Here is a 451,892-nt window from a genome sequence, read left to right on the forward strand (position 1 = left end):
GATCCCGAGAACATCGCCACCCCTTCCCTGGCGGGCCTCCACGCCGCTTCGAGTTCCGTGGAGTGCCGAATGCAGAAGTCCGGTGACATCGTGCTGCGTCCTCACCAGGAGGAGGCGGTGGAGGCCATTGTCCGGGGGCTGGATATCCCGCCGGGAAAGCGGATTCCGGAGGCGGGGCTGAGGGCTACAGTCGTTTCCGCGTGTGGAACCGGGAAGACCTTTATCGCCGCGGCGGCGGCGCTGCGGCTGGCGCGGCACGGGCGGGTCCTAGTGCTCCTGCCGACGCTCGATCTGCTGACGCAGACGGTGCGGGAGTGGCGGCTCGCCGGGCACACCGGGCCGGCGGTCGCGGTGTGCTCGCTGGAGGACGATCCGCAGCTGTGGCAGCTCGACGTCCGGACGACGACGTCGGCGCCCCAGCTCGGGCTGTGGCACGGGCGCGGCCCCGTCACGGTGTACGCCACGTACGCGTCGCTGCCGGTCATCGCCGAGGCGCATGAGGGCGCGTACGGGCTGCCGATGGACGTCTTCGACCTGGTGATTGTCGACGAGGCGCACCGTACGTCGGGGTCGGCGGGGAAGGCGTGGGCGGACGTCCACCGCCAGGAGGTGATCCCCGCGATGCGTCGGCTCTACATGACCGCGACACCCCGGATCTGGATGGAGCGGGCGCCGGGTTCCCGGGCGCAGGAGCGGGAGCAGGAGGAGGCGCGCCGGCGGGCTGCGGAGGAGGAGCGGCGGGCGCGTGAGGAGGCCGAGGCGGAGGGGCGGGTGTGGGTGGCGCGGCCGCGGTGGGACCGGCTGCCGAAGGATCTCGCGTGCTCGATGGACGATCCGGCGGTGTTCGGGCCTGTTGTTTATGAACTCTCGCTTGCTTCGGCTATTTCCCGGGGGCTTTTGGCGAAGTATCAGATTGTGGTGGCGGAACTCACCGACCCTGTCGTTACTCCGCAGCGGCTGAATAGCGAAGAGCGGTACGAGGAGCAGCTGCGGGGGCAGCGGCTCGCGGCGACGCAGACCGCACTGCTGGAGACGATGGCCGAGCACGGGCTGCAGACCACCATCACGTTCCACCACCGAACCATGGAGGCGGAGGCCTTCGCCGTAGGACTGGAGCGGGTCGCCGCGCGGCTGCACGCCGTCGACCCCGGGCGGCACCCGGAGCGGGTGTGGGCCGGGTGGCTGTGCGGGGAACACGAGGGCTCCCACCGGCAGTCCGTGCTCGCGGACTTCGGGCGCAGGGCCGGGCGCGCCGTGCTCTCGAATTGCCGGGTCCTGGGCGAGGGTGTTGATATTCGGGCGACGGACAGCGTGGCTCTGATCGATCCGAAGGGGTCGGCCGTCGATATCGTCCAGGCGATCGGGCGGGCATTGCGGCAGAAGCCCGGTGAGGGGAAGATGGCCACCCTGATCGTTCCCGTGTTTCTGCGGGAAGGTGAAAAGCCTGAGGACATGCTTTCGTCGAATTCCTATAGGCCTTTGGTGCGGGTTTTGGCGGGATTGCGGGCGCATGATGAAAAAGCTGTGGAAATGCTTGCTATTCCTCAGGCGAATCAGAAAAGGGTCGTGGACCCGTCCCGGCCGGTCGGGCAGGAGCCGGAAGAGGGTGAGGAGGAGTCGCGGCTGCTGCTGAAGTTCGCGACGCCGCGGGACCCGGCGCTGATCGCGAAGTGGATCAGCTACCAGGTGATCAACACCGAGCGGCAGGACTGGCGTCGGGGCGCCGAGGCCGCCTACCGGTACCGGCAGCGCGAAGGGGACCTGGACGTCCCGTACGAGCACGTGGAGGAGGCGGGGGCGTTCCCGCTCGGCAGGTGGCTGTCGGACCAGCGGCGGGCGTACCGGGCCGGGACCATGACCGGGGAGCGGGCGGCCGAGCTGGAGGGGCTGGGGGTCGTGTGGGACACCGCCGACGCCGGCTTCGAGGCCAACCTCGGTGCGGCGCGGGCCTACTACGACCTTCACGGGAGCCTCGCCGCACCACGCGGCGCAGCGATCATGGACGTCGCGATCGGTCAGTGGTTGACGAACGTGCGTCGGCCCGGCGGGCTCGGGAAGGACCCGGTTCGCGCGGAGCGGCGGGCGGCGGCGTTGGCTGCGGTCGATCCGGACTGGAACCCGGCCGTGCTGGGGTGGACGGTGGACTGGCAGCGGCACTACGCCTACCTGACGCAGCTCCTCGCCGAAGGCGCCCGCCTGACCGCGGTCGTGCCCGGGGTGACCCGGCACGGGGACGACGTCGGACGCTGGCTCGCCACGCAGCGCAGGAACTGGGGGCGGCTCAACACCGAGCAGCAGCGCCGGCTCGCCGCGCTCGGCGTGAAGAAGGCCTCACGGGCTCGCAAGACGACGGTGAAGACGGCTGCGGCGTCCGGGCCGCGGGCGGGCGGAGACGCCTTCCAGAAGGGCCTGCAGGCCCTCGCGCAGTACGTGGCGCGGGAGGGCGGGATGCCGGGACGCGGCGCCGTCGAGGAGCTCGCGGACGGTCCTCACCGTGTGGGCATCTGGATCGGGAACCAGAAGGCCCGCCGTGACCGACTCAACCCGGCGCAACTCGCAGCGCTCGCCGAACTCGGCGTCGACTGGGCGCGGTAGGCACCGTCGGGGGAGGAGTTCCTCGCACTGGCCCCCAGCAGACCAGTGCGAGGAGCTGAGGTCTATCGCCGGAAGCCTCGCCGGGGGTCCCGGATGCCGCGGTTGTCGAACGGGTCGAACCAGGCAGCCTCTCGAAGGTCGCCCACACCCAGGAACTGGTTCGCGGGGTGGTCGGGGTCCTCGATGCCGGTGAACTTGGAGTGGAAGAGCATCAGGACATCGTGGTCCTGGAACATCAGGTCGGAGCAGCTGTCCCAGCCGTAGTCGTCCTCGTGTTCCGGGAGAGCGTTGTGGTCGTCCTCTGCAGGGCGGTCTTCGAGGTAGGTCGGGGCGTCTTCGATGGCCAGGTGCAGTGCCATCTCCTCCGCCGTGCAGTTGGGGTTGGGCCAGTTCCCCCTGGCAAGGTCGGCGGCCAGGTCGTCGAAAGCACGCGCCATGCGACGACGCCAGCGGTGGTCGGCTGTCCATGTGAGCGGGGGCATGCGGTCGAAGACCCCCCAGGTGGAGGAGTCAGCGTCTGCAAGGAACTGGTCCCCCAGATGCTGCGCGTCGTCGTAGGCCTGGTCTGCAAGGACGACCAGTGCGGTGTGGAGCAGGTCGGCGGTACGGGGCGTGAGCTGCCATACGCAGTCCTCGCAGTCCTCGTCTTCGCCCTTGCACGGGCAGTGCCGAGTGGGGAAGAGCGCTGCGAAGTTGGGTGTCTCGTCTTCGGCTGCGGAGCGTGTCCGCCTGCTTCGCAGGCGCCAGCCGTGAGTGAATCGGGTGACGATCGGTGCCGCGCTCCAGTCAGCCAGCTCGTCCCCGTCTTCGACGCTCAGGAGCTCCGCGGAGCTCTGTTCTTCCAGGGTCTGGGTTCCGGCGACATCCGGATCCTCGGTGAGGGTCATCACCGCCCCGATCAGGTCGCGTGGATCGTCGTCGCCGCGTTCGGAGGCCGGCAGCGGCTCCCAGCCACGGTCGATAGCAGCCCGTAGGAGAGCGTTCTCGTCGGTGACGTGGAACTCGTACAGGTGCGCGATCCGCACGACCTTTCCCGGCAGGTCTTTCAGCCGCGGGTGCCCCACCGGGCCGGACGGTACGTCGGAGACTGTTTCATCTTCGGACGGATCCGGGTTGGGTACCACGAACAGGGTGCCGGGTTGTGCCTGCCAGGTGCCGGACGCGGCGTGGACGACGGCCTGGCGCAGCGAGCCGGCCGGGGCGTCCGGCATCTCGGCCGTGAGGGCCTTCAGTTCGTCGTCGACGGCAGTGGCATCCCGCCGGGCCAGGACTCGGCGCAGAATGCCCACCGCTTCGAAGGCCTGGTCTGGGTCCTTGCAGGTCAGAACGGCGGTCAGGGAACTGGGGCCGTTGTCGTGAGCCAGCAGGGCCATCACCCGGCTCTTGCTGGACGTGTGCTCACACAGGAAATCGATCGCCCGGGCCACGGGCAGCGATGAAGACATCGCGGGACTCCAAAGGAAGAGAGCGCGCGCCGGACGAAGCAGCACGCGCACGCGGCAGGAAGCCCGCTGGTGGACACGGTACGAGCGCGTCCCCGGACGGTGAAAGAAGACTCGAGGAGCCAGCTGGTGCCCCCGCTACGAACGAAGACCCGGACCCGGCTGCCCCGACCCTACCCACACCCAACCGCGCTCACCCCACGAATCCACAGAAACCTCGCCGGGCGGTACCGAAGACCGGGGGCGTTCCACGAATCAGTAGATCCCGATCGCGTCGACGATGATGGCTGGGCCGGCGATGTGGGCGTGAACGTCCTCGGCGGGGAGGTCCAGATTGAAGTGACTGACCAGTTCTCGCACCTGGTCGTCCACCTGGGTCATCAGGAAGCGCCGCATCATGTGTTCCCAGTCGTGGAGAAGCCACTGCTCAGCGCTGAGGTACCCATCGCTGCCGCCTGGGATCAGCCTGCTGATGCTGCCCAGGACGCGCAGTTCGCCCTCGATACGGTTCGCTGACGCCTCGCCCAGGAAATGATCCGGTGGCACGTTGATGTAGACCTTCTGCGGCAGGTTCGATCCGGTGAGCTCCAGCAGGATGGGGATGGGGAGGAGCTCGTTTCGGAGGTACACCTGCTGGAACTGCTCGGCGAGCGGCAGATTGTTGACATCGAGATCGCGGAGACTGTCCAGGTCTACCGCGACGTTGTCCATGAGCCGTCGAAGGATGTAGAACATCTTCCCGGCCAGACTGGCTGCAGTGATCCGCGTTGTGCCCTCGATCTGCACCAGGTCGTCCCTGCAGAGGGGTGTCTCGCTGTCCGGGTCGACCTTGACTGCTCCGGCCTCGTTGATCAGCGCGTCGATGACCTTGCTGAAGGTGGCCTTCTGCTTCGGGGCGAGCGTGTAAGTGGACTGGAACTCGACGTCGGTTCCCTTGGACCCTTCCAGCGCGAACCCGCCCATGCCGGCCTTGCCGCCACCAGTCCGCTTCTGAACGGTCTTCTCAGTGATCTCCGCTTGTCGAGGGACGTCGATGTCGTAGTACTCCGCCTGAGACAGGAGAGTTTCGGTGTCGAGGTAGATCGGTGACCGCAGCGCCATGCCCAGGAGTGTCTCAGCGACCTCTGACATTCCAGTTCGCCAAGGTGGGCGGGGACCGCGGCGGCGGACGGGGCCAGCACGCCTGGGGTCGCAGGGTGCGGGTAGTAGACCCTGACCAGGCCGCCGGACCGAGTCGGGGAGACTCGCGGTCTGGAAGGCCGGCGACGCAGAGGACGATCCGCCCGACGCGGTCGTGTTCCCGGGAAGAATTCAGACCGGCCCGTCCCCCTCGTCCCGCACGGCGGGAAAACCTCGACGAGACAGCGACCATGTGTCGAAAGTGCCAGAGGTGTGCCGCACACCAGACACCACACAGCAGAGACCCCCACCACCACCGCGCGGCCTGCCACCGCCCACACCCCCTCCCCCAGCGCGGCCGGCCGTGTCGGCTTCCCGCTCCGGTAGTGCAGCGCCGGGCGTCTACCGGCCGTGCCCTGCTGTCTTGCCCGGGGCGGGCTGCCTTCGGTGGGCGGAACCGCAGCCGGGGCCGATGCGCCGGCACCGCGGGGAGGAGGAGCGAGAGCGGTCAGCAGCCGGGGAGACCGGGGCCGGGAGGCGGCCGGTGTGCCGGGTAGGGTGGCCAGGGAAGTGAGGGTCGCGTCCACGAGGCGGCCGACCAGGGCGGTGCCCCCTGGCCTGCTGCCAAGTCCTGTCGGTGCGCAGCCGTCCCGCGCGGATCCTTGATCGGTTGGGCGTCCGTTGCGAAAGTGCCCGCCCGGGCTGCGGACACGAGACCGTGGTGGAGTGAACCATCACCCCGGTCTTGTGCGGACCGCTCCCCTGCAGGGAGAAACGACCTCGTCGCTGATCTGCCGCATCGCAAGCCGCTACGGGCTGGAGGCGAAGGCATTGCGGTCCGGCTGGCACTGGCGCAACCACCAGCCCAAGCACGCGGGCGGGGCCTTTCGGGCCGATGCCGAGGTGGTGCTGAACTCAGCCGGGCGGCAACTCCTGGCAGGCCTGTGCGGCGTCGAGGAGGAGGTACTGGCGCGGGCGTTGCCGTCGTGGGCACAGGAGGACGCCAAGCTATCGGCCGAGGCGACCGGAGTGCCGATGGCGGCGTGGCGGATCGCCGGCACAGTCGCCGGGCCGGTGGCCTTCGGCTGCCGACTGTGCGCCGCCGGGCGTGCGGGGACGGCCGTGCGCGTCGTGCGGTACGTCCCGCGGTGGGATCGGGTGTGTGTACGGCACGGACGGTGGCTCTTCGATGCGGACGCCGACCAGCCTCTTGAGTACCTGGACGTACGGCAGCTGCCGGAAGTGGCTGCGGCGCAGCGGCGGTGGGCCGGGGTGGCGCGGCGGGCGGTGCGGGGCGGGGTCGGGCCGGAGAGGGTGTTCGCGCTGGCGTATGCGGTGGTGGGTCGTTGGTGGGAGCAGGCGTATGCCTGGGAGCGGGAGACGATCTGGCCGCGGCGGCTGCATCAGGTCGCTGGTGGTGACGCCGGAGGTGATCTGGAATGGTGGCGGATCGTGGGGCGGGATCCGGTCGTCTTCCCTGAGGTGGTGGTGGTTGCCGAGGCGTTGTTGAGTCCGGGTATGGCTGAGCTGGTGTGGGTGGACAGTGGTGCGGGGCGGCCGCGGGTGCTGCCAGCCGACGGGATGTTCTGTCGTCGGCTCGGGGAGCGGGTCGGGCGCGTGTGGCTGGGGCCGTTGGCGGCGACGGATCATGGAGGTCCGCTGATCTCCTGGATGGGCAGCGTCATCCGCCGGCGCCGCACCGCAGCCGGCGGGCCGACCGGGTACGCGGACGATCCGTGGTGGGTGCGCCAGGAACATCAGCCGGCGACCATGGCCGGACAGTTGCGGGTGCTCGGCAAGGAGAAACGGGCGCCGGGCTCGGGGACGATGTGGCGGACGGTCGTGCCGCCCGAGGAGCGGGCGCGGATCGGCAGTCTCATCGACGGTGCCGAGGAGCAGCTCGCCCAGCTGCGCGGCGTGCAGAGCGGGCCGACTGCCGAGGTCGCGGAGCAGCTGCTGCGCGGTCTCGGTCATAGTGCCGGTCTGATCGAGGCGGCCTGGAAGCGGAGCGCGGTGGCGGCGGTGAACGGCGGGGTGCCGCTGGAGGAGGTGGCACGGTGGGTGAACATGCCTGTCGAGGAGCTCAGGAGCATGCTGACGGCGGGCAGGCAGGAAGACGGCAGTTGAGGACGAAGCACGACGGCTTTGTCGGCTGTTAGCTGATACTGCACTCGTTTGTGGAAGGAATCCTGAAAACAGCGGCGTCTGTCGGCGGGTACGGCTTGGCTGACGCGGGTGATCAGCACAGGTGGGGCACGGCCCGGGGACCGGGCAGGGCGAGCGGTCGTGGACAGTGGGAGCGGGTTCGAGGCGGTGTTCCTCGACCCGGTGGGGCAGTCGGTGCAGCAGCGGTGGGCGGATGCAGCCATGACGGTGGCGTTCGAGGAGTTGCCGCCGGTGTCGGCGTTCCCGGTGGTGCCGGGGCGGCGTTGGGGGCCGGGACTGTGGTGGTCGGCGACCACCGGACGGCACGTGGCCGCGGGGTCGAACGCAATGCGCACCCAACTGATGGCCCTGGACCGCGACCCACGCGTGACCGGGCTCGCCGGGCGGCCGGTACGGCTGCTGTGGCGCGACGAACGGGGACGGGTGCGTTCCTGGGTGCCGCAGCTGTTCGCCCGCTACCGCGACGGCACGGGCCTGCTGGCCGACTGCCCCAGCCACCCCGACGCCGGTGGCGAACGTGCCCTGGGCGCCGCGCACGCGGTGGCCAGGGCGTGCGGGGACATCGGCTGGGCCTACCGGCGCCTTTCACCGCTCGACGATGTGCCGGCCTCCAATCTGAAGTGGCTGGCCGGCTATCGCCATCCCCGCAACGCCGGCCGCCCGGGCCTGACGCCCGCGGCTGTGGAAGCGTTCGCGCGACCGCGGCCGCTGATCGAGGGAGCCGAAGCTGTCGGTGACCCGATCGAGGTCCTTCCCGTCGTCTTCCACGCCCTGTGGCACGGGCAGCTCACGACGGACCTGGAGGCGCCGCTGCACGAGTGCGTCCCCGTCGGCCCCAGGGACTGGAACGGTCTGGGCCGGACGGGAGGTGCCGGGTGAGCGCGCGGCGCACTGCCCGGCCGGCCGTGGCGGTCGGGGCGCATGTCCGTTTCCGCGGTGTGAAGTGGCAGGTGGTCGCTCTGTCCGGACAGATGGTTCACCTCGTCGGCCCGGACGGCGGCGGTGAGGCGGTGCTTGCCGGGTACCTGTTCGCCGATCCCGGCTTCAGTGTCATCGGGGCGGAGGTGCCGCAGGCGGCCCCGCAGTGGGGGCTGTTCGAGACCGCGCCCGCCGCGGCGCGGGAGAAGGCCCTGGCCTGGCAGCGGCATGTCCGGGAAGTCGAGTGCGGCCTTGCCGACGGGCCCGGCAGCGGTGGAGTGGTGCGGGAGCAGTACGACCCCGCACGACACACGCTGGCCGAACGGGAGCAGGCCAAGGCCGAGGAACTGACCGCCCTCGGTTTCGGGCGGGTGTCACGTACCACGGTGCAGCGCATGCGCCTGGCCTACCGCAAGCAGGGACTGTGGGGGTTGCTCGACCACCGCACCACCCGCGCCTCCAGCTCTACCGGGCGCTCCGACGAACGGGTCGTCGCAGCCGTGCGTGAGGCGCTGCGCCGCCGGCGCGGGCGTTCCAGGGGCACCATCAACGGCCTGTTCCCGCTGATCCACCAGATCCTTCAGGACCGGCACGGCCCCGGTGCGGTGCCCGTGCCGTCCCAGGCCACGCTGTACCGGCTCGTCACCTCCCTCGCCCGCCCCGGTGAACTGCCCAGTGGCCCGGTGCGGCAGGTGCCCGCGAGCGTCGAGGGGCGGGCCTTCACCCCCGCCACCGCGCTGCGGCCCGGCGAGCAGGTCCAGATCGACACCACCCGCCTGGATGTCCTGGCCCTCTTCGACGACGGGCGCCTCGCCCGCCCCGAGCTCACCATCGCCGTCGACGTCGCCACCCGCGCCATCCTCGCCGCCGTGCTGTGCCCCAGCGCGACCAAGTCCGTGGACGCGGCCCTGCTGCTGGCGGAGATGGCCGTCCCGCACCCGGCCAGACCGACCTGGCCGGACATCCTGCGCATGGACCACGCCCGCGCGCTCCCCTACCAGCAGCTGGCCACGCTGGATGAGCGCCTGGCCGGCGCGGCGGCCCGGCCGGTCGTCCTGCCGGAGACGATCGTCGTCGACCGGGGCAAGGTCTTCGTCTCCGCCGCGTTCACCGCCGCCTGCGAGACCCTCGGCATCAGCGTCCAGCCCGCCCCGCCCCGCGCCCCCACCGCGAAGGGCATCGTCGAGCGCACCTTCGGCTCTATCAACGCCCTGTTCTGCCAGCACCTGCCCGGCTACACCGGATCCGACGTCACCCGCCGTGGCCCCGAGGCCGAGAAAGACGCCTGCTTCAGCGTCGCCCAGCTGCAGGACCTGCTTGATGAGTGGCTGGTGCACTACCACCACCGGCCCCATGAAGGGCTGCGCCACCCGATGATGCCCAGGAAGGCGCTCACCCCGAATGAGATGTGGGGCGCGCTCGTCGCCGTCGCCGGATACGTGCCCGTCCCGTTGACCGGGCGCGACTACCTCGAACTGCTGCCCGTGCGCTGGCAGGCCATCACCCCCGCCGGCATCACCATCCGCCACCGCACCTACGACGCAGATCTCCTCGCCCCGCACCGCGGCCAGGCCTCCCCCGTCGCCGGCCGCGGCGGGAAATGGGAGATCCACTACAACCCCCACGACGTCCGCCAGATCTGGATCCGGCTCCCCGACGGCGAACTCACCGAGATTCCGTGGATCCACCGCGACCACGTCCACCGGCCGTTCGACGAACACACCTGGCAGCACATCCGCACCCAGGCCACTGACTGCAACCACGGTGACGCCGAGCAGCACGAAGCCCGCCTCGCCGACGCCCTCGACCAGCTCATGCGCCGCGTCCACAGCGGCCACGCCACCAAGACCGAACAAACCCTCCTGGCCCGCACCGCTCACGTCCCACTCCCCACAGCCCGCAATGGGGCCCACGGCACCGAAGCACCCGCCGACAGCCCGGAACAGCGGGACGACGACACCATCGACGACCTCGACGACCTCGACGGCCTCGACGACCTGCCCGACGACGTCAGCCCCGCCCCGGCCACCGGACTCGGGCTCTACAACGCGCACGAGGAAGCCGACAAGTGGTGAACACCCCCCACCCCACGACGCCGAACCTGAGCCGCACACCAGTCGGCACCAGCGGCAGTGGTGCGGCCGAGCCATCCTGGCCGCTGACCACCTGGCAAGGCTGGCAGCGCTTCGCCACCACCGACCCCGTCGCACCGCCCCAGCCCGGCGATCCGCCCCGCAGTACAGAGGAACGCCTCGCCTACCACTCCAGCTTCGTCACCATCCGCACCCCCGCCATCCACACCCTGACCACCCAGGTCCGCACCCTGATGATCCTCGGCCGCCACCAGCAGAACACCGCACGGCCCTCACTGATCGTCACCGGACCCGCCGCAGCCGGGAAAACCACCGCCCTCCTCAACGTCGGCCGCACCTGCCACCTCGCCCACACCCGCAAAAACCCCGCACCACCCGGATCAGCCCACACCGCGGTACCCGTCGCGTATGTCCTGGTCCCGCCCGGCGCGACCGCGAAAACCCTCGTCACCGAGTTCGCCCGCTACCTCGGCATCCCCGTCACCGCGCGTATGACCCAGACCCAGATCACCGATGCCGTCTGCCACACCTACACCCAAGCCGGCGTCCAGCTGGTGATGATCGACGAGATCCACCGCCTCAACCCCCGCACCACCACCGGCGCCCAAACCGCCGACCTGCTCAAAGACCTCAGCGAACGCCTCCCCGCGACGTTCGTCTACGCCGGCATCAACGTCACCGACACACCCCTCTTCAGCGGGACACGGGGCGCTCAACTCGCCGGACGCGCCACCCTCGTCGACTGCGGCCCCCTCCCCGCCCGCCACGGCACCCGCCAACCCTTCCGCGACGCCATCACCGACATCGAAAACAACCTCGACCTCCAGCAGCACAAAGCCGGCACCCTCCCGGCCCACGCCCCCTACCTCCACCAGCGCACCGCCGGCCGCATCGGATCCCTCACCCGACTCATCCGCCAAGCCGCCATCACCGCCATCTGCGACGGCACCGAACGCATCACCAAAACCGCCCTCGACGCGGTACGACTCGACCACCTCGCCGAAACCCACCACCGCCCCCACCGACGCCGATAAACCCCACCTACCAAACAGACAGGCAGAACAGCCCTGACCAGCACAAACACCAACCGGGCCTTTACACGCCAGAACTACTTACAACGAACCCTGCCGCCCTCAACACGAAACACATAACCCCAGCTCACACACCCCAGCCACCCCGCCGAACCGCCAAATCCACCTCTCAACGAACCCACAACACCCCAGGCCACCAACGACCCGACACACCAACAAACCCCCCACCGAGCGTTACTCCTCGCGCTAGCGCTACCGGAGCATGGCCGGCCAGTCCGCCCCGGCATCAGCCTCAGGCCGTCGTCACACCGCGACCACACCCTCCCTCCGGCAACCGAAACCCAAGGCGCAGACCAGGCTCGGCTACCAGGGCCGCAGCGGCAACCCCGCCGCGCGCCTCGGCTCTAGAAAGTCCGTGCGGAAGATCTCCAGGGAGGCCCTGAGCAGCGGAATACCCACCTCCGCGCCAAGGTGCACCAGCGTGGCCGTCTCCTCGTCCATCCGGAACTCCAACAAGAGGGCGCCACGCCCGGCAGCAGTCATCTCCACCACTTCCAGAGCGTCGAAGTCGTCGCTCCCGAGCACTGTGAGGGCAACGTACTCCCGGCCCTTCACGGAGAAGAACCTCATGTTCGTCCCCTCCCGTGACCGAACTCCCGCGCCCCTGGCAGGCGCGGCCGGTGGGCCGGGACCGAGGCCTCGGCCGGGGCCGGCTGACCGGGGACCGCAGCGGCGGGCGTGATGGAGCAGGGACGAGCCATGGCCCGGAAGACCCACAGCCGGAACGCGTGCGCGGCGCGGGCGGCGCTCACAGCAGCGTTGCCAGCAAGTGGAGGGGCCCGTAGAGCACGGAGCAGGGTGCGCATGAGGAGGAGCCCTCCGAGCATCTGCAGCCAGAGTCCCGCGCCCGCTGCTGCTGCGTTGCCTGGCGGCCGGCCTCGTGCTGCGGGAGGTGCAGGACGCCCGAGCGCCACGCACCTGCCAGCACCACGGTCCCGGCCAGCAGGGTCAGGGCCGTGCCCACGACCTCGTACCCGGACCACTGCGCCCACCAGCCGGCCGTGGCCAGCACGAGACCCGCCAGCGCGCTGCCACCGGCCCGGCGCTGCCTGCCCGTCATCACCATCACCGCCTACGCCCCGCGCCCCTGACGGGTGCGGCCTGCTGCCGGTGGGTGGGGACCGCGGCCTCCGCCGGGGCCGGCCGGCCGGGGGCCGCGGCGGCAGTGGGGGTGGTGGTGGAGCGGGAGCGGGCGGCGGCCGCGGACACCCGGGGCCGGGAGGGGGCCGGTGCGCCGGGCGGGGTGGTCAGGGAGGTGAGGGTGGCGTCGACGAGGCGGCCGACCAGGGCGCTGCCGGTGGCTTCCTGCCAGGAGGTGGCGGTGGTGAGGCGGTTCAGGTGCTGGGCGACGGTGTCGGTGCCGTGATGTTCGCCGAGCTGCTGCATGCGGGGTCTCGGTGTCGCGGCGGTGCTCGTACTCCTGGCAGCGGGCCGGCGGATGCGGCCGGAAAACCCCGCCCAGGTTCGGAGGATTCTTGTCGTATCGCGGGCGAGTCGCATACGTTGACCTGCATGTATAGGGGGATGGAGCTAGCGGGCCGCTACCGGCTCGAGAGCCGGTTGGGGCACGGCGGCATGGGCGAGGTATGGGCGGCGTCCGATCTGAGGCTGCGCCGTACCGTCGCGGTCAAGACGGTACTCATCTCCCATCTGCGTGACGAACGGCTCGCTGCCCAGGTCCTGGCCCGTTTCCGCCGTGAGGGCGAAGCAGCCGCCCGGCTGAACCACCGCAACATCGCCGTCGTCCACGACCTGGGCGAGCACCGGGAGACGAGCGCCGACGGGCAGGTGGAAGTCTCTCCGTTCCTCGTCATGGAGTTCCTGGAAGGTCGTGATCTCGCGACGGTCCTGCGCGAGGACCACCCCGGCGGGCTCCCGCTGGAGCAGGTGGTGGAGTACGGCGCCCAGGTGTGCGACGGGCTGGCCGCCGCCCACACGCAAAACATCGTCCACCGCGACATCAAGCCGGCCAACCTCATGCTGCTCGACGACGGCACCGTAAAGATCTGCGACTTCGGGATCGCCCAGGTCCAGGACGGCACGATCGGCCTGACCATGACCGGAGCGCTGCTCGGCAGCCCTCACTACATGGCTCCCGAGCAGCTCAGAGGCCAGACACCGACGCACTCGGCCGACCTGTATGCCCTGGGTGCCAGCCTCTACGAGCTCCTCACCGGGCGCCCCCTGTTCACCGCGGACTCCGCGTACGCCATCATCGCCATGCATCTGTCCACCACTCCCGAACCGCCCAGCACCCGCCAGCCCGCAATCCCGCCCGACATCGACAACCTCATCACCTCCCTTATTGCCAAAGACCCCGCCGGCCGTCCCCCCACCGCCAAAGACGTCGCCGCACGCCTGCGCACCGCCCACCTCGCACCCGGGCCCACCCCCGTGCCGGCAGCGGAGGCGTCGGAAACCGACGAGCAGCTCCTCCAACGGGACGCCGAAGCCGGAGACTCCGACGCCATGTACAGCCTCGCGTGGCTGCTGCAAGAGGCTGACCGCATCGACGAGGCAGAAACCTGGTACCGGAAGGCCGCCGACGCCGGACAGATCGACGCCATGAACAACCTCGGCGTGCTGCTGGAGAACACCGGCCGCACCAACGAAGCAGAAACCTGGTACCGAAAAGCCGCCGACGCCGGACAGATCGACGCCAGGAACAACCTCGGCGTGCTGCTGGAGAACACCGGCCGCACCGACGAGGCGGAAACCTGGTACCGGAAAGCCGCCGACGCCGGAAACACCGACGCCATGAACAACCTCGGACTGCTGCTGGAGAACACCGGCCGCACCGACGAGGCAGAAACCTGGTACCGGAAAGCCGCCGACACCGGAGACACCGACGCCATGTACAGCCTCGGAGTGGTGCTGGCCGGCACCGGCCGCACCGACGAGGCAGAAACCTGGTACCGGAAAGCCGCCGACACCGGGCACACCGACGCCATGACCAACCTCGGAGTGGTGCTGGCCTACTCCGGCCGCACCGACGAGGCGGAAACCTGGTACCGGAAGGCCGCCGACGCCGGACAGATGAACGCTACGGCCAACCTCGGAGTGGTGCTGGCCGGCACCGGCCGCACCAACGAGGCAGAAACCTGGTACCGCAAAGCCACCGACGCCGGAAACACCGACGCCATGCACGGCCTCGGAGTGCTGCTGGCCAACACCGGCCGCACCGACGAAGCAGAAACCTGGTACCGGAAAGCCATCGACGCCGGAAACACCGACGCCATGAACGACCTCGGAGCGCTGCTGCATAACACTGGCCGCGAGACCGAGGCGCAACCCTGGTTCCAGCGCGCCGCCGAAGCCGGACACACCAACGCTATGAACAATCTCGCACTGCTGCTGCATAACACTGGCCGCGAGACCGAGGCGGAACCCTGGTACCGGCGCGCCGTCGACGCCGGAAACACCAACGCAATGAACAACCTCGCACTCCTGCTGGAGAACACTGGCCGCGAGACCGAGGCGGAACCCTGGTACCAGCGCGCCGTCGACGCCGGAAACACCAACGCAATGAACAACCTCGGCATGGTGCTGGAGGACGCCGGCCGCACCAACGAGGCAGAAACCTGGTACCGAAAAGCCACCGACGCCGGGAACACCGGCGCCATGACCAACCTCGGACTGCTGCTGGAGAACACCGGCCGCACCAACGAGGCAGAAACCTGGTACCGAAAAGCCACCGACGCCGGACAGATCAAGGCCATGAACAACCTCGGGGTGCTGCTGCAGACCACTGGCCGCGAGACCGAGGCGGAACCCTGGTACCAGCGCGCCGCCGACGCCGGAAACACCGAAGCCATGAACAACCTCGGAGTGGTGCTGCAGGGCACCGGGCGCACGGCCGAAGCAGAAACCTGGTACCGGCGCGCCGCCGAAGCCGGAAACGCCCCTGCCATGAACAACCTCGCACGGCTGCTGCAGAACACAGGGCGGGCGGCCGAGGCAGAAACCTGGTACCAACGCGCCGCCGGCAACCCTGACGGTGAAATCCGGGCCTGACCGGCCCCCGGCGCATCCGAGGCTGCGCCGGGACCACCCTCAGCCGACGAGCCCCTACGCGCTTGTCACGCTTGCCACGCTTCCTCGCCCGAGCTGTGCGCAGCGCAGGCCGCCGCCCGCGTGCCAGTCCAGCACTGGGGGGCGCCTCGCCGCCGTGTTCGTCGCACCACAGGACTGGGTCCAGGCCGCCGCAGTCGTGGCGGGTGCACACGCAGTCCTCGCCGGTCCTGGTCTGCGGGACGCCGTGGCGACCACACCACCGTTACCGGTGTGCGCGGTGGTGCCGCGCAGGCGGGCCGGCCATTCCAGCGTGATTCGCAGGCCCCCAGATCCGGACCAAAGCCGGTCGGTCACCCGGACGTCCCCGAGCACCGCGAGGGGACCCGCGCCCGGTGCGGTGAGCCGTGTCAGGGTGGCCCCGACCGGGCCCGCCGCGAGGGCGGCCAGCGCGTCGGCGTCCGCGTCGTCGGCGACCCAGCCCGACAGCCGGTCGGTGCCCTCGATGTCGTCGGCGAGGCCCAGCCACGGGGCATCCAGCCGGAACCTGCCTGTAGCGCCCCTCTCGCCGCGCACCAGCAGCGACGCCTGCCCCGCACCGGCGGGAAGGGTGATCTTGTCGTGGGCGAGCAGCCAGTTGACGACGTCGGCCCGGTCGAACTCCGGATGCAAGTCCGTCCCGGCGGCCTGGGCGGGGCAGCAGGTGGACGGCCGGGAGCCATGCTCTAGACGAGTAAGTCCGAAGTCTTCGGGCGCATGAAGCGAGGGTCTCGTTGATCCGTTTGTGACGACAGATCTCGAAACCCTCGCGACTGCACTGTACGTGAGGATTGATGACTCTCTGGCAGGAACGCGGCGATGGGGCCGTCCGCCGAGGCTGACGGATGCCGAGCTGTTGACGCTCGCGGTCATGCAGGCCGTCCTCGGCTTCGCCTCCGAGACCCGCTGGCTTCGGTTCGCCCGCCGCCACCTGAGCGCCGACTTTCCCCTACCTGCCCGAGCAGTCCGGCTACAACAAGCGCCTGCGGGCCGCCAACACGCTGATCAGCCGGTTCATCCGCACTCTGGCCCGCGACACCGACCTGTGGCACGACGACGTATGGATCGTGGACTCCACCCCCGTGGAGTGCGCCCGCTCACGGCCGACGGTCAAACGCTCGCAACTGGCGGGCTGGGCCGGTTACGGCTACTGCGCCTCGCACTCACGGTTCTTCTGGGGCTTGCGTCTGCACCTGCTCTGCACACCCGGCGGCCTGCCCATTGCCTGGGCGCTGGCCAACCCGACAACGGACGAGCGTGAAGTCCTCGCCGGCATGCTCACCCAGGACATCGACCTGCTGGCCACCCACCCCGGGCAGACCATCGTCGGCGACAAGGGCTACGTCTCCAAGCACCTGGACGCCTTCATGGCCGACCACGGCCTGACCCTGCTGCGGCCCAGCTACCGCAACCGCAAGCCACGGCCGGGCGAGCACCTGCTCAAACCGATCCGGCAGCTCATCGAGTCGGTGAACGACACCCTCAAAGGCCAACTCGACCTCGAACGTCACGGAGCCAGAACCCCATCTGGGGTCCTGGCCCGCGTCGGACAACGCATCCTGGCCCTGACCGCAGCCATCTGGCACAACCGGGCCAACGGAACATCCATCACCCGATCACTCGTCGCCTACGACCACTGACCAACACTTCGGACTTACTCGTCTAGTTCGACGACGAAAACGCCGACCACCACGACGGCACCAACAGCCGCGTCCACACCTGAGCCCATCCCGTCTGCGCCCGCAGCGCGGCCCCGGTTTACCTCGTCCACGGCCGGACAGACGCCCACCAGGGAGCCGTACAGCACCCGCCGCGGCTCCCGGAACAAGGGCCCGGCCACCCACCTCTTCCCGGCAACAGCACCGGCGGGGCCCCGCCCCACGGAATCCCACAGCACACGCCCGCTCCAGCCGCCTGAGCGGCCGACGGCGGCGCCAGCCGGCGCAGCTATCGCGGGCCAGGGACCGGCAGCGTGTTCCGGGCGTTGTACTGCTCGACCCACTCGACAACGTCGCGGCAGCCGTCCGGCGGGAAGGCGACATCGGGCACGAGCCGGAGCGCCTCGGGGATGTCCGCGCCCGGATGCGTCTCGCGGACGTGATCTCGGGCGCGGGCCAGCGCCTCGTCCAGCCGTCCGCTGTCCAGGACCAGCTCACCGAACGCGCCGCACAGGGCGCACCGGACGTACGTCGCCTCGACCGCGGTCCGCATCCCGAACGGCAACCGCTCCACCATCTCCATGCCCTGCCCAACGCCGCCGGGTCACGCCGGACACCAGCAACACGGGCGGCAGTAGGGGTGGGGGCGGCCCGGGGGTACTGCTGCCCCCAGAGCGCTCTGGGCCCCGGGCTCACCCGAGCACGCCATATCGGCACGGGCTACCCGGACCCTAGCTTGATCGGCAGCGTTCATGCGGGGTTGCCAATCCTGTCCGGTCGCCTGGCGCGAGGACGGCATGGAGGGCTTGCGGTCAGCGGGTCCGGCGAACGCCCCGACCATCACCGACGAACAGTTCGCCGTGCTCGAGGAGGAACTCGGCAAGGGCCCGTCGGCGCACGGCACAGCTATGAAGACGAACGCTGGACCCTGCCTCGGGTCCAGACGTTGATCTGCCGGCATCTTAACGACAAGCCCTTCGCGCCGTACACGACGAGCCTGGCCCACTCGCACTCGGGCTGCCGGAGCTGGTGCGGCTGTGCCTCGTGGCGCCGTGGTGGCGAGACGCTCCCGGGCGGACGGCCGAAGAACTTCTAGCGGTCGCCGACGAGTACCGGGAGGTCACGACGAAGTCGGCCCAGGTCACGAGGCTGCCCCCGGACCCTGCTCGATGCGGTCCAGCAGGGGCTCCGCCCACTTCGGGAGGGCGGACGCCGCCGGGCGGGGCGGGCGGGGGTCGGAGGTGATGCCGAGGCCTCCCGCCGGGTCGCCGTACACGAACCGCTGGGACCACCCCAGCCAGGAGCGGACAAACAGGTTCGCGCTCCACGCCAGGGCCAGCGCGCCGCGCAGCCCGGGGACCTCGTACCAGTAGCTGGTGAGCACCACGGCGCGGGAGACCGCCTTGTCCGGGTCCCCCGGCCGGGAATCGGCGGTGAGCCCGGCGGCCAGCACCGATGCCGCGAACCGATTGTCGGCGAGCAGCCCGCCGCTGTCGCAGACGACCGCGTCCAGCAGGTCCGCCGGGAGGCCGGCGGCGGCATGCTCCAGCCTCGCCAGCAGCGCGGGCAGGCCCGGCTCGCCGACCGCCTCCGGGTCGGGAACCACCCTCAGGTCGGCCGGCAGCCGCTCGTCCCCCGTGCGGGCGGCCAGCAGGTGCACGTACGCCAGCGCGCGCAGGGTCTGCCAGCGGCAGAGCGTGTCGAGCAGCTCGGTCCGGGAGTTGCGGAAGGCGAGCCGCACCGGCCAGTCGGCCGCCCGGACGTCGTTGCCGAGCGCCCGCAGCTCCGCCGGCAGCGGGGCCGGGAAGACCCGGCTCTGGCCGGGGTCGTAGGACGGCTCGGCGTGGTAGCCCGGCCAGCCGGGTGCAGGATCGCGGGGGATACCGCTGCGGCTACTCATTCACTTCGTCCCCCTTCGGGGTCCGCCACTTCGCGGTGTCCTTGCCGTCCCGCGGAGTGATGTAGTTGGAGAGGTCCTCCGGCTCGATGTGGTACGCGTGGATCATATGGTCCTGGCGGATGATGGCCACCGGCCTGGACGGGTCCAGGGTCTTGTCGATGATGATCCGCGCCCCCGTGTCGCTGTCGACGTAGTTGGCCGGCGATTGCAGATGGCCCCGCAGGTACTTCTCCAGTTTCACCTCGTCTTTCCCGATGCCCTGCAGGTAGTGGTTGTCCTTGCCGCTCTCCGCCTCGTTGAGCTGGTGGTCGACGCCCTGCGCCGCCCGGGTGCTGTCCGAGTACGGGGCCAGCCCGAAGGGGTCGCACCACCCGTGGGGGTTGGCGACGTACGCCACCGGGTTGGGGGCCGCCGCCAGGCCCAGCGGGTCCGGGCTCAGGTAGCGGGCGGTCTCGGGGTCGTACGTGCGGAAGTAGTTGTGGTGCAGGCCTGATTCGGCGTCAAAGTACTGGCCGGGGAAGCGCAGCGGCGTGTAGGCCGTGGCGTCCCGGTTCCAGGCCGTGGATCCCCACAGTGTGGAGCGGCTGCGCCAGGCCAGTCCGCCGCGCTCGTCGACGAGTTCGGCGGGTGCGCCCACCAGGTCGGTGACGATGGCGTAGAACCGCTCGTCCACCACCTCCTGGCTGGCGCCCAGGATCCGCTCCGTCTGCGCGAGCGGCTGCAGGCCGCGGTGGTCCCAGGTCACGGCGATCCCGCCGGCCTCCTGCGCCGCGGCGGCGGTCCGCTGCTCGCACAGCACGGTGCCGTCCCAGGTGAAGACCGTGCGCTCGGCCACCTCCAGGCCGTCGGGCGTCATCCGTTCCTTCGCCGTCCGCCGTCCCAGCGGGTCGTACGTGTACCGCCAGCGCGTCCCGTCCGGGGTGGTGACGGCCGTAATTCGGTCCTCGGCGTCCCACTCGTAGCGCCAGGTGTCGGGCTTGCGCGAGAGCCGGGCCTTCTGGCGGAGCACGACCCGGCCGAGGACGTCGTACTCGTGGCGGACCCGGCCCGCGCCGATCAGCCGGGTGCCCTCGTAGGTGCGCGGTCCGGTGGCTTCCCCGCCTCCGGGATGGGCGCCGGGCCAGTACGCGGAGGTCTGGTTGCCCACGTCGTCGTAGGCGTAGCGCTCGGTCCAGTTACCGGCGTGCACCGCCGTCACCCGGCCGCGCGGGTCGAGGTCGAAGCTGCGCGGGCCGGCCAACAGATCGTCGACGCCGGTCAGGACCCCGTCGGACCGGTAGGTGTAGCCGCGGCGCTGCACCACCCCCTGTCCTGCGCCCGTGAGCCGCTGCTCCACCAGCCGGCCGGTCTCGTCCCACGCCTGGTCGAGGGCGACGGCGTCGCCGTAGGTACGGCTGAGCTCCTGGCCCGCCGCGTCGTGCGTGAAGCCGATCCGGCGGCCGGACGTGGTCAGGGCGTCGTAGCGGCCTGCGGCGTCGTACGCCCAGGCGGCGACGGCGCCCGTGGGGGTGGTTCGGCCGGTGCGGCGCCCCATGGCGTCGTAGGTGTAGGTGAGGGTGCGGCCGTCGACCGTCTCCTGGAGGATGCGGCCCGCCCGGTCCCGCAGCCGGGTCAGCACGCTGTCCCCGCACACCGCGACGGCGAGCCGGTCGAAGACGTCGTACTCGTACGTCGTCACCGTGCCGCCCGCGTCCTTGCGGACGGTGCGCCCCAAGGCGTCGCGCTCGTACGTGATCCGCTGCCCGAGGGCGTCGGTGCGGGTGACGAGCCGGCCCGCCGGGTCGTAGGCGTAGTCGAGCACACGGCCGTCGAAGTCGGTCTCCCGGATGAGCCGGCCCGCCGGGTCGTAGGTGTACTCCCAGGTCATGCCCTGCGGGTTGCGGACCCCGGTCAGCCGCAGCTCGGCGTCGTATGTGTATGCGTGGCGCGTGCCGTCCGCGTCGGTCCGGGCGGCGAGCAGGTCGAAGTGGGTGTACTCGAAGTGCACCCCGCCGCCGTCGGGGCCGTCCGTACGGGTCAGGCAGTTCCCCTCGCCGTCATACGTCCACGAGCGGCGCCGGCCGTCCGGGTCCGTCCGGTGCAGCGGCTTGCCCTCCACCGTCCATTCCATGCGGGTGACCGCTCCCAGGGGGTCGGTGACCGCCGTGACCCGCCCGAAGGCGTCCCGCTCGTACGTGGTGGTGGCGCCGAGCCGGTCGGTGACGGCGAGCGGCAGCCCGGCCCGGTCGGTGCGGATCCGCGTGACCGCCCCGCGGGGGTCGGTGACGGTGGTGAGGTGGCCGCTCTCGTCGTAGCCGAAGTGGGTGACCGTCCCGTCGGGGCGGCTGACCGCGGTGCGGTTTCCGCGCTCGTCGTAGGTCTGGTGGACGACCGATCCGTCCACGGCGACGACCTTGACCGGCCGGCCGAGGTCGTTGTACTCGGCGCGGGCCTCCCTGCCGTCGGGCCGGACGTAGGAGACCATGCGGCCCGTGTCGTCGAAGGTGCTGCGGGTGGTGTGGCCGAGCGGATCGGTGAGCGCGGTCCGCCGGCCGCCGCTGTCGTACTGGTACCGGGTGACCGCGCCGAGCGGGTCGGTCTCGGCCACCACCCGGTACCGGTCGTCGATCAGGTACTGGCGGGTATGACCTGCGGCGGTGGTCACACGCGTCACCCGGTGGCGGGTCTGCGGGTCCACGTCGTCGTAGCGGAAGGTGAGGGCGATGTGGCCCGCCTCGCCGGCCTCGGCGACACACCGGTCGAGGTCGTCGTAGGCGTACTCATAGCGGCGCTCGTTCGTATCCGTCCAGGAGGTGATGCGGGCGCGGTCGTCGTAGGCGAACCGCAGAGGCAGACCGGAGGAGTTGGTGACCTCGGTCAGGTTCCCGTCGGTGTAGCCGTACGCGAGGACGCGGCCGCCGCCGGACAGGTGCAGGGCCGTAATCCGGCCGCCTTCGGTCTCGAAGTGCAGCCGGTAGCCGCCCGAGTGGGTGAGCCCCAGCGGCGTGCCGTGCTCGTCGTACTCGAAGACGACGTGGTTGCCGTTCGGATCCTCGAACTGGGCGATCGGCGCGATGCCGTTCTCGGCGCCGTCGGCCGGCGGGACGAAGCGGCGGACGGCACCCGTCAGCGGGTCCGTCAGCGTCCAGTCGCCGTCAGGGGTGCGTGCCAGCGGGTGGCGCGGGGCCGAGGCCGACACCGGCAGTACGGGCACACCGGGCGCGGGATGCGGATAGCCGACGAGGAGGCCGTCCTCGGAGACCAGGACGACGCCCTTGGCGTCGATCTCCAAGTGCTGGTCGATCGTGGAGGACCAGGTGGGGCCGAACCAGCGGCCCGCCCGGTAGCCGGACTCCGCACGGCGCGTGAACGCGAACGGGAACGTGCCGGGCAGGACCACGTCCGTCTGCGGGAGGTACATCCGGCCGGTGGCGAGGTCGACGGGGTCGGTGCCCTCACTGGCCTTGTCCGGGTCGGGCCGCTCGCCGTGGTGCGGTCCTTTCCCGTCCGTCTCCTTGCGGCCCGGGCCGTCCGTCTCCTTGCCGCCCGGGCCGTCCAGGTCGTCCAGGTGCTTCGCGGCCGTGCCGGCCTTCTTCCCGGCGCCGAGGCCCTTGGTGCCGGCGAGTTCCGGGAGGAATTTGCCGACGCCTTCGGTGGGGTCCTTCATGAAGTCGTCGAGCATCTGCTTGCCCGTGCCTATGGGGTCGTTGACCGCCACGAGCAGGCCGGCGACCGTCGAGTTGAGGTTGGTCCGGTACTCGGCGGGGTGGGTGAGGTTGTACGGGTCGAACGGGGTGACTGCCCGGACGAAGTTGGCGAGGCCCGCCGTTCCCTTGAGGACGCCCCCGGCCAGGTGGGTTTCCGCGATCTCCAGGTAGTCCATGCCGTCTTTGAGCTGTTCGGCGTACGAGGGCTTGGGCGGGGCGGCGTCGCGGGCCGCGCGGACCGCCGTACGGGCCGTCTCCGCGACCTCGTTGCGCTGGGTGCGCGCGGTCTGGAGCTTGTCGTCGGCCGCCTTGAACAGCGGATCGGCGGGGTCGGTGAAGTCGTCGGCCGGCCGCGGCGGCAGCGTGTCCTTCTCGGCCTTCACCGCCGCCTTGTAGTCGATGATCGACTTGTTGTAGGCGGTGCGCGCGTCCTGAGAGACCTTCTTGGCCCTGTTGTACTCCTCCAGGGCCTCCTTGGCCTGGCCCTGTGCCCACTCCACGGTGTCCGCGAACCGGTTGATCGCGTCGGCGGCCTTGCCGAAGGCCTCGGCCGCCTTGAACCAGCGCGGCGGCTCCTTGGCTATCGCGTCCCGGAACGCGTTCGCCGACGCGCCCTTCAGGCCGTCGCCTTCCAGGGCCTTCAGGCCGTTGCCAACGAGTGTGAACGAGAGCTCGAAGTCACTGAGGTGCGAGACCTGCGCGCGGATCTTCGACACGCTGCCGTAGACCAGCTTGTTCGGGTCCTCGGTCTGTCCGAGCTCCAGCTCGGAGACGTCCGAGCCGAGCTGGTTGGCGGCCGATCGGCTCTTGTCACGGACCCAGTCGCCCGCCTCGTCCAGGCCCACCTTCTCTGCCGCGCCGGCGACCTTGTCACCGCCCCACTCGACCGCGTCGCCGAGGTCCTCGGCCCGGTCCTCGACCCAGTCTTCCGCCGAGTCCGGTACGAAGTCCCTCCAGCCCATCAGTTACCGCCCCCGCCGGCCTGGTCCAGCAGATCCTTCAGCGATCCGATCTTCCCGCTGGAAGTCAGCTTGTCGCCCGTGTCCGACCAGGTCTGCTTGATGTCCGCGTCGCTCTTCTCGAAGGACTCATCGCTGTAGTCCGGCTTGTAGACATCCGCACGCCAGATGTCGTCCCAGCTCTTCTGCTCGATCTCGTCCTCACTCGCATGCGGATTGCCGTACGCGGCATTGGCGACCACCTTGAACGCCCCCTGCATGTAGTGCTCTTCCTCCCACACCGTGCCCGCCGCGATCCCCAGGTTCCCGGCCAGAGCGCTCGCGTTCTGCACCAGACTGCGCACGCCCCACTCCCAGCGCTCACAGAAGTCCTCGAAGTCGGTGGCCAGACCCGCGTGTCCGGCCTCCATCCCCGTCATCGACAGATCACTGAAACCGGCGCCCATCGAGGCGCCGGCCGCATCCCCGGACTCGCGCAGCTCGGCGACGGCCCTGCGCAGACCGTCCTGGATGTTCTTGACCGCAGCCGGCGAAACCTCAAGGTCCGCATCGCCGGCCATCAGACGGCTTCCGCACGGTCGGGCCCTGCATCCACGGCATACGCGTCCGGAACGATGCCCACGACCGGCGGGAACAGCATCGAACCGTCTTCATCAGCGACATCGACGGCCACACCGGTCGGACCCTCGACCGTAGGGATCACCGCGTCGACGAGACGGGCCCCCAGGATCGAGAGGTACTCCCACTCACGCGCACCAGCATCAGCACCGCGCGCCACCGCGAAACGGGCCAGAGCCTCCTCGTCCGTGAACGCGTAAATCCAGCGCACACCGCCCTGCCACCCCGACATCAGCCCGCCGCCATCACCCTCCGACAGCGGCACCAGCAGTGCGGCGCGGCGAAATTCCCCCAGCAAGCGGCCCGAATGCCCCGATACGCTGCGCACGGCGGATATCTCCTCGGCCAGTCCCATGAAGTGCCCCCGTTCTCCGAGGGCGCCCGACTCGACAGCCCCCAGTTCGCACACGCTACCCAATCGGTCAGCCCCCACCGAGCATCGGCCCCTCCTCTGTCCGATCGTCCGTTCGACGCCGGGGGAAGTATCACGAAAGCGGCTCTGGCTCACTTCCGGTGGTAACGGGGCGTGGTGATCGTTACTAGCGGCGATTAACGCAGGCCAAGTGGAAGGTCGATGCCTTGGCTCTGTGCCCGCCGAAGACACGGACAGGGGTCTGACACGGACAGGGGTCTGACACGGGCGCCTGCTCGGCTCAACAGGCCTTCTTGCCATGCCTTTCCGTCACCACCGGAAGTGAGACAGAGCCACGAAAGCGGTGTTCACCACTCGGTTGGCGTAGAGGTTTCTCGTTGGTCTGGTTGGCTCACACTCGTTCGGCGGAGAGGCGGCCGTCGAAGGCGATGTCGAACGCGTTCATCGCCTCTTTCCAGCGGCTGGTCCACCGCTTGCGGCTCTTCCCGGTGGGGTCGAGGGCGAGGGTGGTGAGGTAGAGCTGCTTGAGGGCGGCGGTCTCGTTCGGGAAGTGCCCGCAGGCGTTGACCGAGCGCCGGTAGCGCGCGTTGACCCGCCCGCGCGTTTCGCGCGGACCGCTGGGCGGCGAAGAAGGCCGCCGCGCAGGCAGCGCTCGCCGTCGCCGCGTGGGACTACCCGCTGCTGGATGAGCACGACTTCCTCAAGACAGTCCACGGACTGGTCCACACGGCCGTGGCGGCCGGCGGGAAGCGCCTCAGCGTCCACCTCGCCGACCAGGACGACAAGATTCTCGTCATGGCTCTCAACCACCAGACCCGTGAGCAGGACGCGGCGGGAGCCGTGCCGGCGGGGGTGGCGGTGCTGCGCACCGTGGACGCGTGCGGCGCCCATACCGACCACGACGGCCACGCCTGGTGGGCGCTCCTCGACGCCCGACCCGCTCCGAAGAAGCGCCTGGCATAGCCAGGGAAGCTGAGTTCACCCTCGGCCGTGAATGCGGTCGTTGGGCCGGGGCCGGGTGGATGCTGTCGACCGGGGCGGTGACCAGCTATGTGTGACAGCGGCCGGGTTCCTGCCCGCGGTCGACAGCGCCACGGGGGCCGGGAGCGGCCCGTCCGAGAGCAACTCCCCGCAGCACCATTGCACCCTTTTCCCGAGGCAGGCCCGGTGTTGACGTGCGGACATGGGTGTGAGCCGCACCCGGACAGGTGCTCATGGTCCGGGTGCGGTTCTACCGGGGCGGGCCTGGTGGCGGGTGTCAGAAGGAGACGTCGAAGTAGTCGATGTCGGTGAACTCGACTCGGAGTTCGTCTGCTCGGGTGCCGCCGTCCTTGAAGTAGATCTCCTGCAAGCCCTCGGCGACGATCCCGCGCAGATCACGGTCGTCGGCGCCTCGGGCGCGGGCGTCGAACAGGCGCTGGGCGTAGGCGGGCGGGAGGTGGACGGTGAGGCGGCGTACGCGGCCGTCGTCGGTGGTGCCGACGGGGGCGGTGTAGCCGAAGCGGGCGCGGGTCTCGACGGTGATGCCGGTGCTGGTGGCGGCTTCCTTGCGGCGGCGGCCGCGTACGACGGGCTGCCAGCGGGCGCGTACGGCCGCCTCGATGCGGGTGGCGACAGGCTGGGGCGGGGTCTTGCGGTCGCCCTTGCGGTAGCGCTCGACGGACCGCTGGCTGACGCCGAGTTCGGCTGCGACCGCGCGGGTGGTCTTAAGCTGCTTGAGCAGGAAGTTGATCTGGCCCTTCAGGGTCTTGGGTGGGTCCTTGGTGAAAGCCTCCTGGTCGGCGCGGAGGATGGCGTCCTCGATCTCTCCCACAGCGGTTCAGCGCTCCTGACAGGTGTCCGAGTCGTACACGGTGAGCGGTCTGTCAGCCGTGGCCTCCGGTCGCGGAGGCCACGGCTCGATGCTATTCGCCGTCGTCGAGGACAGCGTCGCCGCCCTTGATGTGGCGGGCGGGGTTCAGACCCTTCTCCATCAGGTCCACCGCCCACGCCAACTGCTGCACGCCCTCCAGCTTGGCGAGGCCGGGGGTGGGGCCGAGGCGGAAGCCGCCCATCAGCGGCTTGCCCGACGCCGCGTACGGCAGGAAGTCCAGCGGCGAGGCGCCCGGGGACGGGTAGACGACGCAGTCGGAGAGCACGGCGAGGGGGTACAGGCCGGTCAGCTTCACCATGTTGGCGAGCTTGCGGTGCATGTTGACCCGCGCCTTCGAGATCACGGCCGCGCGGATGTCGGGGCGCCAGGTCGGGCGCTGCATGGCGGGCCAGGGGTCGCCGTCGCGGTAGGTGCGGCCCTGGGGCCGTTCGCGGAGCTTGCCGATACCGCCCTTGACCGTCGCCTTGATCGCCGCGAGGACGGCGGCCATCGCGGGGTCGGCCTGCTTGTGGTGCTCCATCGCCGCCAGGAACTCGGCCTCGGTGAGGTCCGGTGACGCCGAGGTCGGCCAGGGTGTCGACGTACGCGGTCTTGAGCCGGTCGTGCCACGGGTCGAGGTAGGCGCCGGTCTCCCGGCGCAGGTAGGCCTCGATCGGGTGGACCTCGTGCCCGAGTTCCTCGGCGTAGGCCAGGGTGTGGGTCTGGTACCAGGCCGGGCCCGTCGGCCGGGTGCCGTCCGGGGTGAACGGCGACGGCAGACGCGGATCGAGATCGATGTGGGAGAGGTCGGCCAGTCAGGAGCCGGGGATCTTCTTGTTGAACACCGGCCGGTGGAAGTGGTCCGGCGCCGACAGGCCCACCGTCAGTCGCGCCGCGGCCGCGAGGAACGCCGTGTTCAGGTCCAGGCCCACCGCGTACGGCAGCAGGCACTCCTCGTCCGAGAGGAGGCCGGGGTCGCGGACCCACTGGTACGCCTCCTCGTTCAGGAAGCCGCCCGTCCAGCCGGAGTTCACCACGACGGGGTGTTCGGCGATCGCCTCCGGCGGCGCCGGGTCCATCGGCTCCGATCCGAGGCTGCCCGGGTTGTGGCCCGACACCCAGGTGCCGTTCTCCTGCACGGCCCGGGTGGGCGGGCGCAGCGCGGTCATCAGCTCCAGCCCGGACACGGCGGTGGAGCCGCGGGGGGTGATGACCCGCTGCGCGTACGCGCCGAGGACGCGGGCAATGTCAGCCGGAGCCATGTCGGCGACACCCGGCCAGGAGCGGGTGTCGAGGGCATCCCAGGACAGGACCGCGAGCTGCACGCACTGCCGCGCGCTCCCCTGGGCCTTGCGGTAGATCCGCGGCCACGGGCCGAAACCGCGCTGCGTGAGCTGCCACTTCGCCCTGGCGATCTGCTTCACCACCGGGTGGTCCTCCGCCAAGCGCAGCGAGCGCCGCTCCTCCCGCCCCTCCAGCCGCTCGGGAAGGCCTAGCTTCACGGCAGCGGAGGCGGTGAGCACGATCAGGGGGTCGGAGTCCTTGCCGCTGCGGTTCAGCCGCGCGGCGCCCAGACCGGACTCCTTCAGCGTCCACTCCACCAGCTCGACCACCGTGGTGGCCGGGCAGTCCACCACGATGCCGTTCACGGCGTACGCGTTGCCGTCGCCGTCGAGGACGGCGAGCGGACCGTGGGCAAAGCGGGGATCGGCCGGGTTGGTGGCGGGCTTGGCAGCCTCCTTCGCGGCCGGGCGCCGTGACGAAGCCGCCGGACGGATCGGGACCTCGGCAACGGCCGGGCTGACGGGCTCCGCTGACGGAGCGGCCGGAGCGGGCGTGCCGGAGAGCGCGGCGGGCACGGGCGTGTTCGGGCGGGTGGGCTGCTGGGCGGCCCAGCCATCCAGCAGCCGCTGATACGCCTGACGGCGCGGCGGGCGCGGCTCGGAACGGCCCGCTTCCCAGTTCTTCACCGACTGTGTCGTGGTCTGCAGGACCTGGGCGAGACGCGCCTGGGTGACACCGGCCGCCTCGCGCAGCCGGGCCCGCTCGGCCGGCTGCGGCATCTCGGGCTCACCGGTCAGCAGGGCATCCACGGCCGCGAACAGCTCATCCTCGGTTGGCATAGGCCAACCCTAGCGTGTCTTAACCTCAGATTCCGGCACTTCTTAACCTTGGATTTAACCTCGCGGGACTTCGGGACGCGAGAGCGGGTGCGGTGATGCGTGTCAGCCAGGCTGTCGTGTGCCACCGATCCTTGACCGATTGCCACTGAAGTTGGACCACTGCACCGTTCGTGCCATCGAACCTTGACCGCCCAGGTCCGAGCCTCACGAGGCGGTGTCAGTCCCCTGTTGGATGATCCGGCCATGCTGATAGCGACCAACGAACTCGGCCACGTGGTGAAGCGCGCCACCAAGCCCGCCATCGGAGCGATGCTGGCCAACCTGCGGCGGGGCAACGCCCACCTGATCGTGGAGCGGGTGGACGAGGAACTGCCCGGCAGCTGGTACATCCAGGTCCTGCTGCGTGAGAACAACGCCTACCAGCTCGAATACCGGGACGGCGGGGCCGAGCAGCACTTCCAGACCATGACCGTTTCCCAGGAGAAGGTCCTCGTGGCAGTGTTCGGCTGTGCAGCCGCGAAGCCGAACTGGCAGGACGGCTTCATGTGGAACAACATCGGCGAGCAGTTCAGCTCCAGCCCCCGGGCGGCACCCGAGCCTGCTGACGGTGCGAAGCAGTCGGCGGCCCCGGGAACAGTCTGACCAGGGCGGTCAAGGTTCGATGATCGCGCCGTCGCGGACAGACTGCGGCCACGTCCCACGCGGCAGTATCACCGTCCAGGCGACGGTGTCCGGGCAATGGGTCGGTCGGCCTGACCCAGTTGCGGGCGGGCGACGACCGCGTGTCGGGCACCGTGCTGCCCCGTGACTCCTCACCGACCGCGTACGCGTCCGGCACCGGGGCGTCGTCCTGGATCTGGATGGCGGCAGCGAACCGTGGCGGGCAGCCGTCCCTTCGTGAGGGATGGCGAGTCGTCGGACACCGCTCATCGCCGGACATCACATGGGTGGCTGTCTTCGACAGCTGGCGGCGCGTGGGCCACCACCGGGTGGCGGCGGCCCACGCCGACATGCATTCTGTCCGCGCTCCCGGCCGGAAGCGTGGGTGGCTCTCCTGGCCGCCTGGGAACGTCGTGCAGCCGCGAGGGGCCGGGTCAGCTGATGGACTTGATGGCGCCCCAGCCGCCGCTGCCGACCTGGATGCTCGGGCCGTCGACCGGGCCGTGGATGGAGGTGTCGCCCTTGTAGAACTTCAGGGTGCCGTCGGCGGCGGTGGCCCACATGTCGGCGATGCCGTCTCGATTGGCGTCGGCGGCGCCGGCGATCAGCGGCCGGAAAGCGTTGGTGTACCCGCGGCCGTACTCCGTGCGGTCGCTGAATGTCTTTCCGTCGGGCTGGCCGAGGTAGTGGTAGAGGATGCCGTCCCGGGTGTCGCGGGCGAGCAGGTCGACGCGGCCGTCGTGGTCGGCGTCACCAGGGGCGGTGAGGTCCATGACGTCCCACCCGGACGTGCCGATGATGACGGGGGCGGCGACGGACGGCGCGGGCCCCGCAGCACCTGCGTAGAGGTACAGCTTGTTGGAGTGCTGAACGAGGAGGTCGGGGTGGCCGTCCTTCGTGACATCGCCGGCGCCGACGACCTGGGCGGTGGTGGGAAGCCCGCTACCGATCTTGATATGCGCGCCGAGCGTACCGTCGCCCCGGTTGGGGTAGACCCGCAGTTCCCCGCCGACGCGGGCGACGATGTCCTCCTTGGCGTCGCCGGTCCAGTCGCCACGGTGCGTCACGGAAGATCCCGACCAGCCGCCGGTGCCAATAATGCTGTGCGCACCGAGGGCGCCGGTACCCGTGCCGGGGTAGAGGCGCAGCTTGCCGGTGTCGTCGATCGCGACGAGGTCGGGCTTCTTGTCGCCGGTCATGTCGCCGGGAGCGGCGGGCGTCACGCTCTGGCCGAGCTGGATTCGCGGAGTGGTGGCGCCTTCGTAGGCGATGGCCTTGCCGTCGTTCTTGAGGATCGTTTCGAGTTGGTCGATGCTCTTCGCGGGGTAGGTCTGCTTCAGCACTGCGAGGGCCCCGGCGACGTGGGGGGCGGCCATGGAGGTGCCGTTTCTCGAACCGTAGCCGCCGCCGGGAAGCGAGGAGATGATGCTCGTGCCGGGGGCGAGGAGGTCCAGCAGCGGTCCGCGGTTGGAGAAAGCGGAGAGTTGATCGTCGTCGGTGGTCGAGCCGACCGTGATCGCGGAGGGAACGCAGCCGGGAGCGTTGACGGCAGCGGTGTGACCGCTGTTGCCGGCGGCCACGACCGTGGCAACGCCAGCGGCACGCAGGGTGTCCACGACGACCGTACGCAAGTCCTGGCCGCAGGGGGTTGTGTAGTGCCCGCCGCCCAGGCTCAGGTTGGCCGCGACGACGTTGGTCCCTGCCTTCTTCAGCGCGAGGACCTTCTCCAGACCTTTGATCTGGGAGCTGGTGTAGCTGAGCACGCAGGGGCTCATCCCCGCTCCGCAGAAGTCGTCGGAGTCGAACTTGGAGAACACCTGGACGGCGATGATGTCCGCACCGGGCGCGACACCGTGCCGCGGTGCCCCGCCAATGCCGGCTCCGTTGCCGGCGGCGATCCCGGCGACGTGGGTTCCGTGAGAGCAGTCGATGCCCGTGGTGACGCACGGGCCGCTGTCGGCGTCGGCGCTGCCGGCGCCGTCCTGCTGGTCGGAACCGTTGGGGCACAGACTCGAGACGCCCGACTCCGCGTCATTGACGGAGAAGCACGCTTCGGTCCTCACGCGGCCCGAGAGGAACGGGTGGTTGACGGCCACGCCGGTGTCGAGGATCGCGACGGCGGTGCCGGCGCCAGTCTTGCCTGCGGCGACGGCCTGGTCGGCGCCGATCTTGAGGGTGGATTCGTTCAGTGTGGGCGGGACCGGGACGTCCTCGGTGACGCTGATGACGCCCGGCCTGGTGTTCAGCTCCTGGAGGCCCGCCCTGTCCACGCGGAGGGTGACCATCGGCAGGGTGTCGTACGAGACGAGGGTCTCGCCCGCACCGGCAGCGGAAGCCAGGTCGGCCCGCTGGCCGGTGACGACGTTGACCCGGACGGTCCCGCCGTCCTGGGTGTCGTCGAACAGCGGAGGGTCGACCGGTCCGCCGCCCTCGGCGGAGGCGGTGGCGGTTCCGGACAGGGGGTTGATGCCCACCGGTATCGCGGTGATCACCATGGCCGCTGCTGCGGCGGCGACCAATCCGCCCATGCGAATTTTCACTTGCTGCTCCATGAACATAGGGCGGGTGCGAGCTCGCACCAGGAAGGAAGAATGTGGCCGGCGGCATCGGGTCATGGCCGCCGAGGGTGGCTCCGCAGCTGCCGCGGGAGTGAGCGGCGCGGCTGCACGGACCGATCCGAAGCGCCGAGGGACCTCGTCGTCATCACGGCTGTGCCAGTTCAGTCGGCCGTCGTTTGCAAGGGAAATGCCGCGGCGGCCGGGGCGCGTCCTGACTCGTCTCGTGGGACCCGACTCGGATCGCAGCGATGCCGAGGTGGCGAAGCGAGGCAGCCGAGATGGTGCACGGGCTGGTCGGAGGGGTGGGGCCGGGGCGGAGAGGTTCCGCCCCGGCCCCGTCATGCCCGGCCGCACCCGGTCCGGCTGATGTATGGCACGTTGTGGGAAAGAGTCGGCGCCCTTACGTGGCGTCAGCGCCGTTCTTCGGGTTGCCGCCCCACCTCTGGTTGCTCACGGCCTTGTAGTAGGCATACGCCCAGTTGTTGCAGCCCGGCCGCCTCAGGATGAAGTACGCCTTGCAGCTGTAGGTCTTCATCGTGGTGTGGAAAGCGTTCTCGACGTTCGACTTCTTGCTCCGGTCGAGGTAGTACGAGTAGCCCTTGTACGTGTTGCCGATGAGCCCGTAGCCGTAGTCGTGCATGTCGCACGCGGTGCGGAAGTTGAAGCCGCCCGGCCTGCTGACGTTGGGGCCGGGGGTGCTGCAACCGTCGTAGTTGATGCCCACGACCCGGTGGTTGGTCGGCGTGGTTTTGAACGTCGGCTTGTGCCAGCCGTAGTGCGCAGCCCACGCTGCACAGTTCCTCTTGAGGTACCACAGCCAGTCCGTCGCGGCTGAGCAGTGGCGCGGGTAGGCCTGCGGGTCGGTGATCTCTCCGTTGATGAAGTCCGTCGGCAGCGGGCCGGCGGCGGGGTCGGTGATCCCACCCGCTCCTTCGAGCGGTGCGTCCGCAGCCGGTCGCGCGGGACCGACGGGCTCGACGTTCGGCGAGGCCGAGCCGGCCGGGAACGTCAGCTCCCAGTTGCCGTTGGCCGGCGAAGCCACGGCGGAGACCCGCCCGGTGGTGTCATAGGAATACGAGGAAGCCGCGTCGATTCCCTCGGCCGGGTTGGCCACCGAACGGAGTCGACCGGTGGCGTCGTAGGAGTACCGAGCGAGGGTCTGCACCGTGGCGCCGTCGGTGAGGGTGATCTCCCTGGCTCGGCCCGTGAACTCCCCGGGGGTCGTGCCGGTGGCCGTGGTGGCGGTCGAGTACTTGACCGTCAGGAGCCGGGAGGTGGTTTCCCCGATCTCGGCGTCCTTGACGGTGGCGACCCGACCCGCGGTGTCGTACGTGACCGTGGACAGGGCGCTGTTGGCGGCAGTACCAACCCCGGTGACGCGCCAGCTGTTGGCTCCAGTCCCCACCTGCTTCCAGGTGTAGGTCGGTGCCAGCTGAGCGAAATTGCTGGGCGCGGTCGCATCGGCGTCAGCGGACAGGTCCTCGTCCGGTAGCGAGGTGGCCGCGTTGGCGCTCTCGACGGCGGTGGACACCATCGTGCCCGTCGCCTCGTTGAACCGGGTGGTCTCGGTGAGGGTGTCCCCCTCGGGGGTCGCGTACTTCCTGACGCCGCCCCCATCCGGGAAGTCGAGGCTGCTCTTCAGAGCGTAGGTGGCCGCGGCGTTCATGGTGAGGTCGGTGACGACGGCCGTATTGCCGCTCTGCTCCAGCTTGCGGTTGAGCTGGCCACCCACGAACTCAGCTTCCCAGCCCGGGCCGAAGATCCCCATGTCCGCACGGGCCACCGGTGCGGACTCTGGCCTGGACACGCCGTCCGGCTGAACGGTGACGGTGTGACTGCGGCTCATCAGGCCCACTGCCACATCGGTTTCGTAGATCTCGAACGACTTGTCCGCCGTCGAGTACACACCGGGACCGACCTGCTGGACTTGGCCGTCGGCCAGCGGTGGATCGACGACTGCGGACCCCGCCGCGGGTGATGCTGCCGCAGGTGTCGCCCCGGCCATCTGCTGCGGGAGCAGCAGAGACAAAGACACCATGGCAAACACTGGAAGCGCACTTCTTCTGCGCACGAGTCCCCCCTCGTGAGAAAAGTGTGAATGATCCGAACGGATCGGTGCGGACAGAACTGCGAATGGACTGTCCATCTAACGGGCCGGCCGACGGCCCGAATTGCCCCTCCTGCGGAGGGGACGCCTGGAATCTATCCGCGGGCAGCAGCGGGAGGTAGCGCCGTCGTGCACAGCGTGGGGCGGCCTGAGGTTTCACACGGCACAGTGATCGTCTCGGTGCATCGCCGCGTCTTGCCGGGCCTGGCTGTCGGCCGGGGGGTGCAGGCACCGCACCTATCGCTGTCTTCCCGCCTGGGAAGAAGGCGTTCCGCTATGCACGAGATCTTTCCTGATCAGCAGCTCCGCCGAGGCGGGCTGGTGGTTTGCCTGACCACCCGCCGCCGCCATGCGCGGCCGCGCCCCGGCCCCAGGTCAAGTCCCGACGAGGGGCCGCTGCACGTGCAGGTGGTCAGGATGCGCACCCGCCCTGGTGAGACCCGTGGGGGAACGGATGGATTCCCAGGGGCGGTGTGCGTCCCACCCTCACAACGACTGCGCATCTCGCCGGTTGCGCCGATTCGGACCGAGGCGAAACTCGTGTTTCTCTTCCCCGAAGGAGTGACTGCGCAGGGGTTGGAAAGGGATCGCGGCCAGCTTGCGACGCAGGCGGGGTATGCGGGGATCCATCGTGCTCTTCTCTCGTCCCTGTCACCCTACGGGACCACGAAACCCGCGCCGGCCAGCGCCTCCTCATCCCCCATGACCGCGGCGACCTTGACCTCGCCCGTGACGTAGCCGGACTGGTCGACACGGACAACCGCCTCTTTCGCCTTCGACCGGCCAAGGAGAGCAGCCGGATCCCAGCCAGCAACAGCGGCCATGGCGACGACGGCGGCCGAGACGGCCACCACACGAACACGACGAATAGGCACGCCCCCCACCTTGGCAGCCGCCACCCGAAGGGCCGCTCAACGCCGCCCGGCCCGGCACAGAGGTTGACAACCACGGGGGGTGTGCCGCGCGAACGGGCCGGCCACCTTGAGAAGTGCACGACGAGCGGCTAGGGGGTGTCCGGCGGATCATAAGGCCGTAGGGTCTGACCGTGATTAACCTCCATGTCCGAGGCGAGAGCGGCACGATCGAGGCCCGCGCGAAGCACGGTGTGCTCTGGGGTCCTGAGCTGGCTGGTCTTGATCAGGCCGTGTTCCCGATGCTGGGACACCTGCTGCCGTATGGGGACACCGTTTTCAACCACCGGCAGGTGTCGACCCTGTTGGAGGAGGTACCGCGGCTGCCTGCAGGCGTGCTGACTGATGAGTTCGCGCGCGAGCTGATCGAGCTGGGTCAGGTGGTTCTCGCCGGACAGGGCCTGTACCTGTGGTTCCTCGGGGACTGAGGCTGCAGGCCGGCTCAGCCTCGGAGCCATAACCGGACAGCCGCGGTGGTGACGGTGCTGTGGAAGACGTAGGCCCTCTTGTCATAGCGGGTGGCGACAGCCCGGGAGTTCTTGAGCCGGTTGATCGTCCGCTCGACTTCGTTGCGGCGCTTGTAGATCTCGCTGTCGAAGCCGGTGGGCCGGCCGCCCTCACTGCCGCGGCGTTTGCGGTTGACGGTGGCTGATGATGCGGTTGGCCGCGGACTTCGAGACGCCGAACAGTGGTGCGAGCGCCGTAACGTCAAGTTGGTGCGCCAGTACGCCGTGGCTAACAGCACCCGGTCCTCCGGCGGCATGCCCCACGGCCGGCCTGCGGACCGCGTCAGCTCCTTCACGCCGCAGCTGTGTCACCAACGTGCTGAAACAGCGAGGGCTCAGCCCGGTGAACGGGGCTATCCAGGACGGCTCCGACGCCGTGATCACACCAGACACCGCAGGGTCTTTTCACGGGCCGCGGTGCCGGTCAGCGGGCAGTCAGGAAGGACGTCGCTGCGGTTCCACAGCCCTGAGCAGGCACTCGCGGTCATCCGCGCTGATCAGTCCGTCCGGAAGGGTTCCGTCCTCCAGCAACGCGCGCAGGGCGGACGCGTGTGCGGCGAAGGCGGCCCTGCACCACTCGCGTTCCGGGTGATCGGAGTCCTTGCCGAACAGCAGCACCTGGCGTTCATCGTCGGCGTCGACGGACGAAGACAGTTCCGCGGCGACGACCAGGAAGTCGACCAATCCGGACCGCACCGCGATGTCAGGGACGGCTGCCAGGCGGATCAGGAAGGGCAGGACGGCCGGCATCACGGCGCTCACGTGGAAAACACTGTTCATCAGGACGTTCTCCAGCACGGTCAGAGCCGCAGGGCCGGCCACCTCATCCAAGAGACCGCGGAGCAGGACCGGGACCCCGGCAGGGCACCCGGGAATCTGCGACCAGTCGACGTCGGCGCAGCCCAGCAGCGCGGGGTGGTCGCATGCAGCTTGCTCCATCAGCGGATATTCGCGGAGGAACCGAGCAACGGCAGCCTCTCTGACCGCCGCGTCCATCTCACACATCTCTCTGCCCCTGCTCCCACGCCCCGCCCCGAACGACGTCCGCAGGACGGAACTCTTCCCGGGGCGGGCGTCGAACGCAAGCGTCAGGTCAGTAGCCGCCACCTCCCGCTCTGGGGTAGCGGCGCTCCAGCCCGGCACTGGATTCCGGGACAGCCCTTAGTCGAGCGACGTGTCCTGAGCTTGCCGTTTAACCTGTGGTCCGTGGGGCTTGCTCTCTGGCAGGGATGAAGATCGCTACGTAGTTACGTCGCTTGTGAACCAGGACGTCGTCGGGGAGCACTCGCAGGGCGTCGTGCGGGGCGACCTGTCAGGTGTCGCGGTCCCCACCCTGGTCGGGATCGGCACACTCGAAGTCGCCGACTTCCAGGACATCGGCCGCCGCTACGCCTCCGAGATCCCCGGCGCCGTCATGATCGAGTTCCCACCGCCGCCCGCCTCATCGCGATGGACGCGTAGAGGTACAGCTTGTTGGAGTGCTGGACGAGGAGGTCGGGGTGGCCGTCCTTCGTGACATCGCCGGCGCCGACGACCCGGTAGACCCGCAGTTCCCCGCCGACGCGGGGGACAATGTCCTTCTTAGCGTCGCCGGTCCGGTCGCTGCGGTGCGCCACGGAAGATACCGACCGGCCGCCGTTGCCCATGCTGTGCGTACCGAGGGCGCCGGTACCCGTGGCGTGTAGAGGCGCAGCTTGCCGGTGGCGTCGATCGCGACGAGGTCGTGATTCTAGTCGCCGGTCATGTCGCCCGGAGCGGCGGGCGTCACGCTCTGGCCGAGCTGGATCCACGGAGCGGTGGCACCTTCGTAGGCGATGACCTTGCCGCCCTGGCCGTTCCCCCTATGTGCGGTGGCAGGAGACCGGCGGGCGCGTAGCGCGCGGCGTTGCTGCTCCTCGCGGGCAATCTCCCGGGCGAGGATGTCGCGGTCGATGTACGGGTCTACGGCGGCGAGGACCAGGCGCTGGAGTTCGTCCGGCTCCAGCGCCTCCACCTCCCACTGGACCGGCCGCTCGATGTCGAAGCCGTAGCGGCGGGCGAAGGTCGGCCACCTCGGGGCGATGTCGGTACGATCCGTGGATGTCTTCGGAAGATCTTGGGGCCGTGTGGGTCCTTCAGGGGTTCAGTAAGGTCGACGATTTCCTGCGCACCGAGTTTCCCATCGGCCGCGAACAGATCATGCAACTCCGTGAGGTGATCACTCCCGACGCGGACGACCCTTGGATGTTCGATGGGTACGACGTGCCCATCGAGCTGTGGCCGGCCGTGGACGCGATCCTGCAGTGTGGGCCACCCGATCCCGGGCTCGACTACCAGACAGGGTGCTACGCGGCAGACTAGGCCCGCCGGCCGACGCCGTCCTGGCGGCAACGTCGGTGCACGTTGCCCGTCACCGGCGCCGCTCTCAGCCCTGAGCAACGCTGTGTTTCTAGCTCGTGTCCTATGCGGTGAGGCGGAGGAATTGCTTGTAGCAGCAGATGGCTGCGGCGAGGCCGAGAAAGGCGAGGTAGTTGCGGGGGTGGCGTTCGTAGCGGTGGTTGAGTCTGCGGTAGCCGGTGAGCCAGACATGGCCCGCTCGATCACCCTCCGGCGGCGGCCGAGTCGTTCTGATGACTCGATGCCCTTGCGGGCGATGCGGACGCCGATGCATTTCCAGCCGCTGTGAGGACTCGACCCCTTTGCGGGCATCGACCGGGGAGACGACTATTTAGTGCACTGGGGCCTGACCCACTTCCTCCTCGACGGCCACCACAAACTGGAAGCCGCGGCAACCGCCGGCCGGCCGGTGCGGCTCCTCTCGCTGCTGACCGTGGGCGAGAGTCTGGCCGGAGCCGAAGACACCGCCCGGCTGCCTGCCTTGCGCGCGCAACCCCGCTCGGCCCGAGCGACCAAATAGGAGGCCCGAAGCTCCTGCCTGTGCCAAGCCGGGACCCTCCCCTCCCACGCTCGCGCAGACGGCACGATCGACTCGAGATCGGCCGGTAGACGCCGTTGCGCGGCTCCGGCCAGCTACAACGCTCAGTGGTCAACTACAGCTGGCCAATATGAGTGTTCCAGAGGGCCCCTGCCGCCCTCGGGACACCCGTGACCTGCACGTACGGATGGTCGGAAAACTGCCCCGAAGCGTGTACCCCCAAGGTCCTCACGCCGAGGCGCCTCCGAGCCGCGTCTAGGCTCCCGCGCATGGACATGGGCGAGCGGTGGGCGGAATACGACGGGCTGCGGGGACGGGTCCCCTCGTGGCATCCGGTCGGGGTGGTGGTCCGGGCCGATGGGCCGGTCGTACGCCGGCACTACGGGACGCACGGCACGGTCGAGCACGCCCCCCTCAAGCCCGGGACTGACATCGCCGGGCTGGTGCGCCACCAGCAGGAAGGTTTCGCAGAGCGTGGCGAGCCCGTGGAGTGGAAGGTGTACGGGCACGATGCGCCGGACCTGAGCCGAGCGCTGACCGCGGCTGGGTTCACCCCGGGCTGGGAGCGTTCCGTGCTGATTGCCGAGGAGCTGCCGGGCGAGCCCGATGTCTTGGTGGAGCCCCGGAACGACATCCGCAGCCTGTACGCGGTACGGGAGCAAGCCGAACGCGCCTGGGGGATCGCCGTCGGTTCCCCCGGCCCGCACGCGGTGCCCTACGCGGAGATGATCGCCGACGGCGCCTCGGAGGACGGCGACGTCTACATCGACGTCCTGTTGCAGCACCGCGAGGTCACCGCCGTGGGCTGGGTCTACGCCGACCTGACCCGTCCCTTCAAAGTCGTCGGTGGGCTGAGCAGCGACGACGCAGAATTCGTCCAAGGCTGCACCGCCCACTGGCGCACGCAGAGCTCGCGTCCCCTCCTCGCCGAGGCCGGAGGCCTCCTGCGCGAGCGGCTTCTGAAGGCCGGCTTCATGGAGGCGGCCACCGTCCGCTCCTACCACTGGCGCCCGACCGGCACCCCCGAGATCACCCGACCCGCGCAGTTCCTCGACTGGCTCCACGACGACGGTCCACTGAGGGACCGCTTCCAAACTGAATTCGACTTCAAGCCGAGCACCACGTCCCTGCCCGCGATCAGCGCTCCCGTTCCCTCCGCCGTCTGGCATCTGCACGCCCACCACCGGCCCGTCCCTGACCTCCCCGAACAGATCGACGCGATCGTCCAGCGCGGACTACTCACAGCCACCAAGCCCGGCGAGTTCGTCTACTGGCTCGACTGGCAGCACGACGGCTATCGCTACGACCCCCGCCGCACCGACCTCCCCGGACGGCCGCCCCGACCCGGCAAAGGCACCTACCCCAATGGCGACTACTACCTCCACCTCACCGACGACCTCCGCCTGGGCACCTTCGGCCACCCCTGGGAACAGACACTGACCGTCTGGGGGCCCCCGCTGCTCGCCGCCGTCGAGGCAGAACTGACCGAGCTGCTCGGAGAGCCGGTCAGACGCCGCGGCTGACGGGTGGCCGGGTCCCCGTCCTCGTCTTCAGGTCGGGACCCGAACGCCACACAGGTCGGCGCGGTTCCGCAGCCCGCCGAGCCGCACAACGGGCGTGAAAGCTGAGTGGTGTAGTTGGCGGGAGGGGCCAACTAAGGCCGGCAGTCACAGGTGCGTCGTGACGGAGCACTGCACCTGTCCGATGAACACTGGACTTGTCGGGCTGTGATTCCTGGGCTGTGGCGCACAGCACTCCCGACCTGCTCACGTTTGCGCTGTGCGCCCGCGCGTGGCGTTGATCAACACGCAGCCTCTGCGCGGCTGGAGCGCGAGCATCGGCCCGAGACGGTCGATCTTTTTTCGCTGGACGCCGGGTGATCACTGCGGCATGCTGCGGGACATGATCTACGGAATCGAGTCGCGCCCCGTCCGGTGAGCGCCCGCGAAGAGCGCCCGGCGCTCCGCTCCCAGACGACCTCCCTCCACGACTACGCCCTGTTCCGCCGCGGCATCGAGCCGGACGGACGGGCTCCCGCCTACGGCTACCCGGTGCCCGGTGACCGGCTGCGCTCCGCGCTGCGCTTCAGGGAAGCCACCCGGCTCCTGGCCCAGTTGCTCGGTCCCGCTGTGGACGACCCCGATCCGGTCGGGGCAGCGGCAACGCTGGACCGGCGGTTGCCCCAGCTGGGTGTGCGCCCGGACCTCGTGCACCATCCCCTCGCGCGGCTGCCCCTGACGAACGAGTCCGCAGCCCTCGCACTGGGCCGTCAGCTGGTCCGTACGGCATCCGATCCGACGGCGCTGGGGGCGGGAATCCACCTGGTCGGCCGCCTCGGCGGGTCGGAGGACGTGCCCCAGCTCACGACACTGGCCCTGCTGCAGGGCTTCCTCCGGCCCGTCGTCACGGCCCTCTCGGCACTACGGTGCGACACCGAGGTGCTGATCCGGCTCATGGACCTGCTGGATCCGCAGGATCACGGCGTGGTGATCGACGCGCTCGCCTCACGTGAGGACCCGGCAGCCCGTCGGTGGCTGCTGAACCTGCCCGTGGGGCCCGGCACGACCAGCTCCCGGGCCCACCACATCGCCCTCGCGGTCCGCCTCGCCGACCTGCTGCAGGACGAGTCCGTCGATGCGTCCGTCCTGGCGCAGGGCGGCCGGCTGCTGACCCGGATGGCGCTGGCGACCGGCTCCCCCGCCGAGGTCCTCGGCTACGGGCCGGCCATCGCCGTTTACGAGGCGCTGGTGCGACGGGCCGACCGGCTCCCGCCCACCCTCGACCACCACGCGATCCTGCTCTCGCTCGCCCTGGACCTGTCCAGCGGTGCGTCCGTACTCCTGGACTGGCCTCCGGGGCTGCGAGAGGAACTGCTGGAGCGGCTGGAGCGCCTGCTGGGCACCCCGGCCTGGGCGGCGGTGCCGGACGGCGGCCATCGACACCGCGACCGGTACCGGGCCGACTGGATCCGGCGCATGCGACGGGAGCCCCTCGACCGCACCACGCCGAACGGCCTGCGGATCCACGTGGTCGAACACGATCCGGAGATCGGTGGCCACGTGGAGGCCCGGATCCTGCTGGACGGCCGCCCGCTGGTGCCCCGTCTGTTCCCCGCGGGCCACAGCCCGTCGCCGGAGCACGTCCTCGGCCAGGACCTGCTGCGGGCGACGCCCGAGGAACGCACCGTCACGCTGTCGACGGCGGAGTGCGATGAAGGGTGCTGCGGAACGCTGTCCGTAACCGTGCGGCGGGACGGGGCCCACGTCGTGTGGCACGGGCCCCGTCAGAACGGCATCGGACCACAGCTGCCCGAGCACCGGTTCGACGCCGCGGCCTACCACGCCGAGGTCGACCGTGCCCGGGCGGACGACACCTGGTGCCGGCCCGCGCGCAGCACCGCCCGCCTCATCCAGGCCGGGCTCGGGGAGCGGCCCGGCCTGCTGGCCCGCTGGGGCATCCTGCAGAGTTGGTGCCGCCCGGCCGGCCCGTACGAGGACACCGTCGAAGTGGACTTCTGGTACGGGCCCGGCGCCGGCCGCGACCCGGTCGGCGACGAAGCCGGCCAGTGGGTCCGCCTCACCTGGCGCCTGCCCGACGACGGGCGCCGGCCGGGCGTGCGGGCCGCTGCCGCGCTTGAACGCATCGCCGCCACCGACCCGAAGACGTACTCCCGGGTCACCGGCGGGAATGCGGAGTAGCCCGAGCCGTCGAATACGCCACCAGGCCGACGGGTGAGGGGGCCGGGCCGGCTGCGGCCCGGGCTCCCCGGGGCGTGTCCGGGCACCCGCTGCGGATGCGGGCCGTGCGGGGTCTCGCGGCTGGGACCCGAGCACGGCGGCGCGCCGGCTCCCCGCCCACTCCGGAAAGAAGGGGTTCCGTCTTCCGTGCGGTCGACGGCATGATCGGGCCTCGTCGGCGGCCGCGAGGCAGGCCGGGGAGCGGCGCCGGCCCGTTCCTGACCCCGCCTGCCCCGGTTCCCACGGGCCCGCAGGACCACGGCGGGCCCGTGGGAACCCCATCCGGGCACCAGCCGTGGCAGGATGGCCTTATGTTGATCCGAAAGGGCGATGCCGCGTAGGCGTCCCAAGGCCGTCCGTGCAGAGCGGTTTCGGCCACGATGGCAGTACCCGGTCCTGCAAGTCCGCGGTGTCAGTGCGCGGACTCGTGCAGCGATCCGCCGGGTCGAAGACCAAGATATGTGGCCCAACGCGGTCGCGGATGCGCTCTCACGCTTCGAGTGGGCCTTCAAGCAACCTGGCCGCTACCTGAACGCCTCCGAGGCATGCTCGCCTGGGATAGAGGTGGAAGACGCCCGTGACGATCTGGAGCGGGCGATGCTGCACCTTCCTCCCGGAGCCCAACGGGACTTGGGTCGACTGATCACGCGCATCGATGAGGAATTCGAGCGCCGCACCTTGCCGGAGCCCAACTACACCGAGTGGGCAATGCACGGCTGGTGGTGGACCAGGATGCGTGAACGCTGACAGACCCGGCCTCGCGCTCCTTCCATCGCATTCGAACACCCCCGTTACCCTCCGGAGGCCGAGCCGGGCTGATCCCAGTCTGCCCACGGCGCCCGCGACGTGCCGCTCACAGTGCTGGCCACCGCGCTGGGTACGAGCGAGGCCGCGGCCCGCACCTACCTCAACGACTACCTCCACCCCTGACCGCAGGCGCCACAGACAAAGGGGCCGCCCCCCTCGTCGGCGGTGGCGGCCCCGTCAAACCGTCCGCGTTGGCGCTACGGGGCGGGGGTGAACTCCACGTCCGTGCCGCTACAGCCGGCAGCGATGTCCAGCAGCCGCTCCCGCTCCGCCTCGTCGGCCGCGAGACCCCAGCGGAGCTTGGTCGCGGTCCATTCGGCGCCGTACCGGCACAGCGCGTCCGGCGCCGGCGGGAGCCACTGCGCCGGGTCCTGGTCGGCCTTGCTCCGGTTCGAGCGGGCCGTCACCGCCACCAGCGAGGCCAGCTGACCTTGATCGTTCGCGTATGCCTCCCGCCGCGCCGCCGTCCACGCCGCCGCCCCAGAGTCCCAGGCCTCGACGAGCGGCACCATGTGGTCGATGTCCAGCGCACCGGCCGGCGTGACCTCCCGCTCGTCGTAGTACAACCACCACACCCCGCCGGTCAGGGTGCAGCCCGGCCCGATCTCCGGATACACGACCGCCTCGGCCAGCAGTACCTCGGCGCGGGTGTTGCAGCCGTCGGCCGGGACGTCGCCGGCGTTCCAGTGCCGGAGTCGGCCGAGGCCCGGTCCTTCCTAAACGGGCATGACCCCGAGGTGGCCAGCCAGCGGAGGTCGTCTCACTCTGGCGCCGGGGCGGGGTCGCGCCGCCGAAGGTCTTGCACCGCCAAGGCCACGCCTCGGCCATCGGCAAGCATCGCCCAGAGCCCCATCGGGACAACAAGCCACCGCCAGTCACTGTGAAAGTGCGTGATCACGGCGACTACGAATACCAGCTGGGCCGCACCGAGCAGGAGGTTGCCCAGCAGGCGCAGCATCGGGTGCGGTCTCCTGCGGAACACCTCTTCGAACCAGGTCTTCTCCACGTTCCCACCCCTCATTCAGACCGGGGCCCCCGGACGTCGACGGGGGAACTGTAGCGGCGTACTCGAACAGGCACTGAGCTTGCGATTTAACCTTCGGAGTCTGGCGGGGAAGGTTCGGTTCCGGCGGGGAGGGTGACCTGAGCGGTCCATGACCAGGGCTCCCGAGGGGGATCCCAGCTCACCTCGACGTCGGTGTCGTGGAAGTCTCGCGCGAGTTCCGTCACCATCCGGGCCGCCGCGGCTCGCGCGTCTTGTGGATCGGTGTTGATTGGCACGTCCAGACGCCCGCAGAGCATGCCGCCTTCCATGGTGAGGACGCTGTGGCGCCAGCCCTCTGGCGTCGCCAACAGCACGATCCCCTTCGGGATGCCCCAGTCGGGCCGCTTCTTCTTCTCCTTCTTCCGTCTCACCATGCGGCTATCCAACATCGTCGGTGTCGTGGCGATGAGGCTGGGGTGGCAGCTCAGCTTGCCGGTTGCCCAGTTCTTCGGGGTTTGGTGCCGACCTTGTGGTGGGCCGGTCGGGTGTAGGACTCGCCGGTGGCGAGGACGCGTCCGACGTCGTAGCGGGTGGCGGGCCGCTTGTTCTTCGAGCCGGGCGGGCGGCCGGGGCGGGGTCGGCTGGGTTTCGGTGCACGGGCTGGCGTGCCGGTCTGCGCGTGCAGGTTCCTGAACCCGCGGCGTACTCGGGCGGGGGTGAGTCTGTACGGTTCCGCTGGTCGCTCCCACGGCCGGGGAGGTCGCGCGCGAGCGGGCGGGCAAGACGAAGTTGGGCGTGTGCCGCGAGGACGATCCAGGTCCAGCGGTCGGCCGCGGCGGAGTCCCGGAGCTTGGGACGGGTCCAGCCGAGCGTCTGCTTGAGCAGGCGGAACGTGTGCTCCACGTCGAACCTTCGCAGGAACGCCCGCCAGCACCGATCCACGTCCTCGGGGCCCGCACCGGTGCCCGACCACCAGAGCCAGGCGGGCTTGTTCACCCCGCCGCTTGGCAGCTTCGCGACCGTCAACCGAATCCCGGTGCCCTCGGTGATCGGCAAGGGGCCCTCATGGTCAATTTCGGCCAGCTGCGCGCCGGGCGCGGGGTACTGCGTGATGGGGCGTGGTCGGGCTGCGCGCTCATCGGCGGGTGCTCACCGAGCGGCAGGGGGGAACGACTCCCGCAGTGGCTCGAAGCCGGTCCGCCGGGACGTTCTTCCCAGTCCCCCCACACTCTCGCGGCCGGCATCGACCGAGACCGCGACGCCGTCATCGCCGGCCTGACCCTGCCCTGGAGCTCCGGCGTTGTCGAAGGGCACGTCAACAGGATCAAGATGCTCAAGCGCCAGATGTTCGGACGCGCCGGCTTCACACTGCTCCGCAAGCGGGTCCTCCTCGCCCCGTGACCGACGTCAGTGGCTCCTGGAACCATGCCTTCGTCCGAGACAGCCGTATCAGGAGCCATGCATGGGAACGTGGGGAACCGGCCCGTTCGACAGCGACCTCGCCGCAGACTTCGTCGATCAACTTGAGGGGCTCGCCCACCAGCAGGTCATCGCCCTGCTGGAGAGGGCATTCCAGCGAGTCACCGACTCAGAGGAACGCGTCGACGGCGGAGACGGGGCCGAAGCCGTCGCCGCCGGCGCCCTCGTCGCCAGCACCCTCCCAGACAGCCCCATCGTGATCGACCCCGATGACGGCCCCAGGGAACCGCTGCCCAAACTGCCAGCCTCCCTTCGCGCGTCGGCGAAACTGGCACTGGACCGGGTTCTCCAGGACGGATCAGAACTGACAACCGGCTGGGTGGACAGCGCTGACGCCAACCAGTGGCGCCAGGAAGTGCGACAGATCCTCCAAGCACTCGAAACACCCACTGATCACTAATCGCGACCGCTTCACGAAAGTCGTGCCAGAACCCGTCAACCGACAGCGTTGTTCGTGGGTTCCGGCGGCGGTCAGTGATCACCGGCACTCTGGATGTTCACGGCACATAACGGCAGCACCTTGGTCGTCCCGCCCGTCGACCGGCTTCGGAGACCCGTCGTGATCGTTCGGCGGAAAAGGAGCCGTGCTGTCTGCGACAGAGGTGACACCATGCGGTGTCATGGCAGATGACAGCACCAGTACGTTTCAGGCGGGCCAGACGGGCCTCATCGTCCGGATCCCGGAGGCGGAGCCGTCCGTCCGCGGGTGGCGTGAACAGCTCGACCCCTCAGCCCAGGCCGGGGTTCCAGCCCACGTCACCGTGCTCTTCCCGTTCCTCGATGAGAGCCGAATAGATGCGCTCGTCTACTCCGCTCTCGCGGACGTGCTGGCCAGCCACCCGGCCTTTGATCTGCGGTTCGAGAGGTGTGGGCGTCTCCCGGAAGTGCTGTATCTCGTCCCCGAGCCTGATACGCAGTTGCGGCAGCTCACGGAGGCGATCGCTGATCGTTGGCCTGAGGCTCCGCCGTATGGCGGCCGGTTTGCCGAGATCGTGCCGCACCTGACCATCGCTCAAGGTCAGGAAGACGCCGTTCTGGAGGAGATCGAGGCCGACCTCGCCGACAAGCTCCCGTTCACGTCTCATGTCGCGTCGGTTGAACTGATGGTGCACGACGGTGTGAAATGGCAGGAACGGGCGTCGTTCGCACTCGGAGAATGAAGCAGGTCGTGGCGACGCGTGCCGTGCTGACCGTGAGCCGGTCGAGGACGGCGTCCACCCGCTCGGTCCGGACCAGGGTGCGCCGAGCGACCTCCCCGTCCTGCCTCTCCTCGATGGTGAGTGACCCGATGCGGCGCAGGAAGAGCAGCACCGGCGGGTCGGCGGACAGCGCGGTCAACTGCTCGGCCGCCTCGGCCCGGGCCTCCTCGCTCTTGAGCGGCAGGCGCAGCACGGTCACGTATCCGTCGGCCGCGAAGCCGTTCACGGCGTCGGGGACGCCGTCGAGGGGGACAGGCAGACAGAGGTGGAAGACGTCGGCGGCCACCTCCGCTGCGAGGGTCACGTCGCCGCCCAGGAGATCCTTGAGCGAGGTCTCGTCGGCGAAGGTGAAGCGATAGCCGTCGAAGACCCGGCTTCCCGCCCCGGCGACCGAGTAGACCTGGGGTGCTCCGGTCAGCTGGAGAACGCTCTTGAAGCCGATCCCCTTGTTGCCGATGCCTTCCTCCGGTCGCTTGTCCGACTGTGCGATGTAGGTCATCGCGTCGAAGTTGCTGCCGCTGACGGGCCGTCCGGTGTTCGCCACGTACACCGCACCGTGCGGGCCCTCGTCGTGGTCGAGCCTGATCAGGACCCTGCCGCCGGGGTCATCGGCGTCATGCGCGTCGTGGGCGTTCTGAAGGAGCTCCACCAAGGCGCGATGCTCGTAGTCTCGGACGGCTTGTTCGATGAGGTTCTTGAGGCTCCGGAACAGGTTCCAGCGGTCCTTGGACTCCTGATACGAAGCAATGCGGTCGAGCGTCTTCGCACGCATTTCGGCACTGCGGTCCGGCAAGGGTGTGTCCCCCTTCAGACGCATTCGAGCGCACTGAACAGTACGGCGGTAGCGACGGCGGGGGCCACATGATGCCGGGTGTGAAGCCAGGGCGGCGCCTGCAAGATGTCCTCGGTGCGGGCTGCAGCGCGCCCCGCGGGAAGCGTCTGGTCACTGCTTGATCGTCGACACGGCTGGCTCCACACCAAGCACGGCCGACGTTGACGGCCCCCGCGCGGTGGGATCAGCCCCGCGCGATGAACCGGGCTAGGTCCGTGTCACTCCCCCGCGGCAACTCCTTCACCGCCGCCCCGGGCAGCCCCGCGACGATGGTGCGCAGCCGCGCTTCGAGCTCCGGGAGCGCCGCCCAGGCCCCTTCGGGGGCCGTGACGGTTGCGAGCAGCAGGTCTCCCTCGTAGAAGTAGGCGTCCAGCAGCGGTTCCTCGGCCAGCAGGCGCACCGCGAGGGGAAGGACGAACGGGAGCGCCACCTGCTGCGCGAGGAGGGTGCGCAGGTCGGCGGGTCGCAGTTCGCCGAGCGGGACCCGGCGCAGACCGTGCACCGTGCGGACCAGCCGTGTCGCGTTGGCGGGCACGGCCTCCCAGCGCGGCGGGTCGAGGTCGTCGAGCGTACGGTCGAGGTGCAACAGAGGGTCCATGGGTGCCATTCTCGGCCCGGTTTAAGTGGAGGTGACGTGCGGCGTCCGCCCGAACACCGGCCCCCCGTGGAGTTCGGGCATGGCCCTGCGACATGATGATCATGTCAGCGCACTGCGAGCGGTCGCAGACTCCGGCGGCGCGAGCCGGTCGGCGTTCGTTCGACCGCGCGGCCGTCGCCGAGCGTCGATACGGAGGGTCGTCATGTCTTGTCGCGATCGCGCGCGCGGGGCTTCTCGGGGCCTGGCAAGCTGGTCGGATGGCCAAAGTCTGCTGGAGCGCGGAGCGTTCCACGAACGTCGAGTACGCCTCGTTTCGTGTGGGTGCGTTCTCGCTGCTGGACGACACCGTGATGGAGCAGCTTCCCCCGGCTGCCGGGGGTTTGGCGGTCGGCGAGTACGCGGTCGGGATCGGCAGCTTGGTGCACACGCACTTCGATGTGGATGTCCTGGTGGAGGTCTGGGACGAGGCGCCGCCCGTCTTGGCCGGGCAGGAGCCGCTGGGTGAGGCGTCGATCGCGGTGCGCAGCGGTATCTTCGCCGTGTACGACTTCTGGGGTGCGCCGCGGGGCGAGCCGATCCCTCTCGGCGGGCCGGCCCGGTACGCGCTGCGGGTGTACCGGTTCCCGATGAAACGGCCGGGAGCCGTGGGCGGGGCGGAGGGGCTGGAGACGTACGCGGTTCATGTGTGGCAGGCCGCTGGCGAGGCCGGGGGCCCGCCTGTGCTGCTGGAGTAGAGGTCGGTCGCTTTCGCTTCGCGGCCTGGACCCGCTCGTCGCGGTGGAAGTCCTTGTGGAGGGCCGGACTGCGAGGTTGTGGTTCTTGGCGATGTAGCGGACGGAGTAGTTGCCGTCACCGGCGCCGCCGCCCTCGCAGGCTGTCAGCGGAATCTGGGCGCTCGCAGCGGTACCAGGCGCGGAGGCTCGCCTTGACGGATTCCGCCTACGGTGGCCTCAGCGCCCTCTTGGATGGAGCCGCGAAGGAGGTCATTCTATGGATTCTGTGGAAGGCTGGGAGCGTACGTTGTGGCAGCGTTGATGTGCTCGGCAGCTTCGAAGGAGCGAGCTGCCGGTAGTTGTCGGCAAGGTTGAGTTGGGTAGAAGCCGACGATGTGGAGACTGGCGCGTGCGCCTGGACGCGCTTCCTCCGGGGCCGCGCCCTGCGACCAGACGTACGGCCCATGGCAGCGTTGGATGGTCGCCCGGTAGATCAAACCTTTCGTTTTGCTTGGGGGTGTGAGACCGCCGATCCGTCTCCCGGACCTGATCACGCTCCAAGGGACGTGGCAGCAGGCCTACGCCGAACTCGCTCAGGGCCCCGCTGGCCGGTACGGCCGCGCTGTGGCAGCGGCTGATCACTCGGCCTCCGTCCAGGCCGAGGTGTCCGTGTCAGCAGAGCGGGCTACTTCGTCACGCCGGACTGAGGCGGCGGAATTTGTGGGAGGCGAGGGGGAACGATGAGGAGAGGATGTTGGACTTCAACTCTCCGGTGAGTGCGGACGCAAGGAATTGCGTGCACGACACGGAGTAGTGTTCCCAACGGGGGCCCCTCGCCTCGTTCACCATGACAGTCCATTCGTTCGGCTCAACGCCCGGAAGAACGAGCCAGTAGAGGCATTCTCCGTTGTCTGTGGTCGCCCATGGGACAACTACGGATCCTTCGGTCTCCAGTTCTGCCGGCCTCTTTTCGAACGTCCAGAGATCTTGCAGGTCTCGGAACTGGTACTCGGCCCACTTGAGGAGGTCGTAGTGCCTGTTGGGGCAGCCGGGCTCCAGGATATAGAGGTAGTCGTCCCAGTTGCTTCCTCCGTAGACGCTGATGAGCTCCTTGTAGTCGTTGGGGAGCTCTACCGCGAGGGTGCGTTCGACTTCGCTCCACGCCTTGTCGCGGGGCTGGCTCGGCGCAGGGGCGATTTCGAGCAGACGTGCGAGGGCGTTGCTCACGGGGAGGTCCTGTTCCTAAGGGTTGGCAAGTCCGGACGGACGGGATGGCAGTGGCCGGAAGGTGTTTTCTGGGGGCAGCCGAGCCTGGTCCTCCGCTATACGGTGCGCCGTTGCATGGGCCGCCTGGGTGGGCACGGCTCGCGTGCACCTTCGAAGAGGCCGGCCCACCAGGCGGCCAGTCCGGATAGGGGGGCCTATCGTTGGGCGTGACATGGTTACTCGTCAAGAACAGGCGAGGCGAGACCAGCAGCCAGCTCGCCCGGCTCTTTGTGCACCACGCGCCCGACCGCCCGAAGAGGGCCCCCTCCGGCTGGGCGGCCGGAGGGGCCCTTCGAGGTGCAGGCTACTGGCGCCAGCGGTTCTGACCGGGGCCCTTGCAGGTGTACGTCTTCCCGTTCGCCGTACCGACCGCTCCGCCCGGCGAGCAGAACGCCCCCGGATGCACGGTCTTCGCACCGCCGCCTGTCGACCCGCTTGAGCTCGACGAATCGTCATGTCCCGTTGAGGTCCCGGGGCGCTCGTAGTCGGGATCGTTCGCCGGGATCTGGTACGTGGTGCCCTTCGTGGCCGGACAGCTCTTCACCAGGGACGCCTCGCTCCACCTGCCCAGATCTAGACGGACCGTGGTGGTCGAGGTGACCTTGCCGTCCTTGCCCGGGTCCTGGAAGCAGACGTGCCACTCCTCACCGTCCTTCGCGGCCTGCTCCGCAGTGGGCGTGTCCGTGTCGAGGTAGACGTCCTCCAGCGACACCCGCTCCAGCGGCACGCCCGCCGCCTTGAGATCCGCCATCGCCTTGTTGTAGGTGGCGCCCACCACGTTAGGCATCACCGGCCACGGCAGCGCACCGCCGTCCTCCTTCGGACACGGCTCGCCCTCCTTGACCACGGAGAAGTCCACGCCCTTCTTCCCGCCGGCCAGGTCGGAGACCTTCTGGAAGCACACTGTCCAGTTCCCAGCGAGGACGACCCCGCGGGCCTCGCTGGAGGCGTCACGGTTGCCGACCGTGTATCCGGCAGCCTCGGCGCCCTTGCGTGCCTCGGTCAGCGCCTTGCCCGTGTAGTCCGACAGCTGCGGCACAGCCGCCGGGGCGGGCGTCTCCGATGCCTTCGACGTGGCAGCCGTCGTCGGCGTCGCTGCGGCCTTCGCGTCGTCCTTCTTCTTCACCGGGTGCGCGATGCCGGCCACGATCAGGCAGAGCATCAGGGTGCCGACCGTTGCGGCGATCCGCTGCCACACCTGCCACGGATGCCTCAACCCGCCCGTGCTGATCCAGATCATGGCGATGGACGCGAACATGAGGAGTATGCCGAGCCCCTGGGCGATCGCCATGATGACGGCGGCCGCGCCGATGAATCCGAGACGGACTCCCGAAGTCTGCCACCAGGGGCGTATCGGGGCCGGTGGAGGGGTGTACGGGTAGGGCGGCTGGCCATAGGCCACTGCAGACTCCTCGGTAACAGAAAGCGTCAATGTGACTGACGGATCGTAGCGATGAGGACCAACGGCGTCCGCCGCGCCCGGCATGCGGGCCATCCGCCCACGGGACGCAGGCCAGAACATCATTTGCCAGCGAGGCCGGGCGAGCGAGTAGCGCCGTGGTTCACCGCCGCCGCTCCTGGCCGCTGCGGCGCAAGCGCTCCGTCCACCGCACGCGGCGAGTGGACGGCTGGGTTTACCCGCCCCTGCCCCGCTGGTGGCTCGCGGGTCCTCAGCCGCCGCGCTGCCGACGGCTGCACGACGGTGGCCGTCACCATGAGCAGGGGACGTTAAGGGCAGTCCTCGCCGAACTTGACCACGCCGACTGAGACCTTTTCAGTGATGGGGACGGCCTTGTTCTTCGGGTCTTGGTCGCAAATCTTCCAGTTGGTCAGGAGCAGTACCGTACGTCCCTGGCCGCTGACATCGTGGAACGAAGTGGCCTTGTAGCCGTCGGCGAACCCTGCTGTTTTGAGGGCTTCTACGAGCAGGTCACCGGACTTGCCTGTCATGTCAGGGACTTGCGCCGTCTGCGGTGCTGCTTCCTGCATCGGCTCGGGAGCCTTGGCCACCACGGGCGGGGGCGCGGTGACCGTGACGGTCGCGGTGACCGTGACGGTGACGGTCGGGGCGGGTTTGGCCTCGGCGGGCTTGGCGTCGGAAGGTGAGACCGCGGCGGCGAACATCGTGGCTATCAGGAAGAGGGCGATCATGCCCCCGCACCCGAGGACGGTCTTCTGCTTGGCGTTGAGCTGGCTGTCGGGCTTGCCAGGGCCGTTCGCCAGCTGCGGGGTGAACGGCTGGCCGGCCTCCGACGCTGCGGAAGCGGGCACATCATCGGGCCGCTGAGGGTGGCCGGGGGCAGGTGTGGGCGCAGTCATGGATTGCTCCTGTGGCAAGTGAGAGGGAAGCCCCAACTTGGTGCGGTGAAGTGGGGTTCTCACACTGCCGGGAGCTGGCGGCGCTCAACATACACGTTGAATACCGAACAACACCAGATCACGCAGCCACCGCAGCGGCACGTCTAAGAGGGCGGTTCGTGAGGTCTTGAGTGGCTTTGTCGTCGCCTGATGGTATGGGTGCAGGGCGGAATCCGCCGGTCCGCAGCCGGGGGCCTGCTGGTGTGATGATGTGAGTGAACGCAAGCCGTACCCGAGCGACTTATCGGACGAGCAGTGGGCGTTGATCGAGCCGGTGATCACCGCGTGGAAGGACCGGCATCGCTCTGTCAGCGGTCACCAGGGTGCCTACGCGATGCGGGAGATCGTCAACGCGATCCTCTACCAGGGCCGGACCGGCTGCCAGTGGGCCTACCTCCCGCACGACGTGCCGCCGAAGAGCGCGACGTACTACTACTTCGCCGCCTGGCGGGACGACGGCACCGACCAGGTCATCCACGAGCTCCTGCGCTGCCAGGTCCGTGAACGAGCTCGCCGATTAGAGGATCCGATTCTGGTGGTGCTGGACACCCAGAGTGTCCACGCGGCCGCTGGGGTCCCTGCGGCCACGACCGGCCGGGACCCGGCGAAGAGGGTGCCGGGCCGCAAGCGGGGACTGGCCGTGGACGTGCTGGGCCTGGTCATCGCCGTCATCGTCCTGGCCGCGAACACCCACGACAACGCAGCCGGCATCGCCCTGCTGGACCAGGTCGCCGAGCACACCGGCGGCACTGTCCGCAGAGCCCTGGTCGACCAGGGCTTCAAGACGGCCGTGGTCGCTCACGGCACCGCGCTCGGCATCGACGTGGAGATCGTCGAACGCAACCCGCAGGAGAGGGGGTTCGTCCCGCAGCCGAAGCGGCGGAGGGTCGAGCAGACCTACGGAATCCTGATACTGCACCGGCGCCTGGTCCGCGACTACGAGCACCGCCCTGCCTCCTCGGCATCCCGCGTCTACTGGGCGATGACCCAGGTCATGGCCCGACGGCTCACCAACGCGAACACCCCCAGCTGGCGTGATCCCGCAGGCGGTGGCAGCGTGAACATCGAGCCCCTCCTCGACGCGCTCGTCGTCCAAGAGGACGCCGCCCGGGCCCTGGCCGACGGCCTCCGCACCCAGATCGAAGAGCTGCACGGCCGACTGCGGGAAGCCGAGATCCACCTCGAACACCTGTCGATTACCCGGAAGACCGTCACGGCCCTCGCCGACCGGCTCCCGGCCGCCCCGCCGGACCTGCCCGAGCACCCGGACTACCCCCGCATCCTCGCTGCCTTCAACGAGGCCACCAGCCCGCTCCGGGCCCGCGATGTCTGCGAAGCCCTCGACCACGAACTGCTGCAAAAGAACATCGAGGGCACCCGCGCCAAGCTGAAACGCCTGGTCAAGCTCGACATCCTTGCCGAGGTCGACACCGGCAGCTTCACCAGGAAGCAGCAGGCTGCCGGGCACCACGACCAGCAGCTGTGACCCCGACCGATCGGCCACCCCGGATCGGCGCCCCTCTTGCTACCAGATCCACATCCCGCCGAGGACAGAAGCCCGACCGCTCTCGTCGACGTCGACCATGTGGGCGGCCTCGGGACCGCCGCTTGAATCGGAGTCCAGCGGGATGACGAAGCGGTGCTCTCCGAAGTCCAGGGCGAGAATCCGGTCCGGATCCAGTTCATAGCCGTCGACGGTCTCGCCGATGTAGCAGCGCATGAGCTCCAACGACCCTGGTGCGGGAAAGCTCCACTCGCGGCCCCCGTACACCCCCGAGGGGTCGCTCAAGGCCCGCAGAATCGGTCCATCGAAGTGCAGCTCGACGTAGTCGCGCACGAAAGACACGTCGCTGACCTCCAAGCCCATCAGCAGCTGGAGCGGGTCGTCCGAGTCGTTCGCATGAGTCACAAGCCCATGCTGCCAGAGGCCTCCGCCCGCCCTATCACGCGTCCGCCCACTGGCCGGCTCGGAACCGGAACGACCAACTACAGGTCGACATCACAGCAGCCCCCTCCCAGCCTCACCCGGCAATGGACATCAGCTCACGAACCGCCCTCTAAGAACTCCTAACGGAATGACCTCATAGCGCCTGTTGGTGAGCACGGTTGGTACTGTCCGACCGTGACTTTGACTGACCTGCGGGATGGCTTTCGCGATGATGACCAGCGGCAGTGCGTCCAAGCAGTCGTTCACAGTCGACTCGCGGATGACCGGGAGCCGCAGGAGTGTCGCTACTTGATGCGCTTCTGGTGGCAGCTGAGCATGCCGTACCAGGAAGTTTCGCTTGAGGAGCTGCGCCTGAACGTCGGCAGGCAGAAGCTGGACGCCCTCATGGAGCTGATCAGCGCCATCCGGTCCTCCCACGACGAGATCGATGCGTGGCTTGCTGATGCGGAGAAGACGTTTCCGGTGATTCAGGACCGCGGCTTCAGCTCAGACCGCAGCGACTGAGGCACGAGCTTCGTCAGGCGCCGCCAGCAGATGATGCAGCAGGCGAGCTTGAAAAAGGCTTCATGGATGTCATCGCGGATCTCCCACCGGATTGCAGGCGGCGGAACCAGTGCAGATGGGCGAATGCGCGCTCCACGACCCAGCGGCGGGTGCCGAGCCCGGAACCGTGCTCGGTCCCGCGGCGGGCGATCACCGGTTTCACCCCAAGCTCCCACACGAGACGGCGGTACTTGTCGTGGTCGTACCCGCGGTCACCGAGCCCGACGTCCGGGCGACGCCGGGGCCGGCCGCGTTTGCCCCGCACCGACGGAACGGCTTCGAGTAGCGGAACGAGCTGGGTCACGTCATTGCGGTTGCCCCCAGTCAAGGTGACAGCGAGCGGGATGCCGGTGGCATCGGTGATCAAGTGGTGCTTGCTGCCCGTTCTACCCCGGTCGACAGGGCTTCGTCCGGTCTTGGAGCCCCTTTGTCGGCGTACAGGTGGACGTGCGCCACCTCGTACGAGGGAAGGTGCTCCGTTTTCGGGGCGGTGACGGGGTGCTGGCGTGAGGCTGTTGTCGTCCGTTCGGGACGGCAAGGAGGCGTCTGGCAGTGGTCTTGGACCCACATCGCTGGCTGGAGTTGAGGCGGTTCCGCCCGCTGTATGCGTCTGGTGCGATGAGCCTGCGGGAGATCGCGAAGGAGACCGGGCTGAACCGGCGGACGGTCAGCAAGTATCTGAAGAATCCGGCGTCGGCGGGGCTGCCCAGGCGGGAGTCCGATGGCCGTCAGCCGCGGCGGGTCGTGGACGAGATCGCGCCTCTCATCGACGCGATGCTCAGGTCCGAGGTGCTCCTGAAGGGGTCGGTGATCCACGAGCGCCTGGTCGCGGATTACGGGGTCGCGATCAACTACCAGCGGGTGAAGATCTATCTGCAGGAGGCCCGGCCGCGGATCGCGGAGGAGTTGGGTATCAGCCCGGGCGAGCTGGCGGGTCTGCACCGGCGTTTCGAGGTGGTTCCCGGTGCTCAGGCCCAGGTCGACTGGGGTGATGAGGGCAGGGTCCTCGCTCATGTCGGGATCCCGAAGGTCTACTCGTTCCATATGACGCTGTCGTACTCGCGTGATCCTTTCTGCTGCTTCACCACCAGCCAGGATCTCGCGACGTTCTTCGACTGCCACCGCCAGGCCTTCGCGCACTTCGCGGGGGTGCCGATGAGCATCGTCTACGACCGCACGAAGACGGTCGTGCGCCGGCACGTCGCCCCGGGTGAGGCCGTTCCGCTGCATCCGGAGGCGGTCGCGTTCGCCGGCCACTACGACTACGACATCGACGTGCTGGCGGCCTACCGGCCGCAGGGCAAGGGCAGGGTCGAGCGCCAGGTGAACATCGTCCGCGATCATGTCCTGGCGGGCCGGGCCTTCTCCTCGCTCGAGGAGATGAACGCCGCCTTCGCGGCTTGGGTGCCGTTGCGGCGGGCGAAGGTCCATTCCACCCACGGCGAGGTCATCGGCCATCGGGCCGCTCGCGATCACACAGCCCTGCGGCCACTGCCGGGAACTCCGTATGTGGTTGCCCAGCGGCATCTGCGGCACGTCGGCAAGGACTGTCTGGTTGCTTTCGATGCGAACCTCTACTCGGTGCCCGCCCGCAAGGTCCGCCCTCGCCAGCTGGTCGAGGTCCGGGCGACGAAATCGCAGGTCAGTCTGCATTCCACCGTCCCCGATGCTGGCGGGCTGACGCTGCTGGCCGTTCATGCGCGGGCAGTCGGCCGCGGAGCCCACGTCGTCGACGAGACGCACTGGGACGGTCTGCCCACCGGCGCCGGCCGCCGTGTCACCACTGGCGACGCTCTGCCTTCTCCCCGCCGCGGCCGGCCGACAGGTTCGCAGACCGGACCGCTGCAGGCTCTTCTCAGCAGGTCTGCCGCCGCTCACGTCGAGGTCGGCCGCCGCCCGCTGTCGGTCTATGACGAGCTGACCGGCACCCGGCCTTTCAATCCGCCCGCCCCGACCAAGGACGCCCGTTGAGCGAGCTGACCAGCACCCGCATCCGCACCACCGCCACCCGCCTCGGGCTGCCGCACCTGGCCGAAGCCCTGAGCCATTACATCCAGCGGGCCGACGAGGCGAAGATGGGCTACCTCGACCTGCTTGACCTGGTCCTCTCCGAGGAACTTGCGGTCCGTGACGACCGCCGCTTCCGCAACGGCCTGCGGCTGTCGAAGCTCCCGCACCACAAGACCATCGAGGACTACGACTTCTCGTTCCAGCCCGAACTCGACCCGCGCAAGGTCAAGGACCTGGCCACCTTGTCCTTCGTTGAGGACAAGGCCAACGTCGCCCTGCTCGGGCCACCCGGTGTCGGCAAGACCCACATCGCCGTCGCACTCGCGGTCGCGGCATGCCGAGCGGGCTACTCGATCTACTTCACCAGCCTCGACGACATGGTCCGCCACCTCAAGGCCGCCGAGGACCAGGGCCGGCTGATGAGCAAGCTCACCAGCTACCTCCGCCCCGCGGTCCTCGTGGTCGACGAAGTCGGCTACCAGCCACTCGAGCGAACCGAGGCCAACCTGGTCTTCCAGGTCATCTCCAAGCGCTACGAGAAGGGCTCGATCATCCTCACCTCGAACAAGACCTTCGGCGAATGGGGCCAGGTCTTCGGCGACGAAGTCCTCGCCACTGCAATCCTCGACCGGCTCCTGCACCACTGCGAGGTCGTCTCCATCAACGGCAACAGCTACCGCCTCAAGAACCGGCTGGCCGCCATCGAACGAGACCGCAACGACGCAGCCTGAAGGCAGCCTCCCTATCGGCCGGACACCTCGAGGGCCGGTCCGCCTTGCTCTTCCTCAGCCCTCTTCAAAGCTCTGATTTCACGGCGGCGCCAACGTGTGACAGCCGCAACGGCGACCGCCCCACCCAGCAGGGTGACCAGAGGAATGCCCCAAACCGCGGCCATGAACAGGTTTCCGAGTGATTCCATGACGCCCCCTTTCGACGGGACCTTACTCGCTCCCTGAAGCGGCTTCGGCGGCAAGGATTGGTGCACAGATCTCCGTACTGGGTTGAGCACTCTCACGAGTACGCCGACAGTCGCGTCGCCGGCGGTGAGGGCGGTCAGTTCGGCGGGGTCGGTGGTCAGCGGGATGTCGGTGCCGACCGGTTCGTGGTCGAGGGCCTGGCGGGCCGAGCACACCGCCACAGTGGTGCCCTTGCGGCCGGCCAGACGCCAGGAACGGATCGTCTGCGACAGCAGGTCCACTGTCGGCAGCAGCACCAGCACACGGCCACGGGGGGGCAATACGGGCGGTGGTACGGGCGGCAATGAGGGTCTTGCCGGTGCCGCAGGCCGCGATCACGCTCGCGCGGGCGTAATCGCGGAACGTGGCGGTCGCGGCGGCGACGGCTTCCTTCTGGTGGGGCCGCAGCTCGATATCGGAAGCCATGAAGGTGTGCTGCTCCGTGGAGTTCGGCTGGACGGGGGCGGACAAGGCGCCCCGCCCTGTCAGGGTGCAGGTTATTCGGCTGCTTCGGTCAGGTGGGCGAGGGTGGATCCAGCGGGGCTTTTACGGACGTGCAGGCGGTGAGTGATGCGGCGGCGCAGTTCGGGGACGTGGCTGATGACGCCGACGGTGCGGTCGTGGGCACGCAGGGAGTCCAGGACATCGAGGACCTTGTGGAGGGTGTCTTCGTCGAGAGTGCCGAAGCCTTCATCGATGAAGAGAGTGTCCAGGGGGTTGCCGCCGGCTTCGTGGGTGACGACGTCGGCCAGGCCAAGGGCGAGGGACAGGGAGGCGAAGAAGGATTCGCCGCCGGAGAGTGTGTCGGTCTTGCGGGGACGGCCGGTCCAGGAGTCGGTGATCTCCAGTCCGAGGCCGGAGCGGGCGCCGCGGGCGGCTTGGTGATCGGAGTGGGAGAGGTTGTAGCGGCCTTCGGACATGATGTGCAGGCGGGTGTTGGCGGCGGTGACGACTTCTTCGAGGCGGGCTGCCAGGACGTAGGCCTCCAGCTGCATGCGCACCCGGGCGCTGGGTGAGTTGCCGGTGACGAGTTCGGCCAGGTGGCGGGCGGTGAGGTGCGCCTGCTCGAGCGGTTGCAGGCGCTGGATGGCGGTGCCGAGGTTGGCGGCAAGGGCGGTGAGGGCCTGGCTGCGGGTGTGGGCGGCACTGGCGGCGGCGGCGGCCTCGGCGTGCTGGTCATCCGCGGTGGCCCTTGCAGCCGTGGCGGCGTCGAGGTTGGCGGAAGGCTGTGCGGCGGCCTGCTGCAGTGCCGGGTTGTCCAGGACTGCGGTGTGCGCGGCACATGCCTCGCGCCACTGAGTGATCTCTTCTTCTATGGCGCGCAGGTCTTCGTCGTTGAGCAGGGCCTGCTGGGCGAGTGCCAGGGTGTCGAAGCCCTGGTCCTTGGCGGCGAGGGTGGCCTGGTCGGTGCGGTGCGCGAGGGTCTGGACGGCGGCGGCGAGGCTGCGGGAGGCCTCGGCGGTCTCTTTGAGGCGGTGGGCGGTGCGGGTGAGGTCGTCGGCGTGGGCGGCGACAGTGGGATAGGTGCCGCGGGCCGCGGTGAGCTTGGCCGTCAGCTCGGTGAGCTGCTGGGTGAGGGTGTCGTAGTGGGCGTTGCGGGCGGACAGGCCGGCCGTGGCGGTGCTGTGTTGCTGGGTCTGGGCCGTGTGCTCGCCGTCGAGTGCGAGGAGTTCTTCTTGGACGGTGCCCTGGTCTGCAGCGCGGTCCAGGACGTCGGTCAACTCCGTGGTGAGCGTGGTGTGCTGGGTCTGGAGGTCGGTCAGGGGGGTGTCGCCGGCTTCACCGGCGGCGGTGGCCGCCTGTTCGCGGAGCCCGTGCAGCACGGCCGCGGCGGCTTTCTGGGTGGTCTTGGCCTGCTCGTGGAGGGCTTCCGCGTCCTGCTCGTCCTGGCGTGTGGGCTGCCCGTCCTGGGCAGCGGCGGGCGCCGGGTGGGTACAGGATCCGCAGACCGGGCAGGGCGTGCCGTCGGTGAGGGTGGCGGCAAGTTCGGCGGCCATGCCTTCGGTGCGCCGGCGGCGGATGGTCAGGTAGTCCTGGCCGGTCTGGCCGGTGACCGCTTCTGCATCGGCCAGCTGCTGTTCGGCCTTGGTGACCTTGGCGAGATGCGTGTCGCGGCGCCTGGCTGCTTCGAGGCGGGTTTTGAGGCCGTCCAGGGCGGTCTGGTGGCGGCGGCTTTCTTCTTCGGCCTGGCGGGCGGCTTCTCGCCGGGCTTCGAGGGCGCCGCGCCGGGCGGGCTCGGCTTCGAGCCAGTCCTGGGCTGTGCGTTGCTGGGTGGCGAAGTCCTGCCGTTCGGCGTCGGTGCGCTCCAGCTCGGTGGTCAGCCGGCGGACGGTGTCTTCTTCGGGGATGAGGGTGGTCAGGATGGCAGCTTCGGCGCGAAGACGATGCTCGGCGGTTTCCAGCCGGCTGGCGTCAAGGTCCTTGTGTTCGGGCAACAGGCGCTCGCGGGCGCTGCGTTCAACGCTCTGGGCACGGGTGTGGTCGTGTGCGGCGGTGTCCGCGGCGTGCAGCAGTGGTGCTGCCTGTTGGGCGCGGCGGGCTTGGTCGCGGCGCTGGATGAGTGTGTCCTGGTGCGGTGTCTGTTCCTGGAGCAGGTCGAGTTGCTGCCGTGCGCTGGTGTAGGTGGTTTGCTGCTGGTGGAGTTCGCGGGCCGCGGCTTCGAAGGTCTGCTGTCTGGCCAGGTTCTCCTTGGCCGTTGTGGCTGCTTGGAGTGTCCTGGCGTGGTCGGTGTGGCTGACGCGGAGGAGATCCTGGGCCCAGGCGCGGGCGGGCTCGGTGAGCGTGTTCGGGTCGTCGGGGGTGGGCGCCGTGTACTCGGTTTCCAGGTCGGGTCCGGCTGCCTGGTGGATACGTTCGGCTAGGCGCAGCACGTCGGCGCGGGTGGCGTCGCGGTTCTTCTCGGTGGTGCGGCTGTGGTCGTTCAGCCAGCGCTCGATGAAGGAGAAGCGACCGGTGCGGAAGAGTTTGCCGAGGAGTTCTCGTCGGCCGTGGGCGTCTGCGTGGAGGAACTTGGTGAATTCGTTCTGCGGCAGCAGGACGACCTGGCAGAACTGCTCCCGGCTCATGCCCAGCAGGTCAGTGACCTCGACGGCTGCTTCTTGGTGGGACTTACTGGAAGGTTCCCAGCGGCCCTGCCCGTCGGCGTCGACGGCCCATTCACTGAGCCGGGTTTCTGCTTTCTGGGAGGTCTCGCCTTCACCGGATCGCTTGGGGCGCATCTGGGCGGGGATCCGGTCGATGCGCAGGCGGCGCCCTGCAAGAGTGACTTCGAGGGTGACTTCGGTCAGGAGGCCAGCGGGAGCGTGGTGGCTGCGCAGCAGCAGGTCGCGGTCGCCCGGTGGTTTGCCGTAGAGAGCGAAACAGATGGCCGCGAAGATGGTGCTCTTGCCCGCTCCGGTGTCGCCGTGCAGGAGGAACAGGCCGTCGGCGGATAGTGCGTCGAAGTCGATGGTGTGGGTGCTGGCGAAGGGTCCGAATGCCTGCAGGCGCAGGGTGTGCAAGCGCATGTCAGACGGATTCCTTCTGCTGCTCGTTCAGGCGGGAGGCTTCGACCGCCTGCTGTAGCAGAGCGTGTTCGTCCGGTGTGGGGTCGGTTCCGCGCATGCTGCTGATGAAATCGCTGGCGATGTCGAGGTCGCCGCGGCCCCGGATGCGCTGACTGTAAGTGGGGGTGTTCGTGGCCTGGGAGGGTATAAAGGCGGGCTTGTGCCTGAGGCTGGCGGTGTGGGGGAAGCGGCGGCGCAGGCGGGCCATGGCCTCGAAGGGCAGGGCCGTGTCGGTGAGGGTGACCTCGAGCCAGGCATCCTTCAGCGGCTCGTGGTCGGGATTGGTCAGGAGGTCTTCCATGAAGCCGGACACACGTTCCAGGCGGAGAGGCACAGGGCAGGGCTGGCGGGTGAGGGCGGGAACGGCATTGGGGGTGAGGTCGACAAGGGTGATCGACTTGGTGTGGCGGGCTTCGGAGAAGGAGTAGGCCAGCGGGGAGCCGCTGTAGTGGATGCGGTCGGTGACACGCTGGGGGCCGTGGAGGTGGCCCAGGGCCACGTAGTCGATCCCGTCGAAGACGTCGGAGCCTACGTGTGCGACACCGCCCACGGCGATTTCGCGTTCGCTGGTGGACTCTTGGCTCTCATCGCGTTCCTCGGGCTGTCCGGTGCCGGAGGTGACGAAGGCGTGCGCAAGGACCACTGACCGGGTACCGGCCGGCTGGTGGTTGGTGAGGTCGGCGTGGATGCGGTCCAGGGCTGCGGTCAGTACTGCGCGGTGGGAGACGGCTTCGGCTTCCAGGCGGTCGCGGACCATCGACGGCTCGAGGTAGGGGATGCCGTACATGGCGACGGGGCCGTCGGCGTCGTCGAAGAGGACCGGGATGTCGCAGGTGTCCGGGTCAGTCCTCAAGTGGATCCCGGCACGGGCGAGGAGCCCGGATCCGACGCCGAGGCGGTGCGCGGAGTCATGGTTTCCGCTGATCATGATGATCGGCACGCCGAGGTCGGCGAGCTGGTGCAGAGCGCGGTTGAACAGGCGCACGGCGTCCAGGCTGGGGATGGCCCGGTCGTAGATGTCTCCTGCGACAAGGATCGCGTCGACATCCTCGGTTCGGGCAGTGTCGACCAGGTGGTCGAGGAAGGCACGCTGGGCGGGGATCAGGTCTTCTGTGTGGAACCGGCGGCCCAGGTGCCAGTCGGATGTGTGGAGAAACCTCATGCGCTTACACCTCGGCTTTGTCGCTCAGCGTGATTGTCAGTGCTCGCAGGGAAGATGGAGAGCGTGGGAAGGAGGAGAGATGCCCTCTCCAAGGTCTGCTCGTGCTGCCTGCGTTCCCTCGCCGGGGGGGTGCAGGTGGTGTGGGATCGATGCTCGGATCCATGCTCGCCAATGGGTGGAATCGGTTGGCTGGCATGTGTGGCAGACGCCGACGGACGAGCAGCGCAAAGAGCGTATGCGGGCGCGTCGTGCACGGCGGTCGGCGCCGGATCAGTGAGCGAGTTCTTGCAGGTGGGTGAAGATGTCCCGTAGCTGCCGGGGCACGTCCTGGGCCGTGGTGAGGGTGCTGGCCAGCCCGTAGACCATGGCGGGTTTGCCGTTGGGGCTGTTGTTTCCGGCTTGGTTTTGGATCATGTCGAGGATACGGGCGCTGAATTTCTTGCCGTCGCGGTGAGCCGTGAAGTCGTGGGCTTGCCAGGTCTGCGGGGCCGGGCGAGGCCAGTGGGTGTTGGCGGCAGTGGCCCACTGCTCGTCGCTGAAGAGTTCTTCCAGCTCGTTGTAGCCGTCGGCTTCTCCGACGTAGGAGACGTGCTTTTCGAGGTCGAGACCGGCGCGCCGGAGGCGTTCGTCTTTGAAGAGTTTGTTGGTGCGGCTGTCTGCGTCCACCATCAGCATCACTGTGCGTTGATGTTTGACGAGGTAGCGGGCCAGGTGCAGGGCTCCCTCGTTGTTCTCGCAACCCCACAGGGCGATACCTGCTGCCTGGAGGGACATGTTCTGGGCCAGGCGGAATAGCAGCGGCAGGCTCTTTTGTTCTGTGTCGCCCTCGACGGCCAGGAAGCAGCGCTCGTGGAGCAGGACGGAGTTGCGCAGACCCAGCGATGCCGCGATCTGGCCCAGGTGGAAATCAATCCCGTCGTGCTGATCGTCATCGAGCCGTTCGACGACGGTGCGCCCGCCAGGTCCAAGGCTCAGGTGGACGACATCGGCGATGTCGACGCCGTCGATGAGGTTCATCGAGTGGGTGGCGACCATGACGCTGACGTGGGGCAGGGCGCACTGCTTGCGGATGATGTCCATGACCGTGCGCTGGTGGCGGTAGTCAAGGTGGGTGTCGGGCTCGTCGTAGACCACGATGGTCTGCGTAGGTTGGGTGTTTCCCTGTTCTGCCGAGGCGGCCAGTTCGGCGTTCTCCAGGAGGTTGCTGGTCCACTCCCATACCGCCAGGGCGATACGGCGTGTGCTGCCCTGCCCGGCGCGCGTCAGGTCGACAGGTTCGCCGTCCGCTCTTGAGACGTGCAGCGGGGCGCCCTGGAAGCCTCCCTTGAAGGAGACCAGGGGTTTCACGTTTACGCTGACGTATTCGGCGCAGTGCTGGCGGATGTGGAGGCACAGGGAGTCGGCTTCCTTCTCCAGCCGCTGGGTGATCTCTCCCTCGATCTCCCGGACGCGGCCCTGAAGAGTCTCGTCCTCCAGGTGCGTCTTGTAGCTGCTACTCAAAGCGGTGCGCACGGCGTCGTCGGGGCTCTCGTCCTTCCCACCGAACGACAAAAGCTGCGGGAGTCGTTCCTCGAGTGTCTTGGGGAGCGGTTGCCACCCTTCGTCCTGGGGCAGCGTCCTGGCGTGTGCCCTCAGCTCTGCCAGCAGATCCTCCTTGAGGTTTCCTGCCGGGGACAGCCCGTATTCGGCAACAAGCGCCGTCAGCGCCGGTTTGAGCAGTCGGCCCAGGTCACGCAACTGCGGGTCGGCGGGCTGGCTGCCGAAATACTCCAGGCAGGTCGCCTCCCCCAGCAGCGAGCGCCGACGGATACGCACACATTCGCCAAGCCCGCTGTGGGCCTGTTCCTCGGCGTCCAGCCGGAACTGGCCCTCCACCCAGGTTTCGGCGCACCGCCGCCCCTTGGAGCCCTCCTCGTCCTGCACATAGGTGCGGTCTTCGTCGGTCAGGCGGTGGGTGCCGAGGAGAAAAGCCAGCGCGGTCAGCACCGCGCTCTTGCCGCCGTCGTTGCGGCCGGCCAGGACGGTGGGCCCGCTGACCGGGATGTCCGTCACCTGGGCTAGGGAGCGGAAACCGCGCGCGGAGTAGCTGTCGAGATACACGGGAGGAGCTGCTCCGTATCTCCCCGTCCAGAGCGGACAGAGGCGTGGCGTGCGGCAAGCGCGGATGCTGATGAGGCACCTGTGCCACTGGCACAGGCCGTCATATTAAATGGCGTTGAACAACTATGGTGTCTTTTGCGTCAGTTGAACCAGCGAGTAGGGTCGAGCCCCCCGCCGTGGGTACGCTCACACCTCTTGCTCAGGCAAGGCATAGGCGGACCGCTTCTTCGCATGCCTGATCGATTTTGGGCAGGGGGTGAATTGGCTCGGATTCGACTATGGGGTCCGACTGATTGGAGGTTCCAGCCCGGGCACTAAGAGGTCATCGCGGCGAAGGCCGAGCACCGGCTGCCCCGGCCCACGATGAGGAGGCGGCGACGGCCCCGGTCGTGGACCTGATGGCCGCGCTGGAGAAGTCCGTCGCCCACGCCCGCGAGCTGCGCGGCGAGACCGACGACAAGGCCGGGGCTGAGGCGACCGTGCACGAGATGCCGGCGCCGAAGAAGAAGGCCGCGAAGAAGGCACCGGCCAAGAAGACCACCACGAAGAGTGTTCACCTCGGCCGCGGTGAAGTCACGGCCGACCAGGTCCGGCGCTTTCGTCGCGGCCGGGTCCGCGACGGTGGTCCGGTGCCGACGACGCAGACGGACCCCCTCGATCCCGATGGTCCGCATGATCCTCGCGACCCGCTTGTGGTTGATCCGTTCGCCCTCGTCGCGGAGCTCGGCCGTGATCCTGGGGGCGCCGTAGGTGCCGTCGGATTCCTCGTGGACCTTGCGTATCCGGGCCGCGAGCCCGGCCTCGGCGGCCTGCCGGGCCGTCCGCGCGGCCGCGGTGCGGCGCCAGTAGTAGAAGCTCGAGCGGGCGATCCTGAGGAGGTCGCAGAGCCGCTTCACACCGAACCGGCGCTGGTGATCGTCAACGAACTGGCAGCGGTTCACCAGCGCGTCTCCCCTGCGAAATACCGGGCCGCCTTGCGGAGGATGTCGCGTTCCTCCTCCAGCTCACGAATCCTCTTCCGGGCGGCAGCCAACTCCGCCTGGACGGCGTCACCACCGGACTGCGCAGCGGCCGGGGGCGTAGAGTGGGCACCGGAACGGCGCCCGTCAGCGGCCCGGATCCAATTCCGCAGCGTCTCGGTGTTCACCCCGAGGTCAGCGGCGACGGACTTGATCGTCGCTCCCGGCCGCGACTGGTACAACGCGACCGCGTCCGCCTTGAACTCGGCGGGATAGTGCTTCATCCCCACAGGGACTCCGTTCTCCTGGACCATCAAGATCCAAGTCTCTCCGGTGTCCAAAATCCGGGTCAGGGCCCAAGGCCGGGTATTTAGCGCTTTCGCTGGTCACGCAAGGGGAGTTGGGGTCCATGCTGTGGCGGCGTAGAGGCCGGGGCCGAGTTTGTGGATGAGGCCGGTCTCGGCCCATCTGGAGAGCTGTCGATACATGGTCTCCACCCGGGAGAACTGCGCGCGTGCGGGCGACGCTCGACTGGATCGAGACTGCCGTGGACACAGGGAAGGTCGACGTCGACGGCGAACTGGCCCGTCTGCTGCAGGGCGAGTAGTGGGATGCCGCGCGCGTCACAGCGCCGGTCCCCCGCGGCCCAGCGGCACGCCGACACCCTCCGGTTCGTGCTCTTCGAGGCGCGGCCTGCCGGTCTGGCCTTCAAGCAGTTGGTCAGGTCCAGCGAACTCTCACCCCATCAAGCTCGTGCGGGCCTGGCCTGCCTGCGCGACACCATCGCCGAACGGGAATGGCCGCCCCTGATCTGGACGAAGGCGGCGGCTACAAGTTCTGCTCCGACCCCAGCGAGCTCCAGGCCTATGAGGTCGCGGTCATCCGCGAGAGGCTCACCGAGATCCGCCGGTTCATCACCGGCGTCGTCGCCCGCACACAGTCCTGCAGCCCAAGGGCCGGTGGATCCGGCACCTGAACACCCAGCTGAACTCCGTCGAGTCCACCCTCGATGTGATCGCCGACTACATCGACGCATGATCCTGGTGAGGGCCGGCCGCGAAGCGGCCGGCCCTCACCCTCGTTGGAGGGAGGGGACGTTGGCCCGGCATCGCTGCTACCCCTCGGACACCTATGACGACGAGTGGGCATTGATCGAACCGCTCCTACCGACCCCGGCCTGCGAGACCCCTCGTGGCGGGCGGCCGGAGAAGCACCCGCGGCGCGAGATCGTGGACGCAATTCGGTACGTCGTCGACACCGGCTGCAAGTGGCGGGCCCTGCCCAAGGACTATCCGCCCTGGCGAACCTGCTACAACGCCATGGCCCGCTGGGCCGCCGCCGGGGTGATCGGGCAGATCCGCGATCAGCTCCGCAAACGCGTCCGCCGGGACATGGGACGCTCCCCTGGAGCGGTCGCCACCATCATCGATTCCCAGTCCGTCAAGGCCGCCGAGACCGTCGGCAAGGACTCACGCGGCTACGACGCAGCGAAGAAGATCAACGGCAGGAAGCGGCACCTTGTGGTGGATACCAAGGGCCTGCCGCTGTTCGTCATGGTCACCCCGGCCGACATGACCGACCGCGACGCGGCCAAGGAAGTCCTGTTCAGGCTGAGGCTCATGCACCCCGAGATCACGATCGTCTGGGCCGATTCCGCCTACGCCGGACAGCTCGTCGACTGGGCGAAGAAGTACCTGAACCTGACGTTGAAGACCGTCAGCCGGCCGAAGAACGCGGTCGGGTTCGTCGTCCTGCCCCGCCGCTGGGTGGTCGAGAGGTCGATCGCCTGGGTCATGCACGCCCGCAGACACGCCCGCGACTATGAACGCCTCATTTAACACTCAGAATCGCTGATCACCTGGGCCGCGATCACCCTCATGACCAGGCGAATCACCCGCCGGCAGTCCCGCCGGGCCAGCCGGCCGCCCTCCCGCGAACACACACGCGACTGACCGCGGTCACACCCGCGACCGCCAACTCCACTCCAGCACTTCTGCCATGCCCGGATCGGGAGCCAGGTGCCGAGTACTTGGTACTCAGAACCCGTCGCCCCATCCGAAGGTGACGTTGTACGCACGCTGGAGTGCGTGCCGGCCATGGTCACCGTCGACGTAGGCCCACGCAAGGGCTGCGGCGAACCAGAGCACAAAGACGCCGCTGACGATGCCCAGAGCGATCAGCTCGCCGTACCAGCTGAGGAGGACCAGGGCGACGGTCACGATGACCGCGCCGAGGTGGGCTCCTCGCGAGTCGAGCGACGCAGCCTTGCGCGCCTCTCTGCGTTCGGCCCGTTCGGCGGTGAAGCGTTCCTCTCGGACAGACTGCGGTTCGTTCTCGTCGAAGTTCATCTCATTCCCCTGGCCCTGACGCTACATGGACCCGGACCACGTCGGCAGTGGAGTCCAGCGTGGGATAGATCCGACACTTCAGGGCCGCCCTGGGCGTGACGGCTACCGGCCCGGCGCTTGAGACGGGCCGGGTTTCCTAGCTCGGTGCGACCTGCGCTTCCGCACCTACGCGTCGAGTTCCGGCAGGCGCTCACCAGGGGTGGCTGGGCGGCCTTCGGACAGCCAGAACATGTAGTCGCGAAGATACTCCCCAAGGCCGTGGTCCAGGTGGGCGAGGTACGCCCGTGCCCCCGCGGCGGCGTCCCGGAACTGCTCGCGCTCGGAGGTCGCCCACTCGCCCCACCCCACCCTTACGGCCCATTCCCGCGCTCTGCGGCGCTCACTCCACCAGTCCTGGACCAGCTCTGGGGTCCAGTGACGGTCGCCGTCCCCTCCGTACGCCCCGAAGGGGTCGCACTCCCCGGCGCAGGTCAACTCGTGGACGCCGGCGACCTCGACCGGCTGACGGTAGACGAACTCGGTGCAGTACTCGTCCTCGTATGCGACATGCTCCGGCGCGCACTGCCTGCCGGTGAAGCAGTTGTCGGTGCCGGCCGTGTAGAAGGGACCCGGGACGTTCCGCCAGTCCCTGTTTTCCCAGCCATCGGGCGCGGGCCCGGACCAGTCGTGCCGCACAAGGCCGTCCTGCCACAGCGGATGGGGCGTGCCCACCAGGACGCGGGCAGACGGTATCGGATCCCAATAGGTCATGATCCGCAGGATGCCAGATCGCCCGTACGCAACGGCCTCTAGTAGTGCTTTGTTAGCCGGTCTTGTCACGTCGGGTGTCTGGTAGTTCGCTGGTTGTATGAGGGCTGGGGAGCTTGGCGCGGTTCGGGTCGGGTTGGAGGAGTTCGCTTCCGAGGTGTTCGCGCCGTTGGTGCGGCGGGACTGGCTGGAGAAGGGCCAGCTGTATTTGCGCGGTCTGTTGCTGGATGGCCGGCGCAAGTCGATGCAGCCGATGGCCGAGCGTCTTGGGGTGGATCATCAGCGGTTGCAGCAGTTCATGACGTCCTCGACCTGGCCGGTCGAGGACGTGCGGGCCGGGCTGGCGTGGCGGGCCGTGCGGGTGGTGCGTCCGCAGGTGTGGGTGGTGGACGACACCGGTTTCCCCAAGGACGGCAAGGCCTCGCCTGGGGTGGCCCGGCAGTACTCGGGCACGCTGGGCAAGGTCGGCAACTGCCAGATCGGCGTCAGCGTCCACGCCGCCTCGGACACGGCTTCGTGCCCGCTGTCCTGGCGGCTGTTCCTGCCCGCCTCCTGGGACGGGCCGCAGGCCGCCGATCGCCGGGCGGCCTGCCGGATCCCCGCCAGCGAACATCACCGCCCGAAGTGGCAGCTCGCGCTGGAGATGCTCGATGAGCTGTCCGGTATCGGCCTGCGGCCTGCCGCACTGGTCGCGGATGCCGGTTACGGCGCGAACGCCGACTTCCGCCACGGCCTGGAAGACCGCGGGCTGGCCTACGTCCTGCAGGTCGAAGGCGAGATGACCGCTCACACAGAAGACGCCGAGCCGCATCAGCCCGCTTAGAAGCCATCTCATTTGGGCTTCGTGGGTAGGCTGTCGGTCATGGTGGGGATCGTTGAGCGTCTGGTGCCGGACGAGTTGTGGGTGCTGTTCCAGCGGGTGGTGCCGGAGGCGCCGTCGCGGCCCCAAGGTGGTGGACGGCGTCGGCACGGCGACCGTGAGGTACTGGCCGCGATCGTGTTCGTCGCGACGTCGGGTTGTACCTGGCAGCAGCTGCCCACGGCATCGTTCGGCCCCTCGGGGGCGACAGCCCACCGACGCTTCTCCGAATGGAGCAAGGCCCGCGTGTGGGCCAAGCTCCACCGCCTGGTCCTCGACGAACTCGGTTCCCGCGGCGAGCTCGACTGGTCCCGCTGCGCGATCGACTCGGTGAACATGAGGGCCCTGAAAAGGGGGATCTGACAGGTCCGAATCCTGTCGATCGGGGCAAGTACGGCTCGAAGATCCACTTGATCACCGAGCGGACCGGTCTGCCCCTGTCCGTCGGAATCTCGGGCGCGAACCTGCACGACAGCCAGGCCCTCGAGCCCCTCGTCCGCGGCATACCGCCCATCCGCTCACGACGCGGACGCCGACGACGAAGCCCGGCAAGCTTCACGCGGACAAGGGCTACGACTACGCCCACCTGCGCCGATGGTTACGCGGGCGCGGCATCACGCACCGCATCGCCCGCAGAGGCATCGAGTCCTCACAACGACTCGGCCGCCACCGATGGGTCGTCGAAAGGACCATGTCCTGGCTCGCCGGCTGCCGACGCCTCCACCGTCGCTACGAACGCAAGGCCGAACACTTCCTCGCCTTCACCAGCCTCGCCTGCACCCTCATCTGCTACCGCCGACTGGCCAAATGAGATGACGTCTTACTCAGGCCTGGGGCCCCGTCCCAAACCCCGGTATCGCACCCGGCCGGTCTCCTTACGCGACCACGTGCTGGCCGCCGGACGTCACCGGGGCCGGCCCGTGACCTGGCGCAAGGGTTCCGGGGCCGCGATGAGCTCGCACTTCGTCCGCCTGCGGATCCGCCTCGCGGGCCGCCGGCCCAAACCCGCCGCCAACGGCACGATCCCGCTGGTCTGGCTGGTCGCGCAGTGGCCCGAGAGCGAGGCCGAGCCGGTGAAGTACTGGATCTCGAACCTGCCCGCGAACATTCCCGCCAAGGACCTCGTCCGGCTCGCGAAAGCCCGCTGGCGGATCGAGCACGACTACCGCGAGCTGAAGACCGCTCTGGGGCTGGACCATTTCGAGGGCCGCTCGTTCACCGGCCGGCACCGGCACGTCACCCTCGTCACCGCCGCCCACCTGTTCCTGACCGAACAGCGGAGGAACCCAAAAGTCCCTGCCAGGGCCTGACCCTCTACCCAGGCCCTGGACCTCCTCCAACACCTCATCGCCACCTGGACCGGCACCTGCCCCACCTGCCAGCAAACCGTGCCATGGCAGCCCTACGACACCACCTAACAAAGCACTACTAGGAGCTGTCCGGCCGATCATGTGACTGTCACCTGGTCGGATCGTTCTCCCGTGCATGGGGCGGGGTGAACGCGGTGATCTGTCGGACGCGGAGTGGGAACGGCTGCGGCCGTTCCTGCCCGTGAGCAACGGTCGGTGCGGGCGGTGGCGTGATCACCGGCAAGTGATCGACGGGATCCTGCACCGGGTGCGGACCGGGGTGCACTGGCGCGATCTGCCGGAGCGGTTCGGGCCGTGGAAAACGGTCTACGAGCGCCACCGGCTCTGGTCGGCCGACGGCACCTGGGAACGTCTTCTGCAGCAGCTCCAGGCCGCGGCCGATGCGGTGGGCGAGATCGACTGGGACATCTCGGTGGACTCCACCATCGTGCGCGCGCACCAGCACGCGGCCGGCGCCCGCACCGACCCCCCGCCGGCCCTCGCCGACTCAAAGGGGGACGAGACGGGGGAACACCAGGACGAAACTCCGTGGCAGAGCCTCGTCGACCGGCTGGCGGAGGTGGTGCGGGAGGCGAGGGCCTGGGGCGTTCGCGCGGCGGCTTCACAAGCAAGATCCACCTGAGCGCGGACGGTCGCTGCCGCCCGCTGTCCCTGATCGTCACACCGGGGCAGCGGGCCGACTGTACCCAGTTCGCGCCAGTGCTGGAGAAGATCCGGGTCCCCCGGCCCGAGGCGGGCCGACCCCGCAAGAAGCCGGACAGCGCGCAAGGGATCACGAGGCGGACGGCCACCGAAATTCGACGAGGAACGGTACAAGAAGCGCAACACCGTCGAACGGGCCGTGAAGGGGCTCAAGAACTTCCGTGCGGTCGCTACGCGGTATGACCAGCGAGGCTACGTGTTCCTCGGCACTGTCTCAGCTGCCGCTGTCATCGTGTGGCTCCGCTCATGACCGGCCACTCGTGTTCAAGCCGAGTGCGGAAGCCCGGCCGACCGCGGCAAACAGGATGAGTGGCAGCTCCTTGTCGGCCTGGCCGAGCGCCAGCGCAAGCCAACGACCGTTGTCGGGGAGCGGCCACACCTGCATGCTCACGGCCTGTTGGCTGAGGTAGTCGAGCGGCTCGGGCACCGGCTCTCCCTCGTAGCTGGCGCTGAGATACGGTCCGAGGTCCGCGACGAACGCACTGCCCCACCGATCCGTCAGGCGTGCCGCCAGGTCGTCGAGGCGGGCCTGCAGTTCAGCTTCTGCCTCAACCCAGGCCCGCCCGTCGTCGTCATCCCAGAAATCCCGACTGACCTGCAGTTCGCGCACGTGATGCTCAGGTCCACCGCCCCCGGAGGCGTCGACATAGGTCACCTCCGGGAACGGCTGCACGGCCAGCGAGTCAATCGTCGAGAGGTACTCCTCGGTGGTCATGGGCGCAGGCTATGGGACCGCGCAGACAACCTCCCCCGACTGCACACACCAATGATCGGCCGGACAGCTCCTAGTCGAACACCGACCCGCTCACTCGATGGTCCTCCACCACCCAGCCGCGTACGAGAAACTGGCCCACCAGCCCGGGCTCATCGCCTTCCAGCTCCACAAGCCGCCAGGCGGCCCCTGATCTCCGCCCTGACCAGTCATGATTGCCTGCATCGGAGTGCCGCCCATGCAAAACCGCCCGACCCTCGTCGTAGTCAGCGGCCCTCCCGCCACAGGGAAGACCACGCTCGCCCGCGCCCTCGCCCAGCAGCTCGGCTGCCCGGCGATCATCCGCGACGAGATCAAACAGGGCATGGTCATGAGCACCCCAAATCACCAGCCCGCCGGCGACGACCCCCTCAACATCCCCACCCTGGACGTCTTCTTCAAGGCCATCACCGTCCTCCTTCAGGCCGGGGTCACCCTCGTCGCGGAGGCGGCCTTCCAGGACCGGCTCTGGCGACCAGGCCTGGAGCCCCTCCTGGACCTCGCCGACCTGCGCATCATCCGATGCGTCACGCCCACCTCTACCATCACCGAACGCATCACCGAGCGCGCCCGCACCGACAGCCACCGGGCGGCCCACGGCGATCAGGCCCTGCTCGCCGACATGGAAGCCGGCGTCTACGACCCCGAGCAGTTCAAAGCCATCAGCCTCGACGTCCCCACCTTGGTCGTGGACACATCGGACGGCTACATGCCCGAAACCGCCGAGATCCAGGCATTCCTGCGAACACCACCACCGTCACCCAACCCTCGGCGATAGACCCTCGGCAGGACGAGTCCGTACGGGCTACGCCGACGGCCCCGATGCACCTGAAGCTGGAAATCCGTGCGACCCATGTGCCTGACCTCTCCTCGATCGTCGACCGCACACAGGGCTTGGGTATGTTCCCGCGCCGCGCCGCGACGAGTTGGGAAATCAGGGCGACCAGGTCCCGGCTGCGGGAAGCACGGTGGGAAGTCCCCAGGGAGCCCCAACAGTGCGGGCACTACCGATGGCGCTGTCCGGGTTCGCGTCCCGTGCGGTAAGCGGCCAGGGCGTGACCGCGTGGTCAGCCGACTTCAGGTGCCGCGCCAGGCGGAGCAGGCTCCTCCGTGGTGACACACCGGATGTGGCCCACCCACGAATCCGGCGTCAGGGAGGACCATTCGACGTCGATCTCAACGCCGTGGAGTATGCGGGTGTGGTCCGCAAGTTGCGTGAAGATCGCCGTCTGTACGTCCTCAAGGGCCGCGCTGGCGGGCATCGGGACCTTGCCACATCCGCCACCCGCGTTATCAGCGATGAACGTGTAGGGCCACACATCGTGCCCAGTCAGCAGGATGATCTCCCTCGGTATGCCGAAGGAAGGTCGCTTCGTCTTCGTCTTGGGTCGTCTCGCCACGGTGCCATCCAACCTGACGGACCGAGGGGTCAAGCACCCGGCATACACACCCCTTCCAATAGCTGAGGACCGTCCCACTGACACAACCCTGCGCGTCACTGACATCCACTCTGCGCACGACAGCACCGTCGTCGGGGGCGGGCCGCCTGTGGTGGGATGGCCCGATGATCGCCACAGTGCTCTGGGAGCGCGAACTGCACCAGCGGGGCGGCGCTTCCGTTTTCGTCGTGGGGCCGGACTGTGTCGTCCTGCACGAGCGGCACACCCGGCTGGTCTGCCTGGAGCGCGCCGACGGCGCGGTGCGCTGGGACGTCCCGCTCGGTACCTGGCCGCGCGGGATCGTCCTAGCGGGGGACTGCGTGTTGGTGTTGCCACAAGCACCGAACCTGCTGTCCTGCATCGATCTGCGGACGGGTGCGTCGCTGTGGAGTGCCCCGACGCCGAGGTGGACTGGGAATCTCGCGGTCCACTCGGACACCGTGGTGATAGGCGGTTGGCGCGGCTACACCCCGATGAGTGGCCTGGACCTCGCCGACGGAAGCGTCCGGTGGACGACATCGTCGCCGGTGACGTCCGTACGGACCCTCGCGTGGGCTGGCGGGGTGCTGACCGGCAGCGGGTATGAGGCGGTTCTCCTCGATCCGGCCGACGGGAGCGACCTGGCGCGGTGGCGGTTGCCGGACCCGCTCGCGGGACCCGACGCGAAGGCGTTCGTCCCGCTGGATACGGAGCGGGTGGTGGCGGTCTGCGAGGCCTCGTCACTGCTGACCTTCGGGATCGGTGCGGACGAGCCCGCCCGGCTCGGATCCTATGATCCGTTCGGGGCGGTCGGGTACGTCCACGGGTCGGTCTGGATGCTGCGGTCAGGCAGGGGGTTCCTCGCGGTGGATCCCGCCGACGGGACGTCGCGGTGGTCGGTCGAGGCGGATCGGCGGGTGGTGGTCGACCCGCTGCCGTACGCCGACGGCCTCCTGGTGGGGGACGCCAACGGCGGCATGCGGCAGTTGGGGCCCGACGGCAAGACCGTGGAGGGGTGTTCCCTGCCGGGTCGGCGCCTGGACGCGCTGGCCGCCGCCGGCGACGGCGGCCTGTTCTTCGCGGCGAAGGGCACCTTCGGCTCCTTCACCCTCGCTCCAAAAGCCGGGCGGCCGACCACACCCGCAGCACTGTCCGAGACGCCAGGGCCCAACGTCGCTGACATCGCACGTGTCGCTGAACACTGACACTCTCGTGTCGTCCCACACCGCAACCCCCGCACCCGCCCCGGGGCGGCCACCCCGCAACACCGGCAACCCCACACCAACACCGACAACCACACACCACAACCCCAGGCACGCCCCCGACCCCGGGCACGGCCCCGACCCGACACCACCCACACCACCCCCAACCCCGGCCACCACCCCACACCCCCCAACCACCCCCCACACCCGGCCACAAAGAAGCGACGACCACCCCGGTCTGAAGCTCCGCCACCGACGCGTTTCAACCGCGGCCTGACGACCACCCAGGGCGCCCTTCACGACCGCGGCGCGGTGTTGCGGGAGAGCGTGAGAGGGCGGCTGCCCTCTCGCCCCAGAGCCGCAGCCTCCGGTGGCGCTGCCAGCAACAACTCCACCCGCGAGCGCAGAGAGGCGACTCAGGGCCTGAAAACGAATTGCCGCTCCTCATGTCTTGGTTCTCGCTACCGTGGCGTGATGACGATGCCCTCTTCAACGGGCCTCCTGAGGCTCGCCTTCGACGGCTTCCATCAAGCCCGAGCCCGGCTGGGCGAGTGCCTGTCCGCCCATGGCGCCAGCACGGACGCGGTCGCGATCCCCGCCGCTGAGACCATCTACTGGGCGTGCGTTCTCGATGAGCAGCTCACCTCCGACGGCGGCTACAGGACCGTCCGCAGGAGGGCGATAGGGGACGCGATGCGCGGGGCCCGGTGGGTACGCAACCGCGCGACCCACGCGCTGGCCCTCACGGTCGAGCAGACCGGCGGCCTCAGCCTCCCGCTTCAGGTGTCAATCACCATCGAACCGGTAGTCGGGCGCTGGCTTCGAGCCGACCGGCTGCCTCCCGAGCCTCCGAAATATGTCGACGCCGCCGGCCGGACGGCCTACGACAAGACCTTCGCCGACCGGCCCGCGAGCGACCCCGTCGAAGACATCGCGCAGTGGTTCGCGAACGAGCACGGCCGACCCGGCTCACGCCTGCGCGCGATGTAGCAGCGGGCCTTGCCCAACCGCTTCCGTTGGGCCCCCTGCCCGCGCGATGTCTCCCCCGTTTCCGTTGGCCGGAGTCCGGCAATCAAGGCCGGAGGTCCAAGGCAGCCGCATAGGATCCGGTGCGCGGGACGATGTCCTGGAATACGCCATGCCGCTGCTCCCGCATGCGGAGCCTGTGGCAGCGTCGCCAGCAGCAGGCGCAGCGCCTCGCCGATCGGGCACGTCCACCACGTCGCCAAACCGTAGGTCAAGAATGAACCACGCTCGTTCAGTGGGCAGATCCGGTGCCGGCCAGACCGCCTGAGTCACAAGGTGACGGGTACGGGAAGGCCGAGGGCGACGGCCGCCCGGCGGCACCCGGCGCGGACTGCGGTCAGTTCGGCGCGGACGTCCGCCCCCGCCCGCTCGCCGGCAGCCGATGCCCTGGCGGCGGACGTGTGCAGCTCCGCCCGTGCGGTCGCGCCGTCGCGGGGAAGGCCGGTGAGCTCGGCGGCGTTGGCCACTGCGCCGACCAGCCGCGCCACCTCGGCCGGACCGCACACGGACCGGGGTACATGGACACCGAGCAGGCGGGGTGCCCACCCTGCGAGGGAACCCCGGATCTGCTCGCACAGCCCGTCGATGTCCGTGTGCGGGCCGTCGGGCGCGATACCCGCGCTCATCTCCTCATGGTCCCCGCCGCCACCGACAACGCCCCTGGAGGCGCCGCTCACGGTCGTGCCGCAGCGCCGACGCGCTCACTGCGCCTCCTGCCAGCACAGCGCGGCCAGCGAGAACTTGACCAGGCTCCGTGCGTGACGAAGGGTTGGACCCGGTCGGCCCCGAGGGGGTCTCGCCCCCACCACCACCGCCGTCTCGAGGGAAGAGTCCTTCCATGCCTGCGCACAGCAAGTCCGTGTTCGTCCGCCCTGACCCACGCCGCCTCCTGGTGCTTGCTGCCCCCGCAGTTCTCGTGGCGCTCAACCAAGGTCTCACCAGCAACGGCCAGGTGCTGCCGAGGCCGGTCTACCTTGCCCTCGGGGCCGCGTTCGCTGTCTGCGCCTTCGCCCTGCGCTGGCTCCTCGCCGTCTCAATAGCGGACGGATACATCGCCGTGTCCCGGGGCCTCACGCCACACCGGCTAGCGCTGGCCGACCTCGACAGCGTCGAGGTGGAGGAGGCGGGGCGCCTCGGGTATGTGATCCGCTGCCGTCAGGCCGGCGAACCGGAGCTCAAGGTTCCGCTGACGATGATGCGGCAGAGTGACCAACGGCTGGTGATCGAGGCCGTCCACGCCGCGGTCCGGCCGGGTGTTCTACGGGGCGGCGCTGCCCTGCGGGCCTTCACCACGACGCCTTAAAGGGCGTTTAGTCCCGCCTTGACCGTTTGGGATGTCGTCAGTCGAGGGAGCCGTGATGCCGTGAGTCAAGCTGCGTCAGTGGGACTGGCTGCGCTTGTACAGGGCGGTGCTCGCTCGGAATCGGAGGCGGCTGCACCGGTCCTTCTCATCGGGTGACGCGTCTTCTGGACAACAGCAGTGGCGTGCGAGCCACCCGAGGTCCTCTGCTGCGAGCCAGAGTGCTATGCGGCCTTGCGCGGCTTCTTCCTGCGGATTCGTGGGGATGGCATCGGTCATGTGCGCGACCCTATAAGAGCCCGGAACCCGGCCCCACAAGGCCAGGCGGGGCTCGGGACCGTGCAGGCGGCGTCGTCCGTCGGATGCGGGCCACCACCTTGCGCCAGACGGCTGCGAGCGGTGGGCTCGAAACCCGCTACGCCGGTGCTGGCGGGCAGGGAAGGCATCGACACTGCCGCGCCCGAGGAGCGTGCGCACCAGGGCTAACGGGTCCGACCGCCTCGAGCAGGGCATCAAGACGCTCTGGCGCGGGAAGAGCCTGCGGGTCCTCTCGGCTGTCGGACGGACCTGGGGCAGGAGGGTGTCGAGTCGGGAGAGCGCCTCACGCAAGCCGTCGACCGTGTGGCGGGCGTCCTGCCACCTGCCCTCCTGCAGCGCGGCCGCGAGGGCGCCCACTTCGCACAGAGCCCCACCCGCCGCGGCGGCCAGCTGCCACTCCGGCCCCGTCGCGGTCGTCATGGCGGTCGCACGGCTGTCCATCACAAGACTCCCCTCCCGTCGACGTGTTCAACGAACCGCCGCCGAAAGGGCCCTGTCCAGTTCCGTACACGCCTGCGGGACGGGCGGGACAGTCACGGAGAGTCTTGCGGGCAGGCGTCGATGCGCGGTGCCGCCGAGGCCGGGCGTGGCTGGTGTCGTACGGAGCGGGCAGAGGCCACGGGCGGGGCTGGCGTGGATGCTGCCGACCGGGCGGTACCGGCGACGTGTGACGGCAGCCGGGCCTGCCCGCGGTCGACAGCGCCACGGGGGCCGGGAGCAGTCCGTCCGAAGGGGCGGCTCCACAGCAGTCGCCATTGCACCCCGTATCCGTGTGCGGCCGGGTGTTGCCACGCTGGGGCGAGGGGTGAGCGCCACCCGGACAGAGTGCTCTCCCCCGGCCGGCCGGGGCGATGGCCCCGCCGATGGCCGAGGTCCCCGTACCCGTCTGCGGAGCGTCGCCGGTCGGCCGCCCTCGTGCACGGACGCGACGGGCGCCGGCCCGGTCAGCCTGCGGGGGCGTCGATGTCCTCACACGCGCTGGAGGCGGCCGTCTCGGGCGGAGTGGCGATCGCCTCCTGCCAGTGCTCCCGCTCCCCCACAAGGCCCCGCTCGGCCGGCTCGGCGTACCAGGCCCACGCCTCGGTGCCCGCGGCGCCCGTGGTCGATCCGGACTGGACCGCGATCACGTATCGGCGGCCGGGCTCCAGGACCGCGTAGCGGTCCGGATCCTCCGTCGCGTACCGGCCCGGGCTGCCGCCGTTCTTCACCCCTTGCGTGACCTCAAGGACGTCGCCGAACTCTCCCTTGAAGGCTTCCAGGGTCTTCACCCGGGTCGTCAGGTAGGCGCTGCCGCCGTCCTCCCGGTAGCGGGTGTTCTCGACCGCCTCCACGACGGCCACCGCCCGGGACCGTGCGGCGACGACGTCGTCCCGGCCGAGGTCGGGTCCGCACACCGCATGCGTGGTCCCGGTCTCCGGGGCGGTGGTGAACCAGGCCGCGCCCGCTGCGGCGACAGCCGCGACGAGGCAGCCGCCGACCCACATCTTCACGCCCATGATCATCCCCACAGCTTCTTGACGTTGGCCTTGTCGACGTCGGTGGGGGCGTCGGGATACTGGGCGACATCCGGCCACATCACCGACGAAACGGCATTCTTGCCGCTGCCCGACTTGTGACACAGACCGAGCGCGTGCCCGAGCTCGTGCGCCGCCACCATCCGGCGGGTCGCCGGGGGGGGCGTAGGTGTCCATGCGCGCCCTGTTGAAGCGGATCAGGTCCGTCGCCGCCGGCCCGGAACGGCGCGACCACACCCCCGCCGCAGAGCTGCGCGGGTCGGAGAAGTCCTCGTAGTTCAGGTCGTTGACGGTCGTCGCCGAATCCGGCGCGATCCTGATTTTCGCGCCCGGGTAGGACCAGGCCCGGTTGGCATGGGCGTACTCGGCCTTGTACTTGCTGCTCGCCGTCCACCGGATCTCACCGTCATCGACCGAGCTGTCCGCGCGTGTCTCGCTCGCGTCACTCCCCCGACTTCGCGATGCACGGCGCCGCCACCGCAGCATGCGCCGGCACCGGACTGAGGAGCTGCACCGCGGCGAAAACCGCCGGACCGGCCAAGAAGTTGCGCATCCCTTCAACGGTAGGACAGCCCCCGCCGAGGACGATCGTTTCAGCACCGCCACCAGCCACCCGAACATGCCTGCGAGGGAGCCCGCGTGGGTACCGGCGCCGCCAGAGCGCAGGTGGTGCGGCCGCCCGGTGCAACGCGGCGCGGTGCGACGGGGCGCGGCGTGCGGTCAGTCGAAGATGCCGGTGACCACCAGGGCGCCGGGGACGACGGTGAGAGACGGGCGGACCTCGGGCACCAGCGGGAGCCAGGCCGTACGCACGGGCTTCTCGTTGATCAGGACGGCATCGCTGCCGATCTGGATGCCCAGACCCGCGGCGGGCGCGCCGACGTGCCAGCCCCAGTGCCGGTAGAGGGAGACGAGGTCGTCGCGGGCGGGCGCGATGTTGGCCAGCGCTGCCCGGTGGCCCTCTGCCCGGTACCGGTCGAGGAAGGCCTCGGCGAGCCGGCGCCCCAAACCTTCCCCGCGGCGGTCCGCGCGTACCGCCAGGAAGTCCAGGAGGACCATGCGGCGCATGATGGTCTGCACGGGCACGCTCAGGCCTTCGAGGTTCAGGCTCAGGCCAGTGCCGACGGCCACGCCGATGACCTCGCCGTCGGATTCCGCGACCAGGCCCCGCGCGAAGCGGGTCTCGGGGGTAGGGCTCTGGAGATGGTCGGCCCACTTCTCCGGGGAGAACGGCTCCAGCGTGCCCTCGGACAGCTCCGTCGCGGCTGCGAGATCACCGTCGGCCATGGGACGCACCGTGACGGCAGGCGGAGGTAGGCGGCGTTCGGCCTTGCGGCGCGAGGCCGGGCCCATCACGCCCCCGCAGGGGAGCGGAAACCGGTGCCGGGCATGTCGGTGGCGGCCGTCGGGAGAGGTGTCAGCGGGAGCATGCCTGCACCGTACGCGAGGCGCTCCGCACCGCACGGCCCGATTCCGTGAACAGAACCGGCATCGACGTCACACAGCCGAACCCATGCCATGCGCGCCGAGGGCTCCACCACCGGCGCCCGCGGGCCCAGCAGGCGTGCATCAGGATCTGGAGGACCCCGTCGTGTCAGGTGGGGCTATGAGCGCGAGCAGCGCCCGGATCTCGCCGACCCGGGGGTGGCTCGGGTGGAGGCGCCCGCGATCCATCCTGGCCATGGCCCGACTCGGACGTTGCCGTCTTGCGCCTGTCGGTAGGTGGACGTTGCGGCCAGCCGCCGGCTCGTCACAGCGACCTGGCCTTGGCGCAGATGTCGCTCGACCGCAGGCACCGTACCGCCGCTCGACATACAGGGGTTCAGGGGGCGGCCCAGGGGCGCATCCGGGCGGAGGGTTCTGCGCGCGGCGGGACATCTTGGGCGGTCGCGTGATGGATGACACAAACGTCTGCGGACCGGTGAGCCAAAGGGACCCTTACGCGGTCGCGCCGCCGCAAAACTCCCTCGGTGCTGGGTGGAGCGGCTCTGTAGGGTGAACGCTTCTTCGAGATCAACTCGACCATTCGACAACACCAGGGGGGCCGGTGCGCAGTCGCCGACTCGTTTTCTCCGCTGCCGTGATCGCGGCAGGCATCGGGGTCATGCCGGGGGGCATGGCCCAGGCCGCAGGACCGTCCGCCGACGGGGCCCACGGCATCACCTCGTCCAAGGAGCTGCTCAAGAGCGCCGCGAACGCGTTCACCTTCAGCAGCCCCGCCGACCGGTCGGTGCTGAAGACCCCGCCGGCCGCGGGAAGCAAGGCTGCGTCCCCTGCGCAGGGGGCTGGTGCCGCTGTGGACGGTGACATCAAGATCGGTCTCAGTGGCACGGCCGGCAGCGCGCGGACGATCGACCTGAAGTCCGAGATCACCAGCAGCCTGGGCACGCCGCTCAACGTCGTGATCGACTGGGGCGACGGCACGTCCGGCGGCGACGTCGTCGGCAGCGGCGCCAGCACGACCATCACCTCCCACCACACGTACGCCGAGGTCGGCAGCTACACCGTCAAGGTCACCGTCTACGGCCCCGACGGCGCCGCGGGCGTCTCGGCGACGAACGAGATGCCGTTCATCACCCCGGGCTCGGAGTTCACCCCGCACAGCCCCACCCGTCTCCTCGACAGCCGGAACGGCACGGGCGCCGCGCAGGCCGGCAAGGTGCCGGCGTGGGGCGAGGCCCGCGTGAAGGTCGCCGGGAACCACGGCATCCCGGCCGACGTCGCCGCCGTGGTCCTCAACGTCACGGTCACCAACACCAGGGCCGCCGGTCACGTCCGCGCCTATGCCGACGGCACCGAGCGCCCGACCACGTCGAACGTGAACTACGCGGCCGGTGACTCGGTACCGAACCTGGTCATCGTGCCGGTCGGCAAGAACGGCTACGTGAACCTGTACAACAGCGGCGAGCAGGGCGTCGACCTGATCGCGGATGTGACCGGCTACTTCACCCGGACCTCCGCCAACGGCTACACCCCGACGGACCCCACCCGTTTCGTCGACACCCGCGAGGGCCTCGGCACCTCCCGGGGCCCGGTCCCCGGGCAGAGCCAGTTCGGTGTCCAGATCACCGGCACCCGTGGCATTCCAGCCGGCGCGAAGGCCGTGGCGCTCAACGTGACCGTCACCAACCCGCGGGCCACCGGTCACCTGACCGTCTTCCCCAGCGGCCAGGCCGCACCGAACACCTCCAACCTGAACTTCACCGGCGGCCAGACCATCGCCAACGCGGTCATCGTCCCCGTCGGCGCGGACGGGAAGATCAACGTACGCAACGGCGGCTGGGACCCGGCCGACGTCATCGTCGATGTCGTCGGCTACTACAGCCCCGACAGCGTGAGCGCCTACATTCCCATCCGCCCCAAGAGGGACCTCGACACCCGCGACCCCGCGCAGTGGCCCTCCGGGCCCCTGAAGCCCTACCGCTACGTCTTCTCGACCTACGGCGAGGAGAACCCGACGGCCACCGCCATGGTGCTGAACACCACGGTCACCAACACCGGCGGCGCTGGCCACCTCACGGTCGCTCCCGACCCCAACGCCCTGTGGCAGTACGAGAACAAGACACACACCCCGCCGGTCGCACCGAACTCCTCCACCCTGAACTGGACGGCCGGCAAGACCGTGCCCAACTTGGTCCAGGCGAGCACCGGCGCCCACGGCATCGTCGACTTCTTCAACCGCAGCGGCAACAACACCGACCTCATCATCGACATCTTCGGCGTCTACGACCGGCACTGAGCAGTTGCGGCACCGCATGCCACAACGCTGCGCAGCCCCGGCGGCCGCGCCGTCGGATTTCCCGAAGGCCCGCCCGGACAAGGTTGGTTGGCCTAGCCTGGGCGTGACGCGTGGGCCCTCAACTTACGTGTCACAGGCGCCGCCAGAGGCTTCACCCCTCTGGCGGCGCGCGCCCGTCGGAGCGGTACCGCGCCCGGCCGGGCCGGGGTGGAGGAGCCGGGGCTAGCCGCGCTCCTCACCCCCGGGTGCGCCCCGGCGACACCTCCCCCAAGCGACAGCACCAGCCCCCGGCCTGATCGCGGAGCCGGGCGGCGGGATACCGGTACGAGGGTCATCCGAGCCAGACGATCTCCAGGACAGACATGCGCCGGGTGAGGCGGTTGACCGTGTAGACGACGGACAGCTGCCCCACCGACGCAGCGCGGACGTCCTCACCCTCCGGGTCGCCGGTATTCCACTGAGGCCAGCCCCACGGGGAACGGACCGCGATGTCCAGGACGTCGCGGACCATCTCCCGGGCAGGCGCGGGAAGCCCGGCGAGAGTCTTTGCGGTGTGCGGGGACAGGCGCACCGCCCACGGCTGTTCATCCGTCACGGGCGGCCGCCGAGGACGTCGTCGAGGTCGATGAAGCCGGAGTCGTCCTGGCCGGAGTCCATGAACGCATCCACGGCCGGGGCCGCGGCGACCCGGAGCTGCCAGGTGCGTACGACGTCGTGCAGGGGGGTGAGGCTGAAGGTGTGGCGGGCGTCGTCCAGGGCCTTGGCCCAGTCCCGTTCGAACGCCGGCACCCACATCTCCGCGCGACGGTCCGCGCGCAACTGCGAACGGAGTTCGGCCGCAGCCCCGGGGGCGGGCGCATACGGGGTGACAGGGGTGTGGTCGGGCTGGGCGCTCATCGAGGGTTCCTCCCGGCGGCGGGTCGTACCGCAACGGTACGCGCGCCGGGACAGTGCGGAAGCCTGCATGGTCCGATCCCTCCCCGCCGGGCGAGGGTGCGCGCGGGGGACCGGACGTGCCGGCGCAGTGGCTCGTCCTGCGTGTTCCTGGTGGCCGCCGCGTGGTGGAAGTCGGTTTGTCGCGCGGTCGGTGTCGCTCGGGACGCCGGTCAGGAGCCGGTCACGGCCGTACACGGGGCTGCTCCTGGACATCGGGGGTGGTTGGGGGCTGCACGACGATGTGGCCGAGCTGGGAGTGCGGGCGGCGGATGGTGTAGCGGAAGCCGGTCAGGATGGCGGCGAGGGCGGTGTCCATGGCGTTGCGGACCGCGTAATAGCGGACGGCGTCCTCGTCGTCCGTGCCGTCGTTGTCCGCTGTAGCGAGTGCGGCGCGGTCAAGGCGGGCGTGGGGCAGCCAGTCGACCACAACCTGTCCGTCTTCGATGTAGACCGCGACGCCGCCCTGTTCCTCGTCCGTCAGCGGCTGGGGCGGCGCCACATGGAAACCAACCGTGGCAAGGTCAAGGCGCACCTGCTCGAGGAGCAGCTCGGGGGCGACAGGAGGGAGCCCCTCGGCCCAGTCGCGGAAGGCAGCCACTTCCTCCTCCTGGCGCTGGTGGTCGTCGGCGGCCCGGCTGTTCGCCTCACGCTCGGCGTCGGTCTTCGGGTCCGGGTACGGGTTGAGCCGAAGCACGATAGCTGTCACCGTCGGCCTCCACTGGCCTGCGGCATCCAGCGAGCAAAGCACCGTGGTTGTCACCGGGTCGGCACGCTACTTGTCCCCAGCAGCGCGCGAAGCAGGTTGGGTGTCACCGGCGCGCCGGGACAGTTCATTGGATCAAGTCGGTGTGCGGATGCTCGGGGGTGGTCGGGCAGACGTAGATCTGCATGTTGTCCGTGCTGCCTACTTCTACCCCCGTCGGCTGGGCGGGGTCCTGGCCCGCGTAGTGAGAGCCAGCGGCGTTGGCCTGGTCTTCCTGTGGCACCCAGCCTTCGTCGCCGTCCCACTCACAGGAAGCGATTGTCAGCAGCGGGACCATCTGTGCCTCGCACACGACGCAGTACCGGGGGATTGGGTCGGTACGGCCCCACGGGGGCCAGCCGCCGACCTTCCAGCCGGGTGCGTTGCTCAGATGAATGGAGTAGAAGTCGCGCGGATACGCCGCGTAGGAGCCGGCCATGTCGGCGCCGCCTGCCTGCCACTTGTTCGAGTCCTCCAGCATCTCCTGCAGTTCTGGGCTCAGGTCCAGGCTGTTGGGGTACTCGGTGATCGCTTCTGGGGCCAGCAGGCACGGTTCCGGCACGTAACCCGCATAGTCCGCTTCGTACGGTTCCGGTGGTGTGCCGAGGACGTCGCCGACCTCGGCCGCCGACCGCCAGAACAGTGCGGTCGCCGGCTTGTAATCCGGAGCGTGCTCATACGGGCACCAGAGAACCTGAAGGAGATCGGCCTGCCCGGGCGGCCGCAACAGGGGTACGTCGCGCACGAACAGCTGAGCCACGGGCAGCATCGGGACCGGACATTCCGCCGGGCCAGGAGGGCCGGCTTCGAGCCGTTCGGCGAGCCACGCGGCATTGCGCTCCTTGAGCGCCTCCTCTGCAGGCGTGAGCGCGGGAACCGAGCCGTCAGGGCTCCACCGGGAAGACAAGATCCGGCGGAGCCGCACTTCGGTCGGCGAACGGCGGGATCCTGTGTCCACATGCAGGTGAACGTCTTCGCAGTGCGGCCACGGCTCGCCTGCCGGCCACAGCAACGGCCCGCCGACCGAACTTTCCCTGACCGACGGCGACCCCGGACGCGGATGCAACCGTATCGCTGGGCGCGCCAGCGGCGCGAGTTCAGGAAAGACCACTGCCACCTTGACAGGCCGCGGCGGAGTAGTTCGTACGAAACTCATGCCGGTGATCTTGTCACCAGCTACCGACAGCAGGGGCCAGCCCACCCGGCACCCCCGGGCGGCCCAACCATACGAAGGCCAACCACAACGCCCAAAGCCCGATCGCGCAGCGGGCCCCGTCCGGCGTTGCCGGTGACAACACACTGCCTTGGTGACAACCATCGTGCTTCGGCTCACGGGTAATTGATGCTCGCCATCCAAGGGCTCCTAATTCAGAAGCTGATATCCAGGTAGTCGATGTCGCTGATTTCTACCTTCGACAGTCCCATAGCGCGGGCCCCGTCGTCCTGGAAATAGATTTCCCTGAACCCGTCGGCGACGATCTGGCGCATCTGCTGATCGCTCATGCCTGCCTCGCGGGCGTCGAAGAGGCGCTGCGCGTAGTACGGGGGGAGGTGGACGGTCAGGCGGCGGAACCGGCCGTCGTCGGTCGAGCCGACCGGGGCGGTGTAGCCGAACCGGGCGCGGGTCTCCACGGTGATGCCGGCGGTGGTGGCGGCCTGCTTGCGGCGGCGCCCGCGGACCACGGGCTGCCAGCGGGCGCGGACGGCGTCGTCGATGCGGTCGGCGATCTCCTTCGGCGGGGTCTTCCGGTCGCCCTTGCGGTAGCGCTCCACCGAGCGCTGGCTGATCCCCAGCTCGGCGGCGACCGCGCTGGTGGACTTGAGCTTCTTGACCAGGAAGTTGATGCGGCCCTTGAGGGTCTTGGGGGGATCCTGGGTGAACCCTTCCCGGTCGGCTCGCTCGATCGCGTCCTCGATCTCTCCCACGGTGGAACTCCTCTCTCAGCAGGGTGTGCTCTGCCCCGCTGCGGCAGGGCGGGGGTGGGCTGGGCGTTGGGGGTCCGCGCGTCTCGCGCGGGACCGATCCGCCACGAGCGGCTGTGGCGGGGTAGGGAGCATGCGCAGAGCGGCCGCTGGCGGCACAACCACGCTCGTTCGCAGGGGGACGGGATGGTGATGCCTCCGCAGCCGCTGGCAGAGCTGCGGAGGGCGCTGTCGTCGGTGTGGGGTTACTTGCCGTCGTCGAGGACGGCGTCGCCGCCCTTGATGTGGCGGGCGGGGTTGAGGCCCTGCTCCATCAGGTCCACCGCCCAGGACATCTCCCGTACGCCTTCGAGTTTGGCCAGGCCGGGGGTGGGGCCGAGGCGGAAGCCGCCCATCAGCGGCTTGCCGGACTCCGCGTAGGGCAGGAAGTCCAGCGGGGAGGCGCCGGGGCTGGGGTAGACGACGCAGTCGGAGAGCACGGCGAGGGGGTACAGGCCGGTCAGCTTCACCATGTTGTTCAGCTTGCGGTGCATGTTGACGCGGGCCTTGGAGATGACGGCGGCGCGGATGTCGGGGCGCCAGGTCGGGCGCTGCATGGCGGGCCACGGATCCCCGGCCTGGTAGTTGCGGCCCTGGGGGTTCTCGAAGAGCTTCCCGATGCCTCCCTTGACCGTAGCCTTGATCGCGGCGAGGACGGCGGCCATGGCGGGGTCCGTCTGCTGGTGGTGCTCCATCGCGGCCAGGTAGTCGGCGTCGGTCAGGTCCTTGGTGACACCGAGGTCGGCGAGGGTGTCCAGGTAGGCGGTCTTCAATCGGTCGTGCCAGGGGTCGAGGTAGGCGCCGGTCTCGCGGCGCAGGTAGGCCTCGACGGGGTGGACGTCGTGGCCGAGTTCCTGGGCGTAGGCGAGGGTGTGGGTCTGGTACCAGGCAGGTCCAGTCGGCCGGGTCCCGTCGGGGGTGAACGGCGACGGCAGGCGGGGGTCGAGTTCGATGTGGGAGAGGTCGGCGAGCCAGGAGCCGGGGATCTTCTTGTTGAACACCGGGGCGTGGAAGTGGTCGGGGGCGGACAGGCCCACCATCAGGCGCGCGGCCGCGGCGAGGAAGGCGGTGTTCAGGTCGAGGCCGACCGCGTAGGGCAGCAGACACTCGGTGTCGGAGAGGAGGGCGGGGTCGCGGACCCACTGGTAGGCCTCCTCATTCAGGAAGCCGCCCTTCCAGCCGGAGCGGAAGACTGCGGGGTGTTCGGGCTGGCCCTCCGGCGGCGCCGGGTCCATCGGCTCCGTCCCCAGCGAGCCGGGGTTGTGGCCGGAGACCCAGTTCCCGCTCTCCTGGTCCTGGACGGCCTTGGTCGGCGGCCGCAGTGCGGTCATCAGCTCCAGCCCGGTCACCGCCGTCGACCCGCGCGGAGTCATGACCCGCTGGGCGTACACACCCAGCACGCGGGCGATGTCGGCCGGAGCCATCGAGGCGACCCCGGGCCAGGACCGGGCATCAAGGGCGTCCCAGGACAGGACCGCGAGTTGCACGCACTGCCGCGCGCCGCCCTCGGCCTTGCGGTAGACGCGCGGCCACGGGCCGAAGCCGCGTTTGGTGAGCTTCCACTTCGCGCGGGCGATCTGCTTCACGACCGTATGGTCGTCGGCAAGGCGCAGTGCCCGGCGTTCCTGAGTGCCCTCCAGGCGCTTCGGCAGTCCCAGCTTCACGGCCGCCGCCGCGGTGAGCACGATGAGGGGGTCGGAGTCCTTACCGTTGCGGTTCAAGCGCGGGGCGCCCAGACCGGACTCCTGCAGCGTCCACTCCACCAGCTCCACCACGGTGGTGGCCGGGCAGTCCAGCACGATCCCGTCGACGCCGTACGCGCTGCCGTCACCGTCCAGGACGGCGAGCGGGCCGTGTTGGAACGGCGCGACAGCAATGTTCGGCACTACGCGCTTGCGGGCCGGAGGGCGCGACGAGGCCCGCGCCGGCGAAGACGGCGGTGCGGCCACCGGGGCGGGCGGGGCAGCGAGGGCGGGCGGGGCGCTCTGATCCGGCGCTGCGGCAGCCGGGCCGGTGAATGCCCGTGGGACGGGGGTGGTCTTCGGCGCGTGTGCTGCCGCCGGAGCGGAGGTGACCGGGGCCGGGGTGGGGGTGGGGTACTTCGCGGCCCAGCCGTCCAGCAGCCGCAGGTAGGCCTGCAGCCGCGGCGGCCGCGGCTGCGAGCGGCCGTTCTCCCAGTTCTTCACCGTCTGCGTCGTCGACTTCAGCGCCTGCGCCAGCCTCGCCTGCGACACCCCGGCCGCCTCCCGAAGCCGGGCCCGCTCCGCTGGCGGCGGCAGCTCGGGCTCACCCTCAAGCAGGGCGTCGACCAGCTCGAAGAGCTCTTCCTGACTCGCCATAACATCCACCTCCTATCGCCCACACTAGCATTTCTTTAACCTCAGAATTATCCTGGAATTTAATCCGTGTGAACGGTTTAGGGAAGCTGGGTGTTGACCACAGAAGGACCGTCCTGACACTGGCCCGCGATTGTTCAACTTGGCCCGGCTGAGCGTCACGAGCCGCCCTCCTGCAAGGCCGAATCGACACACCGACACACTCGCCTCATGGGTGCGCGGCATTCGTATGCTCCGGGCATGAAACTCTTTCGGTGGCGCAGCCGAGACGAAGCCGGTCGCACCCCTTTGACCCAGGCCACGGCCCTGTACCAGGCGGGGCGTTATGCGGAGGCTGAGGCCGAGGCACGCTCCGTGGCGGCCCGGTCCCGGTCGCGCAGCGACACGTACGCGCCGCTGGCCCTGGCTATTGCCGCGCTCGCTGCGGGCGCTCGGGGCCGCCATGCCGATGCCGTCTCCACATACGACGCGCTGCTGCCGGTCGCCGGCAGGATCTTCGGCGCCGAACACCCGCAGACCCTCAAACTGCGCTCGGACCGCGCGCAGGCGCTGACCTCACTTGCCCGGTACGCCGAATGCGAGGCAGAGTGCGCGGCCGTCGCCCGGATCGCAGCCCGCGGCGCGGGGCCGGACATGCCCCTCATAGCAACGGCCGCCCGCAACGGGCAGATCTACGCCCTCACCGCGCTGGGACGCCACCCGGAGGCGGAGGCGCTCGGGCTGGTATGACCGACCTCCGGGTGTACGCCCCGAGGGCGGTCCAGCCCTTCCTTCGTATCAGGGGCGGAATGCGTCAGCGTGTGCGGCGGCCCATTGCGCGAAGGTCCGCGGTGGACGGCCGACCACGTCCTCGACCACCGACGTCACCTCGGCCACCGTCTCGGGCACGGTGGCCCACATGTGCAGCATGAACTCGATGCCCTCCTCGGGCCAGCCCTCGGCCCGCCATTGCCGGCGTGCCTGGTCGTCGGTCAGCTCGGTGAAACGGATCTCACGGCCCGTCGCCGCCGCGATGGCGGACACCTTGTCACTCGGCGTCAGCGCTTCGGGCCCCGACACCAGGAGGCTCCTGCCTGCGTGACCGCCCCCGGTGAGCACCGTAGCGACGACGTCGGCGACATCCGTCTCGTCGGCCGAGGCGGTCCTGCGATGCGCGTACGGCTCGCGGACCTCCGCCGCGGTGCGGATGGCCTCGGACCAGCCCAGCGCGTTGGACATGAAGTCGATCGGCCAGATGAACGTCCATTCCAGGCCGCTGTCCCGCACAGCCTGTCCCAGTTCTCCTTCCTCGTCAGCCGACAGGACCGTCAGCCGGCGTACGCCCGCCTCGGCGGCCATCGCCATGATCTGCGGCCCTGTGCGCAGCGGGGTGTGGTCGTGTCCGGTGGCTCCGAGCAGGTGCACGGCCGAGACCCCGTCGAGAGCCGCTGCCAGTGTCTGCGGCTTCGTGAGGTCGCCGCCCACCACTTCGATGCCGTCGGGCAGGCCGGTCGCCTCGGCCGGGGCGCGTGTGAGCGCGCGAACCGTCTGTCCGGCGCGGCGCAGTCGCTCGACCAGGTGGCGCCCCAGGGTGCCCGTCGCACCGGTGACCAGAATCGTCACATCACTCCTTTCGTAGGGCCGTTGGGTGGCGGGCGCCGCCGCTCGGGGCGGCAGGCAAACCTTCCGGTGCCCGGCCGTGGACGACAGTAGGTGGCATCTAGGTCAGATGGTGTCCGCGATCGCCGCCTGTGGTCGGCGGTGTAGGTCTTGGATGCGCCGGCGGCGGACCATTCCGGGGGGAGACGAGGTACGCACCGGGCGGGGCACGTCGTGAGGCGGTCCGACCGCAATACCGCCCACGCCAGAGCACAAGTGAATGGCTGGTCGCGCCCGCGACCATCCATTCACCCTGCCCATCACTGCAGTGGGCCCGCGATTGCCGTAGGGGCGGCGAGGTGCGCAGGTAGGCCGCCGCTCCGTCCTCGGTCAGCCGCAGCCAGGTCCGCGGCCGGCGTATCAGAATTCGTGAACTCACGGGCCTTGGGGAGGCCTGCGGGGCCTGGTGCAGATGGGCCGCGGGCATTCAGGGTGTCAGATGTCTGGGGGCAGCCGAGCCTGGTCCTCCGCTATACGGTGCGCCATTGCATGGGCCGCCTGGGTGGGCACGGCTCGCGTACGCCTTCGAAGAAGCCGGCCCAGTAAGCGGCCAGTCCGGATAGTGGGGGCCGTTGCGCGATCGTGTACGCGGCCCAGGTTGCGAGGTAGACCAGGACGAGGGCGGCGGGCAGGTGGCGCTTGGCCCGCCAGACGCGGTTTCGTCCGGTGTTGCGGTAGCACCAGCAGGGGAACATCTCGCTGGTAGCTGACATGATCGCAACTGGACGCTCTATTCCCGGCGTGCACCCGGACGATGTGGCCGAATACAGCGAAGACGTCATGGGGGCGACTCCTGGAACAAAGATGCGCGACACACCTTCGGGCACGCCCCGCTGGACGTGGGGGTCGTGGGACGACCAGACCCAAGCCATGATCATTCGCGAAGGAGGCACAGGAACTTCCTTCCGGCCGGGGTGAGTTTACGACCACTTCCTGGAGCAAATCAATGGCGAGTAAGGCAACCATGGAATCAGAGAACTACTGGGACCACCTGTCCCAAGAGGCCCTTACGGAAGTTTCGCGATTTGATCAAGCGCAGCTCGAAAGCGAATGGATGCACCTGGGGGCAGAAGTCCGAAACCTTATCATCACCCCGGCAAACTCTCTAAAGAATCAATTCCAAGCCTGGGAACGTCTCATCGGGTTCCTAGAGGGACTGCGCCTCCCGGACGACCAGTACCTCTTCAGCGAATATGAGAACGATCTCGACCACCGCGATGTCCTGCAACTCGCGCTCGCCGACATGCCCGAGGGGCCACGGCAGGAACTGTCGTTCCTGCTCAATTCACTGGACGCTCGTTTCCAGGCGTATACCACCCAGGACGTCACCGGGGAACTGGACGCCTGGCTGCGGCGCAGGCGCAGAGATGCAGATCCCGCACACTGGTGGTGGCACCGCAGACCGAAGATCGCTCCGTGGTAACAGGCAACGCCGCCGTCGCGGCCGATTCCCGGTACGGGTCAGCGATGACCCAAGCCTGCAGTCAGGTTCAGGGCGTGTTCTGGTTCTTGAGTGGTTTGTCTCTCTGTTAAATGTTCATGCCGCCCAGTTGTGTTTCGGGGGGACGGAAACGGTCATGTGTGTTCCGCCCGCGCACGCAGCTCCGCCAGGCTTACGGGCCCCTCGGTGTCGCTCAGTGATCGTCCCGTAAGCTCCGTCAGGGCTTGGCAGGGCGACAGCTCCCGATCGGATGCGGAGCGAAGGCGATTCAGCCACATGAGCGCGGTCCTGTACCTCTCGTCATCGTCGAGGTCAAGGGACTCGAAGCTCGCCGCGGGCTCGGACTCGGAGGCCCAGAGGTAGCCGAGCACACCGCGGTCGTCGGTCACCGGCACGTACCGGACCGCGCCCGACACCGAGCGTCGGTATCCGATGTGCCCGAAACCGGGGGTGTGGGTGAATTCCTCGTATCGCCGGGCGACTTCGTACCGAGACCAGGAATCGGACGGAGTTCCGTCCTGGTCGACATGGGCAACGACGCCCGTCGCCGTCGGCGTGCCGAAGTAGGTGGGGTCCTCGGGGTCCACCTCTGAGCCCAACACATGGGTGAGTTCCGCGAGCACGGACTCCAGACGAGGCGCGTTCGCCTCGTAGACGGCGGACTGCGCCCGTCCTCGGAGGTCGTACCGCATCCAGGCATCTGAGTACGTGATCAAATCCACTGTGGCGAAGCCGGGGTCCACGAAGGCGGTCAGGTCGAACACGTCTTCCGTGCGGACCTCCTCCAGACCGGTAGACAGAGAGCTGGCCACGGTGCACCGGGCATCCACCGATCCGATGCGGCCGGGGCGCATGGCAGCCCTGATCGCGCCGGCCATCTCCTCAACGGATCCGGCAGCGGAAAGTTCGCTTTGGAACAGCATGCCGGCCTGTGTGCCGGCCTCGGAGATGGCGAGACGGGAAGTCGATTCGCCGAGCGCGAGCCGATGCGAGGCCAGCACTGACCGAGCCGCCATCAGGTCTCCGAGGCACCGAACCAGCGGGTCCACGTCCTCGATGAAGTCGCCCCACGTCCATCGGGCGACTGGCGTACTGGCGATCACGGTGCCACCTCCGGCATGAACCTACCGTCCCGAGGCCACTCTCTGCGGCATCCTCGACTGCCCCCCGACCCCGCAGGTCGGGCAGAATTTCGCGCCGCTCTGGCCCCAGGCCGCAAACGACGACCTCAACGCAATGCCCCTCGAAGAACTCACGGTCATGTGACTCGACGGCCGGCAGCGCTGTCAGTGCGCCGTGACCGAATACGCGGCGAGCGCGCGGTTGCCGCGCGGCTCGGCGATGGCCCGGAGGATGTCGGCCTGGCTCAGGACGAGCTGTCGCACCGGCTCGGGCAGCGCGGCCAGGCGCTCGCCGCTTCCCACCAGGTCGAGGCAGGCTGCGATTTCCCAGTCGCCGTCCTGTAGCTCACGGGTATCGACCGGCTCGCTGCCGTCGGCGGTCCAGCCGGCCTCAGGCAGGAGCCGCAGCAGGCTCTCGCGGGAGAAGGGGGTGCGGACGTTGCCCTGGCCCTGCGATCCCGCGGCTTCGGCCTGTCCCTGGATCAGCACGGCGAGGAGGTGCGCCACCTGGTCGTCGGAGGCAGGCGTCAGGTCCCACTCGGTGAACCACAGCCGCCGTGCCCACGGCCGTACGCGGGCCAGCGTGTCGCGCAGTTGTCCGAGCGAGGTGAAGTACCAGGCGCAATGCGCGAGCACCACATGGTCGAAGGCGCTGTCGGGGAAGTCGACTGCCGGGTCGAGGACGTCGGTGCCGAAGCGGAAGTCGATGCGTGGCCCCAGTGGGCCCGCCGCGAGCCGGGCAGCTGACTCTCCGAGCGTGACCGGCTCCCCATAGGAGGGGGCGGCCACGTCAACGGCCACCACGCGCCCTTCGGGCCCCACCGCCTCGGCGAGGACGGCGGTCATGTCCCCTTGGCCGCAGCCCAGTTCGAGGACGGTTGAGCCGGGTGCGATGTGCCAGCCCGCCACGAGCGCGGCGCGGTGGCGAGTCTGGGACAGCTGGGCGTCCGGGCTGTGATCGGCGGCGGCCATGCCGGCCGCGAGCGAAGGGGCCTTGGCGAGGAGATCGGAGTGCTTCACAGAGTCCTTGATGACATTCGACGGGTCGGTGCGGGCCGAGGGTATGAGACGCGCGGGTAGTGGCGCCTCCGATTTCCCGGGCATCACCGGCATGACGGCGGCCTACGCGGCAGTACGTGTACGACTTGATTGGTGCGGCCAAGAAGCCGTCGGCGGCTGGTCTGGTGCTTCAGACCGCCGAGGACAGCGGCAGAGTGTCGGCCGGCTCCCTGACCGAGGCGGCGCGTGACCTCGGGTTGCCGCCCTTATCGCGCCCTTCTTCCGTCGACAACGTCAGACGGCCGGGCACTTCTCATGCCACCTTGATGACAACCTTCCCCGAGGTGTGACCGTTCTCGACGGTGGCGAGGGCGGTCGGGGCGTCGGAGAGCGGATGGACCGCGGTAATGACGGGTGCGAGGAGTCCGCCGAGGGCCAGCCGGGCCGACCGCTCCAGGCTCTCGCGGTCGACGCGGCGCTCGACGAAACGCCCACCGAGCTCGGAGACAGACACATCACCCACGGCGATGACGTTGCGGGGCTCCTGGGCCAGCGGAGCGACCGTCCGCAGCGAGGAGCCTCCGGCCAGGTCGACGATCCCGTCGAAGCCGTCCGGAACCAGCTCGCGTGCCGCGGCGGCGACATCCTCGGCGGATCACTGTGCTGCCAGGCCCCGCCGGGCGTCGGCTGGGCGTCCAGGACGACGTACTCGATGCCCAGGCGGCGCAGGTGGTAGCCGGCGGCGAGCCCGGCCTGCCGCCGCCGATCACCACCACGTCCGTGCGCGGCGTCATCGGGGCGAGGGCTCCCCGGCGATCTGGTCCTGCTGGGTGTTGGTGAAGATCAGGGCGACCAGACCCAGGCCGGCGACGGCGCCGAGCAGCTGCATGGCGATGAACCCCGCGACCGAGGACGGGGCGATTCCGGCGAAGGTGTCGGTGAACGCGCGGCCGATGGTGACGGCGGGGTTGGCGAAGGAGGTGGAGGAGGTGAACCAGTACGCGGCGCCGATGTAGGAGGCGACCGCGGCGGGGGCGAACCGCAGCCGGTCGGTGTGGGCGAGGCCGAAGATCAGCAGGACCAGGCCGGCGGTGGCCACTACTTCGCCCAGCAGGAGGTTGCCCGCCGACCTCTCGTGCGTGGACCACTTCACCAGCGGCTGCCCGAACATCGCGTCTGCCGCGATGGCGCCCGTGATCGCGCCGGTGATCTGGGCGGGGATGTAGGCGGCGAGGTCGCGGCCGGTGACGCCCGGACCGCCGCGGCGGGCGGTCCACCACTCGGCGAGGCTGACCGCGGGGTTGAAGTGGGCGCCGGAGACCGGGCCGAGGAGAACGATCAGGACGCCGAGGCCGAAGACGGTGGCGGTGGAGTTGGCCAGCAGCTGCAGCGCGACGTCGTCGGTCAGCTCGGTGGCCTGGATGCCGGAGCCGACCACGATCGCGACCAGAGCGGCGGTCCCGACCAGCTCGGCGGCCGCGCGGGCGCGGAGCGGCTTGTGCGGCGGGGTCGCGCCCGGTGCGGGCTGCGGCGCCGGAGCGGCGGCCATGGCGCCGCTCGTGGCGGGTTCGGTGGCGGTCACGGCGGAGTTCTCCTCGGGCAGGGCCGGCAGGACGCGGGAGGTCAGGGGCAGGACCGCTTGAGGTTCGCCTCGGCGGTGGCGCGTGCGGTCCGGGCGAGGCCGGCGAACTGGCCGGCGAGTGCCTCCAGTACGTCCGGGCGCAGGCGGTAGTAGACGAGCCTCCCGCACGGCTCCGTGTCCACGACCCCGGCCTCGCGCAGCACCTTCATGTGGTTGGACAGGTTCGTCTGCTTCGCGCCCGTTTCCTCCACGAGGTGGGTGGTGCACAGCGTCTCCTGCGCGAGGAGAGTCACGATCTTGAGCCGGAGCGGGTCGGCCAGCACCCGGATCAGTTCGGTGTCGACTGACGTCAGCATGCGCTGATACTGTCATATCAGCCCAGGCTGATATCAGCCTGGGCTGAACTGTCTGGCCGATGCGCGGCTTTCGTCCCTCCCGGCGTGCCGACGGTCGCCCGCTCCCGAAGGAAGAGCCGATGTCCGCCACCCCGCTCGCGTCCGTGCTGTTCGTCTGCATCCACAACGCCGGCCGCTCCCAGATGGCGGCCGGGTTCCTGCGCCACCTCGCCGGCGACCGCGTCGAGGTCCGCTCTGCCGGATCGATGCCCGGCGACCGGATCAACCCCTCCGCGGTCGCCGCGATGGCCGAGCTGGGCATCGACATCTCCGGCCAGACCCCCAAGGTCCTCACCCCTGAGGCCGCCCAGGCCTCCGACTACATCATCACCATGGGCTGCGGCGACGCCTGCCCGTACTTCCCCGGCAAGACCTACCTCGACTGGCAGCTCGAAGACCCCGCCGGCCAGGGTGTCGAAGCCGTCCGCCCCATCCGCGACGAGATCAGGACCCTCGTCGAGGGCCTGATCTCCGAGATCGACACCAGCCGGCAGGCATAGCCCACGCCCGCGCGGGCGTGACCGTCGACCGCCTGCCCCACCGGAGACTCCGGCGGGGCAGGCGCGCATGCCGCATCGCGGTACCCCTCTGGCAGACCGCCGCTGGGGGCGGCGTCCAGCCGGCCGAGTACAGCGCATGGGTCGCCTCCGCCCGCGCTCCGGGGACGGGCCATCACACCGTTTCAGCCACCGGACGAACCGCGTCCGCCGTCCAGGTCGAGGGTGGCGACCGCGCCCCCCTCCGGAGCGTTCGCGAAGGACAGCCTGGCGCCGAGGACCTTCGCCTGCCCGAGGGCGATGGTCAGGCCGAGTCCGTGTCCGCGCCCCCGTTCGGGGCTTCCGGTACGGAAGCGCTGTGGGCCTTGGGTGAGCAGCGCGGTGGGGTAGCCGGGGCCCTGGTCCCGTACGAGGATGCGCGCGCCGGTGTCGGTGGCCTCCACGGTGACGTGGACGGGGTCGGCTCCGTGCCGGTGTGCGTTGGTGACGAGGTTGACCACGATGCGTTCCACCCGGCGCGGGTCGGTCTCCAGGATCGGGGTGGCACGGATCGCCACGGCGGTCGGTGTGCCCGTGCGGCGGACGATGTCGGTGACCAGTTCATCCAGCGGCACCGCGTCGGTCCGGGCCTGTTCGGCTCCGGCGTCGAGCCGGGAGATTTCCAGGAGGTCCTCGACCAGCCCGTTCAGGGCCCGGGCCCGGTCCCGGACGAGTTCGGCCGCCTCGTCGCCGTCGGGGAGGAGACCGGCTGCGGTGGACAGCCCCATCAGCGGGGTGCGCAGTTCGTGCGCGACGTCGGCGGTGAAGCGGCGCTCGCCCTCCAGCTTGTGCTGCAGGGCCGCAGCCATCTCGTCCACGGCCGCCGACATCTCGGTGATCTCGTCTCGGGCCCGGCCGCCCGGTCCGATCCGGGCGTCGAGGTCGCCGTCGGCGATGGCCCGGGCCGTGCGGGATCCCCGGCGCAGCCTGCGGTTCATCGGTTCGGTGGCGAGGGCGGCGAGCGGTACGACGACCAGGAGGGCGGCGAGCACGGCTTTGACGATGCTGCGGTCCAGGAGCTGGAGGCCGCGTACCTCGGAGCTCATGTCGGTCCGGGCGACGAGTACCCGGCCGTCGTCGACGGGCATGGCCGCCCACATCCAGTACCAGTTGGGGGGTTTGCGGTCGTTCCAGGTCGCGTACAGAGCGGCCGGGTCCTTGGCGGCCAGCGCCCGGGCGAGCGGTGCGTCGAGCCGCTCCGGGGTGAGGACTTCGACTTCGAGCGGCGCGCTGCCCGTGCGGGTGTACTCGCGCTCCGCGGCCGCCAGGCGCGCGGAGAGGCGTTCGTTCCCGGTGTGTTCACCTCGGTCGGCCATCGCCTGGTGGACGAGGACGCCGATCACGGCGGCCACGGCGCAGCAGGCGGCCGCGGTCAGGGCGGCTATCTTCCAGCGCAGGGCGCGCGGGTTGAGGAGTGTCATGGGTGGGGACGGCCCCTCAGTCGCGGACGAGTTTGTAGCCGAAGCCGCGGACGGTCTCGATCCGCTCGGCTCCGATCTTCTTGCGCAGCCGCAGCACGCACAGGTCCACGACGCGGGTGTCGCCCTCCCAGCCGTAGTCCCACACGTCCCGCAGGAGGCGGCGGCGGTCGAGTACGGTGCCGGGGGCTGCCGCGAACTCCAGCAGCAGCCGCAGCTCGGTTGGGGTCAGCGGTACGGGCTGTCCGCCCCGGTGTACCTCCAGGCCGAGGGTGTTCACGGACAGGTCCCCGAAGACCAGCTCGGCACGGGTCGTCCCGGTGTGCGCGGAGGCGGGGGCGGGGTTCGTCGGTCCGGTCCCGCGCGCCGGAGTCGTCTGCGGTTGGGCGGGGCGGAAGGTGGCGCGGCGCAGCAGCGTCCGGATGCGGGCGACGAGGACGGGGGTGTCGACGGGTTTGACGACGTAGTCGTCGGCGCCCGCCTCCAGTCCGGAGACCACGTCGAGGGCGTCTCCGCGCGCGGACATCATCAGGACCGGGACCAGGCTCTGCTCGCGGATGCGGCGGCACAGGCCGATGCCGTCGAGTTCGGGCAGCATCACGTCCAGGATCAGCAGGTCGTGGCTGCCGGCCCGGAACGCCTCCAGGCCGTCGAGTCCGTTCGCGGCCACCGCGACCTGATAGCCGTACCTTTCCAGGGACAGCTGCACGGCGCGGCGGATGGTGGCGTCGTCCTCGACGACGAGGACGCTGACGGGGTCTGGGACCCGGGGTGCCGGCACGCCACCTACCTGCTCAGAAACGGACATTTGTGTGGTCCATCCTAGTCAGTGGGGTCTGTGGTGCGGTCACAGCCGGAGGGAGGCCGCGACGGGGAGGTGGTCGCTGCCGGTAGCGGGGAGGGTCCACGAGGAGGTCGTGCTCATCCCCTTCACCAGGATCTGGTCGATGCGGACCAGGGGGAACGGAGCGGGCCAGGTGAAGCCGAAGCCGGCGCCCGCCTCGCGCTGTGCGGAGGTCAGCTGGGAGGTCACCGGTCGCAAAGCCGTGTCGTCCGCCGTCCCGTTGAAGTCACCCATCACGACGACCCGGGCCAGCGGCTCCGCCCGTACGGCCGCGGCCAGCTTCCGGGCGGCATCGTTGCGGCGGTCGGTGGTGAATCCGGCGTCGGGGGTCAGGCGTACCGAAGCGAGGTGGGCGGCGAAGACCGCGACGGGGCCGTGGGGGGTCTCGACGGTGGCTCGTACGGCTCGCGTCCACGGCATGATCGGCACCGCTTCCACGCCGTTCAGCGGGTGCTTGCTCCACAGTCTGACGCCGAGGGTGTCGGAGCTGTACGGATAGCCGGCGGCGAGCTCGCGCTCGTAGGCGGGCGTGGCTTTCGAGGACATCTCCTGCAGGGCCAGCACGTCCGCGCCCGATGCGGCGAGGGCTCGCGCGGTCCGCGCCGGATCGGGGTTGTCCTCGTCCACGTTGTGGCTTACCACGGTGAAGTGGCCGCCGCCGGACCGCTCCGACCGCTCGGTTCGCTCGGTTCGCTCGGTTCGCTCGGTTCGCTTGTCGGCGAGGGTCCCGCCGAAAAGGCAGGCCCAGACGGTCGCGGGGGCCAGGACGGCGACGGCGGCGAGCCGGGAGCGGCGTACCGCCGCCGCCACGAGGAGGACGGGGACGCTCAGGCCGGCCCAGGGCAGGAAGGTCTGGACCAGGCTGCCGAGGTTGACGGCCGCGTTCGGGATCCAGGTGTGCAGGGCCATGGTCAGGGCCGCGCACACCGCGCCGGCGGCGATCAGCAGGCCGCGGCCGGTGGGCACGCGTACGCGGCAGCGGATGGCGGACGGAGGCGGAGGCGGGGCAGGCGGCTCCGCTTTCCTGGAGGCCTTGGAACGGTACGGAGTGCTCAGCACGGCATCTGCCTTCCGGTGTCTCGTAAGCCGGTGATCCGGTACCGGCACAGCGTCGGCGAGGCGGGCTTCCAGGGCGTCAGGAGGCCCCTTCGCGGGGCCCGCAGTTGCGTTTCAGCTGGGTATCGGTCATGCGGAGTGCTCCGGTTCAAGCGGCCATCCCCTGCGGCCAAGGAAGCTGCCTGGCCTTAGTCGTTCGCGAACGCCTCCGCCACGGCTTCCAGGTGAGCGGTACTGCAGATGCCTCGGCGGCAACAGCTGCGGCGGGCGAGATCGGGGGGCCAGCGATTGCTTCGAGGTGTCAGTGCTGCCCGGCATAGTGCCGGGCATGATCAACGACTTGGGAAGCATCGACTGGGCGTCCCTCGGCCACGCCTACGGGCCGGCCGGTGATGTTCCGCAATGGCTGCGCGGCATGGCTTCGCCCGATGAAGAGGTCCGGGAGAAGGCGTTCGGCAGCTTCTACGGCGCGGCCCATCATCAGGGGGACGTGTATCCGTGCACGGTGGCCAGTCTGCCGTTTCTGTTCGACATGGCCGACAGCCCTTCCACACCTGATCGGGCGTCGGTGGTCGCGCTGATCGTGAGCATCGGCCGGGAAGCCGTCGATCGGGACGAGGTGGGCGGTGTATGGATCGGCATCGACGGTGAGGAGACCACTGCCTACCAGGACGCCGCGGCGCTGGTGCGCGGGCGTGGCGAGGTGTTCGTCGGCTACGCCTGTGATGCGGACGCGCGAGTGCGTTCGGCCGCGATCGCGGGACTGGGGTTGTTCCTGGACGACGCCGAGCGGGCGGTAGGGGTCCTTCGGGACCGGCTCGACGCCGGGGGCGGTGTCATGGAGCGGCTGCTGGTGATCAGGACGATGGGCGATCTGGCGCTGCGGCTCCCGGCGGCTCGGGAACCAGCGCGGGCATGGTTCGATCTCCTCGCCGACGGCTTGGCGGTGGATGCCGATGTCCGTCTTGCGGCGCTCGTGCAGCGGGCACGCTGCGTCCCCGAGTCCATCGACGCCACCACGGTGCCCACCGCGATCGGGCTCCTCCGACGGATCACGCCGAGGTCCCTGCCCGAGGAGAGCGGGGAAGCAGACGTGAGCCCGGGGTCGACGACGGGGCCGTGCACGTGTGCTCCCGAGGCCGGGCCGGGCCCTGGTGTTCCCGGGCACGTTGCGGCAGCCTTCGCCGACCTCGAACGCCGCGGCCGGGTCCACGCGTCGACCACGTCCCTGCTGGTGACCTTCCACGAGGTCCTCGACGCGCGTGTCGAGGACCGGGCCGCTCTGCTCTGCGAGCAGCTGCGCAGCCCGGATGCGGCCACCCGGTACGACGCGATCGACATGGCACGCAAGCTGATCACCTCCTGGCGGGGAGACCACACTCCTCTGGTGCGGCTCCTCGCCGAGTGCCTGCTGCCGCGCGACTCCTACACGTCGGCGGCTGCGGCCGAGGCGCTCGGGGCCTTGGGCCGGCTTGCCGAACCGGCCCGGGAAGCCCTCGCCGACTACGTCACCACCCACCGCATCACACAACGACCGGATGCCTGGGCCAGCCCCCACGCCGAACTGCGCCGCGCCCACCAGCAGGCGGTCCTGGCACTCGCCGAACTCGGCGACGAGCGAGCCCTGCCCGGGCTGCTGACCGCACTGGACACCGGCATCGACGCCTGGCGCGCCGTGAACGCGGCCCGCCTGATGCCCCAGGCCGCCGCGGAACTCACGCCCCGGCTCATCCGCCTCCTCGCCGGAATCGACCCCTCCCGCGAATGGCCCGACGTCAGTCCCACCTCTCTCGCTTCTGCGCTCGCCGCACTCGGCGACCCGGCCGCCGTGCCCGCGCTCATCGGCGCCGTCAATGCCGCCGTCCAGCGGGGGCAGTGGCACACGGCCGCACCCGTCGTGAAGGCGCTCGCATCGTTCGGCCCCCGCGCCGTCACCGCCCTGGAGACCGTCCGCCCCCTCGCCGAGGTGGAGGATCAGGGAACTCGTACGGCCGCGACCAGTGCCGTCTGGGAACTTGAGCGCCGTCCCGAGCAGGTCGTTCCGCTGCTGCAACGCCTCCTCGACGACAAGCGGAACTCCGACGCGGTCAACCTTGCCGGCCGGATCGGGCCTCCCGCCGCGGCCGTGCTGCCGCGCCTGCGCCAGATGCTGAACGACCAACTCGAACAGAACGCGCGAAACGAGCAGGACGGTTCCGCCGTGCTGAACGACTCCTGGACCCTGGTCCATGTGGCGTCAGCGCTCTGGGACATCGGCGGGGAGGACGAAGCCCCCGCCGTCGTCCCGGCGCTGCTGGCCGCCTGGAAGGACAACGACTCCACCGCACGCCATGCCGTCGCCTGCCTCAACCGCATGGGCCGGGCAGCGCACCCCGCCCTCCCCCAGGTCCGCTCCGCGCTCGTACAGCCCCGCCGTGGGGGAAGCCCCTGGGGATGGAGCATCGCCGTCGACCTGGAGATCCAGCGCACCTGCCGTTCCATCCTGACGCGTGCGCAAGCCCCCGGGCCGTCTCCTGACCGGAATGAGGCCGCCCCGTGAGGTCTGGCCTGACGCGGTCGGCCCCGGGGGCCACCGGCCGGGTACTCGACGGGCCGGCTGGTCCTCGGGAACTTGAGTACACGTACTCATGCGGTCGGGGGCCGCTTGCCGCAGGCTGTGATCATGAACCAGCGCCAGTGGAAACCTGCCGGCCACCGTCGCGGTGTGGAGCGTGTGGCCATGGCTGTCTTGGCGGTGGCTGCCGTGTTGCTCGCTGCGGGTGCGATCACCTTCACCTTCATGATCGTGGTCTACGCCCTCGCCTGAGGCGGTACGGGCAAATCCTCGCCGTTTCGTCGGCGGTTCGGCGTGCAACGGGATGCGCCACCGCATGGCGTACCAGCACCTTGCGGCAAGTACGTCGACGCGGGTCGTGGCGTACGGCGGGGCCATGGTCGTCGCGGCCGGGGTCTGGGCGGGCATGGCAGTGCCGGCGGCCGCCGCCGACAGCGACCTGCCGGAGTAGTCGCGAAGACACGAGCCTGGGAGATGTGGAAGGTGGCGGACGGCGCCGGCATCACGGGGGCCGCCATCGACAGCGGCGTCAAAGATCTTCCGGAGCTGGAGGGAAGGGTCCCTCCGGGCGTCTCGGTCATGGAGCCGCCGCCGGTCAGCCGCCCGGATGAGAAGTGTCCGCCGCACGTTTTCCATGGGCACGGGACCACCATGACCGCAGCGATCGTCGGTGACGGCTGCGGGGCCCGCAGGGCCTGGCTCATCCCGAACGCCAGGGTCATGCCCGTCCGTCCCAGCATCGGCACGCCCATGGCGTTCGGTGCGATCGGTGAAGCCGCCGGCACTCGGGTGCCGCTGTGGCCGTGCCGGCCGGCGGTACGCGCTGCTCGATGAGCAAAAACTGCGGGTGCTGCCGCCGGTAGGGTGGCGGCAATGCGAATGAAGATCATCACGGCGCTCGGTGCCGTGTGCCTGCTGGCCACCGGATGCGGCGGCGGTACCGGCACCGGCGCGAAGCAGGAACCGATAGGTCCGCTGCTGCCGCAGAAGCTGACGAAGCCGGAGATGGGAAGCCTCGAACCGACGGCCTCGCCGGCCGCCGACGCCGCCTTCGCCGAGAACGTGATCTACGAATTGCAGCGCAAGACCCTCACGATGGCCAACGCCACCGGTGCGCTCACCGGCGAGTGCCCGAAGGACATGGAGTCCAAGCCGGGTACGACGGTCACGTGCACCGTCACCTATGAAGGCGTGCAAGTCGCCTGGAACGTGACCATCGGCGAGAAGGGCTGGTCCCAGAACGTCGTGGAGTACACGGCCTTCCCCGCCCAGGGCCTGGTGACCCGCGACGGCGTCGCACGCCTCATGTTCGGCAACGACTCCACCCTCGACTACGCCTTGTGCAACGACATCCCCAAGGCCGTACTCGTTCCCTTCGGCAAGACCGAGTACAAGTGCGAGAAGGTCTCGCAGGGCAAGGAACCGGTCGGCTACAACCAGACCGTTCACATCACCACCACCGGTCTCATGGTCCACTGACCACACGGCGTCGCCCGATTGCTCAGTAGCCCGCTCAGCAGAGCTGACCCACTCCCCCATGTCATCGGCCTCCTCCGCGCCGACAGCCGACAGCCGACAGTCATCGCCTGCTCAGCTGTCCGGCTCGGTGGCTGAACGGTCAGCGCCCCGTGTGCGCAGCCATGTGGGCCGTCGCGGGGTGAGGCGCCGGCCCGTACGGTTCCGTCACGCGGTTATGGGTCGCTTCACGCACTCCGGCGCACCACCGCACGCATTTCTTCGCTGGCTCACCCGGGCGGGGTGGACGGGGGTGGTGTCAACGTCGCGACTCCCCCGCGTCGCCGAGAACTTCGCCCCCGTCCACGGGTCCGGGCGGGGCTGCGGTGAGATGCCCGGCGACCTGCCGTGCCGTGGCTGTGTCCGGGCGCAGTGGAGCCGTCCGACCGGCGGCGCGAGCGCCCCAACTGCCCCCGTGCTGCGCACGGTCGGCGGTGGTCTCGTCGACCGGTCGGTGAACACGAGGCGGAAGTAGATCGGCGCGACGAGGGTCTCACACCGCCTGACCCTGAACCCTGGCCGTCGAGGCGCAGTTCGGCGCGGCGCCGGGCGCGAGCACCCGCAAGGACCTGCCGCCCTGTCACCCGGCTTTTCGTACGGGGCCGGCGGAGGACCTGCGGCGGCCATACGGCCGGTGATCGCGCGAGTTCTGAGACACCCTTCTCTTCACACATCTCTGCATCAAGCCAGCCTTAAGGGATCGTTAAGCCGAAGGCCGCAAGGAGAAAACCGCAGTTCAGGGGCGTGCGAGGGGTGGCGTCTGACGTTGCCATGACGGTTACCCCTCCGTAATACTCGCTGTCTCGGGTGACATTGCGTCACGCTTGAGAGCGCTCTCGAACCCACCCGTCGTTCTTCACGGCTCGCCCGGCCTGGTCCCGGTCCCCCCTCCTCCGTCCAGACAAGGAAGCATGCCCATGGCTGCTGCTCATCGCGCACGTCGCCGCTCTCTCGGCGGAGTGGTGCTCCTCGTGACCGCCGCCCTGGTCGCGGCGGTGCTCATGTCCTTCACGCGTTCGGTCGCCCCGCCCGCCGGTGCCGCGACCGCCGGCGCCTCGGTTGTCGCGCAGACCTGGTCCGACGAGTTCGACGGCCCGGCCGGCCGCGCTCCTGACGCCGCCAAGTGGACGCTTGAGACCGGCGGTTCGGGCTTCGGCAACCACGAGCTGCAGTACTACACCAACAGCACCTCGAACGCCGCGCTGGACGGCCAGGGCAACCTCGTCATCACCGCGCGGAAGAACACCGACGCCGGCCTCGGCTGCTGGTACGGGCAGTGCCAGTACACCTCGGCCCGGCTGAACACCGCCAAGACCTTCACCCAGGCGTACGGGCGCTTCGAGGCCCGCATCAAGATCCCGCGCGGTCAGGGCATCTGGCCCGCCTTCTGGATGCTCGGCAACGACCTCGGCAGCGTGGGCTGGCCGGGCAGCGGCGAGATCGACATCATGGAGAACATCGGCCGCGAACCCAACACCGTGCACGGCACGGTGCACGGCCCCGGCTACTCCGGAGCGGGCGGCATCGGCGCCGCGTACAACCTGCCCGGTGGCCGTGCCTTCGCCGACGACTTCCACGTGTTCGCCGTCGACTGGAGCCCCAACTCCCTCGTCTGGTCGGTGGACGGCACCACGTACAAGACGCTCACGCCGGCCGGCATCGGCGGCAACAAGTGGGTCTTCGACCACCCGTTCTTCGTCATCCTCAACCTGGCGGTCGGTGGGGACTGGCCCGGCAGCCCGGACGCCTCCACGTCCTTTCCGCAGACGATGACCGTCGACTACGTCCGTGCCTCCTCCGCCGACGCCCCCGCCGCACGCCCGATCCGTGGCATCGGCGGCATGTGCGTCGACGTCGCCGGCGGCTCCGACGCCGACCGCACCCCCATCCAGCTGCACGACTGCACCGGCAGTCCGGCCCAGCAGTGGACCATCGGGGGTGACGGCACCGTCCGCGCCCTCGGCAAGTGCCTGGACGTCGCGGGCGGCTCCACCGCCGACGGGGCCGTCGTCCAGCTCTACACCTGCAACGGCACCAACGCCCAGAAGTGGACGTACACCGCCGCCCGTGACCTCACCAACACCGGTGCGGGCAAGTGCCTGGACGCCAAGGGCAACTCCTCCGCCGACGGAACCCGGTTGCAGACCTGGACCTGCACCGGCGGCGCCAACCAGAAGTGGACGGTCGGCTGACCCACCGGCCCCGCCCCGCTCCCTTCTCCCACCTTCTCCCCCCTTCTCCCCCGCCCCTGCGTCCGGCCGCTCCCCCGCCCGACCTCACGAAGAACGGACCCCCACCGTGACGGCTCGCCACCAACGCACCATGTCCCGCAGAAAGCTCCTCGCCGTGACGGGGGGCCTGGCCCTGGCCGTACCCGCCGCGGCAGCCTGGCTGGAGATGGGCGCCAACGCGACCACCGCCGCCACGCTCCCCCTGGACCTGGTGAACACCACCGGCAGCAACACGGTGTACGCCTATGTGCTCGGCCGGGACCCCGCGGCCGGCGGCGCCTGGGCCTTCATCCAGGCCAACGGCTCCAGCCTGTACCACCCGCCGGCTCCGGCCAACGACCAGACCCCGCTCGGGGTCGACTGTGCCATCGAGCTGAACGCGTCCGGCGCCGGAGCGCGGAGGGTGACGCTGCCGCGCCTGGACAGCGGCCGTATCTACTTCTCCGTCGGCGCGAAGCTGACCTTCCTGGTGAACCGCGGCGGCGGTCTGGCCCTGCCGTCGGTGAGCAACCCCACCGACCCCAACGCGAACGTCGCTCACGACTTCTGCGAATTCACCTTCAACAGCGACCAGTTGTACGCCAACATCACGTTCGTCGACATGGTCTCGCTGCCGATCGCCTTCCAACTGGAGACCGGCCAGGGCACCCAGACGGTGCGCGGGCTGCCCGCCGACGGACTGTCCCGGGTCGCCGCCGCGCTGCGGGCCCAGTCCGCCGCCGACGGCAGCGACTGGAGCCGGCTGATCGTGACCGCGGGCGGCCGCGACGTGCGCGTACTCAGCCCCAATCTGGCGATCCGCGGCAACAACGCCTTGTTCCGCGGTTACTTCGACAGCTACGTGGACGAGGTGTGGAACAAGTACCGCTCCACCGACCTGCGTGTCGACACCCAGTTCACCTGGGGGACCGTCACCGGCCGGGTGAACGGCGATGTCCTCGCCTTCCCCGGAGTCGGCGGCTTCGCCAAGCCGTCCACCCTTTCGATCTTCTCCTGCAGCGACGCGCCCTTCACCACGGGCAACGACCTGATGGGCAATCTCAGCGCACGGCTCGCCGCCGCCTTCAACCGCACCACCCTGCTGGACAACCCCCACCAGCCGACCGGCGAGAATCCCGCCGCCTTCTACACCCGGCCGCGCACCAACCACTACTCCCGCATCCTGCACGACACCACCCCCGACCATCTCGGGTACGCCTTCCCGTACGACGACGTGCACCCCGCCGGAGTCGACTTCGAGGGCAAGGTGCAGTCCGGCTCCCCCGGCCGCTGGACCATCACGGTCGGCGGTGTGGCCGGCGGCGGCACACCGGCCCCGACGCCGACCGCCACCGGTCCGGGCGGCGGGGTCGGCGCCTTCACCACCATCCAGGCCGAAGCGTTCAGTGCCCAGTCCGGAGCACAGGTCGAGTCCTGCTCCGACAGCGGCGGCGGGTCCGCCGTCGGCCATCTGTCCAACGGCGACTGGCTCAAGTTCTCGGCCGTCGCCTTCGGCTCCACCGGCGCCACCCGCTTCGACGCCCGCGTCGCCTCGGGGGCCGCCGGCGGAGTCAGCGGCCTGGTCCAGGTCCGCCTCGGCAGCCCCACGGCCACCCCGGTCGGCAGCTTCGCCGTCGCCAACACCGGCGGCTGGCAGGCCTGGCGCACCGTCCCGGCCGACATCCGCCGCACCACCGGAACCCACGACGTCTATCTGACCTTCGACAGCGGCCAGTCCTCCGACTTCGTCAACGTCAACTGGTTCTCCTTCGCCTAGCCGGGGTGCTCATGTGCGGGTGCCGGTCGGCCCGGGCTTGCCGGCGGGGGGCAGAAGGAGACGTCGGAGTAGTCGATGTCGGTGAACTCGACCCGGAGTTGGTCGGCTCCGGCGCGCCGCCGCCGACTGGCCCGTCGGCGCGGAGCACGCCCCGGCGGTCGGCAGGCTGCGGAGACTGCACAGGCTGCACAGATCGAACAGCCCGGCGTCCGCCGGCTCAGCCCCGGGCTGATGTCCGGGGTGCCGCCCTCGCTGGTGCACCAGGGGGCGGGCGCCCATGTCGTCGCCTGTCCGGCCCGTGCGGTGTTCGAGGCCGTCCTGCCGGCGGCCTCGACGTCCTTGGGCGTCTACCCCCGTCAGCCGGTGGCCGTTGTCGAGGACGCGTGGGTCGTCCGCTGGTCGTTCACTCCACGAGTGTGCTGCGGCGTTCCAGCAGGATCACGTCCCGCCACGTGCCGTGGTGGCGGCCGATGCGTTCGCGGGTGCCGATGACGCGGAAGCCGGCGCGCTGGTGGAGGGCGAGGCTGGCGGTGTTCTCGGGGAAGATTCCGGACTGGATGGTCCAGATCCCGGCGGCTTCGGTGGAGGCGATCAGGGCGTCCAGCAAGGCGCGGGCGACGCCGCGGCCGCGGGCGTCGGGGTGGACGTACACGGAGTGCTCGACCACGCCCGCGTACGCGCAGCGGTCCGAGACCGCGCTCGCCGCCACCCACCCCAGCACCCGCCCGTCGCCATCGAGGGCGGCGAAGCGGTGCTGGGACAGCCTGCCCTTGTCGAACGCCGTCCACTCAGGCGCCCGCGTCTCGAAGGTGGCGTTGCCCTCGTCGATCCCGGCCTGGTAGATCGCCAGGACCTGATCGGCGTGCTCAGGCAGCAGCGCCTCGATCCGCACCTGGCTCACACCGCCGCCTTCGCGGCGCCGGCCAGGAGCGCGCCCATGGCGGAGAGGACGGCAGGCTCGACGCGGTAGTACACCCACGTTCCGCGGCGCTCGGAGGACAGCAGGCCGGCTTCCTTGAGCTTCTTGAGGTGGTGGGAGACGGTCGGCTGGGAGACGCCGACGTCGGAGATGTCGCACACGCATGCCTCTCCGCCCTCGTGGGAGGCGACGGCGGAGAACAGGCGCAGGCGGACCGGGTCGCCGAGGGCCTTGAACATCTTCGCGGCGGCCTCGGCCTCGTCCGCGGACATGGGGCGCTCGGTCAGCGGAGGGCAGCACGCGACGGCGTCGGGATCCAGCAGCGGCAGGACCTTCACGTTCGACATGTGTCTATGTTGACACATGTCGAACCAGTCGTACTGGTGGTGGCGGAAAGCCATCAGCGGTGCCCGTTCACCCGTCGGCCAATGCGGTGGCCTACCGGGCCGACGGCTGAGCGGTTCCGGCTGTACCCGCCGCGCGGCCTGCTGGGGCAACAGAACGACGTGCGCGGCTTCTACACCGCCTTCCCCAGGACGGCCGGCCGCTCGTGATCGTGGCACGCGCAACCCAGGTGACTGTTGCCGGTGGGCGGGTACGCGGCCGTGGCCGGGGGCCGCGGACACGGGGCCGGCGGTCGAGCGGGGCCGGGCCTGCACTCGGGAACCGGGCGAGCAGGCCGGAGCCGTCAACGCCCTGCAGGCCTTTTCGCGAGGGGTGAGACTGGATGGTGGCTCTCGCACTTCACGGGAGGATCGATGACCGCGACATTCTTGTACGATGCGAATCTGAGGCTGGAGGTCGATTCCCCGGAATGGTCCGTTTTCCTTGAGGATCACAGCATTCGCGCCTGCGGATATCACGGCGACATGGCTCCGCTGACCAAGCAGCTCGAAGAGCATATGGCGACGTTCTCGTATCTTCCCGTACTCAACTATTTCCACCTGCGCGCCGACCCCGTGTACGAGCCGATCGCCAGCGCCGTCTACGCGGCGGACGGCACCACCGGCATCCCGAGCGTGCTCATCGTCCCGGCGGGTAGCGGGGTTACCGATGCCCGAGATCTTCGCGGCAAGCGGCTGGCCATAGCGCACCGCTTCTGCACGACGAGCTTTCTTGCGCCCATGCTGCTGGTCCATGACCTGGGAGGCCGTATCGATGAGTTCTTCGGTGAACTCGTCATCACGCCGCCTTACGAGGGGCAGGTGGAGGCGGTCGTGGCAGGTTCGGCGGACGCGACGTTCATTCAGGAAGACGTGTGGCTGAAAGAACCGGCCTACGCTGAAACGACTCGTACGATCGCCCGGAGAGACCACCTGCCGACACCTCTGTTCATCGCCGGCAAAGAGGCCTCACTTCAGTTGCGCACGACCGTCCGAGATTTCTTGCTGAACTACAGATCGGCAAAGAACGAGTCTGTCCTCTTCTCCGGGTTCGCTCCCTACGACGCCGCGGCGGTCGAGGAGACTCTCCGGATCACCGAGGAGGCAATCGCTTGAATCCCGGACGGCAGCGGCGCTGACTGCGCCCCCTCCGGGGGAGGTGCGGCCCTGCGCGGGCCTCGCCGACGCCGGATCCCGCGGGCCTCCCCCGCTGTGCGCCCAGATCCCGGCCGGCCGGGCGTCGCTGCAGTCCAGCGGGGCGCCCGTCGACGCGCTCGCCCCGCTCGCGCCTACACCGAGGCGGCCCGCACGTGGTTGCACGCCGAGGCCGAGGTCGTCGACACCACGCACCTCACACCCGCCGAGGCCGCCCGTCAGATCGCAGCAGTCGTCGAGGGCGACGACACCGAACCGCCCGAACCGATGGCCCTACGGGCCGAGTCGGACAGCGGGCCGCCACCTTCTCCCAATAATTAGATGAACGTCTATGTTGACGTCTGTCGATGCAGGCGTCATGCTGATCACGTAAGACATAGACGGACATCGAAACACCAGGAGTCGTCATGGACGAGCAGGGCACCCCCACCACCCCCGACGGCGCCGGGACCGCGGCTTCCTGCTGCGGCCCGGTCCCCGTCCGGCCCGTCGCCGAGGCGGATCCCGCCGTGTCCTCCCCGTGCTGCGGCACCAGCGAGGACGCGGACGCGGCCGGCGCCTGCTGCGGCCCGCAGGCCAGGCGGGAGGCCGGCGCCGACGGCGCCGGCTGCTGCTGACCCACCCCGCCCCTCCCCTGCCTGCCTGCCCGCCTGCCTGCCTGCCTGCCGCTGAACATCGGAGACACTTCATGAGCGAGACCACCACCGGGCTGCCCGTCGTCGTGATCGGGGCCGGCCCCGCCGGCCTGGCCGCCGCCGCCCACCTCGACGAGCGCGGCCTGGACTTCCTCGTCCTCGAAGCCGGCCCCCACGCCGGGACCGCGACCCGCGAGTGGTCGCACGTGCGCCTGTTCTCCACCTGGGGCGAAGTCGTCGACCCGGCCGCCGAGAAGCTCCTCGCGCAGGCCGGCTGGGTGAAGCCCGACCCGGCCGCCTACCCCACCGGCGGCGACTGGGCCGTCCGCTACCTCCAGCCCCTCGCCGACACCCTCGGCGACCGGGTCCGCTACGGCGCCCGCGTCACCGGCGTCTCCCGGGCGGGCCGGGACCGCATCGTCGACGCCGGCCGCGACACCCAGCCGTTCGTGGTCCACACCGAAACCGGCGACGGCCGTGAGGAGCGGCTCTTCGCCCGCGCCGTCATCGACGCCTCCGGCACCTGGTCCACCCCCGGCCCCGCCGGCGCCGACGGCCTCGCCGCCCTCGGCGAGAAGGCGGCCGCCGACCGGATCACCTACCGCGTCCCCGACCTGAAGGACCCCGCCGTGCGGGCCCGCTACGCGGGCAGGCGCACCGCCGTCATCGGCTCCGGCGCCTCCGCCTTCACCGCGCTGGCCTACCTCGCCGACCTCGCCCAGTCCGGCGACGGGGCCGGCACGCACGCGACGTGGATCCTGCGCCGCGGGATCTCCGGTTCCACCTTCGGCGGCGGCGAGGCCGACCAGCTGCCCGCCCGCGGCGCCCTCGGCCTGGCCGCGAAGGCCGCGGTGGACGGCGGCTACGCCGACGCGGTCACCGGATTCCGTACCGACGCCTTCGAGCGGGACGCCGGCGGCCGCCTGGTCCTGGTCGGCGAGGACGGACGCCGCCTGGACGCCGTGGACGAGGTCATCGTGCTGACCGGCTTCCGCCCCGACCTGGCCTTCCTCGACGAGCTGCGCCTCGGACTCGACGAACGCCTCCAGGCGCCGGTCGCCCTCGCGCCGCTGATCGACCCCAACCAGCACTCCTGCGGCACCGTCTACCCCCACGGCCGGGCCGAGCTCTCCCACCCGGAGAAGGACCTCTACCTCGTCGGCATGAAGTCCTACGGCCGCGCCCCGACCTTCCTGGCCATGACCGGCTACGAGCAGGTCCGCTCCGTCGCCGCACACCTCGCCGGCGACCACGAAGCCGCCGAACGCGTCGAACTCGCCCTCCCGGAGACCGGCGTGTGCGGCGGCGCGGGCCTCTTCGACGAGCCCGCCGCGGCGGAGACCGGCGGCGGGTGCTGCGCGGCCCCGGCCGCCCTCACCATCGGCGCCGCTCCCGCCTGCGCCGACGGCCGCTGAAGCGAGCGGTCTTCACAGCGGCGTGGCCGCGGCCGGGACGGGGGTCCGGTCGCGGCGACGCTGACGTGGTGATCGGGAGCAGCCGGGTGCTTCGCCTGTGCTATCGGGTGCGGGGGGTCACCAGGCCGGATTCGTAGGCGAGGACCACGAGTTGGGCGCGGTCGCGGGCGTGGACCTTGGTCATGGCGCGGTTGACGTGGGTTTTGGCGGTGGCGGGGCTGATGAGGAGCCGGTCGGCGATCTCGTCGTTGGACAGGCCCTGCGCGGCCAGGGCGACGGCCTCGCGTTCGCGGTCCGTCAGCTCCTTCAGCCCGCTGCCGCCGCCGGTGCGGGCGGGCGGTGGCTGGGTGACGTAGCGGTCGATGAGTCTGCGGGTGATGGTGGGCGCGAGCAGGGCGTCACCGCGGGCGGCGACGCGTACGGCGTGCAGGAAGTCCTCCGGCAGGATGTCCTTGACCAGGAAGCCGGCGGCGCCGGCGCGCAGTGCTTCCAGGACGTACTCGTCCATGCCGTAGTTGGTGAGCATGACGACGTGCACGTCGGCGAGGGCCGGGTCGGCTGCGATGCGCCGGGTCGCTTCGATGCCGTCCATGAGGGGCATCTGGACGTCCATGAGCGCGACGTCGGGCAGCCGCTCCTTGACGAGTGCCAGGGCCTCCCGGCCGTCGGCGGCTTCGGCCACCACCTCGATGTCGTCCTCCAGGTCGAGCAGTGCGCGGAAGCCGCTGCGGATGAGCGGCTGGTCGTCGACGAGCAGGACGCGGATCACGAGGCTCCGTTCGTGGGGAGTGCGGCCTGGACGGTGAAGCCGCCCTCGCGGCGCGGTTCGGTGTGCAGGCGGCCGCCCAGGGCCGTGACGCGTTCGCGCATGCCGAGCAGGCCGAGGCCGGGCGTCGGTGCGGGCTGCGCGGCGGCCTTTCCGTTGTCGTCGACGCGGATGGTGAGAGCGCCGGGCCGGTAGTCGATGAGCACCGAGGCTGTGGTGGCCGCGGCGTGCCGGGCGACGTTGGTGAGCGACTCCTGGACGATCCGGTAGGCGGTGCGGCTCACCGCGGCCGGCACGGTGTGCGGGTGTCCTTCTATCGTCAGTGTCGTCTCCAGGCCGGTGGTCCGGAACCGTTTCACCAGGTGGGGGATGTGGTCGAGTCCGTGCGGCGGGGTGGTGTCGTCGTCGCGCAGCGCCTGGAGGGTCGCGCGCAGCTCCCGGCTCGCCTCCCGGCCGGCTTCCTGGATGGCGAGCAGGGCCTGTGGCACCTGCTCGCCGCGGCGCCGGGCCACGTGGACGGCGACCTCGGACTGCACCTTGATCACCGAGATCTGGTGGGTGAGCGAGTCGTGCAGTTCCCGGGCGATGCGCAGCCGCTCCTCGTCGGCCCGGCGGCGGGCGGTCTCCTCCCGGGTGCGTTCGGCTTCGTCCGCGCGCCGTTCGGCCTGCCGCACCGCCTCTCCGGCGGCGAACGCGGCGATCAGCCAGGCGAGTTCAAGGGTGCTCCGGGCCTGTGCCAGGGCCTCGCGGGCGGGCCCGTCGTGGAGGACGAGGGCGGTGAGGTGGAGTACGGCCACCAGGCCCGCGGAGGCGGCCAGTGTGATGCGGCGGTGCCCGGCGCGTACCGAGCCGTAGACGGCGACCAGGTAGGGGACGGCGAGCACGTCGAAGCCGGATGCCAGGGATCCCGCCGCGCACAGCCCGGTGGCGGCCAGTACCGCGAGCGGCGTGCGGCGGCGTGCGGCCAGGGCCAGCCCGCCGAGCGCCAGCAGCGCGGAGCCGAGCAGCTCGCGGCTCCCGGCCGGGTGGGGCCCGGAGAGCCCCGTGCCCAGCAGCAGTGCCGCCACGCCCGCGGCGATCGCCCAGTCGGTGGCGCCGGCCGGGACGGTGAACCGCCCTTTGTCCATGGGGGCACCGTAGCCGGGTGTGGTCGTGGGCGGATCCGGCCTGTGGACGAGGTGGCGGCTACCGCGGGTGCGGTACGCGCGTGCCGTCTGCCGCGTTCGCGGTATGCGGGTGCGGCGCGGGTGGCAGCGGGAAGTGACCGCGTCCGGTGGACGACCGGCGGGAGGGCCGGGGCGCATGCTCTCAGGGCACGTCGGTCGGACGTGGCGACGGAGAAGGAGGAGAGCGGCATGGGCGTTTCAGCCGTACTGGTGGCGGCCGCCGAGGGCGGGATCGTCGGGGACGGGCGTACCGGGGCGAACCTGGCCCTCGGAGCGGGGGCGCTCGGGGTGGCCATCGGCTGGTCGGTCCTGGCGCGTGCCGGCCGCCGGGTCGGGGCCGGCGGGGCGCGCACCGGCGCGATGGCGGCCGTCGCGGTGGGGGTGGTCGGCATGGTGCTGGCGGTGTTGCATCTGGCCACCGCCCGCGGCGGGCCCGGCACCGGCAACGGGCTGGTCGGCGCCGTCGTGGCCGTCCCGCTGGGGCTGGGCGCCGTACTCCTCGGCCGTCGGGCTCTGGGGCGCGGCCGCGGCGCCGGCCGGTCCGCCGATCGGATGGGCGCTTGACGCGGCCCGGACGGGCGGGCCGGGGCCCCCGGGTCGGGACGGGCGGGCCGGCCCTGGTCGGGGCGGGCGGGCGGGTACGGGCGCCGGGTCCGGGACCGCGGGTCCGGGCGGGCGGGTACGGGCGGGCGGGTACGGGCGCCGGGTCCGGGCGCCGGGTCCGGGCGGACGGGGTCCGCCTGCGGGCGGGCGGTTCATGCGGGCGTGTGTCGGCGGGGGTGTTCAGTTGCCGAGGAGTACGGCCAGCAGCCGCTGCGTGGTCGCCTCGGTTTCGGCGGCCGGTCCGGGGCTGCGGGTCATCAGCAGGTGGTGGGTGGTGCCGACGAGCGCGAGGGCGATGGTGGCGGTGTCGCTGCCTGCGGGGATCCGGCCGGCGTGCTGTTCCGCCTGGAGGTAGGCGGTGACGGCGTGCTGGATCGCGTCGAACGCGGGCGCGCCGGACCGGAAGCCCTCGCGGGTGTGGGAGGCGGCCGCGGGGCGGGTCATCGCCAGGCCGACGACCGCGGGGGGCAGGGAGTCCAACAGTGCCCCGACGACCTTCTGGAGGTTCTCCGCGACCGTGGCCTGTCCCACGTGGGCCCGCAGGGCCTCGGCCTGGCGGGCGCTGCGGGCGAAGCGGTCGAGGACCAGTTCGGCGACGAACTCGTCCAGGCCGGCGAAGTGGGTGTGCAGGACGCCCTTGGCGCAGTCGGCCTCCGCGGTGACCGCGCGGCTGGTCAGGGCGGCGGCGCCGTCTCGGGCCACGACCCGTTCGGCGGCCGCGAACAGCCGCTCGCGCAGGTCCGGGATCGCCACTCCACGAGGTGACACAACAGCCCCTTCCACTCGGCCCGTTGCAAGTATGGGCGCTCGCCCATACTGTTTGGGCACTTGCCCATACTAGGGGTCGGGGCGTCTTTCCGCGCCCCGGCGGGAGGGAGTTCACCCATGGGGCACTTCGCCAACACCGCGCAGGCCGAGGCCTGGAACGGATACGAGGGCGCGCAGTGGGCCCGCAGCCAGGAGCGCTGGGACGCCGTCAACGACGGCTTCAACCAGCCCCTCCTGGACGCCGCGGCCATCCGCGGGACCGACACCGTCCTGGACGTCGGCTGCGGAGCCGGCCGCACCACCCGCCTCGCCGCCCGGCGCGCCGTACGCGGCCGGGCGCTCGGCCTGGACCTGTCGGATCCGATGCTCGCCAGGGCCCGCGAGAGCGCCGAGCGCGAAGGGGTCGCGAACGCCGCCTTCGTCCAGGGCGACGCCCAGGTCCACCCGCTGGAAGCCGAGGGGTTCGATGCGGTCATCAGCCGGTACGGCATGACCTTCTTCACCGATCCGGTCGCCGCGTTCGCCAACCTCCACCGGGCGCTGCGCCCCGGCGGCCGGCTGGCCTTCGTCTGCGCGGCCGAGGCCGAGGCCAACGAGTGGCTCGCCGCACTGGCCTCCCTCGGCGACGTCCTGCCGCTCGGCGGCTTCGGAAAGGCCGGCGCCCCCGGCATGTTCTCCCTCACCGATCCCGGCCGCATCCGCGGCCTGCTCACCGCGGGCGGGTTCGACGGGGTCGGGGTGCGGCGCGTCGAGGCGGCGGGGAAGTGGGGCGCGGACGCGGCGGACGCCGCGGCGTTCCTGCTGGACTCCGGTCCCGGACGGCATGTGCTCGACCAGGTGAGCGAGGCCCGGCAGGACGCGGCGCGCCGGGGGCTGACGGCCGCTCTGGAGCGTCATGAAGCGGACGGCGGGGTGTGGCTGCGGAGCAGTTCCTGGCTGGTCACCGCCGTGCGCGGCGAGGCGGCGGCACGGAGCTGAGCTGACCGCAGCCGCGGCAGGGCAGGGGCCCCGGCCCGTACGCAGGCCCGCGGCCCGTACGCACGCCCACTCCGCGCCCGTACGCGGGGCCCCCGGCCGTACGCAGGCCCGGGCCCCGCCCGCCTTGAAGACGGGCGGGCGGGCGGACAGGTGGTTCATCGGGGCCGGCTGTCCCAGAACGAGCACTGGTGTGCGGAGTACGCGTCGACGGGATGGATTCCGCCCGGTCCCGGAGCCAGCGACTGCACCGTCGGGGTGTGGGGTGAGGAGGCGCGCAGGGCGGGCCAGCGCGGGGCGCCGGGGGTGTTGGGGTTGCCGGTGCGGGCGAAGTTCGCCCAGTAGCCGATCATCCGGTCCGACAGGGCGCGCCGGCTGTCGTCGAGCGGTCGTTCGGTGGGGAAGGAGGTGAACAGGTAGGGCATCTCGAAGCCGTGCGCCGCGCCGTAGGGGAAGTCCGGGTTCGCCGGCAGGCCGGCGAGGGCGGGAGCGTCCCGGTCGTTGAACTGGTAGCCGTAGACGGGGAGTCGGGGGGCGTGCGCCGTGATGGCCCGGCCGGCGGCCAGTGTGGTGCAGGTGAAGGACCGGTCGGTCAGTGCCGCCGCCCAGGCCAGGGCGGGAGAGGGGTGGCGTGCTGCCGGGTAGCGCGCCTCGACGGCCGGGGCCGCGGCGCCGAAGGCCTCCGCCAGGCGGGCCCGGTAGTCGTCCTCGGTGCGGATGGGGAACGCGGCGAGCGACAGGCCGGTGAACATCCGCATCTCGTCGCGGTTGGTGCCCAGGATGACCGGCAGGCGGTGGAAGCGGCCCGACGTCAGCGCCTGGGCGGGTGCCGCGGGCAGCAGGCCGTTGCCGTAGGCGGGCCGGTTGAAGGACTGCATCAGCTGCGCGGTGGCGAGGCGGTCGGTGCCCTGGGCGCGCAGGCATGCCAGGACCTCGTCCCTGCCGCCGTCGGTGCAGCCCAGTTGCCGGGCGGCTTCCGCGCCGGCCTTCTGGACGTCGGCCTGGGGGGCGAACGGCTCGTACGCCGGTGTTCCGGGGGCGAGCGCGCCGGCCGGGAAGGAGGTGAGGCAGGAACCGCTCTGGAGGACGGCCCGCTGGAAGAGTCCGGCGGCCGTCGGGGAGGTGAGGTGTGCGCAGATGCCGAGGGCGCCCGCGGACTCGCCGAAGAGCGTGACGCTGCCCGGATCGCCGCCGAAGCGCGCGGCGTTCGCCCGCACCCAGCGCAGGGCGGCCTGCTGGTCCGCCAGGCCGAACGGCGGGGCGGCGCCCAGCCCGGGGTGGCCGAAGTAGCCGAAGATCCCCAGCCGGTAGTTGACCGTCACGACGACGGCGTCGCCCTGGGCCGCCAGTCGCTCGGCGGTGTAGTCACTGCCGGAGCCGCCCAGGAACGCGCCGCCGTGCATCCACACCAGCACCGGGCGCTTCTTCGCGGCCGGCTTCGCCGCCGGCACCGTGACGTTGAGGTAGAGGCAGTCCTCCGAGCCGGCGACCTTGCCCGCGCCGTCCGCCCCGGGGACCGGCATCTGCACACAGCGCTGAGCCGGCTTCGTGGCGTCCCGGACGCCCTGCCAGGCGGCGGCGGGCACGGGGGCGCGCCAGCGCAGCGGTCCGGTGGGCGGCGCGGCGTAGGGGATGCCGTCGAAGGTGGTGTACGCGTCGTGGGACACGCCGCGTACCAGGCCCTGCTCCGTCCGTACGACCGTACGGTCCTGCCGGCCGGCGTCGGGAGACGCGGGGCCGGCGCCGGCGGCGGGTACGGCGGTGGCCGGCACCAGTGCGGCCGCGCACAGCAGGGGCAGGAGGGCCGCGCGGAGTCCGGCTCTCGCGTACGGGCGGCGCGGTGCCGTCGGGGGCAGGGGCAGGGGCATGGGTACCGCCGTTCTGGGGTCGGGGAGGGGTGGGGACGGCACAGGGACGCGGTGGCACGCGGCAGCGCGAGGCGGTGCGCGGTGGCACGCGGGGGTACGCGGCCACGACGCGCCACACCGGTCCGGGCGGGCCGGAAGCAGATCTGAGCTGGGAGAACGGTGCGGACCGGCCCGTCAGCGCTCCCTACGCTAGAACCTCCCGCGCACTGGAGGTTCAAGGGACTGTGACGCACGACACGTGGAGCATCGGTGAGCTCGCGGCCCGGACGGGCCTTGCCGTCAAAACGCTCCGCTACTACTCCGACAGCGGTCTGCTGCCCGTTGCCTCCCGTAGCTCCGGCGGCCACCGGCGCTACGGTCCCGAGGCGTTCGAGCGGATCGCGCTCATCAGGCGCCTGCGGGCGCTGGACACCCCGATCGCGACGATCACGCGGGTCGTCACGGGAGAGCGCTCGCTCGGCGAACTGGTGGCGGGCGAGCTGGCAGCGGTGCAGGAACGGCTGGTGGAACTGCGGTGGCGGGAGGCCACGTTGAAGTCGCTGGACGACTGCCCGGGTGAGGAGAGGCTGCGGCGCCTGGAGATACTCTCCCGCGTGCAGCGGCTCCCGGAGGCGCACCGCACGCTCACCGACCACTGGTATCGCGAGCTGTCCGCGGCCCTGCCCAGGCCCCGGCTCGACATGATGGTCGCCATGCTGGCCCCCGCCCCGCCGCAGGACCCCGTGCCCGCCACGGCCCTGGCCTACGCCGAGCTGCACCTGCTCATCTCCACGCCCGGCTTCACCCGTTGGACCCAGGACCACGACGAGGAGATGCGCGACGGGCCGGCCTTCTACGCGGAGGTCGACGAAGCCGCCGCGCTGACGGCCGCCGCTCTGGCCCGGGGCCTGCCGCCGGGCGCCGGCGACGCGGTGGACGCGTTCGTGTCCGCCCACGCGCGAGCCCGGCGCGAGTCGGACACCCCCGCCTTCCGCGCGCACCTGCACGGGCTGGTGTCGCGGTCGTCCGGCTTCGACCCCCGCCTGGAGCGGTACTGGGCCCTGGTCGGCACCGTCACGGCCGGCCGCGTCCTGAACATGACCGTGGCGCACCGGTGGCTCACCGACGGACTGTCGATGTCGATCGCCGCGACCGACGGCTGAGGGACCGTCTGACAGGATGCGGACCCATGAGCTACTGGGATCCGCTGCCGTCCGTCCGCGCGGCGGAGAGCGGGCCGCTGCCCGCGCCGGACGGCGGAACGTGGCGGCCCGCCCCGGAACACCGCGGCGGCTGGTGGAACCCCCGCCCCGAGCGCTGGGCGGAACGCGACTGGCGCAACGTGCCGGGGCCGTTCTACGGGGCCGGGACCGACAACTGCTGGACGGGCCGGCTGATCGCCCCCGCGCACGTGCTCTACGACGACGAGTGGGGCGCCGAGTTCGTCTACCGCCAGCCCCGGGACCCGGCGCAGGCGCTGGCCCTGCTGGGCGCCGCCGCGCAGGACCCGATGGGCGGATACGCCTGCGACGGTGACGACCACTGGACTGCGGAGCTCGTTGGCGACTGGTGGCGGGAGCGGGGACGGGTGCGGGAGTGGGCCGCCGCCCTTCACCGGAGGTGGTCGGTCTCGGACGGGGCGGGCGAGCGCGAGGCGGCCGGCGGGGCACGGGAGTACGTCGCGTACATCGACGAAGGCCTCGCGCAGGACCTCCGCCACTACCTCTTCTGGCTGTCCGAAGGCCGCCCGGCCGGTCCCGGCGAACCCCTCCCGGCCCTCTCCCCGCGCGAGGCCCGGCGCAGGGGGTAGGCGGCCCGCGCCCGGCGTGCGGGGCGTGTGGGGCCGGGCCTTAGGGTTTTGCCCATGAGTCTGGCAGCGGGTCACGAGGAAGGGGTCCTGCCCGGTCCGGCGGCGTCGGCGCCGGGATGGCAGGCACCGAGCGCGGTCGAGCGGGGGCTGTACGAGGCGAAGGCGCGCGGCGACTGGCCCGCGTACTACGACCTCGTCGCCCGCGCGGACCTGTACATGATGCAGTCGCGGGCGTACACCGACGCGAGCGCGGGCAGCACCCGCTTCCACCCGTACTGGAACCCGCAGACGCAGAGCATGTGCCTGGCCGTCTACACCGGCGGGATGCTGCCGCCGCCGGTCGCCGACCCGGTCTACAACTGCTACGACCTGGGCTGGTTCGCGCAAGTGTGGAACCAGGACGACCCGCCCTACCTCGTCGTCAACCCCGGCAGCCCCTGCGAGGGCGTCCTGCCGGCCGGGCCGCAGGGGCGCGCCCTGTGGCAGCGTCACTCCGCCCCGGTCGAACGGCCGGGGCTGGCCCGGGACGTCGTCCACACCCTGGAGGTGGGCGGCCCCCGCACCGGCCCCGTCGCCTTCGGTCTCGCGGTCGGCGCGCACATCAACGTGCGCAACGGGCGCTACTGGAATTCGATGGCCTACCACGGCTGCGGCTACCGCGCCGAGAAGCACACGCTGGAACACTGGTGGGGCGTCACCACCCGTACGGAGTGGCAGGAGACCCAGGAACAGCTGCTGCGCGCCGGAATGGTCAGCGGACCGTGGGAGTTCGTCCTGCAGCTTCGCCGCTCCATGGCGCTGGACTTCGCGGGGCCCGTCGACATCGACCACTGGCGCCGGGCCGCGGCGACCGTGGTGCGCCGGCGGGCCGAGGCCTCCGCCGAGCCCCGCCTGGGTGCGGACGGCGTCACCCCGGACAGCGCCGTCAGCGCGGAGGAGCTGGAGGGGCAGGTGACCGGTCTCAAGCGGCTGATCGGCCGTATCGCCCGCTACGAGGCGCGGTTCCGTGCCGACGGCCTGCTGCCCGAGGGGGGTTTTGTGCGGAGCGTCGAGGCCTGGGACTACGGCCGGGCCTCGGGCATGGCCCGCTGGGGGCTCGCCGCCCGGCTGTGCTCGCTGCAGGAGGCGGAGGCGGCCGTGGTCCGGGCCGGGCGCCTCGTGCAGGTCAACTACCGCTCGTGGGAGGACTTCTCCGCCGCCTACGTCCTGGGCCGCTGCCTCCACTTCGACGAGGAGGAGTTCGGCGAGTGGTACGAGACGGTCCTGGCCACCCACCGTGTCCTGACCTCGGACCCGGCCAGCCCGTGGCGCACGCTCGCCTGGAAGTGAGGAGCTGCCCGGGCGCCTCCTAGGGTCTGTATCGAGTTGCCCCGCGGCGTCGCGGGGCAACTCGATACAGACCCTAGCGCGGCGGTTCGGCGCCGGCAGGGGCCTCGTGGGCGACGGCCTCGATCAGGGAGTACGGGGCGGCGCCGGCGAGAGGGGTGACCGACGTGACGCGCAGGGCCGCCCGGCGGCACACCTCCTCGAAGTCCGCGCGGGTGCGTTCCCTGCCGCCGACGTTCACCATCATGTTGAGGTCGCTCAGGTAGGTGCCCTCGTCCTGCGCGCCGACGGCCTCGGGCAGTACGGGCTCCACGATCAAAACGGTGCCTGCGGGCGGCAGTGCCTGCCGGCAGTGGCGCAGGATCGTGACCGCCTGGGCGTCCGTCCAGTCGTGCAGGATGCTTTTGACGAGGTAGACGTCCGAGCCGTGCGGGACCGACTGGAAGAAGTCCCCGGCGGTGAGGGAGCAGCGGTCGCGCAGCCCGTGCCGGGCCAGTGTCCCCGCCGCGTCCGCGAGGCCGTCGGCGGTGTCGAAGACCACGCCGGTCAGGTGCGGGTGGGCGTCGAGGACGGCGGCCAGGAGGGTGCCGTTGCCTCCGCCGACGTCCGTGACGGAGGTGGACCGGCTGAAGTCGAAGGCTCTCGGCAGGACGGCGGCGGTCTCGGAGGTGGCCTGGCTCATGGCCGTGTTGAAGTCCGCGGACAGCTCCGGGTGGCGGGCGAGATGGCTGAAGAAGTCGGTGCCGAAGACGGAGTCGAACGTGGTGTCTCCCGTACGGACGCTGTGGTCCAGGTGCTCCCAGGCGCGCACGATCGCCGGATCGGTGAAGGTGCGGACGAACGACGTGAGGGAGTCGGGGTGGGCGGGGTCGAGGAGCGCGCCCGCCGGGGTCAGCGAGAACGTGTCGGGGGTGTGCTGGGTGAGGAGGCCGAGGGCGGTCAGGGCGCGCAGCAGGCGGGTCATGGGCTGGTGCGCGGTTCCGGCCGCGGCGGCCACCTGGGCGGCTGTGCCGGGCCGGTCGCCGATGAGTCGGGCGACCTCCAGGCGGGCTGCCGCGCGCAGGGTGTGCGCGGCCATGCTCCCGAACGTGAGGCGGGCGATGAGCTCCCGTCCTGCCGCTGTCTGTGCTGCCCGGTCCTTGGTGTTCGTCACTGGTGTGGGTCTCCTTCGTTCGGATCGGCCGGTCGCCGGCAGGGCCGGTCAGGGCTGGGTGGACGCGGTCAGGCCGGCCAGGGCACGGGGTGTGCAGCCGGCGAGGGCCTGGATGTCGCGGTGGAGATGGGGCTGGTCGGCGTATCCGCATGCCATGGCGACGTCGTCGGCGCGTTCGCCGGCGAGGAGCGCCCGGGCGGCGTGGTCGAAGCGGACCAGCATGGCGGCGCGCTTGGGGGTCAGGCCGACCTGGGCGCTGAACCTGGCCCGGAGCCGCTTGCGGCTCCATCCGCAGGACACGGCGAGGTCGCCGACGCGTACGCGGCCGCGGCCGGCGACGATGGCGTGCCAGGCGGCGGTGACCTCGGCTGCCATGGGCGGGGCCTGTGCGGCCCGCCGTCTGAGGAATCGGTCGGTGAGCGCGAGGCGTTCCTGCCAGGAGGGTGTGTCGGCCAACTGCTCGCGCAGCCGCCGGGCGGGGTGCCCCCACAGGTCGTCGAGTCCGGTGATGGAGCCGTCCAGTTCGCGTGGGGGTACGCCCAGCAGGGCGTAGGCGGCCGGGGGTGGCAACGCCACCTCGACGCATTCGACGCCGTCGCCGCTGATGCGGGCCGGACGGGGTGAGAGGGAGGCGACGAGGCCCGGCAGCGGCCGCCGGTGTCCGCAGGCGCTCTCCACCGTGATCGGGCCGGTGCCGAGCCCGATGACGACGACCACGACGGGCTGGGGCAGTACCCGCATGTCCAGCCTGCCGCCGGTGCGGTCCCGGTAGCCGGCCATCCGTACGCCGTCGAGGGAGGTTCCGTGCGGGAGGCGGGCGACCTCCCAGCGGGGGTGGGCGGTGCGGCGCTGCTGGGGTGTGTCCCCGGTGTCGTCTCTGGGCATGGGTCCAGGTTCGCCCGGATCGCGGGCGCTTGTCTTGGACGAAAGTTCCGCGGCGGTTCCGCGGCCCGGCCCGGGTCCTGGCGCGGGCCGCCGGCCGTGCGGTCCCAGGGCGCTGCCTCTGGGCCGCACGGCCGGCGGGTGGTGGTGCACGGGCCGGGGGTTTCCTACGGCCAGCCCTGCTTCACCTTGGCCGGTGCGGTGTTCCAGCTCTTGGGTATGAAGGTGATGACGTAGGTTCCGCGGTCGAAGTCGGTGTATCCGGCGGACCAGCTGCGGAACTTGCTCTCGTAGACCTGCATGGGCCCCATGCCGCCTTCCGGCGAGTGGTAGTGGTTGGCGTGGGTCCATATGGTGTGGTCAGGGTTTGCTTCCTTCTGGTCCCCGAACCAGCCGTAGTCGAAGTTGACGTAGCCTTCGCCGGGCTTGGCGGGGCTGCGTGAGGTGTTCCTGTCCTTCGACATGTCGACGAGGCCGGTGGCCCGGTCGGGGCGGAAGGCGTCGGGGTCGCCGTACTTCCTCTTGTCGGCGGGGCTCCAGGGGTCCTGTCCGCTCCAGAAGTGCTTCGAGTAGATGACGGCCTTCATCTTGGACGGGTCGCGGTCGCCCCCGCTGCTGTCCCAGAAGGAGGGGGTGTTCCGCAGAGCCGCGTAGAAGTTGGAGCGGCTGTCCTCGCCGGCGAGAGCGTCGTTCTTCTTCGTGAGCTCCGCCTTGAGGTTGTTCAGGTAGGCGTTCTCGTCGTGGGAGTTTTCCAGTGCCTTGTTCATGACGGCTGCCACGTCACGGGCGCGGTTGAATCCCTTTGCCTCGTCGAAGCTCTGCTTGGCGATGCGCCCCTCGAACTCGGCCCGCGTCTCGCCCGGCCGGGGGCTGGTGTTCTCCAGAGCGTTCTTGTGCTTGTCCTCGTCGAAGGACGCGAAGGCCAGTCTGTTCGTCGGATAGGGGCCTGAATTGACCCAGGTGACGCCGACGCACCCGTAGGAGAGCTGTTCTCGCTGCTGCCCGGTCATCTGCCGTGCCTGGCCGTCGCGGTGGCTGTAGGCCTGCTGCCACTTGCGTATGTAGTTGCTGATGCCGGTGGTGGCCCTGTCTCCGTGGGCGCGGTACGGGTCGGGCATGCGGTCCAGGGGCTCGGCGGGCGGCGTCACCCGGCCGCCGGCCGCGGCGGAGGGCCGCAGGGACGCGGTGGCGTTCGGCAGGCCCTCCCCCGCGGTCTTGTCCGGCCGGCCCAGGTCCAGGGCCTTCTCGTTCAGTGTGTTGATGAGCCTGATGTCTTCCGCCGTCAGGCCGTTCGTCTCGGCGTAGGAGCCCTTCCCGTCGCCGCGGACGGGGGCGGCGCCGGCTGCCTGGCTGACGGAGGGGGCGAGACCGGCGGTGCACAGCACCATGCCCGCGGTGGCGAGGGCGAGAAATCCAGAGCGTTTGTACATGGAAGTCCGAGGTTCCTTTGCGGTGAAAACTCGTATGACGGAGCGTGAATTTCCTGCGCGGCGGCAGAAAAGGAGGCGCCCGAGCCGACGGTGCGTCAGGCGGCGCGAGAAGTGATCATGTCCTGGCGCCGATTGCCCGACAACACGGCGGCTACAGAACCGGCCAGCCGTCCGATGGGGTGGTATTCGGTCATGCGCGGCCATGCGCGTGGCTGCCCGCCGCCGGCAGGTGCGGTCGCGGGGTTCTTGCGGGTTCTTCCGCCTCCTGCCGCAGCGTCTCGCGGCGTCACCGGTGCCGGCCGCCCCGATAGGCCCCGTGAAATGGTGCGGGGGGCGGCGCTCGGCCGGGCCGGGGAATTGCCGTGCGCCGGCGGGGAAACGGATGCGGGAACTCCGGCCGGGGCGTGCGGGGTTCCTGTCGGGGCGTCCGCCGGCCGCTGTGGCGGACCGCGCAGTCTTCGCCACTCCCCTCTTCGGGCCCTGGTCGGTTCACCGCCCGTTCCGGCTCCGTCACGGGCCGTCGCCGTGTGGAGAACGGCCGGTAACGCCCGCTCGGGGCGGTGGCCTCGGCGACGGCGGCGATTCAACCCGGCGCGGGGTGGGGGGGCCGTGGGCGCGGCGGCGGGGTTGGGCGGGAGGCCAGGGGGGAAGCCTCCGTGCCGCGGGCCGTCGGCCGGCCGTCGTCCGAGCAGCGCAGAGCCCAGGGACGGAGTGGATGCACGGTGGAGCGACGCTTGTCGGTGGCGACGCACTGGGGCAGTTACATCGCGGTGGTCGAATCCGGCCGGTTGGTGCGCATCGAGCCCAGGGGTGACGACCCCGCGCCGTCCCCCATCGGCCCGGGCATGGTGGCGGCCGCCGACGACAGCGCTCGCGTGCTGCGGCCGGCGGTCCGCAAGGGCTGGCTGGACGGTCTGCCGCGCGTCCGGGACACGGCCCGGGGCGCGGACGCGTTCGTCGAGGTGAGCTGGGACGACGCGATCACCCTGGTGAGCGATGAGCTGCGCCGGGTGCGGGCGCGGCACGGGGACGGCGCGGTGTTCGGCGGGTCCTACGGCTGGGCGAGTGCGGGCGCCTTCCACGGCGCGCAGGCCCAGCTCCACCGGTTCCTGGCGCTGGGCGGGGGATACACCGACTCCCGCAACACGTACAGCACCGCGGCGTTGGAGGTCATCCTCCCGCATGTGATCGGCGGGCACCCGTGGAGCTACCAGTCCCGGATGCCGATGTGGGACGAGATCGCCGAGAACTGTGAGCTGGTGGTGGCCTTCGGGGGGCTGGCCCTGAAGAACAGCCAGGTCAACCCGGGCGGGCTGGCGCGGCACCGGACGCGGGACCTGCAGCGGCGGTGCCGTGAGGCGGGGGTGCGGTTCGTGAACGTCAGCCCCGTCCGCAGCGACGCAGCCGGCTTCCTCGACGCCGAATGGCTGCCGGTCGTCCCCAACACCGACACCGCCGCGATGCTGGGCATCGCGCACACGATGCTGGTCAACGGGTGGCACGACGAGGACTTCCTTCGCCGGTGCTGCGTCGGCTTCGACCGCTTCGCCTCCTACGTGCTCGGCGAGATCGACGGCGTCGTCAAGGACGCCGCGTGGGCGGCGGGGATCACGGGCATCGGCCGCGACACGATCACCGGCCTCGCCCGCCGCCTCACCGAGCAGCGTTCCCTCATCATGGTCAACTACGCGGTGCAGCGGGCGGACCACGGTGAGCAGCCGATCTGGATGTCCGTCGTGCTGGCCGCGATGGCGGGCTCGATGGGCCGGTCGGGGTGCGGCTGGGGCGCGGGGTACGCGACGATGGACGCGACCGGCGTCGCGCGGGGCCGGCCCGTCGTGGCGGCGTTCCCCGGGGTTCCCAACCCCGTCGCGGATTTCATCCCCGTCGCGAGGATCGCCGACACCCTGCTGCACCCGGGCAGGACCATCGACTACGACGGCCGGCGCCTCACGCTGCCCGAACTGCGCCTGGTCTACTGGTGCGGGGGGAATCCGTTCCACCACCACCAGGACCTGCACCGGCTGGCGCGGGCCTGGCAGACCCCTGACACGGTGGTGGTGCACGAGGCGTGGTGGAACACCACGGCCAAGTTCGCGGACATCGTCCTGCCCGTCGCCACGAGCCTGGAGCGCGACGACTTCGCCGCCGGATTCTGCGACCCCCACCTCGTCGCGATGCCGAAAGTCCGCGAGCCGGCGGGCGAGTCGCGCACCGACCACCGTATCTTCACCGACCTGGCCTCCCGGCTCGGGTACGGGAAGGAGTTCACGCAGTCGCGCTCCGAGATCGAATGGGTCCGGCACCTCTACGAGCAGACGCGGGCCGGACTCGGCGACGGTGGCGTGCTGCCGGGCTTCGACGAGTTCTGGCGAAGCTCCGCCGGCGTCGAACTGCCGCCGCTGGAGGGGCCGTTCCCCGGCAGCTTCGAGGCGCTCCGCTCGGATCCGCAGCGGTTCCCCCTGCCGACGCCGTCGGGCCGGATCGAGATCTTCTCCGAGGAGATCGACTCGTTCGGCTACGACGACTGCGCCGGGCATCCGATGTGGTTCGAACCGGCCGAGTGGCTCCGCGGCGGTCTGTCGGAGCGGTTCCCGCTGCATCTGATCTCGAACCAGCCCGCTGCACGCCTGCACAGCCAGTACGACAACGGCGGCCACAGCCTCGGCACGAAGATCCGCGGCCGTGAGCCGGTGACGCTCAACCCGTCGGACGCCGCCGTCCGCGGCATCGAGAGCGGCATGGTCGTACGCGTCCACAACGACCGGGGCAGCTGCCTTGCGGGCGCGGTCCTGTCGGACGACGTCATGCCGGGGGTCGTGCAACTGCCCACCGGAGCGTGGTGGGATCCGGTCCGGCCGGGGCTGAGCGGAACACTGGACCGCCACGGCAATCCGAACGTCCTGACGGCGGACCGGCCGTGCTCGCGCCTGTCCCAGGGGCCGAGCGCCCTCAGTGCGCTGGTCGACGTCGAGCCCTACACCGGCCCCCTTCCCGATGTGCGCGCCTTCACCCCGCCCGAAGTCGAACACTGACGCCGAACACCGGGCATCCCTCCACCCGCCCGTTTGCGTGTTGCGTGACGGCGTGAATACTGTGCGCGATCGTGACTGCACTTCAGAATCTCAAGTACGGCCAGTGGTTCAGGGGCGCCGACGTCGACGGCGACGGGTTCATCACCCGGCGGGACGTCCGGATGATGAGCGAGCGCTACATCGCCGCCCGCGGTACCGCACCGGACTCCGCGGCGGCCCGCCTGCTCACCGAGGGGATGGACGGGTTCTGGGCGAACGTGATCGCCCCGATGGACCAGGACGGTGACGGGAAGGTGGACCTGCGGGAGATGACCGAGGGGTTCAGGCGGGTCCTGACCGACCCCGCCCTGTACCCGCAGCAGGTCCAGCCGGTGACCGACTGCTTCTTCGACCTCGTCGACCTCAACGGGGACGGCAGGATCGACCAGGCGGAGTTCCGGCAGATGTTCGACGCGGTGGCCGGCGTTCCCGGCGAGGACTGCGCCGCGGTCTTCGCCGCCCTCGACCTCGACGGCTCCGGCACGCTGGACCGCGCCGAATTCCACCAGGCGGTCACGGAGTTCTTCTACGGCGACGACCCCGACGCCCCTGCCAACCACCTGTTCGGCAGGCTCGCCGGCTGACGGCCCCCGGCGCGGCGCGGCCCGCGGGTTACCGGTTGACCCAGAGCTGGCCGGCCTCTCCGGTGCAGGGAAGCTGCCGGACCTCCCGGCGGCTGCCGTTGGGCATGGCGGCGTCGGCGAGGCAGAGTCCGGTGGCCTTGTTCTTGATCAGGGCGCCTCCGTTCTGCCAGGTGAACTCCCACTTCTGGCCGTCGCTGTAGTTGCAGGCCCTCTGGACGATCGTGGCCCCGGCGCCCGCGCTGGTCGGCTGCAGACACATGACGGTCGCGTGCCCCGGGGTGAGGAAGGTGTACGGCTCGCCGATGAGCGGGTCCGTCCAGAACTCCTGGTGCAGCTCCTGCTTGCAGCTGAACTGCTGGATGACCGCCGCGTCCGAGATCGACCCGCCCCGGACGTCGAGGCACTTGCCGGTGCCCAGGTTCATCCAGTGGCTGCGCGTCGCCACGGCCGCGGCGGCCGGCGACTTCCCGGAATCCGCCTGTGCGGGTGCGACCACCAGGGTCGCCGTCGCGGCCACCGTGCCGACTGCCACAGCGGTACCAAGGACCAACGAGCGCACGGACGGCATGGACATCTCTCCTCGCGTGGGCGGGCGCACCGCCGGGTACGGCACGCGGCCACAGGCTATGGCGGTGCGGCCACCGGCCGGACAGGCACCGGCCAGGCACCGGCCAGCGCGGGAGCGGGCGCCCGCCGGCCCGGGCGCCTGCGCCGGCCGGTCAACCGGAAGAAGCACCGCGGGCGCGCCGATCACCCCACGGGTGCCGCGTGTGGTGAACCGGAGCACCTGCCGCGCCCGGCCCGACTCTCTCTCCCTCCCTGGAGCGCCAGTTCGGAGAATGACCTGAACCGTCCGATGTGCAGCAGTGGCCGGCGGGGCCTCCGGCCGCCTCCGGGCTCGGATGGCGGCCGGGGCGCCCCGTGGCCCGGACGGCTGCGGCTCCGGGCGCCGGCCGGTGGGGGCCGGCGCCCGGGGTCGGGTGGTGCCCGGGGTCAGGCCGACGGGGCGGGGAAGCGGGTCCAGGCACGGTGGGCGGCCATCTCTTCGGTGAGCCGGCGCAGGGCGGCGGGGCCGTTGTCGGCGAGGACGACGCCTGCGTCTCCGTTGTGGATGCCGGCCGCTTCGAAGAGGCGGTCCGCGCCGTTCCAGCCTCCGACGGCCTTGCCGTGCCGGTACGCCTCGGCGAGCAGGGCCAGGACGCGGGGGTCGGCGGTGGCGGGCCGGGGGTCGCCCGCCTTCGCGTCGCGGGCGCCGTAGGCGTCCGCTCCGGCCGCGGGGACGCCGGCGAACAGCAGTGCGTCGAACTCGACCGATCGCGCGGCCGCGTAGGTGCGCTGCACGGTCACCGGGTCTGCGGCGCCGGCCAGGCGTCCGCCGGTGGGGGCGACCACCAGCGGCACCATGCCGGCGTCGAGGACGGCCTGGCGGACCTCGGCCACGCCGGCCAGGTCGCCGGCGGGGTCGGTGACGATGCCGACGGTCCGCCCGTCCAGTGGCCAGGTCTGGCCGATCTGGGACAGGCGCGGGCTGGGGCGGGGGTCCGCGAGGGGTTCGGTGGCGGCCGGTGCGGGCAGTCCCAGTCCGGCGGCGACCTCGGCGCACAGCCGGCTGTCGATGTTGGCGAGTGTCTGCAGGACCCGTTCCCTGACGGCCTGCTCGTAGCACCTGGACAGTTCGAAGGTGTAGGCGGCGATGATGTGTTCGCGTTCCACGGCGCTCATGCTCAGCCAGAACAGCCGTGGTTGGGAGAAGTGGTCGTCGAAGGAGGCGGGTGCCTCGCGGACCTTGCGTGCGGCCGGGAGTTCGACGGGGACCTCGATGAAGGCGCCGGTGTCGGCGCCGGCGAAGAAGGGGCAGCCGCCGTCGAGGCTGTTGGGGTGGTAGGGGGCCGTGCCGCGGTGGACGGCGCTCTGGTGCATGCCGTCGCGGAGCATGTCGTTGACGGGCGCGTGGGTGCGGTTGATGGGCAGTTGGGGGAAGTTGGGGCCGCCGAGCCGGGTGATCTGGGTGTCGAGGTAGGAGAACATGCGTCCGGCCAGCAGCGGGTCGTCGGTCGGGTCGATGCCGGGGACGAGGTGGCCGGTGTGGAAGGCGACCTGTTCGGTCTCGGCGAAGAAGTTGGACGGGTTGGCGTTCAGGGTCATCAGGCCGAGCGGCTTCACCGGTGCCAGCTCTTCGGGAACGATCTTCGTGGGGTCGAGGAGGTCGATGCCTTCGAAGGTCTGCTCGGGGGTGTCGGGGAAGGTCTGGATGCCCAGTTCCCACTGGGGGTACGCGCCCGACTCGATGGCGTCGGCCAGGTCGCGCCGGTGGAAGTCGGGATCGACGCCTCCGAGGATCTGGGCCTCCTCCCACACCAGGGAGTGCACGCCCAGTTTGGGCTTCCAGTGGAACTTCACCAGTGTGGTGGTGCCCTGGGCGTTGACCAGGCGGAAGGTGTGGACGCCGAAGCCCTCCATCATGCGGTAGGAGCGCGGGATGCCCCGGTCGGACATGTTCCACAGGGTGTGGTGGGTGGCTTCGGTGTGCAGGGAGACGAAGTCCCAGAAGGTGTCGTGGGCGCTCTGCGCCTGCGGGATCTCCCGGTCGGGGTGCGGTTTGCCGGCGTGGATGATGTCGGGGAACTTGATCGCGTCCTGGATGAAGAAGACCGGGATGTTGTTGCCGACCAGGTCGAAGACGCCTTCCTCGGTGTAGAACTTCGTGGCGAAGCCGCGGGTGTCGCGCACCGTGTCGGCGGAGCCGCGGGAGCCGAGGACGGTGGAGAACCGTACGAAGACGGGGGTCTCGGCGTCGGCGGCGAGGAACGCGGCCTTGGAGACGGCCGCGCCGGTGCCGTAGGACTGGAAGACGCCGTGCGCGGCCGCGCCGCGGGCGTGGACCACGCGCTCGGGGATGCGCTCGTGGTCGAAGTGCATGAGTTTTTCGCGCAGGTGGTGGTCCTGCAGCAGTACCGGTCCGCGCGGGCCGGCCTTGAGCGAGTGGTCGGTGTCGTAAAGGCGGGTGCCCTGGGCGGTGGTGAGGTAGGCGCCGCTCTGGGCCGTGCGGGCCTGCTCGTCGCCGGTGGGCTGCCCGGTCGGGCTGACGGTCTCCGGGCCCCTCTGGTCCTTCTTCGGCGGCAGCGGCTCGACGGGCTGGACCGGTTCGGTCAGCTGCGGGGAGACGGAGGCCGGCTTGCCCGGGATCCCCTCTTCGGGACCGTGTCCGGTTCCTCCCCCCTGCACGGCGTCGGCGATCTTGTCGGTGACGGCTTTCAACGGGTTCTTCTCGGGCATCGCGTCTCCAGGGCGTAGGGGTCGGGCGATACACGTGTGACCCCGTCCCATACCTCTCAAACAGCGCTTTGTCGACAAAGCGGATGGGTGTGCGGCCCCCGGCGCCGGGCCGCTCCGCGGGAGCAGGGCAATCTGCAAATTGCAGAATTCTGCAATTTCATAGATGCTGTGTTGGCTGTGTTCGCAGGTAGCCGCGGGCACGGCGCCAGGCGTGCGCCCCGCTCGGGGTGGTGAGAAGGGTGCGAGACCGTGCCGGTTCCGCTGTACCAGGCCAAGGCCGAGTTCTTCAGGATGCTCGGGCACCCGGTGCGGATAAGGGTTCTGGAGCTGCTGCAGGACGGTCCGATGCCGGTGCGGAGCCTGCTGGCGGCGATCGAGATCGAGCCGTCCGCGCTGTCGCAGCAGCTCGCGGTCCTGCGCCGTTCGGGGATCGTCACCTCCACCCGCAACGGCGCGACGGTCGTCTACGAGCTGGCGGGCGGGGACGTCGCGCAGTTGATGGCGGCGGCGCGGCGGATCCTGACCGAGGTCCTGACCGGGCAGAGCGAGCTGCTGGAGGAGCTGCGCGAGTCCGGGGCCGGGGCCGCGCTCTCGTGAGCGTGCACGCCTTCTGGGCTTCCGCGCTCGGGCGGGTCCGCTCGCTGCTGCCGGACCGGGCCGACTTCGCGGCGATGGGCCGCAGCCCCCGCCGGGACCTCCTGGCCGGGCTGACCGTGGCGATCGTCGCGCTCCCCCTCGCGCTCGGCTTCGGTGTCTCCTCCGGGCTCGGCGCCGAGGCGGGGCTCGCCACCGCGGTGGTCGCCGGCGCGCTCGCCGCGCTGCTGGGCGGGTCGAACCTCCAGGTGTCCGGTCCGACCGGTGCGATGACCGTGGTCCTGGTGCCGATCGTCGCCCGGTACGGGCCCGGCGGTGTCCTGACCGTCGGCCTGATGGCCGGCGTGCTCCTGATCGGCCTGGCGCTGCTGCGGGCCGGGCGGTACATGCGCTACGTGCCGGCGCCGGTGGTGGAGGGGTTCACCCTCGGGATCGCCTGCGTCATCGGCCTGCAGCAGATACCCGCCGCGCTCGGGGTCGACAGGCCCGAGGGCGAGAACGTGGTGGCGGTGGCGTGGCGGGCGCTCGCGGAGGGCGCGGCGTCCCCCAACCTGACCGCGGTCGGCCTCTCGGCCGGGGTCGCGGCGGTGATGCTGGCGGGCGCCCGGTGGAAGCCGGCGGTCCCGTTCTCCATCGTCGCGGTGGTCGCGGCCACCGTGGTCGCACAGGTCTTCCGCCTGGAGGCGGCGGCCCCGATCGGGGACCTGCCCTCCGGGCTGCCCGCCCCCTCCCTGGCCTTCCTCGACGCCTCCGCCCTCGGCTCGCTGCTCGCCCCGGCGGTCGCGGTCGCGGCACTCGCCGCGCTGGAGTCGCTGCTGTCGGCGACGGTCGCGGACGGGATGACGGTGGGACAGCGGCACGACCCGGACAGGGAGCTGTTCGGGCAGGGCGTCGCCAACCTGGCCGCTCCCCTGTTCGGCGGCGTTCCCGCCACCGCCGCCATCGCGCGCACGGCCGTCAACGTCCGCACCGGCGCCTCCTCCCGCCTGGCCGCGCTCACCCATGCCGCCGTCCTCGCGGTGATCGTGTTCGCCGCGGCGCCGCTGGTCTCGAAGATCCCCCTCGCCGCGCTGGCCGGCGTACTGCTGGCGACCGCGGTGCGCATGGTGGAGGTCGCCTCCCTGCGCGCGATGGCGAAGGCGACCCGCTCCGACGCCGCCGTGCTCGCCCTCACCGCCGCCGCCACCCTGGCCCTCGACCTCGTGTACGCGGTGATCATCGGGCTGGTCGTCGCAGGCGCCCTCGCCCTGAAGGCGGTGGCGGGCCAGGCCCGGATGGAGCAGGTCGACCTCCGCCCGGACCTGCCCGGCGAGCACAGCGACGAGGAACACGCCCTGCTGGCCGAGCACATCGTCGCCTACCGCATCGACGGTCCCCTCTTCTTCGCCGGCGCGCACCGCTTCCTCCTCGAACTCTCCGAGGTCTGCGACGTCAGGGTGGTCATCCTGCGCATGTCGCGGGTGACCACCCTGGACGCCACCGGCGCCCTCGTCCTCAAGGACGCGGTGGAGAAGCTGAACCGGCGCGGCATCACCGTCCTGGCCTCCGGCATCCGGCCCGGCCAGCGCCAGGCCCTCGACGCCGTCGGCGCCCTGGAGCTGCTGCGCCCGCAGGGCCGCGAGTACGCCACCACCCCCGAGGCGATCGCCGGCGCCCGCGAACACCTGGAGCGGGCGGGCCTGCTCCCCCTGCTCCCGCCCGATCACCGACCGCACCGCTTCCGGAAGGCCGCACGATGACCGTCCCCGCCGACCGCCGCATCATGTTCGAGGTGTCCGGCACCGAGGCCCTGTGGCTCCTCGAAGGCTCCGCCCAGGGCCGGCTCGTCTACGTGCAGCGGGACCTGGCCGTCGTCCGGCCCGCCGCCCACGTGATGGAGTACGGGCGCCTGGTCGTCCGCGCCCCCGTGCAGGCCGCGGCCGTCCCCGGCCGGGCGATGCTGACCTACCAGGTGGACGAGATCCGCGGCCCGGCCGGGACCGGCTGGACGGTCAGCGCCCACGGCCCGGCGGACGTCATCTGCGACCCGGACGAGGCCGCCCACTACCGGCGCACCCTGCCCGGCTGGGCCCACGGCCCGCACGACACCCTGCTGCGCCTGCACCCCCAGCAGGTGTCCGGATTCCGCCTGGCCCGCACCGTGGCCGAGGCGGGCCGGTGAACGCGCCGGCCGGGACGGCGTACCGCCCAGGAGACCGACGGCGTACCGCCCACGAGACCACCGACAAGCCGAGGACACGACGATGACGATCGAATGGCGCTACACCACCGGACCACGGCTGGGCGTACTGTCCCTGGCCGGGTATCTCGGCGCGGACGCCACCGACCGGTTCAGCGGCGCGATCGGCTGGGCGCTGGCCCGGGGCACCGGCCCGGTCATCCTCGACCTGACGGGGCTGCTGGGCTGGTCCGCCGGCGGGCAGATCGCCGTCGCCCAGGCCGCCCGGCGCCTCGCCGACAACGGGCGCCGCCTCGAACTCGCGGCGATCCCCGCGGACGGCTCCCTCGTCCCGGACGCCGCCTGTCCGCCCGTACCGGTCCACTGCGACCTCGGCGCGGCCCTGGCCGCCCACGGGGCGCAGGGCGCGGGCGGGGACGGGGACGGGGCGGGCAGGCACTGGAGCACCGACGACTGGCCCGTCCGGCAGGGCCCCGCGGGGCCCGCCCTCGTCTGAGGCCCGGCCGGCGGGCGGGCCCGCGCGGGCGGCCGGGGCGGCGCGGCGGGTGCCGGCCAGGGTGCCCGCGAGTTGCAGGGATCTGCAATTGTGGAGGTCACAGAGGTCGCAGGTGTGAGGAAGGGGCGGACGGACGCCCCCGCGAAGGAGCGGTTCCGGGTGGATGAGATGGGCAGTCAGGGCAGGGCCACGCAGGCGAGCACGCCGCTGTACCAGCTGAAGTCGGAGTTCTTCAAAACGCTGGGGCACCCGGTCCGCATCCGCGTCCTGGAACTGCTGTCGGTACGCGAGCACGCGGTCGCCGAGATGCTGCCGGAGGTCGGGGTGGAGGCGGCCAGCCTCTCCCAGCAGCTGGCCGTGCTGCGCAAGGCCAACCTGGTGGTCACCCGCCGGGAGGGCTCGAACGTGTACTACTCGCTGACCGATTCGCAGGTCGCCGAGCTCCTGCGGGTCGCCCGCAGCATCCTCTCCGGTGTCCTGGAGGGCCAGGCCGAGCTCCTGGCCGACCTCCGGGCCGGCCGCACCTGAGGGGGGCGTCCGGCGGGGGCCTGGTCCGCGGCTCCGGTCCCGCCCTCGGGTGCCCCGGGGTGGCGGCCGCGGCCTGAAGATGGGTGCCGGCCCCGATGCGGCGGGCCGGGGCGGCAGGCGATGGTGGGTGTACTGGAGCACCCTCCGGTCGGGGGCGGCCCCTGAGGGGTGCGGGTGCTCACGGCAGCACCTGTGAACGGAGCCGCGCCGATGACGACCCCGCCGCCTGCCCCCGCGTCTCCTCGGCACCGGCTGGGCGGGGCCGCCGTGAGTGTCACCGCGTGGCCGGCGGCGGCGGTGTTCGCGGCCGTCTCCGTACTGATCGCCACGGAGAAGGTCCACCGGGTCGCCGCGGCCCTGGGCGGTGCGGTCGTCATGCTGCCCATCGGGGCGACCGGTCCCGAGCACGCCTTCTTCTCCGAGGTCGCGGGGATCGACTGGAACGTCGTCTTCCTGCTCCTGGGCATGATGCTGGCCGTCGCCGTCCTCAGACGCACCGGGCTGTTCGAGTTCGTGGCGTTCTGGGGCCGCCAAACGGTCGCGCGGCCGCCCGTACCGGCTGATGGTGCTGCTGATCCTCGTCACCGCGTTCCTCTCGGCGTGGCTGGACAACGTCACCACCGTCCTGCTGATCGCCGAGGTGATGGCCTGCCCCTGGTCGGCGACGGTCCTGGCCGTCGCCGCCGTGGCCACCGGGGCGCTGGTGCCGCACGGGCTCCTGCTCGCGGCCGGCCTGGTCCTGGCCGCCCTTGCGGTGGACCTCCTCGACGCCGGCCGCCGGCGGCCCCTGTGCCGGCGCGGGCCCTGAGGCCGTGGACGGCGGGCGGAGGAGGGGGGTGTGCGGGGCGCCGGCGGCCGTAGGCGGCGCGGCGGGGCGCGGTGCCGGGCGCCGCGGGCCCGGCATGATCCGCACGAGGCGGCCGGAGGCCGGCTCGGGCGCCCGGAAGAGGGGAGCGCGCTGTGACGCTGCAGCAGCTGTACCTGGTGCTGCTGGTGGGCGGCGTCGTCCTCATGGCCAGCATCGCGGCCGCCCGGGCGGCGCACCGGCTCGGCCTGCCGAGCCTGCTGCTCTTCCTCGCCGTCGGTGTGATCGCGGGCGAGGACGTGATCGGTATCGAGTTCGACGACGCGCAGCTCGCCCAGTCCCTGGGCAGCGCGGGCCTCGCGGTCATCCTCGTCGAGGGCGGTCTGAGCACCCGCTGGCCCGACGTCAGGCGTCGGCTCGCGCCTGCCGGCGTACTGGCCACGGCGGGTGTCGCGGTGTCGGTGGCGGTCACGGGTGCGGGGGCCCACTTCCTGCTCGGCATGGACTGGCATCTGGCCCTGCTGCTGGGTGCGATCGTCTCCTCCACCGACGCCGCCGCGGTCTTCGCCGTTCTGCGCTCCCTGCCGCTTCCGCGCAGGACCACCGGTCTGCTGGAGGCGGAGTCGGGGTTCAACGACGCTCCGACGATCATCCTGGTCCTGGTCTTCTCCACCGCCGCCGCCGAGCTGCCCGGCCCTGTGGCGATCCTCGGCAGCGTCGTCTACCAGCTGGTCGCCGGCGGGCTGCTGGGCCTGGCCGTGGGCCGGGCCGGGGTGGCCGCGCTGCGGCACATCGCGCTGCCGGCCACCGGGCTGTATCCGCTGGCCACCGTCGGGTTCGGGATCATCGCCTTCGCCGCCGGCGGTCTCGTCAACGCCAGCGGGATCATCGCCGCCTATCTGGCCGGGCTGGTCCTGGGCAACTCGCGCCTGCCGCACCGGGCGGCGACCCGCTCCTTCGCCGAGGGCACCGGATGGCTCGCCCAGATCGGCCTGTTCGTCATGCTCGGGCTGCTCGTCGACCCCGGCGAGCTGCCCTCGGCGATCCTGCCCGCCCTCGCGGTCGGCCTGGTCCTGCTGCTGGTCGCCCGGCCGGTCTCGGTCGCCGCCTGCCTGCTGCCCTTCCGCACCCCGTGGCGGGAGCAGGTCTTCATCTCCTGGGCGGGGCTGCGCGGGGCGGTGCCGATCGTGCTGGCCACGTTCCCGATCGTCGCGGCGGTCGAGGGCGCCCGCCACCTGCTCAACATCGTCTTCGTCCTCGTGGTGGTCTTCACCCTCGTCCAGGGCCCCACCCTGCCCGCCGTCGCCCGCCTTCTGCGCATCACCCGGCCCGGGGCCGTGCGGGAGGTCCAGGTGGAGAGCGCGCCCCTGGACGTCCTCGACGCCGACCTGCTGACCGTCTCCGTTCCGCCCGGCTCGCGCCTGCACGGCGTCGCCGTCTTCGAGCTGCGGCTGCCTCCTCCGGCGGTGGTCACCCTCCTGGTCCGTGACGGCGTCACCCAGGTCCCCGGGCCCGACACGGTCCTCGCGGCCGGCGACGAACTGCTCCTGGTCACCACCGCGGCCACCCGGCAGGCCACCGAGCGGCGGCTGCGCGCGGTCGGCCGCCGGGGCAAGCTCGCCCGCTGGCTCGGCGAACACGGCAGGTCCGAACCCGCCGCGGGCGGGCCGGAGTGAGGTACAGGCGGCCGACGCCGGGGGCGGCGGCCGGGCGACGGCCGGCCGGCGGGCGGGGCGGCGGGCGGCGGGCGGCGGGCACGGTTCTCCGGCCGGCCGCCGCCCCGGGCGTCGTGGCTCGGGCGCGGCCGGCCGGGCCCTGCGCCTGCGTCGGGAGGTCCTCGCGGCTTCCCGGCCGGGCCGGTACGGCGGCCAGGGCGGCCGGCTCCGGCGGGGTGCGGCGCCTGCCGATCCAGGTGGCCAGGGGTTCGGTGCCGACACGGATGGACAACTGCCGCCCCCCGGCGTGAGGATGGGGCGCGGGACCGGTTCGCCGCAGGTCACCGCCTTGGCTGACAGGGTGTCACCGGCGCCGCTCCGGGGGCGGGACCGCTGCCCCGCGCCGGCGGGCCGGGCCGTGGTCACTTCTGGGCGTGCCGGCCCAGGTAGAACAGCAGCCAGATGAACCCGGCGAACACGTGGGTGCCGAAGATGTAGAAGAAGGCGCGCAGTGCGACGCCCTTCTCCTTCCACTTCTCGTGAGCCGACTCTTCGGCGCGGGTGTCATCCGTCATGATGTTCTTCCGTCTCGGGTCGATGAGTGGGGGCGCAGGGGCGGACGCGCACCTGTATGCCGTGCCCGCCGGCGTAGGCGACGGCGGGCGACCTGCCCGGCCTCGGTGCCGCCGGCTTCACCGGCTGTCCCCGCCGGCGGCCACGCCGTGGTCGCGGGCCACCCGCAGGGCGTCCTCCAGCTCCTCCGCGGCCTGCGCCTCCTCGAAGGCGTCGCGGGCCTCCCGCGCGGCCTGGAGACGGTCCTGTGCCCTGCGGACACGTTCCAGTGCCGCTTCCTCGAACCCGGACACGTCCCGACCCCCCGTCCACTGGATACAGAACTGGCAAATTGCATAACTCTGCAAGTCTAGCGGATGCCTCCATGAAGCACTTGGTGCTACTTTCATTGGCATCATGCTGCTGAGACTGGACACCACGGACAGCCGGCCCCTCCACGAGCAGGTGGCGGGAGCCGTCCGGCGCGCCGTCGCCGAAGGGGAGTGCGCGCCGGGAGACCGGCTGCCGTCGGCCCGGGAGCTGTCCCTGGCGCTGGGGGTGAACGCCAACACCGTGCTGCGCGGGCTGCGGGCCCTGCGGGACGAGGGGGTGCTGGAGTTCCGCCGGGGCCGGGGGGTCACCGTGGCCCAGGGCGCGGGACAGCGCTCCGAGCTGCTGGAGCGGGCCTCCGCGCTGGTGGCCGAGGCGGCACGGCTGGGCTATGGCAGGAACGATCTCATCGAGATGATCAGGGGGCTCGCGTGACCGGCTGTGGGAAGCGACCGGACGGCGCCGGGTGGGGGGCGGCCGTGTGGATCGCCGGCGTCTTCGCGCTGCTGGCCGCGCTGCCCCTGGCCGTGAGCGGGCGGCTGCCGGAGCGGGTGGCCACGCACTGGGGCGGCGAGGCGCCCGACGGGTCGATGCCGCTGTGGGCGGCTTCCGTGTTCCCAGCCCTCGTATGGGCGGGGTCGGCGTGCGCCACCGTCCTCACGACGCGGCGCGCGGCCGCGCCGGCCCCGTCGTGGGCCGGTGCGGCGCTGGCGTTCACGGGCGTCTTCATGGCGGGCCTCCAGGCCTCGGCAGTCCGCGCGAACCTGGACCGCGCCGACTGGCGGGAGGCGGGTTCCGTGGGTGCGGGGGTGGTCCTGACGTCCGTGGTCGCGCTGGCCGCCGGCGTACTGGGCCGGCTCGCCGGGCGGCGCGGCGAACGGCCCTCCCCGGCCGCCGGAACCGGCGTGGGCGCGGGCGCGGCCATGGTGATCCCGGCCGGGGAGCGCTTCGTCTGGCTCTCCCGCGCCGCCAACCCCTGGCTGCACCTGGTCGCGGCCGTCACCGGCGTCGCGGCGCTGGCGGCCGTCCTCGCCGCGGCCTGCGGCCTGCTCACCGGCATGCAGGGGGCGGTCGTCGCCCCCTTCGCGCTCGCCTCGGTCGTGACCTGGGCCTTCGGCTCCGTGCAGGCCCGCGTGTCGGAGAAGGGCCTGGAGGTGGCCTTCGGGCCGCTCGGGTGGCCGGTGCGGCGCTGGACGCCGCAGGACATCGAGTCCGCCCGCGCCGAGTCGCGCACTCCCGCCCAGGTCGGCGGCTGGGGGTACCGGCTCAGTGGCGCGGGCGCCACCGTGATGCTCCGGGCCGGCGAGTGCCTGGTCGTCCGCCCCCGCACGGGAGCCGAGTTCGCCGTGAGCGTCGACGACGCCGAGCGGGGGGCGGCGCTCCTCAACGCCCTCCGTGCCGGGCGGCCCGGATGACGGGCTCCTTTCCGGGCGTCGACCGGCGCCCGCCCCGCCGATAGGCTGACGCGTGGTCCGGCCCTGTCGTACGGGCCGGCCGGAAGGCCGATCCTGCCTCCCGGGTCGAAGGAGGTGTCCATGCGGTTGGCCCGCCTCCTGCTGGGCGCCGTGCTGGCCCTCGCGGCGCCGCTCGCGGGGTGCACCGGCGCCGACGAGCCGACCCGCCTGTCCGGGGTGGTCACGGTGGCCACCGGCAACCAGGGCGGTGTCTACGCGGAGTACGGTGCCGGGTACGCGGGCCTCGTCGAGCGCCTGCCGGACGTGTCCGGCCGGGCTCTGCACACCGGTGGCAGCGTGGAGAACCTGGACTTGGTGGACCAGGGCAAGGCGCAGGTGGCGTTCGCCCTGGCGGATTCGGCCGCGGACGCGGTCGCCGGGCGCCCGCCCTTCTCCGGGCGGTCGCCCGTGGTGGCCCTCGCGGCGCTCTACGACAACTACGTGCAGCTCGTGGTCCGCGCGGACAGCCCGGTGCACAGCGTGAAGGAGCTGCGCGGGGCGCGGGTCTCGGTGGGCTCCGAGGGCTCGGGGACCACCCTGACCGCCGAGCGCATCCTGGAGGTCGCCGGGCTCTCGGGGGACGAGGACGTCACCACCCAGCGGCTCGACGTCCGCGAGTCGACGCGTGCCCTCGCCGAGGGGCGCATCGACGCGTTCTTCTGGAGCGGGGGCCTGCCCACCGCGGCGATCACCGAGCTGCGCCGGTCGACCCCGGTCCGTCTGGTGGACCTCGCCGAGGTGGTCCCGCCGCTGACCCGGGCCTACGGCGAGCTGTACACCCAGACCACGGTGCCTGCGGTCGTCTACGGCGCGCAGAGCGCGGTGACCACGGTGAGCGTGCCGAACTTCCTGGTGGTGCGGCGGGACATGCCGGACGCGCAGGCGTACTGGCTGACCCGGCTGCTGTTCGAGGGGCAGCCGCAGCTGATACGGGCCCATCCGGAGGCCCGCCGTCTGGACCGCCGCACCGCGATCGCCAGCCATCCGCTGGACCTGCACCCGGGTGCCGCCCGCTGGTACCGCCAGTCGCATCCGTGATGCCTCAGGGCCGGGACGCTTCCGGGCCGTGACGCTTGCGGGCCGTGACGCTTCAGGGCCGGAGTGCGGCGGCCGGCGGGAGGGGGGCGGCCGGGAGCCGGACCGTCGCGGCCAGGCCCTGCGGTTCGGCTGCCGCCAGGTGCAGTTCGCCGCCGCCCGCCTCCACCAGCATCCGGGTGAGGGCGAGGCCCAGTCCGGTGCCCCGGACGTTCTGGTGCCGGGTGCTGCGCCAGAACCGGCCGCCCGCGAGGGCGAGTTCCTCGTCGGTCAGTCCGCGGCCGCCGTCGCGTACCGTCACCTCCACCGCGCTGTCCGGCCCGTCGGCGCCGCCCCCGTGCGGGGGCCGGGTGACGGTCACGGTCACGGGTGTGCCGTCGCCGAACTTGAGGGCGTTGTCGAGCAGGGTGTCCAGTGCGTGGTCGAGGCAGTCGGGCAGGGACAGGGCGCCCACCCCGTCGGGGATCCGGGTCGTGAGCGGTACGTTCCCGGCGTCGTAGGCCGCCTGCCAGGCATCGACCCGGTGCGCGACGACCGCCGAGACGTCGACGGGGGTGCGTTCGGCCTCGGACGCCTCGGCTCTGGCCATCTGCAGGAGGCCGTCGAGGATCTCGCCGAACCGGCCGGTCTCCTCCACGGCGAGGTTCAACTCGCGCAGGCCGCGGGCGTCGGTGACGAACTCTTCGAGGTTCTCCACCCGCAGCCGCAGCGCGGTCAGCGGGTTGCGGAGCTGGTGGGAGGCCTGGGCCACGAAGGCCCGCTGCTGCTCCCGGGAGGCGTGCATGCTGTCCGCCATCACGTTGAAGCTGTAGGCGAGGCGGCGCAGTTCGGGTGCTCCGGCCCGCTCGGAGACCCGTGTCTTCAGCTGTCCCGAGGCGACCTCGTGGGTGGCCCGGTCCAGGTCGTGTACCGGGTGCAGGACCCAGCGGACCACCGGAGCGGCGATCGCGACGAGCATGGCGGCGAGGGCGGCGAGGCTGGCGATCACCAGGAGGGTCAGGTGGTCGGCGATCTCGGATCGTACGCGGTCGGTGGGCGAGACGATCAGTACGGCGCCGAGGATCCGGCCGTCGCGTTTGACGGGCTCGGCCAGGACGAAGGGGCGGTCGTCCCACGGCCACACCACGCCGGGGCGCTGTGCGGGCCGGTCGGCGAGGGCGTGGAGCAGTGCTGAGCGTATGCCGGGTCGGGTGAGGTCGACGGGGGCGGATGCCAGGACGGTCTCGCTGTCCGCGTCGACCACCGCGATCTGTGCGTCGTAGAGCTCGCCGTAGCGTTCGGCGGCGGCTTTCAGCCGGCCGGTGCGTCCTGTCTCCAGGGCGGTGGCGGCCAGGTCGGCGAACCAGGCTCCGTCCTCGGCGCGTCCGATGAAGGAGGTCTGGACGGTGCGCTCGGCGGTGGCCCGGACCAGGGGCAGGCTGAGTGCGGTGATCAGGCCCGCCACCAGGGCGAAGACGATGACGAGGAGCCGGCGGCGCATCCGGTGTCTCGTATCCTCAGCCGCCGGCCGGCGTGGCCGGGCCGGGACCGGCGCCGGCGGTGGTGATGGTGGTGGTGGCAGCGGTGTCGGTGGTGGTGGCGAGCCGGTAGCCGAAGCCGCGTACGGTGCGTACCAGGGCTCCCGCCGGGCCGAGTTTGCCGCGCAGGGTGGCCACATGGACGTCGAGGGTGCGCGACATGCCGTCGTAGGTGGACTGCCACACCTCCACGAGGATGCGCTCGCGGGGTACGGCGGCGCCGTCGGCGCGGACCAGGACGGCGAGGATGTCGAATTCCTTGCGGGTCAGGGCGATGGGGCGGCCGTCCAGGGTGACGGTGCGCTGTCCGAGGCAGACGGTGAGGGCGCCCAGGTTCAGTGTCCGGTGGTCGTGGGCGCGCCGGCTCACGCTGCGGCGCAGGACCGCCTCGATCCGGGCGAGCAGTTCGGCGGTCCCGAAGGGTTTCACCACGTAGTCGTCGGCGCCGCTGCGCAGGCCCCGTACGCGGTCGGGTTCGGCTCCCCGGGCGGTCACCGCGATCACGGGGACGGCGTCGCGGGCGCGTAGTTCCCGGCAGACCTCGATGCCGTCCCGGTCGGGCAGGCCGAGGTCGAGGAGGACCAGGTCGACGGCGGGTGCGGCCAGCGCGTCGGCGGCGCTGGCCGCGCGCCGTACCTCGTAGCCGTTGCGGCGCAGGGCGCCCGCCAGGGCGTCCGCCACGCGGTCGTCGTCCTCCACCAGCAGTATGCGCAAGGCCGTCTCCCGGATCCTCATACGCCGGGCCCGCGCCCTGGAGGGCACGCGTGCCGGGGCCGCAGGAACGGATACGAGCTTAAGGAGCGCCCGCCGCGGGCGAACCCTAAACCCAGGTTAAGACCGCGGGCATTTCCTGTTTCCGGCTCGTCACGGCTGCCACCGTCGGGGGCAGAGGCAGGCACCGACCCCGGGATGGCAGGGATGAGCATGGCTGAGTCGCCTTCCGAGCCGCGGCAGCGTACGGCCGAGGAGCTGGTGGCCGAGTTCGAGCAGGAGCGGCCGGCGCGCAGGCTTTCCCCGCGGGTGGCGGGGCCGGTGTCCGCGGTGTGTGCCGCGATGTCGGTGTTCGCGTTCTGGGTGGTCTTCTTCCCGGTGGCCAAGGGCGGGCAGTACTACCTGACGGTGTTCCTCGCCGCGACGCTTCCGCTGGTGTTCCTGACCCATCGCGGGACCGTGCGGGTGCCGGCGGTGCTGCTGCCGTGGCGCCGTGGCCGCGGGCCCGGCGAGGGGGCCGCCCGCGGGGACGACCCGGGGTGGGCGGACTGGCTGCTCGCGGCGGCGGCGCTCGCGGTGTGCGTGTATCCGCTGCTGGGGTTCGACGCGTTCATCGAGCGGCGGCAGCTGCCCACCTCCCTGGACGTGGTGGCCGGGATCGTGCTCATCGTGCTCGTCCTGGAGGCGTGCCGGCGCACCACCGGCTGGGTCCTGCCGGCGTTCTGTGCGGCGTTCCTCCTCTACGCGTACTACGGCGGGCTGCTGCCCTACGACTGGTCGCTGGCGCACGGCGGCTTCGACGTCGACGCGATCGCGGCCCACTTCTTCATGGGCACCGACGGTGTGTACGGGGTGCCGCTGAACGTGGCCGCCACCTACATCGTGCTGTTCACCATCTTCGGGGCGGTGCTGGAGGCTTCCGGTGCGGGGAGGTTCTTCATCGACCTGTCCTTCGCGGCGTTCCGCGGGTCGCGCAGCGCGCCCGGCCGCACCGTGACGGCGGCCGGCTTCCTCCTCGGCACGGTCTCCGGTTCGGGTACGGCCACCGCCGTCAGCCTGGGGTCGGTGGCCTGGCCGGTCCTGCGGCGGGCCGGCTACACCAGGGAGCAGGGCGGCGGGGTGCTGGCGGCGGCGGGGATCGGCGCGATCCTCTCCCCGCCCACCCTGGGCGCCGCGGCGTTCATCATCGCCGACTACCTGCGGCAGAGCTATCTCACCGTGCTGCTGTACGCGATGGTGCCGACGCTCCTGTACTACCTGGGCATCCTGCTGGCGGTGGAGATCGACTCCCGCAGGCACCGGACGCGGCCGGTGGCCGGGGAGGAGGGGGGCGTCTCGGCGCTGCGGCTGCTGGGCCGGTTCGGCTACCACTTCCTGTCGCTCTTCATGATCGTCGGTTTCATGGCGATGGGGCTGCCCCCGTTCAAGGCGGTGGCCTACGCGACGGTCCTGCAGTTCCTGCTGTCCTTCCTCGACGCCCGGCACCGGATGACGCCGCGCCGGCTGTACGCGGCGCTCGTCGAGGGCATCAGGTCGGTGCTGCCGGTGGTCGCCACCTGTGCCGCCGCGGGCATCATCGTCGCGGTGGTGACCCAGACCGGGCTCGGGCTGAACCTGGCGTCGGTCATCGTCGACGCGGCCGCGGTGTTCGGCGACAACGCCACGGTGCAGCTGGTGGTGACGGTCCTCTTCGCGGCGCTGTCGGTGTCCCTGCTGGGCCTGGCGGTTCCCGTCACCGCCTCCTTCATCATCGCCGCAGTGATCATCGCGCCGGCGCTGCTGTCGCTGGGGGTGGCCACCCATGAGGCGTACATGTTCATCTTCTACTACGCGGTGCTGTCGGAGGTGAGCCCGCCGACGGCGCTGGCGGCGGCGGCCGCCGCCGCCGTCACCGGCGGCCATCCGATGCGGACCATGGTGGCGACCTGGAAGTACTCCCTTCCGGCGTTCCTGGTGCCGTTCGCGTTCGTGCTGACCGACAACGGCGGCCGGCTCCTGGGCACGGGGAGCCTGTGGGGCATCGTGTGGACCACTGCCGTGTCCGCCCTGGCGGTCGCGGCGCTGGCCGCGGCCACCGGCGGCCGGATCGCCGGCCCGGCGGGGCCCGTGGAGCGGGTGCTGTGCGCCGTCGCCGCGCTCTGCCTGCTCTATCTCGAACCTGTCGCGATCACCGCCGGTCTCGTGGCACTCGCCTGCGCGGTCGGGGTGCATCTCGTGCTGCGCCGGCATCCCAGCCGTGCGCCTGCTCCCGCCGACGAGATCTGCACGGCGCCCACCCTCACGGAAGGACGACTGTCATGAAGTACCGGATCCGGGCCCCGCGCCTGGCCGTCGCCGCCCTCGTGGCCGCTCTGGCCGTCACCGCCTGCGGTGGCGGGAAGCAGACCCAGGGCGCGGGCGCCGGCAGCGGCAAGGGAGGGCGTCTGACGATCGCGACCGGCCCCACCACGGGCGTCTACTACCAGATCGGCGGCGGCCTGGCGAAGCTGATCTCCGACGACCTCGACGGCTACCGGGCCACCGCCACCACCACGGGTGCGTCCGTGCAGAACATCCAGGGGCTGGGGGCCGGCACCTACGACATCGCCTTCTCCCTGGCGGACACCGCCGGCGACGCCGTCAACGGCAGGGAGTCGTTCTCCTCGCCGCAGCAGATCGAGGCCCTGACCCGGCTCTACCCCAACTACACCCAGGTCCTGGTCCGGGCGGACTCCGGTATCAAGTCCCTCCAGGACATGAAGGGCAAGCGCGTCTCCACCGGGGCGCCCGGCTCCGGCACCGAGGTCATCGCCCACCGGCTGCTGAAGGCCGCCGGCCTGGCCCCCACGGACGTCACGGCCGAGCGCCTGGGACTCGCGGAGTCCGTGGACGCCATGAAGGACGGCACCGTGCAGGCGCTGTTCTGGTCGGGGGGCCTGCCCACCGGCGGCATCACCGACCTCACCACCAGCCTCAAGGACGAGGTCCGCTTCCTGGACGTCACCGCCCAACTGCCGTCGCTGAACCAGCAGTACGGCGACGTCTACCAGAAGGCCGCCATCCCCGCGGCCGCCTACCACCAGCCGCAGGACGTCCCCACGATCGCGGTGCCGAACGTCCTGCTCGTCAAGAAGGGCTTCGACCCCGAACTCGCCGAGAAGATCGTCCACCTGCTGTACGAGAAGAAGGGCGATCTGGAGAAGGTGAACGCGGCCGCGAAGGAGATCGAGCCCTCCCGGGCCGATGCCGTCGCGCCCGTCCCCCTGAACGCCGGTGCCCGCACCGCGCTGAAGGCCCTCGCCCAGAAGCCCTGACGCGGCCTGTCCGGTCACACGCACCACAGGTCGGGGGGCCATCCAGGGCGGGGGCGGGCGGCACGGTCGTGCCGCCCGCCCCCGCCCTGGCCGCGCATCGGCCGGCCCCCGGCGCGGCGCGCGTCACCCCGGTGAAGCATCTCTCCCCCGGGAGGCATGCCAGTCGCAGCCGGCTCCCCTGCGCAGCCAGTTGACCCTCGTCGAACGCCCCACAGCGTGAGCTGGGCGCGCCGGCACGTCGTGGAGGTCCTACGGCGGTGGGCCGTACCCGCCTGCACCACGCCGGGCGGTCCGGGCGGTCCTGCGGCTGGCGGGATCCTCCCGGGGGGGGGCGGGTCTGCCCGCAGGCCGGCGGGGTCGGGCACTTGAGCGGATTCCGGTTCGGGCGTACCGTCCCGCCCCACCCGGAATCCGTCTTCCGGGACGTCAGCACGTCACACAGGAGCATGGGTTGAGCGATCCGGGCACTGCCCGCCGGCAGCATCTGCGAAGCCTCAGCGACGGGGAGCTCTGCGCCCTGCTGCGTGAGTACACCTCGGAACCCGACACGGGGGTCAGCGACGTGATGGGGGAGATCTTCGCCCGCCACCATCCCCCGGTGCTCGCCTACGCCCGTACCTGCTGCCGGGACCTGGCCACCGCGCAGGACCTGGCCGCCGAGGCCTTCGCGCAGACCTACCGGGCCGTGGCCCGGGGGGCCGGACCCGAGCACGCCTGGCGGCCGTACCTGCTGGCCTGTGTGCGCCGGCTGGCGGCCGCCTGGGCGCGGGAGGGGGCCCGTACGCGGCTCTCCGACGACTTCGGGGAATGGGCCGCGGGCCTGTCCGACGGCCCGGACGCCGAGGAGGCCGTCTTCCGCGCGGAGGAGGCGTCGCTGGTCCTGCGGGCCTACCGGTCGCTGCCGGAGCGGTGGCAGGCCGTGCTGTGGCACCGCGTGGTCGAGCAGGAGGCGGTGGAGGAGACCGCCGCCCGCCTGGGGATCTCGGCCAGTGGCGTCGGCTCGCTGCTGGCGCGGGCCCGGGAGGGGCTGCGGGAGGCGTACGTGCGTGCCCATCTGGAGCGGGCCGCGAGCGAGGAGTGCCGCCACTACGGGGGGCAGCTCGCCGCCGTGCTGTGCCGGCCGGGCCGGCGCCGCCCCCGGGACCTGGGCCGCCATCTCCAGCGGTGCGAGGGCTGCGCCCGCGCCGAGCGGGAGCTGCGGGCCGTCGACGGCCGTCTGGGCGTGCTGCTGCTGGGCGGGATCCTGCTGTGGAGCCCGGCCTCGTTCCTGTCGGCCGGGGGCGGGGACGGCATGCAGCCGGCTGCCGCGGCCACGCCGGACGGGACGTTCGCACCACGCCCCGGGGCCGGCGGCGTCAGGTGGTCGGCCGCGGCGGCGGCCGTCGCGGGGGCGGCGGCCGTCGTGGTCGCCCTGCTGCCGGCCCACCCCGGCGACGGCTCTGCCCCCTCCCCCGCCCCGGCCCCGGCCCCGGCCGTGACGGCGCAGGACGCCCTCCCGCAGGCCGCTCCGGTCGTGGCCATCGGGTCGGCGGTGTCCGCGACCGCCGCACCGCCCGCCACCCCCACCCCCTCCCCCACCCGCTCCGCTTCCGCCTCGCCGGGGGCGGTGGCGTCGCCGGCGCCGGGCGGCGGCACCGCCCTGGTCAACGTGGGCTCCAGGCTGTGCGTCGGTCTCGGCGCCGGCCCGAACGGCCCGGTGCAGTTGGAGAAGTGCACCGGGAAGCCGGCCCAGACCTGGCAGCGGCTCCCGGCCCGGCAGAACACCTTCCAGCTCCGCAACGCCGAGACCGGCACCTGTCTGGAAGGGTCCGCCGGCGGGGGCGGCGCCGGGGTCGCCCTGGGCGCCTGCCGCAGCGGCGCGCAGGGCGCCGCGCAACTGTGGCGGTTCGAACCGGACGCACGGCCGGGCGCCTACCGCGTCCGGTTCGCGGCGACGGCGGGGCACGGCGGCTCCGCCGGCCATCTGCTGGGCCCGCGGAACCGGACGAGGGCCGACCCGCCGCGGCCGGGCTCGCAGTTGGTCCACCTGCCTGACGACTGCCCCTCCGCCAGTCTGCTCTTCGCCCTGAAGTGAGGGACGCGGCGGGGGTGTCACAGGGGCGTGGCAGGATCGGGTCGTGACTACTCCCCCGCATCGATGCGGGGGCTTCTCGTCAAGCTTGTTTCTTGGCGACGGGCCAGCCCGGCCCGTAGGACGTTGAGTGCCCCGACGTGGTCGGCGTGGGCCTGGTGGCCGCATCCGGCGCAGTGGAACTTCTCCTGTGTGGGCCGGTTCTCCGCCGCGACGTGTCCGCAATCGGGGCACGTCCGGGAAGTGTTGCGGGGGTCCACGGCGATCACTTCCCGTCCGGCGCTTTCAGCCTTGGCGTGCAGGATCGTCAGGCCGGAGATGCCGTTCCTGCGCCTGCGGGGGCCGGTCCCGGCGCACGAGTTGTTCGCCGAGGCCTGGCGCGCGGCCCGTTGGGGGGTGTCGTCAAAGTGGCGTCGGCCGCCCGGTGAGGGCGGGGGTGGCGGGGTCCGGGGGTATGGGGGCGGCGGATGCGGGCAGGTGCCTGCGGTGACGTCGAAACCCCGGCCCGTCAGCACAGCCGACGGGCATCACGTCGTCATCGGCGGCCGCCGCTGGCGTGCCACCGATCCGCTCCTGCCCGAAGCGGTCGGTGCCCGTCTGCGGGTCCACCTCATGGCGGCCCGGCGGGCGGTGGCCGCCGCCCGGCGCGCGCAGGACCGGCGGGCCGAGCGCGCCGCCCGCGCCCGGGTCCAGACGGCCAAGGTGGCGCTGGGTGAGCGCGGCACGCCGTGGTGGGAGCAGACCGCCGAGGAGCGGCGGGTGCGGTGGAGCGAGGGCCTGGCCGCGCTCGACGCGCGCCCTACGCCTCCTCCACCAGCAGGCGGGCGTTGATGGTGGGGTTGCCGGCTCGTGCGAGGGGGAAGGCCGTGCCGATCTCGTCGGCGTGCCCGGGCACATCGATACGGACCGACAGCGTCCGGTCGAGCAGCCGCTGTGGTGTCATCCTGAAGTCGATGTTGACGATGCCGTGCTCGACGCAGTTCGCGCAGCCCGGCGGGTTGACCGGTTGGAAGAAGAAGCGCTTGGCGACCGGCTCCCCGTCGGCGAGCAGGGTGACGACGAACGACCCGGGGATGTCGAGCCGGTGGATCCCCTTCACCCGCACCGAGACCGGGCTGGCGCTGCGGAACGTGAAGGGGTGGATGGCGTCGATGCTTCCGGTGAGGTTCTCCAGCGGGCCCTCCACGGGGCTGAGGAGTTCCAGCCGGTCGTAGGAGGCCTCGGTTTCGACGGTCTGGTCCGCGGTCGTGCCAAACGGAGGCAGTGCGTTGAACGGCGCCGTCAGCCAGTCGGTGTTCTCCCCCAGTGTGGAGCGGAAGCCGGTCAGCGTGGTCGCGGAGACCCGGGTCTGCCAGCTCAGCCAGAGGCGGTCGAGGTTGCAGTGGAAGAACCAGAACACCGGGTCGTAGGAGGCGACTTCCTGGGTGCCCATCGTCGGTCCGATCGATCCGTGGCCGCTGTCGTGGGCCTGGATCGAGAAGTCCTGGTATCCGTTGACGTTGTACGCGCCCCACAGGGACTGGGTCAACGACGTGGCGATGTCTTCCAGGACCTCGAAGTCCGCGACGTTCTGCGCGATCTGGGCGGCGGGATAGCGCTGGGTGGTGTACGGGAAGAACCCGGTCACCGGCGGTGTCACGGTGGCGCCGGGGTCGGCCGGGAGGACGTAGGCGTCGAAGGGTGGCTGTTGCAGCCGCTGCGGCAGCTCCGTGGAGATGTCCCAGTAGGGAAGGGTGACCTCCTCGCAGCCCGGGACGGAGCGCAGGGCGTCTTCGAAGACGCGCAGGTACTCCCGGTGCCAGGGGTTGTAGCGGTCCTGGTGGTGCAGGCACCAGCTGTCCGGCAGGCCGTGCTGCCCGGCCAGGGCGAAGTAGCTGTTGGGGTCTTCCGGGGCCCGGTCCATGAGGCCCCTGAACGCCGTGGCCAGCAGGTCGAATTCGCCGTCGTCGAGCTTCGTCACTTCCTTGCGCAGCCGGGTTCCGGGGGCCTGCCCGTCCGTGGGCGGCTCGGCGGGTGCGGCTGTGCCGAGGGGGCATCCGTTGACGATCCAGTTCTTGAACGTCTGCGAGCGGGCGGTGCTCCATTTGCCGGCCGCGTCCGGGGGCATCAGCGAGTTGGGCGGCGCGGTCTGCGCGTGTACCGAGAGGGCGTTGCTCTTCAGTCCGTCGTAGGTGCCCAGTTCGATTCCCTTGGCTGCCATGTGCGCCACGTCTTCGGGCCGGAAGAAGAATCGGATATCTGCCAGATAAGTCGGCGCCGCAACGGCCTGTTCGGCGAGCGGGCTGTTCTCGGGCGGGGTCATGATTTCCTCCGTCGGGCTCCGGACGGGCATCAGGGACGACTCGGTAGCGCAGTCGCCGAGAAGTATGCGACGAATCCGGGCGTATATGGACGATCGACACAGGAGGCTGGAGACGGGTGCGCCGACCGGCAGAACAGGCCGCACGGGTAAATTGTTGAATGTGCGATCTGTGCAGTCGATTTACGGCCGGGGGGACTCCTCTGGGAACTCAGGCGGAAAATCGTTTCCCTTTCCCTTTTCTCCGCGGTGGAAAAGGGCGGCCGGAACGGCTCTTTCGAAGTCGGGGTCCGCCTGGGTGGATCCGGCTCCTGCGGCACTCACGCGGCGGGCAAGGGGCGGCGGCCGGGCACCGGTTGGGAACGCCCGGCGGAACGGGGCGCCGCCGGGGGCGGGTTGCGCGGCCGGGCACGCCCGGCGCAGCCGGCGGCGGGGACGGGGCCGTCGCGGCGGGCGGCCCGCGACCGGGGGCGGCCCCGGTGACGGGCGGCGGGGGCTGGGCACCGCTCCCCCGGGACCCCGGGGCCGGCGGTTCATCACCGCGTGAAGCCGGTGGTGGAGGCCGATCGGCAGACCCTCTTCGTCCTCACCCGCTTCAGGCGCCAATCCGACCAGGAGGTGTTCGGCTTCTTCGGTGGGGGCGGCGGCCGGACAACGTGCTGCTGTGGGCGCGCATCCGGACAGCCGGCTGCCCGAGCGGCACCAGCACCGCCGGCGGGCGCCCGGGCAGGGGGCGGGGCCGGGGGCTCGCCGGCCGGTCAGGGGCAGGTGCGTACGCCGTCCAGCCAGGCCGCGCCCTTGATGTAGATGTTGGTGATCCAGGCCCCGTACTCGGGCAGGTAGGACCAGGCGTCGTTGGTGTAGCCCTCGGCGGTCACCGGTTCGGCGTGCTTCTGGCACTCGATGCGCACCGTGGTCGGGCCGGGGAACCGGTGTACCCGCGGGCTGGTGGTGGACGGTTCCTGGTGGGTCCACACGTCCGTGCCCCAGGTGCTGAACGTGCCGGGTGCGGCCGCCGGCGGGGCGATGCGGACCGCTCCGGCGTAGTCGCCGCCCAGGCGTACGTCGCTGACGGTGATCCGGGTGCCCGATTCGCGGGCCTCGACCATCTTTCCCGCGCCCAGGTAGATCGCGATGTGGTGGACGGCGCCCCCGGAGCCCCAGGCCAGGAGGTCGCCCGGGAGCAGCGGGCCGGTCGCCTGGGCGGCGGTGAAGCGCTGCCGCACCTGCGGCGAGTGGAACTGGTGGTAGGCGTTGCCGGTCAGCGGGTCGCCGCCGGCCGCGCGGGCGTAGGCGTAGCGGACCAGTCCCGAGCAGTCGAAGCCGAGCCGTTCGGGGTCGTGGGCGCTGTCGGGGTCGCTGGGGTCGACCTGTCCGTAGGTCGGTCCGGGCTGTGGTCCGTGGCCGCCGCCCCAGGTGTACCAGACGCCGATCTGTTCGCACGCGGCCGCCACGGCCTTCTCGGCCACCGCGGAGGCTCCGGGGGCGAGGACGGCGCAGGTGCCGGCCGCCTTCGCCGCCTTCGCCGCCTTCGCCGTCGTCGGGGCCGCCGGGGCGGTCGGGGCCGCGGTGGCGCTGTGGGCGCCCGCCCACGCGGTCAGGAGGGTGAGCGCGGCCATCGCCGCCGGTGCCGCTGTACGCATCGTCATCGCCTGGTCCCCCGTTTCCGCCGCGCGGTGTCGCGCGGGTCGTCGTACCCGTCGTGCCCGTCGTGCTGGTCGCGGTGTCCGTGTCGCAGGGGCACGGACCGGTCGGCCGCCGGGCGGTTCGAGACTGTCCCCCGGCGCCCTCGCGTGTCGAGGAGGCGCGGGTCGCCCACTGCGACGGGCAACGGGGAAACGCCTGGGAAACCCCTGCTCCGCCGCGGGCTTTGAGGCCCCGTCAACAGGCTGCGGGTGCGGGGCCGCCGGAACCCGGGCGCGGCGAACCGCATCACCTCCAAGGGGGCGGAGGAGAGACGTCGGCGTCGTCCGCCCGGCCCCCCGCTGTCGACCCGACCTGGAGAGTGCCCGACATGAACCTGCCGTCGCCGCCGGGTCCCCCTGGGCGGGTGTTCCGCGCCCTGTGGGGGTACCCGCGCCGTGCGCCCCTGACCTTCGGCTACGTCTGTCTGCTGCTGGCCACCCATGTCTGGGTCGGCCGCGGGCTGTCCGCGGACCGGGCGGCCGGGGTGCTGGGCTACGTCAGCACCAGTCCGGACAACCTGCGTGATCATCCGCTGGCCGCGCTGGCGGGCAGTGCGCTGTTCTTCGACGGCACGCTCACGGACGTCGCCTCGACCGGGTTCGTGGGCACGTTGATCACGTTGGGGCTGGGGGTGTGCTGCTTCCTGGCCTGGGCGGAGTACCGGTGGGGAGCGCCGCGGGCGATGGCGGTGTTCCTCGGGGGGCATGTCGCGGCCACCCTGCTCACCGCGGTCGTCATCGCCGTCGCGCTGCGGCAGGGCTGGTATCCGCCGGCCGTGCGGCAGGGCCTGGACTTCGGTGTCAGCTACGGGGCGCAGGCGGTGCTGGCGGTCGGCACGCTCGCCCTGCCGCGGTGGGGGCGGCCGCCGTGGGCGGTCTTCGTTCTCGGATGGCCGCTGGGGGGTGCCGAGTGGGTGGCCGGGCCGTTGCCGGACTTCACCACGGTCGGTCATCTCCTGGCGGCGGGCCTGGGCTTCGGGCTGGCGGCCGTCCCGGCTTTCAGGCGCCGGCGGGTCCGCGCCGGGGGCGGTGGGGGCGGTGGGGGCGGTGGGTGTCCTGCTGCGCGCGGCGCCGGGCCGCGGGCGGGCCGTGCCCCGCGGCCGGCGTCGCAGGCGGCGGCTGGGGCGGAGGGGCCCCCGCCGGGTGGGTGAACCGCCGGTGTGTGTACCGCCGTACGAGGCTCCGCGCGGGCTGCGCGCGGTGGTCGGGCCGGGGCGGGGGCGAGGGGGCGTGCCGAGGGGCCGCCGTCCTGGGACGGCGGCCCCGTTCAGCCGGCGGCCGGCGCCTGTCGGCGGGTCCGGCGCGTACTGTGCGCCGGTCCCGCCGGGGCCGGTCCCGCCGTGGCCGGCCGGGAGCGGCGGGCCGTGCGGCGCGGTGGGGTCAGGCGACGGGGGTGTCGGACAGGGGGGTGAAGCCCACGCCGCATGCGGCCGGAAGGTTGGCCGGGGTGAAGGGGGTTCCGGAGGTGGTGGCGCAGACGGCCTGGCGGATCACTCCGTTGCTGGCCAGGAGGGTGATGTAGAGGTGTCCGGGGTCTTCCTCGGTGACCGACACGGCGGTGCCCGACACGCACCGGGGCGCCCCGGCCAGGAGGCCGAGGTTGATCCACACGCCGGGGTTGCGGCTGTCGTTGAGGAAGGCGTGGCCCTTGCGGTCGGTCGCGGCGCGGAAGACGGTCTCGAACAGGCCGCCGGCTCCGGAGTAGTCGACGACGGTGGAGCTCACGTCCCGTGCCACCGAGCACTCCCTCGACGTGTCGCTCTGGGCCTGGGTGTCCTGGGCGGAGGGGTCGTCGTTCGCGAGTGCGGACGGGGCCGCGAGCGCCCCGGCGAGCAGGGCGGCCGCGACCGCGGCGGTACCCCGGGCAGCCCAAGCAAGCTTCCTCATGTGTTTCCTTCCGTGGGTGCGGGCCGGCCGCGTCGACGGGGCGGCGCCCTGGTCGACCGCTCGCACCGCGGGTCGCGTGGGTCTCCCGCCTGTGCCCGGCCGGCTCGCCGAGTGGTGAGGCCGTCGCGCGTCCGCGGCGGCCTCCTTTTCGGGATCGAACATTCCGCGCCCGACCCGCGGACACACGCACAGCCACCATCCGTCACTCTAAGGAATGGGCTTGGGGGTGGGTCCGCCGGGGGCGCCCCCGCCGTGCGCCTTGACGGCGGGGCTGCCCGTGGGGGCGCGCCGCGGGGGTGGGGCCGCTCGTGCGGCGCGCGGCATACGGCCGCCTCCCGGGCGCTGCCGTACCCCCCGGATCCCGGGGGGGGGCGGGGCGGGCCGTGCCCTCGCCGGCCCGCCGGCCGGTGTCAGATGTCGCCGGTCCACACCTCGGGGCCGCCGCCCTCCCAGCGGATCGGGCCGTCCTCGGACAGGTCCACGTCCTCCAGGCCGGCCCGGCGCAGGAGCTCCGACACGTCCCCGGGGGTGTACGCCCGGCCGAGGTCGGCGTCGACGCCGAGCGCGTGCACGGTGACCTTGCGCCCGCCCTGCGGGGACACGGGGTGGATCACGATCTCCGTCTGGTCCGCCATACCTCCACGGTGCGGGCACCCGGCGCATCCGGCATCCGGTGCCCCGCCTGCGTACCGCTCGGCGGGCAAGGGGCCGCGCCGGCCGCGTCCGTACCGTGCGGGTGGACGCGGCCCGGGTGACGGGGGCTCAGGACGGCGGAAGGACGGGGGGTTTGGGGGCGGACGCTGCGGACAGACGCGTGGAGACCGGAAGCGGACCCCCTGCGGTGGTGGGGTCGCTTTCGGAAAGGCGGTCCCGCCGCATGGCGCCCTCCCTCCCCGTCATGCGGCAGGCCCGCCCGCACGACGGGCTGCCGCCCGGGTCCGCCCGGCACCCGGACACCCCGCTGCCCGGCCTCCTCCCCGGCCGGGACCGGGGACGTCCGGTAAACCCCCGGCGCCGGCGCTCAGACCGCCGCCCCCGGGCAGCGGACCCGACGGCAGAGCCGGTCCTCGGGCCGCGCCGCGGCCGCACGGGCGGCACGGGCGGGGGCGGGCGGATCGTCATCTAAGATTCAGGCTGGCCGCGGGGCCGCGGCTCGCCGCCGGCGTGGCGGCCGCGGAGGGGCCGGGCCGGCCGGTCGACGAGAGCGGCCCGCGTCAGGGGGCTTTTCGTTCCGTCGGGGCGGGGATTCGTCTGACGCTGATCATGAACTCCCAGAGGAATCGCGTGCCGTCGGCGCGGGTCTGAGCGGTGTGAGATGCCCAGCCCGCACGCCCACGCACATAGGACCGCCAGGGAGAAGTGAGGGATGGCAGTGATCTGCGTCGGAGGCATGATCGGCATCGGGAAGACGAGCGTGGCCGAGCTGCTCGCCAAGGAGCTGGGCAGCGAGGTCTTCTACGAGAGCGTGGACGACAATCCGATCCTTCCGCTCTTCTACACGGCGAGCCCCGAGGAGATCCAGGCCAGGCGCTACCCCTTCCTGCTCCAGCTCTACTTCCTGCAGACGCGGTTCGCCGCGATCAAGGAGGCCTACAAGCAGGGCGACAACGTCCTGGACCGCTCCATCTACGAGGACTGGTACTTCGCCAAGGTCAACCACGGCCTGGGCCGGATCAGCTCCCTGGAGATGCAGGTCTACGAGGGGCTGCTCGGGGAGATGATGCGCGAGATCGACGGCCTGCCGTACCGCAAGGCGCCCGACCTGATGGTCTACCTCAAGGCGGACTTCGAGACGGTGCTGCACCGGATCGGCCTGCGGGGCCGTGATTTCGAGCAGGACGAGAGCCTCGTGGAGTACTACCGGACGCTGTGGTCCGGCTACGACGACTGGGTGCACAGGCACTACTCGGCCAGCGAGGTCCTCGTCGTCGACATGAACCGCACCGATGTGGTGCACAACCCCGACGACGCGGCCCGCGTGGCGCAGGACGTCAAGAACGCCCTGGCCGCGGTCCGGCGGGGGGCGGCGGCCGGGGTCTGAGACGGCGGGCGGCCCCGGGGCGGCGGCGTGCTTTCTGTTACGGGGCCATGACACCCCAACACTTTTGAACATGCTCAACCATCGCTAGATTCTTGAACATGATCAAAACTGGGTACGGGGCATGGGTGCGCGAGTTCGAGGCCGAGCGGGAGCGGCGGGCCGCGCTGGGCGATCCCGAGTGGGGCCAGGGCGCGCGCCTGTCCCCCGAGATCGTGCGCAGCATCCAGAAGTTTCAGGTCGGGGAGGACGGTGACGGCTCCGCGCTGTGCGGCAAGGCCGATCGCGCGGGGGATCCGCTCTACGGTGAGGCGGTGCGGCTCTTCGTCGCCGAGGAGCAGAACCACGCGCGGATGCTGAAGCTGCTGCTGGCGGCGGCCGGGGCCGCGACCCTGGAGGGGCACTGGAGCGACGCGGCCTTCGTCCGGGTGCGGCGGCTGCTCGGGCTGCGGGTGGAGCTGCTGGTGCTGATGGTCGCCGAGGCGGTGGCGCTGGGGTACTACCGGGCCCTGCGCGACGGGACCGCCGACGCTCTGGTCCGCGAGGTCGCGGGGCGGATCCTGGCGGACGAGGAGCGGCACGTCCCGTTCCACTGCATGCGGCTGCGGGAGGGCCTGGCCGCGCTGCCGCGGCCCGCCCGGCAGGCCGTGACGGCCGGGTGGTGCGGGCTGCTGGCGGGCGCCGCCGCCCTGGTCGCGGTGGACCACGGCCCGGCCCTGCGGGAGCTGGGGGTGGGCCGCGGCGCGTTCGTCGCGCAGACCCTGCGCCGCTCGGGCCGGATGGCCCGTGCGATGGCGGGCGGCCCGGTTCCGGCGCCGGCCGGCGCGGGCGCGCAGGTCTGACCCGGGCCCGGCCGGCGGGGGGCGGGCGGCGGCCCGTGCGGCGGGGGCGGCCGGGGGCGGGGACTTTTCCCCCGTGACGCCGCCCGGCGTGCGGCGGCCGCGCCGTACGGGGCGCCTCGTTCCGTATGGCTGCCCGCGCCGGAATGATGACGTGCCGTCACCCCCCTTTGTGGAAAGGACGTGCGCATGGCCAGGTTGGGCACGGGGCAAGGAGTGCTGCGCCGCAAACCGATCGAGCACATCGAGGAACCGGAAGGGGCCCTCAGCGAGCAGCTCACGCGCACTCTGGGCCTGTGGCAGCTCACCGCGATCGGGGTCGGCGGCATCATCGGCGCCGGGATCTTCACCCTGGCGGGGACGGTCGCCAACGGTGTCGCGGGCCCGGCCGTGCTGGTCTCCTTCCTGATCGCCGGTGTGGCCAGCGCCGCGGCGGCGTTCTCCTACGCGGAGTTCGCCGGGCTGATCCCGAAGGCCGGTTCCGCCTACACCTACGGGTACGCCGTCCTGGGCGAGCTGGTGGGCTGGTTCATCGGGTGGGACCTGCTGCTGGAGTACACCGCCATCGTGGCGGTCGTCGCCATCGGGATCTCGGGCTACTTCAACTTCCTGCTGGTGGAGACGGGCGCGGCGCTGCCGACCTGGATGCTGGGGGCGCCGGGGACCGGTGAGGGCCACCGCTTCGACCTGATCGCCGCCGTCCTGTGCCTGTTCACCGCGTACCTGCTGAATCTGGGGATCAAGAGCGCCGCGCGGTTCGAGACGGTGGTGGTCGTCTTGAAGGTGCTGGTGGTCCTCCTGGTCATCGTCGTGGGCTTCTTCCACATCGACACCTCCAACTACACGCCCTTCTTCCCCTACGGGGTGGGGGGTGCGTTCACCGGTGCGGCGACGGTCTTCTTCGCGGTCTTCGGCTACGACGCGATGAGCACGGCGGCGGAGGAGTCCAAGGACGCCCAGCGCCACATGCCGCGGGCGATCCTGTACTCCCTGGCGATCGCCATGGCCCTGTACGTGCTCGCCTGCCTGGTCCTGACGGGTATGCAGAACTACACGGAGATCGACCCGGAGAGCGGTTTCTCCACCGCGTTCAAGGCGGTCGGGCTGGACGCGCTCGCGAACGTCATCGCGGTCGGGGCGATCATCGGCATCCTCACGGTGATGTTCACGTTCATGCTGGGTGTGACGCGGGTGTGGTTCTCCATGAGCCGCGACGGGCTGCTGCCGCGCTGGTTCGCCAAGACGCATCCGACCCGGCACGTGCCGACCCGGGTGACGTGGATCGTCGGTGTGGCGTCCGCGGCCATCGCCGGCCTCGTCCCGATCGGGGAGGCGGCGGAGCTGACGAACATCGGCATCCTGCTCGCCTTCGCCGTCGTGTGTACGGCGGTCATCGTGCTGCGCTACCGGCGCCCCGACCTGCCGCGTACCTTCCGCACCCCGCTCATGCCGTTCACCCCGGCCATCGGTGTGGTCGCCTCCGTCTGGCTCATCACCTACCTGCGGGTGGAGACGTGGATCCGCTTCGCGCTGTGGTTCCTGCTCGGGCTGGTCATCTACTTCGGCTACTCCTACCGCCACTCCAAGCTGGCCGGCGCCGCCCCGGAGGAGCCGGCGGGCCGGGCGGGGACGGGGAGCTGACGGCGTGGCCCCGCCCGCCGCGGCCGGCGCCGCCGCCCCGGGAGCGGGCGGGGCGCCGGGGGGCGGGCGGGGCGCCAGGGGCGGGGTCAGGCGGCGGCGGGCTCGGGCCGGCGCAGCTGTGCCTGCCCGAAGAGGAGGGCGTAGCCGTCGGGGAGCCGGTTCAGGATCCGGGCGAGGAGGTCGGGTCCGGCGAGGCGGGCGACGACGGCGAGGACGGCTCCGGTGTCCCAGCGGGCGATGGCGGGGGTGGTGCCGGTGCGGGCGGCCAGGTCCTTGACGAAGCCCCAGCCGGTGAGCTGTTCGACGCCGGGGATCTGGGCGGTCAGGGCGAGGGCGGCCTCGACGGGCAGGGCCTGGGCGAGGTCGACGCGTTCGTCTCCGGTGACCTGCCGGCCGAGGGCGGCCAGGACGGCGCGGACGGCTTCCTCGGCGCGTTCGGCGGTGGGGTAGGCGCCTTCGTAGCGCACGCGCTCCAGCATCCGGTCGAACGTCATGGCGGGCGGCGCCTGGTTCGGGCGAGGCTGGTCGTACATGGTGCTGCGGTTGCCTTTCTCTTCGAAGGTCCGGCGTCGGGACGGCGGGAACGGGGCGGGGCGGGCGGTCAGGTGGGCCGGGGGTGGCCGAAGAGGACGTCGTAGCCGACCGGGAGCTGGAGCAGGATCTCGCGGGTGAGGGTGTCGCCGGCCGCGTCGGCGACGGTGGACAGGACCGCGCCGATGTCCCACAGGGCGGTCTTCTCGGTGGCGCCTTCGATCCAGGCCGCGGTCGCGCGGACGAAGCGCTCCGGGGAGAGGGGTTCGGCGGCCTGCAGCGGGTTCAGCAGGATCAGGGCGTAGGTCTCGGGGAGCCTGGCGGCCAGCTCGGCTCGTACGGTGCCCACCAGGTGGGCGCCGAGCAGGGCCAGGACGACGCGGGCCGCGCGTTCGGCTTCGGCCCGGGTGGGGTACTCGCCGCTTTCGCGGACGTGGTCCAAGAACGCGTCCGGACGCATCGGCATCCACATCACCTCCGGGGCAGGGGCAGGGGTGAGGTGCGAGAAGAAGCAGGAGAAGGAGGAGGCGGCGGGGCACGGAGGGCGGAGGGGCGGGGTGCCGGAGGGGGGTCGGTCTCCCCGCCCTCCGCCGCTGCCAGAGGGTGCTCAGCCGGAGATCTGCTTGCGGCCGGACTCGCCGCCGATGGCGATCTTCCGGGGCTTGGCACGCTCGGCGATCGGGATCCGCAGGGTCAGGACACCCGCGTCGTAGTCGGCTTCGATGCGCTCGGTGTCGAGGGTGTCGGCCAGCATCAGCTGGCGGGAGAAGACGCCCAGGGGCCGCTCGGAGAGCTCCATCTGCACGGTGTCGCCCTTGGCTACGGGACGGCGCTCCGCCTTGACGGTCAGCATGTTCCGCTCGACGTCGATGTCGATCGCCTCGGTGCTCACTCCGGGCAGGTCGAAGGCGATCACGTACACGTCGTCCTCGCGGTAGGCGTCCATCGGCATGACGGACGGCTTCGACCAGGTCCCGGACGCTCCCGAGAGCTGCTGGACGATGCGGTCCATCTCGCGGAACGGGTCGGTGCGCATCAACATCGCGAAACACCTCCAGTCGGTTCAGGCAGGAACTGCCAATGCGCTTCAACGTGCTTCCGTTGTAACATGTCATCGAAGCGATGACAAGTAGAATGTCACCTGATGGATGACGCGCCGGTGGTGCGTGTCGGGTCGGGTGACGAGCCTTCGGAGGGCACCGTGAACGAGACTTCTCCCCCCGTCCCACCGGTCCGCGCCCCGGACGCCGCCGCGGCGCTGCAGGCCATCCACCGGGCCGTCGAGGACGCGCACCGCGCCTCCGGCGGCGCGGAGGCGGACACGGCGGACACGGCGGGCGCGGCGGCGGGCGCGGCGGCGGGGGGCGGCGGTCCGGAGCAGGCCCTGGAGGCCCTGCGCAGGCTCCGCGAGGTCCGTGAGCGGATCACCGGCTGGGAGAGCGTCCTGATCGAAACGGCCCGCGGCCAGGGCGTCAGCTGGGCGGAGCTCGCCGGGCCCCTGGGGGTCGCGAGCCGCCAGGCGGCCGAGCGCCGCTACCTGCGGCTGCGTCCCGGCGCCGCCGGGAGCACCGGCGAACAGCGGGTGCAGGCCACCCGTGACGCGCGGGCCGCCGACCGCAGCGTCACCGCCTGGGCCCGCGACAACGCGGCCGACCTGCGCCGCCTGGCGGGCCAGGTCACCTCGCTCACCGGCCTCCCGCCGGGCGCCGAGGGGGCCGTCGGCGAACTCAACCTGGCCCTGGGCGGCGACGACGCCGCCCGCCTGGTGGGCCCGCTGGCCGGCACCCGGCCCCATCTGGGGCCCGGCGACGCCGAACTGGCCGACCGTATCGACGCCATGACCCGCCACGCCGACCGGCTCCGCCGCGACAGCAACGACCAGCGCAACTCCTGAAGCCCGTGTGCGAACGACCCTCGCCCACCGGCCGCGATCCGAGGAGGGATCCCATGGCCGAACACCCCGACCGGGAGACCGGCGCGAAGACCGGTGCAGAGCCCGTCGTCGAGATCGTCGGCCGCGTGGTCGCGGTCCGGCCCGCAGGCGAGATCGACATCGTCACCGCCCCGTTCCTGACCCGCGCCCTGACCCGGGCCCTCGCCCACGTCGACGCCGCGCAGGCCGACCGCATCGTCACCGACTGCAGCCGGGTCACCTTCTGCGACTCCTCCGGACTCAACGCGCTGCTCGCCGCACGGCTGCGGGCGGTCGAGGCCGGCACCGCGATCCACCTGGCGGATCCGGCACCCCAGCTCCAGCGCCTGCTGCAGATGACCGGCGCGGCACCCCTGTTCCCCCGGGAGGACGGACCGCCCGCCCGGCCCGCTTGAGACCCGGCCGGGCGGCTTGGGATCCGGGCGGGCGGCTTGGGATCCGGGCGGGTGGGGGGCCGCACGCATGCGAAAGCGCCCCGGCCGGGGGATCCCGGCCGGGGCGCTTTCGCATGCGTGCGGCGACTACCCTGTGGCGGCTCAGTACCAGTGGTGGGTCTGCCAGAAGTTCCAGGCGCCGACGGGGCTGCCGTAGCGCTCGTTCATGTAGTCCAGGCCCCACTTGATCTGGGTGGCCGGGTTGGTCTTCCAGTCGGCGCCCGCGGAGGCCATCTTCGAGGCCGGCAGGGCCTGGACCAGGCCGTACGCGCCGGAGGAGGCGTTCGTGGCGGTGTGGTTCCAGCCGCTCTCGCGGGAAACGATGTTGTTGAAGGCCGCGAACTGCGCCGGGTCCTTGATCATCTGCTGGGCGATCGCCTTGGCGCTCGTCGGGGCCGCCTGGGCGGGAACCGCGGCGAGCATGGAACCGGCGACACCGAGGGCGACGACGGTGCCCGCGAGGGCCTTCTTGGAGGCGGCGATGCGGCGGATGACGGTGTTGGACACGGAGATACCTTCCACAGGGGACAAGGGCGGTCGCGGCATGCCCGGGGCATGCGTGAGCCACTCACGCGGTGGAGAGGGGTTCGTCAGCGGCGGGTGGGAACCCGTGCCGCCCGGCGACTCATCCAGTTCTACCGACGCCCCGCAGCCCTGGCAACGACCGCCATTACTAGGGGCCTTCGCAGTCAGGCACCCCGGGCCAGGGGGCGGGCGGCAGGGGATCCACGCAGGTGGGAGCCGCACAGAAGGGGCCGATACGAGGCTTTGGCGGTCTACTATCCACCTTCGTGTGTGACGTGGGTCCTATGGGGCGGCTCACCTCCGGGACCCCCGGATCTCACCGAGCGTGACCACTCGTACCCTTCGACAGGCCGGACTCCATGTCCGAATTACACCGGAATGCAAGGAGATAAGCGGTTCGGGGTTCGGGTTCTCCGGCCGCTGCCCTGCGGAGCCGGGGGCCGGGTCAGGGGGTGCGGCGGATACGGATCGGGCCGCGGGCCTTCGCCGGATCGACTCGGCGGCCGCCCTGGGTGATCTCGACCTTCCCTGCGGCGACCAGCCGCCGGGCCGCGCGGCGGGCCGGCTCCATGAGCGCGCGCCAGCCGTCGCCGTCCCCCTCGTACACGGCCCGCGCGGCGTCGGAGGGGCAGATCGTCGCGGTCGGGGCCCTGCGCCGGAGGAGTTCGAGGATGGCCCGCTCCAGCTGCCGGTCCGTCTGCCGGTCCGTCTGCCGGTTGCCGCCCGTCACGGCGCCAGTCTCGCACCGCCCGCCCCCTGCCGCCCCGGCGGACCGCTGCGCAGCGAGTCCAGGCGCAGCCGGCCCTGGGGACGCGGGCGCGGGAGGCGCGGTGGGCGCGGTGGGCGGCGGTAGGGTGCGGCCGTGTCCGAGCTGCAGCGTGACCTGGTGGGGTACGGGGCCGAGCCGCCGCACGCCGCGTGGCCGGGGGGTGCCCGTGTCGCGGTGAGTCTGGTGCTGAACTACGAGGAGGGCGGGGAGCAGAACGTCCTGGAGGGGGATGCGGCGTCGGAGGGGTACCTCCATGAGATCGTCGGTGCGCCGCCCGTGAGGGGCGGGCGGGACCTGAACGCGGAGTCGATGTTCGCCTACGGTGCGCGTGCCGGTTTCTGGCGGATCCACCGCACGCTGGCGGCGTACGGCGCGCCGCTGACCGTCTTCGCCGTGGGGCAGGCGTTGGAGCGCAACCCGCAGGCGGCGCGTGCGATGGGCGCGGCGGGCTGGGAGGTGGCGGGCCACGGCCGGCGGTGGATCGACTACCGGCAGGTGCCCGAGGAGGTGGAGCGGGCCGACATCGCGGAGACGGCGGCGGTGATCGGGCGGCTGGTGGGGCGCCGGCCGGTGGGCTGGTACACCGGGCGGACCAGTGCGAACACGCGGCGCCTGGTGGCCGGGGGCGGTTTCCTCTATGACAGCGACGACTACTCCGACGATCTGCCGTTCTATGCCGAGACGGGTGGGCGCCCGCACCTGGTGGTGCCGTACAGCCTGGACGCGAACGATTTCAAGTTCCTGATCGTCCACGGCTTCACGACCGCCGACGACATGCTCGCCTATCTCGTCGACACCTTCGAGACGCTGTGGGCCGAGGGCGGGGAGCGGCCGCGGATGATGAGTGTGGGCATGCACTGCCGGATCATCGGGCGGCCGGGGCGCATCCGTGCGCTGGACGGCTTCCTGAGACACCTTGAACAGCGGGGCGGGGCGTGGCTGGCGACGCGGGAGGAGATCGCCCGGCACTGGCTGTCGGCGCACCCGCCGGTGCGGTGAGGGGGGTGCGGTGAGGGGTGCGGCGCCGCGCGCCCGCCGGGGATTGCGGGACGGCCCTTAGGATGCCGGGCGGGGCGGGGTCGTAGCGCAGAGGTCGTCGCGCGCGGTCTCCAAAACCGTGAGGACGCCGGTTCGAATCCGGCCGGCTCCGTCCCGCGGACGTGCGGCGGCCCCCGGCCGCACCCCGGGGGCGGGGGTGCGGGCGGGGGCCGGGCCGGTTCACGGGGCGCGGGTGGTTCAGCTTGCGGCCTTGGGGGCGGACGGAGGGGCCGGGTTCGGCTTGGCGGGGACCTTGTCGGGGTTCTCCTTGTCCGCCGGGTTGGTGTTCGGGGCCGGCGCGGGGGCGGGGGCGGGCTTGTCGGGCTTGTGCTCGCAGTAGACCTTGCCCTGGTAGAACTTGCAGCCCGGCATGTTCTCCACGTCGCGGACCTTGTTCTTCTTGCCCTTGCCGTGCTTCTTGCCCTTGTCGTGCTTCTGGTGCTTCTTGCCCTTGTCGTGCTTCTTGTCCTTCTTCTCCCACTTCTCCTTCTTGTGGTCGCTCTCGTGGCCGCTCTTCGCCTGGGCAGCGACCGAGGTCGTACCGGCGGCTGCGGGGGCGGCGAAAGCGCTGGTGGGCACCAGCACGCCTCCTCCGACGATCGCGGCCGAGACGGCGTACATCGCGAAACGCTGCTTCCGGGAGGTGGAACGGAACATGAGGATGACTCCAGGTGAGAGGGGGGAGGGGGAGGATCGGGTCCAGAGAACTTGGGGCGAAATGTCCGTTTCGTTCTCTGGTTAAAAGACTGGCTCCGGGACTTCACGAACCTGTCCGCCGACTGTCACAGGCGCGTGACAGGCCGCGCGCCTCCCCTCCGTCCGGGCCCGCCTCCCCCATCCGGGCCCCCTTCCCGAACCCGTCCGGGCCCCGTCCGCCCGCCCCCGGCATGGCGGGCGGGGCCGCGCCGGGGGGCGCGGCGGATGCTGGGGGGCCGACTCCGAGACCTGTCGAGACCCCGCAGGAGGGGCCCGTGAGCGACCCCCGCCCCCGCGAAGAGCGCAGGCCCGCGGCCCCGGGCGCGGGCGCGGGCGACGACACCCCCGGCCAGGCCGGGGTCATCGGCATCGGGCTCGCCGCGGTCCTGACGTTCGCGCTCGCGCAGGGCTCCTGGCAGTGGTTCGCCACCTACATCGGGGTGACGCTCTTCGCGGTGGTCTTCGCCTTCCAGGTCCGGCCGGCGTGGAGGCCCGGCGTCCGGACGGCGTACATGCGCGCGCTGGTCGCGTACGCGCTGGTCGTCGGCCTGTGCGTGGCGATCGCTGTGGCCCCCGTACTTCAGCGCGGGGACTGGCTGTTCCCCATGCCGGGCACCCGCAGCCGCTGCGGGGAGATCGGCCGGTACGAGGTGCTGCGCACCAGGGCCGCGGTGGCTGGCCTGCCCGGCGGCGGCGCCGTGCCGGCGTCGGTACGGGAGAGCCGGCGGGAGGAGGCCGTCGCCGACTGCCTGGCCTCGACGACGACCCTGTGGCTGCCGCTGTACGGGGCCGGGGCGGCCGTGCTGGTAGGGGCGGGCGCCTGGTACCGCGACCGGAACCGGGCCGGGCGGCGCCCCCGGGCCGGCTCCGGCCCGCGGCAGCCGGCGGACGCGGCAGCCGGACCGGGGCCGGGGCCGGCGTAGCCGTGCCGGCCGGGGGCGGGCCGGGCCGGGCGGGCCGGGTCGGGCGGCCAGTCGGCCAGGGACCGCGAAGTCGCAGGTCCCGCGGGGTGCCCCGGCGCCCGTGCGGGACGCGTGCTCTGCCCAGGTGTGGACCAGCGGGTGGCGTTGCGTGGGGGCCGGTTCAGTGCGGCAGGTCGCCGGGAGCCGGCCGGCGCGGACTAGGTGTTCTGTCCCGGGAGGTTGTGGACGGGTGGTGCAGGTCTCGGCTGAGGCCTCTTGAACGGGTGAGGGCCTTCCGGGTTCGGTGTGGATTGCGACATCTCCACCGAACGATCAGAAGGCCCTCATGCCCCACCGTATGCACCCTTGACCGAGACCGGACGCCTGCGCCTGGCACGGCACCTCGCCGCGTTGTCGGGATCGCCCCCGTACGACCGGTACGCGGGCGACCCTCCGCCTTGCGAGGCACCGCGGGCGGACGACGCCACTTTCGCAACACGCCCCAGGTCCCCCCGGACGCAGGGCTCCACGGGGCCGTCGCCGGCAGGTGGATACGCAGGGTGCGCTGCCGGCTCGCGGCGGGCCGCGTGACGGCGCTCGACGCCGTCACGGTACGCGGCCCACAGCCGGGCCGCCTCCGGCGCGGCCGCACGAGGAGCCCGGCGGCGGCGAGGGTGGAAGTGGTCGGGCGGCAGCAGGCCGTGGCGGTCGTACAGCCGTAGGGGCTTGTGCGCGGGCCGTGCCCGGCGGGCGAACGCGCCGATGCCGAGCAGTGCTTCCCCCCCCCAGGGGCAAGGCCAACCGGGCTACGGCCCCCCGCCGGGCGGGGCGTGGGGGAAGTCGCGGGCGAGGGTACGGACTTGGCCGCCCCGGTCGGGGTCGGCGGCCGGGACGGCGGGGCGTCGAGGCCGGTGGCGCGGCGGGCGGTGGCCGCGAGGGTGCGCAGGCGTCCGGGTGTGAAGTCCCCGCGTACGGGGGGCGCTTGGGCGGTGCGCCGGGGTGGACCCGGCCTCTCCAGGGGCGGTTCACCGGCTACCACGCGAGCTTGCGCGCAGGAGGTCGCCGCGTCCCGCCCCGCCCGGAGTGGTGTGAGACCCGGCCGGAAGCGGGCCCGGGGGTGCGGTGCCTTCTGTCCGGGGGCGTCTGCGCGGTGAGCCTGCGCGGAAGGGGTCCGGCGGCGTGCTTGTCCGGCCGCAGCCGGGCGGCCGTCTGCGCGGCGGCGTCCGGGCGGTGCGCGGGGCGGCGGGTCCGGCCGCGTCGGGGTCTGGGGGTGTCGTCGAAGTGGCGTCGGCCGCCCGTGAGGGCGGGGGTGGCGGGGTCCCGTACGTGCGCTCGCAAGGCGCAGGAGGGAGCCGACGCGGGCGTCGGCGACCGACGACAACGCGGCGAGCGTGCGTGCCGGACCCCCGCCACCCAGACGGGACTTCGACGCCACCCACTGGCGGGCGGTGGCCGGGGCCAGGGCCGGGCCAGGCCCTCGGGCAGCGGGCCGGTGGCCGCGCGGTGCTCCACGTGGTCGGCGGCCGCGGCTAGGGCCTGTATCGAGTTGCCCCGTGGAGCAAGGAGCGGCGTTCGGTGCGTGCCCTCGGCGTGCGGGACGAATGTCCTCGTAGCGGAGCTACCAGGGCATTCGGCTCGTGCGCCGAGGGTGCGTGCCGGGCGTCGCGACGCCGCGGGGCAACTCGATACAGACCCTAGGCGGCGGGTGGCGCTGCCGCCGCGCGCGGTCAGGGTCGGTGGGGTTGCCTTCGGGGGGGCAGGACCGGCGCCGTTGCCCACACCCGGTTCAGGGTCGGCGGGGGTCGCCCCTACCGGGTCAGGGTCGGTGGGGTTGCCTTCGGGGGGTCAGGAGGCGCGGCGGGGGCGGGCGGTGCGGCGCTGCGGGCGGCGGCGGGCGGCCGGGGCCTCCGGGGCGGCCTGCGGTGAGGAGAACCCGCCCGCGACGGGCAGTGGGGCGGCTGTCGGCGCGGTGGCCGGCGCGGGGACCGCGGGCGGGCCCTGGCGGCCCTGGGACTGGGGCTGGGGCTGGGAGCGGCCGAGGATGGCGGTGTGCGGGATGAGCGGGGCGCAGGACTGGCAGATCTCGGCGAGCGTCCAGACCTGTCCCACGGCCGGGTTGTGGACCAGGACCAGGAGGGTGGAGCCGGTGCAGTGGGTGCGGGTCTCGTGGAGCGCGCACTGTGCGGCCCGGCAGGCGCACGAGGTGTCGGGGCGGACGGTGGCCAGCCGTGCGTGGGCCCGGACGTGCTCGGCGGCGAACCGCTTCAGGGCCGCGGTGTCCTTCGAACGGGGCGGCATGCGGCAGGCTTCGGTGCTGCAGGAGACGGAGGCGCTGTGATCGGCGTGGCCGGTGAGCCGGACCGTCCAGGTCCGGCCGGGCACGCGTGATCCGGGCATGAGGGTCAAGTCGGGTCCGATCGTCGTGTTTCAGGTGGGTCGGTCGCGGTCGGTCGCGGTCGTCGCACCGGCGCGACGCGAGGCTGATCGCGTCGGGGTGGACCCGCGGGCTGTCGTCTTCGGGACGGCGTCTCGCGGTTGCGGCGGCGCCGGACCGCGGAGAAACGGACATCGCGCGGCCTCGGACGTGGGGACTTTGTCGCACGCTCCCGCAGGCCGTGTCAATGCCCCGCGCCTGGTCAAACGGGCGGACGGCCGGGTCGGGTCAGCCTGTGGGGCGGGTGAACCGTACCGGGACGCCCGGGGAGTACAGCACGCTGGCCGGGGGGCCGGCGGGGGCGGGCAGGCCGGCCGCAACCGTCAGGTCCTCGTCGCAGCGCAGGAGTTCGGCGTGGTGCAGCGGCCAGCGGGGGTGGCTGTTGGGCAGGTACAGCAGTCGGCCGCGGAAGTCGCTGTGCAGGGCCCAGCGGGCGGTCAGGAAATGTTCCAGGGCGGTCGGCTGTGTGAGGGGTGGCCCGGTCCGTACGGTGAGGGTGCTGTGCGCGCCGCGCGGTCCGGGCCAGTGCCGTCGGCTGGTGTAGGTGAGGGTGGGGCCGTCGCGGCGGACGGACATCCGCGACCACTGGTACGGGAGGCGGAAGACGGTCCGGGCGGCGAGGACGGGGATCAGGCGGGAGGCGTCGAGGGAGCGGAAGACCACGCCGCGGCGGCCGTGGCCGTCGATGGAGTAGAGGCGGACGTTGGTCTCGGGGAAGGAGCCCAGGTAGGGGATGCCGGGGAGGCGGAGCCATCCGACGCGGTGCATGCGGAACGCCACGAGGCCGACGTAGGTGACGCCGTCCAGGGTGTCGGGGGCGGTGCCGGCCGGCAGCAGCGGGGCGACGTCGGCGGGGTCGGCGGGCCAGTGCACGAAGGTCAGGTCGAGCCAGGACTGCGTGAGCAGGGGCCGGTCCACCCCGGGGTGGCGTGGTGCATCGGGCGTTATCGGTTCGGCGGGCGCAGCGGGCCCGGGAGCTGCGGGGCCCAGGCCGGCGGGAGCGGCCGGACTGGGAGCGGCCGGGCCGGGAGCGGCCGGGCCGGGGCCGGGGGGCGGCGGGTGCTGCATCGCGTCAGTATCCCGCAGGCCCCCGCGCCGGGTTGTACGGGCCTGGGCCGGGGTGGTGGGGGTGGCTTGGGCGGGATGCGGTCCCCGTCGCAGCCATGAGGGCCAGGACCGCACCCCGCACCGGGCGCCTACCCGGCGTCGTCCGGCCGACACCGCCGGCGGCGGCGGACATGCGGCAGCACCTCGCGGAGGCTGTCTCCGCGAGGTGCTGCACTCGACCGTGGGTCACCCGGTCACCGGTCATGTGGTGGCCGGTCAGCCCTGGGTTCCACCCTGGGTGCTGCCGGTGCCGCCACCCTGGGTACCGCCCTGGGTGCTGCCGGTGCCACCGCCCTGGGTACCGCCCTGGGTGTTGCCGGAGCCGCCACCCTGGGTACCGCCCTGGGTGTTCCCGGAGCCGCCACCCTGGGTACCGCCCTGGGTGTTCCCGGAGCCGCCACCCTGCGTACCACCCTGGGTGTTCCCGGAGCCGCCACCCTGCGTACCACCCTGGGTGTTCCCGGAGCCGCCACCCTGCGTACCACCCTGGGTGTTCCCGGAGCCGCCACCCTGCGTACCGCCCTGGGTGTTCCCGGTGCCGCCACCCTGCGTACCGCCCTGGGTGTTCCCGTTGCCGCCACCCTGCGTACCGCCCTGGGTGTTGCCGGTGCCGCCACCCTGCGTTCCACCCTGGGTGTTCCCGTTGCCGCCACCCTGCGTTCCACCCTGGGTGTTGCCGTTACCGGCGCCCTGCGTTCCACCCTGGGTGTTGCCGTTACCGGCGCCCTGCGTTCCACCCTGGGTGTTGCCGTTGCCGATCTGGGTGCCGCCGATGGTGTTGTTCGAGCCGCCGATGATCGTGTTGTTGACGATGTTCGTCACGTTGTTGGTCACCTGGTTCACCACGGCGGGGGCCAGTCCGAGCCGCTTGGCTTCCGATGCGGCCGCCTTCCGGCCGATGGCGGCTGCCTGCGTCTTGGACGCTCCGCCGCGCGCTGCCTGCTGGGCCGCGGCCGCGCCACGTGCCGTTGCCGCTGCCATGTCGGTCTTGGTGGAGGCCGCGGTGGATCCTGTGGAGGCGCACTTGACGGTGCCTACGGAGAACGGGCCGGCGCCGGTGATTCCGACGCGGATGTCGCCCTTGGGCCCGGCGGCGACGCGGGCGATGGTCTTCCCGCTGCGCTTGACGTCGTAGGTCTGCTTGAGGGCGAAGCCGTTGCCGTGGATCTCTCCGCCCTTCAGGCTGCACACCGCCGCAGGGGCTGCGGTCGGAAGTGCGGAAGGCTGGGCGACTGCCACCCCCGCCGTGCCGGCGAGGATCGCGGTGACGCAGGAAAGACCGGCAATGTTGGCGACGTGCTTCTTCCTCGACATTTAAAATCTCCCTTGAATAGTCGACCTGGGATTTCCGAGATCTGTGCGAGCCGGGGATTCGACTTGCCTGGTGTCTCAGTTCCTTTTGGATGGCCGAGCGGTTTATCTGTCTCCAGATTGCCGTTTCCGGGCGCGGGCAGAAAGCGACGGAGATTCGGGGCTTGACAGATTCACGTTGGGATGGGCGGGGGTGTCGTGCCTGGTGGGGGCGGGTGGCTCGCCGGGCATGGGCTTGCGTCTACGGCCGCCATGGCCGCCTGGTCGCCGCCGCGGCGCGGAATGGAGCCGTTGCGCCCGGCGGGGGTGGGTCGGGGCGGCAGCGGCAGCGGCAGCGGCAGAGGCAGAGGGGGCATGCGGCAGCACCTCGCAGAGAGGACTCTGCGAGGTGCTGCGCTTTTCGGTTGGCCTGGTCAGCCCTGGGTTCCACCCTGGGTGTTGCCGGAGCCGCCACCCTGGGTACCGCCCTGGGTGTTGCCGGAGCCGCCACCCTGCGTACCGCCCTGGGTGTTCCCAGAGCCGCCACCCTGCGTACCGCCCTGGGTGTTCCCAGAGCCGCCACCCTGCGTACCACCCTGGGTGTTCCCAGAGCCGCCACCCTGCGTACCACCCTGGGTGTTCCCAGAGCCGCCACCCTGCGTACCACCCTGGGTGTTCCCAGAGCCGCCACCCTGCGTACCACCCTGGGTGTTCCCAGAGCCGCCACCCTGCGTACCACCCTGGGTGTTACCCGAGCCGCCACCCTGCGTACCACCCTGGGTGTTACCCGAGCCGCCACCCTGCGTACCACCCTGGGTGTTACCCGAGCCGCCACCCTGCGTACCACCCTGGGTGTTACCCGAGCCGCCACCCTGCGTACCACCCTGGGTGTTACCCGAGCCGCCACCCTGCGTACCACCCTGGGTGTTACCCGAGCCGCCACCCTGCGTACCACCCTGGGTGTTACCCGAGCCGCCACCCTGCGTACCACCCTGGGTGTTACCCGAGCCGCCACCCTGCGTACCACCCTGGGTGTTCCCGGACCCGCCACCCTGCGTACCGCCCTGGGTGTTGCCGCCGTGCTTGTTGCGCTTCTTCTTCTTGTGGTTGTCTTCGTGCTTCTTGTGGTCGTGCTTCTTCTTGTGGTCGTGCTGGTTGTGGCTGACGACGCTCTCTACCGACGTGGTGGGGGCCGCCATGGCGGAAGACGTGGGGATGAGGACCCCGCCGGCGATCGCGGCGGCCGCGACGGCGGTGGCGAGGCGGAAGCCCCGGCGCTTGGGGCGGGGGGTCTCGGACGTCTCGAACTTTCGGTTCATGGTTTTCTCCTGATCGAATGGGACCCTGAACGGGTTCGGTGAATTCGGGGCCTTTGTGATGTGGGGATTGTTTCCACCGCGTCTGCGGCCTCGTTTCCTTGCCGGTGAGGCGCATAACCAGTAAGCCTGTCCGCGGCGGTGGCGGTCACGTTCCGCGAATTCGGGGCTTGACGTTTTCGCGGCTGCGGGTTAGCCGGAAATCCGGGGGTCGGGGCCGCCGGTCGGTGGTGGCGCGAAAACGATCGTGGGGGCCGGTGCGGGCAGGGGTGATCCTTATGCTGACGGCATGCTCGACATACCTCTTTCAGCGTTGGAAGTCGCGATGGTGCAGACGGGTACCCGCGCCGTGGACACCCTGCGGGACACCGCCGCCTTCGCACAGGGAATGGAACGGCTGGGCTACCGCCGCCTGTGGTACGCGGAGCACCACCACTCCCCCGCGATCGGTGCGTTCCCGCCGGTCGTGCTGACGGCGCATGCCGCCGCCTCGACCTCGGTGATCCGCCTGGGGTCGGGTGGGGTGCTGGCTCCCAACCACGCGCCCCTGACGGTGGCGGAGCAGTTCGGGACGCTGGCCGCGCTGCACGAGGACCGTATCGATCTGGGTATCGGCCGCGGTCCGGGGACGTTCGACGAGGCCATCGCGCGGGCGCTGCGGCGCGGGGCCGGGCCGGCGACGGATGCGGAGTACCGCCGGGACGTGGCCGCTGTCCTGTCGTTCTTGGTGGAGGAGGTCGCGCTCGGTCCGCTGCCGGAGCCGTGGCTGCTGGTCTCCAGTGCCGCGGGGGCCGCTCTGGCCGCGGCGCTGGGCCTGCCGGTCGCGGTCGCGCACCACATCCGGCCGGACAACACCCTTGCCGTGGTGGAGGGTTACCGGGCGGCGTTCACCGCGTCCCGCTGGTGCGAGCGGCCCCGGGTGATGCTGTGCGTGGAGACGGTGTGCGCGCCGACGCGGGAGGAGGCCGTGTGGCGGGCGGGTCCGATGAACGTGGTCAAGGCCGGTCTGCTGAAGGGGCTGAGCCAGGTGCCGTTCCCCACGCCCGCGCAGGCGGCCGCCCATCCCTTCACCGGGCAGGAGCGGCAGGCGCTGGACGGTTTCCGTGCGCAGCAGGCGGTCGGGGCGCCGGAGGCGGTGGTGGAGCGGCTGGCGCGGCTGGCCGGGGAGACCGGGGCGCAGGAGCTGATGCTGGCCACGCCCGTCTACGACCTGGGTGCGCGTATCGCTTCCTATGAGCTGGTGAGGAAGTACTGGGGGGCGGCGGGGTCGTCGTAGGTGCCGGTTTTCTCGCATTTTCTCGCACGCGGGAATCGTGTGCGCAGGGGTGTGCGAAGGGGTGGCGGGGGCGGCTGTTACAGGGCGTTGAACCCGTTCGGCGCAGGGGCGGGGGTGGTGGGTCGGGTGCGGGGTGCGGGGGTGGGGAGGGCTGCCGTGCAGGCCTCCCGCCGGGTGGGGGCGGACCGCTGTGTGCGGGGTGTCAATCGGGGTTTGACGGTTGCCCGCTACAAGGGAGGGTTACGGACATATCCGGATTGGGAAACAGGGGGTGGGCGGTCGGTGCCGGGGCGTGGCGCAGGGCCAGAGTGTGGCTCCTCGGCCAGACGCCGGGAACCGTTTCGGGCCTGGCCGGCGCGCACGTTGTGGTGTGGGCGCCGGTGTGGGCCGTCCGTTGAAGTCCGTTGAAGTCGAAGGGGTTTTCTTCTCCATGTCTGCTTCTCGCGCCACCCGCCGCACCCTCGCCGCTCTCCTGGCCGCCGGGACCCTGCTCGGGGCCGCCGCCCTGCCCGCCGCGGCCGACGACCACCGCCGCGGCGGCCACCGCGGACCCCACTCCTCCCTCTCCATCGGCGACGTCCGGTACGAAAGCGGCCCCCGCCACGACCGCTCCAACCGCGCCCTGAACCGCGAATGGGTCGAGATCAGGAACACCGGCCGCCACAGCGTCAACCTCCGCGGCTTCACCCTCACCGACCAGCAGGGCAACCGCTACCGCTTCCCCGACTTCCGCCTCGACGGCCGCTCCGCCGTCAAGGTCCACACCGGCCAGGGCCGCGACACCCGCCACGACCTCTACCAGGACCGCAACCGCCAGATCTGGAACGACCGCGACACCGCCACCCTCCGCGACCAGCGCGGCAACGTCATCGACACCGAGTCCTGGGGCCGCCGCGGACACCACCGCGGCTGACCCCGCTCCGGCGGTCGCCCGGACGGGTGGGTGAGCGCCGGATGAGGAAGGGTGCGGCGTGTCATGGCGGGGGCCGTGGCGCGCCGCACCCGTGCGTGCGGGCGCACCCGTGCGGGCGGCGGGGGTGGGGTGGGCGTCGAGGGGTGTGGTGGGCGCGTGCATTCGGGTGGCGGGGGGCCGTGTCGGGGTGGGGGTGTGGGGTCCGGTTGGCGATGCTGGGCCGGGCGCGGCATCGGGCGGCGTCCTGCCCCATCCCCCGGTGAGAAGGAGTACGGCATGGCGACGGACGCGGTCGGGCGTTTCCTGGCGGCGCTGGAGCCGCATCGGCGGGATGCCGTGGCGGCCAGGCCGCGTCAGGAGCAGGAGCGGCTGGCGGCCGCGTGGGAGGAGGAGCTGGGCTCCGACGACGAGCTCGACACCCTCGATGAGCTCTCTCCGCCCGCGGCGGAGGCCGAGGCGGCCCGCCGGGTGATGGATCGCGAGTCCTGAAGGCCGGGCCGCCGGCAGCGGGTTAGGCGGTGTCCGGTGGATCAGGGGCGGTCAGCCCGCGTCGTCTGGTGCCGTGGATGGCAAGGCGGAGGAGGAAGTCGAGGCGGAGCGTCGGCGACCGTCGACAACGCGGCAAGGCGCGGTGCCAGACGACGCGGGCCCGGCCCTGATCCGCCGGACACCCCATAAAGGGTGGCCGGTGGCTGGGGGACCGGGGAAGAATGCGTGGGGTGCGTGATCGTCTGGAAGTGTCCCCGGGTCTGCGGCTGCGGCGTTGGTCGCCGGCTGATGCGGGGGCGGTGCTGGCGGCGTTCGCCGAGCCGGTGATGGCACGGCAGGCCGCTGAGCCGGGTGTGACGCCGGCGGCGGCGCGGCGCTGGCTGGAGGCCCGGGCGGAGCAGTGGGACGCGGGGTCGGGGTACGCGTTCGCGGTCGTCGACGCTGCGGACGTGGTGCTGGGGCATGTGGCGGTCGGCTCCGTCGAGCGGCGTCACGGCACCGGCTGGGTCTCGTACTGGACGACCGCGGCGGCCCGCGGGCGGGGTGTCGCCTCGGGTGGCTGCCGTGCGGTGGCGGCCTGGGCGTTCGAGGACGCCGGGCTGTTCCGGCTGGAGCTGGGCCACCGGGTCGACAACCCGGCTTCGTGCCGGGTGGCCCGCGCGGCGGGGTTCGCGGTCGAGGGGCTCCAGCGGCGCAGGCTCCGCTATGACGGTGTCCGCTACGACGTCGAGTTGCACGCCCGGCTGGCGACCGACCCCGCACCGGCCACCCGGCCGGGCGGTTGAAGGGCCGGAAGGGTGAAGGGCCGGGGGTGTGTGCCGGCTGTTCGGCATGCGTTCGGCATGCGGCGGCCGGTGTGGAGGGGCCCGGCCGGCCCTGCGCCGGACAGCCGTGGCGGGCGCCGACGGCCTCTGCCGGCGGCTGCGCGGCGGCCGGACGCGGGCGGGCGGGCGCGTGGGCGTCGTCTGCCGGGCGGTGAACGCCCGTGTCCACCGACACCGACACCGACAAGAGCACCGCCCCGGCTTGGCCGCGCCCCGTGTCGCGGGCTGTCGACTGCCCTGCCCCCTGCCTGTTCCGGGGGTTCGTGCCGCGTGCTTGATGCGCTGTTCTGCCCGTGGTTTTCGTGCCCGCCGGCTGCCCGCGCCCGGCGGGCGGGCCGGCCGGCTCGGTGTGGCCGTCCGGGTGGGTGGACTGCGGTCGCGCCGTGGCACCGCTTGGCGGGACGGCCGGCAGGGCGACGCCGGGCCGGCCGCGGTGCGAGGGGGACGGCCCGGCCGGTCGGCGGTGGCCGGGCCGGTCGGCGGTGGCCGGGCCGGTCGGCGGTGGCCGGGCCCGCCGGCGGTGGCCGGGCCCGCCGGCCTGTCTGGCCGTCAGGCGGTCGGTGGGTCCCGGGGTGGCCGTCAGGCGGTCGGGCGCAACCGGTCCAGCTCGCTGCCGATCGCTTCTCGCAGCGGGTCGTGCTGCGGGCCGAGCCTGGACTGCTCGTCACTCCACCGGTCACGCGGATAGAGCCACACCGGAGCGCGCACCGCGTCGGCCGGCTCCCATGCGAACCGCGGCCACACGTGGGCGTGCAGGAACGGGTCCTTGTTCCCCAGGATCTCCAGGTTGACCCGCCGGAAGGCGGGGTCCAGCCGCCTGCAGGCCCGCTCGACCGCCTCGCCGAGCTGATCCATGTCGGACAGGAACGACAGGCGTTTGGCCTTCGGCAGGTCCGACAGCCGCTGTACCTGCGGGTCGTCGACGAGGAGTACCGAGTATCCCGGCAGGAACTGGACATCCCCGATCACGGCGAATCCCGAGGTCAGCCGCCGCAGCACGGTCGGGTTCTCCCCTCTGAGGGCGGTACCGATCCGATCCGTCCGCCAGTCTCCGGTCATGGCCGGAACCTACCAGCAGGTGATCAGGGACCGGGTGTGCCTGCGCCTCCCCGCCCCGTCAGGCGGTGGATGCGGTCGACGCCGTACCAGCGGGAGACGCAGGCGGCGACCCAGTCGCGGTCGTAGTCGGCGGTGAAGAAGGGCTCGGCGAGGTGGCCGATGGGCAGGGGGCGGTAGCCGACGTCGGTGGCGCCGTGCGCCGCCTCGGTGCGGATGCGGGTGTTCTGGGCGTCCCAGGCGATGGAGCGGGCCACCGTGGTGGTGGTGAGCTGCTGCAGGTGCGGGACGAGGGAGGCCGTCGCGGCCAGGGTCAGGCAGAGGGCCGCCGTGGTGGCGGTGGCCGCGGCGGCGGGGCGGCGGGCGGCCAGGCGGGGGCCGGCCCAGGCTCCCAGGAGGGCTCCGTAGCCGCACAGGGCCAGTTCCATGGGCAACAGGAAACTCGTCCAGGTCCGGGCGTAGGTCCAGCCGGTGGGGCCGTATCCGCTGCGCAGGCCGGCCGCCACCGCGAAGGAGCCCAAGATCACCACGGGCAGCGGCAGGAGCAGCAGGGCGGTCCGCGTGGCCCGCCCGGCGCCGGGCCGCGCACCGGAGGCGGGGACGCGGCGGGGGGCGGGGCGGGGGGTGCGGAGGGTGGCGGCCAGGCCCAGCAGGAGGCCGGCGGCCGCGGCGGCGAGGTAGGCCCACTGGCCGGTGACGGTGTCCCAGATGCGCAGCCAGTCCTCGAAGGTGGCGCGTAGTTCGCCGGTGGAGAGGATGGGGGGTTTCTCGGGCTGCTGGGCGCGGCGCCAGCGGGCGCCCGGGGAGGTGTGGAGGACGGTGAGGCCGCAGGCGAGGCCGGCGCACCACAGCAGGCACCAGGTGAAGGGGCGCCAGGTCGTGGTGAGGTGCAGGCGGGGCAGGCACAGCAGGGCGGTCAGGGCGGCGAGGAGTGCGCTGACGAGGGCGAAGGGTTCGCTCAGGGTGCCGAGGGCGAAGCCGGTGAGGAGGGCGCCGGCGAGGCCGGCGGTGCGGACGGCGGGGCGGGGGTGGGCGGCGGTGGCCAGGGCGAGCAGCAGGGCCCACAGGCCGATGACGCTCGGCACGGTGTGGGAGATCGTGGCGGGGGCCCACAGCAGGACCTGGTAGCTGCGGGTGCCCGCGAAGTACAGGAGTGCCTGCAGGGCCAGGGCGCAGGCGGTCAGGGCGAGCAGGGGCGGTGTGTGGCCGAGGGCGTGGAGGAGGCGGCGGCCGAGGAGGACGAGGGCGGCGGTGAGGGCGAGGGTGATGAGGGTGGGGAGGATTTTGGTGCCGGCCGGTCCGCCGCCGTAGAGGAGGCCGCTGAGGAAGGCGTTGGCGATCCGGCCGTTCTGGGTGGTGTAGAAGTCGGCGGTGATGCCGAGGACTCCCAGGTCGCGGGTTTTCCAGGCGGCGCACCAGTCGTCGGAGGTGGGGCGGATGTAGAGGCCGAGGAAGCATCCGACGGCGACGAGGGCTCCGGCGGCGGTGGCGAGGGTCGCCGCGGCGGCTGTGGGCAGGGTGCGCAGGAGGGGGCGGGGTCCGGTGTGGGGGCCGGTTGGTGGGGAGGGGGTCACGAGGTCCTCGTCCTCGGCCGCCGTGGTGCTCATGGGCCACCTCTTCGCAGCGTTCGCGGTGTTCGCAGCGGGGGTCCGTCGGGCGGGGGCGGCCGGTTGCGCCCCGCCGGCTGTGGTGATCGCACGGCCCGCGAACACCCATGATGTGCACGGTTCGTGGCGGGCGGCATCCCGGGCGGGGCCGGTCGCCACGGGCCGCTTCGGCGGGCGGGCTTCGGCGGGCGGGCTTCGGCGGGCGGGGAGGGTGGGGGTGGGGGTGGGGGGTCACCCGGGCGGCGGGGTGTGCGTGGCGGGGCGGGCGGGGGTCTTCGAGGATGGGCCGGGGGCGGTGTCCGCGCGTACGCGGTGCGGCGGAGGGAGTGGCGGTGCCCGTTGTCCTTGGATGCTGGGCGGTGGCCGCGGCGGTGCTGGCCGGGGCCTCGGTTCCGGTGTGCGGTGCGGGCGGTCATGCGCCGCTGTCGGGGTTCACCGCCCCCACGGTCGGGGTGCTGTCCAATGTGACGGCCGCCGAGGGGGTTTCGGCTTCGCGTGCCGCCGGCGCCCGGTATGTGGAGGGCAGCAACGTGCTGCGGCTGGCGTCGGGGCGGTGGCTGTACCTGCCCGCGGGGCGGACGGTGTCGGTGGTGGTCGGGGCCGGTGACGCGGGGGCGTTGCGGCAGATCGGGCAGAGCCGGGCGTGGCTGGCGTCGGGCCGGATCCCGGGCAGGTCCGCGGCGGAGCGGGCGGCGGCCGCGCGGGCGCTGCTGGCGATGCGGGCGCTGCTGCGGCCCAACGGGGCGATGGCGGCGGGGTGGAGTCCGGGCTGGATGTACTCCTGGCCGCGGGATGCGAGCTTCGCGTGCGCGGCGTTCGCGCACACCGGGCATGACGCGGAGGCGTTCGGGATCCTGCGGCACAGTGCCGCGACGCAGCGCGGGGACGGCAGCTGGGAGGCGCGTACGAAGCTGGACGGTTCCGGGCCGCCGGACGGCAGGCGGTGGCAGCTCGATGCCAACGGCTGGGTTCCGTGGTCGGTGTGGCAGTGGTACCGGGCGGCGCCGGCGGAGGGCCGGCGGGCCCGGCTGGCGACGCTCTACCCGATGGTGGCCAGGGCGGCCGACCGTGCGGCGCGGTCGCTGGGGGCGGACGGGCTGCCTCCGGCGTCTCCCGACTACTGGGAGCTGATGACGTCGAGTACGAACATCGGGACGGCCGCGCCGCTGCTGGCCGGGCTGAACGCCTCCGCGGACCTGGCGCGGGAGGCGGGCCGGCCCGGGGACGCGGCGCGGTGGGCGCGGGCGGCGCGGCGGCTGTCGGCGGGGATCTCCAAGCGGTTCCTGCCGCTGGGCTACCAGCGCACCGTCGACGGCCGGCACGGGCGTGACAGTGCGGTGGCGTTCATGACGCCGCCTTTCAACGCGGCTCCGGCGGGGCTGGAGGCGGTACTGGAGTCCACGTGGCGGGCGCTGCGCCTGCCCAACGGGGGGCTGACGCCGGGTGATGACCCGGGGGCGCCGTGGGGTGCGACGGCGTGGACGCCCAGTACGGCGTTCTTCGCGCTGGCGTGGGCGGCCGGGGGGCGGCCGGCGAAGGCGGGGCCGGTGCTGGAGTGGGTGCTCTCCAAACGCAACGCGCTCGGTGAGCTGCCGGAGAAGGTGGACAGCGCCGGCCGGGCCGCTTCGGTGGCGCCGCTGGCGTGGACGGGGTCGATCGTGCTGCTGTCGCTGGTGGCGCTTGAGAGTGGCGGTCTGCCGGCCCCGCCCCCGGGGCGGTAGGAGGGGCGGGACTTCGGGCGCGGCGCGGTCCTGTCTGACGCGGATCCCGGACGCTCCCCCGGGCTGCTCTCCACTCCCCTCCTCGCCCCCTCCCCGCTCCCCTCTCCCCGCGCCCTTCTCCGCTCCCCCTCCTCGGTCCCCGGTCGGTTGCTGACGGCAAGACACCTCGACCCGCTCCCGGGCCGCCTCTTTCGGTTCACCTCGCTGACGGCCATGCCCGCGCCGCTGCCGCAGCTCCCGCCACTCTGGCCCTCAGGCGCTCTGGCCCTCTGGCGCTCAGGCGTCAGCCGGTGGGTTCGGCCACTCGGGCGAGCAGGGCGGAGTTCGCCGGTCATCCGGGGAAGAAGCGGCCGGCGGGCCCCGGCGCATGTGTGCGCCGCCGTCGGCGGCGGGTGGTACGGGCGGCGGTCACAAGGGGCCCTGTCACCGGTGGTCAGGGCGTGGGGAGTTGAGCAGTGCGGCCGGACGGCCGGGCCGGGCGGCAGCCGGGTGGTGGGGCGCTGTGCCGGTGGCTGCGGTAGGGCCGGTGGCCCGGGTGGGGCGGGCGGTGGGGCCGGGGCGGGCCGGCGGGTGGTGGCCGCAGGGTGGGTGCCGTGGCGGGGGGGGGGGGGGGGGGGTTGGGGCGGTGGTGGTCAGTGGTGCCAGGTGGAGGGGTGGCGGGCGGCCTGGGCGAGGGCGGTGGGCGGGACGGCCCGGTGCCAGGGGGTGGGGGCGGGTCCGGCGGGGCCGGGGGTGGGTGTGGGGGTGGTGGTGTGGAGGTCGGCGTCCAGGCCGAGGGTGGCGGCCAGGTTGGTGCCGTCGGGGGTGGTCACGGCGGCCGGGGCGCCGGTGTAGAGCATCTGGGACTCGTGCCAGACAGGGCCGGTGCCGGTGCCGGTGCCGGTGTTGGTGCCGGTGTTGGTGTTGGTGTTGGTGTTGGTGTTGGTGTGGGTGTCGGGGGTGGGGAGGGTGATGGCGGCGGTGCCGGTGGCGGCGCGGCCGGCGAGGAGGTGGCCGGTGGTGGCGACGGCGCCGTAGCCGCCTTCGCCGCCGGTGGTGGCGGGTGGGGAGAGGAGGGGGGCGGCCGTGGTGGCGGTGGCCCGGGTGGTGGTGACGGTGCCGGTGCCGGGGGTGCGGAAGGAGAGGCGGACGCCGTCGCCTTCGGGGGTGGCGGACAGGACGCCGGTGGTGGCGGGCAGGCCGGTGGGGAAGGGGCCGGCGAGGGGGGCGCCGGGGGCGGGCTGGGTCCAGGCCAGGACGGTGCGGTCGGTGGCGGCGTAGAGGTGTCGGCGGCCGGCGCTGTCGGTGGCGGTGGCGGGGTCGCCCTGCAGGGCGGTGCCGCCCAGGCTCTGCCAGGGGCCGAAGCCGGCGCCGGGGGCGGTCTGGGTGGCGGCGGCCAGGGTGCGGCGGGAGTCGCGGAGGTAGACGGTGATGCGGCCGGCGGGGTCGGTGGTGGCGGTGGGGGTGCCGATCGCGGAGGTGGCGGAGAGGTCGCCGGTGTCGGGGGTGCCGAGGGTGTGCCAGGGGCCGAAGCCGGCGCCGGGGGCGTTCTGGAGGGCGTAGACGGTCTCGCGCCGGTAGTCGTGGGGGGTGGTGGTGGCCAGGGTGGTGCGGGTGGCGAGGACGGCGATGCGGCCGTCGGGCAGGCGGGCGGTGGACGCGCCGGCGTCGATGGTGGTGCCGGGGGCGGTGGGGGGCAGGAAGCGGGGTCCCTGCCAGGGGGTGTCGGGGCGGGGGCGTGTCCAGTAGGCCATCTGGCCGTCGAGGGCGGCGAAGGCGTAGAGGTGGCCGGGCGGGCCCTGGGTCAGCCAGGTGGTGCTCTCGCCGCGGCTGTAGCGGATGGTCTGGTTCCAGCCGGCGCCGGTGGGGCGGGTGGCGGTCTTGCGGTCGCCGCAGCCGGCGGGGCTGCCGCACCAGTCCTGGTGGTCGCTCCAGGCGTAGGTCTTGAGGTAGCCGAGTTTCTCCTCGGCGGCTTTCGCGTCGAGGGTGGGGGGCAGGGAGCTGTTGGGGTAGCTGACGTAGTTCTGGACCGAGAAGTGGGGGCGGGGGCCGGCGGCGGTGGTGGCGGCGTAGCGTTCGGTGGCGGCCTGTACGAAGCGGGCCCCGTAGATGTGGTCCTGGTGGTCGGCGGGGGCGCCGGCGGGCCGGGTGCGGCCGGGGGTGGGGTCCTGGGTGCGGATGGTGGTGGGCCGGTAGAGCGCCAGTACGTTGGCGATGGCCTGGACGGCCTGGTCGCGGGTGTAGGTGAAGGGGGTGGTGACGGGGGTGCCGGAGGCGAGTTGGGAGCCGAGGGCGGGGACCTTGCCGTCCCACAGGCCGCGCAGGCTGTCGGGGTTGTCGCCGGAGATGCTGCGGGCTTCGCGCATCTGCATCCACACCAGGTTGACCTCGGGGCGGGCGAGGAGGACGTCGACTTCGGCGCTGCCGCCGCCGGTGGTGGGCACGGAGGTGCGCTGCCAGGCGCTGGTGCGCCGGCCGGTGGCCATCTCGGCGTAGGCGGCGCGTATGCCGTTCTGGCGGGCTTCGGCGTAGGCGGCGTGGTCGGCGGGGCGGGCGGGGTCTTGCAGGTGGGGGCTGTGGGCTTCGTTGCGGCCGTCGGACTCGCCTGCGGTCAGGTAGACGGTGGTGACCTTGACGCCGGTGGATATGGAGCGGCTGAGGTCGGGGTTCATGAAGAACAGGTCGTCGTCGGGGTGCGCGACGAACTGCACGACCGTGCCCTGGGTGACGCTGGGGCGCTGGGGGGCCTGGGCGGCGGCGGGCGCGGGGGCGGCGGCGTGTCCGTGGGCCCAGGTCGTGACGCCGGCGACGCCGGCGGCGGCGGTGAGGGCGGCGAGCAGGGCCGCGAGGCGGGTGCGGCTGGCCAGGGACATCGCGGGCGCCTTGGGGGTCGGTCCGGTGCGGGGTGCTCCGAAGAGTGGGGGGTGTCGGTGCCCCGATGGCTGGAGCACTTCCGGAGACGACCGGGGCCGATTATGCCTCGCGTGTTTTCTGCTGACACACCCTCAAACACCATATGAAACCAAACCAGTTGAATGCACGATATGGGCGTCTTGTCCCTATTTGGGGATGGTTGGGTGGGGTGGGGTGGGAGGGGGCCGCGTGGTGTGTGTCACGTGCGGGGGCGGGGTGGGGCGGTGTGGGGGCGGCGGATTTTCGTGGACTTCTGGGGACTTCTGTCGACTTCCAGGGGTTTCGGCGGCGGTGTGGGCTGGGGTTTCGCGGTGTCCGGCGGGCGGCGGGCCGGCGCGGGTCGCGGGGCGGTCGGGAGACGGCGCGGGCGGCCGCGCCCGGGGGGCGGTGAGGTCTCTCACACCGGCGGGGGGTGGGGGGTGGTAGGCCGGTCCGTCGGGGGCGGCCGTCGGACGGCGGCGGGCCGGCGGGGGCCGACCGGGGGAGCCGGCGGGCCGGGCGCACCGGCGGCGGCGGTGGGGCGGTGGGCCGGGCGCGGCCCGGTGGCGGCCGTGCCTCTCCCGGGGTCTGGGCCCTTGGCGGGGTCTGGGCCCGGTGGCGGCGGTGCCTCTCCCGGGGTCTGGGCCCCTGCCTCGGTCTGGGCCCGGCGGGCGGCTCGGGCGGGGCCGGCGGGCGTTGCGGCGAGGGCCCGGAAGCCGGTGGAAGCGTGGGTTGAGCGCACCGGCAGCGGCGGCGGTGGGGCGGTGGGCCGGGCGCGACCTGGTGGCGGCGGTGCCTCTCCCGGGATCTGGGCCCGGTGGGCGGCTGGGCCCGGCCGATGGGCGTCGCGGCGAGGGCCCGGAAGCCGGTGGAGCCGTGGGTTGGGCGCACCGGCGGTGGTGGGCGGGTGGGCCGGGCGCGGCCCGGTGGCGGCGGTGCCCCCTGCCGGGGTCTGGGCCCGGTGGGCGGCTCGGGCGGGGCCGGCGGTCGTCGCGGCGAGGGCCCGGAAGCCGGTGGAGCCTTGGGTTGGGCGCACCGGCGGCGGGGAAGTCGGTGGGCGGGTGGGCCGGGCGCGGCCTGGTGGCGGCGGTGGCCCCTGCCGGGGCCTGGGCCCGGTGGGCGGCCGGCCCGGCCGATGGGCGTCGCGGCGAGGGCCCGGAAGCCGGTGGAGCCGTGGGTTGGGCGCACCGGCGGTGGTGGGCGTGGGCGGTGGGCTGCACGCGGCCTGGTGGCGGCGGTGCCCCCTGCCGGGGTCTGGGCCCGTGGCGGGTTGAGGCGCCTGTGGGTGCAGGTTCGCCGTGGATCGAGAGGGTTCCGACTGCTTCGTGGCCGGGGCGGGGCCTGCGTAGAGGCGAGGCGGCCGGTGGTGGGGAAGCCGGTGCCGTCGCCGACGGTGACCAGCAGGACGGCGGCGGTCCTGACGCCGACGCCGGGCAGCGACGTCAGGACCTGGGAAAGAGGGGGCCACCAGCAGCTGGCTGGTCTGGGGCTCCAGGGCCCCGCGTTTTTCGCGGACGGCCGCGAGGGAGCGGGCCAGGTATGGGATGACCGCGTGGAGGGTGCCGGTGCCTGGGACGACGACGGTCCGTTCGTCGAGCGCGTCGAAGACGTCGTCGATACGCCGGGTGGCTATGCGCAGGGCCTTGGGGCGGACCAGTTCGACGAGTCTGCGGCGGCCGGCTTTCCCGTTCCGACGCGGCCGAGCCAGGTGGGCGCGGCAGTCGGGCCGGCGTGTCGACGTGCGGCGCAGGCGGTGGGTGCCGGCCGGGTCGGGTGTGGTGCTGGTGGCGGCCCGCCATGGGGCGCGGCAGGCGGGCTCCGCCGGCCGCGGCGGTTGCTCTCGGGTGAGGTGACGCACCAGCGGGGGTGGGGAAGGCGGTGCGCGGACGGGCCGGCTTCGCCGGGAGTCCTGCCCGGGCGGGCCTGGGCGAGGTCGGCGGGTCCCGATCCCGGGCCCGGTGCGCAGGCCGTCCGTCTCCGAGGCGCCCGCGCTCCGTGAAGCGGGGCGGTTGCGGTGCCCGGCCGCGTCGGCGGGATCGGGGCAGAGGCGGGGGCTCCACGGTTCATGGCCGTGCGGAGGAAAGCGCGACGCCGCGGGGTGGGCCCTGGTGGTGGAGGGGGTGTGCGTTCGTCTCGGGGAGGGGCGGCGGCGTGCAGGCGTGCCCAGGGCGGCGGCGTGGGCGGCGGTCGGGGCGGCGGTCGGGGACGGTGTTCGCAGTGCTCCGTCAGCCAGGTCTGCTCCCCGTGCCGCCGGTACGGCGCTACGGGGGCGGGTTCGGGCGCTACGGCCGCCGGTACGGGCGCCACTGGCGGGTCGGGGCGCCTGGGGTGGAGCGCCGCCGCCTCCGGGCGCAGGCTGGGGCCGGTGCGGGCCGGGCTGGTCTGTTGGACTGCCGCAGTGGTCTGTGCCGCTGGGCGTTGTGCCCGGGCGAGTGGGGCTGGTGTCCGGCTGTGTGCGAGTGCGCCGGTGCTTTGGCGCGGGACGCAGAGCGTTCCTGGGGCTCCGGCGGCGCTCTGCGCGCGTTCCTCCGGGCTGCCGCGCGCGGGGAGGTGCCGGCCCGCGCGGGTGCGTACGGGCGCACGGTAGGCGGGTGTCGCGGGGCGGTGAGCCCCCGCCCGGGGCGGGGCGGGGCGGGCGGGGGGGCGGTGTGGTGCGTGGCGCGTCCTGTGCCCGCTGCCCCGCCCGCCGCCGTACGCCGCCGTACGCCGCCGTGCGCCCGCGGGCCCGCGGGCAGCGGCGGGCGGCGTACGGCGGCGAGTGGTGTGCGGGGGGTGTGGTCTTGCCGCGGTGGTGTTACTTCAGGCCGATCTCGTCGCAGGCGGCTTTGAGGGAGTCGGTGCAGATCTCCTCGACGGTGTAGACGCCGTCGAGGACCACGGTGGTGCGGATGTCCTCGCGGGTCACTGGCACGCCGGGGATGAGGACGGCGGGGATGCGCTTGCTGGTCGGGCTGCTGACCACCTGGTTGATGATTCCGTCGATCTTCTCGCCCTGGGCGAGGAGGACGGCGAGTTCGGCGGCGGCTTCGGCCTCGCGGGCGTAGGGCTTGTAGACGGTCATGAACTGCTCGCCCGCCACGATGCGCCGCACGCCGGCGAGTTCGGCGTCCTGGCCGGTGACCGGGGGCAGGGGGGAGACGCCGGCGGCCTTGAGGGCGGTGATGATGCCGCCGGCCATGCCGTCGTTGGCGGAGTAGACGCCGACGATCTTGTCCTTGCCGAGCGCGGAGAGCGCGGACGCCATGTTGGTGTTGGCGTTCTCCGGCTTCCACTCGACGGTGTCGTACTCCTTGCCGACGTTCACCTTGCCGTCCAGGACGGAACGGGCACCGGCCTTGAAGCTGGCGGCGTTGGGGTCGGTGACCGCGCCGTTCATCATGACGATCTTCCCGGTCCTGGCCTTGTCGCCCAGGGCGTCCAGCAGGGCCTTGCCCTGGACGCGGCCGACGTCCTCGTTGTCGAAGGAGGTGTAGGCGTCGATGGGGCCCTCGGCCAGGCGGTCGTAGGCGACCACCGCGATACCGGCCGCCTTGGCCTTCGTCACCGCTGCGGCGATGGCCTTGGAGTCCACCGCGTCGATGACCAGGACGTCCACCTTGTCCTTGATCATCGCATCGGCCTGGGCGCTCTGCCGGACCGCGTCGCCCGCGGCGTTGGCGTAGAGGACCTTGCCCTTGCCCAGGGTCAGCAGGGCGACCTTCTTCTCCATCAGCGGCTTGTCGAACTTCTCGTAACGCGCGGTCTCGTTCTCGGGGAGCAGCAGGCCGATCCTGACCTCGCCGCTGCTGTCACCGGAGCCGCCGGAGCCGTCGGAGCCGCCGCAGGCGGTGAGCGTGACGGCGAGCGCCGTGACGGCCAGAGCAACGGGGGCACGCCCCAGATACGCGTTCACGAGGTGAGCCTCCCTGGTGGGGCCGTGTCGGTACGGCCGAGGGAGGCAGTCAACGTGCCCGTATCCGCTGCCGTCAAGAAGTGAATCCCTAACGAGATGGCAACGCTGTCACCGCACGGTCACCGCACTCCCGCACCGGGTCCGTGCAGGGCTTTCCCCGGCCGGCGGCGGCCCGCTTGCCGGTCTGGCGTCAACTCCTGAAGGGTAGGAGGCGGTTTGGTCTTCACCACGTGAGCAGCCCCGCGCCGGGACGGGGGTGCGGGGGCGGGTCGCGTGGGGTGGGCCGGGCAGGACGCGGCGGGGCGGGCCGGGCGCGGCGGGGCGGGCCGGGCGGGGCGGGCCGGACGGGGCGGATGGCAACGGGCGGCGGGCCGGGCCGGACGCGGGAGGTCGGACGGGGCGGGGCGGGCGCAGCGGGTGGCGGCGGGCCGGGCGCGACAGGCCGGACGGGGCGGATGGCAACGGGCGGCGGGCCGAGCCGGGCGCGGGAGGTCGGACGGGGCGGGGCGGACGGGGCGGGCCGGACGGGGCGGGCCGGGCGCGGGAGGTCGGACGGGGCGGGGGCGCACCGGGTGGCGGGCCGGGCACGGGGTGGTGGGTGGCCGGGGTGGAGCGGGCCGGGAAAAGAGGGGCGGGCTGGCCGGCCGGGATCGACCAGGCGGCCGGGCGGGCGGAGCGGGCCGGGGGAATGGGGCCGTACTGCCCACGTTGCGACAAGCCCGGCGCCATCCTCGCCCCGCCATCCTCGCCCCGCCGGCCGCTCCCCCGAGGCCGCCCGCCCCGCGATGCCGGTCCGCAGACCGGGCATCATCCCGCTGCGAAGGACCCCCTGGGCCCTTGGGCCTGCGCTGAAGCCCCAAAGGCAAGACCACCTGAACCCCGCAAGGTTCCGACTCGACGAGCCACCGTCCTCATGGGCGGTGGTCCGTTGATTTGGGGAGTCGAGACAGACCTCGCTCCGCTTCGTCCACGAACTGCTCGTGCACTGTGAGTTCACGGCCTCTGCCCGGACTCGTCAGAACGATGGTCTTCGCCTCACCGAGAGCCTCAGGCCCCGCCCCGAGGAGCTCGCGTGTGATCATCACCGCATCGAGCACCTCGACCCGGTGCTCGCTCAGCAGCCGCTGCACCGCAGCCATCCCGTCATCCATGCCCAGCAGCGGTCGGCACTCATCCACGAGCGCCTCAAGCCGGGCGGACCTCTCCGGATGCAGCCCTCTGATCACCATCACACCGCCCCCCCTCGCTCAGTCCCCGGGCCCCAATCGTGGCTCATGTTTGCCTCTGAACCTCGCGGCTAAGCCGATCACTCATCGAGAAGTCCGAAGTCCCCGGGAAAGGCGCTAAGGAATTCTCGCCTCACGGCGTCCCCCTCCGCCTCAGCCATGGCTCCGAGCACGCCAAGCAGTTCGCTTCGCTGGTCATGCGACAAGCGACCCAACGTGGCCCCAATGCCTTCCAGGGCCTTCACGGCGTCGTCCGGATCCATCTGCTCGTCGTCCGCGCCGTCAATGAACCAAGCAACGTCCACCAGCGCGTCAGCCAATGCACGCGTCAGCGACGAGTACGCGGGTGTCACGGGTCCTCCAACAGATCAGCAGGCACGGGTGGCATGCCATCCCACCACATGCCGATCCGGCCCCACCACGCCGATACCACCGGCCCCTCAGAGGTTCCCAGGGGCTGCCGACCTGACGGTCGACAACCCCTCAAACACGCTCACGCTCCCTACCATCCTCGGACGGTCCAAACCCGGACACCTGAGGAACCGAAGCAGCTGTGGCCGTTTTCAAGGAATCTCATCAACACCCACCCACCACAGCCGGCCACGCGGCCTCAACCACCTCAGCGACACCCCGGGCCGCAGACGCCGGAAGAGCAGAACAAGCCGACAGGCCGACAGGACGGCAGGGCGACAGGGCGGGCAGCGCGGCAGGAGGCACTGCGGTACCGGGCCCCACACCGCGCCGCCGACCACCAGACCAGAGCGAGGCAGGCGGGGCTGCGGGGAGGCCCGCGCACTGGGTCCGCGGACCGGGCTTGCCAGGAGGCTCGCGGACCGGGGCTGCGGGGAGGCCTGCCGATTGGGCTTGCGGGCAGGGGCCCGGTGCTGGGGTTGAGGGGCCTGCGGGCGTGGGGTGGGGGTCAGGTGATGCCGATGGTGTAGGTGGCGCGGTAGCCGTTGTGGTGGGGGGTGAGGGGGAGGGTCATGGTGTGTGCCGCGGCGCGGTAGCGGCTGTCGCGGGTGTTGGGGTGTGGGGGTGCGGTGCGGCGGGTGTAGGGCGGGCGGCTGTAGATCTGGGTCAGGAGGTTTTCGGGGAAGAAGAACTGCGAGGTGGTCTCGGTGTGGGGGTCGGGGCGGACTTTGAAGTGGATGTGGGGGGCGAGGCCTGCGTACCAGCCGGGCACGATGGTGTGGAACACGCATCGTCCGGTGTGGTCGGTGGTCTGGGTGCCGCGCAGGAAGGTGGTCTGGGCGGTGGAGTAGTTGCCGTCGGCGTCGGCGTGCCAGACCTCGACGGCAGCGGCCGGCAGCGGCCGGCAGTGGTCGGGGACGCGGACGACGGTCAGGTCCAGGCGTAGCGGTACGCCGTCGCGGCCCTGGGTGATGTCGGAGCGGATCAGGGCGGCGTCGAGGTAGTAGGGTCCCGCGCCGGCCTGGACGGCGAGGACGCAGGCCGGGGCGGTGGCGGTGGCGGCTGTTGTCGGGGCGGGTGAGGGGGGAGGGGTCGGGGAGGCGGACGGCTGTGCCGGCGCTCCGCGTGGTGTGGAGGGGGCGGCACATCCGGCGGCGAGTACGGCGGCGGCCCCGGCCGACCCGGCGGCCAGGAGGAGGGCCCGGCGGCTGGTCGCCTGCGAGGAGACCGCGCCCGTACCGGCACCGGCACCATCACCGGCGCCGGCTCCCGCTCCGCCGCCGGAAGCGGTGCCGGCGCCGGTATCGGTGCCTCTGCCGGAACCGGTGGCGCGGCTGGTGGTGTCGTCTGCCATACGGGCCCCTTCCCACGTGCCCCGGGTTCCGTCCGCAGGTGGGGCGGGAGGGCGGTACACACGCGCCCACCGTGCCGGACGCGGCCTGTCCGGGCCGGTACCGACACACCCCCGCCCGCCCGGCGAGCCTCGCTCCGCCGGCCCTGCCGGCCTGCCGGCCTGCCGCGCTCTGGTCTGGTGGTCGGCCGCCGGTGTGGGGCCCGGTACCGCAATGCCTTCCGCCGCGCCACCGCCCCGCTGGCCTGGCCTCCTCACAAGCCCGGTCCGCAGGCCCAATCCGCAGGGCCTCCCCGCAGCCACAGTCCGCAAGCCCGGCCGACAGCCTTTCCCTGCAGCCCCGCCGCAGGCCCAGCCCCGCCGCGGCCCAGCCCCGCAAGCCCAGTCCGCGGGCCCAGTCCGCGCGTCTCCCCGCAGGCCGGTCGGCAGCTTTTCCTCGCAGGCCCACCCCTCAGCCCGCTCCCCCTCCCCGCTCCGCAAGCCGACCCGCCAGCTCTCCCCGCAAGCCGGTCCGCGAGCCCACCCCGCAGGCCGGACCACAAACCGACCCGCAGGCACACACCGCAGCCCACGGGCCAGACCCCGCAAGCCCGGTCCGCGGACTCTCCCGCAAGCCGGTCCGCAGTCACACCCGGCTGGTGCGGACATCGAGCCGCGCGGAGTCGCTCCGCGGCATGAGGAAAACCGCACGTGCGCCCGGCCGCTCCCGCAGCCCCCGGGCCGTAAGCCCATCCCGCAGGCCCGGTCCGCAAGCCCACCCTGAGGCTGATACCGCAAGCCCCGCTCCACGGGCCGGGCCCGCAAACCCCGAACCGCAAGCCCCCTCAGGCCGGACCGCAGCCCCTTTCCCGGCAGGCCCGGCCCCATGGGCCACCCTCCCCCGAACCCGGGCGGGCCGGGACCCACCCGCGCAGACGCCCCCCGGCGGGCCGCCCCCACGGCATGCGCCCACCGGGTGCGGGGCATGCCCGGATCGGAGAAGCTGGGCATGCCCCGCAGCGCCACCAGGCGCGCACAGGGACGGGCGAGGAGGCCACGTGGACGCAACAACAAACGGCCGCACCCCCCGCAGGCAGCGGACCCGCACACCAATACACACCCGCACCGCGATCCTGCTCAGCACAGCAGCAACCCTCGCGGCAACCACCGCACCAACCCACGCCGCACCACCCCCAGCCGCACCCACCCCCGCCCCCGACCCGGTCGTCCTCGACTGCTCCTCCAAACCCCAGATACGCCCCGAGGAATACCTCCTCGCCTGCGGCGACGGCAACAACCGACTCGTCGACCTCCGCTGGAACACCTGGGGAAACACCGCCACCGCCACCGGAACCGACATGGTCAACGACTGCCGCCCCTACTGCGCAGCCGGCCGCTTCCGCCCCTACCCCGTGACCGTCACCCTCAGCCACCCCCAACCCTGGCCCGACCACCCCGACACCCACCGCTACACCACCATCCGACTCCTCTACACCGACACCGCCCCCACCCCCGTCCCCAAAGACGTCACCTACAAACTCGTCTACGACAGCCCCGACACCCCCTAACCCCACCCCCACCCCCACCCCCGCACCCGCACCGCGGCTTGCGTACACACCCGCCCGACACATGCCCTACAACGCCGACCCGCGCACGTGGCATGCCGGGCCGACCCGCGCATCGCGCCTGCCCGATCCGGACAGGCACGCAGCGCACCCTGCCACCCGCATGCCGCGCCCCGTACCGCGCCGCCCGCGTGTCGCGCCCCCGTACCGCGCCCTCCATGCAACGTGCGGGGGCCAGGCCACGTCGCGTGCGGGGGCCAGGCCATGTGGCGGGCGGGGACCGGGCCATGTGGGGCCGGGCCGTGCAGGTGACACGCCGAGCGATGCCGGGTATGCACCCTGCCGTGCGGGGGCGGTCGGACGTGTGGAGTGCGGGGCTGGCCGGTCCCCGCCGTGCACGGGGCGGTCGGACGTGTGGAGTGCAGGGCGGCCGGTCCCTGCCGTGCGATGCCGGGTATGCACCCTGCCGCACGGGGGGCGGGTGTGCACCCTGCCGTACGAGGGCGGTCGGACATGTAGCGAGGGGCGGGGCCGGTCCCCGCCGTGCACGAGGCGGCCGGACGTGTGGAGTGCAGGGCGGCCGGTCCCTGCCGTGCGATGCCGGGTATCACCCTGCCCGTACGGGGGCGGGGTGTGCACCCTGCCGCACGGGGGAGGGTGTGCACCCTGCCGTACGAGGGCGGTCGGACATGTAGCGAGGGGCGGGGCCGGTCCCCGCCGTGCACGAGGCGGTCGGACGTGTATGGAGTGCAGGGCGGCAGGTCCCGCCATGCGATGCCGGGTATGCACCCAGCCCGTACGAGGGCGGTCGGACGTGTGGAGTGCGGGGCTGGCCGGTCCCTGCCGTGCGTGCGGCGTGCCGCGGCGGGCGCAGCCCCGTCCGAGCATGTCCCGCCCGCGCAAGGCTGCGCGGGCGAGCCCGACCTGACCGCCGGACCGGATGACCGCCGGACCGGATGACCGCCCATGGAATGATCACCCCGGGCCGCCCGTAGCACAGCGGCGCACGTGCAAGGCCGAACCGGGAGGCCGAAAAAAGCTCCCGGGAAGAACAGCGCGGCTGGTGGCCGGCAACGACGGCAAGGAACCGCTGGAGCTGACGGTGGAACCCTGGGCGGACATCCACCACATCCCGCCGAAAGAGACCTGCACCGTCACCACCCACCGGCCGGCCGGAAACGACACCCGGAGCTCAACCCCACACGGCGACGAACCGTTCCAGGTCCAACACCGGCCCCACGCAGTCACCGTCTGGGCCCACGGCCACTGCCCCCACCCCACCGACCGCAACAGCAACCCCACCCACGCCAACACATACAGGCGGCGGATGCCCCACCCCCAACCCGGCCACCTCAACAACCAACCAACCCCCACACACGAGCAACCCAGAACACCCCCCCCAAGGCCCACACCCCGCCCGCACCCCGGCCAGGCACCGCCAACACCTAACCCCCGACACAACTCCCCCCGCACGCGACCCCACACCCGGAAACGAGAACCACCCACAGCCACCCCGAAACAAACCCACCCCCACCCACCCCACCCCACGAAAAGAACCCGAACAACCCGGGCCACACACCAGCCCCACCCCACCGGCCGACCAACGAACCACACCCAAACCAAAGCCGCACCCCTACACCGGGCGAACGGAACACCACACCCAACAACCGACAACCCCCACCAACCCCACAAAGACCCCCTCAACCCCAAAAAGGGAACACCAGTTCGATGCGTCGGCCCCACCTCCGAACCAAGCCCCGCCCCCACGGGACCGAAAACACCTGTCACACACCCGTGACACACCCCCGACAACCCCGTGAAACACCCCCACCACCATCAAAACAACAACCCAAAACAGGACAAACAACCAAACAACCACCACTCCCAAAGACGCGAGAACCCCATGACCCACCCCACCCCCCAAAGGACCCCCATGACCACCACACCCACCACCACCCACACCACCCCCACCCTCGCCCCCCGCGAACAAGAAACACTCCGCCACATCGCCGCCGGCCACACCTACCACCAAACCGCACGCCACATGGGACTCTCCACCCACACCGTCGACGCCTACCTCCGCCGCATCCGCACCAAACTCAACATCAACACCACCGCCGAACTCACCCGCACCGCCATCACACTCGGCCTATAAACACCTGACCCTGACCCACAAAAAGACCGTCCAGACCAGGCGAAACACAACCTCAACCCGACCTGCAGCCCCCTCGACACACATCGACCCGGCACCCGACCGGTGAAGGGTGGGCTACCTCGCCACCATGATCAACATCGCAGCCCACCAGTTCGGCGACTCAACCACCACCAACCAACCGGGCATCACACCAGCCGCAGTGCGCACGAGGCGCCGCCGATGAAAACCACTCGCCGCTCTGCCCCGCAACCTCCCCCAAGGCGCGGCCCAGAGCCGGCGCCCGGGCAACCAGCAGTCCGATCAGCACATCGCGCCAGTAGCAGAGCGCGGGCTCGGACACCCAGTCCCGCCAGCCATGCCGGCCAGACGCCGGTCACGGCGCAGCACAGCCAGGACGATCACCGCGATTCCCCCAGCGGCATGACCCGCCACCCAGACCGGACCGCCTTCCAGATACCCCCTGAACAGATCGGCGAGGTGGCTGACGGTGCGCGCGGAAAGCCGCAGACGGCACTGGTGGACATGCGGGCAGGTGAGTTCAGCGAACTCTTCGGTCTTACGTCACCCAGTTCCACCGGAACTGGATGCGCTCGCGCCCCAGGGCTGGGAGAGGTACCAAGTGGCTCGTCTCAATGTGCCCAGGGCAGGCGAACCGCCTCGATTTCGGAGTCGTTCAGCAAGGCGTTGATGAGGGCTGGGAAACCGACGGCCTTGGTGGTCCACAGGTCGCAGTCGGTGCACAGGACCCAGGAGCGGTCATCGGCCCAGAGCTTCGGACTGGCCGTACAGGAATTCGACGTCGCCGAGCCGACCCGCACGCACGTGGAAGGTGTCGCAGTCAGTGGCTCCGAGCGTCATCGGGTGGCAGTACGCAAGGCGCGGGGCGGAGCAACCAGCCGGTTCCTACGACACTCCGGTCGGCCCCTGCTCGTGCTCGTACATGGAGTTGAGAACCCACACCGCGTCAGGTATCGGCGGAGGCATGAACCCGGTCAGACCGTCGCCACACAGCGCAGCCGGTCGGCGACCGCAGATGAGGCTTCGAGTTCGGTTGCTCCGGCATCCGCTCATGGTCCCCGGTGCCGAGCTCCTGTGACGTGGCGCCAGGGGCTGCTGTGGCTGTTGCCCCGGACCGGGCCGTGCCGCGGCTACCTCGGTGCCTCCGCGGCGCTGGTTGGGGCGTCTTCATGCAGGTGGTCAGGGAGGCCGAAGACGGGAAACAGGCGATTGGTGTCGCGGAAGGCCGTGATGCCGGTGATGCGGTCGCCGGAGAATTCGAGGACCTGCAAGGCCCACGGCTCGTAGCCTGCGCCGTCCGGACCCCGACGGGGGCGGTACTGGCCGAAAGCCGGCGAGCCGTTCGCCGCGGTCGGGATGAGACGGGAGCCGCGGCAGCCGATGGCCGGGCCGGTCAGCCACGCCCGGATCTCGGGGACGCCACGCATCCACTTCGCGTACGGGGGCAGGCACAACGTGGCATCGACGTGGAGGAGCATGCTCAACTCCTCCATGTCGTAGCGGGAGAAGGCGGCGGCGTAGCGCGCGGCGAGCACCCGGCGGACGTTGTCCGGCGGCTGAACGGCCGGCTCCTCCTCCCGTCGGCGGTCGGCCAGCGTGGCTCGGGCCCGCTGCAGGGCGCTGTTGGCCGAGGCGACGGTGGAACCGTGCAGGTCGGCGACATCGCGTGCGGAGAAGCCCAGGACGTCGCGCAGGAGCAGCGTCGCCCGCTGCCTGGGCGGCAGATGCTGCAGCGCGGCGACGAACGCCAGCCTTACCGACTCGCCCGTCGCCGCCGCGGCCTCGGGTTCACCGCCCGGGCACGGCTCCACCCACAGAGCGGCGTTCTGCGGGGGCCCCGGCGGCGTGCCGCCGTCCGCCGGTCCGGTCAAGTCCATCGGCAGCGCCCGCCGCCTGCCCGAGGCCAGCGCGTCCATGCAGACATTGGTGGCGATCCGGTACAGCCAGGACCGCAGCGCCGACCGGCCCTCGAAGCGGCCGATGCCCCGCCACGCCCGGACCAGCGTCTCCTGTACGGCGTCCTCCGCCTCGGCGTACGACCCCAGCATCCGGTAGCAGTACCGCGTCAGCTCCCCCCGGTACCCCTCCATGCCGTCCACCGCCGCGCCGACCGCCACCCCGGTATCCCCCATGCCGCATCCCTTCCCCCACACGCGGTCCCCGTCCGTTTACGGGCCTCACTGTAGGACCGGTCACGAGGTGCGGCGCCAGCGTGCCTGTTCGCGCATCCTGCGGCTGATCACCTTGAGGTCCACCAGGGCCACGAGGGAGAGGAGGAAGCAGCAGACGGCGAGAGTCGTGTAGATGCCCTGCGGCGGGCCCGCCGCGGTCGTCGCCTCGGACCCGAGGAACAGCATGAGGACGCCGATCAGCGCGAAGACGGGCGCGAAGATCAGGGACAGCAGGCGGCGGAGCCTGAGATCGCTGCGAGCCCATCGGGGTTCGCTGCCGTCGTGCCGCCATCGAGCGGCTGCCGCGCGCGTCTGCCGGTCGGCAGAGCGCCCGCTGCGGTAGTGCGGGTGTCGGTGGTCGGATGCCATGGCGATCGCCCTCCCGCTGTCGAAGGGTCCCCAGACAGGGTCGCCTGCCCCGGAAGGGAGGGCTCACACACTGCCCCCGGCGGGGACGGCTCCGCATCGCTGTCTACGCGGGGCCGTCCCCACCTGCTCCCTCAGGTGGTGGGGAGGAGGTCGGCGACGAGGTCGGCGAATTCCTCGGGGGCGAGGATGCGGATGCCCAGCTCCTCGGCCTTGGTGCGCTTGGAGCCGGCCTTCTCGCCCGCCACCAGGAGGGTGGTCCGCTTGGACACGGACGACGATGCCTTTCCGCCGGCCCGCTCGATCAGCTCGTTCATCTCGTTCCGGGACAGCACCGCCAGGGGGCCGGTCATGGAGCCGGTGACCACGACGGCCTGTCCGGCCAGCGGGCCGCCCGCCGAGTCCCCGCCGTCGGCGACTGCCTCGGCGGCGGGCTTCTGCGGCTCGGTGACCTGGATGCCGACCTGCTGGGCCGCAAGCTTGTCGAGGAGCGGGGCCAGCTCGACGAGTTCGGCTGCGATGACGCGGGCCTTCTCGGTTCCGATGCCGTCGACCCGGGCCAGCGTGTCCGCGTCGGCGGCCCGGATCGCGGCCATCGAGCCGAAGTACGCGGCGATCCGGCGGGACATCGTACGCCCGGTGCCGCGGACGCCGAGGGCGCAGAACACGCGGTTCAGCGCCGCCCCGCGGGCGGTCTCGATCGCGGCCAGGAGGTTGGCGGCGCTGGTCTCACCCATCCGCTCCAGGGCGAGAAGCTGCTCGCGGGTCAGCGTGAACAGGTCGGCGATGTCCTTGACCAGACCGGCCTCCACCAGCTGGATGGCGCGCGTGCCGCCGAGGCCTTCGATGTCGAGCTGGTCCCGGCCTGCCGCGTAGATCACCGAGGCCACGGCCTGGCAGGTCCGGCCGCGCACGCACCGCCACCGCTGCTCGGAGGCGTCGATGGCGTCGCCGCAGCGGGGGCACGCCTCGGGGAAGACGATCGGGGTCTCGGCTCCGGTGCGCTGGTCGATCAGCGGTGCCTCGATCCGGGGGATGACGTCGCCGGCCCGGTAGACGAACACCTGGTCGCCGAGCATGAGCCCGCGGCGGGTGATGTCGGACGGATTGTGCAGTGTGGCGTAGGTGACGGTGACCCCGTCGATGACGACGGGTTCCAGGACGGCGCGCGGGGCGATGATCCCGGTACGGCCGACGTTCCACTCGACCGCCAGCAGGCGGGTCACCTTGTGTTCGGCGGCCAGTTTCCGGGCCACCGCCCATCTCGGGGCGCGCGAGCCGTTGCCGGCCTGCCGCTGGTCGGCGGCCGTGTCGGCCTTGACGACGACGCCGTCGATCCCGAACGGCAGGTCTGCGCGCAGGGCGGCGATCGCGTCGATGCGTTCCTGCACCTGCTCCACGGTCTCGCAGCGCGTCGGGGCGGCGGCCGTGCTGGCGGCCGTGTTCGCGCCGAGAGCGGCCAGCGTTTCCAGGAGGGCGACGTGGCCGAGGTCGTCCAGGCCGATCGCGCTGTAGGCGAAGAAGGTCAACTCGATGCGGTAGGGGCGGTCCTTGGCCCGCAGGGTGCCGGCCGCTCCGCTGCGCGGGTGCGCGAACGGGGTGGCGTCGTGGGCGAGCCGGATCCGGTTGGCCTCCTCGAACTGCGCGGTCGTCAGCAGCACTTCGCCGCGCAGTTCGACGTCGATCGGCTCGGTGAGTACCGGCGGCAGTCCGAGCACGGCGTCGGCGGCGTGGGTGATGTCCTCGCCGGCCAGGCCGTCCCCGCGGGTGAGGACCTGAACGAGCCGGCCCTCCCGGTAACGGGCGGCCACCGCGAGGCCGTCGAGCTTCGGCTCCACGCACCACCCGGCCACCGGGTGCCCCAGGCGCCGTTCCAGTCCTGCGGCCCACTCGGCGAGCTCGTCGGCGTCGAAGACGTTGTCGAGGGAGAGCATCGGCACCGAATGCGGCACGTCTCCCTGAACAGCGCCGCCCGCCACCTTGCCGGTCGGAGACTCGGCCAGCGCGTCGTCCGGGTGGGCCTCCTCGTAGGCCGCGATGGCGCGCAGCAGCCCGTCGTATTCGTCGTCGCCGAGCGGGGTGGTCCCGTCGCCGTAGTACGCGGCCGACGCCGCCACAGCGGTGGCAACGGCGTTCGCATAGTCGGCAGGAGAGAGCAGGGCACTGTTTTCGGTCATGAAGGTCATCATCGTGCCCGGCACTGACAACGCCACCGGCAACGCCCCTGGCAGCGCCTCGATGCGGACCGGCACCGGCGCCCGGCGAGCGCTCCGGGGCCGCGCCCCCACGCCTCGCGCTCGCCGGCACGCCTCTGTATGCGACCGGCTTGACCTGCGCCGATGCCGCTCGTCCCGGCATGTGGCGCGATTCCTGCCGGCTGGGCCGAGAGGGGTACCGTCGTCCGGTCACGGACGGCGACCGGATCGTCCGGTCAACCCTGAGGAATCGACATGAGTGATCTGAACTCGCTGCGCGCGAGCCTGGCGTCGGGTGGGCACGACTTCGCCGGCACCCTGGCCTTCGTCGCCGCGCACTACGAGTACCGGCCGCAGGCGTTCCGCAACGGAGGCCTGGAGAACGCCGCGGGCGAGAACGAGGGCTCGTGCAAGACGTTGGGACTCGCCCTGCTGGAGGGGCTGAGCGACCAGGAGGCGCTGCTGGCCTTCGGCGAGCACTACCGCAGCGTGTTGGCGACGCCGGACGGCACCGATCACAGCAACATCCGCAACCTCATGGCCCACGGCCTGGCTGGGGTGGAGTTCGCCGGGCAGCCGCTGACCCGCAGGGACTGAGCGGCGAAGGGGGGGGTGGCGCGACGCGTCCACGGCCACGGCGCGGGCGGCGGACTGACCCGGCACGTCCCCGGGTCAGGGCCTTCGCGGCGGCGTTGCGCCCGCCCGCCGCGCGGGCCGACGGGGTAGGGCCGATGCTGGACGCATGGACAGCATCCACCGCCCGAGAACGGCCCCCGCGGGCAGGCGTGCGGCCGCGTGCTCCGGTATCGCGAGCATGCTCACGCTCACGCTCACGTTCGGGTTCGGGTTCGGGTTCGCGGCTCACGCCGCGGCCGTTCAGCCCGTTGCCGAGCCGTCGACCCTCACATGGGGGGAGACGAAAACCTAGGGCGACGGCCTGGCGGTCACGGTCGCCCGGCCCACCACCTTCACCCCCAGCGCCACCTCCGCAGGCCACCGGGCGGGCAACCAGGCGGTGGCCTGGAAGGTCACCCTGAAGAACGCGACCGGCGAGGCCTTCGAGACGGTGTTGGTCGCCGTGTACGCGAAGTACGGGAAGGCGGGCGAACAGGCCGAGCGGGTCTTCGACGCCGCGAAGGGCATCGAGGGCGGCTTCGAGGGCAGCGTCAGCCCTGGGCGCTCCGCGACCGTGACCTACATGTTCGACATCCCCAGGGCCGGCACCGAGATGCTCGACCTGGAGGTCGTGCCCCAGGTCATCACCCACGACGGAACCCACTGGGTGGGGTCCCTGCATCCCCGGGCCGGACGCGTCTGACGCCCGTACGGGCGGTAGCCGCCTGCGGCCGCCGGAGTCGCAGCCGAGGTGGGTGCGTCTGTCCATCCGCGTTTCCCGACCGGACCGGCCACGCCGGCGGTGCGGTGGCGTGGCCGGTGCGGGCGGTCAGGGCAGGATCTCTACGTAGCCGTCGGTGCCGTGGACGCGGATTCGCTGGCCGTCCCGGATCAGCCGGGTGGCTCCCTCCACGCCGACGACGGCCGGCAGGCCGTATTCCCGGGCGATGACCGCGCCATGGGTCATCAGGCCCCCCACCTCGGTCACCAGGCCCGCGATTCCGACGAACAGCGGCGACCAGCTGGGGTCGGTGAAGGCCGTGACCAGGATGTCGCCCGCTTCAAGATCGGCCTGTGCCATGTCGAGGACGACCCGCGCCCGGCCCTCCACCGTGCCGGACGAGACCGGTACGCCGAGCAGTGCTCCGGCGGGGGCGTCGTCCCGGCGGTAGGCCCCGGTGAGGGCCTCGCCGTCCGAGGTGAGCACCCGGGGCGGGGTGAGTGCCTGGTGCGCCCGGAAGGCCTCCTTGCGCTGCCCGACGAGCTGCCGGACCGATTGCCGGAGGGTCTGCGTGTCGGGCTGTGCGCCGCCCTGCCGGTTGGAGCGCACGAGGTCGTGGAGTTCCTGGAAGGTGAGGTGGAAGGCGTCCTCGCGCTCGGCGAGCACCCCTGCCCGCACGAGGCGTTCGGCCTCCGCCGTCAGGGCCTGCTTGTAGAGGAAGTAGCGGCAGACGATGTCGTACTTCGGGTACTCCCGGTATCCGATGAAGGTGCGGACGCGGTCGATCATCCGCTTGGCCTCGTCGGCCTTCCGCGCCCCGTCCGGCAGCGCGTGCAGGCGCGACAGCACGTCCTGTTCCTTCTGCCGGGCCTTCTGCCGCCCCAGCTCGAAGCGCCGTTCGGCGGCGCCCGGTTCGGAGTTGCGGACGTGGTCGAGGATCACGGGCACCAGTGCCAGGGGGTGTTCGCGCCAGCGGGGCCTGGTGATGTCGATCTCGCCGACGCAGCGCATCCCGTACCGGTCGAGGTAGGACTCGATGGCGTCACGCGCCTCGGGTCCGCCGTCGACCTTCGCCAGCCCGTCCAGGAAGCCGTCGTCCTGCACGCCCCCCAGGTACGCCACCACCTCGGGCAGCGGGCGGATGACGTCCGCGACGTCGAGCAGGGCCAGTCCCATCTCCGAGGTGACGTTGCCGGGAGCGGACAGCGTCAGCGCGTCGGCGGCGTTCTTCTCCCCCAGCCACTCCCCCAGCTTGTCGTTGAGCCACCACGTGGCCTCCATGCCCGCCATGATCACCTGCATGCTCAGCGGATCGGCGAGGTGGCGCTTGTGCTCCTCGAAGGCCTCCAGCAGGAAGTCGAACAGCTCGGGCCCGCTCTTCGCCCGGATGCCGCGTTCCAGGGCGGCGAGGGAGGTCCGGCTGCGCTCGATCAGGTCGGTGACGACGGCCGGGTCGGTCTCGATCGGGTCGGGCACGCCGCCGGGCGGCGGACCGGCGGGGCCCGGGCCCGGTTCGGGGAGCGCCGCAACGACGTCACCGCGGTCGAGGACGGTCTCAAGGGCGTCCCGGACCAGCGGGTCCCCCTTCCCGAGGGCGTCCAGGAGGGCGGCGCGGGTCGCGGGCGAGGCCAGGCGATCGGTGACGTCCACGAACAGCCGGCCGCCGGCCTCGTGCATCGCCACCATGGCCGTCAGCTGCCACATCGAGTACCCCAGCGGCTTCATGGGGTCGGTCATCATCTGGGCGTGGCCGACGGAGACGTAGACGCGCTTGCCTCGGTCCCCGCGTTCCGGCACGGGGAACAGCGTCGTGATCGGCCGGCTCTGCACGATCCGGAAGTCGTCGTCCACCAGGCACCATTCGATGTCCTGGGGGCGGCCGAAGTGCGCTTCGATGCGCCGGCCGAGCTCGACCAGCCGTACGGCCTGCGCATCGGTCAGCGCCGGCTGGTCCTGCTGCCGTGCGTCGATCGCCACCTCGTGCGTGCCGCCGGCCGGCGAAGCCGTCAGGGCGCGCTGCTTGAGGGAGATCTTCCGGGCGACGACCTCGCCGTCGCGCACGGTGAAGACGTCCGGGTTGACCAGGCCGGAGACCAGCGCCTCGCCGAGGCCGAGTCCGGCGTCCACGGTGGCGACCTCACGGTTGCCGGTGAGGGGGTCGGCGGTGAACAGGACGCCGGAGGCGTGCGGGAAGGCCATCCGCTGCACGACCACGGCCATGTGGACCGTGCGGTGGTCGATGCCGCTGCGGTGGCGGTAGGCCACGGCGCGCTCGGTGAACAGCGAGGCCCAGCACCGGCTGATGTGCCGGAGTACCGCGGCCTGGCCCGCGATGTTGAGATACGTGTCCTGCTGGCCGGCGAAGGAGGCCGTCGGCAGGTCCTCCGCCGTCGCGCTGGAGCGCACGGCGTAGGCGGCACGTTCGCCGGACCGGGCCAGTGCCCGGGTGATCGCCGCCGCGAGATCGTCGGGGATGGCGGTCCCTTCGATGGCGCTGCGGATCTGCGCGCTGAGCGTGCGGATCGCCTCGCGGTCGTCCGCCGGTACGCGCGACAGCCGATCGAGCAGACCGTCGACCGCGGGCGCCTGCTCGGTGACCCGCCGGAAGGCCGCCGTCGTCACGCAGAAGCCCCCGGGCACGCGGACCCCTTCGATGCGCGACAGCGCGCCCAGGTGTGCGGCCTTGCCGCCGACGAGCGCGACCTGCGTCTCGTCCACCTCGTCGAGGTCCCGTACGTACTGCTCGTTCACTGCGATGCCTCCAGGGCGGTCGTGGACTCAGGTCGATGATTCTGCGTCAGGACCGGGCCCTTGCGGCAAGCCCCCGGTAGCGCTATAACTTGAGAGCGGCAAGGAGAGTGCTCTCCTTGCCTTTTCTCGTTTCCGAGGGCGCCCGTGCAAGTGCGACCACCTCGGGCTCTGTCAGCCCCGGCCGATGAAGGCGAGGCCGGCCGCGCCCGGGCGGCGGTCCGGGGGGAGGGCGAGGTGGGCCTGGCGCAGCGCCTGGGGCAGGGGCACACCTCGGCGCAGGTGCCGGTCGTAGGTGTCGGCCAGGAGGTTTCCGGCAAGTTCGTCGTCGATGGCCCAGAGGCCGCCGACGACCTGTGAGGCGCCGGCCACCAGGCAGGACAGTGCGGCGGCCGTGGTGTCGGCGCGTTCGGTGGACTTGGCCGACCAGCAGCAGCCGAGGACGACCACCGGGGGCAGCCCGAGCCGCAGCAGGGCGGCCGGCGAGGAGGGGCCGTCGGGCAGCAGCATGCGGTACTCGAAGCCGTCGCTCTCCGTGCCGTGGACGCTGATGGTGAGGATGTCGTACGGGGCCGCCTCCAGCGCCTGGCGCAGTTCGGCCAGCGTGTGCACCCGGGTGAAGCGGATGTGCCCCTGGGTGTGGAGCCGTTGCAGGGCGTCGGCCTCAAGGCGGGATCCTTCGAGCTCGACCTCGTCGAAGATCCCGATCACGCGCGGCACGGCGGCGGCGGGGGCCGGCCGGGAACGCAGGGCCGCGCCCGCCGACATGCTGATCGCCAGCTCCGTGGTGCCGTGGGGGGCGAGTTCGTTCCAGGGCATCGCCCAGGTGCCCGAGTCGGGGACCACGAGGATGCGGGCGCCCGCGGTGTCGGGGCCGATGTCGGCGAAGAAGAGGTCGCGGACGCGTCGGACGGCCTCCTCGGGTGCGTCCTCGGAGTCCTCGTCCATGCACAGGGCCAGCGCTTTGCCGTCGGCCGCCGAGACGTGGGTGCGCCGTACGAGGGGAACGGGGTGCGAGGGGCGGAGGGTGACGACGGTGAGGTAGTGCTCGCCGACCCCTGCTCCGGTGAAGTGCACCCAGACGACGTGGTGGGCCGGGAGTTCCCGGGTGATCTCGGCCGGCGTCACCGGGGCGGTGGTGCGTGCCAGGAAGTCCACGAGCGTCATGTCGGCGCGGGCGTCGGTGTCGTAGGCGTCGCTGTCCTGGGGGCGGCCGACGGCGGTTCCGCCGCGGAACTCGCCCAACAGGTCGGCGACTTCGGCGACTATCTGCGGCTCGTGGCCCGCCTCGTGGAGGTCGACGGCCGTCATGAGCAGTCCTGTGAGGAGCAGTTCGACGTCGGTGACGGTGCGGGCGGCGAAGACGTCGTCGGCGCAGAGCCGGGCCAGGCTCTGGCGCAGGGCGGCAGGTGAGGGCAGCAGGCCGCCCTGTACCCGTGCCGCTTCGGCGAACAGGCGCATCGACGCCCTCGCGGGACCGGGCGGCAGTTCCCCGGCGCTCTGGCCGTACCATCCGGACGCCCCCACGTGGTCGCCGCGGAGGGCGGCCTCGGAGGCATGGGCCATGGGGCTGTCGTGCGGTGCGACGCTCGCGAGGGCCGGGGCCACCATGTCGTGGGCCCGGTCGTTCCGGCCGATGCCGGCCGCCAGCCGCGAGAACTCCCGCTCCGCGGCCAGCCCCTCGTCGATGCGGCCGTCGGCGATCAGCACGCGCGAGCGGTAGTAGACGGCGAGGGCCCGGTAGCCGGGTGTGTCGGCGGCCGCCTCCAGCGGCCCCACCGTGGTCCGGAGGCGTTCGGCGTTGGCCGTGGAGTGCGCGGCGTGGGCGACGGCGCCCAGGATGCCCGCGCGGCGGATCCGCGGGCCGCTGCGGCCCACTTCGTGGAGCAGCGCGCGCAGGACTGCGTCGACCGTGAGGGATCCGAGTGCGTACAGCCGCTGCTCGCTGGAGATCGCCGACAGCAGGTACAGGATCGTCCGGTCCGGGCCGTCCGGCGCCAGCTCGGCGGCGATCCGGCGGCACTGGGCGGCCTCGTGCGTACGGCCCAGTTCCTCGAAGTGCCCGCCGGTCTCGTCCAGCAGCGATGCCAGGAGGCGGCGGGTCAGCGGCTTGGGCGAGGCGCGGGAGTAGTGCTCGTCGACGGTCTGGACGATGTGGTCGAGTCCGGTCGAGTACACCGGCCGCCGGTCGAGCACCTGGTAAAGACGGGTGACGGCGCGGACGTCGGTCGCGTCGACGCCCTGGAGGTCGCTCACCAGGTCGACTTCCAGGTTGCGGCGGACCGCGGTGACGACCATCGACTTCAGACGGCTCCGCAGGCTGCCCATCGCGGGGGCCGTCAGACGGTGTCGGTGTCGAGGGCGGCGGCCGGGGCGGGCCCTCCGGTCGGGGCCGCACCGGCGCCGGGGCCGGTGCCCTGGGCGGGGAGGATCGTCCGCCGCAGCAGGCGCTCGATCTCCTCCACGGTCGCCTCGCCGTCGAAGCGGATCTGGCCGTGCGGGCCGATGGCTTCGACGTACATGCGGCTGCGGTCGTCGGAGCGGTCGGCGCGGCGCCGCGAGGCCAGCGAGCGGATGGCTCCGGCGAGGTAGGCGATGGTCTGCGGGGCCTGCAGCAGGGCGATGACCGTCGCGGTCCCACCGATGAAGTCGCCGTCGAGCCCCCACTGTGAGCTGCGCCGGCCGCGGGTGGACGTGGCGTGCCCCTCGGCGACCAGGAGTTCCGCGAGCTCGCCCGGAACGCTCATCTTGATGGTGTCGCTCATGTACGCCCTCTCACCGAGCGGGCCGCCCGTACTGCCCCCCGGGTCCGGGCGGATCCCCCAACTTGCCTGTTCCGTTTGCAGTATGGCGCGGCGGGCAGCTCGGCATCCGGTGTTCCCGCAATCCCGTTCCGCTTCCCGTGGGCGGCGCTCGCCCGGCACCGGGCGCCGGGGCGGGGCGCTGCGGTCAGGAGTTGGGCAGGCGGCGGAAGCGGCCGTCGGCCTCGTACCCGACCGCGGGGATGCCCAGCAGGTCGTCCACCCCGGGGAAGCCCTCGCCCGTCTGGAACTGCGCCCCGTGCACGGAGGTGTCGCGCGGCGGGCCCTCGTACATGCCGGTGTGGGCGCTGCCCAGCTCCATGAGGTAGCCGCCCGCCGCCGAGGGGCGGCGCCGGTCGTTGGCGACGGCCTGGGTGGCGTAGGTGTTCATGGCCGCGACGCGCTGGTAGAGGTCGGCGGCCGGCATCGCGGAGCGGCGTGCCGGGCGGCCGTCGACCCCCTTGACGCGGATGCCGTGGGTCCGGGCGGCCTCCAGTACGGCTCGCAGTCCGGTCGCGCCCAGGTTCATGTTGCTGTCGTAGCGGGTGGCGAACGCGCGCAGTTCGTCGCTCATCGTCCCGGATTCGAGGTACGCGTCGACGTGTGCCTGGTAGCTGTCGTCGCGGATGCTCTCCAGGTAGAGGGTGCTCACACCGGCGGCCCGGATCTCCTCCATGTGCGTGCACAGGAACTGCCAGACCGGTGCGCCGGAGTGGCTGCCGCCGATGGCCACTCCGTCGTACCGTGCCAGCAGTGCGCGCAGGTCGCCCATCGCGTCCTGGGCGCCGGAACCGGCCAGGGTGTCCTCCACCTCCGCGTGGCGCTGCTGCCGGTCCTGGGCGGTCTCCGCGTATGCGTCTCGGGCCGCTCGGGCGTCGCGGCCGAGCTGTGCGTCGCGTGCGTCCTGGCCCCTCCAGTAGCCGCTGGTGCCGGGGTCGGCGCGGCCGATGCCTTCCAGTACGTCGTTGCGCCCCGCTGTCACGGGGGTGCCCGGCGCCAGCCTGCGGAGGTTGCCGAGGTTGTAGTGGAGCAGTTGGTCGGTTTCCTGGAGCATCTGCGGGTCCGCGTCGACGGCCACGCGCTGCTTGCGGGCGTTCTGGGCGGGCTGCGGCAGGCTCTGCCATTCGCCCGGCGTGAGCACGTTCGGTGTGCGGTCGCCGGCGCGGGAGGTGCGGGGGCCGCGTACCCGCAGCGCGGGGCCCGGGGGATGCCGGTGCAGTTCGTCCTGCTCCATGCGCTGGATGGCGGGAGCGGGAGCGGGGGCCGGAGCTGCCGCGGCGCCCTGGGCGCGGGACGTGTGGCCGCGGTCCGCGGTGTGGGCGTGCCGCTGCGCCTCGATGATGCGGGACACGACCGTGTTGCCGGCGAGACGCTGGAGGTGCAGCACCGACTCCGCCGGGGTCGGGCCCCCGCCGGACCGGGTCTGGCGCGCGGCCTGTGCGGCTCCCGAGCGCTGCGGCCCTTTCCGCTGCTCGTCACCGGTGTGCTGCGCCCGCATGCGGCGTCCCCTCGTACGACTCGTGACTCTTGCGGCTCTTGCGGCTCTTGCGGCTCTTGCGACTGCGACGTGGACTGGGAGAGCCGAGTGTCGCCGGACCGAGGTGTCCGGCGGTAGGTCCGCAGGGGCAGGTACGGGTGCAGCGGCGTTGCCCCGGCCTCCGGCCGAGCCGTGGGTCCGCGCCGGTGGGGGCCGACGCTACCCGGGTGCCACGTCCTCGCCGGCGCCGGCCGCGGCGCGGCGCCTGACCTGGTCCTCCTGGGCGAGGCGGCGCAGCAGCTCGAACACCGGGGCGCAGACCGCGAGGACGACGACCGCCCGCTCCACCAGCGAGACCGGGTCGTCGATGCCGACGGCGCGCTCCAGGTCCAGGCGGGCCACCGACTCCGCCAGGCGGGCGTAGGCGGCGAGCTCCCCGGGGGCGTACTGCGCGTCGAGCCTCCGCAGTTCCTTCAGGGCTGCCGTCAGGGCCTCCACGTGCGGTGACGTATCCGGCACCTGCCATTCCAGGGCCGCGAGCAGTTCCGCCACCTCGGCTCCGGCGGTCGCGTCGCCGCCGTCGGCCGCCTCTCCCGCGCCCGTCTGGCCCTCGCCCGCCTCACCGGGGACTGCCACGGGCCGGGCCGGGCCCGGTACCGGCAGGGCGTAGCTGACCGCCCCGAGGGCGCCCTCGACGCCGTGGGCCTGGTCGACGGCTCCGAGCACCTCGCGGGTGGCGGCGATCGACAGGCCGCCGAGCTTGGTCAGGGCCTTGATCAGGCGCAGCCGCTGCGCGTGCTCGTCCCCGTACTCGGCCGAGGTCGCGGCCGTCGCCCGCCCCGCGGGCAGCAGGCCCTGCCGCAGGAAGTACTTGATGCTGGCGACCGGCACGCCGGTCCGCCGGCTGAGCTCCGAGATCTTCATTGAGGCTTCCCTGCTGCTCGTGCGGTCCGCCGTCCGGCGGCCGGCACGGCGCTTCGGCGATTGGACACCACAACAAGATACTGCCACTATCCAATGACTGGATACTCGAAGTATCCAGTGCAGGAACGCAGCCGCACCGGAGAATCGATGCCCCAGTCCACGCCCTCCCCGTCCGTGCTCCGCCGACCCCGGCTGTGGATCGGGACGGGGCTGATCGCCGCAGTGCTCTCGATGGTCTTCGCCCTGCTCTACGTCGGCGGCAACGTCGACCCCCGGGGCAGTCTGCGCGAGCTGCCCGTGGCCGTGGTGAACTCCGACCGCGGCGCCGACACGGGCGGCCGCCATGTCAACCTGGGCGAGCAGGTGGTCGCCGGGATCCAGAAGTCGGCCAAGGGCGACCGGAGCATCGACTGGCAGGTCGTGAACCGCGCGGAGGCCGACAAGCGGCTCGGCAAGGGGAAGCTCTTCGGCGCCCTCGTCATCCCCGAGGACTTCTCGGCCACGGTGACGGGGCTGACCGCCCCGCCGTCGGCGTCTCAGGGCAAGGCCGCCGCGCCCACCCTGACCGTGCTGACCAACCAGGCCGCCGGCAGCATCGGTTCCTCCATGGCCTCGCAGGCCGCGCAGAAGGCGGCCCACGCCGCCTCCGCCCAGTTGGGCCAGGAGCTCCTGAAGCAGGCCGGATCCCAGAAGACCCCGCTCCCCACGGCAGCCCAGCTCATGCTGGCCGACCCGGTCACCGTGGCCGTCGCCGACGGACACCCCGTAGGGCCGCGCAGCGCCATGGGCCTGAGCGCCTTCTACTACGCGCTGGTCCTGGTCGTCTGCGGGATGCTCGGCGCCAACGTGGTCAACTCGCAGGTCGACACCGCGCTCGGCTACCTGCACACCGACTTCGGCCCCTTCCGCAAGCGCGAACCCGTCCGGCACACCAGCCGCGTCCGCACCCTGGCCATCAGCACGGCCCTCATGCTGGGCCTGTCCGTGGTCATGGGCAGCCTGGTGGAGGTCGCCACGGTCGTAATCCTCGACATGGACGCCTCGCACCTGGGCCTGCTCTGGCTCTACTCGGTCGCCACCATCGCGGTCGTCGGCATCGGCAGCCTGGCCCTGTTCGCCGCCTTCGGCACCCCGGGCATGCTGCTGGCCACCATCGTCTTCGTCGCGATGGCCGTCCCGTCCTCCGGCGCGACCGTGCCCGTCCAGGCGCTGCCCGACTTCTTCCGCGCCCTCGCCGAGTTCGAGCCGCTGCGCCAGATCACCGAGGGGCTGCGCTCCCTGCTCTACTACGGCGCCCAGGCCGACGCGGGGCTTGCCCGGGCATGGGCCTCGATGGGTGCCGCCCTCGTCGCGGCACTGCTCTTCGGCTTCGCCGTCACCCGCCTCTACGACCGCCGGGGACTGCACCGCATCCCCCGGGCCGAGGACGACTCCGCGACCGGATCCGCCACCGGCACCGCGGTACCCGGCGGGGCCGCGGACTCCTCCGAGGCGGCAGCCCCGGCCACGGCCTGACGGGGCCCCACCGGCCCCGCCCCGGTGCCGCCCCGGGCACTGCCGGGCACCTCCCCGCGCCGGACCGGCTTGACTGGTGGACAGCACGCCAGGTAGGGAGAGGCTGTTCATTGCGCAAGGTGTGAAACGGGGGACATATGAAGCCGCTCGAAGCGGGCGATCCGACCTCGCTCGGCGGGGGCCGCTACCGGCTCGTCGGGCGGCTCGGCCAGGGCGGCATGGGCGTGGTCTACCTGGGCCGCTCCCAGTCCGGCCGTGCGGTCGCCGTCAAGGTCGTACGCCCCGAGCTGAGCACCGAGCCCGGCTTCAGGCGCAGGTTCGCCGACGAGGTCGCGGCGGCCCGGCGGGTCGGCGGCTTCCACACCGCGCCGGTGGTCGACGCCGACCCGGACGGGGACCCGGCGTGGCTGGTGACGGCCTTCGTGCCCGGACCCACCCTGCAGGCGGTACTCGCGCGCGTCGGTTCGCTGCCCGCGGACACCCTCACCGTCCTGGCGGCCGGCCTGGCCGAGGCGCTTGAGGCCATCCACCGGGCGGGGGTCATCCACCGCGATCTGAAGCCCGCGAACATCATCGTCGCCGAGGACGGGCCGCGCGTCATCGACTTCGGCATCGCCCGCGCCCTGGACGGCACCGCCCTGACCCAGACCGGCCTGCAGGTCGGCACCCCTGGGTTCCTCGCACCCGAGCAGCTCACCGGCGGCGGGGCGCTCACCCCCGCGGTCGACATGTTCGCTCTGGGGGTGGTGCTCACCCAGGCGGCGGGCGGCACCCCCTTCGGCGACGGCCCGTCCGCGGCCAGGCACTACAAGGTGGTGTACGAGGAGCCGGACCTGAGCGCGGTGCCCGGTGAACTCCGCGACGCCATCGGTGCCTGCCTGTCCAAGGACCCGGCCGCAAGGCCCACCCCGGCCGCCTTCCTCGCCACTCTCACCGTCCGCCACCCCGACGGGGGGTCCTGGCTGCCGGAGGCGGCGACGCAGCTGCTCCCGCCCGCGGAGCCGGCGGCCCGGCCCACCGCGCGGGACACCGCGCCCCAGACCACGCGGGACACCACGCCCGAGACCGCTCAGGTCACGCCGCCGGACAGCCCGCCGGCCGCCGCGGCGGAGATCCCGCAGGCCGGCCCGCAGGACGCTCCGGCGGCCGGCACCGCCCGGCCCGCCGTCGCGGAGCCCCTTACGGAACAGGCGCGTACCGTGACGGGGGCCGCGGCTGGTCCCTCCCCCGCGCCCTTGCCCGTACCCGTACCTGTGCACGAGGGGCAGGCGGGCGCGGCGGGGCCGCGGCGCCGCCGCGCCATGGCGGCTGCGGTGCTCGTGGCGTCTCTCGCGGCCGTCGGCCTGTTCATGTGGCAGCCCTGGAAGGACTCCGCCAAGGACGACGCCAAGCGCGAAACCGCCACGCCCACGGAATCCGCCCCCACCCCCGCCGCGTTCCCCACCGAACCCCTGCTGGTCCGGCAGGACACCGCCCCTGGCTGGCCGGCGACCTGCCACGGCGTCATCGCCCGGCGGGACGCCGCGGCGGAGAAGCCCGTCCAGCTCATCGCGGCAGGCGCGGGCACGTGTGACACCCTGCCGCAGTGGTCCCCGGACCGGAAGTCGTTCGCGTTCACCCGCACCACAGCCGAGGGCACGGCGGTCTGGACCGCCAACGCCGACGGTTCGAACGCGCGCCGGATCGCCGCCATCGCCGGCGGCCGGGTGTCATGGTCACCGGACGGCAGCCGGCTCGCCGTGCTCCGGACGAAGGACGGTGTGCAGCAGCTGTTCGCGGTGACCGTCGCCGACGGCTCCTCGCGCCAGCTCACCTCGGGCAAGGGCCCGGTCGAGGATCCCGCGTGGTCACCAGACGGCAAGAGCATCGCGGTGTGCCTGCAGACGGAGCCGGAGAACTGGCAGATCCACCTCGTGGACCCCGCCGCCCCGAACGGCGCCCCCCGGCAGGTGACCCGGCTGCCCCACCCCGCGCTCGACCCGGTGTGGTCACCCGACGGCGCCACCTTCGCCTACACGGCGGGCGCCTACGGCACGGCCACCCACGGGGACATCCGCCTCGTGGACGCCGACGGCAGTGACGACCGCGAACTGGTCTCGACGAGCGCCCACGAGATGGATCCCGCCTGGTCCGTCGACGGCGCGTGGGTGGCGTTCGTCCGCGGTCCCTACGAGAAGCCCGCGGTGTGGGCCGTGCGTCCGGACGGGACCGGCGAGCGCGCCCTCACCACCGACGACTCCACCGAGGGGCATCCCGCCTGGCGTTGACCCCGGCGCCGAGGTGACTGACGGGCCGGACGGGTGTCAGGGCCTGTATCGAGTTGCCCCGTGGAGCAAGGAGCGGCGTTCGGTGCGTGCCCTCGGCGTGCGGGACGAATGTCCTCGTAGCGGAGCTACCAGGGTATTCGGCTCGTGCGCCGAGGGTGCGTGCCGGGCGTCGCGACGCCGCGGGGCAACTCGATACAGGCCCTAGGACCAGGGGGTGTCGTCGAAGTAGCGTCGGCCGCCCGTGGGGGCGGGGGTGGCGGGGTCCGGTGCGTGCGCTCGCAAGGCGAAGGAGGGAGTCGGCGCGGGCGTCGGCGACCGACGACAACGCGGCAAGGCGCGGTGCCGGACCGCCCGGACCCGGCCCTGATCCGCCGGACACCCCCTAGCCTTCGATGCCCGTGACCGCGGGCGGCCCCAGAGGAGCGTCCTTCTCCGGGAAGCCCAGTTCCGCGAGGGTCTCGGTCAGCAGGCGGACCGCGTCGTCCTCGGCCGTCGCCCGGTCGGCGGCCTCGACTTCGAGCCGGACGGAGAAGGTGCCGCCCTCGTGGACCGTGAGCAGTTCCACGTCTTCCGTCTCGCTCAGGTCGGTGTGGTGGGAGGCCAGCCTCCTGCCCAGCTCGGAGCGCGTCTCGTCGTCGATGTCGCGCAGGAATGTGCCGGGCACGGTGATGACGTACGTGGTCACTGCTGCCTCCAGTCGGTCTTCCGGGGTCGAACTGTGTGGATGCCCCGGTACCGGATTTCGAATCGCCGCGGCGCGCCTGACCAGCCTGCCGGACGTACGCGGCGCCGGACGGCCCGTCGGCCTCCTGCTCCGGGGCCGGGTCATCGCAGTCCGCTGTAGGCGGCCATGATGATCTCCATGCCGCGGTGGTCCTCCTGCCGGTCGCGATCGAGCATCTGGTTCATGACGTAGGCCACCGTCATGCGCGCCCCGGGGTCGCTCGCCACCAGCGAACCGCCCCATCCGCCCCACCCGAAGGTGTTGCCGAACCTGCCGAATCCCATGGTCCAGGACATCGGCGTCCGCAGGACGCGGTCGTCACCGCCGAACACCTCCTGCCACGCGGGCTCACAACCCCCGGCGGACAGCAGCCGCACCCCGCGGGCCGAGCCGTGGTTCGACAGGACCGACTGGACGAGGGCGACGGACCGGGCGTTGCCGAAGCCGTTGACCGCCGGGATCTGAGCACGGCGCCAGGCCACGGAGTTGACGTCCCTGACCCGGACCGCGGCGCCGGTGTGCTCCCGGCGGGTGCCGTCCGGCCCGGCCGGCGCTGCGGAGGCGTAGTCGTCGGTCAGCGACGGCGGCGGGAGGAGGGGTGTGACGCGGCGGTCGTGCTCGGCGGCCAGTCCGATGTGGAAGTCCGCGCCCAGCGGCTCGGCCACCTCCTCGGCGAAGAACTCGGCGAGGCCGCGGCCGGTGATGCGGCGGACGATCTCGCCGATCAGGAACCCGAAGGTGAGCGCGTGATAGCCGGCGGCCGCCCCGGGCTGCCATTCGGGGGTCTGTGCGGCCAGCGCCGCGGTCACGCTCTCCCAGTCGTAGAGATCCTCGACCGCCGGCGGCGCGGTCAGGTCCGGCAGGCCGGCGGTGTGCGACAGCACATGGCGTACCAGCACGTCCTCCTTCCCCGCCGCGGCGAACTCGGGCCAGTAGGCGGCCACCGGCGCGGCGGGGTCGAGCTCGCCCCGGTCGGCCAGGATCAGCGCGCACAGGGCGGTCATGTTCTTGCTCGTCGAATTCACGCAGGCGAGCGTGTCGCGCTCCCATCTCACGGAGCGGTCCGCGTCGGCGTATCCGCCCCAGATGTCCACCACCGGCTCGCCGTCGACGTAGACGGCCGCCGAGGCGCCCACGTCGTCCCTGCCGAGTACATCTGCCAGCGCCTCGCGCACCGCGGCGAACCGCGGCTCACACAGTCCCTCGATGTCGGTCATGGCTGTGAGCCTCGTGCGTCGAGGAGGCTCCCTGCCCGACAATTCCCGCACCGGCTTTGTCGGGCAGGCGCGGTCCGCTTTCCCCTACGGTCCTTGCGACGGAGACACGAGAAGGGGTGCACAGGCGTGCTGGAGCGGCTGAATCGGGCGCTGGACCACTTGGAGGCCTGCCTCGACGGGGACATCGACATGGCCGAGGTGGCCCGGATCGCGGCCGTGTCGGAGTACCACTTCCGCCGGCTGTTCTCCGCGCTGGCGGGGATGCCGCTGCCGGTCTACGTACGGCGTCGGCGGATGACGCTCGCCGGGGCCGAGGTGCTGGCCGGGGAGCTGACGCTGCTCGATGTGGCGGTGCGGTACGGCTACGGCTCGGGTGAGGCGTTCGCCCGGGCGTTCCGCTCGGTCCACGGCATCGGGCCGGGTGAGGCGCGGCGGACGGGTGCGGTGCTCACGGCGCAGCCGCGCATGTCGTTCCGGGTGGTTGTCGAGGGGAGTACGAGCATGCGCTATCGGATCGTGGAGAAGGCGTCCTTCCGGGTCGTCGGCAGGAAGGCCACGGTCCCGCTGGTGCACGAGGGGGTCAACGCGGCGGCCGCGGCACATGTGGCGAGCCTGGACGAGCGGGCGATCGTACGGATGAAGGCGCTGGCCGGCGGGGAGCCGGCGGGGATCCTGTCCGCGGTGGTGCACCTGAGCGGCAGCCGGGAGGAGGGTGCCGAGGTGGACTACTGGGTCGGCGTGGCCGCCCACCCCGCGGCGGAAGCCGAGGGGCTGGACACCCTGGACGTGCCGGCCGGGAGCTGGGCCGTCTTCGACAACCGCGGGCCGTATCCGAGCGGTCTGCAGGAACTGTGGCGGGACGTGTTCACGCAGTGGTTCCCCTCGAACCCGTACGCGAGCCGGCCGGGTCCCGAACTCCTGCTGACGCAGCCGGTGGAGGTCGGCGCGGAGACCGCCTCCCAGTTGTGGATCCCGGTCGAGCGGACCGGCGGGAGTGCCGCGGCCTGAGGCTTCCGGACCGTCGGGGCCGCGCTCCGGCGACGCTGACTGCCGCTGCCGCTGCCGCGGTACACGTGCCTCAGGGGGTGGTGGCGGTGGCGAGCGCGGCCCGGTAGCGGGAGGGGGCGGGCAGGTCGGTGAGCTGGTAGCCGGGGACGGCGGCGGGGCGGGTGAGGACGCCGACGTAGGGCTCGGCGAGGCCGTTGGCGAGACCCGTTCCGGCGGCTTTGAGGCAGGCTTCCTTGCGGGCCCAGCAGCGCGCGAGTGCGGTGACCCGTTCCGAGGCGGGGAGCGCGGTCAACTCCTGCGTCTCGGCGGGATGCAGGAGGTGCATGACGTCGGTGAGTGTCTGCGGGGTCGGGTGCTCTTCGATGTCGACGCCGACGGGGGTGGTGGCGAGTGCGATGTACGCATGGTCGCCGCTGTGGGAGAGGGAGAAGTGGACCGGGTTTCCGGGGATGTTGGGGCGGCCGTGCGGGGCGCCGCAACAGGGGCAGTCCTCCCGGGTGAGCCGGACGGTGTGGGGCGGCCGGTCGAGGTGCAGGCCGAGGAGGATGCGCAGGGCGATGTGGGAGGCGGCGTAGCGGTGGGCCAGGTCCGGGGTGTGGAAGCGGGCGGCGCGGTCGCGCTCCTCCGCGTCGAGGACGGAGTCCGCGTCGGCGACACGGTGCCCGCCGACCGTGTCGACGGTGGTGTTGAGGGCCCACACCACCGGGGCGGCGGGGGTGGGCGCGGGACCCGACACGGGCGCGGTCGGTCCGAGTTGGTTCACGTGCTCGATCACGTGTTTGAGGGTAGTCGAGGCGAGCCGGGGTGTCGGCCGCGGCCGCCCGGTGTGGCGGGACGCGGTCCGGGCGCCGGGCGGTGCCGCTTGTGCGGTTCCGTCCTCCCGGCGGCCGTGTCGACCGGTGCCGCGGGGTATCCTCGCGCGGCCGCTCACGAAAATTTCACAACCGGGCCCTGAGCGCTTCGGCGGGCGGGCTCCGGCCCGTGGGCGGCGCTCCCCCGGCGTCCGGGCCGGGCGCCGGCGCCGCCCGCAGGGCCGCTGGACGAGCGCTTCGCGGCCCCCTGATCCGGGCGGTCGGGGCGCTGGCGAGACGCGCGGTGTGGCGTGAACCCGTTGCCGTCCCGGGAGTCGGCGGGGTACGCCGCCGTGCCGGGCGCGGGGGGAACTGCCCAGGCAGCGGCGGCGACGGACCGGACCGCCGCGGCGTGGAGGGCTGCGCGGCCCGTTCCGGAGCGGCACCCGTCTCCGGCGTGAATTCGAGCCCCTCCGGCCGGCGCGGTCCGGGCGGTACGGGAGGGCCTGTGGTTCGCCGCCGCGCCCGGGATCGGCCTCGCGGGCCGTGCCCCCGTCATGTGCGGTCCGTCTTTGCCCAATCATGGCCGGAGCATGGCAAGGATGTCACGCGTTCACCGTCCCCTTGTGGGCGGGCCGGGGGTGGGTCAACCTTTCGAAGGCGGAGGCGAGTTGACGGGTTGTCATGGACATGTGGCGCCAGTACGGCCGCGTGCCAGCCGCCCATCGCCCCCGCCCCATCCCCGCAGTGCACCACCTACGAGGAGGACCCCCCACATGTCCGTGATGCGTCACACCCGCCGGAGGCTCGCCGGCATCAGCGCGACCGCGGTCGCGGCCCTCGCGCTCGGCGCGGCCGCCGCACTGCCCGCCTCGGCGGCCGACAGCGGCGCGCAGGGCGTCATCGAGAACGCCGGCGCCGCCGGAGCCGTCCCCGGCAGCTACATCGTGACCCTGAAGGACTCCGCGGCCCGTTCCACCGCCGACAGCGGCAAGGCCGTGGCGAAGCGGTACGGCGCCCGGATCGACCGGACCTACACCGCGGCCCTCAACGGCTACTCCGTCAAGGTCTCCGAGGCGCAGGCCAGGAAGCTCGCCGCCGACCCGGCCGTCCAGTCGGTCGTGCAGGACCGGGTCTTCACCGTGGACGCGACCCAGCCGAACCCGCCGTCGTGGGGCCTCGACCGGATCGACCAGCGGGCGCTTCCGCTGAACCAGAGCTACACCTACCCGGACAAGGCCGGCGAGGGCGTCACCGCGTACGTCATCGACACCGGTGTCCGCATCACGCACCAGGACTTCGGCGGCCGCGCCTCCTACGGCTACGACGCCATCGACAACGACAACACCGCGCAGGACGGGCACGGCCACGGCACGCACGTCGCCGGCACCGTCGCGGGCGGCGCGTACGGCGTGGCCAAGAAGGCCAAGATCGTCGGCGTCCGCGTCCTCGACAACAACGGCTCCGGCACCACCGCCCAGGTCGTGGCCGGCATCGACTGGGTGACCCGCAACGCCGTCAAGCCGGCCGTCGCCAACATGTCGCTCGGCGGCGGCGCCGACTCCGCGCTGGACACGGCCGTCCGCAACTCCATAGCCTCCGGCATCACCTACGGTGTCGCGGCGGGCAACGAGTCGACGAACGCCTCCACCAAGTCCCCGGCGCGCGTCGCCGAGGCCATCACCGTCGGCGCCACCACCAGCAGCGACGCCAAGGCGAGCTACTCCAACTACGGCTCCGTGCTGGACATCTTCGCCCCCGGCTCCTCCATCACCTCCGCGTGGGGCACGGGCGACACCTCCACCAACACCATCTCCGGCACCTCGATGGCCACTCCGCACGTGGTCGGCGCGGCGGCGCTGTACCTGGCGCAGAACCCCTCCAGCACCCCGGCGCAGGTCCGCGACGGCCTGGTGGCCGCCGCGACCCCGAACGTGGTCACCAGTCCCGGTACGGGCTCCCCGAACCTCCTGCTCAACGTCGGTGAGGGCGGCACCGTCCCGCCCGGCGACCGCTTCGAGAACACCGCGGACTTCGCGATCCGTGACAACGCGACCGTCGATTCGCCCGTGACCGTCAGCGGGGTCGCCGGCAACGCCCCGGCGGCGCTGACCGTCGCGGTCGACATCAAGCACACCTACATCGGCGACCTCAGGGTTGACCTGGTGGCGCCCGACGGCACCCTGTACAACCTCCACAACCGCTCGGGCGGCAGCGCGGACAACATCATCAGGACCTTCACGGTGAACGCCTCCTCCGAGGTCGCCAACGGTGTGTGGAAGCTGCGGGTGAGGGACAACGCGAGCCTCGACACCGGGAAGATCGACTCCTGGGCGCTGCAGTTCTGAGCAAGCCGGGAGCGCGCGTGACTTCTGAGCCGCGATGAACAGGCGGGGGCGACCGGGGGCGGTCGCCCCCGCCGCACGTCCCCGCCGCACGTCCCCGCCGCACGTCCCCGCCCGTGTGACCTCAGGCGCGCGGCTCCGGGCCGGCGGAAGGGGCGGCGGTCAGGCGGGCGGCTCCCGACCGCAGGGTGGCGGTCGCGCGGGGGAAGTCGTGCAGCTCCCGCTGCAGCAGCTCCAAGGCGGGCAGCATCGAGGCGGCCGGAACGCCGCGGGCCTCCAGCACTGCGGCGGTCCACAGCAGGAAGTCCCGGAAGAGGTCCTCATCGCCCGTGTAGAGGGCGGCCCCGAGGAAGTCGACGATGTGGGCGAGGTCTTCGGCGGTGCGCTCGCGCTGCACTTCGGTGTAGTCGCGCATCGCCGGGTACGCGTCCTCCAGTCCCGCGAAGACGGCGCGGACGAGCCGCGGGCGGCTGCGGGCGACCAGCGTGTACTCCTGGTCTCTCAGGTGGGGCAGGTCGTCCACGGCCTGGTGGCCGGGCCGGGGCCGCGGGAGCGGTCCGCGGGCCAGTTCGTCGGCGGCGGCCCGCGCGTCGGGTGCCCAGGAGTCCGCGCCGAGCAGGCGGGCGTATCGGCCCCCGGGCCCGAAGGCGGCCCCGCCCACGATCACCGGGATCCCAGCGGCCTGGCATGCGGTGACGGTCGCGTGGGCGGCGGGCAGCCGGGTCGCGAGGGAACCGGAGAGCGCCACGGCGTCCGGGCCGGTGCGGTGCAGGTGCGCGACCAGGTGTGCGGCGCTCACCTGCGCCCCGAGGTAGTCCACGCGCCACCCCCTGATGCGCAGCACCTCGGCCAGGAGCCGGGCGGGCAGGGCGTGCCATTCGCCGTCCACGCAGGCCACCGTGACCCGGCCGCGCGTAGCCGCCTTGCGCACCGAGGGGTGCAGGGCCAGGGCGGCCACGGCCCGTTCGTTGATGGCGGTCGCGGCGTGCTCCTGGGCGACGGTGATGCGGTTCGCCGCCCACTCCCGGCCGACCCGGCCCTGTACGGAGGCGATGACGTCGAGCAGCAGGTCCTCCGCGTCCGTGCCGGCGTCCAGTGCGCGCAGCACCGTACCGACCGCGGCCGCCTCGTCGAACGCCATCACCGACTCCCACACGTGGGCGCGTAGCTCCTCCGGCGCAGGTGCCGCTGCGGGTGCCGCTGCCGGTCCGGGTGACGGGGTGTCGTACGGGCTCACGCGGTGAACCGCCCGCGGGTGCGGCCGTCCCCCGCGCCGAGGTGGTTGGTGCGCGGGGCCGCGATCACGACGACGGCCATGTCGTCGTGGCGGCCCGCCCCCACCCACTGCGAGGTGAGCATCTGCACGTGCTCGACGACCGCCTCGGCGGGCATCGCCGCGCACTGGGACAGGGCGCGGCGCAGTCGCTCCTCCCCGAACATCGCGCCGCCCATGGGTCCTCCCCGTGCCTCGCTGATCCCGTCGGTGTACAGCACGCAGGTGTCGCCGGGGGCCAGTGTCACGCGGGCCGTCTCCGTGGTCATCTCGGGCAGGGCCCCCACCAGCGTTCCCTTCGTACGGGCCTCCTCCACCCGGCCGTCGGAGCGCAGGATCAGCGGGGCGGGGTGTCCTGCGCTCGTCAGGCGCAGCCGCACGGCGTTGCCGTCCCGGGCGGCGGAGGCCAGCACCATGGTGGCGAAGCGGGCGTTCTCGGAGTTCAGCAGTGAGGCGTTGAGGAGGCTGAGCATCCGGTGGTGGTCGTCGGCCATCGGCAGGAGGGCGTGCAGCGTGTTGCGGATCTTGCCGGTCATAACCGCCGCCTGCAGCCCCTTGCCGCACACGTCGCCGAGGACGACGAGGGACGCCTCGCCCTCGCCGGCGGCGGGGTGCACGTCGTAGAAGTCACCGCCGACCCGCTCGTGGTCCTTCGACGGCCGGTAGCCGCCGGCGTACTCCACCCCTGCAACCTGGTGCAGCAGGGGAGGGAGGAGTTCACGCATCAGGGTGTCGGTGATCGACGCCTGCTCCGCGTAGAGGCGGGCTGCCGACATGGCGGCGCCCGCGCGGGCGGCGAACAGCCGCGCGAACACCTCCTCGCCCTCGGTGAACGCGTTCGCGCCGTCGGCGCGCAGCAGTACCAGGGCGCCCGCGGGCACGCCCTGCCCGGGCAGGGGGGTGATGACGATGGACCCCAGGGCGTCGAAGCCGTCCGGCACCAGCCAGGCCGGTGCGGCGGACGGATCGAGCCACCGGGAGGGGACGGGCGGGAAGCCCTGGAGCGCCTCGGCCAGCCCGGGCACGTCCTCGGGGTCGACGAGGGCGCGTGAGACGGAGGGGCTGCCGCCGCGGACGCAGGTCACGACCGGCAGCTCGGGGCCGTGCGCGGGGGCGATCACCAGGGCCGCGTCGGCGAGGTGGTCGGCCGCCATTTGGGCGGTGACGTCCATGCACCGGTCGAGGTTCAGGGAGGACAGCAGGAGGTTGGAGGAGCGGACCAGGAACTCGGTGCGGTCCCGTTCCTTCCGCAGCGCCTCCCGGGCCAGCCGGTGGTCGGTGTCGTCGACGAGCCACCACGCGACGGTGCCGTCTTCGAGGGGGGTCGGGTGCGCCTCGTACGAGCGGTCGCCGACGGGCCCCTCGACGGCGGCGGTCCCGGCGGGCGGGAGCCGGTCGGACGCGGGCGCGGTGCAGCGTGCGTGCGCCGCCACCAGCCACCCGGGAACAGCGTCCGCCATCGCCGAGCCGGGGCGGGCGTCCGGGAACACCAGCCCGGCCGCCGCGTTGGCGTGGACCACGACCGCACGGGCGTCGGCCACCAGCACCGGATAGGGGGCCTGACTCCACGGGGGGCCCGTGGCGGGCGATCTCGGTGTTTCGGTGGAAGGAAGCAAACGTCGAAGGCCCGCTGCGCGGGCCCCTCACCTCATCGCGTTCATCACGTACGTCGGAAAAACCTCGGACCAGACAGTTGTCCTCCGGCAACCATCCTCCATGGGCCGTACACCTCGCAACCGCGCCACAGGGGGCGCGGTGCCGCAGGCCCGTACCCGTAGGGCGGCCCGGGAGGGACCTCTGCCCTGCCAGGGAGGGAACGCTGCCTTTGCGGGTACCCGGTCACCGTGCCCGTACGCGATGTAGGAGGATGTCCCGGTGATGGGAGAGGAAGCGGTCGTCACCACGACCACAACACGCGACGCGACGGTCATCCGCCTGCGCGGCGAGGTCGACGAGGACAGCGCACCGTCCCTGGTCGGCGCCCTCGCGCGGGCCGCGGCGTGCGGCCTGCCCCGCACGGTGGTGGACCTCTCCGGCACGCCCTTCGTCGACTCCTCCGTGCTGCACGCGCTGCTCGACGCGCAGCGGGCCCACGCCGACGCCGGGTCGGTGCTCGTCCTCGCCGGCCCGCTGCACACCGCCGTCCGGCGGCTGTTCGAGGTCACCGGGACCGCGGCGGCGTTCCGTACGGCGGACAGCCTGGCGACCGCGATGACATGCTGACCCCCCACCCCCCGTCCCCGAACGGGTCGTCACGGCACGGACCGGGCGGCCATGGGCAGGCGATGAGTATGAACCCACCCCCGCCGTCCGAGGCGCCTCCGGGCCCGCAGCGGCACCGCGCGGACGCCGTCGGCGGACGCCGGCACGACGCGCCGCCCGGGTCGGCGGCCGAGGCCCGTGAGCGTGTCCGCGAACTGCTGCTCCTGGCGGGTGTCAGCCTCGACAGCGTCATCGCCGCGGACGCCCTGCTCGTCACCTCGGAGCTGGTCACCAACGCGATCCGGCACGGGTACGGTGTGAGCGCCTTCCAGGCCGACATCGCGGGAGACGTCCTGCGGCTGACCATCGCCGACGCCAACCCCCGCCTGCCCGCGGCCCGTACGGGCACGGTCGAGCACCCCGGCGGTTACGGCTGGCCGCTCATCCAGCGCCTGGCGGAGCACGTCGACTGCCGCACCCGCCCCGACGGGAAGACCATCACGACGGCGCTCCGCCTGAGCTGAGCGCCGTAGCCGGCACGGCGGGCCGGGGGCTACGGGCTTGCGGGCTTGCGGGCTTGCGGGCTTGCGGGCTTGCGGGCTTGCGGGCTTGCGGGGCGCATCATCGGGCGGGGCCGGGCAACAAGGGCCTCCATGACGACGGAGAAGGGCGGGGCCGCCCGGCACTTCCGGCTGGTGTGGCTCCTGGCGGCGCAGACCGCCCTGATGGTGCTTCTGGGCTTCTGGGTGACCCGTGTGGCGGTCGGCCATTGGCCGTTCACCCTGGAGGACCGCCTGGCGCAGGACCTGGCCGCGCATCGCAGCCCGGTCTGGAACGGCGCCACCGCGGTGCTGTCGCTGCTGGCCGGCACGGAGGGCATCGTCACAGTGACGTTGCTCTGCGTCGTCGGTCTGCTGGCGCTGCCGCCCGCCCCGCGCTGGGGGGAGGCCCTGTTCCTGGGGGCGTCGGTCGCCGTCCAGTCGGCGGTCTTCCTGGTCGTCACCTTCTTCGTGGAGCGGCCGCGGCCCGACGTTCCCCAGTTGGACGGGGCGCCGCCCACGTCGGGCTTCCCCTCAGGGCACGTCGGCGCGTCCGTCGCCCTGTACGGAGGGCTGGCGGCCATCGTGCTGAGCCGTGTGCGCGGACCGTGGCGGTACCCGGCGGCCGGGGTGCTGCTGCTCGTGCCGCCCGCGGTCGCGCTGTCCCGCGTGTACCGGGGCATGCACCATCCGTCCGACGTGCTGGGCGGTCTGCTCAACGGCGCCGCGGTGCTGCTCGTCCTGTGGTCCGCCGTGTCCGCCGGGGCCCAGCGCACCGCCGGTACCCGCAGCCTCGGTACGGTCGGTGCCGTCGGGGCGCTGCTCGCCCGGCATTCGGGGCCGGACGCGGCGTTCGGCCGCAGGCTGGTCCTGGCGTCCACGGCCACGGCCGCGGTGTCGGTGCCGTTCGCCCTGGCCCTCGTACTCGTCGAGTCCCGCTGGCCACCGCTGTACCGGCTCGACCGGGGCACCGCGGAGCGGCTGCACCGCACCGCGCTCGAACACCCCGCCTGGGTACGCGTCCTGGACTTCTTCACCGGCGTGGTGTGGGACCCGGTGACCATGCGGCTGCTGGTGGCGGGCCTGGTGGTGTGGCTTCTGACGCGGCGGGCGTGGCGGTTGGCGGCATGGGCCGGTGTCACGGCGGCGTCCGGGGCGGTGATCGGGTTCCTGGTCAAGAACGTGGTGGAGCGGGCCCGCCCGCACCTTCCGGAACCCGTCGCCCATGCGCCCGGCTTCTCCTTCCCCTCCGGGCATGCCATGACGGCTGTGACCTCGTGCGCCGTCCTGCTGCTGGTCCTGCTGCCCCTGGTGCCCCGCGCCTGGCGGCCGTTGCCCTGGGCGCTGGCGGCGGTGGCGGTGGTGGGGGTGGGCTACACCCGGGTCGCGCTGGGGGTGCACTGGGTGAGTGACGTCGTCGGGGGCTGGCTCCTCGGCCTCGCCGTGGTCACGGCGACCACCCTGGCCTTCGAGGCCTGGCGCGCCGACACCGGACGTCCGAGGACGGCGGTGAGCGAGGGCCTGGAGCCGGAGATCTCCGGCGCCGACGACCCCGAAGCCCTCCCCTCCGGCACGGCGCCGGAGTAGTACGGCGCGGGGCGGTCTGCCGCGTCAGGCCGTCCTGGAGGTAACGGAGTCCGGGGAGGGCAGCCGCAGCGGCTTCGCGACCGCGGCGCAGAAGTCGGCGAGCCCCGTGGCCAGGGCGGCCCGGGAGGCTTCCGGCATCGCGGCCATCGCCTCGGCCAGCGCGGCCTCCCTGCGGGCGCGCAGGCGTTGGAGGTACGTCCGGCCCGCGGGTGTCAGCCCCAGCAGGACCTCACGGCGGTCCTCGGCCCCGGGGTGGCGTTCGAGGAAGCCCACGGCCTGCAGGCGGTCGCACAGCCGGGTGACCGACGGCGGTGCCGCGTCCAGCAGTCTGCCGAGGTCGCGCAGGTTCAGCCGGTCGTTCGCCTCGACGAGGAACAGCACCCGCGCCTGCGCGGAGGAGACGGGCGCGGAGCCGGCCGTGTCCCGGCCCCGCTCCCAGACCACTTCCAGCAGCTCGATCAGTTCGCTCATCTCCGCGACCGCCGACACGGTCGGCCGCGCGGAGCCGATCGACCGCTGACTCATGTGACACTCCCTACCGGACGTACGCGCAGCCGTTCCCGGCGGGACCGGCGGCTTCGTCGTCCACCATTTTGGCAGTTGCGAGAGAACAGGGTCGGGGCCGGTGACGACGGACGTACGCGGCGAAGGTACCGGGGGCGGCGGGAGCATCGAGCGGGCGCTGCGCGGGGCAGCCCCGCACGCGCTGTTCGAGGAGGTACGGGCCGTCCTGTGCCGCGACCACGGGGCGGCGGGGGCCGAACTGCTGATGGCGGACTACGCCTCGGCGCGGCTCCAGCCGGTCACGGCGCAGCCGTTCACCGCCGACTCGGTCTCGGCGTACAACAGCGCCGCGGGCCGGGCCTTCGGTGCGCAGGAGGCGCACGTGGTCCCCGTGGAGGGTGGTGTGACCGTGCACCTGCCGGTGACCGTGCGCGGGGACCGGCTCGGGGTCCTGAGTGTCCGTTACCCGTCCGGGGCGCCGGTCGGTGTGCACATCGGCCCGCTGCAGGACGTGGCCGACGCGCTGGCCCACGAGATCCTGGTCGCCGACCGCGACACCGACTTCTTCCTGCAGGCGCGCCGGGCCCAGAGGCTCACCCTGGCGGCGGAGATGCAGTGGCAGCTGCTGCCGGGGCGCTCGTGCTCCCGTCCCGAGTACGACCTCGGGGCCCAGCTGGAGCCCGCGTACGCCGTCTTCGGCGACAGCTTCGACTGGTCGGCCTCCGCCGACCATCTGACGCTGACCGTCAACAACGGCATGGGCGAGGGCATCGACGCGGCGCTGCTGTCCAGCCTCGCCGTCAGTGCGCTGCGCAACGCGCGGCGGGCGGGCCTCGGCCTCGCGGACCAGGCGGCACTGGCGGACCAGGCGCTGTACGGCCAGCACCAGGGGCGGCTGCACCTGCCGATGCTGCTGCTCCGCTTCGACCTCGACACCGGCGAGGCCGAGGTCGTCGACGCCGGGTCGCCCCGGGTGTGGCGGCTGCGCGGGGGCACCCTGGAGCCGTTCGAGCTGGAGGCGCAGCTGCCGCTCGGCATGTTCGAGGACACCGTCTACACCTCCCAGCGCTTCCGGGTGCTGCCCGGGGACCGGCTGTTCTTCCTCAGTGACGGCGTCTACGGCGCCCTCTCCCCCGCCGGCGAGCCGTACGGCCTGCACGCCCTGACCCGGGCGGTCATGAACACGCGGCTGCTGCCGCCCTCGCAGGTGCCGCGGGCGCTGCTGGAGGACCTGCCGGGGCACCGGGGCGGCGTGGACGCCGCCGACGACGCGCTGGTGGTCTGCCTCGACTGGCACGGCCGGCCCGGTACCGGGGCCGGCGCGGGCACACCGTAGCGGTCGGTGCCGGGCCCCGCGGCGCGGGACGGTGGCACAGTGGTGGCATGCCCCGTCCCGGCCGCCCCGGCGCCCACGAGGACCCGGCCGCGGCACTCGCCGCCGCGGCGGATGTCCTCGCTGTGCTGCATGCCAGAGGCCAGGACGGTGTGTCACCGGCGGTGTCACCGTCGCAGCTGCGGGCGCTGCTCGCCGTGGAGGGTGCAGAGGGAGCCAATCTGCGGACCCTGGGCGATGTGCTCGGATCCCGTCCGCCTTCGGTCACCCGCCTCTGCGACCGGCTGGAGGCCATGGGGCTGCTGACTCGTTCGCCCCATCCGTCCCGGCGGCGCGAGGTGGAGGTGCGGCTCACGCCGCGGGGGCGCGCGGTGCTGGACGAGCGGCGGGCCCTGCGGATGCGGGAGTTGTCGGCGGTGCTCGGGCGGATGGCACCCGAGGCGGTGGAGTCACTGGTGGCGGGCCTGGCGGCGTTCCGCGAGGCAGCGGCTGCCGCCCGTCCGGCCGGGCCGCCGTACACGGACGCCGGCCCCTCCTCCGCGGTGCAGCGCCCGGGCACCGTGCCAGGCGGGGCCTGACAGGCGGGGCGCGACGGCCGCTCCCGATTCCGGGGATGGTCGCCGGTGGGTCGGCAAAGATGGCACACTCATTGAGTGTGTGAAATATTGCCTGACGGCAATGATCATTCCTGCTGGTCCGACGCAACCCGGCGTCCGTGGGGCGTCCGCCGCCCGAGATCCGAAGGGACAGACGCGACGCCATGGCGAGCATTCCCGGCCTGGGGGCCCAGCGCCCGGCCGCCCGGCCACCGCAGCATCCGGTCGTCCGGCCCCGGCAGGCGTCCTCCGCCACGCCGGACGACTCGCTGGCCCTGTGGAACGGCGTACCACCGTACGTCCTGCTCATCGAGGACGACGAGGGCGACGCCCTGCTCGTCGAGGAACTCGTGGAGGACAGCGGGATCGAGGTCCGCCTCGGCCGGGCCCGCTCCCTCGACGACGCCCTGCACCTGCTGCGGGCCGAGGCCCCCGAGTGCGTCCTGCTGGACCTGCACCTGCCCGACGCCCAGGGCCTGGAGGGGCTGAGGAGGGTCCTGGACGTGTCCGCCGAGGCCGCGGTCGTCGTCCTGACGGGCCTGTCGGAGGAGCGGGCGGGACTGACCGCCGTCACGGCCGGCGCCCAGGACTACCTGGTCAAGGGGCGTGTGGAGCCCGACGTCTTCATGCGGGCGATCCGCTACGCGATCCAGCGCAAGCGCACCGAGCTGGCGGCCGTCGCCCTCCAGGCGGGCAAGCTGCGCGCCGAGGAGAACGCGCGCCTCGAACGCGGCCTGCTCCCGACGCCGCTGCTCCTCGACGACGCACCCGACGCCGTCTCCGTCTGCGCCCGCTACCACCCCGGACGTGCCCAGACGCTGCTCGGCGGGGACTTCTACGACGTCGTCCAGACCCCCGACGGAGCCACGCACGCGGTCGTCGGCGACGTGTCGGGTCACGGCCCCAGCGAGGCGGCCCTGGGTGTGTGCCTCCGCGTGGCCTGGCGGTCCTTCGTCATGGCGGGCGCCCGCGGCGCCGAACTCCTCGGCCTTCTGGAGCGGATCCTGCTGGCGGAGCGCTCCGGCCCGGAGATCTTCGCCACCCTCGTCTCCCTCACCCGTCCCGCCGGCACCCGTACGGTCTCCGTGCAGCGCGCCGGCCACCCCGGTTTCCTGGTCCGCTCCGCGGCCGGGGTGGAGCTGCGCACCGTACCGGGCGGGCCCGCGCTGGGCATCCTGCCCGGCTGGGGCGCCGGATGGCCCGTGAAGGAGGTGGCGGTGGAGGCGGGGGGCGCCGTGATGCTCTTCACGGACGGCCTGATCGAGGGGCGCACCGGCCCCGGCTCCGACCGCCTCGACGAGACGGGCCTCCTGGAGATCGCCCGCAAGCACGCCGACCTGCCCGCGGAACCGTTCGTCGACACGCTGATCCAGACGGCGCAGGGCCTCGCCGCGGACTGGGGCGGCCTGGCCGACGACGTCGCCGTCCTCCACCTGGAATGGAACTCCCCCACGTGACCTCCCCCATACCGTCTCCCGAGACGGCTCCCCAGCAGGCCCCGGTCCGCCATGGAGTGAGCCTGCGGGTCTGGCTGACCGCCGTGCTGGCGGCGCTCGCCCTCATGGTCGTCGGCACGGGCGCGCTCGGCGCGGCCCTGCTGTCCCACACCACGACGGCCGGCAACCGGCTCGTCGACGGCATCCTGCCCGCCCAGCGGGACGCCCTGCGGCTGGAGACGGCCCTGCTGGACCAGGAGACCGGGGTCCGCGGCTATCTGCTGGCCGACGAGCCGGCCCTGCTGGAACCGTACGAACGCGGGCTGGCCGACGAGGCCGCGGCCGCCCAGCGCCTGGCGGCGGTCCTCTCCGCCGACATCGGCGACGACGGCGTACGTGAGGACCTGGCGGCCGTGCGGGAGGCGGCCCGGGCCTGGCGCGAGCAGTTCGCGGCTCCCGCCGTCGCCTCCGTGCAGAACGGCACGCCCCCGCCGTCGCTGCAGGCCGGCAAGGACCGCTTCGACGAGGTCCGTCGGCGGATCGCCGCCCAGCAGGCACGTCTGGACCGCATCCAGGCCGACGCCCGCGCCACCTTCGGCGACGCGCGCTCAGAGCGCGACCACATCCTGCTGGCGGTCGGCGTGGCCTTCCTACTGGCCGGCGCGGCGCTCGCCGTGCTGCTCCACGTGGGCGTGCTCCGGCCGCTGGCCGTGGTGCGCACCGCCTCCCGGCGTGTCGCGGACGGGGCCTTCGAGGAGGAGATACCCCTGCGCGGCCCCTCCGACCTGCGCGCCCTGGCGGAGGCCGTGGAGGCCATGCGGCACCGGACCGTGGCCGAGCTGAAGGCATCGCGGCGCAATGCCGAGCGGCTCGACCGCACGGCCGCCGAACTGGATGCGCAGGCGGTGGAGCTGCGCCGCTCCAACGCGGAGCTGGAGCAGTTCGCGTACGTGGCCTCGCACGACCTCCAGGAGCCGCTGCGCAAGGTGGCGTCCTTCTGCCAGCTGCTGGAGAAGCGGTACGGGGACCAGCTCGACGAGCGCGGCGCCCAGTACATCGGCTTCGCCGTCGACGGCGCCAAGAGGATGCAGGTGCTCATCAACGACCTGTTGACCTTCTCCCGGGTGGGCCGGGTCCAGGACGCGCGCGAGAGGGTCGGGCTGGACGGCACGCTGGACCGGGCACTGCGGAACCTGGCCGCCGCCGTGGAGGAGAGCGGCGCGGAGATCACCCGGCCCGAGCGGCTGCCGGAGGTGGTGGGCGACCCGACGCTCCTGACGATGCTGTGGCAGAACCTGGTGGGCAACGCGGTCAAGTTCCGTTCGCCGGAGCGTGCTCCGCGCGTCGAGGTGGCCGTGGCCGACGGCCCCGAGGCGGAGGCGGGCTTCCACACCTTCACCGTGACCGACAACGGCATCGGCGTACCGGCCGAGTTCGCCGAGAAGGTGTTCGTCATCTTCCAGCGGCTGCACGGCCGGGAGGTCTACGGCGGCACCGGGATCGGCCTCTCGCTCTGCAAGAAGATCGTCGAGCACGCCGGCGGACGCATCCGGATCGACACCGGGCACCGGGACGGCACCCGGATCGTCTTCACCCTGCCCGTCGCCAGTGCCGCCACCGCCGACACCGGCGCGGTCACCGCCTCCGCCCCCGCCACAGCCACCGCCGAGACCGGCGCCGATGCCGGGCCGCACGCTCCCGTACCCACCGAAGGAAGCCCACGATGAGCACTGCCGCAGACCGGCCCCAGGCCACCCCCGCCGAAGTCCTGCTGGTCGAGGACGACGCGGGCGACGAGCTGATGACCCGCGAGGCCTTCGAGGACAACAAGATCGGGAACGTGCTGCACGTGGTGCGGGACGGCCTGGAGGCCCTGGACTTCCTGTACCGCCGCGGCGAGCACGCCCACGCCCCGCGCCCCGATCTGATCCTGCTCGACCTGAACCTGCCCAAGTACGACGGACGGCAGGTCCTCGAACAGATCAAGACCGACCCGGAGCTGAGCCACATCCCCGTGGTCGTGCTCACCACCTCGGCGGCCGAGGAGGACATCCTGCGCAGCTACAAGCTGCACGCCAACGCCTACGTGACGAAGCCGGTCGACCTCGACCAGTTCATCAGGGCGATCCAGCAGATCGACGACTTCTTCGTCACCGTGGTCAAGCTCCCCCGGGCCCGATGAGGCCGACGGCCGGCCGGGGAGGGGACGCAGTGGTTCGGGAATGTGAACGGGAAATGTGGGGAAGACGGACGTGAGCAGCATGGACAGGCACGACGCCGGGGCACGCAGCCGCGTGGAGACCCGCTCCCACGGGGACGTCCGCGTCGTCGTGATGGCGGGTGAGTTCGACATGGACAACGTGGCCGACCTGCGGACCGCGATGGATCCCGCGGCACCCGGCGTGGCCCGGTTCGTCCTGGACGTCGCCGGGGTGACCTTCGCGGACTCGACGGCGCTCAGCGTCCTGCTGCAGCCCGCGCTGGACCGGCCGGTGGTCCTGGCGGGTACCGTCCCGGGCCGGCTGGCCCGGCTGCTGGAGCTGACCGGTGCCGAGCTGGCCTTCGCCACCGCGCCCAGCGTGGCCGAGGGCATGACCATGGCCGTCCCGCCGCGGAAGGTCTGAAGGCGTTCCCCGAGGAGGTGGACGGTGCTGTACCACGCCGAGACGAGCGGCATCGACGTCGGGACGGGCCCGTGCGGACCGCGGACCGCCATGCAGGCACGTGACCGCGTACGGGCCCTCCTGGAGTCCTCCGGGGTCGTGCGGGCGGGGGGCAGCGCCGGCGGGGAGGCGGTGCTCACCGACGCGCTGCTGGTGACCTCGGAGCTGGTCACGAACGCCATCCGGCACGGCGGCGGGCTGCTCGGCTTCGACGCCTCCCTGTGCGCGGGCGGGGCGAGCCTGCGGATCGCCGTCAGCGACGCCACCCGTATCGCTCCCCCGAACCCGCCCGCCCGTACCGCGGGGGCGGCGTCGGGCCAGGGCGGCTTCGGATGGCCGCTGGTCCACAGCCTCACGCGGAGCGTGACGATCACCCCGGACGCGCGCGGCGGCAAACGCATCGAGGTCGTCGTCCCCCTCGAACGCGCGGCGGATCCCCGACGGTTTTGAGCCCCCCACCGGTTTGAGCCCTGGGTTTTCGGCCATACGGGCGTCGAACAGGCTTCGGCGTCCGCGGGGTGCCGGGGCGGGAGGGGGAACCGGCATGACGACTTCGGACGAGGGCGCGCCCGCGTCGGTACGCGGCAGCGGGGCGGCGGGCCGTCCAGGGCTGAGGCGTTCGGGGAGTGGCGGCCTGGGTCGCGACGCGGGGCTCGCGCTCGGGCTGGTAGGGGCAGCCGTCGCGGGGGTGGCGGCATTCGTGAAGGCCGTCCCCGCGGACGGAAGCGGCCTCCCGGTGGTCCCGATCGCCGTCCTGGCCGTACTACTGCTGGGCGCGTTCGTGGCGAAGCGGGGTTTCGCGCCGGTCCGGCGCCGGGCCGGCGCCGGACCGCAGCCCGTGGGTCACGCGCAGGCGCCGCTGGAACTCCCCGACATCGGTGGTGACGCCCTGGACCATGCCGCGGTCGACGCCGACGGCTTCGAGCACGCGGTGGCCGCCCTGTGCGCACGGGACGGCTGCACCTCGGTGGAGGTGGTCGGCGGCGCGGGCGACCTGGGAGCCGACGTCCTCGCGACGACGGCGGACGGGCGGCGCGTCGTGCTCCAGTGCAAGCACTACGCCGAGGACAACCGGGTCGGCTCGCAGGACCTCCAGCGCTTCGGGGGCACCTGCTACGCGGTCCACGAGGCCGACGTCGCCGTCCTCGTGACGACCAGCTCCTTCACCGCGCCCGCCGCCGAGTACGCCGACACCTGCGGGATCGTCCGCGTCGACGGCGAGGCCCTGGCCGCCTGGACCGAGCAGCAGGCGCCTCCCCCGTGGGAGTCCCCCGCCGGCGCGCCCGCATCCGGTCCGCCCGCCCCGGCCGCCCCGCCCGCCCCGACCCGAGGAGCCGCGCCATGACGACCTCCGACACCACCACCCCGGCCGACGCCACCACCCCGGCCGACGCCACCACCTCGGCCGACGCCGGCGGACCGGCCGCCGAGCGCATACAGCGCATCCGCCGCCGTCTCGAACGCCTCATCGGCATCGCGGCGACCGAGGGGAACTCCGTACGCCCGCTGCGCAACGGCGACGAGATCTTCGCCGCGATGCTCGAAGCCATCGCCTCCGCACGGCACACCGTGGACATGATGACCTTCGTCTACTGGAAGGGCGACATCGCCCGCCGGTTCGCCGAGGCCCTCGCCGACCGCGCGCGCCACGGTGTGCGCGTGCGGCTGCTGCTGGACGGCTTCGGCAGCCGCCTGATCGAACAGGACCTGCTGGACCGGATGAGCGCGGCGGGGGTGGACGTCGCGTGGTTCCGCAGGCCCTTCCTGCTCTCGCCGCTCAAGCAGAACCACCGCTGCCACCGCAAGGTCCTCGTCGTCGACGAGCGGACCGCGTTCACCGGTGGCGTCGGGATAGCCGAGGAGTGGTGCGGTGACGCCCGCAATCCGCACGAGTGGCGCGACACGCACGCCGAGGTGCGCGGGCCGGCCGTCGACGGGATCGCCGCGGCGTTCGCGCAGAACTGGGCGGAGTGCCATCCCGAGCTCTTCGACGACCGTGACCGCTTCGTCGCCCACGAGCCGGCCGGCTCCGCCGTCGTCCAGGTGGTGCGCGGCTCGGCCGCCTTCGGGTGGCAGGACATGCAGACCCTGATGCGGGTGGTCCTGGAGTCGGCACAGGAGCGTGTGCGCCTGGCGACGGCGTACTTCGCGCCCGACGACTACTTCGTCGAGCTGCTGTCCGCGACCGCCCTCCGGGGCGTGACCGTGGAGATCCTGCTGCCCGGCCCGCACACCGACAAGCGGGTGTGCCAGCTGGCAGGGCAGCACCACTACGAGGCGCTCACCGCGGCGGGGGTGCGCATCCACCAGTACCAGCCGACGATGATGCACGCCAAGATCATGACGATGGACGGGGTGGTCTCCCTCGTCGGCTCGTCGAACTTCAACCGCCGCTCCCTCGACCACGACGAGGAGGTCATGCTGGCCGTCATGGATCCGGCCGTCACCCGTACGCTGGACGAGCACTACGACGAGGACCTGCGGGCCAGCACGCTCATCGCACCGGGCCGCTGGCGCGGCCGCTCCGCACTCCAGCGCGCCCGGGAACACGCGGTCCAGCCGCTGCGCCGCTTCCTGTGAGACGGCGCGGCGGCGGCCGGCGGAACCGCCGTGGGCCGTGGCGCACGACCCACGGCCGTGACCGGGAGACCCGACCGGTCCCCCGGTAGGGCCGACCGGCCCAAGCGGGACGGGGACGGGCGGGCACATCCTGGCTGTGGGCCTTCCTCCACACGCCCGCGTGAAGCACAGAGAGGCGGCAGCCATGAAGGCACTCGTCTTCCACGCCCCCGGCCGGGTCGCCTGGCAGGACGTCCCGGACCCCTCGGTCAAGGACGCCGCCGACGCGGTCGTCAAGGTCGACGCCGTCACCATCTGCGGCACCGACCTGCACATCGTCAAGGGGGACGTCCCCGAAGTGACCCCGGGACGGATCCTGGGCCACGAGGCCGTCGGCACGGTGGTCGAGACCGGCGGCGAGGTCCGCGGCGTCCGCCCCGGGGACCGGGTCCTGGTCTCCTGCATCTCCTCCTGCGGCCGCTGCCGCTTCTGCCGTGAGGGCCGTTACGGCCAGTGCCGCGGGGGCGGCGGCTGGGTCCTGGGCCACACCCTCGACGGCACCCAGGCGGAGTACGTACGCGTTCCCTTCGCGGACCTCTCCGTCCACCCGCTGCCCGCCGCCGTGGACGGCCTCGAAGCGGTCCTGCTGGCGGACATCTTCCCGACGTCCTACGAGGTGGGTGTGCTCAACGGGAAAGTGGGCCCGGGCGACACCGTGGTGGTGGTCGGCGCCGGGCCCATCGGCCTGGCCGCCATCGCCACCGCGCGGCTCTACAGCCCCGGTCGGACCATCGCCGTCGACCGCGCGCCCTCCCGCCTCACGGCGGCACGCGATTTCGGCGCCGACGCCACGGTCGATGTACGGGAGGAGCCCGAGCGGCTGGTAGAGGACCTGACCGACGGACTCGGCGCCGACGTGGCCATCGAGGCCGTCGGCGTGCCCGAGGCGTTCGAGATGTGCACCCGTATGGTCCGCCCCGGCGGCCGGGTCGCCAACATCGGCGTCCACGGCAGGCCCGCCACCCTGCACCTGGAAGACCTGTGGATCAAGGACGTCACGATCACCACCGGTCTCGTCGACACCCACTCCACCCCCATGCTCCTGCGCATGATGGCCGCGGGCCGCCTCCCCGGGGCCGCGATGATCACCCACCGCTTCGAGCTGGACCAGATGGAGGAGGCGTACGAAGTCTTCGCCCAGGCCGGCCGGACCGGCGCCCTCAAGGTCGTGCTCGGCGGACCCCGGCACGACGCCGTCGCCGTACCGCGACAGGAGCAGTGAGAGCCGTGAAGAGCACACCGGGCACCCGCCACCAGCCGTCCGGCGGCAGCGCCGGGCGGACCGACATCGGCCGCCGCATGGCGGCCCGCCGGACCGCCCTCGGCCTCAGCCGCGAGGAGCTGGGCCGCAGGTGTGGTGCCGACGCCAACTACATCGCCTACCTGGAGGACCGTGCGGCCTCTCCGGCCGTCGGGACCCTCGTGCGCATCGCCGACGTACTCGGCGTCACCGTCGACGACCTGACCGGCGCGAGCGCCGACCGGGTCCGCGGCCGCTCCGGCGCCCGCCGCGACACCGCGCTCATGCCACTCGGCGAGGACGAGTGCCGGTCGCTGCTGGGCACGCACGGGGTGGGACGCATCGCCGTCTTCACCGCCGAGGGCCCGGCCGTCCTCCCGGTCAACTACCTGGTCGCGGGCCCCGACATCGCCTTCCGGACCGCCGCGGAGGCCGTGGCGGCCAGGGCGGCGGGCACGGAGGCCGCCTTCGAGATCGACAACATCGACGACGTCACCGCGGGCGGCTGGAGCGTGCTGGCGGTGGGTGGACTGGCAGCCGTCACCGACCCCGAGGAGATCCGCCGCCTCACCGCCGCGGCCCGCTCCCAGCCGTGGGCCGGAGGGCCGCGCACCCACTGGATGAAGATCACCCCGGCCCGGCTCACAGGCCGCCGTGTCACCCACGAGTGGTGACCGGGCGTGACGAGGGGCGGCCGCTTCGCGTGGCGGGTCGACCGTGCCTCGCACAAGGTGGAGGTACAGCCTTCGGAAGGATGAGACGGGATGGACAGTCAGGGTGTGGCCCCGCGGATCGTGGTGGGTGTCGACGGATCGCCTTCGTCCCAGGCCGCGCTTCGCTGGGCGGTCAGGTACGCGGGTCTGGTGGGCGGCAGGGTGGAGGCGGTCACCGCCTGGGACCTGCCCGGCGCCGGAACGTGGTCGGCGCCGGCGGTCGACGCCGACTTCGACGAGGAGGAGGCCGAGCGGCGCCTGGTCGAGGAGGTCCGCACGGTCCTCGGCGAAGGTGCCTCCCAGGTCCACCAGCGCCTGGTACGGGGCAATCCCGCCGAGGTCCTGGTCGAGCAGGGACAGGGCGCCGACCTGATCGTCGTGGGCAGCCGCGGCCACGGCGGCTTCCGCCGGGCCCTGCTCGGTTCGGTGAGCCAGCAGGTGGCGCAGCACGCTGCCTGCCCGGTCACCATCGTCCGGCCGGACGCCGCCCCCGAGTAGCCCCCTGAGGGCTGTCCCGTCATCCCCCGGGCGCGCGGTGCCGGGTGCTGCGTGACGGCCCTCAGTCCCGGATCTCCAGGACGTCGGCGACCGGACGGCGCGGCGTCTCGGGTCCGAGGGGCCCGTATCCCACGCGCAGGACCATCTGTACGTGGCCCATGGCCTCCAGCGGGTCGCGGGCTGCCCAGCGCAGTTCCGACCATTCGAGGGGCTGGGAGGTCATCGAGGTGGCCAGGCCGTCGGTGGTGGCCTGGAGGAGGACGCGTTCCAGTGCCTGGCCGGCCCGCAGCCAGTCCGCCCGGGTGTCGTTCGACGTGCCGAGCAGGGCGAGCTGGGGCCGCTTCTCGAACGCGGCCCAGCCGCGATCCGCCACCCTGTGGTCCCGGTCGAAGTCCCGGACGGGGGCAGTTCCCGCGGAGCTGCGCGGGCCGAACGCGGCGGCGGGAACGCCGTCGCCGCGGGTGTCGGCCGGGTCCGGTGCGGAGGAGGTCCAGGCGGAGGTCTCCGCCCGGGCCAGAGGGTCGGCGTCCTCGCGGTGTTCCGCGTCGCGGACCAGCCCGAGCACGGTCTCCAGGTGCCAGTCGCCCGGCAGGGTCAGGCGGCAGCCCTCGCGGCGTGCGGCGCTCCGCAGGCCGTCCCAGAGGGCGTCCGGCACCGGCTCGTCGCTGAAGGGGAAGCGGCAGGTGTGCCGCCGCCGCAGGGCCGCGTACAGGACGGCCAGATCGCGGTCCCCGTCGCGGTCCGCGTCGTAGTCCGCGTCATGGTCCGCGTCATGGCCGTCAGGCGGCCTTTCGAGGGCTGCCGAGGCCAGCAGCCAGGGTTGCGACGCGTCGGGCAGCAGCCGTACGTCTGCTTGCAGGCCGTACTGTGCGGCGGACACGCGGAGGTTGAACAGGGCCGCGGCGCAACCGAGGTGGAGGGCCCGGTGGTCCGGATCCGTCCGTGTCATGGCCCGCTCCGGATCCCCGTACAGCTCGATGACGCCGCCGGCCGGTCGGAAGACGAACTTCCAGGGCTGGGCGTTGTGCATGGACGGGGCGGTGACGGCGTCGCCGACGAGCCGGGCGGCGGTGTCTGGGTCGAGATGTGCTGGGGCCATGGGACTCGTCCTGTCTGTGCGGGGCCTCACCTGTGCGCCGTGCGGCGACCGGCGGGACGGCGTCGTGCTCGCGGGAGGCCGGCCGACTGCCCGGCTACCACGGAATCGCACGGCGGCCGGGGTGGGTGGCGGTGTCGTCGGTCCGGGCGGTGACGTGGGACACCACGGCGACGACTCCGTCGAGCTGTTCGACCAGGCTGACGAGGGAACGGAGCTGGCTTCGCAGCTCCATGTGCCCGTCCAGGGTGACGATGCCGTCCACCACATGGACCTCGACGTGGCCCCGGGGTACCCCGAGCACCTCGTCGAGGACCTCGTCGTCCACCCGCCGGCGTATTTCGGAGTCGGGGCGGACGAACAGGCGCAGCAGGTCCCTGCGGGTGACGATGCCGACGAGCCGGTTCTCCTCGTCCACGACGGGCAGCCGCTCGATGCCCCGGCGTGTCAGGAGCCGTGCCGCGTCGGCGGCGGTCTCCTCGGCACGGATGGTGACGGCGGGTGCGGACATGACGTCGCGTGCGGTGAGCGGTTCCGTGCTGGTGCTGTCCGCCCTGGCGGGGCGGGTGGCCTGCAAGGTCCGGGCCAGGAGGTCGGTCTGCGAGACGATGCCCAGCACGCGGTCCTCGTCGTCCAGGACGGGAAGTCCGGAGATGTCGTACTGGGCGAGGAGCTTGGCGGCATCCTTGAAGGCGGTGCCGGGCGCCACCGAGACGACCTCGTCGGTCATCAGGTCCGCGACGCTGATGTGCTTCATGCCGTCCTCCCGGTCCGCCGTTCGGTGAAAGTCCCGGTCTGTCGCAGGGCGTGCCCCCACCATCCGTCCGGTGCTGCCCGCCGGGCGAGGGCCGAACGGTCCCGAACGTGGCCCGGGCGGCCCTCTCCCCGACGCGCCGCGGGTGCCGGCGTGAGCGGTGTCCCTCATCGGATTCTCGGTTGGGCGGAACCGTGGACAGCACCTTCCCCACTCCGGACACGAGTCCGGTGGCCGTGGGCGTGGACGGCTCGGACGCGGCCCGGGAGGCCGCCCTGTGGGCGGGCGCGGAGGCCGTGCGCCGCGAGCGTCCGCTGCGCGTCGTCCACGCGGCGGACACCGAGGGCAGGGCCCTCTACCTGCCGGCGCTGACCGTCGAGCAGGTCTGCGCCGCCGGCCGGAGACTGCTGGACGAGACGGCGAAGGACCTGGCGGACGAGTACCCCGGCCTGCGCGTGACCACGGAGCTGAGCCGGGCGGAACGCCGTCACCGCCCTGCGCGGGGCCGGGGCCCCGCACGGCACGATCGTGGTGTGGGATGGCTCGTCGTGTGCTGCTTCCGGCACCTGCATTGTCTCAGCAGGCGGTGGGCGGCACCCCCCGGGCCGGGCCGCACGGTGGTGCGGCCCGGCCCCGGCGTGCGGTTCAGGTGAGCCGGAGCAGCGGGGTCGCGCTGCCGAGGAGCTTCCTGAGGGCCGGGATGTCGGTCCATGCCAGGCCGAGGGAGCGGGCGGCGTACCGGAGGGTTACGTGGTCCGCGCCGGGGGCCGCCTCGCGCAGCGCCTTCATGGCGACGTCGCGGTCGGGGAAGGCGGCCGTGCCGGGCGGCGGGTCCTGCCGGGGTGTGCGGGCGTGCTCGGGCGCCAGGCCGTGTATGCCGGTGAGCCGGTGGGAGAGGTCTGCGGCGTCCTCCAGGGTCTCGGGACGCTCGTCGAGCAGGACGCGCGCGACCGGGTTGTGGCCTACGGCTTCGTGCAGGGGCAGGTGGAACAGCTTCGGTGAGACCGCGGTGAGTTCGGCGGTGTGGTTGACCGCGCGTACGCTGCCGCGGGCGCCGTGGACGGCGGCGGCCCACAGGGCCGAGGCCTCCGAGGGGTGCCAGGCCAGGGCTCGGGCGGCCGCCGATGCAGCGGCCGTTCCGGGGGTGAGGGGGTGGTACCCGGGGAGCCGTGCGAGCAGGGTCGGTTCGTCGATCTCCCCGTCGAGGCCCGGCCCGGCGACGTGGACGGTGGTGGGGATGCCGGTGAGGTGGCAGGCGGCGAGGGTGAGGGCGTCCCCGAAGGGGCTGCACAGGCCCGGTTCATCGCCGTGGGTCAGGATGTCGCCGCCGATGTCGACGACGTGGATCCAGCCGCCCGCGGACCGGGCCATGGCGCTGATCTGCGCGGCCAGCGCGGTGAGTCCCTGGGACGGGTCGAGCAGCAGCAGCAGACGGGCCGGCAGGTCGGCGGCGAGGCCGGGCAGGGTGGATCCGGCGGGCGGCCGGGCTCTGGTGTCGGGGGTGAAGGCCGGGGCGCCGCCGGCGCCGCGGGCGAGGCGGGTGAAGTGGTGTTCCCCGAGGGGGCCGGGGGGATCGCTGATCTCGGGACGCTCCCACGCGTAGGTGGCGATCAGTGGCGGGTCCGGGGCCTCGCTGACGGTGCGTGCGGCGATCAGGGTGCCGATGGGATCCCCGCCCCCGCCGGCCGCGACGTACAGGTCGCTCACGCCGCTCCCTCGCGCAGGTCGACGCCGGTGATGCGCACGGGGGTGGCCCCCATGTTCCTGCGGGCGCGCGCGTTGGCCGCGTGCAGGTTCTCGTAGTACTCGCGGTCCAGGGCCTTGACGGTGTCGGAGTAGAACATCCAGGACAGGACGTCGCGGTACTTGAATCCCTTGGGCGTGAGCTGGACGCGCCGGCCGAGCCGGTGGAGGAGGCCGTTGGCCTCGGCGGCGTCCAGGACGGGTTCGAAGTCGGCGGCGTGCTTCCGGTAGCCGAAGCGGTCCAGTTCGCCGAGGTCGAGGTCGAAGCAGTCGAGGACGAGGCGCTTGCGGACGATCTCCTCGGCGGTCAGCTCGATACCGGTGACCGGGACGATCTCGTGACGGCCGGCCTTCCTGATGTAGTCGGCCACCTCGGCCGTCGAGGGCTTCACGCTGCCGGTCATGTAGTCGAGGACGCTGGTGTAGGAGCGTGCGCCGACGCCGAGGCCCAGCAGCGGCACGCCGTGGAAGGTGAGCACCTTCTGTACGTAGCCGCCGCGGCCCGGGGTCTTGTAGCGGACGGAGCCCTCCTGGACGTAGCCGTGGTCGAGGAAGACCTGGCGGGCGTAGTCGTAGCGGTCGTAGAGCTCGGGCTGCCACATGTACTGGTAGGCGCCGGTCTTGGAGAACCACGCGTCCGGCCGCACCGTGAGGAAGTAGGTGCTGATGGTGGTGGGCTTCAGCGCGGCCAGCTCGTCGACGCTGTGGCGCCAGGTCTCGGGGGTCTGGCCGGCGAAGCCCATGATCAGGTCCGTGGACAGGTCGGGGAGGCCGAGTTCGTGTGCGGTCCGGATGGCGCGGCGGATGACGTTCTCGTCCTCGCCGCCGCGGCCGGCCTCGCGGATCTCGCGCGGGACGAGGGACTGGATGCCGACGTTGGCGCGGGTGAGGCCCATGTCGATGAGGGCCTTGAACTCGTGGGGCGCGTCGGCGATGGAGGACGGTGTGGCCTCCACGGCGACCTCCTCCACGGTCGAGCGCCAGTTGGGGTAGACGCGGGCCAGGGTGGTGAAGATCTGCTCGAAGTGGCGGGGTTTGAGGAGGGCAGGGGTCCCGCCTCCGATGTAGACGGTACGCAGCCGGCGGGCCTGGATGATCTCGGCGTGGTCCTCGATCTGCGTGCACAGGGCGTCGGTGTAGGCGTCGAAGACGTCCTCGTCGGTGCTGATGATCGTGTAGAGGTTGCAGAAGCCGCACTTGCGGTCGCAGAAGGGGACGTGGAGGTAGAGGTTGAGTTCGGGGACCTGGTGGTGGGCGAGGTCCGCGGCCCAGATCTCGGGGATGCTCCACCGGCCCTCCGGGAGGGGGCGGTAGGTGGAGCGGGGCGGGTAGGAGTACTGGTAGGGCGGTATGACGCCCTGGGCGATCTGGTCGGCGATCTGGTCGGTGAGCCGGTCGGTGAGCTGCTGGCGCGGGCTGGTCACTGTGCTCGTTCCCCGTTCGGGTCGCGGATGCGGTTTGCGTGGTGCCGTTGGTGTTGTGCGGTGTGTTGTACGGTTCGCGGTTCGCGTGGCGATCGGACCACGGGACGCTTGTGCGATTCCATGGGCGATGCGCACCAAATGCCGCTCTGCTACTGGCGAGTTGCTTGGCTCTTGCTCCAAGTCGGCCTGCTCGGCAGGGAGTTATTTTCGTCTGTCAGGCCGATAGCCGCTGCCCTCCACCTGCGGCTTTGCTGGTCGAATGACTATCGGGGCGGGCCTGCGCGGCCCGGGAGTGCTGGTGATCGAGCCGATGGGAAACGCGGGGCGTTTCCTGGTGGAAGCCGCCGACCGGCTGGGACTGCGGCTGTACGCCGCGACCCACAAGGAGGTCCACGACGCCTATCCGGACCGGCTGCGCTCCGCCCTCGCGGGGGTGTGCGCGACGGACCTGACGGACACCCCTCGGGCACTGGCGGACATGGAGGCGTTCTGCCGGCGGCACGCCGTGGCGGGTGTCGCGGCCTGCTTCGAGCTCTTCACCCCGCTCGCCGCACTGCTGGCCGAACGGGTCGGCCTGCCCGGCAACGACCCGCGGCTCGCCCGGGCGGCCAGGAACAAGATCCTGATGGGTGAGGCCTTCGCGGCGACCGGTATCCCCGCGCCCCGCTGGGCTGTGGCCCGTGACGCCGCCGAGGCGCGGCGGGTCGCGGAGACGGGCGGGCTGGGGTGGCCCCTGGTGGTCAAGCCGGCCGAGCAGGGCGGTTCGTGGGGCGTGTCCGTCGTGGAAGGCCCCGGCGACGCACTGGCCCACGCCGTCGCCGCCGCACAGCGCTTCACGCACGCCCGGCCGCACGGGCTGGAGCTGGACACCACCGCCCTGCTGCAGGAGTACGTGCGCGGGGCGGAGTACTCCTGCGACACGGTGGTCGCGGACGGGGTCGCCCATCCGCTGCCGGTCGTACGCAAGGACACCACCCGGGGCCGGTACCGCATCGAGACCGGGCACACCTGCCCGGCCGGTCTGGACGACGAGCTGGCCGGGATCGTGCAGCGCACGGCGGCGCGCGCCGCGCTGGCCGTCGGTGTCCGCAACGGCATCGCGCACACGGAGCTGAAGATCCCCCCGGGGACGCGCACGCCGTTCGTGATCGAGACCGGGGCCCGGCTGCCCGGGGACAACCTGTGCGAGGTGGTCGAGGCCGCCACGGGCGTCAGCGAGGCCGGAGCCCATCTCCAGGCCGTGCTGGGGCGGGTGCCCGACACCGCCCCCGCCTTCGCGGGCGCCGCCTCGATCCGCTTCCTGCTCCCGGAGCGCGGCGGGGTGCTGCGCCGGGCGTCCATCCCCGAAGCCCCCTGCACGCACGGCGAGTTGCACCTGTGGCCCGGCGACGCGGTGCCGGAGCCGGCCGACTCGGCCTGCCGGATCGGCCACGTCGTCGCCCGCGCGGCGACCGCCGACCGGGCGCGCGAGCTGGCGGCCGGGGTCGTCGCCCGTTCCCTCGTGGAAGTGGGGTGACACCGGTGCGGAAGATCGCGTTCCTGCGGTCGGTGGGCATCCGGCGCGCCGATCCCCTCATCCAGCAGGCCGTACGCTCCCTCGCCGCCGAGGGAATCGAGGCGGGCCTGTTCCACACGAGCGGCAGCCCCGGTGACGAGGACTTCCCCGGACACCGGCAGCGGCTCGACCCGGACATCACGCCCCGGCGGCTCGCCGGCGTGGTCGCCGCCTGGGGAGCGGACGCGGCGGTGTCGATCTCGCTGCCCTGCGAGAACGCGCTGCGCGACGCCGCCGCCGCGGCGCACCTGGAGGCCTGCGGCATCCCGACGGTCGTCACCCCGCTCGCGTCGACGATGCTGCTGGTGGACAAGTGGGAGACCAAGCAGCTCTGCCGGCGCGCCGGCCTGGACGTCCCGGACGGCGTACGCGCCGACTGCGGACTGCTGGCGGGCCGCGGCCTGCCGGTGCCCGGGTACCGGGACGCGCTGCGGGCGGAGGCCGCGCGGATCGGCTACCCGCTGATGGCGAAGCCGGTCTGGGACTCCACGAGCGTGGGCATCCGGACGCTGCGCACCCCGGCGGAACTGGACGCCTGGCTCGCCGGCCCGCCGGAGGCGTCGGCGGTCGTGGAGGAGGTCGTCGAGGGCGACCTGTGCAGCGTCGACATCGTGGGACGGCCCGGCGCCTACCGGGTCCTCCCCCTGTGCTGGACCGGGCGGGCCGGCGCGGAGCCGGTGTTCACCTTCGCCGACCTGCGGTGGTGCGGGCCGCGGCCCGAGGCGGACGCCGCGTTCGCGGACGTGGCCCGCACGCTGGCCGCACTGTGCGGGGAACTCGGCGTGCACGGGTCCGTCAACGTCGACATGGTCCACACGGGCGGCCGATTCGTGGTCCTGGAGGTCAACCCGCGCGTCGGCGGAGCCACCACCCTGTCGTGCGCCGCGTCGGACACGAACACCTATGCCACGCTCGCCCGTATGGCGCGCGGCCTCCCGCCGGCGGCCGGTCCGGTACAACGCACCGGCTGGGCCCTTGAGTTCCTCGTCGAGGAGGGTGTCGGCCCGGCGGCGACGCACGGGCTTCGGAAGATCGCCACGGTGGTCACCGCGCACGAGCTGGTCATCGACGGGGTCTCCCGCGGCGACATCGTCGTCCTCACCCTCCGCGAGGGCGAGGAGGCCGCCGTGGTGAAGGGCCTGGCGGACCTGCACGCGACGACCGGCTTCCCCGCGGCCGCCCTCCTGGGCAAGATCACTTCGTTGTTGGGCCGATGAGCGCGCTCCCCGAAACCGGCCGGCGTACCGGGGTCGCGGCGCGCCTGGGCGTGCCCGCGCTGCGGGGCCGCGGCCGGTTCATCACCGGCAACCTGGTCGACTCCGTCGGCAACGGCATGCTCCTGCCGCTGGGGCTGCTGTACTTCACCGACGTGCGGGGCCTGCCGGTCGCGCAGGTCGGCATGGCGATGACGGCGGGCCAGGCCGCCGCCCTGCCCGTCACCTTCCTCGCGGGCCGCCTGATGGACCGTGTCGGCCCGCGGGCGGTGGTCGTCGCGGCGAACGTCGTCGCCGCCGTCGGGTTCACGCTGTTCCTGTTCGCGGACCGGCCGTGGCATGTCGCCGCCGTCCACCTCGTGGTGCAGGCCGGCATCAACATGTACTTCACCGCCCAGCGCACGCTGATCACCCACGTCACCGAACCCGGGGAGCGGCGCGCGTGGTTCGCCTTCACCGGCTCGCTGCGCAACGTCGGCCTGGCTGCCGGCGCGGCCACCGCGGCCGGTTCCCTGGCGGTCTTCGGGAAGGGCGCGCTGTCGTGGCTGATCGCGGTCGACGCCGCGACCTACCTGCTGGCCGCCCTCTGTTTCGCGACGCTGAGGACCACCCCGCCCGGGCCCGGGCAGATGCCGCCGGGCGGCCCGGTCGGGCGGACCGATCACACGCGCCGCTACCTGCTGCTCATCGCCGTGAACCTGCCCTACGTCCTCGCCCAGGCCGCCCTGTCCGTGCTCGTCGCCCTCTACGCCACCCGCGCCCTGGGACTTCCGGCCTCGGCGGCGAGCGTGATCTTCGTCGTCAACACCGTGATCGTGTCGGGGTGCTCGACGGTGGTCACCGCCCATCTCGCGCCGAAGGCACCGGCTCGTGCCGTGGCGGCCGGGTACCTCGTGATGGCCGTCGGCATGGCGGCGTTCATGCTGCCCGCGCTGCCGTCCCTCGCCTTCACCGCGTGGGTGGCCCTCCTCACAGCGATCACCCTGTTCAGCGTGGCCGAGATCCTTCTCGGCCCGGCGTTGAGCGAGCTTTCGGTGAGCCTCACCCCCGGAGCGGCCGGGGGCTTCACCCAGGGTCTGTACCAGTTCTCGTGGGCCATCGGCATGGTCGCCGCCCCCGCCCTGTTCACCCGGCTGCTGGAGGCCGGGCCGCTGCTGCCGTGGGGCGCCGAGGCCGTGGCCTGCCTGCTCGCCATGGCAGCCGCTCCCGCCCTGACGGCATCCGACCGCCACCGCCCCCGCCACCGCCGGAGGAAGCCCCGTTGATCACTACGCTTGTCGAGTCCGTCCACGCCGTCCCGGCCGCCGAGTGGGAGCGGCTCGCCGCCCCGGCCGGCCTGTACCTGTCGCACCGGTGGCTCGCCGGGGAGGAGGGGGACCCGACCGCCGACGCCTCGTACGCCCTCGTCCGCGACGACGACGGCACGCTGCTCGCCGCGACACCGCTCTACCTGGTGCACGACGAGCCGAACGACGCCTACCGGCCAGCCGGCCTGCTGCCCGCGGGGCTGCGGCCGCGTGTGATCGCGGGGGCTCGGCGCGGCTACCACAGCAGTCCGCTGACCGCCCCCGCCCTGGACCGCGTACGGCGCGACGCCTGCCTCGCCCTGCTGCGGGACGCGGCCCGCGCGCTGGCCGACCGCAACGGCACCACGCACTGGTGGCCGTACCTCACCGCCGAGGCCGCCGCCCGGCTCGCCCCCCTCTATCCCGGGGACCCGGTCCGCCTGGAGGACGACGCCGTCATCCCGCTGCCGGGCATCGACTTCGGGGCGTACGTCGCCTCCCTGCCGTCACGGCGCCGCGTCGGCGTGCGCCGCGAGCGGCGGGAGTTCGCCGCCGCCGGACTCGACGTACGGCACCTGGCGCTCGCGGACTGCGCCGAGGAGGCCGGGGTCCTGCTCTCCGGGCACCAACGGGATCACGGCCACGACCGCGACGGCGTCGACGCGATGACCGGCCTGCTCCGGCGCCAGGCGGCGTCGATGGGCGGCGCGGCCCGGGTGGTGGCGGCGTACGAGGGGCGGCGGATGGCGGGCTTCTGCCTGTACTACCACTACGCGGCCACGACGTGGATCCGCGCGGTCGCTGTCGACCGCACCCACCCGGCGCCCCACCTGTACTTCAACCTCATGTACTACCTGCCCGTCCAGGACGCCTACGCCCACGGCACGAGGGCTCTGCACGCGGGCATGACGACGATCGAGGCGAAACGCCGCCGCGGGGCGGAGGTGTCGGGCCTGTACGCCCTGGCCGACCGCCTCCCCGGTCCTGGGTCGGGGCTCTAGGGCGTCGGACACTCCCCAAGGGCCTGTGGACAGGCCCGGGGCCTGGGCTACCGGTCGCTGTCCGTGAGGATCGAGGGGGACGGCCCGCGCTGGTGGGGGACGGCGGCGGGTGGAGGTGGTGCCGGGGCGTCGCCCTGGCGGAGGGCGATGGTGTGGGTCGGCGCCGGGATCGAGATGCCCTCCGCCCGGAAGCGCCGGTGCAGGCGCTTGATGAACTCGTGCTTGATCCGGTACTGGTCGCTGAACTCCCCGACGCCCAGGATCACGGTGAAGTTGATGCGGGAGTCCGCGAACGTGTGGAAGCGGACGGCGCCTTCGTGGTCGGGGACCGCGCCGTTGATGTCGGCCATCACGCCGTCGACGACCTCCAGGGTCACCCGCTCGACGTGCTCCAGGTCGCTCTCGTAGCCCACGCCCACCTGGACCAGGATCGAGAACTGCTGTTCCGGCTGGGTGTAGTTGGTCATGTTGGTGCGCGCGAGGCGGGCGTTCGGGATGATGACGAGGTTGTTGGACAGGTTGCGCACCACGGTGTTGCGCCAGTTGATGTCGACGACGTAGCCCTCCTCGCCGCTCGTGAGCCGGATGTAGTCCCCGGGCTGCACGGTCTTCGAGGCGAGGATGTGCACTCCGGCGAAGAGGTTGGCGAGGGTGTCCTGGAGTGCGAGCGCGACCGCCAGACCGCCCACGCCGAGGGCGGTGACCAGCGGTGCGATGGACACTCCGAGGGTCTCCAGGGCGACGAGTACGCCCATCACGAGGACCACGATCCGCGTGATGTTGACGAAGATGGACGCCGACGCCGCCACCCCGGTCCGCGTGCCCGCCACGGACTGGACGAGGCCCGCGACGACGCGCGCCGTGCTGAGCGTGGCGATGAGGATGAGCAGCGCGGTCAGGGACTGGTTCACGAAGCCCGAGACGCGCGCGGTGAGCGGCAGGGTCGTCGCAGCCACCGCGGCGCCCGCGATCAGCGCGGCGCCGGGGGCGATGGTGCGCAGTGCGTCGACGATGATGTCGTCGCCGCGCCAGCGGGTCCGTGCGGCGTGCCGCCCCAGCCACCGCAGCAGGGCGCGCAGCAGCAGTCCGGCTGCTGCGCCCGCCGCCAGGGCGATACCCGCGGCGAGCCAGTCGTGCAGGACGAGGTCCCGGTTCAACGGCCCCCCTCGGCTGCGCGGCGTCGGCCCGTGGGCGCGGATGAGGCGGCGGGCGTCGCCGTCCGCCGTATGTGGTGTGTCGTCACCTTTTTACCTGTCAGTTCGTGTTGCTGGAGGCCGCGTTCGGGCGTGTGTACGCAACCGGGGCGGGCTGCCATCCTGCCGCACAGCGCGGGGACGCATCGCAGCCGGGCACCCCCTGGTGCCGGACGGCGGCGTGTTCGACGACCGCGCGGACCTGCGCGGTGATCGCGCTCTCGTTGTGTTCGAACTCGGGCCCGGTCAGCTGCTGCGGGTCGGCCGGCAGGCCGGTGAGCACCGGTGTGTGGAGGTGGCCGCCGGGCAGGTGCGGGGCGAGTTCGGCGCGCAGCCGGTTGGAGCGGTAGGCGACCTCGTTGGACAGGTAGCCGCCCCCGCCTCCCGCCACGGCGCGCGAGCCCGGCGTCGGGCCGTCGGTCCGGTCGACGGGAGCCGTGCCGCCGGCCGGGATCTCGGTGACGTCGCTGTTGAGGAGGACCGGGTACGGGCTTTGCACGGCGGCGGTCACCGCGTCGGCGGGCAGCGTGGTGCGGATGAACTCCGGTCCCGGGCCGAGGCCGGGGGCCGTCACCGGGTGCTCGCGGGTGCCGCCGGAGAGTGCGCGCGCGTTGTCGGGGTAGGGGTCGGCGGACCGCGCCCGGCCGGCCCAGTCCTCCAGGGTGAAGATGCCGGGGTAGCCCTGGCTGACGGTGGTGATGACGTCGGCCGCGGCGGGTCCTGCGGCGAGGTGCGGGGCGAACGCCCGCTCGACCATGCCCGCGTCGAAGTCGGCGTACCGGACGGGGAGGACGACGGCGCGGATCTCGGCGGGGCTGCCGTCGGCGAGGGTCACGCGGCGGCCGTTGAGCTGGAGGGCGGCCGATCCGGACGGGTTGGCGCGGCGTATCTCGGCATCCAGCCCGAAGGGGTCGAACCCGCTGATGAAGATCCTCCGTACGCCCGGTGCCGTCCGGAAGGCGTTGCCGGTGAGTCCGCGGGAGGCGTCCTCGAAACGGGCGCGGAGCGCCGCCCGGTCGACGGTGAACCGCGGCTGCCAGCGCGCGAGGTCGGCGGTCATGGCGAGCCGCGCCCAGTACAGCGGCCGGTCGTCGCCGGGGGCGAGGTCTCCGCCGGGGCGTTGCCCCTGGGCACGCCGTACGGAGGCCTGCCAGAGGCCCTCGCCCCAGGCGTCGAGGAGCCGTCCGGCCTCGGCGGGCCCGCGTGTGGTGCACAGGGCGGCGGGGAGCCGGCGTACGAAGTCCCCGAGTCCGCCCCGCTCGACGAGGGCGGTGGTACGGGCGTCCGCGAGCCGGGACTGTTCGGGGTCGAGCGGCGCCGGCGCCGGGGGGCGGCAGCCGGAGGCGCCGTCGGCGGAGTGGGCCGGGGCGGAGTGGGCCGGGGCGGCGACCGCCACGGGGAGGACGGTGGCGAGGAGGGCGGCGGCTGATGCCGCACGGCGTAAGACCATCATGCGAGGCGTCATGCGATGTGACATTACAAAGGGCCCGCTGCCCCCACCAGGCACACGGGCCGCGGCCGCCATGTCTGGCTCAACTCATATACGCGCGCGTCCGGTTCGGCTCTCCCGGCACCGCCGGCCTGGTCGGCCGCCCCCAGCCCAAACTGGTGATCGATTTTCGGCCATGGTGTGGGTATGATCGCCGACAGCAAGGCCGTAGCGCAGAGGTCGTCGCGCCCACGCATCGAGCTGGAGGACGTCGGTTCGAATCCGACCGGTCTTGCGTATCCTTCCGCAGTTCTGCAGTACTCGTCTTCTTCAAGTCGTGATGGACGCCGGGCACCGGCGAAGAAACCGGTGGAGTGGTGATGACACAGCCGACACCCGTACGGTGCCCCGCGATCGAGCACCCCGACCTGCCGCCGGCCGACCCGGCCGGCCTCGACCCGCTGCTCGCCCGGCTCGCCGCGGACCGCCCCGTCGAGGTTGACGAGACCTTCCCGCTCGGCACCCTGCGCACCGACGGCCGCGTCGACCTCTGCAAGCAGGGCCTCGGCCCGGTCGGGGCCGCCCGGCTGCTCCCGGCCGCGGCCGCGTCCCCGCACGCCACCCACCTGCTGCTCGGCACGAACGCCATCGGCGACACGGGCGCCGCCACCCTGGCCGACGCCCTGACCGCCGACGGCCACGGCCTCCACACCCTCTACCTCGGCTGCAACCGGATCGGACCGGCCGGGGTGGGCTCCCTGACCGGTGTCCTCGCCGAGGACACCACCGTCCGGGCCCTCTGGCTCAAGCGCAACCCCCTCCACGCGGACGGCGCCCGCACGCTCGCCGCGCTGCTGCGCCGCAACACCGGCCTGCGCACCCTCGACCTCGTCAACACGGGGATCGGCGCCGAGGGCGTACGCCTCCTGCTCGACGCCCTCGTGGAGCGCGAGCAGCCCCTGGAACGGCTCTTCCTCGGCGGCAACGGCCTCGGCCCCGACGCCGCGCCGCTGCTCTGCGACCTGATCCGGCTGGCCGGGGTGCGCGAGCTGTACGTACCGGCCAACCACCTCGGCGACGAAGGCGCCGCGGCCCTCGCCACCGCCGCGGCCGACTCCCCGCACCCGGTCCGCCTCGGGCTCGGCGGCAACGGCATCGGCGCCGCCGGGGCCCGTGCCCTGGCCGCCTCCCTCGGCGGCATCGAAGCGCTCGACCTCGGCCGGACCCTGTCCGAGCGCAGCCTCGGCGCCCCCGGCAACCACCCCGGCGACGAAGGGGCCTACGCCCTGGCCGCCGCCCTTCCCGGCAGCCCCCTGCGCCGGCTGGAGTTGCGCCACACCGGCCTGACCGGTCGCGGCGCCAAGAACCTGCTCGCCGCGGTGCCCGACGACACGCCCCTGGAGTACGTCGGCCTGGGCCCCGGCCTCCCCCGCCGCGTGAAGCGCTCCTTCACCGAACGGCTCCGCCCCGCCCGGGCCGCCCACCCGGACGTACGCGCCATCGGCAGCGTGTACCGGTGAGGCGATCGAACGCCGAACCGCCTGGCGGTTTCCGGCAGGAGGACGGCCCCGCGTGGCAGCGGATCCGCCGCTACGCGGTGCCCGGCTGGATGATCGAGCAGGCCACCGCGCACCGGCTGGCCGGCGACTGGCGGGCGGCCTGCGCGGCCGCAGCCGTGGACGTCGCCTTCGAGCTGCCCGAGCTGGAGGCCCGCTACGGCGCCGGCGTGGCCGGGGCCGTGGCGGAGGACCTGCGGCACCTGGCCCCCGACCTGCTGCGCTGGCACCTGCCCCGGCTCCTGGGCGGCCGCACCACCATCGCCCCCGACCTGCGGATCGTGCTCGCCACCTACGACGGGCCCGGAGGGCCGGCCCTGTCGGTCACCACGCCCGTCATGACCGAGGCCTCGCAGCGGCTGCGCCTGCACTGCGCACCCGTCGTCATCGAGCGGAACAAGTACACGGGGCGCGGCTTCGTCCCGGAGATCTGGACGGCGATCCGACCGTTCTGGGACGCCCGCCACGCCGAGGAGCTCGGCACACGCTTCGCCCACCCGCAGGACCTGGCCGCCCGGACAGCCGGGCTGCGGGAGGCCGGGGACACGGTCGGCGCGTACGGGGCCGCGGGCATCACGTGCGACCTGACCGTTCCTCCCGCCCGGGAGTACCAGCGCCCGGCGGACCCGGAGACCCTCCTCGCGCGGCTGCCCGTCGACCTCACGCGGATCGCGCCGGAGGTGACCCGGCTCGTGGCGGCCGGAGCCGGCGACCGCTACCGGCTCCGGGCCGGCTGGCCCTACTCGGCCGTACTGGAGCACACCGGCCCGGACGGGCTCCTGGTCCGCGTCGTCCCGCAGGCCCAGGCGGCCTCCGTCCCGGCCCTGCCCCGGTACGCCTGGCAGCGCCTCCCCGACCTCGAACTGGTGCGGACCGGCCGGATATCCCCGCGCGAGCTGCACCCGCTGGTGGCCGCCGCCCTGTTCCCCGACGCCGGACCCGTGGAGGGGCCGCCCGGCCCCGACACCGCCTGCCGACCGGTACGAGTGCGCTGCCGCGGCGGATGGCACGAGGTGCGCTCGCGGGGCGGCGTACTCGACGTTCCGCACTCCGCGGAGGAACAGCAACGGGAGCGCGCCATGCGGGCGTTCGGCGGCGCCGTCTCGGGGTGCTTCGCCGTGCAGCAGATCTGGACCACGGGCGAAGGACGGCTGCCGCGCGGCCTGCGGGCCCAGCGGCACGAGCTCTTCCTGCGCGCCCAGCACGGCGACACCCCCGGCGTCATGGCACTGCTGGACGCGGGCGTGGACCCGCGGATCCGGGACGGCCGCCACCGCGGGCTGCTGCACACGCTCCACCTCCTCGACCACGAGGAGCTCCTGCCGCGGCTGCTGGCGGCGGGGCTCGACCTGGAGGCGCGGGACAAGGCGTACCGCACCCCCCTGCTGTCCGCGGTGCACTGGGGCGGTTCGGCCGACCTGGTCAGGGCCCTGCTCGCGGCCGGCGCCCGGATCGACGTCCTGGACGAGATGGACCTGTCGGTGTCCCAGGAGATCCGCCGCTACAAGCGCACCGACCTCGGCTTCCTGCGGGACCGCGTGGAGGAGGAGTTCCCCGGGATCGGCGCCGACTGGTTCGACGAGCACATGGAGTACTGGGAGAACGAGAACGAGGACGAGGAAGAGAGCGAGGACGCATGAGTGCCACCCGGCTGCCGCAGCCCGCCCGGGCCCTGGCCGCCGCCGACGCCCTCGGCGCCCGGCTGGCCGCCACCCGTACCGAAGCCGCCGCCAACCCGCAACTGGAGGCGCTGGCACTGGCGGTGACGGCCAATCAGCCCGTGCTGCTGTGGGGTGAACCGGGCATCGGCAAGTCCGCCGGCATGGAACAGCTCGCGACCGCGCTCGGCGTACCGCTGGAGACCGTCATCGCCAGCGTCCACGAGCCCTCCGACTTCGCCGGGCTGCCCATCGTCGGTGACGACCCCGCCACCACCGGTGTCCCCATGGCCCCGCCGGACTGGGCGGTACGCCTGGCCCGCACCGGTCACGGCCTGCTCTTCTTCGACGAGCTGTCCTCCGCCCCGCCCGCCGTCCAGGCGGCCCTGCTGCGCGTGGTCCTGGAGCGCCGGGTCGGCAGCCTCGAACTCCCGGCGGCGGTGAGGATCGTGGCCGCCGCCAATCCGCCCGCCAGCGCCGCCGACGGCTGGCACCTCAGCCCGCCGCTCGCCAACCGCTTCGTCCACCTGGACTGGACGCACAACCCTCGCACCGTGGCCCGCGGCATGGCGGGCACCTGGCCCGAGGTCGCGATCCCCACCGTGGATCCCGCCAAGGCGTCCGGGGCGGTCGCCCGCGCCCGCGGCGCCGTCTCCGGCTTCCTGACCGCCCGGCCGGGCCTGGTCCACCACATGCCGGCCGAGGCCGCCGGACGCGGGCGCGGCTGGCCTTCCCCCCGGACGTGGGAGATGGCCCTGCGGCTGCTGGCCACCGGGTACGCGGCCTCGACGGGCCGGGAGGCCCTGGCCGCCGCGCTCACCGGCGCCGTCGGGGAGGCCGCCGGGATCGAGCTGCTCTCGTACCTCGAACACCTCGACCTGCCCGACCCGGACCGGGTGCTGGCCGATCCGGACGCCTTCGCGCTGCCCGAGCGCGGCGACCGGCAGCTGGCCTTCCTGATCGCCGTGGTCGCGGCCGTGCAGAGCGAGCTGACCCGTCCCCGGTGGGAGGCGGGCTGGGCGGTCCTCGCCAAGGCCGTGGACGCGGGGGTGCCCGACGTCGCGGCCCGCGCCGCCGCCGACCTCGCCGCGATGCGCGACCTCGACTGGCCGGTGCCCGCGGGCATCGACGCCTTCGTGGAACTGCTCCAGCTGTCCGGCTCGCTACCGGGCAGCCGCTGAGGGCCGGGTGCCGGACATGGACCGGGGCCTCGACCGCGCGAAGCTGCTGGCGGCCCGCTACAAGGCGGCCGAGGCCCGTCCGTACCTCGCCTCCGCGCTGTACGCCCTGACCGTGGTCCCCTCGGACGGGGTGCGCACCATGGGCGTCGACCGGCACTGGCGCTGCTACGTCTCCCCCGCCTTCGTCCGGGCGACCCCGGTCGTGGAGCTGGCCGGGGTGTGGATCCACGAAGTGGCCCACCTGCTGCGCGACCACCACGGCCGGGCCGAGCGGCTGCCGGCCGCCGACCAGCGCGACCACGTGCGGGTCAACATCGCCCAGGACTGCGAGATCAACGACGACCTGCTCGCCGACGGGCTGGTGCTGCCAGAGGGCCGGATGGAGCCGAGGCTCTACGGTCTGCCCACGGGCGGGCTGTTCGAGGCCTACCTGCCGGCGATTCCCCCGACGCCGCACGGGCCCGACTGCGGTTCCGGCGCGCACGGCAGCCCCGAGCCCTGGGAGCTGGGCGAGGACGGCGGCCCCGCCCGGGTCGGCCCGGTGGAGGCCGAGGCGCTGCGCCGGCAGACCGCCCAGGCCGTACGCGCCCACCAGCGCACCCGCGGCCGGGTCCCCGAGGGCTGGGCCCGGTGGGCCGAGGAGCTTCTGGAGCCTCGCGTCGACTGGCGCCAGGCCCTGGCGGGAGCGGTCCGCGAGGCCGCCGCGTGGGCGGCCGGCGCGGTGGACTACACCTACCGGCGTCCCTCGCGCCGTACCCCGGCCCTCGGCGGCCGGGTGGTGCTGCCCAGCCTGCGCAGGCCGCTGCCGCGGGTGGCCGTCGTCGTCGACACCTCGGGTTCGATGGGTCCGGACGACCTGGCGGCCGCGCTCGCGGAGGTCACCGGCGTCCTGCGGGAGGTGGGGATCGGCGGCAACCGGGTGCCCGTCCTCGCGTGTGACGCGGACGTGCACGCCGTGACCCGGGTGCGCAGCGCGGGCGAGGTGGCCCTGGCCGGCGGCGGAGGCACGGACATGCGGGTCGGCGTCAGCGCGGCGCTGGCCCTGCCCGACCGGCCGAACATCGTGGTCGTGCTGACCGACGGGTACACGCCGTGGCCGGACGAGACGCCGTCCTGCCGCCTGATCGCCGCCCTGGTCGGGCAGACCCCGCCCGCTCCCCCGTCCTGGGTGGAGACCGTACGGGTCACGGACCTCGGCACCCCGTCATAGGCTGCCCGGGGTCCGCCGGACTGCCCCAGGGCGTGTTGCGAAAGTCCCGTCTGGCTCGCGGCGCCTGGCACGGCACCTCGCCGCGTTGTCGGGATGGCCCGCGTACGACCGGTACGCGGACGCCCCTCCGCCTGGCGAGGCACCGCACCAGACACCGCGAGCACCGCCCTGCGGGCGGACGACGCCACTTTCGCAACCCGCCCTAGCTGTGGGGTGGCAGGTGCAGGGCGAAGCGGCGGACGGCGTCGGTGAACGCGCCGGGATCGTCGAAGTTCGCGAGATGGCGGGCCCGTGGGATCAGTTCGATGCGGGCGTCCGGGTGGGCGCGGGCGAACTCCCGTTCGCCGGAGCGGAAGACGGTGTCCTTCTCGCCGTTCAGGATCAGCACCGGCGCCTTCACATGGGCCATCGCACCCGCGTCGAAGCGGCCCAGTACCTCGCCCCATGCCGCGGGCAGCGTGTGGAAGGCGTAGCCGGCCCCGAGGGTCGCCTCCACCACCTCGGGTGGGTAGAGCCGGCGCAGCTGCCGGTCGTTCCAGCGGGTCAGCCGGTCCGCGGGTATCCGCGTGACGAGCCCGGCGACGCACCGGTACGGGGTCGCCCACGCGCCACGCGCCGAGGCGCTGGCCCCCGCCAGGACCAGCCCGCGCAGCAGCTCCGGCCGGTGCCGCGCGAACTCCAGCGCCGCGTAACCGCCGAGCGAGTGCCCGACGACGAGAGCCGGCCCGCGGTCGAGGGAGTCCACGGCGGAGGCGATGACCTCCGTCGCCGCCTTCAGACTCCATGGCTGGGCGGCGCGGGCGCCGTGGCCCGGCAGGTCGACGGCGGTCACCGGGAAGTCAGGTTCGAGCGCCGCGAGTTGCGGGCTCCACTGGCCCGCGCTGAACCTCGTACCGTGCACCAGGACGATGGGTGGTGCGTCCAGAGCCGTCATGGGTCCCCCGATCCACATCCGCGCTTTCTGTGAACCCACCCTAACCACGAGGCCGTTCGGGGCTCTGCGCCGGGTCGGGTACCGCGGCCCGCGGGTCAGCGGGTCAGCCGGGGCAGGTCCGCCCGGTCCAGCAGGGCGTGCAGTCGTGCGGCCGGCAGGCTGGGGTTGGCCGCGGCGCCCTCGGCCGTGACCGGGTCGTGGAGCAGCGCCTCAAGCGTCTCCCCGGCGAAGAGCGGGTTTGCCGCGGCGGCACGCCGGACGCGGTCGTCGGGGTCGGCCAGCAGTTCCGCGGGAGCCTGCCGGAGCGTCGGATCGGCGGCGGCCAGCATCCGTACCTCCGGGTCCTCGTGGTCGAGCAGGTGGGACAGCCCTGTCCGGGGAAGCCTGGACTGCATGAGCAGGTGGGCGCGTTGCCGGGGGCGGGCGACGAAGGCGGCCAGAACGGTCGCGGCCGGCGCCAGCGGGTGCCGTACGGCCAGCCGGTGGCGTACCTCCTCGTGCGGGTCCTGCGCGAGCCGTGCCACCAGGTCGGCGGGCAGCGCCGGGAACGTCGCGGCCACGAGGCGCAGCACGACCTCCCCGGACTCGGCGCAGGCCCGGTACCAGTCCAGGTCGGGCTCGGTGCAGGACTCCAGGAACGTGCAGGTGCAGTCGTGGTCGCCCTCGTCCATCTCGTGGTCGACGGCCCGGCACTGCTCCGGGGTACGGGGCAGCGGCTGTACTCGGGCGCGGGTACGCACCTGCTCATGGGGGTCCCGGGCGAGCTCGGCCCACACGGCCTGGTCCAGGCCGGCCCGGGCGGCGACGCGCAGGCGCACGCCGGGGTCGGCGTCGCGGGCGAGCCGGGCGACGGCGTCGGCGGGCGTGTGCCGGTTGCCGGCGATGCACCAACGGGAGTCCGGATCGGCCATCGCCGCCGCGACGGCGGCGTCCGACAGCGGGTCGTTGTGGAGGATCTGCCACCGCACCCGGCCGTGCTCCGGGAGGTCCTCCGTCCCCGCTGCCAGGTTTCCCGCACGGCGGCGTGCGGCGGCGCTCCGCACGTCCGGGTCGGGGTCGCCCAGCAGGGCTTCCTGTTCCTCGGGGGTCAGCAGGCCCCACACGTCCATGGCGAGGTACCGCACGGCGGGGTGCTCGTGCCCGCGCATCCGGTACCGGAAGGACGCGGTGACCTGCCAGGAGGACAGGAGCTCGCTCACGATCTCGCCGGCCGTGAGCAGCCCCGGCTCGGCCGGCTCCCGCGCGGTCAGCAGGGTGACGACGACGTCGTCGGGCAGCGGTTGTGGTGGGCGCGTGCGCGGGCGCGGCCCCGCGGCGACCGTCGCGCGCACCAGGTCGTGGGGGTCCTCGACCAGTCGGCCGCGCTGTGCCGGCCGGATGTGGGGGTTGCCTGCCAGGGACCGGCGCACCCGCCACTCCAGGTGTACGACGATCGCGTCCATGACCTCGTCGGGAGGGCGGCGCTCCTCGCACAGGATGCGACGCGCCTCCCCGGCGGCGGGATCGAGCAGTCGCAGCAGCACGTCGGCAGGGGCTGCGGTGTTGGCCGCGACGCCGCGCGGCCACAGGTCGGTCAGGGAGGGGGACGAGGTGGGCATCCGATCATCATGTCAGCTGCCCGCACGGGCCTGTTGGGCGGCGGCGGAAGGGTCGCTCCTCCGCCGGGCCCGGCCGGCCGGCCCCATATCGCGGGTGTATCGGAAAGCGCATACGCCGCGGCAACCGCCGTGTGTGTCGAATGGGGGCATGAAACATGACGTACCCCTGTCCGCGCCGCCCCGCCGCAAGGGCGGGTTCGTGCTCCTGGGCCTGGCGGTCCTCGGTCTGGCGGGCGCCCTGTTCGTCCTGCGCCGGCCGCTCATGATGTCCGCACCGAGGTGTGCGGCCGGGCGGTGGCACGGCTGCCTCGACACGTTCAACGGGGTCGTGCTGATGACGCTGGTCACGCTGCCGTTGGCGGTCGGGGCGGCGTGGCTCCTGGCGCGCCGCCGGCGCGGCGCCGGGGTCTCGTCGGCGTGGCCGCTGTCGCTGGCCGAGGTGGGCATGGTGCACGGGACGGTGCCGTTCGTATGGATGATCCTGATGCCGGGCGCGGGGGCCGGTACCGTTCCCGGGCGGGTGAGCCTGGTGCCGCTACGGGACCTGGTCACGATGGGGCCGCTCGGGATCGGCGGCAACCTGCTGGTCTTCGCGGCACTGGGGTTCTTCGCCGCCATGCGGTTCGCGGCGCTGGCGTCCGTGCCGCGGGTCCTGGCGCTCGGGGTGCTCTGCTCGGTGCTGGTGGAGACCGCGCAGTACGTGCTGCGGCTGGACCGGGTCTCGTCCGTGGACGACGTCCTGGTCAACGCCGCCGGTGCCGCGCTGGCCTCGCTGGCGTCGCGCCGCTGGTGGCGCACGGCCGCGGGCACGCCGTCGGACCGGCCCGGTCCCGCCCTGGCACCGGCTGCCTGAGGGAACGGGGGCGGAGTGGTGCTGCGGGGCGGTGGTGCTGCGGGGCGGCGGGGTGGCCTGTCGGCCTGTCCGTGGTCTGCGGGTCTGCGCATACATCGGCGATACGGTCCGCCGCTTAGGCTTCCGGCATGCGCGTACTGATCGTGGAGGACGAGCCCTATCTGGCCGAGGCCGTCCGGGACGGTCTGAGGCTGGAGGCGATCGCCGCCGACATCGCCGGTGACGGCGACTCCGCCCTGGAACTGCTCAGCGTCAACTCCTACGACCTCGCGGTCCTCGACCGCGACATCCCGGGCCCGTCCGGCGACGAGGTCGCCCGCCGTATCGTCGCCTCCGGCAGCGGTATCCCGATCCTGATGCTGACCGCCGCCGACCGGATCGACGACAAGGCGTCCGGCTTCGGCCTCGGCGCCGACGACTACCTCACGAAACCGTTCGAGCTGCGCGAGCTGGTCCTGCGGCTGAGGGCGCTCGACCGGCGCCGCGCCCACTCCCGGCCCCCGGTCCGCGAACTCGCGGGCCTGCGGGTCGATCCCTTCCGCCGGGAGGTCTTCCGTGACGGACGCTACGTCGCGCTGACCCGCAAGCAGTTCGCCGTCCTGGAGGTCCTCGTCGCCGCCGAGGGCGGGGTCGTCAGCGCCGAGGAGCTGCTGGAACGGGCCTGGGACGAGAACGTCGACCCCCTCACCAACGCCGTACGCATCACCGTGTCCGCGCTGCGCAAGCGGCTCGGCGCCCCCTGGCTCATCGCCACGGTGCCGGGAGTCGGCTACCGGATCGACACCCCTGCGGACACGGCTTGCAAGGGCGCGGGCGGCACCGGCGCGGGCGGCGGTACGGATGCGTAGACGCCCGGGGCTCAGCGCCCGTGTGAAACTCGCCCTCAGCTATGCCGGATTCCTCTTCGTCGCCGGCGCCCTGCTGCTGGCGGTGGTGTGGGCGTTCCTGCTGCGGTACGTGCCCGACAACTCCCAGGGGCTGCTCGGGATCTCCCCCAACCGCTACCTCCTCGTACACACCTTCGCGCCCGCCGCGGCCGTGGCGATGGCCTTCCTGCTCGTGTTCGGCCTGGTCGGGGGATGGCTGCTGGCCGGCCGCATGCTGGCGCCGCTCACACGGATCACGGAGGCGGCGCGGACGGCCGGCAAGGGGGCGCTGTCCCACCGGATCCGCATGGAGGGCCGCCAGGACGAGTTCCGCGAGCTGTCGGACGCCTTCGACTCGATGCTCGAACAGCTGGAGTCCCACGTCGCCGAGCAGCAGCGATTCGCGGCGAACGCCTCCCACGAACTGCGCACCCCGCTGTCGATCTCACGGGCGCTCCTCGACGTCGCCCGCAAGGACCCCACGCGGGACCGTGGCGAGATCATCGAGCGCCTGCACACCGTGAACAAGCGGGCGATCGACCTCACCGAGGCCCTCCTCCTGCTCAGCCGCGGCGACCGGGGCGCCTTCCGCCGCGAGCGCGTCGACCTCTCCCTCCTCGCGGAGGAAGCCGCCGAGACACTGCTCCCCCTCGCCGAGCAGCGCCGGATCACCCTCGGCGTCACCGGCGGAGCGGCCGTGACCCGCGGCTCGGCGGAGCTCCTGCTGCACATGGTGACGAACCTCGTCCAGAACGCCGTCGTCCACAACCTCCCCGCCGACGGCGCCGTGACGGTCCACACCGAGTCGTACGGAGACCTGAGCGTGCTGCGCGTCGAGAACACGGGCCGCCCACTCCCCCCGGAGCTGCTGCCGACGCTGACCGAGCCCTTCCAGCGCGGAACGGAGCGCGTACGCACCGACGAGCACGCCGGCGCGGGCCTCGGTCTGGCCATCGTGCACAGTGTCGTCCGCTCCCACGGCGGAACCCTCGACCTGACCCCCGGCCCCTCCGGCGGCCTCGTCGTCACGGTCCGCCTGCCGGCCGCGACGTAGCCGCCGGACGCGGTGGGGGCCGGCGGACTGCCCTGCGGGGGCACCTCGGTTGCACGGCGGGATGTGCGTCCGGGCAGAGTGCGCTCTCCGGGCGCCGATCGCCGGTTCGGAGCCGGCCGGTCAGCCGATAATGCTTCAGACCCCCTGGTCACGACAGGTGTGACCGCTCACGGGGATGTGGCCGGCAGCCGCCTGGTGCGGCTTCCCCGACGTACCGAGAAGGCGATCGCGTGAGTCCCAGGCAGCCCCGCTCGACGCGGACGACCGACGACCGGTCACCGCAGTCCTCACGCCGGCCCGCCGCCCCGCAGCAGGCGCAAGCGCCGCCCGTCGGACTGATGGCTCTGCAGGCCGGCGCGGGCAACGCCGCGGTCGTGCAGATGCTCCGCCGGGCCGGCCGGCTCCCGGAGCAGGAGGAGCACCGGCACACGGACGGCTGCGGTCACCCGCCGGCCGGGCAGCAGCACGCGGTGCAGCGGTCCGCCGTGCACGACGTCCTGCGCGCCCCCGGACGCCCCCTGGACGACGCCACCCGCACCGACATGGAGGCGCGGCTCGGAGCGGACTTCTCCGACGTCCGCATCCATGACGACAGCACCGCCAGGGCCTCCGCCGCGGAAGTCGGGGCCCGTGCGTACACCTCCGGCAGCCATGTGGTCATCGGCGCCGGCGGCAGCGACAAGCACACCCTCGCCCATGAACTCACCCACGTCATCCAGCAGCGCCAGGGGCCGGTCGCGGGTACCGACAACGGCGCGGGACTCAGGGTCTCCGACCCGTCGGACCGGTTCGAGCGGGAGGCGGAGGCCAATGCCGGCCGGGTCATGGCACCCGGGCACCAGGCCGCCGCGGACGTGCAGCGGCACACGGCAGCGCCCTCGGCGTCCGGCTCCCGGCCGTCGGTGCAGCGCGTCGAGAACCCTCAGGAGCGGTTGACGGTCGAGTACTGGGAGGACAAGGCAGGAGTGGGCGGATCCACCTCCGCGGCCGCCAAGGCCAGGTCCACGCAGATCGCCGATTCCAAGAAGGCGGCGAAGAAGTTCAAGGCCAGCAAGCCCGCGCGCACGATCGACGAGATCGTCAGGACCATCGGCCCCCGGCTCCTCGCCGACCTTGCGAGCATGCCGCCCGACGCCGGCCGGCTGGAGCTGTACCGGTCCATGAGCTTCGAAGAGGCTTACAGCGCCCTCACCTACTGGGGCGACGAGGCCTCACGGAACGAGATGACGGCGTACGTCGCCGAGGGCCAGGGCACGGGGAAGGGATTCCGGGACAACGGGTACACCGGCATGACGATCGGCGCCCACCTCGGCGACCAGGGGCAGGCCGACAACTACTACGAGAGCCAGGGCGAGCCCTACGCCGTCCAGCTGAGGTTCACGTTGAAGCCGGGCGCCCACGAACTCCTCTTCAACCAGGACCACATGGCGCTCGGGCCGGGTTACAAGAACGACCTGATCCGCAGGGCGAACGGCGGAGGCTACAAGAACGCCAACGCGAACGAGGGCACGCTGGGCGGGTACATCGGCGTCAAGGCCGAGGACAAGGAGCCCTACAGCCTCGGCATCGCGCAGGGCAACAACGGCAGGAACGGCAGGGAACTGGGGGCGAGCCAGCTGCTCTTCCAGTTGTTCGTCGAGAAGGTCGAACTCGTGAAGAACAGGTCCGGGAAGGACCTGCCCGCTGCCGCGGCCCCTCAGGAACTGGCCGCCTGAGGGGTCTGTCCGCGGTCGCCGGGGCTCCCCTGGACGCCCCGGACGGCCCCGGGGCGGGGCGGGCCGGAGGCCATCCACGGCGATCCTGCGACTACCAGTCGGAGGGCCACGGCTCGTACTGGACTAGATCGAGCCGACGACCTTGCGGGGAACGACCCGGACTACGACGCGCGGGGCGTCGTCGACGGAGGCGGGGTTGAAGTCCCGGTAGTCCTTGCCCGTGTACTTGCGCGAGAGCTCGTTGATCAGCTCCTGCCCGCCCTCGGTGGTCAGCTCGGCGGTGCCGCGCACCTCGGCGTAGGTGTACGGCGCGTCGGGCGGGTTGATCATCACGGTGACACGGGGGTCACGGCGCAGGTTCCGCTCCTTCCTGCGCCCCTCGGTGGTGGAGATGAGCAGGTCGTCGCCGTCGCGGGTGAGCCAGGTCACGGACAGTTGCGGGCTGCCGTCGGGCTGGATGGTCGCCACCGTCGCGAACATGGGGGATTCGTCGATGATGCGCTTCAGATCGTCGGAGAGTGCAGCAGACACGGGCGGAAGCCTTTCCGGGAGGGCGTCCCGCACCCACGGGGGCACGGAACCCACGACTACAACTGACCCTGTGTCACCATAGCCCGGGCGCAACCACCCGACGTGACAACGCGGCTGCCGGTGTCCGATCGCACTGCCTGCTGGGACCGGCCGGGCCCTGGGGCGTGTTGCGAAAGTCCCGTCTGGCTCGCGGCGCCTGGCACGGCACCTCGCCGCGTTGTCGGGCTCGCCCCCGTACGGCCGGTACGCGGACGACCCTCCGCCTTGCGAGGCACCGCACCAGGCACCGCGAGCACCGCCCTGCGGGCGGACGACGCCACTTTCGCAACCCGCCCTGGGGCGTGTCCGCCCCTGATCCGCCGGCCACCCCTGGCCGGCTCAGGGGCGGCCCGTCAGAGCCGTGCCGCAGCCGGTGCAGTAGCGGGCGTCCGCCTCGATCGCGTGGCGGTGGCAGCGGGGGCAGACGGCGTGGAGTGCGCACGGTTCGGGGGCGGCGGCAGGGGCGCTGCGCCCGATACTCATGCCGCGGCGCCTGCGGTGCGTGGTCAGGACGAGCAGGCCCTCGGGGCCGGCCCGCAGCGCCCGGCTGGTGCCGCGCGGCAGCAGCCCGATGAAGCCGGGCACCAGCTGGGTCATGGCACCGTCCAGGGTGAGGGTCCCGGCGCCTTCGACGACGACCAGCATCACGTCGACCTCGTCCTCGGTGTACGCCGCCCCGCCGGTCCCGGGCAGGTGGCGCACCAGGTTCGCGTCCAGCTGCCGGTCCGCGCCCACCAGCCGCCACAGGGCGCCGGTCCGCCCCTGTGCAACCGCCGCGGCCAGCCCCGCGACCGTTACGAACTCCGCCTCCCGCACTGCCTGCCTGTCCTTCGCACCCGAGCCGAACCTCACCACGCCACACCATCATGATCTCCCGCTCGTGGCGAACGGGCAGACCGACAACATTTACGGGCCGTGGCTGTCGGTCCCAGTGTGCATGTGAGCGCGTGGTCCGCCGTCAGCCGAGCGCCCCGCTCGCGTCTCCCGGCGGGTCGGGCAGCCAGTCGCGCGCCGGGGCGTATTCCAGCCAGCGCCGTTGCCGCGCCTGTTCCGCGCAGGCCGAGGTGAGGCTCTTCAGGCCCGGGTGTCCGTTTCCGGTGCGCCACAGCAATGACCAGGCGTACAGCGGCGTGGGGTTGACGAGGGGGACGGAGCGCAGCCCGGGGACCGGCGGCAGGGGCACGTCGGCGGGAAGCAGCGAGAAGCGGTTCGGGTCCTGTGCCACTTCGGTGAGGAAGTGGGCAAGGCCCAGGTTGACGCTCGTGGCCCTGTCCGGGATGTCGAACCGCTCGGCGAACCGGTGGAGGAAGTCGAGCCGGTCCAGGGTGCCCGGTGCCCACATCACGCTGCCGCGCAACTGGTCGGGGCGGAGCTCCGCCTCGGCCGCGAGCGGATGTGCGGCGCTCAGTACGGCGTCCACCGGTTCGAGGCGGACGAGCCGGTGCACCAGTCCGGGGTGCAGAGGCGGGTGGATCCGGCCGAAGGCCGCGTCGATGTCGCCGCGCAGCAGGGCGTCCGTGACCGACGGCAGATCCCGCCCGTGCCCCGGCACCAGCTCCCCGGCCTGCCCCGCGATCTGGGCCAGGGTCCGCATCGGCGCGTAGAGGTGCCCCCAGACGTCCACGTGCAGCGGGCGGTCCGGGCCTGTGGCCGCTGCGACCGCCGCGTCGGCGGCGGTCAGGGTCTGGCGGGCGGGCGGCAGGAAACGCCGCCCGGCTTCCGTGAGGCGCACGCCGTTGCCGTCACGGCGGAACAGCTGCGTTCCGAGGAGGGTTTCGAGTCGCGAGATGCGTTTGGACAGGCCCTGTTGGGTGATGCCGAGCCTTCCCGCCGCCCGGCCGAAGTGCAGTTCCTCGGCGGCGCGCACGAAGGCGCGCACCTGCGCCGTGTCGAGATCCACGCCCCCACCCTAGGGCCTGTATCGAGTTGCCCCGTGGAGCAAGGAGCGGCGTTCGGTGCGTGCCCTCGGCGTGCGGGACGAATGTCCTCGTAGCGGAGCTACCAGGACATTCGGCTCGTGCGCCAAGGGTGCGTGCCGGGCGTCGCGACGCCGCGGGGCAACTCGATACAGGCCCTAAGGGCCTGTCCGCGTGCGACAACCGGTGGTTGTCGGCCGGGTGCGTCCGTTGTTGGACCGGGGGACGGTCCCGGGCGTTGGATTCTCGGTATGCGAAGACTGATTCCCATGGCCGTCCTGCCGGCAGGGGGCGCCCGATGAGCGTCGCCGAGTTCGCCGCCGCCCAGTACACGCGGGCGGTCGGCGCGGGCCTGGACCCGCACGAGTACCGGCGCGTCACCGACGGCCTCACCTCCCTCTCCGGCTGGGGGCCGGCTTTCACCGAGACCGGGCACGCCTACCTGCGGCGTGCGCGGAAGGCGGCGACGTCGGTCTCGGCGGGCGGGTACCTCCTGACGGCGGCCCGCTGGTTCCACGTGGCCACGCTCGCGCCGTACGCGGAGGCCCACCGCGCCGCGGCCGAGGCGGACCACGCCCTGGGCCGGGCACTCGCCGCGCTGGAACCCGGCGCCCGGCGGGTGAGCGGCGAGGGATTCACCGGCTGGCTGCGCGGCCCCGCCGACGCCCTCGGCACGGTGGTCGTCGTCCCCGGTCTGGACTCGGCCAAGGAGGAGTTCCTGGACCTTTCGTCCGCGCTGCTGGCCCGGGGGCTCGCGGTGTTCGCGATGGACGGGCCCGGGCAGGGCGTCCTCGCCTCCTCGACCGCTTTCAGGCCGGACTACGAGCGGATCGTGGGCCGGGTCGTCGACGAGCTCGGTGTCGCACGTGTCGGCCTCGTCGGCCTCAGCCTGGGCGGCTTCTTCGCGGCCCGGACCGCGGCGCTGGAGGCCAGGGTCGCGGCGGTCGCCACGGTCAGCGGCCCCTTCCGCCTCGACTGGGGGCAACTTCCCCCGCCGGTGCGGGAGATCATGGCGCAGCGTGCCGGTGGCGAGCGCGCCGCCCGCGATTTCGCCCGGGAGGTGGATCTCGGCTCCCTGGCATCGCGTATCGCCGCCCCGCTGCTGGTCGTGGACGGGGGCCGGGACGTCATCCCGGGCGTCGCGAACACCGAGCCGCTGGCCCGCCTGGCGCCGTACGGCACCTACCTGTCCGTGCCACACGGCGATCACCTCCTGGGCAACGCGCGGTCCGACTGGCTGGCCCCCCTGGCCGACCACTTCGTACACGCCCTGGGCGGCGGGGAGGCGTCACGCTGACAGGGCGCCGCCCGGCGGCCTGGGCCGCCGGGCGCGAACCGGGGTGGAGCGGGCGGCCTTCCGCTCCGCCCCAGCCGGTTCCCGCGGCCGCCGGCCTGGCGGTTCACTGGCTGCCGAGTGTCATCCACCGCTCGGGCGCCTCCAGCGGGGCGAAGCCGATCTTGGCGTAGACCTCGTGCGCGTCGGCGGTGGCCAGCAGGACACGCCGCAGTTCGTACGGGGCGAGGTGGTCGCGCACCGCGGTGACGAGCGCGGTGCCGATCCCCTTGCCGCGCACGTCCGGGGAGATGTAGACGTCGCAGAGCCAGGCGAAGTCGGCGTGGTCGGTCACCACGCGCGCATAGCCGACCTGCGTGCCGGAAGCACGTTCGTAGACGCCGAAGTTGAGGGAGCCCGCGATGGCCCGGTCCTGCTTCTCCCGGGACCGGTCGCGAGCCCAGTAGGCGTCCTGCGACAGCCATCGGTGGACCAGTGCGTTGTCGATCCGTGCGGAGTCGGCGGATATCTCGTATGCGGCGGGAAGGAGTGTGTGAGTGGTCATGGCTGCATCCAAGCAGTTCCGGACACTCCCCCACCGCCGGATTTCGCTCCCGCGCGGTCCGGCGCCGTGCAGGCGGGGCGGGCGGCCCGTGGTCAGGGCTGTGCGGGGGCTTCCCAGGCGAACCCGTCGGGGTCGGTGAAGGCGTCGGCGGCGCCGCCGAGGACGATGCGGTGGGATCCGGTGCCGTCGGCGGGGACGCCGAGGTCCTTGGCCAGGGCGCGGCGCTTGTACAGCGCCAGCTTGACGGGTGCGTCCTCACCGGCGGTGAACTCGGCGTACTTGCCGCCGAAGCTCTTGCCGACGGTCAGGCCGCGGGCGACGTAGAACTGCCGGGTGGCCTTGACGTCCTCGACGCCGATGAGCAGGACGACCTCGTCGACGACGCGGGTGGCGGGGCCGGTGTCCTTCCGTGCCGAGGTCGCGATCTTCCAGATCGTGCCGTCGGGGGCCTGGACGACGCCGCCGTAGCCCCACAGTGACTTCGCGGCGGGCTTCAGGACCGTGGCGCCGGCGTCCACCGCGGCTGCGACGAAGGCGTCGACGGTGGCGGGGCCGGATACGGTGAGCGCCAGGGTGAAGCCGCGGAATCCGGTGGAGGGCGCCTCGGACGCCCGCAGCCGGACGTACCGGTCCACGCCGAAGGCGCTGTGGAAGCGGCGGGCGGATTCCAGGTCGGTCACCTCGACGGTGACGGATGCGAGGGACAGGGCGGCCGGGGTGTGCGCGGTGGTTGCCATGTCCTTCACGCTACGGGCCGGTGGGCCTTGGGGGCTTCTCCATTCCTGACCGGTCCGCGGTACCGGTGTCGTTCGGAGCTACCGCTTGAGGTAGGCCAGGACCGCCAGCACGCGGCGGTTGTCGTCCGGGGACGGTTCGATCCGCAGCTTGGTGAAGATGGCCGCGGTGTGCTTGGCGACCGCGCTCTCGCTGATGAACAGGGCCTGCGCCACCGCCGCGTTGGAGCGGCCCTCCGCCATGAGGCCCAGGACGTCCAGCTCGCGCGGGGTCAGCCCCGCCGTGGTGCCGCGGGCGTCGCCACGGGCCAGCAGCCGTGCGATGACCTGCGGGTCCATGACCGTACCGCCCGTGGCCACGGTGCGTACCGCGTCGACGAACTGGGTGGTGTCGGTGACCCGGTCCTTGAGGAGGTAGCCGATGGCGCCCTGGCCCCCGGCGAGCAGTTCGTGGGCGTAGAGCTGGTCGACGTACTGGGAGAGGACGAGGACCGGCAGCGCGGGCCGTATCCGCCGTGCGGCGAGGGCCGCCTGGAGGCCTTCGTCGGTGAAGGTGGGCGGCAGCCGGATGTCGACGACGGCGACGTCGGGGGCGTCTTCGAGGAGGCTCTTGAGGAGGGCGGGGCCGTTGTCGACGGCGGCGACGACCTCGAAGCCGTGGTCCTGGAGGGTGCGGGTCAGCCCGTCCCGGAGGAGGAAGAGGTCTTCGGCGAGGACGACGCGCACGGTATCTCCAAGGTCGCGGTGGTCGGGCCGCCCGGCGGGCTGTGCAGGACGAGGGTTCCGTCGAAGGGTTCCAGACGGCGCCGCAGCCCCCGCAGTCCGCTCCCGTCCGGGTCCGCGCCGCCGCGGCCCTCGTCGGCGACCGTGACGCGCAGCAGGCCGTCGGCGTGGCTCAGGCGGACGCGGACCTCGGGGGCTCCGGAGTGCTTGGCGGCGTTGGCGAGCAGCTCCGCGACGGCGAAGTAGCCGGCGGACTCGACCGGGGCGGGGAGCCGGCCCGGCAGGGCCGCCTCCACGTGCACGTCCAGATGGCTGTCGAGGGCCAGCGAGCGCACCGCGTCACCCAGGCCGCGGTCGGCGAGTACGGGCGGCAGTACTCCGTGGACCAGCTCGCGCAGGTCCTGGAGGGCCCGTCGGGAGGTGTCCCGTACCTCGTGCAGCAGAACCCGGGCGGCCGGCGGGTCGTGGTCGAGGAGGCGGGTGGCCTCGTCCAGGGTCATGCCCAGGGAGACCAGCCGGGCCTGCGCACCGTCGTGCAGGTCGCGTTCGATCCGTCGCAGTTCGGCGGCCTGCACGTCGAGGACGTCGGCCCGGGAACCGGTCAGGTGCTCGATGCGGCGGGTCAGTTCGGTGGTGTACGGGGCGGCCAGCAGCCGCCCGCTCCAGCGGGCGTGCAGCCGCAGGACCGGCGGGGCCAGCCACAGCCCCGCGGCCGTGAGGCCGAGGCCGAGCACGAGCGCGGCGAGCATCGCGGGCGTGGAGTCGACCAGGACGAAGCCGTACCAGTTGCCGTCGCCCAGAAGCCGCCAGACGAAGGGCTGGACGGCCGCGCCGAAGAGGCCGTACACGACAAGGGCCTGCGGTGCGGCGGCGAGCAGCGCGCCCGTCCAGGGCTCCGCCCAGGCCCAGCGCAGGTCGTGCCAGAAGCCGGCGTCGCCGAGGAGCGCGAGGGCTTGTCGGCGGCGGCCCGCCGGACCGCCCTCGGGCGCGGTGGGGCGGGGCGGCAGCGGTCGCGGCGGGCTGATGGCCGTTCCCGTCCACTGGGCCGCCCAGCGGCGGTAGCGGTCGGACAGGCGGCGCAGGGCCGACGCGGCGGGCGGGAGCACGAGGAGGCCGAACGCCGACGGGCAGCAGCAGCAGGGCCCCGATCACCAGGCCGCCGGCCCCGCTCACGGCGAAGGCGGCCAGGGACAGCAGCTGGCAGCGGCCGAGATCGGCCAGCGCCGGCCCGATGCCGGGCCGCCTGCCCCCGAACTCCGCCATGCCCACCTGTCGTCCTGTCATGTCAGCGCGCTCCGGGCGCCGTCGCGACCGTGATGCTATCCGGCGTGACCTCGTGCGCCGCGCGGCGGGCGGTGGCGATCCACGGGAGGGCGGCGGCCAGGGCGGCGGCTCCGAGGAACAGCATGGGCGCCGTCCTCGCCGCCGACTCGTCCGTCACGTACAGCATGCCGAGGTTGATCAGGGTGTGGAAGCCGCCGGCGAGCAGCAGCCGGTTGCTGCGTACGCCTTCCAGGGCCAGGCCGAGGATCACGGACATCGCGGTGGTGGCCAGCAGGAAGCCGGCGGCGAAGGCCGGTTCCTGTGTGAGGACCGGTACGTGCCAGAGGCCCCAGAGCAGTCCGACCGCCGCGGAGGCGGTGATCGGGCCGAAACGGGTGCGCAGCAGCGGCTGGAGGTAGCAGCGCCATCCGATCTCCTCGGCGCACGCCCCGATGAACTGGGCGGCCACCAGCAGGGCGAGGGGGTGTGCCAGGGCCCGGGGGCTGGTGACGGGCAGCGAGCCGGAGGTCAGCAGGCCGCCGCACGCGCACAGCGCGATGAGCAGGACCGGTGTCAGCAGGAGTGCCGCTGCCCGGCGGGGGCCTGCTCCGCTACGGGTACCGGTACCGGTACCGGTACGGCCGGGCAGGATGCCCGCAAGCCGGTCCCTGGTCCGGTACGGCCACAGGAGCGCCACGGCGGCCACCGCGACGGCGGGCCCCAGCTGGGTCAGTTGCACCACCTCGGGCGGGATGCCGGTCGCCGGCTGGAGGGCTCCCGCCATCCCGGCGGCCACGAACGCGACCGCGAGGAACACCCCCGCCTGCGCCGCCCATCCCGTCGGCGGCGTCCGCCGCTGCCCCTGCTCGTGTTCCGGCATGCTGCCCGGCCTCCCCGTAGCGCGATCGGGCGTGCCTGTCACGCCCCGCCTTCGACTCTGCCGGTACGGGGTCGGGCCGGTCCCTGCACGTGGATACCGAGGGGGGTGTACCCAGGTACACCCCGGCGGGGCGGCGGGCCCGGTGGGCCTGGCCGCGTGGACTGCCGGCCGGGCAGATGCGATTCTTCAGCCATGACGACAAGACAGCGGAGCCAGGCCGAACGGGACGCGGTCCCGGTGGAGATCGGCTATGCGGTGCTGAGCGCGTGCTTCCTCGGCGCCCTCGTGTTCGCGACGATCGCCGGGCCGACCGCCGTCTGGGACCTTCCCGCCGCAGTGGAGGACTTCCTGCGTGTGGCCGGGCTTTGGGTCGCCGGCCTGCTGGCCGTGGCCCGTGTGGTCCATGTCCTCTGGCGATTCGGACAGCCCCGCTAGGGGTGCCGTCGAGGGACCCCGCCACCCGGACGGGACTTCGACGGCACCCCTTGGAGTCCGGCCCGCCGGCCGGTGAGGGCGGAACTCAGGCGGCGGGCTCCGGATATGACGGTGGATGAGCCGCGGCGGGCCGCGGCCGCCGCCACCGCGTCGGGGACCGGGCCCGTGGCTGCGCAGTGCTCGGCGCAGGAGGCGGCCACGGCCAGGACCTCGCCCGCGCCCCGTACCGAGGGCAGCAGGGCCGGCAGCACCTCGGCGAGCACGGTCCACAGGGTGGCGTGCGCACCGGCCGCCGCGGCGGAACGTGCGGCGTCCGCGAGCCGGTTGGGCTTCACCGTGCCCAGGGCCGTCATGGCGGCGAGTTCGCGGCCCAGCAGCGGGGCGTCGAGATCGCCGCGCGCCGCCAGGACGAGCAGCGCCTCCACCGCCGGGCTGCGGCTCTCCACGGACCGCCCGCCCAGTCCCGCGGCCACGGCGGCGTGCAGGGCGGGGCCCGCGGGGCCGCCCAGGCGGGCGAGGTGCGGCAGCATCCAGGAGCTGCCGTGGTCGCCCGCCGTCGCCGCGAGCGTCACCTGCGGCAGGAGCCACGCCGCCTGGGTCTCGCGGTCCTCGGGCAGCACGGACGCGCGTACCGGGTGCCCTCCGTGCCAGTGATAGCACTGGGTGAATCCCTCGTGCGGCCTGCCCAGCCAGTGGAACGGCTCGGGGAACTCCCGCTGGAGGGCAGCGCGTTCCCCGCTGGGGCAGGTGATCTGCGCGGTGGCCGCGCCGGTCCGCTGCCAGGCCGTGTGGGCCGAGGGGTCCGGTTCGACGACCCGGCGCAGCACCGGGGCCGGTTCGCCGTCCGGGCCAAGCCAGGCGGCGAGCCGGGCGCCTTCCGCGGTACCGAGGCGGGCCGCGGCCGTGGCGGCCGCCGCGCCGCCCGCCCCCGCGGCGTTGTCGCGCCGTACGCGCAGCAGTGCCTGCCCGAAGTCGGCCGGACCGGGCCGCACGCCCAGCCGGCGGTACTCGGTGAGGCGTTCCACCAGTTCGGCGGCCTCCAGCGTGCCCGTGTCCCAGGTGGGCGTGGACAGCAGGAACGGCAGGGGCTCCTTGGACCTGAGCCGGTACGCGATCTCGCGCAGCCGCGCGGTGAGCACCAGCTCAAGCCCGCCCTGCGCGCAGTCCTCGTGCCCCCGGCCGCGGCGTACGTGCTCGGGTTTGAGGCTGTACCCCGGCACCTGCCACAGCAGCGTGGCCGCCACGACGTCCACCCCGCCGAGGCGTTGCGCCTCGATCTCCTCGGTGTAGCGGTGCCCCAGTGTGTCGGAGAGCGCCCGGGTGAGCGGGTGGCGGTCGTGGTGGGCGTGCCGTACCAGCCCGTCGAGCGAGCGCTCGAAGTCCGCCACGGTGTGCGCGCGGGCGCCGAGATGGGCCGCCGTCAGCTCGACGGTCTCGGCGAGCGCCTCGGGCGCCGGGTCGAGCCGCCGTACGGGAGGCACGGGCGGGAGGGTGTCCTGAGTGGCGGTCCAGATCATGGCCGCAACGGTAGAGGAGCGCACTGACACGCCCCCGTGGGCCCTGGCAGGCCTCCTCGCGACGACGGAAGGGGTGGCGGGAGGGGTGGCGGGAGGGGCGGCCGAGGGGGTGGCGCGGTGGCGCTCCGGGCGCGCCGCGCCACCCCCGCGGGTCACTTCGTCTGGTAGACGCCGAAGACGTCGAGCACCACGTCGGCGTCCTCGTGGCCCTGGTTCCAGAAGGTGATGACGCCGTGCTCGCCGTCGCTCGCCTGGACCATGTTGGGGACGGTCTCGCCGGCCGTCCAGTTGAGGGTGGAGGAGCCGGGGCGCGGTCCCGCCGGTGCGGCGGACTCGCCGTACTCCGGCAGCGGGTGGGGGCTCGGGGCGACCGAGAGGAATCCGGTGCCGCCGGTCTCGGTGACGGTGGCGTTCAGCACGTAGGCCTCGACGCCCTCCGCCGGCTCGGGGGTGAAGCCCTGCGTGATGAACTCCCGGGCCTTGAACCTGCCGCCCGGCCATCCGTACGCCTGCTCGCGGGTGTCGAGCGTACGGAAGGGGGTGAAGGGCAGGAAGGCGGCCTTGCTGTCGGGGCTGTAGTAGCCGACGACGTCGACCACCACGTGGGTCGGGGACCAGGCCCCGTTGAAGACCTTGATCGTGCCGTCCGCGGCCACCGGTACGATCACCGCGTTGGCCACGGTCTGGCCGGGGACGAAGTTCAGGTTCGAGGCCGTCGGGACCGGTCCGGCGCCGGAGAAGGCGGTCAGGTGGCCAGGGCCCTCCGGTTCGGTCACCGTGACGTTCAACGCCACGGCGGTGACGTTCTGCGGTACGCCTTGCAGGCCGCCGATTCGGGTGGTGAAGGCGCTGCGGGAGGCGAGCTTGCCGGTGGCGGTGCCGAGGCCTTCACGGGTGTCGACGAACCGGGCGGGCGTCATCGAGGTGTATCCGTTCGCCGAGGCCCGGGTGAAGTATCCGGTGACGTCGGCGATCAGGTCGACCGGCTGCCAGCCGCCGTTGAAGAGCTCCACGTACCCGTCTTCGCCGACGGGCACGATCACCATGTTCGGGACGGACCGGCCGGCTGTGTAGTTCAGGTTCGACGTGTTCGGGCGGTCGTAGCCGACTCCGGGCCACACGGTCACGTGGCCGCTGTCGACGGTCTCGGTGACGGTGATGTTCAGGGCCACGGCGGTGGCGCCCGCGGGGACGGACGCGTTCCCGGCCACCTTGACGCGGGTGGACCCCTGCCCGGCGACCTTGCCGGCCGCGGCTCCGGTGCCGTTGCGGGTGTCGAGGAGCCGGGTCGGGGTGTGCGGGGTGAAGTCGGCGCCGGGGGTCAGGAACGCACCGCCGTTGGTGGCCTGGACGCCGTTGGCGGCGTCGGTCACCTTGACCTGCACCTGGTACTCGCCGGACTTGTCGTACGTGTGCGAGCGGCGCAGCTCGAAACTGCCCTGGGCGGTGAGCGTGTCGCTCTTCCCGTCGCCCCAGTCGACGACGATGTCGAGCGCGAAGTCGGCGCTGGTGATCAGGGCGGTGAGCTGGATCCCGTGAGCGGTGTAGCTGGTGCCGCTGACGTCGACGGCCAGGTCCGGGTTGGCTGCCGCGTCGAGGGCTGCCTGCTCGGCCGGTGCGGCCTCCGCGTTCGCCGCGGCCGGTGCGGCCTCCCCGGCCGGTGCGGTCTGATCTGCCGCCGCGGTCCTGGCGGTCCGCGGTGCGGCGGTCTTGGTGCTCCCCTCTGCCTTCCCCTCGGTGGCGGTGGGCAGGGTGGTGCGGATCGTGCGATCCGCGGGGCTGTGGAAGCCCTCGGACGTGGACGCCTCGGCGACCGCCTCGGCCACACCGGCCGCGACAGGTACGGGATCCGCCGCCTGCGCGATGCCCGGGATGATGCCGAGACCGGCCGCCACGAAGGCAGCGGTCATTACGAGTCGGTGGTTGCGCACCGGCCCCCCAGTTGTGGTGATGAGCGAAGAGGGGCCACCGTATGGAAGGTTCCGGCCAAGGGTCACAGGGTTCCGGCCCCGTTCACTCCATAGGGGTCAACACCCCACTCGTGTGCGGTTTGTGATCGACCGGAGAGTGTCCGCGCCGCGGCCAGGTGCCGAGGGCGGGCGCATCGGAATGCGGAGGCCGTGGCCTGCGGGAAGACACGAAGCCGCCACCCGCGGGGTGACGGCTTCGTGGTCCGATCCGGGCTCGGCGTCAGGCCTTCGCACCCGCACGGCGCATACGGGCCGCGAGCAGCAGGCCGGCGCCGGCGACGAGCGCGGTGCCCGCTCCCCCGGCGACCAGGGTGGTGCCGTCGCCGGCGCCCGTGGCGGCGAGGGGAGCGCCGTTTCCGCCCTGGGCGGTGACGGCGGTGTTGCCCGAGGCGGACCCGGAGCCGCTGCCGCTGCCGGCCGACGGTGTACCGGAGCCGGAGCCCTTGCCCTGGTCGTCCTTGCCCGGGGCGGGCTTCTGCTTGTCCTTGGCCGCCTCGTCCTTGGCGCGGGCCTCGTGCTGGCCCGTCTTGAGGAACTCGGCCCGTTCGGCGGCGGTGCCCGCCAGTGCGGCGCGGCCCGCCTTGACGAGTTCCGGACCGCCACCGTCGATGATCCTGGCGATCGCGACCCGGTTGTCCTGGTCGCGGAGCTCGTGCTGGGTCACCTCCAGGAAGTGGCGCAGCTCGGCCGGCGTCGGCGACCCGTTCAGGAGCTTGCTGATGGCATCGCTCAGGATCCGGCCGTCCCAGCCCTCGTCGATGCGGGCCAGCTCGACACGGTCGTCCGAGGCCTGCGCGAGGAACCGGCCCGTCTTGAGGAAGGCGACACGGTCGGCGGGGCTGCCGTTGAGGGCCTTCTGGCAGGCCTCCTTCACCGACGGGCCGCCGGTGCTCAGGAGCTTGAGGATCTCGACGCGGTTGTCCACGTCGCGCAGCTCGTGCTGGGTCACCTCGTAGAAGTGACGCAGCTGCTCGACGGTCGTGCCCTTGTCGAGAATGTCGTTGATGCCCTCCGTGAGGCTGCGACCAGCCCCGTGGGTGAGGCGGAGGATCGCCACGCGGTAGTCGTCGAGGCGGATCCTGTGCTGGTCCACCTCGATGAACGTGCGCATGGCCTGCGGGCCGTCGGCGATGGCCTTCTGGCCGGCTTTCTTCATGTACTCGCTGGCCATCGGGTGGGCGATGATCGCGAGGATGGTCTTGCGGTCCTCTTCGGCCTGGTCGGGCGCGGGCTGGTCCGGCGTGGTCGGTGCCGGCTGGTTGCCGGCCGCCGGGGCGTCGGAACCGGCGGCGAAGGCCGGTGACGCGATGAGGACTGCCGGAGCAAGGGCAGCGGTGGTGACCGCTGCGGCGATCCGGGACAACTTCACAGACAAAACCCCCTGGAAACGTTTCTTCGCCCCAGAAGACATATGGCCTGGGCAGATGGTTGCGTCAGGACACCGCTTTTCGATCACTCGTTTCGGACCGCCGTCCGCGGTCTTCGGGGCGTTCGGTCGCGGTGCCGACGGGATTTGAACCCGCGAGACAGCTGGGGGCAGGTCCGCCCCTTCCCCGTCAGTCGCCGTGGGAGGAACCTCGCCCACGGCGATCGCATTGGACCGCTCTGCCACGGCACCGCAACCTGACGGGAGCGCGCGCGCTCCCGCTCCGGCCAAGAGTAGAGAAAGTGATCACCGAGGACGAATCGTTTTCCCGGCCACCGGCCACCGGCTGCCGGACCGGCGGGGCGGTCGGGCCGGTCAGCGCCTCGCCCACGCGGCCGCCTTCCGCAGTACGGCGCCTCGGCCCCGGTCCGGTACGGTCCACAGCGCTTGGCCCCGGACGCCCCAGCGCTTCAGGAGGGCGTTCGCGGCCAGGAAGCCGGTCGTGGCCGCCCGTTCCATCAGGGCCACGGGCAGGTCGGTGCGGACGCAGTCGCCGGCCACCATCAGGCCGGGATCCGGCGTGTGGACGGTCGGGCGGTCGGCGTAGCCGCCCACCGGGAACAGCGGGCAGTCCTCCCGCCATTCGTGCCGGGCGTCGACGACGGCGGCTGCACGGGTCTCCGGGTACACGCGGTGCAGCTGCTCGACGAGGTGCCGCTGCTCGGCGGGGCGCGCGGCGTGCGGGTCCACCGCGTAGGCGTGCAGTTCCACGACGGACCCCCCGGTCCGTGCCGCCCAGCGGGCCGCCTCGTCCTCCCAGCGGTCCAGCACGCTGATGTTGTCGAGCCCGCCGAATCCGCTGGTGCCCAGGAACCCGGGGCGGTCGGGGGCGACGGGCCGGTCCAGCCACAGCCGGGTGACCAGGAAGGGCGGGGCGGTGCGCAGGCCGGTCAGGCGCTGCCGCCAGGCCGCGTCGCCCAGCCGTGGGGAGCGGGCGGCCAGGGACCGCAGGCCGGTGGAGTCCAGGGCGAGGACCACGGCGTCGTACCGGTGCTCCTCGCGGCCCCCCGCGACGACGAACCCGCCGCCGGCCGGGGTGACGTGCTCGACGGGACTGCTCGTCCGTACCTCGGTGCCGTGTCGCTCCAGGTACCCGGCCAGGGGGCGCCACAGCGCCTGGGGGTAGGCCGAGCGCGGTACGTCGAAGAGCAGGCCCTCGGCGGAGCCGAGGAAGTAGATGTGGAACATCAGGGCCATCTCGGCCGCCGACAGCCGGCGCGGGTCGGCGAAGAAGCTCCGGGAGAACACCTCGAAGGCCAGGTGGCGGGCCTGCGCCGGGAAGCGGACGGCCTCCAGGAAGTCGTAGGCGCTGACGCCGTCGAGGCGGTGGTACACGTCGGGGACCCGGACGTCGAGCAGCGGCAGAGCGCGTACCGGGTCCATGGCGGGCAGGTCCCGCATCCGGAAGGAGGGGCTCAGTGCCGCGAAGCCGAGCGCGCTCCACGGCGGGGTGCGCGGTACGCGCCGGAAGCTGTCGCGCAGCCCGTCGGCGTGCAGCAGGGGGTAGTCGGGGAGTGGGGCGAGGCGGGCCAGGGCGGGGTCGGTTCGCCGCAGCAGGCCGCGCAGGTTGTAGTACTGCCGGAAGAACGCGTGGAAGCCGCGGCTCATCGTCACGGCGGTGCCGTCGCGCAGCCGGGTCGGCCACCCGCCCGCGCGTCCTCCGAGATAGGGCTCGCGTTCGTACAGGGTCACCGCCACTCCCCGTTCGGCGAGCGCGGTCGCGGCGGCGAGGCCGGCGATCCCGCCGCCGACCACGGCGACCGTGTGCCGGGCGGTGGCGCGAGGGGTTCCGTGGTGCGCGGGCAGGACGCGGGCCCGCCGGTCCCGGCCGCGGCGGGCGGCGGATCCGGGGCTTGCGGGACGTACGGGGCGGATCACCGGGGGTCCTGCGTGCGTTCGGCCACGAAGGTGTGGGTGATGCCGGTCTGCCAGCCCGGCAGGGGCAGCGCGCGGACCCGGTCGAAGCCCGCCTCACGGATGCGGGCGGCGAACCGGTCGGCGTGGTCGAAGCGGACGACGCTGTGCCACAGGTGGCGGTACAGCGGCCCGTCGCCCAGCAGGGTCGCGGCGGGCCGGACGACGCCCCGGCACACCAGCGTCCACACCGCCCGGTCGGCGCGGCGGCCGCTGAGGCTGTACTCGTGGACCGCGAGCCGTCCGTGCGGCCGCAGCAGGGCGCGGACGGTGCGCAGGACGGCGTCCGGATCGGAGACGTTGCGGAAGAGGTAGGCGGCGAACACCGCGTCGTACGGGCCGTGCACGCCGGCCCGCGCCAGGTGTTCGGCCGGCGCGTGGACGAAGCGGACGCCGTCCGCCCAGGGTTTGGCGGCGGCCCGGGCCAGCATGCCGGCCGAGGCGTCCACGGCCGTGATGCCGGCGTCCGGCAGGACGGTGCGGATCGCGGCCGTCGAGGCGCCGGTGCCGCAGCCGAGGTCCAGGACCCGCAGCCCCTGCCCGCGGCCGGGCAGGCCGAGGCGGCGCACCGAGCGCCGCAGGTGCGCGTGGTAGCCGGGGTTGGCTGCCACCAGGGCGTCGTAACTGCGGGAGGCGTGGTCGAACGCGGCGGCCAGTTCCTCGTCGCGCAGCAGGGTCATACGGTCTCCAGGCGGTCGGGGCGGGAAGGGGGAGGGGCGTCCGGCGGGTCAGGTGGAGGCGCGGCGGGGCAGGCCGGGCAGTTCCAGGGCGGTGCGCAGCATGGGCCCGACGGGGGCGTGCCGGCCGACGGCGAGGTCCTCCCACAGGTTCGTGCGCCCGTCGAGGAAGCGCAGCAGCCGCACCGCCGGTACCCGGGTGAACAATCGGCAGAACAGTTCGGGTCCGTCGACGCGGCCGGTGTCCAGGGCGCGCAGGAGTACGGCGTCCATGGCGCGGGCCCGCGCGGAGTGCGCGGCCGGTGGTACGGGGCTGCGGCCCTGGCGCAGCGCGGCGGCGACGGACCGCGTCTGGCGCTGGAGTCCGGCGAAGGTGTAGCCGGTGGAGGGTCGGGTCGCGCCGCCGGCGGCGCCGATCCGGAACACCGACGTCCCGACCCGTCGCGGCAGGGGGGCGTCCGTCATGGGGATGACGCCGGTCTCGGCGGCGACGATCTCCATGTCGCCGAGGGGGATGGCCAGGACGTCCGCGGTGTAGTGCCGCAGGGCCGCCTCGTAGCCGCTCGCCGTCAGGGCGCGCGGGGAGAACTCCGTGTACTCCACGAGGGCTTCGTGGGGGCTGGTGGGCAGGACGTAGCCGAAGGAGAGCCCGGAGGCGGGCTGCGGTGTGCGGAAGTCCATCAGTTCGGCGCTCCCGGGGGCGAACGCGGGGTGGGCCGTGCGGACGAACCAGCCGTGGAAGTGCTGCAGCAGGGTGGTGCGGGCGGCCGGGAGACTGCCCGGGGGCCGCGAGTCGAACACCCAGCGCGCCTCCAGTTCGGCGGCCCCGCCTCCGGGCGGGGTCATCAGCACGCGGGCCCCGGTCCCGGCGGGGATCTCCTCGACGGTGTCCACGGTCGCTTCCAGGCGCCGGACGTTGGGGCTGCGGGCGAGGTCCCGTGACACCAGGGCCTCGAAGTCGTCGGAGCGGATCATCTTGTACCGCAGCGGCGCGATGTCCGCCTCGACGGCGGGGCCGACGGGCGGCCGTACGCGCAGGTGGCGCCATCGCGAGCGCACGGCGGCGTCGAAGCGGCCGGCGCCGGCCTCCCAGAAGCACCAGGTGCGCGGGCCGGGGCGCAGCGGGCCGGGCGGCGCGTCGATGAGGACCACGGACGGCACGGGGCCCCCGCGCGCACCGCGCGCCCCGGGCACCCCGTGCTCCCCGTGCACCCCCGGCCGGCTTCCCGGGTGTCCGCTCAGCCGGTGGGCCAGCGACAGCCCGGCGGCTCCCGCCCCGATCACCGCCACGTCCGCCTTCAGCACGGCTGCTCCCTCCGTCCGGTTCCGCGGGCACGTTCCACGCGGGGATTCCCCGCCGGGCGCCGGATCGGATGCGGTCCGTGCCCGCGGGTCACCTGGTCAGCCGCGTCCGCACGATGGCATTCGTGAGCAAATCGGGCATCTGCGCCGTCCCGCATCCGTATCACGGGAAGGGACCGAAGACCCGTGAGAACGACGGCAGCCACGACGAAAGGACCCGGGATGCGCCCGATTCAGGCGAAGGACCCCTCCGCGGCCGCGCCGCCGCCCGTCCCCCGCCTGACGGCCCACTCGGACGCCGCCCACTCGGACTCCGCACCGCGGCCGAACCCGCCGGACGAGCCGGCCCGTGCGGACGCGGCGGACGCGTCGCACCCGGCGCGCATCCGTACGGCGTACGGCAGGCAGGGCCCGACCGGCGCCGGCACACCGAGCGGCGACCTGGTCGAGGCGGTCGAGACGGTCGAGACGGTCGAGACGGTCGAGAGGGTCGACGCGGACGTACCCGGCTCGGTCGGACGCGCACTGGAACAGATCCTCACCGACCGGCTCGCGCGCGCCGGGGCGCTGGACCCACTCTTCGCGGAGGAGCTGGCCGGACGCGTCGCACGCTTCACCCGGGAGGGCGGCAAGCGCACCCGCTCGCAGCTGCTGTGGTGGTCGGTGCGCGCCTGCGGCGGAGACGACGAGCCGGCCGTCGCCGCGGCCCTCCGCATCGGGGCGGCGCTCGAACTGCTCCAGACCTGCGCCCTGGTCCACGACGACCTGATGGACGGATCGGCTCTGCGCCGCGGCCGGCCGACCCTGCACACGGATCTGCGGAACCGCTACGCCGGTGGCGCCCCGGCGGACCGCGCCGCCCGCTTCGGGGAGGCAGCCGCGGTACTGGCCGGGGACCTCGCCCTCGCGTGGGCGGACGACGCCCTGGCGGAGACGGCACTCGACCCGGCTGTGGCGGCTTTGGTGCGCGGGGTGTGGGGCGACATGCGCACCGAGATGGTGGCGGGCCAGTTCCTCGACCTCCAGGGCCAGCTGACGGGCTCGCGCTCCCGGTCGCAGGCGCTGCGCGCCGCGCACCTCAAGAGCGCCCTGTACTCCGTCCAGCGGCCCCTGGCGCTGGGTGCGGCCCTGGCGGGTGCGGACGGCCGCACCACGCGGGCGCTGTGCTCCGCCGGGCGCTGCGTCGGAATGGCCTTCCAGTTGCGTGACGATCTCGACGACGTCTTCGGCGATCCCCGCCGGACCGGCAAGAGCCGCGGGGACGACATCCGCAACGGAAAGCCGACCTATCTGGCCGCGCTGGCGCTGGCGCGCGCCGAGGCCACCGGTGACCGGCCGGCGCTGACCGTACTCGAACGGGCGCTGGGCGACGAGGACCTGAAGCCGGCAGACCTCGACGAGGTACGGGACGTCCTGGTCCGCACCGGCGCCCGGCAGGCGGTCGAGGCGAAGATCGACCGACTGTCGGCCAGGGGACTGCGCCACTTCGACGGCGCCCTCCCCGACACAGCCGCCAAGGCCCGCCTACGAAAGCTCCTGACCTCTCAGGCGGCCTCGCGGGCCGAGGACGGCGGCCCGCCCGAACGGGTGTCTCCCCCACCTGCCGGACCGTCAGCGGGCACCACGGCGCCGGGGACCCGGCGGTGACGCGGACCGTGCCCGGCCGCACCGACCACGTCGTGGTCGTCGGGGCCGGCCTCGCGGGTCTCTCGGCTGCCCTCCACCTGCTGGGCGCCGGTCGCCGGGTGACCGTCGTGGAACGCGGCGACCTGCCCGGCGGGCGGGCTGGACGCCTCGATCTGAACGGCTACCGGATCGACACCGGACCCACCGTGCTGACCATGCCCGACCTCGCCGACGAGGCCTTCGCGGCGGTGGGCGACAGCCTGTACCGGCGGGTGGACCTGGTCGCGCTGCATCCGGCGTACCGGGCGTCGTTCGCGGACGGCAGCACGCTGGACGTGCACACCGGCGGCGAGGCGATGGCGGCGGAGGTCGAGAGGTTCGCCGGTGCGGGTGAGGCGGCGGGGTACCTGCGGCTGCGGGCCTGGCTGGAGCGGATCCACCGGGCCCAGATGCGCCGCTTCATCGACGCGAACTTCGACTCCCCCCTCGACCTGCTCACCGGGGACCTCGCCCGGCTGGCCGCGCTCGGCGGCTTCGGCCGGCTGGACCGGCGCATCGGCGGCTTCCTGAACGACGAGCGGCTGCGGCGGGTGTTCACCTTCCAGGCCCTCTACGCCGGCGTGCCACCGGCCCGGGCCCTGGCCGCGTACGCCGTCATCGCGTACATGGACACGGTCGCCGGGGTGTACTTCCCGCGCGGCGGCATGCACGCCCTGCCGCAGGCCATGGCCGACGCCGCCGCGGACGCGGGCGCCGAGCTGCGGTTCGGCGAGCCGGTGACGCGGCTGGAGCGCTCCGGCGAACGGATCACGGCCGTGGTCACGGAGAAGGACCGCGTCCCCTGCGACGCCGTCGTCCTCACCCCCGACCTGCCGGTCGCCTACCGGCTCCTCGGCCGCCGTCCCGCCAGGCCCGTGCGGCTGCGGCACTCCCCTTCCGCCGTCGTACTCCACGCGGGCACGCACCGCACCTGGCCCCAACTGGCGCACCACACGATCTCGTTCGGCGACGCCTGGCGCACCACCTTCGACGAACTCACCCGGCACGGACGGCTGATGAGCGACCCGTCGCTGCTCATCACCCGGCCCACGGCGACCGACCCCGGACTCGCCCCACCGGGTCGCCATCTGCACTACGTCCTCGCGCCCTGCCCCAACGCCCGGATCGGACCCGACGGCGCCGCCTGGGGCGAACTCGGCCCGCGCTACCGGGCCGACCTGCTGCGCGAGTTGGAGCGGCGCGGCCTCGACGGCATCGAAGCGGCCATCGACGAGGAGTGCCTCGTCACCCCCGCGCAGTGGCTGGACCAGGGCCATGCCGCCGGAACCCCCTTCTCGGTGGCCCACACCTTCCTGCAGACGGGGCCGTTCCGGCCCCGCAACCTCGTCCGGGGCACGCGCAACGCCGTCCTCGCCGGCTGCGGGACCACCCCCGGCGTCGGCGTGCCCACCGTCCTGGTGTCGGGGAAGCTGGCGGCCGCCCGGATCACCGGCACGGCCCGGCGCCCCTCCACCCGCACCAAGGAGGCGACGCGTTGACCGCACGCGAACTCGACGCCGCGGGCATCACCGACCCGGTGCTCCGCGCCGCCTACCGCCGGTGCCGCGAACTCAACGCGGCGCACGGCAAGACCTACTTCCTGGCCACCCGCCTGCTCCCCGCCGAACACCGGCCGGCCGTGCACGCCCTGTACGGCTTCGCCCGCTGGGCCGACGACATCGTCGACTCGACCGACGCCGGCACCGGCACCGGCACCGGCACCGGCGACAGCCTGCGCGGGGCGCGCCTGGCAGCGCTCCAGCAGCGCCTGCGCAGCGGACTTCGCCGACCCGGCGGCGACGACCCCGTGGTGACGGCCCTCGCCGACACCGCCCGCCGGTACGCCATCGACCACCGCCACTTCCACGACTTCATGGCGGCGATGCGCTCCGACCTGACCGTGACGGACTACCCGACCTACGCCGACCTGCGCGCCTACATGCACGGCTCGGCCGCGGTGATCGGCCTGCAGATGCTGCCGGTGCTGGGCACGGTGGTACCGCCCGGGGAGGCCGAGCCGTACGCCGCGGCCCTCGGCGTGGCCTTCCAGCTCACCAACTTCCTCCGCGACGTCGGCGAGGACCTCGACCGCGGGCGCGTCTACCTGCCGGCCGACCTCCTCGCCGCGCACGGCGCCGACCGGGAGCTGCTGCGCCGCTGCCGGGACACCGGTCGTCAGGACCGGCGAGTACTGGCCGCACTGCGGGAGTTCGAGGCACTCACCCGCCGTGTCTACGAGGAGGCACGGCCCGGCGTCACCATGCTCGACCCCGTCTCCCGGCCCTGCATCCGCACCGCCTTCGTCCTGTACGGGGGCATCCTCGACGCCGTCGCCCGGGACGGCTACGCCGTGCTGCACCGCCGCGCCGTCGTACCCCGCCGCAAGCGTGCCGCGGTCGCGGCCGAGGGGCTGGTGCGGCTGGCCGCGGCCCGGCTGCGCCACCGCGTGCGGCCAGCCGAGGTGCGCGTGCCCGTGACTCCGGATCCCCCGGTCCCGCCCGCTCCGCCGGCCGAACCGGCTCCGCCCGCCGACCCGAACCGACCGGTCTCCGAGGAGGTCGCGTGAATCCGCAACCGTCCGCACGCAGGTCCCGGCTGCCCCTCTCACTGCGCCGCGACCCCGTCGCGTGGGACCGGCAGCGGCCGACCTGGCGCGACGCGAGGCCGGGCCTCATCGCCGGGGCGCTGAAGCGGGCGCAGGCCCGGCCCTCGGGCAACTGGTACGTGGTCGGGGCGACGGCCGGCCTGGGACCGGACCGGCCCCTGGCCCGCACGGTGGCCGGCCGCGAGGTGGTCGTCTGGCGCGGCGCCGACGGGCGGCTCCACGCGGGGCCCGGCATCTGCCCGCACCTGGGAGCGCCCCTCGCGGACAGCCCCGTCCGGTGCGGGACGCTGGTGTGCCACTGGCACGGACTCTCGCTCGACGGGTCCGCGTTCGCGGGCTGGGAGCCGCTGCCCGCCTTCGACGACGGCGTCCTGCTGTGGGTGCGCATCGACGAGACCGGTGGGGAGACGCCGTCGGACGCGCCCGTCGTACCGGACCGGCCGGCCCCCGCCCACGGGCTGACGGCCGTGTACGAGGCCATCGGGGTCTGCGAACCCGAGGACGTCGTCGCCAACCGGCTGGACCCCTGGCACGGGTCCTGGCTCCACCCCTACTCGTTCGTGGACCTGGCCGTGGTCGGATCACCCGAAGCCGGCGACGGTCCGGACCGGTTGGAGGTGGAGGTCTCCTTCAAGGTGGCCGGCCGGCTCGTGGTGCCGGTGCGGGCGGTGTTCACCGCGCCCGGGCCGCGGACCGTCGTCATGCGGATCACCGAGGGCGAAGGCTCCGGATCGACGGTGGAGACCCACGCCACCCCCCTCGCACCGGATGACCGGGGCCGTCCGCGCACCGCGGTGATCGAGGCCGTCGTGGCCGCCTCCGACCGTCCGGGTTTCGCGTTCGTACGGCGGGCCGCCCCCCTGCTGCGCCCGGTGATGCGCGCGGCGGCGGCCCGGCTGTGGCGCGACGACCTCGCCTACGCCGAACGCCGCTGGCACCTGCGCGCCACGGCCCGCTTCCCGGGCTGACCACCACAGGACTGCTCCGCCTCAGGTCGGGTGGAGGGTCTGCTCGGTCCAGATGGTCTTGCCGTCGTCGCTGTAGCGCACGCCCCAGTCGTCGGCGAGCTCGCCGACGATGAAGAGGCCTCGACCGCCCTCGTCGCCGGGACCGGCGTGGCGCAGGTGCGGGGCGGCGACGCCGGCGTCGCGGAGTTCGCAGGTGAGGGTGCGGTCGCGGACGAGGCGCAGCTCAAGGGGTGGTTTTCCGTAGCGGACCGCGTTGGTCACCAGTTCGCTGGCGATGAGTTCGGTGTGGAAGGCCGTCTCGTCGTCCACGCTCCAGGCGGTGAGCTGCCGGCGCACGTGCCTGCGCGCGGCCGCGGCGGCCGTGGGCGTGGACTGGAGCTGCCAGGTGGCGACGCTTTCGGCGGGGAAGGCGCGCGTACGGGCGAACAGGACAGCGGCGGGAGCAGCCCGGCTCTCGGCGGGCAGGGCGTAGAGGACGGCGTCGCGCAGGTCCGCGAGCGAGTGGTCTGCATGTGCCCTGAGCAGGTCGGTGCCCGGGGAGCGGCCGACCGCTTCCAGGGCCGGGAGGGGATGGGTGGAGAGGACCACGAGGCTGTCGTCGGGGACCTCGAAACGGGAGGCGGCGAAAGGCGTCCGGTCAAGCGTGCCCAGCGGCGATCCCGAGGAGAGTTCCAGTGCCAGTGCCCAGGCGGTGCCGTCCGGCCGGACGAGGGTGAGGGCCGGGGATCCGGCGCCCGCGACGGTGAGGGTCCTGTTCAGCGGATCGTGGACGGCGTAGGCGCAGTCGGCCGCGAGCACCTGGTGGTGCAGCGGGTCGGTGGGCGGCAGTCCGGCGCGCTCGGCTGCCAGGGTGGCGACGGTGCCCTGCAGCCGGGCCAGGAGTTCGTCGGGCTGGAGTTCGAAGGCGGACAGGGAGCGGATGACGGTACGCAGCTGTCCCATGAGGGTGGCGGTGTGGATGCCGCTGCCGGCGACGGTACCCACGACCAGGGCGGTTCGGGCCCCGGACAGTGCGATGGTGTCGTACCAGTGGCCGACGCCTTCGGCGGGTACCAGAAGGTGTTCCGTCTCCAGCGCGGTGCGTGAGGGGGAGTGGCGGGGCAGCAGGTTGCGTTGGACCGTCGCGGCGATGGTGTGTTCTCGGGTGTAGCGGCGGGCGTTGTCGAGGCACAGGGCGGTGTGGTCGGCCAGCTGGACCACGAGGTCGGCATCGGCCTCGTCGAAGGGAACCGGGTACCGCGTGCGGTACAGGCTGACCAACCCGAGCACGGTGCCCCTGACGGTCAGCGGGGCGGTGAGGAGCGTGTGCGCCCCCGACGCGCGGATGGCCTCCCGACGGTCCGGGTCGGCGGCCGACCACGGCAGGTCGTCGTCGAGCGCGACCACCCGGGGCCGCAGATCCGACAGGGCCTGTGTGTAGGGGGTGGGGAACGGGAGGCTGCGTACGTCTCCCAGCGCGTGGGCCTGCGGCGTCTCGGCTCCCGTGTCCCCGGTGCTGCGGAACGCGGCGCGGCGCAGGGGCACGTCCAGGGCCAGGGGTGACGGGCGCGGCTCCTCTCCCCGCACCACGGCGTCCACCACTTCGACGACCGCGACATCGGCGAATGACGGCACCAGTGTGTCCACGAGTTCCTGACAGGTCACCACGACGTCGAGGGACCGGCCCACCTGCTCGCGTACGGCGTTCAGGACCGCCGCGCGGGCCCGCCCCCCTTCCCGCTCGCTGACGTCCACCACGGTCAGTGCGACGCCGAGGGTCTCTCCGGACGGTGCCTGGAGGCGGAAGGCGGACATCTCGTAGAACCGGCCCAGCGAGGCGGCGGCCGAGCCGTTCGCCTCTACGACGTGCCCCACCACGGAGCGGCCGCTCTCCAGTACCCCGCGGACGAGCGACGCGACGGCCGGCCCGTCCACGAGAAGCGGGAGACAGACCTCCTCGAAGGGGCGCCCGAGGACGTCCTCCATCCGTGCGCCCCGCATGGCGGGCGTGGCGGCGTTGACCCGTGCGATCCGCAGCTCGGCGTCCAGGAGGTGCAGACCCACGGGCGACTGGCCGAAGAGGGCGTCCAGCAACGCGGCCTCCGGATCGCCCAGGGACCTGGTCGAGTCGCCCCGGCCCATCGCCACCGCCTTCCGTCGTCCCGGATCCGCCGCCGGCACCGACCCGGGCACGCGACCGTTCCTGCTCTCCCCCGCATGTAGACCACCACATGTAGACCACCCCGTCGGAGCGGCCCGCGCGCCACGCCGAAGGGAGGTATGGAGCGGGCCCCGGGTGAGAGCAGGGGGCAGGCGGTGCCTGAACGGCACCGCCTGCCCGGCCGCGGTCCGGCTCAGTCGCGGTCGTGGTGGTGGTGGGCCGGACGGATCTTCACGGTGGTGGTGGTCTTGACCGACTTCTTGACGACCTTGCCGTGACGGTCCTTGGTGATCCTGGTGATCGTCTTGACCGTGACCACCTTGACCCGCCCGTCGCTCAGGGTGCGCTTCTTGACCGTGATCTTGGTCGTCACCACTGTTCTGGAACGGGCCTCGTGCGCCGGGTGCTCGTGGGCCGTCTGTGAGGCCGTGGCCTGCGTCGCCGCAGGGGAGGCGAGGGCAGTGGAGGGAAGCAGGGCTCCCCCGGCGGCGAGGGCTCCGCAGGCGCCGAGGAGGGCGAGGCGCTGGGTGAGGTTCGTACGGGTCATGACAGGTCTCCTTGCTACGGGAACGGCAGGGGCCGTGGATCCGGACTGTCCGGGGGTCCTTGCCGGAACGTGTCTCCATTGGGCCGGGCGGACGGGGGCGGGGTCATGCCCCTGGAGTTCGGGGCTTGACGTACCCCGGGACGCCGTACACGGCCGACCGGTCCTGCCCGCACGGGGGCTGTCCGGCGGCGTCCGGGGCTCTCCCGAGGGTTCGTCCGGCTTCTTCCTGTGCATGGAACGGCCTGCCGGGGAAGGTGCGCCGGGGACCTGTACCCCCGAGAAGGGACGGACACCATGGCTCGACCGAGGATCGTGGTCGTCGGCGCGGGCTTCGCCGGCGTCGCCTGCGTACGCCGCCTGGAGCGGACACTGTCACCCGGGGAGGCGGAGATCCTGCTGGTCACCCCGTTCTCCTACCAGCTCTACCTGCCCCTGCTGCCGCAGGTGGCCTCCGGGGTGCTCACCCCGCAGTCCGTCGCAGTGTCCCTGCGCCGCAGCCGCCGCCACCGGACCCGGATCGTGCCGGGCGGAGCCGTGGGCGTCGACACCCGGGCGAAGGTCTGCGTCGTCCGGAAGATCACGGGCGAACTGGTGGACCTGCCTTACGACTACGTGGTGCTCGCGCCGGGAAGCGTGACCCGCACCTTCGACATCCCGGGCCTCGCGGAGCACGGCCGCGGCATGAAGACGCTCGCCGAGGCGGCCCACCTGCGCGACCACGTGATCGCGCAGCTCGACCTGGCCGACGCCGCCGCACCGGGCTCGCCGGAGCGGGCCTCGCGTCTCGGTTTCGTCGTCGTGGGCGGCGGCTACGCCGGCACCGAGACGGCCGCCTCCCTGGAGCGGCTCGCCACGCACGCCGCCGGCCGCTATCCCCGGCTGGACCGGCGGGAGATCACCTGGCACCTCGTGGACGTGGCACCCAAGCTGATGCCCGAACTCGGCGACCGGCTGGGGCTGGCCGCGCTCGACGTGCTGCGCCGCCGCGGCATCCAGGTCTCGCTCGGTGCCTCCGTGGCCAAGGCCGGGCCGGAGGACCTCACCCTCACCGACGGCCGTGTGCTGCCCTGCCGCACCCTCATCTGGACCGCCGGCGTCGCCGCGAGCCCCCTCGTCGCGACGCTGGGCGCCGAGACGGCCAAGAGCGGCCGGCTCGTCGTCGCCCCGGACCTGCGGGTGCCGGGCGCGGAAGGCGCGTTCGCCCTCGGTGACGCGGCCGCCGTGCCCGACCTCGCCGGCGGTGGGGACGGCGCCGTGTGCCCGCCCACCGCGCAGCACGCCGAGCGCCAGGGCAGGGTCGCCGCCGACAACGTCGCCGCCGCCCTGCGCGGCACTCCGCTGCGCCCGTACGCCCACAAGGACCTCGGACTGGTCGTGGACCTCGGCGGCCGGGACGGCGTCTCCCGCCCGCTCGGCATCGGCCTGCGCGGGATGCCCGCCCAGGCCGTGGCGCGCGGCTACCACTGGGCCGCCCTGCGCACCGGGGCCGCGAAGACCCGGGTGATGACGAACTGGCTGCTGAACGCCGTGGCCGGCGACGACTTCGTCCGGACCGGTTTCCAGACCTACAAGCCGGGGACGCTGCGCGACTTCGAGTACACGGACCACTACCTCACCCCGGAGGAGGTACGGGCCCGCACCGCGGCGGGCGGGGGCTGACCTCCCGCCTGCCGCGTGCCGGCCGCTTCGGCCGCTCAGTCGGCGCGGCCGAGTGCGGCCAGTACGCGGTCCGGTGTCAGGGGGAGTTCACGCAGCCGGCGGCCTGTGGCGTGGCAGAACGCGTTCCCGATGGCGGCCGCCGTGCCGACGATGCCGAGCTCCCCGATCCCCTTGCTGCCCATGGGGTTGAGGTGCTTGTCGTGTTCGTCGATCCAGTGGACCTCGATGGCGGGTACGTCGGCGTGCGCCGGAACGTGGTAGGCGGCCAGGTCGCGCTCGGCGAAGTCTCCGAACTCCGCGTCCACCGTGCTGTGTTCGGTGAGCGCCATGCCGAGTCCCATCACCATGGCGCCCTTGAACTGCGATCGCGCGGTGAGCGGGTTGAGGATGCGGCCGGCGGCGAAGACGCCCAGCATGCGCCGTACGCGGACCTCCCCGGTGGTCGCGTCGACCCGTACCTCGGCGAAGTGCGCGCCGAAGGCGTGCCGCGAGTAGGGAGACTTCTGCTTGGCGGACTGCGTGGTGTCGGCCGACGCGGACAGTCCCCCGGTCGGCAGCGGTCCGTGGTGGCGCTCCAGGCGTGCGGCGAGGGCGGTGCAGGCGTCGTGGACGGCCCACCCCCAGGAGGCGGTGCCGCAGGAGCCTCCGGCGAGCGAGGCCGGGGGCAGGCCGGTGTGTCCGATGGCGACGGCGACCGAGTCGAGCGGGACCCGCAGGGCATCGGCCGCGACCTGGGCCAGGACGGTACGGGCGCCGGTGCCGATGTCGGTGGCGTTGATCTCGACGAGGTGGCGGCCGTCGGGGCGGGCGTGCGCGCGGGCCGTGGAGGGTGCGATGAGGACGGGGTAGGTGGCCGCGGCCACGCCGCACCCGGTGAGGAACGGGCCGTGGCGGCGCGGCTCGCGGCGGCCGGCCCAGCCGAACCGTTCGGCGCCCTCGCGCAGGCAGTCGACGAGGTGGCGGCTGCTGAAGGGGAGGCCGCTGTCGGGCTCGGTGCGGGGCTCGTTGCGTACGCGCAGCTCGATCGGGTCGATGCCGAGGGTGTCGGCGAGTTCGTCCATCGCCGATTCCAGCGCGTACATGCCCGGTGCCTCGCCGGGGGCGCGCATCCAGGACGGGGTGGGTACGTCGAGGGCGACGACCCGGTGCGTCGTACGCATGTCGGGCACGGCGTATATGACGCGGGCCGGGACCGCCGCCTGTTCGACGAACTCGCGGACCCGGGAGGTGTGGGTGGTGACCTCGTGGGTCAGGGCCGTCAGGGTGCCGTCGGTCCGGGCGCCGAGCCGGATGCGGTGCAGCGTCGGCGCGCGGTGGCCGACGGTGGCGGGCAGGTGTGCGCGCGGGAGGGCGAGTTTGACGGGCCTGCCGTAGTGGCGTGAGGCCATCGCCGCCAGGACGACGTGCGGGCGGGGGGTGCCCTTGGAGCCGAATCCGCCGCCGACGTGCTCGGAGACGACGGTGACCTCGGCCTCGGTCAGCTTGAGGAGTGCGGCCAGAGCGGTGCGGACGGGGCCGGCGCCCTGGCTGGAGTCGTGCACGGTGAGGTGGTGCCGTTCCTCGTCCCAGTCGGCGAGGGCGGCGTGCGGCTCCATGGGGTGGTTGTGCAGGGGCGGCACCGCGTAGGCGCAGTCGATCCGTACGGGGGCGGCGGCGAGGGCCGCGTCCGGGTCTCCGTGCTCGCGGTGTGCGGGGTGGCCCCCGTTGGCCTCCTCGGGGGTGTAGGCGCGCTGGTGGTCCGCCCTGAGGGTGACGTCGTGGGGCTCGGTCTCGTAGGTGACGTGTACCGCTGCGGCCGCGGCCCGCGCGCCCTCCGGGGTGTCGGCGACGGCCAGGGCCACGTACCAGCCGCGGTGGGGCACGGCCAGGTCCTGCAGGACGCGCAGGGTGGGGTCGTCGGCCGCGCCGAGGCGGGGTGCGTCGTAGGGGGTCAGTACGCCGATCACGCCGGGCACGGCGGTGGCGGCCGCGGTGTCGACGGCGGTGACGCGACCGCGGGCGACCGTGGCGGGCACGGGCCAGGCGTAGGCGCACCGGGCGGGTGTGTGCTCGACGGCGTAGCGGGCGGCTCCGGTGACCTTCTCGCGTCCTTCGCTGCGCCGGGCGGGGCTGCCGAGGGCGGAGGGACTGTCGGCGGAGAGGCGGTCGGCGGAGGGGTTCTCGGGCAGGGCGGGCATCCGGGTCCCCATTCTGTTCGGGGCGGTCACGGCTGTTCGGTGGCGGGAGGGGCGCCGGGGGCGCAGCGGACGAGTGTCGCGAGGGCGTCGCGGGCGAGGTTGCGGGCGAGGCCGACCTTGTAGGCGTTGCCGGGCAGCGGCCGGGCCGCGGCCAGCTCGGCGTCGACGGCTTCCCGTAGGGCCTCGTCGGTGGGCGCGGCGCCGGTGAGCCGTTCCTCGGCGGCGGTGGCGCGCCAGGGACGGTGGGCGAGGCCGCCGAAGGCGAGCGCGACGCGGCGTACGCGGCCGTCGTCGAGTTCGAGCACGGCGGCGACCGAGGCGAGGGCGAAGGCGTACGAGGCGCGGTCGCGGGCCTTGCGGTAGAGGGAGACGGCTCCGGGCGCCGGCGGGGGCAGGAGCACGGCGGTGACGATCTCGCCCGGGCGTAGGACGGTGTCCCGTTCGGGGTGCTCACCGGGAAGCCGGTGGAAGTCGGCGGCGGCGACCTGGCGGGTGCCGTGCTCGCCGTCGTAGAGCTCGACCCCGGCGTCCAGGGCGGTGAGGGCCACCGCCATGTCCGAGGGGTGGGTGGCGATGCAGTGCGTGGAGTGGCCGAGGACCGCGTGGTCGCGGTGGACTCCGTCGCGGGCCGCGCAGCCGGTGCCGGGCTCCCGTTTGTTGCAGGGCTTGGAGACGTCCTGGAAGTACGGGCAGCGGGTGCGCTGGAGCAGGTTCCCGCCGGTGGTGGCGACGTTGCGCAGTTGTCCGGACGCGCCGGCGAGGAGGGCCTGCGACAGGGCGGGGTAGCGGGTGCGCACCAGGGGGTGCACGGCGAGATCGGTGTTGGACACACCGGCTCCGACCCGGAGTGCTCCCGTGGGCAGCTCCTCGATGTCATGGAGGGGCAGCCGGGTGAGGTCGACGAGGGTGTCGGGGGTCTCGACGCCGTGCTTCATGAGGTCGACGAGGTTGGTGCCGCCGCCGAGGTAGCGGGCGCCGGGGTGGGCGGCGTGGGCGGCAGCCGCTTCCTGCAGGGTGGTGGCCCGTACGTAGGCGAAGGGTTTCACGCGGTCACGTCCGGGGTGTGGGACGGCGAGACGGGCGCGGGCGGCGGCGTCCGGTCCGGGGCTTCGGCGGCGGCGCAGGCCGCCACGGCGTCGGCGATCCCGTTGTAGGCGCCGCAGCGGCACAGGTTGCCGCTGAGCCGTTCCCTGATCTCTTCGGCGCTCAGCTCGACCGGGTGTGCGCTGTCGGCGGCGGTTGCGGGGTCGGTCGCGTGGGAGGGGTGTCCGGCGGCGGCTTCCCGCAGCACACCGGCGGCGGAGCAGAGCTGGCCGGGGGTGCAGTAGCCGCACTGGAAGGCGTCGTGGTCGAGGAAGGCCTGCTGGAGGGCGGACAGCGTGCCGTCGGGGGCGGCGAGCCCCTCGACGGTGGTGATCTCGGACTCGTCCAGGGTCACGGCGAGCAGGAGGCAGCTGTTGGCCCGCCGGCCGTCGACGAGGACGGTGCAGGCACCGCACTGGCCGTGGTCGCAGCCCTTCTTGGACCCGGTCAGGTCAAGCAGCTCGCGCAGGGCGTCGAGGAGGGTGACGCGGTGGTCCAGGTCGAGGTCGTGGGTCCGGCCGTTGACGCGGAGCGCGACGCGCGAGTGGACGGGGCCGGCGGCGGCCGGCGGGTCGGCCTGCCGCTGTTCCAGGGGATTGCGTGCACGGGCAGCCACAACGGCCCTCCATGTCCGTTTACGGAAGGTATGCCCTGGCATCTTCCCCGGCACGGCTGTGCCATACGTCGTCGACGCGGCCGCCTCGGGCGGCCCGTGGGTCCGCGCGGGGGCGCGGGTCAGCCGGTCGGCCCAGTGGGCCTCGCGCTGCCGGATCCCGGTTCGGATGATCCGGCAGCGGAACGGGGCACCACCCCCGGCGCCCCGGTACGGCCCGGTCCTCCGAGCCCGCGCGACGACCGCCCGGCGCCGCTCCTCAGCCGGCCTCGGGGCCGACATCGCCGCCGGGGCGCCGGCCTGGGACGGTGCAGCGGAACATGTGGAGGGTCCAGGACGGCTCGGCGGTCGGCTTCGTCGCGTACTCCACGGCCCCCATGGCCGCGTAGAACGGAGCGGCGTTCGGGTCGGAGGCGATGGTGAACTCCGAGCGCCCGAGCCCGCGGGCGGTCCGGAGCGCGTGCTCCCAGAGCAGCCTGCCGTAGCCCTGGCCGATCCGGTCGGCGTCGACGAAGAGCTTGTCCAGGAGCAGGCCGCCCTCCGACTCGGTGAAACCGTAGAAGCCGAGGCTCCGGCCGCCCTCCTCCAGGACGAAGACCGGGTTGTCCCGGACGTAGGCTTCCGCAATCACCCGGGCGGCGTCTCCCGCCCAGTCGAAGTAGCCCGGCGGGTACCCCCAGTGGGCCGACGAGCGCTCCTGGAGCCCTTCCAGCTCGGCGGCCAGCGAACGCGGCCCGGCCGGCCTCGGTCAGCATGCTCACCCCGGCCTCGACCTCGTACTCGGAGTCCAGGTCCGAGGGGTGCGCCCCGGCCGGGCAGGCGCAGGAGGACGGGTCCAACTGCGTACGGACGCTATCCAGGGCCCGTATGTACGACGCGAACACGGACTTGTTGAAGACGCGCGCGGAGACGTACCAGCAGGTGGAGTGGAGCAGGATCGTGTACCCGGACCGCTCCCGGCGGTCCTGCGGGCCGGTGTCGCGGGCGAGAGCCCGCGCAGCGTCGTCGGCGAGGGCGGCGAGGGTCGGTTCGGGGTCCACGTAGGGGTGGTCGCTGACGATCCCCGACAGGTCGGAGATCAGTTCGCGGTGGTCGTCGGGCATGGTGGGCGTCGCTTCGGTCACATCCGTAACCGACGACCCTCCCGGTAGACCGGTTCCCGCAGGCCGCGGCGACCGCGACTCACTTGAACACGTTCAACCCATCTGGCATGGTGATCACCGACGGCCGGCGAGAGCGACAGGGCGGGCGCATCCGCCTTCCCGTGCGGCCGGCTTCAGCGAAAACAGGAGAAGGGCCGCGTGCCGTGATCATCGCTTTCTTCGTGTTCCTGGTTGTCGGTGTGATCGTGGCCGCTGCCCCGGGAGTGCTCGTCGGGTACGCGTTCGTCGCCGTGAGCGGCGGACTGTCACGCGGCGTCAGGCTCACGCTGCTGCTGCTCCTGGCAGCGGCTTCGGCGGCGATGTGGTGGGTCGTCCTGATGGGAGAAGGCGAGGTGCTGGGGCCCGCCGCAGCGACGGTGTCGTGCGTCGCGACCGTCTCCTCGGGCGCGACGTTCCTCGGCCGCGAGGCCAACCGGCTGCGCGGCCCTGCCCGGCTGCACACCCAGCCGTGGCCCGACTGGAATCCACCGGTCGACCCCCACGGCGGCCGGTGAACGCGCCACCGCCCCTCGCACCGCGAGAGTTGAGGGGCCGGGACGCCCCCGCGTGCGGGCGCCCGGCCCGGCGGATCGCCTCGGCCGGGCAGCCGTACGGGGCGTCAGCGGTTCACCGCCGCCGGCGCAGGCGGTCCAGCAGGCGGCCCGCTCGCGCCCGGTTGCGGGGATCTCCGGCGGCTCGACGGGCCGCGGCAACGGTCCGCTGCCCCTGCGGACTGCGCGCGAACTGCCGGATACGGGTCAACAGCGCTGACATGACTCCTCCTTGAGGTCTCGTGTCATGGCTCGTGCCCCGCTCCGCGGCAGTCATGCGGGAACGCGGCCCGCACGCTCGGGTCAGAGCCGTCGCGAGGCCCGTTGGGGGAGCGCAACCGCCCTGGGGCACCGGCGGAGCCGCGTGGACGGGACCGCCCGGGTGCGGGTGGTGCTGCTGAGGGAAGTGGGACCGGACCGCGGGCAGGGCTGCGGAGGTGGCGGGCCGGGCGGGTCCGCCGGGGCGCGGTGTCCGGTGTGGTGCGTCGCGAGGCGGAGGGCCCGCCGCTCGTACCGGACGTACGGCCGTGGTCCGGCGACGCGCGAGGGCGCCGCACGGACACCCCGCCCAGGTGGGCCTTCCCGTCACAGCACCAGGGGCTCGGAGGCGCCGTGCGGGGAGGCGGGCGGTTGCAGCCAGCCTCGGATCGCGGCTTGGACGCCGGCCTGGAAGCGGGTGTCGGCGTCGAGTTCCTCCAGCATGCGGGTGATCCTGCGGCGGGCCGTGTGTACGTGTACGCCGAGCCGGCGGGCGATGGTCTCGTCCTTCAGGCCGGAGGCGAGCAGCCCGAGGAGTTCACGCTGGCCCGCGGTGAGGGGGCTTGCGGGGCTGCCGACCGGGGTTGCGCGCGCCCACAGGGATTCGAACAGCGGTAGTGCGGCCCGGTGCAGCAGGGAGGCGCCGAGGACCAGGGCCGTCCCGCCGGCTCCCCCGTCGTCGGAGGGTTGCGGGGGCAGCAGGCAGGTGCGCCGGTCCACCAGGACCAGGCCGGTGGGCAGGCGCTGTCCGATCCGGGCCTGGAGGCCGAGTCGGGTGAGGGCGATCAGCTCCCTGGCCCGTTCGGGGAAGTCGCTGCCGCGCCGGTCGGTGACGGTCCGTACGCTCACACCGCGGTCCAGCAGACGCCGGATGCGGCCGGCGCCCGCTTCCGCCGCCTCCCGCGTGTCCCCCGGCTCCCCCGCCACCCCGGCGTCCCCGACCCCACCGGTGTCCCCGCTTCGGGGTGTCGTCAGCGCGCCGAGGTCGAGTACGAGCACCTCCGTCTCGGCGGAGTCGAGCATGCTGTCGAGCCGGGCTCCGACGGCTTCGGCGCCGGTGACGACCTCGATGCCGGGCGGGGGCCCGATGGGTAAGGCGGGCGGCGGCGGCAGTTCGTGGGCGAGTCTGTCGGCGTAGCTGCGCAGGGACCTCAACTCCGCCGATTCCCGCTGCAGCAGGGCCTGTCGGCGCTGGATGAGTACGCGCAGTACGGCGGCCGGATCGGAAACGGAGGCGGAGGCGGAGGCGGGGCCGGAGGCGGTGCCCGAGGCCGCGGCCGGGGCGGCGCCCGGGTGGACCGGTGCCCGGCTGTCGTCCTGTGTGCGGGCCGGAGTCCGGTCGTGCGAGTCGGTTTCGATCATGCGGGGGATTTTGACCGCCTTCACAGGGCCCCCACAACTGTGCATGGCCACTTCTGAGGGGGTCCGGCCTCTGGTCGCGGGCCGCCGACGGCGCTTGCATGGCGGCGACTCACAGCAACGCATCAGGCACTCATGGTTGAGGAGACCCCTTGCCCAAGTTCAGCGCAGGTTCGTCGGCTCCGACCCCGACCGCCCGACGGATATGGCGGAAAGAGCTCCGATCCGCCGGAGGAATCGCGGTTCTGCTGGCCGTCGCAATGACCTTGCAGACATCGCCGGCGTGGGCCGCGGAACCCGGCCCCTCGAACGTCATACCCGGCCAGGACACCGCGACCCCGGTACTCGTCGAGGGCATACGGGAGTCCGTCGACGCCAAGGCCGCCCCGGCCGACGCGGCCCGCGGGCACCTCGCGGCGAACAAGAGCCGCTACAAGATCCCGCGGGCGGGCAGCGACCTCGTCCCCCTGTCGGCGACGGCCACCGGGTCCAGGGACGAGACGGTCCGGCTGCAGCAGAAGCACCGCGGAGTCGACGTCCTGGGCGGCCAGTACGTCGTGCGCATGCAGAAGCAGGACGGCAAGCGCGTGGTCACCGGCACCTCGGGGCACTACTTCACGGCGCTCAGCACCGACGTCACCCCGCAGGTGGCCGAGGACGTCGCGGTCCGCCGCGCGGTGGCCGCCACGGCCCGCCGGCTGGGAACCACCCTCGACAAGAGCCGGGCGCCGCGGTCGGAGGCGGGCGATCCTGCGGCCACCGGCATGACGGGCGAGGCCAAGGGGCTCGTCGTGCTGCCCAAGGGGGGCGGCGTGCTCGCCTACCGCGTCACCGTACGCGGCACCGCGCCCGGCACCGGAGCGCCGGTCGTGGACGAGGTGTACGTGGACGCCCGGTCGGGCTACCCGGCACTCCAGTACAGCGCGCTGAAGACCCTGACGGCCCCGGCCGCCGCACGCACGGCCGGAGGGACGGCGGCCGAGGGCGCGACGGCGGACGGACCGCCGGCCGCCCCCGCGAACCTGGTCCCGGAGACCGGGTCCGGCACCCGGCTGGGCGGCGCGTCGGCCTCACTGGACATCGCCTACGACCCGGCGGCCGGCAACTACCTCCTGGCGGACGCGGGCCGGATGCGCGCCACGTCGAAGAACCTGCTGTCCACATGGGACGCCCGGGGCAAGTCGGTGTCGGAGACCTCGGGCCGCTGGCCCTCCGGCATCAAGATCTTCTCCTCTCCGAACACCACCTTCGGCGGGGCGGCGACGGATTCGGGAGCCGTGGACGCCCACTGGAACGCGGGCCAGGTCTACGACTTCTACAAGAAGAACTTCGGGCGCGACAGCCTCGACGGGGCCGGCGGTCCCGTCAACTCGCTGGTCGGCGTGACCTATTACGGCCTTCCCTACGCCAACGCGTTCTGGGACGGCACCAAGATGGTCTACGGCAGCGGCGACGACGAGTTCAAGCCGCTGTCGGCCGACACGGACGTGGTCGGCCACGAGATGACGCACGGGGTCATCGAGCACACGGCGAACCTGGTCTACGCGGGCCAGTCAGGCGCCCTCAACGAGGCCCTGGCCGACTACTTCGGCAACGCGATCGACGTCACCGCGAGCGGCACGCCGATGAACGATCCGGCCGCCGGCCTGATCGGCGAGGACCTGTGCCGTACGAAGGCCGCCGCCGACTGCGCGCTGCGCGACCTCAACGACGGGGCCACCACCTCGAAGAGCTTCCTGGGAGTGTCGTTCGCCACCGACAACGGCGGCGTGCACCTGAACTCCACGATCTTCTCCGGCGCGCTGTGGGACATGCGCGAGGACCTGGGCGGTGAACTCGCCGACCGGATCGTGTACAAGGCCGTCACCGAGTACATGACGCCGATCGACGGGTTCACCGAGGCCCGCGGGGCGGTGCTCGCCGCGGCCAAGGCGCTGGGCGCGACCTCCGCCCAGCAGAACACCGTCAAGCGCTCGTTCAACGCGCACGGCATCGTCCCGGGCTGGGAGCAGGCCCTCGGTGTCGACAGCGACACCCTCTTCGGGACGCTGAACACCACCGACTCCGGGGTGGGCGCGGGCGGCGGCTGGTGGACGGCCTCGAAGTCCAACGACGACGGCTCCGAGCCCTACTCGGTCTACGCCGGCCGGCTGGACGGCAAGGGCGCGCCGAAGGTGATCAGCCCCAACGACGGCCGCTACCACACCGCGCCGGCCACGGACGGCAAGACCGTGGTGTGGACGGCGTACGGTCCGACCTCGGTCGACGTGCTCTCCCGCCCCGTGGCGGGCGGCCCGGTCAAGACGCTCTACACCTCGACGACCGGCGTCGCCGGCCTGCGGGTGGAGAAGGGCACGGTCGTGTTCGAGGAGTACGACATCCTCGGCGGCCGGCACGTCGGCTACATGCGGCCCGCCGACAAGGCTCCCGTCTTCACCGACGGCAAGAAGTGGACCACGCTGACCGCTCTGCCGTCCATCAGCGACAACAGGATCGCCTACGCGAAGCTGTACCCGCAGGACGGTACGTACCGGCTGGGCGTCGAGGTCGTCGACCTGGCCACCGGCAAGGCGGTCATGACCGAGCAGCTGGACGAGCCGGTGAGCATGGGGCAGACCGGTATCAACGGCAAGAACGTGTTCTGGCTGGCGGACAGCGACGAGAGCGACGGCGGCCTGATGTCGGTCGTCAGCGCCGGCCTGGACGGCCGCGGTGCCTTCCTCGTCAGCAGCGAGCACAAGCCCGGCGCCTTCATCGCCTCCGACCTGACGGTCTCGCAGGACGCGCTGACCCTGGTCGCCCGGACGCCCGACACGCGCTACCGCAACGAGTCCCTGCCGAAGCTGTGGCAGCTGGCCACCGACGGTTCGCGCCGCGACCGGGTCTCCTGCAACCGCGGTGAGCAGAACCACCCGGCGGCCGGTGTGGGCCGCCAGGTCGCCTGGCTGGACGCGACGACCGGCTCCACCGACCTGGTGGTCCGTGAGCGCCCCGCCGGCACCTGCTGATCCCCACCTCTGAATGACGGGGCCGACGGCGACAGCCGCCGGCCCCGTCCGCGTGCCGGGCGTCGGCGTCGGCTACCGGAGGTGCGTCGTCGCGAGGTGGATTCTGAAGCCGCAGGGGACGCGGCCGTCGGGCGTCGTCAGGTCCGCGGCCTCGGCGAGGAACGCCTCGCGCAGCCGCTCCACGGTCGGGGGGTCGAGCGGGCCGAGATCGTAGAGGCCGGACACGGCGGCCCACACCTGTTCCACGGGGCCGCTCAGATCGATGGGCACGGTCTCCCAGTCGACCGCCGCGAAGCCTGCGGGTCCGAGGACCGCGTCGAGCCCGTCGCGGTCGCGTGTCCTCCTGTCCCCCATCGCCGGAATCCGCTGTGAGGCCGGCGCCTGTTCGACCGTGCGCCGCAGCAGTGTCAGGAACCGTTCGTAGGCCTCACCGCCCACGGCCCCGCCTCCCACCGCGCAGGCCAGCACCCCGCCGGGAGACAGCACTCGGGCGACTTCGGCCGCGACCTGCTCGATCTCGCTCATCAGCATCAGCGCCAGGTGGGAGACGCAGGCGTCGAAGCTGTCGTCGGCGAAGGGGAGCTCCTGGGCCCGCCCCGCTGCCAACGTGGCCCGGGAGAGCGCCGGTCGGCGTCGTGCCCGTGCCAGGGAGTGCGGGGACAGGTCCACTCCCGCCGGCCGTCCGCCGGGCCTCTTCGCCAGCAGTTCGAGCAGAACGCCGTCTCCGCAGCCGAGGTCGAGTACGCGCGTGCTGCCTGCCACCCGGTCGCACAGGATCTCGTAGCTGGAGCGGCCGTCCGGAGCCCGGCCTCGGCCGAACGCCTCCGAGGTCACTGCCGGGTACTCGGCGTGGAACGCCTGCAGGAACGCCTCTTGCGGTGAGGTGGTCGTCATGAGTCCAACCTACGCCGCCGGCCCGCCCGCGCCCGGAGTGCGTGACGGTGCTCCGGGCGCGGGCGGGTGGGTCGTGCGGCGGTCAGGCGGTCGCCGGCGTCGCGGCGGTGATCATCTCCGCCAGGACGGTACGGCGGTCCTCCCCCGGCCGGGCGTGCAGGGGGCGGGCCAGGCGTGCGCTGTCGTAGTGCCAGCGGTGGTCGAGGTCCTGCGCGACCGCGTCGGTTTCGCGGAGGTCCGCCCCGGTGCCGAGCAGGCCGGTGAGGTCGCGGGCGAGGTCGTGCCAGGAGACGTGGCCGCTGCACGCGTTGGCGACTCCGTGCACGGGCCGGTCCAGGCAGTGGGCCACCGCACGGGCCAGGGCGGCCGCGTGCACCCAGGCGGCTCCGTACCAGTCGTGTCCGCCGGCGCCCGGGCGGGGCAGTTCGATCGTCCGGCCCTGCTCGGCGGCCTGGTAGAGGCTGCCGAGTGCGCCCCAGCGCAGTTGTTCGCGCAGCCGGTCGTGGGCGCCCCAGACGATCGGCGACCGTACGGCGCTGGCGCCGCCGCGCCCCTGCGTTCCGGCCGCGCGCAGCAGCATGGCCTCGCAGTCGAGCTTGGCCCGGCCGTACGGGCTGACGGGGTCGTGGGGTGCCGACTCCTCGGTGACGCGGGCCGCCGCGGGATGCCCGTAGGCGTCGACGCTGCTGACGAAGACGAACGGTCCGCGCCGCCATGCGTCGGCCATCGTCTCCATCGCGGCCAGGTCCACGTCGTGCCGGGTGAAGGTGCAGGCGGCGTGGACGACGGCGTCCGCCTGCGCGACGGCGTCCCGCAGCCCGGCCAGGTCGGTGAGGTCGCCCTCGATCACGTCGACGCCGTCGCCGGTGATCAGGTGGGCGGACTCGGGACGGGCCAGGGCCAGCACGGGGCGGCCCTGGGCGGCGAGTTCGCGCACCACGAACGCGCCGACGCCGCCGGTCGCGCCGGTGACCAGCACCGTGCCCGGGCGGATCCCCCGGGAGCGGGGGGCCGGCCGGCTCGCGGCCTTCGCGGCGCGCTGCCGTGCCGCCCGTTCGTCGAGGAGCGCCGTCAGTGTCCGGGGGGTGCGGGCCTGGAGTACGTCGAGGCCCGTGAGCGGCAGCCCGAGGTCCGTGCGCAGCCGTTCGGCGAGCTGGACGGCCTTCAGGGAGTGGCCGCCGAGCTCGAAGAAGTCATCCTCCGGCGAGGGGCGGCGGCCGAGTACGGCGGTGAAGGCCTCGGTGACCGTTTGCGCGCGAGCGCCGGACGGCGCGGCCGGCCGCCCGGGCAGCCGGGCGTGGTCCACCGCCCCGGCGGGTGTGCGCGGCAGCGCGTCGAGCAGGGTGACCGCGGCGGGCAGGGCCTCGGGGGCGAGCGTGCGCCGTAGGAGGCCGAGGAGTTCCCGGCCGGACGGGCCGACGCTGTCGCCGAGGACGGCGTAGGCCACGGCCGGCCCCTGGTCGGATTCGGCCACCGTGGCGTCGGCGACCATCGGGTGGGCGCACAGGGCCTGCGCCGCCGGGTGGCGGTCACGGTCCGGGGAGCCGTGCGCCGTGGAGGCGTGGTCCTGGGAGCTGCCGCCGGGGACGGGCAGTGAGTCCAGGGCGGGTTCCGGGTCGGCCGCCACGGCGGTGAGCAGGGCCGCGTAGTCCCGTACGGCCGCCTCCGCCACGGCGTCGTCCACGGCGTGGGCGTCGTACTGCACCAGGGCCCGGGGCTGTGCGGGATCGCCCAGGTCCAAGGCGTAGGAGAGGTGGAACTTGGCACCGTCGGAAGGGAGGTCGACGTACTCGGCCGAGGCGCCAGGCAGCCGCAGCACCGTCGGCTCGCCGAGGACGTCGGAGGTGACGCGGACCAGCGCGGTGCCGTCGGTGCCGCGGGCCCCGGCGCCGAGGCGTTCGAGGACGAGGTCGAAGGGGATGTGCCGGTGCTGCTGGGCCTTGAGGAGCGCGTCGCTCACGCGGCGCAGCAGCTCGCCGAAGGAGGGCGCGCCGGAGAGGTCCACCCGGACGGGCAGGGTGTTGACGCAGAGGCCGACCAGGCCGCGCATGGCGGTTCCGCTGCGGTGGGTGCCCGCCACGCCGATGACGAGGTCGTCGTCGCCGGTGAGGCGGTGCAGCGCGGCGAAGGCCGCGGTCAGCGACACCGCGAAGAGCGTGGCCCGCCGCTGTGCGCCCAGCGCCCGCAGGGCGTCGGGCACGGCCGGGGTGAGGGGCACGGTGCGTACGGCCGCGGTGCCCGCGGCGGTGCGCGGTGCCGGCGCCGCCGGCCGGGGCAGCCGCGGTGGGGCGGCGTCGGCCAGCAGCTCGCTCCAGCGTTCCACTTCGTCCTCGAAGCCGGGCAGGCTGTCGTGCTCGCGGCGCGCGTGGTCGGCGTACTGCGGCGCTGCGGCGAGGGTGTGCCGGGGCGTGCCGCCGGCGGCCGCCGTGTAGAGGTCGGCCAGTTCCGCGGCGACGGTCTCCAACGAGGCTCCGTCCACCGCTATGTGGTGGAACGTCAACAGCAGGGTGTGGTCCTGCGGGCCGTGGCGCAGGACGAGCGCCCGTACGGCGTCACCGGCCGCGAGGTCGAACGGCCGGGCCGTCTCGCGCCGCAGCAGCTCCGGGGCCTGCGTCTCGTCGGCGTCGACGACGTGTACGGGGACCGTCCGAGGGGTCGGGAGGACTTCCTGGCAGGGCTCGCCGTCGTGCTCGCTGTAGCGGGTGCGCAGGATGGTGTGGCGGGCCACCAGGGAGGTGAGGGCGGTGGCGAACGCGGCCACTTCGAACGGGCCGCGGACCCGGGTGGCGAACGGTACGTGGTACGAGTCGCCCGTGCCGCCGAGCCGTTCCATCAGCCACATGCGGTGCTGCGCGCGGGAGAGGGGGGCGCGGTCGGACCGCGGTGCGCCGCCCTCCTGGCCGGAGCCGGCGCGGGTGGCGGCGGGGTCGGCCGTGGTCGTGCCCTGCGCGGTACCGGCGCGGGCCCGGCGCAGCAGTTCCCGCTGGAGTCGCTGTCGGTCGCGGGTCGCGGAGTCGGCGTCAGTGGACATCGCTGTGCTCCGGGGTGTCGGGGTGGAGGTCCGCGTGGGCGGCCAGGAGGGCGGTTTCGACCAGTGCGGCCTGTGCGGCGACGGTCGGCGCGGCGAAGAAGTCGGCGAGGGACATCTCCACGCCGAGTTCCTCGCGCAGGTCCTCGGTGACGGCGAGGGCGAGCAGGGAGTGGCCGCCGATGAGCAGGAACTCCGTGTCGGGGCGGGTGACTTCGGTGCCGAGGGCTCGGCTCCACACCTCGGCGACGGCCTGCTCCAGCGGGGTCATCGGGGGCGCCGGCTCGTCGGCGTGACCGCTTCCGGCGGCTTGTGCGTGTGCGGCGAGCGCGCGCCGGTCGACCTTGCCGGCCGGGGTGAGGGGAAGCCGTTCCAGCACGTCGACCGCGTCGGGTACGAGGTGGGCGGGCAGGACCGCGGTGAGCCGTTCGCGCAGCGCGGCGCCGTGCGGTACGGGGCCGGGCGCGGCGACGACGAACGCGACGAGGCGCGCTTCGGGGGTGCCGGCGCCGTCGACGGTGACGGCGGCGTCGTCCACGTCCGCCTGCTCGCGCAGGGCGTGCTCGACCTCGGCCGGTTCGATGCGGAAGCCGCGGACCTTCACCTGGTCGTCGTTGCGGCCGTGGAACTGCAGGACGCCGTCGGGGCGGAGGGAGACGACGTCGCCGGTGCGGTAGAGCCGGCGGCCGGCAGCGGCGGGATGTTCGACGAACCGCTCGGCGGTCAGTGCGGGCAGGCCCGTGTATCCGTGGGCGAGCCTGCTGCCGCCGATCCACAGCTCGCCGCGGTCTCCGTCGGCGACGGGGTGGCCGTCGGCGTCCAGGACGTGGGCCGTGGCTCCGCGGATGGGCCTGCCGATCGGTATCGGACCCGCGCAGTCCCGCTCGGTGACCCGGTGGGCGGTGGCGAAGGTGGTCGTCTCGGTCGGCCCGTAGCCGTTGACGAGTTCCAGCCAGGGAAAGGCGGTGAGTACCTCGCGGGCCGGTGCGGCGGCCATCGCCTCGCCGCCCACGACGACCGAGCGGAGCTGGCTGAAGACGCGGGAGCGGCGCGCGGCGAGCTGGTGGAAGAGGGCCGTGGTGAAGAACGCGACCGTCACGCCGTGCCGTTCGACGTGCCGGGCGAGGTCTTCCAGGGTGGGCCGCTGTTCGGTGCAGACGACGACGGCGGCGCCGTTGGCGAGGGCCCCCCAGACTTCGAAGGTCGAGGCGTCGAAGGTCATGGGCGAGTGGAACAGGACGCGGTCGCGGCCGGTGAGGGTGACGTAGTCGGGGGCGGTGACCAGTTCGGCGACGGCCCGGTGCGGCACGAGGACGCCCTTGGGCCGGCCTGTGGAGCCGGAGGTGAACATGATGAACGCGGGGCTGTCGGGGTCGGATTCGTCGGCCGGCCGGCCGCTGGTGAGCGGTTCCTCGGGCAGCGCGAGGACGGGGCCGCGGAGCGCGGCCGCTTCCAGGAGTTTCGCGTCGCCGACGGTGAGCGTCACGTCCGCGTCGGCGATCATCGCTTCGGTGCGCGGCCGGGGCTGGGCGGGGTCGAGCGGTACGCACACGGCTCCGGCCAGCCACAGGCCGAGCTGGGCCACGACCGTACGGGACGACCGTGCCGTCAGCAGCGCCACCCGGTCGCCGCGGGTCACGTCGTGCTCGCGCAGGCGTGCGGCGAGGGCGTGGCCGGCCTGGAGGAGGCGGCCGTAGGTGAGGGTGGTGTCGCCGTCCACGACGGCGAGGGCGTCCGGGGTGAGTGCGGCGTGCCGTGCGACGAGTGCGGGCAGGGCCGTGGCCTCCCCCGCGTCAACGCACATCGGGCCGGCGGGCTTCGGGTCGGCGGGCATGGCGATGGTGGTGGTCATGTCAGGCTCCTGCCGTCTGCGGGGTACGGCGCTGGTCGAGGAGGGCGGCGAAGGCGCGCAGGTCGGTGCTGCGCAGCAGTTCGGGGGCGCGCAGGCGCACTCCGGTTTCGCGTTCGACGGTTTCCAGCAGCCGTGCGGCGATGATGGAGGTGCCGCCGGCGTCGGTGAAGTTGTCGCCGAGGCCGGTGCCGGGGCGGCCCAGGAGGTCCCGTACGGTCGCCAGCACGAGCCGCTCGGTGTCGGTGGCGGCGTCCGTGCCGGCGTCGGCGTGCTCGTCCGCGGTGGCGGTGCCGGCCGGCGCGGGGGCCGGGGCCTGGGCAGCCAGGGCGGGCCGGTCCACCTTGCCGTTGGCGTCGAGCGGGAAGCCGTCGACGATCCGTACGCTGCCGGGGACGGCCTGCTCGGGCAGCCAGGCGCGGACGGCGTCGAGGAGGTCCCCGGTGGCCGGTACGGCGCCGTCGGCGGGCCGCAGGTGTGCGACGAGGCGGCTGTGGCCGGAGCTGTCGCGCTGCACGGTGACGACGGCGGTGCGCACCCGCGGGTCCTGCTCGAAGGCGGCTTCCACCTCGGCGGGTTCGATCCGGACGCCGCTGATCTTCACCTGGTCGTCGAGGCGGCCGAGGAAGTCCAGGCTGCCGTCGGCGTTCATGCGTACCCGGTCCCCGGTCCGGTAGAGGCGGTCGACCGACGGCAGCTCCGGGTCCTGAGCGGGTGCGGTGAACCGTCGTGCCGTGAGTTCGGGGTCGAGGTAGCCAAGTGCCAGGCAGTGGCCGCCGACGCGGAGTTCGCCGTCCTGGCCTCGGGGGACGGGGCGGCCGTCCTCGTCGGTGACGACGAGGGTGACGCCCGGCAGCGCGGTGCCGATGGGCGGCGCGGCCTGCTCGCCGGCGTCCGGGTCGGTGTTGCGCATGGTGTGGGTGGTGGTGACGACGGTGGCTTCCGCCGGTCCGTAGGCGTTGTGCACGGTGGCGGTGACGTCGGTGCCCGGGCGGCGGCGCATGCGGTCGCCGCCGACGACGAGGTGGCGCAGCTCAAGGCCCTGCGGCCAGGGCCGGTCGAGGAGCGGTTCGACGGTCGGGGTGGCCGCGACGGCGTGGGTGAGGGCGCGCTCCCGCCACCAGTCGGTGAGGACGCGGGAGTCCCAGCGGGTGTCGTCCGGCGCCGGGACGAGGGCGGCTCCCGAGGTCAGGCCGGCCCACAGTTCCAGCAGGTGCGGGTCGAACGCGACACCGATGAGCAGGGACTGGCGGTCGCCCGGTGCGAGACCGGTCTCGGCCCGGTACCAGTCGAGGGCGACGGAGAGGGAGGCCTCGCCGACGGCGACCGCCTTGGGGCGGCCGGTGGAACCGGAGGTGAGGACGGCGTACAGGGCGCCCTCCGGCGCACGGCGGGTGCCGCGTACCGCGTCGGTGAAGGCCGCCACGACGGCGGCGGGGGCGTTGACCCCGTCGGTGGGCAGCGGCAGCGGGAGGTGCTGCCCGCCGCGGTGTGCCTCGGGCAGGAGCGCGGGGTCGCCGATGAGGCAGGCGACGTCGAGGTCCTCGGTGACGGCCTGGGTGCGGCGTTCGCCGGGGCGGGGGCCGAGCGGCAGGTAGACGGCGCCGATCCGGGCGAGGGCCACGGCGGTCGCCACCAAGGCGGTGGAACGGTCGAGGCAGACGCCGACCAGGTCGCCCGGGCGGACGCGGCCGGCCAGGGCCGCGGCGACCTGTTCGGCCGCCGTGTCGAGGTCCTGGTACGTCCAGGTGCGGGCGCTGTCGATGACGGCCGGGGCCTGCGGGGCGAGCCGGGTCCAGTCCTCGAAGCGGGCGAGCACCGCGGTCGGTTCGGCGTGGGGCCCGTGGGCGACGCTCGGCGGGGCGTCGGGGAGCGTGGCGGGGGCGGTCGGGGCGGTCGGGGACTGGGTCATCACGACTCCGTGGAGAGGGTGGTGGCGGCGAGGGCTTCGGCCTGGTCGGCGAGGACGGGGTTGCGGAAGAGCACCCGCAGTGGCGGGCGCGTGCCCAGCCGGGGCTCCAGCCAGGCGGCCAGCTCGGCGGCCAGCAGGGAGTGGCCGCCGCTGTGGAAGAAGTGGGAGCGGGCGTCGATCCGGTCGTGGCCGAGCACCTTGCGCCAGCCTTCCGTGAGCAGCGCCGTCATGGGGTCTTCGGAGGCCGCGCCGGACGCGGCCGGGGACGAGGGCTGCGAGCCGGCTCCTGCGCCGGCCTCGGCGTTCTCACCCGCGGGGGCGGTGTCACCCGCGTCGAGCCGCGCCGCCCGGCGGGAGAGGGCCGTACGGTCGGGCTTGCCGCCGGCGAGGGTCGGCATGGTGTCCAGCGATGCCCATCGGGCGGGCACGAGGGGGCCGGGCAGGCGGCGGCCCAGCTCGGTGTGGAGCGCCTTCTCGTCGAAGTCCGCGCCGTCGGGCCCCTCTTCGAGGAAGCCGACGAGCCTCGGCCCGCCGGGGCCCTCCCGGTCCAGTACGACGGCGCAGGACCGGCCGCCCAGCACCGCGGACGCCGCGGCCTCGATCTCCTCCAGTTCGATGCGGTGGCCGCGCAGCTTGATCTGGTTGTCGCGCCGTCCGAGGAAGTAGAGCAGGCCGTCCCGACCGCGGTAACCGAGGTCGCCGGTGAGGTAGACGCGCTCCCCGCCGAGCGCGTCTACGGTGACGAATCGGGCGGCGGTCACCTCCTCGTGGCCCGCGTAGCCCTCGGCGAGCCCGGGTCCTGCGACGGCGAGTTCGCCGACCGCGCCGGTCGGCAGCGGCCGGTGGTGGGCGTCGAGTACGTGGATCCGCTCGCCCGGGAGTTCGGTGCCCAGCGGGATCTCGGCGCCTTCGGCGAGGGCGTCGCGGGAGATCTCGTGGACGGTCGAGGTGATGGCCGCCTCGGTGACGCCGTACGCGTTGAGGACGGTGGCGTCGGTGTCGGCGAGGACGCCGCGCAGTGCCTCGGCGGGAAGGCGTTCGCCGCCGAGGGCCAGGAGGCGGGGCGTCCAGCTGCCGTCGCGCAGTGCGGGGCGCAGGTCCTCGCGGGTGGCGAGGAAGTAGCTGGTGGGCAGGTTGGCGACGGTGACCCGGGCGGCGGCCAGCAGTTCGGTGAGTTCGGTGCCCGTGGGCACCTCGTGCTCGGGCAGGACCAGGCAGGCGCCGGCGTGGAGGGTGGGCAGGACTTCTTCCAGGGCCACGTCGAAGGAGGGCTGGGCGAACATCAGGACCCGGTCGGAGGCGATGAGGCCGAACCGGTCGGCGGCCGCCGTCATGTGGTGCACGAGGGCGGCGGGCCCGACGGCGACCGGCTTGGGGGTGCCGGTGGAGCCGGAGGTGTGGATGACGTACGCGGTGCCGGTCAGCACGGCGCCGTCGCGCGCCGGGGGCAGTACCGGGGCGTCGATCCGGGCGGTCGGCAGTGCGTCGGGCAGGGCCGGGGTGCCGTCGCCGGTGAGGACGAGCGCCGGCGCGAGCCGCTCCAGCAGCAGGCCGAGGCGGGCCGGCGGGTCGGACGGGGACAGCGGGCAGTAGACGGCGCCGGTGCGCAGGCAGGCGAGCAGGGCGACGACGGAGTCGGTCCCGCGGGGCAGGACCGCGGCCACCGGCCGGCCGGGGGTGACTCCGGCGGCCTTGAGCCGCTCGGCGAGCGAGCCGACGCGGGCGTCGAGTTCGCCGTAGGTCAGGCGGCGGGCGCCGCACAGCAGGGCCGGCTGCGCGGGGTGGTGCGCGGCCACGGGGTCGAGTGGATCGCGGTCCGCCGGGACGGGTACGGGTTCGGCGGCCGGCTCCACGGCGGCCGGGGCGAGGTCGGCCAGCGGGGTCTCGGGGCTGTCGAGGTAGGCGCGCAGCAGGTCCAGGAAGCGGCCGCAGAGCAGGCGGGCGACGTCCTCGCCGAGGAGGTCCGCGTCGTAGTCCCAGACGAGGGTCATGCCGGGTGCGCCGTGGCGCGGGGTGACGCCGCGCCGGTCGTCGGGGAGCAGGACCACGTCGAGGTCGAAGCGGGTGGTGCCGGTGTTGAATCCCTCGAAGAGGGTGATGTCGAGGCCGGGTACGTCGATCTCGGGCAGGGGCGCGTCGTGGGCGCTGAACATGACGGAGAAGAGCGGGTTGTCGGCGCCGGAGGTGTGCATGCCCAGGGCCCGGGTCAGTTCCTGCACGGGTACGTCCTGGTGCGGCAGGGCCCGGATGAGGGTGTCGGTGACCTCGTCCATGGTGTCCTGCGCGGGGGCGGCGGCGTCCAGGGCGAGCGGCAGCGGGATGGTGTTGACGAACATGCCCACGGCGTCCTCGTAGCCGAGGGGGCGGTTACCGACGGCGGTGCCGATGACCGTGCGGGAGCAGCCGCTGTGGCGGCGCAGGAGTTCCGCGAACAGTCCGAGGAGGGTGGAGAAGGGGGTGAGGCCGCGGGTACGGGCGTGTCCGCGCAGGCGTTCGGCGAGGTCGGCGCCGATGTTCTGGCGCAGCTGTCCGCCGCGGTGCCGGCGGCGGGCGCCGGGGCGCGTCAGGCCGGGCAGCGGCAGGTCGTGCTGCCGGCCGCGCAGTTCGGTCCGCCAGAAGTCGAGCGATTCGGGGGCGTAGGCGGCCCCGGCGCGTTCCCTGACGTGGTCCGCGTAGGAGGAGGCGGCCGGGAGTTCCAGGGTCTCGCCGAGGACGTGGGCGCGGTAGACGCGGAAGACGTCGTCGAGCAGGATCGCGAAGGAGTGGCCGTCGTGGATCAGGTGGTGCTCGACGTGGATGAGCCGGTGGTGGCGCTCGGCGAGGCGTACGAGGGTCCAGCGGATCAGCGGTGCCTGGAAGGTGTCGAGCGGTGTCTCGGCCTCGGTGCGCAGCAGGCGGGCGAACTCCGCCTCGGGGTCCTCGGCGCTGCTGACGTCGACGGTGTGCAGCCGCGGCGTGCAGTGCTCCGCGACCCGCTGCTCCGGAACGGAGCCGGTGGAGGCGACGAGTTCGAGGCGCAGGCCGGCGTGGCGCGCGAGGGTGGCGGCGAGACCGCGGCGCAGGGCCTCGGCGTCGAGCGTGCCCCACAGATCCAGCGAAGCGGTGAAGTTGTAGGCGCGACTGCCGGGCTGCATCTGCTCGTGCAGCCAGACGATCTCCTGCGAGGAGGAGAGGGGAAGCATGGGCGATCCCTGAGGTTGTCGGGTCGGTTTCGGTACCGGTCACGGTCGTGTCCGGTGGTCGTACGGGCGGCGTGGCGGGTCGCGCGGTGCCGTTCGGACGTACGGGGATGCTGTGGGGGGAGCCCGAAGGCCCCGGGGGTCGGCCTGGCGCGGCGGGGGCGCGCCGGGAGGCCGGGTGCGCGGCGTGGGGGCGCGCGGCGTGGGGGCGCGGCGTGGGGCCGGGTGCGCGGCGTGGGGGGCCGCGGTGTGGGGCGTGGGGAGGTGTGCGGCGGCTGCGGGCCGTGGTGCGTCCGGCGGGGCGCGTGTGGTGGCAGGCGGGTGCGGGGGCGGGAGGGGTGTGCGCGGGCCGTCCGGGCGGCGGGGGGCCGGGCGGCCGCGAGGTCAGCGCACGGGGTGCTCCGAGGGGCGCAGGGCGCGGGTGAGCGCGGCGAACGCCCGCTCCGCGCTCTCGTCGTCGAGCAGGGCACGGTCCCACACCATCCGCAGGTGGATCTCCGCTCCCTGGGTGACGGACACGGCGAAGGGGCCGCGGACGGGCCTGCCGTCGATGTGGACTTCTCGTCCCTCGGTACCGGCCAGGGTGAGGGGCGGGCGACGGCTGTCGTCGTCCACGGTGAGCAGTCCGTCGAGGCCGCCCGTCCAGCCCGAGCCGGTGGCCCGTGCGGCGGCCACAACCGCGTCGAACGGTACGTCGGCCCGGTCGAGGTCGTCCCACCACGCGTCGGCGGTGGCCTCCGCGCCGGGTCCGTGGCCGGTGTCGGCGGGGAAGACGAGGGTGTTGAGGAAGCAGCCGACGACCGGATCCGCTCCGGCGGGACGGCCGCCCCACGGGTAGCCGAGCGGGACCGTGCGGTCCGGGCCGTACAGTTCGCGGGCCGCGGCACGGCAGGCGTCGAGCAGTCCGGGGAAGGACACCCTGTCCTCGTGTGCGGGCAGCAGGGCCTGCGCGGCGCCGCTGGGCGGGGCGTCCTCGGGTGCGCGTGCGGGGCGGGGCGCGGGGGCGTGGGTGTGCACCATCCGCAGCCGTTCCGCCCAGTAGGCGGCCGCCGCCGGCGTCTCCGCCCGTTCCTCGGCGGCGAGTTGGCGCAGCACGGCGTCCTCGTAGGCGGCGAGTTCGGCTGCCGTCTCCCCTGCCGCAGCGCCCGGTTCGGCGGCCTCCTCGCCGTAGGCGGCGCCGAGTTCGTCGACGACCCGCGCCAGCGAACGGCCGTCGCAGACGGCGTGGTCCAGGGCGATGGCGAGGAGGTCCTCCCCGCGCTGCTCGTCGCGTACGAGGAAGAGCCGCAAGGGGGGACCCTGCGGATCCCAGGACGAGAGGGCGCGTCGGAGCGCGTCGGCCGCTGACTCGCCGGGTGCGACGGCCGGCCGGGTCACGGTGATGTCCGCTTCCTCGGGGGCGGCGACGCGTAGTACGGGGGTGCCCCGGACGACGGCGGGCCGTGAGCGCAGGGCGGTGTGCCGTGCGGCGAGGGTGCGGGCCGCGGCCCGCAGGCGTTCGGGGTCGACGGTTGCGCTGGGGAACGCGAAGAACATGGGCACCACGTCGGGGCGGCCCGTGGGGTCCAGCGAGCGCACCAGCATGAAGCGGCGCTGGGCTCCGGTGACGGGCAGGAGGGCGTCGGGCCGGTCGGTGGTGAGACGCCGGTAGCGGGCGAGGTACTGACTCGTGATGCTGAGCACGGGGTCCTCTTCGTCGTGACGGGGGGCGTTGGTCAGCCGGTGGGTGCGGGGGCGGGCCGTTCGTCCCCGCCGGCCCGCGTGCCGGCGTCGGGACCGGCGTCCGGGGCGGTGTCGTCGTCGGGGTCGGGGTCGGCGGCCTCCTGCGGGCCGGGCAGGTCGCGCATCCGGCGCAGCGGGGAGAAGAGCAGCGGCAGGGGTACGGCGAGGATCCCGACGGCGCACCAGACGAGGGCCGTACGCGTCCCGTAGGTCTGGGCGAGGGCCCCGCCGATGAGCGCCCCGAGCGGCAGGGTGCCCCACATAAGGAAGCGGAGGGTGGCGTTCATCCGGCCCAGCAGGCGGGGCGGGCACATCCCCTGGCGGAAGCTGACCTGGGCGACGTTGTAGACGACGGCGCCGAAGGAGACGACCGCGGATCCGGTGGCGAAGAGCGCCGCACCGGCGGGGCCGTGTCCGGACAGGGGCCACAGCAGGGCGAACGGGCCGGTCACGAGGAGGGACAGGAGGATGACCCGGGCCTGTCCGAGCCGCGCGGCCAGGCGCCCGGCGCACAGCGCGCCGAGGAGCCCGCCGACGGCCGACGCGGACAGCACCAGCCCGAGCCCGCCGGCCCGCAGTCCGACGGTGCGGACGAGATGCACGGTCTGCGTGGCCATGAGGACGGCCGTGCAGAGGTTGGCGAGGCCGGTGGTGAGGGCGATGACACGGAGCAGCCGGTGGCCGAAGACGAAGCGGACGCCCTCGCTGATCTCCTTGCGCAACGAGGCTCCGGGCGCGGCCGGTTCGGGGGCTTCCTCGGCCCGTCCGATGCGGTGGAGGAACAGCGCGGAGAGCAGGTAGCCGAGGGCGTCGACGATGACGGCGAACTGCGCTCCGACGAGCTGGACGAGTCCGCCGCCGATGCCGGGGCCGGTGACGTGGGCGGTGGAACGGACCGTCTCCAGCGCGCCGTTGCCCGCGACGAGCTGGTCGCGGGGCAGGATCTGCGGCAGGTAGCTCTGGTGGGCGACGTCGAAGAACACGGTCGCCACGCCCGTCACGAGCGCGACGGCGTAGAGCTGGGCCATGGTCAGGAGGTCGGCGAGGGCGGCGGCGGGGATGCTCGCCATGGCCGCGGCGCGCACCAGGTCCGCCCGGATCATCAGGGGCCGTTTGCGCATACGGTCGGTGAGTGCCCCGGCGGGCAGGCCGACGAGCAGGAAGGCTGCGGTCTCCGCCGCGGTCAGCAGGCCCACCTGGAAGGCGGGGGCGTCGAGTACGAGAACGGCTACGAGGGGCAGCGCCACCAGCGTCACCTGGGCACCGAACTGTCCGGTGGCGGCTCCCGCGAGCAGCAGTCGGAAGTCACGCAAGCGCATCGGGCCACCGGTGCCCCCGGTGGCGGCGCGGTTTGTGTCGGACATGTGAACGACATTCACCGATTAATCGCGCGACAGTCAAAGCAAACCTGTCAGTTTCGGACTTGTTTGGCGACTGTCCGGACATGAGTCGGAGAATCTTTCGTGCTACCCGGGGTACCGCCACGTAAATTCCGGCGGGCCGTGCGGGAGGCGCGAAGCGGGTGGGGCAAGGGGGGCCCGGGGGGCACGAGGGGGCCGAGCGGCGACCCTTACCCTGAGTAACCGATTCCATCCTGGCCGAAAAGGCTCATCCGCGATCATGTCACTGCGGAACCTGGCATTCCGTCAGCTATGAACGCCGCGCGGGGCCGGTGCAGCGCTGCTGCGGCCCCGCTGAGGCCCTGCTGCGGGCCCTGCTGCGGGCCCGCAGCGGGCCCGGCGCCGCGCGCGTTCCGCCGGCCGGCAGGCCGCACCGCTCAGAAGGTCCACCGGGTGTGGCTGTACACGCCGTCGTCTCGCCCGAAGCCGTAAGCCGTGGTCGGGGCCAGCGCGAACACCACCGCTGTGCCCTGCCGGAACGCGTCGCCGATGCCGTGGAAGGTGCCCTCGGGCGAGGTGATGTGGGGCCCGTACTTCGTTTCGTACGCCGCGATCACCTCCTCCACGACGGCCGGATCGGACACCTGCTCCGCCCGGCCCTCCACCACGAGGTCGAGCCCCTCGGTGAGCGAGTTCCCACCGGTGGTCAGCGCGCAGTGGCCGTCGTGGGCCAGGTTCTTCGCTTTCTGCTCCTCCGGCCCTGTGGAGAAGTACATGGCCCCGTCGTGCCAGGCCGCGATCACGGGGGTGACGTGCAGGCGCCCGTCGGGCCGGACCGTGGACAGCCAGAAGATCTCGGCGGTGCCCAGCTCCCGCTCCGCCTCGGCCCAGTCGGTGGCGGTGGCTTCGGCGGCACCCGGCCGGGGGTTGAGTGCGGAACTGTAGCGGGCGTCGAGTTCGGTGGCGGGGTGCTTCGCGGATCCGTGGGGCGGCATCGTGGATCTTCTTCCTCTCCCCCGTTCGCTGTCGGCACGCCGCCGAGGGGGAACGAGCCCGTGCATCCTCCCGCGCGGGCATGCCCGCCACCGCCCTACGCGGCCGTCGTGCCGTCCGGGGTCACCCGGCCGGTCCCGTACCGCGGCAGGCGGCAGACGGCAGACGGCAGGCGCAGGGCAGCGAAGGCCCTCAGCCGTCCAGGAGGAGGCGCTTCTGCGGTTTGCCCATGGCGTTGCGCGGGATCGCCTCGACGAAGCGGACCTCGCGGGGGCGCTTGTGGACCGACAGGTGGGCGGCGACGAAGTCGGTCAGCTCCGCTCCCGTGACTCCCTCGGCGACGACGAACGCGACGATCCGCTGGCCGAGATCAGCGTCGGGGACGCCGACCACCGCGGCCTCGCGCACCCGGGCGTGGTCCAGCAGCGCGTTCTCGACCTCACCCGCCCCGATCCGGTACCCGCCCGACTTGATCATGTCGGTGGACGCGCGGCCCACGATCCGGTGCACGCCCTCCTTCGCGTCGACGGCCGCGATGTCACCGGTACGGAACCAGCCGTCCTCGGTGTACGCGGCGGCCGTCGCCTCCGGCCGGCCGAGGTAGCCGGAGAACAGGGTGGGGCCGGTGAGCTGGAGTTCGCCGATCTCCGCTCCTTCCTCGGCCGCGATACGGGTGGCGACGCCCGGCAGGGGGGTGCCGACCGTGCCCGGGTGGGGGTCGCCGCCCGCCCGGCCGCTGACGGTGATCAGCGTCTCCGTCATCCCGTACCGCTCCACGATGCGGTGTCCGCTCGCCCGCTCGATGTCCCGGAAGACCGGCGCGGGCAGCGCCGCACTGCCCGACACCAGGAGCCGGGCCCCGGACAGGCCGGCCGCGGCACGGGGCTCGCGGGCGATGCGCGACCACACGGTCGGCACACCGAAGTACAGGCTTCCGCCCGCGGCCGCGTACGCCTCGGGTGTGGGCCGCCCGGTGTGCACGAGCCGGCTGCCCGTACGCAGGGCTCCGAGGACGCCGAGGACCAGTCCGTGTACGTGGAACAGCGGCAGGCCGTGGACCAGGGTGTCCTCGGCGGTCCACTGCCAGGCTTCGGCGAGCGCGTCCAGGTCCGCGGTGATCGCGGCGCTGCTGAGGACCACGCCCTTGGGGGCGCCCGTGGTGCCGGAGGTGTAGAGGATCAGGGCGGGGTCCTCCGGGCTGCGTACGCCCGCCGGGGCGGGGCCCCTGTCCGACCGGCGGGCGAAATCGACGTCGAGGGTGCGGGCGCCGGAGTCGCGCAGGATGTGCCCGCGCTCGGCCGGGCCCGCGTCCGGCGGCAGCGGAACGCACGGTACGCCGGCGAGCAGCGCGCCGACCACGGCGGCGACGGTCTCCAGCGAGGCCGTCGCGCTGACCGCGAACGCCGGGATGCCCGATTCGGTGAGATCGGCGGCCACCTGGCGGGCAGCGCCCAGGAGTTCCTCGTAGGAGGCGGTGCGGCCGGCGACGGTGACGGCGTCCGCGCGGTCCCCGTGGACACCGGTGAGGGCGGTCAGCATGGCGGGCGGCTCCGTTCGGCGGTGGTGTGGGATGCGGTCGGGCGCTCTGCGCGTTCGGCCAGCCTACGCGGCGCGGACGGGGGCCGTACCCTGTGACCGGCGCGGGGCGACCGTTCGCAGTCCGCGTTCTCGGCCTGATTGTCGATCCGGGGGGAAGCACGTGGAAACGGCACGGTTGGCGACGGTGGTCGCCGCGACGGTCACCGTGGGCTGGATGAGCGGCCTCTTCTACGGATTCGCCGTGTCGGTGATGCCGGGGCTCCGGCTCGCAGCCGACCGCACCGCCATCGAGACGATGCAGCGGATCAACACGGCGATCCTCAACGGCTGGTTCCTGCTGGGCTACGTCGGCGCGCTCGTCTTCAGCGCGGCGGCGGTGGCGCTCCACGCCGTCGGCGGTGGCGGTAGGGACGCGCTGGGGCCGCTGATCGGTGCGCTCGCCGCCTACCTCGCGGCGATGGGGGTGACGGCCCGGATCAACATCCCGCTGAACAACGCCCTGGAACAGGCCGGCCCCGTCGAGCGCATCGCCGACCCGGCGGCGGTCCGCCGGGCCTTCGAGGCGCGGTGGACACGTGCCAACACAGGGCGGGCCGTGCTGTGCACGATCTCGCTCGGCTTCCTCGCCTGGGCGCTCGTCCTGCACTGACGGGACGGGGGCGGGCCGGGATTCGGGCCCCGGGCGCGTTGTCGGGCCCAGCGCGGGCAGGTGCGGTAAATGGAGACAACAGAGAAGCGGCGGACACACTTACGACGGCGGCTCGGCACCACCCTCGGGGAACGGGGGGCACCGCGATGACGGTTGCGAGTGGCGCGACGGCCGGTGCGAACGTCGTGGACGCCCCCGTCTGGGTTCACCTGGCGGTGATGGCGGCAGCGGTCCTGATCCTCGTCTACCACCTGGCCAGGGACGGCCGTTGACGATCCACCCGTCCCCTGTGCCCCGTCCCGGTCCCGCGCCCCGGTCCGGCTCCGTGGGCCGGACGCGCCGGGGCCTGTCCGGTCGTGATCGACCGGACAGGCCCGATTCGGCCACGTCCGCGGTTACCAGTAGTGGCGTCGTCCGCCGACGGCGTGGCCGACCGATCCCATCAGCCACAGCGCCGCGCCCACCACGAGCAGGATGACCCCGAGGGTCCACAGGATGGAGACCCCGGTCAGAAGTCCGATCAGCAGGAGGATCAACCCGACGGCAATCATGAGTACCTCGTTCTCGCGTTGGAGTGTCGGCGGAAACGGTGGGATCCGCCGTGGCGCTTCAGTCGCCGTCTGCCCCCGAACGCCGTCCTTATCTGTGCCTCACCCCGATCCGACGCGATGGGTTGCGACCCGTACGGCCGGGCAGAAGCAGTGGCGCCCCGCGCGGCCCGGGGCACGGGCGGCCCGGGGCACGGGCGGCCCGGGGCGCAACCCGGACGGCCGCGCGCCGGACGGTCCCCTGTGCGTTGCGGGTCCCTCCCGGCCGACGCATGGTGGGCAGAGCGTTCCCCCCAACCGAGTCACTCAAGGAGTACCGCGTCATGAGCAAGGCGAAGGCTAAGGCCAAGCAGGTCAAGGGCAAGCTCAAGGAGACCGCCGGCGACGCCGTGGACGACAAGCGGATGCAGGCGGAGGGCGGCGCCGACCAGATGGCCGGCAAGGCCGAGGAGATGGCTTCGGACGCTGCGAAGAGGACCAAGAAGGGCATGCACAGGTCCTGACCGGCGCCTCCCGCACCGCTGCGAGGAGGGGCCGGGCCCGTCACACCGACGGGTCCGGCCCCTCCTCGCGCGCGTCACCGTGACGGTCCGCCCGACGCCGGAACCGCCCGCGGCAACATGGCCGGTACGCGTCTGGCATGCCGCCGGAACGGAAAATGTTTTCCGCTGGCGTCTATCGATGAGCCGTGCGCTGGGAATGCTGGGTGTGATCCCGCCCCTGCCCGACGCCCCGTCACGGCGTCACCCGGGCGGGCCTTCCGTTCTGCGCCCTCGGGAGGCAACACGCCATGCAGTCCACCCCCACTCCGCTCGCGGCCCCCGGCCGACGCGACCTCCTCACCGGCCTCGGCCTGGCCGCCGCCGCACCGCTCCTGCTCGGCGTCACCCCACGCCCCACGTCGCCGGCCCGCCCGGCCGGTCGGCCCGCCCCGGCCGGCGGGACGGTCCTGCTGCGCGGAGCGTCCCTCGTACTCACCATGGACCCGGGCCTCGGCAGCGGCGGCCCCCTCGGGGCCGTCGAGAACGCCGACGTCCTGATGCGCGGCGGTGCCATCGCCGCCGTCGGCCCGTCCCTCCAACGGCCGCCCGGCGCCTGGGTGGTGGAGGCCTCGGGCAAGCTGGTCATGCCTGGGTTCGTGGACACCCACACCCACCTGTGGCAGGCGGTGATCCGTGGCGGCTGCACCGACCGCGACCTGTTCGGCTGGTTCGCGGGGTGTACCGGCCCGCAGCGCGCACGGCTGACCCCCGCGGCCGTCCACAGCTTCGTACGGCTCGCCGCGCTCGACGCCGTCCAGTCGGGCGTCACCACGCTGGTGGACTGGGTGGACATCTTCGCGTTCGACCTGATCGAGAGCTATGTACGGGCGCTGGCCGAGACGGGGGTGCGGTTCACCTACGCGATGTTCCCGCCGAAGCCGGACGCGGTGCTCGTCACGAAGGTGAAGAGGGAGCTCGTCGATCCGGCGCCGCTGGGTTCCTTCCAGGTGGCCACCCATGCGGCGCGAGCCGTCCAGGATCACAATCGCGCGCACTGGGAGGCCGCCCGGGAGCTGGACGTCATGCTCAACTCCCATGTACTGGAGCGCCCCGAGCAGCGCGCGGACGACCCGATCGGGGTCCTCGCCGACATCGGCGCGCTGGGACCGCGGCTCATGATCAACCATGCTGTCCACCTGACCGACACGGAGATCGCCACGATCGCCGAACACGACGTACGGGCGGCCCACTGCCCGCTGAGCAACATGCGGCTGGCGTCCGGCATCATGCGGCTGTCCGAGTTCGGACGGCGGGGCGTCAAGGTCGGGCTCGGCCTGGACGGCGGCACCAACGACAGCTCGGACTTCCACGCGCTGATGAAGACGGCCGTCGGCCTGCAACGCGCTCGCGCGACGGACGCCGGGGTTTTCCCCCAGGTGCAGGACGTCTTACGGATGGCCACGCTCGGCGGCGCCGAAGTGCTCGGCATCGCCGACCGGGTGGGCTCCCTCACCCCGGGCAAGCGAGCCGACGTGGTGGTCGTCGACCCGGCCGCCCTGAACTTCGCCCCGCGCTTCGACTGGGTCGGCCAGGTCGTCTTCAACGGGCGCCCCGAGAACATCGACGCGGTGTTCGTGGACGGACGCCCGCTGAAACTCGACGGCCGGCTGGTCGACGTCGACACCGACCGCGTCGTCCGCGAGGCGGAGGCATCCGCCACCCGCCTCCGCACGCCCGGCTAGGGGGGGCCGGTGGGAGTACGCCCCCCGCCTTGGGCCTGCCCGGCTCGCCGTCTCCGGAACGAAGGCCCTGCGCGCCTTGGTTCCACGGACCGGCCCCCCGCGACGGGGCTGATGGGCGGCAGGGGTGGACCTCGTCGAGGGGGATGCACTTCGGTGCGCGCCTTAGGGTCTGTATCGAGTTGCCCCGCGGCGTCGCGACGCCCGGCACGCACCCTCGGCGCTCCTTGCTCCACGGGGCAACTCGATACAGACCGGTGGTTCTTGCGGGCCGTGAGCTGGCCCTGCACGTAGGCGTCGGTCTGCGGGGTGTAGGGGCCGCCGCGGTCGAAGAGCAGGTCGGTGATGCGGCTCCATTCCGCCACCTCGGCGCGGGTGCCCGCGGCGGCCGTGTCGAGGTCGCCGGCGGCTTCCTCGGCCGCCTCCAGGGCTTCCGCGGCCTGGTGGTGCGTCATGCCCGTGGCCTGACGGCGTACCCTGTCGCGGGCTGCGCGTTCCTCGGGGGTCGGTTCGTGCGGTTCGTTCGCCGCGGTGTCCTCGGTCACGGGTGCGCCTTTCGTCGGTGGCCTGTCCGGCCCCCTCGTCTCGTCCATCCTCCGATACCCGCGGCAGGTCCTTCCATCTCCGGCGATCGGCGCGGTCGGCCGCGGGCCGCCCTCCTCAGGAGCCCCCATGGCACGCTCGCTCGACGGTCTCGACTTCGTCCCGGTGGCCGACCAGGCACCCGGCCAGGTCGGCCGGCAGACCCGGTTCCGGTATCACGAGCGCGACGGCCTCGTCTGGGCCGACTACCAGGGCGGGGACGTGGTCAAGGGGCATCTGATCGGCACCCGGAAGGGCGACACCGTCGACTTCCGCTACGTCCAGCTCCGCCTCGACGGCACCACCGCCTCCGGGTGGTGCACGTCGCTCGTCACCGTCCTGGACGACGGCCGGCTGCGCCTTGAGGAGTCCTGGACGTGGGAATCCCAGGAGGGCAGCGGCACCAGCGCGGTCGAGCAGCCGCCGAACTGACACGGCGACAGGGCTGGCGTTACCAGATGCGCCGTCATACGTGAGGCGACCACGGCGGACAGCCTCCTCGGCAACGTGCGTCACGCTGAGGCCCCGCAACTCGGGCTACGTGCTGGACGGCAGCCGGGCCGTCGAGACCGCGGCGGCGGTCGCCGACCAGATCGTGGTGGACACCGATCGCAGGGACGGTCCGGGCCGGTTGTCGGAGAATTTCCCGGTGACTCTCGTATCCGGAGCCGGTGACGGCTCCCGCCCCCGCCACCCTGCCGCCGTACGGATCCGTCTGGTGGCGGCCGGAGCGGCCCTGCTGACGGTCGGCGCGGGGCTCGGGCTGCGGGCCGTGTCGGCCGGCAGCCCCGCCGGGTACGGCGGGGACGCGCTGTACACCGTCCTGCTGCTGACCCTGGTGGTGCTGGTCGCGCCTCGGTGGACACCGCTGCGCGCCGCCGGGACGGCGCTGGCGGTGAGCTGGGCCGTCGAGCTGTTCCAGCTGAGCTCCGTACCGGCGGACCTGTCCCGGCACAGCGTGGCCGCCCGCCTGGTGCTCGGTTCCACCTTCAACGCTCCGGATCTCTTCTGGTACGCGGTCGGGGCGGCGGGCGGCGGACTGCTGTACGCGGCATCGCTTCGGCACCGCCGGACCCCGCCGGGCCCGCCGGCCGGTGACACTCCTCACACGTGACGGGCGCGGTGGCCCCGCAGGGCCCCGAATCGGCGGGGTTCGGGCCGCTGGACCGGCCGTTCGACCGAGGGGACATCCCGGGCATATGGCCTAGCCTGGACCGGCAACGCGAGACCGGGGGGCCGAGCGCAAAGGAAGAGCGCCTGCATGGGCATCACCAGCATCTCCGTCCGCCGCGGGCGGCGTGCGGGATCCGCCGCCACGGCGGCCGTCCTCGGCATACTGGCCGTATCCGTCACCCCTGCCCTCGCCGCCACGGACGGCTCCGCGGACAAGCCCGCGGGCGAGAAGCCCTCCGATTCCGCCGCACCGGCCGGCAGCCCCGCGGCCGCCCGGAGCGCCTCGGGAATCCCGCTGGGGATCTCCCGCCTGGCGCAGGGCACCGGGCGGGACGTCGCGATCACCATCGACGACGGCCCGGACCCCCGCTGGACGCCCCAGGTCCTCCAGGTGCTGCGGAAGAACCACGTCAAGGCCACCTTCTGCATGATCGGGACCAAGGCGCAGAAGTATCCGGAGCTCGTGCGCGAGGTCGCCGCCGACGGTCACCGCCTGTGCAACCACTCCGTGGACCACGACGTGACCATGGACCACAAGCCCGTCGCCTTCCAGAAGCAGCAGATCCTCCAGGGCAAGGCCATGATCGAGAAGGCCGCGCCCGGAGTGCCGGTCGGCTACTACCGCGCACCGGGCGGTGCCTTCACCCCCGACAGCCGGGCGATAGCCGCGGGGAGCGGGATGCGGCCGCTGGGCTGGAGCGTGGACCCCAAGGACTGGAGCCGTCCGGGGCTGCCGGCGATCATCTCCGCCGTCGAGGAGAAGCTTCCGCAGCGGCCGACCGTTCTCTTCCACGACGGGGGCGGCGACCGCAGCGAGACCGTCGCGGCCCTGAAGGAGTACCTGCCCTGGCTGACCTCGCAGGGCTACCGCTTCACCTTCCCCGCGCGCACGACCCCGTAGCCCCGGCCGCGGTCGGCGGCGGTCAGGCGGGCGGGCCGGGGGCACGGCCCGGGGCCGGGGCGGGTGTGGCCCGGGCGATCAGGAGGGCTACGTCGTCGTGGACTCCCGGGTGGCGCATGGTGTCCAGCAGCAGGTCGCAGGTCTCGTCCAAGGGCCGGCCCGGGTCGTCGAGGGCGTCGAGGAGGACCTCCAGGCGCTCGTCGATCGGATCGTCGCGGGTCTCGACCAGGCCGTCGGTGTAGAGGACGAGCTGGTCTCCCGCCTCGACGGGGATGCTGATGGTGTGGAACGCGACGCCGACGCCGCCGAGGGGGGCACCGGTGGGCAGGTCGAGGAGTTCGCGGGTGCCGTCACGGCGTAGGAGGACGGGCGGGAGGTGGCCGGCGAGGGAGATGTGCCACCGCGCGGCGCGCGGGTCGTAGACGGCGTAGACGCAGGTCGCGATGGTGTCGAGGCCTTCGGTGACGTGGTCGAGGTGGTGCAGGACCTGTGCGGGGTCGAGGTCGAGGTCGGCCAGGGTCCGGGTGGCGGTGCGCAGTTGGCCCATGCTGGCGGCGGCGGCGACTCCGCTGCCCATGACGTCGCCGACGACGAGGGCGGTCTTGTCGCCGCTCAGGGGGATCACGTCGAACCAGTCGCCGCCGATCTCCATGGTGGCCTGGGCGGGCCGGTAGCGGGTGGCGACCTCAAGGCCCGGCCGGCGCGGCGGCGTGTGCGGAAGCAGGCTGCGCTGGAGGGTGAGGGCGGTGTGGCGTTGCTCTTCGACCGCCCGGTGCCGCTCGGTGACGTCGACGCTGGCGGTGGCCACACCCAGCACGGTCCCGTTGGGGGCTTCGAGCCGGTAGAACGAGATCGACCAGGCGTGGTCGTGGTCCGGGTCGGCCGGGGTACGGCCGACGGTGTACTGGTCCACGATGGGCACTCCGGTCGCGAGCACCTCACGCATCGCGGCCTCGAAGGACGGGTCCACCGCGGGCAGCACCTCGTGGACGTGCCGGCCGATGTGGTCGGCGGCGGGTACGCCGTTGAGGCGTTCCTCCGCCGGGTTGACCGAGACGTAGCGCAGGTCGGTGTCGAGCACGCCGATGCCGACCGGTGACTGGGCCACGAGCCGGGCGGACAGGGCCAGGTCCCGTTCCACCTGCCGTACCGTCGCCTGGTCCGCGGCGAGGCCCAGGGCGTAGTACTCCTGTTGGGAGTCCAGCAGCCGCATGTTGCGGAACTCGACCATGCGGGTGCTGCCGTCCTTGTGCCGGACGGGGAAGACGCCGACCCAGCTGACGCCCGCTTCCATGACCTCGGCGAACATCTCCAGTACGACCGGCAGGTGCTCCTCGTGCAGCAGCAGGCGGCCCGCGTACTCCCCCAGGGCCTCCTCGGCGGTGTAACCGAACAGTTCCTCTGCCTGCGGGCTCCACAGGTCGATCCGGCCGTCGGCGTCGAGGAGGATGGCGGCCACGCGCAGCACGTCGAGCAGGCCGCCCGGGCCGGACGCGGCGGGCTGCGGCACTTCCCGATCGCCGTGCGAGGGCTCGATCGCTCCCATCTCCGGGCTCTCCTTCCGGCCGCCGCAGGCTGCGGCCCAACCTCCCAGCCATCTCATCGTCCCCCTCCGGGGGACGCGCGTGCACGCCACGCGCCGGGGGGCCGCGCTCACCACTACGGCGCACTCGATTCGCACGCACGAGCGAACATGCGGCGTTCCGGCTGTGCCCTTACGGCTGGGGGTGTCGTCAAAGTCCCGTCTGGGCGGCGGGGCCCGCCCCCCCGCCCTCACGGGCGGCCGACGCCACTTTGACGACGCCTCCTGGGGTCTGTATCGAGTTGCCCCGTGGAGCAAGGAGCGGCGTTCGGTGTGTGCCCTCGGCGTGCGGGACGAATGTCCTCGTAGCGGAGCTACCAGGACATTCGGCTCGTGCGCCGAGGGTGCGTGCCGGGCGTCGCGACGCCGCGGGGCAACTCGACACAGACCTAGGGCAGGCGGAAGCCGTCGAAGAGGTCGTCCATGCCGCGCAGGGCCAGACGCGTCGGGGTGGCGCGCACCGCGAGGTCGCGGGCAGCCACCGCGAAGGGGTTGCGGAGGGCTCCCAGGCGGCCCACGCGGCGGGCACGCCGGCGGACGGTGTCGGTGCGGTCGCGGCGGGCCGCGGTGTACGCGGCGAGTGCGGCGGTGACGGCTGCGCCGCCGTCGGCGGTGTCTCCGGCGGGGAGGAGGTGTGCCAGGACCACCGCGTCCTCGATGGCCTGGCAGCCGCCCTGGCCGAGGTTGGGAGCCATGGCGTGGGCGGCGTCGCCGATCCAGGCGATCCGGCCGTGGTGGAGACGGGGAAGCGGGGCGGCCAGGTCGTAGAGGTCGTTCTGGAAGACGTCCGCGGGGTCGAAGCGCTCGACGCGGTCCAGCAGGGCCGGAATCGGATCGTGCCACGAGCCGAAGCGGTGGCGCAGTTCTGCGCGGGGGTCGGCGGAGCGGGTGCCGGCCGGGGCGAGTGCGGTGGCGTAGAGGTAGAACCGGCCGTCGGCGAGCGGTGTCACGCCGAAGCGTTCGCCTCGCCCCCATGTTTCGCTCATCGACGGTATTCGCAGGTCCGGGGCGTCGACGAGGGTTCGCCAGGCCGTTTCGCCGATGTAGTGCAGGCCGGGGTGTGCGGGGAAGTGGGCTCGGCGCAGGGGGCTGTGGATCCCGTCGGCGGCGACGACCAGGTCGGCGGGCAGGTCCGGTCCTTCGGCGGTACGGACGGTGGGACGGCCCGCGGCGTCGTCCACGCCGGTGACGGTGGCGCCGTAGCGGAGGGCTTCCGGCGGCAGGGCGGCCGCCAGGGCCGCGGTGAAGGCCGGGCGCGGCACGGCGATCGGGGGCATGCCGTAGCGGGCCGCCATGTACGAGGTCTCGGCGCGGGTCAGCCAGCGGCCGTCGGAGCGGCGTACGCCCATGGTGTGCGGCACGGCGCTGCCGGCGGCCCGGGCCGCGTCGGCGCCGATGGCGTCGAGCGCGCGCAGGGCGTTGGGGGCGAGGCCGATCCCGGCGCCGGTGGTGGGCGGTTCGGGGGCGCGCTCGCAGACGGTGACGCGCCAGCCGCGGCGGTGCAGTGCGAGGGCGGCGGTGAGGCCGCCGATTCCGGCTCCGGCCACCACCGCGTGCAGGCTCCGCGTGTTCTGCATGGGCCCCTTCTCCGTCGCGCCCGTCCGGTGGTGCACCGGCGTTCCCGCGCGTCATCGAGCGGGCACCGCCAACTTACCCGGAGCCGCCGACACTTCGCGGACGGCTGTGGGCACACGGCGCTGCACGGGCGCGGCCGTCTCCTGTCGGTGCCGGCTGCCATGCTCCCCCTCATGACGGATGAGAGCGTGCTCCGAGTCGCCCAGATCACCGATGTCCAGGAGGTCGATCCGGCACTGCGGCAACGGCTGATCGACTGCTGGATCGAGGTCACCAACTCGGGTGGCGCCGCGGGGTTTCCGTTCCCGCCGGTCGGCCGAGGCCAGGTGGCACCCGTCGCGGACGAAGTCCTGCGCCGTCTGCACCCGCGGCGGAGCCGGCTCGTCACCGCCGGGTTCCACGGCGAGCTCGCCGGCTGGGTCCTCCTCCGGCGGGATCCCGATCGGCTCGTCGGGCACTGGGGCAGCGTCCACCACCTCCAGACCCGGCCCGGGTTCCGTCGCCGCGGAGTCGCGTCCGCCCTGATGCGGGAGTTGCCGAGGATCGCCCGCGACGAACTGGGGCTCGAACAGCTCCACCTCGCGGCACGGGGAGGAGAGGGCCTGGAGGACTTCTACTCCGGACTCGGCTGGCGTGAGGTCGGCCGCTGGCCCGGATCGCTGCGCCTCGCCGCCGACGACACCCGGGACGAGGTCCTGATGCTCCTCGACGCCCTCTGACCCGGCCCGGCCGCCTCCCGGTGCGGAACCGGGAGGCAGCCGGGTGCGGGCCGGCGTACAGCGAAACGCCGTGGATCAGCGGAACAGCATGGACGCGTCCCCGGCCGGGGTGGTCACGGAGCCCGGGCACAGGAAGCTGCCCGATGCCTTGGTGGCGGTGAAGGCCCGGTTGACGTACTTGCGGCTCGTACCGTCGCGGTCCCACACGATGTTCGCGGCCTTGTAGCGGCAGGAGATGAAGCTCTGCCGGCCGGTGATGTCGATCAGATCGGTCCGGGCCGTGCCGGCCGCGTCGTCGAACGTGAAGGCGGGGTTGTTGTTGAGGGTGGCGGCGATGCCCCCGCCGCAGGCGAGATTGCCTCCGGGCGTGTTGATCGTCGTGCGGTCGACGGTGAGGGCGTTCGGGGCGGCGGCGCTGGTGCTCCCGTTCGTCCAGCTGCAGCTGTTGCCGGCGACCGCCATCACGCCGTCGACCTTCTGGTCGTCAGCCGAGGACGCGGGGCCCTGCGCGAGGGCCGTGCCGGTGCCGGCCATGCCCGCGGCGACGACGAGTGTCGCGATGGCGGCGGCGCGTGCGAGTCGTGTGGTGCGGGAGATGGGCGTGGTGTGCCTCATGGGTCGCTCCTCCATGCCACGTGCTGGTGGGGGTGGGCGAGGCGCTGGGCCTCTCAGGGGGTGCGGAGTGCGTGCCGGGAGCGTCCCACAGCCACCCTGAAGTGTCAGGAGCCTGTCAGGTGCATGGCAATAATTGGCTGGAATTACCGGTCGGTACGCCATGCGCCCCCGGGGTCCGCCACCGGCCGGGCACGGGATCGCCGTGAGGTCCGCCTCACGGATGCCGGGCACAATGAGGAAAGACCTCGACGAAGGGGGACCTCTGATGCCATCGGACCGGCCCGGGGGTGCGGACGCCGACGCCCCCGGTCCCATCCGGTCCGAGCCGGGCTCCCTGCTGGAACACGTCTCCGTGGCCGTGTTCGGCCTGGACGGCGGGGGACGGGTCCGCTACTGGGGCCCGGGCGCACGCCATCTGTTCGGCCACGCGCCCGAGGAGATCCTGTCCCGGCCGGCTTCGGCCCTCTTCCCCGAACCCGCCCCGGGAGCCCCCGGCGGGGCCTCCCAGCTGGTGGAACGCGCTCTGAGCCTGGGCTACTGGCGGGTGAGGATGCCCGCCCGGCACCGCACAGCCGGGGTCTTCGACTGCGGGTTCCGGGTGTTCCCCGTGACCGGGACGACAGGCGACTCCGTCATCATGGGGCTGGCCAGCCGGGGCGACGAGCTCGACCGGGTCAAGACGAACCTCGTCTTCCTCGACGCGCTCTTCGAGACCTGTCCGATCGGCCTCGTCATGCTCGACGAGGACCTGCGCTACGTCCACCTCAACCAGGTGCTGGCCGACATGGACGGACTCCCCGTGCGGGAGCACCTGGGGCGGCGCATGACCGACATCATGATCACGTCGGACGGGGGCGAGTACGAGCGCATGCTCCGGGCCGTGGCCGAGAAGGGACGCCCCCTCGTCGGCGCGCTCGTGGGACTGCGCACCCCGGGCCGCCCCGACAGCCACCAGGTCCGCTCCGTGAGCTTCTTCCCGCTGAGCGGCGCCGGGGACACCCGGCCCGGGGTCGGCGGCCTGCTCGTCGACGTGACCGACCGCGAGCAGGCCCTCCTCGAAGCGACGGCCGCCAGGCAGCGGCTGGACCTCCTGGACCGTGCGTCGGCCCAGGTCGGCACGACCCTGGAGCTGGAGGTCACCGCCCGCGAGCTGGTCGACGCCGTCATGCCCGACTTCTGCGAAGGCGCCGTCGTCGAGATGATCGAGTGGATGTACGAGGATTCGCGGTACGACCCCGCGCTGCCGCTGACCACCCGGCGGATCGCCACCGGCACCGTCCTGCCGCCGCCCGCGCCCGAGCTGGTCGGCGGCCTGGAGCGGGTCACGTACCCGCCCGGCTCCGGCATCCACCAGATGCTGGGCACCGGCCGCCCGCTCCACGTCGTCGTCGACGAGGAGTTCGCCGCACGCACCGCCGCCCATCACGACCGTGCCCGGCTGCTGCTCGACAGCGGTCTGTCCACCATCGTCATCGCCCCCCTCATCGCGCGGGGCACGGTGCTGGGCATCGCGATGTTCGGCCGGTCCGCCGCCCGTACGCCCTTCACCGACCAGGACGTCACCCTCGCCGGCGAGCTGGCCTCCCGCGCCGCGCTGTGTCTGGACAACGCGCGCCTGTACGGGCGGGTCCAGGACATCGCCCTCACCCTCCAGCGCGCCCTCCTGCCCAGCGCCGTGGCGTCGGGCGCCCATGTGGGCGTCGCCCACCGCTACCTCCCGGGCAGCCGGATCACCGAGGTCGGAGGGGACTGGTACGACGTGATCAACCTGCCCGGCGACCGGGTCGCCCTGGTCGTCGGCGACGTGATGGGGCACGGCGTACCGGCCGCCGCGTCGATGGGCCGCCTGCGCATCACGGCCAAGGCCCTGGCCGCCCACACCCGCACCCCCGAAGCGCTGCTCACGGAACTCGACGCCTGCGCCCAGGAGGCCGGCATCCAGCTCGCCACCTGCCTCTACCTCGTCTACGACCCGCACACCGGCCGCGCCCGCATCGCCAACGCCGGCCACCCGCCGCCCCTGGTGCGCCTGCCGGACGGCACGGTCGAGACCGTCGGCGAGGGACTGGGCGTCCCGCTCGGGGTGGGCGGAGTCCCCTTCCGGTCGTCCGAGGTCGGCCTGCCCGAGGGCGCGGTGCTCGCGCTCTACACCGACGGCCTCATCGAGGCGCGCGGCCAGGACATCGGAGCCGGCCTGGACGCGCTGCGGGACCAGCTCCGTACGGTGACGGGTCCGCTGGAGGAGGCCGCGGACCGGATCATCTCCGAGCTGCTGCCCGACGAGGCCACCGACGACACGGTCCTCGTCCTGGCCCGCATCCGCCGCGCCGCCGCGGCCCCGACCGAGGAGCACGACGCGTAAGGCCGTCCGCGGGTGGGATCCGCACCCCGCGGGGCGTCGCCGGATGCGCCGCCCGTGGCCGGACGAGGCCCCCGGTCAGAGAGTCCTGGTGTCGCGAAGGACGCCGATCTTGTCGATGCGGTGCTCGGGATTGCCCTGGGCATCGCTCCAGAAGTTGCCCTCGGCGTGATCCTCCGGGGTGGCGCAGGTCGAGATCGTGATCATCGCTCGGGTGGGGGTCTCGCCGGGCGAGCCGGGGACGGCCGCGCGCTGTTCCTCCAGTGAGCGCGCCGAGCGGAAGGAGGTCTTGCGGGTCGCGACGATCTCGTAGGTGTACTCCACCCCGCCCGCAACCACCCGGACCGTGTCGCCCGTCTCGACGGCGGGCAGGTTCCGCAGCGGCCCGCCGGCCGACAGGCGGTGTGCGGTGACCAGGAAGTTCCCCACCTGGCCGGGGCCGACGCCGCCCCGCTGCCCGTAGGGGCTGGCCGCGAGCCCGCGGTCCTGGATGCGGGTGCCGGGCACGTCGTCGGTGGTTCCCTCGTAGGGGATCACGCGCAGCCCGGATATGCCCGCCGAGGGTATGGACAGCGTCGACTCCTGGGTGCGGACGTCGACGGCGACGGACGCGGGGGTCGTGGCGGGTACGGCGGTGGCGGCAGGCGCGGCGCTGGTGGCGGACACGGTGGCGGGCGCGGTCGCCGGGGCTGCCGCCGTCGGCTGCCGCGGCGGGGCCGAGGGGCCGGCGGCGGCCGAGGGGCCGCAGGCCGCCAGCAGGGCGGTCACGGCGCCGGCCAGCACGACGGGGACGGCTCGGGAGGGGAACGGCAGGGACATGGGCGCATCCGTGGGGGTCGGTCGCCCGGGTCGAGCGGCAGGTGGGTGACCCGGTTGACGGCCAGGGTGACATACGGAGCAAGAAGTCCATAAGGTTCCGGGCCTGTGAGCTCCCTCCCCCGGCCCGGAGCGGGAAAGGTCAGGACCGGCGCCCGGCACGCAGTTCCAGGCGCTCCCCCGGGAACCGGTGGCGGAAGCCTCGGTCGTGCGAGACCGCGACCACGGCCCCCGGGTACGCGGCGAGAGCCGCCTCCAGGTCTTCGACCAGGTCGAGGGCGATGTGGTTGGTCGGCTCGTCCAGGACGAGGAGGTCCGCCGGCCGGGTCGCCAGGCGCGCGATCTGCAACCTCCGCTGCTGCCCCGCGGACAGCGCCGCGACCGGGACCTCCAGGTCCTCCTCGCGGAACAGGCCCAGCGCCAGCAGCCGGTCCGCGTACTCCTCCGGAGGGCCGGGCCGACCCGCCGCGAAGGCGTCCAGCAGCGGGAGCCGGGTCGAGCGGGCGGGCAGCTCCTGGGCGAGGTATCCGATCCGGGCAGGCCGGCGCACAGACCCCGCGTCGGGCTCCAGGTCCCCCGCCAGCACACGCAGCAAGGTGCTCTTGCCGGCCCCGTTCTCGCCGGTGACCAGCAGCCTGTCCCCCGGCCCGAGGGTGAGCAGGCCGTCCAGGCGCAGCCTCCGCCCGACCACCACACCGTCGAGCTCGGCGAGCGGACCGCCTGCCTGCGGACCGCCTGCCTGCGGACCGCCGGCGGGCTGCCCACCGTCCGCCGCCGTCGGCAATGCCGCCGCGAAGCTCAGGGGTTCCGGCGGCGCCGCCACCGGGTTGCGCCGCAGGTCGGCCAGCCGCTCCCGGACGGCTCGCACCCGGCCGCCGAGCTTGGCCTCGTGCGACCGGCGGTGTTTGCCGAAGCCCTGCCGCGGGTCCTTGCCGGTGGCGGCGAGGCGCTTCGCGGCGGCCGCGAGCAGTTCCTCGGTGCCGGCGACCTCGGCCAGCCAGTCGGCGTACTCCTGCCGAGCGCGACGCCGGGCGGCCTCCTTCGCGGCGCGGTAGCCGGCCCAGCCGTCGCCGTACCGGTGCACGGTGCGCGCGCCGCGGTCGACTTCGAGGATGGTGGTGGCGATCCGCTCCAGGAAGCCGCGGTCGTGCGTGACGGCGACGACGGTGCCGCGGTGCGTGCGCAGCTGCTCTTCGAGCCAGTGCACGGCCGACGCGTCGAGGTGGTTGGTCGGCTCGTCGAGGAGCAGCAGCTCAGGGGCTGCGGCCAGCACGCAGGCGAGCGCGAGCCGCGACTGCTCACCGCCGGAGAGCGAGCCGAGCGGCCGGTCCCGGTCGATTCCGGCGAGGCCGAGGCCGTACAGGGCGGCGTCGACGCGGGCGTTCGCCTCGTAGCCGCCGCGTTCCTCGTACGCGGTCAGCAGCTCGCCGTAGGCGTCGAGTTCGGCGCGGGACGCGCAGGCCAGGCCCTGCTCGGCGGTGCGCAGCCGGCGCTCCATGTCCCGCAGGTCCGCGAGGGCCAGGTCGACGGCGTCCTGCACGGTGTCGTCCGGGTCGAGATCGAGGGTCTGGGCGAGATGGCCGGTGCCGCCGGGGAAGCTGACGGTGATCTCCCCGCTGTCGGGCGGCTCGACCGAGGCGAGGAGGCGCAGCAGGGTGGACTTGCCGGAGCCGTTCTCCCCGATGACGGCGGCCTTCTCGCCGGGGCGGACGGTGAAGGAGGTCTGGTCGAGGAGGGTGCGGGTGCCGTAGGACTTGGTGACGTCCCTGACCGACAGCTGCGCCACGGCAGCGGGCAGGGTGGTGTGGGCGCGTTCGCGCATGGGGCTTCCCCTGATGACGAGAAGGGTCTACGGGTGGCGGAGGGCGGCGGTGGCCGCCGTGCCGGGATCAGGGGAAGCGGTGGAAGTCCATGCACCGACCATAGCAAGACGATGCGTCTCGTCTCGATGTGTTTACTGCGCCGCTCCGGCACGCCGGCGCCGCACCCCGGGAAGCGAGCGGGGGCGCGGCGCGGGACGACGGAGTCAGGAAACGGGGACGGGGGTGGGCACGAGGGGGCGGGCTATTCGACCTTGGCCCAGTCGAGCGTGCGCTGCACCGCCCGCTTCCAGCCCTCGTACCCTTCGGCGCGCCGCTCCTCGGACCACTGGGGGTCCCAGCGCTTGGACTCCTGCCAGTGCGTGCGCAGTTCGTCCGTGTCCCGCCAGAAGCCGGTGGCGAGGCCGGCCGCGTAGGCGGCGCCGAGCGCAGTGGTCTCGGCGACGACCGGACGGCTGACCGGTACGCCCAGGATGTCGGACTGGGTCTGCATGCACAGGTCGTTGGCGGTGACGCCGCCGTCGACCTTGAGCACGTCGAGGTGTACGCCGGAGTCCTGCTCCATGGCTTCGACGACGTCGCGGCTCTGGTAGCAGATGGCCTCCAGTGTGGCCCGCGCCAGGTGGCCGTTGTCGTGGTAGCGGGCGAGGCCCACGATCGCGCCGCGGGCGTCGGAGCGCCAGTAGGGGGCGAACAGGCCGGAGAAGGCGGGCACGAAGTAGATGCCTCCGCTGTCCTCGACCGTCCGGGCCAGGCGTTCGCTCTCGCCGGCGTCGCTGATGATCTTCAGCTGGTCGCGCAGCCACTGCACGGCGGAGCCGGTGACCGCGATGGACCCTTCGAGGGCGTAGATCGCGGGGCTGTCGCCGAACTGGTACGCCACGGTGGTCAGCAGGCCGTGCTGCGAGCGGACCAGCTCCGTCCCGGTGTTGAGGACCAGGAAGTTGCCCGTGCCGTAGGTGTTCTTCGCCTCGCCGGGCGCGAAGCAGACCTGGCCGACGGTGGCCGCCTGCTGGTCGCCGAGGACGCCGGTGATGGGAATGGCCTCCCGCAACGGCCGGGAGGTGCGCGTGCGTCCGTACGCCTCCGGGTGGGAGGACGGGTTGATGGTCGGCAGCATGGACCGGGGGATGTTGAAGAATCCGAGGAGTTCGTCGTCCCAGTCGAGGGTTTCCAGGTCCATGAGCATGGTGCGGCTGGCGTTGGTCACGTCGGTGGCGTGGACGCCTCCGTCGGGGCCTCCGGTGAGGTTCCACAGTACCCAGCAGTCGGTGTTGCCGAAGAGGGCGTGCCCCTGCTCGGCCGCCTCCCGCACCCCGTCGACGTTCTCCAGGATCCACTGGATCTTGCCGCCGGAGAAGTAGGTGGCCGGGGGCAGGCCCGCCTTGCGGCGGATGACGTCACCCTGGCCGCCGCGCTCCAGGGCCGCGGCGATGGAGTCGGTACGGGTGTCCTGCCAGACGATCGCGTTGTAGTACGGGCGCCCGGTGCGGGGGTCCCAGACGACGGTCGTCTCGCGCTGGTTGGTGATGCCGACGGCCGCCAGGTCGGAGGCGTCGAGGTTGCCGTGCCGGAGGGCGTTCTGGATCACCGAGTTGGTGCGTTCCCAAATCTCCACCGGGTCGTGTTCGACCCATCCCGAGCGCGGGAGGATCTGGGAGTGCTCCAGCTGGTGCCTGGCCACCTCGTTGCCGGCATGGTCGAAGATCATGAAACGGGTGCTCGTGGTCCCCTGGTCCACTGCGCCGACGAAGTCAGGCATGGGTGCCGCCTTCTCTTGAGGATGCGGTGTGTGCGGGCCGAGGCCCCGGCAGGGCCGCGGAGCCGATACGGAGCCCCGGTCCCGGGACCGGGCCCGATCCCGGGACGGCGGCCGGGACGGACGGCCGGCTTCGGCGCGTCCGTCCCGGATGCGGTCAGCCCTCTTCGGGTGCGGGTACCCGTCCGGGGGGCTCCGGTTCGGCGGTCGGCAGGAACCGGCCGACGAGGAACTTGTAGGCGGCGCCTCCGAGGACGCCACCGATCAGGGGGCCGACGATCGGGACCCAGAAGTAGAGGTTCCCGTACTGATCTCGCCATGCCCCTCCGTATCCGGTGAGGAAGCTGGCCAGGCGGGGGCCGAGGTCACGGGCCGGGTTGATCGCGTAACCGGCGTTGGTTCCCCATGCCATGCCGATCGCGACGACGATCAGGCCGACGATGAACGGGGCGAGGTTGGCGCCGGGGGGCGTGCTCAGCAGGTCCGTGACGGCGAAGATCAGGAACAGCAGGAGGGCGGTGCCGATGATCTGGTCGCGCAGTGCGCCCCACTCGGTCACCGGCAGGTTCGTGTTCCCGTTGGCGGGGAGGGTGGAGAAGACGCCCTGGGTCTTGATGGTGTGACCGGGGTCGGCCTTGGCCAACGCCTCGGTGTAGTTCCAACGGACAAGCAGGGCGGCCACGAAGGCCCCGGCCAGCTGGGCGATGGCGTAGGGGATCACGTTCTTCCAGGGAAAGCCCTTGAAGGCGGCCAGTGCGACGGTCACCGCGGGATTGAGGTGAGCACCGCTCAGCCTCGCCGCGACGTACACGCCCAGGGTCACGCCGAGACCCCAGGCCCAGGCGATGCTGTCGTGGTTGCCGAGTCCGCCCGCGGGGTCCGTGAGGGCTCCGCCGGCGACCACCTGGGCCACCACACCACAACCGAAGAGGATAAGGATCATGGTGCCGGCGAATTCGGCGAAGAGTTCGCCGACCAGACCCGATCTATGGAGGCGCTCCGTCATGGGTGCCCTTTTCCGCCGGGCCGATGGCCGGCTTCGACTGCCCCGAGTCCTCTGTGTCCGACCGCGATGCGGACCGACCGCCGCGTGCGTGAGGCCGAGCCGGCCTTACGCGGCGCCCATGCCCGTGCGCGGGTACACCTATGTTGCTCTCGCCTCCGCTTCCGCGCTCCTCGACGGGAGCCGAACGGGGCATGACAGGGCCCGGCCGGGGTGACTACAGGCGCCGGCCGGGCCCTGCGTGCGCGGGATCCGAGGATTCCGGTTCCACGGTCGCACAAGCGGCTACTTTCCGCATCATTTCGATCACCGAGGGCGACGTCCCGGTCGGCCGACCAACCCCCTAAGGGCTGTCCTCCGGCGTCTGCCAGGAGTCCTCGCGGCCGCGTGCCACGGGGTTCTGGTCGGCCGGTCCGGCCGGGGCCCGGCGACGTGCGGCGCGTCTGCTGCCGTACCAGAAGGCGGCGATCAGGAGGACGGCCACCGCCACCCCGGCGAGAATGAGGAACAGGGCTCCTTGGCCCTCGGCCGCAAGCGTCTCGGTAGCAATCATGGCCCGCGCCTACCCGGTATCGCCGGGATTACGAGTTCGCGGGGGTCTTTCACCGGCATGCGCGGCTGCGCCAGACGAGCAGCACGACCAGCAGGGCCGCGCCGGCCATCAGCAGCGGCTTGGGGTTGGCGCGTGCCGTCGACGCGACGCGGCCCGCCGCGTCCAGGACCGGGTCGGGCGTCGCGTCGTGCACCCGCTGGGCCGTGTGCGCGGCCTTGTCGTGGATCCGGTCGGCGACCTGCGCGGTCTTCTCCTTGGCCTGCGCCTTGACGTCGGCCTTGCCCGCCAGCGCCTCGATGGTCTGCCCGAGTTCGTCACGCGTGCGTTCCACCTGTTCGCGCAGCTCGTCGGGGGTGGGCGTGCCGCTGTCGGTGCCCGCGTCGTCGGGTGTGCGGGGTGCGTCGGGGGTGCCCGGGGTGCCGGGTGCGTCGGTCATCGGTGCGCCTTCTCCCTCATCTCGGCCAGGTCGGCCTTCACGTTGTCGATCGTCTGCGCGGGCATCGGAGAGCCGGCCTCGTCCACCTGCTTCTTCCCCGCCATGGCCATCACCGCGGCGACGAGCGCCAGCACCGCCGTGATGATCAGGGCCGACGCCCACAGGGGCAGTACCAGTGCCAGAGCCGCGATACAGGTCGCCGTCAGCGCCTGAGCCGCCAGGAACCCCAGCACGCCCGCCGCGCCGAAGAGGCCGCCGCCCTTGCCGAAGCGTTTCCCCTTCTGCGTCATCTCGGCCCGCGCCAGCCGCATCTCCTCGCGGACCAGCTCCGAGATCTGCCGGGAAGCCCGCGAAACGAGGACACTCACGGATTCGTCGGCGATGCGGGTCTGCCGTTCTATCGTGCTCATACGAAGACCTCCCCTTCGCATTGCATGCGTCGCTGTCTCTGCGCGCCTACCCGCTATGCGGGCGGGCACCCGTTTCCCCGATCGGATCCGCCGTTCATGCGACGCCGGTCCTCGGCATTCCACGCACGGGTGTCGCGGGGCCGGACGTAGGGCTCCTCACCGTGGGGCAGCCCTCCTGCGGTGGCCCGCTGGCGGGCCAGTTCCGCGTCGAATTCCAGTCCGAGGAGGATGGCGAGGTTGGTGATCCACAGCCAGATCAGGAAGACGACGACACCCGCGACCGTTCCGTACGTCTTGTTGTAGGAGCCGAAGTTCGCGACGTAGAACGCGAAGCCGGCCGAGGCCGCCATCCAGATCAGCAGGGCCAGGAAGCTGCCCGGCGTCACCCATTTGAACCCGCGGCCCTTCGCGTTCGGCGCCGCCCAGTACAGCAGCGCGATCATGATCGTGACGAGAAGCACCAAGGCCGGCCATTTCGCGATCGACCACACGGTGAGGCCGATGTCGCCGACCCCGAGGGCGTCGCCCGCCTGCCGGGCGATGCGACCGGTGAAGACGACGATCAGCGCGCCGGCGCAGGCGAGGACCATCAACGTGACGGTGAGCGCCATGCGCAGCGGCAGCACCTTCCACACGGGGCGTCCCTCGGGCACGTCGTAGACGGCGTTCGCGGACCGGATGAACGCGGCCACGTAGCCGGAGGCGGACCACAGCGCCACGACGAGGCCGACGACGGCCATCAGCGAGCCGATGCCGCTGTGCCCCTGCAACTGCTCGACCGCGTTCGTGATCACCTCCCGGGCCGAACCGGGGGCCAGCTGCTGCAGGTTGTCCATCACCCGGTCGGCCGTCGACTCGCCGGCCACGCCGAGCAGCGAGACGAGGACCAGGAGGGCGGGGAAGATCGCCAGCACTCCGTAGTAGGTGAGTGCGGCGGCCCGGTCGGCCAGCTCGTCGTTGCCGAATTCCCTGGCCGTGCCGCGGAACACCGCTTTCCAGGAGCGTGCGGGCAGGTCGGTGGGTTGGTCGGGGGCGCGTTCCTCGACCAGTGTGCCCGGGCCGGGCTCCCGCTCGGTGTCCGCGCTTTCACGGTCCTGCAGGTGCTCAGGGCGTTCGGGTTCGCGTTCGCGCTCAGGCCGGTGTTCGGGCTCGCGGTCGCTGTTGTGGTCCTGCTTCGGTGGAGTTCTCATACCGTGCGGCTGTCCAGCGCCGCGCCGGTCATGTCGGTCCGGCCCGGGCGAATACCGGGTCGGCTCCGAGGGCCGGGCAGTCCGGCGAACGCCCGGGCCCGGTCACCGTCCGCGCGTCTGCTTCTCGGCCGCTGCCGCGATGGAGGCGAGCGGCGAGCCCGGGTCCCGTTCGACCTCCAGGTCGCCCAGGGTGACGATGCCGACGAGCTCGCCGCTCCCGTTCCGTACCGGAAGGCGCCGCAGCGCGTGTCGGCGCATGAGGTCCACGGCCTCGTCGACGTGGTCGTCCGGCCCGATCGTGAGCGGTTCGGTGCTGCACACCGCATCCACGGTCGTCTCGGCCGGGTCGCGGTCCTCCGCGAGGGCACGGACGACGAGGTCCCGGTCGGTGAGGATGCCGCACAGCCGGCCCTCCTCGACGACCAGTACGTCTCCGATGCCGGCGTCCCGCATCACCCGCGCCGCTTCCGCCAGTGAGGTCGTGCGCTCCACGGTCACCGGATTGCGCGTCATCACCTCGTGCACTCGTCGGGTCATCGGTCCTCCCGATGGTCGAAGCGGCCATGCCGCACGGCGCGTGCCGCGCTGCTTCCACCCCTCCTACGGCGAGGTAGGCCCCACGGGGTTCCATCCAGTATCCGGGTGAAAGGGACCGGGCGCCTTGTGTGCGGCCAGCAGCGCCGGGTAGCCGAGTGCCATGCCGACACTCAAAAATCCTCCGTCCGTATGGACCGACGGCACTCTGTCGCTGCTGACACAGGGCTACGCCTGGCTTCCCGACCGCATGCGCGCTTCCGCGGACGGCACGGTCCGCACCCGTCTCTTCGGCCGCCGGACGGTTGCACTGCGCGGCCCGGAGGCCGTCGTCTTCTTCTACGACGAGCAGCACGTGCGGCGGCGTGCCGCGCTCCCGGATCCGGTGCTCGACACCCTGTTCGGGCAGGGCGCCGTCCACACCCTCGACGGGGCGGCCCACCGCGCCCGCAAGTCGATGTTCATGTCGCTGCTGACGGACGGGAAGGGCGTCCAGGCGTTGCGGGAACACCTACTCCTGCGCTGGCGGGAGGCCGTCGGCCGGTGGCGTGGCGTGCCGCCGGAAGAGCCGGTGGTCCTCTTCGACGAGACGGCCAGGGTCCTCGCCCTCGCGGTCTGCGACTGGACCGGCGTACCCGTCACCGGGGAGGGCGGCGCGCGACTGGCACGGGACTGCGTGGCGATGGTCGACGGGTTCGCGACCGCCGGGCCGCGGCACCTGCGCGCCCGCCATGCCCGCAAACGGCAGGAGGAGGAGCTGGGAGAGCTGATCGTGCGGGTGCGGGAGCAGCGGGAGACAGCTCCCGACGGCAGCGCACTCGACGTGGTCGCGCGGCACCGCGATGCCGACGGCGCCGTACTGGATGCGCACACGGCGGCCGTGGAGCTGCTGAACATCATCCGGCCGACGGTCGCGATCGCGTGGTTCGCCACCTTCGCCGCACACGCCCTGCACCGGTGGCCCGAGCACCGCGGCCCGCTCCGCGGCGACGTGTCAGGGCGCCTCGCCGCCGACTTCGCCCACGAGGTCCGCCGCTTCTACCCGTTCGCGCCGTTCGTCGGCGGACTGGCCGCCCGTGATCTGCAGTGGCGGGGGGAGACCGTTCCGGCGGGCACGATGCTCCTGTTGGACCTGTACGGGCAGAACCACGACCCGCAGCTGTGGGCCCACCCGTACCGGTTCGATCCGCACCGGTACGGAAGCGGGGAGAGCCTGCGCCATCTGGTCCCCCAGGGCGGGGGTGAAGCGGCGGAGGGCCATCGGTGTCCGGGCGAGGACATCACCGTCACGCTGCTGGCGGCACTCGTCACGGAGCTGGCCGGGCTCGACGTGAACGTTCCCGATCAGGACCTGGCCATTCCGCTGTCCCGGATGCCCACGCTCCCCCGCAGCGGCTTCCGCTTCCGCCTCGCGTAGTCGCACCGGGGCTCGGAGGCGTGGCGGTGCCGCGGTGGGACGTAAGGGCCCCGACCGGCCGGGGGGGAGGGCCGATCGGGGCGGCCCCAGCCGGCCAGGGGGGGAGAGGCGGGCCGGGGCGTCGGTGGGCGGGGGCGGGAAGGGCGGCCGCCTCGCGGCGGAGGGCCCAGTACCGGATCGGGCCGGGGACATCAGCCCTCCCGCACCCCACACGATGATGAACGCTCAACGATCTGGTGTTGTTCCCGAAGGTCCTGAAGATCCTGAACCTCCCGAAGCTGTCGAAGATCCCGAAGATCCCGAAGGTCCCGGTGGCGTCGGCAGGTGCCGTTCTGGTGGGCGCCGCGACCGGCAGCCGCTCCCCTCCGGGCCCCGAGTCGGGCCCGCCTACATGGGATCCATCGTGGCGCTTTCCGGCCCGCCCAGCTCCTGGCACCTCGCCCGCAGCCGCACGGCCTTCTCCATCAGCTGCTCCCGCTCCGCGCGGTCGTCGGCCCGCTGGGCTTTCAGCTCCAGCTCCTCGGCCTGCTGACGCAGCTTCCCCACCTCACGCGCCTGTTCGTCCGAGTCCGTCCTGTCACCGCTCACGTTCAGTCCTCCTCCGGCCCGCGTGGTGAGTTCCGTCAGCTCTTCGGGTCCACCCCGGTGTAGGCGGAGGCGTCCTTGCCCCCGCTGGGGCGCTTCGAGCGTCCGCGGGTTCCCATGTCGTGGTGGCCTTCCTGGCCCTTCTTCGCGATGTCCTCACCGCGGCGTGAGTCCGACTCGACCGTCGTCCCCTCGTCCTCTTTCGCCGCCTTTTGCCCGCCGCCGTGCCTGCCACCCGTGGCGGACGCGTCGGACTTCCTCGGCTTGTCGAACGAGCGCCGGGCGCTGGGGTTGTCCTGCGTGTGCGTGGAGTCGACGTCCGGGGACCAGCCGTGCTGCTCGGTTCCCTCGTGCCGGCCCGGTCCCTCTCCGTGGGGGGCGTGCGACTTCGGGCTGCTGGACATGGCGCTTCCTCCTGCCTTGCGATCTGCCGTGCTCCCCCTGAGATGCCTCTGCCCCGCGTTGGCCGGGTCAACCGCCGACGCCGGACACGCGGGCCGCGATACGTGGGTGTAATCCGGGTAGACACGTGGCGTGAGTGATCAGAACCCCCACCCGCAGGCGTCCGACGACCTGCTCTCCGGCCTGAGCGTGGACGACCGCCGGCCTGAACAGCCCGTCCTTCTGGACGCCTCCGGGGAGCCCATCCGTACGTGGCAGGAAAACTATCCGTACGACCGCAAGGTCAGACGCCAGGAGTACGAGCGCGCGAAACGGATCCTGCAGATCGAACTCCTGAAGCTCCAGCGCTGGGTCCGCGAGACCGGCGCCCGGCTGGTGGTGATCTGCGAGGGCAGGGACGCGGCCGGCAAGGGCGGGACGATCCAGCGGTTCACCGAGCGGTTGAACCCCCGCGGGGCACGCATCGTCGCGCTCGGTAAGCCGACCGAGCGGGAGGCGGGGCAGTGGTACTTCCAGCGGTACGTCGACCACCTCCCGGCCGCCGGCGAGATCGTCTTCTTCGACCGCTCCTGGTACAACCGCGCCGGCGTCGAGAAGGTCATGGGCTTCTGTACGGAGGACCAGTACGAGTTGTTCCTGCGGCAGTGCCCGGCCTTCGAGGCCATGCTCGTCGAGGACGGGGTACTGCTGGTCAAGTTCTGGTTCTCGGTCTCCCGCGCCGAGCAGCGCACCCGCTTCGCGATCCGGCAGGTCGATCCCGTGCGGCAGTGGAAGCTGTCGCCCACGGACCTGGCCTCCCTGGATCTGTGGGACGCCTACACCACGGCCAAGGTCGCGATGTTCCGCGCCACCGACACCCCGCACGCGCCCTGGACGGTCGTCAAGAGCAACGACAAGCGGCGCGGCCGGCTGGAGGCCATGCGCAGCCTGCTGTGGCGCATCGACTACGACCGCAAGGACGAGAAGGCGGTGGGCCGCCCCGACAGCCTCATCGTCGGCGCGGCCGACACGCTCCTGGAGTCCGGTGAGGAACCCACCGACCTCTCCCCCACCCCTCTGGCCGGTCCGCCTCTCGGCCCGGGCCTGCACCCCAACCCGTGAATCCCGAGGCTGAGCGGAAGGCCGGGCACGCCGGTGGCTCCGGCGTGCCCTAGGGGGGTGTCAGACCTGACCGCGCCAGGCGCCGGAGGCGGAGCCGCGGTCCTCGATGAAGTGCTTGAAGCGCTTCAGGTCGCCCTTGACCTGCCGGTCGACGAAGCCGAGCTTGTCCCCGATGTTCTCCGCCATGCCCTCCGGGTCGAAGTCCATCATCAGCGTGACCTGCGTATGGGACGGGTCGATGGGCTCGAAGGTCACAAGGCCCGACTGCTCGGTGTCACCGCCGACGGTGACCCACGCGACCTTGGTGTCGGGGATCTGCTCGGTGATCTCCGCGTCGAACTCCCGCTCCACGCCCGCGACCTTCGTCACCCAGTGCGTGAGGGTGTCGGTGCGCTGCTCGATGTGCTGGACGCCGTCCATGAACTGCGGGAAGGACTCGAACTGCGTCCACTGGTCGTATGCGGTGCGGATCGGGACGTTGACCTCGATGGATTCCTTGACCTGCGACATTCTCGACCTCCTGATGGTGTTTCACGGCAGGGAACTCCTTCCATCGGTGCCCTGCCAGGCCGCGCCTGCCCCATCCGGCGAACGGCACACACCGAACGAGCTGTCCTACTGGGCCACACGGCCCGAGGCCAGTCGGTCGCCGGCCACGCCGGGGCGCCGTGTGACATGTCTGCGCCCCTCCCGGACTGCGCACCGGGCGGGTGCGATTGCGCGCGGCTCACGACGGGGACTTCCCGGACCGGGGGCCCGGCGTCGGCGTTCACCACCGGCCGGGGTAGCTTGAACATGTTCAGGGAGTCGGATCCTGGGAGAGACGCCATGGGGGCCACCGCGCGCGAACGTGTCCACCCGTGGCAGTTCGGTCTGGCCACGTGCGCCGCGGTCCTGCCGCTGCCGCCGGTCGTCGCCTCCGGCGGAAGCCCCTTCGCGGTCCCCCTCGTGGTCGCGACCACCGCGGTTCTCGCCGTACCCCTGGCCCTCCACGCCCGGCCGGCCGCCTTCGAGCGGGCCGCCGGGACCCTCGCGGCGGCGTTGGTGCCGTGGTCGCTGATCGGGTCCTGGGTGGGCATGTTCGTCTTCTTCCCGTCCGCCCCTCTTCTTCTCCTCGCGGCCTTCGCCGACCCGCGGCGGCGCCCGAGGACCGCCAGGTGCCTGGCAGCGGCGGGCCTCCTGCTGACAGCGGCGATATCGCTGTCCTGGTGGAACCGCAAGTACTGAACACGCCATCCGGTTCGGCGCCCATGGCCCTTGCCTCCCACCGGACAGGGCCGCCAGAATCAACACACTTGTTGATCTTGCCACGGGGGGCGTGAACGACTTGATGGTCTTCTATGCATGTCTGGGACTGCCCGTCGCCGCGCTGGTCGCGTTCCTGCTCTGGAGCGACAGGGCGACGCGAACGAAGAACCTGGACGGTCTGCAGGTCGAGGAGCGGGCCCGCCAGGAGGCCCGCTTCGACAAGCTGTCCCCCGGACGCCGGTTCTACGGAAGCCAGAGCAAGTCCCGCCGCTGAGGGGCTACTTCACGGGAGGGCGAAATGCCCGTAGTAAGGGTTCCGGGACCAGGCTGATTTCTTAGCATCAGAGGTCAACAATTCTCCCGGCCGCCACTCGGGCGACTACAAAGGACCCATCGAACCGGACCCGGCACCGGCGGGGTGATGAACCCGCAGGCAGTCGGAATGATGGCGAAGGTGGTGGTATGCATGCGCGAGCGCAGCACGATCGAAGCGATTGCGGTCAGATTACTCACTGATAGCCCGAGTCCGGGACCTCTCCCCTGAGGGGCCGGCCATGCTGATGCCGATTCTGTTCTCCCCGGCACAAGCCTCGGCCGACGAGTACCGGTCCCTGACTTCGACCATTCGGGCGAAGGCGCAAGATGCGCAGGGATTCTTCGGAGGAGAGGGGCGCAGGGAGGGCGAGATGCCCCATCTTCCCCTCCACCTTCAACTGCGCGGGCTGGTCATAGAGCTCTTCATCGAACTCCGCCCGCGCAATACGAGCCTCCGCATCTCGGGATTCCGGAAACTCTTCGAGAACGGCCAGGCGCCGCCTGAGGCGTCCGTCCATCACGTACGGGACTCCACCGCGCCACAGGAACTGCCCCGGACGGAAACCCTGCCGTTCGGCGGGAGCCGTGCAGACCTGGAGACGGCCGCCGCCGTCCGGCGGGCCGGAATCCTGATCGGGCGCCGGCCCCTGAGCCTCGCGGTGATCCGGCTGCACCAGAACTGCGATCCGCGGAGCACCGCCTACGGGATGCTCGTGCTCTCGGAAATGCTCTGCGAGGCCGCTCGATACCCCGCCTTGGCCGATGCGATGTCACGCCTCTGGGTCACCGGAGGACGACTGTAGTCCGCAAGCCGGCCTTGTTCCCCCACACACCCACCGACCGGAGGCGTTGGGGCGCCGACGGAGAAAGGATGCCGCTGCTCGGCAGGCCGGGGCGAAGACCACCGCCCCGGCTCTGTCCGCCCCGGCTTTCGCCGATCCGAACCGGAGTACCGGCCGGTCTTCCCTGAAACCCGTCACGGAGCCCTTTCCATCCTCACGCTGAGGCGTGGTCAAGGGAGAGGACAGCCTGGACGATCGCGGTGAGGCGGTTGGTGACAGCGTGCTGAAGCCCCTGGTAGATGGGTTTCGACCAAGAGAACCGTCTCCACCAGAGGCTTCGCATGCTTGTCTGCCCGTCGGGTGTCGACAGCTCGCAGCCGGATTCGGCATCGGAACCACGACCGCCGACCGGTACGTCACCGAAGCCGTCGACCTCTTGGCCGGCCGTGCTCCCACCCTGGCCGATGCCGTGCGGACGGCGTCGTCGAAAGCGTTCGTGATCCTGGACGGCGCGCTCCTGCCGACCGACCGCATCCCAGCGGACCGGCCCTTCTACTCCGGGAAACACAAGACGCACGGGCCCTTTCCACCGGTCAGAAGGCCGTCCGCACTCGTCCCGGCTGTCCTCGCCCTGCGTCTGACCAGCTCAGAGCGATGATGGAAAAGGCTCAGGGCGACGGCACGGTGTGGTCCGCTGCATGCTGGTCGCCGTGGCCCGAGGGGGAGGGTTCGGGCACCACTACGACCTCCGCGGCATCCACGTCCACGACCAGGTTCGCCGGCTTTGTCAGGTCGAGACCGGACAGGTGCTTCTTCAGCCTTCTGGCCATGGGGAGGTAGGTCGCGAGAGTGAGCCCTCCGGAAACGACAGCCCCGACGACCGGGATGGCCTTCGAGACGGTCTTCGCGAAAGTCTGCTTCGTCATCTGCACACCGAGGTAGCCCGCGACCTTCTTGACCACGGGGTAGATGACGCCCTGAGTGAGTGCCTTCTGTGGCAGCTTCTTCGCGACCTGCTTCGACATCATCCCGGCGACCTTGCCCACGGCGGCGTTCGCCGATTGCGTACCGAACATCACGCCGATGAAGAGAGTGAGCACTCCCTTGGTCGCGTCGTCCAGGTCGTCGTTGTCGTCGGACAACAGGTCCGGCCAGCTGTAGAGGTAGGCGAGCTTCTGCGAGATGCGCAGCATGTGGCCGAAGTACTGGACCACGTCGGCGGGCACGGTGGCGGGAAGGAGCAGCAAGCCGGGTATTCCGGCAGCCGCGGAGAGTGCACTGGCCTTGGCCGCTTCGTAGTTGATGGAGTCGTTGGCTGCCTTGTCCAGTACATCGGCAGGGATGCCCGCCTCCGCGGGGGTGCCTTCGACTGCTCGACGGATGTCTTCTTCGGAGCAGTGACGGCCCAGTGCCTGCCGGAGATATGCCTCCCTGTCGATACGCACGCCCGGAAGGTTCGCTGCGCGCACCAGCGCTGCGGAGAAACGCAGTTCCGGATTCTCGATCCCTTTGCTTGTGCCCATGGCAGGAACCTACAGCAGCCGGTGAAGGCGCCGAGGCCTTTCCAAACACCTTGTCGTGTGCGGCGGTTGTGTCCCGCTCGCGGGTGCTCTGCGCGTGCGCTCAGGGCGGGGTGATGCGGGCGAGCAGCGTGCGGAGCTCGGCGGCGCGCGGGTGCGTCGGGTGGAGATACCGCTCGCAGGCGGCCAGTGCCCGGCCGGCTTCCGCCCGGGCCTCGTCGCCACGTCCGAGGGCGTGCAGGGCGGTGGCTCTGCGGAGCTCCAGGTGCCCGGCCGCGTACGGGGGCGGCTCGGGGAGGGCCTGTGTCTCCCGCGACTCCGCCAGCGCCTCCTCGTGGCGTCCGAGCCCTGACAGGCTGCGGACCAGCAGGGCTCGGAGTGAGAGGGCGAACCCCTGCCCCTCGGCGCGTGGCAGGCCGGCGCGGGCGATCGTCTCCGCCTCCTCGTAACGGTCCTGATCGCACAGGGCGTGCCCGAGGCAGATCAGCGCGGAGAGTTCGAGCGGCTGGTCCTCGGCGGGGTGCGCCCGCCGTGCAATCGCTCGTAGGACGTCCCGGGCCTCCGCCTCCGCTTCGGCGGGCCGCTCGTCGTCGATCAGCACCCACGCGCGGCTCACACGGGCCGGCAGCAGCAGGACGTGGTGGAAGTCGTACGTCCGCTCGGCCTCGGCGATGACCGCCTCGAACTCCGCTTGCGCGGAGGGCATGTGCCGCCCATGGGCACGCGCCGCGACGGCGGCTGCATAGGCGGCGTACCAGACGGTGCCGGGCCGGCGGTCCCGGCCCCTGCGGCTCCGCCGGGCCGTGACGAGGGCACGTGCCCGTGTCTCGGCGTCCTCGAAGCGGCCCTCGTCCATCAGCGCGTAGGTCTTGAGCAGAGCGGCGCGGTGCCAGGGGGCGGGAGCCCCGCCCGCCCATGCCAGCAAGGAGGCGGCGCTGCCCTTAAGGCTGAGGTGCTTCATGGCAGTTGAGGGTACGTGGCCGCCGATCAAGCCCGATGCGCGGGCCGACGTACGCTATCGCTTCGCCCGGTCCACGATCTGCTGTCGTGTCGCGCGGTCACCGACGATGATCCGCAGGGTCGCCGGAGCGGTCCGGGTGACGGTGATATGGCCTCGGATGTGTTCGGGGGCTCCCGTTTCATCGGCGACGTACTCGACCACCATGGCGCCCTTGCTGCACGACACAGAGGCCCACGTCTTCGGAGCGCCGCCGCCCGAGGCACTGTTGTAGGGGCCTACGGGGTACATGTCGCCGCCCTCGCCCTCGGCAGGCCAGGACGACACCAGATGGAGCCGGCCGCCCCCCGGAGGGGCCGCCGGATCGTCCTTCGGAGCGGTCGGAGCGGCGATGAATCCGCAGGAGCCGGCCGTCACGTAGGCGGTGAGGCGGCTTCGTCCGTACTGCAGCTCGGACAGCACCTTGACGGGGCCCGCCGCCTCCGCCGTCGGATCCCCGGCCGCGGGCAATCCTTCCAGTTCCGTCAACGGGGTGCCGTGGTTGCCCTGCCCGGACGCCTCACCGTCCGACGGACCGGAACCATCACACCCCGCGACCAACAGGGCCAGGGCGACCCCCATGGCCGGCGCCCGCCTCATTCGAGCCATGCGGCTTCACCCGTCCTCTCCATGCAGCGCGAGACCGGCCGGGGCGCCACGATGGCCCGCGTGGACGAGCGTACCCGCGCCCTCTCCGGCCGCCCTCGAACTGCGTGCCGTCGCACCGGGCATGCCCACCGGGACGTGCGGGCGCGGGGGTCGTGTCGCCGGCGTTCCGTTGCACCGCGGGGGCTGGGGTACGTGGGCCGGGGCCGGGGCTCGGGGTGTGACGGCGCCTACCGGGGTAGACGCCCGGCATGAAACAGACCGAGCAGTGGAAACCAGGGGAAATCGTTCCACAGAGCGGCATCTACGCCTGCGACTGCGGCAAGGAGCACGTCTGGAGCAAGAGCACCGACGTCCGCGGGCACCGGTTCCCGCCGCTGCCCTACGACTGTTCCGGCCAGGCGTGGACCCTGCGTACGCAGGCCCACCCCGACGAGGAGTAGGTCGTGCCGTGGCCGTACGGCTGCGAACCAGCGACCCGCACGGGCCGGGATGGCGCCGGGTACGCCACGGCCGCGGCTTCCGGTACCTCGACGCGGACGGCCGGGCCCTGCCGGCGGCGGACCGGGAGCGGGTGCGCGCACTGGTGATCCCCCCGGCCTGGCGGGACGTCTGGGTCTGCCCGTGGCCGAACGGCCACATCCAGGCGGTGGGGACCGACGCGGCCGGGCGCCGCCAGTACCTCTACCATCCGCGCTTCCGCGAACAGCAGGACGCCGCCAAGCACGAGCACGTCCAGCGCGTGGCCCGCTCGCTGCCCCGCCTGCGCGAAGGGGTGGCGCGGGACCTCGCCGGACGCGGCCTCACCCGCGTCCGCGTCCTCGCCTGCCTGACCCGCCTCCTCGACCTGGGCTTTCTGCGCATCGGCGGTGAGGGCTACGCGCGCGACAACGGGAGCTTCGGGCTTACCACGCTGCTGCGCGAGCACGCCGCGTGCCGCGGCGGCGAGATCCGTCTGCACTTCCCCGCCAAGTCCGGCAAGGAGGTCAGGCGCACCCTCGTCGACGAGCAGGCGCACGCGGTGATCCGGGCGCTGCTGCGGCGCAGCGGCGACGGTAAGAGGCTGTTCGTGTACTGGGAGCACGCGGCGTGGCACGAGGTACGCGCCGAGGACCTCAACGCCTACCTGCGCGACCGGTCGGGGCAGGACGTGACGGCGAAGGACTTCAGGACGTGGTACGCGACCGTACTGGCCGCGGTCGCCCTGGCCGTGTCGCAGAGCACCGCCGACGCGTCGCGCGCCCGCCGCGGCCGGGTCGTGGCACGCGCCGTACGCGAGGTCAGCGAGTACCTGGGCAACACGCCGAGCGTGTGCCGGGCGTCCTACATCCACCCACGCGTCATCGAACTCTACGAGGACGGCGAGACCATCGCCGCCGCCCTCGGCGAGCTGGGCGAGGAGGGCGTCTTCGGCCGGCCGGCCACCCAGGGCCGGGTGGAACGCGCCGTCCTGCGGCTGCTGCGCTCCGACACGGCGTGAAACGGCGGGCGGGGCGCTCAGCGCCCGGCGGCGCTCATACGTTCAGCATGATCGCGTAGGCCAGGAAGAAGAGGGCGCAGGCGAGGGCCACCAGGCAGATCAGCACGAGGGGGCCCTTGCCCCAGCCGCGGGTCAGGGGACGGTACGGCCCCGCACCGGAGCCGGTGCTCGACTCGCCTGCCGGTGTCTCGCCGGGCGCAGCGCCGCCGTACGGCCGGGCGGTGTCGCGGGGGTCCGGATCCGGAACGCGTGCGGACATGTCTGCCTCCCTCACCTCGGGGGCCGTGCCCGCCCTGCCGGCGGGGCGGCCGGGGTAACCGGCGCCTACCCACGGCCTGCGGGGTGAACCCGTCAGCCGGGGGCGAGCACGGAGTCGTCGAGGGTTCCCGTGCCGGGCAGGTGGTGGCGGGCCGCGATCAGGGCGGCGTGGACGTCCGCGGTGCCGGTGGCCACGCACAGGGCCCGCTCGACCGCCTCGATCTCCTTGCGTACGGGCGAGTCGCCCTCGGCGGCGTCGAGTACGGCCAGCGCCCAGTAGCGGTCGACGAGGCCGGGCAGCACGGCCGGGTGAGCCATCAGCATGGTTGTTCGCCTTTCGCCGGGGGATCTCTCAGCTGGCCGTCGCCTACCCTGCCGGGCTCCGTCGAATCCTGCCGGTCGATGTCGACCCCGCCGGTCCGCGTCGAACCCGCCGGTCGACGTGGATCCCGCCGGGTCGGACGCCCCTCACCGCGGTCCGGCGGCGCCGTCGGCGTCCGGGAGGAGGGTGAACACCTGGTCGAGGCCTACGACGCGCATGATGCGCAGCGTGTTGGGGGGAACGGCGGCCAGGACGATGTCCGCTCGGGCGGCCTGGGCGTGGTTGCGTGCCACGAGCAGGGAGGTCAGGCCGCTGGAATCGCAGAAGTCCAGCCCGGCAAGGTCCACGACGAGGCACTGGCCCTGCTGGAGGACGACAGCGGTGACGCGGTCACGCAGTCGGCCCGCGGTGGCGTGGTCGAGGTCCCCGGCGACCGTCAGGACCGGGCCGGCCGGCGCCTCTCGAAGGGTGATGGTCAGGTGGCTCATCCGGTCTTCCCGGCCTGGGAGGCGGCAGCGGGTACACCGAGGGCGAGGAGTGCGGCGTCGTCGTCGAGACCGTCGCCGAAATCGTCCAGCAGGCCGGTCAGGGCCTCGATGACGGCGTGCGGCGGTTTGCCGGCGTGCCCGGCGGTGAAGTCGCGCAGCGCCTCGTCCCCGTACAGGTCGGTGCGGTCCTGGCCGGTACGGGCCTCGGTGAGGCCGTCGGTGTAGAGCAGGAGGGTGTCGCCGGGGGCGAGGAGGGTCTCGGCGGCGGTGAACCGCGCGGCGGGCAGGACGCCGACGAGGAGGCCGCCGGGGGTGGGCAGGAAGTCGGCGGTGCCGTCGGCCCGCAGGACCAGGGCCGGAGGGTGTCCGCCGGCCGCGAGGCGGACGGCGACCCGGCCGGTGCCCGGATCGGGTTCGAGCAGGCCGAAGACGGCGGTGCAGTAGCGGGGGTCGCCGCCGGTGTACTGCTGGTGGAGCACCTGGTTGAGGGTGGTGAGGGCGGAAACGGGATCGGGGTCGTGCAGTGCGGCGGCGCGCAGGGTGTAGCGGGTCAGCGAGGTGACGGCGGCCGCCTGGGGTCCCTTGCCGCAGACGTCCCCGAGGAAGAAGCCGAAGCGCCGGGCGTCGATGGGGAAGAGGTCGTAGAAGTCGCCGCCGAGGCGGTCGGGTGACGCGGTGCGGTAGTGGGCGGCCGCCTCCATTCCGGGGACGGGCGGGAGGGTGCCGGGCAGCAGTGACGCCTGGAGCGCGGCGAGGGCGTCCTGCAGCCGGGCACGGTCGGCTTCGGCCTGGCGGCGGGCCTCTTCGGCCGCCTTCCGGGCCCGCAGGAGTTCCTCCTCGTAGGCGCGGCGGTCGCGGGCGTCGAAGACGGTGGTGCGGATCAGCAGCGGGTCGCCGGATTCGCCGTACTTGACGGAGGAGGAGACCAGTACGGGCAGGCGGGCGCCGTCGGCCTGTCGGAGCTCCAGGGCGATGCCGCCGATCTCCCCCCGCATCCGCAGCAGCGGCGCGAAGTGCGTCTCGTGGTACAGCTTTCCGCCTACGGTGAGCAGGTCGGGGAACCGCATCCGGCTCACCACGGCTTCGCGTTCCAGGCCGAGCCAGCCCAGGAGGGTGCCGTTGATCTTCGCGATGGTGCCGTCCATCAGAGTGGAGAGGTATCCGCACGGAGCGCTCTCGTACAGTTCTTCGGCGCTGTCCTCCAGCAGGGCGGCGAACGCCGCGTACGGGCCCTTCTCGCCGTCGGCGCCGTGCGGCTCGGGCAGTTCGGGCAGTTCGGACAACTGCCCGGTGGCGCACATCACCGCAGGCCGGCCAGGAAGCCGGTGATCGCCTTGTTGGTGGCCTCGGGTGCGGACAGGTGGGGGCAGTGCCCGGTGGCGTCGAGGGTGACCAGCGTCGAACCGGGAACGGTGTCGTGGACGAAGGCGCCCACTTCACGGGGGGCGATGACGTCCTGGACGCATTCCAGGACGAGGGTCGGCACGCGCACGCTCTTCAGGTCGTTCCTGGAATCGGACAGGAAGGTGGTGCGGGCGAAGACGCGCGCCACGTCCGGGTCGGTCGCGCAGAAGCTGTTCTTCAGCTCCTCCCCCAGCTCGGGCCGGTCCTCGTTGCCCATGATCAGGGGGGCCATCGCCGCCGACCAGCCCAGGTAGTTGGACTCCAGGGATGCCAGCAGTTCGTCGATGTCCTGCACGCTGAACCCGCCGCGGTAGCCCTCGTCGTCGATGTAGCGGGGAGAAGGCGCGACCATCACCAGCGCGCCGATCCGCTCCGGTGCCGCGGCCGCGGCCAGTACCCCGATCATCGCACTGACCGAGTGCCCCACGAACACCGCCTCGCGCAGGTCCAGCGCCTCGCACACCTCCACGACGTCCGCGGCGTAGCCGTCCAGGGAGGCGTACCGGTCCTCGGAGAAGGCGGACAGGTCGGAGCGGCCGCAGCCGACGTAGTCGAAGAGCACCACCCGGTAGTCCGCGGCCAGGGCGGGCACGGTGAGCCGCCACATGTTCTGATCACAGCCGAACCCGTGGGCCAGCACCACCGTCGGCCCCTGCGGGTTTCCGGTGACGGTGACGTTGTTCCTGCGATCGATGTCCATACCCGGCAGTCTCGCAGCCCGCGCGGGCGGACTCTGCCACGGCTTCGGGGCAGTGCCTGCATCTGGCGGGTTTCGCGTGGAATGCCGCGATTTCTGGGTACGCGCAGCATGACCGTGTCATCTCACGTCGAGGAAGGGTTTCCGTCATGCCCCGAGGATCCAGCCCCAAGCGCGAGCGCCAGTACGAGCACATCAAGGAGTCCGGGGAGAAGCGCGGCATGTCCGAGGACCGGGCGAAGGAAATGGCCTCCCGGACGGTGAACAAGGAGCGCGCGCGGTCGGGAGAGAGCAAGACCGCGAGCCGCAGCTCGACCCAGGGCAAGTCCGCCTCCCAGCGCGGCGGCGAGAAGTCCGGCGGCGGGGGCGGCGGCAGCTCCTCCGAACGCACCAAGGACGACCTGTACCAGGAAGCGAAGAAGCGCGGCATCGAGGGCCGCTCGACGATGACCAAGCAGCAGCTCAAGAACGCCCTCGGCCACTGACCGCGGGCGGGCCGCGAGCCTGGGCCGGGCCGCGAGCGCGGGTCGGGCCGGCGTCCCCGGTGCGCGCTGCGCGGGTTGTTCGCCATTGGCTCGTCCGGACCGCACCGCCGGCCCGGTGGATCGCCCACCGGCGAACGGCGGTGCCGGACGCGGAGGTGCTCCATGCCTGACGCTGTGGTGATCGGCGCCGGCCCCAACGGGCTGGTGGCCGCGAACGTGCTGGTCGACGCCGGGTGGAGCGTGGAGGTGCTGGAGGCCCAGGAGGAGCCGGGCGGCGCCGTGCGCAGCGACCGGGGGGTGCATCCCAACTACGTGTCCGACCTCTTCAGCGCCTTCTACCCGCTCGCGGCGGCCTCCCCGGTCCTCGCGCGGCTCGATCTCGGCGCCGAGGGCCTGCGCTGGAGCCACGCTCCGTCCGTACTGGCCCACCCCCTGCCGGACGGCCGGTGCGCGGTGCTGGAGCGCCGGGTCGAGGACACCTGTGCCGGCCTGGCCGGATTCGCCGCCGGCGACGCCGACGCGTGGATGGGCCTGTACCGGACGTGGAGCCGGCTCGGGCCGGACCTCGTCCAGGCCCTGTTCACGCCCTTCCCGCCGGTCCGGTCCGGTCTGCGGCTGGCCGGCGGGCTCCGCGCCTGCGGGGGGCTGCGGCTGGCCCGGCAGCTGGCCCTGCCGGTACGCCGCCTGGGCGAGGAGGAGTTCGCCGGTGAGGGCGGTCGGCTCCTGCTGGCCGGCAACGCCCTGCACGCCGATCTGGCCCCCGAGGCGGCGGGCAGCGGCGGATTCGGCTGGCTGATGTCGATGCTCGGGCAGAGCCACGGCTTCCCGGTCCCCGCAGGAGGGGCCGGCGCCCTCACGGCGGCGCTGGTGAGCCGGCTGCGGAGCCGCGGCGGCGTACTGCGCTGCGGGGAGCGGGTCACCGGTGTCCTCGTGCGCGGGGGTACCGCCGTCGGGGTCAGGACCGCGGGCGGTGAGACGGTGGGCGCGGGCCGGGCGGTGCTGGCCGACACCTCGGCGCCGGCCCTGTACCGGGACCTGGTCGGCGAGGAGCACCTGCCGTCCCGCCTGGTACGGGACCTGGGGCGGTTCCACTGGGACTTCGCGACCTTCAAGGTCGACTGGGCGCTGACCGGCCCGGTGCCGTGGACGGCGCCGGGAGCGGTCGGCGCGGGAACCGTCCACCTCGCCCGGGGTGTCGACGGCCTGACCCGCTTCGCCGCCCAGATCGCCGCGGGGCAGGTCCCCGACGAGCCGTTCACGCTCTTCGGCCAGATGACCACCGCGGATCCCGGCCGGTCGCCGGCCGGTACCGAGTCGGCGTGGGCGTACACCCACCTTCCGCAGGACGTCGCCGGCGATGCCGGACCCGACGGCATCACCGGCCGCTGGGACGCCCGCGAGGAGCAGGCCATGGCGGACCGCGTCGAAGCCCAGGTGGAACGCTTCGCACCCGGTTTCCGTGACCGGATCGGCGCGCGCCGCATCCTGGCCCCCGCCACCCTGCAGGCCATGGACGAGAACCTGCGCAACGGCGCCGTCAACAACGGCACCACCGCGCTGCACCAGCAGGCGGTCTTCCGGCCCACGCCCGGGACCGGCCGGCCCGAGACTCCCGTGAAGCGGCTCTACCTGGCCTCCGCGGCGGCGCACCCCGGCGGCGGGGTCCACGGCGCGCCGGGCGCGAACGCCGCCCGAGCCGCCCTGCGCCGTCACGGGCTTCCGGCCGTACTCCGCCGGCCCCGGGGCGCCTGACGGCCGGGTACGGCCAGCCCCGGCGACCGGCGTGAGCGCTGAGCGCTATTCGGGCATCCCGGCGTCGCCGGTCTTCTCGGCGGCCCGGCGCTGCGCGCCGCTGTTCGGGGTCAGCGCGTCACCGGCCTCGCCCTCGTTCGTCTCGGCGAGGGCGGCTTCGTCCGCCTCCCTGCGGGCCTCCGCGTCGCCGCTTTCGCCGGGCGCCTGTGAGGGAGGGGTGGTCCGGCCCGGCTGCTGCGTCTGCTTGCTCATCGCGCTCCGATCCTGTGCGTCGTCGTCATACTGGCTCGCGTCTGCCCGGTCCGGGCCACCGCACGCTCACGCCTTGAGCGTGAGCTCCGCGCAGCGGGTGGCGACGGACCCGAGGCTGTGCCCGTCGGCGTGGAGGCGCCGCTGGATGCGGGCGCCGTTCCCCCTCTCGTGCAGGTGCGCCAGGGCCTCGCGGACGCGTTCGTCGTCACCGTGGTCCTTCAGCGCCTCGCGCACATGCCGGTACAGGGCTTCGACGGCGTCTTCGGCGCTCGTCTCGCGCATGGTGCCGGGGTGCAGCAGCGGCCCGTCCAGGCCCGAGCGGGCGGCCCGCCACGAGGCGAGGCGCAGCAGGCTCGTGGCGACCCGGGCCGGAGGCCGCCCGTCCTGCCAGGCGCGTGACTCCGTCTCGACGAGGCCGCGGATGAGGGCGGCGAGCAGGACCGGTGTGGCGGCGTCCAGGCAGACGTCGGCGACGCGGACCTCCACGGTGGGGTAGGAGGCCGACAGCCTGGCGTCGAAGTAGATCATGCCCTCGTCGCGCAGCACTCCGGTGCCGGTCATCTCGCGGACCTGCTCGTGGTAGCGGTCGGCGGAGCCGAAGATCCCGACGGGGCCGGCGGAGGGCCACCGGTTCCACACCCGGCTGCGGTAGCCGGCGTAGCCGCTGTCCTCGCCCTGCCAGAAGGGGGAGTTCGCGCTCATCGCCGCCAGTACGGCCAGCCAGGGCCTGATGCGGTCCAGGACGGCGACGCCCTCCTCGTCCGATGCGACGGACACGTGGACGTGGCAGCCGCAGGTGAGCTGTTCCTGCGCCGTGAGGCCGAACTGCTCGGCCACCCAGCGGTAGCGCCGGCCGGCGCTGAACGACGGCTGTACGGGGAGCGGCGAGGTGGCGACCGCCGCGACCACGGCGCCGGCACTCGCGGCATGGCGGGCCGCCTCGCCCCGGATCCGGATGATCTCCTCGTGGAGTTCACCCATCTCGGTGATCGGTTTGGTGGCGAACTCCAGCTGCTCCTTGTGCAGTTCCTTCTCGAACTCGTGCTCCGCCCCGCCGTCGGCGCCGGAGCGCTGCCAGCTCTGGCGCTCCGCGGCCGCCAGGACCGTCCCCGACACGGCGAGTGGAGCCCCGCTGTCGGCGTCCACCAGCAGCAGTTCTTCTTCCACGCCTACGCTTCGCATGTCGCCGCCTGTGCATCGATCTGTCAGATGCCCCGCACCTGCCCCGGCTGTTCCCGGCCATGCGGACGCCGCGGCCGTGCCCGCGCCGGACGGGCCCGGGCCGGGTGAACCAGGGCCGCGGGGGACGGTCTTGCCCTGCGCGGGCCGCTAGGCTTCCCGCACTGCCGGTTCACGGTCGCGCACAGGGAGTGAGATCTTGCAGCTCGGGGGGCGAGGGGTCTGGCAGACGCGCGCGGGCGCGATCCAGCCGCCGTATGCCGGCGACCATCTGTGCCGGCTGCTCCATCTCGCGGCCGGGGCGCTGCCGCTGCTCCTGTGGTGGCACGATCAGCCCGCGTCGGCGGCCATGGGCCTGGTGCTGGCCCTCCTGGTCTTCGGGCGGATCCTGCTCCTCGATCTGCGGTTACGGGTGTTCGTCCGACTGCTGCGCGGACGTGAGCGCCTGAAGCGGGTGCTGGTCCTCCTGTCGGCGGGCGGGGCGCTGGCCCTGTGGCCTGAGTCCTGGCTCGGCGCTCTGGGATCGCAAGGGGCCGTCGTGTCCCGGCCGTCCGCGGGCTGGGCGCTGACCCTGCTCCTGGTGACGGCTCTCGGCTGTCTGCAGGAATGGCGCACGTGGCCGGACGTCAGAGGCGTCCCGTCCCCCAGGCTGGAGCCCTTCCGGATGCTGCGCGGGCTGCTGGGGCGCGGCTGGGGGCCGGCGCTCCTGGCGGTCACCCATCCCGGCGCGCCCGGCCTGCTGGTGCCGGCGGTCGCGGTCATGGCGGCCGAGCTGGCCTTCTCCGCCTACGCGGCCCGTACCGGGGACTGGCGGCTGCGGGTGCTCCACGCGGTGCGCCTCCCGCTCCTGCCCGCTTTCCGCGTCCCTTGGATCCAGGGCTCCGTCGTCGGATCGTGGGCCTACGACGCGGTGATCCGTCGCCCCCGGCGGCCGGATCTGGCGCCGTGGGAGTTGATGCTGCGTCATGACGAGGTGCTGGCGGGCTCCGCCGGCCACGACCTCGTGGTCAGGACCTGGCGGGCGAACGCCGCCGCGCCCACTCCGGACGCGGAGCCCTGGGTGAGCACGGCCGAGGCGTACGCGGACTCCCTGAAGGCCCTCTTCCAGTACCAGGCGGGCACGGAGATCCCCGCGGCCGAGCGCCGCGGGCTGTTCACGACGTGGCAGACCGTGGCCGCGATGACGGCCATGGCACGGGCCGAGGTCAGTCTGGCGGCGGGCCTGCTGGACAACGCCGTCCGCAACCGGCGCTACGCGGCCCGGCTCTTCGCCGCCGCCGGCCTCCCGTTGAACGCGGCCGCCGCCCGGTGCCTCACCGCCGACGTCCTCGCGTTCGAACTGGCCCGCACGGACGAAGCCCTGGCCGAAGTGGACGAGGTGGGCGACCGCTCCACCCTGCCGGCGGCCCTGCGACGCCTCGCCGAGCTCGTGGAGACCACCGCCGGCCGGACCCGCGGCGACGGCGGCGGGTCCGGCCGCCGCCTCCCGTCGGCCCTGCCGCTGCGGGCGGCACACGGCCTGTTCGAGGAGCTTCCGACCTGGATTCCCTTCCTGTCCGTCCACCACCGGGAGATCGCCTTCGTGCGACACGTGGATCGGCGCGCCGCCGAAACGGCGCACCGGCTCGGCCGGCAGCCCGGGGTGACGCTCCCCAGCCCCTACCGGGGCTTCGCCGACATGTACCCGCTCCCGGTCGGCCACGGCCTGCGCGAGGTCCTGGCCGACGCGCAGCGGTCCCTCGCCCACGGTTCCGTCGAGACGGCCAGGCTCGCGGCCCTGGACGTACTCCAGGTCGCCCGCTCGGCGGAGGACCTGGCCCAGCAGACCGCCGCCCACCGGCTGCTGGCCCGGACCGCGGCCCGTCTGGGCGACTGGCCCGAGCAGTACTCCCATCTGATCTCCGTCGTCGCCTCGGTCGAGACGGCACGCGACCGTGTCGCCGACGCCGACCTGCGGATCGATCTCGACCTCGCCCGTCCGTGCGCCGAGCTCGTCGCCCTCGTCGTGGACCGCCGGGTCCCGGGCGTGCCGCTGACGACGGCGGTGGACCTGGCGGAGCGGGGCCGGTCCCGACTCATGCTGCAGACGATCGGCGGCACCCACGACAGCGAACTCCCCTCCGCTTTGAGGGAGTTGCAGCAGCAGGAGCGGAATCTGCTGCGGAGCGTGCGCAGCGACGACCGGATCGGCACCCGCGGCCCGTACGGCTTCGCGGTGCTCAACCCCTACTGGGGGCAGGTGGAACGCGCGAAGCTGGAGCGGATCTGGCGGGCCATGGAGGCCACCGGAGCGGCCGGAGCGGCGTACGTGAGCGGCCGGCGGGGTGCACCGGCGCAGTACGCGGAGTTACGGGACATGCTCCGGCCCGGCGAGGTCCTGTGCGAGTTCGTCAGCGTGGGCGACCGCACCGTCGTCCTGCTGGTGCGGGCGGAGCGGGCCGAGCCGGTGGTGGTCGACCTGCGGCTGGACGCGCGGGCGCTCACGCCCGAAAGGCCGGATCCGGGCCGCCCCGCACCGCCGTGGACCGCCGGCCTGGCGCCACTGGCCCGGGCCCTCGCCGAGCACACACGGCCCGGCGAGGTCATGTGGCTGGTGCCGGACGGCCCGCTGCACGATCTTCCGCTGCATGCCGTGCCCGTGGAGGGCGCCCCCTGGGGTGAACGCAACCCGATGAGCTGCACTCCGAGTGCGTCGCTCATGCGGTACAGGCTCGGGCCCGCCGTACGGAGTGAGACACGGACGGCACTGGTCCTGGCCGACTCGCGGGGCGACCTGCCGCACGCCCGGGCCGAGGCGCGGGCCATCCGTGCGGTCCTGCCCGCCGCGGAGGTCCACACGGGGGCGGCGGCCGGCCTGGACACCCTGCGGGAACGGCTCTCACAGGCCCGGTACGACGTACTGCACCTGGCCTGCCACTGCCGCCTGGACCGGGAACGGCCGTCCCGGTCGGGCCTCCTGCTGGCCGGCGGGGAACTGACCGCCGAGGATCTGCCCACCGTACGGCTCGACGTCCGCCTGGTCGTGCTCAGCGGCTGCGACACGGGCGCCCAGGAGCAGCGCGCCGGCAACGAACTGATGGGGCTGACAAGGGAGTTCCTGCACGCGGGTGCACGCTCCGTCCTGGTGACCCGGTGGCAGGTGGACGACATCTCCAGCGCGCTGTTGATGGCCGACTTCTACCGGCGGATGAAGGACGGCAGCCCGCTCGCGGCTGCGCTGTCCGCCGCCAGGCGCCGACTGCGGACCATGAGCCTCGATGACGCCCTGGAGCACTGCGAGCGGGAGCGGCGGGGCGAACGGCTGCGCGCGGCGGACCCGGAGTCCGTACGGTCCCTGAGCCGGGACGTCGCCCGCCTGCGCCTGCGGGCGGGCGACGTCGGCGGCGCCCTCGCGGAGATCGACGCCCTGCTCGCCGAGACACCCCACGGCTCCCCGCACCGGCGCCCGCTGCTCGTGCTGCGCAACCGGGCCCGCTACGCGCCCGCCCGGCGCGAGCAGCACCTCCCCGCCTTCGACCACCCGTACTACTGGGCTCCGTTCACCTTGGCAGGAGATTGGCGATGACCCTCGACGAGCTGCCCCTCGCCCCCGTCAGCACCCGTCCCGACGCGGCGACGGACGGGTACGTCGTGACCCTGGACGCGGCGGGCGTGCCCACCGGTCTGGGGGTCGCCGCGCCCCCGGGCACCCCGCCCGCGGGCACCGCGGCCCCGGCATCCGCCGCCGGCGGGAGCCTGCCGCCCGCCGTGCTCCTGCCCGCACACCTCACCCTGGACGAACTCCTCACCGGCGAGGCCGTCACCCTGCTCCCGCTGAACCCCTTCGGCGCCGTCGTGATCGGCCCCCGCGGCGTCCTGGGCGTCCTGGAACACCCGACGATCGCACGCCACGCCGCCGGGGTGCACGTACCGCCGGGCCGTACCAGGTCCGACCTCGCCCACCCCGAGGACGGGGTCCTGCCGGGCGCGGTCGGGGTGCCCGTCGCCCGGGTCCTGTGCCGGTGCGGCCGGTTGAACCAGGTCACCTTGTACGACCCCGACTACCCTCCGGCGTGTACCGGCGACGAGTCGGCCCATCCGCTCGAACCGCGGGAGCGGTGAGCGGTGTTCAGCACCACCCTCGGCGAACTGGCGGTGGTGGCCGGCCGGCGCTCCTTCCGCGGCGTGTTCTTGCCGAGCCTCGTCTTCTGCTGCCTGGCGGCGGTGGTCCTCGCGGCCGGCCGGGGCTCCGCGCACGGGGCGCTGCACGCATGGCGCCACGGCTCGTGGGAGTCCAAGGTGCTCGTGGCCGCGGGCTTCGCCCTGGCCCTGGTCTGCCTGACGGCGGCGCTCGGCAGCGCCCAGACCTCGCTGCTCCGGCTGGCGGCGGGCCACTGGGGCCCGCTGGGGCGCCGGACGCTGGGCCGGATCGGCCGGGGCCACCACCGGCGCGTCATGGGGCGGGCGGACGAAGCCTCCGCCCACGACCGCTACCCTCCGCGCACCCGGACGGGCGACGTCATGCCCACCCGGCTCGGCAACGCGCTCAAGGCCGCCGAGCTCTACCCCCGCCTGCGGTACGGCATCGACTCGGCCCTGGTGTGGCCACGGCTGCACCCGCTGCTCCCGGAGCCGTTCCTGCTCGTGCTCGGCTCGGCCCGGACCGGCCTGACGGCCCTGCTCTGCTCCGCCTTCCTGTCCGCGGTCCTGGCGGTCGGCGGCGCCGGCTACCTGTGGGCCGTCCACGCTCCGACGCCGCTGTTCCTGCTGTGCCTGTGGGGCGGCTGGCTCGCCGCGTGGGTCTGCTACCGCGGCGCCCTGCTGAGGGCCGCGACCTACGGGCAGCACCTGCGGGTGGCGTTCGACCTGTACCGGGGCCACCTGCTGGAGGCCCTGGGGTGCCCCGCCGGTGACGGCGAGGACGAACGCGCGCACTGGCAACGCCTGTGCCTCTTCTGGCACCGCGGTGTCCTGCCCCACCACGCCGCCACCCCCGACCACCCCGCGCCGGCCCCGCCTGCGGAACCCTCCCCGGACGCGGGCGGCTTCGCGCCGTCCCTGTCCCACCTGGCGGCGGCGGTGCTCACGGCCGCGGGGATCGCCGGTGCGCTCACCGGCGGCGTGTGAGGCGGCGTAGCGGCTCACCCTCCGCTCCCCGCCGCTGCCCGCGCGCGCCGGGCGCGGCCACTCGGGTGACCTGGGCGCGGCCTGCGGCCCCGTACCCCCGCGGAAGGGGTCTGCGCCGGGAGGATGACCGCGCCGACGCCGCTCGGTTCAGGTCCGCACATCCGCCGCAGACCCGGAGGACAGACATGGACGCGATCGTGCTCCTGCGCGACGACCACAAGACGGTCGAGAAGCTGTTCAAGCAGTTCGAGAAGACCGACGACGAGGACACGGGCGAACGCCGCCGGATCGCCGACGAAGTGATCGAGGAGCTCACCGTCCACGCGTGGATCGAGGAGCAGATCTTCTACCCCGCCGCCCGTGAGGCCGCACCGGACACCACGGACCACATCCTGGAGAGCATCGAAGAGCACCACGCCGTCGTGTGGATGCTGTCCGAGATCAAGAACATGGACCCGTCCGACGAGCGCTTCAAGGCGAAGATGAGCGTTCTGATGGAGAACGTCCGCCACCACGTGGAGGAAGAGGAGAAGGACTGGTTCCCCGAGGTCCGCAAGGCCATGGGCCGCAACCGGCTCACCGAGCTCGGTCAGCAGCTCGAAGCGGAGAAGCCGAAGGCCCCGCGGGACCCCCTGGCCGTGCCCAGCGCCGCAAGCCGGTGACAGCCGCCGGTCCGGGGCTCCGACCCAGCCCTCGCCGGGGCGCTCGCGGGCCGCTCGGCGCCGGGGTACTGGCCGCGGCGGCGCTGTCGCTCCTCACGGGCTGCGGAGCCTCGGCAGTGCGGGTGGACGGCGCACGCGACGCGGCCCGCGCCTTCGAACAGGCACTGTCCTTGCGTGACTACACCGGGGCGTGCCGGCTGCTGGCCCCCGCGACCCGCGCCCAGCTGGAGCAGGACGGGAAGCAGGCGTGCGCGCGGGCGCTGGGGAGCGAGGAGCTGCCGGTGTCGGCTGCGCTGGGGGCGACGGAGGTCTACGGGCGGATGGCCCTGGTCCGCGCCGAAGGGGACACGCTGTTCCTGTCCCTGTTCACCGGCGGCTGGCGGGTGGTGGCGGCCGGCTGCACCCCTCGGGGCGACGCGCCGTACCAGTGCCTGGTGAAGGGCGGCTGACATGCGCGGACTGTTCGCCGCCTGCCTGCTCGTGATCGTGGGCGGGCTCGGCTACTTCATCGCGATCGGGGCGATGCACCGGTGAACCGGCAGAAGCGGGGCCGGGAGCGGCGCGCGAGCTTCTGGCGGGACAACAGCCTCACCCTGGCCTTCGGAACGGCGTTCTTCGTCGTCCTGCTCGGTCAGGCACTGGCCGGGCACGCCGAGTTCAACGAGCAGTTGGCCGTCGACGGCCTCCAGCGGATCAGCCTGGGCCAGTACGTGACCTCGTCGGACTTCGCCGTCGACGTCACCGAGAACTGGCAGTCGGAGTTCCTGCAGTTCTTCCTCTACGTCTTCGGGACCGTCTGGCTCGTCCAGCGCGGGTCGCCGGAGTCCAAGGAGATCCACAAGATCGGTACGGAGTCGGACCGCGAGCAGCGCGTGGGCGATCACGCCACGGAGCAGTCGCCCCGCTGGGCCGGTGCGAAGGACTGGCGCCAGGGCGTGTACGCCCGCTCGCTGGGCCTGGTCATGGGCACGCTGTTCCTCCTGTCCTGGGCCGCCCAGTCGATCACGGGCATGGCCGCCTACGACGAGCAGCAGCTCCGGCAGCTCCAGGACCCGGTCGGATGGGGCGGCTACCTGGCCTCGGCGGACTTCTGGAACAGGAGCCTGCAGAACTGGCAGTCGGAGCTCCTGGCCGTGGCGGCCATGGTCATCCTCTCCGTGTACCTGCGCCAGCGCGGCTCCCCCGAATCCAAACCGGTCGGTGCCGCCCACACCTCCACAGGCGTCGAGGGCTGACGACGGGCGACCTGACGACCTGACGACCTGGCGCATCGGCCGGCGTCAGAGGGCGGGGCCGCCTCCGAGGTACCGCTCCAGCCAGTCCGCGGCGGCCCGCCGGTAGAGCCTCCTGTTGTCCGCCCGCAGGAACTCGTGGCCTTCGTCCCGCAGCGTCAGCTGCCGTGCCGGCACCCCGCGGCCGCGCGCGGCGCGGATGAACTGCTCCGACTCCGTCGGCGGCACGTTGGTGTCGTGCTCGCCGTGAACGGCCAGCACGGGGGCGCGCAGCTGGTCGATGCGGCTCATGGGGGACAGGGCGTGCAGCAGGTCCCGGTCGTGTTCGGGGTGCCCGTACTTGGCGGTGGCGGACTGGGCGATCCACGGTTCCGTGCCGGCGAAGAACGTGGCGAAGTCCGACATCCCGCAGACCGCGACGCCGGCGCGGAAGAGGTCGGGATGCCACACCAGGGAGGCCATGGTGAGGTAGCCGCCGTACGAGCGGCCCATCACTCCCAGCCGTACGGGGTCGGCGTAGCCGAGCGCGACCACGTGGGCGGCGCAGTCGGCGACGTCTTCTATCGCCGCGAACCGTCCGGCGCCGAGGTCGGCGTCCACGAAGGACCGTCCCCAGCCGGAGGAGCCGCGGACGTCGGGGGCGAACACGTCCAGGCCCCTGCCGAGGAGTTCGTGGTAGAGCGGGTTGAACACCGGCCGCTCCTGCTCCTCGGGGCCGCCGTGGAGGTGGATGACGCACGGGGCGGGCCGGCCCGGATCCCGGCCGGGCGCCCGGTAGTACCAGCCGCCGAGCGTCAGCCCGTCCCTCGCCGGGCAGCGCAGGGGTACGGGGCGTACGGGGGGCCGGCCGGGCGGCACCGCGTCCTCGTCCCGGGCCGACCAGCCGGCGCGGGCGGGCACGAGCCCCCGGTCCAGTTCCCAGATGCCGGGCCTGCGCCGGGACCCGGCCAGCGCGGCGAACAGGCCGCCGCGCTCCAGCGGCGCGATTCGGGTCACCACCTCGTGCGGCAGCACGGGCCGGTGCCGGGGTCCGGCGCGGCCGTCCGAGTCCGCGAGGGGCAGAGCCGTGCTCTCCAGCTCGGTCGCGCCCTGCACGTTCCAGGCGAGGAGCGCCCACCGGCCGTGGTCGGGCACGCTGAGCAGGTCGAGGCCGGTCCCCTCGCGTTCGACCGCGACGGACACGGCCCCGCCCGCGCCCTGCCCGTCCAGCCGGACCCGTAGGAGGGCGGCGAACTCGCGGTCCGTGTCGCTGCGCAGCCACACGGTCCGCGCGTCGGGGGAGAACCGCCCGATCCAGGGGTCCCCGTCGGCGACGTGCAGGCTGAAGGTGGTGTGCCCGGAGGCGGTGTCGAGCACGAGCGCCTCGCGCCGGCCGCGCGGACCGCGGCGGACGAGTGCGAAACGGCCGTCCGCACTGGTGTCGCACACGCGAAGCGATGCCGCGCCCTCCTCGCCGTACAGCAGGACGGGGGCGTGCGCGCCGTCGGGGTCGACCAGGTAGGCGGCCAGCCCGCCGCCGCGGACCTGGCCGGGGGCCGGGCCGGGGGCCGGGCCGGCGCCCTGGTTCGGAAAGGCCCGGTGCGCCGCCGCGCCGCCGAGGAGGGTCGCGGGGCCTCCGCGTTCGGACCAGGCCGCGACGGGGCCCCGCGCGCCGTCCGCCGGCGCCCCGTCGGCGTCCGACGGGAGGTGTCCGGCGCCCGTGTGCTCGGCGCCGGACACGGAGGGCTGGGCCACCGTGACGGCCAGGGCGGTGCCGTCCCGGGTCCAGCACCCGAGGTGTGCGGAGCTTCCCGGCTCGGCTCCGGCGAGCACCTGCCGTCCGGTTCCGTCCGGGCGCACCACCAGGACGCGGGTGTGTTCGCCGCCGCCGGGCGCCGACGTGTAGGCGATCCAGCGGCCGTCGGGCGACCAGGAGACCTCGGTCACCGGGTCGGGGTCGCCGTCCAGGACGTGGGCCTCGCTCCCCCTCGCGGGGCCGCTCCACAGCTGGGGCACGCCGGCCCGGTCGCAGATGAAGGCGACGTGCTCCCCGGTGGGGTCGGCGGAGGGGTACCAGCATCCGTGGGCGGGCAGCAGGGTGGGCGGGTCGGCGCTGAGATGGTCGGGCAGCCGTAGCGGTACAGGCGCCGGCGTGGGGGACGCGGTGTCGGCGGGTAGCACGTCGGGCCCCCGTGCGCCGGGGGGCGCCGGGGTTCCGCCCGCCGTACCGAGTGCGTGATCCACGAGGTTCGTCCGCTCCAGGGGCATGGCCACCTCTCCCAGGCTTCCGCTTCCTGAGTGTTCCCACCACTCGGTCCGGTCACTTCACCGCGTCGCGTCACCGGATGCCGTGCGCCTGGAGCCAGATCTCCAGCGTCGCCACCTGCCACAGGGTGTTGGCCCCGCGCCTGGCGCGGTGGCGGTTGGGCGCCGCGAGCAGCTCTTCGACGACCCTCTCGTCGAAGATCCCGCGCCGGCGCGCCTCGGGGGCCGTCAGGGCGTCCCGTACCCGGGCCAGTACGGGCCGGGCCATGTGGCGTACCGCCGGGACGGGGAAGTAGCCCTTGGGGCGGTCGACGACCTCGCGGGGCAGTACGGAGCGTCCGACGTCCTTGAGGACGGCCTTGCCGCCCTGTGCGAGCTTCAGCGCCGGGGGGCAGGCCGCCGCCAGCTCCACCAGGTCCTGGTCCAGGAACGGCACCCTGGCCTCCAGTCCCCAGGCCATCGTCATGTTGTCGACGCGCTTGACCGGGTCGTCCGGCATGAGGGCGTGGACGTCCATGCGCAGGGCGGCGTCGAGGGCGGTGTCGGCTCCGGGGGCGGCCATGTGGCGTCGGACGAAGTCGGTGGAGGCGTCGTGGTCCACGGCGAGGTCCGGACGGATCATGGCGGTCAGGTCGGCGTGCGTCCGGTCGAAGTACGCGCGGGCGTAGGCGTCGTCCGCTCCGGCCCGGCCGGCGGAGGCGATCCGCGGGTACCAGTGGTAGCCGGCGAACACCTCGTCGGCGCCCTGGCCGCACAGGACGACCTTGACCTCTTTGGACACCTGCTCGGACAGCATGTGGAAGGCCACGGCGTCGTGGCTGACCATGGGCTCGCTCATGGATCCGATCGCGGCCTCCAGGGCGGCGGGAAGCCGGTCGGAGGGGATCAGGAACTGGTGGTGGTCGGTGGAGAACCGGCGGGCGACGAGGTCCGAGTAAAGGAACTCGTCGCCGTCCTCGCCGTTCTCCTCCTCGAAGCCCATGGCGAAGGTCGGGACGTCGTCGTGGCCCTCCTCGGCGAGCATGGCCACCATCAGGCTGGAGTCGAGACCGCCTGACAGGAGCACCCCGACGGGCACGTCGGCGACCGTACGCCGGCGTACGGCCGTACGCAGCGCCTCGTGCACGGCCTCGCGCCAGAGGACGGGATCGTCCCCGAGATCGGAACGCCGGGTGTAGGAGGGCTGCCAGTAGCAGTGGTCGTGGGTGGTGCCGTCGGGCTCGACGACCCGGACGGTGGCCGGCGGGACCTTCCGTACGCCGGCCAGCACCGTGCGGGGTGCGGGCACGGTGCCGTGCCAGCTCAGGTACTGGTGGAGGGCCACCGGGTCGATGGAGGTGTCCACTCCCCCGCCGGCCAGCAGGGCCGGCAGCGAGGACGCGAAGCGGAGGCGGTCGCAGTCCTCGGTGACGTAGAGGGGCTTGATGCCGAGCCGGTCACGGCCCAGGACGACCCGGCCCGTGTGGTGCTCGGCGACGGCGAAGGCGAACATGCCGACGAAGAACTCGACGCAGTCCCGGCCCCACTCGGCGTACGCCTTGACCACGACCTCGGTGTCGGAGTCGGAGAAGAAGCGGTATCCGTGCCTCTCCAGGCGGGCGCGCAGTTCCCGGTGGTTGTAGATGCAGCCGTTGAAGACCGCGGTGAGGCCCAGCTGGGCGTCGACCATGGGCTGGGCGCCGCGCTCCGACAGGTCGATGATCTGCAGCCGGCGGTGTCCCAGGGCGACTGCCGCCTGGGACCAGATCCCTCTGCCGTCGGGTCCCCGCGCCTCCATCGCGTCGGTCATGCGTTCGACGGCGGCGAGGTCGGGACGCCCGCCGCCGAACCGCACCTCTCCACTCAGACCGCACATGAGGCACCTCCGGGTGCCTCGGCGCCTCGGGACGCCCGGGATACCCCGCTCTTGTCGGCGGACCAGGTCGCATACACCATGCTTCTGCACTCCTGTGCCGGCTCGGCCGGCACGTGCGAGCCGGTCCGAACGGGCAATCGACATATCCCGCGCCTGCCCGCACCTGGGCTTTTCACTCCCCGCGGCCGCCGCACGGCGTCAGCGCTTGCCGCGGCCCGCACCCCCGGGGCGGCGGGGTGCCCTCGTCGGCGCGGGGGCGCCGTCGTCCTGGCGGGCGCCTTCAAGGAGGTCGAACATCTGGTCCAGGACCCTCTGGAAATCGCTCCAGGGGGTCTCCCGGCCCTGGCCGTCGGCGAAGGTGTCCGCGGGGCCTGCGCCCGCTCGGTTCGAGGTCATGTTCCACCTCTCGGGATCAGCGGCCGGCTCGGTACCGGTTCGTCTCACGCGCGTCCGCGCGCGCTCGGGGCACCTGCCCCGATGACGTCGGTTCACACGCGCCCGGCGGGCACACCGCGCCGGGTGTCCGACGGGCATCGTCGGCGACGGCTCAGCCGTCGAACTCGACGTCCTTCACCGTGCAGACGTCGGCGGACATGTTGCGGCTCATCATCCGCAGGGCCGCCGCGGCCAGATCGGCGTCGATGTGGGCCACCGCGTCGTCCGGCACGACGACGTCGAAGTGCCGGATGTGCGCGTCCAGTGCCGAGTACAGCACGCACTGCTCGGTCACCTGGCCGCACAGGACCAGCCGCTTTGCCTTCAGCTGGCCGAGCAGGTAGGCCAGCGGGGTCTCGAAGAAGATCGAATGCCGTGCCTTGACCACGAACAGCGAGTTCTCGTCGGGTGCGACCGGCTCCACCAGGCTCCGGTGACGGCCCGCGAGGGCCGCGTCGAGGATTTCGCCGTGGTGGGAACGCCACTCGCCGAAGTTGTCGTTCACGTAGACGACGGGCGAGTCGCTGGCGCGGGCCTGCTCCAGCAGTGCCGTGATGCCGGGCAGCGCCTCGCGGACGGACGGAACCAGGGCCTCGGCGTCCTCGTGCTCGTAGGTGTTGAGCATGTCGATCACGATGAGCGCCGTGGAGGGCATGGGGCGCCGCCGCCTCTCGTCTCGTTCCGCCCGGTCTTCTTCCAGTCTGTGCCATCCCGGACCCGGCGCTTCCCCACCGCGCGGGCGGGCGAACCGAGCCCGCAACCGACGGCCCGCACCAGGTGTGGGAGGTCCCGCTCCGGGCAGACGCGTCTCGCAGCCCCGCTCCTGAGCGGGGCTGACCAGCTTCCCAGGGCGACACCGGCCGGCGGGGCGACGGCCGCGGACGCACCGTACGAGGAGGAGATCATGTTTCCCGCCGAGCACGACCGGGTCGCCTACCGCGACGGCCGCGAGGACCTGCACCGGGGCCGGATCGAGGAAGTACGCGATCCGGGGCCGCACGCGGTCTACCGGATCCGCAACGAGCGCACCAACGAGCTCCAGGTCATCACGCAGGAGCAGATCGAGGGGGAGCCCGAGCCGCCCGGGTCCTGAGCACGGGACCGGGCGACCCGCGAACGGCGGTGCGTACGGCCGGCCCAGGTGTGGGCGGCGCCCGGACGGGCAGGGGCGAGCCATGGGGATCCGCAGCCGGCGGTGCGACAGGTGCCCGGGCCCTCTGGAGGGCCGGGTGGCCGTGGTCACCGGCGCCGCGAGGGGACTGGGTGAAGGGCTCGCCCGCGCCCTGTCCGAGCGCGGTGCCCGCGTCGCGCTGATCGGCCTGGAAGAGGACAGACTCGGCCGCCTGGCAGCCGGACTGCCCGGTCCCGCGGCCTGCTGGCCGGTGGACGTCACCGACAGTGCCGCGCTGACCGAGGCCGCCCGCGCGGTACGGGCGTCGCTGGGCGCGCCGTCGGTGGTGGTCGCCAACGCCGGGATAGCGATGGGCGGAACGCTCCTGGACTGCGACCCGGCCGCCTGGCGGCGGGTCGTCGACGTCAACCTCGTGGGCAGTGCGCTGACGGCGCGCTGCTTCCTCCCCGACCTGCTGCGCACGCACGGCTACTACCTCCAGGTCGCCTCCTTGGCCGCCCTCGCGCCCGCACCGCTGCTCAGCGCGTACTGCGCCTCCAAGAGCGGCGTGGAGGCGTTCGCCCACGCGCTGCGCGCGGAGGTCGCACACCACGGTGTCGGCGTGGGTGTCGCCTATCTGAGCTGGGTCGACACGAGCCTGATCCGAGCAGCCGACGAGACCGAGGCCTTTCGGACGCTGCGCGCCCACCTGCCCTGGCCCGCCTCGGCCGTCCACGCCCCGGACCCCTGCGTACGCGCCATGGTCAACGGCATAGAGCGCCGGTCGGCCCACGTCTACGCCCCGCCCTGGGTGCGCGGCGTACAGGGGGTGCGCGCCCTCCTGCCCACGGTCGTCGCGCACCGGTCCCGCCGGGTTCTCGCGACCGGCGGGGATCCGGCGCCCACGGGACTGCTCGGGCCGGGCGGCGCCGCGGCCGCGCGCCCGTCCGCGAGCCGGTCGCGGCGGGCCTGACGGCCGGCGAATGCCCGGGCGCGGTCGCCCTCGGCCCCTTCAGGCCTTCACGCGGTCGCCGGTCGCGGCCTGCTCCTCCACCACCTGTGCGAGCGTCGCGAGCATCTGCCGGTGGCGGAGCTGGAGCAGCGCGTCGAGCGCGGCGTTGTGCAGCGCGCCCCCGAGCCCTCGCAGGGGATGCTCGTCGATGATGACCAGGGCCTCCTCGCCCCACGAGCGGATCTCGATCGCGACCCTGGCCGTGCCGAGCGGGCCACTGTGCACTTCCAGCTCCAGCGCCTCCGGGGCTCTCACCCTCCGTACGACGGTGGTACCGGAGGCCGTCCACGGTCCGAGCCGGACGGTGTACTCCAGGGCGGATCCGAGCGCGGGCCACAGCCCGTCGGCGGGGCGTGAGTCACTGGTGCCGACGACCCAGTCGGCGTAGCGCGAGGCGTCGGCGAGCACGGACCACACCTGCTCGGGCGCGGCGTGGACCAGTCGGTGTCGAACGGCCATCTTTCCCTCCCGGAACGGCGGAACGGCGGTCCCCGGCGGCGGCTCGGGCCGCCGCTCGGTGACACGGCCTCGTGACACGGCGTCTGCCCGGCCGGTGTACCTCTACACGGGCGGCGCCCCGCTCGCCCGTGTATGTCCGGCCGGGAGCCGGGTAGGCGCCACTGGACCACCGCTGCACTGCCCGACCCGGCGAGGGAACGCGAGAGAACGGTTCCCCGACCGGGCGGAGCGAGGCGGTGTGCCACCTCGGGGACAGTTGCAGGAAGTGACCCCCATGCCCGTCTCGTATCGGAACGACGCCCCGGCTCCGGGCCGTTCCCCGGCCCCGGGCGGCCCCGGATGATCGCCCGTGCCGCGAATGTGGGGCAGCGGCTGGAGACGTGCGACGAACGGGCCGACCGCCTCTGGCTGGAGCTCATGCACGAGGTACGCGTGGTCCTCACCGCCGTGCAGCTGCTCTTCGCCTTCCTGCTGGCGGTGGCCTTCACCCCCGCCTACGGCAGGCTGGGCGACACCGACCGCCTCCTCTACCTCCTGTGCCTGCTCTGCGGGGCCGCCGCGACGGCGGCGCTGACGGGCCCGGTCGCCCTCCACCGGCTGGTCACCGGGCTGCGGCTGAAGTCCGAGACGGTGGCCTGGGCGTCCCGGCTGGTCGCGGCCGGCCTGGTCCTGCTCCTGGCGATGACGTCGCTGGGGCTGCTGGTGGTGCTGCGCCAGGTCACCGGCCCGGTCACGGCGCTCCTGCTCGGCGCCTCCCTGTCGGTGTGGTGCGCGCTCTGCTGGGGCGTTCCCGCCTTCCTGCTACGCCGCCGCAGTCGCTCGCGCCGCATGTCGTGGGCCGCACCCGAGGTGTCGGAGGCCGGTGGCGCCCGCGTCCCGGAACGCGGCACGGCGACCTCACGTGCGTCCCTTCCCGCCGAAGCCCGGGAGAGGCAGGCAGGGCGCGGTTGAGCGAGGGCGGGGCATCGGTGTGTGTTTCCTGGGCAGGCGCCGGACATGAATCCACTTGCTGCCACCGGAGAGTCCTACTGGATGCGGACGGCGCCCCTGCCGTCCTTCCCCGCGCTGTCGGGGGCCGCCGAAGCGGACGTGGCGGTCATCGGCAGCGGCATCGTCGGCCTGAGCACGGCCTGGGAGCTCGCCCGCGCGGGCCTGGAGGTCGTGGTGCTGGAAGCGTCCCGGCTGGCGGGCGGAGTCACGGGCCACACGACCGGGAAGCTCACCGCTCTGCACACCGCCGTGTACGACACGCTGCGGAGCAAGCACGGAGAGGAAGCCGCGCGGCGGTACGCCGCGTCCCAGAGCGCGGCCCTGCGGCGTGTCGTCGAGGTCTCCGGCGAACTCGGGATCGACTGCGAGCTGGAGAGGCGTCCCGCCTACACCTACTGCGAGGAGGCCGAGGGCGTCAACGCCCTGCGCGCGGAGGCGGACGCCGCGCGTGCGGCCGGCCTGGACGCGTCGTTCGTCACGGCGACCGGTATGCCCTTCCCGGTGGCCGGCGCCGTCAGGGTCGAGGACCAGGCCCAGTTCCACCCGCTCGCCTACCTGGCCGGGCTCGTCGAGGACATCGTCGCGCTCGGCGGCCGGCTCCACGAGGGCACCCGCGTCACGCGGCTCGACGACGGCGATCCCTGCCGGCTCACCACCGACTCCGGCGCCACCGTGGCCGCGCGGCACGTGGTCGTCGCCACCCACCACCCCGTGTTCGACGACGCTCTGCTCTCCACCAGGCTCACGCAGCACCGGGACCTCGTGATCGCGGGCGCGGTGCCGGCCGGCCAGGACCCCGCCGGCATGTACATCTCGGAGGAACACGGCAAGCGGTCCGTCCGCACATCGCCCCTCGCCGACGGCGGACGGCTCCTCGTCGTCACCGGGGAAGCCTTCACGCCGGGCACGGGCGAGGACACCGAAGCCGGCTACGCCCGCCTCCGGGCATGGGCCGAGCGGCACTTCCCCGGGTTCTCCGCCGAGTACCGCTGGGCCGCCCAGGACAACAGCTCGACGGACACGCTGCCCCTGGTCGGCCGGATGCCCACGAAGGGCGACAACGTCTACGTGGCCACCGGGTTCGCCGGGTGGGGCATGACGGGCGGGGTACTGGCCGGGACGGTCATCGCCTCCCTCGTCCGCGGCGGCGAGGACCCGTGGGACGGGCTCTACGACCCCGGCCGCGTCGGCTCGCCCGTGCGATCGGCCCCGGCGTACCTGAAGGCCCAGTGGGACGTCGGCAAGCACTTCGTCAAGGACCGCCTGGACACCCTCGGCGACGGGACCAACGGCCCCGCCGGGAGCCTGCCGCCCGGTGAGGGCACGGTGGTCCGCGCCGGCGGCGAACCCTGCGCCGTGCACCGCGACGACCAGGGCGAACTGCACGCCGTGTCCGCCGTCTGCACGCATCTGGGGTGTCTGGTGGCGTTCAACAACGCCGAACGGACCTGGGAATGCCCCTGTCACGGTTCCCGCTTCGGCGTCGACGGCGAGGTCCTGCAGGGCCCGGCGCTGAAACCGCTGGAGCGCCGGGACCCGACCGAACTCTGACCCGCCGGCGGCTCCCGGACCCGGGGAGGCGGCTGATGACGTACGGCATCGTGTGGGAGCAGACCGCCGTGTACGCGGCGGCCCGACACCTCGCGGACGATCCGGCCGGGCTGCGGCAGCTGCTGTCCGCCGTGGACCTGCTGTCCGGCGAGCCCTGCCCGAAGGGCGCCGCCGTCTTCGGCTCGGGCCTGTGCCGGATCCACGTGGGCCGCTACCGCGTCCTGTACACCCTCGCCCGCGATCCGGGGGCCGTGGTCATCCTGCATGTCGGCCGTCTCGGATGAGCGGCTCGCCCGGCCGCCCGCCTGCCTGTCGTCCGGCAGGGGGCTCCTTTACCGTCGAAGTGGGCGGTGCGCGGTCGGCATGCCCCCGAGAATCGGTCGGACAGTCACCTGTGAGCCCAGGGAGATGCGCGATGAAGATGCTGATCAACAGTCCCGAGACCGTCGTCGCCGACGCCCTGCGCGGGCTGGCCGCCGCCCACCCGGAGCTGGAGGTCGACCCGGAGGCCCGGATCATCGTACGGAAGGGTGCGAACGAAGGCGGGCGGGTCGGGCTGGTGTCCGGGGGCGGTTCCGGGCACGAGCCGCTGCACGGCGGCTTCGTCGGGCCCGGAATGCTGTCGGCCGCCTGTCCGGGCGAGGTGTTCACCTCCCCCGTGCCCGACCAGGTGCTGCGGGCCGCCAAGGCGGTGGACTCCGGCCAGGGCGTGCTGTTCATCGTCAAGAACTACACCGGGGACGTGCTGAACTTCGACATGGCCGCCGAACTCGCCGAGGAGGACGGAATCCGCGTCCAGCGGGTACTGGTGGACGACGACGTGGCCGTGACCGACAGCCTCTACACGGCGGGCCGGCGCGGCACCGGCGCCACCCTCTTCGTCGAGAAGATCGCCGGTGCCGCGGCCGAGGAGGGTGCTCCGCTGGAGCAGGTCGCCGCGGTGGCCGAGCGGGTCAACAAGGCCTCCCGCAGTTTCGGCGTGGCGCTGAGCGCGTGCACCACGCCCGCGAAGGGCAGCCCCACCTTCGACCTGCCGGACGGCGAACTCGAACTGGGCATCGGGATCCACGGCGAGCCCGGCCGGGAGCGGCGCCCGATGATGTCGGCCCGGGAGATCGCGGAGTTCGCCGTGGGCGCCGTGCTGGACGACCTGGCGGACGCGGCCCCGGCCGACGGGCCGGTCCTGGCCCTGGTCAACGGCATGGGCGCGACACCTCTGCTGGAGCTGTACGGATTCCACTCGGAGGTGTCGCGGGTGCTCGCGGACCGCGGTGTGACGGTGGCGCGCACCCTGGTGGGGAACTACGTCACGTCCCTGGACATGGCGGGGTGCTCGGTCACGCTGTGCCGGGCCGACGACGAACTCCTGCGGCTGTGGGACGCGCCGGTGCAGACCCCGGCACTGCGCTGGGGCCGCTGACCACGGGGGCGACGACACGGCCTCACGGCTCACGGCCTTCACGGCCTTCACGGCTTCTACGGCCGCAGGGCCTCACGTGGCGGGGTGGGCTCCGACGGCCTGCCGGTAGGCGATGTGGCCGCCCAGGGCGCCGGTGACGCTGACGGCCGCCAGTCCGGCCCATGACCAGAGCCTGCCCTTCGCGGGGCGGCCGCGCAGGCGGGCCGCCAGGGAGACCGCGTAGCAGCCGACGGCCGCGGCATTGGAGACGGCGTGGGCGAGGCCGACCCGGGCCTGTTCGGGCGGCATGTCGGCCCAGTCCGCCCACCCGGCGATGGCGGCGGGGGCCACACCGGCGAGGCCGACGGCCGTCAGGGTCGTCGCCGCCCGCCGTTCCCCTGGTACGGCGTCGAGCACCGCGGCGGAGAGCCAGCAGCCGATGGGCACCTGGACGAGGACGGGGTGGAGGGGGTGGCCCAGGGGTCTTCCCCTGAGCACGTCCCTGGCGGCGCCCAGCGGGAGCGAGCGGACCCCCCTCTGGAGTGCGCGGATCGCGGGATCGGCCAGGGTGGTCCGCTCCAGGCGGTCCAGGGTCGTCAGCCACCACCCGGAAGCGGCGTTCAGGGCGGGGACGGCCTTCGCGGGGTCGAGGGTTCTGGTGTCCATGGAGGGCGCCTACCCGGCATCGGGTCCCCGCCCCACGTTGGTGTCGCCCGAATGGGGTGCCGCCGGACCTCCCCGTCGGGGCTCCCCCTCAGAGGGTCTCGCTGAGCGAGTCCGCCAGCCGCCGTCGTGCCGTCCGGGTCGCCGGCAGCGCCGCCGCCGCCACCGCGCCCAGGACCGCGCCCACGATCACCGTGCACAGCACCGGCAGCGGCGGCGCTTGGGCTATCCCCGCGCCGATGCCGCTCGACGCGCCCTGCGTGTCCACCAGCCAGCTGCCGGTCAGGAGTCCCAGCCCGGTCCCCACCAGGGCGGACACGAGCGCGGTCAGGCCGGCGGCCGTCACGATCATCGCGCCGATCTGCCGCGGCGTCAGACCTATGGCCTTCAGTGCGAGCAGGTCCCGGCCCCGGTCGCGTACGCCCGTGCCGATGAGCGTGAGCAGTTCGATGAGCCCGATCAGCGCCAGTACGGCGATCAGGGCGCCGATCACCCCGCGCGCCGGTTCCAGCCGGTCGGCCGGGTTCGGCGTCTCCCGGATCTCCAGTGCCGTGCCGGCCGCCGTCGCGAGAGCACCGCTCACGGTTCGGGGGTCGGCACCCTCGCGCAGTTCCAGGGCGTGGAAGGCGGGCCGCAGGCCGGGGTCCCGCTCACGCAGTGCGTCGAGGGTCGTGGTGATCACCCGGCCGCCGGCTTCGGGCTCGATGGTGCGGCCGACGAGGTGCAGGATCTGCGGCCGCCCGCCCACGGTCATCCGTACCCAGTCCCCGACCCGTACGCCGAGGAGGTCCAGCAGCCCCTGGCCGGCGACGGCCTCGTCGGGGCCGGCCACCGCGCGCCCCTCCACCACGGCGGAGGGGTACGGCCGGCCGGCCGTGCCGAGGCCGCGCAGGGTGATGGTGCCGGTCTGTCCGGGGACGAGCGCGGCCATCTCGGCGCCCGGATGCACGGCGGCTATGCCCGGGACCGCCGCGAGGGTCTGCTCCAGCTCCGCGTCGGACGGTCCGGCGGACCGCTCCGACCGTACGGTCAGTGCCGCGGCCAGCCCGACCTGCGCGGGGCGGCTGCGGAACTGGTCCAGCGTCGACCAGGCCACCAGGGCGACCGTGATGAGCACCAGCGGCAGCGCGAGCCGGGCCACCGGCAGGAGCGTCCGCCCGCGCCGGGGGAACGCGGCACGCCAGCCGAGGACGAGGGCGGGCGGCACCCGTACGCCCAGTGCCCGCTTGCCGAGGGCGGTCATCGGTGCGGCGGACGGCAGCGCCGCCCGTGCCACCGGCACCGGCGGCACCCGTCCGGCGCGCCAGGCCGACAGCCCGGTGGAGGCGGCGATCAGCAGCACCGCGCCGCCGGGGATGCCGATCATCAGGGCGGTGTGCCCGGGCAGGTCCTGCCAGACGGCGGCGGCCTCCCCGATCCGCCCGGGCAGCCGGGCGCCGAGGAGGGCGATCGCAGTGGTGCCGAGGGCCACGCCCAGCAGCGCGAAGGCCAGGTGCTGTACGAGGAAGCCGCGGGTGACCTGGCCGGGGGTGAAGCCGATCGCCTTGAGGACGGCGATGTCCCGCAGCTGGCCCCGGACGCGGGCGCCGACCGCCCCGGACGCGGCCAGGGCCGCGGCGAGCAGCGCGCCGAGGCCGAAGACGGCGAAGACCGTGCCCAGGAGCCGGTCGTCGCCGCCCGCCTCGGCGCGGGCCTGCTGCCATTTGGTGACCTCGGCGACCCGGTCGGCGCCGAGGACGGTGACGGCGCGCTGGACGATGAAGTCGGTGTCGTCGGGGTCTGCCAGACGCAGCCCGACGCTCTGCCCGGTGTCCGCCCGGGCGATCTCGCCGAGTGTCGCGGGGAGCACCCAGCCGATGCCGGCCAAGCCTCCGGGCTGGTAGCGGGGCTCGGCCGCGTCGGCCGTGCCGCTCACCAGCAGCAGGTGCGGGGCGCCGTCGGGTCCGGTGACGCGTACGGTGTCGCCGGGTTCCGCCCACAGGGCCCGTGCGACGGAGGTCTCCAGTACGACGGAGCCGGCCGCCGAGCCGGTGCCGCCGGTGTCCGGAGGGTCGAGCCAGCGGCCCTCGGCCACGAGCGGCCGTCCAATCTGCGGGGGCTCCGCGCCCGCGGCGCGGAGCGTGACCGCGGCCCGGGCACCGCGGGACTCGATCGTGGTCGCGGCCGTCCGGTAGGGCCCGGACAGCGCCGCGACGCCGTCCACCGCGGCCAGGGCGTCCACTTCGGTGTCCGCCCCGGCGCGGGTGTGCAGCCAGATGTGTGCGCCCTGGGACTGGTTGAAGACCCGCTGCCAGGGGTTCGCGGCGTAGCCGAACAGCGCGCCGGCCAGCAGGAGGGAGGCGATCACGCCGGCGCTGGCGAGGACGACGAAGAGGGCTTCGCCGCGGTGTGCGCGGAAGTCTGCCTGCGCCCAGCGCAGAGTGGCCCGCACGGTCATTCCTTCAGTTCGAGTACGCCGGAGACGCCGCCGGTCGCGCCCGGGCGGCTGCCTGCGCCGAGCTGTGCGTCGTCGGCTATCCGGCCGTCGAAGAAGCTGATGACGCGGTCGGCGGCGCTGGCCATCCGGGCGTCGTGGGTGACCATGATGATCGTCTGGCCGCGCTGGTGGAACCGCGTGAGCAGCCGCAGCACCTCACGGGTGCCCTTGCTGTCGAGGCTGCCGGCCGGTTCGTCTGCGAGGAGCAGGGCGGGGTGGTTGACCAGGGCGCGGGCGAGGGCGACCCGCTGCTGTTCGCCGCCGGAGAGCTCTCCCGGCATGGAGCGTTCGCGTCCTTCGAGGCCGAGTTCGGCGAGCAGTTCGGCGCGGGAGTTGCGGGCGGCTTTCGGGGAGGCGCCGGCGAGCAGGGCGGGCAGTTCGACGTTGTCGGCGACGGTGAGGTTGGAGACGAGGTTGAAGAACTGGAAGACGACGCCGATGCTGCGGCGCCGCAGGACGGCCCAGCGTGCTTCGCGGTACGCGTCGACGCGCTCGCCGTCGAGCCACAGCCTGCCGCCGTCGGGCCGCTGGAGGCCGCCGATGAGGTGGAGCAGGGTGGACTTGCCGGCGCCGGAGGGGCCGGTGATCGCGACGAACTCGCCGGGCTGGACGCAGAGGTCCACGCCGCGGACGGCGGGCACCGGGGTTCCCTCGCCGTGGTGGGTCTTGGTCAGGCCCTCGGCGCGGACGATGGGCACGACGGGAGCGGCGGTGGCGTCGTCGCTCATTCCAGCTCCTCCTGACAGCGTTCCAGCCAGTCGAGGTCGGCCTGCAGGTGCAGCATGGCGCCCTCGATCAGCAGTTGGGAGATCTTGTTGTCGCGGTCCTCGGCCGCTGCCAGCTTCGACAGGTCCCGCATGGTGTTGAGGTACTGGCGCCGCTGCTTGTTGATCAGGGCGATCGGATCGGCCAGACCCGACTGCGGTGCGAGCGCCAGTTTCATGAAGAACTCGTCCCGTACCCGGGGTTCCTCGGCGGTGTCCTCGAACCAGGCCAGTACGGCCTCGCGCCCGGCGTCCGTCAGCTTGTAGGTGCGCTTGTTGGGCCGGCCCGCCTGTTCGACGTCCTCGCCCTGGATCAGGCCGCTCTTCTCCAGCCGGCCGAGGGTGACGTAGATCTGGCCGACGTTCGGCTGAGGGTACGCGGCGCCCAGGAGCTTCTCAAGGTCCTGCTTGAGCTCGTAACCGTGCGCAGGGCTACGGGTGAGGAGCGCAAGGAGCGCCAGCCGCACTCGCCCCCCTCCTTCCCGCTGCGTAGTCAACTGTTCACTGGTGCCGGGTCGGAGCTTTTCTGTGTCCGAGCCGTCTGCCTGGACGTCTAGTATCCCCCATGCCTAACGGGTATATATAGGCCACGATGGGTCGGCGGCGCAGCCGGATCGTGCACTGGGAGGAATCTATGCGGTGGATGCGTGCCGCGGGTAGAGCTCTCCTGGTGGTGGCGGTGGTCCTGGCGGGGTACGCCGGTCTCGGCGTCCGCCCGGACGCGGGCACGGCCTCGGCCGCCCGCGGCCCCCTGACGCTGGTGACGGCGGGCGACCTGACCGACTACCTCGGCCCCCTCCTCGACGACTGGAACGAGAGCCGTCCCGACGAGCGGGTCACGCTCGTCGAGCTGCCCGACTCGGCCGACGAGACCCGGGCCCAGATGATCAGCGAGCTGCGGTCGGGCCGCGACCGGTTCGACGTGCTGAACATCGACGTCGCCTGGACGTCGGAGTTCGCGGCCGCAGGATGGATCGCCCCGCTCGAACGTGACCGGTTCCCCCTGGACGCCTTCCTGCGGCCGGTCGTGGACACGGCGACCTTCGACGGGCGGCTGTACGCGGTCCCGTACGTCACGAACGCCGGCCTGCTCTACTACCGCAAGGACCTCCTGGACCTGGCCGGCGAGCAGCCGCCGCGGACCTGGTCCGAACTGGCCCGCCAGGCACGCACGATCGCCCCGCGGCACGGGCTGGACGGTTACGCGGGGCAGTTCCTCCCGTACGAGGGGCTCACGGTCAACGTCACCGAGGCGGTGCACTCCGCGGGCGGTTCGATCCTGCGCGACGACGGCGCCCGCGTCACCGTGGACTCCGACGGGGCGCGCGCCGGGCTGCGGTTCCTCGCGGACGGGGTGCGGGAGGGCTGGATCTCCCGTGAGGCGCTCGGCTACAAGGAGGAGGAGTCCCGCCGGGCGTTCCAGGACGGCAGGCTCCTCTTCCTGCGGAACTGGCCGTATGTGTACGCGGACGCGGGCGCGCCGGGGTCGGCGGTCGCGGGCCGGTTCGGGGCGGTGCCGCTGCCCGGCGCCGACGGGCCCGGCACCAGCGTGCTGGGCGGCTCGAACCTCGCCGTCAGCAGTCGTTCGCGGCATCCGGCGTCGGCGGCCGATCTGATCGCCTACCTCACCAGTGAGCGGGTGCAGAGGCGCGTCCTCACCGAGGGCTCGCTGCCCCCGGTGCGCGCCGCGCTGTACGAGGATGCCGAGCTGGTCCGCGCCTACCCGTACCTGCCGACCCTGCGCGAGAGCGTGCTGTCGGCGGTGCCGCGGCCCAAGAGTCCGCGCTATGACCAGGTGAGCCTAGCCGTGCAGGCCGTGGGGCAGGACGTGATGGCGCTGCGGCAGACGCCGGAGGAGGCGGTGGCGCGGCTGGCGCGCGAGCTCGGGGCCATCGCCGGCACGGGCTGACCGCACGCGTCCCACGCACGGCACACGTGGCACGCATCGCCGCACGCATCGCACACTCACACACCTCCCCAGAGGGCTCCTACTTACATGTTAAGTAGGAGCCCTTATTCGTGCACGCGGGCATTCACGGACAAACCACCCCAGCTTTCGCCTGTTTCTGGACACATCGTTGACACCTTCCAGTCGCTGCTACTTAACATGCATGCATAACAGCGCACCTGATCCAGGGCGCTCTCGCATTCAGCAGACAGGTCGACGCGAGATGCTCAGCACCCTTCCGACCGGTACCGGTCACCCCTCCCGCAGCGCCGCCCCCTCCGCCCCCTGGTGGCGCGACGCGGTGATCTACCAGGTCTACGTCCGCAGCTTCCTCGACAGCACCGGGGACGGCGTCGGCGACCTCGCCGGCGTCCGCGCAGGGCTCCCCTACCTGCGCAAGCTCGGCGTCGACGGCATCTGGCTCAGCCCCTTCTACCCCTCGCCCCAGCACGACCACGGCTACGACGTCGCCGACTACTGCGGCGTCGACCCGGTCTACGGAGACCTCGCCGAGTTCGACCGTCTGGTGTCCGACGCCCACCGGCTCGGGCTCAAGCTGCTCCTCGACATCGTCCCCAACCACTGCTCCAGCGAGCACCCGTGGTTCCGCGAGGCGCTCGCCGCGGCGCCGGGCAGCGCACCGCGCTCCCGCTTCCACTTCGCACCGGGCCGCGGCCCGGACGGTACGCAGCCGCCCAACAACTGGCACGCCATGTTCGGCGGCCCGGCCTGGAGCCGGACCACCGGCCCCGACGGCACCCCGGGCGAGTGGTACCTGCACCTCTTCACCCCGGAGCAGCCGGACCTGAACTGGCGCAACCCGGTCGTGGGCGACGACTTCGAGCGGGTGCTGCGCTTCTGGCTGGACCGGGGCGTCGACGGCTTCCGCATCGACGTGGCCGCCGGGCTGTTCAAGCACCCCGAGATGCCCGACTCCGACGATCCGGGAGCGGACGAGCGGGCCCGCGACGCCGTCAACCAGCTGGCCTGGAACCAGCCCGAGGTGCACGGCGTGTGGCGCCGCTGGCGCGCGGTGTGCGAGGAGTACACCGCCCGGGACGGTCAGGAGCGGCTGCTCGTCGGCGAGGTGTCCGTGCCCACCGCACGCGAGCACGCCGAGTACGTCCGCCCCGACGAACTGCACCAGGCGTTCTTCTTCGACCTGCTCAGCGCCCCCTGGGACGCCGACGCCTTCCGGGCGACGATCACCGACGCGATACGCGACATCGCCGGCACCGGCTCCACCGTCACCTGGGTCCTCAACAACCACGACCAGGTCCGCACGGTCACCCGCTACGCCGGTGAACCGGGTGTCGAGGGCAGCGGACTGGGTGCGGCCCGCGCCCGCGCCGCGGCGCTCCTGATGCTCGCCCTGCCCGGCGCCGCCTACGTGTACCAGGGTGAGGAACTCGGTCTCCCGGAAGTCCTCGACCTGCCCGACGAGGTCCTCACCGACCCGATCTTCCGCCGTACGGGCAGCCGCAAGCACGTGCGGGACGGCTGCCGTGTGCCGCTGCCCTGGTCCGGACACGCCTCCCCGTTCGGCTTCAGCCAGGCGGCGGCCGGCGTCAAGCCATGGCTGCCGCAGCCCGAGTGGTTCGCCGAGCACGCCACCGACCGCGCCCTGGCCGACACCCGCTCCTTCTGGCACCTCTACCGCGACGGCCTCCAGCTGCGGCGCACCCTGCCGCAGCTCGGCGACGGCACCCTGCGCTGGCTGGACGCTCCCGCGCAGGTCCTGGCGATCTCCCGCGGCGACGGCCTGGTCTGCGCGGTGAACTTCGGCACGGAGCCGGTTCCCGCTCCGGTCGCCGGCCTTCCCCTGCTCGCCAGCGGGCCCTGCCCCGACGGGGTGTTGCCCGCGGCGACCGCGGCCTGGTGGGCGGGCGAGTACCCGGCGCCCGGCCCGGCAGCGCCCGTCGCGTGACCCCGCAGCACGTCACTCCCCAGCACGTCACTCCGTAGCAGCCCCTCCCCCCGACCCGGACTTCCCCGAGAGGACTCCTCATGCGACGACCGAGCAAGACGACCCGCCGAAGCGCCGCCACCGCGGCGGCCGCCCTCACCCTCGCCCTCGGCGCCACCGCCTGCGGCGGCGCCACCGGACCCGCGAGCAGCGGCGAACTCGGCGGCCAGACCGTCACCGTGGCCGGCGTCTGGACCGGCGCGGAACAGCAGAGCTTCAAGAAGGTCCTCGACGCCTTCACCGAGAAGACCGGCGCCAAGACGGTCTTCGTCCCCTCCGGCGACAACGTCTCCACCTTCGTCGGCAGCAAGATCGAAGGCGGAAACGCCCCCGACGTGGTGATGGTGCCGCAGGTGGGCGTGCTCCAGCAGTTCGCGAAGAAGGGCTGGCTCCAGCCCCTGTCCGACCAGATCGGCCGGACGGCCGGGTCCACCCTCGCCCCGGTGTGGAAGAACTACGGCACCGTCGACGGCCAGTACTACGGCCTCTACTTCAAGGCCGCCCACAAGTCGACCGTCTGGTACGCCCCCGAGGCCTTCACCCAGGCCGGTGTCACCGAGCCCAAGAGCTACAGCGACATGCTGGGGGCCGGCCGCACCCTCGCGGACTCCGGCCGCCCGGCCTTCGCCATAGCCGGCGAGGACGGCTGGACCCTCACCGACTGGTTCGAGAACATCTACCTCTCCCAGGCCGGACCGGAGAAGTACGACCAGCTCGCCCAGCACCAGCTGAAGTGGACCGACGAGAGCGTGGTGCGGGCCCTGACCACCCTCGGGGAGCTGTTCAAGGACAAGCAGCTCGTCGCCGGCGGCGCCCAGGCCGCGCTGGGGACCGACTTCCCCTCCTCGGTCGCGCAGGTCTTCGGCCCGGAGCCCAAGGCGGGCATGGTCTACGAGGGCGACTTCGTCGGCGGCGTCGCCAAGGGCCAGTTCGGCAAGAAGCTCGGCCAGGACGCGAAGTTCTTCCCCTTCCCCTCGGTCGACGGCGGCAGGCCCCCGGTGGTCAGCGGCGGTGACGCGGCGGTCGTCCTGAAGGACGGCAAGAACGGCAAGGCCGGCATGAAGCTGGTCGAGTTCCTGGCGAGCGCCGAGGCGGCCGAGATCTGGGCCGGCGATGGCGGCTTCCTGTCCCCGAACAACGAGGTCGACCTGGCCAAGTACGGCGACGACACCGCCCGCAGCACTGCCAACTCCCTGATCGGCGCCGGCAATTCGATCCGCTTCGACATGTCGGACCAGGCCCCGGCCGCCTTCGGCGGCACCAAGGGGGCGGGCGAGTGGAAGCTCCTCCAGGACTTCCTGCGCGACCCCTCGGACCCGCGGGGCACCGCCGCGAAGCTTGAAACCGAAGCCGCCAAGGCCTACGGGAACTGAGGCACCCGACATGGCTGACACCGTGACCGTCCGCCCCGCGGCCGACGGGCGGCGGCAGGCCCAGCGCAGGAAGCGCCGCCTCGCGGTCGTCTTCGTCCTGCCGGCCCTGCTGCTGCTCGGCGCGCTGGTCGTCTACCCCGTCCTCTTCTCCTTCGGCCGCAGCCTCTTCGACGCGGACGGCGACCGCTTCGTCGGAGCCGCGAACTACGCGGCGATCGTGCAGGACCCGGCCACCCTCAAGGCGATCCGCAACAGCGCCATCTGGGTCGTCGTCGCCCCCACCCTGCTCACCGGCCTCGGGCTGCTCCTCGCCGTGCTCACCGAGAAGGTGCGCTGGGCCACCGCGTTCAAGCTGGTTCTCTTCCTGCCCATGGCCGTGTCCTTCCTGGCCGCGGGCATCATCTTCCGCCTCGCCTACGAACAGGACCCGGACCGGGGCGTACTCAACGCCGCCGTCACCGGGATCCACGACGGCTTCCACGACACCGCCGCCTATCCGACGGCCCGCGCCCGGGAGGGCCACGGCCTGACGGGCGGGGCCGGCGGCCCGTACGACACCACGGCGGCCGTGCGCCCCGGGGGCTCCCTCAGCCTCGGGTTCATCGGGGTCGCACCCGACGCCATGCCGGCCGGCGCGAAGGCCGCCGCCGCGGACGCGGCCGCCGACGCGCCCGGCACGGACGCGATCGGGGGCGTCGTCTACCTCGACTTCGCCCCGGGCGGCGCGGGCACGCCGGGCCGGATCGACCCCGGCGAGAAGGGGCTGCCCGGCATGACCGTCGAGGCCGTACGGGACGGCCGGGTCGCCGCGACCGCCACCACGGCCGACGACGGCACCTTCCGCTTCACCGGCCTCGCCGACGGCGACTACACCGTCCGGCTGCCCGCGGCCAACTTCGCAACCCCCTACCAGGGGTTGAACTGGCTCGGTCCGGCCCTGGTGACGCCGGCGATCATCGGCGCCTACCTGTGGGTCTGGACCGGCTTCTCGATGGTCCTGATCGGCGCCGGCCTCGCGGCCATCCCGCGCGACGCGCTGGAGGCGGCGCGCATGGACGGCGCCACCGAGGGCCAGATCTTCCGCAAGATCACCGTGCCGCTGCTGGCACCGGTGCTCACCGTCGTCTTCGTGACCCTGGTGATCAACGTGATGAAGGTCTTCGACCTCGTCTGGATCATCGCACCCGGACCGGTCCAGGAGGAGGCGAACGTACTGGCCACCCGCATGTGGCTGGTGTCCTTCGGCGGCGGCGACGACCAGGGGCTCGGCAGCGCGCTCAGCATGGTGCTCCTGCTGCTCGTCGTCCCGGCGATGATCTTCAACGTGCGGCGTTTCCGAAGGAGTGGAGCATGAGCGGCCACAGCACCGTCGAGCGGCGCGGCCCGTCGCCGTCCCCGGCGTCCCCGCCGGCGCAGCCCGCGCCGTCCTCCCCGGCACCCTCCGCCCCGGCGCCCTCCTCCTCGCCCGGGCGGCGCCCCGGACGCAGGCTGTCGCGCTTCCTGGGCAGCTCCGTCGTCCAGGGCGTCCTGGCCCTGGTCGCCCTCGTGTGGATCACACCGCTGGCGGGCCTGCTGCTGTCCTCGCTGCGCTCGGAGCAGGACAACGCCACCACCGGCTGGTGGACCGCGCTGACCGACCCGTCGCAGCTGTCCCTGGACAACTACGGCTCCCTGCTGCGGGATTCGGGCATCGGCGAGGCCTTCTGGAACACCGTCCTGATCTCCGTGCCGACCACCGTCCTGGTGGTGGTCATCGCGGCGCTCGCCGGATACGCCTTCGCGTGGCTTGAGTTCCCCGGCCGGGACGGCGTGTTCCTGGTGGTCGTCGGGCTGCTCGTGGTGCCCGTACAGATCGGGCTGCTCCCCGTGGCCAAACTGTTCGGCGCGGTGGGCCTGTTCGGGACGGTCGCGGGCGTCGTCCTCTTCCACGTCGCCTACGGGCTCCCGTTCGCGATCTTCCTGTTGCGCAACTACTTCGCCGAGATCCCGCGCGAGATGCTGGAGGCCGCCCGGATGGACGGCGGCAGCGAGTGGCGGATCTTCTCCCGGCTCGTACTGCCGCTCGGCCGCCCGGCCATCGCGAGCCTGGCCATCTTCCAGTTCCTCTGGGTCTGGAACGACATGCTCGTGGCGCTGCTCTTCGCGGACAACGGCTCGCAGCCGCTCACGGTCGCCCTGCAGTCCCAGATGCGGCAGTTCGGCAGCAACATCGGCGTGCTTGCGCCCGGGGCGTTCTTGTCGCTGGTGGTACCGCTGGTGGTCTTCTTCGCCTTCCAACGGCACTTCGTCCAGGGCGTGATGGCCGGCTCGGTGAAGTAGCCGCCGGGCCGGGCTCCGGCAGCCGCCTCCGCATGGGTGCACACCGCTCATGCGGAGGCGTCCGCGCGTCCCGGCCTCCGCACGTGCCCTCGCCGCCGGTCCTCAGGTGACGGGCAGCCGTGGGCGGGTCTCCGCCCACGGCCGGGCCTCCTCCAGCTGCGCCGCCACCCGCAGCACCGACACCTCGTCGTCGCGGCGGCCCACCAGCTGTACGGCGAGAGGCAGCCCGTCCGAGCCGAAGCCTGCGGGCACGGACGCCGCCGGGTGTCCGGTGACGTTCCACAGCGCGGTGTAGGCCACCATCGGGCGCGACCGCGCCAGCGCCGTGAGCAGGCCCGCGCCGTCCAGCGAGCCCACCGGGCGCGGGCGGGCCGCGATGACCGGGGTCAGCAGCAGGTCCATGGAGGTGAACATCCGGTCGGCGCGGTCCGCGAGCCGCTCCCCCGCCCGGATTCCGCGCTCCACGGCGGATTCGGGGACCAGGCGGGCGAGCGCGAGGGTGCTGCGGGTGCGCGGCTCCAGCAAGTCGGGCCGTTCGACGGTGGCGGCCTCCGCGCGCACCCCGCCGCAGAACTGCGCCGCGAACGGGGCCGTGGCGTCCGGGTAGCGGGGATTGACCTCGCGTACGTCGTGGCCCAGTGCGCGCAGCGCCCGTACGGTCTCCAGCAGGGCTCCGACGTGCTCGGGGTGCGGGCGGATCCCGGGCACGGCGGGCTTGGCGGAGTACCCGACGCGCATGCGGCCGGGCGGGGTCTCCAGGGCCCGCAGCCAGCCTGTGGTGGCGGGCCGGGCGCTCCAGCGGTCGGCGGGGGTGGTGCCGGCGAGGACGTCGTAGAGCAGGGCGGCATCGCGGACGGTGCGGGTCAGCGGTCCCACGGTGCCGAGCGCGTACCAGAGGTGGGGGTTCGGGGCGGTGGAGACACGGCCGCGCTGGGGCTTGAGGCCGAACAGCCCGCAGCAGGCGGCCGGGATGCGGATGGACCCGCCGCCGTCGCCGCCGAGCGCCGCTCCGACCAGTCCGGCCGCGACGGCCGCGGCGCTGCCGCCGCTGGAGCCGCCCGGGGTGCGGGTGGTGTCCCAGGGGTTGTGGGCGGTGCCGTGGGCGGCTGACTCGGTGAAGGGCCACTGGCCGAACTCGGGCATCGTCGTCTTGCCGATGACGACGGCGCCGGCGGCGCGCAGACGGCGTACGGCCTCGGAGTCGGCGGCTGCGGGGGTCCGGTTGGCGGCGCCCCCGAAGGTGGTGACCTGCCCGGCGACGTCGAACTCGTCCTTCACGGCGACGGGTACGCCGTGGAGCGGGCCGCGGTCCTGCTCCGCTTCCGCGTCCCGGGCGTCCGCCTCGGCGAGCGCCTGCTCGGCGAGGACGGTCCGGAAGGCCCCGAGCGCGGGATCGAACCGGTTGATGCGGCGCAGCGCCGCCTCGACGAGGGCGCGGGAGGTGGTCTTGCCGGTGCGCACCAACTCGGCCTGCCGCTCGACTCCCTGGAACATCAGCTCGGCGTCGTCCCTGTCCATGCCCACCCCTTCACCCCTACCTCGCGGTAACCCGGGGCAAGGCTCGCGCCCCGCCGCCCCGGCGTCAAGCACACGCCTGCCCTTTCGGCCTCGCCCTCGGGGAACCGGCGCGCGCGGGTGGGCGTCTCTCCGGGGGTCCACAAGATCGACTTCGCCGGAGGACAACCCGTGACCCGTACGGCCGCCCGCTACCTCTACCTGACCCGGCACGGCGAGGCGTCGCCGGACGAGAGCGAACTGACGGATGCGGGCCGCCGCCAGGCCGCCCTGCTCGGGCAGCGGCTCCGGGGCGTTCCGCTGACGGCGATCCACCACGGGCCGCTCGCCCGGGCCGAGCAGACGGCCCGGCTGGTCGAGGACCAGCTGGACGGCGTCCCCCGGCACCGCACCGAGGCCGCCGGGGACTACGTCCCCTACCTTCCGGCGCGCGAGGAACTGCCGCCGGAGGCCGCCGACGCCTGGGCCGGGTTCCTCGGCGGGTTCACGGCGGAGGAACGGGAGCAGGGGCCCGGCCTCGCGGCAGCGGCGCTCGCGGAGTTCACCGGCCCGGTCGCCGGCGACGCGCCGCGCCACGAACTCGTCGTCACCCACAACTTCCTCGCGGGGTGGCTGCTGCGGGACGCGCTCGCCTCGCCGCGGTGGCGGTGGCTGGGCGTGAACCACGCCAACGCGGCCCTGACCGTGATCCGCTACGCGCCGGACCGCCCGCCGGCGGTCCTCCTCTTCAACGACACCGGGCACCTCCCGGCCGAGCTGCGGTGGACCGGTTTCCCGCGGGAGCTCCATGTCTGAGACCGGGCGACCGCCTGCATCCCGTCACCCTGCGCGGCAATCCGGCGAACCGCGCACCGCCGTCACCTGGGAGGGAGGGATCGCGGCGAGCGGGGGGACCCTGCCGGCGTGAGCGCGCCCGGCTGCGGAACGTGCGGCGCCAACTGCGTGAACGCCGGCCGGGCATCCGCTATCCGTATGGTCTGTCCGTAAATCGACCGCCCATTGGCGGCCGCCCTGGGGGCATGCCAGGCTCGTCTTCAGTTGAGCGTCAGATCACAGGCATCTAACCGCAATCAACCTTGAATCGAAGGCGAAACCTGTCATGCGTCACCACATCATCGCCGTATCCGCCCTGAGCCTGCTCTGTCTCGCAGGCAGTACCGGTCTCGCGGAGGCTCAACCCGCCGGTGCGCACGGTCCGTCCGCGATGGTCTTCACCATCGCCCAGGGGTCCGGGGAGCCCGCGGACACCGTGCTTCGTGCGTCCACCCTCAGCTGCGCCTACACGGCCGAGGGCACCCACCCCGACCCGAGGGCCGCGTGCGACGCCCTCAACGCCACCGACGGCGAGCTCGACCGCCTGCTGGCGACGCCGAGCCCGTCGCGGTACTGCCCGATGTACTTCGACCCCGTCACGGTCACGGCGGACGGCGTACTGCAGGGCAGGCGCGTGGCCTGGAAGCACACCTTCTCCAACGCGTGCGTGATGTCCGCGACGCTGAACGACAGCCCGGTGTACGCGTTCTGACACCACGCGCCCGGTCCGCCGAGGCGGGGGCGGGGTATGGGCGGCCCCGAAGCCGGCAGGCTCCGGGGCCGCCGAGGGCGTGTTGCGAAAGTGGCGAGCCAGACGAGATTTTCACAACAGGCCCTAGAACGGCTCTGCGGCCCGCAGGAGGGACGTGGGGAGGTAGGGGGAGTCGACGCGGACGGCCCAGCCGCGACGTCGGGCGTGGCAGGCCAGGGCGAGGATGTCGAGGTTGAGGGCGGCATCCGGGTCGTCGGCGCGGTCGGCGACCGCGTAGTGGGCGCGGTGGGCTTCGAGGGCGTCGGCCAGGGCGAGGTTGAAGCTCTCCTCGTCACCTTCCACCAGCTGCGACAGCAGTACCGCCGGCGGCATGGCGAAGCCCCAGTCCACGGCCCTTTCGGCCTGCTGGAGCGCCCGCTGTGCGGCCTGCTCGGGCTCGACGCCCGTCAGGTAGGCGTGCAGCGCTTCGCGGTACGCGCTGAAGGCGGATCCGTCCGGCCCGGCGAAGGCGGGGCCCGTGAGGACGAGGGGGGCAAGGTCCTCGGGCGCCCCGGTGATCAGGGCGAAGCAGACGGCCCTGTGCCAGTTGTGCGCTCCGGCCTCCTTGGCCCGCTCGGCCCGGTAGCGCAGGCCGCGGCCGTCGATGGTGACCTCGGCCTCGGTCCCCGGCTCGGCCAGGGCGATACGGAACAGGGCCGCTCCCACCTGGGAGGCCAGCCGCGGGGGCGCCGGCCGGGCGTCGTCCCCGAGGTCGCCGGACTCCCCCGCACTGCACTTGAACAGGCGCTCCTGATCGCGCATGACGCTGCCGAGCCTCCAGACGGCGAGCGGCTTTCCGTCGAAGGCCGTGAACGCCTCCTCGACCCTCCTGTCGTAGCGGGCCTCGGTGTCGGGGTGCACGGTCCACTCACCGGCCGGACGCTCCACCACCAGCGCGCCCGCGGCGAGCGCGCCGACGGCGTCCGGCCGCCGGTCCCGGCCGAAGCCCGCGACCCGAGGCCCCGCGGTCTCGAAGCCGGTGACCAGCGCGTGCGGGAGGTAGTCGGTTCGGACGGCGGGCGACCAGCCGAGGGTCCGGTACGCGAGCGCGGCGAGGGCTATGGGGACGAGCGGGAGGAGGTTGCGCGTGGAGGCCGAGGAGCTGTGCAGGTCCCGGTGCCTGACCAGCAGGGCGGACAGCGCGGTGTCGAAGGCCTGGCGGTCCTCGGCGGCCAGGGCGCGCAGCGTGCGCAGCGCGGCACTCTCCGGCCGGTCCAGCAGCGGTTCGCCGCTTTCCTCGGCGCGGCCGCGCACGCGGTCGAGGGCCGCGTCGACGGCGGCCAGCCTGGCCCGGGTACTCGGCGGGTACTCCTCGTCGTCGCCGGTGTCGCCCAGGACCACGGCCATCAGCCCGGTGGCGAGCTCGCCGGCAGGTGTTTCTCGCAGCCGCGCGGCGAACTTCTCCCGGGCGAAGTGGAAGGCCTCACCGTGCCATGCGGCCTTGTCCCTGAGGACGGCCAGGCAGAGCGCATCGGTCCACTCCTGCGGCGTGACGCTCTCCTCGGGGTGGTCCTCCCCCGGGTCGTAGCTCATGCCGAAGTTCACGTACTCAAGGAAGACGTGGAAGCTGCAGTGCGGGTGGTAGGCCGCGTAGGCGACGGCGCCGGCCGCGGCCTCCGAGGCGTCCTTGAGGGCGGCCTGGGCCTCCGGGGTGCCGAGGTCGGGGGTCGCCACGGAGAGGGCGCCGAGGTATTCGAGGAACTCGTCCGCGATGGACTGCCACTCGTAGGTGGCCATCCGGCCGCCCCTCGACATCGAGCGCACCTGGCCCCCGATGCGGTTCGTGAAGTCCTCGCGTGCGGCCGACACGGCCGCCTCGCCCACCTGGTGACGCTCTATCCGCACTGCCCTGCTCCTTGATCAGAATCCGTGAGGACAGCGTAGGCGTGGGATCTGACACCCTGAGTCCTGCCGGACCCCGTTGAGGTCACTGCGACTTGCGGTACTCGTCGAGCTTCTCCGCGAAAGCCTTCGTCTCGGCGACCAGCCTGTCCTGGGCGTCCGCACGGGCCTCGTCGCCCTCGGCCCTGAACGCCTCGGTGAAGTGCGGCTGGAGCTGGGTCCACCAGCCGTGGTCGAGCATCGCCCATGACTGCGGGCACAGCGGAGCGCGTGACTTCGGCAGGTAGCCGGCGCCGACCAGTGGGCCGTCGAACCGCGCGGGGTCACTCCCGTCCAGGTAGCACAGGAAGTTGAAGACCCGCTGCTGGGTGGCGGGGTGGTCGCTGGCGAAGCCCTCCAGGGTCAGCTGTCCCTGCCTGCGGGCGATCTCGTCGAAGAGGATCGCGGCGGCCATCGACGGGTCCGGGCCGACCTCGTTGACGGTGTGGAAGGACGCGAACCCGTCGGCCGCGTCCTCTTCGAGTCCGAGGTTCGCGAGCATGAACTGGCGCTGGAGGGCGTGGCCCATCTCGTGGCCGAAGACGAACTGGGTTGCCAGGGCGGTCAGGTCCCGCGGGTTGTACTTGTCCTCGGGGAACAGGGCGGGTCGCTTGACGGTCTTGACCACGTCGTCGAAGGACTGCTCGATCTCCGTCAGGAACGACGGCGGGATGAAGATCGTCCGTCCGTCGGGCTGTGTGACGGCGTCCGTCACTCCCGGCGGAACCCTGTCGGTGACCTTGACGACCATGTCGTGCGGGAGGGCGATCGACCTGTTGACCCAGTCGGCGGTCTGCTCCAGTACCCGGGACTTCCGGATGGCCTCGACGGCCCGCCGGACCTCGGGCTTGGTCGAACGGTCGTCGTAGACGATCGTGACCTTGCCCTGGGGGCCGGGCGTACCGTCGTCGGCGGCCGCGCCCCCGGCACCCGCCGCGCCCGCGGTACCCGCGGCGGCCCCGGTGCCCGCGAGACTCGCGGCGAGCAGCGCGCCCGCGAGGACGGCCCTCGCGGTGCTCCTACGCCCGCCTCCACTGCTGAGCATGCCGATCGGCTCCCTCCCGGAGCGGAGCGGCACGCGGATCTCTCCACGCACCCTCCCTCCACGATGACCCATCGGCACCCGTTCGGCGAGATCAGGACGCGGGGGTGGTGCCCGGCGCCGGGCTCTCGGCGGACCAGAAGTCGGAGCGGACGTTGGGGGCGGGGATGGCGGTCTCGCCTTCGTAGGTGGCGCCGGTCGCCACCTTGGTGGGCGCCGCGACCTTCGAGTTCTTCACGCAGGGGCTGGTGACCTCGAAGAAGGCCTGCCCCTGGTGGCCGAAGAGGAGCATGATGCCGAAGCCGTCCGGGGACGTGGCGATGATCTCGGGCGTGTCCTTGTCCGGATTCACCGTCTTGATCCGGTAGCCGCTCGCCTTCCAGAAGTTCTCGACCACACCGAGGAAGTTGCCGCGGCGCTGCTCGGAGACGACCGTCATCACGGTCCAGTAGCGGGTCACGTCGCAGCTGCCGGTCGTCGTGGTGTCGTGGACCCATTCGACGTCCGGCTTGATCGCCCCGACCGTCGCGTAGAACATCGCGTCGGCGCGCTCCGCCGCTCCCTGCATGTCCATGCCTGCCACTGCCCCTCGTCCGTCCTTGGTGCCGTCCGTCGGTCCGCACCCGGCGAGCCCGGCGAGCAGCGCGCCGGCCACGGCCAGTGCGCAGGTCAGGCGAATCGTCCGTGCGCTGCGCTTCATCGGTGCTCTTCCCTCACGATCTTCTCAGGCTGCCCGGCGACGATCCTGGCGATGTTGTTCGCCGACGTCTGGTCCTTCTCCGGAGTGAAGTACTGGGAGTGGGCGTCGAACCCCCCTCCGTCGACGACCATCCTGGGGCCGTCGTCGACCAGGAAGCGCTGCGCCCCGAACGCCTTGCTCGCCGGGTCCTTGCCGAAGTACACGTCGTCGTTGTCGTCGTCGAAGAGGTCCCGTCCGACCCCGACGCCGATGGGGCCCGCCAGCAGCCAGCCGAGCGCCGCCTCGTCCTTCGAGGGCAGGTGGGTGACGGGGTCGTTGTCGGCGGCGCCGACGAACACATGGTCCTTGCCCACGCCCAGCTCCGTCGCCTTCTGCGCGTCCACGCCGGGGCTGCCGAGCAGGATCACGTCGTCGACGCCGGGGATCCCGCCGGACTGCTTGGCGGCCGTGCCCACGGTGAGCGAGCCGTAGGAATGCCCGATCGCCGTCATGTGCGGGTCCGCGTTCTGGTTGGTCACGGAGAGGCCCTCCATGAACCGGTTGTACGCCGGGGCACCCCGTTGCGCGTCGCCCTTCGACATCACGTCCACGTTCTGCGGGGCGTCGTAGCCCAGCCAGACGATCGAGGCACTGGAGGGGTCCAGGCGCTGGGCGCCCTTGGCCGTGTCCTGGGCGCGCTTCATCGTGTCGGAGACGAACTCGTCGTTGAGCCGGGTGCCGAGGCCGGGGACGTACGCCGACACGTTCCTGGCGGTGTCGGGGTTGCCGTAGGAGACGATCGCGCGTCCGTTGCCCTCGTCGCCGATGCCCAGCAGGAACATGGGAGGGCGGCTGGGCTCGCCCAGCTTGTCCTGGATGCCGCGCAGGGCGCTGAGCTTGGTGTCCGCGTCGTCGCCGCCGTTTCGCGCCAGGTCGTCGATGAGGACGGGCAGGTAGTTGCGGTTGGCCTCGTCGCGGGCGACCGCCGGGATCCCGTCGAGGCCGCCGACCAGGTCCGGGGCGATCTCCAGGTACTCCTGGCGCTGCTCCTCGGTCAGCCCGTCCCACCACTTCTTGCGCTCCGCGGGGCTCTTGTCCTCGGGGACGTTCTCGCCGAGATACGTGCCGGCGGTGCTGCGGACGTCGGAGGTGTCCCGGAAGACGTCCTTCAGCGTGGCCTGGGTGACGTCGAGGCCCTTCTCGGCCTTCAGGCCGTTCAGGGTCTTGGCGTACCGGGCGTCTATCTCCCGTGCCGACCGTACGGCCCTGGCGATACGGTCGGCCACGTCCTGCGCCTTCGCCGCGTTCGGGTTCAGCGGCTTGAGGCCGGAGTAGCCGGGGTACAGCGGCGACTGGCCCGGCTGGCCGAAGCCGGGCGGTTCCAGCGGGAGTCGGGAGCTGCCCTGGACCTTGCTGCCGGGGGCCTCCTTCTTCGCCCCGGTCATGTCCTCGACCTCGGCGGCCGGGTAGCTGACGGAACCGTCGTCGTGGACGGTGAAGTTCAGGGCCGCGGCGTCCGCGAGGGCCTGCTTCAACTGTGTCTGGGGCTCGGTGAGATCACTGGCGAGCCCGTTGAGCGCCGTACGGACGAGGCCGCACTCGGAGTGCAGGTACTGGAAGTTGCGGCTGAGCCGTTGGAGTCTGCCGAGGGCGGCCTGCGCCGAATCGCTCTTCTGGGTTTCGCGGAGCTTCGCGGACATGGCGCGATCGACGCGTGCGCGGTCGGAGTCCGAGCGGTCCGAGACCTCGTGCCACTTGTCGCCCGCCTCCGTGAACTCGGAGGTCTTGAGGTCGCGCAGCTGCTTCCAGGTGAGGGTTGCGGTCATCGCTTCTCGTCCGCCTTGGAGCCGCCGTCGACGCCCTTGAAGGAGGTCTTGATCGCGGTCTCCGTCTCGCCCATCTCCTTGGCGACCTTCAGCAGGGTGCCCTTGAGCTGCTCGCACTCGTCCCGCACCGACTGCAGGCGTTCCTCCCAGGACGTCAGTACGCTCTTGAGCGCGGCGGCGGAGCTGAGGCCGGCGGCTCCCGAGGCGAGGCCCTCGTGGCCGGGTCCGAGCGCCGAGCGGCTCGTCTCCGTGTTGGTGCGCAGGTCGCCGGCGGTGTTGGAGGCGCTGGTCCAGGGGCCTTTGCTGTGCTTGAGGTCGACGTTCCCGCCGCCTCCGCCTCCGCCGTTCCCGGGTTCGGGGGCCGTCGAGGCGAGGTTCATGGCGGGACCGCCGTCGATCGGCCCGAACAGCTCCTGCCAGCGCTCCGAATAGGACACGGCTCCCCCGTCTTCGTGTGCGTTCCGCTCCTGCGCCCCGAGAGACTAACGCAGGCCACGCACGGGTGTGCGATCGGGAACGGGCAATGCCGGAAGGGTCCTTTCCGTCGCCCCTGTACCACCCGGTACACCCCGTTCCGTCCCGGGGGCGGCCACGGTCGGCCGCCCCCGGGTCGGCACCGGGCGGCTTGCGGGCCGGGCCCGTCAGCCCTGGGGGCCGGCCGGCTGGGCGTCCTTGGACAGCGGCACCTCTCCTGTGTTGTCGACGTGGCGGGCGGCGACCCACACGGCCTGGTCGCGCAGCAGGTACCAGATGCTGTTGCCGTCGATGGTCTGCGCGTGCACCTTGCTGTGCAGGCCGACTTGGGCTCCGTGGCTCAGGTTGCCCACGAGGGACGAGTCGGTACTGGGGTACCTCCGCAGGTTGACGCCGGTGCTGCTGACGACCGTGCCGAACGGCTGAGCTGGACTGGGCATCATGACCTCCACGGGAACGGGAACGCCGGTGCGGCGGGACGTGGTCCGGTATGCGGACGGGCTGTCTGCACGGTAGAGCCCGCGCCCGCCCGGGGGCCGGAGGCGTGCGGGGCGTCGGGAGGACCGGCGGCCGGGTGTCATCCCGTTGGGCCGAAGTCGCCCCCGCTTCAACGATCCAGCGGGACAATGATGACAGTTCAATCACTCGGCGTGATCGGCTTCGTCGGTCGCCGCCACTCCCAGATGATCTCCGCACGCCCCGAGCGCGGCCTGGGGAGGGGCCTGATGCCGGGCAGTCGGACCGCCGGCCCCGATCGCACGCCCGCCTTCCGCTTGCCACGACCATCACGGTGCGTGACGATCGAAGGAGGGGTGAGGCGTCGGGGTCATCGAGAGGGGTTGCGGCGATGTCAGACCTGGAACGGTACCGCTATCACGTTGCCGACGACCCGGAGGTGCGCGGCACGCACCCCGGCCGAGAGACGGTGCGCGGCATCTCCGCACCCGAGGGAGAAGAGGCCCGGCCGGAGTTCAACTCGGCTGAGTCCGCCGCGCGGTTCTACCTGGCGGAGAAGCTCGCCCGGGAGGACTCGCCGGGGCTGCGCCACGCGGTCCGCGAGGACCGGCCCCAGCGGGTGCCCGACCTGGCCCTGCTGGAGGCGCCGCGCCGGCAGGCCGGCATGGGGACCACGCTGGTGCGCTTCGAGCAGCGGCAGCAGGAGATCCCCGTCTTCGGCACAGAGGCCCTGGTCGAGCTGGACGAGGACCAGCGACTGGTGTCGATGGACTGCCGTCTCGGCGAGGTCAGCGGCGTCGGCTCCGTGCCGGAGCTGTCGGGCACCGACGCGCTGGAACGCGTACGACAGGCGACGGGGAGCACGGTGGCCGCCGAGGACCTGCCGCCCGCGACGCTGGCCTACGTCGAACAGGACGACGGCTGGCACCTGGCCTGGCACCTGCGCGAAGTGCCGGCGCAGCTCCCGGCCATGCGCCGCGAGCCGGGCGACCGGGGCCACGGTCTCGGCCGGTCCCCCCGGGAGGACTTCCCGCTCACCGCCTACCTCGTCGACGCGCTCTCCGGCGAGATCCTGCGGTCCTACGGGATGACGCCCACGGTGATGGTGCCCACCCGGCTGGAGGGCGAGGACGAGGCCAGCGTCCACCACAGGTTCCACGGCAGCCGGCAGAACGGCTCGTTCCTCCTGGACGACCGGTGGCGGCAGATCGCCACCTACGACCTGGCCTTCGCCGACCTCGCGCTGGCCGACGCGCTTCCGGCCTCGGCGATCGGATCCTCGCAGGCGGACTTCGGCACCGACCACCGGGCCGGGGTCTCGGCCCACGTCAACGCCGAGCGGGTGGCGAGGTTCTACCGCGACCAGCTGTACCGCAACGGCATCGACGACGCCGAGATGGACCTGACCTCGGCGGTCAACTGCATCTACAGCGAGGACGGGCCGGGGCCCGAGTGGGTCAACGCCGTCTGGTGGAAGGGGCGGATGTGGTATGGCCAGGTCTCCGTGGACGCCCGCCTGGTCAGCCTGGCCGGGCATCTGGACATCATCGCGCACGAGCTGACCCACGGAGTCATCGAGACCTCCAGCAACCTCGTCTACCAGGACCAGTCGGGCGCCCTCAACGAGTCGCTGGCCGACACGATGGGCATCATCATCGCCAACTGGTACCAGGCTCCCGACCGTGCCGACGTGCGCACCTGGACCTGGGAACTGGGCGTCGGCCTGGGCGGCGGCGGGCTGCCGCTGCGCGACATGGGCGACCCGGCCCGCACCGGCGACCCCGGGCACATGAGCCAGTACCTGCACACCTCCCGCGACAACGGCGGTGTCCACACCAACAGCAACATCCACAACAAGGCCATGCACCACCTCCTCACCTCCGTGGACGCGGCGGGCGCGCCGGTCCTCACGGTCGAGGAGTGGGCGCTGCTGGTCTATCTCGCCTTCGTACGCCTGTTGAGGCTGTCGGGGTTCGCGGACATGCGCCAGGCCCTGCGCGACGTCACCAAGACGTACCTCGCCGGCAACACCTCCGCACGGGCGGGCGCGCTGGCGGCGATCGACGGCGCCTACCAGAGCGTCGGCATCGCATAGAGCCGGGTGAGTCCCCATGGCCACGCTCTTCTTCGACATCGGGGGGACCCTGGCGGACGGAAGCCTCGAAGCGGACGGATCGTGGCTGTTGCGGCCCCGCCCCCGCGTCACGCAGGTCCTGGACGCCTTCGCGGGCGTGCCCATGGGCGTCATCTCCGACCCGGGCACCGAGCCGGGCGCGGCCGCGCGGGTCCGGGAAGCCCTCCATCAGGCGTTCCCCGGCCGGTTCCCGGACGACCGCCTCGTCCACTTCGGCCCCAAGACCGGCCGCGCGATCTTCGACGACGCGGTCCGGAGCTCGGGCGGCGCCGCCGACGACTGTGTCTTCGTGGGTGAGGACCACGACGAGCGCGCCTTCGCCCGCACCGCGGGCCTGCGCGTCGCACCCCACCCGGTGTTCACCCGGGCCGCCGTGGAGAACCGGCCCGTCTTCTGGACGAGGATCGACGTACCACAGGGTCAGGTCCTGGGGGTGCTGGAGTCGGTGGTGAACGGCACGGAGGCCGTACCGGTGCATGTCGCCTCCCCTCGTCTGGTACTGGCGATGGCGACGGCGGTCGGCGTCGACGCGCTCCACCGGGCCGGGTTCACGGCCGATGTCCGGGGCCAGGTGGAGGACACGGCGGCGTTCCTGGTCAGGGACGACCGCCCGGTCCCCGTGCCTGAGGTGTTCGCGGCGGCCGGGGACGGGGCTCGGGCCCCCGCGGCCGCCGAGGGGGCGATGCGCGCGGCGGCCGCGTTCTGCTTCGCCTCCGGCGAACTGACCGGGTACCCGGGGCGGCTCTCGTCGCTCGGGCCGGCGCCCGGCGGGGTGTACGTCGCCGCATCCGCCGGTGTCCCGGTCGAGGAGGTCCACGCGCCGGGGGCCAGGCCCGGACACACCGAGCGCCTCCTGCCGGATCCGGCGCTGCTGTCACGCCCCGGTGAGACGCGGGCCGCGCACCTGACCGCGGCCCCTCCCGCCGGGTTCGACGAGACGGGCGACGGCCTTCCCTCCCCCGAAACGCTGGCGGCCGTACGCGCGACCGTGACGCCCGAGGCGTTGCGCGCCCACGTGGCGCGCATCTCCGGCGTCGAACCGCTGGTGCCCGGCGAGCCCCTGAAGGTCCGCAGCCGTGACGCGGCGCACGCCGACAACGCACGTGTCGTGGACGCGCTGGTCCGGCACTTCGAGGACCTGGGGCTGGTGGTGCGACGGCACTCGTTCATGTGGCGTGGACACCGGCTGTTCAACGTCGAAGCCGAACACCGCGTCGAGGGGGCCGACTCCGCCGTCCTCATCACGGGACATCTGGATTCGACGGCGGAAAGCGGCGACTTCACGGGCGCGGACGGCCTTCCCCGCCCCTACGACCCGGCGGTGGACCCTGCACCGGGCGCGGACGACGACGGGAGCGGCACCGCCGCGGTCATGGCGGCGGCGGAATGCCTGCACGCGCTCGTCGAGGAGGGCAGGTCGCCGACGCGTCACGTCCGCTTCGTCCTCTTCAACGCCGAGGAGCAGGCGCTCGTCGGCAGCAAGCGCTACGCGCGGGCCGCCGCGGCCGCGGACGACCGCATCGCGGGCGTCTTCCAGCTGGACATGATCGCCGGCTTGCAGGACGGCAGCCCGCCCACGGTGGAGATCCATGCGGGATCCTCGGTGCCCGGCCCGGTCGTGGCCGCCTCCGACGCGCTCGGCGACCTGGTCGCGCGCACCGTCCCCGCCGTCGCCTCCGGCCTGGCGGTCCAGCGGCTCACCGGGCCGACGGACCCCGCCCTCGGACGGAGCGACCACGCGAGTTTCCACGAGCGGGGATGGGCGGCCATCGCCGTTTCCGAGAACCTGTTCGGTGTCGGCGACGGCCCGGGAACCGGCACCCGGCAGTACCACACGCCCGGTGACACCCTCCTCGACGTGGACCACGACCCGCGGTACGCGGCCACGATCGCCGGCTCCGTCACCGCGACCGCCCTGACCTTCGCCGGACTGTAAGGGTGTGCGTCCGGGGCGGCACGGTCCGCGCACGGTTTCACGCGCGTGGGGTCGCGCCGCCGGCGCCGGTCAGGCCCGGGCGCGCCGACGGGGCCGCGCTGTCGGGCCTGCCGTCAGCGGCGGCCCAGGATCTCGGCGATCCTGGCGAACCCGTCTGCGCCGTGCCCGCTCGCGATGGCCCGGCCCGCCCAGCCTTCGGCCGCGCGCATGACGGCGGCGTCGATGCCGTGGGCCTCGGAGGCGTGCACGATGTGGGCCATCGACGAGGCGGCCGAGGTGAGCGGGTTGCCCTCGCCCGAGTACGTGCCGTCGTCCACGTCTCCCGCCGTCTCCTCGAAGATCGGCGGGAGGATGGCGGCGATGCCCTGGGCGTACGGGGCCAGCTCGCGCGCGGTGATCCCCTCCGCGCGCGCCACCGCCAGCGCGTGCGCGTAGCCGGCCATGGCCGTCCAGAAGACGTCCAGCAGCGCCACGTCGTAGGCGGCGGCCCGGCCGATGTCCTCGCCGAGGTGGGTGTGGGCGCCGCCCAGTGCCTCCAGTACGGCCCGGTGCTCGTCGAAGAGCTCGCGCGGGCCGCTGTGGATGAACACCGCGGCCGGGGTGCCGATGGTCGTGGTCGGCGTCATGATGGCGCCGTCCAGGTAGCGGACCCCGTGCTCGGCGGCCCAGGCCGCGGTGTCCCGGGCCCGGTCCGGGGTGTCGGCCGTCAGGTTGACGACCGTACGTCCCTTGAGCGCCTCGGTGACGGCGTCACGCCTGAGGACGGCGTCGGCGGCGTCGTAGTTCACCACGCAGACGACGGTCAGCCCGCTCGCGGCGACGGCCTCCTCGGCCGTCGCCGCGCTGACGGCGCCCTGCGCGACGAGGTCCCGGTCCCGGCCGGGCGTACGGTTCCAGACCGTGGTCCGCAGGCCTGCGGCCAGGAACGCGGCCGCGAGCGAGCGGCCCATCGGTCCCAGCCCGAGTACGGTGACGGCAGATGCTCCGGTGAATGAGGACATGGCTGACTCCCATGGAAGAAAAGCGAACTGAAACAGAGATGAAGAGGCTGAAATGACGCGCGGACGTGCCCAGGACCCGGATGTCTGCGGCGTGACCGCCGCGGTCGCCGTCATCGACGGCAAGTGGAAGACCGGTCTGCTCTGGCTGCTGGAATCGGGCCCTCGCCGCCCCGGCGAACTGCGCAGGCAGCTGCCGGGCCTCAGCGAGAAGGTGCTGACCCAGGCGCTCCGCGAGATGGAGACGGACGGACTCGTGCACCGTCAGGTGTTCGACACGCTGCCCCTGAAGACGGAGTACTCGCTCACGGCCTTCGGCCGGGAGCTCTCGCAGGTGCTGGCGCCTCTGTCCGACTGGGGCCACCGCCGCCTGGAGAGGCTCGCGGCCGACCGGTCAGCCGCCGCGTCCTGACACATCACATCACCCCCGCTCCCCCTGGTGCCGGGCGTCCTTCGACCGCCCCTCACCAGGGTCCCCCGGGGGCCGCGCCCCGCCAAGTACCCACAAAAAGGTGGGTACTGGAGGGGGGCGGGAGGGGCCTCAGCCCAGGCGGGAGCGGATCCGGTAGCGCATGTCGCCTGCTGCCCGGCGGATCTCCTCGGGCTGCGCGTCGTCCTCCAGCACCCCCAGGAGCACCATCAGAGCCCGCGCCTCGTCGGCGCTGACCAGCTTCAGGCGCGGCTCCGTGACCCCGTCGAGCAGTACGTCCAGCAGGTCCAGTACGTCGTCCATGCCCACCCCAACGCCCGACGCCGCACCCACGTCACCCTGGCATCCGCATCGGACAGGCCCGGGTCGGCCGGGCGCCGCCGCTAGGGGAGTTGCATGCTTTGCGCCCCGATACGGATCGCGTGGAACCCCGCCATGGCACGCAGGGTCTCCTCGATGGCGCACATTGCCCCTGCTCAGAGGTCGCTCGTGGCTTAGCCTGGAGATCGTTCTCGCCCAAGGGGCGACGTGAACGCACCGGAGGCGTTCATGTAAGCGAAGACATCGCATGTGGGGGAAGACCTTGAGGATCACTACCAAGCTCGCCGCCGTGGCCGCCTCGGGCGCGGCCATTGTCCTGATGACCCCGTCCGTGAGCCATGCGGACACCTGGATGCTGCTGGTGAACCAGCACAGCGGCCGCTGCCTCGAAATCGCGGACGGCAGCGGCGCCAACGGGGCGCGGGCCCAGCAGTGGAGCTGCAACGGCCAGAGTGCGGCGAAGTGGCGCGTCTCGTGGATCGACGGCGAGCGCACCTACTTCAAGCTCGTCAACAAGGCCAGCGGAAAGTGCCTGGAGATCTCGAACTCCAGCCGGGCCGACTACGCGTACGCCCAGCAGTGGGCCTGCAAGGCCAACGTCAAGGGCCAGATCTGGGGTTGGGGCACGAACGGGCGGATCGTGAACGCCGGCAGCGCCAAGGATCTGACGGTCAAGGGGAACAGCAAGGCCAACGGCGCCCGCGTCTGGCAGGACGGGCAGTGGGGCAGCGTCGGCTACGCCTCCCGCTGGAACCGCCTCCCGGGCGGCAACTGAACCTACTGACCATCCGTGCGAGGGGCGCGGCTCCGCAGAGCCGCCCCCCTCGCATGCCCGGGCAGCGTGCACCGTGTCGAGCACCAGCCCTGAGCCCGGTCACGGTTCCGCGTTGCGCAGGAGCCTGTCCGGGACTGGAAGGTGTGCTCCCAAGTCCCTGCCGGCGGCATGCGGCTGGCCACCGGCAACACGCTGGCCTTCAACACGGTCAAGGTCGACGAGAGCTGCCCCTGACCCACTGCCTCCGAACCGACTCGGCCGCGCCGCCTGCCGTGCCTGCTGCGGCACTCGGTCGAACACCGGCCGGAGCCGGTCAGGCGGGGGACGAGGCGGAGCCCCCGGAGCGCGTACCCGCCCCGTCGTGCCGGAAGGAGCGGCGGTAGGCGGCCGGCGTGGTGTGCACCAGGGTGTGGAATCGCCGGCGGAGGTTGGCAGCAGAGGACAGGCCGGTCCTGGCCGCGATCGCCTCGACGGACAGATCCGTCTCCTCCAGGAGGGTCCGTGCGGCCATGACCCGCTGGCGCAGCAACCAGTTGCCGGGGCTCGTACCGAGCTGCTCGGCGAACCTGCGGGCGAGCGTGCGGGTGGAGACCGCCCCGAACGCGGCGAGGTCGTCGACGGACAGCGGCTCGTGCAGCCGCTCGGCGGCCCAGTCCAGAACGGGGGCAAGGGAGTCGGGCGTACGCTCGCTGCGGGGTAACGTGGCGTACTGCAGTTGTCCGCCTTCGCGATGGGGCGGCATGACCATGTGCCGAGCGACGTGTGTCGCGTAGGCGGCGCCCTGGTCGGTGCGGATCAGGTGCAGCAACAGGTCGATGCCCGCGGCCCCGCCCGCGCTCGTGGCGACGTCGCCCAGGTCGATGTAGAGCACGTCCGGCTCCACCTGGATCCCGGGATGCCGAGCGGCGAGTTCGTCGGCCATGCGCCAGTGGGTGGTCGCCCGACGGCCCTCCAGCAGGCCGGCCTCGGCGAGCAGGAAGGCGGCGGAGCACAGCGCGACGATGCGGGCACCGCGCCGGTGCGCCCGCCGCAGTGCGTCCACGGTGCACGGCGAGGGGGTGCTCGCCCGCTGCGCCCAGCCGGGGATGAGTACGGTCTGCGCGCGTTCCAGGGCCGACAGTCCGTGCGTGACCGCCATGTCGTAGCCACCTGACGTCGGCAGGGGGCCGGGCTGCTCGGTGCAGACCTCCAACGTGTAACGGGTGGGCAGGCCGGGCCGGTTCAGACCGAAGACCTCGGCCGCGCAGGCCAGCTCGAACGTGGACTGCGGCGGCAGGAGGAGGCACACCACGCGGTGAAGGCTCATGGCAGAAAAGTACCTGTCCATGTCAATCCTGACTCCGGGGGCGCGGGCGGATCGGCCGCGAGCGTGATCTCCGTGGCCCACGGGACGGCGTCGCGATCACGGCGCGGCCCCTCATGCCGCCCCACGAACCTTGTCGCGGCAGCGGCCCCGGCGATCCCCGATCGGTCCGCGGCCGCCGCCCGCGGAAGTTCCCCCTCTGCACCTGTTCCCCGGCACGCCGCCAGACGGCGGCGTTCAGATGTCAGCCCCGTCGACGGCGCTTCCAGGCGACGATCGCGCGGGTGACGACGGGCGGGAGCAGGTCCTTGGCCAGCTTGCGCCAGCGGGCGCCGGGCCTGCGTGTGGCGGCGGGAGCGGCGACCGGCGCCGGTTCCGTCCGCGGCGCGGGGTGCAGCGGCTGCGGGGGCGACGGCGCGACCACGCCCTGGTCCCCGATGCGTACGAGGGGACGGCCGTCGATCACGTCCACGCCGTGCCAGAGGTCGGTGCGCTCCTCCAGCCACGCGCGCAGTGCCGCCTGGTGGGGTTCCGGGTCGCCCCAGGTCGCGTACAGTTTCGAGGCCGAGACGCAGATGGGGTGCAGGTCGCCCGTGACCACCGCGGTCCAGACGGCGGCCGCGACGCCGGGGCAGTGCTCGGAGCGGTAGTCGTCGAACACCACCACGGCGTCCGGGGTCGCGACGAGGCGCGAGGACGCGATGTCCGTGACGACGTGCTCGTACAGGTGCGAGGCGTCGACGTGCACGAATCGGCAGCTCGCCGGTTTGACCCGGTCGGCGACGACCGAGGTGGGGGCCTGGATCAGTGTCGGCAGCGTCTCGTGGAAGGCCAGGTAGTTCGTCTCGAAGCCGCGCCGGGTGAGCGTGGGGTAGGAGCTGCGGTTCTCCGCTGCGTTGGAGTCGTCCGTGGCGGGCGAGTCGAAGAGGTCACAGACGGTGAACTCCTCACCGGGCCGGAGATACCGTCCGAGGAAGATCGCGCTCTTCCCCATGAAGGCGCCGAGCTCCAGCAGGTCGCCCGGCTGCCCCCCACCGCTGTTCTGCCGTGTCAGGAACCAGTCGAAGAGCACCTGATCGTATGCCGAGAACCACCCTTTGACCTCGCCGTACGTGGTGGGGGCGAGCGGGGCCGGCTCACCGTCGGGGGTGGTGACGGAAGCCTGTGAAAAGTGTGACACGGAGAGCATCCTCCAGCGGAGTGGCATCGGTTTTCACGCTGATACCCGGCCGGGTAACGGCACCCTAAGCCCTGGGCGGACGTGTGACGAGATGTGAGCGAAATCAGTCTGTGATTTCCTTCCCCGCCTCGCCTGCGCCGCCTGCCTGGCCCTCGTCGCCTGCCTCGCGGGCGCCGTCTGCCCGCCCTGCGTCGCGGTCGGGCTGTGGATCCGGGGCCGCGGGTCGTACGAGAAGTCCTTCGGGTCTGCGACACCCGGACCGGCACGCCGGTGAGGACATCCCGCTCCGCCCCGTACGCGACCTCGACACCCGTGACGCCTCGCAGTGGCCCTCCGGGCCGCTGAAGCGCTACCGGTACATCTACTCGACGTTCGGCGAGGAGAACCAAACGGCGACCGCCATGGTGCCGAACAGCACGGTCACCGACACCGGCGGCCCGGGCACCTCACGGTCTCCCCCGACCCCAACGTCGGCTCCTTCAACCGCAGCGGCGACCACACCGACCTGAGAAGGTGCTGGTCACGGATGTGAAGTCCGTGACCAGCACCTGGCGGTACAGCGCTCGGTCAGATCTTGGCGAGGGCCCCGGCGAGCGATTCGGGCGGGAAGGCCATCTCGCTGGCCTCCAACAGCCGACGCAGCGACGGGAATTCATAGCTGCGGTAGCCGCTGATCACGATGTCCGCCTTGCGGAGGACCTTCATCGCGGACTCCACGGAGGCGATGCTCAGGCCGAGAGCGTCCGCGAGGTCGCTCTGTGAGGGGCCTTCGAGCCTGAAGTCGTACTTCCTGCCCGGCACCGCGCAGTGCATGACGAGGTGTCCGAGCAGTCCGGCGAGGCGCTTCACGGCCTTGAGGTTGTGCCGATTGTAGATCCGCTCGGTGGCCTCGATGCGGTCGGTGACCGATATGCCGATCGCCTTCATCAGCGCCGGTGCGGTCTCGGCCATCGCGCGCATCCGGTCCATGGGCACGGAGATGGTCCAGGTGTCGTTCAGGCAGACCGCGGTCGGGGTCGCCATCTTCTCGTCGAAGAACTCCATGCAGCCGAGGACCGCACCCGAGCCGAGGATGCGCAGCGTGGTGGAGGCGCCGACCGGGGTGCGCTCGGCGACGCAGCCACGGAGGATTATGTGGACGTCCGTGCCGCCCTCGGGTCCGCGCAGCTCTTCCTGACGGGGACGCTCGCGGGAGATGATGCGCAGGTCCTGGTCCGTCTCCTGGAAGACGGCGCGCAGATCGACGGGCAGCTCGCGCATGAAGGGGTTGCGCTCGAAGGCGGTGTTGAGCCGGGCGGGCTCCTTGTCGCGGTCGATCTGGCCGGTGCTGGTGTCGATCTCGTAGAAACGGGACCCGACCTGCAGGGGCTCGTTGCGCTTCCAGAACGCCATCACTTCACCCCCGGCCCGGCGTTGGGGGCCCCGGCGGGGATGGTCACAGCCGGCGGGGCCGGCTGCAGGGCGTCGAACGTCCTGGGGAGCGCGATCACCAGTCCGATGATCGCCGCGATGACGGTGGCGATCCGCGCGGGGGTGGACTGGAGCGTGCGTACGGTGTAGGCGATGGTGGCCGCGATGATCGCGACGATCAGAACGGCCGCAAGAAGGAACGTCATTATTCCTGTGCTTTCGCTGAAGAACTGGATCGGGTCTGGCGCCGTGCAGTGTTCTTCTGGCGAAGAGCGACCGGATTGGTGGGTTCCTGCCAACTCCCCGCCTCCGGACTGCTATCGACCGGTCCGGGAGAAGCGACGATATCCCACGGACGGACGCACCCCGCCACCTGAACGAGTGAGTGACGTTCCTCGAATCGACCCGGGTTCTTCTGTCGCCAATTCCTTGATCACATAGGCATTGGCGGGACTACTCTTGAGTAACACCCCATTTTCGGGGATCTCGCGCCCTACATTGAGGGCGCTGACGTTGCGACTTCGATCGGGTCTGGCGCCGGCAGTCGGGCACGGGCTCCGGGGGGTGGTGCCTTCGGAGCCGCCCGACGCTTGACCTATGCGCGCTCGGCGGGGTCACGCAGCATGATCGAATCTTCACATCGAGTGGCGGTGGCCCCTGTCAAATCCGCGATGCCGCCACACTCCCGCTTTTTAGGGACGATCGATCATCCCGTCAGGCTTCCGTACGCCGGTAAGCAGCGCGGCTCCCGCAAAGTACTTACCGCCGCCACCCCTACGTCGCAGGGAAACTGTGGCCGAGACAAGGATCACATCCATGAAATCAGCCCTGCCGAAACGTTTCTGACCGGCGGTCATGTCTCTCGCGGCAGCATCCTGACCGGGCCGCCTGACGCACTGCCACGTTGCCGGGTCTCCAGGGCGTGGGGCTCTGCGCACCTTGGAGCTCAGGCGTCTTGGAAGGCCACGTCGCGAACGCGGCCCGGGCGCCGGGCTCTTTACGTGTCCTGGCCGGCGCGGTTACCTGGGATACGGGGCTACGAGCCGCGGGGGTGGGCATGGCGGGCGGGCACGGGGGATGGCGGCGCGGGCTCTCGCGGACCGCGGTGGCGCTGGCCGTGCCGCCGCTGGCCGCGGCCCTGGCCTACGGGGTGGCCTGGAAGTCGGCGTACGGGACGCTCGGCAGCTGGGGGTTCTTTCTCGCCGGGTTGCTGCTGCCGCTGGTCCTGCTCGGCTGGCACGCCGCATGCGCCGCGCGGCGCGGGGCCTCGCTGATCGCAGTGTCCGCCCTTCCGGCCGGCCTCGGCGCCATCCTCGCGCTCGCGTCTGTCGGGCACAGCGTGCTGGAGGACCGGGGTGTCGAGATCAGCTGCGTCGTGCTGAACGTCACCGAGCACACCGAGACGGACTCCTCCATGGACGCCCAGGGCCACTGGACCTCCACGACCCGGACCTCGTACGACCACCGCCTGGACTGCCCCGCGGGCGGACCGGAGCACCTGGACACCCCCTCACGGCTGGCGAAGGAGGGCGAGTCGCTGGCGGTCTTGCACGACCCCCAGGGGAAGGTCTCGCCGCGGGCTGCCGGGGACGTCCACGGCTGGGGGATGCGCACCGCGGCCCAGGTGGCGGTCGGGACGGCGGTTCTCATGGGGCTGGCCGGCGGGATCCGGGAGGCGTACGAGAAGCGGCGCTGGAGGCCGCGGCGACCCGCGGGGCGGTGAAGCGCCGAGGCCGCCGGTCTGCACCGCGCGCGGTCCCACGCGTCAGGTCGTCGCGGTCGCGGTGGGCGCTGCGGACACGGCACGGCCGTAGAGCCGGTGGTGCCACTCGTTGGCGTCCGGGGCCGGCTCGATGCTGATGGCGGGGCCGGGGGCGGTCTCGATGAGGTGCAGGAGTGTCCAGGCGACGCCGTAGCAGTCGTCGGGGCCGAAACAGGTGGCGAGGGAGGCGGCCTCCTGTGCTGTCACGGGCCTGCCGATCGCTTCGAGCTGGGTGACTCGCCTGTCGATCTCTTCCTCATCGGCGTCCCAGTCGGGCAGCGGGCCGTCGGCGACGAAGGTCTGGACTTCAGGTCTCATGCGCGCATCATCGGCGCCTCCGCCTGCCCGGGCAAGCGTTCCCTGGCAGGTCCGCGTTCTCGGAAGGCCTCTCGCCCGTCGACCGGCGCCCCGGCGACCAAGAGCGGCGTCGGTGTGTCCGCCGCTTCGGACGTCACCGGGCGGGCCCCATTCGGGTCATTGTGGCCGTGCGTGCCGACCAGGAGCGGCGGCAAGGGGGAAGCAGTGTCCCTGTCCGCGAGCCGCGACCGGAGGAGGGCAACCCGATGCAGAGGTCGAGACTGGTGGCCGCAACCACGGCCGCCGCATCCCTGGCACTTCTCCTGGCTTCCACGGGGCAGAGCGCCTCGGCGGTCGCCCGCGCCCCGTTGGCAGTCGACTCCACGCCGAGCGCCGTCCCCGGACGAGGGGCAGCGCTGCGGGTGTTCTGGAGCAATTTCACGAGCGGGACAATCGGCCGCGCCGACGTGGACGGGACGAACGTGACGCAGACGCTGGTCACCGGTGCGTCGAATCCGGCCGGCATGGCAGCCGACACCTCGGCGATCTACTGGGCCGACAACGGCTCCCACACGATCGGCCGGGCGGACCACGACGGCCAGGACGTCGACCAGGACTTCATCACCGGGGCCTCGGGCCCGCGGGGCGTGGCGGTCCGCAAGCACCGTGTCTACTGGACCAACGGCGGTACCGGCACCGTCGGCCGGGCGAGGCTCGACGGGCGCGACGTCGACCAGGACTTCATCACCGGGGCCGCGAGCCCCTTCGGGATCGCGGCCGGCGCCGCCGGTGTCTACTGGTCCAACGCCGGCACCGGCACGATCGGCCGGGCGGATCTCAACGGGAAGGACGTCGAGCAGGCCTTCATCACGGGCGCCGCCGGCCCGCGGGGCGTGGCGGTCGACAAGCACCACGTCTACTGGACCAACAGTTCCACCAACACCATCGGCCGAGCGGACCTCGACGGGCGGAACGTCGACCAGAACTTCATCGTCGGCGCCTCCGGTCCTGCCAACGTGGCAGTCGACGCCCAGCACGTCTACTGGGCCAACGCCGTGTCCGGCACGATCGGCCGGGCGGACCTCGACGGGCAGGACGTCGACCAGGCCTTCATCACGGGGGCCGCGGGCCCCCGGGGTGTGGCCGTCGTACCGGGCAAGGGCCATGGCCGCAAGGATCCGCACGGGCGCTGAGCAGGCCGGCGGCGCGGCGGGCGGGTGCCACGGCCAAGACGTCGCACGCCGGACACTGGACGCCGCGCGTCCTCGCGGCCGGTTCCGTGAGGGGTGCCGGCGCGGCGCGGTGCGGCAGCCCCTACGCCCGCGGCGTGGCTCCGGTGGGGCCGGCCGACTCGGCGCGCCGCTCGGCTTCGAGCGCCAGCTCGTCCTCGTGGTGACGCAGGGACATCGTCACGGATCCCGAGGTGAACCGGATGGTTCCGATGACCGCGAAAGGCAGCGACACGAGCAGGAGTCCGAGCATGTCCGCGGAGTCGCGGGCGAGGGCGCAGCGGGGGCCTTCGGCTTCGTCGTACGTCTTCAGGCGCGACCTGCGGTCCTGGCCCTCACCGTCGTCGTAGAAGACCCGGGAGGCGCACTCGATGCTGCCGTGGGAGTCCCGTTTGATGGAGAAGGGCGCGAACAGCTGGTACGCGAGAGCAGCCCAGATGCCGCCCGCCACCAGAAGCAGGACGACGCCCTGCGTCAGCTTGCGGTCCGCGCGCTGGCGGAAGTTCGTCTCGTGCGCGTCTGTCATGGGTGTGAATCTAACCCGGGCCATGTACACGTCAGCGACTGGGTCCGTCCCCGGGACCCGGACGCGCCGAACGGCGCGAGAGCGCCGGGAACGTCGGCGTCAGCCGGCCCCGCGCAGGCACATCGGCGCACCGCCCCACCCGCGGGCGGTGGTCGCAGCCGCACCACGGGCCGGTCCGATCGAGCCGCACGGGCAGGGCTTTCTAGCCCATACGGCTCGATAACGCCTGCGGAACGGTGGCGTCCAGGGCGACAATCAAGCCCTACGCCGATCCAGGAGGCCGTCATGGCAACAGATGCGTACTCCGCCGCCACGCACGTCCCTGTGATGATCACGGCGGACGGCGGCTGCACCCAGCTCGTATTCACCGGCCGGCTCGGTGCGGCGGACGCGCTCCGGCTGGAGCAGGCGCTCGACGACCGCCGCCTGGCCCAGGCCCACACGTGGCTGTGGGACATGTCCGGCCTCATCCACATCGATCTGATCTGCGCATACGCCTTGCTCCGCGCCATCCGGCGGACAGCCACCGGCCCCGTGCGCATCCGCGGCGCCCGCCGGCCGGTGGAGCGGACCCTGCGCCACACGGGCATGGGCGCGGTGGCGGACATCCACGGCTAGGGGGGCCGGCGGATCAGGGGCGGGCAGCCCGGGCGGTCCGGTGCCGTGGATGGCAAGGCGGAGGAGGGAGTCGACGCGGAGCGTCGGCGACCGACGACAACGCGGCAAGGCGCGGTGCCGGGCAGCCCGGGCCCGGCCCTGATCCGCCGGCCACCCCTGTGGGGTGGCCGGCAGCCCTTAGGGTGCAGGCATGCACGATCTGAACGTTCCGCCGCAGCGAGCCCTGCGGCTGGAGCCCGTCACCGCCGACAACTTCGACGCGGTGTGCGCCGTACAAGTACGCCCCGACCAGGCGCATGTGGTCTCCCCCGTCGTCAAGTCCCTTGCGGAGGCGTACGTCCATCAGGCTTGCGCCTGGCCGCGGGCCGTCGTCGACGGCGGGGACGTCGTGGGCTTCGTGATGGCCTTCCACGACATCGCCTGGGACCCGGCCACCGACCCGGGCGACCGGCGCAGCGGCATCTGGCGGCTGAACATCGACGCCGGCCGCCAGGGCAGGGGCTACGGCAGCTTCGCCGTTCGCGCCGTCGTCGAGGAGATCCGGCGGCGCGGCGTCCACCAGCGGGCCTACGTCAGCTGGCACGTCGGCGCCGGCAGTCCCGAGCCCTTCTACCTCGGCCTCGGGTTCACCCCCACCGGCGAACTGGCCGGCGACCAGCGCGTCGGCGTGCTCGCCGTCGACGCGACCGTGCCCCGGGCGGGCTGAGGGCGACCGGGCGGCCGGACGTAGGTGCCGGTGGTCGTGGAGAATGTCCGTGAGCTGAGTCGACCAGGGGGACGGATCATGCGTGTCGGGGTGTACCTCGCCCATCCGCGAGCGGGCAGTTTCAACCACGCGTTGTTCGACGCCGTGGTGGACGAGTTGCAGGGGCGGGGGTGCCAGGTCGTCGGGCACGATCTGTACGCCGAAGGCTTTCCGCCGCTGCTGTCGGCCGCTGAGACGGGCACCGTCGCCTCCGCCCCGGACGCCGACGATCCACAAGTGGCCCTGCACCGGCGGGAAGTGGCCTCGCTGGACGCCATGGTGTTCGTCCACCCCAACTGGTGGGGCATGCCGCCCGCCGTCCTGGCGGGCTGGGTGCAGCGGGTCCTGGTGCCCGGCGTCGCCTACAAGCTGGGCAGCGCCGACGGTGAGCCCGCGGGGCTGCTGAAGGCGGGCCGGGCTCTCGTGCTGAACACCTCCGACACCCCGGGAGAGCGTGAGCAGAGCGAGTTCGGTGACCCGCTGGAGCGGATCTGGGCGGCGTGCGTCCTGCCGTACGCGGGAGTGGCCGACGTCCGGCGGACCGTCTTCCGTACCGTCACCGGCTCGACCGGTGAAACCCGTTCGGACTGGCTGCGCCAGGCCCGCCGGGAGGCCGCCGCTCTGACGACCTGACCGCGGTCACGCCGCCGGGACGGTGACCGTGGGACTGTTCCAGCCGGAGATCCGCAGCCGGGGGGCCGAGCCGCGCAGATCCGCCGTCCGGTACGTCGCCGTCAGCGTTGCGGACTCGCCCGGCCACAGGCTGACCTGGTTGTCGCTCCACCGCACCGGCAGGGCCGGTTCCCCCGACGCCCGTACGAGGTGGACGTCCGTGAGCAGCGCCGGGGTGCCGCCGGTGCCCGCGTGCCGCAGTGTCACCGTCGTCGTGGACGTTCCCGAGGCGTCGTCCGCGGTCGTGGACGCCGTCGCCGTGACCGGCGTCCGCGCCATCGAGTTCAGGCCACGGAGGTCGGCGTAGGAGGTGGTCGGGGTGTGGAACCAGTCGCTGCGCTCGCGGTCGAGGACGTCGGCCTCGGTGGACAGCCAGTAGACGTTGCGGCTCACCTCGTGTCCGGTGGCGTCGGTGAGCAGCAGCCTGGCCAGATAGGTGGTCGGCAGGCCGGGTACCGTCTCGGGGAGCGTCAGAGCGCTGCGGTGCACACCGCCCCCGCCCGCGACGGTCAGGCCGGTCACCGTACGGTCGTACTTCTGCGTGCCGTCGGGGGCGAAGAGCGTCACCCGGGCCGTCAGCCCGGCGGCTGGTCCGGGCCGGTTGTTGACGACCGCCACGGAGCGGTCGTCGTACCCGTACTGCACGTGCAGGGGCTCGTTCGCCTTCTTCGCGCCGAAGTAGGCGCCGCCCTGGTCGAGGTAGCTGTCGACGAGCTGCCAGTGGAGTGAGGTCCAGCCGCTGTTGAACATCCAGTACACGACGCCGGTCGAAGGGGCCGAGGAGTCCTTTGCGTTGCGGGCGTACGCCTCGAACTGGGCGCGCACGTTCTCGTACTGGGCGAGCTGCGCCTTGCGTACGTAGTCCTCAAGGCTCGCCGGGGCGCCGTAGCGGGCGGCGAGGGCGGTGTCGTACAGCTGGAGCGTGTCGAAGGTGGCGGACGGGGAGCGGTGGTACTGGACGGCCGCCGGGTCCTTCCACAGGGTTTCGAGCTCGGCCGGGGTCATCATGCGGCGCAGTGTGTCGAGGGTGGGGACGTCCGGGCCGGCGCTGGTCTCGGAGTTGAAGCCGCTCGCTCCGCCCTCGCGCTTGTCGTACCAGTAGGCGGGCGGGACCCAGTCGTACGGTCCGGTCATCTTCATCCCGGACCGGCCGGTGAGGGGGGACGCGGCGTCCGACGCGGCAGGGATCACCGGAGCGTGCCAGTCGGCGGCCTTCAGCGCGTCGAGGTAGCCGCGCTCGATCTCCTCGTCCGGGGCGGCGTCACTGCCGATCAGGAAGGAGATCACGCCGGGGTGGTGACGCAGGCGGGCGGCTTCGGCGGCCATGGAGGCGCGGGCGGTCGAGTGGTCGGCGGCGGACCACCGCTCTCCGGCGCCGTCGCGGTTGAACTCGGCCTCCCATTTGGTGCAGCACTCCCAGCCGGGGAGGGTGAGGATGCCGTACCGGTCGGCGAGGTCGAAGAACTCGTCGGGCTCGATGCGCCCTTCCAGACGCAGGGTGTTCAGGCCCAGGTCGAGGGCGTACTTCAGGCGGTCCTCGGTATAGGTCGGGTCCCACCGCAGGAACTCGTCGGGAGACCAGCCGCCGCCTTTCACGAGCAGCGGACGGCCGTTGATCTCGTACCGGCGGGCGCCGTCGGCGTTGAGGGGCGCTCGTACGTCGCGGATGCCGAAGGGCTGGTGGACCGTGTCGGAGGGGACGCCGGTGGCGGCGGTTCCGTCGGCGGCGGCGGCCACGGCGGCGGTCAGGTCGAGGGCGTACATCGGCTGGCCGCCCATGCCAGCCGGCCACCACACACGGGGTGACTTCAGGCGAAGCGCGGGGTGTTCGGCGGGTGAGAAGGCGACCGTCCTGGTCTCGTGCGGCGCGAGCGTCACGCTGCGGGCGAAGATGGCGTCGGCGCCCTCGGCCGGGCTCTGACGAGGGCCGGGGGCGGGGCTGGGGGCGGGGCCGGGGCCGGGGGCGGGGCCCACCGTGCCGGACAGGGTCGCGGTGACGGGGGCGTCGGAGTCGTTGCGCAGCCGGGCCTTGACGGTCAGGTCGGCCGTCGCCATGGACGGCATGGCCAGGGTGGAGACGACGTGCGCGTCGCGCAGGGCGACCGGTCCGGCACGGCGGACGGTGACGTCGCGGACGATGCCCATGTTCTCGTCCGGGGGCGGTTGGAGCCAGTCGAGCCAGCCCATGGTGAGGTGCTTGCGCGGGTTGTTGGGCTGGATGCGGAAGGCGACCGTGTTGGTGCCGGGTCTGACGAGGGCGGTGACGTCGAACTCGTGCCGGGTGTACGCGCCGGCGACGGACCCCGTGGCGGCGATCCGGCGGCCGTTGACGAAGACGTCGGCGGCTGAGATCACGCCGCTGAAGTCCAGGTGGGTACGGGCGGTCGTGTCCGCGACCGTGAAGTCGGCGCGGTACCACCAGGGCACGGAGAAGTCCGCGGCGGGAATCAGTTCCTGCTGGGTGGAGTGGAAGGGGTCCGGGTGGACGCCGGCTGCGAGCAGTGCGGCGAGGACGGTGGAGCGGGGTCCTGCGGGATACCAGCCGGTGGCGGGATAGCCGGGGCTGGAGACGGTCTCCGCCGTGTCGGCGACCTTCGCGGTGGACTGGATGGCGTAGCCGGAGAGCGGGGTCGCGCTGCCGGGCGCGGCGGGCACGGCGGTCGTGGCCGAGGCCGTCACCGGTCGGGGTACGGCCCACGCGCCCTGCGAGGCAGGTGCGGCGGGAGCGGCAGGTTCGGCGGGAGCGGCACCGGACGTGCCCGCGGTGAGGGTGAGGACCAGGCCGGCCACGGTGAGGGCGACGGCCCTCGTGCGGCGGCGGGCGAGGCGGTGGAGCACGGGGCCTCCCGCGGGACGGGGCCCGGGATCACGCGTGCCGGACGGCGGGCACCGCCGATCCCCGGGACGGTTCATCGGGGTGGGACGGCCCGCCCGTCACGCGGCGGCCGACCCGGAGGGGACCGAGTCTGCCACGGGTGCGGCGCTGCGCCGCTGCGACAGCCCGGGGGCGCAGGCACCTCTTCGCCGGGCACCGGCCCAACGGCGTACCGGCGCGCCGGCCCGCCAGCCGGGGACGGCACATCACCCCACACCGCAGGAATTGTTGAAAGTTGCCACAATGGCCTGGAATCTTCACTCAATTTGGTGACTTGCGCACTGATGTTTCATCATCATGACTGCACGTCAGCTTTCGGCGTGCGTCGAGGAGGCGGGGGCGCCGGGGGGTCCCCCGCTCGTACCGGCAGAACGCGGCGGCAGCGGCAGACGAGTTCACTCCGTCGCCGGGCCCCGCCGCGGCTCCGTCCCACTTCCGTCACCTAGGCAAAGGCCCATGTCCGCCCAGCAGCTCTCGGACCTCATACGTTTCGCTCGTCACAACTCTCCCTACTACCGGGACCTCTACGCGTCCCTGCCGCCGGACGCCGGTCGGCTCACCGACCTTCCGGTCGTCGACCAGGTGTCCTTCTGGGCGGCCAACGCCCCGCACGACAGCCGTGTGCTGACCGGTCCGCTCAGCGAGGCCACGGTCTACAAGACCGGCGGCACCACCGGGTCCCCCAAGTTCTCCGTCTACACCCGGGACGAGTGGCGCACCTTCGTCACCGCCTTCGGGCAGGGCCTCGTGGACACAGGGCTGCGTCCGGGGCACCGTGTCGCCGACCTCTTCTACGCCGGGGAGCTGTACGCCAGCTTCCTGTTCATCCTCGACTCGCTCGCCCACGCGCCCGTGGACAACGTCCGCCTGCCCATCGGCGGCGGCGCGCCGCTGGAGTCGACCATCCCCACGCTCCGCGACCTCGCCGCCCAGGTACTGGCCGGTACACCCACCACCCTGTGCCGGCTCGCCGAGCAGGTCCTCGCGTCCGGGGTCCGGCTCGGCTCCGTCGAGCTGCTGCTCTTCGGCGGCGAGGCGCTCTTCGAGGACCAGCGGCGCCTGCTGGCCACGGCGTTCCCCGGCGCCGAGGCCCGTTCCGTCGGCTACGCCAGCGTGGACGCCGGCCTGCTCGGGCGCCCCGTTCCGGGAGCCGACGCGCGGGTGCACCGGGCTTTCACCCCGTACTCGGTGGTCGAGATCCTCGACGACTCCACGGACGAGCCCATCACCGAACCGGGCCGCCCCGGCCGCGTCGTCGTCACGAGCCTGTTCCGCCGCCTGATGCCGATCATCCGCTACCCCGCCGGCGACCGGGCCGAGTGGACCGGCACCGGGCCGGGGCACTTCCGCATCCTCGGCCGCGCCGAGGAGGGCGTACGGGTCGGCCCGGTCTCCCTCTACACCCAGGACGCCCAGGACGCGGTGGCCTCGGCCGACACCGCCGGACAGGTGGTCGGCATGCAGCTCGTCGTCCGCCGCTGGGAGGGCCGCGACGGGCTCGTGCTGCGGCTCGCGACCGCTCCGGGCGACGAACGCGCCGGCGAACTGACCGGCGGACCGGCCGCCGAGCGGCGTGCAGCGCTCGCCCGCGCCGTCGTCGCGGAGCTGGAGACCGTACGGCCGCTGTACCCCGACAGCGTGCGCGCCGGGTTCGTGCACCCGCTGTCCGTGGAGTGGGCGCGCCACCGGGACCTCGCCGTCAACCCGCGCACGGGCAAGCTCGTCCGGGTCCTGGACGAGAGGCCGACGGCATGACCGCCCCCCGTCCCGCGGGCCCGCTGATCCTGCGCAACCGGGCCTTCGCCGCCGTGTGGCTGGGCCAGGTCCTCACCCAGGCCGCCGTGCGGATGTTCCAGGTCGGCGTGTCCTGGTGGATCGTCGCCTACGCCGTGGCCGACGCCCGCGGCCTGGCCTCCGGACTGTTCATGGCCGCCTGCACGCTTCCCGCCGTCGTGCTGGCTCCCGTGGTGGCCGGTGCCGTGGGGCGGTTCGCCCACCGTTCGGTGCTGCGCGGCGCGGCCGGCCTGGCCGCGGTGGTCGCGGGCATCCTCGCGGTGTGGGCGCAGGGCGGCGGACCGCCGCTCGCCGGGGTCTACGCCGCCGCTCTGGCCCTGGCCACCTGCCAGGCGTTCTTCGATCCCTGTCTGACCACCTCGGTGCCCGAACTCGTCGACGACGCCGACATCGAGACGGCGACCGGGTTCGAGTTGTCCACCCAGTCACTGGCGGGCCTGGGAGGAGCGCTGCTCGGCGCCCTGACGGTGGACCGGGCCGGTGTCGCGGCACTCGCCGCCGGCTGCGCGGCGGCCTACGCCGGGGCCGCCGTGCTCGTCGCGAGCGCGCGCTTCCGCACCGCCGGCGCCGCGCCGGCCGACCAGGCCCAGACCGGCCAGGCCGAACAGGCCGGGGGCGCCGACCAGGCCGGCGCCCCCGCCGCCGCCCCGGCCGCGCGGCGCCCGCTGCGCCGCATTCTCGGCGAGCTGCCCTACGTACGGCGGATCCTGGTCTGCTTCACGGCTGCCAACCTCTTCACCGCCGCCGTGTTCGTCGTCATCCCGCTCTACACCCGCTCCGTCCTCGGGGGCGGCGGCGGCACGGTCGCCCTGCTGGAGGCCTCGCTGGGCGGGGGCGCCCTCGTCGGCGCCTTCACCGGCACCCGGGTGCCGGGGCGGCCCACGGTCGCCGGTGCCTGCTGTCTCGGTCTGATGGCCGTCGCGCTGGCGCTGCCCGGCGTGTTCTCCCACCTCCCGGTCGTGGCGGGCTGCCTGGCGGTGGCCGGCTGGTGCGCCGGGGCCGTCAGCGTCCGCTTCGTGGCGCTGTTCCAGCGGCTGGTGCCGACCGCCGACAAGCCCGGCTTCTTCGCCGTGATGCAGGCCGTCCTCGGCGCCTCCCTGCCGGTGGCCTCGCTGGTCTTCGGCTCCGCGGGCGACCTGCTGTCCCCGCAGACGCTGTGCCTGGTCCAGGGCGTCGGTCTGCTGCCCGCCGCCTGCGCGCTGGCCCTGCTGGGAGCCCGTACCCCTGAACCGGCTCCCGCGGCGCACCCGGAGACCCCGCAGACCCCGCAGACCGTGGGAGGTGCGCGGTGAACCCCGTCATCACCCCGGCCGCCGGCGCGGACATCGCCGAACTGCGGCAGCTCTACTACGCCGTCTACGGCCCGCACTACCCCGTCGCGCTCGGCACGGACCCGGCCGAGATGGCCCGGCTCATGGCCGACCCGCACTCCCTGTGGCTCGTCGCCCGCTGCCCCGACACCGGGGCCCTGGCGGCGTCGGCCGCCATCCACGGCGAGGCCGGCAGCCGCATCGCCCGGCTGGAGGGCATCGCCGTGCACCCCGAGCATCGCTCGGCGGGGCTGGCCGCCACCCTGACCGGGGCGCTCTGCGCCGAGATGCTCGACACCGGCCGGCTGGACTCGGTGTACGCGACGGTCCGCACCGTCGGCGCCGGCCCGCAGCGGGTCGTCGCACGCAACGGCTTCCGCCCGCTCGGCATCCTGCCCAACGCGGTGGACCTCCGCAGCCGCGAGAGCCTCGCGCTCTACGCCCGCCACTCCCCCGGTGTGCTCGACCGCCGGGTGCCCGTCGCCGAAGTGCCCGCCGCACTGCTGCCGTTGCTGCGCACGGCCGGGGCGGCCCTCGGCATCGGCTACCCGGGAGTGCGGGCCGCCCCCGGCCGGCTCCCGGAACCCGCGCCGCAAGGGGCGGTGGAGCGCCTGGAGCTGATCGAGGCCCCGGCGTTCGTCCGGCGCCGCTTCCACGAGCGCTTCCCGGGCGCGGAGGGCTGGTTTTACCCGCTGCACACCCCGAACGTGCTGCTCACGCCGGAGGACGGCCGGTTCGAGGTCTACGCCTACCTCAACCGGGCCGGCGGCTACTGCTCCCTGCTGACCGCCCACCCCGACCCGGCCGCGGCGGCCGGCCACCTCGAAGCCGTCACCCGGACCCTGGCCCGCGCGGGCGCCGGCTACGTGGAGGCCCTGGTGCCACTCGCCCACCAGGAGGCCCTGTCGGCCTTCCTGGCCCACGGGTTCGTCGCCGGAGCGCTCTACCCGGCGATGCGCGCGGACGGCGACGGCTTCCACGACTACGCCGTCCTGTCCCGCTCCGGCGAGCGGATCGACTTCCGCGGCGTCGCCGTCGAACCGCCCCTCCAGCCCTACCTGGACTGCTACGCGTCGGCCTGGGCGGCGGCGCACCTGCCCACACCATCCGAGGTTGCCCCATGAACCGTACGAACCCCCATCTCGCGCCGGTCTGCGTACCCGACCCGGCGCTTCTGCCACACGTACAACAGCTGTGCGACATGACCGACCCCTACGCCCACGGGCCCGTGGTCGACGAGCTGTTCGCCGCCGCCATGGCGGAGACCAACGCCTGGCACACCGAGCGCTCCCCCTTCTTCCGCTCCCTGTACGAGGCGACCGCCCCGGCGGAGCCGTACCGTGCGCCACTCGTCCACGCGAACTTATTCAAGCGCCACGAAGTGCTCTCCGTCCCGCGCGAGGACGTCGAACTGCACCTGACCTCCTCCGGGACCACCGGCCAGAAGTCGCAGATGTTCTTCGACCACTGGACCATCCGCTCCGCCCAGCGCATGGTCGCCCGGATCTTCGAGCGCAACGGCTGGATCACCCCGGACCAGGAGGTCAACTACCTCCTCTACAGCTACGAGCCTGCCCCGTCCCTGAACCTGGGCACCGCCTTCACCGACAACTACCTGTGCGACTTCGCCCCGGCGCGCAGCGTCGAGTACGCGCTGCGCAACACCGGCGGCGACCACGAGTTCGACCCCTTCGGCTGCATCGCCGCGCTGCGCCGCTTCGAGCGGGAGGACGCACCGGTGCGCATCCTCGGCTTCCCCGCCTTCCTCTTCTTCACCCTGGAGCGGATGCGGGCCATGGGGATGGCGCCGCTGCGCCTGCCGGAGGGGTCGCTGGTCGTCCTCGGCGGCGGCTGGAAGGGCCACGCCGACCGCCGTGTCGAGAAGGAGGAGCTGTACGCACGCGTCACCGAGCAGCTCGGCGTCCCGGGTGAGCGGATCCGGGACACCTTCGGGTCGGTGGAGCACTGCATCCCGTACATCGAGTGCGGCCACCACCGGCTGCACGCCCCCGTCTGGTCGCGGGTGGCCATCCGGTCCACTCGGACCTTGGAGCCCCTGCCGTACGGGGAGCGCGGCTACCTGCACCTGGTGTCGCCGTACATCACCTCGGTGCCGGCGCAGAGCGTGGTCATGGGCGACCTCGCCTCCCTCCAGCCGGGCGAGGCCTGCGGCTGCGATCTGGAGACCCCCTGGTTCACCGTCCACGGCCGTGCCGGGGTGAGCCGCAACCGGAGCTGCGCCGTGGCCGCGGCGGAACTGATGAAGGGAATGGCGTGACCATGAGCGTGCACCACCACTACTGGCAGGGTTCCTTCGTCGGCGACGAGGAGGCCGGGCGGCGCCTCGCTGAGCTGCCGGCCGCCGTCGAAGCGGCGCTGGCGACGGACCTGGAGACCGAGACCGTGCTGGCCGCGTGCGACGCCCTCGCCGGCGCCCTGCGCGACCCCGCCCACCCCGTACACGGCCGGCTCGCCCCGCACCTTGCGGAGGGCGAGGACCCGGCGGTGCTGGCCGAGCTCGGCGCGCTGCTCGGGCGGCGGGAGCTCACCCGCAAGCTGCGCCGGGAGCTGGGCGGCACGGCTCCGGCGCGGCTGAACCGGGCCGATCCGCGCGAGACGGTCTACGAGGCGTGGGCGCCGGTCGGCCTGGTCGCCCACATCGCGCCCGGCAACGCGGCGACGGTCGCACCGCTGAGCATCGTCGAGGGCCTGCTCGCGGGCAACGTCAACATCCTCAAGACCAGCGGCGCCGACACCCTGCTCACCCAGCACCTGATGGCCGAGCTGGCGGCCCTCGACCCCAGTGGTGCGCTGGCGGCGCGGGTCGTCGTCCTGCGGTTCCCGTCGTCCCGGCAGGAGTGGCTGCGCCTGATGTGCGCGCCCGCGGACGTGGTCGCCGTGTGGGGCGGGGAAGGCGCCGTGGAAGGCGTGGCGGCCCATGTGCCGGCCGGCTGCCGGCTCGTGGAGTGGGGTCACCGGATCTCCTTCGCCTACCTGACGAGTGATGCCTGGTCGGATCCCGTGACGCTCGACGCGCTCGCGGACGACGTGTGCCTGCACGAGCAGCAGGCCTGCTCCAGCCCCCAGGTGGTGTACCTCGACACCGAGGACGAGGCCGAGGTGTTCGCCTTCGCCGAGCGGTTCGCCGCCGTGCTCGGGGCGCGGCCGCCGGCGGTGGGCGCCGGGTACACGGCCGGGCCGGACCCGGCGCAGGACGCGGAACTGACCACGACCGAACTGGTGGCGCGGCTGGAGGAACACCTCGGCCTGACAAGGGTGTTCGCCGCACCCGACGGCTCGTGGCGGGTCATGGCGGACACCCGGCCGCCGCTCACGGCCTCGCCGCTGCACCGCAGCGTCTGGGTCAAGCCGCTGCCGCGGAAGCGGATGATCGCCACCCTGCGCCCGATGCGCCGCTACCTGCAGACGGCGGGGCTCGCGGGCGGCCGGACCGACATCGCCGAGCTGTCCCGCACGGCGCTGGCCGCCGGCGTGACCCGCGTGACGCCCGTCGGGGCCATGCTGGAGAGCTACGCGGGCGAGCCGCACGACGGCGTGTACGCCCTGCAGCGCTACAGCCGCCGCGTCGCGGTCCAGGCCGACCCGGTGCTCTTCGCCACCACCGCCTGCCTGGACGACCTGGCCAGGCCCGTCGTACTGCCGCCGCCCTCGGGCCCGTTGCTGGGCAAGGAGGACGTCCAGGGGCCGGGCCGAGAGGTGGCGCGCGCCGACGCCGAGCTGTACTTCCGCAGCGGCGGCAGCACCGGCGCGCCCGCACTGTCGATCTTCAGCTACGACGACTACGACACGCAGATGCACGCCGCCGCCCGCGGTCTGCTCGCGGCCGGCTACGACCCGGTCGGTGACCGCACGGCCAACCTCTTCTACTGCGGCGCCATGTACGGCAGCTTCATCAGCTTCTTCTCCGTGCTGGAACGCCTCGGCGGGGTGCAGCTGCCCCTGTCGGCCGGCCCCGACCACCGGGCGACGGCGCAGGCGCTGATCGACCACGGGGCCGACACCCTCATCGGGATGCCCTCCTACCTGTGGCAGCTGCTCCACGCCGAGGCGGACGCCCTGCGCGCGTACGGCGGCCTGCGCAAGGTGTTCTACGGCGGCGAGCACTTCACCGCGGAGCAGCAGCGGACGCTCAGGGACGTCTTCGGCATCGAGGTGATCCGCTCGATCACCTACGGCAGCACGGACCTCGGGCCGCTGGGCTACCAGTGCACCGAGAGCTCGGGCGGTGTCCACCACCTGCATGCCGACCTGCACACCATGGAGGTCCTGAAGCTGGACGAGGACCGGCCGGTGGAGCCGGGCGAGACGGGCCGGCTGGTCTTCAGCACGCACGCCCGGCGCGGCCAGGACCTGGGCCGGTACGTGATCGGCGACCTGGGCCGGGAGGTCCCGGGCCGCTGTCCGTGCGGACGGCACGCGCCGCGCTTCGAACTGCGGGGCCGCACGGGCGACGTGATGCGGGTGGCGACGTACTTCCTCAACCACCGGAGGTTCCTGGACCTGGCCGGTGAGCCCGGTGGGCACCGCGGCGAGCTCCAGATCCGGCTCGACGCCGCGGACGCGCGCGAGCGGCTGACCGTACGGGTGGAACGGGCCGCGGGCACGGATCCGGAACGGCTGCGGGAGGTGTTCCTGGACGGCTATCCGGAGCTGCGGTCGGCGGTGGCGGAGGGGCTGCTGGACCTGGTGATCGAGGCCGTCGGCGGCGCGTCACTGGACCGCAGCCCGACCAGCGGGAAACTCCTCGCGGTGGTGGACGCCCGCCGCTAGTGCTGTGGCCGGGAAGGTTTGCCGGGTCGCGGTGTTCGGTGCGGTGCATCGCAAGGCGGAGGGCCACGGCTCGTACCGGACGTACGTATGTGGTCCGACAACGCGGCGAGGTGCCGTACCGGGCGCCGTGACCCGGTGAACCCTTCCGGTCGCAGCACCAGGGCGTCTTGCGAAACTCCCGTCTGGCTCGCGGTGTCCGGCAGCACCGCCCTACGGGCGGACGACGCCACTTTCGAAACCCGCCCTGGCCGAGCCAGGACGACATCCACCGTGACCTCGGCGCGGGTCATGAGCCGAGGCGGCAGCACGGACGGCCCCCACCGCCCCAGGGACGGCGCACTGCAGGCCCATTCGGGTGTATGTCGGGCGGGCCGGAGTCCGGTCGGCGGACGAACGTGATGATCTTGGCGGTGTCATCCCGCAGACCCCCGCGCAGGCCGTGAACCGCACACACGACGCGCAGACCGAGCGGTCCCGTAGACGGCAGACAGGAACAGCGCAGTGTCCGAGCAAGCTACCGTCACCATGACCGACGCAGCAAAGCAGCGCATCTTCGCCATGCTCGACCGGGACCGCGACGGCGCCATCTCCCGTACGGAGTACCTTGCGCGGGTCGACCGTGCCGCGGCCGCCATGGGCCGCGACGCCGACGACCCGGTGGTCCACACGGCACGCGCCGCGCATGAAGCGGTCTTCACGGACATGGACGCCGACCACGACGGCCGGGTCACGTTCGAGGAGTACCGCACCTGGGCCGGACACGACGCCTTCGAACGCTCCTGCCGGCCGGCCCTCGGCTCACTCTTCGATGTCGCCGACCACGACGGCGACGGCCGGCTCACCCGCGAGGAGTTCACCCGCCTGCGGATGGCGTCCAGCAACACCGAAGCGGACGCCGGCCAGGCCTTCGACGACCTCGACACCGACAGTGACGGCCTCGTCCACCGCGACGATTACCTCGCCGGCATCCACGCCTACGTCACCACCGGCTCCTCCCCCATGGCAGCCGCCTACCGAACCCTGCCGAACCGCTGACCACCCCGGCAGCCGAGATCGGCGGGGTCGCATGCGCGAGCCATCGCGAACGTCATGGGCGGGATGCCGTGAGGAAGTCCGCGATACGCGTTCCCCAGCTGCGGATGTCGGCGCGGGTGCGCGAGAGGTGGAGCTCGGCGCTGGGCAGATGGCGAGCCAGGGCGATCGCCGTGGACACGGGATGGCCGGGGTCGTCCACCCAGGTCATCACCAGGGCAGGGCAGCGGAGGGAGCTCAACGCCACCGGCGGGGGCAGGTCGGAGCGGGCCAGGCCGCGCAGGATGAACGGCAGGAGCGCCTCCGGCGGCGTGGGACGGAACGCGGGCACGTCTGCGACGACGGCGGGAGGACGCGCTTGGCTCCGGCCGGCGAGCCAGCCCGCGGCGCCGTCCCGCTCGACGGCTTCCGCGGCGGTCCGATTGGCCCGCGCGTAGCCTTCACGGGTCGTCCAGGCGGTCGGCGGGAGGAGGAGGACCAGCCGGGAGAAGCGGTCCGGCGCCCGGACGGCGGCGTGGAGGCAGGTGCCGCAGCCCATCGACATGCCGATCGCGTCGACCGGCTCCCTGGCGGCCAGGTGGTCGAGCAGGGCGACGAGGTCGTCGGCGTGCGCGGTGTAGGTGTAGTCCTCGTCCACGGGCCGCCCAGTGGAGCGGCCGTGCGCCCGCGCGTCACAGCGGACCAGGCGGCGCCCCGCCCGGAGGACGGGCGCCCAGTCGAAGAGGTCCATGCGCTGCTCCACGGCCTGGCTGACGAAGCCGCCGTGCGCGTACACCGCCAGCGGCCCCGAACCGGTGTCGTCGTAGACCAGCTCGGCCCCACGGTGGCGGAAGCGGCCCTGCACGGTCGGCCACGCCTGCGGTGCGCCCATGGTCAGGCGTCTTCCCCCTGCATCGCCGGTTACCCCTGCCCGTGCGCGCGGCGGTGTTTCTCAGCCGGCGCGGTGGGGTTTGTGCGAGGGCATGCGCAGCCGCGTCCTTACGGGGAGGGTACGGCCCACCGTCTGGCGGGCGCGTTGCAGCGGCCCGTCGTGCAGTGCCCGCAGGACGGGGCCGGGCTCGGCGTCGGGGGTGAGGGTGATGTCGAGGTGCGCTTCGGGGTGGCGGGACGAGCCGTCCATGCGCGCGCGTACTCGCCGTACCCCCGGCAGGTGCCCGGTGTCGGCGGCCATGGCGTCGCTGAGGGCGCCTTCCCGCAGTTCCACGCCGTCCAAGGCCGGGGCTCCCACGGACAGGTCGCCGGGGTGGGTGCGGCGCAGTTGTGCCAGGAGCCACCACAGGGCGAGCACGGTGACGACGGCCAGCACGGCGATCACGGTGGGCCACCACCAGACCTCGTCCGTCCAGCGCGTCCGGTCGGCGTCGTCGAGCAGGACCTCTCGGGGGATGGTGAGGGGCCAGCCGGTGGGCGGGGTCAGGGACAGGTTCCGGTAGAGGTCGAAGCCGCCCGCCAGGGCCGGCAGGCCCGTGCCGAGCAGGACGAGGCCTGTGAAGGCCAGCAGGACTCGGTTGGTGACGGATTTCCTGTGCATGGGATCTGCTCCTCTTCGCTCGCGCTTCCGGCAGTCCGGGGGCTGCTCAGGGGCGGCGCGGGCGTACCCGGACTCGGAGTGACGGCCGGTGGGCGAGGGCGAGCTGGTCGAGTTCCTGCAGCAGTGCGGTGCGCACATCGGCCTGGACGTCCGCGGGGGTGCGGAACCGTACGTCCGCGCGCGCCGTGGCGCGCTTCCGGGAGAACCGAACCCGGGCGGCACTGACCCCGGGGACGCGCATCGCAGCATCACGCATCCGCAGTTCCGCGGCCTTGCGGTCCAGAACGGCATGCATCTGCGCGGCGGGGGTCTTGAGAGGCAGGCGGTGGCGCAGGCCGGGGGTGAGGGCCAGGACGATGAGCCAGAACCCCAGGACGGCGAGGACGGCGCCGCCGGCCTGTACGAGGGTGTCGTCCAGCGGGCGGGAGGCCAGTTCGTCGGCCAGGTGCCTGCGCCAGGCTGCGGCGGGCTGGCCGGCTCGCACCCTGATGACGTCGACCAGAAGGGTGCCCGCCGCGGCCGCGACGGACAGGGCCGTGAGCGCGGCGGGGATCCGGCGCTCGGACCACAGGCGCCGGGAGATCGACTGCGGTCCGGTCGTCGGCGGCTGTTCGGTCAGCAGCCCCACGGTGCGAGAGGTGACCTCGTCCGCCGCTGGGAGCTGGTCCTTCTCCGCCGAGGGGCGTCGGTCGCGTTCCATGCCGGCTCTCCTTTCCGGCCCGGGGCTGTGGCTCACCGCACCCGGCGGGGTTCCAGGCCATCGGCGCCTGCGAGGTGCTCGATGACGAGGGTGACTTCGGTGATGTGCATCCCGGTCAGACGGGCCACCCGCTCACTGACGTGGTGCTGCACGTGGCGGGAGGCACTGGCCAGGTCCAGTGGGTAGGGAAAATCCAGGGTCAGCCGCAGTCGCGCGGCGCCGCCGCCCGCGGAAACCGAAGCGCGCGGGGCGGGCCGTGCCGCCGAGGCCACGGGGGTGTCCGTGAGGGCGGCCAGTGCCTCCTGTGCGGCGCGGGCCGCGATGCGGGCGACGACCTTGTCGGGTATCACGGTGGCCCCGCGTTCGGCCGCCGGCAGGACCGGGCTGGTTGAGCCGGCCGGGCCTGCTGCAGAGTGCGAGGTCACTGCCGGTTCCGGGATCGCGTGAAGTCGGACAGCTCCAGGTCGCCCTGCAGCATGCGGCCGAGGATCAGGCCCACCAGTCCCAGGAACGCCACGAGCAGGAACGCCCAGAACCCGCCGAAGAATGCGGCGAAGCCCAGGGCCATTCCGGCCAGCAGGCCCGTGGTTGCTGCGCTCATTTCACTCACCTGAATTTCCATCGGTTGACGCGGAGAAAGAGGTCACTGCACACGTCCTTCGCCTTCGTCGTTGCCGTCTTCCTCGTCAGGGAGGTGGACGTCGTCGACGGCGATGTTGACCTCGACGACCTCAAGGCCGGTCATGCCTTCCACGGCTGTGATGACGCTGGTGCGGACGTCGGCGGAGATGTCCACGATGGGGACGCCGTACTCCACGACGACGTCGAGGTCGACGGCAGCCTGGCGTTCGCCCACCTCGACCTTGACCCCGCGGGAGACGTTGGGACGGCCGCCTGAGACCTTGTCGGTCACCGCGCCGAGCGTGCGGGCCATGCCGCCGCCGAGGCTGTGGATGCCCGGTACCTCGCGGGTGGCCATGCCCGCGATCTTCTCGACCACGCTGTCGGCGATGGTCGTGCGTCCCCGCGTCTCGGGCGCCGTGCCGGGGCCGGTCCGGCCGGTGAGGGTCTTGCCCACCGGGGGTGACACGCTCCCGCCCGAGGCGGGGCTGCTGGTGTCCGACATGGGGGCCTCCCCAGGGTGTCCGTCCGGGGCGCCGGTGCGGCGCCCTCGTGTGTTGGACACCCCGCGCGGGCATTCCTCACGCGGCCCGCCGCACCGGCCTACGCTTGAGGAGTACGTCGGAGGCGGCGGCCCGCGTCGCAGGAGGTGAGCGGCGGATGCGCAACCGGATTGGCATCTCGCCCCAGCCCGCTGTGGGCGTCCCCCCGCACCGGGCCCCGCCGCCGGTCCGCGGAATCGGCAATGTCGGGGAGGCGCCCGACGCTGCCGTAGGCCTGGACGACGGTCTGCTGGCGGTACGGGCCTCGGAAGGGGACGAGGACGCCTTCGCCGTCCTGGTGCGTCGGCACAGTAGCCGGATGCTGGCCCTCGCACAGCATCTGCTCGGCAGCCGCACGGACGCCGAGGACGCGGTCCAGGACGCCTTCCTCAGCGCGTGGAGGCGCCTGCCGGAGTTCCAGCACACGGCCTCGTTCGGCACCTGGATGTACCGCATCGTGACGAACCGCTGCCTCAGCGACCTGCGCCGCCGTACACGTCCCCTCCCTCTGGACGCCATCCCCGAGCCCGCCGCCACGAGCTCGGAGAGCTCACCACCCCACGTGGCCGAGATCGACGCGGCGACGGCCGCCCTGACGGCGGCCCTGCAGAGGCTCAGCCCCGAGCTTCGGGTGTGCTGGGTCCTGCGGGAACTGCATGGCCTGCACTACGAAGAGATTGCCCACGTGACGGGCAGCAGTGAACAGACCGTGCGCGGCAGGCTCTTTCGGGCACGGCGCGCTCTGACGGAGGCGATGCGTCCATGGCGCTGAACGAACCGCACCCATTCTCCGGAGACGAGTCCACGACCAGCGGCGCCGAACAGGCCGGCCCCACCGAGGCTGAGCTGCTGGCGGGCGCAGAGCTGCTGCCCTGCGGGCGCCCTCTCGGTCGTGCCTGGCAACAGGCGCGCGGCGCCGGCGGAGCGCGGGATCCGCACAGCAGCCAGTGCCCCCACTGCCGCGGGGCCATCGAGGGGCTGACGGCCCTGGACCGGGCCACCCAGGCCCTGCGCGCCGAGGAACAGCCCGATGGCCACCACCTCGCCACCCGCATCATCAACGCGGTACGGACCGAAGTACGGCTGGGTCCCCTGCTGTATCTCGACGACCCCGCCCATGACCTGCGTATCGCGGAGAGCGCCGCCGCCAAAGTACTGCGCCGGGCCGCCGACACCGTCCCCGGCCTCCGCGCCGCCAGCTGCCGCATCACCGCCTCGGGGAGTGGCGAAGCCGCGCACGTCGTCACCATCACGGTGGCAGCGACGCTCGACCGGCCGCTGCGCGGACGAGCCGAGGCACTACGCGAAGCCGTGCTGCACAGTGCCCAGGACGTCCTCGGCCTCACTGTCACCGCCGTCAACGTGGAAATCAACGCCGTGCTGGATTTCTCCCCCGTACCGGGCGACGACAGCGCCGATCTGAGGGACCGATGAGCATCGCCGACCGGGAGGCCGTCCACCGGACCGCGGCCCGGGCCGCCCTCGGCGTTCCCGGTGTGGTCGCGCTCCAGCCGACTCTTGCCGAACGGCTGGCGCTGGCAGCCTCCCGCGTGTTCGAAGCCGTGGGATCGGGGGCCGCCAGAACTCCCGAGGGGGCCGGCGTCCGCTGCGAAACCGCCCCGGACGGCGCTTGGTACGTGGAGGTGCGCTGCATCCTCGACGCGGACCACCGTGTCGTCGATGTCGCCCGACAGGTCCGCTCAGACGTCGGGGCGGCGGCCAACGCCTACCTGGCCCAGCACGACGCAGCGCCGCCGCCTCCCGTCAGGGTCCTCGTGAGCGTCACGCGCACCATCCGGCCCGCCGCACGGGGGGCGGCCTAGGGTCTGTATCGAGTTGCCCCGTGGAGCAAGGAGCGGCGTTCGGTGCGTGCCCTCGGCGTGCGGGACGAATGTCCTCGTAGCGGAGCTACTAGGGCATTCGGCTCGTGCGCCGAAGGTGTGTGCCGGGCGTCGCGACGCCGCGGGGCAACTCGATACAGGCCCCAGCTGCCAGCCCGGACTCTCCACGGCCCGTCCCGACGCTGCTGCCCAACGCGGTCGGCCTGTCGGACACGGGGAGACGGCCGTCGCCGCGCACCGCGCCGTACGCGGCCGCTCAGGAGCCGTGGGAGGAGCGCCGGTCCTTCACGGGCGGAGGCCAGGGCCTACCGGGGCGACGACCACGAATGTGGTCCGGGGCGGGGCCGCCAGCCGCCACCCCTGCCTGCCGCCGGGCCCGGCATCGTGCGCCGGCCTTCACAGCCAGCCGTTGCGGCGGAAGGCACGGTAGAGGGTGCCCGAGGCGAGGGCCATGAGGGCCACGGCCAAGGGGTAGCCGTAGGTCCAGCCGAGTTCCGGCATGTGCTCGAAGTTCATCCCGTACACGCCGGCCACCATCGTGGGAATCGCGAAGATCGCCGCCCACGCGGAGATGCGCCGCATGTCGTCGTTCTGCCAGGTGCCCACGCGGGCCTGCTGCGCGCCGAGGACGGTGTCCAGGAGCTCGTCGAGGGTGCGGACCTCGATGTCGGTGCGGTGCAGGTGATCGGCGACGTCACGGATGTACGGGGCGATCTCCGGCAGGTGGTCCTCTGCACCTGGGCTGCCGAGGAGGTTCTGGAGGACCGGGACGAGCGGCTGCACGGCATCCCGGAACTCGCGGACCTCCCGCTTGAGCGAATAGATGCTCTGGGTGTGGTCGACGCGTGAGGTCGAGAACACCTCGTCCTCCAGTCGGTCGAGCGTGGCGCGCACTCTCCGGGCGGCGTCGCTGTAAGCGTCGACGGCGACGTCCAGCACGGCGTGCAGCACGGCCCGGGGTCCCATGCGCAGCATCTGCGGATCGGCGTCCAGCCGGCGTGCGGCCTCGGTGCAGGGGTCGATCGGGCCGTGGCCGACGGTGAGGACACTGTGGGGTCCCACGAAGATCATGATGTCCCCGGTCTCCACGGCGGTGTCTTCCTCTACGTACCGCAGTGGCTTCAGAGCCACGGCCAGGACGTCGCCGAAGCGCTCGCGCTTGGGGCGCTGCCGTCCGTGCAGTGCGTCCTCGACGGCGAGTGGGTGCAGTTCCAGTTCCTCGGCCAGCTGGACCAGTTCACCCTCGGAGGGGTCTGCCAGCCGGACCCAGGCGAACGTACCGTTGCCCAGGTCCCGCAACCGTTTGAGGGCCGAGCGACAGCCGTCGTCCGGCAGCTCGCATTCCACATGCTCCGACCGGCCCGACTCCTGCTCGTAAATGACGCATTCCATCCCCCGCACCTGATCCAGCACCCGCGCTTCATGCGTCCGACGCGGAAATCTGTCCAGTTCCAGGCATGTGGCGGGAGACACCCGGTGCAGGTGCGCCGGCGCGGGTACACGCAGCTCCATGAGCATGTCAGGTGAACTGGTGACCGGGGCCGGAGTGCGGGAGCTGATCGGGTGGCTGGTGCACCTCATCGAAGCAGCCGGCGCCCTGATCATCTTCGTCGGCGCAGCCTGGGCCTTCGCCCGGTTCGCCACGACCAGCCTGCGCCGGCGCTCCCTGATCGGCGAGTTCAACAAGATCCGCCTCAGCCTGGGCCGCTTCCTCGTCCTGGGGCTGGAGTTCCAGCTGGCGGGCGACGTCCTGCGTACAGCGGTCGCCCCCAGCTTCACCGAGATCGGCCAGCTGGCGGCCATCGCCGCCATCCGCACCGTCCTCAACTTCTTCCTCACCCGCGAGATCGCGCTGGAACGCGCCGAGATCGAAGGCGAGCGGAAAGAGCCCCTCCCGCAGGCCGCGACCGCCGCCGACGTTTGAGCCCCAGCCGGGGACCAAGTGCGTCGTCGCGGCGATGGTCGACACGCTGTCCGCGTTCGCCGACGAGGTGCTGCGGGTGGCCCACGAGAGGCGAACAACCTCACGGCGCCTTCCACCACACCAGCCACCTCACCGCCACCGCCGTCTGCGACCTTGTCGACCCCAAGACCCGCACCCTGCACTGGGCACGCGCCGGCCACCTGCCACCCGTCCTGGCCAGAGGCAGACAAACTCAGTCCTTCCCCCTCGACGCCGGACTGCTTCTCACAGCACTCCCCGACGCCACCTTCGCCGACTCGTCGCGCGCCCAGACACCGCCGTCACCGGCTCCCGCGCCCAGCTGCCCGACGTCGCCTCGCGGCCCGCCGACACCCGCGCCCCCTCGCCGTGGCGCAGTGACCCGCCCTGACCGGGCGAGGTGGACCGCGCACCTCGACGGCGGCCCGCGCCGGGGCAAGGGCCGGCAGCGGCGGCTGCGGCTGTGCCGTTCGCCGTGGTCGGGCCTCGCGCAGCGGGCGGCGGGGGTTGGCCCGGCTGCGCCGGCGTGCTCGGCTCAGTTCGCCCCATGCATCTGTCGCTCCGTCATGCATGCGGTCGGCAAGGGCGGGCAGGCGAAGGTGAGTCCACACGGCGCTGGAGCTCGACTGCAGAGCCGTCGTCCATGCCTCACAGGCGGGAACATGAGCGCGACAGACGACGAGACACAGAAGACGTCCAAAAGACTCGACATCCCTACGGCGATGCGCCTCGCCACCGAGCAGCTCGCGGAGCTCCTGCGGTGCGAACCCGCTTCCGTCTCGGCGGTGAAGGCCACCGAGGACGGGTGGACGGCTGAGGTGGAGATCGTCGAGCTGGAGAAGGTCCCGGACACCATGAGCGTGATGGGTTCCTATCACGTGGTCCTCGACGCCGAGGGCCGACTCATGGCGTACGAGCGCACGCGGCGCTATGCCCGGGGCCAGATCGACCGCCGCTGAGGCGGTGGCGGCGCCCGCGCTCCCCGAGCGGAGCCGTGCGCTCATACGCGTCGACAGACGCTGAATCGGAAGGAGTTCACCGTGACACTCGTCCAACAGAGCAGTGCAACGAGCGGCGGAAGCGGCTCGGGAAATCTCTACGACGTACTGGAACTCATCCTTGACAGGGGCCTCGTGATCGACGCGTTCGTGCGCGTCTCCCTGGTCGGCATCGAGATCCTCAAGATCGATGTCCGCGTGGTCGTCGCCAGCGTGGACACCTATCTGCGCTTCGCCGAGGCGTGCAACCGCCTCGACCTGGAATCCGGGCGGAAGGCGCCCACGCAGCTCACCGACATCGTGGGCGAGATGACCGAGAACGGCGCGAAGGGAAAGTCGAAGGGCGCCCTGACCGGCGCTGTCGAGGCGATAACGGATTCCCTGCAGAGCAAGCGCGAGCAGTCCGAGGAAGAGCCCCGTAAGCGGCCGGCGCGCAAGTCGACGTCCAGCCGTTCGTCCGCCGCCCGCAGGGAGGAATAGCAGGTGCCCACCTACATCTATGCCATCACCACCCACGACCACCCGCTGCGCCTGGACGACCTCCAGGGCGTGGGCGAGGAGGCGGCACCCCTGCGGACGGTGCGCGCCGGCGAGGTCGCCGCGGTCGTCAGCGACGCACCCGAAGGCCTGCGCGCCAAACGCCGGGACGTGCTGGCCCACGAGGCCGTCCTGGAGTCCCTGATGGCGGACGGCGCGACGCTGCCCATGCGCTTCGGACTGCTCGGCCCGGACGACGACCAGGTTGCGCAGGCGCTGGAGCAGGACGGCGCCGCGTACCGCAGCCGCCTGGCCGAGCTGGCCGGGCACGTCGAGTTCAACCTCAAGGCAGCCCGCGACGAGCAGGATCTGCTGCTCGAAATCGTGTCGGAGTCCGACCAGATCCGGGAACTCAACGAACGCACCAGGTCGGGATCGGCCGGGCAGGACGACCGCATCGCCCTCGGAGAGCTCGTCGCGGGCCAAGTGGCCGAACGCAACAACGAGCAGGCTCAGAGGACCCTGGAGAAGCTGCAGCCGGTCGCGGCCCGTGTCTCGCGCGCCGAGCCTGGCGCCAGCCACTTTCTCAACGCCTCCTTCCTGGTGCCGGCAGCAACCGCGGACGAGTTCGTGGAGGCGGTGCGTGAGGAAGCGGACCGCCGGGGCGAAACCTACACCCTCACCCTGACCGGCCCGTTGCCCCCGTACAGCTTCGTCTGACCGGGACGCCGACACCCCCGGGCGCCCGGCGACCCAGGAAGGAGGCCGGCCCATGGGGCTTCTCACCACGATCCTGACCCTGCCCATCGCACCGCTGCGAGGCACGGCCTGGGTGGTCGACCAGGTGCTGCTCGCCGCCGAGCGCGAGTACTACGACCCCGCCCCCGTCCGGGAGCAGTTGGCGGCGCTCGTGGAGGACCTGGCCGAAGGTCGCGTGGACGCAGGCGAGTTCAACAGGCTTGAGGACGCTCTCTTGGACCGACTCGACGAGATCGAGGCCTACCGAAGCCAGACGGGAAGCGGCTCATGACGAAACAGAGTGACCAAGCGAGGCGGAACGAGGTACACCGGTGATACCGAAGAACACCACGACGGCAGCCGCCCTCGTCGGTGGCTATCTACTGGGGCGGACGAAGAAGGCCAAGATGGCCATCGGGGTGGGAATGTTCCTCGCCGGCCGCAGACTGGACCTCGACCCACGGCGTCTGGGAAAGCTGCTGGCCGCCTCGCCGGTGACGGGCGCCCTGAGCGAACAGATCCGCCGCGAGCTGTTCGAGGCCACCAGGTCGGCCGCAGCGCAGGCCCTCACCCAGCGTGCCGCAGGTCTCGCCGACTCACTGCAGCAGCGCACGCGGGCGCTCGGTCGCGAGGACGCCGCCGAGGCCGACGGAGATGACGGACCCCGGACACGGAAGCGGGACGCCGAAGCCTCAGACGACGGCGCGGAGCCGGACGACGCAGGCGACGACAGCCGGCGCCGGCGGACACGCTCCACGGCGGCGGCCAAGACAGCGGGCAAGAAAGGCGGCAGCCGTGCGTCCTCGTCCGGCGGCACCTCCGGCCGCGGGACCGGTAAGTCGACGGCAGCCCGCAAACGTACGAGCGCCCCCAGGAAGTCGACGGCCTCCCATAGGCGCAAGAGTGAGGGGGACAGCGATGAGTGACTCCGCCCTCAGCAAGATCAAGAACGATGTGGTGGAAAACCCGGCCATCGACCGGCTGAAGGAGGAGCTCCGCCACTACCTCACGGCTCGTGCCGAAGACGCCGTCACCCGGCTCGGGGAGCGCTTGGGCGACCGTGTGGCCCGGCTGGGCGAGCCCGGTGCCGCGAGGGGAAGCCTTGAGAAGGGCTTGGCCGAGGGAGGCAAAGCCCTCGGCGAGGGAAAGTCCCCCGCGCGGGCCGCACTCGCAGCAGGGACGTCCGCCTTCAAGGACACCTTGAAGGAAAAGGCCAAGAGCTTGGTCGGCGGCGGCCGCAAGTCCGGCGGCGGCGCTCCGAAGAGCGTGACGATCGTCGAGGACATCGACGTGGGTGTCCCCGTCCGCGAGGCGTACGACCAGTGGACGCAGTTCCAGGAGTTCAGCACGTTCGCCAAGGGAGTCGTCAGCGTCGAGACGGCGGACGACACCACCACCAACTGGCGGGTGAAGGTCGCCAAGTCGACCCGCAGCTGGCAGGCGAACGTGACCGAGCAGGTTCCCGACGAGCGCATCGCCTGGACCACCCGGGGCGCGAAGGGGACGGTCCGCGGGGTGGTGACCTTCCACCGGCTCACCGATGACCTCACCCGCGTTCTGCTCGTCCTGGAGTACTTCCCGAAGGGCCTGTTCGAGAGGACGGGGAACATCTGGCGGGCGCAGGGCAGGCGGGCCCGGCTGGATCTCAAGCTCTACCGCAAGTTCATCATGCTGCGCGGAGAGGCCACGGACGGCTGGCGGGGCGAGATCCGCGACGGCGAGGTCGTCGTCGGCCACGACGAAGCGGTCGGGCAGGAGGAGCACCCCGACGGCGAGGCGGAGGACTTCCAGGACGAGGACGCAGACGCCGACGGCGCATTCGAGGACGACGAAGACGACGAGCCCGCCGAGGAAGAACCCGACGGCGACGACGTCGACGAGGAAGCCGAGGAGGCCGAGGACGAAGGTGAATACGAGGCCGAGACCTCCGACGAGGCTGCCTCGGACGAACCGGACGCCGAGTTCGACGACGACGAGTTCGACGAAGCCGAGGACGAGCCGGCCGCCGCGGAGGAACCCCGGCCGCGCGGATCCGGACGCCGCACCCGGCGTCGCACATCCGTCGGCAGCTGACCGGTAACCACAGAGCACACCAGAGAACAGGGGCGCCAACGTGTCCGAGTCCTTCGCAGGACGCCTCCCGGCAACACCGCACGCCGCAATGCCCGGTCACCACCAGGGCTCTTCCGCGAACCTCGCGGACATCCTGGAACGCGTGCTCGACAAGGGCATCGTGATCGCCGGAGACATCCAGATCAACCTGCTCGACATCGAGCTGCTGACCATCAAGCTCCGCCTGCTGGTCGCCTCGGTCGACAAGGCGAAGGAGATGGGCATCGACTGGTGGGAGCACGACCCTTCCCTCTCCTCCCGCGCCCGCCCCACCCGCCCCGTGGACAGCGGTGGCGGGGGCGGCAGCCGGGAGGAGCTCCTGGCCCGGGAGAACGAGCGCCTGCGCGGCGAACTCGATCGCCTGCGCTCCGGCCCCTCTCACGATCAGCAGTCACAGGCGGACACCCGCGAGCGGACGGAGGAGTCGCGGTGAGCACACCGGAGCAGACCTGGAAGGCCGCCGACGCCCCTCCTCGCGCGACCGAGGCCGTGGCCCGGCCCGAGGGAGAGGGAGCCGGCGCCCGCCCCCTGATGGCCTACGTGTACGGCATCGGCCGGGACGGGGAGAAGCTCCGTGCTCTCGCCCGCTCGGCGGCCGGTGTCGACGGCCACGCCGTCGCCGTCGTCGCCGCGGGCGGCCTTGTGGCCCTGGTGTCGGCGGTGCCGGCCGTCGCCTTCGACGAGAGCGCCTTGCAACACCGACTGGGGGATCTCGGCACGCTGGAGGACCTGGCCCGAGCCCACCACGCCGTGGTGGACGCGGCTTTCGGCGAGGCGGTGTTCCTCCCGCTCAGGCTGGCCACCGTTTACCGCGACGAGCCCCGGGTGGCCGACGTGCTGCTCGAACACCGCGACCGCTTCGCCCAACTCCTGGCGTGGCTCGACGGTCACGTCGAACTCGGCGTGAAGGTCCACGTTGACTCGGCCGCCGCCGTGTCGCGGGCCACCCCCGCCGGGACCGCTGAACCGCCGGCGCCGAGCCCCGGCCGCGCCTACCTGCAGCAGCGCAGGCAGAAACGGCACAGCACTGAGGACCTCTACCGTGCCGCCGGCGCGGTCGCGGACGAGGTGGCGCACGCCGCGCGGACGCTCGCGACTGCAGCTGTCGTGCACCGCCCCCAGCAGGGCGAGCTGTCCGGCCGACGCGAGACCAACATCGCCAACCACGCCTATCTGGTGCCCGCCGACGCCGAAGAGCGCTTCCGCCAGGCAGTGCGCGCGGCGACGCGTCCCGCGGCCGGAGTACAGGTGGAGGTGACCGGCCCCTGGGCGCCATACTCCTTCGCGGCTCCTGCGCCGGATCCACGGGCGGACGGGGCGCCGCAATGAGCACACCGTTCCTGAGCGACGGCTCCCCCGAGTCGCCAGAGCGGCTGTCCGGCCCGCCGGTGGCCCTCATCGACCTCCTGGACCGCCTGCTGACCGGCGGCGCCGTCCTGACCGGGGACCTCGTCCTCTCCATCGCCGACGTGGACCTGGTCCACATCAACCTACGCGCGGTCATCCGGTCGATCACCGCGGACGAGCCCGCCCCCTGGACGCGAGCCCCCGACGCCACCGCCGGTACCTCCTTCGACGACCGCCCCACAGCGCCCAGGAGGTGACCGCAGTGGAAGACCCGCACACCACCCACGGCGGCAGCGCCCTGGCACAACGGCTTTCCGTCGACCCCGACACGGTCGAACGCGACCTGATCAAGCTCGTACTCACCATTGTCGAGCTGCTTCGCCAACTGATGGAACGCACCGCCGTACACCGCGTCGATCAGGGCGATCTCGCCGAGGACGAGGAAGAGCGCATCGGCATGACGCTGATGATCCTCCACGAACGAATGGAAGAACTGTGCAAGCGGTACGGCCTGACCATGGACGATCTCAACCTGGACCTGGGCCCCTTGGGCTCACTTCTCCCCCGCGATTTCCCCAGCCCGTGAAGAACGGCACGCAGCCCCTGTCCGCGGAATGCCCCCCGTTTCACCGGCCCAACACAGGCAAGAAGGAGTGTCATGACTGAATCGAACGGAAGCGCCAGGACTTCGAGCAATACCACCACCCGGAAGTCGCCCGCCAAGCGTGCCGCGTCGGCCGCGAAACGCGCCGAGTCGAAGGCCACCAAGGCAGCCACCGACACCGCATCGTCTGCCCGCGACGCCCACGAGACGGCGACGACAGGCATTCAGTCCGCAGGCGAGCCAACGAAAAACGCCGGCCGGGCGGTCGCCGGCGGCTTGCAGACTGGCCAGAGGGCCGTAGCGGCGAACGCCGCCAAGGCAGCCACTGCGGCCACGGCCGCTTGGGTGGTCGTCAAGAACCGGAAGGTGATCGCTGCGAGCGCGGCTGCGGGCCTCGTCGGTGTCGCCGGGGCCGCGTTCGCCGCGGGGCGCTCGACGGCCAAGCCCCCGGTCGGGCCACTGACCAGGCTCATGGGCGGCCGAATCTGACGGAACCACAGGTCGCGTACAACCGACGCCCGCCGATCCGCTCCGAACCTCGGAGCGGATCGGCGTCGTCTGCGCCGTGGCGACGTCTGGCCGATCAGGCCGAACCGCGTTCCCTGGTCCGGCCTGATCGACAGCACACCGCTCAGCAGGGTCCGGCCTTCCAGTAGTACTCCACGACGTCCTCCCGGTACTCCCGGTCCGCGCGGTGCTGGTCGGGCAGGAACTGAGGCGCGTCTTCCACCCGCCCCCTGCTCAGGCTCAGATGAAGCGTGCGCCTGTCCCGGTCGATCCGCGTCACCGCACCCGCCGGTATCAACAGCTTTCCGAAAATCCATCCGCCCGCGTCCACCACCAGGAACGCGTTGCCCGCCTCCGCGGAATGTTCGTCCACTTCCCCGATGTGCCCATCGGTCGCCTCCACCCGCCATCCGGTCAAGTCGATGCCGGCCAGCTCACCGCACGAAGAGCCAAAGCTCCACGGATCGTCCACCACTACGGATACCCCTCGCTTCTCAAAACCTCGCCGCCAGTACTCCGCGCAGCGTTCGACATCCCGGGGCCCCAGCGGGTCAGGAGGCCTCCGGCATCGTCGGTACGGCGCGCCCCTCGTGTGCCCCTTCCCACCGTGCTCACGCCGGAGCCACGGCCCAGATCACCGCGCAGCTCACCTCCCGGCCGAAGAAGTGTTGTCCCAGGCTGCGCTGTGCGACGCGTAACTGCTGGGGCGCCTGGGGCAGGAAGTGGTCACGCTTCCACCTTCGACGTCACCCAGGGGCCGGGCCTGGTGACTCTCGCGCCCTGCAGCACGGAGGCACGCAACTTGGCCGGGAAGATCCACGGAGCGCGCGACCGGGCGCACGGCTGCGATGGCCTGCCGGCGGACTGCGGGGAACACGGCGTGGCCGCAGGCCCTGCGGCCTCGCCCACGTCTGAAGCGATTGTCGACCCGTGATCGCTTCACCAGTACGGCGGCAGCTACGTTGTGTAGGTAGGTCGCTCCGCAGCCGAGCATTCGAGGATGCGGCCGTCGCTGGTGCCGATGAGGAACCGGCCGTTGGCTGTGACGGTGAGAGCGGTAGGTACGGCGGAGACCGCACCGACGGTCAGGTGCTGCCGCCAGCGCACGGTGCCGTCACCCAGGTCCAGTGCGACCACCTCTCCATCGTCGTACCCGATGTAGACGGTAGCCGCGTCGGCGTCCAATGCGGCAGCCTTCCGGTCAGTACGGAACACCCACCGCGGGCGCCCGTCGGTCGTCTCGCGCCGGACGACGAACGACCCGCCGGGCTGGAGCCCCTGTCCGTGATACACGGTCCCGGCGTGGACCAGGGTTCCGTCCTCGACCTCGACGCCCGGACCGCCGAAATGGGTCTCGCCGGGCTCCCAGGAGTACCGAAACAGCCGCCGGGCCGACTGTGCAAGGGGTACGACGGGCCTCCCGGTCGCGGGCCCTTGCACGTCCACGGCCGCGACCCAGCACTCGCCCTTGGAGGAGTTCGGCTGACCCGGGGGTCGGAGAATCGACTGGAAGTAGATGCGGCGTCCACCCCGGACGGGAAGCCGGCTGCGGTCACCATTGCGTCCGTCCGGTGACAAGGCCGGCCGGCCGTCGGTGCAGCGCACCAGCGAAACGGGCGCCGACGGGACGATGCCGTCGAGTTGTTTCCCGTCGGCGAGGGAGAGGCGGACGACCGACTGGGGAACGGAGTCGCGCATGCCGCGGCGGCGTACAAGCCCGACCCAGGCGGATCCCTCGTCCGCGGCGACGACGATCTCGCGCCCGCCCTCCTCGTCCGGAACCATCCACGCACGCTCCCCCGAGGGCAGCCAGGACTCCATCTGCACTCCGGCGAGTGTGGCCAGTGTCCGACCGTCCGAAAGGACCTCGACCGCGCGGACATTGCGACGCGGTTCCCAGTCCGTGCTCAGCTCCGAGAGCAGCCGGCGGGCGACCTCACTGCCGTCGGGACGCGGTGCCGGCACCCGCGGCCCGGCCAGGTCGTAGTCGGTGAGGGACTTGGCAGGTACAGCGGCCCAGTCCGGTCTGCGCACAACCGCGACATGTCCTTCGTCATGTGCGGTGTCGTCCTGCCAGTCGTCGTGGGGCGCCATCACCACCCGCAGCGCCTGATCATCGAGCCATTCCAGCTCCAGGACCTGGCGGCCCAGCCAGTGCTCGACAAGCGATACGGCCGTGCCCGTCTCCAGGTGCAGCAGGAGCAGCTCGCCTTCGAAGAAGTAGCCTCCGTCATAGTGACCGGTGCCGACCGCAAGGAGTGGAAGCGTGGGATGGAAAGCCATCGTGTGCACCGCGTAGCGCGAGCGGACGAGGGCGTGACAGGCCAGGTCACCCGTGCCGTAGACACCGATGGGTGCAGTGCCGCCGAACTCGTACCCGCCCGCTACGGCGAGCAGGCCACGCCGCTCGTCGGCGGTGGCCAGTACAGGGTCACCGATCTCGGCGAAGGAACGGTCGCCGAAGATCCGGTCGACGGAGAGCGGGATGGTCATAGCGTCGATCTTCGCAGTGTCCGGGAGATCGTCGGGGCCCGCGGCCATGTCCAAAGCCTCGGCTGACGCTGACACGCCGCATGTCGCAGAGCACTGACATTCCCATGTCGCCCGACAGGCCGATGAGGGGGCACCAGCGTCCGGCAAGCTCGACCGGACACAGCTCGCACCCTCGCCGGACTCGGCATCGATGGGGCAGAAGCCGACCGAGCGAACACGTCCCAGGGTGGGCAGCACCTCGCGAATCGCTCAGGCTGACGAGGCCTTCAGAAGGTCACCTGGACAGCTCGCGTTCCTGCTACGGATCAAGGGCGTCGCGCACGCCGTGGACAGCGTGCTAGCTCGCGAGCGCCTGGAACAGCGCGTCGATCTCGCTCCGGGTCGCGATGGCCGGCAGGGTGTCGAAGTACAGCTCCCACTCGCCCTTCGGGCCGACCCGCTCGACTATCCCGAACGGGACCTGCGGGCCCTCGGGGCCGGCCTTCATCGTGCCGTGCCACTCGACGTAGGTGGTGGTCCGGCCGAAGGCCGCCTGGCCTGCCTTGAACTCGACGTCGACGCGCTCGAACAGCCTCTTGAAGTAGGCGGTCTTGCCCTCCTTGGTGGTGAGCGGCCGGTCCAGGCCGGGCCCATACAGCCCGGCCTGCCCCGTACGGGCGGCCAGGGCGGCGGCGTCGCCGCTGTTCCAGGCGGCGAGGCGGGCGGTGATGTCCTTGGGGCGGAACCGGTCGGGAGCCCGACCGGCTGCCGTCCCGTGCCCGGCGGAGCCCGCCGGGTCCGCGATGCCGGCGAAGAGCGCACGGGGCCGCTCGGAGTCGGGCAGGACCTCGAACAGTTCGTAGCGGTCGTAGTAGCGGCGGGCCTGGATGGTCTTGCCGTCGTCACCGAGGACATTGCGGGCGATCTGCGGGTAGCTGACCTTCCGGCCCTTGAGCGTGACCGTGTTCTGCTGGCCGAACATCATCACCGAGCCCTCCGTGACCACGTTCGTGCCGCGGTAGCGCAGGTCCGGGACGAGACGGAGCGAGCGGGAGATCGAGGTGCCGATGTCGGCGTGCCCGCGCAAGGCCGGGCCGCCCGCTTCCCAGAGGCTGGCCTCCGGGTCGAAGATGTCCAGGTACGTCTGGATGCTCGGAGCCTCGCCGAAGGCGATCTGCCGCTTCATGAAGGCGCAGGCGTTCGGGGTGATCCGTCCCTCCAGCCGGTCCAACTTGGCGCGGACCCCGGCGCACTCACCGCCGTCGTTGGTGGTGGCGGTGGCGGTGGCCGGCATGCCGACAGTGAGGCCGGCCAGGAGGGCGGCCACGGCGAGCAGGCCGGTGCGGGTGTGCCGACGCAGGTTCATGTTTGGGTCCCCGTTCGTGAGAGCCGGGCGCTCGGGTACTGGTCGTCAGGCCGCTGAGCGCTTGCCCGGCTTCGATGGATCAAGGTTCGTCCTCGGAGCCGGGGAAAACGATTACCTGCCGGGTCATGCGCGGCAGGGGGAGCGCCGGCTGCCCCGGCCGCGCGGGTACGGGAGGCGTCCGCCGCTTGGGAGAACGCGTCCTGGAGGCGCGGCCGTCCGGTCGCAGCACCGTCTCGCCGTTGCGGCAGACCTCACCGGTGTAGGCGTCCACCGCGTGGAAGGGATGACCGGGCCGCATGCTCACCCGGACGAGAGACGTCCGGCCCACGGTGACGGCTGCGTCGCCGGGTCAAGGCGCCACGTGCCGGGGCGGGTCGACCACCCCCCGCCTCTCCACACCCGCTTCGGTCACGTTTCGTAAGCACACAATTACTTTCGGAAACCGTGGTCACACGGGAGAGTTATGGATATGTCGGGTTTGGGCAACACGAGGCTTATGTGCGGCACTTCGTGGATGTCGGCGGCCAGAGTGTGGCTCCCCGGCAGGACACCGGGAACCACTGAAGTCGAAGGGTTTTCTTCTCCATGTCTGCTTCTCGCGCCACCCGCCGCACCCTCGCCGCCCTCCTGGCCGCCGGGACCCTGCTCGGGGCCGCCGCCCTGCCCGCCGCGGCCGACGACCACCGCCGCGGCGGCCACCGCGGACCCCACTCCTCCCTCTCCATCGGCGACGTCCGGTACGAAAGCGGCCCCCGCCACGACCGCTCCAACCGCGCCCTGAACCGCGAATGGGTCGAGATCAGGAACACCGGCCGCCACAGCGTCAACCTCCGCGGCTTCACCCTCACCGACCAGCAGGGCAACCGCTACCGCTTCCCCGACTTCCGCCTCGACGGCCGCTCCGCCGTCAAGGTCCACACCGGCCAGGGCCGCGACACCCGCCACGACCTCTACCAGGACCGCAACCGCCAGATCTGGAACGACCGCGACACCGCCACCCTCCGCGACCAGCGCGGCAACGTCATCGACACCGAGTCCTGGGGCCGCCGCGGACACCACCGCGGCTGACCCCGCGCGAGGGCAATGCGGCTGTGGCGTCGGGCGCGGTCCCGCCGCCACGGCCGCCCGCTCCCGTGCGGCCGATCCCGGCATGCCCGGCCGCGGCCGGCGCCGTAGCCTTTGTCCCGTGCGCCACACCACCGCGGCCGCGGCCGTGACGGCCGCTCTCTGCGCGACCGCACTGGCCTGTGCCACACAGGCCGCTCCGCCACGGTCGCCGGCCGCGCCGCCGGACCCGCCGGCCCGCTTCAGCGCGCGGGTGACGAGCGTGCCGCAGGAGAAGCTGGGGTCCTCCTACCGGGTGGGCTGCCCGGTCCCGCCGGACCGGCTCCGGCTGATCCGCATGAACCACTGGGGCTTCGACGGCCGCACCCACACGGGCGAGATGGTGGTCCACGAGAACGCCGTCCGCCCCGTCCTCCACGCCTTCGAGCGCGCCTTCGAGACCCGGTTCCCGATCCGCAGGATGCGCGTGACGGCCGAGTACCGCGACGACGCGGAGGCCATGGCCGACGACAACACCTCGGCCTTCAACTGCCGCCCGGTCACCGGCGATCCCCGGCGCCTGTCGCAGCACGCGTGGGGCGACGCGGTCGACGTCAACCCCGCGGAGAACCCGTACGTCGACATCCGCGGGGTCGTCCACCCGCCGAACGCCCGCGCCCACCTCCGGCGCTCCCCGGCGCGCCCCGGGCAGATCCACCGGGGCGACGCGGTGTACGCCGCCTTCCGCGAGGCGGGCTGGCAGTGGGGTGGCCGCTGGGCCAACCCGGACTACCAGCACTTCTCCGCCAACGGCGAGTGAGGGCCGGGGGGCCGCCACGCGGGTGACTCCGGCGTGTGCGCGACGCCCCCTCCCCAAGAGGCCCCTACAGTCGCGGTTCGAGATGATTCGTCCTGTTTGGGGGATTCACATTGCGTCGACTCGCCGTTGCTCTCGCCTGTGTGACCGCCCTCTCCTGCGGCGCCCTCGTCGGCCCGCGGGCCGTATCGGCCCACACCGCGGCCGCGGCGGACGGCGGGCGGGGCACGAACATCCTCGTCGTGGGGATCGACAGCCGCGCCGGGCTGTCGGCAGCCGAGAAGAACCGGCTCCATGTGGGCGGGAAGGGCTGCAACTGCACCGACGTGATGATGCTCGTACACCTGGCCGAGGACGGGCACCGGGCGAGCGTCGTCTCCATCCCGCGCGACTCCTACGTCCCGTACGCGGGCAGCGCCGTCCCCGCGCGCAGCGGCAAGATCAACGGGGCGTACGCCCTCGGGGGCGGTCCGCTCACGGTCGCCACCGTCGAGAAGGCCACCGGCCTGCACATCGATCACTACCTGGAAACCGGATTCACCGGCTTCGAACAGACCGTCGACAACCTCGGCGGCGCGACGGTGTGCACGGACCGGCCGCTGAAGGACGAGAACTCCGGCCTGGACATCGGGGCCGGCCGCCACCACACCGACGGCGACCGGACACTGCGCTACGTCCGGGCCCGGCACGTCAACCTCCGGCCCGGCGACCTGGGCCGCGTCCGCCGCCAGCAGCGCGTGGTCAACGACCTGCTGGCCCGGCTCACCGTCGAGGGCGCGCTGTCCAGCCCGCTGCGCACGGCGCGGACCGTCCGCACCCTGCTGAAGACCGTGCGCACCGACGAACGGACGGGACCGGGCGACCTCATCCGCATCGGCTGGGCGCTCGGCCGGCTGCGTGCGGACCGGATCGAGTTCGCCACCGTGCCGATCCGGCTGTTCGACCACCGCGTGCCGGGGGTGGGGTCCACCCTCGTGTGGCACGAGGCCCGGTCCGCCGCGCTGTGGGACGCCCTGGGCGCGGACCGCCCGATCACCGGCGACACACGGATCCAGCCCGTCGCGGACACCCCGGCGCCGACCAACCCGGCGGCCATCACGGTCCGTGTGGACGACGCCGCCGTGGCCGCGGCCCTGAGCCGGAACGGCTTCGCCGTCACCGACGCCTCCGCGTCCGCGCCGCTTCTCCGGCCCGCGGGCCCGCCGGTCATCCGGTACGCCCCGGGCCAGGAGGAGCACGCCTCGACCCTCGCGGCGGCGCTGCCCGGCTCGCGGCTGGAGGCCGTTCCCGGCCACGACGCGCTCTTCGACGTCGCCGTCGGCACGGAACCGGTACAGGTCAAGACCGTCACCTACGACCGCAACATCGCCGACGGCGCCCCGGTGACCGGCGACACCCTGCGCTGCGCGGAGCCCCCGGCGGCCGTACCGGTGGGCCGGTCGTGACGGCGGGTTCGGAAGATGGGTGCCGGCCCCGATGTACGGGGCCGGCCCGCCGGGCGATGGTGGAGTGGAGGAGCACCCCGTCGCGGGCGGGGTCCGGTGTCGGCACGTCAGCGCGTCCGCCTCGGCCTGCGGTCTCAACGGGCCGTGTAGACAACGGTGTTGTCCGTGGGGATGCCCTCCGGGAGGGCGCCCGCGGGCAGGAGAGGAGCCTCGATGCCGCACCGCAGCGATGAGGCCCGGCGCGCACGGCGCCCGCACAGGCGAGGCCGTCCGCGCCCCGGCCGTACCGCCGGCCGGGTACGGCCCGGCCGGCCGGGGGCCGTTCTCGCGCTCGCGCTGACCGCGGCCGTCGCCGCGGCCGTCGCCGGCGCCGTCCTGCCCCACGGCCTGCTCCTCGCAGCCGGCCTGATCGCGGCCGGGCTGACGGTGATGCGCTCCGGCGCACCCCGCCGGGACGGTTGAGCACCTGCCCTGAGACGGGCCGGCGCCCGTCCCGCTAGCGTTCCCGGGAGGCAGGTTCCGGCAGGGCCGCGGCCGCATCCGGCGCCGGGGCGGCGGACGGGCCGCCCGGGCCGCGGCGCTCCGCGAACCAGGCCGCGATGGGCTGGGTGTAGCGGGCGGTGAGCGGGCCTATGACGACCAGGATGAGGACGTAGGCGGTGGCGAGGGGGCCCAGCGCCGGTTCGATGCCTGCGGTGACGGCGAGTCCGGCGATGACGATGGAGAACTCGCCGCGGGCGACGAGCGTGCCGCCCGCCCGCCAGCGGCCCTTGACGCCGATGCCCGCCCGCTTGGCGGCCCAGTAGCCGGTGGCGATCTTCGTGCCGGCGGTGACGACGGCGAGCGCGAGCGCGGGCAGCAGCACGGGCGGGATGCTCGCGGGGTCGGTGTGCAGGCCGAAGAAGACGAAGAACACGGCGGCGAACAGGTCCCGCAGCGGGCTGAGCAGGGTGTGGGTACCCTCGGCGACCTCCCCGGAGAGGGCGATGCCGACGAGGAAGGCGCCGACGGCGGCGGAGACCTGGAGCTGCTGGGCGATGCCGGCCACCAGCAGCGTGAGACCGAGGACCACGAGCAGCAGCTTCTCCGGGTCGTCGCTGGAGACGAAGCGGGAGATGATCCGGCCGTAGCGGACCGCGACGAAGAGCACCGCGCCCGCGACGCCGAGGGCGATGGCCAGGGTCAGACTGCCCGCCGCCAGGCTCACCCCGGCGAGCAGGGCGGTGATGATCGGCAGGTACACGGCCATCGCGAGGTCTTCGAGGACCAGGATGGACAGGATGACCGGGGTCTCGCGGTTGCCGAGCCGGCCGAGGTCGCCCATGACCTTGGCGATGACGCCGGAGGACGAGATCCAGGTGACCCCGGCGAGGACCACGGCGGCGACCGGCCCCCACCCGAGCAGCAGCGCGGCGGCGGCGCCGGGCAGGGCGTTGAGGGTGAAGTCGACGATCCCGGCGGGGTACTGGGTCTTGAGGTTGGAGACCAGGTCGCTGGCGGTGTACTCCAGGCCCAGCATCAGCAGCAGGAGGATGACGCCGATCTCGGCGCCGATCGCGACGAACTCCTCGCTCGCGCCCAGCGGGAGGAGGCCACCGGTGCCGAAGGCGAGTCCGGCCAGGAGGTAGAGGGGGATGGGGGAGAACTTCAGGCGTCCGGCGACCCGGCCCAGCAGGCCCAGGCCGAGGATGATCGCACCGAACTCGATCAGGAAGACGGCAGAGTGCACGCGATCACTCCCGGCCGAGTATGTCGGCTGCGGCGTCCACGCCTTCGCGGGTGCCGATCAGGATGAGGGTGTCCCCGCCGGCGAGGCGGAAGTCAGGGGCCGGGGAGGGGCGGGCCTCGGCCCGGCGCAGGACCGCCACGATCGACACGCCCGTCTCGGTGCGCATCCTCGTCTCTCCCAGGAGGCGGCCGTTCCAGACCGAGTGCGCGGAGAGCTCGACGCGTTCGGCGACCAGGCCGAGGTCGGTGGTGTGCAGGAGGTTGGGGCTGTGGTGCGCCGGCATCAGCGCGTCGATCAGCGAGGTGGTCTCCGCCGCGGTCAGGTGCAGCGATTCGGCGCAGGCGTCGGGATCGTCCGCCCGGTACAGGCTGACCGTCCGGGTGCCGTCCCGGTGCGCGATGACCGACAGGTTGCGGTGTTCGCGGGTGGTGAGGTCGTACTGGACGCCGATGCCGGGCAGCGGCGTCGTACGCATCCGTGGAGCAGGCACAGCCCATCCCCCTCGTGTTGTGAGCTTTGTGACGGTGGTGCGGCTCGCGTCGGATCCGGGCATGCGGAACCGGCGCGGCGGGTCCATGCTGCCATGCTTTGCGGTACCCGGAACATGGGTGTCGGCACGGATGGACACGGGTCCGCCAGGGTGGTGACGATGGGCCGGGGACGTGGGTTCCGACGCAGGTCGGAGCGGCGGACGGGCCCGGCGGGCCGCGTCGGGGACCATGGGCGGAATGAGATGGGGACGGGAGGCACCGGGCCGGAAAGGGGCGTGGCCATGACGTTGTACTGGCGGATCTTCCTGCTGAACGCCGCCGTGCTCGTCGTGGCGGTGCTGTTGCTCTTCGGGCCGGTGACGGTGTCGACGCCGGTGCTGTTCGGTGAGGCGATCGTGCTGGTCGCCGGGCTGGTGGCGATGCTGGTGCTGAACGCGGTGCTGCTGCGGATCGGGCTGGCCCCTCTGGGGCGGCTGAGCCGGGCGATGGCGACCGTGGACCTGCTCAGGCCCGGCGTCCGGCCGCAGGTCACCGGCCATGGCGAGATCGCCGAGCTGACCGCGACGTTCAACACGATGCTGGACCGGCTCGAAGCGGAACGGGCCACCAGCAGCGGTCGGGTCCTGTCCGCCCTTGAGGAGGAACGCCACCGGATCGCCCAGGAACTCCACGACGAGATCGGGCAGACCCTGACCGCGGTCCTCCTCCAGATCAAGCACGCCGCCGACCGGATACCGGAACCGGTGCGCGGTGACCTGCACCAGGCGCAGGAGACCACCCGGGCCAGCCTCGACGAGATCCGGCGCATCGCCCGCCGGCTGCGCCCGGGGGTCCTGGAGGAACTGGGCCTGCACAGCGCCCTGCGGTCGTTGACCGCGGAGTTCACCACGTCCCGGCTGAGTGTCAGCGCCCACATCACGCCGGGGCTGCCGGCCCTCGACGCGGCGACGGAGCTGGTGCTGTACCGCGTCGCGCAGGAGGGGCTGACCAATGCCGCCCGCCACTCGGGGGCCACCCGGGTGGAGGTGCACCTGCGTCCGCTGCCGGGCGGCGGCACGGCGCTGCTCGTCCGCGACAACGGCCGCGGGCTCCGGGGCGCCGCGGAGGGTGCCGGGATCCGGGGCATGCGCGAACGCGTCCTGCTGATCGGCGCCGAACTGCTGGTCGGCGACGGGCCGAACGGCGGTACCGATGTACGCCTGAACGTCACTGCAGACCGACACGGGGGATCCAGTTCATGACCGCACCGGCCCGCATCCTGCTCGCCGACGACCATGCCCTCGTGCGCAGCGGCGTACGGCTCATCCTCGACGCCGAAGCGGACCTGACCGTCGTCGCCGAGGCGGACGACGGCGCGGACGCCGTCCTGCGCGCCCGCGAGGACCCCGATCTGGACCTCGCCATCCTCGACATCGCGATGCCCCGCCAGACGGGGCTCCAGGCCGCCCGCGAACTCTCCCGGCTGCGCCCGGACCTGCGGATCCTGATGCTGACCATGTACGACAACGAGCAGTACTTCTTCGAGGCCCTCAGGGCGGGGGCCAGCGGCTACGTCCCGAAGTCCGTCGCGGACCGAGACCTGGTCGAGGCCTGCCGAGCCGCCCTGCGCGACGAGCCGTTCATCTACCCCGGCGCCGAGACCACGCTGATCCGCACCTACCTCGACCGCGCCCGCACCGGCGCGAACCTGCCCGCGCGGCCCATCACGGAACGCGAGGAGGAGATCCTGAAACTCGTCGCCGAGGGCCACACGTCGAAGGAGATCGGCGACCTCCTCGTCATCAGCGCCAAGACGGTCGAGCGCCACCGTGCCAACCTCCTGCAGAAGCTGGGCCTGAGGGACCGCCTGGAGCTCACCCGCTACGCCATCCGCGTCGGCCTCATCGAGCCCTGAGTCGACGGGTCGCCGTTCTCATAAAAAAGTACCTGCCGACTGGTTTTCTTTCAGTTCACCCGATTACATTGGCGGCGCACCCCAAGCACACAGCGCGCCGACAGCGATCCGGGAGGACGACCACGTGGCGAGGGCCAGACAGGAACGGGCCGAGATCACCCGCCAGGCCATCCTCGACGGCGCGGCCATCGCGTTCGACGACTCCGGATTCGAGGGCACCAGCCTCAGCGACGTCGTCAGGCACGCCGGAGTCACCAAGGGCGCGCTCTACTTCCACTTCCCGTCCAAGCAGGCACTCGCCCGTACGCTGATGGACGAACAGTTCCAGGTCTCGGAGCACCTTGCGGCGGTCGAGGACCCGGGGCTGCAGACCGCCATCGACCTGACCCACCAGATGGCCCACGGGCTGCGCACGGACGTCCGCATCCGCGCCGGCATCCGCCTGGTCATCGAGTCCGGCTCCTTCACCAACCCGGACCCCACCCCCTACGACGCCTGGATCGCCACCTGCCGTGACTGCCTGACGCCCGCTCAGCAGATCGGTGACATCCACTCCTCGCTCGACGTCGACGCCCTCTCGGTCCTCCTCGTCGGCGCGTTCACCGGCATCCAGATCACCTCGCACGTCCGCACCCGCCGCGAGGACCTCCACGCGCGCGTCACGGATCTGTGGAACTCCTTCCTCCCCGCCGTCGTCCCCGCGGACCGGATCGCCCGGTTCCACCCCGCGGGCACACCGGGGTCGTACGGCTCCCCCACCGACTGACCGCCCTGCCCCCCTGCGGCACCGTTCGTCAGCACAACCCGGTCAGGCCCCGGCGGGCGTTTCGACGTGCGCGCCCCGGCGTGATCGGCGACCGTGGGGACCCGCCACCGGCGCGCACCCCGACCCGACACCCGCCCACCGACATGTGCGAGGAGCCACCCACGTGAACTGGACCATCGAGGTCGTCCCCGTCCCCGTCACCGACCTGGACCGCGCGAAGGAGTTCTACTCCGAGAAGATCGGCTTCGACGTCGACCTCGACGACGAGGTCGCCCCCGGCGTACGCGTCATTCAGCTGACGCCGCCCGGCTCCCGCTGCTCCGTCGCCCTGCTCCAGGGGATGCCCACGCCGCCCGGCGCCGAGGTGATGGCCCCGGGCACCCTGCACGGGCTGCAGGTGTGCGTGACCGACATCGACGCCGCCCACGCGGCCCTCACCGAGCGGGGGGTTGACGTGTCGCCCGTCCGCCACGTCGGCGCTTCGGGCTGGGAGGACGGCAAGGGCGGCACCTGGAACTCCTTCCTCACCTTCACGGACCCGGACGGCAACGGCTGGGTGGTCCAGGAGGCCCCCTCCGACCTCAGCGAACGCTGACGGCGGGCGGCGCGTCCCGTGTCCGGGATGCGCCGCCCGCCGTTGCGGGAGGGAGGCCCGTCAGTCGGTGCCGAACTCCATCGCCGCGCGGTCGAGCATCTGCTCGTCGTCGCCCTCGGCGCGGCCGCGGGAGGCGATGACCTCGGCGCCGCCTTCCGGCATCGCGCCGATCAGGCCCGTCGACGCCGCCTGGGCGGCGCCGATGAGCGTCTCGTGGGTGTTCCCCACGATGCCGAGGGCGGCGTACTGCTCCAGCTTGGCGCGCGAGTCCGCGATGTCGAGGTTGCGCATGGTGAGCTGGCCGATCCGGTCCACCGGGCCGAAGGCCGAGTCCTCGGTGCGCTCCATGGACAGCTTGTCCGGGTGGTAGCTGAAGGCCGGGCCCGTGGTGTCCATGATCGAGTAGTCCTCGCCACGCCGCAGCCGCAGCGTGACCTCGCCGGTGACCGCGGCGCCGACCCAGCGCTGGAGGGACTCGCGGATCATCAGCGCTTGCGGGTCCAGCCACCGGCCCTCGTACATGAGGCGCCCGAGGCGCCGGCCCTCGTTGTGGTACTGCGCGAGGGTGTCCTCGTTGTGGATCGCGTTGACGAGGCGCTCGTACGCCGCGTGCAGCAGCGCCAGGCCGGGGGCCTCGTAGATGCCACGGCTCTTGGCCTCGATGATCCGGTTCTCGATCTGGTCGGACATGCCCAGGCCGTGGCGGCCGCCGATGGCGTTCGCCTCCATCACCAGGTCGACGGCGGAGGCGAACTCCTTGCCGTTGATCGTCACCGGCCGGCCCTGGTCGAAGCCGATGGTGACGTCCTCGGCGGCGATCTCCACGGCGGGGTCCCAGAACCGCACGCCCATGATCGGCTGGACGGTCTCGACACCGGTGTCCAGGTGCTCCAGGGTCTTGGCCTCGTGGGTGGCGCCCCAGATGTTGGCGTCGGTGGAGTAGGCCTTCTCGGTGCTGTCGCGGTAGGGGAGGCCGTGGGCGAGCAGCCACTCCGACATCTCCTTGCGGCCGCCGAGCTCGGTGACGAAGTCCGCGTCGAGCCAGGGCTTGTAGATGCGCAGGTGCGGGTTGGCCAGCAGGCCGTAGCGGTAGAAGCGCTCGATGTCGTTGCCCTTGAAGGTCGAGCCGTCGCCCCAGATCTGGACGTCGTCCTCCAGCATCGCCCGGACCAGCAGGGTGCCGGTGACGGCGCGGCCGAGCGGCGTCGTGTTGAAGTAGGCCCGGCCGCCGGAGCGGATGTGGAAGGCACCGCAGGTGAGCGCGGCCAGCCCCTCCTCGACCAGCGCGGCGCGGCAGTCGACCAGGCGGGCGATCTCGGCGCCGTACGCCGAGGCGCGGGCGGGCACCGACGCGATGTCGGGCTCGTCGTACTGGCCGATGTCGGCGGTGTAGGTGCACGGGACGGCGCCCTTGTCGCGCATCCACGCGACCGCGACGGAGGTGTCGAGTCCGCCGGAGAAGGCGATGCCGACGCGCTCGCCGGCGGGAAGGGAGGTGAGGACCTTAGACATAGGAAGAGTATGCAGCCTCTCGCATGTTCATGCAATCTGGTGGGCGTGTCGGCTCACCCTCCCTCGCCCTTCGGCCCGACCGGGGGGCGTGTGATCATGGCCGTCGGCACAACAGCACCTCATGGGGGGACCATGCGCACCCGCACCCGCACCACCACCGCCAGAACCGCCACGACCGCCGCGACCGGTCTCGTCACCGCGCTCGCGGTGGTGCTCACCCTGGCGGGCTGCAGCGCCGCCCCGGACAAGGGACGGTCCGCGACGGCGGGGCCCACGGCGGCGGCGCCCGCCCCGGCCGCACCGGGCGGCGGCGCCGGATTCGACGGCCCGCGCCCGCAGGACCAGAACCTGCTGGCATGGACCGGTGACCCCAATGACGCGGGCCACGTCACCGCCCAGTCCACCGCCGGGGTCGCCGGCCGGATCACGCTGGTCCGGATCGTCCTGCGCGAGGAGATCACCTGGTCGAACATCTGGCTGGGGCTGGCCGGACTGGACCCCAACGCCCAGCTCGCCAACTGCTACCTCGGCGTGTACGACGCCAAGGGCACGCTCGTCGGGTCGACCGCCGACATCTCGCCCCAGCTGATGACCGACGCCATCGCCAAGCCGCTGCCGCTCGCCAAGCCCTTCAAGGCCGCCCCCGGTACGTACTTCATCGCACTGCTGCTCAACGGCACCTGGGCCACCAACGCCCTCACCCTGAAGTCCACGGGCGCCGGCATCTCCGTCAACGCCGGGCTCACCCCGCCCAACCTGCGGTACAGCAGCATCCTGACCGGCCAGTCCTCGCTGCCGGCCACCGTGGACCTCGGCGAGCAGTCCACGGCCACCATCAACACCGGCTGGGCCAGCCAGTGGTACGCGATCTCGTGACCCCGTCGCAAAGTCAGGCGTCGGCCCCGACGGCGGTGACTCGGATCTTGGACTGGCCGTGGCCCAGCTCTTCCCAGTCCTCCATGAAGCGCGCGGCCAGACCGTGCCGGGCGGCGAGGTCGGTGAGGGTCTGGGTCCGGTAGTAGAAGTCCTCGCGCAGGACTTGGTGTTCGGTGCCGGTGGTGCGGTCGAAGGTGAAGTCGAAGTGGCCGCCCGGCGCGAGGACGCGGCCCACGTGGGCGAGGCATTCGTCGATCACCTCGATCGGCGAGTGCGAGAACACGCTGTGGGCGTGGACCACGTCGAAGTAGGCGTCGGGCAGGAAGTCCAGGGTCAGGTTCCTGGTGATCGTCAGGTGCGGGACCTTGGCCTGGAGCCCGCGCTCGGTCAGCGTCCGCTTGGCGGCGATGAGGATGTCGGGCGAGATGTCGATGCCGTAGTAGTGGCCCGCGTCGAGGTATTCGATGAAGCGCCAGCCGGCGCGCAGGTTTCCGCAGCCGATGTCCAGCATCCGGGCGTCGGGCCTGAGTCCGTGGCCGAGCAGGTAGTCGAACTGCAACTTCCCCAGGGCGAGCCAGCGTTCGTGGGTCTGGCTGCCGACGGCGGCCTCGGGGTTGCGGCGCGTGTCGGAGGCCATCACCGCCCGGTAGTAGCCGACGTGGTCGGGGTGCCTGAAGGCCAGCCACCGGTCGCGCGCGGCCCGCTTGAGGTACGGGGCGATGCGGCTGGGGCGGCTCGCCGCGTAGCGGACCTTGTGGACGAGGGACTCCCGGTTGGCGCTGAGGTTCTTCCTGGTGGCCATGAGCACTCCGTTTCGTCGCACGGCGAGATCCCGGTGCGGCAGACGTGATCAGCTGCCTGAGCGTGGTGGACGCGGGAAGCCCCTCCGGGCGCGAGATGATCCACCGACGGCCTTCTGTGGCGGTTTGTCCTAGATTGCCACCCTTGCTGCCCCCGATCCGCGCAACACGCCCGGAGGACCCGTCGGCGGCGCGCCGTCAGTTCGCTGCCGCGGGGCGGTCTTCGAGCAGGAGGCGGGTGCGGAAGAGGTCGAGGACCGTGTCCAGGGCCTGGCGGGTGGGATGGCCCGGTTCGTCGACGAGGTGCTCCGTCAGCACGGAGTGCGGCGGCAGGGCGCTCCGCGGGTTCGCGTCTCCGTCCTCCAGCTCGACGGCGACGAACGCCTCTCCCAGTTCGCGGCGCAGGTACGCGAACCGGTCGGCCGGGACCAGCCGGTCCCCGCGGAAGCGCAGGCCCAGGACCTGAAGCCCTTCGCGCTCGCAGCGGCCGCGGACCACGGCGAGGTCCTCGGGGCTGATGTCGACGGCCGCGGCCCGGCCTGGGGTGCAGGCGAGCGGCAGCGACGGCTGGGAGAGGACCGGGGCGAGCAGGCGTTCGTCCGTGGCCATGGCCAGGGCGAACCCGCCGGTCAGGCACATGCCCACGGCGCCTACGCCGGGGCCGCCGCACCGCTCGTGTTCGGCGGCGGCCAGGGCGCGCAGCCATCGCACGACGCGGGAGCCGCGGCCCGTGGCCAGCAGGGTGAACTCCCGGCTGACGCACACCCGCCACATGGTCGACGCCATGTAGCGGCCGCTGCTCGCCCAGCCGGCCGAGCGGGGGTCCGGGTCGCGGCCGGGCTCGCCGAACAGCACCGGGAGCACGGCGGTGCAGCCGGCCCCGGCCACCCGTTCGGCGAACTCCAGGACCTTGGGGGTGATGCCCGGGATCTCCGCCAGGACGATCACCGCGGGGCCCGTGCCGGCGCGCAGCACGCGGCGGGTCGTGCCGTCGTGGGTGAACGAACCCTCGGTGAAGCCGGTCAGGTCGTGGTTCGCCATCAGCCCGGTCCTTTCCCTCGACACTTGCGGACCGCGCTCAAGTTACCGGCAGGTACGGGCTGGTGGTCAACCGTGCGGGGCTTCAGCCCACCTGGATGCCGATCACGCAGGTGTCGTCGTCGGTGTCCGACCGGCTCCCGGCGAGCAGCCGGTCCAGCCGCGCGCCCAGGTCCCCGGCTCCGGCGGCGGCCGCGGTCACGAGATGGCCGAGCGAGTCCTGGACGGAGGAGTCCCGCCTTTCCACCAGCCCGTCCGTGAACATCAGCAGGGTGTCGTCCGGTTCGAGCTCCACCTCCCTCTCGCCGTACGTGACATCGGGCAGGGCGCCGAGGAGCAGGCCCTCGATGAGCGGGAAGGCCTCGGCCCCGCCACCGCGGACGAGGACCGGTGGCAGGTGGCCCGCGCGCGCCCAGCGCAGCACCCTGGTGCGCGGGTCGAAGATGCCGCACACGGCGGTGGCGGTCACGTGTTTGGCCAGGTTGTGGGTGACCGTGTTCAGCCAGGACAGCAGCTGGCCCGGGCCCGCGCCGGTGACGGCCAGACCGCGCAGGGCGTTGCGCAGCACGACCATGCCGGTGGCGGCCTCGATGCCGTGGCCGGCGACGTCGCCCACGGACAGCATGATGAGACCGGAGGGCAGAACCACGGTGTCGTACCAGTCGCCGCCGACGAGCGACTCGGTCTCGGCCGGCCGGTAGCGTACGGCGACCAGCAGGCCGGGAGCCTCGATGGCCGGCGGGGTGGGCGGCATGATGGCGTGCTGGAGCTGGAGGGCGAGCCGGTTGCGTTCGGCGGACTCGGCCTCGGTGTGGGCGAGCTGGTCCCTGGTCGCGGCCAGCGCCACCTCGGTCCAGTGCTGGGCCGAGATGTCCTGGTAGGCGCCCCGTACGGAGTGCAGTCGCCGGTCCGCGTCCAGAACGGGCTCGGCGACGACCCGGATGTGGCGGGTGATGCCGTCCGGGCGCTGGAGGCGGAAGTGCACGGACGAGGGTCGGCGGTGGTGCAGCAGCGCCCGCAGGAACCGGCCGAGGGCGGCGGAGTCGTCGGGGTGGGCGTGGTCGGGCAGTTCCCGCAGCCGGACGGGGGGCGCGGTGGCGGGGAGTCCGTGCAGGGCGTAGAGCTGGGCGTTCCAGGTGGTGTCCCCGGTGGCGAGGTTCTCCTCGAAGCCGCCGATCCGGCCCAGTCGCTGGGCGTGCTGGAGGAGGTTGGCCAGCCGGGCCGTCTCGTCCTCGATCCGCCAGATCAGCAGGACGGCGGCGCCGTGGCGGCTGACGCTGATGTCCGCGACCGAGGTGAGCGGGATCTGGTCGACCAGCGCGGTCAGGCTCATGCGTTCGGCCCGGAACGGCTCGCCCGTCGCGTGGACGCGCTCGATGATGTCGAACAGGCCGTTCTCGGCGGCGGCCATCGGGTAGGCCTCCAGCAGCAGTGCGCCGTTGACGTCGCCG

General features: G+C 72.5%; 402 protein-coding genes, 2 tRNA genes and 30 pseudogenes (1 of these 434 running past the window's edge). 209 read left to right on the forward strand and 225 right to left on the reverse strand.

Annotated elements, in window-relative coordinates:
* The first annotated feature begins 69 nt into the window (after positions 1-69).
* Complete coding sequence (locus BSL84_RS00005) at positions 70-2,595, forward strand: DEAD/DEAH box helicase (RefSeq protein WP_075969468.1); 2,526 nt, start codon at positions 70-72, stop codon at positions 2,593-2,595.
* Positions 2,596-2,657: 62 nt separating this feature from the next.
* On the opposite strand, the gene BSL84_RS00010 is transcribed toward BSL84_RS00005, so the two are convergent.
* Together BSL84_RS00010 and BSL84_RS00015 are read right to left on the reverse strand one after the other, a co-directional pair.
* Entirely contained in the window at positions 2,658-4,040 is a 1,383-nt protein-coding gene (locus tag BSL84_RS00010) for a hypothetical protein (RefSeq protein ID WP_159393480.1), read from the reverse strand.
* Between the two features lie 252 nt (positions 4,041-4,292).
* Positions 4,293-5,138 carry a DUF6414 family protein gene (locus BSL84_RS00015; RefSeq protein ID WP_159393481.1) on the reverse strand — a complete coding sequence of 282 codons (846 nt, stop codon included), beginning with the start codon at positions 5,136-5,138 and terminating at the stop codon, positions 4,293-4,295.
* A gap of 744 nt (positions 5,139-5,882) precedes the next feature.
* Here BSL84_RS00015 and BSL84_RS00020 point away from each other — a divergent pair.
* From BSL84_RS00020 to BSL84_RS00035, 4 genes are all read left to right on the forward strand, one after another.
* Positions 5,883-7,283 carry a TniQ family protein gene (locus BSL84_RS00020; RefSeq protein WP_075969471.1) on the forward strand — a complete coding sequence of 467 codons (1,401 nt, stop codon included), beginning with the start codon at positions 5,883-5,885 and terminating at the stop codon, positions 7,281-7,283.
* Between the two features lie 159 nt (positions 7,284-7,442).
* A complete protein-coding gene (locus tag BSL84_RS00025) occupies positions 7,443-8,201 on the forward strand; it encodes a TnsA-like heteromeric transposase endonuclease subunit (protein ID WP_075969472.1) in 759 nt (252 codons plus the stop codon).
* Positions 8,198-10,315 carry a Mu transposase C-terminal domain-containing protein gene (locus BSL84_RS00030; RefSeq protein WP_075969473.1) on the forward strand — a complete coding sequence of 706 codons (2,118 nt, stop codon included), beginning with the start codon at positions 8,198-8,200 and terminating at the stop codon, positions 10,313-10,315. The genes BSL84_RS00025 and BSL84_RS00030 overlap by 4 nt, the downstream gene beginning before the upstream one ends.
* An 83-nt stretch (positions 10,316-10,398) precedes the next feature.
* On the forward strand, positions 10,399-11,367 hold the full coding sequence (locus BSL84_RS00035; RefSeq protein ID WP_075971904.1) for a TniB family NTP-binding protein: 969 nt from the start codon (positions 10,399-10,401) through the stop codon (positions 11,365-11,367).
* Between the two features lie 360 nt (positions 11,368-11,727).
* Here the strand turns inward: BSL84_RS00035 and BSL84_RS00040 are convergent, their stop codons facing one another.
* The 3 genes from BSL84_RS00040 to BSL84_RS00050 form a co-directional block, all read right to left on the reverse strand.
* A complete protein-coding gene (locus BSL84_RS00040) occupies positions 11,728-11,994 on the reverse strand; it encodes a hypothetical protein (protein WP_075969474.1) in 267 nt (88 codons plus the stop codon).
* Positions 11,995-12,172: 178 nt separating this feature from the next.
* Entirely contained in the window at positions 12,173-12,484 is a 312-nt protein-coding gene (locus BSL84_RS00045) for a hypothetical protein (RefSeq protein ID WP_157879710.1), read from the reverse strand.
* A 5-nt stretch (positions 12,485-12,489) separates the two neighbouring features.
* Positions 12,490-12,810 (reverse strand): hypothetical protein, encoded by a 321-nt coding sequence (locus BSL84_RS00050; protein WP_075969476.1) that lies wholly within the window; start codon positions 12,808-12,810, stop codon positions 12,490-12,492.
* Between the two features lie 138 nt (positions 12,811-12,948).
* Here BSL84_RS00050 and BSL84_RS00055 point away from each other — a divergent pair, with 138 nt between their 5' ends.
* Positions 12,949-15,438, forward strand: coding sequence for a serine/threonine-protein kinase (locus tag BSL84_RS00055; RefSeq protein ID WP_267894062.1), 2,490 nt, complete (start codon positions 12,949-12,951; stop codon positions 15,436-15,438).
* A gap of 54 nt (positions 15,439-15,492) precedes the next feature.
* On the opposite strand, the gene BSL84_RS00060 is transcribed toward BSL84_RS00055, so the two are convergent.
* On the reverse strand, positions 15,493-16,107 hold the full coding sequence (locus BSL84_RS00060) for a hypothetical protein (protein ID WP_075969478.1): 615 nt from the start codon (positions 16,105-16,107) through the stop codon (positions 15,493-15,495).
* 112 nt (positions 16,108-16,219) lie between these two features.
* On the opposite strand from BSL84_RS00060, the pseudogene BSL84_RS00065 reads away from it, so the two are divergent.
* A pseudogene (locus BSL84_RS00065) lies at positions 16,220-17,114 on the forward strand (IS982 family transposase).
* Positions 17,115-17,421: 307 nt separating this feature from the next.
* Here BSL84_RS00065 and BSL84_RS00075 read toward each other — a convergent pair.
* On the reverse strand, positions 17,422-17,715 hold the full coding sequence (locus BSL84_RS00075; RefSeq protein ID WP_075969480.1) for a hypothetical protein: 294 nt from the start codon (positions 17,713-17,715) through the stop codon (positions 17,422-17,424).
* Positions 17,716-17,911: 196 nt separating this feature from the next.
* Between BSL84_RS00075 and BSL84_RS37710 the strand changes: the two are divergent.
* A pseudogene (locus BSL84_RS37710) lies at positions 17,912-18,096 on the forward strand (IS630 family transposase); the annotation flags it as partial.
* Between the two features lie 177 nt (positions 18,097-18,273).
* On the opposite strand, the gene BSL84_RS00090 reads toward BSL84_RS37710, so the two are convergent.
* The 5 genes and pseudogenes from BSL84_RS00090 to BSL84_RS36775 form a co-directional block, all read right to left on the reverse strand.
* Positions 18,274-19,032, reverse strand: a complete 759-nt coding sequence (locus BSL84_RS00090; protein ID WP_075969482.1) for a hypothetical protein — start codon at positions 19,030-19,032, stop codon at positions 18,274-18,276.
* Positions 19,025-23,680 carry a putative T7SS-secreted protein gene (locus BSL84_RS37395; protein WP_075969483.1) on the reverse strand — a complete coding sequence of 1,552 codons (4,656 nt, stop codon included), beginning with the start codon at positions 23,678-23,680 and terminating at the stop codon, positions 19,025-19,027. Before BSL84_RS37395 ends, BSL84_RS00090 begins: the two co-directional genes overlap by 8 nt.
* Positions 23,680-24,237, reverse strand: coding sequence for a hypothetical protein (locus BSL84_RS00100; protein WP_075969484.1), 558 nt, complete (start codon positions 24,235-24,237; stop codon positions 23,680-23,682). Before BSL84_RS00100 ends, BSL84_RS37395 begins: the two co-directional genes overlap by 1 nt.
* Positions 24,237-24,650, reverse strand: a complete 414-nt coding sequence (locus tag BSL84_RS00105) for a hypothetical protein (protein ID WP_075971905.1) — start codon at positions 24,648-24,650, stop codon at positions 24,237-24,239. The genes BSL84_RS00100 and BSL84_RS00105 overlap by 1 nt, the downstream gene beginning before the upstream one ends.
* A 409-nt stretch (positions 24,651-25,059) precedes the next feature.
* A pseudogene (locus BSL84_RS36775) lies at positions 25,060-25,260 on the reverse strand (IS256 family transposase); the annotation flags it as partial.
* 140 nt (positions 25,261-25,400) lie between these two features.
* Between BSL84_RS36775 and BSL84_RS00115 the strand changes: the two are divergent.
* Positions 25,401-25,631, forward strand: coding sequence for a hypothetical protein (locus BSL84_RS00115; RefSeq protein WP_079273053.1), 231 nt, complete (start codon positions 25,401-25,403; stop codon positions 25,629-25,631).
* A 295-nt stretch (positions 25,632-25,926) separates the two neighbouring features.
* Here the strand turns inward: BSL84_RS00115 and tpg (BSL84_RS00120) are convergent, their stop codons facing one another.
* The gene (gene tpg / locus BSL84_RS00120; RefSeq protein WP_075969486.1) at positions 25,927-26,481 is read right to left on the reverse strand and encodes a telomere-protecting terminal protein Tpg; all 555 of its coding nucleotides are present in this window, start codon (positions 26,479-26,481) and stop codon (positions 25,927-25,929) included.
* 91 nt (positions 26,482-26,572) lie between these two features.
* Positions 26,573-28,643: pseudogene (gene tap / locus BSL84_RS00125) on the reverse strand (telomere-associated protein Tap).
* Positions 28,644-28,886: 243 nt separating this feature from the next.
* Here tap (BSL84_RS00125) and BSL84_RS00130 point away from each other — a divergent pair.
* The gene (locus BSL84_RS00130; protein WP_075969487.1) at positions 28,887-29,285 is read left to right on the forward strand and encodes a hypothetical protein; all 399 of its coding nucleotides are present in this window, start codon (positions 28,887-28,889) and stop codon (positions 29,283-29,285) included.
* A 452-nt stretch (positions 29,286-29,737) separates the two neighbouring features.
* Here the strand turns inward: BSL84_RS00130 and BSL84_RS36780 are convergent, their stop codons facing one another.
* The 4 genes and pseudogenes from BSL84_RS36780 to BSL84_RS00150 form a co-directional block, all read right to left on the reverse strand.
* Positions 29,738-31,843, reverse strand: a complete 2,106-nt coding sequence (locus BSL84_RS36780) for a S8 family serine peptidase (RefSeq protein ID WP_234363379.1) — start codon at positions 31,841-31,843, stop codon at positions 29,738-29,740.
* Between the two features lie 418 nt (positions 31,844-32,261).
* Positions 32,262-33,899, reverse strand: a complete 1,638-nt coding sequence (locus BSL84_RS00140; protein ID WP_159393483.1) for a phospholipase A2 — start codon at positions 33,897-33,899, stop codon at positions 32,262-32,264.
* Between the two features lie 591 nt (positions 33,900-34,490).
* Positions 34,491-34,598, reverse strand: a pseudogene (locus BSL84_RS36785) (SMI1/KNR4 family protein); the annotation flags it as partial.
* A 26-nt stretch (positions 34,599-34,624) separates the two neighbouring features.
* Complete coding sequence (locus BSL84_RS00150) at positions 34,625-34,843, reverse strand: hypothetical protein (RefSeq protein WP_159393484.1); 219 nt, start codon at positions 34,841-34,843, stop codon at positions 34,625-34,627.
* 170 nt (positions 34,844-35,013) lie between these two features.
* Here BSL84_RS00150 and BSL84_RS00155 point away from each other — a divergent pair, with 170 nt between their 5' ends.
* Entirely contained in the window at positions 35,014-35,307 is a 294-nt protein-coding gene (locus BSL84_RS00155; RefSeq protein ID WP_075969491.1) for a hypothetical protein, read from the forward strand.
* Between the two features lie 14 nt (positions 35,308-35,321).
* Here BSL84_RS00155 and BSL84_RS34515 read toward each other — a convergent pair.
* The 5 genes and pseudogenes from BSL84_RS34515 to BSL84_RS36790 all read right to left on the reverse strand — a co-directional run.
* Positions 35,322-35,519: pseudogene (locus tag BSL84_RS34515) on the reverse strand (IS5/IS1182 family transposase); the annotation flags it as partial.
* Positions 35,500-35,778, reverse strand: a pseudogene (locus BSL84_RS34520) (helix-turn-helix domain-containing protein); the annotation flags it as partial. The pseudogenes BSL84_RS34515 and BSL84_RS34520, both read right to left, overlap by 20 nt.
* 42 nt (positions 35,779-35,820) lie before the next feature.
* A complete protein-coding gene (locus BSL84_RS00165; RefSeq protein WP_159393485.1) occupies positions 35,821-36,381 on the reverse strand; it encodes a hypothetical protein in 561 nt (186 codons plus the stop codon).
* A gap of 416 nt (positions 36,382-36,797) precedes the next feature.
* Complete coding sequence (locus BSL84_RS00170) at positions 36,798-37,001, reverse strand: hypothetical protein (protein WP_075969493.1); 204 nt, start codon at positions 36,999-37,001, stop codon at positions 36,798-36,800.
* Between the two features lie 113 nt (positions 37,002-37,114).
* Positions 37,115-37,378 (reverse strand): hypothetical protein, encoded by a 264-nt coding sequence (locus BSL84_RS36790; RefSeq protein WP_045322884.1) that lies wholly within the window; start codon positions 37,376-37,378, stop codon positions 37,115-37,117.
* 86 nt (positions 37,379-37,464) lie between these two features.
* Here BSL84_RS36790 and BSL84_RS00180 point away from each other — a divergent pair, with 86 nt between their 5' ends.
* A complete protein-coding gene (locus tag BSL84_RS00180) occupies positions 37,465-37,725 on the forward strand; it encodes a DUF7683 domain-containing protein (protein ID WP_045322885.1) in 261 nt (86 codons plus the stop codon).
* Between the two features lie 100 nt (positions 37,726-37,825).
* On the opposite strand, the pseudogene BSL84_RS36360 reads toward BSL84_RS00180, so the two are convergent.
* Positions 37,826-38,037 (reverse strand): annotated as a pseudogene (locus BSL84_RS36360) (transposase); the annotation flags it as partial.
* Positions 38,038-38,071: 34 nt separating this feature from the next.
* On the opposite strand from BSL84_RS36360, the pseudogene BSL84_RS00190 reads away from it, so the two are divergent.
* The 4 genes and pseudogenes from BSL84_RS00190 to BSL84_RS00205 all read left to right on the forward strand — a co-directional run.
* A pseudogene (locus BSL84_RS00190) lies at positions 38,072-38,281 on the forward strand (hypothetical protein); the annotation flags it as partial.
* A gap of 287 nt (positions 38,282-38,568) precedes the next feature.
* Positions 38,569-39,822, forward strand: a complete 1,254-nt coding sequence (locus tag BSL84_RS00195) for a DUF2716 domain-containing protein (protein ID WP_079273056.1) — start codon at positions 38,569-38,571, stop codon at positions 39,820-39,822.
* A gap of 411 nt (positions 39,823-40,233) precedes the next feature.
* Entirely contained in the window at positions 40,234-41,997 is a 1,764-nt protein-coding gene (locus tag BSL84_RS00200) for a hypothetical protein (RefSeq protein WP_079273057.1), read from the forward strand.
* A gap of 498 nt (positions 41,998-42,495) precedes the next feature.
* Complete coding sequence (locus BSL84_RS00205) at positions 42,496-42,783, forward strand: hypothetical protein (protein WP_045322888.1); 288 nt, start codon at positions 42,496-42,498, stop codon at positions 42,781-42,783.
* A gap of 257 nt (positions 42,784-43,040) precedes the next feature.
* Here BSL84_RS00205 and BSL84_RS00210 read toward each other — a convergent pair.
* The 4 genes and pseudogenes from BSL84_RS00210 to BSL84_RS36795 all read right to left on the reverse strand — a co-directional run.
* Positions 43,041-43,535 (reverse strand): annotated as a pseudogene (locus tag BSL84_RS00210) (HNH endonuclease family protein); the annotation flags it as partial.
* A gap of 68 nt (positions 43,536-43,603) precedes the next feature.
* A complete protein-coding gene (locus tag BSL84_RS00215; RefSeq protein WP_075969496.1) occupies positions 43,604-43,849 on the reverse strand; it encodes a hypothetical protein in 246 nt (81 codons plus the stop codon).
* An 86-nt stretch (positions 43,850-43,935) separates the two neighbouring features.
* A complete protein-coding gene (locus BSL84_RS00220; RefSeq protein ID WP_159393486.1) occupies positions 43,936-44,262 on the reverse strand; it encodes a hypothetical protein in 327 nt (108 codons plus the stop codon).
* A 50-nt stretch (positions 44,263-44,312) separates the two neighbouring features.
* Positions 44,313-44,899, reverse strand: a pseudogene (locus BSL84_RS36795) (transposase); the annotation flags it as partial.
* On the opposite strand from BSL84_RS36795, the gene BSL84_RS37715 reads away from it, so the two are divergent.
* The 3 genes from BSL84_RS37715 to BSL84_RS00240 all read left to right on the forward strand — a co-directional run bounded on the left by BSL84_RS37715 (position 44,894) and on the right by BSL84_RS00240 (position 46,467).
* The gene (locus BSL84_RS37715; RefSeq protein WP_420718806.1) at positions 44,894-45,229 is read left to right on the forward strand and encodes a hypothetical protein; all 336 of its coding nucleotides are present in this window, start codon (positions 44,894-44,896) and stop codon (positions 45,227-45,229) included. The pseudogene BSL84_RS36795 and the gene BSL84_RS37715 sit on opposite strands and share 6 nt — an antisense overlap.
* Before the next feature lie 61 nt (positions 45,230-45,290).
* A complete protein-coding gene (locus tag BSL84_RS00235; protein WP_075969498.1) occupies positions 45,291-45,707 on the forward strand; it encodes a DUF4259 domain-containing protein in 417 nt (138 codons plus the stop codon).
* A 220-nt stretch (positions 45,708-45,927) separates the two neighbouring features.
* Positions 45,928-46,467, forward strand: coding sequence for a 2'-5' RNA ligase family protein (locus BSL84_RS00240; RefSeq protein ID WP_075969499.1), 540 nt, complete (start codon positions 45,928-45,930; stop codon positions 46,465-46,467).
* Here the strand turns inward: BSL84_RS00240 and BSL84_RS00245 are convergent.
* Complete coding sequence (locus tag BSL84_RS00245; RefSeq protein ID WP_075969500.1) at positions 46,382-47,278, reverse strand: sacsin N-terminal ATP-binding-like domain-containing protein; 897 nt, start codon at positions 47,276-47,278, stop codon at positions 46,382-46,384. The genes BSL84_RS00240 and BSL84_RS00245 overlap by 86 nt on opposite strands.
* 244 nt (positions 47,279-47,522) lie before the next feature.
* Complete coding sequence (locus BSL84_RS00250; RefSeq protein WP_075969501.1) at positions 47,523-47,936, reverse strand: contact-dependent growth inhibition system immunity protein; 414 nt, start codon at positions 47,934-47,936, stop codon at positions 47,523-47,525.
* Positions 47,937-48,193: 257 nt separating this feature from the next.
* On the opposite strand from BSL84_RS00250, the gene BSL84_RS35905 reads away from it, so the two are divergent.
* Positions 48,194-48,670: a hypothetical protein gene (locus tag BSL84_RS35905; RefSeq protein ID WP_159393487.1), complete on the forward strand. Its 477-nt coding sequence runs from the start codon at positions 48,194-48,196 to the stop codon at positions 48,668-48,670.
* A gap of 672 nt (positions 48,671-49,342) precedes the next feature.
* On the opposite strand, the gene BSL84_RS00260 is transcribed toward BSL84_RS35905, so the two are convergent.
* The 3 genes from BSL84_RS00260 to BSL84_RS00270 form a co-directional block, all read right to left on the reverse strand.
* Positions 49,343-49,876, reverse strand: coding sequence for an SMI1/KNR4 family protein (locus BSL84_RS00260; protein WP_075969503.1), 534 nt, complete (start codon positions 49,874-49,876; stop codon positions 49,343-49,345).
* Between the two features lie 343 nt (positions 49,877-50,219).
* A complete protein-coding gene (locus BSL84_RS00265; protein ID WP_075969504.1) occupies positions 50,220-51,317 on the reverse strand; it encodes a PASTA domain-containing protein in 1,098 nt (365 codons plus the stop codon).
* Between the two features lie 326 nt (positions 51,318-51,643).
* Positions 51,644-52,234 carry a PASTA domain-containing protein gene (locus BSL84_RS00270; protein WP_159393488.1) on the reverse strand — a complete coding sequence of 197 codons (591 nt, stop codon included), beginning with the start codon at positions 52,232-52,234 and terminating at the stop codon, positions 51,644-51,646.
* Positions 52,235-52,484: 250 nt separating this feature from the next.
* On the opposite strand from BSL84_RS00270, the pseudogene BSL84_RS00275 reads away from it, so the two are divergent.
* Positions 52,485-53,330, forward strand: a pseudogene (locus BSL84_RS00275) (IS5 family transposase); the annotation flags it as partial.
* Positions 53,331-53,798: 468 nt separating this feature from the next.
* Here BSL84_RS00275 and BSL84_RS00280 read toward each other — a convergent pair.
* Positions 53,799-54,182, reverse strand: coding sequence for a hypothetical protein (locus tag BSL84_RS00280; protein WP_075969506.1), 384 nt, complete (start codon positions 54,180-54,182; stop codon positions 53,799-53,801).
* Between the two features lie 213 nt (positions 54,183-54,395).
* On the opposite strand from BSL84_RS00280, the gene BSL84_RS35910 reads away from it, so the two are divergent.
* Positions 54,396-54,725 carry a hypothetical protein gene (locus BSL84_RS35910; RefSeq protein WP_075971903.1) on the forward strand — a complete coding sequence of 110 codons (330 nt, stop codon included), beginning with the start codon at positions 54,396-54,398 and terminating at the stop codon, positions 54,723-54,725.
* Here BSL84_RS35910 and BSL84_RS00290 read toward each other — a convergent pair.
* Positions 54,689-55,188 (reverse strand): annotated as a pseudogene (locus tag BSL84_RS00290) (IS5 family transposase); the annotation flags it as partial. The gene BSL84_RS35910 and the pseudogene BSL84_RS00290 sit on opposite strands and share 37 nt — an antisense overlap.
* 128 nt (positions 55,189-55,316) lie before the next feature.
* Between BSL84_RS00290 and istA the strand changes: the two are divergent.
* Entirely contained in the window at positions 55,317-56,735 is a 1,419-nt protein-coding gene (gene istA / locus BSL84_RS00295; RefSeq protein WP_107484686.1) for an IS21 family transposase, read from the forward strand.
* Entirely contained in the window at positions 56,732-57,505 is a 774-nt protein-coding gene (istB, locus tag BSL84_RS00300; RefSeq protein WP_075969508.1) for an IS21-like element helper ATPase IstB, read from the forward strand. The genes istA and istB overlap by 4 nt, the downstream gene beginning before the upstream one ends.
* An 11-nt stretch (positions 57,506-57,516) precedes the next feature.
* On the opposite strand, the gene BSL84_RS37570 is transcribed toward istB, so the two are convergent.
* From BSL84_RS37570 to BSL84_RS00335, 7 genes and pseudogenes are all read right to left on the reverse strand, one after another.
* Positions 57,517-57,993: a hypothetical protein gene (locus BSL84_RS37570; RefSeq protein ID WP_324616570.1), complete on the reverse strand. Its 477-nt coding sequence runs from the start codon at positions 57,991-57,993 to the stop codon at positions 57,517-57,519.
* 76 nt (positions 57,994-58,069) lie between these two features.
* Positions 58,070-58,156, reverse strand: a pseudogene (locus tag BSL84_RS37575) (hypothetical protein); the annotation flags it as partial.
* 71 nt (positions 58,157-58,227) lie between these two features.
* Entirely contained in the window at positions 58,228-61,236 is a 3,009-nt protein-coding gene (locus BSL84_RS00310; protein WP_075969509.1) for an AAA family ATPase, read from the reverse strand.
* 1 nt (position 61,237) lies between these two features.
* Positions 61,238-62,437 (reverse strand): exonuclease SbcCD subunit D, encoded by a 1,200-nt coding sequence (locus BSL84_RS00315; RefSeq protein WP_075969510.1) that lies wholly within the window; start codon positions 62,435-62,437, stop codon positions 61,238-61,240.
* Between the two features lie 270 nt (positions 62,438-62,707).
* Positions 62,708-64,537, reverse strand: a complete 1,830-nt coding sequence (locus BSL84_RS00325; RefSeq protein ID WP_030035897.1) for an ATP-dependent nuclease — start codon at positions 64,535-64,537, stop codon at positions 62,708-62,710.
* A 314-nt stretch (positions 64,538-64,851) separates the two neighbouring features.
* The gene (locus BSL84_RS35160) at positions 64,852-65,478 is read right to left on the reverse strand and encodes an IS3 family transposase (RefSeq protein WP_107484688.1); all 627 of its coding nucleotides are present in this window, start codon (positions 65,476-65,478) and stop codon (positions 64,852-64,854) included.
* Positions 65,475-65,780, reverse strand: a complete 306-nt coding sequence (locus tag BSL84_RS00335; RefSeq protein WP_199838688.1) for a transposase — start codon at positions 65,778-65,780, stop codon at positions 65,475-65,477. Before BSL84_RS00335 ends, BSL84_RS35160 begins: the two co-directional genes overlap by 4 nt.
* A gap of 224 nt (positions 65,781-66,004) precedes the next feature.
* Between BSL84_RS00335 and BSL84_RS36805 the strand changes: the two are divergent.
* From BSL84_RS36805 to BSL84_RS00345, 3 pseudogenes are all read left to right on the forward strand, one after another.
* Positions 66,005-66,103 (forward strand): annotated as a pseudogene (locus BSL84_RS36805) (DUF6192 family protein); the annotation flags it as partial.
* 4 nt (positions 66,104-66,107) lie between these two features.
* Positions 66,108-66,534 (forward strand): annotated as a pseudogene (locus BSL84_RS00340) (RacP protein).
* Between the two features lie 59 nt (positions 66,535-66,593).
* Positions 66,594-67,611: pseudogene (locus BSL84_RS00345) on the forward strand (IS5 family transposase).
* On the opposite strand, the gene BSL84_RS34530 reads toward BSL84_RS00345, so the two are convergent.
* Both BSL84_RS34530 and BSL84_RS00355 read right to left on the reverse strand, forming a co-directional pair.
* Positions 67,533-67,844, reverse strand: coding sequence for a hypothetical protein (locus tag BSL84_RS34530; RefSeq protein ID WP_079273060.1), 312 nt, complete (start codon positions 67,842-67,844; stop codon positions 67,533-67,535). The pseudogene BSL84_RS00345 and the gene BSL84_RS34530 overlap by 79 nt on opposite strands.
* A gap of 165 nt (positions 67,845-68,009) precedes the next feature.
* Positions 68,010-68,594, reverse strand: coding sequence for a ferredoxin (locus BSL84_RS00355; RefSeq protein WP_199838689.1), 585 nt, complete (start codon positions 68,592-68,594; stop codon positions 68,010-68,012).
* Between the two features lie 97 nt (positions 68,595-68,691).
* On the opposite strand from BSL84_RS00355, the pseudogene BSL84_RS00360 reads away from it, so the two are divergent.
* The 4 pseudogenes from BSL84_RS00360 to BSL84_RS35170 all read left to right on the forward strand — a co-directional run.
* A pseudogene (locus BSL84_RS00360) lies at positions 68,692-69,408 on the forward strand (IS701 family transposase); the annotation flags it as partial.
* A gap of 45 nt (positions 69,409-69,453) precedes the next feature.
* A pseudogene (locus BSL84_RS35165) lies at positions 69,454-70,261 on the forward strand (IS5 family transposase).
* A gap of 10 nt (positions 70,262-70,271) precedes the next feature.
* Positions 70,272-70,760: pseudogene (locus tag BSL84_RS00375) on the forward strand (transposase); the annotation flags it as partial.
* Positions 70,761-70,935: 175 nt separating this feature from the next.
* Positions 70,936-71,772: pseudogene (locus BSL84_RS35170) on the forward strand (IS5 family transposase).
* Here BSL84_RS35170 and BSL84_RS00390 read toward each other — a convergent pair.
* Positions 71,767-72,237: a hypothetical protein gene (locus tag BSL84_RS00390; protein ID WP_075969513.1), complete on the reverse strand. Its 471-nt coding sequence runs from the start codon at positions 72,235-72,237 to the stop codon at positions 71,767-71,769. The pseudogene BSL84_RS35170 and the gene BSL84_RS00390 sit on opposite strands and share 6 nt — an antisense overlap.
* Positions 72,238-72,472: 235 nt before the next feature.
* Between BSL84_RS00390 and BSL84_RS00395 the strand changes: the two genes are divergently transcribed.
* The 3 genes from BSL84_RS00395 to BSL84_RS00410 all read left to right on the forward strand — a co-directional run bounded on the left by BSL84_RS00395 (position 72,473) and on the right by BSL84_RS00410 (position 75,883).
* Complete coding sequence (locus BSL84_RS00395) at positions 72,473-73,051, forward strand: AAA family ATPase (RefSeq protein WP_075969514.1); 579 nt, start codon at positions 72,473-72,475, stop codon at positions 73,049-73,051.
* Between the two features lie 786 nt (positions 73,052-73,837).
* Positions 73,838-74,896 (forward strand): PQQ-binding-like beta-propeller repeat protein, encoded by a 1,059-nt coding sequence (locus BSL84_RS00405; protein ID WP_075969515.1) that lies wholly within the window; start codon positions 73,838-73,840, stop codon positions 74,894-74,896.
* A gap of 471 nt (positions 74,897-75,367) precedes the next feature.
* A complete protein-coding gene (locus BSL84_RS00410; RefSeq protein WP_075969516.1) occupies positions 75,368-75,883 on the forward strand; it encodes a hypothetical protein in 516 nt (171 codons plus the stop codon).
* A gap of 305 nt (positions 75,884-76,188) precedes the next feature.
* Here the strand turns inward: BSL84_RS00410 and BSL84_RS00415 are convergent, their stop codons facing one another.
* Entirely contained in the window at positions 76,189-76,545 is a 357-nt protein-coding gene (locus BSL84_RS00415) for a hypothetical protein (protein ID WP_075969517.1), read from the reverse strand.
* A gap of 212 nt (positions 76,546-76,757) precedes the next feature.
* Here BSL84_RS00415 and BSL84_RS00420 point away from each other — a divergent pair, with 212 nt between their 5' ends.
* On the forward strand, positions 76,758-77,222 hold the full coding sequence (locus BSL84_RS00420; RefSeq protein ID WP_075969518.1) for a hypothetical protein: 465 nt from the start codon (positions 76,758-76,760) through the stop codon (positions 77,220-77,222).
* 1,259 nt (positions 77,223-78,481) lie between these two features.
* Here BSL84_RS00420 and BSL84_RS00430 read toward each other — a convergent pair.
* From BSL84_RS00430 to BSL84_RS00435, 3 genes are all read right to left on the reverse strand, one after another.
* Positions 78,482-79,039, reverse strand: coding sequence for a hypothetical protein (locus BSL84_RS00430; protein ID WP_075969519.1), 558 nt, complete (start codon positions 79,037-79,039; stop codon positions 78,482-78,484).
* Positions 79,036-79,194, reverse strand: coding sequence for a matrixin family metalloprotease (locus tag BSL84_RS35175; protein ID WP_107484691.1), 159 nt, complete (start codon positions 79,192-79,194; stop codon positions 79,036-79,038). The genes BSL84_RS00430 and BSL84_RS35175 overlap by 4 nt, the downstream gene beginning before the upstream one ends.
* Before the next feature lie 577 nt (positions 79,195-79,771).
* On the reverse strand, positions 79,772-80,338 hold the full coding sequence (locus BSL84_RS00435; protein ID WP_159393489.1) for a GNAT family N-acetyltransferase: 567 nt from the start codon (positions 80,336-80,338) through the stop codon (positions 79,772-79,774).
* Between the two features lie 829 nt (positions 80,339-81,167).
* Here BSL84_RS00435 and BSL84_RS00440 point away from each other — a divergent pair.
* The gene (locus BSL84_RS00440; protein WP_159393490.1) at positions 81,168-82,790 is read left to right on the forward strand and encodes a hypothetical protein; all 1,623 of its coding nucleotides are present in this window, start codon (positions 81,168-81,170) and stop codon (positions 82,788-82,790) included.
* Between the two features lie 331 nt (positions 82,791-83,121).
* Here BSL84_RS00440 and BSL84_RS00445 read toward each other — a convergent pair whose 3' ends face one another.
* The 6 genes from BSL84_RS00445 to tap (BSL84_RS00470) form a co-directional block, all read right to left on the reverse strand.
* Complete coding sequence (locus BSL84_RS00445; protein WP_075969522.1) at positions 83,122-83,385, reverse strand: hypothetical protein; 264 nt, start codon at positions 83,383-83,385, stop codon at positions 83,122-83,124.
* Complete coding sequence (locus BSL84_RS00450) at positions 83,382-83,687, reverse strand: DUF6247 family protein (protein ID WP_075969523.1); 306 nt, start codon at positions 83,685-83,687, stop codon at positions 83,382-83,384. Before BSL84_RS00450 ends, BSL84_RS00445 begins: the two co-directional genes overlap by 4 nt.
* 220 nt (positions 83,688-83,907) lie before the next feature.
* Complete coding sequence (locus BSL84_RS00455) at positions 83,908-84,432, reverse strand: hypothetical protein (RefSeq protein ID WP_075969524.1); 525 nt, start codon at positions 84,430-84,432, stop codon at positions 83,908-83,910.
* A gap of 124 nt (positions 84,433-84,556) precedes the next feature.
* Positions 84,557-85,624 (reverse strand): hypothetical protein, encoded by a 1,068-nt coding sequence (locus tag BSL84_RS00460; RefSeq protein ID WP_075969525.1) that lies wholly within the window; start codon positions 85,622-85,624, stop codon positions 84,557-84,559.
* A 212-nt stretch (positions 85,625-85,836) separates the two neighbouring features.
* Positions 85,837-86,394, reverse strand: coding sequence for a telomere-protecting terminal protein Tpg (tpg, locus tag BSL84_RS00465; RefSeq protein WP_075969526.1), 558 nt, complete (start codon positions 86,392-86,394; stop codon positions 85,837-85,839).
* Positions 86,395-86,636: 242 nt separating this feature from the next.
* A complete protein-coding gene (tap, locus tag BSL84_RS00470; protein WP_075969527.1) occupies positions 86,637-88,769 on the reverse strand; it encodes a telomere-associated protein Tap in 2,133 nt (710 codons plus the stop codon).
* 237 nt (positions 88,770-89,006) lie between these two features.
* Between tap (BSL84_RS00470) and BSL84_RS00475 the strand changes: the two genes are divergently transcribed.
* Positions 89,007-89,495, forward strand: coding sequence for a hypothetical protein (locus BSL84_RS00475; RefSeq protein ID WP_045322118.1), 489 nt, complete (start codon positions 89,007-89,009; stop codon positions 89,493-89,495).
* A 48-nt stretch (positions 89,496-89,543) separates the two neighbouring features.
* Here the strand turns inward: BSL84_RS00475 and BSL84_RS00480 are convergent, their stop codons facing one another.
* Positions 89,544-90,368 (reverse strand): NAD(P)H-binding protein, encoded by an 825-nt coding sequence (locus BSL84_RS00480; protein ID WP_045322098.1) that lies wholly within the window; start codon positions 90,366-90,368, stop codon positions 89,544-89,546.
* A 506-nt stretch (positions 90,369-90,874) separates the two neighbouring features.
* Positions 90,875-91,081 (reverse strand): annotated as a pseudogene (locus tag BSL84_RS35180) (glycosyltransferase family 2 protein); the annotation flags it as partial.
* A gap of 287 nt (positions 91,082-91,368) precedes the next feature.
* On the opposite strand from BSL84_RS35180, the gene BSL84_RS00485 reads away from it, so the two are divergent.
* On the forward strand, positions 91,369-91,827 hold the full coding sequence (locus BSL84_RS00485; protein ID WP_158879954.1) for a hypothetical protein: 459 nt from the start codon (positions 91,369-91,371) through the stop codon (positions 91,825-91,827).
* Positions 91,828-91,979: 152 nt separating this feature from the next.
* Here the strand turns inward: BSL84_RS00485 and BSL84_RS00490 are convergent, their stop codons facing one another.
* The 6 genes and pseudogenes from BSL84_RS00490 to BSL84_RS00510 all read right to left on the reverse strand — a co-directional run bounded on the left by BSL84_RS00490 (position 91,980) and on the right by BSL84_RS00510 (position 95,903).
* Complete coding sequence (locus BSL84_RS00490; RefSeq protein WP_045322100.1) at positions 91,980-92,948, reverse strand: hypothetical protein; 969 nt, start codon at positions 92,946-92,948, stop codon at positions 91,980-91,982.
* Positions 92,949-93,131: 183 nt separating this feature from the next.
* Positions 93,132-93,938: a class I SAM-dependent methyltransferase gene (locus tag BSL84_RS00495; protein WP_045322119.1), complete on the reverse strand. Its 807-nt coding sequence runs from the start codon at positions 93,936-93,938 to the stop codon at positions 93,132-93,134.
* A gap of 340 nt (positions 93,939-94,278) precedes the next feature.
* Complete coding sequence (locus tag BSL84_RS00500) at positions 94,279-94,587, reverse strand: zinc-binding dehydrogenase (RefSeq protein WP_324610025.1); 309 nt, start codon at positions 94,585-94,587, stop codon at positions 94,279-94,281.
* A gap of 35 nt (positions 94,588-94,622) precedes the next feature.
* Positions 94,623-94,759: pseudogene (locus BSL84_RS35190) on the reverse strand (FAD-dependent oxidoreductase); the annotation flags it as partial.
* On the reverse strand, positions 94,756-95,547 hold the full coding sequence (locus BSL84_RS00505) for an aquaporin (protein WP_075969528.1): 792 nt from the start codon (positions 95,545-95,547) through the stop codon (positions 94,756-94,758). The gene BSL84_RS00505 and the pseudogene BSL84_RS35190, both read right to left, overlap by 4 nt.
* A 41-nt stretch (positions 95,548-95,588) precedes the next feature.
* On the reverse strand, positions 95,589-95,903 hold the full coding sequence (locus BSL84_RS00510; RefSeq protein ID WP_030035776.1) for an ArsR/SmtB family transcription factor: 315 nt from the start codon (positions 95,901-95,903) through the stop codon (positions 95,589-95,591).
* Positions 95,904-96,022: 119 nt separating this feature from the next.
* On the opposite strand from BSL84_RS00510, the gene BSL84_RS00515 reads away from it, so the two are divergent.
* On the forward strand, positions 96,023-96,442 hold the full coding sequence (locus tag BSL84_RS00515) for an arsenate reductase ArsC (protein WP_075969529.1): 420 nt from the start codon (positions 96,023-96,025) through the stop codon (positions 96,440-96,442).
* Between the two features lie 182 nt (positions 96,443-96,624).
* Here BSL84_RS00515 and BSL84_RS00520 read toward each other — a convergent pair whose 3' ends face one another.
* Genes BSL84_RS00520 through BSL84_RS00530 form a run of 3 tightly spaced genes read right to left on the reverse strand, consistent with a single transcriptional unit; the run spans position 96,625 to position 99,649 of the window.
* The gene (locus BSL84_RS00520; protein WP_075969530.1) at positions 96,625-97,899 is read right to left on the reverse strand and encodes a sensor histidine kinase; all 1,275 of its coding nucleotides are present in this window, start codon (positions 97,897-97,899) and stop codon (positions 96,625-96,627) included.
* Between the two features lie 16 nt (positions 97,900-97,915).
* Entirely contained in the window at positions 97,916-98,704 is a 789-nt protein-coding gene (cseB, locus tag BSL84_RS00525) for a two-component system response regulator CseB (RefSeq protein WP_030035770.1), read from the reverse strand.
* A 39-nt stretch (positions 98,705-98,743) separates the two neighbouring features.
* Complete coding sequence (locus BSL84_RS00530) at positions 98,744-99,649, reverse strand: endonuclease/exonuclease/phosphatase family protein (protein WP_045322121.1); 906 nt, start codon at positions 99,647-99,649, stop codon at positions 98,744-98,746.
* A 475-nt stretch (positions 99,650-100,124) separates the two neighbouring features.
* On the opposite strand from BSL84_RS00530, the gene BSL84_RS00535 reads away from it, so the two are divergent.
* The 6 genes from BSL84_RS00535 (at position 100,125) to BSL84_RS00555 (ending at position 107,852) form a co-directional block, all read left to right on the forward strand.
* Positions 100,125-102,335, forward strand: coding sequence for a hypothetical protein (locus BSL84_RS00535; protein ID WP_075969531.1), 2,211 nt, complete (start codon positions 100,125-100,127; stop codon positions 102,333-102,335).
* Positions 102,336-102,458: 123 nt separating this feature from the next.
* Entirely contained in the window at positions 102,459-102,602 is a 144-nt protein-coding gene (locus tag BSL84_RS35915; RefSeq protein WP_159393491.1) for a hypothetical protein, read from the forward strand.
* 64 nt (positions 102,603-102,666) lie between these two features.
* Positions 102,667-102,801 (forward strand): hypothetical protein, encoded by a 135-nt coding sequence (locus BSL84_RS37400; RefSeq protein WP_267894033.1) that lies wholly within the window; start codon positions 102,667-102,669, stop codon positions 102,799-102,801.
* A gap of 422 nt (positions 102,802-103,223) precedes the next feature.
* Complete coding sequence (locus BSL84_RS00545) at positions 103,224-103,829, forward strand: hypothetical protein (RefSeq protein WP_075969533.1); 606 nt, start codon at positions 103,224-103,226, stop codon at positions 103,827-103,829.
* 953 nt (positions 103,830-104,782) lie between these two features.
* On the forward strand, positions 104,783-106,057 hold the full coding sequence (locus BSL84_RS00550) for a glycoside hydrolase family 16 protein (RefSeq protein WP_075969534.1): 1,275 nt from the start codon (positions 104,783-104,785) through the stop codon (positions 106,055-106,057).
* Between the two features lie 130 nt (positions 106,058-106,187).
* Positions 106,188-107,852, forward strand: a complete 1,665-nt coding sequence (locus tag BSL84_RS00555; protein ID WP_075969535.1) for a glycoside hydrolase family 64 protein — start codon at positions 106,188-106,190, stop codon at positions 107,850-107,852.
* 403 nt (positions 107,853-108,255) lie between these two features.
* Here the strand turns inward: BSL84_RS00555 and BSL84_RS00560 are convergent, their stop codons facing one another.
* Positions 108,256-108,753 (reverse strand): GNAT family N-acetyltransferase, encoded by a 498-nt coding sequence (locus BSL84_RS00560; protein ID WP_030035763.1) that lies wholly within the window; start codon positions 108,751-108,753, stop codon positions 108,256-108,258.
* Positions 108,750-109,118, reverse strand: a complete 369-nt coding sequence (locus BSL84_RS00565) for an ArsR/SmtB family transcription factor (protein WP_030035761.1) — start codon at positions 109,116-109,118, stop codon at positions 108,750-108,752. Before BSL84_RS00565 ends, BSL84_RS00560 begins: the two co-directional genes overlap by 4 nt.
* Before the next feature lie 411 nt (positions 109,119-109,529).
* Here BSL84_RS00565 and BSL84_RS00570 point away from each other — a divergent pair, with 411 nt between their 5' ends.
* From BSL84_RS00570 to BSL84_RS00585, 4 genes and pseudogenes are all read left to right on the forward strand, one after another.
* On the forward strand, positions 109,530-110,270 hold the full coding sequence (locus tag BSL84_RS00570) for a phosphate/phosphite/phosphonate ABC transporter substrate-binding protein (RefSeq protein ID WP_030035760.1): 741 nt from the start codon (positions 109,530-109,532) through the stop codon (positions 110,268-110,270).
* A 174-nt stretch (positions 110,271-110,444) separates the two neighbouring features.
* Positions 110,445-110,630: pseudogene (locus tag BSL84_RS36810) on the forward strand (hypothetical protein); the annotation flags it as partial.
* An 86-nt stretch (positions 110,631-110,716) separates the two neighbouring features.
* Positions 110,717-110,926 carry a hypothetical protein gene (locus tag BSL84_RS00580; RefSeq protein WP_075969536.1) on the forward strand — a complete coding sequence of 70 codons (210 nt, stop codon included), beginning with the start codon at positions 110,717-110,719 and terminating at the stop codon, positions 110,924-110,926.
* Between the two features lie 71 nt (positions 110,927-110,997).
* The gene (locus BSL84_RS00585) at positions 110,998-112,359 is read left to right on the forward strand and encodes an FAD-dependent oxidoreductase (protein ID WP_075969537.1); all 1,362 of its coding nucleotides are present in this window, start codon (positions 110,998-111,000) and stop codon (positions 112,357-112,359) included.
* 100 nt (positions 112,360-112,459) lie between these two features.
* Here BSL84_RS00585 and BSL84_RS00590 read toward each other — a convergent pair whose 3' ends face one another.
* Both BSL84_RS00590 and BSL84_RS00595 read right to left on the reverse strand, forming a co-directional pair.
* Positions 112,460-113,128, reverse strand: coding sequence for a response regulator (locus BSL84_RS00590; RefSeq protein WP_075969538.1), 669 nt, complete (start codon positions 113,126-113,128; stop codon positions 112,460-112,462).
* A complete protein-coding gene (locus BSL84_RS00595) occupies positions 113,125-114,252 on the reverse strand; it encodes a sensor histidine kinase (RefSeq protein ID WP_075969539.1) in 1,128 nt (375 codons plus the stop codon). Before BSL84_RS00595 ends, BSL84_RS00590 begins: the two co-directional genes overlap by 4 nt.
* A gap of 228 nt (positions 114,253-114,480) precedes the next feature.
* On the opposite strand from BSL84_RS00595, the gene BSL84_RS00600 reads away from it, so the two are divergent.
* On the forward strand, positions 114,481-114,855 hold the full coding sequence (locus tag BSL84_RS00600) for a DUF6223 family protein (protein ID WP_075969540.1): 375 nt from the start codon (positions 114,481-114,483) through the stop codon (positions 114,853-114,855).
* Positions 114,856-115,074: 219 nt separating this feature from the next.
* On the opposite strand, the gene BSL84_RS00605 is transcribed toward BSL84_RS00600, so the two are convergent.
* On the reverse strand, positions 115,075-115,662 hold the full coding sequence (locus BSL84_RS00605) for a TetR family transcriptional regulator (protein ID WP_030027604.1): 588 nt from the start codon (positions 115,660-115,662) through the stop codon (positions 115,075-115,077).
* Positions 115,663-115,779: 117 nt separating this feature from the next.
* On the opposite strand from BSL84_RS00605, the gene BSL84_RS00610 reads away from it, so the two are divergent.
* The gene (locus BSL84_RS00610) at positions 115,780-116,640 is read left to right on the forward strand and encodes a class I SAM-dependent methyltransferase (protein ID WP_075969541.1); all 861 of its coding nucleotides are present in this window, start codon (positions 115,780-115,782) and stop codon (positions 116,638-116,640) included.
* 155 nt (positions 116,641-116,795) lie between these two features.
* Here BSL84_RS00610 and BSL84_RS00615 read toward each other — a convergent pair whose 3' ends face one another.
* Positions 116,796-118,505 (reverse strand): carboxylesterase/lipase family protein, encoded by a 1,710-nt coding sequence (locus BSL84_RS00615; RefSeq protein WP_079273062.1) that lies wholly within the window; start codon positions 118,503-118,505, stop codon positions 116,796-116,798.
* 224 nt (positions 118,506-118,729) lie between these two features.
* Between BSL84_RS00615 and BSL84_RS35920 the strand changes: the two genes are divergently transcribed.
* From BSL84_RS35920 to BSL84_RS00630, 3 genes are read left to right on the forward strand one after another with little or no spacing between them, the layout of a single operon-like run.
* Complete coding sequence (locus BSL84_RS35920) at positions 118,730-119,647, forward strand: MerR family transcriptional regulator (protein ID WP_045323339.1); 918 nt, start codon at positions 118,730-118,732, stop codon at positions 119,645-119,647.
* Positions 119,648-119,673: 26 nt separating this feature from the next.
* Positions 119,674-120,294 carry a ferredoxin gene (locus tag BSL84_RS00625; protein WP_199838690.1) on the forward strand — a complete coding sequence of 207 codons (621 nt, stop codon included), beginning with the start codon at positions 119,674-119,676 and terminating at the stop codon, positions 120,292-120,294.
* Between the two features lie 54 nt (positions 120,295-120,348).
* A complete protein-coding gene (locus BSL84_RS00630) occupies positions 120,349-121,623 on the forward strand; it encodes a DUF1266 domain-containing protein (RefSeq protein WP_075969542.1) in 1,275 nt (424 codons plus the stop codon).
* A 73-nt stretch (positions 121,624-121,696) separates the two neighbouring features.
* On the opposite strand, the gene BSL84_RS36370 is transcribed toward BSL84_RS00630, so the two are convergent.
* The 3 genes from BSL84_RS36370 to BSL84_RS00645 form a co-directional block, all read right to left on the reverse strand.
* Entirely contained in the window at positions 121,697-122,773 is a 1,077-nt protein-coding gene (locus BSL84_RS36370; RefSeq protein ID WP_037661330.1) for a methyltransferase, read from the reverse strand.
* Between the two features lie 48 nt (positions 122,774-122,821).
* Positions 122,822-123,658, reverse strand: coding sequence for a helix-turn-helix transcriptional regulator (locus BSL84_RS36375; protein ID WP_075969543.1), 837 nt, complete (start codon positions 123,656-123,658; stop codon positions 122,822-122,824).
* A 164-nt stretch (positions 123,659-123,822) separates the two neighbouring features.
* Positions 123,823-125,085, reverse strand: coding sequence for a protein-glutamine gamma-glutamyltransferase (locus BSL84_RS00645; RefSeq protein ID WP_075969544.1), 1,263 nt, complete (start codon positions 125,083-125,085; stop codon positions 123,823-123,825).
* Positions 125,086-125,807: 722 nt separating this feature from the next.
* Here BSL84_RS00645 and BSL84_RS00650 point away from each other — a divergent pair.
* Entirely contained in the window at positions 125,808-128,120 is a 2,313-nt protein-coding gene (locus BSL84_RS00650; RefSeq protein ID WP_075969545.1) for a molybdopterin-dependent oxidoreductase, read from the forward strand.
* A 71-nt stretch (positions 128,121-128,191) separates the two neighbouring features.
* Positions 128,192-128,743 (forward strand): EF-hand domain-containing protein, encoded by a 552-nt coding sequence (locus tag BSL84_RS00655; RefSeq protein ID WP_075969546.1) that lies wholly within the window; start codon positions 128,192-128,194, stop codon positions 128,741-128,743.
* 28 nt (positions 128,744-128,771) lie between these two features.
* On the opposite strand, the gene BSL84_RS00660 is transcribed toward BSL84_RS00655, so the two are convergent.
* Positions 128,772-129,311 carry an RICIN domain-containing protein gene (locus tag BSL84_RS00660; RefSeq protein WP_075969547.1) on the reverse strand — a complete coding sequence of 180 codons (540 nt, stop codon included), beginning with the start codon at positions 129,309-129,311 and terminating at the stop codon, positions 128,772-128,774.
* Between the two features lie 425 nt (positions 129,312-129,736).
* Positions 129,737-132,019, reverse strand: a complete 2,283-nt coding sequence (locus tag BSL84_RS00665; RefSeq protein WP_075969548.1) for a catalase — start codon at positions 132,017-132,019, stop codon at positions 129,737-129,739.
* A 249-nt stretch (positions 132,020-132,268) separates the two neighbouring features.
* On the opposite strand from BSL84_RS00665, the gene BSL84_RS00670 reads away from it, so the two are divergent.
* From BSL84_RS00670 to BSL84_RS00700, 7 genes and pseudogenes are all read left to right on the forward strand, one after another.
* Entirely contained in the window at positions 132,269-132,616 is a 348-nt protein-coding gene (locus BSL84_RS00670; RefSeq protein WP_030029798.1) for an ArsR/SmtB family transcription factor, read from the forward strand.
* A 74-nt stretch (positions 132,617-132,690) separates the two neighbouring features.
* Entirely contained in the window at positions 132,691-134,352 is a 1,662-nt protein-coding gene (locus BSL84_RS00675; RefSeq protein ID WP_079273402.1) for a SulP family inorganic anion transporter, read from the forward strand.
* The gene (locus BSL84_RS00680; RefSeq protein ID WP_030029796.1) at positions 134,349-134,774 is read left to right on the forward strand and encodes a pyridoxamine 5'-phosphate oxidase family protein; all 426 of its coding nucleotides are present in this window, start codon (positions 134,349-134,351) and stop codon (positions 134,772-134,774) included. The genes BSL84_RS00675 and BSL84_RS00680 overlap by 4 nt, the downstream gene beginning before the upstream one ends.
* 82 nt (positions 134,775-134,856) lie before the next feature.
* A complete protein-coding gene (locus tag BSL84_RS00685) occupies positions 134,857-135,288 on the forward strand; it encodes an STAS domain-containing protein (protein ID WP_045323331.1) in 432 nt (143 codons plus the stop codon).
* A 168-nt stretch (positions 135,289-135,456) separates the two neighbouring features.
* The gene (locus BSL84_RS00690) at positions 135,457-135,816 is read left to right on the forward strand and encodes an ArsR/SmtB family transcription factor (RefSeq protein ID WP_030033541.1); all 360 of its coding nucleotides are present in this window, start codon (positions 135,457-135,459) and stop codon (positions 135,814-135,816) included.
* 267 nt (positions 135,817-136,083) lie between these two features.
* A pseudogene (locus BSL84_RS00695) lies at positions 136,084-136,459 on the forward strand (SLC13 family permease); the annotation flags it as partial.
* Between the two features lie 317 nt (positions 136,460-136,776).
* Positions 136,777-138,297, forward strand: a complete 1,521-nt coding sequence (locus tag BSL84_RS00700) for a potassium/proton antiporter (RefSeq protein ID WP_045323330.1) — start codon at positions 136,777-136,779, stop codon at positions 138,295-138,297.
* 401 nt (positions 138,298-138,698) lie between these two features.
* On the opposite strand, the gene BSL84_RS36380 is transcribed toward BSL84_RS00700, so the two are convergent.
* Together BSL84_RS36380 and BSL84_RS36385 are read right to left on the reverse strand one after the other, a co-directional pair.
* Entirely contained in the window at positions 138,699-138,851 is a 153-nt protein-coding gene (locus BSL84_RS36380; RefSeq protein ID WP_199816287.1) for a DUF6126 family protein, read from the reverse strand.
* Positions 138,852-138,968: 117 nt separating this feature from the next.
* The gene (locus BSL84_RS36385) at positions 138,969-139,142 is read right to left on the reverse strand and encodes a hypothetical protein (RefSeq protein WP_199816285.1); all 174 of its coding nucleotides are present in this window, start codon (positions 139,140-139,142) and stop codon (positions 138,969-138,971) included.
* A 103-nt stretch (positions 139,143-139,245) separates the two neighbouring features.
* On the opposite strand from BSL84_RS36385, the gene BSL84_RS00705 reads away from it, so the two are divergent.
* The 3 genes from BSL84_RS00705 to BSL84_RS00715 all read left to right on the forward strand — a co-directional run bounded on the left by BSL84_RS00705 (position 139,246) and on the right by BSL84_RS00715 (position 141,650).
* Positions 139,246-139,593, forward strand: a complete 348-nt coding sequence (locus BSL84_RS00705) for a GntR family transcriptional regulator (RefSeq protein WP_030033226.1) — start codon at positions 139,246-139,248, stop codon at positions 139,591-139,593.
* Positions 139,590-140,573, forward strand: a complete 984-nt coding sequence (locus BSL84_RS00710) for a DUF1648 domain-containing protein (RefSeq protein ID WP_075969549.1) — start codon at positions 139,590-139,592, stop codon at positions 140,571-140,573. Before BSL84_RS00705 ends, BSL84_RS00710 begins: the two co-directional genes overlap by 4 nt.
* 120 nt (positions 140,574-140,693) lie before the next feature.
* Positions 140,694-141,650, forward strand: a complete 957-nt coding sequence (locus tag BSL84_RS00715; RefSeq protein ID WP_075969550.1) for a TAXI family TRAP transporter solute-binding subunit — start codon at positions 140,694-140,696, stop codon at positions 141,648-141,650.
* Positions 141,651-141,702: 52 nt separating this feature from the next.
* Here BSL84_RS00715 and BSL84_RS00720 read toward each other — a convergent pair whose 3' ends face one another.
* A complete protein-coding gene (locus tag BSL84_RS00720; RefSeq protein ID WP_075969551.1) occupies positions 141,703-143,127 on the reverse strand; it encodes a sensor histidine kinase in 1,425 nt (474 codons plus the stop codon).
* Positions 143,128-143,143: 16 nt separating this feature from the next.
* Positions 143,144-143,878 (reverse strand): response regulator transcription factor, encoded by a 735-nt coding sequence (locus tag BSL84_RS00725; protein WP_199816283.1) that lies wholly within the window; start codon positions 143,876-143,878, stop codon positions 143,144-143,146.
* A gap of 210 nt (positions 143,879-144,088) precedes the next feature.
* Here BSL84_RS00725 and BSL84_RS00730 point away from each other — a divergent pair, with 210 nt between their 5' ends.
* From BSL84_RS00730 to BSL84_RS00740, 3 genes are all read left to right on the forward strand, one after another.
* On the forward strand, positions 144,089-146,176 hold the full coding sequence (locus BSL84_RS00730; RefSeq protein WP_107484882.1) for a TRAP transporter permease: 2,088 nt from the start codon (positions 144,089-144,091) through the stop codon (positions 146,174-146,176).
* The gene (locus BSL84_RS00735) at positions 146,173-147,168 is read left to right on the forward strand and encodes a TAXI family TRAP transporter solute-binding subunit (protein WP_045323325.1); all 996 of its coding nucleotides are present in this window, start codon (positions 146,173-146,175) and stop codon (positions 147,166-147,168) included. The genes BSL84_RS00730 and BSL84_RS00735 overlap by 4 nt, the downstream gene beginning before the upstream one ends.
* A 451-nt stretch (positions 147,169-147,619) precedes the next feature.
* A complete protein-coding gene (locus BSL84_RS00740) occupies positions 147,620-149,242 on the forward strand; it encodes a sigma-70 family RNA polymerase sigma factor (protein WP_075969552.1) in 1,623 nt (540 codons plus the stop codon).
* Between the two features lie 47 nt (positions 149,243-149,289).
* Here the strand turns inward: BSL84_RS00740 and BSL84_RS37720 are convergent, their stop codons facing one another.
* Positions 149,290-149,754, reverse strand: a complete 465-nt coding sequence (locus BSL84_RS37720; protein WP_420718773.1) for a zinc ribbon domain-containing protein — start codon at positions 149,752-149,754, stop codon at positions 149,290-149,292.
* On the opposite strand from BSL84_RS37720, the gene BSL84_RS00750 reads away from it, so the two are divergent.
* Positions 149,726-150,070 (forward strand): hypothetical protein, encoded by a 345-nt coding sequence (locus BSL84_RS00750; RefSeq protein ID WP_045324218.1) that lies wholly within the window; start codon positions 149,726-149,728, stop codon positions 150,068-150,070. The genes BSL84_RS37720 and BSL84_RS00750 overlap by 29 nt on opposite strands.
* Here BSL84_RS00750 and BSL84_RS00755 read toward each other — a convergent pair.
* Positions 150,039-151,541 (reverse strand): tyrosinase family protein, encoded by a 1,503-nt coding sequence (locus BSL84_RS00755; protein WP_075969553.1) that lies wholly within the window; start codon positions 151,539-151,541, stop codon positions 150,039-150,041. The two genes, BSL84_RS00750 and BSL84_RS00755, sit on opposite strands and share 32 nt — an antisense overlap.
* Positions 151,542-152,296: 755 nt before the next feature.
* Complete coding sequence (locus tag BSL84_RS00760; RefSeq protein WP_075969554.1) at positions 152,297-153,187, reverse strand: C40 family peptidase; 891 nt, start codon at positions 153,185-153,187, stop codon at positions 152,297-152,299.
* Between the two features lie 365 nt (positions 153,188-153,552).
* Here BSL84_RS00760 and BSL84_RS00765 point away from each other — a divergent pair, with 365 nt between their 5' ends.
* Positions 153,553-154,374 (forward strand): rhomboid-like protein, encoded by an 822-nt coding sequence (locus tag BSL84_RS00765; protein WP_159393492.1) that lies wholly within the window; start codon positions 153,553-153,555, stop codon positions 154,372-154,374.
* Between the two features lie 229 nt (positions 154,375-154,603).
* Here BSL84_RS00765 and BSL84_RS00770 read toward each other — a convergent pair whose 3' ends face one another.
* The gene (locus BSL84_RS00770) at positions 154,604-155,110 is read right to left on the reverse strand and encodes a hypothetical protein (RefSeq protein WP_030034426.1); all 507 of its coding nucleotides are present in this window, start codon (positions 155,108-155,110) and stop codon (positions 154,604-154,606) included.
* 410 nt (positions 155,111-155,520) lie between these two features.
* Positions 155,521-155,745 carry a hypothetical protein gene (locus tag BSL84_RS00775; RefSeq protein ID WP_045324216.1) on the reverse strand — a complete coding sequence of 75 codons (225 nt, stop codon included), beginning with the start codon at positions 155,743-155,745 and terminating at the stop codon, positions 155,521-155,523.
* Positions 155,746-156,476: 731 nt separating this feature from the next.
* Between BSL84_RS00775 and BSL84_RS00780 the strand changes: the two genes are divergently transcribed.
* The 3 genes from BSL84_RS00780 to BSL84_RS00790 all read left to right on the forward strand — a co-directional run bounded on the left by BSL84_RS00780 (position 156,477) and on the right by BSL84_RS00790 (position 159,628).
* The gene (locus tag BSL84_RS00780) at positions 156,477-157,151 is read left to right on the forward strand and encodes a deoxynucleoside kinase (protein ID WP_030033220.1); all 675 of its coding nucleotides are present in this window, start codon (positions 156,477-156,479) and stop codon (positions 157,149-157,151) included.
* A 98-nt stretch (positions 157,152-157,249) separates the two neighbouring features.
* On the forward strand, positions 157,250-157,990 hold the full coding sequence (locus tag BSL84_RS00785) for a ferritin-like domain-containing protein (protein ID WP_075969556.1): 741 nt from the start codon (positions 157,250-157,252) through the stop codon (positions 157,988-157,990).
* Between the two features lie 186 nt (positions 157,991-158,176).
* Positions 158,177-159,628: an amino acid permease gene (locus BSL84_RS00790; protein ID WP_075969557.1), complete on the forward strand. Its 1,452-nt coding sequence runs from the start codon at positions 158,177-158,179 to the stop codon at positions 159,626-159,628.
* A gap of 86 nt (positions 159,629-159,714) precedes the next feature.
* Here the strand turns inward: BSL84_RS00790 and BSL84_RS00795 are convergent, their stop codons facing one another.
* From BSL84_RS00795 to BSL84_RS00805, 3 genes are all read right to left on the reverse strand, one after another.
* Positions 159,715-160,161, reverse strand: a complete 447-nt coding sequence (locus BSL84_RS00795; protein WP_030032943.1) for a DUF2267 domain-containing protein — start codon at positions 160,159-160,161, stop codon at positions 159,715-159,717.
* 68 nt (positions 160,162-160,229) lie between these two features.
* Positions 160,230-160,625, reverse strand: coding sequence for a DUF2267 domain-containing protein (locus BSL84_RS00800; RefSeq protein WP_030032941.1), 396 nt, complete (start codon positions 160,623-160,625; stop codon positions 160,230-160,232).
* A 141-nt stretch (positions 160,626-160,766) separates the two neighbouring features.
* On the reverse strand, positions 160,767-161,201 hold the full coding sequence (locus BSL84_RS00805) for an Hsp20/alpha crystallin family protein (protein ID WP_030032938.1): 435 nt from the start codon (positions 161,199-161,201) through the stop codon (positions 160,767-160,769).
* Between the two features lie 159 nt (positions 161,202-161,360).
* Between BSL84_RS00805 and BSL84_RS00810 the strand changes: the two genes are divergently transcribed.
* Positions 161,361-162,053 (forward strand): HSP18 transcriptional regulator, encoded by a 693-nt coding sequence (locus tag BSL84_RS00810; protein WP_075971917.1) that lies wholly within the window; start codon positions 161,361-161,363, stop codon positions 162,051-162,053.
* 53 nt (positions 162,054-162,106) lie between these two features.
* Complete coding sequence (locus BSL84_RS00815; protein WP_051873430.1) at positions 162,107-162,487, forward strand: STAS domain-containing protein; 381 nt, start codon at positions 162,107-162,109, stop codon at positions 162,485-162,487.
* A gap of 141 nt (positions 162,488-162,628) precedes the next feature.
* Here BSL84_RS00815 and BSL84_RS00820 read toward each other — a convergent pair whose 3' ends face one another.
* Together BSL84_RS00820 and BSL84_RS00825 are read right to left on the reverse strand one after the other, a co-directional pair.
* Positions 162,629-163,072 carry a transglycosylase SLT domain-containing protein gene (locus tag BSL84_RS00820; RefSeq protein WP_045324329.1) on the reverse strand — a complete coding sequence of 148 codons (444 nt, stop codon included), beginning with the start codon at positions 163,070-163,072 and terminating at the stop codon, positions 162,629-162,631.
* Positions 163,073-163,496: 424 nt separating this feature from the next.
* Complete coding sequence (locus BSL84_RS00825; RefSeq protein ID WP_030032619.1) at positions 163,497-163,781, reverse strand: DUF3253 domain-containing protein; 285 nt, start codon at positions 163,779-163,781, stop codon at positions 163,497-163,499.
* Between the two features lie 132 nt (positions 163,782-163,913).
* On the opposite strand from BSL84_RS00825, the gene puuE reads away from it, so the two are divergent.
* Complete coding sequence (puuE, locus tag BSL84_RS00830; protein WP_030033937.1) at positions 163,914-164,819, forward strand: allantoinase PuuE; 906 nt, start codon at positions 163,914-163,916, stop codon at positions 164,817-164,819.
* Positions 164,820-164,895: 76 nt separating this feature from the next.
* A tRNA-Trp gene (locus tag BSL84_RS00835) sits at positions 164,896-164,970 on the forward strand.
* An 86-nt stretch (positions 164,971-165,056) separates the two neighbouring features.
* On the opposite strand, the gene BSL84_RS00840 is transcribed toward BSL84_RS00835, so the two are convergent.
* Positions 165,057-165,515 (reverse strand): hypothetical protein, encoded by a 459-nt coding sequence (locus BSL84_RS00840; protein WP_030033448.1) that lies wholly within the window; start codon positions 165,513-165,515, stop codon positions 165,057-165,059.
* Positions 165,516-165,829: 314 nt separating this feature from the next.
* Between BSL84_RS00840 and BSL84_RS00845 the strand changes: the two genes are divergently transcribed.
* On the forward strand, positions 165,830-166,477 hold the full coding sequence (locus BSL84_RS00845; RefSeq protein ID WP_075969558.1) for a hypothetical protein: 648 nt from the start codon (positions 165,830-165,832) through the stop codon (positions 166,475-166,477).
* A 1,824-nt stretch (positions 166,478-168,301) separates the two neighbouring features.
* Here the strand turns inward: BSL84_RS00845 and BSL84_RS00850 are convergent.
* From BSL84_RS00850 to BSL84_RS35925, 4 genes are all read right to left on the reverse strand, one after another.
* Entirely contained in the window at positions 168,302-168,853 is a 552-nt protein-coding gene (locus BSL84_RS00850; protein WP_045324430.1) for a hypothetical protein, read from the reverse strand.
* Positions 168,854-169,118: 265 nt separating this feature from the next.
* On the reverse strand, positions 169,119-169,808 hold the full coding sequence (locus BSL84_RS00855) for a YqjF family protein (protein ID WP_234363598.1): 690 nt from the start codon (positions 169,806-169,808) through the stop codon (positions 169,119-169,121).
* A gap of 405 nt (positions 169,809-170,213) precedes the next feature.
* Positions 170,214-171,311 (reverse strand): hypothetical protein, encoded by a 1,098-nt coding sequence (locus BSL84_RS00860; RefSeq protein ID WP_075969559.1) that lies wholly within the window; start codon positions 171,309-171,311, stop codon positions 170,214-170,216.
* A 410-nt stretch (positions 171,312-171,721) separates the two neighbouring features.
* The gene (locus BSL84_RS35925; protein WP_159393493.1) at positions 171,722-172,606 is read right to left on the reverse strand and encodes a hypothetical protein; all 885 of its coding nucleotides are present in this window, start codon (positions 172,604-172,606) and stop codon (positions 171,722-171,724) included.
* 286 nt (positions 172,607-172,892) lie between these two features.
* Here BSL84_RS35925 and BSL84_RS00870 point away from each other — a divergent pair, with 286 nt between their 5' ends.
* The 4 genes from BSL84_RS00870 to BSL84_RS00885 all read left to right on the forward strand — a co-directional run bounded on the left by BSL84_RS00870 (position 172,893) and on the right by BSL84_RS00885 (position 176,066).
* Complete coding sequence (locus tag BSL84_RS00870) at positions 172,893-173,879, forward strand: MsnO8 family LLM class oxidoreductase (RefSeq protein ID WP_037665107.1); 987 nt, start codon at positions 172,893-172,895, stop codon at positions 173,877-173,879.
* Between the two features lie 430 nt (positions 173,880-174,309).
* The gene (locus BSL84_RS00875; protein WP_030031414.1) at positions 174,310-174,792 is read left to right on the forward strand and encodes a lamin tail domain-containing protein; all 483 of its coding nucleotides are present in this window, start codon (positions 174,310-174,312) and stop codon (positions 174,790-174,792) included.
* A 276-nt stretch (positions 174,793-175,068) separates the two neighbouring features.
* On the forward strand, positions 175,069-175,281 hold the full coding sequence (locus BSL84_RS00880) for a hypothetical protein (protein WP_030031413.1): 213 nt from the start codon (positions 175,069-175,071) through the stop codon (positions 175,279-175,281).
* A 221-nt stretch (positions 175,282-175,502) separates the two neighbouring features.
* On the forward strand, positions 175,503-176,066 hold the full coding sequence (locus BSL84_RS00885; protein WP_075969561.1) for a GNAT family N-acetyltransferase: 564 nt from the start codon (positions 175,503-175,505) through the stop codon (positions 176,064-176,066).
* Between the two features lie 618 nt (positions 176,067-176,684).
* On the opposite strand, the gene BSL84_RS00890 is transcribed toward BSL84_RS00885, so the two are convergent.
* Positions 176,685-177,164: a diadenosine tetraphosphate hydrolase gene (locus BSL84_RS00890; RefSeq protein WP_030033911.1), complete on the reverse strand. Its 480-nt coding sequence runs from the start codon at positions 177,162-177,164 to the stop codon at positions 176,685-176,687.
* Positions 177,165-177,187: 23 nt separating this feature from the next.
* A complete protein-coding gene (locus BSL84_RS00895) occupies positions 177,188-178,768 on the reverse strand; it encodes a DUF6056 family protein (RefSeq protein ID WP_075969562.1) in 1,581 nt (526 codons plus the stop codon).
* Positions 178,769-179,100: 332 nt separating this feature from the next.
* On the opposite strand from BSL84_RS00895, the gene BSL84_RS00900 reads away from it, so the two are divergent.
* Entirely contained in the window at positions 179,101-180,489 is a 1,389-nt protein-coding gene (locus tag BSL84_RS00900) for a glycoside hydrolase family 15 (RefSeq protein ID WP_159393494.1), read from the forward strand.
* Between the two features lie 632 nt (positions 180,490-181,121).
* On the opposite strand, the gene BSL84_RS37405 is transcribed toward BSL84_RS00900, so the two are convergent.
* The 6 genes and pseudogenes from BSL84_RS37405 to BSL84_RS00930 form a co-directional block, all read right to left on the reverse strand.
* Positions 181,122-183,341, reverse strand: a complete 2,220-nt coding sequence (locus BSL84_RS37405; protein WP_075969564.1) for a PIG-L family deacetylase — start codon at positions 183,339-183,341, stop codon at positions 181,122-181,124.
* Positions 183,342-184,631: 1,290 nt separating this feature from the next.
* Positions 184,632-185,044 (reverse strand): annotated as a pseudogene (locus BSL84_RS35225) (transposase); the annotation flags it as partial.
* Between the two features lie 1,110 nt (positions 185,045-186,154).
* The gene (locus BSL84_RS00915) at positions 186,155-187,252 is read right to left on the reverse strand and encodes a sugar ABC transporter substrate-binding protein (RefSeq protein WP_420718774.1); all 1,098 of its coding nucleotides are present in this window, start codon (positions 187,250-187,252) and stop codon (positions 186,155-186,157) included.
* Between the two features lie 911 nt (positions 187,253-188,163).
* Positions 188,164-188,481, reverse strand: coding sequence for a hypothetical protein (locus BSL84_RS00920; protein WP_234363383.1), 318 nt, complete (start codon positions 188,479-188,481; stop codon positions 188,164-188,166).
* A 77-nt stretch (positions 188,482-188,558) separates the two neighbouring features.
* A complete protein-coding gene (locus BSL84_RS00925; protein ID WP_075969565.1) occupies positions 188,559-188,831 on the reverse strand; it encodes a hypothetical protein in 273 nt (90 codons plus the stop codon).
* Positions 188,832-189,397: 566 nt separating this feature from the next.
* On the reverse strand, positions 189,398-190,243 hold the full coding sequence (locus BSL84_RS00930) for a hypothetical protein (protein ID WP_079273068.1): 846 nt from the start codon (positions 190,241-190,243) through the stop codon (positions 189,398-189,400).
* 1,034 nt (positions 190,244-191,277) lie between these two features.
* Between BSL84_RS00930 and BSL84_RS00935 the strand changes: the two genes are divergently transcribed.
* Both BSL84_RS00935 and BSL84_RS00940 read left to right on the forward strand, forming a co-directional pair.
* Positions 191,278-191,787: a hypothetical protein gene (locus tag BSL84_RS00935; RefSeq protein ID WP_052680758.1), complete on the forward strand. Its 510-nt coding sequence runs from the start codon at positions 191,278-191,280 to the stop codon at positions 191,785-191,787.
* A 1,930-nt stretch (positions 191,788-193,717) separates the two neighbouring features.
* Positions 193,718-193,939, forward strand: coding sequence for a response regulator transcription factor (locus BSL84_RS00940; RefSeq protein WP_030027557.1), 222 nt, complete (start codon positions 193,718-193,720; stop codon positions 193,937-193,939).
* 1,148 nt (positions 193,940-195,087) lie between these two features.
* On the opposite strand, the gene BSL84_RS00950 is transcribed toward BSL84_RS00940, so the two are convergent.
* The 3 genes from BSL84_RS00950 to ligA all read right to left on the reverse strand — a co-directional run bounded on the left by BSL84_RS00950 (position 195,088) and on the right by ligA (position 198,680).
* On the reverse strand, positions 195,088-196,089 hold the full coding sequence (locus tag BSL84_RS00950; protein ID WP_075969567.1) for a sigma-70 family RNA polymerase sigma factor: 1,002 nt from the start codon (positions 196,087-196,089) through the stop codon (positions 195,088-195,090).
* 60 nt (positions 196,090-196,149) lie between these two features.
* Positions 196,150-196,497 (reverse strand): DUF6343 family protein, encoded by a 348-nt coding sequence (locus tag BSL84_RS00955; protein ID WP_079273069.1) that lies wholly within the window; start codon positions 196,495-196,497, stop codon positions 196,150-196,152.
* A 131-nt stretch (positions 196,498-196,628) separates the two neighbouring features.
* On the reverse strand, positions 196,629-198,680 hold the full coding sequence (gene ligA, locus BSL84_RS00960; RefSeq protein ID WP_045323995.1) for an NAD-dependent DNA ligase LigA: 2,052 nt from the start codon (positions 198,678-198,680) through the stop codon (positions 196,629-196,631).
* A 264-nt stretch (positions 198,681-198,944) separates the two neighbouring features.
* Here ligA and BSL84_RS00965 point away from each other — a divergent pair, with 264 nt between their 5' ends.
* Entirely contained in the window at positions 198,945-199,286 is a 342-nt protein-coding gene (locus BSL84_RS00965) for a HopJ type III effector protein (RefSeq protein ID WP_075969568.1), read from the forward strand.
* Between the two features lie 418 nt (positions 199,287-199,704).
* Entirely contained in the window at positions 199,705-200,007 is a 303-nt protein-coding gene (locus BSL84_RS00975; RefSeq protein ID WP_075969570.1) for a hypothetical protein, read from the forward strand.
* Positions 200,008-200,133: 126 nt separating this feature from the next.
* Here BSL84_RS00975 and rph read toward each other — a convergent pair whose 3' ends face one another.
* The 5 genes from rph to BSL84_RS01000 form a co-directional block, all read right to left on the reverse strand.
* The gene (gene rph, locus BSL84_RS00980; RefSeq protein ID WP_075969571.1) at positions 200,134-202,776 is read right to left on the reverse strand and encodes a rifamycin-inactivating phosphotransferase; all 2,643 of its coding nucleotides are present in this window, start codon (positions 202,774-202,776) and stop codon (positions 200,134-200,136) included.
* A 171-nt stretch (positions 202,777-202,947) separates the two neighbouring features.
* Positions 202,948-205,101, reverse strand: coding sequence for a CHAT domain-containing protein (locus tag BSL84_RS00985; protein WP_045323990.1), 2,154 nt, complete (start codon positions 205,099-205,101; stop codon positions 202,948-202,950).
* Between the two features lie 11 nt (positions 205,102-205,112).
* Complete coding sequence (locus BSL84_RS00990; protein WP_075969573.1) at positions 205,113-205,538, reverse strand: hypothetical protein; 426 nt, start codon at positions 205,536-205,538, stop codon at positions 205,113-205,115.
* 184 nt (positions 205,539-205,722) lie between these two features.
* A complete protein-coding gene (locus tag BSL84_RS00995; RefSeq protein ID WP_075969574.1) occupies positions 205,723-207,072 on the reverse strand; it encodes a hypothetical protein in 1,350 nt (449 codons plus the stop codon).
* A gap of 198 nt (positions 207,073-207,270) precedes the next feature.
* Positions 207,271-207,975 (reverse strand): MerR family transcriptional regulator, encoded by a 705-nt coding sequence (locus BSL84_RS01000; protein WP_045323988.1) that lies wholly within the window; start codon positions 207,973-207,975, stop codon positions 207,271-207,273.
* Positions 207,976-208,122: 147 nt separating this feature from the next.
* On the opposite strand from BSL84_RS01000, the gene BSL84_RS01005 reads away from it, so the two are divergent.
* On the forward strand, positions 208,123-209,490 hold the full coding sequence (locus tag BSL84_RS01005) for a YhgE/Pip domain-containing protein (protein ID WP_075969575.1): 1,368 nt from the start codon (positions 208,123-208,125) through the stop codon (positions 209,488-209,490).
* Positions 209,491-209,627: 137 nt separating this feature from the next.
* Positions 209,628-211,757 carry a protein kinase domain-containing protein gene (locus tag BSL84_RS01010; RefSeq protein ID WP_075969576.1) on the forward strand — a complete coding sequence of 710 codons (2,130 nt, stop codon included), beginning with the start codon at positions 209,628-209,630 and terminating at the stop codon, positions 211,755-211,757.
* A gap of 382 nt (positions 211,758-212,139) precedes the next feature.
* Here BSL84_RS01010 and BSL84_RS01015 read toward each other — a convergent pair whose 3' ends face one another.
* Both BSL84_RS01015 and BSL84_RS01020 read right to left on the reverse strand, forming a co-directional pair.
* Positions 212,140-212,442 (reverse strand): hypothetical protein, encoded by a 303-nt coding sequence (locus BSL84_RS01015; RefSeq protein ID WP_045323983.1) that lies wholly within the window; start codon positions 212,440-212,442, stop codon positions 212,140-212,142.
* Between the two features lie 140 nt (positions 212,443-212,582).
* Positions 212,583-213,698: a serine hydrolase domain-containing protein gene (locus tag BSL84_RS01020; protein WP_075969577.1), complete on the reverse strand. Its 1,116-nt coding sequence runs from the start codon at positions 213,696-213,698 to the stop codon at positions 212,583-212,585.
* Between the two features lie 126 nt (positions 213,699-213,824).
* On the opposite strand from BSL84_RS01020, the gene BSL84_RS01025 reads away from it, so the two are divergent.
* A complete protein-coding gene (locus BSL84_RS01025) occupies positions 213,825-214,706 on the forward strand; it encodes an AraC family transcriptional regulator (RefSeq protein WP_045323981.1) in 882 nt (293 codons plus the stop codon).
* A 70-nt stretch (positions 214,707-214,776) separates the two neighbouring features.
* On the opposite strand, the gene BSL84_RS01030 is transcribed toward BSL84_RS01025, so the two are convergent.
* Positions 214,777-215,481: a 4'-phosphopantetheinyl transferase family protein gene (locus BSL84_RS01030; protein WP_079273070.1), complete on the reverse strand. Its 705-nt coding sequence runs from the start codon at positions 215,479-215,481 to the stop codon at positions 214,777-214,779.
* A gap of 792 nt (positions 215,482-216,273) precedes the next feature.
* On the opposite strand from BSL84_RS01030, the gene BSL84_RS01035 reads away from it, so the two are divergent.
* Positions 216,274-217,845 (forward strand): S8 family peptidase, encoded by a 1,572-nt coding sequence (locus BSL84_RS01035; protein ID WP_075969578.1) that lies wholly within the window; start codon positions 216,274-216,276, stop codon positions 217,843-217,845.
* Positions 217,846-217,966: 121 nt separating this feature from the next.
* Here BSL84_RS01035 and BSL84_RS01040 read toward each other — a convergent pair whose 3' ends face one another.
* Positions 217,967-218,998: a cobalamin B12-binding domain-containing protein gene (locus BSL84_RS01040; RefSeq protein WP_267894034.1), complete on the reverse strand. Its 1,032-nt coding sequence runs from the start codon at positions 218,996-218,998 to the stop codon at positions 217,967-217,969.
* A 77-nt stretch (positions 218,999-219,075) separates the two neighbouring features.
* A complete protein-coding gene (locus BSL84_RS01045; protein ID WP_107069710.1) occupies positions 219,076-220,662 on the reverse strand; it encodes a PP2C family protein-serine/threonine phosphatase in 1,587 nt (528 codons plus the stop codon).
* Between the two features lie 331 nt (positions 220,663-220,993).
* Between BSL84_RS01045 and BSL84_RS01050 the strand changes: the two genes are divergently transcribed.
* The 4 genes and pseudogenes from BSL84_RS01050 to BSL84_RS35930 all read left to right on the forward strand — a co-directional run bounded on the left by BSL84_RS01050 (position 220,994) and on the right by BSL84_RS35930 (position 223,443).
* Positions 220,994-221,338: an STAS domain-containing protein gene (locus tag BSL84_RS01050; protein ID WP_045323631.1), complete on the forward strand. Its 345-nt coding sequence runs from the start codon at positions 220,994-220,996 to the stop codon at positions 221,336-221,338.
* A 68-nt stretch (positions 221,339-221,406) separates the two neighbouring features.
* Positions 221,407-221,841: an ATP-binding protein gene (locus BSL84_RS01055; RefSeq protein ID WP_234363384.1), complete on the forward strand. Its 435-nt coding sequence runs from the start codon at positions 221,407-221,409 to the stop codon at positions 221,839-221,841.
* 201 nt (positions 221,842-222,042) lie between these two features.
* Positions 222,043-222,552 (forward strand): annotated as a pseudogene (locus BSL84_RS36835) (phosphatase PAP2 family protein); the annotation flags it as partial.
* A gap of 123 nt (positions 222,553-222,675) precedes the next feature.
* Positions 222,676-223,443: a phosphatase PAP2 family protein gene (locus BSL84_RS35930; RefSeq protein WP_045323639.1), complete on the forward strand. Its 768-nt coding sequence runs from the start codon at positions 222,676-222,678 to the stop codon at positions 223,441-223,443.
* 24 nt (positions 223,444-223,467) lie between these two features.
* On the opposite strand, the gene BSL84_RS01070 is transcribed toward BSL84_RS35930, so the two are convergent.
* Positions 223,468-223,968 (reverse strand): MarR family winged helix-turn-helix transcriptional regulator, encoded by a 501-nt coding sequence (locus tag BSL84_RS01070; protein ID WP_075969581.1) that lies wholly within the window; start codon positions 223,966-223,968, stop codon positions 223,468-223,470.
* Between the two features lie 100 nt (positions 223,969-224,068).
* On the opposite strand from BSL84_RS01070, the gene BSL84_RS01075 reads away from it, so the two are divergent.
* The 12 genes from BSL84_RS01075 (at position 224,069) to BSL84_RS01130 (ending at position 235,045) form a co-directional block, all read left to right on the forward strand.
* Positions 224,069-225,283 (forward strand): PP2C family protein-serine/threonine phosphatase, encoded by a 1,215-nt coding sequence (locus tag BSL84_RS01075; protein ID WP_075969582.1) that lies wholly within the window; start codon positions 224,069-224,071, stop codon positions 225,281-225,283.
* Positions 225,284-225,330: 47 nt separating this feature from the next.
* Positions 225,331-225,858, forward strand: coding sequence for a MarR family winged helix-turn-helix transcriptional regulator (locus BSL84_RS01080; RefSeq protein WP_075969583.1), 528 nt, complete (start codon positions 225,331-225,333; stop codon positions 225,856-225,858).
* A 182-nt stretch (positions 225,859-226,040) separates the two neighbouring features.
* A complete protein-coding gene (locus tag BSL84_RS01085) occupies positions 226,041-227,333 on the forward strand; it encodes a PP2C family protein-serine/threonine phosphatase (protein ID WP_075969584.1) in 1,293 nt (430 codons plus the stop codon).
* Positions 227,334-227,437: 104 nt separating this feature from the next.
* Positions 227,438-229,039 carry a sensor histidine kinase gene (locus tag BSL84_RS01090; protein WP_234363603.1) on the forward strand — a complete coding sequence of 534 codons (1,602 nt, stop codon included), beginning with the start codon at positions 227,438-227,440 and terminating at the stop codon, positions 229,037-229,039.
* Positions 229,036-229,494 carry a response regulator gene (locus BSL84_RS01095; RefSeq protein WP_045323636.1) on the forward strand — a complete coding sequence of 153 codons (459 nt, stop codon included), beginning with the start codon at positions 229,036-229,038 and terminating at the stop codon, positions 229,492-229,494. Before BSL84_RS01090 ends, BSL84_RS01095 begins: the two co-directional genes overlap by 4 nt.
* Positions 229,495-229,573: 79 nt before the next feature.
* Complete coding sequence (locus BSL84_RS01100; RefSeq protein ID WP_045323642.1) at positions 229,574-229,936, forward strand: STAS domain-containing protein; 363 nt, start codon at positions 229,574-229,576, stop codon at positions 229,934-229,936.
* Positions 229,937-229,960: 24 nt separating this feature from the next.
* Entirely contained in the window at positions 229,961-230,425 is a 465-nt protein-coding gene (locus BSL84_RS01105; RefSeq protein WP_234363385.1) for an ATP-binding protein, read from the forward strand.
* Between the two features lie 94 nt (positions 230,426-230,519).
* A complete protein-coding gene (locus tag BSL84_RS01110) occupies positions 230,520-231,320 on the forward strand; it encodes a restriction endonuclease (RefSeq protein WP_079273073.1) in 801 nt (266 codons plus the stop codon).
* Positions 231,317-232,555, forward strand: coding sequence for a phospholipase D-like domain-containing protein (locus tag BSL84_RS01115; RefSeq protein WP_075971923.1), 1,239 nt, complete (start codon positions 231,317-231,319; stop codon positions 232,553-232,555). Before BSL84_RS01110 ends, BSL84_RS01115 begins: the two co-directional genes overlap by 4 nt.
* 184 nt (positions 232,556-232,739) lie before the next feature.
* Entirely contained in the window at positions 232,740-233,816 is a 1,077-nt protein-coding gene (locus BSL84_RS01120; RefSeq protein WP_075969586.1) for a zinc-dependent alcohol dehydrogenase family protein, read from the forward strand.
* Positions 233,817-233,821: 5 nt separating this feature from the next.
* Positions 233,822-234,508 carry a helix-turn-helix domain-containing protein gene (locus BSL84_RS01125; RefSeq protein ID WP_234308556.1) on the forward strand — a complete coding sequence of 229 codons (687 nt, stop codon included), beginning with the start codon at positions 233,822-233,824 and terminating at the stop codon, positions 234,506-234,508.
* 90 nt (positions 234,509-234,598) lie between these two features.
* Entirely contained in the window at positions 234,599-235,045 is a 447-nt protein-coding gene (locus tag BSL84_RS01130; protein WP_045323647.1) for a universal stress protein, read from the forward strand.
* Between the two features lie 61 nt (positions 235,046-235,106).
* Here the strand turns inward: BSL84_RS01130 and BSL84_RS01135 are convergent, their stop codons facing one another.
* A complete protein-coding gene (locus BSL84_RS01135) occupies positions 235,107-236,144 on the reverse strand; it encodes an Acg family FMN-binding oxidoreductase (RefSeq protein ID WP_075969587.1) in 1,038 nt (345 codons plus the stop codon).
* Between the two features lie 94 nt (positions 236,145-236,238).
* A complete protein-coding gene (locus BSL84_RS01140; protein WP_075969588.1) occupies positions 236,239-236,898 on the reverse strand; it encodes a CBS domain-containing protein in 660 nt (219 codons plus the stop codon).
* Between the two features lie 191 nt (positions 236,899-237,089).
* On the opposite strand from BSL84_RS01140, the gene BSL84_RS01145 reads away from it, so the two are divergent.
* A complete protein-coding gene (locus BSL84_RS01145) occupies positions 237,090-237,548 on the forward strand; it encodes a universal stress protein (RefSeq protein ID WP_159393495.1) in 459 nt (152 codons plus the stop codon).
* Here BSL84_RS01145 and BSL84_RS01150 read toward each other — a convergent pair.
* Together BSL84_RS01150 and BSL84_RS01155 are read right to left on the reverse strand one after the other, a co-directional pair.
* Positions 237,541-238,602, reverse strand: a complete 1,062-nt coding sequence (locus BSL84_RS01150; protein ID WP_075969590.1) for a DUF1152 domain-containing protein — start codon at positions 238,600-238,602, stop codon at positions 237,541-237,543. The genes BSL84_RS01145 and BSL84_RS01150 overlap by 8 nt on opposite strands.
* Positions 238,599-240,062, reverse strand: a complete 1,464-nt coding sequence (locus tag BSL84_RS01155) for a coproporphyrinogen-III oxidase family protein (RefSeq protein ID WP_075969591.1) — start codon at positions 240,060-240,062, stop codon at positions 238,599-238,601. The genes BSL84_RS01150 and BSL84_RS01155 overlap by 4 nt, the downstream gene beginning before the upstream one ends.
* 259 nt (positions 240,063-240,321) lie before the next feature.
* Between BSL84_RS01155 and BSL84_RS01160 the strand changes: the two genes are divergently transcribed.
* Genes BSL84_RS01160 through BSL84_RS01175 form a run of 4 tightly spaced genes read left to right on the forward strand, consistent with a single transcriptional unit; the run spans position 240,322 to position 245,118 of the window.
* Positions 240,322-241,578, forward strand: a complete 1,257-nt coding sequence (locus tag BSL84_RS01160) for an ATP-grasp domain-containing protein (RefSeq protein WP_075969592.1) — start codon at positions 240,322-240,324, stop codon at positions 241,576-241,578.
* A gap of 5 nt (positions 241,579-241,583) precedes the next feature.
* Positions 241,584-242,834 (forward strand): ATP-grasp domain-containing protein, encoded by a 1,251-nt coding sequence (locus BSL84_RS01165; protein ID WP_159393496.1) that lies wholly within the window; start codon positions 241,584-241,586, stop codon positions 242,832-242,834.
* The gene (locus BSL84_RS01170) at positions 242,831-244,096 is read left to right on the forward strand and encodes an MFS transporter (RefSeq protein ID WP_075969594.1); all 1,266 of its coding nucleotides are present in this window, start codon (positions 242,831-242,833) and stop codon (positions 244,094-244,096) included. Before BSL84_RS01165 ends, BSL84_RS01170 begins: the two co-directional genes overlap by 4 nt.
* Positions 244,093-245,118 carry a peptidogalycan biosysnthesis protein gene (locus BSL84_RS01175; protein ID WP_075969595.1) on the forward strand — a complete coding sequence of 342 codons (1,026 nt, stop codon included), beginning with the start codon at positions 244,093-244,095 and terminating at the stop codon, positions 245,116-245,118. Before BSL84_RS01170 ends, BSL84_RS01175 begins: the two co-directional genes overlap by 4 nt.
* A gap of 47 nt (positions 245,119-245,165) precedes the next feature.
* Here BSL84_RS01175 and BSL84_RS01180 read toward each other — a convergent pair whose 3' ends face one another.
* Positions 245,166-246,275: a mechanosensitive ion channel family protein gene (locus BSL84_RS01180; protein ID WP_045323654.1), complete on the reverse strand. Its 1,110-nt coding sequence runs from the start codon at positions 246,273-246,275 to the stop codon at positions 245,166-245,168.
* A gap of 97 nt (positions 246,276-246,372) precedes the next feature.
* The gene (locus BSL84_RS01185) at positions 246,373-247,776 is read right to left on the reverse strand and encodes a pyroglutamyl peptidase (RefSeq protein ID WP_199838692.1); all 1,404 of its coding nucleotides are present in this window, start codon (positions 247,774-247,776) and stop codon (positions 246,373-246,375) included.
* Positions 247,777-247,962: 186 nt separating this feature from the next.
* Between BSL84_RS01185 and BSL84_RS35935 the strand changes: the two are divergent.
* The 5 genes and pseudogenes from BSL84_RS35935 to BSL84_RS01205 all read left to right on the forward strand — a co-directional run bounded on the left by BSL84_RS35935 (position 247,963) and on the right by BSL84_RS01205 (position 253,345).
* Positions 247,963-248,035: pseudogene (locus tag BSL84_RS35935) on the forward strand.
* An 85-nt stretch (positions 248,036-248,120) separates the two neighbouring features.
* Positions 248,121-249,260 (forward strand): gala protein, encoded by a 1,140-nt coding sequence (locus BSL84_RS01190; protein ID WP_075969597.1) that lies wholly within the window; start codon positions 248,121-248,123, stop codon positions 249,258-249,260.
* Positions 249,257-250,936, forward strand: a complete 1,680-nt coding sequence (locus BSL84_RS01195) for an ankyrin repeat domain-containing protein (RefSeq protein ID WP_075969598.1) — start codon at positions 249,257-249,259, stop codon at positions 250,934-250,936. The genes BSL84_RS01190 and BSL84_RS01195 overlap by 4 nt, the downstream gene beginning before the upstream one ends.
* Positions 250,933-252,135: an AAA family ATPase gene (locus BSL84_RS01200; protein WP_075969599.1), complete on the forward strand. Its 1,203-nt coding sequence runs from the start codon at positions 250,933-250,935 to the stop codon at positions 252,133-252,135. The genes BSL84_RS01195 and BSL84_RS01200 overlap by 4 nt, the downstream gene beginning before the upstream one ends.
* A gap of 16 nt (positions 252,136-252,151) precedes the next feature.
* Complete coding sequence (locus BSL84_RS01205; protein ID WP_075971924.1) at positions 252,152-253,345, forward strand: DUF2201 family putative metallopeptidase; 1,194 nt, start codon at positions 252,152-252,154, stop codon at positions 253,343-253,345.
* A 202-nt stretch (positions 253,346-253,547) separates the two neighbouring features.
* Here BSL84_RS01205 and BSL84_RS01210 read toward each other — a convergent pair whose 3' ends face one another.
* Both BSL84_RS01210 and BSL84_RS01215 read right to left on the reverse strand, forming a co-directional pair.
* Entirely contained in the window at positions 253,548-254,279 is a 732-nt protein-coding gene (locus BSL84_RS01210) for an alpha/beta fold hydrolase (protein WP_075969600.1), read from the reverse strand.
* A gap of 95 nt (positions 254,280-254,374) precedes the next feature.
* On the reverse strand, positions 254,375-255,877 hold the full coding sequence (locus BSL84_RS01215; RefSeq protein WP_075969601.1) for a hypothetical protein: 1,503 nt from the start codon (positions 255,875-255,877) through the stop codon (positions 254,375-254,377).
* Positions 255,878-256,025: 148 nt separating this feature from the next.
* Between BSL84_RS01215 and BSL84_RS01220 the strand changes: the two genes are divergently transcribed.
* From BSL84_RS01220 to BSL84_RS36840, 4 genes are all read left to right on the forward strand, one after another.
* The gene (locus tag BSL84_RS01220; RefSeq protein WP_075969602.1) at positions 256,026-256,730 is read left to right on the forward strand and encodes a VanZ family protein; all 705 of its coding nucleotides are present in this window, start codon (positions 256,026-256,028) and stop codon (positions 256,728-256,730) included.
* 128 nt (positions 256,731-256,858) lie between these two features.
* The gene (locus BSL84_RS01225; RefSeq protein ID WP_075969603.1) at positions 256,859-257,578 is read left to right on the forward strand and encodes a response regulator transcription factor; all 720 of its coding nucleotides are present in this window, start codon (positions 256,859-256,861) and stop codon (positions 257,576-257,578) included.
* Positions 257,571-258,650, forward strand: coding sequence for a sensor histidine kinase (locus tag BSL84_RS01230; RefSeq protein ID WP_075969604.1), 1,080 nt, complete (start codon positions 257,571-257,573; stop codon positions 258,648-258,650). Before BSL84_RS01225 ends, BSL84_RS01230 begins: the two co-directional genes overlap by 8 nt.
* A 230-nt stretch (positions 258,651-258,880) precedes the next feature.
* On the forward strand, positions 258,881-260,365 hold the full coding sequence (locus BSL84_RS36840) for a DUF4157 domain-containing protein (RefSeq protein WP_045323666.1): 1,485 nt from the start codon (positions 258,881-258,883) through the stop codon (positions 260,363-260,365).
* Positions 260,366-260,488: 123 nt separating this feature from the next.
* On the opposite strand, the gene BSL84_RS01240 is transcribed toward BSL84_RS36840, so the two are convergent.
* The 3 genes from BSL84_RS01240 to BSL84_RS01250 all read right to left on the reverse strand — a co-directional run bounded on the left by BSL84_RS01240 (position 260,489) and on the right by BSL84_RS01250 (position 262,835).
* A complete protein-coding gene (locus BSL84_RS01240; RefSeq protein WP_045323668.1) occupies positions 260,489-260,896 on the reverse strand; it encodes a PPOX class F420-dependent oxidoreductase in 408 nt (135 codons plus the stop codon).
* 378 nt (positions 260,897-261,274) lie between these two features.
* Positions 261,275-261,790: a hypothetical protein gene (locus BSL84_RS01245; protein WP_234363386.1), complete on the reverse strand. Its 516-nt coding sequence runs from the start codon at positions 261,788-261,790 to the stop codon at positions 261,275-261,277.
* Positions 261,791-261,893: 103 nt separating this feature from the next.
* Positions 261,894-262,835 (reverse strand): LysR family transcriptional regulator, encoded by a 942-nt coding sequence (locus BSL84_RS01250; protein ID WP_075969605.1) that lies wholly within the window; start codon positions 262,833-262,835, stop codon positions 261,894-261,896.
* Between the two features lie 314 nt (positions 262,836-263,149).
* On the opposite strand from BSL84_RS01250, the gene BSL84_RS01255 reads away from it, so the two are divergent.
* Entirely contained in the window at positions 263,150-264,148 is a 999-nt protein-coding gene (locus tag BSL84_RS01255) for an alpha/beta hydrolase family protein (protein WP_075969606.1), read from the forward strand.
* A gap of 103 nt (positions 264,149-264,251) precedes the next feature.
* Here the strand turns inward: BSL84_RS01255 and BSL84_RS01260 are convergent, their stop codons facing one another.
* The 5 genes from BSL84_RS01260 to BSL84_RS01280 form a co-directional block, all read right to left on the reverse strand.
* Positions 264,252-264,689, reverse strand: a complete 438-nt coding sequence (locus BSL84_RS01260) for a GNAT family N-acetyltransferase (RefSeq protein WP_030030891.1) — start codon at positions 264,687-264,689, stop codon at positions 264,252-264,254.
* A 92-nt stretch (positions 264,690-264,781) separates the two neighbouring features.
* On the reverse strand, positions 264,782-265,426 hold the full coding sequence (locus BSL84_RS01265) for a glyoxalase (protein WP_030030892.1): 645 nt from the start codon (positions 265,424-265,426) through the stop codon (positions 264,782-264,784).
* A 78-nt stretch (positions 265,427-265,504) separates the two neighbouring features.
* Entirely contained in the window at positions 265,505-266,149 is a 645-nt protein-coding gene (locus BSL84_RS01270) for a response regulator transcription factor (RefSeq protein WP_030030893.1), read from the reverse strand.
* Complete coding sequence (locus BSL84_RS01275; protein ID WP_234363387.1) at positions 266,101-267,252, reverse strand: sensor histidine kinase; 1,152 nt, start codon at positions 267,250-267,252, stop codon at positions 266,101-266,103. Before BSL84_RS01275 ends, BSL84_RS01270 begins: the two co-directional genes overlap by 49 nt.
* 179 nt (positions 267,253-267,431) lie before the next feature.
* Positions 267,432-268,289 carry a CPBP family intramembrane glutamic endopeptidase gene (locus tag BSL84_RS01280; RefSeq protein WP_107484708.1) on the reverse strand — a complete coding sequence of 286 codons (858 nt, stop codon included), beginning with the start codon at positions 268,287-268,289 and terminating at the stop codon, positions 267,432-267,434.
* A gap of 192 nt (positions 268,290-268,481) precedes the next feature.
* On the opposite strand from BSL84_RS01280, the gene BSL84_RS01285 reads away from it, so the two are divergent.
* Positions 268,482-268,724, forward strand: a complete 243-nt coding sequence (locus tag BSL84_RS01285) for a DUF6332 family protein (RefSeq protein WP_075969607.1) — start codon at positions 268,482-268,484, stop codon at positions 268,722-268,724.
* Here the strand turns inward: BSL84_RS01285 and BSL84_RS01290 are convergent.
* The 7 genes from BSL84_RS01290 to BSL84_RS01315 form a co-directional block, all read right to left on the reverse strand.
* A complete protein-coding gene (locus BSL84_RS01290) occupies positions 268,721-270,241 on the reverse strand; it encodes a DUF6493 family protein (protein WP_075969608.1) in 1,521 nt (506 codons plus the stop codon). The genes BSL84_RS01285 and BSL84_RS01290 overlap by 4 nt on opposite strands.
* Before the next feature lie 152 nt (positions 270,242-270,393).
* Positions 270,394-272,151, reverse strand: coding sequence for a PKD domain-containing protein (locus BSL84_RS01295; protein WP_075969609.1), 1,758 nt, complete (start codon positions 272,149-272,151; stop codon positions 270,394-270,396).
* A gap of 280 nt (positions 272,152-272,431) precedes the next feature.
* The gene (locus BSL84_RS01300) at positions 272,432-273,580 is read right to left on the reverse strand and encodes an ALF repeat-containing protein (RefSeq protein ID WP_045321488.1); all 1,149 of its coding nucleotides are present in this window, start codon (positions 273,578-273,580) and stop codon (positions 272,432-272,434) included.
* A 129-nt stretch (positions 273,581-273,709) separates the two neighbouring features.
* Positions 273,710-273,829 (reverse strand) — tRNA-OTHER (locus BSL84_RS35940).
* 123 nt (positions 273,830-273,952) lie between these two features.
* On the reverse strand, positions 273,953-275,515 hold the full coding sequence (locus BSL84_RS01305) for an FAD-dependent oxidoreductase (RefSeq protein WP_079273075.1): 1,563 nt from the start codon (positions 275,513-275,515) through the stop codon (positions 273,953-273,955).
* Positions 275,512-276,231, reverse strand: coding sequence for a class I SAM-dependent methyltransferase (locus BSL84_RS01310; RefSeq protein ID WP_030032779.1), 720 nt, complete (start codon positions 276,229-276,231; stop codon positions 275,512-275,514). Before BSL84_RS01310 ends, BSL84_RS01305 begins: the two co-directional genes overlap by 4 nt.
* Before the next feature lie 48 nt (positions 276,232-276,279).
* Positions 276,280-277,533, reverse strand: coding sequence for a lycopene cyclase family protein (locus BSL84_RS01315; protein WP_075969611.1), 1,254 nt, complete (start codon positions 277,531-277,533; stop codon positions 276,280-276,282).
* A 219-nt stretch (positions 277,534-277,752) separates the two neighbouring features.
* Here BSL84_RS01315 and BSL84_RS01320 point away from each other — a divergent pair, with 219 nt between their 5' ends.
* The 4 genes from BSL84_RS01320 to BSL84_RS01335 are packed head-to-tail and all read left to right on the forward strand — an operon-like array spanning position 277,753 to position 282,768.
* Positions 277,753-279,177: a polyprenyl synthetase family protein gene (locus BSL84_RS01320; protein WP_075969612.1), complete on the forward strand. Its 1,425-nt coding sequence runs from the start codon at positions 277,753-277,755 to the stop codon at positions 279,175-279,177.
* Positions 279,174-280,694, forward strand: coding sequence for a phytoene desaturase (locus BSL84_RS01325; protein WP_030031154.1), 1,521 nt, complete (start codon positions 279,174-279,176; stop codon positions 280,692-280,694). Before BSL84_RS01320 ends, BSL84_RS01325 begins: the two co-directional genes overlap by 4 nt.
* Complete coding sequence (locus BSL84_RS01330; RefSeq protein WP_075969613.1) at positions 280,691-281,761, forward strand: phytoene/squalene synthase family protein; 1,071 nt, start codon at positions 280,691-280,693, stop codon at positions 281,759-281,761. Before BSL84_RS01325 ends, BSL84_RS01330 begins: the two co-directional genes overlap by 4 nt.
* A complete protein-coding gene (locus BSL84_RS01335) occupies positions 281,758-282,768 on the forward strand; it encodes a DUF5914 domain-containing protein (RefSeq protein ID WP_075969614.1) in 1,011 nt (336 codons plus the stop codon). Before BSL84_RS01330 ends, BSL84_RS01335 begins: the two co-directional genes overlap by 4 nt.
* Before the next feature lie 21 nt (positions 282,769-282,789).
* Here the strand turns inward: BSL84_RS01335 and BSL84_RS01340 are convergent, their stop codons facing one another.
* Both BSL84_RS01340 and BSL84_RS01345 read right to left on the reverse strand, forming a co-directional pair.
* Positions 282,790-284,940: a SpoIIE family protein phosphatase gene (locus BSL84_RS01340; RefSeq protein ID WP_324616507.1), complete on the reverse strand. Its 2,151-nt coding sequence runs from the start codon at positions 284,938-284,940 to the stop codon at positions 282,790-282,792.
* A gap of 161 nt (positions 284,941-285,101) precedes the next feature.
* The gene (locus tag BSL84_RS01345; protein ID WP_075969616.1) at positions 285,102-285,455 is read right to left on the reverse strand and encodes a hypothetical protein; all 354 of its coding nucleotides are present in this window, start codon (positions 285,453-285,455) and stop codon (positions 285,102-285,104) included.
* A gap of 294 nt (positions 285,456-285,749) precedes the next feature.
* On the opposite strand from BSL84_RS01345, the gene BSL84_RS01350 reads away from it, so the two are divergent.
* On the forward strand, positions 285,750-287,114 hold the full coding sequence (locus tag BSL84_RS01350) for an NAD(P)/FAD-dependent oxidoreductase (protein ID WP_075969617.1): 1,365 nt from the start codon (positions 285,750-285,752) through the stop codon (positions 287,112-287,114).
* A 35-nt stretch (positions 287,115-287,149) separates the two neighbouring features.
* On the opposite strand, the gene BSL84_RS01355 is transcribed toward BSL84_RS01350, so the two are convergent.
* From BSL84_RS01355 to BSL84_RS01370, 4 genes are all read right to left on the reverse strand, one after another.
* The gene (locus tag BSL84_RS01355; RefSeq protein ID WP_075969618.1) at positions 287,150-289,291 is read right to left on the reverse strand and encodes a xanthine dehydrogenase family protein molybdopterin-binding subunit; all 2,142 of its coding nucleotides are present in this window, start codon (positions 289,289-289,291) and stop codon (positions 287,150-287,152) included.
* 26 nt (positions 289,292-289,317) lie between these two features.
* On the reverse strand, positions 289,318-290,337 hold the full coding sequence (locus BSL84_RS01360) for an FAD binding domain-containing protein (RefSeq protein ID WP_045321497.1): 1,020 nt from the start codon (positions 290,335-290,337) through the stop codon (positions 289,318-289,320).
* Positions 290,334-290,966, reverse strand: coding sequence for a 2Fe-2S iron-sulfur cluster-binding protein (locus BSL84_RS01365; protein WP_234308360.1), 633 nt, complete (start codon positions 290,964-290,966; stop codon positions 290,334-290,336). The genes BSL84_RS01360 and BSL84_RS01365 overlap by 4 nt, the downstream gene beginning before the upstream one ends.
* A 280-nt stretch (positions 290,967-291,246) precedes the next feature.
* Positions 291,247-291,618, reverse strand: coding sequence for a GNAT family N-acetyltransferase (locus BSL84_RS01370; protein WP_075969619.1), 372 nt, complete (start codon positions 291,616-291,618; stop codon positions 291,247-291,249).
* A gap of 675 nt (positions 291,619-292,293) precedes the next feature.
* Here BSL84_RS01370 and BSL84_RS01380 point away from each other — a divergent pair.
* Complete coding sequence (locus BSL84_RS01380) at positions 292,294-292,644, forward strand: hypothetical protein (RefSeq protein ID WP_030030495.1); 351 nt, start codon at positions 292,294-292,296, stop codon at positions 292,642-292,644.
* A 112-nt stretch (positions 292,645-292,756) separates the two neighbouring features.
* Here the strand turns inward: BSL84_RS01380 and BSL84_RS36390 are convergent, their stop codons facing one another.
* Positions 292,757-292,903 (reverse strand): hypothetical protein, encoded by a 147-nt coding sequence (locus BSL84_RS36390; RefSeq protein ID WP_199838693.1) that lies wholly within the window; start codon positions 292,901-292,903, stop codon positions 292,757-292,759.
* Between the two features lie 362 nt (positions 292,904-293,265).
* Complete coding sequence (locus BSL84_RS01385; RefSeq protein ID WP_159393497.1) at positions 293,266-294,300, reverse strand: helix-turn-helix domain-containing protein; 1,035 nt, start codon at positions 294,298-294,300, stop codon at positions 293,266-293,268.
* A gap of 257 nt (positions 294,301-294,557) precedes the next feature.
* On the opposite strand from BSL84_RS01385, the gene BSL84_RS01390 reads away from it, so the two are divergent.
* Entirely contained in the window at positions 294,558-297,305 is a 2,748-nt protein-coding gene (locus BSL84_RS01390; RefSeq protein ID WP_075969621.1) for a M4 family metallopeptidase, read from the forward strand.
* A 72-nt stretch (positions 297,306-297,377) separates the two neighbouring features.
* Here the strand turns inward: BSL84_RS01390 and BSL84_RS01395 are convergent, their stop codons facing one another.
* The 9 genes from BSL84_RS01395 to BSL84_RS01435 form a co-directional block, all read right to left on the reverse strand.
* The gene (locus tag BSL84_RS01395) at positions 297,378-298,199 is read right to left on the reverse strand and encodes a class I SAM-dependent methyltransferase (RefSeq protein ID WP_045321499.1); all 822 of its coding nucleotides are present in this window, start codon (positions 298,197-298,199) and stop codon (positions 297,378-297,380) included.
* Between the two features lie 82 nt (positions 298,200-298,281).
* Positions 298,282-301,230 (reverse strand): condensation domain-containing protein, encoded by a 2,949-nt coding sequence (locus BSL84_RS01400; RefSeq protein ID WP_075969622.1) that lies wholly within the window; start codon positions 301,228-301,230, stop codon positions 298,282-298,284.
* Complete coding sequence (locus BSL84_RS01405) at positions 301,220-303,079, reverse strand: non-ribosomal peptide synthetase (protein ID WP_075969623.1); 1,860 nt, start codon at positions 303,077-303,079, stop codon at positions 301,220-301,222. Before BSL84_RS01405 ends, BSL84_RS01400 begins: the two co-directional genes overlap by 11 nt.
* A 1-nt stretch (position 303,080) precedes the next feature.
* A complete protein-coding gene (locus BSL84_RS01410) occupies positions 303,081-304,988 on the reverse strand; it encodes a non-ribosomal peptide synthetase (protein ID WP_045321501.1) in 1,908 nt (635 codons plus the stop codon).
* Positions 304,988-308,170 (reverse strand): non-ribosomal peptide synthetase, encoded by a 3,183-nt coding sequence (locus BSL84_RS01415; protein WP_075969624.1) that lies wholly within the window; start codon positions 308,168-308,170, stop codon positions 304,988-304,990. Before BSL84_RS01415 ends, BSL84_RS01410 begins: the two co-directional genes overlap by 1 nt.
* 381 nt (positions 308,171-308,551) lie before the next feature.
* Positions 308,552-309,850 (reverse strand): condensation domain-containing protein, encoded by a 1,299-nt coding sequence (locus tag BSL84_RS01420; RefSeq protein WP_075969625.1) that lies wholly within the window; start codon positions 309,848-309,850, stop codon positions 308,552-308,554.
* 32 nt (positions 309,851-309,882) lie between these two features.
* Entirely contained in the window at positions 309,883-311,253 is a 1,371-nt protein-coding gene (locus BSL84_RS01425; protein WP_079273077.1) for an MFS transporter, read from the reverse strand.
* 413 nt (positions 311,254-311,666) lie between these two features.
* Positions 311,667-312,224 (reverse strand): pyridoxamine 5'-phosphate oxidase family protein, encoded by a 558-nt coding sequence (locus BSL84_RS01430; protein WP_030030403.1) that lies wholly within the window; start codon positions 312,222-312,224, stop codon positions 311,667-311,669.
* Positions 312,225-312,414: 190 nt separating this feature from the next.
* Positions 312,415-313,761 (reverse strand): acyl-CoA synthetase, encoded by a 1,347-nt coding sequence (locus BSL84_RS01435; RefSeq protein WP_045321515.1) that lies wholly within the window; start codon positions 313,759-313,761, stop codon positions 312,415-312,417.
* Positions 313,762-313,921: 160 nt separating this feature from the next.
* On the opposite strand from BSL84_RS01435, the gene BSL84_RS01440 reads away from it, so the two are divergent.
* Together BSL84_RS01440 and BSL84_RS37410 are read left to right on the forward strand one after the other, a co-directional pair.
* Positions 313,922-314,410 carry a DUF1772 domain-containing protein gene (locus tag BSL84_RS01440; protein WP_030030969.1) on the forward strand — a complete coding sequence of 163 codons (489 nt, stop codon included), beginning with the start codon at positions 313,922-313,924 and terminating at the stop codon, positions 314,408-314,410.
* Positions 314,411-314,556: 146 nt separating this feature from the next.
* Positions 314,557-314,682, forward strand: a complete 126-nt coding sequence (locus BSL84_RS37410) for a hypothetical protein (protein WP_267886683.1) — start codon at positions 314,557-314,559, stop codon at positions 314,680-314,682.
* 123 nt (positions 314,683-314,805) lie between these two features.
* Here the strand turns inward: BSL84_RS37410 and BSL84_RS36395 are convergent, their stop codons facing one another.
* The gene (locus tag BSL84_RS36395) at positions 314,806-314,961 is read right to left on the reverse strand and encodes a DUF6131 family protein (RefSeq protein WP_199816125.1); all 156 of its coding nucleotides are present in this window, start codon (positions 314,959-314,961) and stop codon (positions 314,806-314,808) included.
* Positions 314,962-315,281: 320 nt separating this feature from the next.
* Between BSL84_RS36395 and BSL84_RS01445 the strand changes: the two genes are divergently transcribed.
* From BSL84_RS01445 to BSL84_RS01470, 5 genes are all read left to right on the forward strand, one after another.
* The gene (locus BSL84_RS01445) at positions 315,282-315,461 is read left to right on the forward strand and encodes a CsbD family protein (RefSeq protein ID WP_030030970.1); all 180 of its coding nucleotides are present in this window, start codon (positions 315,282-315,284) and stop codon (positions 315,459-315,461) included.
* Between the two features lie 287 nt (positions 315,462-315,748).
* Positions 315,749-317,182 carry an amidohydrolase family protein gene (locus BSL84_RS01450; protein WP_234308361.1) on the forward strand — a complete coding sequence of 478 codons (1,434 nt, stop codon included), beginning with the start codon at positions 315,749-315,751 and terminating at the stop codon, positions 317,180-317,182.
* A gap of 669 nt (positions 317,183-317,851) precedes the next feature.
* Entirely contained in the window at positions 317,852-318,193 is a 342-nt protein-coding gene (locus tag BSL84_RS01460; protein ID WP_075969626.1) for a hypothetical protein, read from the forward strand.
* Positions 318,194-318,470: 277 nt separating this feature from the next.
* Positions 318,471-318,875: a DUF2809 domain-containing protein gene (locus BSL84_RS01465; RefSeq protein WP_234363604.1), complete on the forward strand. Its 405-nt coding sequence runs from the start codon at positions 318,471-318,473 to the stop codon at positions 318,873-318,875.
* Positions 318,876-319,022: 147 nt separating this feature from the next.
* Positions 319,023-319,835, forward strand: a complete 813-nt coding sequence (locus BSL84_RS01470; protein ID WP_075969627.1) for a polysaccharide deacetylase family protein — start codon at positions 319,023-319,025, stop codon at positions 319,833-319,835.
* 22 nt (positions 319,836-319,857) lie between these two features.
* Here the strand turns inward: BSL84_RS01470 and BSL84_RS01475 are convergent, their stop codons facing one another.
* Both BSL84_RS01475 and BSL84_RS01480 read right to left on the reverse strand, forming a co-directional pair.
* A complete protein-coding gene (locus tag BSL84_RS01475; RefSeq protein WP_045321520.1) occupies positions 319,858-321,381 on the reverse strand; it encodes a SpoIIE family protein phosphatase in 1,524 nt (507 codons plus the stop codon).
* 425 nt (positions 321,382-321,806) lie between these two features.
* Entirely contained in the window at positions 321,807-322,994 is a 1,188-nt protein-coding gene (locus tag BSL84_RS01480; protein WP_075969628.1) for an FAD-dependent oxidoreductase, read from the reverse strand.
* Positions 322,995-323,165: 171 nt separating this feature from the next.
* Between BSL84_RS01480 and BSL84_RS01485 the strand changes: the two genes are divergently transcribed.
* Positions 323,166-323,711, forward strand: a complete 546-nt coding sequence (locus tag BSL84_RS01485; protein ID WP_075971928.1) for a GNAT family N-acetyltransferase — start codon at positions 323,166-323,168, stop codon at positions 323,709-323,711.
* A 75-nt stretch (positions 323,712-323,786) separates the two neighbouring features.
* On the opposite strand, the gene BSL84_RS01490 is transcribed toward BSL84_RS01485, so the two are convergent.
* Positions 323,787-324,326, reverse strand: coding sequence for a hypothetical protein (locus BSL84_RS01490; RefSeq protein WP_234308362.1), 540 nt, complete (start codon positions 324,324-324,326; stop codon positions 323,787-323,789).
* 265 nt (positions 324,327-324,591) lie between these two features.
* On the opposite strand from BSL84_RS01490, the gene BSL84_RS01495 reads away from it, so the two are divergent.
* A complete protein-coding gene (locus BSL84_RS01495; protein WP_075969629.1) occupies positions 324,592-326,688 on the forward strand; it encodes a SpoIIE family protein phosphatase in 2,097 nt (698 codons plus the stop codon).
* Positions 326,689-326,763: 75 nt separating this feature from the next.
* On the opposite strand, the gene BSL84_RS01500 is transcribed toward BSL84_RS01495, so the two are convergent.
* From BSL84_RS01500 to BSL84_RS01540, 9 genes are all read right to left on the reverse strand, one after another.
* The gene (locus tag BSL84_RS01500; protein ID WP_079273078.1) at positions 326,764-327,504 is read right to left on the reverse strand and encodes a class E sortase; all 741 of its coding nucleotides are present in this window, start codon (positions 327,502-327,504) and stop codon (positions 326,764-326,766) included.
* A 139-nt stretch (positions 327,505-327,643) separates the two neighbouring features.
* Entirely contained in the window at positions 327,644-329,323 is a 1,680-nt protein-coding gene (locus BSL84_RS01505; RefSeq protein ID WP_075969630.1) for an ABC-F family ATP-binding cassette domain-containing protein, read from the reverse strand.
* A 242-nt stretch (positions 329,324-329,565) separates the two neighbouring features.
* Positions 329,566-331,083: a glycerol kinase GlpK gene (gene glpK / locus BSL84_RS01510; protein WP_030028341.1), complete on the reverse strand. Its 1,518-nt coding sequence runs from the start codon at positions 331,081-331,083 to the stop codon at positions 329,566-329,568.
* A gap of 154 nt (positions 331,084-331,237) precedes the next feature.
* Positions 331,238-332,086 carry an MIP/aquaporin family protein gene (locus BSL84_RS01515; protein WP_030028339.1) on the reverse strand — a complete coding sequence of 283 codons (849 nt, stop codon included), beginning with the start codon at positions 332,084-332,086 and terminating at the stop codon, positions 331,238-331,240.
* A 340-nt stretch (positions 332,087-332,426) separates the two neighbouring features.
* The gene (locus BSL84_RS01520) at positions 332,427-332,636 is read right to left on the reverse strand and encodes a DUF6479 family protein (RefSeq protein ID WP_030028338.1); all 210 of its coding nucleotides are present in this window, start codon (positions 332,634-332,636) and stop codon (positions 332,427-332,429) included.
* Between the two features lie 49 nt (positions 332,637-332,685).
* A complete protein-coding gene (locus BSL84_RS01525) occupies positions 332,686-333,072 on the reverse strand; it encodes a DUF3618 domain-containing protein (protein WP_030028336.1) in 387 nt (128 codons plus the stop codon).
* A complete protein-coding gene (locus tag BSL84_RS01530) occupies positions 333,069-333,482 on the reverse strand; it encodes a phage holin family protein (RefSeq protein ID WP_030028334.1) in 414 nt (137 codons plus the stop codon). The genes BSL84_RS01525 and BSL84_RS01530 overlap by 4 nt, the downstream gene beginning before the upstream one ends.
* Before the next feature lie 53 nt (positions 333,483-333,535).
* Positions 333,536-334,672 carry a YihY/virulence factor BrkB family protein gene (locus BSL84_RS01535; protein WP_045321525.1) on the reverse strand — a complete coding sequence of 379 codons (1,137 nt, stop codon included), beginning with the start codon at positions 334,670-334,672 and terminating at the stop codon, positions 333,536-333,538.
* A gap of 102 nt (positions 334,673-334,774) precedes the next feature.
* Positions 334,775-335,209, reverse strand: coding sequence for a CBS domain-containing protein (locus BSL84_RS01540; protein ID WP_030028332.1), 435 nt, complete (start codon positions 335,207-335,209; stop codon positions 334,775-334,777).
* A gap of 160 nt (positions 335,210-335,369) precedes the next feature.
* On the opposite strand from BSL84_RS01540, the gene BSL84_RS01545 reads away from it, so the two are divergent.
* Positions 335,370-336,623, forward strand: coding sequence for a cytochrome P450 (locus tag BSL84_RS01545; protein WP_075969631.1), 1,254 nt, complete (start codon positions 335,370-335,372; stop codon positions 336,621-336,623).
* Positions 336,624-337,010: 387 nt separating this feature from the next.
* On the opposite strand, the gene BSL84_RS01550 is transcribed toward BSL84_RS01545, so the two are convergent.
* On the reverse strand, positions 337,011-337,211 hold the full coding sequence (locus BSL84_RS01550; RefSeq protein ID WP_030032662.1) for a DUF6381 family protein: 201 nt from the start codon (positions 337,209-337,211) through the stop codon (positions 337,011-337,013).
* A 35-nt stretch (positions 337,212-337,246) separates the two neighbouring features.
* The gene (locus BSL84_RS01555) at positions 337,247-337,612 is read right to left on the reverse strand and encodes a hypothetical protein (RefSeq protein ID WP_075969632.1); all 366 of its coding nucleotides are present in this window, start codon (positions 337,610-337,612) and stop codon (positions 337,247-337,249) included.
* A gap of 130 nt (positions 337,613-337,742) precedes the next feature.
* Here BSL84_RS01555 and ppk2 point away from each other — a divergent pair, with 130 nt between their 5' ends.
* Complete coding sequence (gene ppk2 / locus BSL84_RS01560) at positions 337,743-338,711, forward strand: polyphosphate kinase 2 (RefSeq protein WP_030032660.1); 969 nt, start codon at positions 337,743-337,745, stop codon at positions 338,709-338,711.
* A gap of 60 nt (positions 338,712-338,771) precedes the next feature.
* On the opposite strand, the gene BSL84_RS01565 is transcribed toward ppk2, so the two are convergent.
* A complete protein-coding gene (locus tag BSL84_RS01565) occupies positions 338,772-339,221 on the reverse strand; it encodes an SRPBCC family protein (protein WP_030027450.1) in 450 nt (149 codons plus the stop codon).
* Between the two features lie 318 nt (positions 339,222-339,539).
* Between BSL84_RS01565 and BSL84_RS01570 the strand changes: the two genes are divergently transcribed.
* The 4 genes and pseudogenes from BSL84_RS01570 to BSL84_RS01585 all read left to right on the forward strand — a co-directional run.
* Positions 339,540-339,938, forward strand: a complete 399-nt coding sequence (locus BSL84_RS01570; protein ID WP_075969633.1) for a hypothetical protein — start codon at positions 339,540-339,542, stop codon at positions 339,936-339,938.
* Positions 339,939-340,029: 91 nt separating this feature from the next.
* Positions 340,030-340,233 (forward strand): hypothetical protein, encoded by a 204-nt coding sequence (locus BSL84_RS01575; protein WP_030027453.1) that lies wholly within the window; start codon positions 340,030-340,032, stop codon positions 340,231-340,233.
* Positions 340,234-340,513: 280 nt separating this feature from the next.
* Complete coding sequence (locus BSL84_RS01580) at positions 340,514-341,077, forward strand: ribosome-inactivating family protein (RefSeq protein WP_030027454.1); 564 nt, start codon at positions 340,514-340,516, stop codon at positions 341,075-341,077.
* A gap of 346 nt (positions 341,078-341,423) precedes the next feature.
* Positions 341,424-341,636, forward strand: a pseudogene (locus tag BSL84_RS01585) (transposase family protein); the annotation flags it as partial.
* Positions 341,637-341,724: 88 nt separating this feature from the next.
* Here the strand turns inward: BSL84_RS01585 and BSL84_RS01590 are convergent.
* The 3 genes from BSL84_RS01590 to BSL84_RS01600 form a co-directional block, all read right to left on the reverse strand.
* The gene (locus BSL84_RS01590; RefSeq protein ID WP_030027457.1) at positions 341,725-342,579 is read right to left on the reverse strand and encodes a hypothetical protein; all 855 of its coding nucleotides are present in this window, start codon (positions 342,577-342,579) and stop codon (positions 341,725-341,727) included.
* A gap of 100 nt (positions 342,580-342,679) precedes the next feature.
* Positions 342,680-343,537 carry a tetratricopeptide repeat protein gene (locus BSL84_RS01595; RefSeq protein ID WP_079273079.1) on the reverse strand — a complete coding sequence of 286 codons (858 nt, stop codon included), beginning with the start codon at positions 343,535-343,537 and terminating at the stop codon, positions 342,680-342,682.
* 54 nt (positions 343,538-343,591) lie between these two features.
* Positions 343,592-344,182 carry a hypothetical protein gene (locus tag BSL84_RS01600; protein ID WP_159393498.1) on the reverse strand — a complete coding sequence of 197 codons (591 nt, stop codon included), beginning with the start codon at positions 344,180-344,182 and terminating at the stop codon, positions 343,592-343,594.
* Between the two features lie 248 nt (positions 344,183-344,430).
* On the opposite strand from BSL84_RS01600, the gene BSL84_RS01605 reads away from it, so the two are divergent.
* Both BSL84_RS01605 and BSL84_RS01610 read left to right on the forward strand, forming a co-directional pair.
* Positions 344,431-344,622: a hypothetical protein gene (locus BSL84_RS01605; RefSeq protein ID WP_030027460.1), complete on the forward strand. Its 192-nt coding sequence runs from the start codon at positions 344,431-344,433 to the stop codon at positions 344,620-344,622.
* Positions 344,623-344,630: 8 nt separating this feature from the next.
* Positions 344,631-345,659: a DNA topoisomerase IB gene (locus tag BSL84_RS01610; RefSeq protein WP_045321531.1), complete on the forward strand. Its 1,029-nt coding sequence runs from the start codon at positions 344,631-344,633 to the stop codon at positions 345,657-345,659.
* A 34-nt stretch (positions 345,660-345,693) separates the two neighbouring features.
* Here the strand turns inward: BSL84_RS01610 and BSL84_RS01615 are convergent, their stop codons facing one another.
* From BSL84_RS01615 to BSL84_RS01635, 5 genes are all read right to left on the reverse strand, one after another.
* The gene (locus tag BSL84_RS01615; RefSeq protein ID WP_030027462.1) at positions 345,694-345,918 is read right to left on the reverse strand and encodes a DUF6480 family protein; all 225 of its coding nucleotides are present in this window, start codon (positions 345,916-345,918) and stop codon (positions 345,694-345,696) included.
* A gap of 92 nt (positions 345,919-346,010) precedes the next feature.
* Positions 346,011-346,241: a DUF5133 domain-containing protein gene (locus BSL84_RS01620; protein ID WP_030027463.1), complete on the reverse strand. Its 231-nt coding sequence runs from the start codon at positions 346,239-346,241 to the stop codon at positions 346,011-346,013.
* Positions 346,242-346,385: 144 nt separating this feature from the next.
* Positions 346,386-346,727: an STAS domain-containing protein gene (locus BSL84_RS01625; protein ID WP_045321532.1), complete on the reverse strand. Its 342-nt coding sequence runs from the start codon at positions 346,725-346,727 to the stop codon at positions 346,386-346,388.
* Positions 346,724-348,028 (reverse strand): PP2C family protein-serine/threonine phosphatase, encoded by a 1,305-nt coding sequence (locus tag BSL84_RS01630; protein ID WP_075969635.1) that lies wholly within the window; start codon positions 348,026-348,028, stop codon positions 346,724-346,726. The genes BSL84_RS01625 and BSL84_RS01630 overlap by 4 nt, the downstream gene beginning before the upstream one ends.
* A complete protein-coding gene (locus BSL84_RS01635) occupies positions 348,028-348,831 on the reverse strand; it encodes an alpha/beta fold hydrolase (RefSeq protein WP_075969636.1) in 804 nt (267 codons plus the stop codon). The genes BSL84_RS01630 and BSL84_RS01635 overlap by 1 nt, the downstream gene beginning before the upstream one ends.
* A gap of 146 nt (positions 348,832-348,977) precedes the next feature.
* Between BSL84_RS01635 and BSL84_RS01640 the strand changes: the two genes are divergently transcribed.
* On the forward strand, positions 348,978-349,313 hold the full coding sequence (locus BSL84_RS01640; protein WP_030027468.1) for a plasmid stabilization protein: 336 nt from the start codon (positions 348,978-348,980) through the stop codon (positions 349,311-349,313).
* Between the two features lie 162 nt (positions 349,314-349,475).
* Positions 349,476-351,065 (forward strand): phytoene desaturase family protein, encoded by a 1,590-nt coding sequence (locus tag BSL84_RS01645; protein WP_075969637.1) that lies wholly within the window; start codon positions 349,476-349,478, stop codon positions 351,063-351,065.
* A gap of 45 nt (positions 351,066-351,110) precedes the next feature.
* Here the strand turns inward: BSL84_RS01645 and BSL84_RS01650 are convergent, their stop codons facing one another.
* Positions 351,111-351,317: a hypothetical protein gene (locus tag BSL84_RS01650; RefSeq protein ID WP_030031604.1), complete on the reverse strand. Its 207-nt coding sequence runs from the start codon at positions 351,315-351,317 to the stop codon at positions 351,111-351,113.
* A 66-nt stretch (positions 351,318-351,383) separates the two neighbouring features.
* Positions 351,384-352,499 carry a glutamate--cysteine ligase gene (locus BSL84_RS01655; RefSeq protein ID WP_075969638.1) on the reverse strand — a complete coding sequence of 372 codons (1,116 nt, stop codon included), beginning with the start codon at positions 352,497-352,499 and terminating at the stop codon, positions 351,384-351,386.
* Positions 352,500-352,695: 196 nt separating this feature from the next.
* Here BSL84_RS01655 and BSL84_RS01660 point away from each other — a divergent pair, with 196 nt between their 5' ends.
* The 6 genes from BSL84_RS01660 (at position 352,696) to BSL84_RS01685 (ending at position 359,499) form a co-directional block, all read left to right on the forward strand.
* Positions 352,696-356,061, forward strand: a complete 3,366-nt coding sequence (locus BSL84_RS01660) for a CHAT domain-containing protein (RefSeq protein WP_075969639.1) — start codon at positions 352,696-352,698, stop codon at positions 356,059-356,061.
* Complete coding sequence (locus tag BSL84_RS01665; protein ID WP_075969640.1) at positions 356,058-356,597, forward strand: hypothetical protein; 540 nt, start codon at positions 356,058-356,060, stop codon at positions 356,595-356,597. Before BSL84_RS01660 ends, BSL84_RS01665 begins: the two co-directional genes overlap by 4 nt.
* 3 nt (positions 356,598-356,600) lie before the next feature.
* The gene (locus BSL84_RS01670) at positions 356,601-357,602 is read left to right on the forward strand and encodes a hypothetical protein (protein ID WP_075969641.1); all 1,002 of its coding nucleotides are present in this window, start codon (positions 356,601-356,603) and stop codon (positions 357,600-357,602) included.
* Between the two features lie 185 nt (positions 357,603-357,787).
* A complete protein-coding gene (locus BSL84_RS01675) occupies positions 357,788-358,264 on the forward strand; it encodes a hemerythrin domain-containing protein (RefSeq protein ID WP_045321539.1) in 477 nt (158 codons plus the stop codon).
* Positions 358,265-358,386: 122 nt separating this feature from the next.
* On the forward strand, positions 358,387-358,713 hold the full coding sequence (locus tag BSL84_RS01680) for a hypothetical protein (protein ID WP_079273406.1): 327 nt from the start codon (positions 358,387-358,389) through the stop codon (positions 358,711-358,713).
* A gap of 81 nt (positions 358,714-358,794) precedes the next feature.
* A complete protein-coding gene (locus tag BSL84_RS01685; protein ID WP_075969642.1) occupies positions 358,795-359,499 on the forward strand; it encodes a DUF6766 family protein in 705 nt (234 codons plus the stop codon).
* A 45-nt stretch (positions 359,500-359,544) separates the two neighbouring features.
* Here BSL84_RS01685 and BSL84_RS01690 read toward each other — a convergent pair whose 3' ends face one another.
* The 4 genes from BSL84_RS01690 to BSL84_RS01705 all read right to left on the reverse strand — a co-directional run bounded on the left by BSL84_RS01690 (position 359,545) and on the right by BSL84_RS01705 (position 364,685).
* Complete coding sequence (locus tag BSL84_RS01690) at positions 359,545-361,743, reverse strand: prolyl oligopeptidase family serine peptidase (RefSeq protein WP_079273080.1); 2,199 nt, start codon at positions 361,741-361,743, stop codon at positions 359,545-359,547.
* Between the two features lie 70 nt (positions 361,744-361,813).
* The gene (locus BSL84_RS01695) at positions 361,814-363,595 is read right to left on the reverse strand and encodes an N-acetylglutaminylglutamine amidotransferase (RefSeq protein ID WP_030030475.1); all 1,782 of its coding nucleotides are present in this window, start codon (positions 363,593-363,595) and stop codon (positions 361,814-361,816) included.
* Between the two features lie 198 nt (positions 363,596-363,793).
* Entirely contained in the window at positions 363,794-363,991 is a 198-nt protein-coding gene (locus BSL84_RS01700; protein ID WP_030030476.1) for a hypothetical protein, read from the reverse strand.
* Positions 363,992-364,142: 151 nt separating this feature from the next.
* Positions 364,143-364,685 carry an isochorismatase family cysteine hydrolase gene (locus BSL84_RS01705; RefSeq protein WP_030030477.1) on the reverse strand — a complete coding sequence of 181 codons (543 nt, stop codon included), beginning with the start codon at positions 364,683-364,685 and terminating at the stop codon, positions 364,143-364,145.
* Positions 364,686-364,934: 249 nt separating this feature from the next.
* Here BSL84_RS01705 and BSL84_RS01710 point away from each other — a divergent pair, with 249 nt between their 5' ends.
* Together BSL84_RS01710 and BSL84_RS01715 are read left to right on the forward strand one after the other, a co-directional pair.
* On the forward strand, positions 364,935-365,123 hold the full coding sequence (locus tag BSL84_RS01710; protein ID WP_030030478.1) for a hypothetical protein: 189 nt from the start codon (positions 364,935-364,937) through the stop codon (positions 365,121-365,123).
* 82 nt (positions 365,124-365,205) lie between these two features.
* A complete protein-coding gene (locus BSL84_RS01715) occupies positions 365,206-366,114 on the forward strand; it encodes an SDR family oxidoreductase (protein WP_075969643.1) in 909 nt (302 codons plus the stop codon).
* Between the two features lie 39 nt (positions 366,115-366,153).
* Here the strand turns inward: BSL84_RS01715 and BSL84_RS01720 are convergent, their stop codons facing one another.
* Positions 366,154-366,612, reverse strand: a complete 459-nt coding sequence (locus tag BSL84_RS01720; protein ID WP_075969644.1) for an SRPBCC family protein — start codon at positions 366,610-366,612, stop codon at positions 366,154-366,156.
* A 339-nt stretch (positions 366,613-366,951) separates the two neighbouring features.
* Between BSL84_RS01720 and BSL84_RS01725 the strand changes: the two genes are divergently transcribed.
* The 4 genes from BSL84_RS01725 to dhaK all read left to right on the forward strand — a co-directional run bounded on the left by BSL84_RS01725 (position 366,952) and on the right by dhaK (position 370,573).
* A complete protein-coding gene (locus BSL84_RS01725; RefSeq protein WP_199816126.1) occupies positions 366,952-367,563 on the forward strand; it encodes a DUF6328 family protein in 612 nt (203 codons plus the stop codon).
* A gap of 45 nt (positions 367,564-367,608) precedes the next feature.
* Entirely contained in the window at positions 367,609-369,153 is a 1,545-nt protein-coding gene (locus BSL84_RS01730) for an FAD-dependent oxidoreductase (protein WP_075969646.1), read from the forward strand.
* A 35-nt stretch (positions 369,154-369,188) separates the two neighbouring features.
* Positions 369,189-369,437, forward strand: a complete 249-nt coding sequence (locus BSL84_RS01735) for a type II toxin-antitoxin system RelE family toxin (protein WP_075969647.1) — start codon at positions 369,189-369,191, stop codon at positions 369,435-369,437.
* Between the two features lie 131 nt (positions 369,438-369,568).
* Positions 369,569-370,573, forward strand: coding sequence for a dihydroxyacetone kinase subunit DhaK (gene dhaK / locus BSL84_RS01740; protein WP_045321545.1), 1,005 nt, complete (start codon positions 369,569-369,571; stop codon positions 370,571-370,573).
* A 72-nt stretch (positions 370,574-370,645) separates the two neighbouring features.
* On the opposite strand, the gene BSL84_RS01745 is transcribed toward dhaK, so the two are convergent.
* The 4 genes from BSL84_RS01745 to BSL84_RS01760 all read right to left on the reverse strand — a co-directional run bounded on the left by BSL84_RS01745 (position 370,646) and on the right by BSL84_RS01760 (position 374,922).
* Entirely contained in the window at positions 370,646-371,218 is a 573-nt protein-coding gene (locus tag BSL84_RS01745; RefSeq protein ID WP_051873228.1) for a DUF2231 domain-containing protein, read from the reverse strand.
* 88 nt (positions 371,219-371,306) lie between these two features.
* Positions 371,307-373,646, reverse strand: a complete 2,340-nt coding sequence (locus BSL84_RS01750) for an ABC transporter permease (RefSeq protein WP_075969648.1) — start codon at positions 373,644-373,646, stop codon at positions 371,307-371,309.
* Between the two features lie 2 nt (positions 373,647-373,648).
* The gene (locus BSL84_RS01755) at positions 373,649-374,419 is read right to left on the reverse strand and encodes an ABC transporter ATP-binding protein (protein WP_075969649.1); all 771 of its coding nucleotides are present in this window, start codon (positions 374,417-374,419) and stop codon (positions 373,649-373,651) included.
* Positions 374,416-374,922 carry a PadR family transcriptional regulator gene (locus BSL84_RS01760; protein WP_075969650.1) on the reverse strand — a complete coding sequence of 169 codons (507 nt, stop codon included), beginning with the start codon at positions 374,920-374,922 and terminating at the stop codon, positions 374,416-374,418. Before BSL84_RS01760 ends, BSL84_RS01755 begins: the two co-directional genes overlap by 4 nt.
* Before the next feature lie 167 nt (positions 374,923-375,089).
* Here BSL84_RS01760 and BSL84_RS01765 point away from each other — a divergent pair, with 167 nt between their 5' ends.
* From BSL84_RS01765 to BSL84_RS01785, 5 genes are all read left to right on the forward strand, one after another.
* Positions 375,090-376,364, forward strand: a complete 1,275-nt coding sequence (locus BSL84_RS01765) for an ABC transporter substrate-binding protein (RefSeq protein WP_030028639.1) — start codon at positions 375,090-375,092, stop codon at positions 376,362-376,364.
* A gap of 262 nt (positions 376,365-376,626) precedes the next feature.
* Positions 376,627-378,330: a glycoside hydrolase family 13 protein gene (locus tag BSL84_RS01770; protein WP_030028640.1), complete on the forward strand. Its 1,704-nt coding sequence runs from the start codon at positions 376,627-376,629 to the stop codon at positions 378,328-378,330.
* A gap of 80 nt (positions 378,331-378,410) precedes the next feature.
* Positions 378,411-379,742, forward strand: a complete 1,332-nt coding sequence (locus BSL84_RS01775) for an ABC transporter substrate-binding protein (protein ID WP_075969651.1) — start codon at positions 378,411-378,413, stop codon at positions 379,740-379,742.
* Positions 379,743-379,752: 10 nt separating this feature from the next.
* Positions 379,753-381,096 carry an ABC transporter permease subunit gene (locus BSL84_RS01780; protein ID WP_075969652.1) on the forward strand — a complete coding sequence of 448 codons (1,344 nt, stop codon included), beginning with the start codon at positions 379,753-379,755 and terminating at the stop codon, positions 381,094-381,096.
* Positions 381,093-382,061, forward strand: a complete 969-nt coding sequence (locus BSL84_RS01785; protein ID WP_078848897.1) for a carbohydrate ABC transporter permease — start codon at positions 381,093-381,095, stop codon at positions 382,059-382,061. The genes BSL84_RS01780 and BSL84_RS01785 overlap by 4 nt, the downstream gene beginning before the upstream one ends.
* A gap of 102 nt (positions 382,062-382,163) precedes the next feature.
* Here the strand turns inward: BSL84_RS01785 and BSL84_RS01790 are convergent, their stop codons facing one another.
* Complete coding sequence (locus tag BSL84_RS01790; RefSeq protein WP_075969653.1) at positions 382,164-383,579, reverse strand: amidase; 1,416 nt, start codon at positions 383,577-383,579, stop codon at positions 382,164-382,166.
* A gap of 168 nt (positions 383,580-383,747) precedes the next feature.
* Here BSL84_RS01790 and BSL84_RS01795 point away from each other — a divergent pair, with 168 nt between their 5' ends.
* Both BSL84_RS01795 and BSL84_RS01800 read left to right on the forward strand, forming a co-directional pair.
* Positions 383,748-384,371 (forward strand): histidine phosphatase family protein, encoded by a 624-nt coding sequence (locus BSL84_RS01795; protein WP_045321559.1) that lies wholly within the window; start codon positions 383,748-383,750, stop codon positions 384,369-384,371.
* 304 nt (positions 384,372-384,675) lie between these two features.
* Positions 384,676-385,101 (forward strand): subtilase-type protease inhibitor, encoded by a 426-nt coding sequence (locus BSL84_RS01800; protein WP_030031555.1) that lies wholly within the window; start codon positions 384,676-384,678, stop codon positions 385,099-385,101.
* Between the two features lie 123 nt (positions 385,102-385,224).
* Here BSL84_RS01800 and BSL84_RS01805 read toward each other — a convergent pair whose 3' ends face one another.
* The 6 genes from BSL84_RS01805 to BSL84_RS01830 all read right to left on the reverse strand — a co-directional run bounded on the left by BSL84_RS01805 (position 385,225) and on the right by BSL84_RS01830 (position 391,482).
* Positions 385,225-386,964 (reverse strand): immunity 49 family protein, encoded by a 1,740-nt coding sequence (locus BSL84_RS01805; protein WP_075969654.1) that lies wholly within the window; start codon positions 386,962-386,964, stop codon positions 385,225-385,227.
* A 103-nt stretch (positions 386,965-387,067) separates the two neighbouring features.
* Positions 387,068-388,066, reverse strand: coding sequence for a DUF4344 domain-containing metallopeptidase (locus BSL84_RS01810; protein WP_079273407.1), 999 nt, complete (start codon positions 388,064-388,066; stop codon positions 387,068-387,070).
* Positions 388,067-388,157: 91 nt separating this feature from the next.
* Positions 388,158-388,763 (reverse strand): hypothetical protein, encoded by a 606-nt coding sequence (locus tag BSL84_RS01815; RefSeq protein WP_030027837.1) that lies wholly within the window; start codon positions 388,761-388,763, stop codon positions 388,158-388,160.
* The gene (locus BSL84_RS01820) at positions 388,760-390,568 is read right to left on the reverse strand and encodes an alpha/beta hydrolase (protein WP_075969655.1); all 1,809 of its coding nucleotides are present in this window, start codon (positions 390,566-390,568) and stop codon (positions 388,760-388,762) included. Before BSL84_RS01820 ends, BSL84_RS01815 begins: the two co-directional genes overlap by 4 nt.
* Positions 390,565-391,005 (reverse strand): hypothetical protein, encoded by a 441-nt coding sequence (locus tag BSL84_RS01825; protein WP_030027839.1) that lies wholly within the window; start codon positions 391,003-391,005, stop codon positions 390,565-390,567. Before BSL84_RS01825 ends, BSL84_RS01820 begins: the two co-directional genes overlap by 4 nt.
* 204 nt (positions 391,006-391,209) lie before the next feature.
* Entirely contained in the window at positions 391,210-391,482 is a 273-nt protein-coding gene (locus BSL84_RS01830) for an SH3 domain-containing protein (RefSeq protein ID WP_037661498.1), read from the reverse strand.
* A 407-nt stretch (positions 391,483-391,889) separates the two neighbouring features.
* Between BSL84_RS01830 and BSL84_RS01835 the strand changes: the two genes are divergently transcribed.
* Both BSL84_RS01835 and BSL84_RS01840 read left to right on the forward strand, forming a co-directional pair.
* Positions 391,890-393,593, forward strand: coding sequence for a M4 family metallopeptidase (locus BSL84_RS01835; RefSeq protein WP_075969656.1), 1,704 nt, complete (start codon positions 391,890-391,892; stop codon positions 393,591-393,593).
* 16 nt (positions 393,594-393,609) lie between these two features.
* The gene (locus BSL84_RS01840) at positions 393,610-395,568 is read left to right on the forward strand and encodes a M28 family metallopeptidase (protein WP_075969657.1); all 1,959 of its coding nucleotides are present in this window, start codon (positions 393,610-393,612) and stop codon (positions 395,566-395,568) included.
* Between the two features lie 113 nt (positions 395,569-395,681).
* Here the strand turns inward: BSL84_RS01840 and BSL84_RS01845 are convergent, their stop codons facing one another.
* Entirely contained in the window at positions 395,682-396,569 is an 888-nt protein-coding gene (locus BSL84_RS01845) for an NAD(P)-dependent oxidoreductase (protein ID WP_030031778.1), read from the reverse strand.
* Positions 396,570-396,621: 52 nt separating this feature from the next.
* Between BSL84_RS01845 and BSL84_RS01850 the strand changes: the two genes are divergently transcribed.
* The gene (locus tag BSL84_RS01850) at positions 396,622-396,978 is read left to right on the forward strand and encodes a winged helix-turn-helix transcriptional regulator (RefSeq protein ID WP_045323842.1); all 357 of its coding nucleotides are present in this window, start codon (positions 396,622-396,624) and stop codon (positions 396,976-396,978) included.
* Between the two features lie 129 nt (positions 396,979-397,107).
* Here the strand turns inward: BSL84_RS01850 and BSL84_RS01855 are convergent, their stop codons facing one another.
* A complete protein-coding gene (locus BSL84_RS01855; RefSeq protein ID WP_045323841.1) occupies positions 397,108-397,299 on the reverse strand; it encodes a hypothetical protein in 192 nt (63 codons plus the stop codon).
* A 280-nt stretch (positions 397,300-397,579) separates the two neighbouring features.
* Here BSL84_RS01855 and BSL84_RS01860 point away from each other — a divergent pair, with 280 nt between their 5' ends.
* Positions 397,580-398,092, forward strand: a complete 513-nt coding sequence (locus BSL84_RS01860) for an RICIN domain-containing protein (RefSeq protein ID WP_158880184.1) — start codon at positions 397,580-397,582, stop codon at positions 398,090-398,092.
* Positions 398,093-398,405: 313 nt separating this feature from the next.
* Here BSL84_RS01860 and BSL84_RS01865 read toward each other — a convergent pair whose 3' ends face one another.
* From BSL84_RS01865 to BSL84_RS01880, 4 genes are all read right to left on the reverse strand, one after another.
* Complete coding sequence (locus BSL84_RS01865) at positions 398,406-399,398, reverse strand: GlxA family transcriptional regulator (protein WP_045323840.1); 993 nt, start codon at positions 399,396-399,398, stop codon at positions 398,406-398,408.
* A 241-nt stretch (positions 399,399-399,639) separates the two neighbouring features.
* Positions 399,640-400,575: a class I SAM-dependent methyltransferase gene (locus BSL84_RS01870; RefSeq protein ID WP_045323846.1), complete on the reverse strand. Its 936-nt coding sequence runs from the start codon at positions 400,573-400,575 to the stop codon at positions 399,640-399,642.
* A 567-nt stretch (positions 400,576-401,142) separates the two neighbouring features.
* Positions 401,143-401,967 carry a Crp/Fnr family transcriptional regulator gene (locus BSL84_RS01875; protein ID WP_045323839.1) on the reverse strand — a complete coding sequence of 275 codons (825 nt, stop codon included), beginning with the start codon at positions 401,965-401,967 and terminating at the stop codon, positions 401,143-401,145.
* A complete protein-coding gene (locus BSL84_RS01880; protein WP_037664236.1) occupies positions 401,967-402,191 on the reverse strand; it encodes a hypothetical protein in 225 nt (74 codons plus the stop codon). Before BSL84_RS01880 ends, BSL84_RS01875 begins: the two co-directional genes overlap by 1 nt.
* 851 nt (positions 402,192-403,042) lie before the next feature.
* Here BSL84_RS01880 and BSL84_RS01885 point away from each other — a divergent pair.
* On the forward strand, positions 403,043-403,708 hold the full coding sequence (locus tag BSL84_RS01885) for a hypothetical protein (RefSeq protein ID WP_159393499.1): 666 nt from the start codon (positions 403,043-403,045) through the stop codon (positions 403,706-403,708).
* Positions 403,709-403,750: 42 nt separating this feature from the next.
* Here BSL84_RS01885 and BSL84_RS01890 read toward each other — a convergent pair whose 3' ends face one another.
* Entirely contained in the window at positions 403,751-404,065 is a 315-nt protein-coding gene (locus BSL84_RS01890) for a hypothetical protein (protein ID WP_045323837.1), read from the reverse strand.
* A gap of 245 nt (positions 404,066-404,310) precedes the next feature.
* On the opposite strand from BSL84_RS01890, the gene BSL84_RS01895 reads away from it, so the two are divergent.
* Positions 404,311-405,237: a hypothetical protein gene (locus tag BSL84_RS01895; RefSeq protein ID WP_107484715.1), complete on the forward strand. Its 927-nt coding sequence runs from the start codon at positions 404,311-404,313 to the stop codon at positions 405,235-405,237.
* A gap of 121 nt (positions 405,238-405,358) precedes the next feature.
* Here the strand turns inward: BSL84_RS01895 and BSL84_RS01900 are convergent, their stop codons facing one another.
* Positions 405,359-405,799 (reverse strand): hypothetical protein, encoded by a 441-nt coding sequence (locus tag BSL84_RS01900; RefSeq protein WP_045323835.1) that lies wholly within the window; start codon positions 405,797-405,799, stop codon positions 405,359-405,361.
* A gap of 285 nt (positions 405,800-406,084) precedes the next feature.
* On the opposite strand from BSL84_RS01900, the gene BSL84_RS01905 reads away from it, so the two are divergent.
* From BSL84_RS01905 to BSL84_RS01915, 3 genes are all read left to right on the forward strand, one after another.
* Positions 406,085-406,417, forward strand: a complete 333-nt coding sequence (locus tag BSL84_RS01905; RefSeq protein WP_045323834.1) for an STAS domain-containing protein — start codon at positions 406,085-406,087, stop codon at positions 406,415-406,417.
* A 190-nt stretch (positions 406,418-406,607) separates the two neighbouring features.
* Positions 406,608-407,123 (forward strand): GNAT family N-acetyltransferase, encoded by a 516-nt coding sequence (locus BSL84_RS01910; protein WP_030031309.1) that lies wholly within the window; start codon positions 406,608-406,610, stop codon positions 407,121-407,123.
* A gap of 78 nt (positions 407,124-407,201) precedes the next feature.
* A complete protein-coding gene (locus tag BSL84_RS01915) occupies positions 407,202-407,795 on the forward strand; it encodes an NAD(P)H-dependent oxidoreductase (protein WP_075969660.1) in 594 nt (197 codons plus the stop codon).
* Between the two features lie 6 nt (positions 407,796-407,801).
* On the opposite strand, the gene BSL84_RS01920 is transcribed toward BSL84_RS01915, so the two are convergent.
* Positions 407,802-410,672, reverse strand: coding sequence for a glycoside hydrolase family 2 protein (locus tag BSL84_RS01920; RefSeq protein WP_234363388.1), 2,871 nt, complete (start codon positions 410,670-410,672; stop codon positions 407,802-407,804).
* 493 nt (positions 410,673-411,165) lie between these two features.
* On the opposite strand from BSL84_RS01920, the gene BSL84_RS01925 reads away from it, so the two are divergent.
* The 6 genes from BSL84_RS01925 to BSL84_RS01950 all read left to right on the forward strand — a co-directional run bounded on the left by BSL84_RS01925 (position 411,166) and on the right by BSL84_RS01950 (position 419,639).
* The gene (locus BSL84_RS01925) at positions 411,166-412,464 is read left to right on the forward strand and encodes a phenylacetate--CoA ligase family protein (protein ID WP_030032426.1); all 1,299 of its coding nucleotides are present in this window, start codon (positions 411,166-411,168) and stop codon (positions 412,462-412,464) included.
* Positions 412,461-413,795: an MFS transporter gene (locus tag BSL84_RS01930; protein WP_075969661.1), complete on the forward strand. Its 1,335-nt coding sequence runs from the start codon at positions 412,461-412,463 to the stop codon at positions 413,793-413,795. Before BSL84_RS01925 ends, BSL84_RS01930 begins: the two co-directional genes overlap by 4 nt.
* Complete coding sequence (locus tag BSL84_RS01935) at positions 413,792-414,937, forward strand: GNAT family N-acetyltransferase (protein ID WP_045324086.1); 1,146 nt, start codon at positions 413,792-413,794, stop codon at positions 414,935-414,937. Before BSL84_RS01930 ends, BSL84_RS01935 begins: the two co-directional genes overlap by 4 nt.
* Entirely contained in the window at positions 414,934-416,091 is a 1,158-nt protein-coding gene (locus tag BSL84_RS01940) for an acyl-protein synthase (RefSeq protein ID WP_075969662.1), read from the forward strand. The genes BSL84_RS01935 and BSL84_RS01940 overlap by 4 nt, the downstream gene beginning before the upstream one ends.
* 2 nt (positions 416,092-416,093) lie before the next feature.
* Entirely contained in the window at positions 416,094-418,604 is a 2,511-nt protein-coding gene (locus BSL84_RS01945) for an acyl-CoA reductase (protein WP_075969663.1), read from the forward strand.
* Between the two features lie 525 nt (positions 418,605-419,129).
* Positions 419,130-419,639: an EF-hand domain-containing protein gene (locus BSL84_RS01950; protein ID WP_030036541.1), complete on the forward strand. Its 510-nt coding sequence runs from the start codon at positions 419,130-419,132 to the stop codon at positions 419,637-419,639.
* Positions 419,640-419,691: 52 nt separating this feature from the next.
* Here the strand turns inward: BSL84_RS01950 and BSL84_RS01955 are convergent, their stop codons facing one another.
* From BSL84_RS01955 to BSL84_RS01980, 6 genes are read right to left on the reverse strand one after another with little or no spacing between them, the layout of a single operon-like run.
* A complete protein-coding gene (locus tag BSL84_RS01955; protein ID WP_075969664.1) occupies positions 419,692-420,507 on the reverse strand; it encodes an alpha/beta fold hydrolase in 816 nt (271 codons plus the stop codon).
* 60 nt (positions 420,508-420,567) lie between these two features.
* The gene (locus tag BSL84_RS01960) at positions 420,568-421,167 is read right to left on the reverse strand and encodes a hypothetical protein (protein WP_045324091.1); all 600 of its coding nucleotides are present in this window, start codon (positions 421,165-421,167) and stop codon (positions 420,568-420,570) included.
* Between the two features lie 46 nt (positions 421,168-421,213).
* The gene (locus BSL84_RS01965) at positions 421,214-421,867 is read right to left on the reverse strand and encodes a DUF6286 domain-containing protein (RefSeq protein WP_234363389.1); all 654 of its coding nucleotides are present in this window, start codon (positions 421,865-421,867) and stop codon (positions 421,214-421,216) included.
* Between the two features lie 32 nt (positions 421,868-421,899).
* The gene (locus tag BSL84_RS01970) at positions 421,900-422,292 is read right to left on the reverse strand and encodes an Asp23/Gls24 family envelope stress response protein (RefSeq protein ID WP_234363390.1); all 393 of its coding nucleotides are present in this window, start codon (positions 422,290-422,292) and stop codon (positions 421,900-421,902) included.
* Positions 422,289-422,468: a hypothetical protein gene (locus BSL84_RS01975; RefSeq protein ID WP_046776834.1), complete on the reverse strand. Its 180-nt coding sequence runs from the start codon at positions 422,466-422,468 to the stop codon at positions 422,289-422,291. Before BSL84_RS01975 ends, BSL84_RS01970 begins: the two co-directional genes overlap by 4 nt.
* Positions 422,469-422,510: 42 nt before the next feature.
* Positions 422,511-422,993, reverse strand: a complete 483-nt coding sequence (locus tag BSL84_RS01980; RefSeq protein ID WP_075969666.1) for an Asp23/Gls24 family envelope stress response protein — start codon at positions 422,991-422,993, stop codon at positions 422,511-422,513.
* A 155-nt stretch (positions 422,994-423,148) separates the two neighbouring features.
* Here BSL84_RS01980 and BSL84_RS01985 point away from each other — a divergent pair, with 155 nt between their 5' ends.
* The 3 genes from BSL84_RS01985 to BSL84_RS01995 are packed head-to-tail and all read left to right on the forward strand — an operon-like array spanning position 423,149 to position 424,853.
* On the forward strand, positions 423,149-423,802 hold the full coding sequence (locus BSL84_RS01985; RefSeq protein WP_079273081.1) for an RNA polymerase sigma factor: 654 nt from the start codon (positions 423,149-423,151) through the stop codon (positions 423,800-423,802).
* On the forward strand, positions 423,793-424,464 hold the full coding sequence (locus BSL84_RS01990; protein WP_075969667.1) for a hypothetical protein: 672 nt from the start codon (positions 423,793-423,795) through the stop codon (positions 424,462-424,464). The genes BSL84_RS01985 and BSL84_RS01990 overlap by 10 nt, the downstream gene beginning before the upstream one ends.
* On the forward strand, positions 424,461-424,853 hold the full coding sequence (locus tag BSL84_RS01995; RefSeq protein WP_045324092.1) for an Asp23/Gls24 family envelope stress response protein: 393 nt from the start codon (positions 424,461-424,463) through the stop codon (positions 424,851-424,853). Before BSL84_RS01990 ends, BSL84_RS01995 begins: the two co-directional genes overlap by 4 nt.
* A gap of 414 nt (positions 424,854-425,267) precedes the next feature.
* Here the strand turns inward: BSL84_RS01995 and BSL84_RS02000 are convergent, their stop codons facing one another.
* A complete protein-coding gene (locus BSL84_RS02000; RefSeq protein ID WP_075971938.1) occupies positions 425,268-426,263 on the reverse strand; it encodes a magnesium and cobalt transport protein CorA in 996 nt (331 codons plus the stop codon).
* A gap of 124 nt (positions 426,264-426,387) precedes the next feature.
* Here BSL84_RS02000 and BSL84_RS02005 point away from each other — a divergent pair, with 124 nt between their 5' ends.
* From BSL84_RS02005 to BSL84_RS02065, 13 genes and pseudogenes are all read left to right on the forward strand, one after another.
* Positions 426,388-426,795, forward strand: coding sequence for a DUF1622 domain-containing protein (locus BSL84_RS02005; protein ID WP_075969668.1), 408 nt, complete (start codon positions 426,388-426,390; stop codon positions 426,793-426,795).
* Positions 426,792-427,082, forward strand: a pseudogene (locus BSL84_RS37725) (SpoIIE family protein phosphatase); the annotation flags it as partial. The gene BSL84_RS02005 and the pseudogene BSL84_RS37725, both read left to right, overlap by 4 nt.
* A 393-nt stretch (positions 427,083-427,475) precedes the next feature.
* On the forward strand, positions 427,476-427,772 hold the full coding sequence (locus tag BSL84_RS36845; RefSeq protein WP_030036554.1) for a gas vesicle protein: 297 nt from the start codon (positions 427,476-427,478) through the stop codon (positions 427,770-427,772).
* An 81-nt stretch (positions 427,773-427,853) separates the two neighbouring features.
* Positions 427,854-428,291, forward strand: coding sequence for a gas vesicle structural protein GvpA (locus BSL84_RS02020; RefSeq protein WP_030036555.1), 438 nt, complete (start codon positions 427,854-427,856; stop codon positions 428,289-428,291).
* 3 nt (positions 428,292-428,294) lie between these two features.
* Entirely contained in the window at positions 428,295-429,008 is a 714-nt protein-coding gene (locus tag BSL84_RS02025; protein ID WP_030036557.1) for a GvpL/GvpF family gas vesicle protein, read from the forward strand.
* A gap of 52 nt (positions 429,009-429,060) precedes the next feature.
* The gene (locus BSL84_RS02030) at positions 429,061-429,318 is read left to right on the forward strand and encodes a gas vesicle protein GvpG (RefSeq protein WP_030036559.1); all 258 of its coding nucleotides are present in this window, start codon (positions 429,061-429,063) and stop codon (positions 429,316-429,318) included.
* A 40-nt stretch (positions 429,319-429,358) separates the two neighbouring features.
* Entirely contained in the window at positions 429,359-429,952 is a 594-nt protein-coding gene (locus tag BSL84_RS02035) for a hypothetical protein (protein ID WP_079273083.1), read from the forward strand.
* A complete protein-coding gene (locus BSL84_RS02040) occupies positions 429,945-431,099 on the forward strand; it encodes an SRPBCC family protein (protein ID WP_075969669.1) in 1,155 nt (384 codons plus the stop codon). The genes BSL84_RS02035 and BSL84_RS02040 overlap by 8 nt, the downstream gene beginning before the upstream one ends.
* A gap of 88 nt (positions 431,100-431,187) precedes the next feature.
* Positions 431,188-431,571: a gas vesicle protein gene (locus BSL84_RS02045; RefSeq protein WP_079273084.1), complete on the forward strand. Its 384-nt coding sequence runs from the start codon at positions 431,188-431,190 to the stop codon at positions 431,569-431,571.
* Complete coding sequence (locus BSL84_RS02050) at positions 431,568-432,467, forward strand: GvpL/GvpF family gas vesicle protein (RefSeq protein ID WP_234308306.1); 900 nt, start codon at positions 431,568-431,570, stop codon at positions 432,465-432,467. Before BSL84_RS02045 ends, BSL84_RS02050 begins: the two co-directional genes overlap by 4 nt.
* Positions 432,464-432,742 (forward strand): gas vesicle protein, encoded by a 279-nt coding sequence (locus BSL84_RS02055; RefSeq protein WP_075969671.1) that lies wholly within the window; start codon positions 432,464-432,466, stop codon positions 432,740-432,742. Before BSL84_RS02050 ends, BSL84_RS02055 begins: the two co-directional genes overlap by 4 nt.
* Positions 432,739-433,071: a gas vesicle protein K gene (locus tag BSL84_RS02060; protein ID WP_045321020.1), complete on the forward strand. Its 333-nt coding sequence runs from the start codon at positions 432,739-432,741 to the stop codon at positions 433,069-433,071. Before BSL84_RS02055 ends, BSL84_RS02060 begins: the two co-directional genes overlap by 4 nt.
* Positions 433,072-433,143: 72 nt before the next feature.
* Positions 433,144-433,578, forward strand: coding sequence for a hypothetical protein (locus BSL84_RS02065; RefSeq protein WP_075969672.1), 435 nt, complete (start codon positions 433,144-433,146; stop codon positions 433,576-433,578).
* 142 nt (positions 433,579-433,720) lie between these two features.
* Here the strand turns inward: BSL84_RS02065 and BSL84_RS02070 are convergent, their stop codons facing one another.
* From BSL84_RS02070 to BSL84_RS02080, 3 genes are all read right to left on the reverse strand, one after another.
* Positions 433,721-434,071, reverse strand: a complete 351-nt coding sequence (locus BSL84_RS02070) for a hypothetical protein (RefSeq protein WP_030036572.1) — start codon at positions 434,069-434,071, stop codon at positions 433,721-433,723.
* A gap of 482 nt (positions 434,072-434,553) precedes the next feature.
* Entirely contained in the window at positions 434,554-436,089 is a 1,536-nt protein-coding gene (locus BSL84_RS02075; RefSeq protein WP_075971940.1) for a PQQ-binding-like beta-propeller repeat protein, read from the reverse strand.
* A gap of 337 nt (positions 436,090-436,426) precedes the next feature.
* Positions 436,427-437,434: a hypothetical protein gene (locus tag BSL84_RS02080; RefSeq protein ID WP_075969673.1), complete on the reverse strand. Its 1,008-nt coding sequence runs from the start codon at positions 437,432-437,434 to the stop codon at positions 436,427-436,429.
* 585 nt (positions 437,435-438,019) lie between these two features.
* Between BSL84_RS02080 and BSL84_RS02085 the strand changes: the two genes are divergently transcribed.
* The 4 genes from BSL84_RS02085 to BSL84_RS02100 all read left to right on the forward strand — a co-directional run bounded on the left by BSL84_RS02085 (position 438,020) and on the right by BSL84_RS02100 (position 441,202).
* Positions 438,020-438,502 (forward strand): lamin tail domain-containing protein, encoded by a 483-nt coding sequence (locus BSL84_RS02085; RefSeq protein ID WP_030031414.1) that lies wholly within the window; start codon positions 438,020-438,022, stop codon positions 438,500-438,502.
* A 118-nt stretch (positions 438,503-438,620) separates the two neighbouring features.
* Positions 438,621-439,298: a M15 family metallopeptidase gene (locus BSL84_RS02090; protein ID WP_234363391.1), complete on the forward strand. Its 678-nt coding sequence runs from the start codon at positions 438,621-438,623 to the stop codon at positions 439,296-439,298.
* A gap of 140 nt (positions 439,299-439,438) precedes the next feature.
* Complete coding sequence (locus tag BSL84_RS02095; RefSeq protein WP_234363392.1) at positions 439,439-440,740, forward strand: LCP family protein; 1,302 nt, start codon at positions 439,439-439,441, stop codon at positions 440,738-440,740.
* A 213-nt stretch (positions 440,741-440,953) separates the two neighbouring features.
* Complete coding sequence (locus BSL84_RS02100) at positions 440,954-441,202, forward strand: hypothetical protein (RefSeq protein ID WP_075969674.1); 249 nt, start codon at positions 440,954-440,956, stop codon at positions 441,200-441,202.
* Between the two features lie 34 nt (positions 441,203-441,236).
* Here BSL84_RS02100 and BSL84_RS02105 read toward each other — a convergent pair whose 3' ends face one another.
* Together BSL84_RS02105 and BSL84_RS02110 are read right to left on the reverse strand one after the other, a co-directional pair.
* On the reverse strand, positions 441,237-442,469 hold the full coding sequence (locus tag BSL84_RS02105; protein ID WP_045321028.1) for a cation:proton antiporter: 1,233 nt from the start codon (positions 442,467-442,469) through the stop codon (positions 441,237-441,239).
* A gap of 4 nt (positions 442,470-442,473) precedes the next feature.
* Entirely contained in the window at positions 442,474-442,944 is a 471-nt protein-coding gene (locus tag BSL84_RS02110) for a cation:proton antiporter regulatory subunit (RefSeq protein ID WP_030029139.1), read from the reverse strand.
* A gap of 297 nt (positions 442,945-443,241) precedes the next feature.
* Between BSL84_RS02110 and BSL84_RS02115 the strand changes: the two genes are divergently transcribed.
* From BSL84_RS02115 to BSL84_RS02130, 4 genes are all read left to right on the forward strand, one after another.
* Positions 443,242-444,201 (forward strand): HAMP domain-containing sensor histidine kinase, encoded by a 960-nt coding sequence (locus BSL84_RS02115; RefSeq protein ID WP_030029141.1) that lies wholly within the window; start codon positions 443,242-443,244, stop codon positions 444,199-444,201.
* Positions 444,198-444,854, forward strand: coding sequence for a response regulator (locus BSL84_RS02120; RefSeq protein WP_030029142.1), 657 nt, complete (start codon positions 444,198-444,200; stop codon positions 444,852-444,854). Before BSL84_RS02115 ends, BSL84_RS02120 begins: the two co-directional genes overlap by 4 nt.
* 124 nt (positions 444,855-444,978) lie before the next feature.
* Complete coding sequence (locus BSL84_RS02125; RefSeq protein ID WP_075969675.1) at positions 444,979-445,620, forward strand: ScbR family autoregulator-binding transcription factor; 642 nt, start codon at positions 444,979-444,981, stop codon at positions 445,618-445,620.
* Positions 445,621-445,783: 163 nt separating this feature from the next.
* The gene (locus tag BSL84_RS02130) at positions 445,784-446,215 is read left to right on the forward strand and encodes a VOC family protein (protein ID WP_030029147.1); all 432 of its coding nucleotides are present in this window, start codon (positions 445,784-445,786) and stop codon (positions 446,213-446,215) included.
* Positions 446,216-446,275: 60 nt separating this feature from the next.
* Here BSL84_RS02130 and argG read toward each other — a convergent pair whose 3' ends face one another.
* Positions 446,276-447,727: an argininosuccinate synthase gene (gene argG / locus BSL84_RS02135; protein ID WP_030029148.1), complete on the reverse strand. Its 1,452-nt coding sequence runs from the start codon at positions 447,725-447,727 to the stop codon at positions 446,276-446,278.
* Between the two features lie 132 nt (positions 447,728-447,859).
* Between argG and BSL84_RS02140 the strand changes: the two genes are divergently transcribed.
* The gene (locus BSL84_RS02140) at positions 447,860-448,603 is read left to right on the forward strand and encodes a hypothetical protein (protein ID WP_045321031.1); all 744 of its coding nucleotides are present in this window, start codon (positions 447,860-447,862) and stop codon (positions 448,601-448,603) included.
* Positions 448,604-448,616: 13 nt separating this feature from the next.
* Here BSL84_RS02140 and BSL84_RS02145 read toward each other — a convergent pair whose 3' ends face one another.
* From BSL84_RS02145 to BSL84_RS02155, 3 genes are all read right to left on the reverse strand, one after another.
* Positions 448,617-449,405: a class I SAM-dependent methyltransferase gene (locus tag BSL84_RS02145; RefSeq protein WP_030036914.1), complete on the reverse strand. Its 789-nt coding sequence runs from the start codon at positions 449,403-449,405 to the stop codon at positions 448,617-448,619.
* Between the two features lie 196 nt (positions 449,406-449,601).
* On the reverse strand, positions 449,602-450,444 hold the full coding sequence (locus BSL84_RS02150) for a dienelactone hydrolase family protein (protein WP_030036916.1): 843 nt from the start codon (positions 450,442-450,444) through the stop codon (positions 449,602-449,604).
* Positions 450,445-450,526: 82 nt separating this feature from the next.
* Positions 450,527-451,892 carry the 3' portion of a SpoIIE family protein phosphatase gene (locus tag BSL84_RS02155; RefSeq protein WP_030036918.1) on the reverse strand. It continues 1,052 nt past the right edge of the window, so the window shows 1,366 of its 2,418 coding nt (coding positions 1,053-2,418); its start codon lies off the right edge, out of view; its stop codon occupies positions 450,527-450,529.

The sequence above is a fragment of the Streptomyces sp. TN58 genome (assembly GCF_001941845.1).
Classification (GTDB): Bacteria; Actinomycetota; Actinomycetes; order Streptomycetales; family Streptomycetaceae; genus Streptomyces.

Bases quoted from the DNA above. Each gene is read 5' to 3' on its own strand.
- BSL84_RS00005 (WP_075969468.1), top strand. From the start codon at position 70: ATGCAGAAGTCCGGTGACATCGTGCTGCGTCCTCACCAGGAGGAGGCG.
- BSL84_RS00010 (WP_159393480.1), bottom strand. From the start codon at position 4,040: ATGTCTTCATCGCTGCCCGTGGCCCGGGCGATCGATTTCCTGTGTGAG.
- BSL84_RS00015 (WP_159393481.1), bottom strand. From the start codon at position 5,138: ATGGCGCTGCGGTCACCGATCTACCTCGACACCGAAACTCTCCTGTCT.
- BSL84_RS00040 (WP_075969474.1), bottom strand. From the start codon at position 11,994: ATGAGGTTCTTCTCCGTGAAGGGCCGGGAGTACGTTGCCCTCACAGTG.
- BSL84_RS00045 (WP_157879710.1), bottom strand. From the start codon at position 12,484: ATGACGGGCAGGCAGCGCCGGGCCGGTGGCAGCGCGCTGGCGGGTCTC.
- BSL84_RS00050 (WP_075969476.1), bottom strand. From the start codon at position 12,810: ATGCAGCAGCTCGGCGAACATCACGGCACCGACACCGTCGCCCAGCAC.
- BSL84_RS00055 (WP_267894062.1), top strand. From the start codon at position 12,949: ATGGAGCTAGCGGGCCGCTACCGGCTCGAGAGCCGGTTGGGGCACGGC.
- BSL84_RS00075 (WP_075969480.1), bottom strand. From the start codon at position 17,715: ATGGAGATGGTGGAGCGGTTGCCGTTCGGGATGCGGACCGCGGTCGAG.
- BSL84_RS00090 (WP_075969482.1), bottom strand. From the start codon at position 19,032: ATGAGTAGCCGCAGCGGTATCCCCCGCGATCCTGCACCCGGCTGGCCG.
- BSL84_RS37395 (WP_075969483.1), bottom strand. From the start codon at position 23,680: ATGGGCTGGAGGGACTTCGTACCGGACTCGGCGGAAGACTGGGTCGAG.
- BSL84_RS00100 (WP_075969484.1), bottom strand. From the start codon at position 24,237: ATGGCCGGCGATGCGGACCTTGAGGTTTCGCCGGCTGCGGTCAAGAAC.
- BSL84_RS00105 (WP_075971905.1), bottom strand. From the start codon at position 24,650: ATGGGACTGGCCGAGGAGATATCCGCCGTGCGCAGCGTATCGGGGCAT.
- BSL84_RS00130 (WP_075969487.1), top strand. From the start codon at position 28,887: ATGCTGATAGCGACCAACGAACTCGGCCACGTGGTGAAGCGCGCCACC.
- BSL84_RS00140 (WP_159393483.1), bottom strand. From the start codon at position 33,899: ATGGTGTCTTTGTCTCTGCTGCTCCCGCAGCAGATGGCCGGGGCGACA.
- BSL84_RS00165 (WP_159393485.1), bottom strand. From the start codon at position 36,381: ATGGACGCGGCGGTCAGAGAGGCTGCCGTTGCTCGGTTCCTCCGCGAA.
- BSL84_RS00180 (WP_045322885.1), top strand. From the start codon at position 37,465: ATGTCTTCGGAAGATCTTGGGGCCGTGTGGGTCCTTCAGGGGTTCAGT.
- BSL84_RS00195 (WP_079273056.1), top strand. From the start codon at position 38,569: ATGGACATGGGCGAGCGGTGGGCGGAATACGACGGGCTGCGGGGACGG.
- BSL84_RS00205 (WP_045322888.1), top strand. From the start codon at position 42,496: ATGTGGCCCAACGCGGTCGCGGATGCGCTCTCACGCTTCGAGTGGGCC.
- BSL84_RS00220 (WP_159393486.1), bottom strand. From the start codon at position 44,262: ATGGTGAGACGGAAGAAGGAGAAGAAGAAGCGGCCCGACTGGGGCATC.
- BSL84_RS37715 (WP_420718806.1), top strand. From the start codon at position 44,894: ATGGTCAATTTCGGCCAGCTGCGCGCCGGGCGCGGGGTACTGCGTGAT.
- BSL84_RS00235 (WP_075969498.1), top strand. From the start codon at position 45,291: ATGGGAACGTGGGGAACCGGCCCGTTCGACAGCGACCTCGCCGCAGAC.
- BSL84_RS00240 (WP_075969499.1), top strand. From the start codon at position 45,928: ATGGCAGATGACAGCACCAGTACGTTTCAGGCGGGCCAGACGGGCCTC.
- BSL84_RS00245 (WP_075969500.1), bottom strand. From the start codon at position 47,278: ATGCGTGCGAAGACGCTCGACCGCATTGCTTCGTATCAGGAGTCCAAG.
- BSL84_RS00250 (WP_075969501.1), bottom strand. From the start codon at position 47,936: ATGGACCCTCTGTTGCACCTCGACCGTACGCTCGACGACCTCGACCCG.
- BSL84_RS35905 (WP_159393487.1), top strand. From the start codon at position 48,194: ATGGCCAAAGTCTGCTGGAGCGCGGAGCGTTCCACGAACGTCGAGTAC.
- BSL84_RS00270 (WP_159393488.1), bottom strand. From the start codon at position 52,234: ATGACTGCGCCCACACCTGCCCCCGGCCACCCTCAGCGGCCCGATGAT.
- BSL84_RS00310 (WP_075969509.1), bottom strand. From the start codon at position 61,236: ATGCGCTTGCACACCCTGCGCCTGCAGGCATTCGGACCCTTCGCCAGC.
- BSL84_RS00315 (WP_075969510.1), bottom strand. From the start codon at position 62,437: ATGAGGTTTCTCCACACATCCGACTGGCACCTGGGCCGCCGGTTCCAC.
- BSL84_RS00335 (WP_199838688.1), bottom strand. From the start codon at position 65,780: ATGAAGCACTATCCCGCCGAGTTCAAGGCGGACGCGGTCGCGTTGTAC.
- BSL84_RS34530 (WP_079273060.1), bottom strand. From the start codon at position 67,844: ATGAACTTCGACGAGAACGAACCGCAGTCTGTCCGAGAGGAACGCTTC.
- BSL84_RS00355 (WP_199838689.1), bottom strand. From the start codon at position 68,594: ATGACCTATTGGGATCCGATACCGTCTGCCCGCGTCCTGGTGGGCACG.
- BSL84_RS00390 (WP_075969513.1), bottom strand. From the start codon at position 72,237: ATGACCACCGAGGAGTACCTCTCGACGATTGACTCGCTGGCCGTGCAG.
- BSL84_RS00395 (WP_075969514.1), top strand. From the start codon at position 72,473: ATGCAAAACCGCCCGACCCTCGTCGTAGTCAGCGGCCCTCCCGCCACA.
- BSL84_RS00405 (WP_075969515.1), top strand. From the start codon at position 73,838: ATGATCGCCACAGTGCTCTGGGAGCGCGAACTGCACCAGCGGGGCGGC.
- BSL84_RS00410 (WP_075969516.1), top strand. From the start codon at position 75,368: ATGACGATGCCCTCTTCAACGGGCCTCCTGAGGCTCGCCTTCGACGGC.
- BSL84_RS00415 (WP_075969517.1), bottom strand. From the start codon at position 76,545: ATGAGCGCGGGTATCGCGCCCGACGGCCCGCACACGGACATCGACGGG.
- BSL84_RS00420 (WP_075969518.1), top strand. From the start codon at position 76,758: ATGCCTGCGCACAGCAAGTCCGTGTTCGTCCGCCCTGACCCACGCCGC.
- BSL84_RS00430 (WP_075969519.1), bottom strand. From the start codon at position 79,039: ATGATCATGGGCGTGAAGATGTGGGTCGGCGGCTGCCTCGTCGCGGCT.
- BSL84_RS35175 (WP_107484691.1), bottom strand. From the start codon at position 79,194: ATGGTGGCGGCGCACGAGCTCGGGCACGCGCTCGGTCTGTGTCACAAG.
- BSL84_RS00435 (WP_159393489.1), bottom strand. From the start codon at position 80,338: ATGGCCGACGGTGATCTCGCAGCCGCGACGGAGCTGTCCGAGGGCACG.
- BSL84_RS00440 (WP_159393490.1), top strand. From the start codon at position 81,168: ATGGCCCAGGCCGCAGGACCGTCCGCCGACGGGGCCCACGGCATCACC.
- BSL84_RS00450 (WP_075969523.1), bottom strand. From the start codon at position 83,687: ATGAGCGCCCAGCCCGACCACACCCCTGTCACCCCGTATGCGCCCGCC.
- BSL84_RS00460 (WP_075969525.1), bottom strand. From the start codon at position 85,624: ATGAGTTTCGTACGAACTACTCCGCCGCGGCCTGTCAAGGTGGCAGTG.
- tap (WP_075969527.1), bottom strand. From the start codon at position 88,769: ATGGCGAGTCAGGAAGAGCTCTTCGAGCTGGTCGACGCCCTGCTTGAG.
- BSL84_RS00475 (WP_045322118.1), top strand. From the start codon at position 89,007: ATGAAACTCTTTCGGTGGCGCAGCCGAGACGAAGCCGGTCGCACCCCT.
- BSL84_RS00485 (WP_158879954.1), top strand. From the start codon at position 91,369: ATGGAATCAGAGAACTACTGGGACCACCTGTCCCAAGAGGCCCTTACG.
- BSL84_RS00495 (WP_045322119.1), bottom strand. From the start codon at position 93,938: ATGGCCGCCGCCGATCACAGCCCGGACGCCCAGCTGTCCCAGACTCGC.
- BSL84_RS00510 (WP_030035776.1), bottom strand. From the start codon at position 95,903: ATGCTGACGTCAGTCGACACCGAACTGATCCGGGTGCTGGCCGACCCG.
- BSL84_RS00515 (WP_075969529.1), top strand. From the start codon at position 96,023: ATGTCCGCCACCCCGCTCGCGTCCGTGCTGTTCGTCTGCATCCACAAC.
- BSL84_RS00520 (WP_075969530.1), bottom strand. From the start codon at position 97,899: ATGACACTCCTCAACCCGCGCGCCCTGCGCTGGAAGATAGCCGCCCTG.
- cseB (WP_030035770.1), bottom strand. From the start codon at position 98,704: ATGTCCGTTTCTGAGCAGGTAGGTGGCGTGCCGGCACCCCGGGTCCCA.
- BSL84_RS00530 (WP_045322121.1), bottom strand. From the start codon at position 99,649: ATGGCCCTGCACACCTGGATCCCGAACGCGGCCGTCAACCTCGGCAGC.
- BSL84_RS00535 (WP_075969531.1), top strand. From the start codon at position 100,125: ATGATCAACGACTTGGGAAGCATCGACTGGGCGTCCCTCGGCCACGCC.
- BSL84_RS35915 (WP_159393491.1), top strand. From the start codon at position 102,459: ATGAACCAGCGCCAGTGGAAACCTGCCGGCCACCGTCGCGGTGTGGAG.
- BSL84_RS37400 (WP_267894033.1), top strand. From the start codon at position 102,667: ATGGCGTACCAGCACCTTGCGGCAAGTACGTCGACGCGGGTCGTGGCG.
- BSL84_RS00545 (WP_075969533.1), top strand. From the start codon at position 103,224: ATGCGAATGAAGATCATCACGGCGCTCGGTGCCGTGTGCCTGCTGGCC.
- BSL84_RS00550 (WP_075969534.1), top strand. From the start codon at position 104,783: ATGGCTGCTGCTCATCGCGCACGTCGCCGCTCTCTCGGCGGAGTGGTG.
- BSL84_RS00555 (WP_075969535.1), top strand. From the start codon at position 106,188: ATGTCCCGCAGAAAGCTCCTCGCCGTGACGGGGGGCCTGGCCCTGGCC.
- BSL84_RS00565 (WP_030035761.1), bottom strand. From the start codon at position 109,118: ATGTCGAACGTGAAGGTCCTGCCGCTGCTGGATCCCGACGCCGTCGCG.
- BSL84_RS00570 (WP_030035760.1), top strand. From the start codon at position 109,530: ATGACCGCGACATTCTTGTACGATGCGAATCTGAGGCTGGAGGTCGAT.
- BSL84_RS00580 (WP_075969536.1), top strand. From the start codon at position 110,717: ATGGACGAGCAGGGCACCCCCACCACCCCCGACGGCGCCGGGACCGCG.
- BSL84_RS00585 (WP_075969537.1), top strand. From the start codon at position 110,998: ATGAGCGAGACCACCACCGGGCTGCCCGTCGTCGTGATCGGGGCCGGC.
- BSL84_RS00595 (WP_075969539.1), bottom strand. From the start codon at position 114,252: ATGGACAAAGGGCGGTTCACCGTCCCGGCCGGCGCCACCGACTGGGCG.
- BSL84_RS00600 (WP_075969540.1), top strand. From the start codon at position 114,481: ATGGGCGTTTCAGCCGTACTGGTGGCGGCCGCCGAGGGCGGGATCGTC.
- BSL84_RS00610 (WP_075969541.1), top strand. From the start codon at position 115,780: ATGGGGCACTTCGCCAACACCGCGCAGGCCGAGGCCTGGAACGGATAC.
- BSL84_RS00615 (WP_079273062.1), bottom strand. From the start codon at position 118,505: ATGCCCCTGCCCCTGCCCCCGACGGCACCGCGCCGCCCGTACGCGAGA.
- BSL84_RS00625 (WP_199838690.1), top strand. From the start codon at position 119,674: ATGAGCTACTGGGATCCGCTGCCGTCCGTCCGCGCGGCGGAGAGCGGG.
- BSL84_RS00630 (WP_075969542.1), top strand. From the start codon at position 120,349: ATGAGTCTGGCAGCGGGTCACGAGGAAGGGGTCCTGCCCGGTCCGGCG.
- BSL84_RS36375 (WP_075969543.1), bottom strand. From the start codon at position 123,658: ATGCCCAGAGACGACACCGGGGACACACCCCAGCAGCGCCGCACCGCC.
- BSL84_RS00645 (WP_075969544.1), bottom strand. From the start codon at position 125,085: ATGTACAAACGCTCTGGATTTCTCGCCCTCGCCACCGCGGGCATGGTG.
- BSL84_RS00660 (WP_075969547.1), bottom strand. From the start codon at position 129,311: ATGCCGTCCGTGCGCTCGTTGGTCCTTGGTACCGCTGTGGCAGTCGGC.
- BSL84_RS00665 (WP_075969548.1), bottom strand. From the start codon at position 132,019: ATGCCCGAGAAGAACCCGTTGAAAGCCGTCACCGACAAGATCGCCGAC.
- BSL84_RS00675 (WP_079273402.1), top strand. From the start codon at position 132,691: ATGGGCCGCAGCCCCCGCCGGGACCTCCTGGCCGGGCTGACCGTGGCG.
- BSL84_RS00680 (WP_030029796.1), top strand. From the start codon at position 134,349: ATGACCGTCCCCGCCGACCGCCGCATCATGTTCGAGGTGTCCGGCACC.
- BSL84_RS00685 (WP_045323331.1), top strand. From the start codon at position 134,857: ATGACGATCGAATGGCGCTACACCACCGGACCACGGCTGGGCGTACTG.
- BSL84_RS00690 (WP_030033541.1), top strand. From the start codon at position 135,457: ATGGGCAGTCAGGGCAGGGCCACGCAGGCGAGCACGCCGCTGTACCAG.
- BSL84_RS36380 (WP_199816287.1), bottom strand. From the start codon at position 138,851: ATGACGGATGACACCCGCGCCGAAGAGTCGGCTCACGAGAAGTGGAAG.
- BSL84_RS00705 (WP_030033226.1), top strand. From the start codon at position 139,246: ATGCTGCTGAGACTGGACACCACGGACAGCCGGCCCCTCCACGAGCAG.
- BSL84_RS00715 (WP_075969550.1), top strand. From the start codon at position 140,694: ATGCGGTTGGCCCGCCTCCTGCTGGGCGCCGTGCTGGCCCTCGCGGCG.
- BSL84_RS00720 (WP_075969551.1), bottom strand. From the start codon at position 143,127: ATGCGCCGCCGGCTCCTCGTCATCGTCTTCGCCCTGGTGGCGGGCCTG.
- BSL84_RS00730 (WP_107484882.1), top strand. From the start codon at position 144,089: ATGGCTGAGTCGCCTTCCGAGCCGCGGCAGCGTACGGCCGAGGAGCTG.
- BSL84_RS00735 (WP_045323325.1), top strand. From the start codon at position 146,173: ATGAAGTACCGGATCCGGGCCCCGCGCCTGGCCGTCGCCGCCCTCGTG.
- BSL84_RS00755 (WP_075969553.1), bottom strand. From the start codon at position 151,541: ATGACCCCGCCCGAGAACAGCCCGCTCGCCGAACAGGCCGTTGCGGCG.
- BSL84_RS00760 (WP_075969554.1), bottom strand. From the start codon at position 153,187: ATGACGATGCGTACAGCGGCACCGGCGGCGATGGCCGCGCTCACCCTC.
- BSL84_RS00765 (WP_159393492.1), top strand. From the start codon at position 153,553: ATGAACCTGCCGTCGCCGCCGGGTCCCCCTGGGCGGGTGTTCCGCGCC.
- BSL84_RS00770 (WP_030034426.1), bottom strand. From the start codon at position 155,110: ATGAGGAAGCTTGCTTGGGCTGCCCGGGGTACCGCCGCGGTCGCGGCC.
- BSL84_RS00775 (WP_045324216.1), bottom strand. From the start codon at position 155,745: ATGGCGGACCAGACGGAGATCGTGATCCACCCCGTGTCCCCGCAGGGC.
- BSL84_RS00780 (WP_030033220.1), top strand. From the start codon at position 156,477: ATGGCAGTGATCTGCGTCGGAGGCATGATCGGCATCGGGAAGACGAGC.
- BSL84_RS00785 (WP_075969556.1), top strand. From the start codon at position 157,250: ATGATCAAAACTGGGTACGGGGCATGGGTGCGCGAGTTCGAGGCCGAG.
- BSL84_RS00790 (WP_075969557.1), top strand. From the start codon at position 158,177: ATGGCCAGGTTGGGCACGGGGCAAGGAGTGCTGCGCCGCAAACCGATC.
- BSL84_RS00795 (WP_030032943.1), bottom strand. From the start codon at position 160,161: ATGTACGACCAGCCTCGCCCGAACCAGGCGCCGCCCGCCATGACGTTC.
- BSL84_RS00800 (WP_030032941.1), bottom strand. From the start codon at position 160,625: ATGCCGATGCGTCCGGACGCGTTCTTGGACCACGTCCGCGAAAGCGGC.
- BSL84_RS00805 (WP_030032938.1), bottom strand. From the start codon at position 161,201: ATGTTGATGCGCACCGACCCGTTCCGCGAGATGGACCGCATCGTCCAG.
- BSL84_RS00815 (WP_051873430.1), top strand. From the start codon at position 162,107: ATGGCCGAACACCCCGACCGGGAGACCGGCGCGAAGACCGGTGCAGAG.
- BSL84_RS00820 (WP_045324329.1), bottom strand. From the start codon at position 163,072: ATGCCGCGACCGCCCTTGTCCCCTGTGGAAGGTATCTCCGTGTCCAAC.
- BSL84_RS00840 (WP_030033448.1), bottom strand. From the start codon at position 165,515: ATGTTCCGTTCCACCTCCCGGAAGCAGCGTTTCGCGATGTACGCCGTC.
- BSL84_RS00850 (WP_045324430.1), bottom strand. From the start codon at position 168,853: ATGCCCGGATCACGCGTGCCCGGCCGGACCTGGACGGTCCGGCTCACC.
- BSL84_RS00860 (WP_075969559.1), bottom strand. From the start codon at position 171,311: ATGTCGAGGAAGAAGCACGTCGCCAACATTGCCGGTCTTTCCTGCGTC.
- BSL84_RS35925 (WP_159393493.1), bottom strand. From the start codon at position 172,606: ATGAACCGAAAGTTCGAGACGTCCGAGACCCCCCGCCCCAAGCGCCGG.
- BSL84_RS00870 (WP_037665107.1), top strand. From the start codon at position 172,893: ATGCTCGACATACCTCTTTCAGCGTTGGAAGTCGCGATGGTGCAGACG.
- BSL84_RS00875 (WP_030031414.1), top strand. From the start codon at position 174,310: ATGTCTGCTTCTCGCGCCACCCGCCGCACCCTCGCCGCTCTCCTGGCC.
- BSL84_RS00880 (WP_030031413.1), top strand. From the start codon at position 175,069: ATGGCGACGGACGCGGTCGGGCGTTTCCTGGCGGCGCTGGAGCCGCAT.
- BSL84_RS00885 (WP_075969561.1), top strand. From the start codon at position 175,503: ATGCGTGGGGTGCGTGATCGTCTGGAAGTGTCCCCGGGTCTGCGGCTG.
- BSL84_RS00890 (WP_030033911.1), bottom strand. From the start codon at position 177,164: ATGACCGGAGACTGGCGGACGGATCGGATCGGTACCGCCCTCAGAGGG.
- BSL84_RS00895 (WP_075969562.1), bottom strand. From the start codon at position 178,768: ATGAGCACCACGGCGGCCGAGGACGAGGACCTCGTGACCCCCTCCCCA.
- BSL84_RS37405 (WP_075969564.1), bottom strand. From the start codon at position 183,341: ATGTCCCTGGCCAGCCGCACCCGCCTCGCGGCCCTGCTCGCCGCCCTC.
- BSL84_RS00920 (WP_234363383.1), bottom strand. From the start codon at position 188,481: ATGGTGATCAGAGGGCTGCATCCGGAGAGGTCCGCCCGGCTTGAGGCG.
- BSL84_RS00930 (WP_079273068.1), bottom strand. From the start codon at position 190,243: ATGGCAGACGACACCACCAGCCGCGCCACCGGTTCCGGCAGAGGCACC.
- BSL84_RS00940 (WP_030027557.1), top strand. From the start codon at position 193,718: ATGACCACCACACCCACCACCACCCACACCACCCCCACCCTCGCCCCC.
- BSL84_RS00950 (WP_075969567.1), bottom strand. From the start codon at position 196,089: ATGGGGGATACCGGGGTGGCGGTCGGCGCGGCGGTGGACGGCATGGAG.
- BSL84_RS00955 (WP_079273069.1), bottom strand. From the start codon at position 196,497: ATGGCATCCGACCACCGACACCCGCACTACCGCAGCGGGCGCTCTGCC.
- ligA (WP_045323995.1), bottom strand. From the start codon at position 198,680: ATGACCTTCATGACCGAAAACAGTGCCCTGCTCTCTCCTGCCGACTAT.
- BSL84_RS00965 (WP_075969568.1), top strand. From the start codon at position 198,945: ATGAGTGATCTGAACTCGCTGCGCGCGAGCCTGGCGTCGGGTGGGCAC.
- BSL84_RS00985 (WP_045323990.1), bottom strand. From the start codon at position 205,101: ATGGGCAGCCTGCGGAGCCGTCTGAAGTCGATGGTCGTCACCGCGGTC.
- BSL84_RS00990 (WP_075969573.1), bottom strand. From the start codon at position 205,538: ATGAGCGACACCATCAAGATGAGCGTTCCGGGCGAGCTCGCGGAACTC.
- BSL84_RS00995 (WP_075969574.1), bottom strand. From the start codon at position 207,072: ATGCGGGCGCAGCACACCGGTGACGAGCAGCGGAAAGGGCCGCAGCGC.
- BSL84_RS01000 (WP_045323988.1), bottom strand. From the start codon at position 207,975: ATGAAGATCTCGGAGCTCAGCCGGCGGACCGGCGTGCCGGTCGCCAGC.
- BSL84_RS01005 (WP_075969575.1), top strand. From the start codon at position 208,123: ATGCCCCAGTCCACGCCCTCCCCGTCCGTGCTCCGCCGACCCCGGCTG.
- BSL84_RS01010 (WP_075969576.1), top strand. From the start codon at position 209,628: ATGAAGCCGCTCGAAGCGGGCGATCCGACCTCGCTCGGCGGGGGCCGC.
- BSL84_RS01020 (WP_075969577.1), bottom strand. From the start codon at position 213,698: ATGACCGACATCGAGGGACTGTGTGAGCCGCGGTTCGCCGCGGTGCGC.
- BSL84_RS01035 (WP_075969578.1), top strand. From the start codon at position 216,274: ATGTCCGTGATGCGTCACACCCGCCGGAGGCTCGCCGGCATCAGCGCG.
- BSL84_RS01050 (WP_045323631.1), top strand. From the start codon at position 220,994: ATGGGAGAGGAAGCGGTCGTCACCACGACCACAACACGCGACGCGACG.
- BSL84_RS01055 (WP_234363384.1), top strand. From the start codon at position 221,407: ATGAACCCACCCCCGCCGTCCGAGGCGCCTCCGGGCCCGCAGCGGCAC.
- BSL84_RS01070 (WP_075969581.1), bottom strand. From the start codon at position 223,968: ATGAGTCAGCGGTCGATCGGCTCCGCGCGGCCGACCGTGTCGGCGGTC.
- BSL84_RS01080 (WP_075969583.1), top strand. From the start codon at position 225,331: ATGCCCCGTCCCGGCCGCCCCGGCGCCCACGAGGACCCGGCCGCGGCA.
- BSL84_RS01085 (WP_075969584.1), top strand. From the start codon at position 226,041: ATGGCGAGCATTCCCGGCCTGGGGGCCCAGCGCCCGGCCGCCCGGCCA.
- BSL84_RS01090 (WP_234363603.1), top strand. From the start codon at position 227,438: ATGGTCGTCGGCACGGGCGCGCTCGGCGCGGCCCTGCTGTCCCACACC.
- BSL84_RS01095 (WP_045323636.1), top strand. From the start codon at position 229,036: ATGAGCACTGCCGCAGACCGGCCCCAGGCCACCCCCGCCGAAGTCCTG.
- BSL84_RS01100 (WP_045323642.1), top strand. From the start codon at position 229,574: ATGGACAGGCACGACGCCGGGGCACGCAGCCGCGTGGAGACCCGCTCC.
- BSL84_RS01110 (WP_079273073.1), top strand. From the start codon at position 230,520: ATGACGACTTCGGACGAGGGCGCGCCCGCGTCGGTACGCGGCAGCGGG.
- BSL84_RS01115 (WP_075971923.1), top strand. From the start codon at position 231,317: ATGACGACCTCCGACACCACCACCCCGGCCGACGCCACCACCCCGGCC.
- BSL84_RS01120 (WP_075969586.1), top strand. From the start codon at position 232,740: ATGAAGGCACTCGTCTTCCACGCCCCCGGCCGGGTCGCCTGGCAGGAC.
- BSL84_RS01130 (WP_045323647.1), top strand. From the start codon at position 234,599: ATGGACAGTCAGGGTGTGGCCCCGCGGATCGTGGTGGGTGTCGACGGA.
- BSL84_RS01135 (WP_075969587.1), bottom strand. From the start codon at position 236,144: ATGGCCCCAGCACATCTCGACCCAGACACCGCCGCCCGGCTCGTCGGC.
- BSL84_RS01140 (WP_075969588.1), bottom strand. From the start codon at position 236,898: ATGAAGCACATCAGCGTCGCGGACCTGATGACCGACGAGGTCGTCTCG.
- BSL84_RS01160 (WP_075969592.1), top strand. From the start codon at position 240,322: ATGACTATCGGGGCGGGCCTGCGCGGCCCGGGAGTGCTGGTGATCGAG.
- BSL84_RS01170 (WP_075969594.1), top strand. From the start codon at position 242,831: ATGAGCGCGCTCCCCGAAACCGGCCGGCGTACCGGGGTCGCGGCGCGC.
- BSL84_RS01185 (WP_199838692.1), bottom strand. From the start codon at position 247,776: ATGACGCCTCGCATGATGGTCTTACGCCGTGCGGCATCAGCCGCCGCC.
- BSL84_RS01190 (WP_075969597.1), top strand. From the start codon at position 248,121: ATGACACAGCCGACACCCGTACGGTGCCCCGCGATCGAGCACCCCGAC.
- BSL84_RS01200 (WP_075969599.1), top strand. From the start codon at position 250,933: ATGAGTGCCACCCGGCTGCCGCAGCCCGCCCGGGCCCTGGCCGCCGCC.
- BSL84_RS01205 (WP_075971924.1), top strand. From the start codon at position 252,152: ATGGACCGGGGCCTCGACCGCGCGAAGCTGCTGGCGGCCCGCTACAAG.
- BSL84_RS01210 (WP_075969600.1), bottom strand. From the start codon at position 254,279: ATGACGGCTCTGGACGCACCACCCATCGTCCTGGTGCACGGTACGAGG.
- BSL84_RS01215 (WP_075969601.1), bottom strand. From the start codon at position 255,877: ATGCCCACCTCGTCCCCCTCCCTGACCGACCTGTGGCCGCGCGGCGTC.
- BSL84_RS01220 (WP_075969602.1), top strand. From the start codon at position 256,026: ATGAAACATGACGTACCCCTGTCCGCGCCGCCCCGCCGCAAGGGCGGG.
- BSL84_RS01225 (WP_075969603.1), top strand. From the start codon at position 256,859: ATGCGCGTACTGATCGTGGAGGACGAGCCCTATCTGGCCGAGGCCGTC.
- BSL84_RS01230 (WP_075969604.1), top strand. From the start codon at position 257,571: ATGCGTAGACGCCCGGGGCTCAGCGCCCGTGTGAAACTCGCCCTCAGC.
- BSL84_RS01255 (WP_075969606.1), top strand. From the start codon at position 263,150: ATGAGCGTCGCCGAGTTCGCCGCCGCCCAGTACACGCGGGCGGTCGGC.
- BSL84_RS01260 (WP_030030891.1), bottom strand. From the start codon at position 264,689: ATGACCACTCACACACTCCTTCCCGCCGCATACGAGATATCCGCCGAC.
- BSL84_RS01265 (WP_030030892.1), bottom strand. From the start codon at position 265,426: ATGGCAACCACCGCGCACACCCCGGCCGCCCTGTCCCTCGCATCCGTC.
- BSL84_RS01280 (WP_107484708.1), bottom strand. From the start codon at position 268,289: ATGCCGGAACACGAGCAGGGGCAGCGGCGGACGCCGCCGACGGGATGG.
- BSL84_RS01285 (WP_075969607.1), top strand. From the start codon at position 268,482: ATGACGACAAGACAGCGGAGCCAGGCCGAACGGGACGCGGTCCCGGTG.
- BSL84_RS01290 (WP_075969608.1), bottom strand. From the start codon at position 270,241: ATGATCTGGACCGCCACTCAGGACACCCTCCCGCCCGTGCCTCCCGTA.
- BSL84_RS01295 (WP_075969609.1), bottom strand. From the start codon at position 272,151: ATGACCGCTGCCTTCGTGGCGGCCGGTCTCGGCATCATCCCGGGCATC.
- BSL84_RS01310 (WP_030032779.1), bottom strand. From the start codon at position 276,231: ATGACCCTGCTGCGCGACGAGGAACTGGCCGCCGCGTTCGACCACGCC.
- BSL84_RS01320 (WP_075969612.1), top strand. From the start codon at position 277,753: ATGCGCCCGATTCAGGCGAAGGACCCCTCCGCGGCCGCGCCGCCGCCC.
- BSL84_RS01345 (WP_075969616.1), bottom strand. From the start codon at position 285,455: ATGACCCGTACGAACCTCACCCAGCGCCTCGCCCTCCTCGGCGCCTGC.
- BSL84_RS01350 (WP_075969617.1), top strand. From the start codon at position 285,750: ATGGCTCGACCGAGGATCGTGGTCGTCGGCGCGGGCTTCGCCGGCGTC.
- BSL84_RS01355 (WP_075969618.1), bottom strand. From the start codon at position 289,291: ATGCCCGCCCTGCCCGAGAACCCCTCCGCCGACCGCCTCTCCGCCGAC.
- BSL84_RS36390 (WP_199838693.1), bottom strand. From the start codon at position 292,903: ATGTCAGCGCTGTTGACCCGTATCCGGCAGTTCGCGCGCAGTCCGCAG.
- BSL84_RS01385 (WP_159393497.1), bottom strand. From the start codon at position 294,300: ATGATCGAAACCGACTCGCACGACCGGACTCCGGCCCGCACACAGGAC.
- BSL84_RS01390 (WP_075969621.1), top strand. From the start codon at position 294,558: ATGACCTTGCAGACATCGCCGGCGTGGGCCGCGGAACCCGGCCCCTCG.
- BSL84_RS01395 (WP_045321499.1), bottom strand. From the start codon at position 298,199: ATGACGACCACCTCACCGCAAGAGGCGTTCCTGCAGGCGTTCCACGCC.
- BSL84_RS01400 (WP_075969622.1), bottom strand. From the start codon at position 301,230: ATGTCCACTGACGCCGACTCCGCGACCCGCGACCGACAGCGACTCCAG.
- BSL84_RS01405 (WP_075969623.1), bottom strand. From the start codon at position 303,079: ATGACCACCACCATCGCCATGCCCGCCGACCCGAAGCCCGCCGGCCCG.
- BSL84_RS01410 (WP_045321501.1), bottom strand. From the start codon at position 304,988: ATGACCCAGTCCCCGACCGCCCCGACCGCCCCCGCCACGCTCCCCGAC.
- BSL84_RS01415 (WP_075969624.1), bottom strand. From the start codon at position 308,170: ATGCTTCCCCTCTCCTCCTCGCAGGAGATCGTCTGGCTGCACGAGCAG.
- BSL84_RS01425 (WP_079273077.1), bottom strand. From the start codon at position 311,253: ATGTCCGACACAAACCGCGCCGCCACCGGGGGCACCGGTGGCCCGATG.
- BSL84_RS01430 (WP_030030403.1), bottom strand. From the start codon at position 312,224: ATGCCGCCCCACGGATCCGCGAAGCACCCCGCCACCGAACTCGACGCC.
- BSL84_RS01435 (WP_045321515.1), bottom strand. From the start codon at position 313,761: ATGCTGACCGCCCTCACCGGTGTCCACGGGGACCGCGCGGACGCCGTC.
- BSL84_RS37410 (WP_267886683.1), top strand. From the start codon at position 314,557: ATGACGGTTGCGAGTGGCGCGACGGCCGGTGCGAACGTCGTGGACGCC.
- BSL84_RS36395 (WP_199816125.1), bottom strand. From the start codon at position 314,961: ATGATTGCCGTCGGGTTGATCCTCCTGCTGATCGGACTTCTGACCGGG.
- BSL84_RS01445 (WP_030030970.1), top strand. From the start codon at position 315,282: ATGAGCAAGGCGAAGGCTAAGGCCAAGCAGGTCAAGGGCAAGCTCAAG.
- BSL84_RS01450 (WP_234308361.1), top strand. From the start codon at position 315,749: ATGCAGTCCACCCCCACTCCGCTCGCGGCCCCCGGCCGACGCGACCTC.
- BSL84_RS01460 (WP_075969626.1), top strand. From the start codon at position 317,852: ATGGCACGCTCGCTCGACGGTCTCGACTTCGTCCCGGTGGCCGACCAG.
- BSL84_RS01470 (WP_075969627.1), top strand. From the start codon at position 319,023: ATGGGCATCACCAGCATCTCCGTCCGCCGCGGGCGGCGTGCGGGATCC.
- BSL84_RS01475 (WP_045321520.1), bottom strand. From the start codon at position 321,381: ATGGGAGCGATCGAGCCCTCGCACGGCGATCGGGAAGTGCCGCAGCCC.
- BSL84_RS01480 (WP_075969628.1), bottom strand. From the start codon at position 322,994: ATGCAGAACACGCGGAGCCTGCACGCGGTGGTGGCCGGAGCCGGAATC.
- BSL84_RS01485 (WP_075971928.1), top strand. From the start codon at position 323,166: ATGACGGATGAGAGCGTGCTCCGAGTCGCCCAGATCACCGATGTCCAG.
- BSL84_RS01490 (WP_234308362.1), bottom strand. From the start codon at position 324,326: ATGAGGCACACCACGCCCATCTCCCGCACCACACGACTCGCACGCGCC.
- BSL84_RS01495 (WP_075969629.1), top strand. From the start codon at position 324,592: ATGCCATCGGACCGGCCCGGGGGTGCGGACGCCGACGCCCCCGGTCCC.
- BSL84_RS01500 (WP_079273078.1), bottom strand. From the start codon at position 327,504: ATGTCCCTGCCGTTCCCCTCCCGAGCCGTCCCCGTCGTGCTGGCCGGC.
- BSL84_RS01505 (WP_075969630.1), bottom strand. From the start codon at position 329,323: ATGCGCGAACGCGCCCACACCACCCTGCCCGCTGCCGTGGCGCAGCTG.
- glpK (WP_030028341.1), bottom strand. From the start codon at position 331,083: ATGCCTGACTTCGTCGGCGCAGTGGACCAGGGGACCACGAGCACCCGT.
- BSL84_RS01515 (WP_030028339.1), bottom strand. From the start codon at position 332,086: ATGACGGAGCGCCTCCATAGATCGGGTCTGGTCGGCGAACTCTTCGCC.
- BSL84_RS01520 (WP_030028338.1), bottom strand. From the start codon at position 332,636: ATGATTGCTACCGAGACGCTTGCGGCCGAGGGCCAAGGAGCCCTGTTC.
- BSL84_RS01525 (WP_030028336.1), bottom strand. From the start codon at position 333,072: ATGACCGACGCACCCGGCACCCCGGGCACCCCCGACGCACCCCGCACA.
- BSL84_RS01530 (WP_030028334.1), bottom strand. From the start codon at position 333,482: ATGAGCACGATAGAACGGCAGACCCGCATCGCCGACGAATCCGTGAGT.
- BSL84_RS01535 (WP_045321525.1), bottom strand. From the start codon at position 334,672: ATGAGAACTCCACCGAAGCAGGACCACAACAGCGACCGCGAGCCCGAA.
- BSL84_RS01540 (WP_030028332.1), bottom strand. From the start codon at position 335,209: ATGACCCGACGAGTGCACGAGGTGATGACGCGCAATCCGGTGACCGTG.
- BSL84_RS01545 (WP_075969631.1), top strand. From the start codon at position 335,370: ATGCCGACACTCAAAAATCCTCCGTCCGTATGGACCGACGGCACTCTG.
- BSL84_RS01555 (WP_075969632.1), bottom strand. From the start codon at position 337,612: ATGTCCAGCAGCCCGAAGTCGCACGCCCCCCACGGAGAGGGACCGGGC.
- BSL84_RS01565 (WP_030027450.1), bottom strand. From the start codon at position 339,221: ATGTCGCAGGTCAAGGAATCCATCGAGGTCAACGTCCCGATCCGCACC.
- BSL84_RS01570 (WP_075969633.1), top strand. From the start codon at position 339,540: ATGGGGGCCACCGCGCGCGAACGTGTCCACCCGTGGCAGTTCGGTCTG.
- BSL84_RS01580 (WP_030027454.1), top strand. From the start codon at position 340,514: ATGCTGATGCCGATTCTGTTCTCCCCGGCACAAGCCTCGGCCGACGAG.
- BSL84_RS01590 (WP_030027457.1), bottom strand. From the start codon at position 342,579: ATGGGCACAAGCAAAGGGATCGAGAATCCGGAACTGCGTTTCTCCGCA.
- BSL84_RS01595 (WP_079273079.1), bottom strand. From the start codon at position 343,537: ATGAAGCACCTCAGCCTTAAGGGCAGCGCCGCCTCCTTGCTGGCATGG.
- BSL84_RS01600 (WP_159393498.1), bottom strand. From the start codon at position 344,182: ATGGCTCGAATGAGGCGGGCGCCGGCCATGGGGGTCGCCCTGGCCCTG.
- BSL84_RS01605 (WP_030027460.1), top strand. From the start codon at position 344,431: ATGAAACAGACCGAGCAGTGGAAACCAGGGGAAATCGTTCCACAGAGC.
- BSL84_RS01615 (WP_030027462.1), bottom strand. From the start codon at position 345,918: ATGTCCGCACGCGTTCCGGATCCGGACCCCCGCGACACCGCCCGGCCG.
- BSL84_RS01620 (WP_030027463.1), bottom strand. From the start codon at position 346,241: ATGCTGATGGCTCACCCGGCCGTGCTGCCCGGCCTCGTCGACCGCTAC.
- BSL84_RS01625 (WP_045321532.1), bottom strand. From the start codon at position 346,727: ATGAGCCACCTGACCATCACCCTTCGAGAGGCGCCGGCCGGCCCGGTC.
- BSL84_RS01630 (WP_075969635.1), bottom strand. From the start codon at position 348,028: ATGTGCGCCACCGGGCAGTTGTCCGAACTGCCCGAACTGCCCGAGCCG.
- BSL84_RS01635 (WP_075969636.1), bottom strand. From the start codon at position 348,831: ATGGACATCGATCGCAGGAACAACGTCACCGTCACCGGAAACCCGCAG.
- BSL84_RS01640 (WP_030027468.1), top strand. From the start codon at position 348,978: ATGCCCCGAGGATCCAGCCCCAAGCGCGAGCGCCAGTACGAGCACATC.
- BSL84_RS01645 (WP_075969637.1), top strand. From the start codon at position 349,476: ATGCCTGACGCTGTGGTGATCGGCGCCGGCCCCAACGGGCTGGTGGCC.
- BSL84_RS01650 (WP_030031604.1), bottom strand. From the start codon at position 351,317: ATGAGCAAGCAGACGCAGCAGCCGGGCCGGACCACCCCTCCCTCACAG.
- BSL84_RS01655 (WP_075969638.1), bottom strand. From the start codon at position 352,499: ATGCGAAGCGTAGGCGTGGAAGAAGAACTGCTGCTGGTGGACGCCGAC.
- BSL84_RS01665 (WP_075969640.1), top strand. From the start codon at position 356,058: ATGACCCTCGACGAGCTGCCCCTCGCCCCCGTCAGCACCCGTCCCGAC.
- BSL84_RS01675 (WP_045321539.1), top strand. From the start codon at position 357,788: ATGGACGCGATCGTGCTCCTGCGCGACGACCACAAGACGGTCGAGAAG.
- BSL84_RS01690 (WP_079273080.1), bottom strand. From the start codon at position 361,743: ATGCCCCTGGAGCGGACGAACCTCGTGGATCACGCACTCGGTACGGCG.
- BSL84_RS01695 (WP_030030475.1), bottom strand. From the start codon at position 363,595: ATGTGCGGTCTGAGTGGAGAGGTGCGGTTCGGCGGCGGGCGTCCCGAC.
- BSL84_RS01700 (WP_030030476.1), bottom strand. From the start codon at position 363,991: ATGACCTCGAACCGAGCGGGCGCAGGCCCCGCGGACACCTTCGCCGAC.
- BSL84_RS01705 (WP_030030477.1), bottom strand. From the start codon at position 364,685: ATGCCCTCCACGGCGCTCATCGTGATCGACATGCTCAACACCTACGAG.
- BSL84_RS01710 (WP_030030478.1), top strand. From the start codon at position 364,935: ATGTTTCCCGCCGAGCACGACCGGGTCGCCTACCGCGACGGCCGCGAG.
- BSL84_RS01715 (WP_075969643.1), top strand. From the start codon at position 365,206: ATGGGGATCCGCAGCCGGCGGTGCGACAGGTGCCCGGGCCCTCTGGAG.
- BSL84_RS01720 (WP_075969644.1), bottom strand. From the start codon at position 366,612: ATGGCCGTTCGACACCGACTGGTCCACGCCGCGCCCGAGCAGGTGTGG.
- BSL84_RS01725 (WP_199816126.1), top strand. From the start codon at position 366,952: ATGATCGCCCGTGCCGCGAATGTGGGGCAGCGGCTGGAGACGTGCGAC.
- BSL84_RS01730 (WP_075969646.1), top strand. From the start codon at position 367,609: ATGAATCCACTTGCTGCCACCGGAGAGTCCTACTGGATGCGGACGGCG.
- BSL84_RS01735 (WP_075969647.1), top strand. From the start codon at position 369,189: ATGACGTACGGCATCGTGTGGGAGCAGACCGCCGTGTACGCGGCGGCC.
- dhaK (WP_045321545.1), top strand. From the start codon at position 369,569: ATGAAGATGCTGATCAACAGTCCCGAGACCGTCGTCGCCGACGCCCTG.
- BSL84_RS01745 (WP_051873228.1), bottom strand. From the start codon at position 371,218: ATGGACACCAGAACCCTCGACCCCGCGAAGGCCGTCCCCGCCCTGAAC.
- BSL84_RS01755 (WP_075969649.1), bottom strand. From the start codon at position 374,419: ATGAGCGACGACGCCACCGCCGCTCCCGTCGTGCCCATCGTCCGCGCC.
- BSL84_RS01765 (WP_030028639.1), top strand. From the start codon at position 375,090: ATGCGGTGGATGCGTGCCGCGGGTAGAGCTCTCCTGGTGGTGGCGGTG.
- BSL84_RS01770 (WP_030028640.1), top strand. From the start codon at position 376,627: ATGCTCAGCACCCTTCCGACCGGTACCGGTCACCCCTCCCGCAGCGCC.
- BSL84_RS01775 (WP_075969651.1), top strand. From the start codon at position 378,411: ATGCGACGACCGAGCAAGACGACCCGCCGAAGCGCCGCCACCGCGGCG.
- BSL84_RS01780 (WP_075969652.1), top strand. From the start codon at position 379,753: ATGGCTGACACCGTGACCGTCCGCCCCGCGGCCGACGGGCGGCGGCAG.
- BSL84_RS01785 (WP_078848897.1), top strand. From the start codon at position 381,093: ATGAGCGGCCACAGCACCGTCGAGCGGCGCGGCCCGTCGCCGTCCCCG.
- BSL84_RS01790 (WP_075969653.1), bottom strand. From the start codon at position 383,579: ATGGACAGGGACGACGCCGAGCTGATGTTCCAGGGAGTCGAGCGGCAG.
- BSL84_RS01800 (WP_030031555.1), top strand. From the start codon at position 384,676: ATGCGTCACCACATCATCGCCGTATCCGCCCTGAGCCTGCTCTGTCTC.
- BSL84_RS01810 (WP_079273407.1), bottom strand. From the start codon at position 388,066: ATGCTCAGCAGTGGAGGCGGGCGTAGGAGCACCGCGAGGGCCGTCCTC.
- BSL84_RS01815 (WP_030027837.1), bottom strand. From the start codon at position 388,763: ATGAAGCGCAGCGCACGGACGATTCGCCTGACCTGCGCACTGGCCGTG.
- BSL84_RS01820 (WP_075969655.1), bottom strand. From the start codon at position 390,568: ATGACCGCAACCCTCACCTGGAAGCAGCTGCGCGACCTCAAGACCTCC.
- BSL84_RS01830 (WP_037661498.1), bottom strand. From the start codon at position 391,482: ATGCCCAGTCCAGCTCAGCCGTTCGGCACGGTCGTCAGCAGCACCGGC.
- BSL84_RS01835 (WP_075969656.1), top strand. From the start codon at position 391,890: ATGTCAGACCTGGAACGGTACCGCTATCACGTTGCCGACGACCCGGAG.
- BSL84_RS01840 (WP_075969657.1), top strand. From the start codon at position 393,610: ATGGCCACGCTCTTCTTCGACATCGGGGGGACCCTGGCGGACGGAAGC.
- BSL84_RS01845 (WP_030031778.1), bottom strand. From the start codon at position 396,569: ATGTCCTCATTCACCGGAGCATCTGCCGTCACCGTACTCGGGCTGGGA.
- BSL84_RS01850 (WP_045323842.1), top strand. From the start codon at position 396,622: ATGACGCGCGGACGTGCCCAGGACCCGGATGTCTGCGGCGTGACCGCC.
- BSL84_RS01855 (WP_045323841.1), bottom strand. From the start codon at position 397,299: ATGGACGACGTACTGGACCTGCTGGACGTACTGCTCGACGGGGTCACG.
- BSL84_RS01865 (WP_045323840.1), bottom strand. From the start codon at position 399,398: ATGAGCCTTCACCGCGTGGTGTGCCTCCTCCTGCCGCCGCAGTCCACG.
- BSL84_RS01875 (WP_045323839.1), bottom strand. From the start codon at position 401,967: ATGGCGTTCTGGAAGCGCAACGAGCCCCTGCAGGTCGGGTCCCGTTTC.
- BSL84_RS01880 (WP_037664236.1), bottom strand. From the start codon at position 402,191: ATGACGTTCCTTCTTGCGGCCGTTCTGATCGTCGCGATCATCGCGGCC.
- BSL84_RS01885 (WP_159393499.1), top strand. From the start codon at position 403,043: ATGGCGGGCGGGCACGGGGGATGGCGGCGCGGGCTCTCGCGGACCGCG.
- BSL84_RS01890 (WP_045323837.1), bottom strand. From the start codon at position 404,065: ATGAGACCTGAAGTCCAGACCTTCGTCGCCGACGGCCCGCTGCCCGAC.
- BSL84_RS01895 (WP_107484715.1), top strand. From the start codon at position 404,311: ATGCAGAGGTCGAGACTGGTGGCCGCAACCACGGCCGCCGCATCCCTG.
- BSL84_RS01900 (WP_045323835.1), bottom strand. From the start codon at position 405,799: ATGACAGACGCGCACGAGACGAACTTCCGCCAGCGCGCGGACCGCAAG.
- BSL84_RS01905 (WP_045323834.1), top strand. From the start codon at position 406,085: ATGGCAACAGATGCGTACTCCGCCGCCACGCACGTCCCTGTGATGATC.
- BSL84_RS01910 (WP_030031309.1), top strand. From the start codon at position 406,608: ATGCACGATCTGAACGTTCCGCCGCAGCGAGCCCTGCGGCTGGAGCCC.
- BSL84_RS01915 (WP_075969660.1), top strand. From the start codon at position 407,202: ATGCGTGTCGGGGTGTACCTCGCCCATCCGCGAGCGGGCAGTTTCAAC.
- BSL84_RS01925 (WP_030032426.1), top strand. From the start codon at position 411,166: ATGTCCGCCCAGCAGCTCTCGGACCTCATACGTTTCGCTCGTCACAAC.
- BSL84_RS01930 (WP_075969661.1), top strand. From the start codon at position 412,461: ATGACCGCCCCCCGTCCCGCGGGCCCGCTGATCCTGCGCAACCGGGCC.
- BSL84_RS01940 (WP_075969662.1), top strand. From the start codon at position 414,934: ATGAACCGTACGAACCCCCATCTCGCGCCGGTCTGCGTACCCGACCCG.
- BSL84_RS01945 (WP_075969663.1), top strand. From the start codon at position 416,094: ATGAGCGTGCACCACCACTACTGGCAGGGTTCCTTCGTCGGCGACGAG.
- BSL84_RS01950 (WP_030036541.1), top strand. From the start codon at position 419,130: ATGACCGACGCAGCAAAGCAGCGCATCTTCGCCATGCTCGACCGGGAC.
- BSL84_RS01955 (WP_075969664.1), bottom strand. From the start codon at position 420,507: ATGGGCGCACCGCAGGCGTGGCCGACCGTGCAGGGCCGCTTCCGCCAC.
- BSL84_RS01960 (WP_045324091.1), bottom strand. From the start codon at position 421,167: ATGCACAGGAAATCCGTCACCAACCGAGTCCTGCTGGCCTTCACAGGC.
- BSL84_RS01965 (WP_234363389.1), bottom strand. From the start codon at position 421,867: ATGGAACGCGACCGACGCCCCTCGGCGGAGAAGGACCAGCTCCCAGCG.
- BSL84_RS01975 (WP_046776834.1), bottom strand. From the start codon at position 422,468: ATGAGCGCAGCAACCACGGGCCTGCTGGCCGGAATGGCCCTGGGCTTC.
- BSL84_RS01980 (WP_075969666.1), bottom strand. From the start codon at position 422,993: ATGTCGGACACCAGCAGCCCCGCCTCGGGCGGGAGCGTGTCACCCCCG.
- BSL84_RS01985 (WP_079273081.1), top strand. From the start codon at position 423,149: ATGCGCAACCGGATTGGCATCTCGCCCCAGCCCGCTGTGGGCGTCCCC.
- BSL84_RS01990 (WP_075969667.1), top strand. From the start codon at position 423,793: ATGGCGCTGAACGAACCGCACCCATTCTCCGGAGACGAGTCCACGACC.
- BSL84_RS01995 (WP_045324092.1), top strand. From the start codon at position 424,461: ATGAGCATCGCCGACCGGGAGGCCGTCCACCGGACCGCGGCCCGGGCC.
- BSL84_RS02000 (WP_075971938.1), bottom strand. From the start codon at position 426,263: ATGGAATGCGTCATTTACGAGCAGGAGTCGGGCCGGTCGGAGCATGTG.
- BSL84_RS02005 (WP_075969668.1), top strand. From the start codon at position 426,388: ATGTCAGGTGAACTGGTGACCGGGGCCGGAGTGCGGGAGCTGATCGGG.
- BSL84_RS36845 (WP_030036554.1), top strand. From the start codon at position 427,476: ATGAGCGCGACAGACGACGAGACACAGAAGACGTCCAAAAGACTCGAC.
- BSL84_RS02030 (WP_030036559.1), top strand. From the start codon at position 429,061: ATGGGGCTTCTCACCACGATCCTGACCCTGCCCATCGCACCGCTGCGA.
- BSL84_RS02040 (WP_075969669.1), top strand. From the start codon at position 429,945: ATGAGTGACTCCGCCCTCAGCAAGATCAAGAACGATGTGGTGGAAAAC.
- BSL84_RS02045 (WP_079273084.1), top strand. From the start codon at position 431,188: ATGCCCGGTCACCACCAGGGCTCTTCCGCGAACCTCGCGGACATCCTG.
- BSL84_RS02055 (WP_075969671.1), top strand. From the start codon at position 432,464: ATGAGCACACCGTTCCTGAGCGACGGCTCCCCCGAGTCGCCAGAGCGG.
- BSL84_RS02065 (WP_075969672.1), top strand. From the start codon at position 433,144: ATGACTGAATCGAACGGAAGCGCCAGGACTTCGAGCAATACCACCACC.
- BSL84_RS02075 (WP_075971940.1), bottom strand. From the start codon at position 436,089: ATGACCATCCCGCTCTCCGTCGACCGGATCTTCGGCGACCGTTCCTTC.
- BSL84_RS02080 (WP_075969673.1), bottom strand. From the start codon at position 437,434: ATGAACCTGCGTCGGCACACCCGCACCGGCCTGCTCGCCGTGGCCGCC.
- BSL84_RS02085 (WP_030031414.1), top strand. From the start codon at position 438,020: ATGTCTGCTTCTCGCGCCACCCGCCGCACCCTCGCCGCCCTCCTGGCC.
- BSL84_RS02100 (WP_075969674.1), top strand. From the start codon at position 440,954: ATGCCGCACCGCAGCGATGAGGCCCGGCGCGCACGGCGCCCGCACAGG.
- BSL84_RS02110 (WP_030029139.1), bottom strand. From the start codon at position 442,944: ATGCGTACGACGCCGCTGCCCGGCATCGGCGTCCAGTACGACCTCACC.
- BSL84_RS02115 (WP_030029141.1), top strand. From the start codon at position 443,242: ATGACGTTGTACTGGCGGATCTTCCTGCTGAACGCCGCCGTGCTCGTC.
- BSL84_RS02120 (WP_030029142.1), top strand. From the start codon at position 444,198: ATGACCGCACCGGCCCGCATCCTGCTCGCCGACGACCATGCCCTCGTG.
- argG (WP_030029148.1), bottom strand. From the start codon at position 447,727: ATGTCTAAGGTCCTCACCTCCCTTCCCGCCGGCGAGCGCGTCGGCATC.
- BSL84_RS02140 (WP_045321031.1), top strand. From the start codon at position 447,860: ATGCGCACCCGCACCCGCACCACCACCGCCAGAACCGCCACGACCGCC.
- BSL84_RS02145 (WP_030036914.1), bottom strand. From the start codon at position 449,405: ATGGCCACCAGGAAGAACCTCAGCGCCAACCGGGAGTCCCTCGTCCAC.
- BSL84_RS02150 (WP_030036916.1), bottom strand. From the start codon at position 450,444: ATGGCGAACCACGACCTGACCGGCTTCACCGAGGGTTCGTTCACCCAC.